Below are 461,373 nucleotides of genomic sequence, written 5' to 3'. Positions count from 1 at the left end.
GGTCGGTGCGCGACCGGCGCGAGGCCGGGGTCGCCTACGTCCCCCAGGACCGCCACGCCGAGGGTCTCCTGCTCGACGCGCCGCTCTGGGAGAACGCCGCCCTCGGCCACCAGACCGAGGAGCCGTTCTCCAAGGGGATCTGGGTCGACCGGGCCGGGTCGCGCCGGCGCACCGAGGAGATCCGCGGGTCCTACGACGTGCGGACGCCGAACGTCGACGTGTCCGCCCACGCCCTGTCCGGCGGCAACCAGCAGAAGCTCATCCTCGGACGTGAGATCACGAGCCAGCCGAAGCTGCTGATCGCGTCGCACCCCACCCGCGGGATCGACGTCGGTGCGCAGGCCGCCGTCTGGGACCACCTCCGGCGAGCTCGTGCCGGCGGTCTCGCGACCCTGCTGATCTCGGCCGACCTCGACGAGCTGATCGGGCTGTCCGACACGATCGTGGTGATGTTCCGCGGGCGCCTCGTCGCACGCCTCGAACCCGACGACCTCACCCCGCGCGATCTGGGGGCCTACATGACGGGGTCGCGCCTCGACGACGTCGCCACCGGCACCGTCGCCGATCCGGCGGGTGTCGCCACGGTCGCGGCGTCGGCCCCGACCGTCGACCGGGACGCGACGTGAGCGCCCCGTCGCTGCGACGGACGGCCCTCGCCGTCGGCGCCCCGGTCGCGTCGGTGGTGTTCGCCCTCCTGCTCTCGTCGCTCGCCCTGCTCGTCTCCGGCAACGACCCGATCGCGGCGTTCGGCGACATGCTCGAGAACGCGAGCCGCCTCGAGACGATGGTCGACATCGTCAACGCGGCGACCCCGTTGTACCTCTCCGGGATCGCGGCCGCGATCGGGTTCCGGATGAACCTGTTCAACATCGGGGTCGAGGGTCAGTACCTGCTCGCGGCGTTCTTCGCGGCCGCCGCCGGCGGGGCCGTCTCGCTCCCCGCTCCCCTGCACGTCGCCCTCGTGCTGTTCGTCGCGGTCGCCGTCGGCTCGGCCTGGGCGGGGGTGGCCGGGGCGCTGAAGGTGACCCGCGGGATCAACGAGGTGATCAGCACGATCATGCTCAACTTCATCGCCGTCGGCGGCGTCATCGCCTGGCTGATCCGCGAGTGGCAGGACAGCTCGGGCTCGACCAACTCCGGGACCACCCCGATCCCCGAGTCGGGGCGGGTCCCGGATCTGAACGGCGTCGTGGAGCTGGTCTCGCGCGAGATCGGCAGGGGGCGCGAGCTGACCGGCGTCGTGATCCTCGCCGTCGTCGTCGGCGTGGCCTACCACCTGTTCATCAACCGGACGCGCGTCGGGTTCGACTTCCGGGCAAGCGGCTGGAACCCGATGGCGGCGCGCGCCGGCGGTGTCCCCCCGAAGCGGATGATCATGTACGCGATGCTGCTGTCGGGAGCGGTCGCCGGGCTCGTCGGGATGGTCGAGGTGCTCAGCGACAAGTACCAGTACAGCCAGAGCTTCGTCCAGGGGATCGGCTTCAACGGGATCGCCGTCGCGCTGATCGGGCGGAACAACCCGGGGGGGATCGCCGTCGGGGCGATCCTGTTCGGCTTCCTCAGCAGCTCGTCGGGGATCCTCCAGATCACCGGCAGCGCGACTCCCGAGATCGTCGAGATCATGAAGGGGATCATCGTGCTCAGCGCGGTGGTCGCCTACGAGGTGGTGAGGCGGATCAAGCTGCACGACGAGGCCCGGTCGGCCGCCGAGGCCACGGCGCCCGCCGAGACGGCCTCGGCCGAGACCGTGGGGAGCGACGCGTGACCGAGACGATGAGCACCCCGGCCCCGCACGACACGGGTGAGACCGATCCCCGGTCGCCCTCGCTGTGGACGCGCTACGCGGCCCTGCCCACCCCCATCCGGTGGATGATCCTCGCCGCCGGCGGGATCCTGCTGCTCTCGGCGGTGCAGACCTTCGGCGGCGACGACACGACGGTGCTCACCGACCCCGGGACGTCGGGCGCCATGCTGCGCTTCGCCGTCCCGATCCTCCTCGCCGGTCTCGGCGGTCTGTTCTCCGAGCGCGCCGGGGTGGTCAACATCGGCCTCGAGGGGATGATGATCCTCGGCACGTGGTTCGGGGCCTGGGGCACCGTCAACTTCGGGTCGGCGTGGGCCGGCGTCGTCTGCGGGTTCGTCGGCGGTGCGCTCGGCGGCCTGCTCCACGCCGTGGCGACGGTCAGCTTCGGCGTCGACCACATCATCTCGGGCGTGGCGATCAACATCCTCGCCCCCGGTCTGACGAGGTTCATGTCGGATCAGGTGTTCAGCGACTGGGACGGCGGGTCGATCACCCAGTCGCCACGTGCGGTGGGGCTCTCGAAGATCAACGTGCCGTTCCTGGCCGGTGGCTGGGGAACCCCGAACTGGCTCGGCGACCTCGACGGGCAGGACGTCTTCTTCGTGTCCGACGTCTCCGGCGTGCTGCAGGGGTTCCTCACCCAGCTCTCGTGGTTCACGGTGCTCGCGTTCGCGCTCGTCCCGGTCACCGCCTTCGTCATGTGGCGGACCCGGATGGGCTTGCGCATCCGCATCTGCGGGGAGCGCCCCGAGGCGGGTGAGACGCTGGGGGTCGACATCTACAGGTACAAGTACATCGGCGTCGTCATCAGCGGCGGTCTCGCCGGGATGGCGGGCGCGTTCATCGCGATGGAGCTCGCCGGGCTGTACCGGGAGGGCCAGACGCTCGGGCGCGGGTTCATCGGGCTCGCCGCGCTGATCTTCGGCAACTGGCGGCCGGGCGGCGTGATGCTCGGCTCGCTGCTGTTCGGCTACCCCTTCGTGCTCGCGCTGCGCGACGGGAGCGGTTCGGGGACCCACGCCCTCCTGCTCGTGATCGCCATCGCGATGGTCGCGATCCTCGCGTGGTCGCTGCGGCGTGGGAACCGCACCGACGCGATGATCGCCGGCGTGCTCGGTGCGGCGACCCTCGTGTGGTGGGTGACGACGGAGTCGGCACCGAGTTGGCTCCCGAACGCCATGCCGTACGGGACGGTCCTGCTCGTCCTGGTGTTCATGAGCCAGCGGCTGCGGATGCCCGCCGCCGACGGCCAGATCTACCGTCGCGGCAGGAGCTGAGGGGCCGCAACCCGACGCGGCCGCGCCTCGCCCGTCAGCGGCGCAGGTGGCTCACGGCGCGCACCTCGATCCCGCCGCGCGGGCGCTGGGTGAGGGTGACGACCACGTCGATCGGCTCGGCGGTCGCCATCACCTCGGCGGCGATCTCGGAGGCGAGGGCCTCGGCGAACACCGCCCGGTCACGGAAGCCCCACAGGTAGAGCTTCAGGCTCTTCGACTCGATGCACCACCGGTCGGGGCGGTACTCGATGACGACGCTCGACAGATCCGGTTGCTCGGTCACCGGGCACATCGAGGTGAGCTCGTCGTTGGTGAAGGTCACCGCCGTGATCCCCCCCGGGGCCGGGAAGACCTCCACGTGGCCGAGCGGGTGCCGCACGGTCGATCCCAGCACGGTCAGGTCGCGGGCGTCGTCCACGCGGACACGATACCGACGGCGTCCCACGGCGCTGCTCGGACCGGGCGCGTGGCCCGTCGGGCGCCCCCTCCGAGGGTGTCGGGCATCGATCGACAGCCCGGGGGCCCGACGTGCGCACGGCGACGATCACCCCGAGACCTGCGCAAGGCCGCTCGACGACCGGCACATCCACGACAACCTGTGCCGCGGGGCGTCGGAGGGAGGCGACGCGGTCCCCACCGTGAGCGGGGGCACCGTCGACGACCCCGAGCTCGACCGCCTCGACTCCGGGCTGACGAGCCCGGGCACCGACGACGAGGTGAGCTTCGACGAGCCCGGGGCCTCCGCGCGTCCTGCTCGCTGCACCCGGACGTGGTCGCCTCCGTCACGGTCACCGACGGGCCCTGACGCCGAGCCCCGAGCAGGCGCCGACGCCGCTGCCGCCCAGACGCCGACGCCCGCGGTCGGAGGCGCCTGCCGGAGGCGTCTCGACGCTAGGTTTCGACTCCATGCCCACGTCGTCGAGCTCACCCGCGCGCGCTCGGCCTCGGCCCCTCGTCGCCGTGCTCCTCGTGGCGCTGCTGGCGGCCGTCGGCATCGGAGCGGACGCTCCGTCGCCGGCTCTCGCCGACCACGGCACCGCCGCCGCCGAGCAGGCGGCTCGCGAGATCCAGGCCGCCCGCGACCGAGCGAACGCCGCCGCGCAGGCGATGTTCGACACCGAGGCGCGCCTCGACGGGTTCGAAGCCGACATCGACGCGTCCGAGCGCCGACTGGGTGAGCTCGAGGCCGAGGCCGCTGCGATGCGCTCGGACCTCGAGGAGCGTGCGATGCGCACCTTCGTGAACACCGGGGTCGACGACTTCCCCCTGCTCATCGACTTCGACGACGTGAACGACTCGCTCGCCGCCGACGTGATGCACGCGGTCTCGCGCGAAGCGACGAACGTCGACCTCGACGAGTACGAGGCGACCACCGCCGACGTCGCGGAGGCCCGTGACCAGCTCGAGAGCGACCGCGACGCCGCCCGGGCCGCCCGCGAGGACTTCGCCGACCAGCAGGCGGCGGCCGAGGAGCAGATCGAGCAGCTCGCCGAGATCGAGGCCCAGCGCCGCATCGACGCCGAGGTCGAGCACGAGCTCGAGCGCCAGCGTCGACGACGCGAGGCCGAGGCGGCAGCCGCCGCGGAGCGCGCCGAGGCGGAGCGCGCGGCCGAGCAGCGCAGAGCGGCCGAGCGCGCCGCTGCCGAGTCGGCCCAGGCCGCCGCCGCCCGCTCCGCCGAGGCCGCCGCCTCCTCGAGCTCGTCGGGATCCTCGAGCTCGTCGGGATCCTCGAGCTCGTCAGGATCCGGTTCGGCATCGTCGGGATCGCCGGCCCCGGCCCCGGCCCCGGCCCCGGCCCCGGCCCCGGCCCCGGCCCCGGCAGCCGCTCCCCCGCCTCCGCCGCCGCCGCCACCGCGGCCGCCCTCGCCGGGGATCGTGTGCCCCGTGCGCGGTCCCCGGGCGTTCGCCGACACCTGGGGGGCGGGGCGCTCGGGTGGCCGGAGCCACCAGGGGGTCGACATCATGTCGCCGGGCGGCACCCCGCTCGTCGCGGTCGAACCCGGCTCCGTCCACTTCAAGACGAACCGCCTCGGCGGGAACGCGGTGTGGCTGACCGGTGCGAGCGGGACGAAGTACTACTACGCCCACCTCAGCGCGTGGGAGGGCTCGAGCCGGGGCGTCTCCCAGGGCGAGGTCATCGGCTACGTCGGCCGCACCGGGAACACGACGGCGAACCACCTCCACTTCGAGGTGCACCCGGGGGGCGGGCGAGCCGTCAACCCGTACCCCTACGTGCGCGCCGTCTGCTGAGCCGGCCGGGCCGCCGATGTCAGGCGGGGGTGCCGAACTGGCGGTCGCCGGCGTCGCCGAGGCCCGGCACGATGAACGCCTGGTCGTTCAGCCGCTCGTCGACGGTCGCGGTGAACAGCGTGACGTCGATCCCCGACGCCTCGAGAGCGCCGATCCCCTCCGGAGCGCACAGGGCGCACACGACGGTCATCGGCGCGGGCGCACCCCGATCGACGAGCAGCTCGAGGGTGTGGATCAGCGACCCGCCCGTCGCGAGCATCGGGTCGACCACGATGACCGGCCGCTGCGCGAGGTTGTCGGGCAGCTTGTTCACGTAGGGCTCGGGCTCGTGGGTCTCCTCGTTGCGCGCGATCCCGATGAAGCCGATGTCCGCACGCGGCAGCAGCTGCTGGGCCGGTGCGAGGAAGCCGAGCCCGGCGCGCAGGATGGGCACGATCACCGGCTGCACGGCGATGCGCTGCACCGCGGCCTCGGTGAGCGGGGTGGTCACCGTGGCGTCGACGGTCCCGAGCGAGCGCGTCGCCTCCGCGATCAGCAGCACCCCGATGCGCTCCAGGTGCTGGCGGAAGAGCGCGTTCGGCGTCGAGCGGTCGCGGATCTGGGCGAGGGCGTCGAGCACCAGGGGGTGGTCGACGACGACGGTCTCGACGGTCATCGGCCGATCCTGTCAGACACCGAGCTGCTGCTCGGCCATCAGCATCGCGTAGCGCGGCTTGACCAACCCGTCGATGATCTTGATCCGCTCGGGGAACGAGGCGAACGCGGACTTGACGGCGTTCACCGTCAGCCACTGCATGTCGGCGAGGTCCCACCCGAACGCCTCGTGCACGGCGAGCATCTCGCCGCTCATCGAGGTGTCGCTCATCAGGCGGTTGTCGGTGTTCAGCGTGACCCGGAAGCGCAGTCGTCGCAGCAGACCGATCGGGTGCTCGGCGACCGACGGGGCGATCCCGGTGTTGACGTTCGACGTCGGGCACACCTCGAGCGGGATCCGTCGGTCACGGATGTAGTGGGCGAGCTGACCGAGGGTGACGTCTCCGTCGGGGCCGACCTCGATGTCGTCGACGAGGCGCACCCCGTGGCCGAGGCGCTCCGCTCCGCAGAACTGGACCGCCTCCCAGATCGACGGCAGCCCGAACGCCTCCCCGGCGTGGATCGTCGCGTGGAAGTTCTCGCGCATCACGAGCTGGAACGCGTCGAGGTGGCGCGTCGGGGGGAAGCCCGCCTCGGGCCCGGCGATGTCGAAGCCGACGACGCCGGCGTCGCGGTGGCGGATCGCGAGCTCGGCGATCTCGCGGCTGCGCGCCGCCTGGCGCATCGCGTCGAGGATCGCGTAGATCGTCAGGTCGGTCCCGGCCGAACCCCGCTCGAAGCCGGCGAGCACAGCGAGGACGACCTCGTCGAGGGTGAGCCCGGCCTCGGTGTGCAACTCGGGCGCGAAGCGCACCTCGGCGTACACCACCTCGTCCGCGGCGAGGTCCTGCGCGCACTCGAACGCGACGCGCTCGATCGCGTCGCGGTGCTGCATGACCGCCCCGGTGTGGGCGAACGTCTCCAGGTACAGCACGAGGTCGTTGCGCTTCGCGCCCCGGTTGAACCAGGTGCGCAGGTCGTCGGCGTCGGTGCTCGGCAGGTCGAGGTAGCCGTACTCGGACGCGAGCTCCATGACCGTGCTCGGGCGCAGCCCACCGTCGAGGTGGTCGTGGAGCAGCGCCTTGGGGGCCCGCCGGATGAGATCGGCCGTCGACATGGCGTCACGCTACCGAGCCGCGGCGACGGGCGAGGGCGCCCCCGCGGGCGTCCCGTCAGGCGTCCGGGGCAGCCGAGGCGAGGGCGTCGAGGAGCTCCTCGAGGCGGTCCGGGTCGACGTCGACCGCCTCCGCGTAGAGCTTGACCTTCGGCTCGGTCCCGCTGGGGCGGACCTGGAGTCGGGCACCGCCCTCGAGTCGCAGCCGCACCAGATCGGCCTCGGGGTACGACTCGACGCCGACCACCGCGACCCCGCCGACCTCGGCCGGTGGATCGGACTCGATCGCGGCGACCCACTCGGCGCCGACCGAGGGAGGGATGCGCACGGACCGCTCGGCGGTCACGTGCCGGCCGAAGCGCTCCGCGATGGCGTCGAGGCGGTCCTGCACCGTCACCCCGTCGGCCTGCGCGCACGCCGCGATCTCGGCCATCAGCACCGCGGCGCTGATCCCGTCCTTGTCGAGCGGGCGGTCCGTGACCAGGTACCCGAGGGCCTGCTCGTAACCGAACACGAAGCGCTGCTCGCCCCGGCGCTCGTGGGCGATCCGTCCGATCCACTTGAAGCCGGTGAACGTCTCCTCGGCGTGCACGCCGTGTGCCGCCGCCATGTCGGCGAGCAGCGACGACGACACCAGGGTCGTCACGACCAGGCGGTCGTCGCCGCTGGTGTTGGACAGGATGTGGTCGGCGAACAGCCACCCGATCTCGTCTCCGCTGAGCCGTCGCCAGGTGCCGTCGGGCTGCGGGATCGCGGCGCCGAGGCGGTCGGCGTCGGGATCGTTCGCGAGGGCGATCGCCGCGCCGGACTCCGACGCCGTCTCGAGCAGCAGGTCCATCGCCCCCGGCTCCTCGGGGTTGGGGAACGACACCGTCGGGAACGAGCCGTCCGGGAGGTGCTGCTCCACCACGGGGATCGGGCGATCGAACCCGGCCGCGGCGAACGCCATCTCGATCGTCTCGGCTCCCACCCCGTGCATCGCGCTGTACGCGACCGGGACACCGGCGACGTCGGGGCGCAGGCGCACCGAGGGCACGGACGCCACGTAGGCCTCCTGCCAGGAGTCGTCGAGGTAGCGGATCAGGTGGTCGTCCTCGCGCGCGATCTCCACGGCGAGCGGATCGACCTCGCCGATCGCGTCCGAGATCTCGGTGTCGACCGGGCTCACGATCTGCGACCCCGTCTCGAGGAACACCTTGTACCCGTTGTCGGCCGGAGGGTTGTGCGACGCGGTGACCACCACCCCGGCCGCCGCGTCGAGGCCGGTGATCGACCACGCGAGCACCGGCGTCGGCTGGACGCCGGGGAGCAGCATCGAGCGGATCCCGAGCGCCGCGAGCACCCGGCAGGTGTCGAGCGCGAACTGGTCGCTCTTGCGGCGGGCGTCGTGCGCGACCACGACCCCGCGCTCGGTGGCGCGCTCGATCGACCCGTCGGCCTCTCGTTCCAGCAGCCATCGGCCGAGCCCGGCCGCCGCCTGGCGCACGACCAGTCGGTTCATCCTCATCGGGCCGGCCTCCACCGCCGCCCGCAGGCCGGCCGTGCCGAACTGGAGCCGCCCGGCGAAGCGGTCCTCGAGCTCCGCGATCGCGTCGCCGTCACCCGAGCGCGCCGCCTCCGCCAGGTCGTCGAGCTCGGCGCGCATGTCGGCGTCCGGCTCGGCGTCGCGCCACGCCTCGACCCGGTCGAGCAACCCGTCGGCGGCGATCGGGTCGTCGGCCGAGGTGGCGTCGGGAACGGACCGCGGGGCCTCGTCGAGGCCGGCGGTGGCGGGGGGCTCGCGGTCAGACATGGCCCGCCAGCGTATGCAACTCGACCAGCGGACGAGGACCCACGTGGCCGATCACCTCGGCGGCGGCCACCGACCCGAGGCGGGCGCAGGTGACGAGGTCCCGACCCGTGGTGAACCCGTGGAGGAAGCCCGCGGCGAAGAGGTCGCCCGCCCCGGTCGTGTCGATCACCTCGTCGACGGGGACCGCCTCGACGGGGACCGTCTCGTCGGCGGTGACGATCACGCACCCCTGGGGTCCGCGCGTGACCACCGCGAGGGAGCACTCCGATCGGAGGCGGTCGACCGCCTCGTCGAAGGAGTCGGTCGAGTACAGCGCCCGCAGCTCGTCCTCGTTGCCGAACAGCAGGTCGACCGACTCGGCCACGAGCGCCCGGAAGTCGTCGCGGTGCCGCTCGACGCAGAACGAGTCCGAGAGCGTGAGCGACACGGTCCGGCCGTGGCGGTGGGAGACGTCGGCGGCGTGCCGGAACGCCGCCTTGGCCTCGTCGCGGTCGAAGAGGTACCCCTCCATGTAGAGCACGGCGGAGGACGCGACGACGTCGTCGTCGACATCGTCGACGGACAGCGTCGACGACACCCCGAGGTAGGTGTTCATCGTCCGCTCGGCGTCGGGCGTCACCACGATGACGCACCGACCGGTCGGGAGGTCCTGGCGGTCACGGCCGCCGCGGAACGCGACGCCCACGGCGCGCATGTCGTGGCCGAACACCCGCCCGAGATCGTCGGAGTCGACCTTGCCGACGTAGGCGGCCACCCCGCCGAAGCTGGCGATCCCGCACACCGTGTTCGCCGCCGATCCACCGCTCATCTCGACCGCGCCGTCGAGCGCGCCGTAGAGCTCGACCGCCCGCTCGGTCTCGATCAGCGTCATCGACCCCTTGACCAGGCCCTGGTCGTCGAGGAAGCCGTCGGACGCGTGGGCGATCACGTCCACGAGCGCGTTGCCCATCCCCACCACGTCGTAGCGGACCTCGTCGCCGCCCGCCCCGAGGCGAGCGGTCGTCTCGTCTGGCGCAGCGGGCACGACCGCTCACGCTAGCGCCGGTACTCTCCTCACCATGGCGAACCACGACGGGCGCGGCGCCGAGAGCGCCGTCGCCGCCGACCCCAGCACGAACGACGGAGCCGGCGCGACGATCGCCGACGCCCCCGAGGTCGAGGTGGTTGACGACGCGTTCCGACTCCCCACCGAGGTCTCACCCCGCCGCTACGACGTGCGCCTGCGCCCCTCGCTGGACGACGCCACGTTCGCCGGCGAGGTGCTCGTGGAGCTCGACGTCGCCACCGACGTCGAGCGGATCGTGCTCAACGCGATCGAGCTCGAGATCGAGGAGGTGACCCTCGACGGCACGGCGGCACGGTGGCGGATGGAGCCGGACGCGGAGCGGATGGTCATCGAGCCCGACGGGCCCGTCACGGCCGGGTCCGCGACGCTCTTCGTGCGCTTCACCGGGATCCTCAACGACAAGCTGCGCGGCTTCTACCGCAGCACCTACGTCGACGAGGCCGGCGACCAGCAGGTGATCGCGACCACCCAGATGCAGGCGACCGATTGCCGACGAACCTTCCCGTGCTGGGACGAGCCGTCGTTCAAGGCGGTGTTCGGGATCACCCTCGACGTCGACGAGGGCCTCGACGCGATCTCGAACGGTCCCGAGGTCGATCGCAGCAGCGTCGACGGGCGCACCGTGATCCGCTTCGCCGACACGATGGTGATGAGCTCGTATCTCGTCGCGATGGTGGTCGGCCGTCTCGAGACCTCGGCCGAGGTCGACGTCGACGGCATCCCGCTGCGCATCGTCCACGTCCCGGGCAAGGGCCACCTGACCGACTTCGGCGCGCGCGTCGGAGCGTTCTGCCTGCGCTGGTTCCAGGACTACTACGGCATCGACTACCCCGCCGACAAGGTCGACCTGGTGGCGCTGCCCGACTTCGCCGCGGGAGCGATGGAGAACCTCGGGTGCATCACCTTCCGCGAGAGCCTGCTGCTCGTCGACCCGGAACGCAGCACCCAGAACGAGCGCCAGCTCGTCGCCGACGTGGTCGCCCACGAGCTCGCGCACATGTGGTTCGGTGACCTCGTCACCATGCGGTGGTGGAACGGGATCTGGTTGAACGAGGCGTTCGCCACGTTCATGGAGATCGCGGCGTGCGACGCGTTCGCGCCGGAGTGGGAGCGCTGGACGACGTTCGGCATCGAGCGCAGCGCGGCCTTCGACACCGACTCGCTCGCGACGACCCGGCCCGTCGAGTTCGAGGTCCGCTCCCCCGACGAGGCCGACGGGATGTTCGACGTCCTCACCTACCAGAAGGGCGGCGCGCTGCTCCGCATGCTCGAGCAGTACCTCGGGGAGGAGGAGTTCCGGCGCGGCGTGAGCTCGTACCTGCGCCGCCACGCCCACGCGAACACCGAGACGAACGACCTGTGGGACGCGATCGAGTCGACCTCGGGCGAGCCGGTGCGACGGATGATGGACTCCTGGATCTGGCAGCCCGGCTACCCCCTCGTCTCGGCCCGACTCGTCGAGCGCGACGGGACCCACGCGCTGTCGATCTCCCAGCGGCGCTTCTCCTACCCCACCCAGGACGACCCCGCGAGCGATGCGTCGGCCGGCGCCGGCGACGCCACGGCGTGGGTCGTTCCCGTGCACATCCGCCACGCCGGTGCGACGAGCACCGTGCTGCTCGACGGGCTCGACCCCGTCGTCGTCGATCTCGACTCCCCCGGTGACGTCGTGGTCGTGAACGCGGACGGGCACGGGTTCTACCGGGTCGCCTACGACGACGCGCTGCGTGCCCGCCTCGCCGACCCCGCCGCGCTCGCGACGCTGAGCACCCTCGAGCGCTACAGCCTCGTCGACGACGCATCAGCGGCCACCTCGGCCGGGCGGATGACGTCGGTCGAGCTGCTCGAGTTCGTCGAGTCGTTCCGCGACGAGCGCGAGTACGTCGTGTGGCAGGCGATGCTCGTCGCGCTCGGGGAGCTGTCACGGATGGTCGAGGGCGATGCCCTCGACGCCCTGCGCACCCGGGTGCGCGAGCTGGTGCGGCCCGCCCTCGACGAGCTCGGTGACCCCTCGGAGGCCGACTCCGACCTCGTCAGCCGGTTGCGCGGCCTGCTGGTGCGGGCGATGGGAGCGCTCGGCGCCGACGACGCAACCCGCGAGCGGTGTCGTGCGCTGCTGCGCGAGCACCGCGACGGCGGGAGCTCGACGGACGCCGACCTGCTCGCCGCCGCGACCACCGTGGTCGCCGTGAGCGGCGACGAGGAGGACTACGAGGCGATGGTGCGGGGCTTCCTCGAGGGCGACACCCCGCAGGACCAGCTCCGCAACCTCTACGCCCTCGCGGAGTTCGATGATCCGGATCTGGTCGTGCGCAGCTGCGAGTTCGCGATGAGCGACGCGGTGAAGAGCCAGAACGCCCCGTTCCTGCTGCGCGCCGCGATCGCCAACCGCGATCACGGCGCGGTGGCGTGGCGCTTCGTGGAGGAGCACTGGGCCGAGGCCAACGAGCGGTTCCCCGGCAACACGATCGTGAGGATGATCGACACCGTGCGGACCCTCACCGGACCCGGTGAGGTCGAGGACGTCCACGAGTTCTTCGCGACGAACCCGATCGAGCAGGCGACGCTCACGTTGCAGCAGATCCTCGAGCGCCAGCGGGTCAACGCGGCCCGTCGGGATCGCGACGCCGCCCAGCTCGCCGAGCACCTCACGTCGGCGCGCTGATCGTCCGGACGGAGCCGCGTGTCGGCGGCAGGTCCGTCGGGAGGTCACGTCGACGAGGTGACCGGTGGAGCTAGGGGGAATCGAACCCCCGACCTCATCATTGCGAACGATGCGCTCTACCAACTGAGCTATAGCCCCGGGAGCGACGCAGTGTAGCCGTGGCCCGGGCGGCACCCACCCGCCTGGCCGACGGGGCGGGGTGCGGCGACGACCGAGGAGGCGCCGGCGCAGCGGACCGGGATCAGCGGTGGCTGGTCACCCAGTCGGCACCCGCCGCGGCACCGCTGCGCTGGTTCGCCTGGGCGAGCAGGTACACGTAGACGCACAACCCGGAGAACACCCCGATGAACGTGTACGTCATCGCCGCTGAGGCGGTCGTCGCCGCGAGGAACAGGGTGCACCCCGCCGACAGCACGAGCGCGAGCAGCACGTTGGTCCGACGGCGCCGCACGACCGAGCGCGGATCCGCCGGCGACGACGATCGCCGGAGCTCGGAGTGGGTCCGTCGACCCGCCGGCGTCGGGTCACCGATGCGTGCGGCGCCGGGGTGCGCACGAGGCGTGCGGACCGTCGCGTCGTGGGAGCGGGCACGGCGCTGCTCGATCGAGGTCCGCGGACCACGGGGCCGCGCCGCCTCCGCGCTCGGGTCGAGGTGGCGACCGTGGGCGACGGCGGTGGCCACCGAGCTCCGCGCCGCGGCGAGCTCCGACGCGCTCGGGTGGCGCGTCAGGCCGGAGCGCAGCGTCGGCTGCGCCGGGCGGCCGGCGGCGGCCGGGCGGCCGAGCGGCGATTGCGCCAGCGGCCGTCCCATCGTGCGGACCGCCCCGCGCGGCGGCGTGGCCGTGTTCTGCAACTTGGTGAGCTGGCGTCGGAAATCGGTGACCGAGGAGTTCGGGCGGTTCTCGACGCGCGATCGCAGCAGCGGGGGGATGAGGACGGCCAGCCAGACGGCGGCGAGGACCAGGAGGACGAGTTGGGCCATGATGTCGATTCGGGTCGGAGGCAGGGGTGGCGGGGGACCGAGCGTGGTCGAGTCGCACCGCGTCGTTCGAGTGTGACGATTCTACGACATTCGTGTCGACCGAGACAACGATCGGGTGTCAGGGGTCACGGACGGTGGTCGGAATCGCTCGTCGCCTCGCCCTCGGCGCGCCGATAGGTGCCCGATCGCCCCCCGGTCTTCTCCCACAGCGTGAGGTCCCCGATCACCATCGACCGGTCGGCGGACTTGCACATGTCGTAGACCGTGAGCGCCGCGACGCTGCACGCGTGGAGCGCCTCCATCTCGACGCCGGTGCGGTCGACGGTGTCGACGTGGGCCTCCACCGCGACGAAGTCGTCGCCGATCTCGAAGTTGATCGACACCGAGCCGATCAGCAGCGGGTGGCACAGCGGGATCATGTCGGAGGTCCGCTTCGCCGCCTGGATCCCGGCCACGCGAGCGACCGACAGCACGTCGCCCTTCTTCACCTCGCGGTTCGCGATCGCGTCCGTCGTCTCGGCCGTCATCGACACCGTGCAGCGCGCCACGGCGCGCCGGTGCGTCGGCTCCTTCGGCGTCACGTCGACCATGCGCGCACGGCCGAGCGGATCGAGGTGGGTGAACTCCAGGTCGCTCATGCTCCCAGCAACCTAGTCCGCACCTCCCCGGGCCGGGGCCGCCGCCGATCCGTGGCGTCCCGACGCCGCGGGTACCGTCTGGCGCATGACCCTTCCCTACGACCCGATCGAGACCCTCCAGTCCGACGGGATCGCGACGATCGAGATGTTCCGCGACGGCGATCCCACCGCCGAGGTGCCCGACTGCCCGGGTTGGGGCCTCAGCGACCTGGCGCGCCACCTGGGCGGGGTGTGGCACTTCTGGGGTCAGATCGTGTCCCAGGGGATCACCGAGAGGTCGCGGTTGCAGGAGATCTCGGTCCCGTCGGGGCTCGACGGCGAGATGCTGGTCGACTTCGCGTCCGTCGCGCACAACGAGCTCTACTCGGCGCTGGTGCGTGCCGGGGTCGAGACCGAGGTGTGGACGTGGACCGGTGCGAACCGCACGACCGCCTGGGTGCGGCGTCGCATGGCGCTCGAGGCCGCGATGCACCGGTTCGACGCCGCCCGTGCGCTGGGCGATCCGTACGAGGTGCCCACGGCGATGGCGGCCGACGGGATCGACGAGTTCCTCGAGTGGTTCGCCGGCCGGGAGCGTCGCGAGGGCGAGCGCAAGCCCGGGGGGACGGTGCACCTGCACTGCACCGATACCGACGCCGGCGACGTCGCGGGCGGCGAGTGGTACGTGTCGAGCCTGAAGGAGCCGTCGTGCACGTTCACCCGTGAGCACCGCAAGGCCGACGCCGCCGTGCGCGGCCGGGCGCACGAGGTGCTGGCGTGGCTGTGGAGGCGCGAGACCGACGGGATCGAGATCCTCGGCGACGACGCCGTCGCCCGCCGGTTCCGGGCGTACACCGACCTCGACTGAGGACGCGGCGCCGGGGGTTCAGCCGCCCAGCTGGCTCATCGACTTCGACGGACGCACGAAGTTCACCTGGTTGATGCGGTGCCCGGCCCACTTTGTCGCGACCGCCGCCTCGATCCGACGCGCGATCTCGTCGTCGGACTCGCCGGCGCGCAGGGCGGTCAGCAGATCGAACTCCTTCGTCGCGAACAGGCACGTGCGGAAGTCCCCCTCCGCGGTGAGCCGGACCCGGTCGCAGTCGCCGCAGAACGGCTTGGTCACGGTCGGGATCACGCCGACGACCCCGCCCGGCCGCGTCGGGTCGCCGTCGAGGTAGCGGAACCGGTCGGCGGGCGCCGCGCCGCGAGCGGGCATCTGCTCGAGGGGGTGGACCGCCGAGATGGCCGCGACGATCTCGTCCTGGCCGACGACCTTGTCGTTCATCCAGTGGCTCTCGGCGTCGAGCGGCATGAACTCGATGAAGCGGACCTCGACGTCGTTGTCGCGACCGAACCGGGCCAGATCGACGATCTCGTCGTCGTTCACGCCGCGCTCGATCACGGCGTTGATCTTGACGGGGGCGAACCCGGCCTCCTTCGCCGCCTCGATGCCGTCGAGCACCGCGTCGAGCTGGTCTCGCCGGGTCATGCGGTGGAACTTCGCCCGATCGAGGGTGTCGAGGCTGATGTTCACGCGCCGCAACCCGGCCTGCCTGAGCGACTCGGCCACGAGGCGCATCGACGCGCCGTTGGTCGTCATCGCCAGGTCGATCGGGCCGTGCTCGTTCTCGAGCGCGGCGAGCTTGCGGACGAGCACGGGCAGGTGCGCCCGCACGGTCGGCTCGCCGCCGGTGAGGCGGATGCCGCGCACCCCGTAGCGCTCGACGAAGATGCGCGCCAGGTGCTCGATCTCCTCGAACGACATCACCTCCGAGCGGCTCAGCCACTGCATCCCCTCCTCGGGCATGCAGTAGGTGCAGCGGAAGTTGCACCGATCGGTGATCGAGATCCGCAGGTCCTCGATGACGCGCCCGAACGGATCGACGAGATCCCGGTGCGCCTGCTCGCTCATCTCCCCAGGCTAGGTGGCGCCGGCGTCGATCCCCGTCCCGGGCGTCGCGTGATCAGGCGTCACCGTGGAGCAGGAGCACCTCGACGTCGGACCCGGCCGCGACGCCGTCGCCGTCGCCGACGACGGCGAGCGCGTCGGCGGTCGCCGTGGCGGCGAGCTGGTGGCTGCCCTGGGCACCCACGGTGGTCACGTGGTACCGCCCGTCGCCACCGAAGCTGCCGTTGACGCGCACGAAGTGCGTCTTGCCGTCGGTGGAGCGCCGCAGGTCCTCGTCCGCGACCGCGACCAACCGCGGGCGCGAACCCCGCCGGTGGCCCATCATCGAGCGCAGGGCGGGGCGCGCCAGCAGCTCGAAGCTGACCAGCGAGCTGACCGGGTTCCCGGGCAGGCCGAAGACGGGGACCGAGGTCGAGTCGTCGCGACGCAGGGTCCCGAAGGCGAACGGCTTGGCCGGCTTGATCGCCACCTGCATCCAGCTCATGTCGGCGATCCGCCCGAGCACGGCCTTGACCACGTCGTAGTCGCCCATCGAGACCCCGCCGCTCGACACGATCGCGTCGCAGTCGAGCGCGGCGTGCCGCAGCACCGCCTCCAACTCCGCTTCGTCGTCGCGCACGATCCCGAGGTCGACGGCCGCGCAGCCCGCCGCCGCGACGAGGCCGAGGAGCATGGTGCGGTTGCTCTCGCGGATCTGGCCCCGCTCGAGCGGCGAGCCGTCGTCGACGAGCTCGTCGCCGGTCGACAGCACCGCGACCCGGGCTCGCGGGTGGACCGCCACGACGCGCGCGTTGACGCTCGCGAGGACCCCGGCGACCGCGGGGGTCACCACCGTGCCGGCCGCGAACAGCACGTCGCCGACCTCGACGTCGTCGCCGGCGCGGCGGATCGCGGCTCCCCGCGGGACCGACGCCGACAACCTCACCAGCTCGCGCCCGTCGGCTCCCGCCCCGCGACGCTCGGAATCCTCGACCATCACCACGGCGTCGGCGCCGTCGGGCATCGGGGCGCCGGTCATGATCCGGATCGCCTCCCCCCGCCCGAGCGTGCGCGACGAGGTGGCCCCGGCCGCGACCTCGTCGACCACGACGAGGTCGACCGGATCGTCGTGGGCGGTCGCGACGTCGGCCGCTCGGACCGCGTAGCCGTCGACCGCGGTGTTGTCGAAGGGCGGCACGACCTCGCCGGACACCACCGGCTGCGCGAGCACGAGGCCGATCGCGTCGCGGTGCGCGACCTCCACGGCGCCCGCCGCCGGGCACGACGCGAGGACCAGTCTGCGAGCGTCGTCGAGCGGGGTCACCGCGCTCACCGTACCCAGCGACCCGGGGCCCGGGGGTCTCGAGGCCCGGCCGGCCGCGCCGAGGCGACGGAGCCGGCCGGTCGGGTCCGGCGCCTCGATCCCACCGAGCCGCCTCCCGAGCCGAACGCCCCGGGCAGGCGCCTAGCCTCGACGCGATGGCGACGGCGCACACGGCCTTCCCGGCCGACGGGTACACCGCTCGTTGGGACACGTGGGACGCGACGGCCCACGAGACGACGACCCTGCGGTGGGAGAACGAGGCGTGGACGGCGATCGGCGAGGTCGGGCGCGAGGCGGTCTCGTACGTGGTGCGGCTGTCGCCGACCTGGGACGTGCGCCAGTTCCTGCTGTTCCGCAACGCGGACCAGCCCGACCTCTGGCTCGGCCACGACGGGTCGGGGCGCTGGGGTGAGGTCAACGGAGCCCACCGACCCGACCTCGACGGGTGCGTCGACGTCGACCTCGCCATCACCCCGTTCACGACCTCGATCCCGATCCGGCGGCTGCGCCTCGACCCCGGGGACTCGGCCTCGCTCACGGTGGCGCTGATCGACGCCGAGACGCTCGGCGTCGTCCCGGTCACCCGGCGCTACGAGCACCTCTCCCCCGGCCGGTACCGCCGCACCGACGTCGGCTCCGGCGACGAGTCGGTGTTCGACGTCGACGAGTACGGCCTCGTCCACGATCAGCCCGGTCGGTTCCGCCGTCGCTGACACCACCCGACCCGATGCGGCCGCCCCGACGACCGGCGCCGCCGGCCGGGACCGACCGCGACGGCCGGGTCAGCCGACGTCGAGGTCGCGCAGGAAGGCGCGCAGGGGCCGGCCCAGCTCCGGGTCGGCGAGGCCCATCTCGATCGACGCGGTGAGGAACCCGAGCGGGTTCCCCGTGTCGTAGCGACCGGCGTCGGAGATGACCGCGTGGAACGGCGAGCGCGCCGCCTGCGCGCGCAGGGCGTCGGTGAGCTGCAGCTCGCCGCCGCTGCCGGGGGTGAGGTCCTCGATCTCCGACCAGGCGTCCGCGGTGAGCACGTATCGACCCGTGAGGATGTAGTTCGACGGCGCGTCGTCGGCCGCCGGCTTCTCCACCAGGTCGCGCACCGGGATGACCCCGTCGTCGGACACCTCGCCGGCGGGGTCGATCACGCCGTAGGAGCTGACCTGGGCGCGCGGCACCTCGAGCACCGCGACGACCGAGCCGCCGGTCGACGCGCAGACCCCGTTCATCTGGGCGAGCAGGCTCGACGACGACATCATCTCGTCGGGCAGCATCACCGCGAACGGCTCGTCGCCGACGGCCTCGCGCGCGCAGCCCACCGCGTGTCCCAGGCCCTTCGGATCGTCCTGGTAGACGATGCTGACCCTCCAGTCGCGACCGATCGCACGCAACCGGTCGGCGAGCGCGTCCTTCCCCTTGGCGGCCAGCGCCCGGAGCAGCTCGTCGTTCGGGGCGAAGTACTCCTCGATCGCCGGCTTGTCACGGCTCGAGACGACGACGATGTGGTCGATGCCGGCGCCGAGCGCCTCGTCGATCACCACCTGGATCGCCGGCTGGTCCCCGATCGGGAAGAGCTCCTTGGGGACCGCCTTGGTCGCCGGGAGGAACCGCGTTCCCAGACCGGCTGCGGGGATGACTGCGCTGCGGACCTGCATCGAACGCACGATATCTTTCCTCCTCCGATGCCCACGTACGTCTACAAGTTCGTGAAGACCGGCGAGACGATCGAGGTCGAGCAGGCCTTCACGGACGACACCCTCACCAAGATCAAGCACCCCCAGACCGGTCGCCCCATGTCGGTCAAGAAGGTCTTCCAGCCCGTCGGCGTGACCTTCAAGGGCAGCGGGTTCTTCAAGACCGACAACCGCGGCTCGGCGAGCGGTGACTCCTCGTCGTCCAAGGACTCCGACGGCGGCTCCGGGTCGTCGACGAAGGACTCCGGGACCGGATCGTCGGATTCGTCGCCGTCGAAGTCGGACTCGTCCGGCTCCGGCGGTTCCTCCGACTCGTCGAGCTCGAGCGGCTCCTCGGGCTCGGGCGGGACGTCGAGCGGGTCGAGCTCCTCCGGCGGGGCCGGCGGATCGAAGTCCGGCGGCACCCCGAAGCGCAGCGGCGGCTCCGAGAAGTAGCTCGGCGACGCCCGCCGGGTGCTCGGCGGGTGCTCGCGGGCAGGGCCGGCGGACGGTCGCCCCCGGCGTGGTCCGCGGCTATCGTCGACCTCCCGGCTCCCTCCTCGATCCCCGCTGATCGGAGGAGTGCGAATGAAGTTCCCGACTCCGGCGCGTGCGCGCCGGTCGTCCCCACCCGAGACGAGCGCCCGGCGCCCCGGGCGCGACCGGCCCGGCCCGCGCCGCCTGGCCGCACGAGCCCGCTACGAGTCGGCCCGCCGACCGTGGATCCGGTGGACGGCCGTCGCGCTCGTCGCCGTGGCGGTCGGGTTCGGCGTCCACGACCGCCTCGCGGCTCTGGACGAGGCGCGCGGACGCTGGGGCACGACACGTCGCGTGCTCGTCGCCCGCGGTGACCACGAACCCGGCGACCGAGCCGCCGTCGACGCCGTCGACCTGCCGTCCGTCGCGGTCCCGGCGGCGGCGCTGTCCCCCTCCGCGCGCCCGGGGCACCTCCGCCGGGCGGTGTCCGACGGCGAGATCCTGGTCGCCGACGATCTGGCGAGCGGGGCGGGTCCCGCGGCGGGCGCGCCTCCCGGTTCGGTGGTCGTCCCCCTCGGCGATCCCCTGGTCGCGGCGGTCGAGGTCGGCACCACCGTCGACGTGTACGGCGAGGGCCTCGCGCTCGCGACCGGGGGCCTCGTCGTGCGCGTCGTCGACGAGGTGGTCTACGTCGCCGTGGACCCCGCGGACGCACCCCTCGTCGCTGCGGCGGCGAGCGCACGCTCCGCGTCGTTGGCGTTCCCCCGATGAGCGCGCCGCTCGTCGCGCTGCTCGGCCGCCGAAGTGGCGGGGATCGGATCGCCGCTCAGCCCGAGCGGAAGCCGATCGCGATGAGGAACAGCACGAGGACCCCGAGCGCGATCCGGTAGACGACGAAGGGCAGGAAGCTGCGGGTCCGGATCAGGCGCAGGGTCCCCCACACGGCGGCCCACCCCGAGAGCCCGGAGGTGACGATCCCGATCGCCATCGGGACGAGGAGGTCGCTCGGGATGCCCTCGGTGACGGCGCCGTAGGTCTTGAACACGACCGCGCCCGCGATGACCGGCAACGACATCACGAAGCTGATGCGGGCGGCGGCGTCACGATCGAACCCGAGGGCACGGGCCCCGGTGATCGTGATCCCCGACCGCGAGGTCCCCGGGTTCAGCGCGAGCGCCTGCGCGGCGCCGACGACGAGCGCGTCGCGGGCGCCGAAGCGCTCGACCCCGCGGCTCCCCGCCACCCGGTCGGCCCAGCCCAGCAGCACCCCGAACACGATCAGCGAGATCGCGATGATCGTCGGGGTCCCCAGCGCGCTGTCGATCGTGTCCTCGAGCACGGCGCCCACGGCCGCCGCCGGGATCGTCGCGAGCACGAAGAACCAGGCCAGGCGGCCCTCGACGGTGGCCGGGCGCGACCGCGACAGCACGAGCCGTGTCCCGTTGCGCACGTACACCACGACATCGGACCAGAAGTAGCCGAGGACGGCGACGAAGGTCCCGAGGTGGAGCGCGACGTCGAAGGTCTTCTTGATGCGGTCACCGTCGGGTCCGCTGAAGTCGTCCCACCCGAACAGCCACGGCACGAGCAGGAGGTGCCCGCTCGACGAGATCGGGAGGAACTCCGACAGACCCTGCACCAGGCCGAGGACGATCGCGTGGATGATCGGCACGGCGCATGTCTATCGCCGTGATCGATGCTCGACGGCCGCGCGGACGCGTCGCGTGGGTGCGCGCGCCCGAACGGATCCCGGCCACGGGAACCCTCGCAGGGCCCTTCGTGGACGGCCGGTCAGCCGTCGGCGGCGGCGAAGCCCTGCTCGAGATCGGCGAGGATGTCGTCGATCGACTCCAGCCCGACCGACAGGCGAACGAGCCCGGCGGTGACCGCGCTCTGCGCCTGCTCCTGGGCGGTGAGCTGGCTGTGCGTGGTCGAGGCGGGGTGGATCACCAGGCTGCGCGCGTCGCCGATGTTCGCGACGTGGCTGTGCAACGTGAGGCCCTCGACGAACCTCTTGCCGGCGTCGTGGCCGCCCTCGATCTCGAAGGCGAGCACGGAGCCGAACCCCTTGCCGCCGAACAACTCGGTGGCCCGGTCGTGCCACGGGCTGGACGGAAGCCCGGCGTAGCTGACCGAGGTCACCTGGTCGTGGCCGTCCAGGAACTCCGCCACGCGCTGCGCGTTCGACCAGTGGCGCTCCATCCGCAGGCTCAACGTCTCGAGGCCCTGGAGGAACAGGAACGCGTTGAACGGCGAGATCGCCATGCCGACGTCGCGCAGGAGCTGCACGCGGGCCTTGAGGATGAACGAACCGTGACCGAGCGACGGCCAGTAGGTGAGGCCGTGGTAGCTCGGGTCGGGCTCGTTGAAGTTCGGGTAGCGCTCGGCGTCGCCGTAGTCGAAAGTGCCGCCGTCGACGATCGCGCCGCCGATCGAGGTCCCGTGTCCGCCGATGAACTTGGTGAGGCTGTGCACCACCACGTCCGCCCCGTGCTCGAGCGGGCGGACCAGGTACGGCGTCGCCACCGTGTTGTCGACGATCAGCGGGACGCCCACCTCGTGGGCGACGTCGCTCACCCCGCGGATGTCGAAGACATCGTTCTTCGGGTTCGGCAGGACCTCGCCGTAGAAGCACTTCGTGCGCTCGTCGGAGGCGTCGCGCCACTGCTCCACGTCGTGCGGATCGTCGACGAAGGTGACCTCGATGCCCATCTTCGGCAGGGTGTAGTGGAGCAGGTTGTAGCTGCCGCCGTACAGCGACGGCGATGCCACGACGTGGTCACCGGATTCGGCGACGTTCATCACCGCGAGGGTCGACGCCGCCTGCCCCGACGCCACCGCCAGCGCCCCGGGGAGGCCGATCGCCGTGATGCAGCCGCCCTCGAGGGCGTTCAGCCGCGACTCCAGAGCCCCCTGGGTGGGGTTCATGATGCGGGTGTAGATGTTGCCGACGTCGCTCAGCGCGAACAGGTTCGCCGCGTGGTCGGCGCTCTCGAACTCGAACGACGTCGTCTGGTAGATCGGGACGGCTCGGGCCCCCGTCGCCGGGTCGGGGTCGCCACCGACGTGGATCTGCTTGGTCTCGAAGCCCCAGTTCTCGCTCATGGGGCCTCACCCTACGGTCGTGAATCCCGACCGGACAAGTCAGATTTCACCGGGGGCGCCCGGTCGGTCCGTCAGGAGTCGCCGCCCGAGGCCTCGGCGACCTTCTGCCTGCCGGCGTTGATGAACGGCATCATCGCCCGGAGCTCGGCGCCGATCTCCTCGATCGGGTGCTTCTTGCCCTCGTCCTGCATGCGGTGGTAGTTCGAGCGGCCCGTCTCGGACTCCTCGACCCACTCGCGAGCGAACTGCCCGCTCTGGATCTCCTCGAGGATCCGCTTCATCTCGGCCTTGGTGTCGTCGGTGACGACGCGCGGACCACGGGTGAGGTCGCCGTACTCGGCGGTGTCGGAGATGCTGTAGCGCATGCCGGCGATCCCCTCCTCGTACATCAGGTCGACGATCAGCTTGACCTCGTGGAGGCACTCGAAGTACGCCATCTCGGGGGCGTAGCCGGCCTCGGTCAGGGTCTCGAAGCCCGAGCGCACGAGCTGGGTGAGCCCGCCGCAGAGCACGGCCTGCTCGCCGAACAGGTCGGTCTCGGTCTCCTCCTTGAACGTCGTCTCGATCACCCCGGCGCGGGTGCCGCCGATCGCGTCGGCGTACGACATCGCCACCGCCCGCGCGTCGCCGGTCGCGTCCTGGGCGACCGCGATCAGGCACGGCACGCCGCCGCCCTCGGTGTAGGTGCGGCGCACCAGGTGGCCCGGACCCTTCGGCGCGACCATGATCACGTCGATCCCGTCGGCGGCGGTGATCCGGTCGAAGTGGACGTTGAACCCGTGGGCGAACGCGATCGCGTCGCCCTCGTCGAGGTTCGGCGCGATGTGCTCGTCGTAGATCGCCTTCTGCTCCGTGTCGGGGGCCAGGATCATGATCACCTGCGCCGCCTTCGCGGCGTCCGCGATGGACATCACGGTGAGACCTGCCTCGGTGGCCTTGGCCGCCGAGGACGAGCCGTCACGCAGACCGACGACGACGTCGACACCCGACTCCTTCATGTTCAGGGCGTGGGCGTGGCCCTGCGAGCCGTAGCCGATCACGGCGACCTTCTTGGAGCGGATGATCGAGGAGTCGGCGTCCTCGGCGTAGTACACGGTGACGGCCATGGGGCTGCCTGCCTTTCGCTGGTGTTCGAGCTCGCGTGCGAGCGGTCGGTGTGAGATGTGCGGGTGCGGGGTGCGGGTGTCCGCGGACGGTCGAGCGTCAGTTCGCGACGCGCAGGCGGGCGCCGCGGTCGAGCTTGGGCAGCGCGACGCGCCCCGTGCGCTGCAGCTCCACGATGCCGTACGAGTCGAGCAGATCCTCGAAGTCGTCGAGCTTGTCGGGGTGCCCCTCGAGGCTGACGGTGAGCGCCTCCTCGGCGACGGCGATGATCTTCGCCTCGAAGATGTCGACGAGCCCCTGCACCTCGCCGCGCATGTCGGCGCTCGCCCGCACGGTCGCGATCAGCAGCTCGCGCTCGACCGAGCGCCGAGGGTCGAGCTCGGAGATCTTGATCACGTCGATCAGCTTGAACAGCTGCTTGGTGATCTGCTCGAGCGGCGCCGAGTCGAGGTCGACGACGATCGTGATCCGGCTGCGGCCCGCTTCCTCGGCCGGAGCGACGGCGAGGGAGAAGATGTTGTAGCCGCGCCGGGCGAAGAGCCCCGAGACGCGGGCGAGGACACCGGGGCGGTTCTGCACCAGCACCGACAGGATGTGGTGGTTGAAGTTCCGCTGGGGGTAGGTGTTGACCCCGTACTCGCGCGTCCGGCTCATCCGAGGTTCTCCTTGCGGTCCTGCTGCGTGGGGTGGAGGATCACGTCGTCGTTGCTGGCGCCGGCCGGCACCATCGGGAACACGCCCTCGGCGGCCTCGGTGCGGAACTCGACCACCACCGGGCGGTCGTTGATCGAGTTCGCCTTCTCGATCGCCGGGGCGACCTCCTCGGGCGCCTCGACGCGGATCGCGGCGCACCCCATCGACTCCGCCATCATCACGAAGTCGGGGAGCGCGGCGGAGTCGAGGAACACCTCCGAGTAGCGCTCGTCGTAGAACATCTCCTGCCACTGCCGGACCATGCCGAGGTAGCTGTTGTTCAGCAGCGCCACCTTGATCGGGAGCTTCTCGAGGGCGGCCGTCACCAGCTCCTGGGCGGTCATCTGGAAGCAGCCGTCGCCGTCGATCGCCCACACGCAGGTGCCCGGGCGGGCGGCCTGCGCGCCGATCGCCGCGGGGATCGAGAAGCCCATCGTCCCGAGCCCGCCGGAGTTGACCCAGGTGTAGGGCTCCTCGAACGTCCAGTACTGGGAGGCGAACATCTGGTGCTGACCGACCCCGGAGGCGACGATCGTCCCCGGCGGGGCGAGGCCACGCAGCTGCTCGATGCAGTACTGCGGCTTGAGCGCGGCTCCCGGCTCCGACGGGACGTAGGTCATCGGAAACTGCTCCTGCCACCCCGACAACGTGCTCTTCCACGCGCCGGTGTCGGCCTGGGCGACGCCCGCCCCGCGCAGGGCGCGGATCTCGGCGTTGATCTCCTCGATCACCAGGCGCGCGTCGCCGACGATCGGGACGTCGGGGCGACGGACCTTGCCCTGCTCGGCCGGGTCGATGTCGACGTGGATGACCTTCGCGAGCTGCGCGAACTCGTCGACCTTGCCCGTGATGCGGTCGTCGAAGCGGGCGCCGAGGGCGATCAGCAGGTCGGCCTTCTGCATCGCGGTGACCGCGGTCGCGTTGCCGTGCATCCCGGGCATCCCGAGGTTGAGCTCGTGGCCGTCGGGGAAGGCGCCGCGCGCCATCAGCGTGGTGACCACGTGGATCCCGGTGAGCTCGACGAGCTCGGCCAGGGCGTCGGCGGCGCGTGCCTTGAGGATCCCGCCGCCGGCGTAGATCACGGGGCGCTCGGCGGCGAGGATCAGCTTCGCGGCCTCCTTGATCATCCGCGGGTGGCCCTTGACGTTGGGGCGGTACCCGGGCAGCGACGCCAGCACCTCGGCATCGCTCGGCCAGTACCAGTCCATCTCCCCGACGAGCACGTCCTTCGGGACGTCGACGAGGGTGGGGCCGGGCCGACCGGTGGTCGCGATGTGGAACGCCTGGCGCACCGCCATCGGGACGTCCGCCGGGGTCATCACGAGCTCGTTGTGCTTCGTGCACGAGCGGGTGATCCCGACCGTGTCGCACTCCTGGAACGCGTCGGAGCCGATCGCGGCGGTCGGCACCTGGCCGGTGATCGCGACCATCGGGATCGAGTCCATGTAGGCATCCATCAGCGGTGTGACCAGGTTGGTCGCGGCCGGACCGGAGGTCACCATCGCCACCCCGGGCCGCCCCGACACGTGGGCGTAGCCCTCGGCCATGTGGCCGGCGCCCTGCTCGTGGCGGACGAGCACGTGGCGGATCGACGAGTCGAGCAACGGGTCGTACGCCGGGAGGATGCAGCCCCCCGGGTAGCCGAACATCGTGTCGACCCCCTCGAGCTCGAGGGAGCGGATCAGCGCCTGGGCTCCGGTGATCCGCTCGGGGGTGCCGACGTCGCTGGCGGTCGCCGTGCCGGCTCGTTCGTCGGATCGGGTGTCGGGTCGGTTGTCGGCTCGGGTGTCGGCGGTGTTCGTGGCCATGGGGGTCGTGCCTTCGTTCGTCGCGGTGGTGGCTGGGGGTTCAGTGTGCCGGGCAGGGTGGGGGTGCGCTCCGCTCTCGAGTCGGCACGGCCCCGAAAAAGCGAACGACCTCCCGTCTGGGAGGTCGAGGCACGCGCGGAGATGTGGTTCCGGCGTGCTACGGGATGCGTACGACGCGGGAGTCGATCGGTGCGCTCACGGCGTCCATCAAAGCACCATCGCGGCCGCTTGGCAAGCCCGTCGGGGTCGCGGGCACGCCCCACGGGGGCGCGCCGTCGGGTCGCGCCGCGTCCGCGCCGCGCTGCGCCACGGGCGTCGATCCCCGAGATGGGTGCCGATCCCCGCGGTGGGTCACGACACGACGCCCTGCAGCTGCGCCGCCGCCAGCGTGTTCTCGAGCAGGCTCGCGATCGTCATCGGTCCCGTGCCGCCCGGCATCGGGGTGATCCAGCCCGCCACCTCCGACACCGGACCGAAGTCCACGTCGCCGACGATCCCGGACTCCGTGCGCGAGACGCCGACGTCGATGACCGCCGCTCCCGGCTTCACCATGTCGGCCGTGATCATCCGGGCCTGACCGGCGGCGCCGACGATGATGTCGGCCTCGCGCACGACCGTCGCCACGTCGGCGGTCCGCGAGTGCGCCATGGTCACGGTGGCGTCGACGCCCTTGCGGTTCAGCAGCAACGACAGCGGCAGCCCCACGAGGGTGGAGCGGCCGACGACGACGGCGCGGCGGCCGCTCGTCGGCACCGCGTACTTCTCGAGCAGGCGCATCACCCCCAGCGGGGTGCAGCTGACGAGCCCCGCGCGCCCGCGCACGAGTCGACCCATCGATCGCTCGGTCAGCCCGTCGACGTCCTTCTCCGCCGGGATCAGGTCGAGGACGGGCTCGGGGTCGAGGCCGTCGGGGAGGGGGAGCTGCACGAGGATCCCGTGGACGGAGTCGTCGGCGGCGAGCGCGCCGACCACCGCCTCGACCTCGGCCTGGGTCGCGTCCGCCGCCAGCCCCTCGTGCCGCGAGACCATCCCGGCCTCGGCGGCCTTCCTCCGCTTCGACGCGACGTAGCGATGCGACGGGCCGTCGTCGCCGACGAGCACCGTCGCCAGGCAGACCTCGGGCGAGCCGAGCCCCGCGATGCGCTCCGCCAGTCCGGCGACGACCTCGTCGCGCAGCGCGTTGCCGTCCATCACGATCGCTCCCATGGACCCGACGCTACTTCCTCGCCACGACCCCGGATCCCCCTCTCGACGTCTCCATCCCGTCAGACAGATCCGGTACTCGTATCGATCCCGTCAGACAGATCAGGTACTCCGACGGCGCATGGTTCCGTCAGGAGGATCTGCCCGTCACGATCTGGGCAGGCGGACGCGGTACTCACGGTGGCGACGTGCGCGGGCGCAACCTCCTGATGCGGTCGGACAGCACCGGCGATGCTCTCGGCAGGAGCCGTGTCGTCGCGTACGGGGCTCCGGACCTCGACGACGACGTTCCCCTTCGCGTCGCTCACCACCCACCGGAAGGACATGACCCGTCGGCACCGCGATCTCGAGAGCTCGGACATGTTCCACGTCGTCAACCGCGGCGTCGATCGCCAGGATCTCTTCAGCGCTCCGGCCGACCGTGCGACGTTCGAGGACGTCCTGGCCCGCACGGTCGAAGCGCTCGCGATCGAGATCCACGCCCACTGCTGGATGACGAACCACATCCACCTGCTCGTGCGCGCGCACGACGGCGACCTGTCGACGGCGATGCAGCGCCTGCAGAGCTCCTACGCCCAGCGCTACAACCGGCGCACCGGCCGGACCGGTCCGCTGTTCGAACCACGCTTCTGGGCCGCGCCCGTGGTCGACGACCCGCAACTGCTGCAGTGCGTCCGCTACATCCACCGCAACCCGCTGGACATCGTCGGCTCGACGGGCCTCGCTCGCTACCCGCACTCGAGCCTGCCGCGCTACCTGGGCCGCACGGAGTCGCCGGGGTGGCTGACGACCGAGCTGCTCCACCCGATGCTCGGCGGCGACCGCCACCTCCGGTCCGTCCTCGAGCCGCGACCGACGGATCGGTTGCCGTGCGGCTTCGTCGCGCCGCAGCGGACGACCGATCTCGACGAGTTGTCGACGTGCATCGATCTCACGCTGGAGGAACGTCCGGATCGAGCACGCATCGGGGGCCGCGCCCTGCTCATGGCCCTCGCCGTCGAGCTGCGCGTCGCAGACCCGCCGATCCTGGCCGAACGCCTGGGCGTGCACCCGACGACGGTTCGGGTCATGGCTCGACGAGGCCGCGTCGCCATCGCCACCGACCCCGCCTCCGCCCGTCTTCGCCTCGAGGTCCTCCGTGCGCTCGGGTGAGCTGCGACGTGCACCACCTGGCACCGTCGGATCACATCGACATCCCGACGTCGAGTACCGGATCCGTCTGACGGGAACGCGACTCGAGTACCGGATGTCTGACGGGAACGCGACTCGCGTACCGGATCCGTCTGACGGGAACGCGACTCGAGTACCGGATCCGTCTGACGGGAACGCGACTCGAGTCGGGTCGGAGCGGTCGTCAGCCGGCTTCGGAGTGGGTGACCGACTGCTCGCCCATCCACTCGCGCAGGGTGTTCTTGAGCTTCGTCTGCTGGATGAACAGGTCCTGCTCGGCGGCGGTCTCTCCAGCGGCCTGGGGCGCCTTGAGGTAGAAGCTGAGCCACTCCTGGACGCCGGACGCCCCGGCTCGGTGCGCGAGATCCATGAACAGCGCGAGATCGAGCACGATCGGCGCGGCGAGGATCGAGTCGCGGCACAAGAAGTCGACCTTGATCTGCATCGGGTAGCCGAGCCAGCCGAAGATGTCGATCGCGTCCCACCCCTCCTTGTTGTCCCCGCGCGGCGGGTAGTAGTTGATCCGCACGACGTGGTCGATGTTGCCGTACAGGTCGGGGTAGACGTCGGGCTGCAGGATCCCGCCGAGCACGCCGAGCTTCGACATCTCCTTGGTCTTGAAGTTCTCCGGGTCGTCGAGGACCTCGCCGTCGCGGTTGCCGAGGATGTTCGTCGAGTACCAGCCGCGCATCCCGAGCATCCGCGCCTTGAAGCCCGGCGCGAGCATCGTCTTCATCAGGGTCTGACCCGTCTTGAAGTCCTTGCCCGCGATCGGCACGCCGCGCGACTTCGACAGCTCGACGATGCAGTCGAGGTCGGTCGTCAGGTTCGGGGCCCCGTTCGCGTACGGCACGTCCGACTGGAGCGCGGCGTAGCAGTAGATCTGGCTCGGCGAGATGTTCTCGTCGCCATCGCGCAGCCCCTGCTCGAACGCCTCGACGCTCGCGTGCACCGCGCTCGGCTCCTGGTACGCCTCGGTCGACCCGCACCACACCATGACGACCCGGTCGCAGCCGTTGTCCTCCTTGAACTTGGCGATGTCGGCGATCAACGCCTCGGCCTGGTCCCACTTGCCCTCGATCTGCTTGACCCGGACCCCGTCGAGGCGCGACACCCACCGCTGGTCGAACACGGCCTCCATCGGCACGATGCCCTCCATCTCGCTGGAGATGACGTCGAGGTCCTTGCCCTCGAGCACGCCGGCGGTGGTCGCGGCCTCCATCGCGTTGGGCGAGATCGGATCCCACCCGCCGAAGACGATGTCGTCGAGCTCCGCGAGCGGGACGAAGTCCTTGATCCGCGGGTTGCGGTTCTCCTCCTTGGTGCCGAGGCGGATGTGGGCCATCTGCGAGATCGAGCCGATCGGCGGGTGGATGCCCTCGCGGGCGGCGATGACGCCGGCGATGAAGGTGGACGCGACGGCGCCCATCCCCGGCGTGAGCACGCCGAGCTTCCCGGTGGCGGGTGCGATGTCTCGTCTCGTCATGGGCACATCGTAAGCACGACTGGAATGCACGACACGATCGTGAAGAACGTCTTCACTACCATGGACAGGGTGCCGGACCCCTCGGACGACCGCCGTCGCTCCCCCGTCGGGCCCGACGACGTCGTCACCCTGCCCGACATCTCCATCCGCCAGCTCGAGTACCTCGTCGCGATCGACGAGGCGCCGACGTGGGCGGCGGCCGCGCAGCGCGTCGGGGTCAGCGCGTCGGCGCTCTCGCAGGGGCTCGCCGAGCTCGAGCGTCGCCTCGGGATCGGGCTCTTCGAAGCGGAGGGCCGGCGCCGGCGGTTGCGCCCGACGGCCCGCCCCGCTCTCGACCACGCTCGAGACGTCGTGGCGCTCACCGCCGATCTGACGCGCTGGGCCGATCGCGTGCGCACCGCACGCTCGGGTCGGGTGCGCCTGGGTCTGGTCGACGTCTCCGCGGTCGTCCACCACCCCGATGTCGTGCGCGACTTCCGCACGGACCGCCCCGAGGTCGAGCTCGTCCTCTCCGTCGCTCCGTCGAGCGACCTCCTCGACGGGCTGCGGCGCGGCGACCTCGACCTGGTGGTGTGCGTCGAGCCGCCGACGCCGACGACCGGGATCGAGCTGGAGCACCTGCTCAGCGAGCCGCTGCGCGTCCTCGCCCCACCCGGCACGACGATCGGGCCGCCGGCGACGTGGGGGCCGTGGGTTCTGTTCCCCCGGGGTTCGCACACCCGCCGCTCGATCACCGACCACCTGACCGCGGTGGGCGCCCCGATCGAGATCGCGGCCGAGTCGCACCAACCCGACGTGCTGCACGAGATGGTCGCGCTCGGGCTCGGCTGGACCGTCCTGCCCGGACCCGACCGGAAGGGTCGCGACGGCCCGCCGGTCGCGTCGGGCCCGCGCCTGCTCGACCGGCGCCTGGTCCTCGCCCGCCGGACGGGCTCGATCCACGACCCGGCCGCCGACGAGCTCGCCGACCGCCTCCGCGCCGGATCACCGTGAGCGACGGGCGTGAGCCGTGCGCTCGCACGGCTCGGACCAGACGGGCACGGCGTGGCGGCGACGACCGACGGGTGCCGCGGCTCGGCGGCGTGGCGGCGCACCGGACGGCGGTCGGCGCCACGACTCAGCGGCGTGGCGACGACCGGACGGGCACGGCTCCGCGGCTCAGGGCCGGCGACGCACGCCGGACTCGACGACGATCGCGTCGAGCACGACGTCGTGGGGCTCGACCGGCAGGTCGTCGACGAGCTGGACGTCGAAGCCGATCCCGATCGTGGTCGCGCCCGGCCGCCGGGCGGGCAGGAACCGGTCGTACCAGCCGCCACCCTGCCCGAGGCGCGCACCGCGATCGGTGAACGCGATCCCCGGGACGACGAACACGTCGGCCCACGACGGATCCACCTCGTCCTCGGGCACCGCGACCTCCACCCCCCGCCCGCCGCACCACCGGGCCAGCGCCGAGGTGTCGACCTCGCCGGGGACGGCGTCGTAGGCGAGCACCCGACGCGCGGCGATCATCGCGTCGAGCGCCACCAGGTGGGCGACGACGACCTCGGAGCGACGGGGCCGGTCGTCGAGCTCGAGCCGAAGGCGCCGCATCGAGCGCCGCATCGAGCGCTTGGCCTCGACGGACCCGGTGTCGACGCCCACGAGACCGCAGCGTACAGTTCGCCCCGATGAGCGAGAGCGACGACCACAGCTTCGAACCCGGCCACTTCCGCGACGTGATGGGCCACTTCCCCACCGGGGTGACGATCGTGGCCGGGATGGACGCCGACGGCGCTCCTCACGGGTTCACGATCGGCTCGTTCACCTCGGTGTCGCTCGATCCGCCGCTCGTCGGGTTCCTGCCCCAGCTGGGATCGGAGACCTGGTCGGCGATGTCCGCGTCGGGGAGCTTCTGCGTCAACGTCCTGAGCGACCAGCAGAGCGACCTGTGCTGGAAGTTCGCCAAGTCGGGTGCGGAGGCGTCGCGCTTCGACGACGTCGACTGGCACCCGAGCCCGTCGGGCTCGCCGGTCCTCGACCGGGCGGTGGCGTGGATCGACTGCGCGGTGGAGCACGTGTACGACATGGGCGACCACCACTTCGTCCTCGGTCGCGTCGGTGCGCTCGACGCGGACGCCGACCACGACGGCGCACCCCCCGAACCCCTGCTGTTCTACAAGGGAGCGCTCGGGGGCTTCTCCGCCGAGGGGTGAGCCCGTCGGGGTCCACCGCTCGCGTGGCTCCGCGGCGACCGAGGGACCGCGACCACGGAGACGTGCGCCCGCCGCAGATCGCTCGAGGAGGGCGTGGACCGGCGACGGCGCCGCCAGACTGAACCGGTGACGCCGAGCCGAGACCGCGCCCCGCTCGCCGCGGCGATCGACACCGCCCTCGTCGTCGCCTTCGTCGCGGTCGGTCGCCGCAACCACGACGAGGATCCCGGCCTCGCCGGCCTCGTCGCGACCGGCGCCCCGTTCCTCCTCGGGCTGGCCGTCGGCTGGGTGGTCGCGCGAGCGTGGGATCATCCGACGGCGGTGCGCAGCGGTCTGGTGATCTGGCCGGTCACCGTCGCCGTCGGGCTGCTGGTGAGATGGGTGACCGGGGCCGGGACGGCCCCGCCGTTCGTCGTCGTGGCGACGGTCGTGCTCGGCACGGCTCTCGTCGGCTGGCGAGCCCTGGGGCAGCGCGGCGCCGGCGGACGCGGTCGCGGTCGCCTCGATCCGAGCTCGGACCACGACGAGCGGGCACGTGCCGGCGGCGACGGAGCCGACGACGTGCACGCCTGACCGCGAACGTCCGAGGAGCGCGATCCGCCCCCAGCGCCACGTACGAGCCGGGCACCCGGCACGTTGGTCTCGCTTTCGGTGTCGATCTTGCGACGGACCGTGGTAATCCTGGGTACGATCAGCTACATGGTGTCGCGAGATAACCACGGTCCGTCACAGCTCACTGCCAGATCGACCGGGGATGCGTCCCATCACCGGGAACGGACGCCCACCGCCCGCGTGCCCGACCCCGTGGTCGACGTGCTGGCGCTCCTGCCGGTGCCGGCCGCCACCATCGACACCGCGACGGGGTGCGTCCGCTGGGTCAACGACGCCGCCTGCGAGCTCCTCGGGCGCCCCGCCGCCGAGCTCACGTCGCTCGCGCTCCCCGACATCGTCGACGACGCCGGCGACGGCCCGCCCGACGAGACGCCCCGGGCACCCTCGGTCCCGGCGATGCCGCTCGGCGCCGCCGACCGCTCCTACCTCCGCCCCGACGGCACCGTCGTGCGCACCCGGACCCACCTCGTCGCACTCCCCGAGGGGTCGGCGTCGTCAGCCATCGCGCTCTTCGTCGGCACGTCCGACGGCACGGCACGTGAGGCCGATCCGACGAGCACCGCCAGCACCGCTAGCACCGCCATGTTCGAGAGCGTCTTCGAGTCGTCGAGCACGGGGATGCAGATCGTCTCGCGCGACGGCCGCTACGAGCGCGTGAACGACGCGTTCACCGCGATGGTCGGCTGGTCCGCGGACGAGCTCGTCGGCCGGCACTGGCGCTCGATCGTGCGAGAACCCGACACCCACGACGCGGACATCGCATCGGTCGCCGCCGCCCTCGCTGACGCCGATCGCCGTGAGTTCGACTCGATCACCCACTACGTCCGCCCCGACCGATCGGTGATGTGGGGATCGGTCACCGTCTCGCCGCTCCCGGCCGCGACGACCTCGTCCGACGAGTCACCTCTGCACCTGCTGCAGGTGGTCGACGTGACCGCCGAGGTCGATGCGCTCGCCGAGGTGTTCCGGGTGAAGGAGGAGCTGCGCGAATCCGAGCAGCGGTACCGCGCGCTGATGGAGCCCGCCCCCGATGCCGTCGTCCGCCTCGATCGCGCCGGACGGGTGATCGACTCGAACAACGCCGCCCAGCGCCTCTTCGACTTCGCCACCGCCGACGGGGGCGTCCCGCTCGCGGACGTCCTCCCGGCGCCGATGGCGGAGCGCATCGCCGACCTCGTCGCGACGATCGACACCGGGTCCGGGTGCGAGATCGGCCGGGAGCGGATCGTCTCGGACGGGTCCGAGGCGTGGTACCGGGTCCGACTCGTCCCCGAGATCACCGACGGGGTGGTCACCATCCACCTCGTGCTCAGCGACATCACCGCGCTGGCCCAGAACGAGCGGCGCCTCGCCTCGATCGCGCTGACCGACGGGTTGACGGGGGTGTGCAACCGGGTGTCGATCCTCGATCGGCTCGGTCACGCCCTCGATCGCCTCGGACGTGGCCGCTCGGCGGGGCTCGCCGTCGCCGTGCTCGACCTCGACCACTTCAAGTCCGTGAACGACGCCTTCGGCCACGCGTTCGGTGACGCCGCGCTGCGCGCCACGGCGGAGCGGGTCTCGGCATCGCTGCGCGACGAGGACAGCCTGGGGCGCCTCGGCGGCGACGAGTTCCTCGTGGTGCTCGAGGACGTCCCGTCCCCTGAGATCGCCCGGGAGGTCGCGACGCGCGTGTTCGACGCGGTCAACCCGTTCGTCGTGGAGCTCGCCGGCGGGCACGGCGTGACGATGACGTCGAGCATCGGGCTCACGTGGGTCTCGACGAACGACCCCGTCGACGACGTCGTCCTGGCGGCCGACCAGGCCCTGTTCGAGGCGAAGCGCCGCGGTCGGGGTCGGATGTGGAGCACGACGGACCGGCCCCAGTCGAGCGGCCAGGTGCGCCACCGGGGTCTGTCGCGCGAGTTGATGGAGGCGCTCAAGGAGGACCAGTTCACGCTGCGCTTCCAACCGCTCGTCGACGATCGCCGCCAGGTGTGCGGCGTGGAGGCGCTGCTGCGTTGGGAGCACCCCGAGCGCGGTCTGCTGGCGCCCGACGAGTTCATCGACCGCCTGATCTCCAGCGGTCAGATGGGACCGGTCGGGGCGTGGGTCCTCCAGCGCTCCGTCGGCCAGCTCGCCGAGTGGGACGCCGCCGGGCTCGACGGCCTCCAGATGCACGTCAACGCCTCCCCCAGCGAGCTCGCGCACCCCAGCTTCCCGGATCACCTCGCACGGGCGTTCGAGGCGCACCCCGTCGATCCCGGTCGGGTCAACGTCGAGGTCACCGAGCAGGCGCTCGAGGGGACGTTGGTGTCGACCTCGGTGCTGCGCGACATCGCGTCGACCGGGACGAGGATCGTGCTCGACGACTTCGGGACCGGGGTGTCGTCGCTGACCCACCTGCGCACCGATCCGCTCGACGGCATCAAGATCGACCGCTCGTTCATCTCCGGCTCGGCGCCGGGCGACATCGACCGACGGATCGTGACCGGCGTGATCGGGCTGGCGCACGGCATCGGGGTCGACGTGACGGCCGAGGGCGTGGAGACCGCCGAGCAGGCCGACTGGGTCGCGTCGACCGGCTGCGAACGCCAGCAGGGTTACTACTTCGGCCGTCCGATCACCGCCGAGGACCTGTTCGCCGTCGCGACCGCGCAGCGTCGGGAGCGTTCGGCGCGCTGCGAGCGGGCGCTCGGCGTCTGAGACCGTCCGAGCTGCGCCGGCGAGCGACCCGCGCGCGACGCTGGGGTCCATGAGCGCGCTCCGACCCATCAGCGATCCGACGGCGGTCGGTCTCGATCCCGAACGGCTCCGCAGGATCGACGACCACTTCGCCCGCTACGTCGACGACGGCCGCCTCGCCGGGTGGCAGATCGCGATCGAGCGCCACGGGCAGCTCGCCCACCACCGCACCCACGGCAGTCGGGACCTCGCGGCGGGCGCGGACTGGACCGACGACACCATCGTGCGGCTCTACTCGATGACCAAGCCGATCACCTCGGTCGCGGCGATGATGCTCCACGAGCAGGGCGCGTTCCAGCTCAAGGACCCCGTCTCGGAGTTCATCGGCGAGTTCGCCGACACCCCGGTGTACCGGTCGGGGTCGTTCCAGGCGCCGATGCTCGAGCCGCAGACGGAGCCGATGCGGATCTGGCACCTGCTGACCCACACCTCGGGTCTCACCTACGGGTTCCACAACTCCCACGCCACGGACGCGATCTACCGGGCGGACGGCTTCGAGTGGGGCACTCCCCCGGGGCTCGATCTGGCCGGGTGCTGCGCTCGGTGGGCGGCGCTGCCCCTGGCGTTCCAGCCCGGCACCGAGTGGAACTACGGGGTCTCGACCGACGTGCTCGGCCGGGTGGTCGAGGTCGCGTCGGGCCAGTCGCTCGACGTCTTCCTGCGCGAGCGCGTCCTCGAGCCGCTCGGCATGGTCGACACCGGCTTCGCGGTGCCCGAGGACGATCACGGTCGGATCGCCGAGCTGTACCACCGCGACCGCCGATCGGGGACCGCCGTCGTGCTGCCCACGCCCGGCCCCACCGCCGAGCCCCCGACCATGCTCGGCGGGGGCGGCGGGCTGCTGGGCACGGCCGCCGACTACCTCCGCTTCGCACGGATGCTCCGAGGCCGTGGGGAGCTCGACGGCGTGCGCCTGCTCGGTCCGCGCACGGTCGACTACATGACGCGCAACCACCTCCCCGGTGGGGCCGATCTGGAGGAGTACGGACGTCCGCTGTTCGCGGAGACCACCTTCGACGGGGTGGGCTTCGGACTCGGGTTCTCGGTCGTGGTCGACGCGGCTGCGAACCGCGTGCCGAGCTCGGAGGGCAGCTACTCGTGGGGAGGGGCGGCGTCGACGATCTTCTGGAACGACCCGGTGGAGGACATCACCGCGCTGTTCCTCACGCAGCTCCTGCCGTCGAGCACGTACCCCATCCGCCCCCAGCTGCAGCAGCTGGTGTCCCAGGCGATCATCGACTGACCGACCACCGCCGTCGCCCGACGGTCAGCTGTAGTAGCCGGTGACGTCGACGATCAGGTCCGCGGCGCTCGCGACCCCGCCGCAGATCACGCGCACGGTCCCGTTCACGTCGACGCGCACGGTCCCGGAGTTGGCCACGACCTGGTCGTCGCCGGTCCAGTTCACCGCCGACGAGCGCACGGCGGCGACGTCGCCGGGGTTGATGGTGAGGAACCCGGAGCCGATCGTGCGCGCCGCGGTGAGGTTGTACGAGACCGCCGTCGCATCGGGCGGGACGAGCGATGCCTCGACCACCCCGCCGGTGGTCAGGTCGCGACCCGTGCGCACCGAGATCACCCGCGCCCCGCCGGCCGGGAGCGCTCCGGGGATCGGTTGCGGCGAGCGCGAGTCGTACACCCGGGTCGGGTCGATCGCCACGAAGGTGCTCGCCTGCGAGCGCCCGGCGATCCGCTGCCAGCGGTCGGTGGCGTAGCAGTACCAGAGGGTGCCGCTCGCGTCGCGCACCATCGACCCGATCGCCCCGCCCGACGTCGAGGCGACCTCGCGCGTGCCGACGAAGCGGATCTGCCCGGACCCGCGCATCGAGACGTCGGAGTCGGTGCCGACGGCGATCACGCCGGGCCCGTTCGCCGAGCGCGCGAACACACCGGTCCCGACCCCGCCGCCGCCGTGCTGGCCGTACACACCGACCCCGTCGGCGGTCTGGTCGAGACCCCACACGGCGCGGCTGGCATCGGCACCGGCGGTGAAGCCGTAGACACCGGTCTCGACCACGGAGTCGGCCAGGACGCGGCGCGCCAGCGAACCGGCCAGCTCCTCGCCGTCCGTGACGACGAAGGACGGTCCGTCGAGGATGGTGCGCGACTCCGCCGAGTTCCCGACCCCGACCCTCAGCTCGTCACCGTCGGCGGCCTCGGCACGCCCGGACGATCTGCGAGCGGCGGCGACGGCGAGCACGGCCGCGCCGGCCGTGGCGGTGACCACCGCGCGGCGGGAGCGGGCCGCGGGAACGTCCGCGCCCCCCTCCGGCCCCGACGCTCGTTCGGCGGGATGAGGGACGTCGCTGCGTTCGGTCATGGGGATCCTCCGTGGCTCGACTGCTCGCCCAGTACCCGCCGACCCGCGAGCGGAAACGGAGCGGAGGCGGCTCAGTCGCGGCGGGAGCGGAGCAGGAGGAAGGCCGCGACGGCGAGGATCGCGACGACCACGAGCACGCGCAGCAGGATCTTCACCACCCCGACGACGAGGCCGACGGCCACGATCAGCGCCACGGCGACCAGAGCCCACGCGACCACGCGGGTCACCAGCGAGCGTCCCCTCGTGTCGGCCACGACCCCAGCGTAGGTCGGCGCACCGGGGAAGCCGCTCCGCGAGCCCGCGCGCCTGCGGTCTCCCCGGGTCATCCGTGGGATCATGGACGCATGGCTGGTCTCCTGTGCCTGCAGGGTGGGCGCGAGCTCACGTCGGAGTGCGAGGACATGGACCGCTACGTGCTGCATCGGTCGCGCGCTCGCCGGGTGGCCGTGCTCGCCGGAGCGGCCCGGGTGGGATCCGACTACGCGCAGGCGTCCGAGCGGGCCCGCCGCCACTACGAGGCGCTCGGGGCGTCGGTGTCGATCGTCCCCGACCCGCGCGACGACGTGGGTGCGGCCGTGGCCGCGCTCGCCGACGACATCGGGCTCGTCGTGCTCCCGGGTGGTTCGCCGTCGAGCCTGCTCGCCGTGCTGACCGGTGAGCTGAGGGCCCGCCTCACCCACCTGCAGCACGAGGGAGCCGCGATCTCGGGCGCCTCGGCCGGGGCGATGGTGCTCTGCCAGCGGATGGCACGTCCCGATCGCGACGGCGAGGTCGTCGAGGCGCTCGGGCTGGTCGAGGGGATGGCCCTCCCGCACTGGTCGCCGGGATCGGGGGCGGGCGGGGACTCGTCGACGATCGCCTGGGGGCTCCCCGAGTGCGGCGGGGTGGTGATCGACGGGACGAGCTGCGTCGCGGTGGGGCGGGGCACCCCGTCGATCCGGGCCGGCGGCCGGTGGCGAGCGATCGAGCGAGACGACTGAGGCGGACGACCGAGCACGACCGAGCCGCGCTGACTCGCGAGGTGCTCAGAGGGTGTTCGTGATCGCTCCGGTCTCGGCGCCCTGGACGAGGCGCGCGTACTTGCCGAGCACCCCGGTGGTGTAGCGCGGCGGGTTCGGCTGCCACCCCTGGCGCCGCCGCTGCAGCTCGTCGTCGTCGACCAGCAGGTCGAGGGTCTTGGACCTCACGTCGATCAGGATCGCGTCGCCGTCGCGCACGAACGCGATCGGGCCGCCGTCCACGGCCTCGGGCGCCACGTGGCCGATGCAGAACCCCCACGTGCCCCCCGAGAAGCGGCCGTCGGTGATCAGCGCGCAGTCGCCGCCGCGCCCGGCGCCCTTCAGCGCCCCGGTGATCGCGAGCATCTCACGCATCCCCGGACCTCCCTTCGGGCCCTCGTAGCGGATCACGATCACGTCGCCGGAGCGGATCTCGCCGGCGAGGATCGCGTCCATCGCGAACGTCTCGTCGTCGAACACCCGGGCGGGACCCTCGAAGTGCATCTGGTCGGGCCCGAGCCCGGCCACCTTGACCACCGCCCCGAGAGGAGCGAGCGACCCGGTGAGCACGTTGATCCCCCCCTCGTCGTGGATCGGGGCGTCGATCGGGTGGACGACCACGCCGTCGGGCTCGGGGAGATCGAGCTGCGACAGGTTGTCGGCCATCGTGCGCCCGGTCACCGTCATGCAGTCGCCGTCGAGCATCCCGTGGTCGAGGAGGTGCTTGAGCACCATCGGGACGCCCCCGACCCGATCGAGGTCGCTCATGTGGAACTTCCCGCCCGGGGTCATGTCGGCGATGTGCGGGACCCGATCGGCGATGCGGTTGAAGTCGTCGAGGTCGAGCGCGACCCCGGCCTCGTTGGCGATCGCGAGCAGGTGCAGCACCGCGTTCGTCGATCCGCCGAGGGCCGAGGTGAGCGCGATCGCGTTCTCGAACGCCGGCTTGGTCATGATCTGGCGTGCGGTCAGCCCGATGCGCAGCATCTCGACGACGGCCTCGCCGGCTCGGCGAGCGTCGGCCTCGCGCCGCGGGTCGATCGCGGGCGGCGACGCCGAGCCCGGCAGGCTCATCCCGATCGCCTCGGCGATCGAGCTCATCGTGTTCGCGGTGAACATCCCGCTGCACGCACCCTCGCCCGGGCACGCCTTCACCTCGATCGCGTGCAGCTCGTCGTCGTCGATGGTGCCGGCCGCGTGGGCGCCGACCGCCTCGAACACCGAGGTGATGTCGAGGGCGCGTCCGTCGTGCTCACCGGGCATGATCGAGCCGTTGTAGACGAAGATCGAGGCGAGGTCGAGGCGGACCGCCGCCATCAGCATCGCGGGGATCGACTTGTCGCAGCCCGCGAGCCCGACGAAGCCGTCCAGGCGCTCGGCGTGCATCACGGTCTCGACCGAGTCGGTGATCACCTCGCGCGACACGAGCGAGGCGCGCATCCCCTCGTGCCCCATCGAGATGCCGTCGGACACCGTGATCGTGCCGAACTCCATCCCGAACCCGCCGGCCTCGTTGACGCCGGACTTCGCGTGCTGCGCGAGCTTGCGCAGCGTCATGTTGCACGGGGTGACCTCGTTCCACGACGACGCGATCGCGACCTGGGGCTTGCCCCAGTCGTCGTCGCCCATCCCGATCGCGCGCAGCATCGCCCGCGACGGCGCCTTCTGCATCCCGTCGGTCACGTCGCGCGAGCGGGGCTTCACGTCGACGGGGGTGTCGGTCTGGTCGTCGCTGGGCATGGGCGACACCGTAGTGGCGACCCACCGGTGCGTTCCGGTGCGATCCGCGCCGCCACCCGCCGCGACCACGGCGACCGCGCCGCGCGCCGGCGTGGTGCGCGACCGCGCCGTCCCCGGCAGACTGGGTCGATGGCCGTCGTGAGGGAGACGAAGCTGCCGGGGGTGGGCGTGAAGCACGACTTCACGACCGAGGACGGACGCGAGGTGGGGGTGCTGGTGCACCGCGACGGGCGTCGCGACGTATTCGTCTACGCCGCGGACGATCCGGACCGGTGCGCGATGCAGGTCAGCTTCAGCGCGACCGACACGCGCACGGTCGCCGAGCTGCTCGGCACGAGCCAGGTGAACGCAGCGGTCGACGCCGTGCAGCAGGAGCTCGAGGGGCTCGCGATCGAGTGGCTCCGGATCGACCCCGCGTCGTCGGTCACCGGTCGCACCATCGGCGACGGCGCCTTCCGCACGCGCACCGGGGTGTCGGTCGTCGCGGTCATCCGCGACGACACCGCGATCCCGGCTCCCGAGCCCGACCTCGCCCTGCGCGGCGGCGACGTCGTCGTGTGCGTCGGCACCATCGACGGCCTGGCGCGGATGCGCGACCTCGTCGCTCCGAGCTGAGGACCGACCACCGTGCTCGCCGCCGGCAGCTCCGAGGCGGCGCTCGCCTTCATCGAGATCGGCGCGGTCGTGCTCGGCCTGGCGCTGCTCTCGCGCGTGGCCGGTCGCATCGGGCTGACCGCCGTCCCGCTGTACCTGGTGGCGGGACTCGCGTTCGGTGACGGCGGGATCGCGGAGATCGACGTCAGCGAGGAGTTCATCTCGCTCGGCGCCGAGATCGGGGTGCTGCTGCTGCTGTTCTCGCTCGGCCTCGAGTACTCCGAGTCCGAGCTGCGCAGCGGGCTGCGGACCGGGGTGCCGCCGGGTCTCGTCGACATGCTCGCGAACGCCACCCCCGGGGTGGTGCTCGGGCTGCTCCTCGGGTGGGAGCCGCTGGCGGCGGTGCTGCTCGGAGGGGTCACGTGGATCTCCTCCAGCGGGATCATCTCCAAGGTCCTCGCCGACCTCGGTCGCCTCGCCAACCGCGAGACGCCCGCGATCCTCAACCTCCTCGTCATCGAGGACCTCGCGATGGCCGTCTACCTCCCCGTCGTCGCGGCGCTGATCGTCGGGGGGACGGCCGCGGAGATCTCCACGAGCGTCGCGATCGCCCTCGTCACGGTGGTGGTCATCCTGTACGCCGCCCTGCGCTTCGGCGGGGTGCTGACCTCCGTGCTCGGGCGCGGCTCGGACGAGTCGCTGCTGCTCGGGGTGTTCGGCGTGACCCTGCTCGTCGCCGGCGTCGCCCAGTCGCTCGAGGTCTCGGGGGCGATCGGCGCGTTCCTCGTCGGCATCGCCCTGTCGGGCCCGGTCGCCGAGCGCACCGAGCGGCTCGTCAGCCCCCTGCAGGACCTGTTCGCAGCCACCTTCTTCGTCTTCTTCTCGTTCCAGATCGACCCCGCCGACCTGTTCGCCTCCGCCCTCCCGGCGATCGCCCTGGCCGTGGTCACGATGGCCTGCAAGTTCGCGACCGGGTGGTTCGCCGGCGCCCGGATCGGCGCGGGGCGGCGCGGTCGCGTCCGGGTGGGCACGGCGCTGATGGCGCGCGGCGAGTTCTCGATCGTCATCGCGGCCCTCGGCGTCGATCTCGCCGACGGTCCCGAGCTGGGTGCGCTCGCCGCCGGCTACGTCCTGGTCACGGCGATCGCCGGCCCGGTCGCCGCTCGCTTCGCGGACCGCATCCCCCTCCCGGCGGCGAGCGCCACCGCCTGACGAGGGGTCTCGAGCCGCCCCGCCCGCGACCCCCCCCGCTGCGTGCGCGGTCGATGTGGCCTGCGTCATCCCACCGACCCGTGCGACGTCAGCACGATGCTCACGTGCCCGCACGACCGGGCGATGTCGAGGTGGTGGTCGGCGGCGCCCTCCTTCCTCGGTCGTCCCCGCCGTCACTAGGTTCGTCACGATGATCACGTCGACCGAGCACATCAGCCGGACGCGCGACGGCGTCCAGCAGCTCCGCCGTCGCTGGAGCCCGATCGGCGAGCCCCGTGCCGCGATGCTGATCGTCCACGGGATCGGCGAGCACAGCGGACGCTACGAGCACGTCGGCTCGGGGTTCGCCGCAGCGGGGATCGACGTCGTCGCCCACGACCAGCGCGGCTTCGGGCGCAGCGGCGGCGACCGCGGGCACGTGGACTCCTTCGACGACCTGGTCGACGACGTCGACGCCCTGATCGTCGAGCGTCGCGAGCTCGGCCACCCGACCGTGCTGATGGGCCACTCGATGGGCGGCCTGGTCGTCGCCGCCCACCTCACCGGGGAGCGACCGCAGCCCGATCTCGCCGTCCTCAGCGCTCCCGCTCTCGCCGCGCGCATCCCGGCGTGGCAGCGGGCGCTCGCCCCCACGCTCGGGACCCTGCTCCCGCGCCTCTCCGTCCCCGCCGACTTCGACGGCGCGCTGCTCTCGCGCGACCCCCGGGTCCAGACCGCCTACGAGGCCGATCCGCTGCGCGTCCCGTCGTCGAGCGCCCGGCTCGGGCGGGAGATCCTGCGCACGATGGGGTCCGTCGCCGGTTCCCTCGATCGGATCGACGTGCCGACCTACGTGCTCCACGGCTCCGACGACGCCCTCGTCCCGCCCGAGGCATCCGGCGCGCTCGGCGAGCTCGACGTGGTGACGCGGCGCGTGTGGGACGGGTTGCGCCACGAGTGCCTGAACGAACCCGAGCGCGACGATGTCATCGCGGAGATCGTCGACTGGCTCGAGCTCCACCTGGGCACGGCGACGCGCGGTCGCTGAGCGCTCCGGCGACGGGGGCTCGAGTCGATCAGGTCCGGCGAGAGCGCAGCAGCGCCGTCACGGCCTTGCCGTCGGCCTGTCCGCGCGACGCCTTCATCACCGCGCCGACGAGCGCTCCCATCGCCTTGTCCTCCCCCGCGCGGTACTTCTCCCACGCGTCCGGGTTCGACGCGATCGCGTCGTCGACCATCGACTCGAGCTCGGTGGACTTCATCGCCTCGAAGCCCCGGTCGGCCGCGATCGCGTCCGGGTCGCGCTCGAGCTCGCCGGCGACCATCGCGTCGAGCACGGTCTTGGCCTGCGTCGCGGTCAGCTCGCCGGCGGCCTCCATCGAGGTCAGGCGTGCCAGGCGCGCCGCGGGGACGACCGCGCTCGCCTCGGGCGCCTCCTTGACGTGCTTCATCGCGAGGGCGACGTCGCCGCCGTGCGCGCCGACGTCGAGGACGTGGTCGTCGACGTCACGCTCGACGAGGAGCATGACCACCTCGGAGTCCGGGCGCTGGCCCGACGCCTCGGCGAGGCGGGCGCGCCGGGCGGCCGGCAGGATCGGGAGCGCGGCGCGGACCCGCTCGATCCACGCCGGGTCCGGGTCGACGACGACGAGGTCGGGCTCGGGGAAGTAGCGGTAGTCGTCGGCGTCCTCCTTCGACCGGAGGGTGTGCGTGCGCCCGTCGTCCTCGTCCCAGTGGCGCGTCTGCTGGACGACCTCGTCGCCGGCCTCGTGGAGCGAGATCTGGCGTCGCGCCTCGTAGTCGATGGCGCGGCCGAGCGAGCGGACCGAGTTGACGTTCTTGATCTCGCAGCGCGTCCGGAAGTCGCCGCCGGGGCGGCGCACGCTGACGTTCGCGTCGACGCGCATCGACCCCTCCTCCATCTTCGCATCGGAGGCGCCGACGGCGACGAGGATCGCGCGCAGCTCGGTGACGTAGGCGCGGGCCTGGTCGGGGTGACGGATGTCGGGCCGGCTGACGATCTCGACCAGCGGCACCCCCGCCCGGTTGAAGTCGATCAGGGAGTGCTCGGAGCCGTGGATGCGGCCCCCCGCTCCTCCGACGTGGGTCGACTTCCCGGTGTCCTCCTCGAGGTGGGCGCGCTCGATGCCGACCCGGAACCCGTCGGGGAGGTCGAGCCAGCCGTCGGCGTTGATCGGCTGGTCGTACTGGGAGATCTGGTACGCCTTGGGCATGTCGGGGTAGAAGTAGTTCTTGCGCGCGAACATCGAGCGCTGCACGCGACACTCGAGCGCGAGGCCGAGCCGCATCGCCAGCTCGACGGCGTGGCGGTTGAGCACCGGGAGCGCCCCGGGGAGCCCGAGCGTGACGGGGTCGATGTTCGTGTTCGGTGCGTCGCCGAAGCGGTTCGGCGAGGCCGAGAAGAGCTTCGTCGCGGTCGCGAGCTCCACGTGGACCTCGAGCCCGACGACCATCTCCCAGCCGTCGTGGGTCCAGCGCTCGTGGTCGGCGTTGGACGGGTGGAAGTCGTCGTCGTTGACGTAGGCGACCGTCACGGCGCGCTCCTCTCGAGCTCGGCGGCCACCGCGAACATCCGTGCCTCCTCCAGCGCCGGGGCGAGGATCTGCACCCCGACGGGGAGCCCGGCGTCACCCGTCCCGAACGGGACGCTCATCGCCGGGTCGCCCGACAGGTTGGACGGGATCGTGTACGTGTCGCAGAGGTACATCGCGAGCGGGTCGGCCGCCTTGTCGCCGACCGCGAAGGCGACCGTCGGCGACGCCGGGGTCAGCAGGACGTCGCAGCTCGCGTAGGCGGCGGCGAAGTCGTTCGCGATCAGGCGGCGCACCCTCTGGGCGCGCCCGTAGTAGGCGTCGTAGTAGCCCGCCGAGAGCGCGTACGTCCCGAGCACGATCCGCCGCTTCACCTCGTCGCCGAACCCGTCGGTGCGCGTCGCCACGTACATCCGATCGGTGTCGGGGGCGCTCACCCGGTTGCCGAAGCGGACGCCGTCGAAGCGCGCCAGGTTGCTCGACGCCTCGGCCGGCGCGATGAGGTAGTAGGCGGTCAGCCCGTAGCCGAAGGCGGGGACCTCGACGTCGACGATCTCGGCCCCGTTCACGGCGAGCACGTCGAACGCCTCGTCGAGTCGGGACTGGACGTCGGGCGACGCCCCGGCGGGCAGGTCGGTGATCCGTCCGACCCGCGTCCCGGCGACCCCCACGTCGAGGCGGCCGCCGACGTCGAACGGGGGCCGCTCGATGCTGGTCGAGTCACCCGGGTCGTGGCCCGAGATGGCCTGCAGGGCGAGCGCGGCGTCCGCAACGGTGCGCGCGAAGGGCCCGATCTGATCGAGGCTCGAACCGAACGCGACGAGACCGAGCCGGCTGACGAGGCCGTAGGTGGGCTTGACCCCGACCGTGCCGCACAGCGCCGCCGGTTGGCGGATCGACCCCCCGGTGTCGGAACCGAGCGCGATCGGGGCGAACCCGGCGGCGACGGCGGCGGCGGAGCCTCCCGACGACCCTCCCGGGACGCGGGTCGTGTCGTGGGGGTTGCGCGTCGGCCCGAACGCCGAGTTCTCGGTGCTCGAGCCCATCGCGAACTCGTCGAGGTTGGTCTTGCCGACGACCACGGCCCCGGCGTCGTGCAGGCGGATGACGACCGTCGCGTCGTAGGGCGGGCGCCAGTCGCCGAGGATCCGCGACGAACACGTCGTGGGGATCCCCCGGGTGCACACGTTGTCCTTCAGCGCGACCGGGACGCCGGCGAGCGGGCCCGGGTCGACGCCGCTCGCGCGCAGCTCGTCGAGCTCGCTCGCCCGCCGGCGCGCCTCGTCGGCGAGCACCAGGTTGAACGCGTGGATCTCGTCGTCGCGCTCGGCGATGCGCGCCAGGTGCCGCTCGACGACGTCGAGCGCGTCGACGACCCCGGCGCGCACGTCGGAGGCGATGCTCGCCGCCGTCTCGCCGCCGTGCCCTGGGTCGTTCGCGTCGCTCATCCGTCGAGTCCGAGGATCGGCGGGACGCGGAACCGGTCGTCCTCGGCCACGGGTGCGGCTGCGAGCACCTCGGCACGATCGAGCGTCTCGCCGACGACGTCGTCGCGCATGACGTTCACCAGGTCGCTCGGGTTGCTCATCGGCTCGACGCCGTCGAGGTCGAGGGCGTCGATGTCGGCGAAGTGCTCGAGCATCGCGCCCAGCTCGCGCGAGGCGGTCGAGAGCTCCTCGGGGGTCAGCTCGAGTCGGGCGAGGCGGGCCACCTTGGCGACGTCGGCGGCGGAGATCTGGTCGGGCACGGCGACCGAGGATACCGCTGGCCGGCGACGCGTCCGGCGGTGCCCGGTGCGGCACCGCCCGACCGGCGGCTCGCGCGGGTCGTGCGCCGGCACGGGCGCGGCCCACCTCGATCGCGGACCCGACCGCGGCCCACGGGTTCGATCCGCCCGCAGGCGTCCTGGGACGATGGGGCATGGACCCACGCGAGACCCTCTCCGCCATCGCCGCGCCGACCGGTGACATCGGCGCCTCCTTCTACTTCGACCCCGCCACGGTCGCGGCGGGCAGGGAGATCGGCCTCGACGGCTTCAAGTTCTACATCCTCGGCCGTGGCGGGGCGCTCGGCGACGTGCCCGCCGCCGTCGTCACCTCGGCGTTCGGCTACTTCGAGCCGAACCTGATCCAGGCCCAGTGGGACAAGGCCCGGGCGATCGTCGACCCGGCCACGGCGGCCCAGGCGTACTTCGACGAGTGCGGTCGACGCGGGTCGGAGCGCTTCGCCGACCTCGACGGGCTCGACGCCTACGTGGACGCCGCCGACGAGGTGATCGCGCACGCGGACCTGGCGGGGCGACCCCTGTTCGCCGGGATCTCGACGCTGCGCTGCGCGACCGACGACCCGGCCGCCTGCGCCGCCCAGAAGGCCGCCGTGCTGCGCGAGCTGCGCGGCAGCGCCCACCTCGTCGCGGTGCTCGCCAGCGGGCTGACCGATGCGCAGGCCCACTCGATCAAGCGGCCCGACGACGTGGCGCTCTTCGGGTGGTCGGAGCCGCCGTCGCTGCCCTCCGACGCCGACGAGCGCATGGCGAGCGCCGAGGAGGTGACCGACACCATGCTGGTGGGCGCGTTCGCCACCCTCGACGACGTCCGCGCCGACGCCCTGATCTCGGGCACCCGGTCGATGCACGCTCGCCTCGGGGACGGCGCGTCCGGCTGATCGCCCTCGGGCGGCGGCGCCGCGGCGGGTGCCGTCGACCGTGGCCGCGGCGCGTCGGCAGCTCGACGGGACGATGTCGACGGATCGACGTTGATCGACGCGCCCGACGCTGCGACGCTCGTGGTCGTGGCGACCCACCTGAGAGCCCCCGAAGCCGCCCGTCGTCTCGGTGTCACGCCGGCGACGCTCTACACCTACGTGAGCCGCGGGAAGGTGTCGCGCTCGCTCGGGGCCGACGGGCGGACGTCGCTGTTCGACCTCGACGAGATCGAGGCGATGGCGGCACGGTCGAGCCGACCGACGCCTCCCCCGCCCTCGATCGACGTGCGCATCTCCACCTCCGTGACGCGCCTCGACGAGACCGGCCTGCTGTACCGGGGGATCGCGGTCGAGGACCTGCTCGATGCCGGCTTCGAGCGCGTCGCCGAGCTGCTGTGGTCGGCGACGCTGCCGGCCGGCCCGGTCCGCTGGGCCGCGCTCACGCCCTCCGCGGTCGCGGGCGAGCACGGCGGCGATCGCGGCGAGCCGGGCGCCCGGACCCCGACGCTGATGAGCGTGATCCGCCTCGCGACGCGGCTGGCCGAGTCGCTCGAGGACGAACGGACCCACCACCCCGACGGATCCGATCGCTCCGAGCGCGGTTCGACGATCGCGCTGACCCGCGCGCTCCTCGCCACGGCCGCCGGCGGAACCGGGGCGCCGGGGAGCACGATCGCGCTCGGCCTCGCCCGCCGGTGGTCGTGCGACCCCGACACCGACCCCGACGCCGAGCTCGTCCGGGCGATCGACGCGGCCCTCGTCCTGCTCGCCGACCACGAGCTCGCCACCAGCACCCTGGCGGTGCGCGTGGCGACGTCGGTGCGCTCCTCGGCGGCCGCCTCGCTGATCGCCGGCCTCGCGACCGTGCAGGGTCGGCTCCACGGCTCCGCCTCGCGCGACGTGGTGGACCTGCTCGCCGAAGCGGGTCGCGACGGCGCGGACGCCGCCCTCGAGCGCCGGCGCGATCGGGGCGGGACGACCCCCGGGTTCGGGCACGCGATCTACCAGCGGCGCGATCCCCGCGTCGCTCCGCTGCTCGAACGGGTGCGCGCCCTCCCCGACCGCGACGGCCGGCTGGAGGTGGTCGAGGAGGTGCTCGCCGCCTCGGGGTCGATCGTGGCCGCCAGCCCGAACGTCGACCTCGCGCTCGGCGCCCTGATCCACGTCGGCGGGATGCCCCCGACCGCTCCCCTGTTCGCGATCGCGCGCATCGCCGGGTGGACCGCGCACCGCATCGAGGAGCTCGACGAACGGCCCCTGCGCTTCCGGGGCATGGCCCACTGAGGGCGGCTCGCCGGCTCCGGGTCCCCCGGGCGGCGGCTCCGATACGGTCTCGACGTGAGGATCATGCTGATCGTCAACTCGTTCGCGTCGTCGGTGACGGCGCGCAACACCGTCGTCGTCCACCGGCGCCTCGGCGAGGGCGTGCTCGACGGTTCGTCGTCACCGCGCCGCCACGACGTCGAGATCGTCGAGACGAACCGGCGCGGGCACGCCACGCGCTTCGCCCACGACGCAGCCCGACGCGGCCTCGACGTCGTCATCGGGTACGGCGGTGACGGGACGCTCAACGAGGTCGCGACCGGGATCGCCGGCAGCGACACCGCGCTCGGGGTCCTCCCCGGCGGATCGACGAACGTCTTCGCCCGCACCATCGGGCTGCCCAACGACCCGGTGGTCGCGGTCGAGCGGCTCGTCGCGGGGATCGACGCCCGCGACTTCCGATCGATCGGCCTCGGTCAGGTGAACGGCCGCTACTTCTGCTTCCACGCCGGCGTGGGGTTCGACGCCGCGGTCGTGCAGGCGGTCGAGCGGCACGGCTCGCTGAAGCGCTGGCTCGGCCACCCCCTGTTCATCTCCTCGGCGCTGTCGACCTGGGCTCGCGGCTACGACCGGACCCGCCCGCACTTCTCGGTCTCCGGCGATGGCGGGCACCTCGACGACGGCTACTTCACGATCGTGCTGAACACCAACCCGTACACCTACCTCGGCAACCGCCCGCTCGACCTGTCACCCCACGCGGAGCTCGACCAGCGCCTCGTGGCGATCACCTTCACGACGCTGCGTGCGAGAGCGCTCGTGGCCTCGCTGGCCGGGGCGCTGCGTGGCGGCGGGGTGCGTCCGGCTCCCCACCTCGACGTGCGCACCGACGTCGAGCACCTCGTCGTCGCCCACGACGAGCCGTTCCCCTACCAGCTCGACGGCGACGCCCTCGGGAGCACCGACCGCCTCGAGTTCACCCACGTGCCCGACGCGGTCCGGCTCGTGTTCCCCAGCGCGGGCTGACCTCGGGGGCAGCGCCCCCGCGGCCGAGGGCCGACAGCGCGACGTCGACGGCGTCGGTGCACGCGCCGTCGACGCCCATCGAGGCGAACTCGACGAGTCGCTCCGGATCGTCGCAGGTCCACACGTTGACCGCGAGCCCCTCGGCGTGGCACGCCGCGACGGCACCGAGGTCGGTGGCTCCGTGGAACGGGTGCAGCGCGTGGTGCCCCACGGCGACAGCGGCGGCGATCGCCCGTGCGTCCGGGCGCTCGACGAGGAGCGCCGTGGCGATGTCGGGTGCGACGTCACGGCACCGTGCCACGGTCTCGGGCGAGAACGACGACACCACGAACCGCGACGGCTCGCCATGGCGACGGGCGGCCTCGACGGTCGGCTCGACCACCGCCATCGAGGCGTCGTGACCTCCGTCCCACGGCGAGTTCTTGATCTCGATGTTGACGAGCATCCGGTCGCCGCACGCCTCGAGCACCTCGTCGAGCCCGCTGGTGCGCGGATCGCTCGCCTCCACGGGGTCGTGCGCGACGACGAGGCGCGGCGCGCCCGGGTCCACCAGGCGGACGTCGAGCTCGACCGCGTCCGCCCCCGCCGCGTCCGCTGCGGCGAAGGCCTCCGGGCTGTTCTCGCGGCACTCGTGGGCGGTGCCTCGATGCGCGATCACGAGCATCCGGGGAGTCTCGCAGGAGGTCGACGCCGGCCGACGGATCCACGCCGGCGCCATCGGTGCCCGGCGGGACGCTCCACGAAGGACAGACGTCACAGATCGCCCCCTTGCGGCGCGGAGCGCTCTGCGCCTACTTTCTCGCCCGGCGGGGGGCACATCAACGGTTCCGCGCAGAAGCACCGATCGCCGAGGGGGTTCGCGCCTGCTCGGCCCGAGCACCCACGAGGGGAACCCGAACGTGTCGATCCTTGCGTCCAGCCTGGCTCTCGGAGCCGCCGACTACGACTGGCGCGACGACGCCGTGTGCCGAGACACCGATCCGGCGCTGTTCTTCCCGGTCGGGACGACGGGCAACGCGCTGGTGCAGATCGATCACGCCAAGGACACCTGCGGGCAGTGCACCGTGGCCCAGGAGTGCCTCGGCTTCGCGCTCGACACCAACCAGGATTCCGGCATCTGGGGCGGGCTGACCGAGGAGGAGCGACGCGTCATCCGGCGCCGGCGCGTCGCCGAGGCCCGCGCCGCCCGCCGCGCCACCGCCTGACGCCCGACCCCGAGCGGAGCGGCCACGGCCGACGCGTCGACTAGGCGGATCGCCGGTCGAGGCCGACGGCTCAGATCGCCGCCGACGGGACGCGCAGCTCGACCCGGGTGCCCCGCGGACGAGCCGAGTCGTCGCCGAGGCCGACCGCGGCCAGGTCCGAGGAGGTGGCCGGGCTCATCTCGATCGAGCCGTCGAGCTCGGTGGTGACGAGGGTCCGCACGATCGACAGCCCGAGCCCGGGAGCCTGATCGAGGTCGAAGCCGGGCTCGATCCCCCGTCCGTCGTCGATGACCCGCAGGGTCAGCGACGAACCGTCGTGGGCGAGCACCACCGCGATGTCACCGCCGCCGGATCCCTCGGGGAAGCCGTGGTCGACGGCGTTCTGGAGCAGCTCGGTGAGCACGACCGACAGCGGGGTCGCGGCGTGCGCCGGGACCCGACCTCCCGAGCCGCGCACCGAGAAGCGAACGGGCCGGTCGGGCGACTGGAGCCCCTCCTCGGCGAGGCGCAGCAGCGGCCGGACGATCTCGATGAACGCGATGTCGTCGCCGGGCTCGCGCGACAGCGACTCGTGGACCAGGGCGATCGTGCGGATCCGCCGGACGGACTCGCTGACCGCCGCCTTGGCCTCGGCGCTCTCGAGCCGGCGCGCCTGGAGGCGCAGCAGCGACGAGATCGTCTGCAGGTTGTTCTTCACCCGGTGGTGGATCTCTCGGATCGTCGCGTCCTTCGACAGCAGCAGGCGGTCGCGCTTGCGCAGGTCGGTGACGTCGCGGATGAGCAGCAGGCCACCGACCACGTGGGCATCGCCGTCGCGGCTGCGCACGAGCGGCACGCAGCGGGCGAGGAGGGTGACGTCCGCCCCCTGCTCGAACTCCTCGACGACCGGCTCCCCGCGCTCGAAGGCCTGCCGGGCGGGACCGTCGTGGAACCCCAGCTCGGCGAGTCGCATGCCGACCGGGTTGGCCTGGATGCCGACCCGGTGCAGCGCCGAGTTCGCGTTGGGTGACACGTAGGTGACCGTCGCGTCGACGTCGAGCATCATCACGCCGTCGCCGACGCGGGGCGCCGCGCTCGAGTCGGCGACCTGCCCCGGGAACGGGAAGGTGCCGGAGGAGATCATGTGCGCGAACTGATCGAAGATGCGCGAGTAGTTCCGCTCCAGCTCACCGAGGTTGCGCCCGGCGCGCACGACCCACTCCTTGGTGAGCACCGCGATCACCCGATCTCCGTGGCGCACGGGGACGGCGAGGACCCGGGCGGTGCGGTCGTCGGCGCCGGACACGTCCACCCGGAGGGTGATGTCACCCTCGACGGAGCGACCCTCGTCGGCGGCACGGGTCATCAGGTCCTCGGCCTGCGTCGCCCAGGTCCCGACGAAGTCGATCGCGTACATCGTCTGGTTCGTCGCCGGGCGGACCTGGTCGACGATCATCCAGCGCCCGTCGTCGGAGCGGACGTGGAGCAGCAGATCGGCGAAGCAGAGGTCGGCGAGGAACGCCCACTCGGCCGTCAGGCGCTGCAGGTGGTCGATGTCCTCGACGTCGAGCGACGAGTGGGTCCGGGAGAGTTCGAGCAGCGACGCCATCACCGCGAGTCTGCCCGATCGACCGACCCCCGGAGGTGGCGCGCGAGGACCCCGAGGCCGGCGAGGTCGTGGATGTCTCCGGCGAGCCACGGCACCGCGACGGTCGTCGTCGCGAGCGACGCGAGCTCACCGCGCCGCACCTCCTCGCGCGCCGCGACCATCGCGAGGTCGTCGAATCTCACCGCCATGGAGGAGAGCACCCGGTCGACCAGGTCGCGATCGGCTCCGACGTCGTCGGGGAGGGCGTCGGCGAGGGCCGCGGCGAGCTCGCCGTCGGAGTCCGCGCCGACCCCCGCCGCCATCGCCTCGGCCGCGGCCACGGCCCCGGCCGACGCCGTGGCCGCGGGGAGCACCCGGTTGGCGACGATCGCGCCGATCGACATGCGCCGCTCGGCCAGCGACTCGGCGAGGTAGACCGCTTCGTGGGCCGGGGCGGCCTCGAGGGTCGAGACCACGACGAACGCCGTGCGCGGGTCGACGAGCAGCTCCTCGACCTCGGTCGCACGCTTCACGAACCCCTTCTCCATCGCCTGGAAGAGGACGAAGAAGTCGGCGATGTCCTGCAGGAAGCGCGACCCGAGCACCCGATCGGCCACCTGGTAGAAGGGCTTCGAAGCGAAGGTGAACAGCCGCGAGCGGTAGGGCACCGTGAGCCAGCGCAGCAGCCGGCTCCCGAAGAAGTCGGCCATGCGCCCGGGGGCGTCGAGGATCGTCAGCGCGTTGCGCGACGGAGGGGTGTCGACGATCACCAGGTCGTAGTCCCCGGTCGCGTGGAGGTCGTGCAGCTGCTCCATCGCGAGGTAGTCGTGGCTGCGGACGAACCGACTGGTGATGTTCTGGTAGAGGGGGTTGGCGAGCACCGCGTCGCGCGTGGCGCGGTCGGGGGCGTGGCGGCGGATCAGCTCGTCCCACCCGGCCTTCGTGTCGAGCATCGCCACGTGCAGCTCCCCGCGCACGTCGAGGCCGGCGCCGTCCAGGGCGTCCGCGTCGATCCGCACCGGGGTGTTCCCCATCGCCTCGAGGCCGAGCGCCGTGGCGAGCCGGCGGGCCGGGTCGACGGTGAGGACGAGCACCCGCCCCGCCTGGCGCTGGACGGCAGCCAGGCCGAGCGCGGCCGCGACCGTCGTCTTGCCGACCCCTCCGGAACCTGCGACGAGGATCATCTCGCGGCTCGCGAGCAGGGCGTCGAGCGACGCTCGCTCGGCCATCAGGTCAGCTCCTCGTCGAGGCCGTCGGCGACGAGCGACACGACCCGGCGGCCGTGCGCACGAGAGAACATCTCCGCGACGGTGACCACGTCGACGTCGAGCGACATCTCCTCGAGCGCCGAGCGCAGGCGGTCGAGGTGGCCGGCGCCGATGGTCCGGCGGGACTCGACGATCGTCGCGGCCTCGACGACGGCCTCGGCACCCGGACCGAGGAGGTCGACGAGCACGTCGACCGACCCGGCGATCGCCTCCGCGACCGGCTGCTCGCTGCGGTCGAACATCGCCGGCAGGACCCGGTTCGCGACGACGGCCACCGGGTGGGTGCCGGTCTCCGCCGTCAGCCGCCCGAGCAGCTCGATCGACTCGGTGACCGGCATCTCCTCGGGGGTGGTCACGACGGCCACCCCGGTGCGGTCGGGATCCTCGAGGATGTCGAGCATCCACTGGGTCTGGTCGCGGACGAGACCGACCTGCACCAGGTCGGCGATGACCTTCGGCGCCCCGATCTGGCTCACGACGTGCCCCGTCGCCTCGGCGTCGACGACGACGAGGTCGTAGTGGCGCTCGTGCACCTCCCAGCAGAGCTTGCCGACCGCCAGGATCTCCTTCACGCCGGGAGCGGCGTCGGCGACGAAGTCGAACGTCGACGCGAGCGGCCCGATGCGGCCGATGAACGGGATCTTCACGAACAGCCGCAGGTACTCGCGCAGCGAGTCCTCGGTGCTCATCGACATCGCGTGGAGACCGGGCTCGACCTCCGTCGGCTCGAAGCGCAGGTCGGACACCTCGAACGCCGTGGCGAGCGCGCCCTTGGCGTCCATCTCGCAGACCAGCACCTCGCGGCCCGACCGGGCGGCCACCTCGGCGATCGCCGCGGCGACGGTCGTCTTGCCGACACCGCCCTTGCCGGTCACGAACAGAAGGTCGAGGTCGAGCAGAGCGGTCATCGTGTTCGGAGGCGGGGACCGAGGTCGGGGCGCGGACGGGGCGGGGTGCGGCCCCCGGTCAGCCGCCGAAGCCGATCGAGCGGTTCCCCTCCTGGGACCCGAGCTCGACGTAGGCGATCTTCGCCGACGGCACGAACACCTCGTTGCCCCGCTTGTCGATGACCGTCAGCACGTCGGTCGCACCGGCCAGGGCCGCCTCGACCCGTGACTTGAGGTCGTCGCGGTCGGCGTCGTCGGCGAGCTCGATGTTGATCTCGCGATTTGCCTGGGTGACTGCGATGCGTACGTCCACCGTCGCGAGGCTAGCGCCACGTCGCACGTCCGGAGACGGCGTCCGCCGGGCGCCGGGCGCACGGCACGTGGGGATCGCGGGTCGCGATCGCCACACTGGTCCCATGGCCAAGACCCCCGTGACCGAGGAGCAGGTGATCGATGCGCTCCGCCCCGTCGAGGATCCCGAGCTCCACCGCTCGATCGTCGACCTGAACATGCTGCGCGCCGTCCAGATCCGCGACGACGGCGTCGTCGGGGTGCTGATCGCGCTGACGGTCCCCGGGTGCCCGTTGAAGAACGAGATCCAACGTCGCGTCAGCGACGCCGCGACCGAGCTCGACGGCGTCGAGTCGATCGACCTGGAGTTCACCGTGATGACGGACCAGGAGCGCGAGGATCTGCGCAAGCAGCTCCACGGCGACGGCGGTGCCGCCAGCGCCGGATCCGGCCAGGCCCACGGCCACGCCGAGGGGCGCGAGATCCCGTTCGCCAAGACCGGGTCGAAGACCCGCCCCCTGCTGATCTCCTCGGGCAAGGGCGGCGTCGGGAAGTCGTCGGTGACGACCAACCTCGCCGTGGCGCTCGCCGCGCAGGGACACTCCGTCGGCGTCGTCGACGCCGACATCTACGGCTACTCGATCCCGCGCATGCTCGGCACCGATCGCGACCCCGTCGTGATCGACGAGATGCTCGTCCCCCCCGAGCAGTGGGGGGTCCGCTGCATCTCGATCGGCTACTTCGTGCCCCAGGGCGAGGCGGTCATCTGGCGCGGCCCGATGCTGCACAAGGCCCTCGAGCAGTTCCTCACCGACGTCTTCTGGGACGACCCCGACTTCCTGCTGATCGACATGCCCCCGGGCACCGGTGACATCGCGCTCTCGCTGGCCCAGTACCTGCCGCGCGGCGAGGTGTTCGTCGTCACGACGCCGCAGCCGGCGGCGCAGAAGGTCGCGGCGATGTCGGCGAAGATGGCCGAGAAGGTCAACCTCCCGGTGCGCGGCGTGATCGAGAACATGTCGTGGTTCACCGGAGACGACGGCACGCGCTACGAGATCTTCGGCTCCGGCGGCGGCCAGGAGCTCGCGGACGAGCTCGACGTGCCGCTGCTCGGGCGGCTCCCCCTCGTGACCGCGCTGCGCGAGGGCGGTGACGACGGACGGCCGATCGCGGCCGTGGATCCCACCTCCGAGCTCGGGCAGGCCTTCGACGACATCGCCCGCCGGATCGCGGTCGACCTGAAGCCGAAGAAGGTCTACTCCGACGCCCTGAAGGTCATCTGATCCTGATCCACCCGCCGGTGGGCATCCGGCGCGGGCGCCGCAAGATCCCGTGCCGGGCACCGGGTGCGCACGGGTCGCCGGGGCGGGGCGCGCGGATCAGCGGATCTCGGACTCCTCGACGACGTGCTGGCCGTCGGGCGAGACGTGGCGCTCGCTGCGCGTCTTGCGGTTGCTCATCGACATGAAGCTGGCGCCCTTGATGGCCGCGGCGGCCAGCGAGATCACCCCGCCGGCGATCATGATCATGCCGATCGCGTAGAGGTCGACGCCCTCGAGGGCGGCGTCGATGCCGAAGCTGACGATGGCACCTCCGACGAGGAGGACGATTCCGAGGACGACGAGCATGGGCTTCTCTCCAGTGGTTGCGGGACCGCTCCGGTCCTTGACCTTCCTCATCGGTCGATCGTGCACGGGACGTGAGCCCCCACGAGTCGAAACCCCCGAACGGGGGAGGTGCCGCCGTCTCGCCCCGACCGTGCGGCCCGGATCGTGCGGTCCGCACGACGCCTGGTACAACCCCCTCGTGGAGCTGAGCGATCGAGTCGTCGTGGTGACCGGAGGAGGCTCGGGGATCGGTGAGGCTCTGTGCCGCGCCGCCGTCGACGCCGGGGCGCGCCACGTCGCCGTGGTCGACCTGCACGGCGACGAGGCCCGGCGGGTCGCCGCCGACATCGGCGCCAGCGCCCACGCCGTCGACGTGCGCGACGAGGCGGCGATCGTCGCGCTCGTCGAGGGCATCGAGGACGACCACGGCCCGATCGACGCCTTCGTGTCGAACGCCGGCTACGTCACCGCCGCCGGCCTCGAGGACGCGAACGACTCGATCCAGGCGATGTGGGAGGTCCACTGCATGGCCCACGTGTACGCCGCTCGCGCCGTCCTGCCGTCGATGATCGCCCGCGGCGAGGGGTACCTGCTGAACACCGCGTCCGCCGCCGGCCTGCTCACCCAGATCGGCTCGATGACCTACTCGATGACCAAGGCCGCCGCGATCTCGCTCGCCGAGTGGATCGCCGTGTCCCACCACCACCAGGGCATCCGGGTGTCGGTGCTCTGCCCCCAGGCGGTGCGCACCAACATCCTCGCCAACAGCCCCGACGAGCGCGACGACGCGTCGTTCGACGACGGTGGCGGGGTCGCGAGCGGCGACGGCGTGCTCGAGCCCGCCGACGTCGCCCGGCTGTGCCTCGACGCGATGCGCGACGAGCGGTTCCTCGTGCTCCCCCACCCCCAGGTCGCGACCTACGTCGAGCGCAAGGCGACCGATCGCGACCGCTGGCTCGCGGGGATGCGTCGCTTCCAGGCGGCGCTGCACCCCGGGGGCCCCCTCCCCGGAGACGCCCTCGCGCCGCGCACCTGAGCGCGGTCCCCCACGGCCGCCCGCGTCCCGACGCGGCCACGTCGCGACGGCCCCGGCGTCGTAGCGTCACGAGGGTGGAGTTGGTCCCGAAGTACCGGTTCGATGCGATGGTGTCCGACGCGCTCGACGACCTCCCCGACGAGCTGCTCCACGTCCTCGACAACGTCGTGGTGCAGGTGCGCGACCGCCACCGCGACGACCCGACCCTGCTCGGTCTCTACGAGGGGGTCCCCCACACGGAGCGCACCGGGCACGAGGGGCCCGACGTGGTGTCGATCTACCGCGCCGCGCTGTGCGACATGTGCGACGACCTCGACGACCTCGCCGACGAGGTCCACGTGACCGTCATCCACGAGATCGCCCACGCCGCGGGCATCGACGACGACCGGCTCCACGAGCTCGGGTGGGGATGACCCGCCGGACCGTCGGCTGCGCCAGCCGACGGCCGGCACGCGCCCGGGGGCGGATCGCGCGACCACCGGAGCGGCGGTGAGCGCACCGGGCCCGGTCGGGGAGGTCGCGGTCGCCTGGCGCCACGACCTCGGGGCGGCGATCGTGATCGACGGCGGTGACGGCCGCTTCGTCGACGCCGCCGGTGCCGGCGCGACGATCGGTGAGCTCGAGCGCACCTGCGCTCCGAGGTGGGTGTGGTGGTCGCAGGACACGGCGCGCACCTTCGTGAGCGCCGGCGTGCGACCCGCCAGGTGCTGGGACGTCTGCGCGGTGCACCGGCTGATCGAGGGCGGGACCCGCGGCGGGCCGGGGCGGGCGTGGGCGCACGCCGTGGGCCTCGACCCCGACTCCGCACCCCGCGTCGAGCCGCTCGATCTGTTCAGCGTCGCCGACACCGACGACCGGGCGGGCCCGCTGCGCGCCGACGGCCACCTGCGCGCCGAGTGGGCGCAGGGCGCGTGGGCCGCGACGAGCGACGCGATGCTGGAGTGGGCGCGGCTCGCCGGTGCGGCGGCCGCCCGCCAGCGCGACCTGCTCGCGCGCGGCGCGACCGGCGACCCCGAGACCGGGCCCGTGCGGTGGGCGGCGGCCGGCGGCGATGCCGCGCACCGACTGCTCACCGCACGGTCGGAATCGGCGACCGTGGCGCTGTGCGCCGAGCTCGAGCACGACGGGCTGCCCTTCGACCGCGGCGCGGCGGAGGGGATCGTGTCGGGGTTCGTCGGCGATCGCCCGACGGGACCCGACGACGAGCGCGCCCGGCTCGCCGAACTCGACCGCCGGGTCCTCGACCACCTCCCCGCCGGCGCGGACGACGACCTGCGCAGCCCCGAACGGGTCCGCTCGCTGCTGCGGCGCGTCGGCGTCGAGGTGCCCGACACCCGAGCGTGGCGACTCGAGCAGGTCCGCGACGCCCACCCGGTCGTCGGCGCCCTGATCGAGTGGCGCCGCGCCGAGCGGTTCCGCACGACCTTCGGCTACCCGTGGATCGACGACCACGTCGGCGTCGACGGACGGCTCCGGGGCCGGTGGGCGCCCGCCGACGGGGCGGCCGGGAGGATGACCGCCACCGCCGGGCTGCACAACATGCCGGCCGAGCTGCGGCCGGCGATCGCGGCCGAGGCGGGCCACGTCCTCGTGCGCGCCGACCTCGGCCAGATCGAGCCACGGATCCTCGCGGCGGTGTCGGGCGACGCCGCCCTCGCCGAGGCGACGCACGCGCTCGACATGTACGCCCCCGTCGCCGATCGGCTGCGCGTCGGGCGCGAGGTCGCCAAGCTCGCCGTGCTCGGCGCGATGTACGGGGCGACGACCGGTCGCGGCGCCGAGGCGCTGCGCGCGCTGGAGCGCAGCTACGCCGTCGCGATGGGCCACCTCCGCGCGGCCGATGTCGCCGCGCAGGGCGGCAACGACCTGCGCACCCACGGCGGTCGCCGGATCCCGATGTCCGGCGCCCTCGACGGCTCGGCGGGCGACGGGGCCGAGCGATCGCGAGCGGCGGCGCGCGGTCGCTACGGGCGCAACGCCGTCGTGCAGGGGGCGGCGGCCGAGTTCTTCAAGACCTGGGCGGCGCTGGTGCGCAACCGACTGGCGCCGGGAGGGGCGCGGATCGTGCTGTGCCTCCACGACGAGCTGATCGTCCACACCCCGCGCGACGACGCCGACGTCGTGGCCGGCCTGGTCGTCGAGTGCCTCCACGAGGCGGGCCGCCGGTGGTGCCCCCCGGCACCCGTCGAGGTGCGGTTCGTGGCCGACGTGAGCGTCGTCGACCGCTGGTCGGAGGTCGGCTGACGGCCGTTCGGAGGTCCCGGGGCTCGGCGGGTATCTTCGTCGTCCATGACCGACGGAGCGCTCCCGCCCCCGTCGCCATCGGCCCCGCGATCGCCTGCGCCGTCGTCGCCGCAGCCGTCGTCGCCGCAGCCGTCGTCGCCGCAGCCGACGTCCTCGCAGCCGACGTCGTCGCCGCCGCCACCGCCACCGCCGGAGCCCGCCGCACCGGCCGAGTACACCGCGTACGACACCGGCGTCGCCGGGGAGCGCTCGACCGCGCGCATCGGTCCGGCCGCGCGGTGGACCGTCCGGCTCGTCGCCGCGGCCGGGGTGGCCTCGGTGGTCTCGACGGTGGTGCGGATCGCGGTCGACGTGCGCGCCGCCGACCTCCTCGCCGGACGGGTCGAGGCCGCTGCCTTCGACGACCTGTTCGCCTCGGCCCAACTCGTGTCGGCAGCCGCGGGGGTCATCGGTCTCGCCGCCGCCGTGCTGACCGTCGTGTGGATGTTCCGAGTCGCGACCAACCTGCGCTCGCTCGGGCGGCGAACCACCTGGCACCCCTCGTTCAGCGTCTTCGGGTGGATGCTCCCGCCGTTCGGGTTCCTCGTGCCCCTCCTGGTCGTCCGCGAGATGTGGAAGGCGAGCGACCCCGCGATCGGACTCGGCTCGCAGCGGTGGCGTGCGGGACGCGCCACCCCGCTCGCCCACGCCTGGTTCGTCCTCTACGGCGTCGTGCCGGCGATCATCACCGTCGCCACCCTCTCCTCGGTGCTCGAGGCCACCCTCGAGCCCGATCGCTCCTCGCTCGAGCGAGCCGAAGCGGTGACGTCGACCTCGTCGCTGACGGTCGTCGACGGAGCGGCCACGGCGCTCGCCGCGCTCGCGTGGGTCCTCCTGGTCCGCCGCCTCACCGCTCGGCACACCGAGCTCACCGGGGAGAGCTGAGGGCTCGTGGGTCGCGTCGACACCGTCTACCTCGTTCGCCACGCCAAGGCCGGCGAGCGTCGCCTCTGGAACGGCGACGACATCGACCGGCCGTTGAGCAAGAAGGGGTGGAAGCAGTCCCGGGCGGTCGCCGAGCGGCTGGCGCGGAAGGGAGCGACCACGCTCTACTCGAGCCGCTACGTGCGCTGCGTGCAGACGTTGGAACCCCTGGCGGAGCTGATCGGCCAGCCGGTCCGGGTGGAGCCCCGGCTGCTGGAGCACGAGCCGTTCGAACCGGTCCTCGACCTGCTCGCCGAGGTCCCCGACGGGTCCGTCCTGTGCACGCACGGCGACATCGTCCCCGCGGTCGTCCAGGCGCTCCACCGGCGGGGGATGACCGTCGACACCCCGGCGGACTGGGGCAAGTCCAGCACGTGGGTGCTCCGCCGCAAGCGCGGCCGGATCACCCGCGGCAAGGTGTGGCCGCCGCCTCTGTGACGCTCACGACGTGACCATCCGCCCGGCGGCCACCGGTCGCGCTCGGGGGGTTCAGGGTGCGTCGGGCGGATCGTCGACCGCGTCGCGGATCTCGGAGGCGAACTCGGTGACCAGTCCCGACACGTCGGCGGGCGGATCGCGCGACTCGCACTCCTCCACGAAACCCAGCGCTGCGTCGGCGTCCTCGCGGAAGCTGTACTCGACGATCGCGGAGAAGCAGTGGGGGTCGGCGTAGGTCGGATCCATCTCGATCGCCTGGTCGAGGGCGAGGCGCGCGATCGAGTAGCGCTCGTCGGTGGGCTCGGCTCCCTCGGCTCGCGCCAGCAGGGCGTACGTCCACCCGACGTAGGTGCGCGCCTCGGCGTTCTCGTTGCCGCGCTCGAGCTCGCGGCGGTCGGCTTCGACGAAGAGCTGGTTGGCCCGCACGAGGTCGAAGTCGTTGACCGCGATGCGGGCCTCGGCGAGCACCGTCCGCGTCTCGTCGCCGGGGGTCGCGCCGGTCATCTCCTGCCCCGCCGACCGCTCGCCCCACGCTCCGGCGAGCACCGCGCCGATCCCGCCGGCGACGGCGAGGCAGGCGACGGTGACGATGGCGATCCGACGCCAGTCCCGCGCGGCAGCCGGCCGGAGGCGCCGCCGTCCGTCCTCGATCTCGCGCAGCACCGCCGCGGCGCGCACGGTGTAGCCGTCGCGGAGGGTCTCGTAGTCGGCGTCGTCCACGTCACCGGCCGCGTGCTCGCGATCGAGGTCGCGCAGCGAGCGCAGGAGGAAGCGGCGCTCCTCCTCCAGCCCGGCGAGGTGGTCGATGCGCTCCCCCGACCGCACCTGCGACCGGCGCGGCGTGGCCTCGGCCGGCTGGTCGCGGCGATCGAGCGCGTCGTCGGCGCCGGTCCCGGGCGTCACCGCTGCTCGGTGCTCGACCTCGGGATCGGTCACGCCCGACCGTCCGGTGCGTGCGCACCGCCCGGGTCGCCGGGTGGCACGCCAGGCGCGGCGCGCGATCCGCTCGCCGGCGTCGCTCCCCGATCCGATCCGGGGTCGGTCGCCACGTCGGCCGGATCGGGCCAGCCCCGGGGGCGCGCAACATCGCGCCCGGCCTCGTGGTCCGAGTCGGACAGGGCGGACGCGACGAGCTCGCGATCGGCGGCGGTCGGGTCGCCGACCCCGGCCGCCTCCACCCGCCAACGACGGAACGTGACCGACAGGCCGACGACGCCGACGACGAGGCCGAGCGCCGGCAGCACCCACACCAGGGCGTCCAGGCCCGACGAACGGGGCACGAGCAGCAGCTCGGCCTCGTTGCGACCGTCGATCACGGCGAGGATCTCGTCGTCGGACAGCTCGTTCGCGCGCACGAGCTCCTCGACCTGGTTGCGCAGGGCCCGTGAGGCGTTGTTCTGCGACACGAAGACGCTCTCGCCGTCGCACACCGGGCACGCGATCCGCTGCGTGAGGTCGTCGACGCGGTCGCCCTGTGTTCGTGGCCCGTCGCCGCGCGTCGCGCCGACGACGAGGAAGGTGACGCCGACGACGAGCATCAGCGCCCAGCCCGGCCAGGAGCGCAGGCGCGAGCGCGTCATCGCAGCGCCTCGCGGAGCTGCTGGAGGACGACCGCGAGGCTCTCGGCGGTGACCTCGCTGATCGCCCGGAACCGGACGATCCCGTCGGGATCGACGATCCACGTCTCCGGCACGAGCGAGACGCCGAACGACGTCGAGATCGAGTCGCCCTCGGAGTACACGACCGGCCAGTCGCCGCCGCGCTCGGCGAAGAACGCCTCGACGTTGGCCTGGGTGTCGCCGCTCACCACGGAGTAGAACTCCGCGCCCGACTCGCCGAGCGAGCGCTGGGCGTCGACGAACTCGATCAGCTCGGGGTGCTCGCGGATGCACGGCACGCACGAGGACTGGAAGAAGTTGATCACCACCCAGCTCCCCTTGCGCCGCGACAGGTCGAAGGGGGTCCCGTCGCCGAGGGTCCCGACGGCCTCGGGCGCGGGCCGGTTCATCAGCGAGGTCTCCGCCGACGGGCCCAGGCGGCCGGAGTCGGCACCGACGAGCAGGACGATCAGCGCGATCATCACGACGGCGACGCCGAGCGCGACCCACGGCGCGATCCGCGACCGCGAGCGCGCCGAGCCCGGCTCGTCGCCGTCGCCGACCGGGCGGTCGACGACGACCGCTCCGGTGTCGTCGCTCACGGCCGGCTCCACCCCACGCGCCACGCGAGACGTCGCCGGGTGCGCCCCCGCGACGGCTCGACCGGGCGCGTCGTGGCCCTCCGGGCGTCGACCAGGTCGTCGGATCCCCCGGCGCCCGGCACGCCGACCACGTCGTGCGCACCGCCACCCGATCCGGTGGCCGGAAGGGCGCCGGCGTCGTCGGCTCCCGCGCCACCCGGTCGAGCGGCTCCCACGCCCCCGATCGGGGCCGAGGTCGGGTCGGTGGGACGGCGGCGCCGATCACCGGGGAACGCGGCGAGCAGGGTGCCGATCGCCATCACGGCCCCGCCGATCCACAACCAGAGGATCATCGGCTTGACGAAGGCGCGCACGACCGCCGTCGACGCACCGGGTTCGGCGCCCTGCTCGAGGGTGATGTACACGTCGTCGACCAGACCGGTGCGCACCGCCGGCGTGCCGACGGTGAAGCCCTGGTTGAGGTACGTGGTGATCGCCGGGGTGTGGACGTCGCCGCCGTCGAGGACGATGTCGGCCTCGAGCGCCCGGCGGCTGCCGTTGACCAGGGTGCGGACCTGGACCTGCTGCAGCTCGAAGGTGTGGCCGGCCCACTCCACGGCGCGCCCGGTCTCCAGCGTCAACGTCGCCGAGTGGGTGAAGCTGCCCGAGGCGGCGAGCGCGACGGCGATCATGATCACGCCGAGGTGGACGATCATCCCGCCGTTGGCCCGCCCGACGAGGCCGCGCAGGCCCTGGCGACGGGTGGCGAGGACGATCTGGCGCAGCGCCGCGCCCGCCGCGAAGCCCCCGAGGGCGAACGCGAGCAGCGGAGCCCAGCCGGTCGCCCCGACGAGCACCGCGATCGCCAGCGCCGCGACCCCGCACCACCCGGGCCAGAACAGGCGCGTCGAGAGCAGCTCGGTGCTCGCCTTGCGCCACGGCAGGACGGGGGCGACCGCCATGAGGAACAGCAGCACCAGACCGATCGGCATCGAGAGGCGATCGAAGTAGGGGGCGCCGACGACGGTCTGGCGATCCTGGAGCGCCTCGACGAGGAGCGGGAAGATCGTGCCGAGCAGCACGACGAACGCGAACACGGTGAACACGACGTTGTTCGCGAGGAACGCCCCCTCGCGGCTGAGCGGCGAGTCGATCGACCCCGGCGACCGCAACCGGTCGCCGCGCCACCCGATCAACCCGAGCGCCACCACCACGACGACGGCGAACCCCGACAGCAGCCAGGTCCCGACCGGCCCGTCGCCGAACGCGTGCACGGACTGGATCACCCCGGACCGGGTGAGGAAGGTGCCCAGGATGGTCAGCGCGAACGTCGCGATCAGCAGGCTCAGGTTCCACACGCGCAGCATCCCGCGCCGCTCCTGGACGAGCACCGAGTGGATGTACGCCGTGCCGGTGAGCCAGGGCAGCAGCGAGGCGTTCTCGACCGGGTCCCACGCCCACACCCCCGACCACCCGAGCACCTCGTAGCTCCACCACCCGCCGAGCAGGATCCCGATCGACAGGAACGCCCACGAGAACAGCGCCCACCGGCGCGTCTCCATCAGCCACCCCTCACCCAGGCGACCGGTCACGAGGGCCGCGATCGCGAACGCGAACGGAACCGTGAAGCCGACGTAGCCGAGGTAGAGGATCGGCGGGTGGAACAGCACCAGGATGTGGTTCTGCAGCAGCGGGTTGGGGCCGGGGCCGGAGGTGACCCCGGGGGCGCCGGCGGCGAACGGGTCGGCCGGGCCGAAGCTCAGCACGGCGAAGAAGGCGGTGACGACGAACATCACCATCAGCGCCCAGGCGACCAGCTCGTCGCCGCTGCGCGCCCGGAACCTCCACGCGACCGCCGCGGTGAACGCCGCGAGGGTGAGCGCCCACAGCAGGATCGAGCCCTCGAGCGCCGACCACATCGCGGCCACGTTGTACAGCGCCGGGGTGTCGGCGGACCCGACCTGCTGGATGTAGGCGAGGGAGAAGTCGCGGGTGATCAGGGCGCGCTGCATCATCACCACGGCGAGCACCGAGCCGCCGAGCGCGAGCCACGCGTAGCGCGGCGCCTGGCGCAGCAGCCGGGTGTCGTGGCGACGGATCCCCGACACCAGCGAGAGCGCGCCGACGACCGAGGAGGCGAGCATCAGCAGCAGCCCGGCGCGCCCGAAGGCGGAGTTGAGCGAGGCGGCGATCACGCCGCCGGGTCCGGGCACTCGGCGTCGGCCTCGGCCTCGGCTGCGGCGAGCTCGTCGGCGTTGGCCTCCTCGTACTCGTTGGAGTGCTTCACCTCGAGCTGGTCGCCTTCGAGGCGGTCGTCGCGGATCACGCCGTGGACCACGACGGGGATGCACTCACGGAAGATCCCACCCGGTTGGCCGTCGTACTCGACCGGGATCGAGGTGCCCCCGAACGACATCGAGAAGCGCGTGACGCCCGGGTCGGAGTCGTCGAGCGACCCGGCGTCGACCGTGCCCTGCAGGCGGATCCGGCGGTCGGTCTCGCAGCCGGCGCGCTCGCCGACCTCGTCGACGTTGCAGAAGTAGTCGACCGCCGAGCCGAGGAACTGCGTGACGATCACGCCGCCGACGACGACGGTCGCGGCGAGGACGAGCATCGGGACGATGCGCCGACGACGGGCGCGCCCGGTGGGGGCTGGGCCCGAAGCGTCGGACGGGTCGTCGCGCGGGGTGAGGTCCATGTCGGCCACGATCGCGACCTCAGGTCCAGTACTTGTCGTCGTCGGGCACCCGCTCGCCGAGTCGGCGACCGGCGCGCAGCGTCCGCCACACCAGCGCCGCGACGATCGCGAAGGTGATCGCGTAGCTCCCGAGCACGAACCCGGCGTCGTCGAACAGCGCGATCACCGCTGCTCCCCCTCGGCGCGGCGCTCGGCCAGGGCGACGTCGAGGCCGCGCTCGTCGAGCAGGTCTTCCATGGCCATCACCCGCGTCCGGTGCATCACCAACCACAGGTAGAGGAGGCTGAACGCGACCACCCCGACGAACAGGGTGAACAGCATCGCGCCGTCCATGCGGATGTCGCCGTCGGTGTTGAGGATCGACGCCTCCTGGTGCAGGCTCCGCCAGAGCTCGACCGACCAGTGCACGAGCGGGATCAGCAGGACCGACACCAGCCCGACGACCGCGGACCGTCGCGCACGCTGCTCGTGCGAGCCGCCGAGCCGCCGCACGGCGAGGTACCCGACGTAGGTGACGAAGAGCAGGGCGGTCGTGGTCAGGCGGGCGTCCCACTGCCAGAAGACACCCCACGTGAGCCGCCCCCAGAGCGCCCCGACGAGGAGCGTCAGGCCGACGAACACGACCCCGGTCTCGGCCGACGCGCCGGCGAGGCGGTCCCACCCGAGGGTGCGCCTGCGACCGAGGAGCTGGATGCCCGACGCGATCGCCGTGACCACGAACGACAGGTAGGCGATCCAGATCGTGGGCACGTGGATGTACAGCAGGCGCACCGACTCCCCCTGGTTGACGTCGGCCGGCGACAGCACCAGGGCGAACAGCACCAGCCACGCCATCGCGACGACGGCGGCGATCCCGATCGCCCGGGTGGCGGTGGTGCCCGAGGCGCTCCGCGACGACGTCGCGCCGGTCGTGCCGTCGCGGGTGGCTCCGGTGGGATCGAGCGTCGTCATGTGCGTCCAGTCTGTGCCGTGATCGCGGATCTCGCGCGACCCTGCCCCACCCGGTTCGTCGAGTTTCTCGTCATTTCTCCGTCGCGATCGGTCCGTCACCTACTCGTCGATCAGCGGTCCGAACGCGAGCGCCCCGCCGACACCGAACGCCACCGCGAAGACCGCGAGCAGGCTGACCCACTGCCAGCCTCGCGCGAGCTCCGCGCCGGTCGTCCCGAGCGCCGACTCGACCGCTCTCGTCGCCCCGATGAGGACGGGTGCGACCGCCGGGAGGGTGAGCAGCGGGAGCAACGTCTCGCGGCCGTCGGTACCGGTGGCCACACCGCCGTACAGCGTACCGACCGCCGCCAGACCGCAGGTGGCGGTCACCATCGTGGTGACGAGGAGCACAACCCCGTCGAGGCGGATCGTCTCGCCGTACAGCACGACGGCGCAGGCGAGCAGCAGCGCCTCGAGCACGAGGAGCTGCACGACGAGGCCCACCGCCTTGCCGACGAAGATCGCGCGTGCGTCGACCCCCGCGACGCGCATCGCGTCGAGCGCCCCGTCGTCGTGCTCGAGGGCGAACGTGCGCTGGACGAGCAGCAGCAGGCTGAACATCGTCGCCAGCCACACGAGGCCGGGCGCGACCAGCGACAGCACGTCGGTGTTCGCGTCGAGGGCGAACCCGAAGATGATCATCGTCACCATCGCGAAGGGAAGCACCTGGTCGATGATCACCCGGCTGCGCCGCTCGATGCGCAGGTCCTTGCGCGCGATCAGCCAGACCACCTTCCACCACGCCCTCACGCCGTGCCTCCGCCGGGATCGGTGGCGACGCCGGGTGCGACACGCCCCGCCACCACGTCGACCACCCGCGTCGCGAGCGACTGGGCCCGCTCGAGCTCGTGGCTCGCCACGAGCACGGTCGCTCCGGCGCGAGCGGCCTGGTCGAGCGTGCGATCGAGCTCGTCGCGCGCACGCCGGTCGAGCCCGGCGTGGGGTTCGTCGAGGAGCCACAGCCGGGCACGGCGGGCCACGAGGGCGGCGAGCGCCGTGCGGCGCCGCTGGCCGGCCGACAGGGTGCGCACCGGCTGCGTCGAGATGCGGCCGTCGACCCCCATCCGGGCCATCGCCGCGTCGACCTCCTCGGCCGACGCGCCGACCGTGTCACCCCAGAACCGGACGTTCTCGCCGACGGTCAGGTCGACGTACAGGCCGTTGGCGTGACCGAGCAGACCGACCAGGGGCCGAACCCCCGCCCGGTCGGCGCCGAGGTCGTGGCCGAGGACGTGCGCCGTCCCCCGCACCACGGGCACGAGCCCCGCGCACAACCGCAGGAGGGTCGTCTTGCCGGCTCCGTTCGGGCCACGCAGCAGGACGATCTCGCCCGCCTCGACGCGCATCGTCGCGCCCGACAGAGCGGGGAACCCGCCGAGGGTGGCGACCACCTCGCGCAGATCGACCACCGCGCCCGTGGGGGTCGTCGCCGCCGACCCGCCGGAGGGCGTCGGGGCGCGCTGGTGGTCGCTCGGCGGCACCGGGTCACGCTATTGGGTCCGGCCGGGGCCGGGCCAGCCGCCGCGAACGGCTGCGGAACCCCGCGCGCCCGCCTGCGAGGCGGACCCGGAGACCGCTACCTTCGATCCGGCATGGCCCGCACCGAACCGTCCACGGGGGTCGTGCGCGATGTGGGAGCGCCCGACGGCGACACCGCCGACGAGGTCTCGGGCGACGTGGACGTCGACGGCCCCCTCGGCGACGGCGTGCCGCGCGACGACTCGGGCGCCGTCGGGCGACGTGCGGAACGACGAGCCCGACGCCGGGACCGCGACCGCCCTCCCCGCGACTGGAGGTGGTGGGTCGCCGGCACCGGCAGGATCCTGATCTCGATCGGCCTCCTGCTGCTCGCGTTCGCGGCGTACCAGCTGTGGGGGACCGCGATCGAGACCGCCGCGGCACAGGACCGGCTCGAGCAGAGCTTCGAGGAGCGGCTCGCGACGGTCGCCCCGCCCCCCACGACCGCCGCCGACGCGGTCGACCCGGCTCCGGCGAACGACACCGTCGCTCCATCGGAGGAGGCCGAGGAGGCGGCGACGGAGGAGGCCGAGGTGGCGGCGACGGAGGAGGCCGAGGAGGCGGCGACGGAGGCGGAGGAGACGACCGTCACCGAGCCGGCCGCGACCCCCGACGTCACCGCAGCGGTCCCCGCCGGCCCGAGCGTCCCGGTCCCCGTCGATCGCCAGGTCATCGGCGACGTGAACGAGGGCGACGGGATCGCCCGCATCGAGATCCCACGCATCGGGGTGGACGACATCGTGGTGGCCGGGGTGGGCACCTCGGAGCTGAAGAAGGGTCCCGGGCACTTCCCGAACACCCCGTTCCCCGGCCAGCTCGGCAACGCGGCGATCGCCGGCCACCGCACGACCTACGGTCAGCCGTTCTTTGACGTGGACCGGTTGCGGATCGGCGACGCGATCGAGGTCACGACCCTCAACGGGACCTTCACCTACCGGGTCACCGGCACCTCGATCGTCGCACCGTCGGACTACCACGTCGTGTCGACGACCGATCCCGGCACGGCCAACCTCACGCTCACCTCCTGCCACCCGAAGTGGACGGCCCAGCAACGGATCGTGGTCACCAGCGAGCTGGATCCCGCTGTCTCGTCGCCGGTCGGTGCGACCGTCCTCGACTACGGGCGCGACCAGCCGACGACGGCGCCGGCGGAGATCCCCGGAGACGCCGTCGACGAGGCGCCCGGCGCGCCGGCCGAGCGCGACGAGGTGGCCGGCGAGGGCGCGACCGGCGATGCGTCCGATCCCGCGACCGGCGACGGCTCCGTCCCCGCGGACCTCGACGCGCCCGATCCCGTGGCAGCCGCGGGTCCGCCCCGCTCGGGGACGCTCGCCGCCCACGACGGCGACGCTCCGGCCGAGGGATCCGACCCCGAGGTCGACGGCGGCGCGACCGCGGACGAGGCGACCGGCGCGCGACCCCCCGCGATCGACTCGCCCGTCGTCGAGGACCGCATCGCCGATGCCTTCGCCGGCGGGTGGTTCAGCGATCCGGGCGCGAACCCGCACGTCGGACTGTGGGGCCTGGCCGTCGCCGCGATCGCGATCGCGGCGCACGCGATCAGCCGTCGGTTCCGCAGCGACCTCGTCGGCCTCGCCGTCGGCGTCGTGCCGTTCACGGTGGCGCTCTACTTCTTCTTCCAGAACGTCGATCGCCTCCTGCCGCCGAACCTCTGACGTCCCCGCCACCGCCACCCGTGCATCCACGCGGCGTCGGGGTTCTTCGCCGCTCCCCCACCGTGCGTGCGTGATGGGGGTCTCGGGGGCGGGGGGTGATCTGGTGGTCACCCCGCCCCCAGGGTGGCCGCTCGACCCGACCGGACGGCGCGAGCCGCGCTCAGCGCCCCGTGAACGTGGCGGGGCGCTTGTCGAGGAACGCGCTGCGGCCCTCGACGGCGTCCTGGCTGGCCCACGCGGCCGAGCGCAGCTCCTCGAACGCCTCCACGCCCTCGGGGTCGCTCGCCACGAGGCCGACCTTGTGCGCGGCCATCGTCAGCGGCGCGAGCCGCGCGATCCGCTCGGCCCAGTCGAGCGCCGCGCCGAGGTCGCCCAGGAGGTGGATCCCGCCGGTGCGCTCGAGCTCCGCGGCGGTGTAGGTCCGCGCCGCCACGAGCATCGCCCGGGCGATCGGAGGCGACAGCTCCGCCGACGCACGCCGGAGCGTCCAGTGGTCGACCGCCAACCCGAGCTTGGCCGCCGGGATCCCGAGGACGCTCCCCGGCGTCGCGACACGCAGGTCGCAGGCCACGGCGAGCTGCGTCCCGGCGCCGAGCGCCGGACCGTCGATCGCGGCGATGACCGGGCACGGCAGGGCACCGAAGCCGCGCAGCACCCGCGAGAGGTCGGTGGCGAAGCGCCCCTCCTCGACCCCGGTCAGGTCCGCTCCCGCGCAGAAGGCCGGAGGCGCTCCGGTGAGCACGATCGCCCGCAGGCGCTCCGCCGGCTCGGCGGCCAGGCGCTCCTGGACCTCGAGCAGCTCGAGGACCGTGTCGTGGTCCAGCGCGTTGCGACGCTCCGGACGGTCGAGCGTCACCACCTCGATCGTGCTCCGTCGTTCGGTCCTGACCATCGTCTCCTCCATCGGTGCGTCTCGAGCCGCCGCGACGCCGCGAGCGCCGTCGAGGGGTCGTGCGGGCAGGGCGCGGATCGCCGCGGGCCGGCGGGCCCGTACGCTACGTCCTCGATGACCGCCGACGACCGAACCCCCCGGGACCCCCGATCGGCGGCGGCGGCCGAGGCGGGCGGGGCGGACCCCGTGCGGGCACGACGCGCCGTGATCGCCCGGTGGACGCTGCTGGCGAACCGCGTCGGGTACCTCTTCGTGGCGCTCGCGATGGCGCTCTTCGTGATCGCCTTCGCGGTCGGCTTCGACTCGACGATGGCGACCTCGGTGACCGTCACGCTCGTGATCGGGTGCGTGCTGCTGGCACCGTCGATCGTGCTCGGCTACGCGGTCAAGGCGGCCGAGCGCGACGACCGCGAGCGGGGCCTCTGAGGGGCGACGGCGACGTCGGCGGCGACGACCGGCTCGGGTCGGCGTCGAGCGGTTACCATCCGGTAACCATGTCGACGCGACTCCCCGCCACCGCTCGCCGCGAGCAGATCCTGGAGGTCGCGCTCGACGTGTTCGCGTCGGAGGGGTTCCACGGCGCCTCGATGAACGACATCGCCGTCGCCGCCGGGGTGACGAAGCCGGTGCTGTACCAGCACTTCGACTCCAAGCGCGACCTGTACCAGGCGCTGCTCGACGAGGTCGGCAACCGCCTCCTCGACTCGATCGCCAAGGCGACCGCCGAGGCGACCGACGGCCGGAGCCAGACCGAGCTCGGCTTCCGCGCCTACTTCCGGTGGGTCGCGTCCGACTTCGCGGCGTTCCGCCTCCTGTTCGGGTCCGGCACCTCGAACGACGCCGAGTTCGCCCGGGCGATCGCCGCGATCACGGCCCAGGCCGCGGACGCGACGGTGGCGCTGATCGCGGTGGACATCCCCACGTCGCGGCGCCGCACCCTCGCCCACGCCCTCGTCGGCATGGCCGAGGGAGCGAGTCGACGGCTCGTCGAGCTGGGTGACGACTTCGATCCCGACGAGATCGCCTCCGAGGTCTCGACCCTCGCCTGGGCCGGTCTCCGCGCCCTCTAGCGCAGATCGCCGCCGACACCCGGCGCAGCGTCTCGTCCCGGGCGGACGGACGCATGGTTGACAGGTGTTCACTCATCTGGTTCGATCGACCCATGACCGACACGCTCGATCCCGCTGCCGCCGACGCCCTCCCCACCCGTCGCCCGAGCGCCAACCCGTACCTCGGCGGCAACTTCGCCCCGGTGGCCGAGGAGGTCACCGCGTTCGACCTCCCCGTCGCCGGGGCGATCCCCGTCGAACTCGAGGGTCGCTGGCTGCGCAACGGACCGAACCCCGACGGCGCGATCGACGAGGCGATGCACCACTGGTTCCTCGGCCAGGGCATGGTCCACGGGGTGCGCCTCGACGGCGGCCGGGCGCGCTGGTACCGCAACCGCTACGTCGCATCGGCGTCCGATCGGTCGCACGGCCGCTTCGGCGCGAACACCAGCGTCGGCGGCTTCGCCGGCACCACCTGGGCGATGGTCGAGGGCGGCGGCGACCCCTGCGAGATGGGCTACGAGCTCGACCCGCTCGGCGCCAACCGCTTCCACGGCACCCTCGACGGGCCGTTCACCGCCCACCCGAAGTACGACCCCCGCACCGGGGAGCTGCACTCGATGAACTACCGCTGGCCCGATCTCGTCGACCACATCGAGTACACCGTCGTGGGTCCGGACGGGCGCGTGGCGCGCACGACGCCGATCCCGGTGCCCGACATGCCGATGGTGCACGACATGTCGCTCACCGAGCGCTACGCGATCGTGTACGACCTCTCCGTCACCGTGGACCTCGACGTGTTCGGTGCGGGGTACCCGTTCCCGTTCACGTGGGACGGCGACCGACCCTGCCGCGTCGGGCTGCTCCCCCGCGACGGCGTCGCCGACGACGTCATCTGGTGCGACGTCGACCCCTGCTACGTGTTCCACCCGCTCAACGCGTACGACACCGTCGACGGGAAGGTCGTGGTCGACGTCTGCCGGTACGCGGACATGATGGTCGACGACCGGCTCGGCCCGTTCACGGAGAGCCCGCCGACCCTCGACCGATGGGTCATCGACCCGCTGAGCCGCCGCGTCGCCGAGACGCGCATCGACGACATGCCCCAGGAGTTCCCCCGCCACGACCCCCGAGTCGGGCTGCGCGAGCACCGCTACGGCTACACCAGCCAGATCAAGCCGATGGAGGTCGACCTCCACGGAGCGATCAACAAGCACGACCTGGTGAGCGGCGGGGTCGAGCGCCACGAGTTCGGGTTCGGTCGGGGCGGTGCCGAGCCCGTGGTGGTGCCGAAGGCGGACCGCACCGAGGAGGATGCCGCCTGGGTCCTGACCGTCGTGTACGACGCGACCACCGACTCCAGCGAGCTCCACGTCGTCGACGCGGAGGACTTCACGGCACCGGCCGTCGCCCGCATCGCGCTCCCCCAGCGGGTGCCGTTCGGATTCCACGGGGCGTGGGTGCCGGACACGAGCGTCGCGCCCTCCTGAGCTGTCGTGCGCTCCGCCCGGTGCCCGGCACCGGGGGGCTCAGGTGCGGTAGGTGAGACCGCGGTAGCCGTCGACGAAGCCGGCGGCGCGCAGCAGGTCGAGCAGTCCCTCCGCGACGTCGGCACCGAGCAGCGGGTCGCCGTCGACCTTGCGGACCTCGACCGAACCGGTGCGCCCGCCCCGGACGAGATCGATCAGCGCGCCTGCCCACGACGGGTCGCTCGTCGACCCGGGGAACGTGACCAGGTGGTGGCTGCGGCGGTCGAACCAGACCAGGGGCGTCCCGGCGCGCAGCACGACGACCGACGACGCCGTGCGCGCGGGGCGGCCGCTCGTGTCCGGCCACGGCAACGTGCCGCCGTAGGGGTTGGCCGGATCGGTCGTCGCGAGCACGATCGGGTCGGGGACGTCGCCGGGGTGCAGCAGCGGGTCGGGGGTCTCGCGCGCCGAGCGCAGCCGGTCGACGGCGCCCGGGACCGCGAACTGAGCGGCGCCGAGGCCGTCGACGAAGTAGCCGCGCCGGACCTGCCCGCGCTCCTCGAGGATCTTCAGCACCCCGTACACGTTGGCGAAGCCGCCGACCATCCCCTCCGCCAGCACCGCCTCGCGGGTGACCACCCCGTAGCGCTCGACGAGCTGGAGCGCCTGCGCGTACGACGCCTCGGTCGGGTGCGCGGCGGGCTCGAGCAACGGCGCGACGAGGCTCCAGCGCCCCTGGCCGGCCGGGGGACCGATCCGGTTGAGGCGACCCGGCCGGGGTCGCCCGCCGGCGCGCTTGGTGCGCTTCGTCGCCGTCTTCGACGACACCTTCGCCCCCCCGACGACGGCGCGCAGCGGCGCGAGCGAGTCGTTGGTGACCTCCCCCGCCCACACGAGGTCCCACAGCGCGGCGAGGATCTCGTCGTCGGTGGAACCCGGCGCCGCCGAGCGCAGCTGGTTCCAGAAGCTCGCGCCGCGCTCCGCGAGCTGGAGGCGGAGCGCGTCGTGGAGGGCGCCGTCGGGGCGCTCGCGCTCCTCCCACCCGGGCGCGAGCAGAGGGAGCTGATCCGCGAAGGTGAGGCGCACCCGCCCGTCGCCCGATCCGATCGCCCCCGCGCCGATCCACACCACCTCACCCGCGGTGCACAGCTCGTCGAGCATCGACGGGCGGAAGCCCCGCACCCGTGAGGGGAGCACGTCGGCCTCGATCGTGGACGCCACGAGCGCGGAGCCCGACAGCACGCCGAGCGACTCGACGAGGGCCTCCATCCCCCCGCGCTGGGCGGGGATGTCGTGCCACGACGGCAGGAAGCGTCCGAGGGCGGCCTGGTCGACCGGTTCGACCTCGCGGCGCAGAGCGGCGAGCGACCGCCTCCGCAGCTGGCGGAGGACGTCGACGTCGACGTACTCGCGCGACACCCCCTCCGGTCGGAACTCGCCGACCACCAGGCGCTCCTCGCCCTCCAACGCCGCGAGCGCCCCGGCGATGCGCTCCGGCGGGGCGCCGAAGCGGGCGGCCACGTCGGCGGTGACGAACGGGCCGTGGGTGCGGGCGTAGCGCCCGACCAGCTCCTCGAGGGGACGGGCGACCGGGTCGGTGAACGCCGTCGGCAACCCGACCGGGATCGCGCACCCGAACGCATCCCGGTACCGGGCGGCGTCCTCGGCGGCGACGTAGCGCATCTCGCCGCCGACGCCGATCTCGATGGCGCGCTTGGCCTCGACGAGCTCGTCGATCCACACCCGGCCCAGACCGGCTCCCGAGCGAGCCGAGCGAGGCTCGCCGGGCCCGGGATCGTCGGTGGCGTCCGGTTCGCCGGCGAGATCGGGTTCGTCGATGGCGTCGGTGACGTCGCGCTCGTCGGTGACGTCGACCCAGCCGTCGGTGGCGGCGTCGCCGCGGTCGTCGAGCGCCGCGATCGACGCCGCGCTCGAGGGGCGCACCTCGTCGACGTCGTCGGTGCAGCGCAGGTCGACCTCGGCCGCCGACAGGTCACCGACCTTGCGCAGCACGTCGTGCAGCTCGTCGGCCGACCGGGCGCGACGGTGGCCGATGAGGCACTGGAGCTCGAGCTCGACGTCGGCGAGCACCTCGGGGTCGAGCAGGTCGCGCAGCTCCTCGCTCCCGAGCAGGTCGCGCAGCAGGTCCCGGTCGAGCGCGAGCGCGGCGGCGCGGCGCTCGGCGAGCGGGGCGTCGCCTTCGTACATGTACGCCGCGATCCAGTTGAACAGCAGGCTCGACGCCATCGGGCTGGCCGTGCCGGTGTCGACCGTGACGACGCGCACCGAGCGCGACCGGAGCTGGCCGAGCACCTCGCGCAGCGCGGGGACGTCGAACACGTCCTGCAGGCACTCGCGCGACGCCTCGAGCAGGATCGGGAACGTGGGGAACTTCGACGCCACGGCGAGGAGGTCGGCCGCCCGCTGGCGCTGCTGCCAGAGCGGGGTCCGCCGATCGGGACGCCGGCGCGGGAGCAGCAGGGCGCGGCCGGCGCACTCGCGGAACCGCGCCGAGAACAGCGCCGTCTGCGGGAGGGTGGACACGACGAGCTCGTCGATGTCCTCCGGGTCGATCATCAGCGACTCGATCGGGAGCTCGTCAGCCGACTCGGGGAGGCGGATGACGATGCCGTCGTCGCCCCACATCGTCTCGACCGGGAGGTCGAAGGTGTCCATGAGGCGGCGCTCGATCGCCATCGCCCACGGAGCGTGGACCGGGGTCCCGAACGGGGTGAGGATGCACACCCGCCAGTCGCCGATCTCGTCGCGGAACCGCTCGATCACCACGGTGCGGTCGTCGGGCACCGACCCGGTCGCCTCCGCCTGCTCGTCGAGGTACCGCACCAGGTTGGTCGCGGCGAACGCGTCGAGCGAGTAGTGCTGCATCAGCCGATCCCGAGCGACCGCGCTCACCGGCCGCACCGCCGGCTCGATCTCGTCGCCGTCGCTGCCCTCCTCACCGTCCCCCGTCGCGCCACCGGCCCGTCCCGTCGCCCGGTCGGGGTCGGAGGTGGAGAGGTCGCGGATCTCGCGGACGAAGGCGCCGAGGGCTCGTCCGAGCTCGAGCGGGCGGCCCGGCCGGTCGCCGTGCCAGAACGGCATCTTGCCGGGCTGCCCCGGCGCCGGCGAGACGGTGACCCGCTCGAAGGTGATGTCCTCGATCCGCCACGTCGAGGCGCCGAGGACGAAGGTCTCACCGGGTCGCGACTCGTAGACCATCTCCTCGTCCAGCTCGCCGACGCGGGTCCCGTCGGGGAGGAACACCCCGAACAGCCCACGGTCGGGGATCGTCCCGCCGGAGGTGACGGCGAGGCGCTTCGATCCGTCACGAGCGCGCACCGTGTCGTTGACCCGGTCCCACACGATCCGCGGCCGGAGCTCGGAGAACTCCTCGCTGGGGTACCGCCCCGACAGCAGGTCGAGCACGTTGCCCAGCAGCTCGTCGGAGATCTCGGCGAAGTTCGCGCAGCGGCGAACGATCGTGCGCACCTCGTCGACCGAGCACTCCTCGACCGCGGCCACGTGGGCGACGATCTGCTGGGCGAGCACGTCGAGCGGGTTGCGCAGGAAGCGGCTCGACTCGATCTGGCCGTCGAGCATGCGGCGGGCGACGACCGCCGTCTCGAGCAGGTCGCCGCGGTGCTTCGGGAAGATCGACCCGCCCGACGGCTCGCCGACCTGGTGGCCGGCGCGCCCGATGCGCTGCATCCCGCGGCTCACCGCTCCCGGTGACTCGACCTGGATCACGAGGTCGACCGCGCCCATGTCGATCCCGAGCTCGAGCGACGAGGTGGCCACGATCGCACGCAGCTCGCCACGCTTGAGCTGGTCCTCGATGACGACGCGCTGCTCGCGGGCGAGCGACCCGTGGTGCGCCTTGACCAGCTCGTCGACCATCGCACCGGTCTCGGGGTCGACGACGCCCTCGACGCCCTCGTCGACGGCGAGCTCGTTGAGCTTCGCCGCGAGCCGCTCGGCGGCGCGGCGGGCGTTGCAGAAGATGATGGTCGAGCGGTTGGCCAGGATCCGGGTGAGGATCTCGGGGTAGATGCTCGGCCAGATCGAGGTCCGCCGCTCGGTCATCGCGGCGGTCGCCGGACCCGACGTGAGCTCGGTCGACACCTGCCCGAGCTGGGACATGTCCTCGATCGGGATGACCACCTCGATCTCCATGTCCTTGCGGATCCCGGCGTCGACGATGCGCACCGGGCGCTTCGTGCCCGCCTGGCCGTCGCTGCCCGGCGTCGAGTAGCCGCCGAGGAACTCCGCGATCTCCTCGAGCGGCCGCTGCGTGGCCGACAACCCGATCCGCTGCGGGGGCGACTCGGTCACCTCTTCGAGGCGCTCGAGGGTGAGCGCGAGGTGGGCGCCGCGCTTCGTCGTGGCCATCGCGTGGATCTCGTCGATGATCACCGTCTCGACGCCGACCAGGGTCTCGGCCGCCTTCGAGGTGAGCATCAGGTACAGCGACTCGGGGGTGGTGATCAGCAGGTCGGGCGGCCGGCGCACGAGCTTCTGGCGGTCGTTCGACGGGGTGTCGCCGGTGCGCATCCCGACCTCGGGGGCCACGAAGCCCTCCCCCAACCGCTCGGCCGCGAACCCGATCCCCTTGAGCGGGGCGCGCAGGTTCTTCTCGATGTCGAAGGCGAGCGCCCGCAGCGGCGAGATGTACAGCACCCGCGTCCGGTGCGAGCGCGCCTCGGGGCGCGGCGTCGTCGTCAGCCGGTCGATCGAGGCGAGGAACGACGTGAGCGTCTTGCCGGATCCGGTGGGGGCGCAGATGAGCGTGTGCTCCCCGGCCGAGATGTGCGGCCAGCCCTGGATCTGGGGCTCCGTCGGCTGCGGGAACGACGACGCGAACCACTCGCGGACCGCCGGCGAGAACGCGTCGAGCACGGGGTGGTGTGCGATCCCGCCAGGTTATCGACGCACCTCGGAGAGCGAACACCCGTTCTCCGACGCCGGCTCACCCGTCGACCGTCGACGCCGTCCGCCCGGACGGGGCCTCCGTCGTCGTCGTGGCCGTGACGGCTGGAGCGTCGGTCGCGGGGACGGCCGGCGCTCGCCCACCCCCTCCCACCACCGCGACGAGGCCGAGGGCGACCATCGACACCACCGCGGCGAGGGCGCCGAGCACGATCCACGGTGAGCGGCGGCGCGCCAGCGGAGCGCCGGCGTCGTGATCCCGCTCGCCGGGGTGGCCCGGTCCGTCGGTCATCGCCGCTCCCTCCTCGTCACGGTGCTCTCCTCGTCACGGTGCTCTCCTCGTCACGGTGCTCTCCTCGTCACGGTGCTCTCCTCGTCACGGTGCTCTCCTCGTCACGGTCGCCGCGCCCGGACATCCCATCACACCGGGGACGACTCGCCCAGCCGGTCGACCTCGGAGGGGTCGGCCTCGACGACCACCCCGTCGCCGAGGCGCAGCACCCGGTCGATGCGCACCGACGCCAGCAGCGAACGATCGTGGGTGACCAGCAGGACCGTGCCCGAGAACGCCTCGATCGCCACCTCGAGCTGCTCGATCGCGTCCAGGTCGAGGTGGTTCGTCGGTTCGTCGAGGACCAGCACGTTCGCCCCGCGCGCCATCAGCTCGGCCATCGACGCGCGGGTCCGCTCCCCCGGTGAGAGGGTTCCACCGGGGCGGTGCAGGTGATCCGGGCCGAGACCGAACTTGGCGAGCAGGGTGCGCGCCTCGGCCGGCGCCAGGCCGGTGCGCGCCTCGAACGCAGCGAGCAGACCCTCGTCGCCGACCGCGCCGAGCCGGCCCTGGGTGATCTCGCCGACCCGGACGCCGACGCCGAGGGCCACGCGCCCGGCGGTCGCCTCCACCCTCCCGAGCAGGAGCGCGATCAGCGTCGACTTGCCGCTGCCGTTCGCTCCGACGACGGCGATCCGGTCGCCGACCGCGACGTCGAGATCGACCGGACCGAGCCGGAAGCCGTCGCGCTCGACGACGGCGCCGGTCGCGGTCGCGACCACGTCGCCGCTGCGCTCGGCGTCGGGGATGCGGTACCGCAGCTCCCAGCGATCGTGCGGTTCGTCGACGACCTCGAGCCGCTCGATCGCCCGGTCGGTCCGGGCGGCGCGCCCGGCGAGCTGCTCGGTCTGGTCGAGCTGGTGGTGGCGGACGAACTTGTCGCGCTCGTCGGAGCGACGGGCGCGGGCGGCCCCGCGCGACGTCCACTCGCGCTCGCGCTGGCGCCGGTCGAGGAGTCGGCGTCGGGCGTCGTCGAACTGCTCGTAGCGCTCACGGGCCCGTCGGTGCGCGACCTCGCGCTCGCGGACGAACGCCGCCCACCCGCCCGCGAAGGTCGTCGAGGAGCGCGAGTGGTGATCGATCTCGAGCACGTCGGTGACCGTCCGCGCGAGGAAGGTGCGGTCGTGGCTGACGAGTGCGACGGGGGCGTCGAGACCGACGACCCAGCGCTCGAGCCGCGCCAGCGACTCGAGATCGAGGTCGTTGGTCGGTTCGTCGAGCAGGACCACGTCGAAGCGCGACAGCAGCAGCGACGCGAGCGTCGCCCGCGCCGCCTCCCCGCCCGACAGGGTCGCCATCGATCGGCCCCGCAGGCGGGCGTCGAGGCCGAGCTCGTCGAGCACGCCGCCGATCCGGGCGTCGAGGTCGGCGGCGCCGAGCGACGACCAGGCGGTGAGCGCGGCGTCGTAGCGATCGGCCGAGCCGACCTCGGACGCGGCGAGGGCCAGCACGGCGGCGTCGAGCTCGCGCTGCGCCGCCGAGACCCCGGTCCGGCGTGCGAGGAACACCTCGACCTCCTCGTCGCGGCGCTCGGGCTCCTGCGCGAGCAGGCCGACGGTCGCGGCGCCGGGGCGGCGCTCGACGACCCCCTCGACGCGTGCGCCGCCGGAGGCGTCGAGCTGCCCGGCCAGCGCCGTGAGCAGGGTCGACTTGCCGATGCCGTTCGGGCCGACGACGCCGAGACGGCGCCCGGGGGTCAGCGACACGTCGACGTCGTCGAGCACGGTGCGACCGGCGCGCTCGACGGTGAGGTGGTGGGCGAGGAGGGAAGCGGGCACGGTGACTCCGGGGGTGGCGCGTCCCACACGGGAGCGCGGACGACGGGCGATGGACGTCACGGCTGCTTCATCGGCCCCGACAGTAGTCTCGACGCTCCCCCCGTGCGTCCGAGGTTCCCGCTCCTCGTCGCCCCCGACCCGTCCCCGCTGCCGCCAGCCCACCGTGCCGACGATCCACCTCCGTCCGTGGCAGAGAGCCGCGTTCGAGCTGTTCTCGTCTCCGGCGACCGGGCCCGACGGCACGCCCACCCCCGACTTCCTCGCCGTCGCGACCCCCGGCGCCGGCAAGACGACGTTCGCGCTCACCTGCGCCCGTGCCGTCCTCGCCGAGCATCGGCGACCGCTCGTGGTCGTCGCCCCGACCAGCCACCTGAAGACCCAGTGGTCGCTCGCCGCCCACCGGCTCGGCCTCCAGCTCGACCCCACCTGGAGCCCCGACGTCGGACTCGCGCGCGACGTCCACGGCCTGGTCACGACGTACCAGCAGGTCGCGACCGGCCGCGCCGCGACCACCCTCGCCGGGCTCGCCGCCGACGGCGTCGTCATCCTCGACGAGATCCACCACGCCGGGCACGAGCGGGCGTGGGGCGACGCGATCCGCGTCGCGTTCGGCCACGCGCACCGCCGCCTGTCGCTGTCGGGCACCCCGTTCCGCAGCGACGCGGTGCAGATCCCGTTCGTGCGCTACGACGTCACCGGCGAGGGCGACCTCGCCCACGCCGACTTCACCTACGGGTACGGCGACGCGCTGCGCGACGGCGGGGTCGTGCGCCCGGTGTACTTCCCGCGCGTCGACGGCGAGATGGAGTGGACGACCGCCTCGGGCGACCAGGTGTCGGCGTCGTTCCAGGACGAGCTGACCCGCGACCAGGCGTCGATGCGCCTGCGCACCGCGCTGAGCCTGGAGGGCGAGTGGATGCCCGCCGTCCTCTCCAAGGCGGTGGAGCAGCTGCGCGAGATGCGTGCCGCCCCGTCCGCCGAGGGCGGCCAGCGCGACGCCGGCGGGCTGGTGATCGCGATCGACCAGGAGCACGCCCAGGGGATCGCACGCCTCCTGCGCGACCGCTTCGGGGTCCCCGCCGACGTGGTCGTCAGCGACGACCCGGGAGCCTCGGGGCGGATCGCGGAGTTCGCCGCCGGTGACCGCCCGTGGCTGGTGTCGGTGCGGATGGTGTCCGAGGGCGTCGACATCCCGCGGCTGCGCGTCGGGGTGTTCGCGACGACGACGTCGACCGAGCTGTTCTTCCGCCAGGCGGTCGGGCGCTTCGTGCGCTGGCAGTCCGGGCGCGCGGACCAGCGGGCGTACGTGTACCTCCCCGACGACCCGCGCCTGCGCGCCCACGCCTTCTCGATCGCCGAGGCGCGCCGCCACGTCCTGCGGCCACCGGCGCCCGACGACGGCGACGAGCACGTCGCGCACGACGAGCTCGACCGGGCCGCCGTCGCCGACGACGGCGAGCAGCTCGCGCTGTTCTCGGAGTTCTCGGTCGTGCGCGCCCAGGCGACGGACGTCACGATCCACAGCGTCGGCGCCGACGGGGGGGTCGTCGTCGACGCGAGCGGCGTCGACGACGCGCCACCCGGGTCGGTGGTCGACGGGGTCCGCTACGAGGCGAACTACGACCTGACGATCCCCGCCTTCGACGACGAGCCCGCTCCGCCGGAGCCGGCGATCGACGGCGACCCGGCGCTCGCCATCGAGCTCCCCGAGATCCCGACCGACGAGGGTGTCGTGGCGTCGGGCTCGCTCAGCGTCGCGGAGCGCAAGGACGACCTGCGCACCCGCAACGCCCACGTCGCGAAGCGACTCGTCGACGTGACCGGGTGGACGCACGCGCGCGTCCAGTCCGAGATGAACCGCCTCGCCGGCGTGACCCGGGTGGCGAGCGCCACCTCCGAGCAGCTCGAGCGGCGCCTGCGCTACTCGGAGTCGTGGCTGCGCCGACTGCTCGGCTGACCGGCCCGCCTGCCCGCCTCCCCGCCTCGACCGGTGGCGGCCCGCCACGCACCCGCCGGAGACCCTCGCCGGCACCTGGGTAGGCTCGGGGGCATGCCCCTGCCCGGAGAGCACCACCCCGCGTTCGAGGAGTACTGCGAGTGCATCTTCGAGCTGCGCGAGGACGACCTGGACGTGATCCAGGCGCGCATCGCCGAGCGCCTGCAGGTGAGCCGGCCGGCGGTCAGCGAGATGATGAAGCGCCTCGAGTCCGAGGGCCTGATCACCTCGGACGACGGCATCCACCTCACCCCGGCCGGGCGCACCCTGGGCGAGTCCGTCGTGCGGCGCCACCGCCTCGCCGAGGTGTTCCTCACCGACGTGCTGAAGCTGTCCTGGGCCGAGGCGCACCACGAGGCGGGCAAGTGGGAGCACGTGATCAGCGACTCGGTGGAGGAGGCGATGGTGCAGCTGCTCGGTGCGCCCACGACGTGCCCCCACGGCAACCCGATCCCGGGCAGCGACTACGTCGCCGCCCCCGACTCGGCCCCGTTGGCGGAGGTCGAGGTGGGTGACGGCTTCACGGTCCGCCGGATCACCGAGGAGCTCGAGTTCGCGCCCGGACTGCTCGAGTTCCTCGAGCAGTCGTCGATCCAGCCGGGGAACACCGGGGTGGTCACGGCGTCGTCGCCCGACGGGACGCTCACGATCGAGATCGACGGGCGCCACATCGGCGTCGGCTCGTTCGCGAGCGAGCGCATCCTCGTGACACCGTGACCGAGCCGTCCGTGGCTCCGGTGCGGAGCGCGATCCGGCGCGCCGAGGTGGTGCTCGTCGCCGCGCTGCTGGTCGCGCTCGCGTCGGCCGGGTGCGCCACGACCACGGTGGACGATCCGGCCACGGCCGTCGCGCCGTCGACGGAGGCGACCTCCGCTCCGGCGTCGGCCGCCGGTCCCGTCGACGACCCGGACCGCGTGCTCGCGGCCGACGACACCACCCCGCTCGAGCCCGGCGTGGTCGTCGCCGACGACGTCGAACCGACCGTGGTGGCCCCCGGCACCCCGCTCGACGAGCTCCCCCGCATCGGCGTGGAGATGAGCCGGCTCAGCTCGCAGATCGGCGGCGACGGCGACGAGGACGACACGTTGCAGGTGATCGTCGACACCTGGACGGGGATCGAGGACCAGGTGCGCGCCGAGCGGCCCGACCTCGTCGAGCGGATCGCGTCGACGATCGAGATGGCGCGCGTCGCGGTCGACCGGAACCGGCCCGCCGACGCGGACAAGGCGTTCTCCCTGCTCACCCGACTCGTCGACGCCTACACCGGCGACGACTGACGGCCGCGCCCGCGGACCGACGCCGCGGCCGTCGCGGCGCGCCACGGGGACGGCTGGTGCTCAGCGCAGCGGAGCCGGGAGCTCGTCCGCGTGGACGATCGTGAGCCGCTGCGTCGAGCGGGTGAGCGCCACGTACAGCGCACGCATCCCGTGCTCGCGATCGGCGACGATGCGCTCCGGCTCGACGACGACGACACCGTCGAGCTCGAGGCCCTTGACGACGCTCACCGGGACGAGGGTGACCCCCGACTCGAGGCCGCCGCGCATCGCCGAGCCGTGCTCGACCCCGGCGGCGTCCAGCGCCTCGGACAGCTCGGGGAGCAGCGGGTCGGAGGCGACCACCCCGATGGAGCCACCGGGGATCGCCGCGCTCAGCGCGGTGACCGCGGCCGCCGCCGTCGAACCGAGCTCGGCGACCGAGGGGGCGCGCACGATCTCGGGCCCGGTGTCGCCGACGCGCACCGAGTCGGGGGCGCGCAGGCCGGGGGTGGCCACCGCCATCACCCGGTTCGCGAGCTCCATGATCTGCTCGGGGATGCGGTAGCCGACCGACAGCCCGATGACCCGCGACGGCTTGCGGTCCGGCAGGTGGGCGAGGACGTCGTCCCACCCGTCGGGCGCGAGCGGTCCGGTCGCCTGCGCGATGTCGCCGAAGATCGTCATCGAGCCGCCGAGCGAGCGGCGCGTCGCCATCTTCAGCTGCATCGGGGTGAGGTCCTGCACCTCGTCGATCACGATGTGGCCGTAGGTCCGGATCTCGTCGGACTCGTCGATCCTGCCGCCCCGGGCCGGCTTCGGACCGAGCACGTCGAGGGCGTCGTCGAGGACCGCGACATCGGCGGGGGTCCAGCGGACGTCGTCGACCGACTCCGAGCGCGGTCGGAACAGAGCGACCGCCTCCTGTTCGCTCATCACTCCGCGTGCCGCGAGTCGCAGCAGCGCCTTCGAGCCGTACAGGTCGTGGAGCAGCTGCGCGGGGGTCAGCAGCGGCCAGATGGCGTCGAGGACGCGGCGGCCGTCGTCGGTCCAGCGAAGCGCGTCGCGCACCTGGCGGGGGCCGACCTCGGGGTCGCGCACCGATGCGGCCATCGCCCCCCACACCTCGTTCTCGACCCAGCGGCGACCGGCGTTGTGCCGCTGGAAGCGCCGCTTCGCCGAGCGCACGATGCGTCGGGTCTCCTCGGCGCGCAGTCGCACGTACCCCGCCCCGAACGGGATCTCGACGTCGTCGCGCAGCGGCCGCTGGCGGTCGGCGATCGCGTTGTCGACGAGGTCCGACATCCGGTCCTCGCCCTTGATCCGCGCCGCGGCCGGGGAGTCGTCACCGTCGTCGCCGGCGCGCAGGAACGTCACCCCGCGCACCAGGTCGGCGAGCACGACCTGGTCGACGCCGGCCTCGCCCAGCGACGGAAGGACGCGCTCGATGTAGCGCAGGAACACGCGGTTCGGACCGATGACCAGCACCCCCTGGTCCTCCAGCGGGAAGCGGTGGGTGTAGAGCAGGTACGCGGCACGGTGCAGCGCCACGACCGTCTTGCCGGTCCCGGGGCCGCCCTGCACGACGAGCACCCCGCTCTGGGGGGAGCGGATGATCTCGTCCTGTTCGGCCTGGATCGTGGCGACGATGTCGCCGAGGGTCCCGGTCCGCCCGCGCTCGATCGAGGCGAGCAGCGTCGAGTAGCCGCGCAGCCCGGTGTCACCGGCCCGCACCACCCCCGATCCGTCGAGACCGTCGTCGTGGCCGAGGCCGAGGTGCCCCTCCCCGAACAGCTCGTCCTCGATGCCCTGCAGGTCGCGGCCCTCGATCACGAAGTGACGACGGCGCACCAGGCCCATCGGGTCGCGACCGGTCGCGCGGTAGAACGGCTCGGCCACCGGCGCCCGCCAGTCGACGACGACCGGTTCGCGATCCTCGTCGGCGACCGCGAGTCGCCCGATGTGGAACGCCTCGGTGGCGTCGGGCGACTCGGCGAGCCGGTCGATGCGGCCGAACACGAGCGAGGCGTCGCCGAGGTCGAGGTCCTCGAGCCGCTTCACGATCGCCTCGTCGAACGCGTTGCGCTCGAAGCGGGCCTGGAAGGTGCCTCCCAGATCGGCCTCGTTCATGTCGCGGATCCGCAGCGCGGCCGAGCGACTGCTCACCAGGCACTCGTACGCGTGGTCGACGTAGGCCTGCTCTGACTCGTGATCGGGGTGCTGTCGGCTCATGATTCCAGGGCCGTCAAATGCTATCGGTCGAGGGCGGGCACGAGACCGCGAGTCCGCTCGGCCCTGCGGGTCGCCCGCACGTCGAGGCCGGTCATCGTCGGACCGGTAGCGTCGCCGACGACATGAGCGACACCGAGACCGACGCCCCCTCCGCGCCGGGCGGCGCCACCCCGGCGCCGAGCTCCGAGCCGCCGCTGCTCGCGGCCGCCCACGGCCGTCGCAGCCGACACACCCCCGTGTGGTTCATGCGCCAGGCCGGTCGCTCGCTGCCCGAGTACGCGGGGGTGCGCGGCGAGGGGTCGATCCTGCACGCGATCAAGCAGCCCGACGTCGCCGCCGAGATCACGATGCAGCCCGTCCGGCGGTACGGCGTCGACGCCGCCGTGCTCTACAGCGACATCGTCGTCCCGCCCCACGCGGTGGGATTCGGCATCGACGTCGCCCCGGGCACCGGACCGGTCGCCGAGCGGCCCCTGCGCGCCCGCTCCGACCTCGACCGGCTGCGGCCGCTCGAGGTCGACGACGTCGACTACGTCGTGGAGACCGTGCGGCGGCTCACCACCCTGCTGCCCCCCGACGTCCCGCTGCTCGCGTTCGCCGGCGCCCCGTTCACGGTCGGCAGCTACCTCGTCGAAGGCCGCCCGAGCCGGAACTACCGCTTCACCAAGACGATGATGCGGGCGGACCCGTCGCTGTTCCACGACCTGATGGACCGCCTGGCGACCTCCGCGATCACCTTCGTCGACGCCCAGCTCTCGGCCGGCGCGGCCGCCTTCCAGCTGTTCGACTCGTGGGCGGGCGCCCTCTCGCTCGCCGACTACCGCCGCTTCGTGCTCCCCCACTCGACGCGGGTTCTCCACGAGCTGCGCGAACGCCACCCCGATGCTCCGTGCGTCCACTTCGGGATCGGGTGCGACCACCTGCTCGAGGCGATCCACGAGGCGATGCCGTCGGTGGGGCCCCGGATCCTCGGGCTCGACTGGCGCACGACGATCACCGGGGCGCGCGAGCGGCTCGGCGCCGACCTCGTCGTCCAGGGGAACCTCGACCCGGCCCTGGTCCTCGCCGGGCGGACGGCGGCGCTGGAGGGGGCCGAGCGCGTCCTCGACGACAACGCCGACCACCCCGGCCACGTGTTCAACCTGGGTCACGGCGTCGACCAGCACAGCGACCCCGACGTGCTCCACGCGGTGGTCGACCTCGTCCACGAGCGCACCGCGGTCTGAGGCGATCCGGATGGTGCGAACCGTCGGGTTCCGGGCCAGGCTGGATCCGTGAGCGACGAGGCAGACCGGCGCGTCGGCGTGCTGTTGATGGCGTACGGCACACCCCGCCACCCGGGCGAGGTCGAGGAGTACTACACCGACATCCGTCGCGGACGCCCGCCGTCTCCCGAGCAGCTGGCCGACCTGGTCGCCCGCTACGACGCGATCGGGGGGATCTCACCGCTCGCGACCCTCACCGAGTCGCAGCGCGACGCTCTCCAGGCGGCGCTGGACCACATCGACGCCGATCGCTTCCACGTCACCCTCGGCCTGAAGCACGCGGACCCCAAGGTCGAGGCCGGGGCGGAGTCCCTGGTGGGCCACGGGGTCGAGCGGATCGTCGGGGTCGTGCTCGCCCCCCACTACTCGTCGTACTCGATCGGCCAGTACCTGGCGCGCACCGCGGACGGGGTCCAGCGTGCCGGCTCCGACGTCGAGGTCGTCGGCATCGAGAGCTGGGCGACCGAGCCCGCGTTCGTCGAGTTCCTCGCCGACGACCTGCGCTCGCGCCACGAGGCGATGGTCGAGCACCTCGCCCACGCCGACGACGACCGGCGCGTCCACGTCGTGTTCACCGCGCACTCGCTCCCGCAGCGCATCATCGACGAGGGCGACCCCTACCCCGACGAGCTGCGCGCCACGGCCGAGGCGGTCGCCTCCGCCGTCGGCCTGCACGAGGGCGACGAGTGGTCGATCGGGTGGCAGTCGGCCGGGCGCACCCCCGAGCCGTGGATCGGCCCCGACGTGCTCGAGGTCATCGACGACCTCGGGGAGGACCCCGACGTCGGCGGGGTGATCGTCAGCGCGTGCGGGTTCGTCGCCGACCACCTCGAGGTGCTCTACGACCTCGACATCGAGGCCCGCCACCGTGCCGACGACGTCGGGCTCCTGTTCGACCGCACCGCCTGCGTCAACGACGACGCCGAGGTGATGGCCGCCCTGGCCGGCCGGGTGTCGGAGGCGGCGAGCCCCGACCACGACGGGTGAGCCCGCGCCGCGTCGCCGTCGTCGGCGGGGGCATCACCGGCCTCGCGGCCGCGCTCGAGGCCACCTCGCTGTTCGACCACGTGGTGGTCCACGAGCGAGCCCCCCAGGTCGGCGGGCGCACGCGCGCCGGCACGTTCGCCGGGGTCGAGGGCGTCGACCGCGGAGCCGACGCGTTCCTGGCCCGGGTCCCCGACGCGGTCGACCTCGCGCACCGGGTCGGGCTCGGAGACGACCTCGTCCACCCCGAGCGCGTCGGCGCGGCCGTCTGGTACGACGGCCTCCACGACATCCCCGACGGGCTCGTCCTCGGCGTGCCCGGGAACCCCGTGGCCCTGGCCCGCTCGGGTCTGCTCAGCGCACGGGGCACGGCGCGGGCCGCGCTGGAGCCGTTCCTGGCGCGCACCTCGACGGCGCCCGACAGCATCGGCGCCTTCGTGCGCTCGCGCTTCGGCGACGAGGTGCACGAGCGCCTCGTCGACGCCCTCGTCGGGAGCATCTACGCGACCGACACCGATCGGTTCAGCCTGGCCGAGATGCCCCAGCTCGCCTCGCTCGCCGAGCACCGCAGCGTCCTGCTGGCCGCCCGCCGCGTGGCACGTCGCACCGCCGGGACGGCGTCGTCGTCCGCGGCACCGGTCTTCGCCACGCCCCGCGGCGGGGTCGGCGACCTCGCCGCGGCGACGGCGCGAGCCCTCGAGCGAGCGGGTGCCGAGGTGCGCACCTCGAGCGCGCCGACGGTCGTCGCCGACGGGGCCCGCTGGCGCGTCGGCGACGAGTCGTTCGACGCCGTCGTCCTCGCCGTCCCGGCCGGGGCGGTCGCCGGGATCGTCGACGGTCCGACCCCGGCGGGGCTCTCCCGGGCCGAGACGGCCGACGTCGCTCTCGTCACCATCCACCTCCCGGCCGACGGGTGGCCCGAGGGGCTGCGGGGCCGCAGCGGGTACCTGGTCCCCAAACCGGTGCAGCGCCACGTGACGGCGGTGTCGTTCGCGAGCCAGAAGTGGTCCCACTGGCGCCCTCCGTCCGGCGGCGAGCTGCTGCGCGTCTCGCTCGGGCGCGACGGCGCTCCGGTGCTCCACCTCGACGACGACGAGATCGTCGCCCGGGCGCTCGACGACCTGGCCGGCCAGGTCGCGGTGCACGCCACCCCGCTCGAGGTGCGCGTCGACCGGTGGCCCGGGGCCTTCGCGCAGTACCGACCGCACCACCGCCGGTGGGTGGACGCCGTGCGCATCGAGCTGGCCGACGGGCTCGAGGTGGCCGGCGCGAGCTACGACGGGATCGGGATCCCGGCGTGCGTGCGCAGCGGTCGATCAGCCGCCCGGCGCGCCGCGGAGCGCATCGGTTCCCTGGCACCGTAGGAGCTGCGACGAGCCGGTCCCGATGAGCCACGACACCGACGATCCCGACACCGCACCCGATGTGGCGCGCGCACGTCGGAGCCGGGCGCTCTCGGTCGGCATCCCGTCCGTGCTCGCGGTCGTCGGCCTGGCCGCCCTGCCGTTCGTGCTCGTCGACGACGACGCCGGCGGCGAGCTCCGCACGACGCCGGCGGCGGCGACCGACGGCGATCCGTCCCGCGCCGATCGGGACCGGGTGTTCGGCCAGGTCGAGGCGACCACCGGCACCCTCCCCGGGCGCGACGGTCCCGTCCTCGCTCCGATCGCCACCACGACGGTCGCGCCGACGACCACGGCTCCGGCGCCGAGCACGACGTTCCGCACCACGACGCCGAGCACGACTCAGAGCACGACGACGAGCACGATCCCGCCGAGCGCCACGACGACGCCGCCGACGACGACGCCGCCGGCCACGACGCCGCCGACCACGACGCCGCCGGCCACGACCACGGCTCCGGCGCCGGTCGCGCCGAGCGAACCCCTCCGGCCGGTCGATCCCCCGTCGGATCCCCACGGGCACGAGGAGCAGATCGCGCTCGGGCGCATGTCGATCCCCGCGATCGGGCTCGACGCCCCCCTGCTCGAGGGCATCCGCCTGCCGACGCTCGACGCGGGTCCGGGCCACTGGCCGGGGACGGCGATGCCGGGTCAGATCGGCAACGTCGTCGTCGCGGCGCACCGGACGAGCGAGCAGGCGCACTTCCGCCACGTCGACCGGCTGGTGCCGGGCGACGAGGTGCGCTTCGACGTCGACGGTCGATCGATCCCCTACCGGGTGACGTCGACCGAGATCGTCCAGCCGGACGCGATGTGGATCGTCGACCAGACCGACACGGCGACCGCGACGCTCTTCGCCTGCCACCCCCCGGGATCGGTGAGCCAGCGCATCGTCGTGCACCTCGAGCTCGCCGGCTGACCGCACGGGGCGACGATCGCCGACGACGGCCGGCGGGTAGAACTGTCGCCGTGACGGGCACCGCTGCGACCCCCGATGCCGGGTCGCCCGAGTCGGCGGCAGCCCCGCCACGCACCCCCGCGCACCGCCCGCGCGGGCGATGGCGCGAGACCGTCCCGGCGGCGGCGCTCGCCCTCGGCGGCGGCGCGCTGGTGGCGCTCTCGCTGCCGCCCTGGGGGTTCTGGCCGCTCGCGCTCGTGGGCGTGGCCGTCGCCGACGTCGCGCTCGGACGGGCCCCGTCGCCCCGCCGGCGGTTCGCCGTCGGGTGGTGGTTCGGGGCCGGGTGGATGTTCCTCGGGATGGGGTGGATGGTCCAGCTCACCGCTCCGGGCTACGTCGTCGCCGCAGCGATCTTCGCGGGGTTCCACGGCCTCGCGACGCTCGCCTCGCCCTCGGGTCGATGGTCGGTGATCGCCCGTCCGGCGATGCGCGCCCTGGTCGAGGCGCTCCGCTTCTCGTTCCCCTTCGGTGGGGTGCCGCTCGCCTCGCTCGGCATCTCGCAGGTCGGTGGTCCGCTCGGCGGGGTCGCGCGGGTCGGAGGGGTGATCCTGATCGGGTGGGTGGTGTTCCAGGCGGCGGCCATCGTCGTCGAGGTGGCGGCGAGGCTGCCCGGTCGGCTCGTCCCCCGCCGGTCGCCGGAGCGGTCCGGCCCGGACGTCCCCGCGCTCGTGGCGCTCGCAGCCGCGGTCGCGGTCGTCGCCGTGGTCGCGCTGGCGTCCGTGGCGCCGCGAGGGGTCGACTCGGGCGCCACCCGACGCGTCGCGATCGTCCAGGGAGGCGGCAGGCAGGGCACGAGCGCGCTCGAGGTGCCTCCGAGGCTGGTGACCGATCGGCACCTCGAGGCGACCGCGTCGATCGCCGCCGACCGCGGCCTCGACCTGGTCGTGTGGCCGGAGAACACGATCGACGTCGAGGAGTACCGCCGGTCCCCGGTCGCCCCCCTCGTCTCGGCCCAGGCCGAGCGCCTCGGCGTCCCGATCACGCTCGGGCTGACCGAGGACGTGGTCGTCGACGGTCGGCGCCGGTTCACCAACGCCCAGGTCGTCGTCGCTGCCGACGGGTCGGTCGTCGATCGCTACGACAAGGTGCGGCGGGTCCCGTTCGGCGAGTACGTCCCGCTGCGGTCGCTGCTCGAGCGGGTCACCTCCGCCGTCGATCGCGTCGGCGACGCCGTCCCCGGCCGCACCCCGGCGGTGCTCGAGCTGCCGTCGGGCGACCGCCTCGGGGTGGTCATCTCGTGGGAGGTGTTCTTCGGGGGTCGGGCACGCGAGGGGGTGCGGCTCGGCGCCGAGGCGATCGTCAACCCGACGAACGGGGCCAGCTACACCGGCACGATCGTCCAGACGCAGCAGGTGGCGTCCAGCCGCCTGCGGGCGATCGAGACCGGGCGGTGGGTGGTGCAGGCCGCCCCGACCGGGTTCAGCGCCTTCGTCTCCCCCGACGGTGACGTGGTCGAGCGCAGCTCGCAGCGCGAGCAGGTCGTGCTGGTGCGCCAGATCGCCCTGCGCACCGGGACGACCTGGTACGTCCGCCTCGGTGACGGGCCCGTGATCGGTGCGCTGATCGTGGTCGCCCTCGGGGCCGTCGTCGCCGAGGCAGCGGCGCGACGACGGCGGGGAGCGACCGGGTCGTGGGCGCCCGCCGACGAGCTCACGCCTCGACGACGAGGGTGACCGGTCCGTCGTTGACGAGCTCGACCTCCATCTCGGTCCGGAAGCGCCCGGTCTCGACCACGGCGCCGGTCTCGTCCGCGATCTCGCGCAGGGCCGCCACGAACAGCCCGACGAGCGGCTCGGCGACCTCGGGCCGCGCCGCGTCGACCCAGCTCGGGCGGCGGCCGCGGTCGGTGCTGCCGTAGAGCGTGAACTGGCTCACCACCAGGAAGCCCGCCCCGACCTCGGGGGCGGCGAGGTTCATCACCCCGTCGTCGTCGTCGAACACGCGCAACCCGGCGACCTTGCGCGCCAGGGCACGCGCCGCGTCGCCCGAGTCGGAGTGGGTCACCCCGACCAGGACGCACAGCCCCGCGGCGATCGCCCCGACCGGCACGAGGACGCCGTCGGGCTCGATCCGGCTGCGGACCTCGGCGCGGGTGACGCGTTGGACGAGCGCTCGCATCCCCGAACCCTCCCACACCGGTCGCGCCGGCGCGGGAGCCGACCCGGCCGGTGGCGGCGACGGGCCCGCCGGCGGACGGGGCGCGCCTAGTGTCCGGCGATGACCGAGCCCGCCGAGCACGACGACCTGGTGCTGCGATCGCAGGGTCCCGCCACGTCGGCGATGGTGCGCGTCGCGGTGTCGCGCGGTGGTCGGCTGTCGCGCATCGCCGTCACCCGGGCGGGCTCCACCGTCGACCTGCTCGTCCCCGAGCCCGACGGGGCATCGGCGACCTCGAGCGCCTGGGGGTCGTTCCCGATGGCGCCGTGGGCCGGGCGGATCCGCCACGGCCGCTTCTCGTTCCTCGGTCGCGACGTCGCCCTGCGGCGCAACCACGACGACTCCGGCGGCAGCGGGGGAGGCGCCATCGACCCGCCGCTGCCGCCCCCGGACGGCGGGGGCGGCCGGCTCGACGGCGCCGAGGCCCGTCGGCACGCGATCCACGGCACCACCTTCACCCGCGCGTGGACGGTGGAGGAGGCGACGGCGTCGAGCTGCGTGATCTCGTGCGGTCTCACCGGAGCGCTCGACTGGCCCTTCGAGGGCGTCGTGCGCCAGCGCATCGAGGTGCACCCCGACCGCCTCGACGCCCACATGGAGGTGCGCGCCGCTCGCGGGTCGCCCATGCCGGCGTCGATCGGGTGGCACCCGTGGTTCGCGAAGCCCGATCGGCTCGAGTTCGACCCGATCGCGATGTATGCGCTCGACGCCCACGGGATCCCCACCGGCGAGCTGGTGCCGCCAGCGAGCGGACCTCGTGACGACTGCTACGTCCACCACGGCCCCGTCCGCCTGCACGTCGATCGAGCGGTCGCACGCGTGGTGACCGTCACCTCGGACACCGACCACTGGGTGGTCTACGACCTGCCGTCCGACGCGACCTGCGTGGAGCCCCAGACCGGGCCGCCCGACGCCGCGAACCTCCGTCCGGTCGTGGTCTCGGACGAGCGGCCCCTCGGGATCTCCATGTCGATCGCCTGGGCGAGCTGACGCTCGCCACGGATCCGGTCCGGGCCCACGACGCCGACGGGTGCGAGCCGAGCGATCGCCGAGCTCCCGGGACGGCTGCGCGACGGTGGGGCCGGCTGTGGGAACGGTCACCTACCGGTCGGTAACCGGGCCGCTAACGTGGAGAGGTGGCGTCGGTCGGTCGGGGAACGGTTCTGGATCCGGGCGCGCCCCTCTCGATCGCGTACCTGACGTACCGGGGCAAGCCCCACGTCGGGGGCCAGGGCGTGTACACCCGTCACCTGACGAAGGCGCTGGTCGACCTCGGGCACTCCGTCGAGGTCCTCGGCGGGCCGCCGTACCCCGATCTCGACGAGCGGGTCGCGCTCACGGAGCTGCCGTCGCTCGAGACGTTCAACGACCACTTCCCCGGCCGGATGCCCGGTTGGTGGGAGCTCGACGACCGCTACGACGTGCTGGAGCTGCTCCAGTTCATGAAGGGGACGTTCCCCGAGCCGCTGGCGTTCTCGGCGCGCGCCGCCCACGCCCTCGTCGACCGGGCCGACGAGTTCGACCTCGTCCACGACAACCAGTGCCTCGGCTACGGCATCCGCCGGATCGAGAAGCGGATCCCGACGATCGTCACCCTCCACCACCCGATCACCAAGGACCGCGAGCTCGAGATGGCGGACGCTGCGACGCCGTGGAAGCGGTTGTCGGTCGGGCGCTGGTACGCCTTCGTCAAGATGCAGAGCCGGGTGGCGGCGAGGATGCCGCGCATCGTGGTCGTCAGCCAGAACTCGATCGACGACATCCACACCGACATGGGGGTCAGCCGCGACCGGATGCGCCTCGTCCCGGTCGGCGTCGACCCCGAGCTGTTCCGACCCCTGCACGGCGTCGAGCCGATCCCGGGTCGCCTGATCACCACCGCGTCGGCCGACGTCGCGCTCAAGGGCCTGTCGTTCCTCGTCGAGGCGATGGCGAAGCTGCGCACCGAGCGCGACGTCACCCTGACGATCATCGGCTCGCCGAAGCCGTCGCGGTCGATGCGCCTGATCGACGAGCTCGGGCTCGGTCCGCACATCGAGTTCGTGTCGGGCGTGCCCGACGAGCGGATCGTCGAGCTCTACGCCGAGGCGGAGCTCGCCGTCGTGCCGAGCCTGTACGAGGGGTTCAGCCTCCCGGCGATCGAGGCGATGTGCACCGCCACCCCCCTCGTGGCGACCGACGGGGGCGCGCTCCCCGAGGTGACCGGCGCCGACGGCGAGACCGTGCTGCAGTGCCCCGCCGGCGACGCCGACGCCCTCGCCGTCGCGATCGGGCGCGGCCTCGACGACCCGGAGCTGCGCGCGCGCATCGGCGAGGCCGGTCGGCGGCGCGTCCTCGATCGCTGGACGTGGACCCGCTGCGCCGAGCTGACCGTCGAGCAGTACCGCGAGGTGCTCTCGATGCCGTCGAACGTCGACAAGCTCCGCCGCAACGGGCGACTCTGAGCGGGACGAGAGCACCGTGCTGACGATCCGCTTCGACCGACTCGACCTGCGACCGGGGCACCGCGTGCTCGACGTGGGCACCGGCTTCGGCCGCCACGTGTACGAGTGCGCCCGCCGCGGCGCGGACGTCGTCGCCCTCGACCCCGCCCGCGACGAGGTCGTGGGGACGGCCGAGACGCTGCGCTCGATGGCCGAGACGGGCGAGATCGATCCGAGCCGGATCACCGGGGTCCTGCGCGGCGACGCCACCCGGCTCCCCTTCGCCGACGGGTCCTTCGACCGGATCATCACCTCCGAGGTCCTCGAGCACGTCCAGGACGACGTCGCCGCGATCGACGAGATGGTCCGCGTGCTCGCCCCCGGCGGGATCCTCGCCGCGACGGTCCCGGCGTGGCTGCCGGAGAAGGTGAACTGGATGCTGTCCGACGAGTACCACGCACCGAAGGCGGTGGGCGGCCACGTCCGCATCTACTCCAAGACCGAGCTCGCGGCGAAGCTGCGCTCGGCGGGCCTCGACCTCGCCGGCAGCCACCGGGCCCACGCGCTGCACACGCCCTACTGGTGGTTGCGGTGCGCCGTCGGCGTCGACGACGACGACCACCCCCTGGTCGCCCGCTACCGCTCCCTGCTCGAGTGGGACATCGTCGAGCGTCCGCTCGCGACGCGCATCGCCGAGCGTGCGCTGTCGCCGGCGCTCGGCAAGAGCGTGGTGCTCTACGGACGCAAGCCCGCGGGCGTGGCCGCCGGGGACGACCCGGCGCGGACCGTCGCAGGTGCGGCCGGGCCCGCGGTCGTCGCCGGGGTGGGGTCGTGAGCGTCGAGGTCGCCCTCGACGGGGTGATGAGCGCGGAGGAGCTGCAGGCGACCGCGGACCACCTGGTGTCGCTGCAGCTCGACGACGGGATGATCCCCTGGTTCCCGGGCGGGCACTGCGACCCGTGGAACCACGTCGAGGCGGCCATGGCGCTCGACGTGGCCGGGCGCCACCGCGACGCCGAGGCCGCGTACGAGTGGCTCCACGGCATCCAGCGCCCCGACGGGAGCTGGCACAACTACTACCGCAGCGACGGCTCCGTCGAGGACTCCAAGCTCGACACCAACGTGTGCGCGTACGTCGCGACCGGCGTCTGGCACCACTGGCGCAGCACGTGGGACCGGGGGTTCGTCGAGAACATGTGGCCGACCGTCGTCGGCGCGCTCGAGTTCGTGCTGTCGACGCGGCGCTCCGACGGTCTCGCGCTGTGGGCCGTCGAGCCCGACGAGCGCCCGTGGGACTACGCCCTGCTCACCGGGACGTGCAGCATCCAGCACGCGCTGCGCTGCGGCGCCCACCTCGCCGAGGCGCTGGGCGACCCGCGCCCCGACTGGGTGCTGGCCGCAGAGGTGATGGTCGACGCGATCCGCTCCCGACCCGGCGCGTTCGAGCCCAAGGAGCGCTGGGCGATGGACTGGTACTACCCGGTGCTCACCGGAGCGGTGCGCAACGTGGAGGCCAAGGAGCGCATGGTCGGCGGCTGGGACGAGTTCGCCGACGAGGGCCTCGGGATCCGCTGCGTGAGCGACGAACCGTGGATCACGGCCTCGGAGACCGCCGAGTGCGCCCTCGCGTACGCCGCGATGGGCGACACGTCCACCGCGACCGACCTCCTGCGCTGGACCCGCACCCATCGGCGCCCCGACGGCGCGTACTGGACGGGCATCGTCCACCCCGGGGAGATCCTCTTCCCGTTCGACGAGCACACCAGCTACACCGCTGCAGCGGTCGTGCTCGCGGTCGACGCGATCACCGGGGCCACCCCCGCGTCGCGCCTGTTCACCGACTGACCCCGACCGGGCGCCCGCCCGCGTCGTCGAGCCGATCGGGCCGATCGGGCCGATCGGTGCCTGCCTACACTCGCCCGATGTCGCCTCGTCCGGTCAACGCCGTGCTCTCGATCTGGGGGTGGATCGTGATGGTGGCCTCGGTCCTGGTGTTCCTCCCGATCGTCGCCGTCGTGCGGGTCGTCACGATGCCGTTCGATCGAGCCGCCTACGCCGCGGGCTACGTGTTCCGCAAGGTGTGCGTGCCCCTGTGCACGCTCAACCCGCTGTGGAGCTTCACGACCTCGGGTCGGCTCCCCGACGACATGCGCCGGCCGTACGTGGCCGTCGCGAACCACGAGAGCTTCGTCGACATCGTCCTCATCTCCCACCTGCCGACCGAGATGAAGTGGATGTCCAAGGTCGAGATCATGAAGATCCCGATCCTCGGGTGGATGATGCGGCTCTCGCGCGACATCGAGATCACCCGCACCGACAGCGACTCGCGCCTCGGCGCCGTCGCTCAGGCCCACGACCGCCTCGGCGACGACGTGTCGGTGATGATCTTCCCCGAGGGGACCCGTTCACGGACCGGCGAGATGCGTGACTTCCACGCCGGTGCGTTCACGATCGCGATCGACGGCCAGCACCCGATCCTGCCGATGGCGGTGTTCGGGACGCGCGACTGCCTGCCGGCCGACGGGTGGCGCCACGGCCGAGCGCGCGCCGAGGTGCGCGTGCTCGACCCGATCCCGACCGACGGGCTCACCCGCGACGACCTCGACGACCTGCGCGACCGGGTGCGCGACGTCATCGCAGCCGCACGTGAGCAGCTGCGCGCCGAGCACGCGTCCCGTGCGACGGTCGACCCGGGCGCGACCGGCACGGGGTGAGCGTGCTCGTCCCCGTCCGCCTCGCCGGGGCGGTCCGGCTCTCGGTGCGCCCCCGCTCGGTCGTGGCGTCCTCGGCCACGGTGCGGCTCCACGTCGACCACGGGCGGCCCGCGCGCGCCGTCACCGCTCAGGTCGGCGTGACCGGCGGGCGGACGCGGCGCAGCACCCGCAGGCTGCCCGTCGCCGAGGTCTCCTCGAACTCGCCCGACTCCAGGGCGGGGAGGTACACCTGCTCGTAGGGCGGACGTCCGCCGTCGGCGGGGTCGGGGAACACGTCGTGGATCGCGAGCGTCCCGTCGAGGGCGACGTGGGGGGCCCACCCGGCGTAGTCGAGCCGTGCGGGCTCCTCGCCGTGGCCCCCGTCGACGAACACCAGCGCCGACGGCGCCCTCCAGTGGCGTGCGACCGTCGGCGAGGCCCCGACCACGGCGACCACCGTCTCCTCGAGGCCGGCCTCGTGCACCGTCCGACGGAGGAAGGGCAGGGTGTCCATCCGCCCGGTGCGCTCGTCGACGACGTCGGGGTCGTGGTGCTCCCACCCGGCCTGGTTCTCCTCCGAGCCCCGGTGGTGGTCGATGGCGAACAGGGTGCGTCCCGAGCGCTCGGCGGCGTCGCCGAGCCACACCGTGGAGCGTCCGCAGTACGAGCCGATCTCGACGAGCGCGGCGTCGGGGACGGCGGCCGACGCGGACACGGCCGCGTCCCACAGCGCCTCGCCCTCCTCGGCGGGCATGAACCCCCGGGTCGCGAGCGCGATCGCACGTCGCCGGTCGGTCATGCGCGTGCCGCTCACGGCGACCGCCTCGCCGCCCCGCTCGTGCGCACGACGCTCAGCCGCGCCACGTGTCCCAGTGGATGATCGAGTCGGGATCCGGACGCATCGCCGGACGGAAGTCGGTGCCCTTCGTGTGCGCGATCGGGCTGAGGCACGCCTGCTGCACCTCGTCGAAGGGGATGCCGACCACCTCCGCGATCTCCTTCTCCATCATCAGCCCGACGGTGGTCCACGCGGTTCCCAGACCGCGCGCCCGAGCGGCCAGCATGAAGCTCCACATCGCCGGCAGGACGTTGCCCATCGACGACGCCGCCGCCATCGCGGGCGCGCCGTCGACGCGCCCGCCCTTCGAGCAGGCGATGATCAGCGCGGGCGCCTGCCCCATCGTCTCGGCCAGGTGCTCGGCGGAGCTGGTCACCCGGTCCTGCTGCGCCTGCTCCTCCGGGCTCTCCTTGGCGATCGAACCGGCGTAGACGCCGTCCATCTCCCGGTAGATCCCGAAGCAGGTGGAGTAGATCTCCCCGATCGCCCGGCGCTTCGCCTCGTCGCGCACGACGACGAACTGCATCGTCATCTGGTTCGAACCCGACGGCGACTGCATCGCGATCTCGACGCAGTCGCGGATGTCCTCGTCGGAGACCGGGCGATCGAGGTCGAGGCGCTTGCGGACCGCACGGGTCGTGGTGAGCAGTTCGTCGGTGCTGAGGTCGAGCAGAGCCATGACCCGACCCTACGAGCCCGACCTCCGGTGCCCGTGGTCGACCGGCGCCGACCGGGGCGGCGTGCGGGCGGCGGGCCCGATCCGACCTCGCACGACCTCGGGAGGGAGTCCGCATCGCAGCGGGTTCGTGGCAACATGGGGGTCGATGAGCTCGACCTCCTCCGAGACGGCGGTGACGCCCACGTCCGACGACCGGTCCCCGGCGTCGAGCGCGCGGGAGGGCCAGGCCGCGCTCGACGACCTGGTCGACCTCCTCGACCTGGAGAAGATCGAGGTGAACATCTTCCGCGGCCGTTCGACCGACGAGGACCGGGTGCGCGTGTTCGGGGGTCAGGTCGCCGGGCAGGCGCTGATCGCGGCGTCGCGCACGATCGAGGAGCCGGGCCGCCACGTCCACTCGCTCCACGCCTACTTCCTGCGCCCGGGCGACCCGCGCCTGCCGATCCTCTACGACGTCGACCGCATCCGCGACGGTCGCAGCTTCTCGACCCGGCGGGTGGTCGCGATCCAGCACGGCCGAGCGATCTTCAACCTGCAGGCGAGCTTCCACGACGCCGAGGCCGGGGGGCCGGACCACCAGGTGCAGGTCGACCCGGGCATGACGCGCCCCGAGGACCTCCCCGACTTCCACACCCGCATGGCTCCGCACGCCGAGCGGATCGGCGACTGGTACCACCGTCCCCGTCCGATCGACCTGCGCTACGTCGACGGCGACCCGTTCTCCCGCGAGGGCGAACCCCACGAGCGCCAGCACGTGTGGCTGAAGGCGAACCCCGACGATCCGGTCCTGCACGCGTGCGTGCTCACCTACGCGAGCGACATGACCCTGCTGGACACGACGCTGCTCCCGTTCGGCCTGCACTACGACCACCCGGGCCTGCAGATGGCGAGCCTCGACCACGCGATGTGGTTCCACCGGCCGTTCCGCGTCGACGAGTGGCTGATGTACCAGCAGGGAGCGATCTCGACCGGTGCGTCGCGCGGTCTCGCCGGCGGGTCGATCTTCACCGCGGACGGCCGCCTCGCGGTGAGCGTGGTCCAGGAGGGTCTGGCGAGGTTCACCGAATGAGGTCCGATCCGAGGACCCACGTGCCGTCGCTCCCCCGTGGTGCCGGGCGGCGGCGACGCACGACCCGCCGCCGGCGCCCCCTCTCCGGTGGCGCCGTCGCCCTCGCCCTCGCCGTGGCGGCGTGCGGAGGCAGCGATGGTGCCGCCGAGCCCGCCGCCTCCGACCCGGGCGCAGCGGCCGGCGACGCCGCGACGACCGCCGACCCCCCCGTCGACGACGGCACCCCGACGACGGCCGACCTCCCCGTCGACGACGGCGCCCCGGCGACGGACCCCGGCGCTGCGTCCGGCGCCTCGACCACGACGATCACCCCGTCGGCCGGCGCCGACCTCCCCTCCGCGGCTCCCGGCAGCGAGCCCGAGCCCGCACCGGTCACCACCGTCGCCGGCCCCCTCCCGGAGCCCGACGTCCGGCTCGTCGACGTGGCGACGTTCGCCGCACCCGTGGAGATCGCGACGCGCCCCTCCGACACCCGCCTCTACGTCGTGGAGCAGGGCGGCTCGATCGTGGCGGCCGACGACGAGTCGAACCAGGTCGTGTTCGAGATCGGATCCGTCGACGGCCCCGGCTTCACCACGGGCGGGGAGCGCGGCCTGCTCGGCCTCGCGTTCCACCCCGACGAGGATCTCGCCTACATCGACTTCACCGACGGTGACGGCGACACCGTCGTCGCCGAGCTCGCGATCGACCCCGGGTCGGGGCGGTTCGATCCGGCGTCGTACCGCGAGGTGCTCACCGTCGACCAGCCGTACTCCAACCACAACGGCGGCGAGCTGGCGTTCGGGCCCGACGGGCTGCTGTACGTCGGGCTCGGCGACGGCGGGGACGGCGGCGATCCCGATCGCGTCGCGCTCGACCTGTCGAGCCAGCTCGGCAAGATCCTCCGCATCGATCCCCTCCCCGACGGCGACCGGCCGTTCGGCGTCCCCGACGACAACCCCCACGTCGACGACGAGGGGGCGGACCCGACGATCTGGTCGAGCGGGTTGCGCAACCCGTGGCGCTTCTCGTTCGACTCGCTCACCGGCGACCTGTGGATCGGTGACGTCGGTCAGGGCCAGGTGGAGGAGATCGACCTGGCGCCGGCCACCGACGGCGCCGGCGCCGGACGCGGGCTCAGCTTCGGCTGGAGCGCCTTCGAGGGCGACCAGCCGTTCAACGACGACGTCGACGACCCCGACCACACCCGACCGGTCGTCACCTACACCCACGAGGGGGGCAACTGCTCGGTGAGCGGCGGCGTCGTCGCCCGCGAGTCGTCGTTCGAGCAGCTCAACGGCTGGTACGTGTTCGGGGACTTCTGCAGCGGGACGGTGTGGGCGCTCGACACCACCTCGGTCACCTCGACCCCCGACGGTCCGTCCGGCGAGCCACGGCTCGTGGAGGTGGCGAACGTGCCCGCCCTGGCCGCCGTCGTCGAGGGTCCGCTCGGCGACGTCTACACCGTGTCGACGTCGGGCGCCGTGCAGCGCCTGGCCCCCGCCTGAGCCCGGCCGGCGCTCACGACACGCGCTCGAACGCGACCGAGCGCTCGACGACGTCGACCGACTCGAGGCGCACCCGGATCTCGTCGCCCGGGTCGACCCGGCGGGCCGTGGTGCGTGCGACGACGGCGGGCTCGGCGACCTGGATCCGCTCGCCGCGATCGTCCTCGTCGGTGACGACGGCGTCGAAGATCTCCCCCACCCGGTCGCGCAGCACGATCGCCTCCGCGAGGTCGATCGCAGCGCGGTCGACGCGGTTGGCGATCGTGTCACCCCGCCGCATCGCGGCCGGGAGCTCGCCGAACGCCTCGACGCACTCCATCGGGACCTCGCGCCCGTTCGCCACCGCGAGGGCGGCTTCGACCACGTAGCGGTCGGCCAGGCGCCGAAGGGGAGCCGTCGCGTGCACGTAGGTCGCGGCGAGGGCGGAGTGCCACGGCCTGCCGTCGCGGATCCCGCCGTCGTCGGGGCCGTCGTCGGAGACGATCTGCGAGTACGGGGTGTACGACGCGCCTCCGCTCGAGCGACGCACCGCGAGCTGGAACGCCGCCGTGCGCGCATCGTCCGGCGGGAGCGACCGCTCGAACTCCCCGAGCGACGACGATTCGGGCCAGTCGAGGCCGAACGCCCGTGCGGTGCGGCGCAGCCGCCCGATGTGGCGCTCGTCGACGGGGGGCATCGTGCGGAACAGCCCGGTCCCCGCCGCCCACAGGGCGTCCGCGATCGCCATGTTCGTGGCGAGCGACATCGCCGCGTTCTGCCGTTCGGCGGGGCTGCGGGGCCGGAAGCGCAGCTCGAAGCCGGAGCCCTCGGCGCGCACGACCTCCTGCTCGGGCCACTGGATCCGGTCCGCCCCGCGTCGACGCTCGGCGACCTCGATGCGGCGCGAGAGCTCGTCGAAGCCATCGGGGAGGTCCGCTCCGGTGACGGTCGAGTAGGCGAGCTTGGCGCGGTTGCGCACCAGGGCCCGCTCGGCGCCGTCGAGCCGGACCGAACCGTCGTCGGCCACGCGCACGGCGAACACGATCGCCGGCTTGGGACCTCCGGGCAGCAAGCTGGCCGCGTCCTCCGCCAGGCGCTCGGGGTGCAGCCCCGCGCGCCCGTCGGGGAGGTAGATCGTGACCCCGCGACGCCACGCCTCGGCGTCGATCGGATCCCCCGGCCTGACGAACCACCCGACGTCGGCGATCGCGTAGCGCAGCAGGACGTCGTCGCCCGAGCGCTCGACGGCGAACGCCTGGTCGAGGTCGGTGCTGCTCTCGGGGTCGAGGGTGCGGAAGTCGACGTCGGTCCGGTCGACGTGCTGCCATCGCCCGGGTTCCCCGCCGGGCTCGACGACGTCGAGGGGGCGCGACGCCGCTTCCTCGGCGGCGGCGACGACCTCGGGCGGGTGCTCTCCCGGCACGTCGAAGTCGTCGCGCAACCGGTCGAATCCCTCCCGGAACTCCGCCGCGGTCTGCGCGGGCACCACCGTCGGTCCGCTGCGAGCCATGGCGAGACGCTAACGACGCCCGGCGACGAACGACCCGATGCGCGCACGACGGCGGGGGCGCCGACGTCCGCCGAGCGGCGCGGCGACACCCGGGAGCCCGGGTCGGCGGGTCAGCGGCGGGCGCCCATGAACATGCCGCGCAGCGCCTCGTAGTGCTCGATCACGTGGCCCGCGCCGAGCACCACGGCCTCGAGCGGCACGTTCGACATCCGCACCGGCACCTCGGTCTCTCGCTCGATGCGCTCGGCGAGGCCGCGCAGCAACCCGCCGCCGCCGACGAGGTACATCCCGCGCACGAGGAAGTCCTGCGACAGCTCCGGCGGCGCCTTCGACAGGCAGCGGATGACCGATGCGACGATCGACGACACCACGTCCTCGATCGCGTAGCGGATCTCCTCGGGCGTCAGCAGCACGGTCTTCGGGAGCCCGGTCATCAGATCGCGCCCGCGCACCTCGGCCTGGTTCTCGTCGAGCGTCGGGTCGGCCGAACCGATCGCGACCTTGATCTCCTCGGCCGTGCGCTCACCGATCGCGATCCCGTGCTCGCGTCGGACGTGGTTCTGGATCGCGGCGTCGATGTCGAACGACCCGACGCGCACGGCCTCGAGCGACACGATCCCACCGAGGGAGATGACCGCCGTCTCGCTGGTCCCGCCGCCGATGTCGATGACCATGTTGCCGACCGGCTCGTCGATCGGGAGGTCGGCTCCGATCGCGGCGGCCATCGGCTGCTCGATCAGGTTCGCGTCGGCCGCGCCGGCTCGGCGAGCGGCGTCGGTGACCGCTCGCCGCTCGACCTCGGTGATCGCGGAGGGCACGCAGATGACGACCTTGGGGCGCGTGAAGCGACTGACGCCGACGCGCTGCAGCAGCAGCCGGATCATCCGCTCCGTGATCTCGAAGTCGGTGATCGCCCCGCCGCGCAGGGGACGCACCGCGACGATGTAGCCGGGGGTCCGGCCGATCATCTGCCACGCCTCGCGCCCGGTCGCCAGCACCTCGCCCGTCTGGCGGTTGAGGGCGATGACGGACGGCTCGTTGAGCACGATCCCCCGACCCTTCATGTAGACGAGGGTGTTCGCCGTTCCGAGGTCGATTGCGAGGTCACGAGCCATGAGGACGGCCCATCATGTCGGTGCGGGCCCCGAACCGCAAGGAGCGGCCGAGCCGGCGGCGGTGGGCGTCACGCGCCCGAGTCGGGGCGGCGGGGACCGTCGCCACCGGACTCGCCCGACTCCTCGTCCGCCCGGCGCACCTTGTCGACGGTGGGACGGCGCGCTTCGGGGGAGAGCGCGTCGATCTGCCGACGGAACGAGTCGACCGGGTCCTGGCGCGAGCGCAGGACCCGCACGGCCACGGCGATCGCCACGATGACGACGACCGCGACGACGAGGGCGGCGAGCACTCAGGCGCTCCCGACGGTTCGGGGATCGGCGACCTGGTGGGCGTCGGTGCCCCAGTCCGATCCGCCCGCCCACACCTCGTGCTTCCAGATCGGCGCGGACTCCTTGAGCGCGTCGATCGCGTAGCGCGCCGCGGCGAACGCCTCGGGTCGGTGCGGTGCCGACACGACGGCGACGACCGACGACTCCTCGAGCTCGAGGCGCCCGGTGCGGTGGAGCAGAGCGACGCGCCCGGTGTCGGGCCACCGCCGACGCAGCTCCGCGGTGATCGTCTCGAACACCGCGACGACCTGGTCGTCGTAGGCCTCGTAGGTCAGGTGGGCGACGTCGTCGCGCCCGTCGGCGTGATCGCGCACGGTCCCGCTGAACAGCACGACCGCCCCGCAGCTCGGGAGCACGGCCCACTCGTAGGCGGCGGCGACCGGGAGCTCCCGGTCGGTGAGCGCCGACCAGTCGTCGCCGTCGTCGGGGGGTGTCACGCCCGGCATGGTAGTGGTGGCCCGCCGACCGAGCGGTGCACGGTGAGCCATCGCCGTGCGAATGTCGCGAGACCGCAATCGTCGAGCGTCCGAGGGCGGACCGACGGTCGATCGCGCACCACCACCACCCGCCGATCTCGATCGGCGACCGCCGGCCGTCGATCGGCGCGGGCGCGTCGATCGCGCCGGGCCGGTGCGCGCGACGACACCTGCGCAGGGCCGGTGGGTACGCTCGGCGACTCGTGGAACCCGCTCCGCTCCCGCCGCACGAACGCACCTGGCGACACCCCTCCGAGCTCGCCCCCACCGTCGACGACGTGGACCCGGGCTGGAACGGGCGCGGGTGGGTGCTGGCCGCCGGGACGGTCGCGACGATGATGGCCGCCGTCATGGTGCTCGCGCTCTCGCCGCCCCGCTCGCCCTCCCCGACCGCGGTGAGCGCGACGACGGTGCCGGCGGCGACGATCCGCCTCCAGACCGCGGCGCCGAGCCCGTCCACGGCCACGACCGGTCCGTCTGCGGCACCGGACGGGGAGGCGACGCAGACCGTGCGCATGAACCGCACCGTCGCCCTCCCCGATCGCGCTCTCGCCCTGGTCGGTGCGCCGATCGCCGTGTCGCGTGCCGGGCGGTCGCACGACCGCTCGGTGGCTCCGGACCTGCCCGCTGCGGACGATCGCGTCATCGTGCTGACGGTCTCGCACACCTACGACGTCTCGTGGGGTCACGTCGCGCGGCTCGCGGCCCCCGACGGCTCGATCGTGATGACCGTCGACGGCCAGCTCGTCGCGAGCTGGGTCGACGGGGAGCTGCGCATCCTGGTCTCCTGACCCGTCAGGATCGGCGCGCCCGACCCCCGCGCCGTCGCCCGCCGACCTCGCGCAGAGCGACGCGGGCTCGCGCCGGGGCGGCTCGTCGTCGAGCCCAGCTCCGACCGAGGAACGCCAGGATCGACGCCGCCGCCGCCGCGCCGACGACGGCGAGGCCGAGGGTGAGCTCCTGTCGGCGCTTCGGCGAGACCATCGTCCACCACGGAGCCTCCGTGCCCTCGACGTAGGCCTGCTCGTTGGTGATCGTGGGCTCCCAGCCGCACGCCCGGAGGCGCCCGTTCGAAACGATCCACGGCTCGCGCGTGTAGGGACGCAGCCCGGGCGGCAGCGGCCCCCTCTGGAACCTCCAGCTCAGCGATGCGATCACCTCCGACGCGCGCTCGGGCAGCGGGAGCCGGGGTCGCTCACCCGACAGCGCCCGCACCCGCTCGCCGGGCACCCACCCGTCGGGGGCGACGTTGTGCACCCCGTCGAGTCGCTGGCTCACGGCGAGCACCACGGCGCTCGCGAGGTCGTCGAGGTGCAGGAACTGGCTCGGTGGATCCGCCTCGGCGACCCGCCGGCCGAGGCCCGACACCAGGGCCGCGGCGAGGCGCGAGCTGTCGTTCTCGGCGAGGGAGAGAGCCGGCCGCAGCACGGTGGTGATCCGACCGGGTCGCGCCCGTCGCCACTGGTCGACGAGCTCCTCGGCCGAGGCGAGCTGGCGTGCGAAGACGAACTCGACGTCGGGCCGCAGGACGGCGTCCTCGGTCAGCGGACGGGGGTTGTTCGGCGCGGCTCCGTACACCAGCGCGGAGGACACGAACACGATCTGGTCCACCGAGAAGCGGTCGGCCGCGGCGAGCGCCGAGGTGACGAACTCGCTCGCGCTCTCACGACGCTCGGCGCGCCGGTCGTAGTCGGAGGTGCCGACGTCGACGACGACGTCGGCGACGTCGGGCCACGAGCCGCGCGCCGCCTCGGCAGGGTGGACCCCGTCGTCGAGGAGGTGGACCGCGGTGCGTCCGTCGTCGAGGAGCGCGGCGACCCGCTCGCCCAACGGGCTGTCGGCCCCCATGAGCACCGCCGTCGTCATCGCGCCGACGCTACCGCGCGGCCGCGGGGCACCCGCCGACGCGGGCGCGGGTGCGGGGCGTAGCATCGGACCATGGCCGACGACGCCGAGGACGATCCCCAGGGCGTGAACCCGTTCGACGGTCTGCCGATGTTCGGTGACATCTCGCGGATGCTCGCCGGCCAGGGTCCGCTCAACTGGGATGCCGCACGGCAGTTCGCGATCGTCTCCGCGACGGGTGGCGACGGCCTCGCCGGCCTCGCCGGCGGGGCCGGGGTCACGTCGGCGGCGAACATCGACCCGAGCGTGCGCATCCAGTACGCGCGCCTCGCGGACATCGTGCGGTTGCACGTCGCCGACGTGATGGGGCTCGAGGTCCCCCTCGTCGAGCCGTCGGTCGCGACCCCCGAGCAGTGGGCCGCGCAGACCCTCGAGGCCTACCGCCCCCTGTTCACCGACATGGCCACCTCGCTCGGCCCCACCGACGACCCGGCCGGGTCGTCGGATCCGATGGCCCAGATGATGGCCGGCCTGTCGAAGATGATGGCGCCCGCGATGCTCGGCATGGCGGTCGGCTCGATGGTCGGCAACCTCGCCCGGCGGGCCTTCGGCGTGTACGACCTGCCGATCCCGCGACCGTCTCCGACGCTCGTCCTGGTCCCCCCGACGATCGACGCGTTCGCCGCCGACTGGGAGATCTCGCTCGACGAGATGCGCCTGTGGGTGATCGCCCACGAACTGGCCGGACTGACCCTGTTCTCGGTCGACCACCTCGCCGACCACCTCCGGTCGCTCGTGCAGCGCCACGTCGGCGCCTTCCGTCCCGACGCCTCGGCCGTCACCGACAAGCTGAGCTCGATGGAGGTGGACGGAGGCGATCCCATGGCGGCGATGCAGGCCGCCCTGGGAGATCCGGAGGTCCTGCTGGGGGCGGTCCGGTCGCCCGAGCAGCTCGAGATGGAGCCGCACCTCGACGCCGCCGTCGCGACCGCGATCGGCGTCATCGACTGGGTGGTCGACGCCGTCGCGGCACGCATGATCGGCGGCGACGCCCTCCAGATCGCGGCGGCCGTTCGACGGCGCCGCTCCGAGACGTCTCCCGACGAGGTGTTCGTCGAGCGGCTCCTCGGCATCCGCCTCGGCGCCGTGCAGACGGCGCGCGGCAAGGCGTTCGTGCAGGGCGTCGTCGACCGCGCGGGCGAGGCGGGCCTGGCCCCGCTGTTCAGCGACGCCTCCGCTTCGCCGACGCCGAGCGAGATCGAGGCCCCGGGCCTGTGGCTCGCTCGCGTCGCGCCGGACGACGGGACCCCGGACCCCGCCCCTCCCCCGGCCGCCGACTGACCGAGCGCTCGGCCGATCCGGTCGTGCGCGCCCCGTCGTCGCGGGGTGCCGCCGGGCGGTCCGTCCCGGCCCGCCGAGGTGCCGCCGACGAGGTCCGCCGGCCGATCGAGCGACGTCGGCGCCGCGTGCTCAGAGCACGGTGCACCGGTGACCGCTCTCCGAGCTGGAGGTGGACCAGGGCGAGCGCGGAGGTGATGCCGACCACGGCCAACCCGACCGCGCCCGGCGCCCGGATCGCGACCGCCGTGAACGCGGCTCCCGCCCACGCGAACTGGAACCGGGTCTCGAAGGTCGCGAACGCCCGACCGTGGTTCGCTCCGGGGGCGTCGCGCTGGACGACGCTCTCGAACGCGAGCCGCCCGATCGCAGCGGCGAAGTTGACGACGGCGGCGACGAGGATCCCGGCGACCGGTTCACCGAGGACGGCGAGCCCGAGCCCCGCGGCGGCACCGAGCACGAGCGCCCCCGACAGCATCGACTCCTCGCGCAGCGCGCTGCGGATGCGCGGAGCGAGCGCGTTGCCCGCCATCGTGGCGACGGCTGACGCCCCGACGGCGAGCGCGAACAGGATCGTCCCGCCGTCCTCGGTCCGCAGCCAGAACGCGAGGTGGAAGAAGGTGAAGCCGACGTTGGCGCGCAGCACGGTCATGACGACCGTCGCGAGGCGCAACGACGGCGACGCGAGCTCGCCCTCGGCGTCGTCGTCGGCCGGTGCGACGACCTCGGGAGCGAGGCGGCGCGACGAGACCGCCCCCGCTGCGAACAGCGCCGCGCCGTAGAGCAGAGCCGCCGGAGGACCGACGACGGTCAGCAGGATCCCCGCGGGGACCACCGCCACGGCCCCGGTGATCCCCGACACGAGGCCGAGCTTCGAGTTCGCCTCGACCAGCTCGGCCTCGGAGCGCACCGTCGAGGGCACGAGCGCCGACTTGCAGACCGTGTAGGTCTTCTGCAGCACGAGGGACGCGAAGACCAGCGGGAACAGCGCGAAGCCGTCGACGTTCACCGCCATCAGCGCCATGAGCACGACCCGCACCGCGGCGACGATCTGGACGACCAGCCGACGCCCGCCCGAGATCCGGTCGATCCACGGCCCGATGAGCGGGGCGATGACGAGGAACGGGGCGAAGCTGACCCCGAGGAACAGCATCACCTGGGTCCGTGCGGCGTCGAGATCGACGCTGAAGAAGATCGAGTCCGCCAGCGCGACGACCATCGCGGCGTCGCCCGCCATCATCAGCGCGTGGGTCACCGCCAGGCGGGTGAACCTCGACAGAGGTGGCCCGTCACGTCGGGCGCGCGCCCGATCCGACGCCCGGTCACCCCGCCCCTCGAGCCGCCGATCCACCGGCAGATCCTACGTCGCGCCCGCTCGCCCGGAGGTGCGCGCCGGGCGCTCGTCGAGCCCTCGCGGGGTACGCCGCGCGGCCGTCGGCGCGGGTCCGGGTGCGGGCCGGCCCGGCACCGACTTCGTAGGGTTGCGACCATGACGCTGTCCGATCGGATCCTGATGGGCCCCGGCCCGTGCAACCCCTACCCCGAGGCCACCGAGGCCCTGACCCGGCCGATGCTCGGCCACCTCGATCCCGACTTCATCGCGCTCCTCGACGAGACGAACGAGCGGCTGCGGGAGGTGTTCGCGACGCGCAACGCGTTGACCTTCCCGGTGTCGGGAACCGGCTCGGCGGGGATGGAGGCGGCGATCGTGAACTTCGTCGGGCCCGGTGACACCGTCGTCGTGGCGGTCAACGGGGTGTTCGGCGGGCGGATGGTCGACATCGTCGAGCGCAGCGGCGCCACCGCGGTGGCGGTCGATCACGAGTGGGGGCAGCCGGTCGACGTGGAACGGGTGCTCGCCGCCCACGACTCGCCGGCGATGTACGCGATGGTCCACGCCGAGACCTCGACGGGGGTCGAGAGCGACGTGGCGGCGATGGGCGCGGCCAAGGGCGATGCGCTGCTGCTGGTCGACTGCGTGACCTCGCTCGGCGGTGTCGAGCTGCGGGTCGACGACTGGTCGGTCGACATCGCCTACTCGGGGACGCAGAAGTGCCTCGGCGTCGCGCCGGGGCTCGCACCGATGACCGTGTCGGAGCGTGCGCTCGAGCGGCTCAACCCACGACCGCGGTCGTGGTACCTGGATCTGAACATGATCCGCGACTACGTCACGGGTGACGGCGCTCGTGCCTACCACCACACCGCCCCGATCTCGATGATCACCTCGTTGCACGCCGGGTTGGGCGCGGTGCTCGACGAGGGGCTCGACGTGGTGCGCCGGCGCCACCGTGCGGCGGGCGACGCCGTGAAGTCGGGGATGGAGAAGCTCGGCTTCGAGCTGTTCGCCGCCGAGGGGCACCGACTCGCCCCGCTCAGCTCGATCTCGATCCCCGACGGCCGCCTCGGCTCCCGGAGCGAGGCCGAGGTCCGGTCCCGCCTGCTCGTCGACTTCGGTGTCGAGATCGGCGGCGGGCTCGGGCCGGTCGCCGGGAAGGTGTGGCGGATCGGGACGATGGGCCACACCGCCCGGCTGCGCAACGTGACGACCCTGCTGGGAGCGCTGGACGAGATCGTCGGCTGAGCACCTCGGCGGTGCGGCTCCGCGACGTTTTCGCCCTCCACGGCGTAGCGTCGTGCAGGAGCGCGCCACGTCGGTGCGCTGGAACGAAAGAGAAACAGCATGCAAGGCACCGTGAAGTTCTTCAACAACGAGAAGGGCTTCGGCTTCATCTCGCGCGAGGGCGGGGACGACGTGTTCGTCCACCACTCCAACATCTCGGGCGAGGGCTACAAGTCCCTCGACGAGGGCCAGAACGTCGAGTTCGACATCGGCCAGGGCCGCAAGGGCGACGAAGCCCAGAACGTCCGCGCCATCTGATCCGACCCGTCGACGGAGCCGCCGATCCCTCGGGGTCGGCGGCTCCGTCGCGTCCGAGCGCGATCTCCGCTCCCCCGCCGGCACCTCCGGTCCCACCACCGTCCATCGGCCGACCGCGGCGCCTCCGCGACGCGCGACGCCGATCGAGGTGCCCGACTCGCCCGGGTGGTCTACTCAGCGGGGGAGCCGGGTGAACTTGTACCCGAGACCGCGGATCGTCGTGATCCGGCGGGGTGCCGACGGGTCGACCTCGATCTTGCCGCGGAGGCGCTTGATGTGCACGTCGAGGGTCTTGGTGTCGCCCACGTAGTCGTGGCCCCAGACCCGATCGATCAGGGTGTCGCGCGGCAGCACGCGACCGGCGTTCTCCAGCAGGAGGTGGAGCAGCTCGAACTCCTTCAGCGGCAACGTCAGCTCCTCGCCGTCGACGCGCACCAGGTGCTGGGCGGGGTCGAGCTGGACGCCGTCCACCTCGATCCCCTCGGACCCGACCAGCGTCGCGTCCGCCCCGCTCGGGGCGCGGCGCAGGGCCGCACGGATCCGCGCCACGAGCTCGCGCAGGCGGTACGGCTTGGTCACGTAGTCGTCGGCGCCCACCTCGAGGCCGACCACGGTGTCGATCTCGGCGCCCTTGGCGGTGACCATGATGATCGGCACCTGGGTCCGCTTGCGCAGCTGGCGGCACACGTCGATCCCGCTCACCTTCGGGAGCATCACGTCGAGCAGCACGAGATCGGGCGCCACCTCGTCGAAGCGGGCGAGGGCCTCCGCCCCGTCGGCCGCGCTCTCGACGGTGAACCCCTCCCGTGTCAGGCCGAGGGTCAGCGCCTCGACGAAGCTGGGCTCGTCCTCCACGACGAAGATCGTCGCCTCGCTCACGGTCGCCCACGATCGACGGTCGGGTCGCCGGCCGCGCCACGGCTCGGGTCGCGGGGCGCGTCGATCCCCGGATCGACCATCGCGCCGATCGGCGGATCGGCGTCGGGATCGGCGCCGCCGTCCGGGTCCGACCCACCGACCACGAGCTCGATCGGGAGGCGCAGGACGAACGTCGAGCCCTCGCCCTCGGTCGACGACACGACGACCTCGCCGCCGTGGTTCGAGGCGACGTGACGCACGATCGAGAGCCCGAGCCCCGTGCCCCCCGTCCGGCGGCTCCGGGCACGGTCGACCCGGTAGAACCGCTCGAACACCCGGTCGAGGTCGCGGGCGGGGATCCCGATCCCCTGGTCGGCGACCATCACCTCGACGACGCGATCGGTGGTGTGCGTCCGCACCTGGACGAGACCACCGGGCTCGCTGTACTTCACCGCGTTCTCCACGAGGTTGCCGATGGCCGAGACGAGCTGACGGCGATCGGCGCGCAGCCGCGGCGGCCGTCGACCGAGGAACGCCGAGACGGTCACCTCGTGCGCGTCCTCGAGGCCCCGACCTCGTGCGATCGCGTCGGCCACCACCCCGCCGAGATCGACCTCCTGCGAGGTGTCCGTCGCGGACTCGATCCTGGCCAGCTCGAGCAGGTCGTCGATGGCGTGGACCGCCCGGTGCGCCTCGGCGACGAGGCGGGCCGCCACGCGCTCCACGACGACCGGGTCCGTCTCCCCCGACAACGCCTCCGACAGCACGGCCACGGCCCCGACCGGGGTCTTCAGCTCGTGGGACAGGTTGGCGACGAAGTCGGTGCGCATCGCGTCGAGGCGCACCCGGGCGCTCACGTCCTCGATCGTCGCCACGGCGAGCCCGTTCGGCATCGAGGTGGCGACGAGGCGCAGGTTCTGCGCCGGCGGGCCGTGCAGGTCGACCACGCGATCGACGTCCGCGCCGAGGCGGGCGGTGTCCAGGGCGCGCTCGACGTGGTCCTCGACGAGGACGCCGGCGTGGGTCCCGTGCATCGCCGACGCGGCGCGGTTGCGGTAGATCACCCGGCCGTCGGGGGCGCTGACGACCACGCCGAGCTCGAACTCGTTGATCGCCAGCCGCAGGACGGTGCCGATGTCGTCGACCGAGGAGTCCGACTCCTCCCCGTGGACCACCACGGAGGCCGACTCGCGCGCACCGTCGCCGAGACCGCCACCGCGGCTCCCACCCCCGCCGGGCTCGCCGACGTGGCGCTCGCCGCCGCCGGGCGACGAGATCGACGTCGCGGCCCGCCGGGCTCCGTCGCGGCCCTCGCGGACGACGACGCCCGCCCGACCGCTCGGTGCGCCGAGGGGTCGGCGCGCCGCCAGGAGGAAGCCGATCACGGCTCCGGCGAGCAGGGCCACGGCGACGGCGACGTACACGTCGGTCAGTCGGTCGGCGGCCGACGCTCGGCCGGAGCGAGCTCGTTGTCGCTCTCCGGGTAGGGGGCGTCGGGCAGCCAGCCGTCGACGATGTAGCGGGTGCGCTCGCCGACGTTGACCGCGTGGTCGCCGATCCGCTCGTAGAAGCGGGCGACGACGGCGAGCTGCACGGCCACCTGGAGATCGATGCTGCCGTTCGCGTGGCTCTCGAAGATCGTCTGGATGAACTGGCGGTGCAGGTCGTCGAGGTAGGCGTCCATGTCGTGGAGCGCGGCGGCTCGGGCGCCGTCGGTGTGCAGGTACGCCTCGGTGGCCTCCTTGAACAGCAGCGACGCCTGGGATCCGCACTTGTGGATCATCCCCCGCAGGTGGGAGTCGAGCTCGTGGCTGTAGATCCGCCGCGCCGCCTTGCAGATGTTCACGCACAGGTCGGCGGAGCGCTCGACGTCGGCGATGATCTTGATCGCCGAGACGACCGCGCGGAGGTCGCCCGCGACCGGCGCCTGGAGGGCGATCTGGCTGAAGCACATCTCCTCGAGCTCGAGGGAGCGGTGGTCGTAGTCGTCGTCGCCGAGGATCACGTACTCCGCCGCCTCGAGGTCGCCGTCGAGCAGGATCTGGGTGCTGCGCGGCACGAGCTCGGTCACCCCGGCGCCGAGGCGGGCGATCCCGGTGCGGATGTCGTCCAGCTTCTCGTGGAACGACGCGCGCAGGTCCTCGCCCATCAGCCGAACCGGCCCGTCACGTACTGCTCGGTGCGGGGGTCGTCGGGGGCGGAGAAGATCTTCTCCGTCGGGTTGACCTCCACCATCAACCCGGTGCGGGTGTCGCTCTCCTCGTTCACCTCGACGGAGAAGAACGCCGTGCGGTCGCTGGTGCGCGCCGCCTGCTGCATGTTGTGCGTGACGATCACGATCGTGTAGTCGTCCTTGATCTCCTGCATCAGCTCCTCGATCCGTGCGGTCGCGATCGGGTCGAGCGACGAGCACGGCTCGTCCATCAGCAGCACGTCGGGCTCGACGGCGATCGCGCGCGCGATGCACAGGCGCTGCTGCTGACCGCCGGACATCCCGAGCGCGGAGGAGCCGAGCCGGTCCTTCACCTCGTCCCACAGCGCGGCCCGCCGCAGCGACCGCTCGACCACGTCGTCGAGATCGCCCTTCTTGCGGCCCGACACCCGCGGGCCGTACGCGACGTTGTCGTAGATCGACTTCGGGAACGGGTTCGGCTTCTGGAACACCATCCCGATCCGCCGACGCACCTCGACGGCGTCGACCTCGGAGTCGTACAGGTCGATGCCGTGGTACTTGAGCGATCCGTCGACGCGGGCGATGTCGATGAGGTCGTTCATCCGGTTGAAGCACCGCAGGATCGTCGTCTTGCCGCACCCCGACGGGCCGATGAAGGCGGTGATCTGGTGCTCCTTGATGTCGACGTCGACGTCGCGGACCGCGCGGAAGTCGCCGTAGTAGACGCTGAGGTCGCGCGCCTCGAAGACGTTCTCCGCGTCGGCCGAGATCGGGGACGCGTTCTCCGCGGCGATCCGGGCGATCGACGAGTCGGTCTCGCTCATCGTGGACTCGGTTCGTGTGGGCATGTTCGTTCCTGACCTGTGGGGGACGGCGGGATGGACGGGTGCGGTGGGGTCTCGGGGCGCGTCACGAGCTTCGCTTGTTCTCGTACCGGTTGCGCAGGATGATCGCCGCGAGGTTGAGCAGCAGCACGAACACCAGCAGCACGATGATCGCGGCGGCCGCCGCGCCGAGGAAGCCCTCGTCGCGGCCCGACTGCTGCACCCAGTTGACGATGATGATCGGCATCGCCGTGAACCGGTCGTCGAGCGCGCTGACGTCGGTGAGACCGGGGTTGGCGGTCATCCCGCCGGTGATCGCGCCGACGAGGATCAGCGGCGCCGCCTCACCGATCGCGCGCGACATCGACAGCAGGGTGCCGGTCAGGATGCCGGGGGCGGCGTAGGGCAGCATCTGGGTGCGGATCATGTCCCACTGGGTCGCTCCGACGCCGTAGGCGCCCTCCTTGAGCCCCTGGGGCACCGAGCGCAGCGCCTCCTGGGAGGTGATGATCACGATCGGCAGCACCAGCACCGCGAGGGTCAGCCCGGCCGAGATGGTCGTGGACCCGTTGGTGACGTTGTCGCGCAGCCACCCGTCGTTGACGAACAGGAACAACCCGAGCAGCCCGTAGACCACCGACGGCACCCCGGCGAGGTTGCGGATGATCAGGTCGAGGAAGGCGGTGAAGCGGTTGGTCGGCGCGTACTCCTCGAGGTAGATCGCTGCGGCGATCCCGAGCGGGAACGCCAGCACGGCCACGAAGATCGCGATCCACAGCGAGCCGTACAGGCCCTGGTGGACGCCGAGCAGCTCGTCGGACGAGCGCGAGCGCAGGGTGCCGGAGAGGAAGCCGCCGAGGCGGCCGGTGAGCTGCGACCAGCCCAGCGAGATCTGGTCGCCGAAGAGGATCGCGAGGATCAGCAGCGACACCGCGAGCGCGCCCATGACGAGCGCACGGAAGATCCCGCCGACGACGTCGGTCTCCGACTCGCTGACCGATCGGCGGATCTCCTCGCGGGTGCGGTCGCCGACGAGGGGTTGCGTGAGGGCCATGGCGGTCAGTACCTCTCACGCACGCGCGCGACGAACGCGTTGCCGATCAGGTTCAGGGTCAGGGTGATGACGAACAGCAGGAGGCCGACGAAGAACAGGCTCTGGAACGTGAGCCCGGCGCCGACGACCTGGTCGGTGCCGCTGGCGAGCGACGCCATCGCCGCGGTCATGGTGAGACCCCCCTCGTAGGGATCGGAGTTGAAGATCGCGGCGTCGGCGGCGCCGCCCGCGAGGAACACCACCATCGTCTCGCCGATCGCACGGCTCACCGCCACGATGGCGGCGGCGACCAGCCCCGACGTCGCGGCCGGCAGCACGACCCGGGTCACCGTCGTCACCTTGCGGGCGCCGAGGCCGGTCGAGGCTTCTCTCAGCTCGCGCGGCACCGAGCGCATCGCGTCCTCGGAGATCGACGCGACGAGCGGGATGGTGAGGATGCCGACGCCGATCCCGGCCGCCATCAGCGACCCGCCGTCGTCGCCGCCGATGTTCGCCACCACGTTCGGGGCGATGAAGGTGATCGCGAACGCCCCGAGCACCACCGACGGGATGCCGGCGAGGATCTCGAGGGTCGGCTTGAGCAGCTTGCGCACCTTCGGTCGTGCGTACTCCGACAGGTAGATCGCCGCGCCGAGCCCGATCGGGATCGCGACGACCATCGCCACCGCGGTGACGATCAGGGTCGCGACGACCAGGGTGGGCACGTCGTAGATCCCCCGCCGGGGGAACCACCCGATCTGGCCCCACGTCACCGACCAGTCGATCTGGCTGATGAACACCCACGCCTCACGGAACAGCGACCAGACGATCGCCGCCGAGACCATCACCGACACGAGGGCGGCGACGAGCACGACGGTGCGGACGAGCCGCTCCTTGGTCTTGCGCGAGGTGGGGGCGGCGAGTGATTCGAGGGTGATCGTGTCGCTCATGCGATCGGTGTCTCCGGAGGGGTCGAGCGTCGAGAGTAGCGGCCCCCGAGCGGCCCGCCGCCCACCTCGACGGTGGGGACGGGCCGCTCGAGGCGCGAGGAGCGCTGGTCGGTCAGAGAGCGGCGTCCCAGGTGCTGCGCACCTCGTCCTTCGCGTCGTCCGCGAGCGCGACGTAGCCGACCTCGGAGGTGGCGGTGTCGAGCCCGTCCTGCATGTAGAAGTCGACGAACGCGGCGAGCTGCGGGTTCTCCTGGGCGGTCGCGTCGTTCACGTAGATGAACAGCGGCCGGCTCACGGGGTACTCGTTCGAGGCGATCGTCTCGGCGTTCGCCTCCACGCAGCCGTCGCCGCCGTCGACCTGCAGCAGCTTCACGTCGGACGCGTTCTCGGCGAACGCGAACCCGACCCAGCCGAAGCTGGTGTCGGAGCCCTGGATCCCCTGGAGGATGACGTTGTCGTCGGCCGACGGGTTGTAGTCGGGGCGGGTGATCGCCTCCTGCCCGCGCTCCTCGGCGATGCCCTCGAGCACGATCTCGATGAACGAGTCGAAGGTCCCCGACTCCTCGCCGGGGCCGAAGATCTCGAGCGGCGCGTCGGGCAGCGAGGCGTCGCCGCCGAGCTCCTCGACCAGCGGGTTGGCGTCGCTCCAGTCGCCGAAGCCGGTCGACTCGGGGCCGACGAGGCCGTAGATCTGCTCGAAGCTGACGCAGTCGACGGCGTCGTTGGCCGAGCTGGTCATGACCGCGATGCCGTCGATGCCGACCTGGAGCTCGGTGAACTCGATCCCGGCGTCGGCGCAGGCCTGCGCCTCCTCCTCCTTGATCGCCCGCGAGGCGTCGGAGATGTCGGTCGAGCCCTCGCAGAAGAGCTGGAAGCCGTCACCGGTGCCGGGACCGTCGACGGTGATGTTCACGTCGGGAGCCTGTTCGTTGAACAGCTCCTGGACGCGCACCGAGATCGGCTCGACGGTGGACGACCCCGAGATGGTGATGTCCCCCGACAGGCTCGACAGATCCGTCGCCTCGCCGCCGCTCGCGCTGGTCTCGGTCATCGCGTCGCTGGTCTCGGTCATCGCGTCGCTGGTCTCGGTCATCGCGTCGCTGGTCTCGGTCATCGCGTCGCTGGTCTCGGTCATCGCGTCGCTGGTCTCGGTCATCGCGTCGTCGGCGGCCTCGCTGACCTCGGTGACCTCGGTGACCGCCTCGTCGGCGGTCTCGGACGCGTCGTCGCTGCCGCAGGCAGCGGTCGTGAGCGTCAGCGCGATGGCGCCCGCGAAGATGCGGTGGGTCTTGTTCACGGTGTTCGAACTCCTCGTTCGGGGGGTGTGTGGTTCACGGTGCCCCGGACGACCGCCTCGCGATCCGCCCGGAACGGGGAGGACGGTACGGACCGAACGTGAACCGACCGGCGCACGAGGTGAACCCCCGGTGAACGATCGACGTCGCCCGGACGAACACCGCCACGGCGGGCTCGGGTTCTCCTGCTCCCGTCGCGCTCCCCGGGCCCCGTCCGCTCGGCGGGCGCGGGGCTCAGTCCGAGGTGCGCTTGCCCACGGTCTGCTGCTCGACCGTCCAGCGGTACATCCGCTCCTGGGGATGGGGTTCGAAGCCCGTGGCCGGACCCACCCGCTCCCAGCTGTCGTCGGGACGCAGCTCCCACGCGACCACGTCGTCCGCGAGCTGGAACTCGAGCGCCTGGTCGAGCCACGCCTGGTGGCGCGGGTGCTCCACCGGGACGAGCACCTCGACGCGCCGGTTCAGGTTGCGCGGCATCAGGTCGGCGGACCCGATGAGGTACACCGCTGCGGGGTCGCCGCCCTGCGCGCCGTCGCCCGCGGGCGCCTCGACGGCACCGGCCGGGCGATCGTGCGCATCGCCGCCGTGGGCGAAGCGGTAGATCCGGCTGTGCTCGAGGTAGCGACCGAGGACGCTGCGCACCCGGATGTTCTCCGACATCGCCTCGACCCCCGCGCGCAGGCAGCACACCCCGCGCACGATCAGGTCGATCCGCGTGCCGGCCGCGCTCGCCGCGTACAGCGCCTCGATCATCTCGGGATCCGCGATCGAGTTGCACTTCAACGTGATGTGGCCCTCCGCGCCGAAGGTCGACTCGTGCTCGATCAGATCGAGGAGCTGGCCACGCAGGTCGCGGGGCGCGACCAGGAGGGTGTCGTAGTCGACCGCACGGCTGTACCCGGTCAGGTGGTTGAACAGCTCCAGCGCGTCGTCGCCGATCGCGTCGTCGCAGGTCAGCAGGCCCAGGTCCTCGTAGACGCGAGCGGTCTTCGCGTTGTAGTTGCCGGTCCCGATGTGGCAGTACCGGCGGAGGTGATCCCCCTCGTCGCGCACGACGAGGACGACCTTGGAGTGGGTCTTGAGCCCGACCATCCCGTAGACGACGTGCACCCCGGCGCGCTCGAGCTGCTTGGCCCACTGCACGTTGGTCGCCTCGTCGAAGCGGGCCTTCAGCTCGACCAGCACGGCGACCTGCTTGCCGCTCTCGGCGGCCCGGATCAGGGTGCGGATGATCGCGCTGTCGCCGCCGGCGCGGTACAGGGTCATCTTGATCGACTTGACGTTCGGGTCGACGCCGGCCTGGGCGATGAACTCCTCGACGCTGGTCGAGAAGCTCTCGTAGGGGTGGTGCAGGAGCATCGGGCGGTGCCGGATCGCGTCGAAGATCGGCCGATCGGCCTCCTCCGCCGCGACGAGGCGGCCGGCGGTGATCGGCGACCACGGCTCGTCCTTGAGGTCCGGGCGATCGATCGACATCAGCTGCCACAGGCAGCCCAGATCGAGCAGGGAGCGGTGGTACGTGACGTCGTCGTGGGTGAGGTCGAGCTCGCGCACGAGCAGCTCCAGCAGCTCCGGGCCGACGTCGTGGGCCACCTCCAGGCGGACCGCCTTGTTGAACCGACGGCGGCGCAGCTCCATCTCGACGGCCTCGAGCAGGTCCTCCGCCTCGTCCTCCTCGAGGGTGAGGTCCGCGTTGCGGCTGACGCGGAAGGGAGCCCACTCCTCGACGATCATCCCGACGAAGAGGGTGTCGAGCTTGGCCGCGATGAGCTCCTCGACCGGCAGGAAGCGCCCGACGGCGACCTCGACCAGCCGGGGGAAGACGTTCGGGACCTTCAGGCGGGCGAAGCGGCGGTCGCCGGTGTCGGGGTCGGCGACGTTGATCGCGAGCGACAGCGCCAGATCGGAGATGTACGGGAACGGGTGCCCCGGGTCGACCGCGAGCGGGGTGAGCACGGGGTAGACGCGCTCGGCGTACCACACGTCGAGCGCCGAGATCTCCTCCGGGGTCAGGTCCGCGTGGTGGATGATCGCGACTCCGGCGTCCGCGAGCGCCGGGACTAGCCGGTCGACGAACGCGTGGTCGAGGTGCTCGATGAACTCGGGGACCGACGCCATCACGTCGACGATCTGCTGGGCGGGGGTCCGTCCGTCGGGGGTGGGGCGGTCGAGGCCGGCGGCGACCTGGTCCTTCAGGGCGCCGACGCGCACCTGGAAGAACTCGTCGAGGTTCGTCGAGGCGATCGCGCAGAACTTGGCGCGCTCGAGCAGCGGGATCCCCTCCTCCATCGCGAGCTCGAGCACGCGCTCGTTGAAGGCGAGCCAGCTCAGCTCGCGGTTGAGGAACCGCTCGTCGGTCCCCTCGCGGTCGGATCCGTCGTGACGAGGGAGCGGGAGGGGCGGCGCCGCTCCCGCGATGGGCTGGCCGCCCGGCTCGCCGGTCGTGGACCCGTCGAGCCCCACGTCACCCGGCGCCGGCCACGCCCGGTCGCCGACCGCGCCGGACAGGTGCGTCCGTTCAGCCGTCACTCGTGGTGGTGCTCGCCTCGGCGTCGTCGGTGTCGTCACCCGGTGACGCCGACCCGGCCGCCTCCGCCTCCGTGTCGGGCACCGGCGCTTCGGCGGGCGCCCCGCCGTCGGCCGTCGCACCTGCGTGCACGGCCTCCGACGACCCGGTCTCCGACGCCTCGGTCCCGTCGGCGGGTGCCTGGTCGGCTGCAGGAGCGTCCGCGGGGGGCTCGGCGGCCGCCGCCGTCGCCGTGCGCGTCGCCTGGGGCGTCATCACGCCCAGGTCCCACTCGATCGAGATCAGCTCCCGCTCGGCGTCGCGCACGATCCGCTCCCGGTTGCGTCGGAACTGCGGATCCTCCCGCGGCAGCAGGACGAGACGGGCCAGGACCCGCGCACGGAACTCGTCGAGCACCTGGCGGTCCCCCCAGTCGCCGTAGACCTCCCAGTGCGGCGACACGGGCCCGAGGTACGCGATTCGGGCGTGCGCCCTCGGCGGAGCGGATTCGACGACGTCGGTCATGGGGCGACTCTACCGACATCGCGACGCTCGTCGCCGAGCGCCGAGCCGGCGCATCGCACGGCGCACGCCGCGACCGGCCGGGCGATCGCCGTGCGACCGTCCGATCCGCCACGGCGGCCGTGCGGTGATCGACGGGAGGTGGATCCCGGGTCGCGACCGACCCGGACATGACGGAACGGTTACGATCGTCCGACGATCGCGAGACGAAGCATCGGGCCGACCGTCCAGGTGTCGATTCGTGAACGAACCGGAAAAGCAGGAACCAGGACGTACCGACGGACGTCTCCACCTCGTACACCGTCTCCATCGAGCCATCGAGCCATCGAACCCACCGTCGCCCGGCGGCCCACCTCGCGGGCCGGCCAGGGATCCGGGGACGCCCCGGATCGACCCACCGCACCTCCACCACCCCCTCCCGAAGGACCTCGACCATGATCAAGCGCACCAAGCGTGACGGCAGCCGCAGAGCAGCGATCGGGCTGAGCGACGCCGCGCTCGCCGAGCTCAACGGCCGACCCACCGAGCTGGCCACCGCGCCGCCCGATCCCGACTCCGAGAGCGCCTGGATGGCGGACGGGAACTGCCGCCTCCACCCCCCGGCCACCTTCTTCCCGAGCGACGGGGTCGGTGTCGACAAGGCCCGCAAGATCTGCCGGGACTGCCCGGTGAAGGCCCGTTGCCTCGATTACGCGCTCGACGAGCGCATCGACCACGGCGTCTGGGGCGGCTGCAGCGAGCGCGAGCGGCGACGGATCCTGAAGTCGCGCAGCGACGAGACCGCCGTCACCGTCTGATCTCGCACGGGACCCGTCCGTGCACGGTGCGGGCGAACGAACCACCGTCCACGACCTGGTCGTGCATCGGCACGTGATCCGCTCGAGATCCCGACCGCACGGGCGGGGGATCAGGCGGGCGAACTCGGGGTGGCGAGGCCGTAGACGCGTCGGGCGGTGCCGGAGAACATCTCGTCCTGCTCGGCGTCGTCGTACGCCGCAGCGATCCGCTTCAGGCCGTTCCACATCACCGTCGAGGAGATCGAGAACCGGTCGACCGGGAAGTTGCTCTCGAACATGCACCGGCTCGGCCCGAAGACCTCGATCGCGTGCTCGTACCACCGTCGCTGCACCGCGACGAACTCGTCGCTGGTGGGCGGGGACGCCGCCTCGTGGAACCCGAACCCGTTGTCGGGCATCGCCAGACCGCCGATCTTGGCCACGGTGTTCTCGCACGCCGCGACCTCGGCGATGTCGTCACGCCACGTCTCGAAGATCTCGTCGTGGCGCCCGGCGAAGCGCCCGACCCCGATCGGCGTCCCGAAGTGGTCGAGGACCATCGTCGTGCCCGGCACCGCGCGCGCCAGGTCGGCGAAGTCGCGGATCTGGTGGTGGTAGAGCCACGAGTCGTAGGTGAGCCCACGCTCCCCCAACCGCCGCACCCCCGTGCGGAAGGCCGGGTCCTGCGCCTTGCCCTCGGCGTAGCCGCCCGGGATCATGTGCGCCTCCGGATCGAGGGCGCGGGCGAGCGAGTCGCGGATGCCGACGAACCGGCCGCCGGAGGCCGCGTCGTGGGCATCGAGGATCTCGTCGAGGCCCTCGTGGGTCAGGTCGGCGTGGCCCACGATCCCGTCGATCGTGGAGGCCCCCGGGTGACGGCGCACGAGCTCGTCGGCCGCGCCGGCGACGAACTCCGTCTCACCGACCGGGCGGAGGTGCTCGGGCCCGTCGTCGCGGTACCCGGCGTGGCACTCGACGAACACCGTCTGCGTGATCCGGTGCCCGGCACCGGTGTCGGCCGTGAGCTCGTCGATGCCGTAGGGCAGCGATCCGCCGGCGGGCCACAGGTGGTGGTGGGGATCGACGATCTCGCGATCGGGGTCGACGACCGGCTCGGCGACGAGCGCCAACCACTCCTCGCTCCCGGGTGCGGGGAGGCCGCCCGAGCCGGTCGTGGCGTCGGTCGCGGAACCGCTCGTCGTCATGGACGGCACCCTACGTTCGCCACCTCACATCGGTCCGCTCGGAGGCACCGCGACGGACGCCACCGTCACGAGCCCGGACGCGAACGTGTCCCGGCCGTCGGGCCGGGACACGTCGATGGCGCTCCGTCGTGGTCGTTCGGACCCCGAGGCTCAGGAGTCGGCCGAGGTGCGCTGCTCGTCGGGGTCACGCCGCGACTCGTCGAGGCCGTCCTTGAACTCCTTCTGGGCCTTGCCCAGGTTGCGGGCCAGCTTGGGCACCTGCGAGCTCCCGAACAACAGCAGGATCACCACCACGACGATGATTGCCTCGTTGCCTCCGATGAATGCGAACATGATCACAGACTACCGAATCGACCGGCTCGGTGAGCGACGAGGTGGCACTTTCCCCGATCGGATCAGGCTCCGATGGTGCTGCGCGCCACCTGCGCTCGCTGGCGGCGGATCCGGCGTCGCTCGCGCTCGGACAGGCCGCCCCAGATGCCGAACTTCTCGCCGTTCTGGAGCGCGAACTCGAGGCAGTCGTGACGGACCTCGCACCCTCGGCACACCTCCTTGGCCTCGCGCGTGGACGCGCCGCGCTCGGGGAAGAACAGATCGGGGTCGACGCCGAGGCAGTTGGCGCGATCGTTCCAGTCGGCCTCGGGCTCGACCGGCGTCGCGCTGATCGTGATGCTCGATGTCGTGATGAATTGCATGGGTGGACCTCCTGCCAGGGCGCCTGGTCCGATGGCGGTGCGAGCGATGGACGTCGGGCGGTCTGTCCACAGGGGATGCTTGACCTGACCGGTACGACGTTGTAACTACAGTGTCGTCATTCTGGCAGAGGTTCCGCGGGTCCGCAAGGAGAACACGGGAAAATCGCGCGGTCCGCGCGTGCTCGTGCACCCGTCGCGCCCTCGCCGCCGAGCGACGTCGCCAGCGCGACCGTGAGCTCTGATCGGGTCCGCACGTCGATCGGGACTAGGTTCGACCCATGAGGTCACGATTCACCTACTCGGCCTGGGATGGCACGCAGACCGGGTTCGAGTTCGACGCCGACATGGCCTTCGACGAGCTCACCGACGAGCTGCTCTACCACGGCGACGTCAACGCGGCGCTGCGGCGGATGATGCAGCAGGGGGTGACCGACCGCGACGGCAACCAGCTCCAGGGCCTGCGCGAGCTGCTCGAGCAGCTGCGCGCCGAGCGTGACGAGCGGCTCGCGAACACCGACCTCGGCGGGGTGTACGACGAGATCAAGGACCAGATCGATGACATCGTCGACGAGGAGCGCCACGCCATCGAGAACTCGGTGCGCGACGCGACCGACTCGGGCGACGAGCGTCGGGCGACGAACGCGCGGTCCGCGGCGACGGACCGCAACATGCGCCTCGACCTGATGCCCGACGACCTCGCCGGCAAGGTGCGTGAGCTGGGCTCCTACGACTTCGAGTCCGCCGAGGCCAAGCACCGCTTCGAGCAGCTGATGGAGCAGCTGAAGGACCAGCTCACCCAGCAGATGGTCGACCAGATGTCGAGCGCGATGCAGAACATGTCCGCCGACGACATGTCGCGCATGAAGGACATGATGGCCGCGCTGAACGAGATGCTCGAGAAGCACCAGCGCGGCGAGGACCCCGGCTTCGAGGACTTCATGGAGGAGTACGGCGACTTCTTCCCCGAGGACCCGCAGGACGTCGAGGAGCTGCTCGAGCAGATGGCCCGCCGCATGGCGGCGATGCAGGCGATGATGAACTCGATGTCACCCGAGCAGCGCGCCCAGCTCCAGGAGCTGAGCGAGCAGCTGATGGGCGACATGGACCTCCAGTGGCAGATGCAGCAGCTCTCCGGGAACCTGCAGCAGATGTTCCCCCAGATGCAGTGGGACCGCAGCTACGACTTCGAGGGCCAGGACCCGATGGGCTTCGGCCAGGCGATGCAGACGATGCAGGAGCTCGGCGATCTCGACCAGCTCGAGAACCTGCTGCGCAACGCGTCGAGCCCGAGCGCCTTGGCCGAGGCCGACATGGACAAGGTCCGCGACCTCATGGGCGACGACGCCGCCCGCTCGCTCGAGCGCCTCGCCGAGCTGACGAGGCAGCTCGAGCAGGCCGGACTCGTCGAGCAGAAGGAGGGTCGCCTCGAGCTGACGCCGCGCGGGCTGCGCAAGATCGGCGCGAACGCCCTGCGCGAGCTGTTCTCGAAGCTGTCCAAGGAGATGTCTGGCCAGCACGAGATGAGCCAGAACGGCGTCGGGCACGAGCGCACCTACCAGACCAAGGCGTACGAGTACGGCAATCCGTTCACCCTCGATCTCAACCGGACGATCCGCAACGCCCTGCGGCGCTCGGCCGGCGCGGGCCACGCCGGGACCCCGGTGCGGCTGTCACCCGACGACTTCGAGATCGAGCGCACCGAGCACCTGACGCGCTCGTCGACGGTGCTGATGCTCGACCTGTCGCTGTCGATGCCGATGCGCGACAACTTCCTCCCGGCGAAGAAGGTGGCGATGGCGCTGCACCACCTCATCTCGACCCAGTTCCCCCGTGACTACCTCGGGATCGTCGGGTTCTCCGAGACGGCGCGGATCCTGACCCCCGCCCAGCTCCCCGAGGTGTCGTGGGACTTCGTCTACGGCACCAACATGCACCACGGCTTCACCCTCGCCCGCCAGCTGCTGGCGCGCGAATCCGGGACCAAGCAGATCATCATGATCACCGACGGCGAACCCACGGCGCACATCACCCCCGACGGGCACCCGTTCTTCAACTACCCCCCGGCACGCGAGACGGTCGAAGCCACCTTGCGCGAGGTCGTGCGGTGCACGAAGAGCCGCATCCGGATCAACACGTTCGGCCTCGGAGCCGATGGCTCGCTGCGTGCGTTCATCGAGCGGATGACCCAGATCAACCAGGGCCGGGCCTTCTTCACCACGCCGGAGAACCTCGGCGACTACGTGCTCGTCGACTTCCTCGACGGCAAGCGCCAGCAGGCGCGCGCCGGCCGTCGAGCCGGCTGACCGCCCGGACGCCCGATCGGCGCCCGCCCGTGCTCGTTCACGCGATGTTCAAGGCGCCCGGCCTCACGACCGACGTATCATCGTGAGCATGCGCGTGCCCCGCACCTTCGTCTTCGTCGACCTGTCGGGGTTCACGAACTACACGGCCGCCTTCGGCGACGACGCCGCGGGTCGGATCCTCAGCGCGTTCCGCACGATCGTGCGCTCCGTGGCGTCCGAGCGCGGGGTCCGCATCGCGAAGTGGCTCGGCGACGGCTGCATGATCGTCTCCGTCAACCAGCGCGACGCGATCGCGTTCGTGCTCGAGCTCGAGCAGCGCGCCGCCGACATCTGCAACCCGTTGACCGTGCGCGCCGGGCTCGCCACCGGCCACGCGCTGCTGTTCGAGGGTGACGACTACATCGGCTCGGCCGTGAACATGGCCGCTCGGCTCTGCGACCACGCGAAGAACGTCGAGGTGCTGATGCCCGCGATGCACCTCGAGCGGCTGCCCGACGGGGTGACCACCCTCCCCTTCGGTGAGATCGAGCTGCGCGGCTTCCCGGGGCCGATCAACGTGGTCGAGCTGAACGGCGTGCCGCGACCGGCCGAGGTCGAGGCCGACGCCGCCGACCTCTGGACGCGCACCCCCTTCATCTGACCCGCCGACGCGGCGGCGGGGACGAGCGCGAGAGGCGGGTACGGTCTGTTCCTCGTCGCCGACCGACCGGTCGACGCGTCCCCACCACGAGGATCATCGATGCCCTTCCACCGCGGAGCGACCCTCCCCGTCGCCGCAACCCTCGGACACGCCGAGAGCTCGACGCACGGCCCGACGGCCGGCAACGGGTTCTACAAGCGCTGGCCCGACGACCTCGCGCTGCTCTCCGACGTCGGCGTGACCGACCTGCGCCTCACCTTCGACTGGGCCCGGCTCCAACCCAAGCCCGGGGAGTTCTCCGGGGACTGGTCCGAGCGCTACGAGAACATCCTCGAGGCCGCCGACGCCGTCGGGATCCGCGTGTGGGCGACGATGCACGACGAGGGCGTCCCGAAGTGGTTCGGCAACGAGGGCGGGCTCGACGACGTCGACGCCGTGGTCCGCTGGTGGCCGCGCTGGGTCGAGCGGGTCGCCGAGCGCTTCGGTGACGACGTCCACGGCTGGATCCCGTTCGCGGTCGTGCCCGGCGACCTCCCGTCGCAGGCGTGGACCGACACGTGGCAGATCCTCGGCGGCGGCGACTCCCCCGTCGCCATCTCGCTGCAGGCACGCGACGGCTTCGCGCGCGTCGGCGAGCTGCTGGACTCGTGCGACGTGGTCGGGGTCGCGCTCGAGACCCTGCTCGACGACGAGGAGATCCCCGACGACGCGGCGCTGACCACCGCGAGCGAGCGGTGGGAGCAGGCTCTCCACGACGCCGCCGACGCGGCGGACGGGACCGCGCTGGTCGTGAGCCAGTTCACCCCGCACCACGTCGAGCCCGACGTGGGCGGTCGGATCGTGGACCGCTTCGTGACCGTCGTGGACTCCGTCGTCGACGACGGGATCGAGCTCACGACCTGCTTCCTCGACCCGGGGATCGCCGGGCCGGAGTTCCCGCTCGGGATCATCGACCGCGACCGCACCCCGCAACCGGCGGCGGACGCGTACTTCGTGGCCCCCGTCGTCGACGAGGACGACTGAGCTCGCTCGGCGCCGCGACGTCGGCCCGGCGTCAGAACGTCGTCGGGTAGTAGCCGCCGACGGGGGTGTTCACCACGTCGGAGGTGAAGTCGCTGGCGAAGGGCCAGTCGGATTCCTCCCCCTTCACGGGCGCCTGGACGAACTGGCCGTACCTGCCACCGACCCGCTCGCGCCCGAGCAGCGACCAGGCCTGGCGCTTGTAGGTCCAGTTGTCGGGCTGCAGCCGGTGGCACTCGTTGAAGTGCCGGATCGCCGCGTCGCGCTCACCCTCGCGCCACAGCAGGTTCGCCAGCTCGAAGTGGGCCGCGCCCCGCGACGTGTCGGTCGAGCGCGGCTGCGAGCGAGCCACCGCCTCGTCGGGCGAGAGCGCGTGGGGGCTGCTCGCCCCGTGCGCCACCCAGTCGCGGATCGCGTCCGCGTAGGCCGTGCGGTCCTGCCCGGACCGCAGCACGTCCCACTGACCCGGACCGCCCTCGGGTGCGGCCGGAGCCGTCGGCGCCGCGGCGGTCTCGGGCATCGCGTCGAGCATGTCGGAGGGGAACTCCGTCGGACCGGGCCATCCCGGCTCGGGAGGCCGCACGATCATCCCGTCCTCGTCGACCCAGATCACGTTGGGGATGTTCACCACCCCGAACAGCTCGGCCATCTTGTGGGTCGGGTCGAGCAGCGACGGGTGCTCGGGCTCGGCCGCCTCGATCAGGTGACGCGACGCGTCGGGGCCGCTGAGCTCGAGCGAGACCGTGACGATCTCGAGGCCGTCGTCGTGGAGCTCGTCGCGCAGCGCCTGCCACCCGGGCAGGTCGAACGAGCAGCCTCAATAGGGCGCCCACGAGACGATGACGACCTTGCGCCCGCGCAGCGACGACAGGCGGAACTCGTCGCCGTCGACGTCGTCGAGCACCAGCTCGGGAGCCTGCGCCGTGGTCAGCGCCCGATCGCCGACGGCCTCGGGGCCGATCGCCCAGCGGTCGGAGGTCTCGTCGGGCACGACGGCCATCCCCAACCGGTCGGCCGCCGTGCGCAGGTCGAAGTCGCCCCCGCCGAGGGGGACGCACACCTCGCCCTTGCAGGCACCCTGCGGTTCGATCTTCCAGCCCGTCCCCCGCTCGAACTCGGACGCGGGCACATCGAGCGACTCGACGATCATCAGACCCTCCCCCGGTAGGTCGCGGACGGCCCGGAGGAGTCCTTGTTCAGGCGCTTGCTGAGGTGCAGGCCCTCGAGGACGAACCCGACCGCGGCGGCGACCGCGGCGGGCGACTCGTCGCCCCCGGTCAGGGCCATCACCGGGTCGCGCAGCGCGTCCACCTCGCCGATCAGCCGAGCCAGCTCGTCGCTCGAGACCTCCTCGCCGGTGTGGGCGATCGCACCCTCCTCGAACGCGTCGACGACCGCTCGGGTCTGGCCGGGGTCGACGGCCTCCTTGAACACGGTGAGCACCGCCCCCTTGATCAAGGTGTCGAGGATGAAGCCCTCGCGGCCCTCCTCGAGCGACTCGATCTCGATCTTGCCCTGCGAGCTCGCGGGGAGCGCGTCGAGGTCGTCGACGCGGGCGGTGATCGTGCGCTCGCCGGCCTTCAGCCCCCGTCGCAGCGCGTTCGCGGACAGCGCCTCGTAGTTGCTGACGCTGAGGCGCACGCTGACCCCGCTGCGCTGGTTGACCTGGTTGCTCGCTCGAGCCAGGTGGCTGAACGTCGCCACGACCTCACCCAGGTACTCCGGCACCGTCACGCTGATCTGGCCGTCGGGCGTCTCCACGTCGAGGGGGACGGCCTCGGCGCGCATGATCTCCATCTCGGTCGGCACGTCGAGCGGGTAGTGCGTGCGGATCTGCGACCCGAACCGGTCCTTCAGCGGCGTGATCAACCGGCCGCGGTTGGTGTAGTCCTCCGGGTTGGCCGAGGCGACGAGGATCACGTCGAGCGGCAGGCGGATCTTGTAGCCGCGGATCTGGACGTCGCGCTCCTCGAGCACGTTGAGCAGACCGACCTGGATCCGCTCGGCCAGGTCGGGGAGCTCGTTGATCGCGAAGATCCCCCGGTTGGTGCGCGGGACGAGGCCGTAGTGCAGCGTGAGCTCGTCGGACAGGTACCGCCCCTCCGCGACCTTGATCGGATCGACCTCGCCGATCAGGTCGGCGATCGAGGTGTCGGGGGTGGCGAGCTTCTCGCCGTAGCGCCGGTCGCGGTGGACCCAGTCGATCGGCGTCCCCTCGCCGAGCTCGTCGACCAGGTTGATCGCGTGGCGTGACACCGGGGCGTAGGGGTCGTCGTTGATCTCGCTGCCGGCGACGATCGGCATCCACTCGTCGAGCAGACCGGTGAGCGAACGGATCATCCGCGTCTTCGCCTGGCCGCGCTCGCCGAGGAAGATCACGTCGTGACCGGCCAGGAGGGCGTTCTCGAGCTGGGGCATCACGGTGTCCGCGTAACCCGACACCCCCGCGAACAGCGGCTCGCCGGCGGACACCCGCGCGATGGCGTGCTCCCGGATCTCCTGCTTGATCGGTCGTGAGACCCATCCGGAGGCTCGCAGGGCACCGAGCGTGGTCGGTCGCTCGTCGGCTCCGTCGGAAGGTTGTGCCATGTGGGGACGCTACCCCAGCCCCCGCGCACCCTCACATCGGGGCTCGACGCGTCCACGATCACGACCCCTCCACGGGCGCCCGACCGCTCGGGTGACCGCCCGCCGGTCGGTAGTGTCGCCGTGATGGGGACCGGGGGCCGATGGGTCGCGATCGAGGCGACCGACGACGTGCGCCGCGCCGGCATCGGCCTCGACACCGACGACAGCGCGTGGGCCCCGATCGCGGTCCCGGGCCACTGGCAGCACCGAGCGGACCTCGCCGCGAGCGACGGTCCGGTGATGTACCGCCACCGGTACCGCTCCGACCCGCCGGCGGAGGGACGCCGGCGGTGGGTCACGTTCGACGGGATCTTCTACCAGGGTGACGCGTGGCTCGACGGCGCCTACCTCGGCGACCTCGAGGGGTACTTCTTCCCGCACTCCTTCGACGTCACCGACCTCTCGCGGATCGGCCACGACCACGTGCTCGCGATCGAGGTCGCGTGCCCGGCGCAGTCCGCGGTGCGCAGCAGCGTCACCGGGGTGCTCCAGGGGTGGTCGGGACTGCCGAACGGGTGGAACCCCGGCGGCCTGTGGCGCCCGGTGCGGTGCTACGACACCGGCCCGGTGCGCATCGACCGGCTGCGCGTCCTGTGCCGCGACGCGGACGACCGACGTGCCCACGTGCGGCTCTCGGCGATGCTCGACAGCGACCTCGCCCGCGACGTCGTCGTGCTCACCCGCCGCGACGGCGAGGTGGTCGACGAGCAGCGCACGGTGATCGCCTCGGGACCCAACGAGCTGGAGTGGTCGGTCGACATCCGCTCGCCGCAGCTGTGGTGGCCGCGCGAGCTCGGCGATCAACCGCTCACCGAGTTCGTCGTCGAGGTCGTCGTCGACGGCGAGCACAGCGACGAGCGCGCACGCTGCGTCGGCCTGCGCCAGGTCGACTGGAACGACTGGATCTTCACCGTCAACGGCGAGCGCGTCTTCCTGCGCGGGGCGAACCTGCTCCCCCTCGACGTCGGCCTCGCCGACACGTCCGACGACCGCATCGACCGCGATCTCGATCTCGCGATCGAGCTCGGGCTCAACTCGCTGCGCGTCCACGGCCACATCTCGCGCCGCCACCTCTACGACCGGGCGGACCAGCTCGGCCTGCTCCTCCTCCAGGACTTCCCGCTCGAGCGCGTCCAGGCCCGGCGGATCCGATCGAGCGCCGTCGCGCAGGCCGCGAAGGCCGTCGATCAGCTGGGCCACCACCCCTCGATCGTGCTGTGGTCCGCGCACAACGAACCGGTCGACACCTCGATGGCGCTCGAGCGCGACTGGCGCAGCCGCCTGCACGACATCGCCGCCCAGCAGCTCCCGACGTGGAACAAGTCGGTCCTCGACCGGTGGGTCAAGCGGGCGTTCGAGAGGACCGATCCGACCCGGCCGACCATCGCGCACTCGGGGGTCCTCCCCCACCTCCCGCAGCTCAACGGGACCGACAGCCACCTGTGGTTCGGGTGGCGACAGGGCACCGCGCGAGACCTCGCCCGCCGCGCCGCACGGATGCCGCGCATCGTGCGCTTCGTCAGCGAGTTCGGTGCCGACTCCGTCCCGCCCCACGCGCCGTTCATCGAGTCCCGCCTCGAGGGCGCGAGCTGGCCGGACCTCGACTGGGACGAGATCGAGGACGAGATCGGCCACAGCCGGGACCTGCTCGAGAGCCTCTTCCCCCCGGCCGAGCACGACTCGTTCGACGCGTGGCGCACGGCCACCCAGCTCCACCAGGCGCACGTGCTGCGCACCCAGATCGAGACGCTGCGCCGGCTCAAGTACCGCCCGACGGGCGGGTTCTGCTTCTCCTCGCTCGCCGATCCGGGCCCCGCGATCTCGTCGAGCGTCCTCGACCACCGGCGAGCTCCCAAGCTCGCGTGGGACGCCGTGCGCGGGGCATGCGCCCCGGTCGTGGTGATCGCCGATCTGCCTCCGGACTGGATCGACCAGGGCGACCGCCTCCGCCTCGACGTCCACCTGGTCAACGACCGGCGCAGCGAGATCAGCGGCGCCCGGGTGTCGGCGGTCGTGTCGTGGCCGGGCGGCGAGCGGCGCTGGGACTTCACCGGGACGGTCGGAGCCGACGAGGTGGTGCACGTCGGTTCGGTGGACACCGAGGTGCCGCACGCCCTCGGCGAGCTCGCGATCGACCTCGTCGCCACCGATCGCGACGGCCTCCGCCTGCACGCCAACTCCTACCGCAGCGCGATCACGGTCCCGTCGTCGGGGTGAGTCGGCCTCGGGCGCGCCGCAGCGCGGACCAGGCGACCCGCGCACCGCGCTCGAGGTCGAACAGAGGAGCGAACGCGACGCCGAACAGCGGCGACGGGAACCCGACGTGCATCGCGGCGAGGATGCCGACGTGCATCGCCCAGGCGGCGGCGACCCAGGTGTCGCGGACGCGGCCGCCGAGCAGCGCGACCGGAGCCGCCAGCTCGATGGCGAGCGACACCGCCGCAGCCACCGACAGCAGCACCGGGACGCGCACCAGGGAGCGGGCCAGCACCGGCGGGTCGGCGCCGAGGACGTCGAGGCGCGCCGCCGAGTAGGCCACGTGGTTGCGCAGCACGTCGCCGACCACCCAGTCGGCGCCACCGAGGCGCAGCTTGGCGATCCCGGCGACCACGTAGGTGACGGCGGTGATCGCGGCGGCCACCCCGAGCGGGAAGCCGTAGGCGCTCGACGGCCGCTCGCGCCGGGCGGCCGCGCCGCGTCGTCGGGCGTCGAGCGACCAGGCGTCGGCGGCCGGGGAGACGGCGAGCACGAGCCCGTGCAGCACGATCAGGTGCTCGAAGTGCAGCAGCTGCCCCCACGACGACCGGTAGGTCGCCAGCGCGAGGAGGCCGAGCGCGGCGACGGGCCCGCTGAGGCGGTGGGCGAAGCCGATCACGACCGCCGTCCACGCCACGAGCGTCGTGACCACGGTCGCGACCAGCACGGGGCGTGCGACGGGTCCGGGCAGGAGGGTGGCGAGGCCGACCGGGTCGAAGTCCTCGGCCCGACGGTCGCCCAGCGCGAGGTGGACCGGGACCCGCGTGGCGAGGTAGATCGCGGTGAACGTCGCCACGACGACGCGCAGCGCGGCGAGTCCACGTGCGGACCCACGTCGGTCGACGACGGCCGACACCACGCGCCCGAAGGCACCGGACCGTGGCCCTCGGTCCTCCCCGTGCGCCCGCTCCCGGACCTCGCTCATCGCACCACCACGTCGCAGGTCGCGTGCACCTCGCGTCGCAGCAGGCTGTCGTCGTCGAGGGTGCGGGCGACGACGTCGTGCACCTCGGTCACGACCTCCACCCCGACGGTTCCGCGCTCCGCCGTGCGGGCCCCCACCCGGCGGGCGATCTCGCCGCAGCGACGGTCGGCCCCGCCGGAGCGGACCGCGGCGCGCAGCTCGCCGGCGACGACGAGCGGATCCGCGCTGCTCCCGATCGTGGCCGGGTCGAGGCGCCGTCGGCGCCCGTCGGCGTCGACGGCGTTGGCGGTGACCAGCGCGACGGTCTCGCTGCGGGCGCTCGCGTACATCGGGTACGTCGACAGCGGCAGCGAGTCCCGGTCGAGCGCGACCGGAGCGAGCAGCACGACGACGGTCGCGCCGGCGATGACCAGGCGTGCCCGGCGCCGCATCGGTCAGCCGCGGGCGAGCGACCGGCGGTTCTTGATCTTCGACTTGCGGTAGTCGGCGTTCATCACCGCGATCGCATCGATCGAGATCTCCTTCGGGCAGGCGGAGGAGCACTCACCGTGGTTGGTGCAGGAGCCGAAGTGCTCCTCCATCGTCTCCACCATCGCCTCGGTGCGCTTGTACCGCTCGGACTGACCCTGGGGGAGGAGGTTGAGGTGGGTGACCTTGGCCGCGGTGAACAGCTGCGCCGCGCCGTTCGGGCACGCCGCGACGCACGCCCCGCACCCGATGCACGCGGCGTTGTCCATCGCCGCGTCGGAGACCGGCTTGGGGACGGGGACGAGGTTGGCGTCGGGAGCCCCACCGGTCGGGGCGGTGATGAAGCCACCCGCCTCGACGATGCGGTCGAACGGCGACCGGTCGACCATCAGGTCCTTGATCACCGGGAACGCGGTCGCCCGCCACGGTTCGATCACGATCTCGTCGCCGGAGGAGAAGCTGCGCATGTGCAGCTGGCAGCTCGCCGTGCCGTTCTGCGGTCCGTGCGCCAGACCGTCGATCATCAGCGAGCAGGTCCCGCAGATGCCCTCGCGGCAGTCGTGGTCGAACACGATCGCCTCCTTGCCCTCCTCGATCAGGCGCTCGTTCAAGATGTCGAGCATCTCGAGGAACGACGCCTCGTCGGGGATCTCGGGGATCTGGTGCGTCTCGAAGCGACCCTGCGAGTCGGGGCCGTCCTGGCGCCAGACCTTGAGGGTGATGTTGGTGAGGTTGTTGCTCATCGCCGTCCTCTCGTCACTTGTAGCTGCGGGTCGCGAACTGGACGACCTCGTACTCGAGGGCTTCGCGGTTCTCGATCGGCTCGCGCGGGTCGCCGCTCCACTCCCACGCGGTCACGTGGGCGAACTGCTCGTCGTCGCGCACCGCCTCGCCCTCGTCGGTCTGGTACTCCGAGCGGAAGTGGCCGCCGCAGCTCTCCTCGCGAGTGAGCGCGTCGGTGCACATCAGCATCCCGAGCTCGAAGAAGTCGTCGACGCGCGCCGCCTTCTCCAGGGTCTGGTTGAGGCTGGTGCCGTCACCGGTGACCCGCAGGTCGCTCTTGAACTCCTCGTGCAGCGCCGGGATCTCGGCGAGCGCCTTCTCGAGCCCGGTGCGATCGCGATCCATGCCGCAGTAGTCCCAGATGATCTTGCCGAGGCGGCGGTGGAAGTGGTCGGGGCCCTTCGTGCCGCCGACGTCGAGGTAGCCCTGGTAGCGGGCGCGCGCCTCGTCCTCGGCGGCGGAGAACGCCTCGTGGGTCTCGTCGGGGACCGGCTTGTTGAGCAGCTCCGAGAGGTACGGCGCGATCGTGTAGGGGAGCACGAAGTAGCCGTCGGACAGCCCCTGCATCAGCGCGGACGCGCCGAGCCGGTTGGCCCCGTGGTCGGAGAAGTTGCACTCGCCGGCCGCGAACAGGCCGGGGATGGTCGTCTGCAGCTCGTAGTCGACCCACAACCCGCCCATCGTGTAGTGGCTGGCCGGGTAGATGCGCATCGGGCGCTCGTACGGGCTCTCGCCGGTGATCCGCTCGTACATCTCGAACAGGTTCCCGTAGCGCTCCTCGATCGTGCTCTGGCCGAGCCGCTCGATGGAGTCCGCGAAGTCGAGGTACACCCCGTTCTTCAGCGGGCCGACGCCCTGGCCGGCGTCGACGGCGCGCTTGGCCGCGCGCGACGACACGTCGCGCGGCGCAAGGTTGCCGAAGCTCGGGTAGATGCGCTCGAGGTAGTAGTCGCGGGCGTCCTCGGGGACCTCGGCCGCCGAACGCGACTCGTCGGGGTCCTCGGGGACCCAGATCCGCCCGTCGTTGCGCAGCGACTCCGACATCAGGGTCAGCTTCGACTGGAACTCGTCGGCCTGGGGGATGCACGTCGGGTGGATCTGCGTGTAGCAGGGGTTCGCGAACCCGGCGCCGCGCCGGTGCGCTCGCCAGGCGGCGGTGACGTTGCAGTTCATGGCGTTGGTGGAGAGGTAGAAGACGTTGCCGTAGCCCCCGGTCGCGAGCACGACGGCGTGGGCGGCGTGGGAGCGGACCTCGCCGTTCATCAGGTCGCGGGTGACGATTCCGGCGCAGCGACCGTCGATGTTCACCACGTCGACCATCTCGACGCGGTTCCACAGCTTGACGTTGCCGAGACCGATCTGGCGCGACAGCTGCGAGTAGGCGCCGAGCAGGAGCTGCTGGCCGGTCTGGCCCCGTGCGTAGAAGGTGCGACTCACCTGCGCGCCGCCGAAGGAGCGGTTGTCGAGCAGGCCGCCGTACTCGCGCGCGAACGGCACGCCCTGCGCGACCATCTGGTCGATGATCTTGACCGACACCTCCGACAGGCGGTGGACGTTGGCCTCGCGGGAGCGGAAGTCGCCGCCCTTGACGGTGTCGTAGAACAGGCGGTGGACCGAGTCGCCGTCGCCCTGGTAGTTCTTCGCCGCGTTGATCCCGCCCTGCGCGGCGATCGAGTGCGCCCGCCGTGGGGAGTCGTGGAACGTGAACGACTCGACGTTGTAGCCGAGCTCGCCGAACGTCGCCGCCGCCGACGCGCCGGCGAGGCCGGTGCCGACGACGATGATCTTGAACTTGCGCTTGTTCGCCGGGTTCACCAGCTTCTGGCTGGCGATGTAGTTGCTCCACTTGTCGGCCATCGGGCCGTCGGGGATCTTCGGATCGAGGTCGAGTGCCATCGGTCGTCTCCTCAGCTGTCCAGTTCGACGGGTTCGGTGACCGCCGTGGGGTCGTAGTCGATGATCCCGAGCATCGTGGCGATGGGGAACGAGACGTTGCCGGCCACGACGATCGCCGCCACGCCGATCGCGAGGTTGCGACGCCAGGCGTTGAACCGCGGGTTGTTCCAGCCCATCGACTGGAACAGCGACCAGACGCCGTGGAACAGGTGGATCCCCAGCGCCAGGTTGGCGACGATGTAGAGCAGGGCGACCGGGACCCGTGACAGCGACTGGTCGATGTTGCGGTAGACGGACCCCTGCTGGAAGTCGGGGTTGACGAAGCCCCAGGTGAGATCGGCCAGGTGCCACACGATGAACAGGGCGACGATCGTCCCGGTCCAGCGCATCGTGCGGCTGGCGAAGTTGGCGACCCGGTAGTCGCGGTCGGACTGGTACTTCACCGCCCGGGCCTCGTGGTTCATCTTGGTGAGCCCGGCCGCCGCGTGGATGTGCAGGGCGACCGCCGCGATCAGCACGAAGCGCAGGAGCCAAAGGGTGTAGCCGAACGGGAGGATCGGCACCAGCAGCTCGCGCAGGAACTCGCCGTACACGTCGATGTCGTAGATCCGCTCGTCGCCCTCGGTCACGACGCCGAGGTACATCTTGAGGTTGCCGATCATGTGCGTCACGACGAAGCCGATGCCGATGATCCCCGTGATCGCCATCACGTACTTCTTGCCGACGGCGGTGCCGTAGAGGTCGAGGACGAACGGCTTCCTCTTCGCCGCCGTCTTGACGGCGGTCCCCGTGACGGGCCCTCGACTGAACGTCTGTGCCATGGTCCCGACGCTACTCGCCCACGCCTCGACACCGCCCAATCCTCCCGACCCGCCGAGGGTGACCGGCGACGCACCGCGGCGCCACGGACGGCGGTCCGCCCCGACGCACCGTGGGGCCCGCGGTCCCGCGGACCCGGGCCGGCCGGCGCGACCCACCGACGTCCGCGCCGAGCTCGCGAGGGGGACATCGGGGAGTCGAGCGGTCCGGAACCGGAGATTTCTCCGTAGCCTGCCCGACCGGCCAACATGGTCCGGTTCGACGGGAGGAACCCCGTCGGACACGTCACAACGGCGCGAACCACGCTCCGTCCGATACGCCCAGGAGGCACCACCCCGTGGACGTCGTTCCCTACCTCGCTCTCGTGTCCGCGCTCGCGGCGCTCGGCCTCGCCGTCTACTTCTACACCGACGTGAAGAAGTCGTCGCCCGGGAACGAGCGCATGGTCTTCCTGATGACCGAGATCCAGAAGGGTGCCAAGGCGTTCCTCTCGCAGGAGTACAAGTGGGTGGGCGCCTTCGCGATCGTGCTCGCGATCGTCCTGGCCATCGTGATCGCGCCGCTCGCCGCGGTCACCTACCTGCTCGGCGCCGTCCTCTCCGCCGGCGCCGGCTACGCCGGCATGACGGTGGCCACCATGGCCAACGCACGCACCACCGAGGCCGCCCGCTCGGGCCCGGGCGCCGCGCTCCCGGTCGCCTTCCGCGGCGGGGCGGTGATGGGGTTCTCGGTCGCCGGGCTGGCGCTCGCCGGGCTGATGATCACCTACATCGTGTTCGTGTCGATCCTCGAGGTCGACGAGGCGTTCGAGATCCTCACCGCGTACGGCCTCGGCGCGTCGACGATCGCGCTCTTCTCGCGCGTCGGCGGCGGCATCTACACCAAGGCGGCCGACGTCGGCGCCGACCTGGTCGGCAAGGTCGAGGCGGGGATCCCCGAGGACGACCCGCGCAACCCCGCGACGATCGCCGACAACGTGGGCGACAACGTCGGCGACGTGGCCGGGATGGGTGCGGACCTGTTCGAGTCCTACGCGGGCTCGATCATCGCCCCGGTCGCGCTCACCGCGTTCGTCCCCGGCGCGCTGCTCGGCAGCGCGACCCTGGTCGGGGTGGCCGACAAGGAGATCCTGACCCTGTCGCTGCTGTTCTTCCCGATGGCGATCGCCTTCGTCGGCATGGTCGCGTCGATCATCGGCTCCTTCTTCGTCAAGGGCGGCGACTCGACCGACAGCCACGCGCTGGCGCGCGCGCTCCACATGGGCACGAACGTCGCGATGGGCATCACGGTCGTCGGCACCGTCGGCGCCGCCTACTGGCTCTTCGACGACAGCGCCATCTTCGCCAACCCGATCGGGCTCGCGCTGTCGGTCATCGGCGGCCTGCTCGTCGGCTGGGCGCTCGGCAAGACGGCCGAGTACTACACCTCGGACCAGTACGGACCGGTGAAGAAGATCGCCGAGCAGTCCGAGACCGGGCCCGCCACCACCGTGCTGTCGGGCATCAGCAGCGGGATGGTGTCGGTGGCCGGATCCGTCGTGTTGATCCTCGTCGGCGTCGGGGTCGCCTACTTCGGAGGCCAGCTCGCCTTCGTCGACTCCCTCGACGGGTTCGGCGGCATCTACGGCATCGCCGTCGCCGCCATCGGCATGCTCGCCACCACCGGGGTGGTCGTGTCGGTCGACGCGTACGGGCCGATCGCCGACAACGCGGGCGGCATCGCCGAGATGGCCGAGCTCGACCCGTCGGTGCGCGAGGTGACCGACGCGCTCGACTCGCTCGGGAACACCACCGCGGCGGTCGCCAAGGGCTTCGCCGTGGGCTCGGCGGCGCTGACCGCGCTCGCGCTGTTCAAGAGCTTCGAGTACGCCATCACCGACGCCCTCGTCGCCGACGGGGTGGCGGGTGACGCCCTCCTCGACCGGCAGCTCGACCTCGACATCGGCGACGTCGAGGTGTTCATCGGGTTGTTCATCGGGGCCGGCCTCCCGTTCCTGTTCGCGGCGCTCACGATCGACGCCGTCGGTCGCGCCGCCTACAAGATGATCGAGGAAGTCCGCCGTCAGTTCCGCGAGATCCCCGGCCTGCGCGAGGGGGAGCCGGGCGTCGTGCCCGACTCGGCGCGCTGCGTGGCGATCTCGACCGACGCGTCGCTGAAGGAGATGGTGGTCCCCGGCCTGCTCGCGGTCGTCGTCCCGTTGGTCGTCGGCTTCATCAGCGTCGATGCCCTCGGCGGACTCCTCGCCGGAGCCCTCGTGACCGGGTTCGCGCTCGCCATCTTCATGGCGAACGCCGGCGGCGCCTGGGACAACGCGAAGAAGTTCATCGAGGCCGGCCACCACGGCGGCAAGGGCTCGGATCCGCACAAGGCGGCCGTGGTCGGCGACACCGTCGGCGACCCGTTCAAGGACACCTCCGGTCCGGCGATGAACATCCTGCTCAAGGTGATGACCATCGTGAGCCTCGTGTTCGCGACCGCGTTCGTCTGATCGCCCGACGTGCGTCGGAGCGCGGCGCTCGCCGTCCGCCCCTCCCGCGCGCAGCTCCCGACACACGTCACATGGCCGCCGGTCGCCACCCGGTGCATGATCGCAGCGACGATCTTCTCCACGTCGCGTCGGCGTGCGATGAACCTCGCCTGACATGCGGTGTCCGCGTGGGGCCGACGAGCCCGATGCGGCGCCGTGCCGCTCGATGAGGAGGTACGCAGATGCTCGGAAGCTCTGAGATGGTGATCGTGGTCGTGTTGGTCCTGGTGCTGTTCGGTGGATCGCAGATCCCCAAGCTCGCCAAGAACCTCGGCCTCGCCCAGAAGGAACTGAAGGACGCGATGAAGGACGACGACGACCCGGCCCCGCCGACCGTCGACGGGTCGTCGACGCCGAGACCGACATCGACCACGACGCCGTCACCGGCATCGGCCGCCGTGGACGGTCCCACGACGGCCGCTCCCACGACGGACGCCACGGCATCCGGGGCGCACCCGGCGGACGATCCCGCCGCACCTGCCCGCGACGACTGACGACGACCGTCGTCAGTCGTCGGTGGGCGGATCGGAGACGAAGTCGATCAGAGATTCGACCGCCCCGACGAGCTCGGGTCGCAGGTCGGCGAACGTCGACACGCGATTGCGCAACGTCGGCCAGAACCCCTCGAAGGGGACCCCGAGCGCCGCGCACAGGCCCTCCTTCCACGGGATCTCCGAGCGCGGCACCTCGGGCCACTCGTCCAGTCCGATCACGGACGGGCGGATCCCGGCCCACACGTCGACGAAGGGGTGCCCGGTCACGAGCACCTCGGCCTCGGTCACCGTCGCCGCGATCCGCGACTCCTTGGATCCCGCGACGAGGTGGTCGAGCAGGACCCCGAGCCGTCGCTGCGGGCCGGGCCGGAACTCGGCGACCATCGCGGCGAGGTCGTCGGCGCCGTGCAACGGCTCGACCACGATCCCGAGCTCACGCAGGTCGTCGCCCCAGACGTGCTCCAGCAACTCGGCGTCGTGGCGGCCCTCGACCCAGATCCGGCTCGCCCGCGCGACCCGGGCGCGCCCGTCGCCCGCGATCGATCCCGACGCCGTGATCCGCTTCCGCGCCGCCGGAGCCGTCGTCGGCCGCACGAGGGTCACGGGTCGGCCCTCGAGGAGGAACCCGCCGGGCTTCCAGGTGAAGTGGCGGACGTACTGGTGGCGGCCGCGCAGCGTCACCGCCTCGGCGTTCCACTTCACGACCTCCCCGGTGAAGTGGCTGGAGCGGTCCTCGACGAGCATCCCCATCTCCACGTGCACGTCGGGGTAGGGCGGTCGCCGCCGACGGCGGTCGAAGTCGTCGAGGATGTCGATCGGAGGGGGCATCGTCTTCGGCGGTTCGTCGTCGCGGCGCAGGGCCCCGAGCGGCGTGGGCGACCGGGGGCCCTCCGAGTGTGGCACGGGAACCGACCGGGGTCGCGGCACGTCCAACCCGCATGGGGAGACACACCACCACCGGCACGGCCGGCACGCCCACCCGCCCACCCGCGACCGACGCGGCGGCGTCGCCCGGCCGCCTCGGCACCCGGACCGGCCCGAGCCGTCGCCGCCGGAGCCTGGGCGCCGCCGCGCTCGGGGTGGCGCTCGTCGCCGGCGCGTGCGCGAACGACGACGACGCGACGACGGAATCGGACGCCGTCGACGTCGCCGCGTCGCGCGAGGACACCGTCGAGGCGGGCCGAGCGGTGCCGGCGGCGACGGAGGCCGTGAACGAGGCCGGGGACGCGAGCACGGCCGAGGTGGCCGACGTGGCCGACGACGGCGACGTCTCGGAGGACGCCTCCGAGGAGTCGGCGGCGGCAGGCGGCGCCGCCGCGGGACCCGGCGCGGACGGCGGCGCCGCGTTCCCGCTGCCCGACTTCGGGCGTGACGTCATCCGCGAGGTCGGGTTGACCATCGCGACCTCCGACGTCGCCGACGCGAGCTCGCAGGTGCGCAGGATCGTCGCCCGCGACGGCGGGGCGGTGTTCGCCTCCGACGTGGAGATCGGATCGCCCGCCGAGGACGGCTCCGTCCCCGGCGGCGGCCGGATCGTGGTGCGCATCCCGCCCGCCGACCTGGAGCGGCTGGTCGACGACCTCCACGGCGCCGGGACCGTCACCCGGCTGACCCAGGACTCCGAGGACGTCACCGATCAGCTGGTCGACCTCGACATCCGGATCCGCCAGGCCGAGATCGGCATCGAGCGCATCGAGGACCTGCTCACCCGGGCGGTCGAGCTCGACGTCGTGTTCGCCCTCGAGACCGAGCTGACGAACCGCCAGGTGGAGCTCGAGCGCCTGCGGGCCGCACGTCGCACCACCGACGACCGGGTCGCGCTCGCCACCCTGACCGTCGAGATCCGGTACCTCGCGCCCGAGCTCGCGGCGCCGGCACCGATCGACGCGAGGTCCGACGACGGCCTCGCCGACGCGTTCGCCGACGGGTGGGGCGCGTTCGTCGGCGTCGCGTTCTCGATCGGGCTCGTGCTCGCCGTCACCGCGCCGTTCCTCGCCGTCCTGCTCTGCGTCGGGGCGCTGGCGTGGCTGATCGGTCGTGCCCTCTCCCGTCGGCGGCACGCCGAGGCCGAGCGCGCTCGGCTGGCGGCCGATCGGGCCGGGGCCGAGGTGACGACCGCGCCGGCGGCCGAGTCGGTCGGCGACGTCGAGCAGCGCGAGCACGCCTGACGTGTCGGGCCCGCCGTCACCCCCGGCGGCGGGCCCAGCCGGAGTCGGCGAGCACGGCGTCGAGGACCGACCCGTCGGGGAACGCGAACGGGGCGCGCACCCCGGTGTGGGCGGTGACCTCGGCGAGGGCGATCGGCGCCAGACCGTCGCGGCGCGTCCAGCGATGCCACCGCCGCGCCGGCACCTCGACCAGCTCGACGCCCGGTTCGCCGAGGAGCTCGATCGCGCCGTGGACGACCCCGACCTGCTCGTAGCCCGTCTCGGGACCCGGCGTCGACGTCGGCGGGGCGGTGGCGTACCACTCGAGGTCGAACGCGACGGGGGTGGGGACGCCGTAGACCTGGCCGAGCGCGTCGTCGGGATCGTCGAGAGCCGAGGCGTAGGTCTCGTTGCCCACCGTCCACTGCTCCATCGCGGCGTCGCAGGTGTGCTCGGCCCACATCTGCTCGCCCTTGACGACGAAGGGGTCCGCCCGCACGGGGACCGAGAAGTCGACGACGTGGAGCAGCGGCCGACCGACCCGGGCGAGGGCCGCCCAGTACCACGCGGTCGCACCGACGATGCGGTGACCGGAGATCACGCCGAGCGCGCCGTCGGAGGTCCACGCCGCGAACACCCACTCCTCGAGCGTGCCGCGGTGGCGGCGCTCGTCGGCGGCACCGAACCCGTCCGCCGCCCCTGCGTCGGTGCCGTCGTCCGTCACGATCGGGCAGACTACGGGACGTGTCGAACCCCCACGACGAGCAGCCGACGGACCGCGGCGACGCGATCCGCTACCTGAGCCTGGACTGGATCACCGCCCTGTCGGCCGAGGTCGACGAGAGCGCCCACATGCGCGAGGTCGCCGAGCACCACACGGTCGGCGTGACCCAGGTCGTCAGCGACGGACCCGAGGGCGACGTCACCTACCACCTGCAGGTCGCCGACGGCGCCGCGTCGTTCGGGGCCGGTCCGGCCGACCCCGAGCACGTGCGGATGGAGCAGGGGTGGGCGACGGCGGTGGAGGTGGCGACCGGCGAGCTCAACGCCCAGGAGGCGTTCATCAACGGCCACATCCGGCTGTTCGGCGACCAGCGGAAGCTGCTCGAGTCGCAACCGGTGTTCGGCGCCCTCGACGCGGTGTTCGCGTCGGTGCGCGACCGCACCCGCTACGAGTGAGTCGGGTCCGACCCGCGCCCGGGCGACCCGTCGAGGAGGCCCGGCGCGCCGGGTACCGTTGCGGCGATGCCGGAGATGCCCGAGCTCCACGCCCACGCCGAGCGGCTCGAGGACGGCTTCGTCGGTCGGGTGCTCACCCGCTTCCACCCGTTCAACTTCACCGCGCTGAAGACCGCCGTGCCGTCGCCCGACGACGCGTACGGCCACCCGCTGCGCTCGGTGGGCCGTCGCGGCAAGTACCTCCTGCTGCGCTTCGAGCCGGTCACGTTCGTCGTCCACCTGATGCAGGGCGGTCGACTGCTCGCCGACGCCCGGCTCGCGAAGAAGCCGCGTGGCGCCCAGGCCCGCTTCCTGTTCGAGCCGGTCAAGGCCTCCGACGGCGGCGTCGACGGATCCGCTCTCCTGCTCACCGAGCACGGGACCGAGCGCCGGGCGGGCGTGTGGTGCGTCTCCGCCGGTGACGAGGAGAGCTCGACCCCGCTCGAGGGGCTCGGCCCCGAGGCCGCCGGGATCTCCGCCGAGGCGCTCGCGCAGCGCTTCGCCGACGAGCGGTCCCAGCGGGTGCACGGCTTCCTGCGCGACCAGCGGATGGTGGCCGGGATCGGTCGTCGGCTCGCGAACGAGGTCTGCTGGGAGGCGCGCACCTCGCCCTTCGCGACGACGCGCGCGCTCGGAGCCGAGGGCGCCCGGGCGATCGCCGCGGCCATCGAGGTGCGCGTCGAGTCGAGCCTGGCCGAGGAGCGCGCCCGTGGCGAGATGAGCTCGTCGAAGGACCGCACGAGCGCGGTGCACGGTCGCGCCGGCGAGCCGTGCCCGCGAGCCGAGGGCGACGACGACCACGACGTCGTGCGCGCCGTGGAGTACTCGGGCTACACCGTCTCCTACTGCCCGACGTGCCAGACCGGCGGCAAGGTGCTCGCCGACAACACGACCAGCCGGTTCCTCAAGTAGCGGCGCGGCGCGCGGGCGAACGGGGCGCGGTCCGCTCCCCGTCGCGATCCAGCGCCGCCAGCCACCGGAACAGGAGCGCGAGCGTGATCCCGGTGTGCACGAACCCGGTCGGCACCCACATGATCACCCCCGCGAGCTGCTGATCGGTGAGCGGGTCGAGCCCCCACCCCGACGCCTCCACGCGGTACGGCTCGTACCACACCAGGCGCGAGAACGTCATCAGCATCGACAGCACGATCCCCTGCAGGGTGAGGGTGAACACGGCGAGGATCGCGAAGCCCGGTTCGAGCCGCATCCGGGACGGGCCGATGATCACCGTCCAGAACAGGAACGCCGCCCCGAGGAAGGAGGCGTGCTCGAGGGCGTGGGCGCGCCCGTCGCGGATCGCCAGCGAGTACAGCGAGGAGGCGTGCCACACCCACAGCACGACCACGAGCGCGAGCCACCGCAGCGCCGGGTGGCGGAGCCGGACCAGCCGGCGGTGGTGCAGCCCGCTCGACCGCCTCGTGCGGACCAACCGTCGGCGGATCGCGACCGGCGTCCCACGCAGCAGCGCGGCTCCCGGCGCCGCCCAGGCGAGCAGCGGCGCCGCCACCGTCACCAGCAGGACGTGCTGCACCATGTGGGCCGACAGCAGGACCCCGGCGACGGCGTCGATCGGCGACAGCAGGGCGATCGCGACGATCACCAGCGCCGCGACCAGCGCGACGTCGCGGCCGGCTCCGTCGCGCCCGGGGCGGCGCCCGCGGTGGTGCAGCCACGCGACGACGGCGAGCGGCGCGACGACGCTCGGATCGAGGTCCCAGGCGCGCAGCGCGTCGTGGGGCCGCACGGGCGCCCCGTCGTGCGCGAGCAGCGCGCTCGCCGGCCGGACCGCCGCCGACAGCGCCGAGGTGGCGACGTCGAGCCCCACCGCGGCGATCACGGCCCGCACACCGCCAGCACGAGCACCGGGAGCCCGACGACGACGATCGCGAGCCCCGACAGCCACGCGAGCAGCGAACCGACCCGCAACAGCCCCGGCGAGCCCGTGCGCGCCGACCACCGCCGCATGACGAGGAGGTCGACCCCGACGACGACGACCCCGACGATCGTCGCGACCACGATCACGGCGGAGGTCGCGCCCTGGCCGAGGAACGTCATCTCCTCGGCCGCGTCCGCCGCGCACGCCGCCTCGGCGACGAGGTACACCACGAAGAAGTGGACCATGAACGCGACAGGACCGGCGAGGACCGCCGCCCACAACCCGACGGTGGTCTCCACCTCGACCGTGGGCTCGAACGGCGGGCCGGCGTTCTCGACCGGGCGGCGGCGTCCGTGGCCACGGGTGTCCCCGGTGACCGCCGCGCCGCCGGCCGAACCCCCCTGCCCGTCGCGATCGCCCTCACCGCTCATGTCGTGAGGTACGGGGAGGCGTAGAGGACGGCGACGGTGCCGGCGGTCATCAGCGTGGCGCCGAGCCACGTCCGCACCGCGTTGTCGACCGGGGAGAAGCGGCGCTGGGTGAAGCGCCCCCGAGCGGCGTCGTAGAGGGTCATCGTCGAGAGCACCACGGCGACGAACACCATCAGCAGCGCGAACCCGGCGAACGTGTGGAAGATCGATCCGTAGGAGTGGTCGGTCGAGCCGAAGCCGAGCCCGAGCAGATCGAGCACGAGCACGGCGCCCGCCGCGATCCCCGCGACCGTCGCGACGGCGAGACCGGTGACGAGCCCGCCGCCGCGCTCGTCGAGCAGGGCGCGCCTCCCGGCGAGCGCGGCACCCGACGCCGCGACCATCAGCGCGACCACCGACAGCGCCACCAGCACCGACGGGCGCTCGACCCCGGCCGGCGGCCACACCGGGTTCTCGATGCGCAGGTAGAAGTAGCTCAGCACGAAGCTGCCGAACGCGATCGACGCGAACAGCAGCGCGATCCCGAACCCCCAGCGGGCCATCACGATGCTCCCCGACGCGCGCACGGGCACCCCCGTCTCGGACTCGAAGTCGATCTCCTCCTGCTCGGTCATCGGGGGAGGCTCGGGGCGGTTCCACATGATCACCGACACCACGATGGTGATCGCCCCGGCGAGCGCTCCGAGCCGGAGCTTGAGCAGCTCGCTGGCGAAGATGATCACCGTCCCGAACGCGGTGATCAGCGGCCAGAACGAGGTGTTCGACACGCGGAACACCTCCTCGGGCTCCCCCGAGCCGGTCCCCACCACGAGCACGGCGCGCCACCTCAACGGCCACTCCCCCATCGCCCGGGCGAAGCGCTCCTGCTCGGGGGTGCCGGTGTGCAGGTCGTCCTGGTCCCACAGTGGCGACTCGCTGCGCACGATCGGCGGCAGCGTCCACGAGTGCTCCTTGGGCGGCGACGGAAGCGCCCACTCGAGCGACCCGGCACCCCACGGGTTCGGCCCCGCCCGCCGACCACCACGGTACGACCGCACCACGTTGACGATGAAGCACCCGAGCCCGGGGAGGATGAGCAGCACCCCCAGCGACGAGACGAGGTTGTAGATCCCCCACCCGGACTCCTCGGGGTAGGTGTAGATCCGGCGCGGCATGCCGAGCAGGCCGACCACGTGCATCGGGAAGAAGGTGACGTGGATCCCGGCGTACATCAGCCAGAAGTTCCACTTCCCGAGGGTCTCGCCCATCATCCGGCCGGTGAACTTCGGGAACCAGTAGTAGATGCCGGCGAACATCGGCAGCGCGACGCCCCCGATCAGCACGTAGTGCAGGTGCCCGACGACGAAGTACGAGTCGTGGGCCTGCTCGTCGAACGGGACGGCCGCGACCATCACCCCGGTGATCCCGCCGATCACGAACGTCGTGAGGAACCCGAACACGAACAGGAACGGGGTGTTCCACCGGACCCGGCCGTCCCAGATCGTGGCCACCCACGAGAAGATCTGCACCCCGGCCGGGATCGCGATGACCATGCTCGCCGAGGCGAAGAACGCGAGCACGATCGTCGGCAGACCGGTGGTGAACATGTGGTGCGCCCACAGGCCGAACGACAGCACCCCGATCCCGATCATCGCCGCGACCATCCAGTGGTAGCCGGCGATGCGCCGCCGGACCATCGCCGGCAGCACCATCGACACGATGCCGGTGGCGGGGAGGAACTGGATGTACACCTCCGGGTGCCCGAAGATCCAGAACAGGTGCTGCCACAGCAGCGAGCTGCCCCCCTCGCCCGGGGAGAAGAAGTGCATCCCGAACCCCCGCTCGAGCTCGAGCAGGAGGCTGCCGACGATGAGCGGGGTGAACGCGAACAGCACCATGAAGCCGAACACGAGCATCGACCAGGCGTAGAGCGGGATGCGGGTGAGGCTCATCCCCGGCGAGCGGAGCTTGAGCACCGCGATGATGATCTCCACCGCGCCGGCGATCGCGCCGACCTCGGCCGTGCCCAACCCGAGCACCCAGAAGTCGAGGTTGAGGTCGGGCGAGTAGATCGGCCCGCTCAGCGGGGTGTACGCGAACCACCCGGCGTTCGGGACCGCCTGGAACAGCGCCGAGCTGTAGTACAGCAGACCACCCATCAGGAAGGTCCAGTACGCGAACGCGCCGAGGCGGGGGAACGGCATCTCGCGCGACCCCAGCAGCGAGGGCAGCACCATGATCGCGAAGCCCTCGAAGATCGGGAGGATCACGAGGAACATCGTCACCGACCCGTGGTTGGTGAACATCTCGTTGTACAGCTCGGCGCCGACGATGTCGTTCTCGGGGGTCGCGAGCTGCAGGCGCATGACGAAGGAGTCGACGCTGCCGCCGAGCAGCAGGAAGAAGAAGCCCGTGAGCATCATCCGCACGCCGATCGCGTCGTTCTGCACCGCGGTGATCTGACCCCGCAGGCCGGGTTCGTCGTCCCACAGCGCGTTCAGCTCGTCGTCGCTGTCGAGCTGCATCGCGACCGGCGTCGACGCGTCGTGGAGCGGTTCGGCACCCGGCTCGGGATCGTCGTGGGCTCCTGCGCCGTCGGCGGTCTCGGGGCCGGTGTCGTGCTGGGTCACGTCAGCGTCTCGATCCAGGCGGCGACGGCGGCGATCTCGTCGTCGTCGAGCTCGGCGGGCGGCATCAGCGCCCCGGGCTTGACCGAGTGCGGCTCGGCGATCCACGTCCGCAGGTCGGGGACCGACGGCTCGAGCATCCCGCCGAGGATCGACCAGCGGCTCGCCACGTCGGTCAGGTCCGGCGCCGGCTCCGCGCCCCCCGCGGCGATCCCGGCGACGCGGTGGCAGCTCCCGCACCCCGCGGACGCGAACAGCTCCGCCCCGCGCCGGGCCTCGGCGGAGGTCGGGGCGGCGGCGACGCCGCCGCGCTCGGCGAGCCACCGCTCGAACTCGGCGGGCTCGTGGGCGATGAGCACGAAGTCCTGGTTGGTGTGCTGGATGCCGCAGAACTCCGCGCAGCGACCGGCGTAGCGACCGGGCTCGTCGGCGACGAGCGCGAGCACGTTGGTGCGCTCGGGCAGCGCGTCGAGCTTGCCGGCCAGCGCCGGCACCCAGAAGCTGTGGATCACGTCCGCGGACCGCAGCTCGATCTCGACGCGGACCCCGGCCGGGACGTGCACCTCGTTCGCCGACACCACCCCGGCGGCGGGGTAGCTCACCTCCCACCACCACTGGTGACCGGTCACCTCGATGACCAGAGCGTCGTCGGGGGCCGCCTGCGACGAGGCGCGCATCGACCACACCGTGGCGACGAAGACGATCGCGATGATGATCGACGGGGCGATCACCCCCGCACCGAGGATCCAACGCCGCGAGCTGCCCTCGTGGTCGTCACGACGCTCGATCGGCGACCCGGCACCTGCGTCGCGGCGCACGCCGACGAGGAACGACACGACGAAGAACGCGAACACGAGCACTCCGAGAGCGAACATGATCCACCACAGGACCTCGATGCGCGCCGCGGCCTCGCCCCTCGGATCGAGGACCGATCCCACCGTCTCGTCGTCCACGGGAGGCACGCCGGATCACGGTAGGCGCGCCCGCTCGGGCCCGCCAGGACAGCGTTCGTTCCGTCCGCGACGCCGCTCGACCGGCACCGGAGGAGGACGGGCCGGGCGGCGGCCGAGGGGGCGGCGAGCGCCGCGTCGAGCCGACTCGGCACGCCTATCCTGCGATCATGCCGATCCACCTGAGCGCCGAGCCCGGCGACTACGCCCCGAACGTCCTGTGCCCCGGGGACCCGGTCCGGGCTCGCTACATCGCCGAGACCTTCTTCGACCCCGGCTTCCGCCAGGTCAACGGGGTGCGCGGGATGCTCGGCTTCACCGGCACCTTCCGCGGGGAGCCGATCAGCGTCCAGACGACCGGGATGGGAGCGCCGTCGGCCGGGATCGTGTTCGACGAGCTCGCCCAGCTCGGGGCGGAGCGCCTCGTGCGGGTCGGCACCTGCGGAGGGCTCGCCGCGGGGATGGCGATGGCCGACACCGTGGTCGCCGTGGTCGCGGCGGCCGAGGACCACGCACCGCGCCAGCTCTCCCAGCTCGACTGCCACGCGCCGACGGCGACCTTCGCGCTGGTCGAGACCGCCGCCCGACTCAGTCGGGAGGGGACCGATCGGCCCGTCCACGTCGGTCCGATCGTGACCTCGGGGCTGTTCTACGAACCCGACGCCGAGCGCTACCAGCTGTGGCGGTCGCTCGGCTACGTGGCGGTCGAGATGGAGGCGGCGATGATGTACACGGTCGCCGCGATGAAGGGGATGGAGGCGCTCGCGCTGATGACCGTGAGCGACATCATCGGCGACGACGGTCAGACCGAGCGGATCGGCGACGACGAGATGACGGCCGGCGTCGACGCGATGATGGAGATCGGCTGCCGCGTCGCGATCAGCTGAGACCCCGGTCCGCGGGGTCGCGAGGCCCGTCGCCGACGGGGCTCGACGACCGCGGCCGGACGTGCTGTGACGTCGACCGATCGAGCGGCGTCGTCCGTTCACCCCTCGTTAACCTCGCACGATGACCGAGGTCCGCGACGGCGCCCCCCCGGCCGCCGGTGCCCCGCCGCGACGGATGGGCCAGCGCGAGCTGCTGACCCTGCTGTCGGCGATCATGGCGCTGATGGCGCTGGGCATCGACCTGATGCTCCCCGCCTTCGAGGACATCCGGGCCGCGTTCGACCTCGGGGAGGGATCGCCGCGCACCGGGCAGGTGATCACCGTGTTCTTCATGGGCCTGGCCGTGGCCCAGATCGCCTGGGGTCCCCTCGCCGACCGGTTCGGTCGCAGACCGGTGTTCTGGGCGGGCACCGCGATCTACGTGGTCGGCGCAGCGGGCTCGGCGCTCGCGCCGAGCTTCGAGCTGCTGCTGGCCAGCCGCTTCGTGTGGGGGATCGGCGCGGCCGGGTCGCGGGTCGTGGCGACGGCCATCGTGCGCGACCGCTTCGTCGGCGGTGAGATGGCGCGGGCGATGTCGCAGGTGATGGCGGTGTTCATGCTCGTCCCGGTGCTCGCGCCGACGATCGGGACCGGCATCGTCGCGATCCTGCCGTGGCGCGCGGTGTTCTGGTTCTGCGTGGCGTTCGCCGCCGTGATCGCTCTGTGGAGCCTGCGGATGCGCGAGTCCCTCGACCCCGCGCACCGCCGTCCGCTGCGCGTGCGCTCCACGGCGGCGGGCTACGCCGAGGTCGCGCGCACCCGGGTGACCGCGGGCTACACGGTGTCGACGATCTTCCTCCAGGGGGTGTTCACCTCCTACCTCGCGAGCAGCGAGCTGCTGATCGGCGAGATCCTCGGCCAGCCGACGTTGTTCCCGGTGATCTTCGGGTGCGTGGCGGTGCTGTTCGCGGTCGCCGCCATCGTCAACGGGCGCATCGTCGTGCGCGTCGGCGTGCACCGCGTCGTCAACGGCGTCTACGCTCTGCTGATCCCGACGACGCTCGCGCTGTGCGCGCTGTCGATCTCCGCGAGCGGACGACCGAGCATCTGGACGTACATGCCGCTGCTCGCCGTGACGCTGGCGTCGTTCATGTTCCTGATGCCGAACCTGAACACCGCCGCCCTCGAGCCGGTGGGGCACCTCGCGGGGACGGCGTCCGCGCTGTCGGGGGCCGTGCGCATGGCGGGGGGCGCGGTGCTCGGCACGATCGTCAGCGCCAGGGTGAGCGATTCGACGACACCGTTCTCCATCGGGGTCGCCCTGCTGTGCCTCGGGTCGTGGATCACCGTGCTCGTCGTGCGTCGACGCTCCCCCGACATCGCGACCCGGCACCTGCTGCCCGAGTCCGCGGTCACCGCCGTCTGACGGGCGATCGACGTCGCGGCGCGGCTCCGCCCGCGCCGGTCAGATCAGGCCGAGGTCGGACACCGCGTCGCGCTCCTCGACGAGCTCGTGCGCGGTCGCGTCGATCCTGGTGCGGCTGAACTCGTTGATGTCGAGGCCCTGGACGATCGACCACTCGCCGTCCGAGCAGGTGCAGGGGAACGAGCTGATGATCCCCTCGGGGACGTCGTAGCTGCCATCGGAGGGCACCGACATCGACACCCAGTCGCCCTCGGGGGTCCCGAGCGTCCAGTCGCGGATGTGGTCGACCGCCGCGGACGCCGCCGAGGCCGCCGACGACGACCCGCGGGCGTCGATGATCGCCGCGCCGCGCTTCGCGACCTTCGGGATGTACTCGTCCGCGTACCAGTCGTGGTCGCCGACGGCCTCGTGGGCCGAGCGCCCGTCGACCTCGCAGTGGTACAGGTCGGGGAACTGGGTCGTGGAGTGGTTGCCCCAGATCGTCATCTTGGTGATGTCGTTCACCGAGGCGTCCAGGCGGGTCGCGAGCTGGCTGATCGCCCGGTTGTGGTCGAGGCGGGTCATCGCGGTGAACCGGCCGGGATCGAGGTCCGCCGCGTTGCTCATCGCGATCAGCGCGTTGGTGTTCGCCGGGTTGCCGACGACGAGGACCTTGACGTCCTTCTTCGCCGAGCGGCTCAGCGCCTCCCCCTGGGGCTTGAAGATCCCGCCGTTCGCCTCGAGCAGGTCGGCGCGCTCCATCCCCGCCTTGCGCGGCATCGAGCCGACGAGGATCGCCACGTCGGCGTCGCCGAACGCGGCATCCGCCTCGTCGGTGCAGGTGATCGAGTCGACGAGCGGGAACGCCCCGTCGTCGAGCTCCATCCGCACCCCCTCGAGAGCCCCGAGGGCCGGGGTGATCTCCAGGAGCTGGAGCGCCACCGGGGTGTCGGGGCCGAGCATGCTGCCCGACGCGATGCGGAAGAGGAGGCTGTAGCCGATCTGGCCGGCAGCCCCGGTGACGGCGACGCGAACTGGGGTGGTCATGGCCCGAGGCTAGATCCGCCCAGCGAGCGAGCCCAATCCGGCGGGCCCGATCCGGCGGGCCCGATCCGGCGGGCCCGATCCGGCGGGCCTGATCCGGCGTCACCCGGCGTCGAGACCGAGGAGCCGGGAGATCAGGTCGGCGTAGTACCGCTGACCCGCGTCGTCGAGGTGGATGTCGTCCGCGTGGAAGCAGTCCCCCGGGCACAGCGGCCCGAGCACGGCCCAGTCGAGGACGGTGACGTTGCCGTGGCGCTCGGGCATCGCCCGCAGCAGGTCGTTGTTCGGCCCGATCCAGCTCCGGTCGGCCTTGCCGGTGACGAGCACCACCGCGGGGACGTCGGCGAGGATCGCCATCATCTCCTCGAGCGACCCCTGCGGGAACGACCCGTTGGTCCCGAGGTGGATCACCACCGCCGAACCGAGGAACCCGTTGTCGGCGATCGCGCGGAGCTGGGGGAGCGACGCCGACAGCTGGCGGCTGACGACGGCGTCGACCACGACGCCGCGCTCGGTGAGCCGGGCGGCGGATCCGAGCATCACCGAGTCCCCGAACGCGATCACCCGGAGCGACGGAGGCGGACCGGCGGGCGGGACCGCGAGCACGCCGATCGACGCGGGGTCGTCGACCACCCCGAGCGAGAGCGGTCCGGGCGGGCGGGGCCGCTCGGCGCCGACGGCATCGCCGGCCCCGTCCCGGGCGCCCGGGTCGAGACCGTCGACGGAGCCGACGTCGGGCTCCGGGGACGTCGGGTCGTCCCCGGCGCCGGCGGCCGCGGCGGAGGTCGAGCCCGGCCACGCCCTCGGCGGCGCGTCGGCCAGGTCGACCCGCTCGACCAGGACGACCGGAGCGGGCGTCGGTGGGGCGTCGAACGCGGAGCTCGAGAACAGCGCGTCGCCCGGGCCCGCCTCGGCTCCGGCCGACGCACGGGCGACTCCGAGCGCGCCGGTCCTCGACGCCCGTCCCCAGCCCGGTCCGGGGTCCGTGCCCGCACGCGCGCCCGCGGTCCGGTCCCCGTCGCGGTCCACGACCTCGGTCGGCGCGTCCCCGGCGCCCGGTGCTGCGGTGGAGGGCCCGCCGGTCGCGGGTGCGCCACCGGTCGTGGTCGGCGACTGCGTCGAGCGATCCGGCGAGCCCGACGGGATCGCGACGGCGGGGACGGCGGGAGCGACGTCCGCGGCCGACCCCTCGGCGGCGTCGACACGGGTCGCCAGGTCGATCGTCGAGCCGTCGTTGCGCACCAGCTCCTGGGCGATCTCGCTGCGCTCGACGTCCGCGGTCACCAGTCGCGCAGCCGCCCACGCCGTCACGACCACGAGACCGCTCACGCCGACGGCGAGGAGTCGCCTGCCGCGGGGGCGGGGGGCGTGCAGCGCGCGACGGATCCCCCGCCGGAACGACCCGGTGCGGATCGGCGTCTCGATCCAGCGGAACGAGGCCTCGGTGATCGCGACGGTGACCACCATCGCGATCGCGAACTGGCGCACGGTCAAGGAGTTCCCGGCGAGCTCGCGGATCACCTGGTACACCGGCCAGTGGTACAGGTACAGCCCGTAGGAGCGCACCCCGATCCACACCAGCGCCCGGTTGCCGAGGACGCGGTCGGCGGCGGATGCCGGGTGCGTGATCGCGGCGATCATCAGCACGGTCGAGACCGAGGCCAGGAACAGCCCCCCGTGGAACAGCCGGCGGTCGGGAGCGCCGTCGGCGCCGACCAGGTAGAGCTCCCAGCACATCCACGCGAACCCGACGAACGAGACCAGCGCGACGACGTCGAGGAACCGCCCCCGTCGACGCAACGGGCCACGTGCGACCGCGAACGGCCGCCAGACCATCGCGAACGCGGCTCCGAGGAGGATCCCCGCCGAGCGCGACGGGGTGCCGATGTAGAGCACGTCGAGCTTCGAGATCGCCCTCCCGACGACGAACCAGTACGCCTCCGGGGTGGTCTCGGGGTCCCCGATCACCCCGGGGTGGAACGCGAGCGCGCTGGTCAGCGCGACGGCGACCGCCGCCGCGAACAGCCACCGGCTCACGTTCGCGATCTCGCGCGTCCCCCGGCGGCCGAGCAGCACGACCATCACCACCGGCCACACGACGTAGAACTGCTCCTCCACGGCCAGGCTCCACAGGTGGCGCAGCGGGGCGAGCTCGAAGGCCGCCGTGTACCCCAGACCGACCCAGAGCTGGTACCAGTTGGACGAGTAGACGAGCCCGGCCACGACGTCGCCGCGCAGCTGGCCCAGCGAACCGGGGTGCAGGATCGCGGTCGACACGGTCACCGCCAGCAGCAGGACGACCAGCGCGGGCAGCAGCCGCCTCGCCCGCCGCTTCCAGAACCCGACCAGCGAGACCCGGGAGCTGCGCTCTCGCTCGGCGATGATCAGCAGCGTGATCAGGTAGCCGGAGATCACGAAGAACATCTCGACGCCGAGGAAGCCGCCGGGCAGCCACGCCGGGTTCGCGTGGTAGATCATCACGGCGATCACGGCGAGGGCGCGCATCCCGTCCAGGCCGGGCATGTAGGGGACGCGGCTGATCCGCGCGTCGTGCTCCCCCAGCTCGATCGGGGGAGACGTCGGCGGTGCGTACGTCGTCATCGGAGCCTTCAGCATCGCACCCGAGGGCGCCGCCGCCGCGGCGCACCCGGGGGAGGCTCAGAGGTCGAGGATCGAGCGGATCTGCTCGGCGTAGTAGGCGCGCCCCTCCGGGCGCAGGTGGATCCCGTCGGAGGCGTAGCACTCGGCCGACGGGCACAGCGGCGCGAAGCCGGCCCAGTCGAGCAGCTCGACGTTGTCGTACTTGTTGATCGTCGAGTAGATCATCGCGTTGTTGGCCGACTCGACCCCGGGGTGGGTCGGGATGACCACCGAGAGGATGACGACCTGGGGCACGTCGGCGACCGCCTCCATCATCGCGTCCATCTGCTGCTGGCTGATCGGCGAGTTCGTGCCGAGGTGGATGACCAGGTCGCGCGGCAGGCGGTCGCGCTCGGCGAGGGTGCGCACGTAGTCGAGCCCGTCGCCCCAGGACCGGCTCTCGACGGCGTCGACGGTGATCCCGAGCTCGTCGAGGTTCGCGGCGGCGCCCTTCATCACCGAGTCCCCGACGGCGAGCAGCTCGGGCGCGGGCTCCTCGGGCGGCGGGGGCTCGGTGGAGGCGGGGACGATCACCGCGTCCGTCGCCGCGGGGTCCGAGGTCGCGTCGCCGTCGGCATCGGGCGCGGGGTCGGGCGCGGCGTCGGCGGCGGGGTCACCGCTCGCCTCGTCCGGCGCGTCCGCCTCGACGGCAGCCACGCCGTCGGAGGAGCCGTCGTCGGAGACGGTCGCATCGGCGGGGTCGTCGGCCGCGCCGAGCGGGTCGCCCTGCTCGTCGAGGTCGGCCACCCCGTCGCAGTCGAGGTCGACCAGGGTGTCGCAGACGAAGTCCTCGCCCTCCGCGATCGACCGCTGCACCTCGTTCTGCTTCAGCTCGGCGGTCGCCATGCTGCCGACCGCGAACACGCTGAGCGCGACGGCGGCGAACGCCCCGCCGAACGCCCACTGGCGCTGGGTGTGGGTGAGCGGGCGGCGGCGGCGCGCGGTGCGCCCCCGCAGCAGCTCGCCGATCCGCCCCTCGCGGATCGGGGTCTCGATCCAGCGGTACGAGAGCTCGGTGACGATGCAGGTCGCGATCATCGCGAGCACGAACTCGTGGATGCGCAGCTGGTTCGCCGCGACGTCGCGGATGATCTGGTAGATCGGCCAGTGGTACAGGTACAGCCCGTACGACCGGGTCCCGATCCACACCAGCACGGGCAGCGACAGCAGGCGGCCGGTGAGCGCCCCGCGGTGGGTCACGGCGGCGATGACCGCCAGGGTGGCGAGCCCGGTGAGGAACAGCCCGCCGCGGAACAGCAGGGGGTGCACCCCGAGCGACGGATCGAAGCCGACCTTCACGCACATGGCGGCCAGCCCCACCAGTGCGACGACCGCGACCACGTCGAAGACGAACCCCCGACGCCGCAGCGGGCCGCGCATCACCGCCGTCGGGCGCCAGACCATCGCGAACGCCGAGCCGAGCAGCAGCCCACCCGCTCGGGTGATCGTCGACAGGTAGAGGAAGTCGGGGGTGGAGATCGCCCGGTCACCGATCGAGAAGTACGCGCCCGGGGTCAGCTCGGGCGTCTGCTGGGGCCCCGAGGTCGCCAGCACCGCGACGATCACGGTGATCGCGACGGCGCCCAGGAAGAGCCAGCGCGCCGTCCCGGCGATGCGGCGGGTGCCCGAGCGCACGAGCGCCAGCATGACCAACGGCCAGACGATGTAGAACTGCTCCTCGACCGCGAGGCTCCACAGGTGCCGCAACGGGGCGAAGTCGTTGCCGGCGCTGTAGCCGGCGCCGATCCACACCTGGTACCAGTTCGAGCCGTACAGAGCGCCCGCGATCACGTCGCCGCGCAGCTTGCCGAGCGCGTCCTGCTCGAACAGCGACACCCAGATCGCGAGCAGCAGCATCATCGTGAACAGCGCCGGCAGCAGACGGCGCGCCCGTCGCATCCAGAACCCGACGAGGCTGATCGAGCCCTCGCGCTCGTGCTCCGCGATGAGCAGGAGGGTGATCAGGTAGCCCGAGATGACGAAGAACACCTCGACGCCGAGGTAGCCGCCGGCGAGCCACGAGCTGTTCGCGTGGTACACCATCACCGCGACCACGGCGAGGGCGCGCAGGCCGTCGAGCCCGGGCAGGTAGGGGATCTGGCTGATGCGCCGGTTCGCCGTCGCCGGGCCGGTCTCGGGGCGCGGGCCACCCGACGCACGGCGGGCTGCAGCGGCGTCGACGGTCGCGGTCACGGACCCCAGTATCGCTCAGACGGAGGCCAGATCGAGGTTCACCACGATCTCACGCGCCGTGGCCGCCTGGTTCAGGGTGTACAGGTGGAGCCCCGGGGCCCCGGCGGCGAGCAGCGACCGGCACAGCTCGGACGCGATCTCGATGCCGATCCGTCGGATCTGCTCGGGGTCGGACCCGCGGTCGAGGCGGTCGATCAGCCAGCCCGGCACCTCGGCGCCGGACATCTCGGCCATGCGCGCGACGTGCTTCACGTTCGTCACCGGCATGATCCCGGGGACGATCGGCTTGTCGATCCCCAGTGCGTCCATCTCGTCCACGAGTCGCACGTAGTGCTCGACGTCGAAGAAGAACTGGGTGATCGCGAAGTCGGCGATCGACAGCTTGTCGGCCAGGTGCCGCCGGTCGATCTCGCGCGACGGGCTGCGCGGGTGGACCTCGGGGTGCGCGGCGACGCCCACGCAGAACGAGCCGCTCGCGCTGACGTCCTCGAGGAGGTCGAGCGCGTAGGTGTAGTCGCTGCGCGCCGGGGTGTCGTCGGCGGGCGGGTCACCCCCGAGCGCGAGGATGTTCTGGACGTTGCGGCGCCGGTACTCGACCAGGAGCCCCGCCACCTCGGTGCGGGTGTGGCCGAGGCAGGTCAGGTGGGCCATCGGCTCCAGGCCGGTGTCGGCGCGCATCCACGAGACGACCTCGCCGGTGCGGTGCCGATCCGAGCCCCCCGCGCCGTAGGTGATCGAGACGAAGTCCGGCTCGAGAGCCTCGAGCTCGCCCACCGCCCGCCCGAGCTGCATCGTCGCGTTCGGTGTCTTCGGCGGGAAGAACTCGAATGAGAGGGTGCGCTTCTCGGCCAGGAGATCACCGATGCGGGCCATCCCGTCACGATACGTCCGACGCCGATTCGTTCCACATCGTGGAACGGCTGGGGACCCTCGATGAACGGCGAGTCGGCGCGGGGGCGGCCGGTGCGTCGGTGCGTCGCGCTCCGAGCGGATCAGTGCCGGAAGTGGCGGGTCCCGGTGAGCACCATCGCCATCCCGTGCTCGTCGGCGGCGGCGACGACCTCGTCGTCGCGCACCGAGCCGCCGGGCTGCACGACGCAGGCGATCCCGGCCTCGGCCGCCGCGTCGAGCCCGTCGCGGAACGGGAAGAACGCGTCGCTCGCGCACGCGCCGCCGCGCGCACGCCCGTCGGAGCGGCCCGCCGCGATGCGCGCCGAGTCCAGTCGGTTCTGCTGCCCGGCACCGATCCCGTACGCCCGACGGTCCTTCGCGTAGACGATCGCGTTGCTGCTCACGGCGGCGCACACGGTCCACGCGAACTCCAGGTCGGCCCACTCCTCCTCGGTCGGCTGGCGCTCGGTGACGACGCGCCACCCGTCGTCGCGCCCGCCGACCGGGTCGGGCGTCTGGATCAGCAGGCCGCCGTCGATCGGCCGCAGGTCGTAGGGCAGCGGGGACGGAGCGCTCGCGCTCATCACCCGGAGGTTTTTCCTCGACGTCAGCACCTCGAGCGCGGCGGGTTCGAAGTCGGGCGCGATGACGACCTCGGTGAACACCGACGAGAGCGGTTCGGCCATCTCGGCCGTGACGGTCCGGTTGGCGGCCACGATCCCCCCGAACGCGCTGACGGGATCGCACTCGTTCGCCGCGACGTACGCGGACGCGATGTCGTCGCCGAGCGCGACCCCGCACGGGTTGGCGTGCTTGACGACCACGACGGCCGGGCCGTCGAAGCGCTGGACGAGGCGCCACGCCGCCTCGGTGTCGAACACGTTGAGGTACGACAGCGCCTTGCCGCCGTGCTGGGTCATCGAGTCCCACCAGCTCGTCGCCCCGACCTGCCGGTACCGGGCCCCCTCCTGGTGCGGGTTCTCGCCGTAGCGCAGCGGCTGCGCCCGCTCGAGCGCGAGGTGGATCGAGGCGGGGAGCACGTCGTCGACGTCGACGTCGACGTCCGCACCCGGCGCCCCGGCGGCGCCGGCACGGTCCGGGGGCCCGCCCGCGGCCGCCCCGGCGTCGGTGGCCGCCGCGAGGTCGGCGGTCGTGCCGGCGCCGGTGCCGGCGCCCGTCCCCGTCGTGGTCGTGGTCGTGGTCGACGCGTCGAGATCGGGGTCCGTCTCGTCGAACCAGGTGACGATCGCCGCGTCGTAGGCGGCGGTGTGGGCGAACGCCGCTCGTGCGAGTCGTCGCCGGGTCGCGTCCGACAGCGCGCCCTCGCGCTCCAGCTCGGCCACCGTCGTGCCGTAGTCGTCCGGGTCGACGAGCACCCCGACCACGGAGTGGTTCTTGGCCGCCGCCCGCACCATCGCCGGCCCGCCGATGTCGATCAGCTCGATGCCCGGATCGGAGGAGAACGGGTACAGGTTGCCCACGACGAGGTCGATGGGCTCGATGCCGTACGCCTCCATGTCGGCGCGGTGCTCGGCGTCGGCCGGATCGGCGAGGATGCCGCCGTGCACCTTCGGGTGGAGGGTCACGACGCGATGGCCCAGGATCGCGGGCACACCCGTCCACTCGACCACGTCGGTGACCGCGATCCCGGCATCGGCGATCGCCGCCGCGGTCCCCCCCGAGGAGACCAGCGACCAACCGAGCTCGCTCAGCGAACGGGCGAGGTCGACGACCCCGGTCTTGTCGTACACGGACAGCAGGGCGGTGGGCACCCGTGCGACCGTAGCGAGCCCCGCCGCGATCCGGGTCGGACCGCTGGCGCGACGGCGCTCAGAGGTCGGCGACGATGGCGGCCATCAGCTCGCCGGCCTCGGTCGGGTTCCGGCCGACCTTCACCCCGGCGTCGGAGAGCGCGTCCATCTTGCCCTGCGCCGTCCCCTTGCCGCCCGAGACGATCGCGCCGGCGTGGCCCATCTTCTTGCCGGCGGGAGCGGTGACCCCCGCGACGTAGGCGGACATCGGCTTGGAGACGTTGGCGCCGATGAACTCGGCCGCCTCCTCCTCGGCCGAACCGCCGATCTCGCCGATCATCATGATCGCGTGGGTCTCGGGATCCTCCTCGAACTCCGCGAGGCAGTCGACGAAGGTGGTCCCCGGGACGGGGTCGCCGCCGATGCCGACGCAGGTCGAGACCCCGATGCCCTTCTGCTTGAGCTCGTACAGCGCCTGGTAGGTCAGCGTGCCCGACCGGCTGACGATGCCGACGTTCGGCCCGTCCGCGGTGGGCTCCTGGGCGATCTCGCCGGCGGTGATCCCGATGTTGCACTTCCCGGGGCTGATGATCCCCGGGCAGTTCGGGCCCAGCAGGCGCGTCCCGGGGAACTCACGGACGAGCTGGTTGTAGGTCATCGCCTCGTCCTGGGCGGGGATCCCCTCGGTGATGCACACGACGAGCGCGATCCCGGCCTCGGCGGCCTCGATGATCGCGGCGGGCGCGAACTTCGGGGGGACCGCGGCGAAGGACGCCGTCGCCCCCGTGGCGTCGACGGCCTCCTGGACCGAGTCGAACACGGGGATGCCGTCGACCTCCTGGCCGCCCTTGCCGGGGGTCACGCCCCCGACGACCTGGGTCCCGTAGTCGCGGTTGCGCAGCCCGTGGTACTTGCCCTGCCCGCCGGTCAGGCCCTGCACCAGGACCTTGGTGCTCTCGTTGACGAAGATTGCCATGGTTCTCTCTTCTCTCGATGGTTCGTGACCCGGCGATGTCCGACCCGGTGCCGGGCACCGGGTGGGGCGGGTCGGGGCGGGTCAGGCGTTGGCGAGCTCGACGGCGGCGCGGGCGGCGTCGAGCATGGTCGGCTCGGAGCGGAGCTTGTCCTGCGAGATGCCGGCGTCGGCCAGGATCTGGCGACCCTCCTCGGCGTTCGTCCCGTCGAGGCGGATCACGATCGGAGCCGACAGGTCGACGCGACCCATCGCCTCGACGATCCCCTTCGCGACCTCCTCGCCGCGGGTGATCCCCCCGAAGATGTTGACGAAGATCGCCTTGACCGCCTCGTCGGAGTTGATCACCTCGAGCGCATCGGCCATCACGTCCGCGTTCGCCCCGCCGCCGATGTCGAGGAAGTTCGCGGCCGAACCGCCGACCTGGTTGACGACGTCGAGCGTCGACATCGCGAGGCCCGCGCCGTTCGCGATGATCCCGACCGTCCCGTCGAGGCCGATGTACTGCAGGTTCCGCTCGGCCGCCATCTTCTCGCGGTCGTCCATCTCGGTGAGGCCCTTGAACTCCTCCCACTCCGGGTGGCGGAACTCGGCGTTGCCGTCGAGGGTGACCTTCGCGTCGAGCGCGTGCACCTCACCGGTCGGCTTGAGGATCAACGGGTTGATCTCGGCGAGGTCGCAGTCGCCGCGGGTGTAGCACTCGTACAGCTTCACGACGATGTCCGCCGCTCCGTCGAGGGCCCGCTCGGGCAGCTTCGCGTCGACGCACGCCTGGCGGGCGGTCGCCTCGTCGAGGCCGTTGACCGGGTCGATGTGCAGGCGCACGATCGCGTCGGGGTCCTCCTCGGCGACCGTCTCGATCTCCACGCCGCCCTCGGCGGAGAGCATCATCAGGTGCTTCTTGGCGGCGCGGTCGAGGGTGAAGCTGACGTAGTACTCCTCGTCGATGTCGGAGGCCTCCTCCACCCAGACCCGCCGCACCTCGTGGCCCTTGATGTCCATCCCGAGGATGCTCCCGGCGTGCTCGCGCACCTGCTCGGCGTCGTCGGCCAGCTTGATCCCGCCGGCCTTGCCACGTCCACCGACCTGGACCTGGGCCTTGACGACGACGGGGTAGCCGGCTTCGTCGGCCGCCGCGACGGCCTCGTCGACCGTGTCGGCCGGGCCGCCCGCGCTCACCGGGATGTCGTATCGGGCGAAGTACTGCTTGCCCTGGTACTCGAAGAGATCCACGTCAGATCACCGCTTCCTGTGTTGGTTCGTCGTGTTCGGTCGGTCGTCGCCGGGGTCGGCTCGCTGCCCGTGTCGTCAGGCCGTCTCGCGCTCGTCGAGGGCGGACTCGAGCCACTCGCCGATGGCGCGCAGAGACGACCCGGGCCCGAAGATCGCGGCGACCCCCTGCTCGGTCAGGGCGGCGACGTCGGCGTCGGGGATGACCCCGCCGCCGAAGATCATCACGTCGTCGAGGCCGCGGTCGCGCAGCTCGCTCATCACCCGGGGGAACAGCGTGAGGTGCGCACCCGACAGCAGCGAGAGCCCGACCCCGTCGGCGTCCTCCTGGAGCACCGTCTCGGCGATCTGCTCGGGGGTCTGGTGGAGGCCGGTGTAGATCACCTCGAAACCGTGGTCGCGCAGCGCGCGCGTGATCGTCTTGGCGCCTCGGTCGTGTCCGTCGAGCCCGGGCTTGGCGACGACGATTCGGTAGGGGCGTTCCACGAGGACCAGACCTTACGCAACGGCTCACGCCAACCCCCAACCGCCGGGGTCGCGGACCGGTGGGCGGACGCACCGACCCGGTGAGGAGCCGAGCCGATGCGTCGCCACAATGGGTCCGTGGTCTCGTCGCGCATCCCCGAGCTGCGGTCCCCGTTCGCCCGAGCGGTCGTCCCCGTCGTCGGCGGGATCGCGTTCTTCGTCGTGCTCGGTCTGGTGACCTGGGCGATCGCGGCGTTCCTGTCGTCGGGGGACAACGAGCCGACCGAGGACCTCGCCCCGGTCCGCCTCGAGCTCGGCTCGGTCGCGCGGCAGGCGAACAACGTGGACGAGGGCGGGCCGATCCTGATCCCCGAGCTGCTCACGATCACCGGCGACCGGTCCCTGGTGCTCGACCACGAGGGCGACGACCCCGCCGAGGGGTGGAGGCTGTACTACGCCTTCCCGGCCGGGCGACCCGACTGCCCGGTCGACCAGATCCGCACGACCGCCACCTTCGTCGACTGCGACGGCGTCGAGATCGACGTCACCGAGCTGTCGCCGCCGACCGAGGCGGTGCGCCCCGTCGTGCAGGACGGCGAGACGCTGTACCTCGACCTGCGTGCCTTCTCGGCACCGACCGGCGCGACGGGCGCGGGCACCGCGGGGTCGTCACCGGCCGCCACGACCGACCCCTGACGAATCGGAGCCGGTCGGTGTCGAGCCGGGCCCGGGGGGAGGGTCCGCAGCGTCAGCGGCTCGACGCCGAGACGGCGTCGACGAGGCGGCTGGCGAACTGCTCGGCGTGCGCGTCGAGCTTGCCGCGGCTCATCGCGAGCCCGCCGATGACGTAGGCGCCGGTGTCGCCGACCGCCGCCGTCAGGCGATCGAGCGCCCCACCGGGTGACAGGGCGAACGTGCAGAACGCCGCCGCCTTCTTGCCCCGCATCGCCGGCAGGTTGGCGATGGAGTTGACCGCCCACGGGGCCTGGCCGAACACGAACGCTCCGTGCACCCAGGTGCCGACGAGGACGATGTCGGCGGCCTGGATCGACGTCAGGTCGGGGCGTGCGACCTTCGACAGGCCGGTGATCGACCACCGCTCCTGGGCGAGGAGGTCGGCCGTCTTCTCCGCCGCCGTCCAGGTGTTGCCCGTCAAGCTCTCGACCAGGATCGCTGCCTTCACGGGCTCAGTCTGCCACGCGGGCGGGCCGCGGGCCGCGGTCACCGGTCGCGGCGCGGGGCACGGAGGTCGTCACCCGACGCGAGCGCCGCTGCCGCCGGCCCCCGACGTCGGCACGGACTCGACGAGCGGGCTCACCCACGCGTCGACATCCGACGACGCCGTGACGTCCGCACGTCCGATCCGGTCGCGGCCGTCGCGCTTCGCGACCATCAGCGCCTCGTCGGCGGCCTTCACCAACTCGACGCTCGACGAGCCGTGGTGCGGACGGGCGCTGGCGACCCCGATGCTGATCGTCATCGCGGGCGCTCCGCGCTTCGAACGACGTGCGCTCAGGTGCGCCCGAACCCGCCGGGCCAGCATCACCGCCGTGTCGATGTCGACACCGCCCAGCACGGCGGAGAACTCGTCGCCACCGATGCGCGCCGCCAGGTCGCTCGGTCGGCGGCACACCGACTCGAGCGATCGCGCCAGATCGCCGAGGACGCGATCGCCCACGTCGTGTCCGTGGTCGTCGTTCATCGCCTTGAAGTTGTCGACGTCGACCGTGATCACCGCGATCGGCTGGTCGAAGCGGGCGGCCCGGCGCCACTGCTCGTCGAGGAAGTCGTCGAAGTGGCGTCGGTTGGCCACCCCGGTGAGGGGGTCGGAGAACGCGAGCTGCAGCGCCCGCTCCTCGGCGAGGTGGCGGTCGGTGACGTCTCCGTGCGCGATCGTCACGAACCGGCCGAGCCGGTTGTCGAGCGCCGACATCACGACCTGGAACCAGCGCTGCTGATCGGGCGCGTGGCACGGGTAGTCGGCGCACCCCTCGTCGCGTGCGCCGTCGAGGATGTCGCGCAGCATCTCGAAGATCTCGGTCGCGCCCTCGTCGTCGCCCGTCATGGGCTCGCACGCCGCAGCGAAGTAGTTCCACCCGACCCAGTCGACGTCGTCACCCACGCCGTTGTCGCGCCCGAACGCGATCCACGCCTGGTTGACCCACACGATGTCGCCCCGGTCGTCGACCACGGCGACCGCGTCGGTCATCTCGTCCATGGCCATCGACAGGATGTCGGTCAGATCCGACCCCGTCAGCGAGGAGCCACCCGTCCTGGTCGTGCCGCCGTCGTCCACCATCGCCGTCCTTCCCACCGGCTCCATGATACTGGCTCACGCTCCGTGTCCGAACGGCCACTCATCCGACGTGCGGATCCGCCACCCCCGTGGCGAGCGACCCGGCGCGACGCTCGGACCACCGCCTCAGAGCTTGGCCAGCGGCGCCCAGGCGAGCGACAGGTGCTTCAACCCGACCCCGTCGGCGAAGTTGACGACGGCCTCGGCCTTGTCCCCCTCGCCGTCGAGGGCGATGACGGTCCCCCCGCCGAACGCGGGGTGCTCCACCCGATCGCCCACCGCGAACCCTCGCTCGTGGCCGTTCGTCGGTTCGACGCCACGACCGGCGCGCAGCGCCGCGTCGACGACGCGCTCGCGGTGCTCGGTCTCGGTCTCCGCGTGCAGGTCGGCGTTGATGTCGATGCCGCCGGTGTCGTCGTCGGAGCGGCCACGCCGGTACGGCGGCGGGTCGGAGCGATGGGCCGCCCCGCGCTCGGAGCGGTAGCTCTGCCGACCGTACGACGACCGACCCGAGACCTTCCCCCGCGACTCGACGAGCTCGGCGGGGATCTCGTCGAAGAAGCGCGACGGCGGGTTGTACTGGGTCGAGCCGAACAGCTGGCGGCTCCACGCGTGGGTCATGTACAGGCGCCGCATCGCCCGCGTGATCCCGACGTAGGCGAGGCGGCGCTCCTCCTCCATCTCGACCGGTTCCGTCAGGGCCCGGATGTGGGGGAAGACGCCCTCCTCCACCCCGGCGAGGAAGACGATCGGGAACTCGAGTCCCTTGGCCGAGTGGAGCGTCATCAGCACGACCTGGTCGTCGTCGTCGAGCTGGTCGGTGTCGGCGACGAGCGCGACCTGTTCCATGAACTCGTCGATCACCGTGAACTCGCGCGCCGAGCCGATCAGCTCGCCGAGGTTCTCCAACCGGGAGTGGGCCTCGACGGTGTCCTCCGCCTCGAGCTCGCCCAGGTACCCCGACCCCTCCAGCGCGAGCTGGAGCACGTCTCCGGGGCCGTGGGAGGGGTCGGCGGCCGTCTCGGCGAGACCGTCGAGCAGCTCGACGAAGGACGCGATCCCCCGCACGGCCGGGCCCGTGATCCCGGCCTCGTCGCTGCGCCGCAGCGCCTCGACGAACGGGATCGCCTCGGATCGGGCGAGCGCGTCGAGCTTGTCGACGCTGGCGTCGCCGATCCCGCGCTTGGGGGTGTTGAGGATCCGCTTCAGCGACACCTCGTCGGTCGGGTTGACCGTCACCCGCAGGTACGCCATGGCGTCCTTGACCTCGCGCCGGTCGTGGAAGCGGGTCCCGCCGACCACCATGTACGGCACCCCGACCCGCATGAACGCCTCCTCGAGCACGCGGCTCTGGGCGTTGGTGCGGTAGAGCACGGCCATGTCGCGCCACGAGACCCCCCGCTCGGCGTTCGACTCGCGGGCGGTCGAGGCGATGAAGGTGGCCTCGTCACCCTCGTCGTCGGCGTGGTAGCGCACGATGCGGTCACCGCTGCCGAGGTCGGTCCACAGCGACTTGGGCCTGCGCTCGGTGTTGTTGTCGATCACCGCGTTCGCCGCGTCGAGGATCGTCTGGGTGCTGCGGTAGTTCTGGTCGAGCACCACGGTCGTGACGTCGGGGAACGCCTCCTCGAACTGGAGGATGTTGCGGAAGTCGGCCCCGCGGAAGCGGTACACCGACTGGTCGGTGTCGCCGACCACGCACACGTTGTGGTGGCCGCCGGCGAGCAGCAGCACGATCTCGTTCTGGGCCTGGTTGGTGTCCTGGTACTCGTCGACGAGGACGTGGGCGAACCGCTCGCGGTGGTGCTCCAGCACGTTCGGGTGCTCACGGAACAACCGCACGACGTTGAGCAGCAGGTCGTCGAAGTCCATCGCGCCGGCCGTGCGCAGCCGCGCCTGGTACTCGGCGTACACCTCGGCGTGCTTGCGGTCGAAGATGTTCTCGGCCTGATCGGCCATCTGATCGGGTGTGACCAGCTCGTTCTTGCGCAACGAGATGATCCCGTGGACGCCGCGCGGGGTGAACCGCTTCGAGTCGAGGCCGAGGTCTCGGATCACGTACGACGTGAGCCGGTTCGAGTCGGCGGAGTCGTAGATCGAGAACTGGCGCGGGTAGCCGATCGCCTCGGCGTTGGACCGCAGGATGCGCACGCAGGCGGAGTGGAACGTCGACACCCACATCGTCCGCACGACCGGCCCGACGAGCTCGTGCACCCGGTCGCGCATCTCGGACGCGGCCTTGTTGGTGAAGGTGATCGCGAGGATCGACGACGGGTGCGCGCCCTCGTGGATCAGGTTGGCGATCCGGTGGGTGAGCACGCGGGTCTTCCCGGACCCGGCGCCGGCGACGACGAGCAACGGGCCGTCGGTGTGGACGACCGCGTCGAGCTGGTCGGGGTTGAGGCCCTGGGTGAACGGCGACGGCCCCGAGCCGCCGCGGCGCGGCGCCGGCGCGGCGGCGCGTGCGAGCTCGTCGGCGTCGTCGACCTCGCTCGCGCTCGGCGGGGCGGCCTCGCTCGACTCGGCCGGGTGCGGGACGTCGGCGAACAACTCCTCATCGGTCATGGCGACTCCCACTCTAGGGAGGGGGTGCGACGCTGCCGGAGGAGCCACCGCCGCCCCGTGACGGTCGGCGAGCGTCGGGCGCGGTCGCTCCCGTCGGGTCGCACGGGGCGAGGGGACGTCGCTTCCCGGGTGTCGGCCGGACGACGCGCGCGCCGGTCGGACGGTGCGCCCACGCCCATCGGAGCAGGTGCCGCTGCACGACATGACGCCGCGGTGGGGTGTCGTCCCGCTCGCCGCCTGGAGCACCCGACGTCGCGCTCGCGATCGACGTTTCGGCGATGCTGGAGCCGCCTCTCTCCCGGACGGAACCGACCCCGGTGGCCGGATCGTCCACGAGTACGGTGCGCGCATGGCCGAGCACTCCCCCGCATCCGCCCGCACCACGGTGCGGCGCGGCGCCCCGCGCGCGGTCTACGAGCGCGACCGGATCCGTGACGTGCTCGACGCGGGGATCGTCGCCCACGTCGGGGTGCAGACCGACGACGGGCCGATCGTGCTGCCCATGGCCTACGGGGTGCGCGGGAGCGGCGGGGACGCCGAGCTGCTGCTGCACGGAGCGCTCGCGAACGCCCTGCTGCGCGCCGGGCGCGGTCTCGACGTGTGCGCGACCGTCACGATCGTCGACGGGCTCGTCGTCGCTCGCTCACCGTTCCACAACTCGATGAACCACCGCTCGGTGGTGGTGCGCGGCATCGCGTCCGCGGTCGAGGGCGACGCCGAGCGACTCGACGCGCTGCGGATCATCAACGACCACGTCGCCGCGATCTGGGACACGGCTCGTCCGCCGTCGGCGAGCGAGCTGCGACGAACCCTCGTGCTGTCGGTGCCCCTCGCGGAGGCATCGTCCAAGGTCCGCGACGGAGACCCGGTCGACGACGACTCCGATCTCGACGGACCGCACTGGGCGGGCGTCGTCCCGCTCGTCGCGTCGTGGGGGGAGCCGATGGCCGCGAGCGACCTGAGGGCCGGGGCGTCCCTTCCGGATGCCGTCGCCGGGCTGGCCGGCACCGACGCGCACCGACGCTGAGGGGGTGCCGGTCGGCCGCCGTGCGTGAGCTTCGGCGTCCGCTGCGTCAGCCCGAGACGACGACGCTGCGCTCGTGGCGCGTCGTGCGCGCGACCGCGGCGAGCTTCGGGAGCACGCACGGGCGGCCCGAGCACGCGTCCCAGGTGCGGAGCCCGCCGTTCACGATCGGCTCGTCGGAGATCGAGCGCACCTGCTCGGCGACCTCGAGGCAGCGGATCAGCTCGTCGGGGCTGTACGACGCCCACACCGTGATGTCGTTGGCCTCGACGTCGGAGATCGGGGCTCCGTCGGTGCAGTTCCAGCCGTCGTCGCTCCTCGTCCGGGTGCGCACGATCCGGACGCGACCGCGGGCGTTGACGAGGATGTCTCCGGCGCTCAGCGATCTCACGGATCTGTCATCGGCCGGGGACGGCCGGGAGTTGAGCGGTTCGCCGACGGCGGATCAGGTGGCGCGGACCCCTCGTCGCGTCAGCTCTCCGCCTGCTCGGCGAGCTCGAGCCACGCGGATTCGAGGTCGTCGAGCTCGCCCTGGGCCTGCACGAGGATCTCGCCGCGCTCGGCGAGCACGACGTGATCGGTCGTCGCGGCGAGCTCGGCGTTCAGCGAGTCGACCTTGCGCTGCGCCTTGACCATCGCCTGCTCGGTCTCACGGAGGCGACGTCCGATCGTCGACGGGCTCGGGCCCGTGCGCGCGCGTCGTCCCCGGTCCCGCGACGTCCTCGCCGGCGCCGACGCGCCCGACGTCGAGGTCGGAGACGACGGGAGCGTCACCTCGTCGCTCGCCGTCGAGGACGGTGCGCCGGTGGTCGACGCGCCGGAGCCGGCTCGACCTGCGCTCGGTGCCGAGGCACGCGAGACGTCCGACGTGTGCCGTGGGGTCGTCGACCGCCGCGACGAGGGGCGCCGACCGCGCGACGTCGTGCGCTCGTCCAACCACCCCGACACCCCGCCCGGGACCCGGCGGACCTCGCCGTCGGGCTCGATGGCGAGCACGTGGTCCGCGACGCGATCGAGGAACGCCCGATCGTGGCTCGCCACCACGAGCGCCCCGGACCACCCGTCGAGGAACTCCTCGAGCGATCGCAGGGTGTCCAGATCGAGGTCGTTCGTCGGCTCGTCGAGCACGAGGAGGTTCGGTTGCCGTGCGAGCACCATCACGAGCTGGAGTCGTCGCTTCTCACCGCCCGACAGCATCCGCACCGGGGCGTGCTGCGCGGTCGAGTCGAACCAGAACCGCTCGAGCAGCGCGGTGTCGGTGTGATCGGGCTCGCGCAGCGGACCGGCGACGGTCCGACGGACGGTCAGGTCGGGATCGAGGGTGGAGGAGTGCTGGTCGGCGTACCCGACCACGACGGTCGATCCGACGGTGACGGTGCCCTCGGTCGGCTGCCGACGCCCGGCCACCACGTCGAGCAGGGTCGTCTTGCCCGACCCGTTCGGCCCCACCACGGCGAGCCGCGACCCCGGCTCGATCGCCAGGTCGACGTCGCGCAGCACGGTCACCGGGTCGCCGCCGGACGACGCGCGCTCCCCCGTCGCGTCCGCGTGGGGGCGGGCGGTGTCGGTGCTGGCGGTGTCGGTGCTGGCGGTGTCGGTGCGGGCGGTCTCGAAGCGCTGGGTCACGCCGCTCAGCTCGACGACCTGGTTGCCGAGCCGGGTCGTCCCCGCCCCGAGCTCGAGGTCGTCGGCGCGCACGCCGAGGTCGCGCGGGCCGCCCGCCACGATCTCGCCGGCGGTGCGCAGCCGCGCCTTGGGCTTCGAGGTGCGCGCCGGCGCCCCCCGCCGCAGCCAGGCGAGCTCCTGGCGGGCGAGGATGCGGCGGGTCGACTCCTCCTTCGCCTCACGCTCGATGCGCTCCGAGCGGGCGTCGAGGTAGGTGGCGTAGGCGCTCGAGCCGGCCGCCGCCTGGTGGGTGAACGCCCGACCGTCGTCGAGCTCGACCACCCTCGAGGGCCCGACCTCGGAGGTCAGCCGGTCGAGGGCGTGGCGGTCGTGGGTGACGAGCACCAGAGCGGCCGACATCGCCACGAGGCGCCCCTCGAGCCACTCGATCGCCTCGAGATCCAGGTGGTTCGTGGGCTCGTCGAGCACGATCACGTCGTGGGCGTCGACGATGCCCCCGCCGCCGGCGGCGCCGTTGTCGGCGAGGACCCGGGCGAGGGCGACGCGCTTGGCCTGCCCGCCCGACAGCGCGTCGGTGCGCCGATCGAAGAGGCCGAGCACGCCGAGCGAAGTCGCGATCGACGCGACCTCCCACCCGTCGCCCAGGTGCTCGGCCACCGTGCCGGCGGGCAGGACCGGATCCTGCTCGAGCATGGTGATCCGTGCGCCACGACCGAAGCGGACCACGCCGGCATCGGGTGCCAGCGCACCCGTCAGCACGCGCAGCAGGGTCGTCTTGCCCGACCCGTTCACACCGACCACCGCGATCCGGTCGCCGCGCGAGATCGTCAGGTCGAGATCGTCGAAGAGCACCTTGTCGGGCTGCTCCACCCGCACCCCGGATGCGTCGACGCAGATCACGTGACCACGCTAGGGGCGACTCACCGAACCACGCCGAGGCCCCCGGCCGAGCGACCGGGGACCACGGTCGTGCCGGGGCCCGGCGCGAGCTCGCGAGCACCACCTGCCGACCGCGCTCCGCGGCGACGGGCGTCGCGGTGGGGCGTGTGTGGCACGGTGGCGCCGTGTCGTGGCGCGAGGAGACGAGGACCGCCACCGCCGTCGCCGTCGGTGGCGTCGTCGGCGCGACCGGACGGTGGTGCGTGTCGACGATCGTGATCGCGACGGACGGCGGGTTCCCGTGGGCGACGTTCGTGGTGAACGTCGTCGGCAGCGCGCTGATCGGCGTCGCGGCCGCCCGCCTGCGACCCGACACGACGGCGTGGGCGGTGACGACGACCGGGGTGCTCGGGGGTTTCACCACGATGTCGTCGTTCGCCGTCGAGCTCGACGATCTCCTCGACGAGGGCCGAGGCGGCGTCGCGCTCGCCTACCTCGGCGCCACCCTCGTCGTGGGGCTCGTCGTGCTGGGCGTGGCGCGCCGCCTCGCCGGGAACGGCACGCCGCCCGACCGGGACGGCCTCGCGACGTGACGCCGGTGCTGTTCGCCCTGGCCGCCGCGATCGGTGCGGTCCTGCGCCACGCGCTCGGGCGGCTCCTCCCCTCGTGGCGGGCGCTGCTCATCGCCAACACCGCCGGTTCCGCTGCGCTCGGCTGGCTCGTCGAGGCCGACGTCTCACGATCGACGGTGCTCGTCGTCGGTTCCGGACTGTGCGGCGCGCTCACCACCTTCTCGTCGTTCGCCCTCCGGGTCCGCGAGCTCGGGCCACGCCGGGGGACGGCGTACGTCGTCGCCACGATGGTCTGCGCGTGCGGCGCCGCCGCGATCGCGTCGTCGTGCTGAGCGCGCGCGGCCTGTCCGCCCCGGCACCCCGGGGCGATCACGGCCGTCGTCGTCGCGCCCGGCGAGCGAGCCTCCGGGTCGGCGATCCTCAGTCGACGAGGATCCGCACCGGCAGCTCGCGCGGGCCGCGCACCTGGCCGACCGACCAGCGGACGTCGCCGGCGAGCTCGAAGTTCGGGAAGCGACGGAGGAACTCCTCGATCGCGACCCGCAGCTCGAGGCGCGCGAGGTTGGAGCCGAGGCAGCGGTGGATGCCGAGCCCGAACGCCGAGTGCCGGTTGGCCTCGCGGTCGATGACGAAGGTGTCGGCGTCCTCGAACTGCTTCGGGTCGCGGTTGGCGGCCGGGAACGGCAGCAGGACCCAGTCGTCCCGCTTCATCGGGCAGCCGTGGAAGTCGATGTCCTCCGCGACGAGGCGCGCCATGGTCACCGGTGCGTACGCGCGCAGGAACTCCTCGAGCGCGAACGTCATCACCTCGGGGTCGTCGAGGAGGCGGGCGCGGTCGGCCGGGGTCTGGGCGAGGTGCCACAGCGACGAGCCGATCGCCGACCAGGTCGTGTCGATCCCGGCGACGAGCAGCAGGATGATCGTGCCCCGGACGTGCTCGGGCGCCAGCTTGCTCCCGTCCATCTCGACCTCGAGCAGGTAGCCGGTGAGGTCGTCGCGCGGGTCGTCGATGTGGTCGCGCACCTGTGCGTCGATGTACTCCTCGAGCTTCCGGAACGCCTGACCCCGCTGCTCGGGCTCGTCGTTGATCCGCTCCAGCACGGTGTGCACGAACTCGCGGAACAGCTCGTCGTCGGCGGCCGGGAACCCGAGCATCCGACCGATCACGCTGACCGGGATGTGCTGCGCGTACTGGACGGCCGCGTCGACGACCGTCTCGCCGGGGGTGATCTCGCCCATCTCGTCGAGCAGCTCGCCGCACAGGCGCCGGACGTCGTCCTCCCACGGCTCGATCTGCTTCGGCGCGAACGGCGGCAGCAGGAGGCGGCGCGCCATGCCGTGGAACGGCGGGTCGCTCGTGATCGGCGGGGCGCCGCCGATCGGCGCCGGCAGGGCCATGTCACCGGGCCGGGTCGTGCTCACGACGACCGAGCGGCTGGTGAAGTGATCGGTGTCGTACGCGACCTCGTTGACCGTGTCGTGGGTGATCGGCGCCCACATGCCGCCGTAGCGGTCGCTGCGCGCGACCGGGCAGCCCGATTCGCGCAGCTCCTTCCAGATCTCGGGGGCGCGGCGGTTGTACTCGGGGTTCGCGTGGTCGAGGTCGGTCGCCCAGTCCTCGACGGGCCCGTAGTGGGCCGGATCGTAGGGGACCCGGTCCCACACGTGGGTTCCCTCCGGGCTGTCGCCGCGGACCGGCGGGACGTACACGTAGCCGTCGTGCGGGGTGGACTCCGCATCGGGGGCGACGCTCGCGTCGGGCGTCGTGTCGGGTCGGGTGTCGGTCATCGGGTGCTCCACTGGTCGGTCGGGTCGTTCGGGTCCGGCCGTCGGTGCCGGGGTCGTCGGGGCGCGCTCACGTCACTCGGCGACCGAGATCGCGTACTCCGGGCAGTTCGCCGCGGCGAGGCGGGCCTTGTCGTGCAGGTCGGCGGGCACGTCACCGTCGACGAGCAGCACCGCCTGGCCGTAGTCGTCGACGTCGAACAGCTCGGGCGCCAGCGCGTAGCACCGGTTGTGGCCCTGGCACTTGTCTGAGTCGAGGTGGATCTGCATGTTGCCTCCGGTGCTGACGACGTCGGGCGTCGGGTGGACCGTCCTGGATCCGACCCGCTGCGCTCGATGTTCGGAACGTTGTTCCAATCTTGCCCGGTCCGGCGCCGGAAGGCAAGCCGCGGCCCGGAGCGGCCTCGCGTCCGAGCCCGGCGGGTCGTCGCGCGCGGCGTCTCGCCGCCCGTCTCGCCGCGCCCGGCGTGCCGTCGGGATCAACGAGTCGCGTTCGGGCGACGTCCGGCGCGCCGGGACACGACGACGAACGCGATCGCGGCGGGGACGGTGACGACCGCCGTCGCCGTCCCCACCCCCAGGCTGGTGTCGGCGAGCACCCCGACGAGCGCCGGGGTCACGAGCATCGCCACGCGAGATCCACCCGTGAGCGCTCCGAGTCCGGCGCCGGTCACCCCGCGGTGGCGAGCCGCGTCGTCGTAGAGCTTCGGGAACTGCGTCGCGACGCCCAGCCCCGCGACGCCGTAGGCGACGATCACCACCCACCGATCGGGAGCGAACGACGCCACCACCAGCGCGACGACGGTGAGGCCGATCGCGGCTCGGAACACCTCCTCGCGCCCGAAGCGCACGATCGCCGCGTCGCCCCCGAAGCGCCCGATGGTCATCCCCGCCGTGAACGCGACGTAGGCGAGCCCGGCGACGCCGACGCGCACCCCGAGGTCGTCGCTCAACCGGAACGCCGCCCAGTCGCTCGATGTCTGCTCCATGGCGATGGAGCAGGCCCCGGCGAGCCCGAGCAGGACCAGCACCGTGGGCACGCGTCGGCGTCGGACGTCCGTCGGCGAGGGGACGGCCACCCCCGGGTCGACCGACCCGCGACCACCGACGGCCTCGCGTTCATCCCCCGCGCCGTCGCGCTCCGCGGCGCCGTCGGCCTCCGCCTCGTCGCGGCCCGGGCCCTCGGCGCGGTCGGCGCCCTCGTCGGAGCGCAGGAGGCCGCGGCTGACCGCCGCCACGACGAGCAGCATGAGCAGCGCGACCACGTAGAGGTGCGCGGTCAGCGAGATCCCGGCCTCCGCGACCCGGGTCGCCGCGAACCCGCCGACGACGGTGCCGAGGCTCCACAGCCCGTGCAGCCGGTTCATCACCGGGGTCGACCGGCGTGCGCTGACCCACGAGCCCTGGAGGTTCATCGCCGAGTCGACGTACACGTCGAGCACCGCGAGCCCCACGAGCCCGACGACGAGCACGGCCACCACGTCGGCCGACCCGACGACGGCCAGCGCGGCCGTGAGACCGAGCGCCGCGGCGACCAGGACGCGCCGCGACCCGAACCGGTCGATCAGCGCGCCGACGGTCGCGCTGCCCGCGAGCCCGGCGGCCGCGGCGAACGCGAGCAGCGCGCCGAGCGTGCCGAGGCTCACGTCCACCCGGTCGCGGATCTCCGGGAGGCGGGGGACGTAGGAGGCGAAGATCGCCCCGTTGACGAAGAACTGCGCCGCGACCGCGGCGAGCGCACGGCGATCGTCGCGGCCGAGACCCGAGCGGCTCACCTCGCCGGCCCCGGTCGACGACCGCGCGTCATCGCACCGGCTTCATCGCGGGTGCCCCGGCCCGGCGACCCGGACCGCGCCGGACCCGGGCGGGCGACGTCGGCCCCCCACGGCCGCGACGTCGTCGCGCCGACCTCGTCCACGCGTCGTCACGGGACCGTTCCGAGGACGTCGGACAGCGAGTCGGCGGCGGCCTCGAGCCCGACGTCGACGACCGCGGCGATCGGGCGGTCGTCACCGGTGACCGCGGCCAGCGGCCCGCCGCGCACCGTCCCCGAGGTGAGCACCACCAGCGACGCTCCGGGATGGACCTCCCGCAGGACGGACGCCTTCGCGATCGTGCGCCAGACCGACTCGAGGCGCCCGAGACCGGGGCGCGACGGGGTGTGGACACCGGCGAACTCGAACCACGCCTCGACCCCGTCCGAGCGGCGGGCGCGGGCGCTGATCGTGACCCCCGGGGCGACGCGCACGTTCTCCTCCACGTCGACGAAGCCGCACTCGGCGAGCACGTCGCGCGCGAGGTCCTTGAGGGTGCGCCGATCGGGGAGGTCGCTGGGAGCCATCGACCCCACGCGCTCGCGCGCCCGCTCGACGTAGGCGACCTCGGTGTCGTACCCGACGTAGTGGCGTCCGGTGCGCACCGCGGCGACCGCCGTCGTCCCCGATCCCATGAACGGGTCGAGCACCACGTCTCCGCGGTAGGTGAACAGGTGCAGGCACCGCTCGACGAGCGCGACCGGGAACGGGGCGGGGTGCCCGACGCGGGTCGCGGACTCCGCGGGGATCTCCCACACGTCGAGCGTCGCCTCCATGAACTCGTCGCCGGGGATCGTCGCATCGCCGTCTCCGCCCTCGCCGTCTCGACCGCGCCCGACGCGATCGAAGCGGCCCTTGCTCGCGATCACGATCCGCTCGGTCGTGTCGCGCAGCACCGGGTTCGCCGGTGAGCGGTACGAACCCCACGCGCACGAGCCGCTCGCCCCGCGCTGCTTCTGCCAGACGATCTCGCCACGCAGGAGCAGGCGCAGGTCGTCCTGGAGGATGGTGGTGACGTCGGCGGCCAGGTTCCGGTACGGCTTGCGACCCAGGTTCGCCACGTTGACCGCGATCCGCCCTCCCGGCTCGAGGGTGCGGACCGACTCGCCGAGCACGTCGCGCAGCATCTCGAGGTAGGCGATGTAGTCGCCCGGGACGTGACCCTCGCCGAGGGCGGTCTCGTACTCCTTGCCGGCGAAGTAGGGCGGGGAGGTCACGACGAGCGCGACCGATGCGTCGGGGACCGCCCCCATCGAGCGTGCGTCGCCGAGGTGGATCACGTCGACCTCCCCCGGCGGCGACAGCTCGTCGTCGTCGCTGACGACCGGGGGCGCGAAGCGGGCGTAGAAGTCGGTCGAGTCGTGCGACTCGCGCCGGCCGGCCCCGAACGCCGACGTGGAGGTGCCCATCAGCGCGCGCGACGGGAGGGGTGGGCGGCCGACATCCCGCACAACCTAGAAGAAGTTCGCGCGCTCCGTAGTGGACGGTCGCGCGGCTCGCGTTCACGGCGTCGCCACGCCGAGGTCGGCGTCGTGGTCGGCCCCGCTGCCCGGGGACGCGGGAGGCGCCGTGGCGGGTGCCCGGCGCACCCGGCGACCTGGCAACATGGCGGCCGTGATCGACGCCGACGCCGCCCTCTCCGCGCTCTCTCTGCCCGACAAGTGCCACCTCGTCGCCGGGGCGTCGAACTGGAGGACCCGGGCGTTCCCCGAGGCCGGGATCCCGCAGATGAAGATGAGCGACGGCCCGACGGGGATCCGCGGCGAGGGCCACGGCAGCTCCGGGACGCCGGGCGTCGCCTTCCCCGCCGGCATCACACTCGGCGCGACGTGGGACCCCGACCTGCTCGTCGAGATCGGCGACCTCGTCGGTCGCGAAGCGGTCCGCAAGCGCGCCCACGTCGTGCTCGGACCGACGGTCAACCTGCACCGCACCCCGATCGGCGGGCGCACCTTCGAGTGCTACTCCGAGGACCCCGAGCTGTCGGGAGCCCTCGCCGTCGGCTACGTGCGCGGCGTCCAGAGCCACGACGTCGCGGTGACCGTCAAGCACTTCGCGTGCAACGACACCGAGATCGACCGGATGACGGTGGACGTGCGCGTCGACGAGCGCCCGCTGCGCGAGCTCTACCTGCGGCCCTTCGAGCGTGCGGTCACCGAAGCCGGCGCGTGGGGGATCATGAGCGCGTACAACCGGGTGAACGGCGACTTCGCCGCCGAGAACCGTCGCCTGCTCACCGGCATCCTCCGCGACGAGTGGGGCTTCGACGGCTTCGTCGTGTCCGACTGGTTCGGGGTCCACGAGCCGGTCGGGGCGGCGAACGCCGGGCTGTCGCTCGAGATGCCCGGCCCCCCGCGCGTCTACGGCGCGGGCCTGCTCGACGCGGTCGAGCGCGGCGACGTGACCGAGGAGACCGTCGACGGTCTCGTGCGCGACCTGATCACGGTGATGAACCGCACCCGCGTCGACGAGCGCGACGCCGAGGGCGAGGAGGGGTCCGTCGACGATCCGACCGAGCGGGCGCTGACCCGGCGGGCCGCGATCGCCGGGACCGTGCTGCTGCGCAACGAGCCCGTCGGGGGCGAGGGCGCGCCGGTCCTGCCGCTGCCCGCAGCCGTCCTGACCTCGATCGCCGTGCTCGGCCCGAACGCGGTCGTCGACCGCTCGATGGGAGGAGGGTCGGCCAGCCTCGTCCCGTTCGACCACCGGACGCTGCTGACCGCCGTGACCGAGCGCCTCGCCCGGGTCGCCCCCGACGCACGGGTGACGCACGAGCCGGGGGTGCGCATCGACCGCCTCACGCCGATCGCCCGCCGAGGCGAGCTGCGGACGCCGAACGGGGAGCCGGGGCTGCGCATCGAGTACGTCAACGGCCGCGACTGGGACGCGCCCGCCGTCGTCGACACCGTCACCGGGACCTCGATGATCCGCTTCTTCGGCACCACCCCCGACCAGGTGGACGCCGACGCGTTCGGAGCGCGCGTGACCGGCTCCTACGTCCCCGAGGTCGACGGACCCCACGAGATCGGCGTCGTGTCCACCGGACCGGTGACGATGACCGCCACCGCGCCCGACGGCACCGAGGTCGTGGTCGTCGACGACCCCGAGATGGAGATCCCCCGCACCCGCGAGTTCTTCGGCTACGGCAGCGAGGAGAGCGTCGCCACCGTCGACGCCGTCGCCGGCGAGCCGATCGAGCTGTCGGCGAGGTGGACGACGGCCGAGGACAACGGGTTCGCGGCCCTGCGCATCGGGGTGCGCCCCCCGGACCCCGACGACCTGTTCGAGCGCGCCGTCGAGGCCGCGGCGAGCGCCGACGTGGCCGTGGTGGTCGTCGGCACGAACGACGAGTGGGAGACCGAGGGCTTCGACCGCGAGGTGATGGACCTCCCGGGACGCCAGAGCGAGCTCGTCGAGCGAGTCGTCGAGGCGAACCCGCGGACCGTCGTCGTGGTCAACGCCGGGTCGCCGGTCACGATGGACTGGGCCGGCGACGACCACCCCGCCCCCGCTCCCGCGATCGTCACCTCGTTCTTCGCGGGCCAGGAGCAGGCCGAGGCCATGGTCGACGTGCTGCTCGGCGTCGCCGAGCCCGGTGGGCGCCTGCCGACGACCTACCCCGCTCGCCTCGCCGACCACCCCGCCGTCGAGAACCACGCGCCCGACGCGAGCGGCGACGGCCCGGCGCGCCAGCGCTACGACGAGGGTCTGCTCATCGGGCACCGCCACTACGAGAGCTCCGGGGTCGCGCCGCGCTTCTGGTTCGGCCACGGTCTGGGCTACGGCGAGGTCACGTGGGGCGACGTCACCCTGGACCGGACATCGGCCGCGGTCGACGAGCTCGGCGCGCACCCCGTCGCCGCCTCGGTGCCGATCGAGTGCACCTCGCGGCGCTCGGCGACCGTCGTCGTGCAGTGCTACGTCTGCCCGATCGACCCACCGGTCGACCGCCCCGTCCGCGAGCTCGCGGCGTGGGTGAAGACGGTCGTCGAGCCCGGCGCCACCGGCACCGCGCTCGTCGAGCTCGGACCCGCCGCGTTCGACCACTGGGACGTGGAGTCGGGCGCGTGGACCGTCGCCGCCGGCGACTACGACGTCGTCGTCGCCGCGTCGTCGGATCCCGCCGCCGAGCACGCACGCATCCGCGTCACCCTCACCGACCCGGGCACCTGACGCCTCGCCGCCCGACGGGTCCGTCGCGCCGCCCGGCACCCGCCGTCGAGCGCTCTAGATTGCTGCCCCATGACGGCGACGGCGACGCAGGACGGGGATCGGACGGAGATGCAGCACTGGTGGCAGGACGCGGTGGTGTACCAGGTGTACGTCCGGTCGTTCGCCGACGCCGACGGCGACGGGATCGGTGACCTCGAGGGGATCCGGCGCGAGCTGGAGCACATCGCGTCGCTCGGCGTCGACGCGATCTGGCTCAACCCGTGCTACCCGTCGCCGCAGCGCGACCACGGCTACGACGTCGCCGACTACTTCGCGATCCACCACGAGTACGGCGACCTCGAGGTGTTCGACCGCCTCGTGGCCGACGCGCGCACCCGCGGTCTCCGGGTGCTCATGGACCTCGTCCCCAACCACTGCTCGGACCAGCACGCCTGGTTCCGGGCGGCGACGGCCGCCGCGCCCGGCAGCGCGGAGCGGGCGCGCTTCTACTTCCGCGACGGGCGCCCCTCCGCGGACGGCAGCGATCCGCACGGGAGCCCACCGAACAACTGGATGGCGGCGTTCGGCGGGACGGCGTGGACGCGCGCGAGCGACGACGACCCGCAGTGGTACCTGGGCACGTTCACCCCCCAGCAACCCGACTTCGATCACACGAACGCCGACGTGGCCCGCATGTTCGCCGAGGTGTTCGAGTTCTGGTTCGACCGCGGCGTCGAGGGGTTCCGCGTCGACGCGATCACCCCGGTCGGCAAGGACCCCGACCTGCCCGACGCTCCACCGGTGCCGCCGGGCACCGACGAGCTCCAGGTCGCGTGGGAGAACCCGCACACCGTGTTCCGCCCCGAGGGCCACGACGTGTGGCGGGCGTTCCGCACCACGATCGACTCCTACATGGCCGCTCACCCCGGCCGTGACCTGATGATGGTCGCCGAGTCGTACATGAACGCCCGACCCGATCTGGTGCGCGCGTTCGTGAACCCCGAGCAGTTCCACCAGGCGTTCGCGTTCGACCTGCTGCTGTCGCCGTGGGACCGTGCGCAGATCGAGCGGGCGATCACCGACTCGATCGACATCGTCGAGACGGGGGCGACGCCGACGTGGGCGCTCAACAACCACGACGTGCAGCGCATCGTCACCCGGCTCGGGCGCGCCACCGCGACCGATCCGGCGAGCGTCACGAACAACGCCCTCGGCGCCCAGACGAGCCCGGTCGACCTCGACGTCGGACGGCGGCGCGCCCGCGCCGCGATCGCGCTCGCGATGGCCATGCCGGGATCGATCTACCTGTACATGGGCGAGGAGCTCGGACTGCCCGAGGTGCTCGACGTCCCCGACGAGCGACGTGAGGACCCGGTCTTCCTGCACACCGACGGAGCGAAGATCGGTCGGGACGGGTGCCGGATCCCGCTGCCGTGGACCGACGACCCGGCCACCTCCCACGGCTTCTCCAGCCCGGGCGACGCCGGGACCGTAGCGGAACCCTGGCTCCCCCAACCCGAGGGGTGGGGTGAGCGGGCGGTGCAGCGCCTCGACACCGACGAGACGTCGATGCCGGCGCTCTACCGCGAGCTGATCGCGCTCCGCCGCGACCGAGCCGTCGCGCAGCGCGATCCCGTCGAGCTGCTCGATCTGGCACCCGGGCTCGTCGCGCTCCGCCGCGGCGCGCTCGTGGTGCTCACCAACGTCACCTCGTCGCCGATCGCCGTCGACGCGCTCGGCGACGTCGACGGAGCGACTCCGCTCTTCTCCTCCGAACCGTCGGAGATGCACACCCCCGGCGTGGTCCCCCCGGACTGCACCGTGTGGCTGGTCGACGACGTCGAGTGAACCCGTCCTCCCACATCGACCGGCACCAGCCGGTCGGCGTCGTGGGCCGTCCGCCGGCCGTGACGACGGCCCCCGGGCTGCGTTGGGTGGCCGGTCCCGGGCGCTCGTACCCTGGCGCGATGGGCAACCCCTGGTTCGAATCCGTCGCCGTGGCGCGCGAGCGCGCCCGCCGCCGCCTCCCGGCATCGGTGTTCTCCGCGCTGATCGCCGGCTCCGAGCGCGGCCTCACCCGCGACGACAACGTCGACGCGTTCGCCGAGCTCGGGCTGCGGCCGGTGACCGCCGGTCAGTCTCCCCTGCGCGACATGGCGACCGAGGTCATGGGCCAGCAGATGTCGATGCCGGTGATGATCTCGCCGACCGGCGTCCAGGCCGTCCACCCCGACGGCGAGGTCGCCGTCGCACGCGCCGCGGCGGCGCGCGGCGTGGTCATGGGGCTCAGTTCGTTCGCCTCCAAGCCGATGGCCGAGGTGATCGGCGCGAACCCGCAGACGTTGTTCCAGATCTACTGGGCGGGAGACCGCGACTCGATGGTGGGTCGGATGGAGCGGGCCCGTGCAGCTGGAGCGGTCGGCATGATCCTCACCCTCGACTGGTCGTTCGTCCACAGCCGCGACTGGGGGAGCCCGGCGATCCCCGAGGAGATCGACCTGCCGACGATGCTGCGCCACGCACCCGAGACGATCGTCAAGCCGCGCTGGCTCGCCGACTGGCTGCGGTCCGGCTCCATCCCCCAGCTCGGCGTCCCGAACTTCCCGGTCACGGCCGACGAGCCGGTTCCGGGGTTCTTCGAGGCCTACGGGGTGTGGATGGGCACGCCTCCCCCGACCTGGGACGACGTCGCGTGGCTCCGGTCGCGGTGGGACGGCCCGTTCATGGTCAAGGGGGTGACGCGCGCCGACGAGGCGCGCCGGGCCGTCGACGCCGGGGCGAGCGCCGTCTCCGTGTCGACGCACGGCGGGAACAACCTCGACGGCACCCCCGGCGCGATCCGGATGCTCCCGGAGGTCGTCGACGCCGTCGGCGACCAGATCGAGGTGGTGATGGACTCCGGGATCCGGCGCGGCAGCGACGTGATCAAGGCCCTCGCTCTCGGCGCCAAGGCCGTGATGATCGGGCGCGCCTACCTGTGGGGTCTGGCGGCGAACGGCCAGGCGGGGGTGGAGAACGTGCTCGACATCATGCGCGCCGGGATCGACTCGAACCTGCTCGGGCTCGGTCACGCATCGATCCACGAGCTGACGCGTGACGACGTCATCGTGCCCGACGGCTTCTCGCCACCGGTCGAGGACCGAGCCGCCGAGAGCTGAGCCGCCGAGAGCCGCCGAGAGCTGAGCCGCCGACAGCCGCGCCGCCGACAGCCGCGCCGCCGAGAGCCGCGCCGCCGAGAGCTGAGCCGCCGAGAGCCGCGCCGCCGACCCGGTCGCGATCGTCGACCGGGCACCGTCCGGCGACGACCGGTGCCGATCGGTGCGAGACTCGCGGCGATGCGACTGGGCGAGGCGACGTGGCGGGAGGTCGAGCGGCGCCGCGCCCCCGACGACGACGGGACGCTGGCCCCCGTCGTGCTCGTCCCGGTGGGGTCCACCGAGCAGCACGGACCCCACCTCCCGATCGCCACGGACACCTTCGTCGCCGAGGAGATCGCCCGGCGCGCGCTCGGGAGGACGTCGGGCCTCGTGCTCGGACCGACCCTCACGGTCACGGCCTCGGGCGAGCACGCCGGGTTCGCGGGCACGCTGTCGATCGGCACCGAGGTGATGGCGCGGGTGGCGATCGAGCTGTGCCGCAGCGCGGACTGGGCTGCGGGGATCGTGTTCGTCAACGGGCACGGCGGGAACCACGAGGCGCTGACGTCCGCGGTCGACGTGGTGGTCGCGGAGGGTCGTCGCGCGCTGTCGTGGTGGCCACGCTGGCGGAGGCGGCGCGACGGCGGCCCCCCGGACCTGCACGCCGGGCGGATCGAGACGTCGCTGATGCTCGCGATCGACCCGGGCCTGGTGCGCCTGCAGACGGCCGCGCGCGGCCCGCGCACCGAGCTCGACGAGCTGGTCCGCGAGCTGCGCGCCCACGGGGTGCGCCACGTCAGCCCGAACGGGGTCCTCGGCGACCCCGACGGCGCGTCCGGGGCGGAGGGCGAGCGGTTCATCGCGGACTTCGTCGCCGACCTGGTCAACGCCGTCGAGCGGTGGCGGCCGGTGGACGATCGGCCGGGAGGGCGCACCGACGGGATCGCGGCGAGCGGCGACCCGCCACCGCCGCAGCCACCCGCGCCGACGGGACCGACGTCTCCCGACCGTCGGCCGACCGCGACGCACGCCGTCGACGAGACGTGAGGTACGTGGTCGACTCGTCGTGGATCCGCACCGGATCCGGCGGGCGCGTCGTGATCGCCGGCTCACCGCTGCGGCTCCTGCGGCTCACCGCGGCCGGGGCGCGCGTCGCCTCGGCGATCGAGGCGGGCGCCGACGTGGATCCGTCGTCGCTGCTGGACCGGCTGCTCGACGCCGGGGCGGTGCACCCCGTCCCTCCCCCGCGGACGTCGGGCGCCGCCGGCGCCGAGCGGTCGGGGTTCGGCGTCGACGACGTCACCGTGGTCACCCCCCAGCTCGGCGGCCGGGTCCGCGACGACGGGCGGGTGACCGTCGACGACGGGTCCGACCCGCCGCTGGCCGGAGCGACCGTGCGCACGGAGGTCAACCACGGACCCGCGGCGGCCCGCAACCGCGGGCGTCGACGGGTGACCACCGACCTCGTCGCGTTCGTCGATGCCGACGTCGACACCGAACGCGGAGGGCCCTCCCCCGAGGGATCGGATCCCCCGTCGGCCGGCGGGACGTCGACCGAGCCGGCGACGGGTGCGCACGACGACGTCGGCGGCGGCCCGCCGGCCTGGCTCGACGCTCTCCTGGGCCACTTCGACGATCCACGGGTCGGGCTGGTCGCCCCCCGGGTCGTCGGTGAGTCGGGGTCGCCGCTCGACCTCGGCGACGAGGCGGCGCTCGTCCGGGCGGGGACCCGGGTGTCGTACGTGCCGTCGGCGGCCATCGTCGTGCGCTGCGCCGCGCTCGACGACGTCGGCGGCTTCGACGAGACGCTGCGCGTCGGGGAGGACGTCGACCTCGTCTGGCGCCTCGCCGAAGCGGGGTGGCGGTGCCGGTACGAACCGCGCTCGACGGTGTGGCACGAACCCCGCTCGGGTGTCCGCGCCCGGCTCGCCCAGCAGGTCACCTACGGCACGTCGGCCGCGCCGCTGTCGTTGCGCCACCCCCACGCCCTGACCCCGTTCCGCTCCAACGGCTGGACGGCCGCGTCGTGGTGCCTGGCCGCCGTCGGTCGACCGATCGCGGCCGTCGCGGTGGCCGGCGCGAGCGCCGCGGCCCTCGTCCCGAAGCTCCAGGGCGTCGCGGCGACGACATCGCTGCGCCTCGCGACGCACGGGCACCTCGCGGCGGGGCGTCAGCTCGCCGATGCCGTCCGCCGCGCCTGGTGGCCAATCCTGGTCGCCGCCTCGCCGTTCTCGAGACGGGTCCGACGCGCCCTCGCCGCCTCGCTCGTCCTCGGCGCGCGGTCGGCGACCCGTGACGTCGCCTACGGCGTCGGGGTGTGGATCGGGATGTGGCGGTGCCGGACCTCGCGTCCGATCGCGCCGACGATCTCGTCGTGGCCGTCGCGGCGTGACCGCTCGACCGCCCCGCCCTCGTGACGAGCGACGACGACCGGTCGCGCCGACGATCCCGGCCGCCGGCGCACCGCCGCCGGCGCGCTCGTCAGCCTCCGATCGCCCGGTAGGCGCGCTCGGCCGGCCCCCGGCCGAACCTGCGGTGCCACCACGAGCCCACGGCGATCAGCACCACCCAGAACGACAGCGCGAAGCCGAGCGACGTGCCGAGCCCGCCGGGCCGCACCACCCCGAGCCAGTCGACGAGGAGGTTGAACACGAGCACGTGGGCGATGTACAGCGTGAGCGTCATCTGGCCGGCGCGCCGCAGCGGGTCGACGAGCGCCGCCCCGACCCCCGTCGCCCGCTCGACGAGCGCCCGAGATCAGCGCGTGCGCGAGCAGCGCGGTCCCGAGCGCGCTGGCGACGTAGAGCCCGCCACGCTCGCCCGGGCTCAGGGAGAGCAGCCGGGACGACTCCGGGGACCCGGCGAAGCGCGACGCGATCGCCGCGCCGCCCACCAGCACCGCACCGAGCGCAGCCGTGGTGAGGTCGCGATCGCGCACGTGCAGCAGCCGGCCGAGGACGATCCCCGCGCACAGGAACGCGAGCCACGGCAGGAGCGGGTGGGTTCCGACGACGAGCACGTCGATGAGCACCCGCCGGACGGAGCCGGGCGCCGGGTCGAGGAGCCACGACACGTCGCCGCCGTCGGCCTCGCGCCGCACGACCCAGGCGCGCAGCGCCCACGCGGCGATCACGACACCCGCACCGACCGCGGCGATCCACCGGGTCGCGAGGGTGAACAGCACCGCGGCGAGCACGAACATCGCTCCGTAGTAGACGATGATCGTCCCCGGCCAGACGATGTCGAGGAGCAGGCCGAGGAGGTAGAGCGCCATTCCCCGGCGCACGAGGCGCCACCGCATCCGCGCCACCGCGGCCGCCGACCCCGCGACCCCTCGATCGCGCTCGGCGACGACGCGGCGCGTGAGCAGCGTGATGCCCACCCCGGCGGTCAGCACGAACGTCGCCGCGAAGCGCGTCGACAACGGCCCGGCGAACGGGTCGAGCACCCGGGCGACGGTCCCCGACCCCCGGTCGGCGCCGCGGTTGATCAGGTAGCCGTGGTAGTTCATCACGACGACCCCGACGAGCGCGAGCGCCCGCACCACGTCGGGGCCGACGAGCCGGTCGTCGGACTCGGTCGGCGTTCGTGCCACGCCGGATGCTCGCGCCGCGGGCACGGGGGCGCCGACCGGCGCGACGCCGGGCGCGCGGGCGTCCCCCTCACCGGTGGCCGAGTCCCCCGGTCCGGACGCGGTGGTCGCGCCGGAGCCGGGTCCGGGTGCGTCCCCGGCCGGGGCGTGCACGCCTCGAGCGTCGTCGTGCGGCGGCGGGGGGCGCTGCGGGGCGCTCACGTCACCGCCACCGGTACCGATCGACGGTCGTCGCGTGCAGGGGGCGCTGCACGTCGACCCAGTCGCCGACGCTCGGCAGCGGGTCCCCCGCCGCGACGAGGGCCATCGAGGTGTGCATGTGCGGCGGCTCGAGCAGCGGCAGGCGTGACCGGGCGTGGTGGAACGGGCTGCGTCCGTCGGCCAGCGGCCCGACCCCGTTCGCGGTCCCGGCGCCGATCATGACCAGGTGCCCGTCGACGTCGATCGTGCCCTGGCGGTAGCCGGCGGTGTCCCCGACCGACACGGGGCGCACGTCGAGCACGTCGGCCTCGAGGTGCAGCGCGGACTTGTCGCCGTGCCACAGCGCCGTGCCGCAGCGAACCCGGTACGAGTGGGTCGCGGGGAGCGAGGCGTAGCGATCGGGGTCGAGGTGGCTCCACCCAGACCGTGGTCGCCGGATCGACGTGGTCGAGCGCCGAGACGACCTGGCGCGCCCGGTCCTCGACGCGTCCCGCGAGGGGGAGGGTGCAGCGCCACGCCGACGACGTCCAGCCCGCGCGCTCCGGCCTCGTCGACCAGGCCCGGATCACCTCCGTAGCGGCGCATCTCGGTCGCCAGCTTGACGATCACCCGACCCGGCCACCCGTCGAGCGCATCGAGGTGCTCGCGACGCCCGACGGTGAGGATGGTGCGATCGTGAGGGTGCCCGTCGCCGGGCGCCTCGAGGGCGGGGGTGAGCACGACGACGTCGAGATCCACCGGGAGGCCGCCGAGCTCGTGGACGGTCCCGACGGCGACGGTGTCGCAGAACTCGGCTGCGATCTCGGCGAGGTGCACCCGCCCCAACCCGTAGCCGTTGCCCTTGACCACGGGGACCAGACCCGGGACGGATGCGGCGTAGGCGGCGACCTGGCTGCGCCAGGTCGCGGTGCGCACGCTGAGGCGGACGGTCACGGCGATCGACGGTAGCGCTGGCGGGGGGCGCCCCGTCGGCCACCTCGCCCGTCGCGGGCGTCGCCGGCTCGGCTCAGTTGCCGGCCGGGTCGCTGAACGTGTCGCAGACGTTCGGGTCCGCTCGCTCGAAGCCGAGGGTGAACCACCGGACGCGCTGCTCCGACGATCCGTGCGTCCAGCTCTCGGGGTCGACGCGTCCCTGCGTCTGCTGCTGGATCCGGTCGTCGCCGACCGCGCTGGCGGCGTCGATCGCCTCCTGGATCTCGCCCGGCGACTCGAGCAGGCCGCGCTCGGCCGCGTCGGCGGCCCACGCCCCCGCGAAGCAGTCGGCCTGCAGCTCGAGCGCGATCGAGTAGGCGTTCGCGTTGCGCGGATCGGCGTTCTGCAGGCGGTTCATCTCGGCGTTGATGCCGAGTGCGTTCTGGACGTGGTGCCCGTACTCGTGGGCGACGATGTACTGGGCGGCGAGGTCCCCCTCGGCGCCGAACGACGACTGGAGCTGCGCGAGGAAGTCGAGATCGAAGTACACGAGCTCGTCGGCCGGGCAGTAGAACGGCCCGGTCTGGGCCGACGCCTGGCCGCACCCCGTGTTGGTGAACCCGGAGAAGAACACGGTCTGGGTGACCGGGTACCGCCGGTCGGCGAACGATGCGGGGAACTGGTCGATCCAGTACTCCTGCACGTCGACGGTGGCACCGCACAGGATCTGCTCCTGCTCGCTGCTGCACGCCTCGGAGTCGCCCCCGGTCGAGGCCTGCGACGCCTGCCCCCCGGCGGACTCGCCGAGGCCGAACCCGCCGTCGCCGCCGAGCCCGCCGCCGAGGAGCTTCGGGAGGATGAAGGTCGCCGCGAGCACGAGCAGGGTGACGCCGATGCCGCCGAGCTTGCCGGCGCACCCACCACCACCGGAGCGGCGACCGCGTGCGCCGGATCGCAGGGCGCCGCCGAGGACCTGGCCGAGGACGGCGCCGCCGATGCCGCCGCCACGACGACCGCCGAGCGCCCCGCCGAGGCCGCCTCCGAGACCACCGCCCCCACCACCGCCTCGACGATCCTGGATCATCGAGGAGTCGCGCGACCGGATCTTCGTCATCCGGCAATCATTCCAAACCCGGTACCCGCCCACCACTTCCACCCCCGCCCTCGTGCGCGTCGCCGAGGTGGCGGGGCGCGCCGGCGTCCGGCTCGGGTCGCGGCGGGGCGCCGAGCGGGTCAGCGTCCGCGCATCGAGCGGCGCAGTCCGCGCCAACCGACCGCACCGGCGCCGATCAGCGGGCCGGAGTCGGCGAGCCGGGACGGGGTGATCCGCGCTCCTCGGCTGTACGGGAGGCGGGTGCGCTCGTCGAGCGCCGTCTGCGCGGAGTGGAAGAACGTCGCTCCGAACCCGAGCGCCACGCTGCCGCCGACCACCACCAGCGACAGGTCGAGGGCGTTGCACACCGAGGCCGCGGCGCGACCCACGAGGCGGCCCGTGCGCTGCATGATCTCGTACGTCGGCTCGGTCGGCGGCCGGCCGGTGATCGACTCGATGGCGAGCCCCGACGCCTCGGCCTCGAGGCACCCCTGGGCTCCGCACCCGCAGCGTCGCCCCCCCGGCTCCACGATCACGTGGCCGATGTGGCCGGCGTTGCCGGTGGACCCGTCGAGCAGCTCGCCGTCGAGCACGACGCCGCCCCCGACCCCGGTCGACACGGTCAGCGCGCAGAAGTTCGGGTGCCCCTGGGCCGCGCCGAGCCACCCCTCGGCGAGCGCCAGCGCCTTGGCGTCGAGGTCACCGAAGACCTTCAGCTCGGTCAGGTCCTCGAGGCGCGCCCGCAGCGGGAAGCCACGCCACGCCGGGATGTTCACCGGCGACACCGTCTGGAGGTGGCGCTCGACGGGGCCGGCCGCGCCGACGCCCACGGCCCGGATGCGCGAGCCGTGCTGCGCTCCGGCACGCTCGACGATCTCGCCGACCATCGTCGCGAGCGAGCTGAAGTGCGCCTCGGGGACCGCGTCCCGTTCGACCTCCACCCGGCCGCGGTCGATGAGCTCGCCGCGGGCGGTGACGAGACCGGCGGCGAACTTCGTGCCGCCGATGTCGATCGCGAGCACCACGTCGCGCAGCGGCGGGGACGGCTCGACGACCTCGTCGATCGCGGCATCGTCGAGCTCGGCGTCGTCGACCGCGGCACCGTCGTCGACGGAGCCATCGCCGTCCCCGACGACCGCGTGGTCGGACCGATCGCGCGCCACGTCGCCGGCGTTCGCCGGCCGAGCGGCCCCGTGGACGCCGTCGGCGGGTGCGGCGCGGGTCGACCGGTCTCGTTCGCGGTCGCTCGGCCGGTGGTCGGTCATCCGGGTGCGACGGTACCGCCCCCGCCCCCGCCCTCGGCGCTGCGCCGTCCGGCCGGCGGCTCGAACCACCGGGTGGCGCGCCCCCGGGCGCGTCGGCCGAGGGGATCGTCGCGAGAAGCTGCTCTACTCTCGGAGGTCCGGTGCCGATGCACCGGTGATCCACCATGTCGCCGTCTCCTCGATCCCGCCGCGCTCCGATGCCGTCGTCACCGCGCCGCGCCCCACGCCCGGCGGCCCGGAGCGTGACCGCGGCGATCGCTCTCGTCGCCGCCGCGGCGGTGGCCGCCGGGCCGGGGCCGACCCTCGCCTCGGCGTCGCCCGCCCCGGCCCACGAGGCACCACCGACCGACGTGGCTCCGGTCGCGACGACCACCGCGCCCACCACCTCGCGATCCACCCCGCCCACCACCCCGCGATCCACCCCGCCCACCACGGTGCGCACCTCGACGCCGCCGCCGAGCGCCGGCCCCACGACCACCGCGACGTCGACGTCGACCACCGCGCCCACCACGGTCGCGCCGCGCCCGACGGCGACGACCGCGCCGCCGCGCACCGCCGTCGTGACCACGCCGTCGACGACGGCCACCGTCGTGGCGAACCCTCCGCCGGCGACCACCACGCCACCGGCTCCCGCGCCCACGGGCCCGGCGGCGCCCCCGCAGCGCAACATCCAGGTCCGCTCCGACCAGATGGAGCAGATCCTCGCGACCATCCGCTACCAGGAGTCCCGCGGCCTCTACGGGATCGGCCTGAACAAGGGCCGGGCGTCGGGCGCCTACCAGTTCATCACGTCGACGTGGAACGGCTACGGCGGCTACCCCGAGGCGTACCTCGCCCCGCCCCACGTCCAGGACGAGCGAGCCGCCGCGGACGTCCAGATGTTCCTCGACCGCTACGACGGCGACGTCTCGATGGTCCCGGTCATGTGGTACTACCCGGCGGCCGCCTCGAACCACCGGCTGATGGACATCGTCCCGGTCCCGCAGGCCGGCAACGTCCTCACCGTGCGCGAGTACCAGTCCCGCTGGCTGGCGACGTTCTCGTCGATCTCCGGTCGCCCGATCGCGCCCCGTCCCGCACCCGCGGACCTCTCGGCGTTCGCCGGGCTCGCGCCCGAGCTCCCCGACGCCCACGAGGGCGCGTTCCCGGCGTCGTTCCCGGTCATCGGGCCGTCGCGCATGGCGGTCCCCGACTGCGACGCCGTGGAGGCGGACCCCGTGGCGCAGGACGCCTCGGACGACCTCGTCGTCCCCGGCGTCGTCGAGTCCGACGGACCCTCCCGTGCGGACGTCGAGGCGGCCGGGCTGTGCACCGAGCAGGCTCCGGCGATCGTCTTCGGCGTGAAGCTGCAACCGGTGCTCGCGATCGCGGACGGGACCGTCACCGAGGTGCGCGACCGCCCCGGATCGGGCGAGCCGATCTCGGTGACCGTGACCGACCCGACCGGCACGAGCCACGTCTACGCCGGCTTCAACGACGACAACCCGGGGACCGACGACGCAGCGGCGCCTCCTCACCTGCGCCTCGCCGGGCTGGCGCGCGTCGGCCAGGTCGTGCGGGCGGGGCAGCTCCTCGGGTTCATGGGTGACACCGACCCGTTGCCGATCGGCGTGCGCGCCGACGACATCCCCACCGACGACACCGTCGAGATCGATCCCGAGGCGGTCGCGCCCCACATCCGCATCAGCCTGCTCGACGTCGACGGCACGCCCCTCGACGCGTTCGGACCGGTGGTCGACGCCCTCTTCCGCCAGCACTGCCGGGTGATGATCGGGCACTGGTCGAGCGTCGCCAACGGGACGGGGCACGAAGAGGTGGTCGTCGAGACGACCGACGACGACCGCACCGTCGACTCCCAGTGGACCATCACCTCGACCGGCGAGGTGCTGGCCAGCGGCTGGGCGTCGCTCGTCAACGCCGGGCCGGGGTGCCCCCACACCCCCGACACCACCTACGGGCCGGGTGAGGACGGGGCGCGCAAGGGGCCCCTGCGCTGGCTGCGCTCGGCCGACCTGACGACGGACCTCTGGGTCTCGCTCGCGCTCCGCGACGACGACACCGAGGTGCCCGCCGTCGTCCACCGCTGAGCGGCAGCGCCGGTCCGGTCTCCACCGCCACCGACGGCGCCGATCCGGCGAGGGGGCGACCTCGCGTCAGCCGACGCGGCGTGCTTCCTCGACCAGGTTGATCTCGTAGAGCACCTCGTCGAGGGCATCGGCCGCGCTGATCGCGGCGAACCGCTGCGGCTCGTCGGGGGTGCAGCAGGTCGACACCGGCGCGAGGACGGTCCACGGCCGGGGGTGGCAGAACTGCACGACGCTGTAGCGCTCGCCCTCGTAGCCGGGCGATGCGACGACGCGGTGCCACCCGATCGGGATCCGTCCGTTGGTCAGGCGCTCGAGCATGATGCCGGTGTTGACGATCACCCCGTCGTCGGGGGCGACGGCGTCGACCCACTCGCCGTCGACCTGCACCTGCAGACCCGGCGCGGTGGCGCGGGGAAGGGCGGTGATCAGGTTGATGTCGCCGTGGGCCGCCGCCCACTCGTGACCCGGCTCGCCGTCCGCTCCGAGCGCGGTGTCGAGCTCGGTCATCGCCGGGTATCGGATCGCCCGGGTGAGCGTGGGTCCGTCGGCGACCATGTCGTCGAAGAACGTCTCGTGGCACCCGATCCCCTCGGCGATCACCCGCAGGAAGCGCCGTTGGAGGTCGGCGATCGTGTCGTGGAACTCGTAGAGCACGTCGGTGATCCCCGGGACGATCGACTCCGGCAGCACCTGGTCGGGGTAGGCCTGGGGGAACCTGCGCTTGAGCGGGTGCCCGGACGCGATCGGGCTGGACCAGTTGAGCATCTCCTTCCAGTCCGGCTTGTCGCTCGACGCCGCGGTCTCGACCAGCAGCCCGGTGTAGCCGGTCTGGCCGCTCGCCCCCTTCGCCGTCGCCTGCTGCTTGTCCTCGGTCGAGCACTCGAAGAACCGGCGGAGCATGTCGTAGGCCGTGTCGAGCAGGTCGTCCGACACGTCGTGGCTGGTGTAGACGAAACCGGTCGTGAGGCTGCGTGCGACCCCGTCGACGACCGCTCGGCGCTGCTCGCGCGTCCCCGTCTCGAAGGCCAGCAGGTCGACGTCCAGGATTCCCTCGCTCATGGCGCCAGCCTACGCAGGCGGCTCGCGGCCGCGAACCGCCCGATGACGGCGCAACTCGGGCACGTGCCGTCGCGGTCGACGCCGGGGGGGCGGACCCGGCTCCGAGCGCTCGAGCGGTCGGAGGCGGCGCGCCGGTTCAGGCGAACAGCGCGGGCCAGCCGCCGGTGTGGACGAACACGACGTCGTCGTCGCGCCCCCACCGACCCTCGGCGATCATGGCGAGCGCCCCGGAGAGGCCCTTGCCGGAGTACGTCCGATCCATCAACCAACCGCCCGTGCGGGCGGCCCACGCCACGGCCGCGTCGCCTGGTTCGGTCGGGACGGCGTAGTCGTCGCCCATCCACCGAGCGTCGACCTCGACGTCGTCGGGTCCCAGCGCGGCGGGCCGACCCATCAGCGCCAGGACGTCGTCACCGAGCTGCGCGATGTCGGGCAGGCCCATCGTCACCCCGCGCGCCACACCGACGGCGACGACATCGGGGGCGGTCGACGCATCCAGCCGACCGTCGGCGACCATCGCCGCGCGCCCGGCGAGCAGACCCGCGTGGGTGCCGCCGCTCGACGAGGTCACCACGACCGCCGCGGGGCGCGCACCGACCTGCGCGCACTGGCCCATGAGCTCCTCGAAGGCCACCGCGTAGCCGAGCGCACCCAGCGCGGTGCTCCCCCCCATCGGGATCGAGTACGGCGCCAACCCCTGGCCGGCGAGCTCGTCGGTCAGCGACTCGCGGGCCACCTCGAGCTCGCCCCAGTGGCTCTCCGCCACCCCCGTGTGGTGGAGTTGAGCTCCGAACATCGTGGCGAGGAGCTGGTTCCCCGTGGGCGAGCCCTCGGCCGCGTCGCCGCCGAGGACGAGGTGGACCTCGAGTCCGAGGCGGGCCCCGGCCGCGGCGGTCATCCGGCAGTGGTTCGACTGGGCGGCCCCGACCGTCACCAGGGCCCGGGAGCCGAGCGACATCGCCTCGCCGCAGAGGAACTCGAGCTTGCGGGCCTTGTTGCCGCCCCCGCCGAGGCCGGTGAGGTCGTCGCGCTTGAGCCACAGCCGCGGACCGTCCTCCAGGGGGCGGCCGGCCTCCTCGAGCGGGGTCGGGAGGGTCGCCAGCGACGAACGTGGTCGATCGAGCACGACGCCATGCTAGGCAACGCCGCGCAGGGTGCCGGGGTGGCGCCGCCGGGGCGTGGTGACGGTGGTGACGGTGGTGGTGACGGTGGTGGTGACGGTCGCTCCGCCGGCGACGAGACGGTGACGTGGTCGTGACGCCACACGACCGCGCGGAGACGTCGAGCCGGATGACATGCTGTGATCCGATGGCGACGACCGACTGGAACCCGTTGCTGCGCGCCGAGTTCGAGCGGGACTACTGGGCCGAGCTGCAGTCGTTCGTGGCCGACGAGCGCTCCCGCCACACCGTCTACCCGCCCCACGACGAGGTGTTCACGGCGCTCCACCTGACGCCGTTCGCCGAGCTCAAGGTCGTCATCCTCGGTCAGGATCCGTACCACGGTGCCCGCCAGGCCAACGGCCTCGCGTTCTCCGTGCGCCCCGGCGTGAGGATCCCGCCCTCGCTGCGCAACATCCACGCCGAGCTGCGCGACGACCTCGGCCTCGCCGTGCCCGACCACGGCGACCTCGGGACCTGGGCGCGTCGGGGGGTGCTGCTGCTGAACACGTCGCTGACGGTGCGCGCGGGCCAGGCGGGGTCCCACTCCGGGAAGGGCTGGGAGACCTTCACCGACCGGGTGATCGACGTCGTGTCGGAGCGCGCCGATCCGGTGGTGTTCGTGCTCTGGGGGAACCACGCCCGTCGCAAGCGCGAGCGCATCGACACGGCGCGCCACGCCGTGATCGAGTCGCCGCACCCGTCGCCGTTCTCGGCGAGCAGCGGGTTCTTCGGGAGCAAGCCGTTCAGCCGGGCGAACGAGGCGCTGATCGCGCTCGGGCGCGACCCGGTCGACTGGGACCTCGGCGACACGGACCTCGCAGACACCGGTGCCGACCCGGGTGGTGGCGCCCGCGGTGACGGGTCCGCTACACACTGACCATGGCCTGGACCACCAACGCCACGGTGATGCGGTTCCGGTCGAGGTACCGCATCGTCGACCTCGTCGTCGAGATGCTCGACGGGTGGCGCCGCCACCAGTCGAGCAAGGACGCCTGGCTGCTCGCGTTCTTCACCTTCCTGTCGATCTTCCCGCTGCTGCTCGTCGCGGTCACCGTCCTCGGCATCGTGCTGCGCGGGAACCCCGACCTGCAGGAGCGGATCGTCGACAGCGCGATGGCGCAGATCCCCGTCGTGGGCGGGATCCTCGAGACCCCCGACCGCATCTCCGGCGGCACGTGGGCGCTGATCTTCGGGCTGGCCGGGGCGCTGTGGTCGTCGGGGCGTGCGTTCGTCGGGTTGCAGACCGCGCTGGACGACGTGTGGGAGATCCCGCTCGACGATCGGGCGAACCTCCCGATCCAGCGCGCCAAGGCGGTGCTCGGCGTCGCGATCATCGGGATCTCCCAGATCGGCAACCTGGCGATCGCCTCGCTCGTGAGCGCGGCGACCCTCCCGGCGCTCGGCGACGTCGCGCTCACCGCCGCAACCGTCGGCATCAACATCTGCGTGATCGCATCGATGTACCGCTTCCTCACGTCGTACTCGCCCTCGTGGGACGACGTGTGGCTCGGTGCGGTGATCGCCGGCGTCGTGTTCGCCGTCCTCCAGCACTTCGGCACCGGCCTGGTGAAGAACTTCGGCGGCACCGCGCCGGGAGCCGATCCCGACCCGGTCCAGATCATCAGCATCATCATCGGGCTGATCACCTGGCTCAGCTTCGTGGGGATCACGGTGATGATGTGCGCCGAGCTGAACGCCGCCCGCGAGCGCCTGACCGACCGGGTCAGCGCGGAGCGCGGGCGCGAGCTCTCCCTGTCCATGCGCACGGGGGACTAGCCTCCGGTCGTCCACGGAGCAGACGGGCGTCCGCGGAGCAGTTCGGGCGCCTCGGGCGCGGGAGGGTCCATGTCGTACACGTTCGCCCGGCGCACCGACGGGTTGCGATCGTCGGCCATCCGCGACCTGCTCAAGCTCACCGAGGTGGACGACATGTTGTCGCTCGCCGGCGGGCTCCCCGCCCCCGACAGCTTCCCGCTCCTCGACCTCCGGCGGGCCGCCGACCGCCTCCTCGGCGAGCACGGACCGCGGGCGGTGCAGTACAGCGCCACCGACGGCGTCGTCGAGCTGCGCGGCTGGCTGGCCGGCGAGTACTCCGCCGCGCTCGGCCGCGAGATCGCGGTCGAGGGCCAGATCGTCGTCACCCACGGCTCCCAGCAGGCGCTCGACCTGCTCGCGAAGGTCCTCGTCGACCCCGGTGACGTCGTCGTCACCGAGTCCCCCGCGTACCTCGGAGCCGTGCAGGCGATCGAGCTGTTCCAGCCGCGCTTCGAGGTCGTCCCCGGTGACGAGCACGGGATGCGCGTCGACGTCCTCGCCGATCGGCTCGCCGCCGGTCTGCGCCCGCGCTTCGTCTACGTCGTGCCGAACTTCCACAACCCGTCGGGGGCGACGATGTCGCTCGATCGACGGCGCCTCCTGGCGGAGCTCGCCGACCGCTTCGAGGTGCTGATCGTCGAGGACGACCCCTACGGCGCGATCCGCTTCTCCGACGACCCGCTGCCCCCGGTCGCGTCGTTCACCGAGCGGGCGGTCCACCTCAGCACGTTCTCCAAGATCGTCGCGCCGGGCTTCCGCGTCGGGTGGATGATCGGGCCCCCCGAGGTGATGGGCTGGGTGGCGCGCGCCAAGCAGGCCGCTGACCTGCACACCTCGACCTTCGCCCAGCTGGTGCTCACCGACCTCGTCGCCACCCCGGGCTGGCTCGACGAGCAGCGGGCGCGCATCGTCCCGATCTACCGCGACCGCTGCGTCGCCCTGGCGGACGCCCTCGACGCCGGCCTCGGGGAGCGGATCTCGTTCCACCGGCCGAACGGCGGGATGTTCCTGTGGACCGAGTTCGCCGAGCTCGACGACACCACCCGGCTGCTCTCGCTCGCCCTGGACCGAGGGGTCGCGTTCGTCCCCGGGAACGCGTTCACCATCGACCAGGAACCGGATCCGCACGCCCGCTTCTCGTACGCGACCGTCCCGGCCGAGCGGATGGGCGACGCGGTCGAGCGCCTCGTGGGCGCCGTCGACCGAGCGGTGCGCGCCACCGGCTGAGCCCCGTCGTGCGAGGCGGGGAGCGGGTTGCGCTGTGGCGCGCTCCTCCGGGGGTTGGGGCTACGATCCCACCGGATGCAGGGGCCACCGTCATGATCGCTGCCACCGCCTCGCTGCTCGCCGCGGGGGAATCGGCCATCGGCCCCACCCTCGCGCTGATCGTCGGCGCCGGCATGGCGGCGCAGTGGATCGCGTGGCGGACCCAGCTGCCGTCGATCATCGCCCTGCTCATCGCCGGGCTGGCGCTCGGACCGTTCACCGGCCTGCTCGACCCCGACGAGCTGCTCGGCGACACCCTCTTCCCGCTGGTGTCGCTGTCCGTGGCGCTGATCCTGTTCGAAGGCGGACTCGACCTGCCGCCGCGCGAGCTGCGCAACACGGGCACGGCCGTCCGCCGCCTGATCACCCTGGGCGCCGTGATCACCGGCGTCGTCGGGTGGTACGCGGCGCGCGAGATCTTCGGCATCTCCGACCAGGCCGCGATCGTGCTCGCCTCCGTGCTCGTCGTGACCGGACCGACCGTCGTCGGGCCGTTGCTGCGCTTCGTGCGACCGGCGGGGACGACCGGGCCGATCCTGCGCGCGGAGGGGGTGCTGATCGACCCGATCGGGGCGACCGCCGCGCTGGTCTGCTTCGAGGTGGTGCTGGCCAACGACACCAACGAGGCCGTGCTCACCCTGGCCCTCATCGTCGGCAAGACGCTGCTCGCCGGGATCGGGTTCGGACTGGCCACCGCGTTCCTGCTCGACAACGCGCTCAAGCGGTTCCTGATCCCCGATCAGCTGGCGGTCCCCGTCACCTTCGCCTTCGTGGTCGCGAGCTACGTCGCGGCGAACGAGATCCAGGAGGAGTCGGGGCTGCTCGCCGTGACCGTGCTCGGCATCTACCTCGCCCGGCGCGAGAGCTCGACCATCCGCCAGGTCCTCGAGTTCAACGAGAGCCTGCGCACCCTGCTGATCTCGGTGCTGTTCATCCTCCTCGCCGCCCGCATCGAGTACGAGGCGCTGACCGAGGTGTTCTTCCCGTCGCTGCTGTTCCTCGTCGTGCTCGTGCTGATCGCACGCCCGCTGTCGGTCGTGGCGTCGACGGTGCGCACCTCGCTGACGTGGCGCGAGCGGGTCTTCCTGTGCACGATGGCGCCGCGCGGGATCGTGGCGGCGGCCGTGTCGGCGATCTTCGCGATCCGCCTCGAGGAGGAGTTCGTCCCCGACGCGGAGAAGATCGTCCCGATCGTGTTCCTGGTGATCATCGGGACCATCGTGGTGTACGGGTTCCTCGCGGGTCCCGCCGCGCGCATCCTCGGTCTCGCGGAGGCCCAGGCGGAGGGGGTGCTGATCGTCGGCTCGCACGCCACCGCCCGGGGGATCGCGATGCAGCTCAAGCAGCGCGAGATCAAGACCCTGCTGATCGACACCGACCCGTACAACGTCACCCGCTCGATCGCCGCCGGGTTGACGGCTCGCCGGATGAGCGCGCTCGCCGAGGACGCCACCGAGAGCCTCGACCTGCGCGGCATCGGCCGTCTGCTCGCGGTCACCTCGAACGACGAGGTCAACGCGCTCTCCACCGGACGCTTCGCCCGCGTCTTCGGACGCCGGGAGGTGTTCCAGCTCGCGCCCGGCAAGAAGCGCAGCGGGCACGACGCGGTCCCCGAGGAGTACCTCGGACGGATCATCGGGATGGCCGGCCTGACGTACAACACCCTCGACGAGCGGTCGCGCCAGGGCTGGAAGGTCGTGGGCTCCCCGGCCGGCCCCCTGATCGACGAAGCGCTCGAGGAGGAGCTGTTCCTCCCCCTCGCCCGCATCGAGGAGGGCGAGATGGCGTTCATCTGCCGCAACGACCCCCTCCCCGAGGTGGGCGACGTGATCGGGCTCGCCGCCCCCTCGCTGCAGCGCCAGATCGAAGCCGAGGCGCCGTCGGCGTCCGCCGACGCCTGACCGCGCCCCGACCCACGAGGCCCGCCGCACCCGGCCTCGCCGAGGACGGCCGGTCGGGCTCAGTCGGTCGTCGCGGAACGGGCGACCAGGTCCGCGACCGCGACGCGCGCGTCCTGGGCGATCGCCGCGCTCGTCATCCCGACCGACCGCTCGACGAGCGAGACGACGGCCGGTTCGGCCCCGAGCCCCGCCACCGCCTCGGCGACCTGCGCCTCCGAGCCGCCGGTGTCGCGGATCGCGAGCGCCGTGGCGGCCTCGGCGGTGCGCCAGGCCACCAGGCGGTGACCGACACCGACCGGGGGGGCGATCGCCTCCCCGACCGGGGTGCACGAGCGGAGCGTGGACACGGTGGGCTCCGGCCGTGCGGTGGCGGCACCGAAGGGCGCTGCCGCCGCCGACCACCGCTCGAGTCCTGCGGCGATCCCGTCCGACGTCACGGCATCCGACGTCGTGAGCGTAGCGACGACGCACTCGCGCTCGCCGACGGTCTCGACGACCAACGCCGCGCCCTCGACGGCCTCCGACAGGCGGAGCGCGTCGACCGAGTCGAGCCGGGTGGCCAGCACGAGGAACCAGAACCCCCGATCGACCGGGAGCGGTCCCTCGACTCGGTCGCCCTCGCCGACGGGCTCGGCCACGACCGCGAGCGGTGACGGATCCACGAGCTCGGGCCGGGACGGGACCGCGCCCGGGTCGGCCGCCACGAGCCGGGCGGACCCGTCGGGATCGTCGGGCTCGTCGGGCTCGTCGGGCTCGTCGGGCTCGTCGGCAGCGATCAGGTGGGCGAGCGCGTACGGCGCCGAGAGCCGGTAGTCGACGACCGGCGGGAGGAACGAGAAGCGGACGGTGTCGGGATCCTCGACATCGGTCCGGTACCCGGCGGCCGCGAGCACGCTCCGCGCGACCGCCAGCACCTGCGCGTCGACGACCGCCTGCGCGTCGAGGCCGCGGCGCGGGGCGCCCGCCGACAGGCCGAACTGCTGGTCGAGCGCCGCCTCGACCATCGCACCGGCGACGTCGGGGGACTCGGAGGGTCGGACCACGGACGCATCGACGTGCACGCGCCCGTCGTCGGGTGAGTAGTGCGCCGTCCACAGCCCGGCCGTCAGGTCGCGCGTCGCCGCCCGGTCCGGGGCCGCGCCCGACACCAGGCCGAGGGCGCGCAGCGCGGCCGCCGCCGATGCGTCGGCGTCGGTGATCCGGTCGGTGACGAGACGTCGGTGGGCGGCGCTCGGCGAGGCGATGATCGCCACCGGTTCGGCGAACGCGACCCCTCGGACCTGCTCGATCCGCTCGGCGTGGGCGAGCGCGACCGGGTCCCACTCGTCGGGGAAGAGGAAGGGGCGGCCGAGGACGACCGCCGCACCGGAGATCAGCGCGAGGATCACGATGGCCACCGCCAGCCGGGCGCTGGCGTGCGTCTGATCCCGGTTCCGGCGGTCGGAGGGCGGCGGGGCCACGCCCACCGGCGTCGCGAGGGGGGACGCGGCGCCGAGCGATCGGCCGAGCTGGGGCACGGGCGCGACCGGGACCAGGGACTGATCGGGTTGGCGCGAGTCGACGACGATGGTCTGCGGTCCGGGGGCGTCCGGAGCGATCGCGTCCGCCTCCGCGGAGGTGCGCACGACCTCCGTCCGCGCGGCGGCAGGGGGCGGCTCGGGATCCGAGTCGCCGCGGTCACGGTCGGCGTCGGGGTGCTCGCGACCGCGCGCGACGACCGGATCCCACGACAGGCTCGTCAGCGAGTCGTCGTCGCGCTCACCGCCTCCCACGCTCGCTCATCGGCAGGCGCGGCGGCGCGCTTGAGCGCCCCGGTTCAGGCGTCGCCCGAGCTCGCGGCGGCCTTGCGCTGCAGCTCCTCGACGATCGTCGGGTCGGCCAACGTCGTCGTGTCGCCGATGTCGCGTCCCTCGGCGACGTCGCGCAGCAGCCGCCGCATGATCTTGCCCGATCGCGTCTTGGGCAGATCGGACGCGATGAACACGCGCTTGGGCTTGGCGATCGGGCCGATCTCGCCGCCGACGTGGTCGCGCAGGGTCGCCTCGTCGGCCTCGGCGCCGCCGCGCAGGATCACGTAGGCGAAGACGGCCTGCCCGGTCGTCGCGTCGTCGGCGCCCACGACCGCCGCCTCCGCGACCGACGGGTGCGACACGAGGGCGGACTCCACCTCGGTGGTGGAGATGCGGTGGCCCGACACGTTCATCACGTCGTCGACGCGCCCGAGCAGCCACAGGTAGCCGTCGTCGTCGAGCTTGGCACCGTCGCCGGCGAAGTAGCGGTCGCCGTAGCGGGACCAGTACGTCTCCTGGTAGCGCTCGGGATCGCCCCAGATGCCCCGCAGCATCCCGGGCCACGGACGGGTCAGGGTGAGGTACCCGCCGCCGACGTCGACCTCCTTGGCCTCCTCGTCGACCACCTCGGCCGAGATCCCCGGGAGCGGGAAGGTGGCCGACCCGGGCTTGGTGGTCGTCGCTCCCGGCAGCGGGGCGATCATGATCCCGCCGGTCTCCGTCTGCCACCAGGTGTCGACGATCGGGCACGTGCCGCCCCCGATGTTCTCGTGGTACCACATCCACGCCTCCGGGTTGATCGGCTCGCCGACGGTGCCCAGGACGCGCAGCGCCGACAGATCGTGCTTGGCGGGCTCGGCCGCGCCCCACTTCATGAACGTGCGGATGGCCGTCGGGGCGGTGTAGAAGATCGTGACGCCGTAGCGCTCGCAGATCCGCCACAGGCGGTCGTTGCCGGGGTGGTTGGGGACGCCCTCGTACATCACCTGGGTGCACCCGTTCGACAGCGGTCCGTAGACGATGTAGCTGTGGCCGGTGATCCACCCGACGTCGGCGGTGCACCAGAACACGTCGCTCTCGGGCTTCAGGTCGAACACGTAGCGATGGGTGAACGTCGTGTGGGTCATGTAGCCACCGGTGGTGTGCATGATCCCCTTCGGCTTGCCGGTCGTGCCCGAGGTGTACAGCAGGAACAGCAGGTGCTCGGCCTCCATCGGCTCGGCCGGGCACTCGGTCGACACCCCGCGCATCAGCTCGTGGTACCAGCGGTCGCGCCCCTCGACCCAGGCGACGTCGTTGCCGCCGCGCTTGACGACGACGACGTGCTCGATCGACGACGACCTCTCGCACGCCTCGTCGGCCGCCGGCTTGAGGGCGAACACCTCGCCGCGCCGGTAGCCGCCGTCGGCGGTGATCAGCACCTTCGCGTCGGCGTCGTCGATGCGGTCGGCGAGCGACTGGCTGGAGAACCCGCCGAACACGACGCTGTGCGGCGCTCCGATCCGGGCGCAGGCGAGCATCGCGACCGCGGCCTCGGGGATCATCGGCAGGTAGATCATCACGCGATCGCCCTTGCTCACCCCGAGGCCGGTGAGGACGTTCGCGAACTGGCAGACCTCGTCGAGCAGATCCCGGTAGGTGATCGTGCGGGTGTCGCCCGGCTCGCCCTCCCAGTGGAACGCGACCTTGTCGCCGCGACCGGCCTCGACGTGGCGGTCGAGGCAGTTGTACGAGGCGTTGAGCGTCCCGCCCTCGAACCACTTCGCGTTCGGCAGATCCCACTCCAGGATCGTCTCCCACGGCGAGGCCCAGTCGAGCAGCTCCTCGGCCTGCGCCGCCCAGAACCCCTCGTCGTCGGCCGCCGCCCGGTCGTACAGGTCGGTGCCGGTGACGAGGGCGTCGCGCCGGAACTCGTCGGAGGGCGGGAAGGTCCGGTTCTCGGCCGAGAGCGAATCGATGGCGTCGGCGTGGGAGCTGGCCCGGTCGTCGGTCATGGGTCCGATGGTAGATCAGCGCTCCGAGGCGACCCGGAGCCAGCGGCGGCGTCGACCCGCCACTCGGCGACGACGAACGAACCGAGCCCGGCGGGGTCGAGCAGCGCCTCGGACTCCGAGACTCGGCTGCGCATCCGCATCACCGCCAGGTCCGGGGCGGCGGCCCGCTCGCGCCAGATCCGGCGCCCCTCCTCGACGAGATCGTCGATGCCGTGCAGCGAGAGGAACTGCGTCTGCGAGCGGACGGCGTCGGGCTCGGGGAGCTGGTCGAGCGGGATGTCGGTGGTGATGTCCTGGGCCCCGACGTCGCGCAGCGGGTGCGAGCCCCGCTCGTTGCCGCGGTAGGTGCGCAGCCACTCGCGCCACGGTCGGCCGGCGAGCTCGGCGGTCATCGGCACCGCGTAGTCGACGGCGAGGACCGAACCCGACCGCAACCGGCCACGGGCGTCGTCGACCCACCGTGCGGCGCGGTCGACCAGCGGCGCACGCGCGCCGTGGGTGGCCCGCGCCGGCAGCGTCGCGGGGACGGGATCGAAGGGCGCGCTGAGCCGCTCGACGAACGACCCGCCGCGTTCGATCTCGACGAACGCCTCGCGCCACGCGCCGTCGAACACCGCCATGCGGAACGGGAGGTTGTCGAGCAGCTCGTTCGCCAGCACCACGCCGTCGAGGGGTCCGTCGGGCACCTCGGCCCGGGACTCGACGCCGTCGGGGTGCCGTTCCCGCTGCGCCGCCGAGACGTCGACGGCGACGTAGCGCAGCGCGGCTGCGCACCTCGGGACCGCGGCGAGCACCGACCGGGCGAGGGTCCCCGGTCCGGCGCCGACGTCGACGACCGCGAACTCGCTCGGACGCCCGATCCGCTCCCAGACCGAGTCGAGGTACCGGGCGACCACGGCGCCGAACAGCGGACCGACCTCGGGCGAGGTGAGGAAGTCACCTCGCCGGCCCGCCGCTCCCCCGCGCGTGTAGAACCCGTCGGGACCGTACAGCGCATCGTCCATGAAGCTCTCGAACGGGACCGGTCCGTCGCTCACCGCCACATCCTGCCCCCGGCGAGCGCACCGATCCACCGCGCCTGCGGGCTCAGGCGCCGACGCTCCGGACGATCGACGTCCGTCCCGCATCCCACCTGGAGTCGCCATGCAGTCGTCCATCCGCCACAAGGTGCTCGGCGGCTTCGTCGTCGTCGGTCTGCTGAGCGTCGTCGCGCTCGCGTCGAGCCTCACCACGCTGCGATCGGTGCGTTCGGAGGTCGACGGGCTGGCCACCCGCGACGCCGAGTCGGCCTCGCTGCTGCTCAACCTCGACCGCGACCTCTACCAGGCCCAGCTCGCCGTCGAGCGCGTCGCCGACAGCTCGGATCCGGACGTCGTCGAGGCGGAGCTCGACGACTACGTGGCCAACGCGGACCAGGTCACCGAGCGCTTCGGCCTGTACACCGAGATCGCGCGCGCCGAGGACGACGAGACCGACCTGTGGGCGACGTTCGCCGAGCGGTACGGCGACTGGCGCACGGCGACCGACGCGATCGCGGCGGCGGTCGAGGGGGGCGACCGGGTGGACGCCGCCGCCCTGACCGAGTCCGGCGAGCTGTTCATCACCACGCGCGACACCATCGATTCGCTCTTCGGGCGCTACGAGACCGCGGTCCCCGACGTCGCCGCGTCGATCGACGACCACCTCGGCTCGGCCGTCGCCCGCTCCCTCGGGTTCATGATCCTGATGCTGGCGGCGGCCGCCCTCGTCGGGCGACTCGTCCTCCGTGCGCTGCGGCCCATCGACCGGATGCGCGAGGTCGCCGATCGCATCGCCGCCGGCGACGTGGGCGACCGGGTCGAGATCCACGGCACGGACGAGATGGGTCAGCTCGCGAAGTCGTTCGATCAGATGTCGACCTACCTCTCGGGCCTGGCGCTCTCGCTCGACCAGCTCGCGGAGGGCAACCTCGACCACCACGTCGACGCCCACGGCGACGATGATCTCGTCGGCGGATCGCTCGAGAAGAGCTTCGACAACCTGCGCGAGGTGGTCGGCGACCTCCGCTCGGCCGCCGACGCCCTGTCGGACTGCTCGGTCACGGTGCGCGACGTGAGCCGTTCGCTGGCGAGCACGGCCGAGGCGACCTCGACCCAGGCCGATTCGGTCGCCGCGGCCAGCCGCGAGATGGAGGCGACGATCCGCGAGGTCGCGACGAACGCCACGAACGTCACCGGAGCCGCCCGTGAGGCCGACGAGCGAGCGATGCTGGCCAACGCCGTCATCGAGAACCTCGTCCGGTCGAGCGACGAGATCGGCGAGGTCGTCCGCATGATCGCCGGGATCTCGGAGCAGACCAACCTGCTGGCCCTCAACGCCACCATCGAGGCGGCGCGCGCCGGCGAGGCGGGCAAGGGGTTCGCCGTGGTCGCGTGCGAGGTGAAGGGCCTCGCCACCCAGACGCAGGAGGCGACCGACGACGTGCGCTCGAAGATCGAGGCCATCCAGGCCGACACCGGCTCGGCGATGGAGTCGATCGCCGGCGTCGTCGGGAGCATCGGTCGGATCAACGAGTTCTCGGGATCGGTCGCGGCCGCCGTCGAGGAGCAGTCCGTCACCACGTCGGAGATCGCCCGCAACGTCACCGAGGTCGCCCGCTCCGCCGAGCACACGCGGGAGGCCTCGCACCGAGCGCTGAGCTCGAGCGACCGCCTCGATGCCGTGGCTCGTCAGCTCGCCGCGTCGGTCGATCGATTCCGACTGTCGGCACCGGCCGACGGATCGCTCCGAACCGACCGGCGCCCCGACGCCGAGCCCGTCGCCGCCGGGTGACGTCCGCCACCTGACGACGCCCGGCGAGCGCCCGGCCGACCACCGCGGCACGCGACCGCTGGCGCGAGCTCAGCTCGAGACGAGCTCGTCGAGCGCGGCCAACGAGGACTGGAGGCCGGCAGCCGACTGCTCGACGAACGTCTCGGGGTCCTCCGGGTCGGGGAGGTCGACGCGCATCGTCATCAGCGTCGAGCCCCGACCGGTCGCTTCGAAGGTCAGCACCTGGGTCGCCGGCGCACCGGTGGGGTCGTCGTCGCCCATGACGAACCACTCCCGGGCGCCGAGTCGTTCGGGGCGCTCGACGAGGGTGTACTCGCCGTGCCACGACATCGTCCCGTGCTCGGGGATGACCATGACGTAGCGGTAGCGGCCGCCCTCGACCGGGTCGGATTCGCACACCGTCATCTCCGAGCCGGGGGGCGCTCCGGTCGGGAACCAGACGCGCAGGTCGTCCGGGTTGGTGAAGGCACGGAAGACCCGCTCGGGGGGAGCGCCGAAGGTGCGCACGCACTCGTAGGACGATCCGTCGTCGGCGAGCTCGATCCGAGCCGAACCACGTCGGTCCTCCAGGCTCGACGGCGGGGTCGCGGCGGTGGGGTCGGTCTCCGGGGTGGGGTCGGTCATCGTGGACGCTCCTCGCGCTGGTCGGGTGGTGGGCGGCGGGGTCGGGCGTCGGCGGAGACGAGCTCGTCCACGGCGTCGAAGCGGCCCTGCCAGACGTCTTCGAAGGAGGCGAACCAGTCGTGCCCCGCGCGCAACCCGCTCCCGTCGAGGCGGTACCGCCGGTACCGGCCGTCCACCCGCGCCGAGACGAGATCCGCGTCGGCGAGCACGCGCAGGTGCTTCGACACCTGCGGTTGGCGCATCCCCGACGCGTCGACCAGCTCCGACACCGTCGACTCCCGCCGACGATGGAGGAGCTCGATCAGGCGGCGACGGTTCGGCTCGCCGACGACGTCGAGCACGGTGCCGGTGGCGATCACGGGCCTCACCTTACGTATTCCTTCGGGGGAATGCAAGGGCATCGCCGCGCCCTCGTGCGAGCGGGTGCGGTCCGGCCGATCACGTCGCGCGCGGACGGCGCGACCGGGCCGGGACCCCGCCGCGCCGGCCGCCCGTCGCAGCCGGGAGCTCAGGCGGGCAGGGGAGCCGGTGGCGGGCCCAGGATCTCGATCCCGTGGGCTGCGTTGACCTCCGCGACGTGCCCGGGATCGATCTCCACCGGTGCCGGGACCGTCGGCCGGGGGGTCGGCTCACCGAGCGCCGCGACCATGCGGTCGAAGCGCGGAGACCGCTCGCGCGACGCGCAGATCGCGAGGCACCGCGCCGACTCCGACAGCACCTGGAAGGTGTGGGGGACGCCGTGGGGCAGGAACGCCGTGGACCCGGCGGCCCCGACGAACTCGTCCTCGCCCGAGCGGAACGCGATCTCGCCCTCGAGGACCACGAGGATCTCGTCCTCGTCCGCGTGGCGGTGCAGCGGGGGTCCGAAGCCGCGATCCTGGACGAACTCGACGGCCGTCAGCGCACCGCGCTCGCCGGCGGTGACCTTGCGCGTCGCGAGGTGGTTGAGGAAGTGGAAGTGCTCGCCCTCGTCTCGCCCGAGGACGTAGGGCCCAGCGGGGTCGACCGGCACCCGGCGGCTGGTCGTCGCATCCCCGCTGCGGTCGGTGGTGGTCGGGTCGGTGCTCGTGTGGTCGCTCATGTCGACATCGTGCGACACGACCCTTTCGGAAACCTTCGGAACCGAGCGCGACCGGCGCGATCGCGGAACCGGGTCGGCATCCGGACGTCCGGGACGGAGCCGTCCCCGACGCCTCAGCCGTCGACCTCGTCGATCCCGAGCTCGGCGAGCGCGGCCCGCCGGGCGTCCGTCGCCCGCCGCGCCCCCTCGACGTCGCCTGCGGCGGCGAGAGCCTCGACGAGCGCCCGGTGGGTGTCGTCGTCCCACGGGTCGGCCTCGAGGAGCCGACGCGCCAGCGCGGCTCGTCCGTCGATCCCGTGGGCCAGCGCGGGCAACTCGGCCAACCGTCGGCGCGCCGCCTCGACGAAGCGCTGGCGAGCCTCGTCGCGAGCCGGCGCCGACCAGTCCTCGTAGCGTTCGGAGGGCAGCAGCTCCCCCGCGTACGCGGCCACCACCGCGGCGTCGTCGCGCGCCTCGAACAGCTCGACGAGATCGACGCGGACCCGAGACGGGTCGAGCGCGATCGTGGAGCGATCGGCCACGACACCGCCGCCGAGCACCCGCCGCACCGCGGAGAGGACCACCGACAACCGTGCACCGAGCCGATCGGGCTCGGGGTCGTCCGGCCACAGCAGATCGGTGAGCTCGTCGCGCGTCACCGGCCACCCCCGGGCGACGACGAGACGCTTGAGCAGGGTGCGCGCCCGCCGCGACCCCCAGGCGGAGGTCGGGACCTCCTCGCCGTCGACCTCCACGGAGAAGCGCCCGAGGGTCCGGACGTAGACCCCCGTCCCGGTCCTCGGCGGGGAGGTCTGCCTCGGCGCTGCGCCGGTCACGAACCGCTCCATCTCGCCCATCCACGACTCGACGTCTCCGAGGTAGCCGAAGTGATCCTCGCCCTCGAGCTCGACGAAGCGTCCGTCGGGGACGCGCTCGGCCACCTCCCGGCCCCACTCGACGGGCATCGCGACGTCGCCGGTGCGGTGCAGCACGAGCACCGGTGCCTCGACGTCGTCGAGCACATCGGTCACGTCCATGTCGATCATCTGGACCAGCAGGTCGTACAGCGAGTCCGAGCTCGCCGCGAGGCGCTCGTAGCGCTGGTGCCACGTGCGGAACTCGAGATCCGACGAGCGCGAGGGCGCGAACATGTCGACCGCGAGCGAGTCGGGCGTGCCCCACACGTCGGCGAAGTGGCGACGGAGGCCGATCGAGCGCTGGCGCTCCTCGGCCGACAGGCCGACGGGCGCCATCCGCGCGGACGAGCCGAGGAGGATCACGCCGTCCACCCGATCGGGGTACGAGGCGGCGAAGAGCAGCGTCGTCGGCCCGCCCTCGGACTGCGCGAACAGGTGGGCCCGCTCGACGCCGGCGGCGTCCATCACCGCGCGCAGGTCGTCCACCCGCTCGTCGACACCGGGAACGAGCACCGTGCGGTCCGAGCTCCCGGTGCCACGCTTGTCGAAGTGCACGAAGTCGGCGAAGGATCCGAAGCGCTCGAGCATCGCCCGGATGGCGGGGTGCTCCCAGCCGACCTCGACGTTCTGCGCGGCCGGGGGGCTGGCGACGACGGTGGGCGCCTCCGCCCGACCGAAGCGCTGGTAGGCCAGGCGCGCTCCCCTGGCCGTCGCGAACCGAACCTCGGGAACCCCGTCCACGGCCGGCGACCGTAGCGAAGGCGGCTCCGCGGCGCGAGGCGCGGCGCCGGCAGCGTCGCGGGCGCGGTCAGCCGGGGAGAGCGCCGGTGAGGTCGGAGAAGTTGCCGAACCCGGCGACGAGGCGGGGGAAGACGCCGACGGCGAGCGTGCCGACGACGGTGATCCCGAGCGCGGCCACGATCGGCGACGGGGTGTGGATCGGGGCGACGTCGCCGTCGGGGGCCTCGTCGATCCACACGGTCCGCAGCACCCGGAAGTAGTAGGCCGCCGAGATGACGGTGTTGACCGCAGCGATGCAGGCGAGCACGTACGCGGAGGTGGTCGACGCGTCGAGCACCGCCTTGAACGCGTTGAACTTCGCGAACCAGCCGCCGAGCGGGGGGATGCCGGCGAGCGACGCCATGAACACGGTCATCGCGACCGCCATCCCCGGCGCGTAGCCGAACAAGCCGCCGAAGGAGCTGATGTCACCGCTGCGGGTCTTGCGCGTCACGGCGATGACGACGGCGAACGCGCCGACGTTCATGAACGCGTAGACGAGCAGGTAGACGACGACCGCGTTCAGGGCGGATCCCGACGCGTCGGGGTCGCCGGCGTACGCGAGCGGCATCAGGATGAACCCGCCCTGGCTCACCGAGGAGTAGGCGAGCATGCGCACGATGTTGCCCTGGCGCAGGGCGAGCACGTTGCCGACCGTCATCGTGAGCGCCGCCATCACCCAGATCATCGGTCCGTAGACCCCGCTCGCGCCGGGGAAGGCGACGAACACGAGGGTCACCAGAGCGACGAAGCCGGCCGCCTTGGACGCGACGGACAAGAAGGCGGTCACCGGCGTCGGCGCGCCCTCGTAGGTGTCGGGCGCCCAGGTGTGGAACGGGACCGCCGACACCTTGAACGCGAAGCCGACGATGACGAAGGCGACGCCGACGACCTCGAGTCCGAGCAGGTCACCGTCGGACAGCGAGGCGCCGATCTCGGTGAGCTTGGTCGACCCGGTCGTGCCGTACAGGTACGACATGCCGTACAGCATGATCGCGGAGGCGAACACGCCGAGCAGGTAGTACTTCACCCCGGCCTCGTTCGAGACCGCCGAGCGCTTGCGCCACGCCGCCATCATGTACGCCGGGATCGAGAGCAGCTCGAGCGCCACGAAGATCGAGACCAGGTCGCGCGCCGAGCTCATCGTCAGCATCCCGAGCACCGAGCACAGCATCAGGACGTAGAACTCACCCTGGTAGTAGCCGCCCTCCTCGAGCTCGTTCTGGCTGATCAGGATGATCACGTACGCGACGAGCAGGAACAGCGCCTTGAGCACGAGCGCGTACTCGTCGATCACGTAGCGCCCGTCGAACAGCTCGCGCGCGACCCCGTCGCTGGTGAACCAGAGGGTGACGATCGGGATCAAGGCGCCCAGCACCACGAAGCCCGACAGCGTCGCCATCGTCCACTTCTTGTCCTCCTCGATGTTGAGGTCGATCAGCAGGACGAGGTTGATGCCGACCACGAGCACGAGCTCGGGGGCGATCGCGTGCCAGTCGACGTGGGGCGCCACCCAGTCGACCTGGGCGAGGACGGACGAGACGAGGCCGATCACGTCGGGATCCCGGCCGAGATGGTCTCGACCAGCTGCGTCACCGCCGGGTCGAGCACCCGGAACAGGAGGTCGGGGTACACGCCGAACACGACGATCGCGACGAGGAACGGCGTCCACGCGATCCACTCGGTGGGCTGCACGTCGTGGATGTCCTCGTGCGCCTCGTGGGTGTCGTGGGTGTCGTGGGCCGTACGGGCGTCGGCGTTGGCCGCCGAGCTCAGCGAGTGGGCGACCCCGTGGCCCGAGCCGCGCGCCGCGGCACGCTCCGCGTCGGAGTGGCCGGCGAACTCGGCGCCCGGCTCACCGAAGGCGGTGCGCTGGTACAGCCACAGCAGGTAGGCGGCCGCGAGCACGGTGCCGACCGCGGCGACGACCATCAGGGTGCGGAAGAGCGGCTCGGACAGCGCCGGGTGCGGCTGGTACGCCGACAGGATCGCCGGGAACTCGCCCCAGAAGCCGGCGAGGCCGGGCAGGCCCAGCGAGGCCATGGCGGCGAACCCGAGGATCCAGCCCATCCGTGGCATCTGGATCAGCATCCCGCTCAGGCGCTTGATCTCGAGCGTGTGGTAGCGGTGCTTCACCGAGCCGGCGACGAAGAACAGGATCCCGGTGATCAGGCCGTGGGAGACCATCCCGAACAGCGCCGCGTTGATGCCGAAGGTCGTGAGGGTCGAGATGCCGAGCATCACGAACCCCATGTGGGCCACCGACGAGAACGCGATGAGCCGCTTCATGTCGGTCTGCGCGAGGCACCCGAGGGCTCCGTAGATGATCCCGATCACGGCGAGGATGCCGATGACCGGCGCCCACGCCTCGGCGCCCTGGGGCAGCATCGGCAGGGCGATGCGCACGAAGCCGTAGGTGCCGAGCTTGAGCAGGATCGCGGCGAGGATGACCGAGCCCTGGGTCGGCGCCTGGGTGTGGGCGTCGGGGAGCCAGGTGTGGAACGGGAACATCGGGACCTTGACGGCGAAGCCGAGGAACATGCCGGCGAAGATCCAGATCTGCACGTTCCGGTCGATCCCCGCACCGGCCTCGACGAGCTGGGCGAAGCCGAAGCTCTCGCCGCCGGTCTGGAAGAACAGCGCGAGGAACGCGACGAGCATGAACGCCGACCCGAACATCGTGTACAGGAAGAACTTGAGCGACGCGTACTTGCGCTGCTCGCCGCCCCAGACGCCGATCATGAAGTACATCGGCAGCAGCACCACCTCGAAGAACACGAAGAACAGGATCAGGTCCTGGGCGATGAACGTGCCCGCCATGCCGGTCTGGAGGATGAGCATCAGCGAGTAGAACGCCTTCGCGTTGCCCACGTCGGGCATGTTGTCCCACGAGTAGATCATCACCAGGAAGGTGACGACCATCGACAGGAAGTACAGCGGCAGGCTGATCCCGTCGAGACCGACCGTGTAGCCCGACGAGATGACGGGGATCCAGTCGACGTCGACGAAGAACTGCAGGTCGGCGGAGCGCCCGTAGTCGAACCGCAGCAGGGTGACGATGCCGATCACCAGGGTGGCGCCGGCGGTGACGATGCCCACGATCTTCGGGCTGCGCTCGTCGTCGCGCGCGGTCCCGAACATGATCGCGAGCGCCCCGGCGATCGGCAAGAAGGTGCCGAGGCTCAGGAGCCAGTTGCTGTCGGTGAGGTTGTTCATGATCTCGGTTCTCTGTCGGTTCTCGGAGAGTGAGGGGTCGAGGTTCGGCTCAGCCGACGTTGACGATGACGAGGGCGATCGCGGCGAGCGCGGCGGCGCCGAAGATCAGCGCACCGTACTGGTTGACCTTGCCGGACTGGACGGGCTGCAGACCGTGGCCGGTCTCGGACGCGACGTACCCGGATCCGTTGACCGCACCGTCGACCACCTTCTGGTCGATGTTGTCGTAGATCCAGGTCCCGGTGCGCTTGCCGCCCTCGCCGACGGCGTCGACCGTGCCGTCGAGGACGTTCTGGTTCACCCAGTACGCGGCGTTCGCGATCGGGTGGGCCACGGCGCGCACCACGCCGTTCTCGTAGATGTGGTCGAGGTAGTACTTGTTGACGAGGAAGCGGTGGCCGGCGCGGGCGAGACCGTTGCGTTCGGTCAGACCGACCAGGCGCGGGTCCCGCCGGCCGTAGTACGCGACGCAGAAGGCGATCGCGAGCGCGTAGCCGACCAGGACGACCCCGATCGACAGCGCGATCTTGCCGATCGTCGGCACGGCGTGGCTGACCGCCGGGAAGTAGCACACCGAGCCCTCGGCAGGGGCGGTGAACCCGCAGCCCTCCGTCGGTCCGCCGTCGTCCTCGCCCTCGGACGCGCCCACCGGCGCGGACGAGACGAACCCGGGCACGACCGGCGCCAGCGACTCGCCCGGACCTCCGGGGAGGGTCGCGTCGGCGGCGACCGCCTCGGGTCGGGGCTCCACGTACTTCTTCACGTACTCCCACGACTCGCCCAGCGGCGTCGCGTTGGAGAAGCCCGCCACGCACGCGAGGACGGCGAGGATCACCACCGGGATCAGGATCAGCTTGCCGGACTCGTGCGGACCGTGGTCGTCGCCGTGGTCGTCACCGTGGTCGTCGTGGCCACCGTGGGTCCCGTGGTCCGCGAGCACGGCATCTCGCCCGGCGTCGCGCCGGGCGACGTCGTGGCGGGGATCGTGGTGACGGGGGTCGTCGTGGTCGTCGACGACCGCGTGATCGGCACCGCGGGCGGCGAGCTCACCGTCGTCGGGCACGCCCTGGGGGTTGGCCGCGACGCCGCCCGAGCGGGGCGAGCCGTCGTGGCCGCCCTCGACCCGACCGCCGGCCATCGCCAGCTCCGGCTCGTGCTCCTCGATTGCGAGGTCGTGGTCGTCGGCGTGGTCGTCGTGGTGCTCGCCGGCCGCCGCGCCGCGCGCCTCGCCGAAGAAGGTGAGGTAGGTCGCCCGCGTCATGTACATCGCGGTCAGGGCCGCTCCGCCGAGCGCCACCCAGAACAGGAACGTGTAGCCGTTGTTGCCGACGTTGTCGATGATCTCGTCCTTCGACCAGAAGCCGGCGAACGGCGCCACCCCGGTCAGCGCGAGGGTCGAGACGATCCAGGCGGCGAACGTCACCGGCATGTGCTTGCGCAGCCCGCCCATGTCCTTCTTCATGTCGAAGGAGTGGTGCGAGCCCGAGTGGCTGATCGACCCGGCGCACAGGAAGAGGCAGCACTTGAAGAAGGCGTGGGTGAACACGTGGAACACGGCCGGCAGCCAGGCACCGGTGCCGAGGCCGAGCATCATGTAGCCGAGCTGGCTCACCGTCGAGTACGCGAGCACCTTCTTGATGTCGTCCTGCACGAACGCGAGCAGCGCGGCGATGACGATCGTGATCGCGCCGATCACGGCGATGAAGCTGAGCCCTCCGTTCGCGATGTTGAACCCCTCCCAGAACACCGGGTAGATGCGGGCGACGAGGAACACCCCGGCAACCACCATCGTCGAGGAGTGCAGCAGCGACGACACCGGCGTCGGGCCGGCCATCGCGTCGGGCAGCCAGGTGTGCAGAGGGAACTGGCCGGACTTGCCGATGCAGGCGATGAACAGCGCGATCGCTCCGACGAGGATCGCGGCCCCGCTCGCGGACGAGTCGCCCGACAGGGCCCACGCCTGGATCGCCGAGATGTCGAAGCCGTTGCGGCCGGGCAGGTTGTCGGCGATCCACCCGCTGGAGGCGAAGTAGATGATCGAGGTTCCCACGAGGAGGCCGACGTCGCCGACGCGCACGGTGAAGAACGCCTTCAGGGCGGCCTTGGAGTTGGCCTCCTCCTCCCACCAGTGCCCGATCAGCATGAACGAGCACAGGCCCATGATCTCCCAGCCGAGGATCAGCTGGACCATGTTGCCGGCCATGACCATGACGAGCATCCCGGCCGAGAACAGGGTGAGCGCTCCGAAGAACTGGGTGTAGCGGCGGTCGCCGCGGACGTAGTCGAGGCTGAACACCTGCACCAGCAGCGAGATGAACGCGACGAGCCACAGCAGCAGCACCGACAGGCCGTCGGCGAACGACCCGATCCCGAACTCGAGCCCCGAGTTCTGCCACCAGGTCCACGACGAGATGACCGGCTCGATGAACGGCTCGGCCTCTCCCCCCTCCGACGCCCGTGGCACCGAGCGGGCGAACGTCGCCATCAGCCCGGCGGCCTCGCCGCCGTGCTCCTCGGCGGAGTCGACCCGCGCCATCCACTGGATCGCCGCTGCGGTGGAGAGGACGAACGACGCGCCGATCGTGGCGAGGCCGACCTCGGAGCCGCCGTTGGGCATCCGCTTGCCGAACAGCGTGATCACGACGAAGCCGAGCGCGGGGACGAGCGCGACGAGCCAGAGGTTGTCGAGGAACCAGCCCGAGGTCAGGTCGAGCGCGGCGTGGGTCTCTTCGGCGGCGAGCACGTCAGCCCCTCAGTTCCGACAGCTCGTCGAGCGAGATCGAGCGGCGGTTGCGGTAGATCAGCAGCACCATCGCGAGGCCGACACCGACCTCGGCGGCCGCGATCGCGATCACGAACAGGGCGAACACCTGGCCGTCGACGTCGCCGTTCATCAGCGCGAAGGCGATCAGGTTGAGGTTGACGGAGTTCAGCACCAGCTCGATGGACATCAGCACCATCACGGCGTTGCGGCGCGCGATGACGCCGAAGACGCCGATGCAGAACAGCACGGCGGCGAGCAGGAGGAAGTTGGCGGCGAGCATCGGAGCTTCCAGTCAGTCTTTGCGGGCCAGGACGATGGCGCCGATGGCGGCGGCGAGCAGGACGAACGTCATCCCGAAGAAGGGCACCAGGTAGGGCGACAGGACCCGGTCGGCGATGCCGATGGTGGACTCGTTGTTCGCACCGGTGAGCACGAGGGGGCGATCGGCGAGGCCGAGCTGGTCGATGGTGTCGTCGTCGGTGAAGTCGAGCACCACGAAGGCGAGCAGGCCGAAGAGCACGACGGCGACGGGGATCCCCAGCGCCCACCCGGGGTTGTTCAGCCCCTCCTCGGCGCCGATGCGCGCACGGGTGAGCATGATCCCGAAGAGGAACAGCACCATCACCGCCCCGATGTACACGAGCACCTGGGACACGGCGACGAACTCGGCCGCCGCGAGGATGTACTGCGCGGCGACTCCGCCGAGGACGACGACGAGCCACAGCGCGGCGTGGACTACGTTCTTCGTCGACACCACGCAGAGCGCGCCGAAGATCATGAAGGCGGCGATGATGCCGAAGCCGATGTTCTGCGCGACGTTCACGCCCTCGGCGGCGAGCGGGCTCACTTGCCGGCACCCGCTTCCAGCGACGGAGCCTCCGGGACCGTCTCCATCCACTCGCCGAGCTTGTCCTTGTCGTGGAGCAGGTCGGCGATGCGCGGCTCGGAGTACTCGTACTCGGGGCTCCAGAACAGCGCGTCGAACGGGCACACCTCGACGCAGATCCCGCAGTACATGCACAGCGCGTAGTCGATGTCGAACCGGTCGAGGTGGTTGACCTGGCGCGGCTTGCCGCCCGCGCGGCGCGCCGGAGCGAGCTGCTTGTGGCCCTCGATGTAGATGCACCAGTCCGGGCAGCTGCGCGAGCACAGCATGCACGCCGTGCAGTTCTCCTCGTGGAGCGCGATGACCCCACGGGCGCGCACCGGCGGCGCCTCCTTCTCGTGGGGGTACTGGACGGTGTTGGCGCCGTCCTTCACGGTGCGGCCCATGGTGCCCATGGTGACACCGAGGCCCTTGATCAGTCCGGGGAGCTTCGGCATCAGAACGCAACCTTCAAGATGGCCGTGACGGCGATGTTGGCGAGCGAGACGGGGATGAGGAACTTCCAGGCGAACGTCTGGAGCTGATCCTCGCGGAAGCGCGGGTAGCTGAAGCGGACCCACATGATGATCCCCACGAGGAGGAACATCTTGGTGACCAGGATCAGCGGACCGACGATGTTCATCCAGTCGGCCACCTCGTCGAGGTTCGACCAGCCGAACCACTCGAACGGGACGCCCCAGCCGCCGAGGAACAGCACCGAGGCGATGAAGCTGAACACCCCGGCGGTGGCGAACTCGGCGATGAAGAAGATCAGGAAGCGGAAGCCGGTGTACTCGGTCATGTAGCCCGACACCAGCTCGGACTCGGCGATCGGCATGTCGAACGGCGCCTGGGTCAGCTCGGCCTGCACGGCGATCATGAAGATCAGGAAGCCGATGCCCTGGGTGAGGATGAACGGGTTGCCGAGGACGCCGATCCCGAAGATCTCACCGGTGTTCTGCACCTCGACGATCCGGTTCAGGTTCATCGAGCCGGCCTGGATCACGACACCGAGGGTGGCGAGCACCATCGGGAGCTCGTAGGCGATGAGCTGGCCGGCCGCGCGCAGCCCGCCGAGGAGGCTGTACTTGTTCGCGCTCGACCAGCCCGCGATCAAGATGCCGAGCACGCTGATCGAGCCGACCGCCAGGAAGTAGAACACCCCGGCGTCGAAGTCGGTGAAGAACGCGTCGGGACCGAAGGGGACGACGACGATCAGCAGGAACGTCGACAGCAGGACGATCAGCGGTGCGATCTTGAAGATCGCCTTGTCCGCGTTGTCGGGGGCGATGTCCTCCTTCTGCATCCACTTGCCGACCTCGGCGAGGAGCTGCATCGAGCCGTAGGGACCGGCCTCCATCGGGCCGAGGCGCGACTGCATGAACGACATCATCTTGAACAGGAACAGGTAGACGATCCCGCCCGCGGGCAGCAGCACGGCGACGAGGCCGCCCACCACGCGCAGGATCGACTGACCCCAGTACGGGATCTCGACGGCGAGCGCGCTCATCGGTCGATGTCTCCGAGGATGAAGTAGAGGCTCGCGAGGATCGTGATGATGTCGGGCACGTAGACGCCCTTGAGCACCCACGGGGTGATCGAGATGTTGTTGAAGCTCGCCGAGCGGATCTTGACGCGGAACGGACCGAGGTCGCCCTTGGACACGACGTAGTAGCCCATCTCACCGAGCGGGTTCTCCGTCGAGACGTAGGCCTCGCCCTCGGGGACCTTGATGATCCGCGGGACCTTGGTCATGATCGGCCCGGAGGGGATCTGCTCGACGAGCTGCTGCACGATCTTGCACGACTCGCGCGTCTCCTGCAGCCGGATCCAGCAGCGAGCCCACGAGTCGCCGTCGGGGTGGGTCCACACCTTCCAGTCGGCCTTGTCCCACGCGAGCCCGACCGGGTTGTCGCGGCGCAGGTCGTAGTCGATGCCGCTGGCGCGCAGGTTCGGGCCGGAGAGGCCGTAGTCCTGCGCGACGTTGGCGGGGATCACGCCGATGCCGCGCATCCGGCTCTGGAAGATCTCGTTGCCGAACAGCAGGTCCTCGATCTCGTCGCAGAAGCCGATCAGCTTCTGCATCACCTGCTTGGTCTCGCTGATCCAGCCGGCGGGGAGGTCGTCCTTGAGGCCGCCGATGCGGTCGAAGTTCGGGTGGAACCGGCCGCCCGTCGCGCCCTCGATCAGGTTGAGCACGTACTCGCGGTCACGGAAGGCGAGGAACACCGGGGTGATCGCGCCCATCTGCACCCCGAGGTCGCCGAGGAACAGCGAGACGTTCGCGATCCGCGACAGCTCGAACAGGATGGTCCGGATGACCTGCGCGCGCGGCGGGGCCTCGATCTCCATCAGCTTCTCGGCGGCGAGGATGAACGGCACCTCGTTCGCGAAGCTCCCCAGCCAGTCGATCCGGTTGATCAGGGTGGTGACCTGGGGGAAGGTGCGGACCTCGGTCAGCTTCTCGTAGCCGCGGTGCATGTAGCCGGCGGACGGCTCGGCCCAGATGACCTGCTCGCCGTCGAGGCGGGCGATGATCCGCAGGGTGCCGTGGGTCGCGGGGTGCTGCGGCCCGATGTTGAGGGTCATCCCCTCGGTCTCCAGCTCGACGTTGAGGCGGGCGTCCGCGGCCTGGGCCGCGATGTAGCCGAGCTGACCCCGGTCGCTGATCATCGTCATGACGTGCTCGATTCGTCGGTTCCGTCGTCGGGTGCGCTCGCGGGCGCGGATTCGCCGGCGGTGGCCTCGTCGGAGGCGTCCGGGTCGGCGGCGACCCCCGCGGCCTCGGCCGGGACCCCGGCGTCGCGCCCGGTCTCGTCGACGCTGCGGTCGGGGCCGGTGTCGGTGTCGGTGTCGGTCACGGTCTCGGTATCGGTCACGGTCTCGGTGTCCGTCTCGGTCACGGTGTCCGTCTCGGGCTCGGGCTCGGGCTCGGTCTCGATGTCGGTCTCGGGTTCGGGCTCGGCCTCGGTCTCGGTGTCCGTCTCGGGATCCTCCGGTCCGGACGCGTCCCCCGCATCGCCGTCGGCCACGTCGGCGGGGTCGGCCGCCGCCTCGGGCGCGTCCTCGTCGGGCGTGTCGGGCTCGGCCGACGCCGGGGTCTCGTCGGTGGCCGCGTCGCCGGTCGAGCCCGCACGGTCGGCCCCGTCCGCGCCCTCGGTCGGGTCGGTCGCTTCGGCTGCGTCGTCGTCGGTCGTCGCGTCGTCGCCCGAGGCGCCGTCGTCGGCGGTGTCGTCGACGACCTCGGCGGTCGCCTCGGGGTCGATCTCACCGTCCTCGTCGGTCACCGGGACCGGCTCGTCGGCCTTCTCCTCGACGACCTCGGGCATCGGCTCGACGTCGACGATCCCCGGCCAGGGCTTGACCATCCGGGCGACGAGCGGGAAGTCCTTGCGCAGCGGGTGGCCCTCGAAGTCGCCGGGCAGGTACATGTTGCGCAGGTCGGGGTGTCCGTTGAAGCCGATCCCGAACATCTCGTGGCACTCGCGCTCGTGCCAGTTCGCCCCGGCGAACGAGCCGGTCCACGAGTCGACGACCGGCACCTCGTCGTCGACGTCGGCCTTGATCGTGATGCCGACGTGGCGTGAGATGTCGGTCAGTCGGGCGAACACCTGCATCCGGGTCTCACCACCGGTGACGCCCTGCTCGATCGTCATGTCGATCGGCTCCTTCTCGACCGTCGGATCGTCCTCGCCCTTGCCGTAGGGCGAGGGCATCCAGTCGATCGCCGAGAGGAAGCTGAAGAAGTGGAACCCCGCCGCCTTGAGCGCGGCGGCCGTCTCGGCCCACGCGTCGGTGGCGACGCGCACGAACAGGTCCTCGTTGGGGACGATCGCGAACTCGATCAGCGAGTCGCCGATGCGGGCACGCAGGTCGTCGACGATCCCTTCGCGCAGGCCGTCACCGGGCAGCGCCTGGGTCTCGTCGCCCTCCGCGGCCGGGGCGTCGTCGGAGGTCCCCGCCTCGGTGGTCTCGGCGTCACTCAACGGGCCCACCGCCCACCACGATCGGCTCGGGTCGGTTCCGCTCGGGGATGGGCATCGGGTCGGTCGAGATGTCGTGGGTGGTCTCGCCCGTGTCCTCGCCCGCGCTCGTGCGCTCGAGCTCGCGGTTGCGGCTCGCCTGCAGCGTGGTGAACTCCTGGCCCTTCCACTTGGCCTGCATGTCCTCGTTCTTGATCCGCTGCTGGAGCAGCACGACGCCCTCGAGCAGGGCTTCGGGCCGCGGCGGGCACCCCGGCACGTAGACGTCGATCGGGATGATCTGGTCGACGCCCTTGGTGACCGAGTACGAGTCCCAGTACGGGCCGCCGCAGTTCGCGCACGAGCCCATCGAGATCGCGTACTTCGGCTCGGGCATCTGCTCCCACAGGCGCTTGACGGCCGGGGCCATCTTGTCGGTGACGGTCCCCGAGACGCACACGAAGTCCGCCTGGCGGGGGCTGGCGGGGAGGGGGATGACGCCGAGGCGCATCACGTCGTAGCGCGGGGAGCCGAAGGCGGCGCCCATCTCGATCGCGCAGCACGCGAGACCCCACTGGTACACCCACAGGCTGTACGACCGTGAGATGTTGAACAGCTTCGTGAGCGGTGCCGGCATCCGGCCCTTGTCGACGAGACCCATGGTCAGTCCTTCCCTCGGTCGGTGGTCGTCGCTGGGATGGTGGGGACCGCGACACGTCCCCGGGCGATCACACCCACCTGAGCAGGCCCCGCTTCCACGCGTAGAACAGGCCGTCCAGGAGCAGCACGATGAACACGAGCATCACCACGAGCCCGAAGGTGCCGTAGCGCTCGATCGACGCCGCCCACGGGAACAGGAACACGGCCTCGACGTCGAAGATGACGAACAGCAGCGCGAACACGTAGTAGCGGATCTGGCTCTGCGACCAGCCCATGCCGACCGGATCGACGCCCGATTCGTAGGCGATGTACTTCTCCGCGGACGGCGAGGTGGGGCGCACCGCGGCTGCCAGCCCGAGCAGCAGCCCGCCGATCGCGAGGGCGGCGGCTCCGAACCAGACGACGTTGAGATAGTCCCGGAGGAAGTCGGACATACGGAGGCCGAAGATACCAGGGCTCGGGAAATCCCTCACAACCTGCCTCGGTGCCGAGTCCGCCGCATGTCACGTCGCCGGTCGCGCCGGTCCGTGCCCGCGTCGCGACCCGGCGTGGGCGATCGACCACCCACAGACGCGAACCCGTTTGATCCACGACCTCGACGGGTACGAACGACGACTGGTGGGTGTTCGCACCCACCCGTACCCGCCCACACACGAAGGACCAGCATGACCGATCAGATCGACCAGATCACCGAGACCGACGCCGAGATCGAGGAGGCCCCTGTCGCCGGGTCGTCCCGCGGCCGCCGGATGTTCCTCACCGGAGCCGGCATCGCCGGTGCCGCCGCGCTCGCCGGCAAGGCCGGGGGCGCATCCGCCGCCGACGGTGACAACGTCGTCGTGGGCGGGGACTTCGAAGGTGACTCGCCGACGAGCTTCACCAACACGAGCACCGACGACACCGCCCCCGGCACGCAGGGAGGCGAAGCGCTCGTCGGCGACATCGTGGATGCCGGCAACGGCTCGCACGCGATCCGCGGCAACACGAACGGCGTCGGCCACGCCGTCGCCGGCACGGTGCCGGCGTCGAACGCCGACAACTCCGTCGCCGCCACGTGGGGCAAGCACGACAACGGCCAGGGCGCCGGCGTCGGTGGCGTCAACGGCGCGACCGATGTCGACCTCGCCGGCCCGGCGCGCGGCGTCGAGGGCCTCGTGCTCGAGAACACCAACGGCTCCCACGCCGTGTTCGGCGCCACCGTCGGTGCCGGGCACTCGATCGCCGGCGACACGCCGGCCGACGCGACGGGTCCCGACGGGACCGGCCAGAACACGACGGCCGCGACGTGGGGACGCCACCAGGGCATCGGCGCCGGCATCGGCGGCATCTCGGTCGGCGGCTACGGCGGCGAGTTCGTGGGCGGCAAGTCCCACGTGCGCCTGATCCAGGTCGACAACAGCGACCTCGGCGACGACGAGACCGCCGTCGACGGTCCCCCGACCGACGACGACCACGAGAACGGCGAGCTCTTCGTCGACGGCAACGGCACGCTGTACCTGTACAACGGCTCGAGCTGGTCCAGCGTCACCACGACGCAGGCGGCCTTCACCGACGCCCAGCGCGCCTACGACTCCCGCGAGGGTCTGGAGCCGGGTGACGGCGACGACAACAAGGGCCGCATCTCGAGCGGTGAGACCACGACCATCGACCTCACGACCTACACCGACTTCACGGCCGGCTCGGTGTCGGCGTCGATCAGCGTCACCGTCACCTCGACCGACGCGATCGGCTACCTCACCGTCTTCAACGGCGACACCGACGACGACGATCGCCCGACCGTCTCCCAGGTCACCTGGGGCATGGCCGGCACCCGTACGACGAACAGCTTCCCCGTCTCCGTCGGCTCCGACGGCACCATCAAGGTGTACTGCGGCGAGGGCTCCTGCGACTTCGTCGTCGACGTCTCGGGCTGATCGCCACCTGATCCACCGGCACCACCGCCGTGATCCCGCCTCGGGCGGGTCCACGGCGGTGGGAGCGGACGGAGCCGCCGGTGCGCCGGCGGCTCCGTCGCGTCCGGACCGAGCGCGGCCGGACCGGTCAGATCGAGGCCAGTCGGCCCGAGAGGCGTTCCGCCGCCAGCGTCAGCGCTGCGACGACCCCCGCCTCGTCGCCGTCCTGCGGGAAGCGGAACGACGGGCCCTGCACGTAGAGCGCGTGCTCCCAGCGCCCCTCGAGCCCGCGGAACGCCGTCGCGAGCGACGTCACGCCCGGGTCGAGCCGCTCGCGCGAGATCACGACGCCGTCGCTGCGCGCGTCCTCGACCCAGCGACGGAGCACGGCGGGGTCGGTGACCGACCCCTCGTGGAGGGCGACCAACGGCAGATCCAGGTAGCGCGCCAGGCGGTCGTCGTCGAAGTGGGCGAGCAGGGCGAGGCCCGACGCCACCCCGTGCAGGGGGAACGACTGCCCGGTCTGGTCCACGATCGTGACGAGCTCGTCGCCGTCGTCGACGTTGTCGACCCAGAACACCTCGTCACCGTCGAGGGAGGTGAACCCGGCGCTGCCGCCCGTGCGGGCGGCGAGCTCCTCGACGTGCGGCCGCACGAGCGCCACCAGGTTCGCCTGCGGGTCGCCGGCCGCGGCGAGGGCAGCCAGCCCGGTGCCGATCGCGTACCCGCCTCCGGTCTCGACCTGCTCGACGGCGCGCTCGGCCTCGAGCGCCGACAGCAGGCGCGAGACGGTCGACTTGGGCAGATCGGTGCGGTCGGCGATCTCGGTCACCCCGAGCGGTCCACCCACGAGCGCGCGCAGCACGGCGAACCCGCGCTCGATCGACTGGACTCCGGACATCTCACGTGCTCCCTGGTCGTGGCCGACGTGGGGTCCGCTCCGCCGGTACCCTGTGCGGTGCGCCGCTCTCGGAGCGGGCCCAGAGGGGCCGGGCGCGAACTCGTCGGCGCCGTGTTCCACCATACGGTACTGTTCCACCAAACGGAACCGCCGGACCGCTTCGAACCCGGGTCGCACGACCCGCCCATCCCTCGGGAGGCACACATGACCGACATCGGACCCGATGACGATCCCGACGCCGAGATCGACCTCGCCACGCTCAGCGACGAGGACCTGACGCTGCAGATGCACGACGACCTCTACGACGGCCTCAAGGAGGAGATCGCCGAGGGGACGACGATCCTGCTCGACCGGGGCTGGAGCGCCGAGAGGGTGCTCAACGACGCCCTCGTCGAGGGGATGCGCATCGTCGGCATCGACTTCCGCGACGGCATCCTCTTCGTGCCCGAGGTGCTCCTCTCGGCGAACGCGATGAAGGCCGGGATGGAGATCCTGCGGCCGCTGCTCGCCGAGACGGGGGTGGCGTCGATCGGCAAGGTGGTGATCGGCACCGTCAAGGGCGACATCCACGACATCGGCAAGAACCTCGTCGCGATGATGCTCGAGGGAGCCGGCTTCGAGGTGCACGACCTCGGGATTAACACCGACGTCGACGAGTTCCTCGCGGCGCTCGACGAGCACCGACCCGACATCCTCGGCATGTCGGCCCTGCTGACCACGACGATGCCCTACATGAAGGTCGTCATCGACACCCTCACCGAGAAGGGCCGCCGCGACGACCAGATCGTGCTCGTCGGCGGAGCGCCGCTGAACCAGGAGTTCGGCGACGCGATCGGAGCGGACGCCTACTGCCGCGACGCGGCCGTCGCCTCGGAGATGGCCAAGCAGCTGGTGCTCGACCGGCGCGGGCGGCGCGAACCCGCGGGCCCGTCCGTCGGCGTCTGACGTGCCGGCGCGCACCCTGGTCATCGCATGCGGAGCGCTGGCGCGCGAGCTGCTGGCGATCACGCGGCTGAACGGGCTCGACGCGGTGACCATCGAGTGCCTGCCGGCGGCGCTGCACAACCGCCCGAGCGAGATCCCCGACGCCGTGCGCGCACGCATCCGGCGCGCCCGTGCCGAGGGAGTCGAGCCGGATCCGCCGACCGGCGCGGGCGGCCTCGACCCGGTCGACTCGCCGACGGTGATCACCACGTCCGCCGACGCCGTCGGAGCGCGCCGTGAACCGGTCGGCGAGATCTTCGTCGCGTACGCCGACTGCGGGACCGGGGGCCTGCTGGCTCGCGTGTGCGAGGAGGAGGGCGTCGAGATGATGCACGGCGCCCACTGCTACGAGTTCTTCGCGACCGCCCCGCGCTTCGCGGAGATCCAGGACGCCGAGATCGGGTCGTTCTACCTCACCGACTTCCTCGTGCGTCACTTCGACCGGATGGTGTGGTCGGGCCTCGGCCTCGACCGCCACCCCGAGTTGCTGCCGATGTACTTCGGCAACTACACCCGCCTCGTGTACCTCGCCCAGAGCGACGACCCGGCCTTGCTCGCGGGCGCCGAGCGTGCGGCCGAGCGGCTCGGGCTCTCGATGATCGTCGAGGACACCGGCTACGGCGAGCTCGGCACGACGATGGTGAGCCTCGCCGGGGTGCGCAGGTGAGCGCCGGCGACGGCGTCGCACGGCCGAGCGCCGACCTCGGCCCCGACCAGGGCTCGACGCGCGAGCGGCGCTCGTCGGCGCGGCGCGGCCGGCGCTCGGGTGGGGCGCTGACCACGATCGCGTGGCGCGACATCCCCGCCCAGCTCACCGCGCGCAGCGGCGGCGATCAGCACAAGGTGCTGCTCCACGCCCGCTTCCAGCACGCGATCGACCGTGCGGCGGCGGTCGCCGGGCTGACGTCGACCAACGACTACGTCCAGCGGTGGCGGTCGACGGCGGAACCCCTCCCGGAGACCGACGACGTCGCCGAGCTCCTCGAGCGGCGCAGCCGCGAGCTCGACGACGAGTACCCGCGCGCGCGCCTGGAGGCGCTCGTCGCGAACGGCGGCCTCGAGCCGGGGAGCGACGACGGACGAGCCGCCGCGGCCGAGCACCCGAACGAACACGACCGGAGGAACGAACCGTGACCGAGACCATCATCAGCTCCGCGACCCGCGAGGTCGTCATCGGCTTCGACCGGCCCTTCGTCATGATCGGCGAGCGGATCAACCCGACCGGGCGAAAGCTGCTCGCCGAGGAGATGAAGGCGGGCGACTTCGACCGGGTGGCGTCCGACGCCCTCGAGCAGGTCGCGGGCGGCGCCCAGATGCTCGACGTGAACGCGGGCATCCCGCTCGCCGACGAGCCGGCGCTGCTCGCCCAGGCGATCCAGCTCGTCCAGTCGGTCACCGACGTCCCGCTGTCGATCGACTCCTCGATCATCGAGGCGCTCGAGGCGGGGTGCGCCGTCTACCGGGGCAAGCCGCTGATCAACTCGGTGACGGGTGAGGACGAGCAGATGGAGCGCGTGCTGCCCCTGGTGAAGCGCTACGGCGCGGCGGTCGTCGCGATCTCGAACGACGAGACCGGCATCTCGGAGGATCCCGACGTGCGCTTCGAGGTCGCGCGCAAGATCGTCAACCGCGCCGCGGACCACGGCATCCCGGCGTCCGACGTCGTCGTCGACCCGCTCGTCATGCCGATCGGTGCCGTCGGCCAGGCCGGCCAGCAGGTGTTCGCGCTGCTGCGCCGCCTGGTCACCGAGCTCGGCGTCAACACGACGTGCGGCGCGTCGAACGTGAGCTTCGGGCTGCCCCAGCGGCACTCGATCACGGGGACCTTCCTGTCGATGGCGATCGCCAACGGGATGACCTCCGCGATCATGAGCCCGCTGCACGCCGAGGTGAAGACCGCGGTGAAGGCGGCCGACGTGCTGATGGGCCACGACCGCGACTGCGGCGCCTGGATCGCCGAGCGCCGAGAGGGCGGTCAGGCGGCAGGCGGCGACGGTGACGGCGCCGGCGCGCCCCGCCGCCGCGGCGGACGCCGGGCCCGGCGCTCCGAGTCGTGACGATCGCCGCCGACCGTCGCGGGTCGTCGACGGAGCAGGTGGCGTCGCGGTGAGCGAGCGGCGCGTCGTGTTCACCCCGGTCGGCCTCACCGCCCGCGTCCCGGACGGCACGACCGTGCTCGACGCCGCCCGGTCGGTGGGCGCCGACCTGGACTCGACCTGCGGGGGGCGCGGCCTGTGCGGGCGCTGCCAGATCGTGCCGTCGACCGGGTCGTTCCCGAAGTGGAACGTCGCCTCCGACGCGGACTCGCTCACCGCGTGGTCGTCGACCGAGGACGACTACTCGGGACGCCGTGCGCTCGCGGACGGCGCTCGGCTCGGCTGCGCCGCCCGGGTGCGCGGCGACGTGGTGGTCGAGATCCCCGCCACCAGCCAGGTGCACCGCCCCCTCGTGCGCAAGTCCGTCGACGTCGGCGACATCACGGTCGACCCGATCGTCAAGCTGCACTACGTGGAGATCCCCCGCGCGGAGCTCGGCGTCGAGGTGGGCGGGTTGCACCAGCAGATCGTCGAGCGGCTCGCCGTCGACTTCGACGTGCGCCCCACCGAGATCGCGACGCACGTGCTCCCCCGCCTCGCGCCGTGCGCGAAGGACGGCGGCATCACGGTCGCGGTGCGCGAGCGCCGACGGATCACCGCGGCGTTCGCCGGCTACGTCGACCGGGCCGTGGGCGTCGCTGTCGACGTCGGATCGACCACGATCGCCGGCCACCTCGTCGACCTCGCGACCGGCGAGGTGCTCGCGACGAACGGGGTGATGAACCCCCAGATCCGCTTCGGCGACGACCTCATGTCGCGGGTGTCGTACGTGATGATGAACCCCGGCGGGGAGGTCGAGCTGACCCGGGCCGTGCGCACGGCGCTCGACGCGATGATCGGCGACCTCGTCGACGACGTCGGGCTCGAGCGCGCCGCCGTGCTCGACGCGGTGCTCGTCGGCAACCCGATCATGCACCACCTCGTGCTGGGGATCGACCCCACCCCGCTCGGCCAGGCCCCGTTCACCCTCGCCACCGACGGCGCCGTCGACACGACCGCCACCGAGCTCGGCCTCGACGCTCCGAACGCGACCGTCCACCTGCTCGCGTGCATCGCCGGTCACGTCGGCGCCGACACCGCGGCGGTCATCCTCTCGGAGGGACCCCACCGCTCCACCGGGCGCCAGCTCGTCGTCGACGTGGGGACCAACGCCGAGATCGTGTTCGGCGACTCGACGCTCCTGCTGGCCGCGTCGAGCCCGACGGGGCCCGCGTTCGAGGGGGCCCAGATCTCCGCCGGCCAGCGGGCGACGACCGGGGCGATCGAGCGGGTGCGCATCGATCGCTCGACGCTCGAGCCGCGGATCAAGGTGATCGGGGCGGACAGCTGGTCCGACGAGGCGACCTTCGTCGCCGACACGATGCGCCTCGACGTCACCGGGGTCTGCGGGTCCGGCATCATCGAGGTGGTCGGCGAGATGTACCTCTCGGGGATCATCGACGTCGACGGCACGATCCGCGGCGACGCGGTGCGCGCCGACGGCAGCGCGTCTGCGCGGATCGTCGCCGACGGCCGCACCTTCTCCTACGTGCTGCACGAGGGCGACGGAGCCGAGGAGATCCGCGTCACCCAGGACGACGTGCGCGCCATCCAGCTCGCGAAGGCGGCCCTGCGCGCCGGCATCGACCTGCTCGTCGAGCACGCCGGCGGGCCCGCCCTCGACGAGGTCGACTCCGTCCGCCTCGCCGGCGCGTTCGGTGCGCACATCGACCCCCTGTACGCGAAGGTGCTCGGGCTCGTCCCCGACGTCGCGGTCGATCGCGTCCGCAGCGTCGGCAACGCCGCCGGAGCGGGAGCGGTCCGCGCCCTCGTGTCGGCGGCGCAGCGCGAGGAGATCGCCCAGGCGGTTCGCCGCGTGCGCAAGATCGAGACGGCGACCGAGGTGCGGTTCCAGGAGCTGTTCGTCGCGGCGATGGGGTTCCCCCACACCACGGAGCCGACGCCGCTGCTCGCGAGCGAGATCGCCCTGCCGGCGCCCCGGCCGCGCTCGGACTCGGGGCGTCGCCGACGCCGCTCGCGCCGCTGAGCCCGACACGACCCGCCACCGCCGCCCGACGTCGATCCCGACGGCGCCGCCCCGCCCGGACGCACCTGCGGTCACCGGGCTCCGCAGGGTTCTGTATGATGGAACCGTTCCGGATCGCGGAACGGATCACGTTCGGAACGGTCGACAGGTCGTCAGACCGTCAGGCCGTCAGGCCGTCAGGGGGGACGACATGCCCGAAGCACGCCAGGGTCGACGATCGGGAGGGCGCGCAGGGCGCTCCGCGGCGCGCGCCGCGCACGCTCCGGCCGCGCCCGCCTACCTCACCCGATCGATCCCGCCCTACCGCATCACCTCCGAGGAGTCGCTGGAGACGATCGAGGCCAACGCCGACACCCTGCTCGCCGAGGTCGGCATCGAGTTCCGCAACCACCCGCGCTCGCTCGAGCTGATGCGCGACGCCGGCTGCGACGTCGACGGCGAGCGCGTCCGCTTCCCGCGCGGTCTGTGCCGCTCGATCATCCGCGAGCACGCGCCGAGCACGTACACGCAGCACGCCCGCGACCCCGCCCGCAGCGTTCGCATCGGCGGCGACGCCACCGTGTTCGCGCCCAACTACGGCTCGCCGTTCGTGTTCGACCTCGACCGCGGTCGCCGCTACGGCACGATCGACGACTTCCGCGACATCGTCAAGCTGACCTACCTGTCGCCGAACCTGCACCACTCGGGCGGGACCGTGTGCGAACCGGTCGACGTCGCGGTCGACGAGCGCCACCTCGACATGGTCCACGCCCACCTCACCTTCAGCGACAAGGCGCTGATGGGGTCGGTCACGGCGGGGTCTCGGGCCGCCGACTCGATCGACCTGGTGCGGATCGCTCTCGGCGGCGACCTGCGTGACGAGACCGGTGTCGAGCGGACCGTGCTGTCGTCGCTGATCAACGCGTCGTCGCCGCTCGTGTGGGACGACACGATGCTCGACGCGGCCGAGACCTACGCCGCCGCCAACCAGGCGTGCATCATCTCGCCGTTCATCCTGGCGGGGGCGATGGCGCCGACGACCGCGGCGGGCGTCGCGACCCAGACCCTCGCCGAGGCGATGGCCGGGATGACGTTCTGCCAGCTCGTGCGCCGGGGCGCTCCCGTGGTGTTCGGGTCGTTCGCGTCGTCGATGTCGATGGCCACGGGGGCCCCCACCTTCGGCACCCCCGAGCCGGCCGTCGTCCTCTACACCGTGGCCGAGCTCGCGCGGCGGCTCGGGGTGCCGTTCCGCTCCGGCGGGTCGCTGTGCGCCTCGAAGATCCCCGATGCGCAGGCCGCGTACGAGTCGGCGTCGACGATCATCCCGACGATGATGGCCGGGGTCAACTTCGTCCTGCACTCCGCGGGGTGGATGGAGGGCGGCCTCGCGTTCGGGTACGAGAAGTTCGTGCTCGACGCCGATCAGCTCGGGATGATGGCGACCTTCGCCCGCGGGCTCGACGTGTCCGAGAACGGCCAGGCGATCGACGCTCTGCGCGAGCACACCCCCGGCGAGCACTTCCTCGGGACCGCCCACACGTTCGCGAACTTCGAGACCGCCTTCTACCGGTCGCCGATCGCGGACAACTCGAGCTTCGAGCAGTGGACCGAGGACGGGGCCACCGACGCCGCCCAGCGGGCGAACGTCGCCTGGAAGGCGGCGCTGCGCGACTACGAGCCCCCGCCTCTGGACGACGCGATCGCCGCCGAGCTGGCGGACCACGTCGAGCGCCGCCGCGCCGAGATCCGCGCCGACCGCAGCTGAGCCGGCCCCCGGTCGCGCCGACGCGACCCGCGGCCCGGCGTCGGTGTCGGGTGTCGGTGGCCGGTCGTGCACGGCCGCGGGTGGTGGGAGCTCGTCACCCCGTGGCTACGGTCGCGACATGGATCCCACCACGATCGACGTCCTCGACACCGGACCGCTCGTCGACTCCGGGGCGCTGGCCGATCTGCTCGGGTGGACCCTCAAGCCCGAGGGGCTGTGCCGCGACGACCGCTGCGTGATGGTGCCCGACCGCGACGCCCTCGTGCGCGACGGTCGCGTCGACCTGCGGGTGGCGGCCGATCTCCTCGACCGCCCGGTCGCCGTCGACGACGTGACCGGTCTCGTGGCGATCGGCGCGCACCGCGGGCGGCGGCGGTCCGCGCTCAGCGACCTGAAGGCGCCCGACTTCACCCTCCCCGACCTCGACGGGACGTACCACGCCCTGTCCGACCACCGATCGAAGAAGCGCCTCCTCGTCGCGTTCTCCAGTTGGTGAGGTTGCCTCTACGACCTGCCAGGTTGGCAGGCCCTCCAGGACGAGCTGTCCGACCACGCGCTCCAGGTGATCGCCGTCGCGATCGACGAGGACGTCGAGCGCATCGGTGACTACGTCCGCGACGAGACCGACGGCATCTCCTACCCGGTGCTGATCGACGCGCAGCACCTGCTGACCGAGCTGTACGCGATCTCCAACGTCCCGACGGTGGTGCTGATCGACCCGGACGACACCATCGTGCAGCCGAACTGGAACGCCTACGCGACCGACACCTTCAAGGACTACACGGGCGTCGACTCGGGGCGCCAGCTCGACGCGATCCGTCGCTGGGTGATCGACGACGAGGCGATGATGACCCCTGACGAGGCGCGCGGCGCGGTGGGTGACCTCACCGGCGAGGAGGAGCAGGCCCGCCTGCGGTTCCGCATCGCGCTGCGGCTGCGCGACGACGGCGACGACGAGGGCGCGGCGCGCAACTTCGACCGGGCCGCCGAGCTCGCGCCGCACGACTGGACGATCCGGCGGGCGGCGATGCCGCTGCGCGGAGGTGACCCGTTCGGGCCCGAGTTCTTCGAGCTCGCCGAGGAGCACCGGGCGGCGGGTCGCCCGTACCACGGCGTCGCGGCCGCCGATCGGGCCTAGGTCCACGCGAGGCGCAGCCGGTGCCCGACGTCTTCCACCTCGGGTTGTCGCGCGGCGATCTCGACGGCGCGACCGTCGCGATCGTGCCCGGTGACCCGGGCCGCGTCGGGCGGATCGCGGAGCTGCTCGACGACGCCCGACCCGCCGCGTCCGAGCGCGAGTTCACCTCGGTGGTCGGCCGCCTCGACGGCTCCCCGATCGTCGTGTGCTCGACCGGGATCGGCGGACCGTCGACGTCGATCGCCGTCGAGGAGCTCGCCCAGCTCGGGGTGCGCACGTTCCTGCGCGTCGGCACGACCGGCGCCATCCAGCCCGAGATCGCCCCGGGCGACGTGATCGTCACCACGGCGTCGGTCCGCCTCGACGGAGCGAGCCGGCACTTCGCGCCGATGGAGTACCCGGCCGTCGCCGATCACGCGGTCACGACCGCCCTCGTCGACGCGGCCCACGCGACCGGAGCGACGACCCACGTCGGGGTGACGGCGTCGTCGGACACCTTCTACCCCGGCCAGGAGCGGTACGACACGGTGTCCGGACGCGTCGTCGAGCGCTTCCGGGGGAGCCTTGAGGAGTGGCGTGCGCTCGGGGTGCTCAACTACGAGATGGAGTCGGCGACCCTGCTCACGATGTGCGCCACCCACCGGTGGCGGGCGGGGTGCGTCGCCGGGGTGCTGGTGAACCGCGTCGCCGAGGAGATGCCCGACGAGAGCGCTGCCGCCGCGGTCGAGTCGACGACGATCGGGGTGGTGGTCGACGCCGCCCGCCGACTGCTGCGCGGCTGACCGGCCGACGACGTCGATCCGGGCGAGCTCAGAGGAAGCCGGGGATCGACCCGGCCGCCAGGCGGGCGATCCAGATGCTCCACGCGAGCGCGACGTTCGCGAGCCCGACGGTCAGCACCACCCGGTCGACCCCGACGCCCGCGACCCGCACCCGGGCCGAGCGCGACGCGCCGAGCACGATCGCCGCGACGGCGGCCTGCGCCACCACGAGGAGCACCCACGGGTGGTCCGACCAGGCGGCGGCCCACTCGCCGTGGACCAGGTGCCGTGCGGAGCGGGTGACGCCGCATCCCGGGCAGTAGCCCCCCGTGCACCGCCGGAACACGCACAACCCGGGTCCGTCGTCGGTCCCGGTCGCGTCGACGACCACGACGGCACCGACGAGAGCGGCCGCCCCCGTCGCCGCCCGGGACCATCCCGGCGCGCCGCGGCGGGCGATCGCGGGGGCGCTCACGATCCGGCCGCCGCGAACAGCACCAGCGCCCCCGCGATCAGGATCACGCCGACGAGGAGCACCCCGATCGCGATCGCGCCGATCACGAACGCCGCCTGGGCCATCCCACGCCGGGACGGGTCGACGAGGCCGGCGTCGACGTCGTTCATCGTCGAGCGTCCCATCAGCATCCCGGGGATCGCGATGAGCTGGCAGCACACGAGACCGACGATCGACAGCGCCAGGGCGATTCCCGTGTTGGCCGTCTTCGGGTAGACCCGCGGTGCCTCGTGCGCCCGGTGGACGGGCGGGGCACCCGAGGGACCGACGGAGGGTGGACCGAGCGGTCGCCCGCCGCCGTCGACCCCGCCGCGTCGATGGTGCGTCCAGCGCGCTCCGTCCCACCACCGCTCCCCGCCCGGTCGCTCGACGTCGGGGTACCACCCCGCCGGCGTGTCACCCGCGCCCATGTCGCGCACCTCCCCGACTCGACGCCCGGGCCGACGCCGCGGCCGAGTCCGGTCGGTCGCCGCCGCCGGCCGCGACCGGCCGTGCGGCGCTCACGCCGAGGCCTGCAGGATCAGGTCGAGGTGGTCGAGGTCGTCGAGGTCGAGGACCTGCAGGTGGATCCGCTCGGCTCCCGCCTCACGCCAGCGACCGATGGTGTCGCGCACCTCGTCGGGGGTCCCGGCCACCCCGTTCTGGCGCAGCTCGCCGACCTCGCGCCCGATGGCCGACGCGCGCCGCTCCAGCTCGCCCTCGTCGGAGCCGACGCAGGCGACGAGGGCGGCGGAGAACACCATCGACGCCGGGTCGCGATCGATCTCGACGCACGCCGCACGCACCCGATCGGTCTGCTCGCCGAAGAGGTCGAGCGACGTGAACGGGGTGTTGAACTCGCTCGCGTGGCGTGCCGCGAGCATCGGCGTGCGCCGCTTCCCCCCGCCGCCGATGATGATCGGGATCGGATCCTGGACGGGCTTGGGCAGCGCCGGGGAACCCGTGATCGGGTAGCGGGGGCCGGGGTGGTCGAAGGTCTCGCCGAGCGGGGTCGACCACAACCCGGTGATCACCTCGAGCTGCTCGGCGTAGCGGTCGAAGCGCTCGCCGAGGTCGGGGAAGTCGATGCCGTACGCCTCGTGCTCGCGCTCGTACCACCCGGCACCGATGCCCAGCTCGACGCGCCCCGACGACATCTCGTCGACCTGGGCGACGGAGATCGCGAGCGGCCCCGGGAGGCGGAAGGTCGCGGCGGTCACCAGGGTGCCGAGCCGGATCGTCGAGGTCTCACGAGCGATCCCTCCGAGGGTCACCCAGGCGTCGGTCGGGCCGGGACGACCGTCACCGTCGCCCATCGAGAGGTAGTGGTCCGATCGGAAGAAACCGCCGAACCCGAGCGACTCGGCGCGCTGGGCGACCGCCAGCAGCCGAGCGTAGGTCGCGCCCTGCTGCGGCTCGGTGAACACGGTCAGGTCGCTCGGATCCATGGGTCGAGCGTACGCGCCCCGCAGCGCTCGGCGACCGCCCTCAGAGCGTGACGACGACCTTGCCGTGGGTCGTGCGATCGGCCAGGTCCTGCAGCGCGGTCGCAGCGTCCTCGAAGGCGTACGGCGGGTACAGCGGGGGGTCGACCGTGCCCTCGGCGGCCATCGACAGCAGGGTGCCCATCTGCTCACCCAGCGATTCGGGGAACCTCCCCAGCGACGCTCCCCAGTGCACCCCGACGATCGAGTAGCTCTTGAGCAGCGCGTGGTTCGTCTTCACCTCGGGGATGCCGGCGACGAACCCGATGACGAGCAGTCGCCCGTCCCACCCCATGCACCGGCGGACCTGGTGGAACGTGTCGCCTCCGACCGGGTCGTAGGCCACGTCGACTCCTCCGCCGGAGGCCTCGCGCACGGCGTCGACCCAGTCGGGCTGATCGTTGTGGTCGATCACCACGTCGGCGCCGAGGTCGTGGAGCAGATCGACCTTCGTCGACCCGCCGGCGATCGCGATCGTGCGTGCGCCGGTCGCCTGCGCGAGCTGGATCGCGGCGGTGCCGGTCCCGCCGGCCGCGCCGGTCACGAGCAGCGTCTCGCCCTCGTGCAGCCCGGCCCGGTCGCGCAGCGCGTACAGCGTGGTGCAGTAGTTGATCGGGATCGCGGCCGCCGTGGTCGCCGACACCCCGTCGGGGACGGCGAACACCTCGGCCGCCGGGTGGGTGACCTGCTCGGCGAGCCCGCCGGAGCCGAGGAACACGACTCGGCAGCCGATCTCGACCCCGGTCACGTCGTCACCGAGGGCCGCGACCGTGCCGCAGGACTCCCCGCCGGGGGTGAACCCCGGTCCGGTCCTCACCTGGTACTCCCCCCGGCACTGGAGCACGTCGGGGAAGGCGAGACCGACCGCTTCGACGTCGATCAGGACCTCGCCGGGCCCGGCGACGGGCGGGTCCTCCTCGACGAGCTCGAGTCGTTCGGCCGGGTCGCCGAGTTCCTGCAGTCTCCAGATGCGCATGGCGCCACCGTAGGGTCCGCGCCCGGGCGCCTCTCAGACGGAGGCGGGGAGCCGGCCGGCGAGGCTGGCAGACTCGGGACATGAGCACGACGCGACCGCGCCCACCGTCGTGGTGGACGACCGCGGGCGAGGTCACCGCCGGGGTCGAGGCCGTGCGCCTCGCGGCCTCGGCACCCCGCCTCGCGCGCCTCCCGAGAGGCGACGGGAGCCCCGTCGTGCTCGTCCCCGGACTCGCCGCGACGGATGCGTCGATGACGCCGTTGCGGACGTTCCTGCGCCGACACGGCCACGACGCCCGTCCGGCCGGGCTCGGGCGCATGGTCGCCGACGTCGACGGCCTGACCCCGCGCCTGCTCGACCTGATCGAGTCGATCCGAGACGAGACGGGGCGCCCGGAGGTGAACCTGGTCGGCTGGAGCCTCGGTGGCGTGATCTCGCGCGCGGCGGCACGCCGGCGGCGATCGTGGATCGGCCGGATCGTCACGTTCGGCACCCCCGTCCTCGGCGGCCCCGGGAGCACGGCGATGGCCTCGCGCTTCAGCGCGGAGCAGCTGCGCTTCATCGACGCCGTGGTCGAGCAGCGCAACCGGATCGACGTCGAGGTGCCGATCACCGCGATCTGGAGCCGTCGCGACGGGATCGTGGCCGGGGAGGCGTGCATCGACCACCGCTCGCCCGACGTCGAGAATATCGAGGTCCGCAGCACCCACCTGGGGATGGGGATCGACCCCGACGTGTGGGCGATCGTCGCCCGGCGCCTGGCTGCCGGTGCGCCGACGACGAGGGGGCGATCCTCCTCGAGCCGCCGGTGACGATCGTCGCGGTCGACGGCCCGACGGGTGTCGGCAAGAGCACCACCGCGCGCGCGCTCGCCGTGTCGTTCGGGTCGCCGCTGCTGCTCGACCCGGTCTCGGTCAGCCCCCTGCTCGACGACTACTACACCGGCGAGGCGGCGCCCGCCGCCGCCCTCGACGCCGAGCTCGCGTTCCTCCACTCCCGCGCCGGGCTGCTGGTCGACCCGCCCGCCGGCGGGATCGTCGTGAGCGACTTCAGCGTGATGCGCACCGCCCCGTTCTCGGAGTTCCTCGACGAACCGGACCACCGCGACCGGGTGCTCGCCGAGATGCGCGACGCGATCGACCGGGCCCCGCGCCCGGACGTGCTGGTGCTCCTCTCGGCCGATCCGCCGACGCTGCTCGAGCGGGTGCGCCGACGCGACCGGGCGGCGGAGTCCGACCTCACCCTCGAGCACCTCGTGGCCCTCACCGGGCACTTCGCGGCGTGGCGTGACGAGATCGTCGCCCACGCTCTCCACGCGATCGAGCTCGACACCACGCGCTGGGATCCGCACCGCCCCCACGACGTGTCGTCGTTGGCCGACCGCATCCGGTCGCTGCTCGACGACGGCCGGCTCAGACGGGGGGCAGCTCGTCGTCGAGGCGCCGCGAGACCGCGCTCACCGCGGACGAGGTGAACGAGCGCGGCCGCAGCAGATCGCGCACCAGGTCGTCGGCGTCGGCCACGACGGTCGACGCGACCCGGAGGGGACCGGCCGACGTCGACCAGCACGACGGGTCGGGGAAGCAGATCGCCGCGGTCACCGGCACGCCGCCCCGGCCGATCGGCTCGAGCACGCGCCGCACGGCGGCGACCTGCCACTCGGAGTCCACGACCAGCGAGGTCCGGTTCCGCCCTCCCACGTAGAGCTGCGGTCCGCGCTCGGCGCCGATCCGGCCCGGGCGCACCTCGACCGGGCAGCTCTCCTCGCGGCTGGCGATCACCCACACCCCGGTCGGTCCCACCACCAGGTGATCGATCGTGGTCCGGGTCCCCGGGATGCGCCGTGCGTGCATCACGTGCGTGCCGGCGCACGTGGCGGCGTCGATCAGCTCACGGGTGCCGAACCGGGGGGCGGGGTCGTGCGGGGCGCAGGTGGCGACGTCGGCGCGCGCGTCGAGCTCCGCAGCGGTGTCGACCGACGTCACCCCTCCTCATCGGCGTGTCGACGACGGACCGGAGCTGCGTCGGGGTGACGTCCGTCACGGTACCGGCGGGTGGTGGAACGACATGGAGGTGGTCGGGTCGAACAGGTGCATCCGCACCGCCGGGAAGGCGACGTCGAGGACCGCGCCGAACGTCGGTGGCCGGCCGCGCACCACGGCACGCACCGGGGACCCGTCGGCGGCGATCAGGTGGAGGTGGGACTCGGTGCCGTGCACCTCGATGCGGTCGACGAGGCACGGGATCGAGGAGCCCTGGGGCGCCCCGACGATCACGTCGTGCGGGCGGATCCCGACGATCACCCGGCCTCCGGCGTAGGGGTCGAGCTCGGGGGACGGCACCCGGACCTCGTGGCCGAGGACGTCGACCCACCGGTGGAGACCGTCGACCCGGACGCGGGCCGACACGATGTTCATCTCCGGTTCCCCGAGGAACGTCGCGACCCGCACCGTGGCCGGGCGCTCGAGCAGCGCCGGGGCGTCGCCCACCTGCTCGACGGTGCCGTCGAACAGCACCGCGAGCCGGTCGCTCATCGCGATGGCGTCGGCCTGGCTCGCCGTCGCCATCACCGAGGTCAACCCGCGCTCACGGTGGAGGCGCACGATCTCGCCGCGCACCCGGATCCTGGCCCGCTCCTCGAGGAAGCCGAGCGGCTCGTCGAGCAGCAGGGTCGAGGGCGACGAGATGACCGCGCGGGCGAGCTGGACGATCCGGCGCTGACCCTCCGAGAGGGTGGACGGTCGAGCGTCCAGCAGGTGGGCGATCCCGAGGTGGCGAGCCTGGTCGCGCACGAGATCCATCGGTCGGCGGACCTTCGCCGGGCGGCGCACCTCGAGCGGGAACGAGATGTTGCCCCCCGTCGTGAGGTGGTTCATCAGCTGGTTCTGCTGGGTGACGAAGCCGAAGTGGCGCCGGTGCGCCTCGACCCGGGTGATGTCGCGGCGGTCCTGCAGGACCCGTCCGCTCGTCGGTCGCTCGAGGCCCGCGAGGATGCGCAGCGCGGTGGTCTTGCCGCAGCCGGAGGGTCCGACGATCGAGAAGAGCTCACCGGGGGCGACCGCCAGGTCGACGTGATCGAGCGCCGCCGGAGCGGGCGGCCACCGCTTGGTGACGTCCTCGAAGCCGATCGCGTACACCGCTTCGACGGTAGCCATCGCCGCGGCGATGCGTCCGTCGCAGCTCGTCGCCGACGCGCACGACGCTGCCTCGCCCGCTCGGAGGCGCCGCGCTCAGCCGCGTCGGCGGCGGATCTCGGCGGTGATCGCCGGCACCACCTCGTGGAGATCGCCGATCACGGCGTACCCGGCCCTGGTGACCATGTTCGCCTGGGGGTCGGTGTTGATCGCCACGATCTGCTTGCTCGCCATCGCACCGACCCAGTGCTGGATCGCACCCGAGATCCCGCAGGCGAAGTACACGTCGGGGGCGATGCGGGTCCCGGTCTGGCCGACCTGGTCGGTGTGGTTCCGCCAGCCGTTGTTGGTCACGGCCCGCGAGCAGCCGACGACGCCGCCGAGCTCGAGGGCGAGCTCCTGCAGCGGCGCGAACGCCTCGGCGGATCCGACGCCACGCCCGCCGCCGACGACCACGGGGGCCGTCGCCAGGGTGACCCCTGCCTCGCGCTCGACCCGGTCGGTGACGACGGTGCGAGCCAGGCTCGGGTCGAGGTCGACGTCGATCGCCACGGCCTCGCCGGCGGCGGCGTCGTCGGCGGGCACGGCGTCCACGGCGTGGTGGGCCACGGTGGCGAGCCGCGCCCCGTCGTCGTCGACCGAGGCGATCTCGAGCAGCGAGCCGCCCCACCGGACGCGGGTGACCTCGAACGACCCGTTGGGGCGGAAGTCGGTGACGTTCGCGACGAACGGGACGTCGAGGCGCGCAGCGGCCTGCGCCAGCACCTCGTTGCCGCGGTCGGTTCCGGTCGCGAGCACGACCGCGGGATCGAGCGCCCGCACCGCCTGCGCGACGACCTCGCCCCACGCCTCCGGCCCGTAGTCGCCCAGCACGTCGTCGTGGGCCCGGTGCACCCGCGTCGCTCCGTAGACGCCGAGCTGCCCGGCGAGCTCGTCCGCCGACGCGCCGATCGTGACCGCCTCGACCGTCGCGTCGAGCTGGCCGGCGAGCGAGCGGGCGACGGTCATCGCCTCGAGGGTGGCGGGGGCCATCGCGCCCCGGTCGTGCTCGACGACGACGAGGACGGCGCTCACGACAGCACCCCCAGCTCCTCGAGCACGTCGACGACGGCGGCGGCGGCGTCGGGCCCCTCGCCGAGGATCCGCGTCTGCGTCTTGCGCTCGGGGGGCGGCTGCAGCGAGATCGTCGACAGCCCGCCGGCGTCGCCGGCCGGGTCCATCGTGGCGACCTGCGCCTTCTTCGACGCGAGCCGCCCCTTCATCGTCGGGTAGCGGGGGAGGTTGATCCCCTCCTTGACGCCGACGACGGCCGGCAGCGGGAGCGCGTAGGCCTCGCGCCCGGCGTCGGCCTCGCGCTCGACGTGGGCGGCGCCGTCGGACACGGCGAGCCCCTTCGCGCCGTTGACCATCGGTCGACCGAGCGCGTGCGCGACCCGGATGCCGACCTGGAAGCCACCGGAGTCGGCCGACTCGTTGCCGAACAGGATCAGGTCGAACGGATCGCCGTCGGCCTCCAGGTCGCGGATCGCCGCGGTGATCGCCCGGGCCGTGCGCTGCGGGTCCCAGTCGTCGCCCTCGATCGGGAGGACGACGCCGTGCTGCATCCCGACGCTCACCGCGTACCTCACCTGCTCGGCGGCCTCGGCGGGGCCGAGCGTCAGCACCGTCGCCTCGCCGCCGTGCTGCTCGATCACCTGGGCGGCCGCCTCGACCGCGCACTCCTCGTGGGGGCTCGTGGTGAACCCGAGGTTGGCGGTGTCGACGCGCCGGCCGTCGGCGGTGATGTTGATCTTCGCCCCGGGCGCCGGCACGCGCTTCACGCAGACGAGGACCCTCACGGCTTGAGCCGGGTGTCGTCGGGGTCGAAGGGGCCGTCGGTCCCGACGACCTTCACCGGGAACAGCTCGTTCATGTACATCACCTGCAGGTCGGTGCCGGGCTCCGCGTGCTCGGTCGGCAGGTACGCCATCAGCAGGTGCTTGCCGACCGACGGGCCGTAGCCGGCGGAGGTCACGCGCGAGACCCGGCCGTGGGAGTCGAAGATCACGTTCCCGTCCGAGTCGCAGATCGGCTCGTTGCCGCCCTGCATCCACCGGGTCCGTCCCCGCGAGTCGGTCTGGTCCTCGACGGTCAGCGAGCACATCCGGACCACGGGCTCGCCCGCCTCCCGAGCGGCCACGTAGGCGTCCTTGCCGATGAAGTCGGCCGACTTCACCTTCGGGCGATCGAGGCCGGCCTCGAGCGGGTCGTACTCGCTCTCGAGCTCGGCGCCCTGGAGCCGGTACCCCTTCTCGAGTCGCCCGGAGCTGCCGTAGACGCCGCCTCCGGTCGGACGGATGCCGTGCTCCTCGCCGACGTCCATCAGCGCGTCCCACACCGTCGGGGCGTCGTCCCAGTCGACGGAGATCTCCCAGCCGGAGTCGCCGACGTAGGAGATCCGGAACAGCGACGCCGCGACGCTCTCGCCGGCGCAGTCCAGCGTGACGTCGACGATCGATCCGTAGGGCGAGCCCTCGAAGCTCAGATCGGCGTCGGTCAGCGCCGCGAGCACCGCCGGGGCGTTCGGCCCCCACAGCCCGAGCGTGGAGCGCTCGAGGGTGCGGTCGGTCACCGTCACCGACCCGTCGGTCGGCATGTGGGTCCGGATCCAGTGCAGGTCACGCCCGCCGTCGAACACCCCGGTCACCACGTCCACCACGTCGTCGCCGACGCGCTGCATCGTGAGGTCGGAGTGGAACCCGCCGTCGGGGGTCAGCCACGGCGTGTACGTGGCGCGGCCGACGGGGCCGATCTTGTTCACGCTCAGGCGATCCGCGAACTCGACCGCGCCCGGGCCCGACAGCTCGAAGACGTGGAACGCGGACAGATCGACGACGCCGCAGTTCTCGCGCAGGTTGAGGTGCTCGCCGACGGTGATCGGGCTCCACCAGCGGGCGTCCCACTCGACCTCGCGATCGGAGACGCCGTAGCGCTCGACGAGGTCGGCGTTCGACTCGTACCACTGCGGGCGCTCCCACGTGCGCGCCTGGAAGAAGAAGGCACCGAGCTTCTCCTCGCGCTCGAACAGGGGCGAGACCCGCAGGTTCCGGCGACCGGCCCACTGCTCGGCGGGGTGGACGATGCCGTAGGTCTTGTTGAAGTGCTCCTCGGCGCGGCTCCAGATGTGCTCGTCGGTGCGCTCCTGGTCGTAGAAGCGGGCGATGTCGGCGCCGTGGGCGTCGATCACCCGTGGGTAGCCGTGGGTCATCCACTCGGCGACGACCTGGGCCATCCCCGGGCCCTCCTTGACCCAGACCGCGGCCGCCGACCAGAGGTTGCGCACCTCGGTGGTCTCGCCGAGGCACGGCATCGCATCGGGGGTGAGCGACAGCAGGCCGTTGATCGCGTACTTGATCTCGGCGTCGCCGAGCATCTCCATCAGCTCGATCGCCTGCTCCATCTGGTCGTCGAAGTCGTCCGGCGTGAACGGCATCTCGGTCGGGGACAGCGCGGCCTCCTCGTTGGAGGGGATCTCGTCGGGGTGGTGCAGGATCGGGCGGTGGGCGTAGGAGCCCACCTCCATCGAGCCCGACGACTGGCGCTCGTAGCAGAAGGTGTCCATGTCCCGGATGATCGGGTAGCCGATCTCGCTGCCCGTCTCGACGAGCACGTCCATCGGGCCGACGTCGGCCATCTGGTGCACGGCGGGGACGAGCGGGATCGTCGCCCCGGCCATGTTCGCGATGCGGTTCGACCACACCCCGCAGGCGACCACGACGTACTCGGCCTCGATCCGCCCCCGATCGGTGACGACGGCGGTCACCCGCGAGCGACCGGTGTGGGGCTCGTCCTCGGTCTCGACGTCGAGCACCTCGGTGTTGGCGAACACCTGCAGGCCGGACGTCTCGATCGCCTCGGTGCGGAACAGGGTGCCGGTGTCGAGGGAGTCGACGACCGACACCGTCGGGCAGTGGAACCCCCCGAGGATCACGTCGTCGTCGACGAACGGGACGAGCTCCTTGACCTGGGCGGGGGTCAGCAGCTGCGCCTCGACCCCCCACGCCGCGGCCGACGTCATGCGGCGCTGGAACTCGTCCATCCGCTCCTGGGAGCGGGCGACCTCGATGCCGCCGCAGTCGACGCTGCGCTCGACGTCTCGGTACTGGTTCGCCGACTGGACGCCGAGGAGCGCCATCTCCTTGTTGTGGTCGACGGGGAAGATGAAGTTCGACGCGTGCCCGGTGGAGCCGCCGGGGTTGGGCAGCGGGCCCTTGTCGATCAGCACCATGTCGGTCCAGCCGAGGCGGGCCAGGTGGCCGACCAGGCAGTTGCCGACGATGCCGGCTCCGATCACCACGACCTTCGCCGATGTCGGGAACTCGCTGTCGCTCATGGGTGCTCTCCCTGCTGCTCGTGCGCTCGACGCGCTCCGCTCGGGTGGACGGTTGCCCGTGCGGGGGTGGTGATATATCATCACGACATCAGCCTCGTGTCAACCGCCGTCCCGGTCACCCCCGAACCGCAGCGCTCGATGGCCGAGCGCGCCTTCGACGAGATCCGCCGGATGATCATCCGCCTCGACCTCGCTCCCGGCGACGTCGTGCGCGAGGCCGACCTGCAGGAGGCGCTCGGCATCGGGCGCACCCCGATCCGCGAAGCCCTGCAGCGGCTCGCCCGCGACCACTTCGTGAACGTGATCCCCCGGCGCGGGATGTTCGTCGGCGCGATCGACGTCTCCGAGCTCTCGACCCTCTACGAGACCCGGGCGGTGATGGAGCCCTACGTCGCCCGTCTGGCGACCGTGCGCGGGACCGCCGCCGACTGGGACGAGATGGCCGAGGTGCTCGCCGAGACGCAGCGCGCGGGGATCGCTCCCGTCGAGCTCATCGAGCTCGACCGCCGGTGCCACGAGATCATCTGGAGCTCGGCGGGCAACCGCTTCCTGACCGACACCCTCGACACGCTCTACGCCCAGAGCGACCGCCTCTGGCACATGTACCTGGCCGACGTCGCCGACATGGACCACGCCGTCGAGGAGCACGAGTCGATCCTGCTCGCGCTGCGCGCCGGCGATGCCGATCGCGTGGCCGAGCTCGTCGCCGGCCACGTCCGCTCCTTCGACGCCCAGGTGCGCGACGCCGTCACCCGACGCCTCGACGCTCCGCTGGCGCCGGCCGGGGCACGCCCCGGTCGAGTCGCCCCCTGAGCGAGGTCGACGGGCGAGCAGCCCGTCGATGCCGGTTCAGCCCTCGCCGAAGAAGTCGTCCGACAGGTTGGAGCACCGCTCGCGCGCGAAGTCCTCGACGTCGGCGGTCGCCTCGTCGAACTCCCCCTCGAGGTCGGCGAACTCGTCGATCGCGTCGGCCTGCTCGTCGGGGGGCAGCGACGAGATCTCGAGCCCGCGCTCGGCGAACTCCAGGAGTCGGGCGGTGTCGTCGGCGATCGCGTCCGGCGCCGTCTCGTCGAGGGTCTCGAAGGCGGTGATCACCGAATCGGGATCGGCCGTGGACACGCTGTCGGCGAGGTCCTCCAGCGCGGCGCAGAACTCGGCGTCCTCGGGTGCCACGCCCTCCATCGAGCCCGTGCTCCCGTCACCGCTCGGCTCGGGGTCGGCCGGGTCGGAGGTGCCGGGCTCGGTGTCGACCGGTGCGTCGGAGGCCGTGTCGTCGGCGGCCGGCGCGGTGTCGGCGACCGTCGCGCCCGTGACGGTGGCGGCCGTGGCGGGGGCCGTCGCGTCGGTCGCCTCGTCGTCGCTGCCGGCGCACGAGGCCGTGGCGATCGTCGCTGCGATCGCGAGGATCTTGAGGGCGGGGTGTCTCACGGGTGCGGGCGCCTTCCGTCGGGGGGGGGGTCGGCGCCAAGCGCCGGGGAAACGATCGCCGACCCTAGGCGCCGCCGGGATCAGCCCCTCGACAGGCCCCGCATCGTTCTGTATGATGGAACCGTTCCGCATCGCGGAACGTCGATGGGTCCCGACGGCGATGTCGGTGCCGATGGGGATGGGGACCGGGATGGGGGGAGTCGACATGGACCTCGATGGGGAACGGACCGCGGCGGCGATGCACGGTGCCGGCGTGCAGCTCGACCGCACGGACCACGGCGCGGGTCACGTGAGCCACGCAGCGGCACCGTCGGCGTGGCGACGCCTGATCGAGGGCGCACGGGTCGAGCTGGTGCCGATGCGCTCGCTCGACGCCGCGATCGACGACCTCGCGCCGCGATCGACGATCTCGATGACGTGCTCGCCGGCGGCGTCGATCGAGCGGACGCTCGACGAGTGCGAGCGCCTCGTGGCGCTCGGTCACCGCGCGGTCCCCCACCTCGCCGCCCGCATGGTCCGCGACGACGACCACCTGCGCGCGATCCACGAGCGCCTCGTCGAGCTCGACCTCCGCGAGATCTTCGTCGTCGCCGGCGACGCCGACCCGCCCGGGTGCTTCTTCGACGCGCTCGAGTTCCTCGAGGCCTTCCTCCGACTCGACGACGCCACCGCGCGACGCCAGGTGGACCACGTCGGGTTCACCTCGTACCCCGACACCCATCCGCTGATCACCGACGCCGAGCTGCACGAAGCCCTGCACCGCAAGCAGCAGCTGATCCTCGGCAGCGGGCGCTCGGCCCACGTCTCCACCCAGATGTGCTTCTCGACCGAGCGCGTCCGCACCTGGGCGCGACGTGAGCGCACCGCGGGCCTGACCGTCCCGATCCACCTCGGCGTGCCCGGGGTGATCGACGCCTCGAAGCTCCTGTCGACCGGTCTGCGACTGGGCGTCGGACCCTCGCTGCGCTACCTGCGCAAGAACCGCTCGTCGGTCGGTCGACTCGTCGCCCGGCGGTCCTTCGAGCCCGACGTCGTCCTCGAGCCGCTCGCCGCCGAGCTCGACGAGCTCGGGATCGACGGGCTCCACCTGTTCACCTTCAACCAGGTCGCCGCCACCGAGGAGTGGCGCCGACGACGGCTGGCCGCGACCTCCTGAGACCGTCGGCCACCCCGCACGGACGGCGGTCGGCGCTCACTCGTCGTCGGCGGGGCCGGGGGCGGACCGGCCGCTCCCTCCGGTCGGACGCGCCGGGACGTCGAACGACGACGGGTGCCGCGCGACGTCGCGCGAACGGGCGTCGGCGTGGGCGTGGCGGCGGGTCGTGACCGTCTTGCGGACGGCGAGCTTGCCGGCGGTGCGCACCGGGTTCATCACCATGTGCACCGCCATCGCGCCGGCGCGAGCGGGGAACGGGACGTAGGCGCGCTGGTCGGCGAGCGGGATCGCCTCGGCCACGACCATCCTCCACCCGACGTAGAGCACGACGGCGAGGAACGCCACGGACAGCACCCAGAAGAACCACTTCGCGCCGAAGGCGGTCATCAGCGGGGCGGTGACCAGCGGACCGGTCAGCGCTCCCGCGCCGTTGATCCGGATCAGCGTGCCCGACGCCCCCACCTCGCTCCCCGGGGGGGTCCAGTCGAGGGCGTAGCTGACGACGAGGGAGTACAGCGGGTAGAGCGTCCCGCCGAGCCCCACCATCAGGAGGGGCACGAGCACGCTGCGCTCGGGCACGATCAGCAGCGATGCGCACACGCCGGCTCCGGCGATCGCGACCCCGAACAGCACGGTGCGGCGCGGCACCCGGTCCGAGAGCCGACCGATCGGGAGCTGCAGCACGATCGCGCCGATCGTGGGAGCGATCAGGAAGAACGCGGTCCGCTGCAGCGAGAGACCGATCGCGGTCGCGTAGACCGCTCCGAGGCCGAGCAGCACCCCGGCGGTCACCCCGGTCGCGAAGGATCCGACCACCCCCGTGGGCACGTAGCCGAGCAGGTCGCGCACCGAGACCTTCGACGGCGTCGTCACCACCGGCGCGGCGGTGGCGCTGGCGAGCGTGATCGGCACGAGCGACATCGACACCAGCACCGACGACAGGACGAACAGCCGGAAGCCGTTCGGGTCCGCCACCGCGATCAGGAACTGACCGACGCCCAACCCCCCGGTCGACACGATCATGTAGACCGCCATCGTGCGCCCGCGGTTCGTCGAGTCGGTGATCCCGCTCAGCCAGGACTCGATCACCACGTACAGGCCCGCCATGCAGAAGCCGAACACGAAGCGCATCAGCGTCCAGACCACCGGATCGGACGAGATGGAGTGGACGAGCACGGCGCTCGACGCCGTCGAGGCGAGACCCGCGAAGACGCGGATGTGCCCCACCGTGGGGATGCGCGGGACGATCGCGGACGGGGCGAGGAGGAACCCCGCGAAGTAGCCGGCCATCACGATCCCGGCGACGAGCACGCTGAAGCCCTCGGTCGCCGAACGCACGCCGATGACGGCCCCGTTCAACCCGTTGCCGACCATCAGCAGCGCGAGGCCGATGAAGAGGATCGTGGTCGGTCCGAGCGCACGCCGGGACGCGGCCGTCGACATCGGGCTCGCGTCGACGCTCGTCGGCGCGCTCAGGTCGGGCTCGGCGCTCAGAGGACGGACACGCTACGGCGCGCCGGGAGCGCCGGTGCGGACGTCGCGGACGCGCCACGCGACGCATCGGTGACCCCGGGCACACGCCACGGCTGGGCTCACGCCGTGCGCACCAGGCAACCGGGCGCCGCGGTGCCCGAGTCGGGGAAGGCGACGGCGAGGGCCGTCGCGATCCTCCGCGCGCGCTCGACGTCGCCCGCGGCGTTGAAGTGGATCCCGTCGGAGTCGTACCACTCCTCGACGGCCTCGCTGCGCCAGTCGTAGACGCGCATGGTCGGCCACCGATCGCACGCCTCGACGACGGCCTCGTTCCACTTGCGGATCTCGGGATCGCTCCACGGTCCGTCCTGCTCGAGCGCGAGCCCGGTGGTCCACAGCGCGGGGGCGTCGCCGACGTGCTCCATCAGGGTGTCGATCCGATCTCCGAGCGGCACGACGCCTCCGACCGCCTGGTTCGCCGAGTCCTGCATGCCGAGCGCGAACACCCAGCACCCGTCGTAGCCGTCGGCCACCAGGCCGGCGACGCGGTCGTCGGCGTTCGGTTGACCGTCGTAGGTCTCGACGATCGACTGCGCGGGCGCCACCTGGTCGATGACGGTCGTGACGCCGACCTGCTCGTAGCGGGCGTCGATGCGGGTCTCGGGCTCCGGGAGCTGATCGGGGTTGAACAACCCGCGTGACGTGGAGTCGCCGATGTGGACGACCTCGTCGCACGAGGTCGTCGGATCGCCGGCGGCGACGGGAGCGACCGGCTCGGGCGCGGCGGATCCGACGGGGTCGCCGGCCCCGCCGGTGGCCGGGTCGGTCGTCGCGCCGCCGTCCGCCGGGGCGCCGTCCGGATCCCCGTCCCCGGCGACCGCCGGGTCGGTGCCGGCGCCCCCGTCGTCGTCGGTCACGACGTTCGGCTCGGCGGCGGTCGTCGTCGCCGAGGAGCGGGCGGTCCCGCCGATCACGGGGAGGACGGCGAGCACCGCGACCCCGACCACGGTGACCACCGCCGCGCCGCGCGCCAGGGCGGCGAGCGGGACCGCCGGGCTCGAGCGATCGCCGCCGGAGCGCGAGGCGCGCGCCGCGCGGATCGCTCCCAGCAGCCCGTGCCGCCGGATGGGGTCCTCGACCGCCGTCCACGACAGCGCGGCCAGACCGACCGAGACGACGACCTGGAGGGTCCCGAGCAGGACGGGCTCGTCGCCGAGCACCGTGTCGGGGGTGAACGCGATGACCGGGAGGTGCCACAGGTAGATGCCGTACGAGCGCTCCCCGACCCAGACCAGCGGAGCCGACCCCATCAGCTCCCCGAGGCGCGATGCCGGGTGGACGACGACGGCGACCAGCAGCGCCGTCGCGATCGACAGGGCGAGCAGACCGCCGCGGTACAGCGACAGCGAGAACGGGTCGGTCGTGACGACCAGCCAGATCAGCACCGCCCCCGCCGCCACCCCGATCGAGTCGATCACCCACCGGGCGCTCTCGACGACATCGCGCGACAGCCGGTCCGGTCGCCAGATCATCGCGAGCGCCGCCCCGATCAGCAACCCGCCGGCGCGGGTGTCGGTCCCCTCGTAGGCGCGGGTGTTGTCGAACCCGACCCGCGCGACGACGAGCATCCACGCGAACGACGCCGCCGCCAGGACCAGCGTGAGCAGCGCGACGCGCGGGACGCGGCGGCGCTGCCAGGTGAGCAGCGCGAGCAGGAGCAGCGGCCAGACGAGGTAGAACTGCTCCTCGACCGCGAGCGACCAGAGGTGGTCGAGCGGCCCGGGCCCGGCGAACGCCTCGAAGTAGGAGTCGTCGGACGCGATCGTCGTCCAGTTGCTGACGTAGAAGAACGCGGCGATCGACTCGACCACCCGCGATCCGAGCTCGTCGGGGGCCACGAGGGCCGTCGCGACCACGACCACGAGCAGCAGCAGGATCACCGCCGGCAGCAGGCGCCGGGCCCGTCGCAGCCAGAACGTGGCGAGGTCGAGGTCGCCGCGCTCGTCCCACGTGCGCATCAGCACGAACGTGATCAGGAACCCGCTGAGGGTGAAGAACATCCCCACCCCGAGCAGACCGCCCGGCAGGAACGGCACGCCCAGGTGGTAGCCGAGGACGACGGCGACGGCCACCGCTCGGACCCCGTCGAGTCCGGGCATGTAGGTCGCCTGGGCGGAGACGGGGCGTGGCATGGGCTCGGCGGTGGCGTCGAGGAGGCGGGGACCCGCCGGTCGGACGACGCCGCGCAGTGTACGCCCGTGGAGATCCGACGGCCGCCACCGAACGCGGCTCGCCGTCGCGTCGCGTGGTCCGCGGGCGGCGAGGCGGCCGTCGTCGGCCCGGTCGCGTCAGGATCTCCTCAGGACGGGGCGGCGTCCCTCAAGGCCGGGGGCCCCCGCGACGACACCTCGGTCGTGCCCCCACCGCTCGGACCCGGTGCGATCGGACGCGCCGACGCCGTCCGCTTCCTCCAACGCACCACCTTCGGCCCGACGACGGCCGACGTGGACCACCTGATCTCGATCGGCATCGACGCGTGGTTCGACGAGCAGAGCACGGCGGCGCGTGGGACGACCCACCTGCAGACCCGGATCGACGGCGCACCCGACGTGCGCTCGTGCGTGTGGGGCGCCTACCTCGCCGGCACGGACCAGCTGCGGCGACGACTCGCGTACGCCCTGTCGCAGATCTTCGTCGTCTCGCGCCACGAGCTCGACGACCGCTCCGTGTGCGCGTTCGCCGACCTGCTCGAGCGACACTGCTTCGACACGTACCGCTCGCTGCTCGAGCACGTCACCCGCTCCGGGGCGATGGGTCGGTACCTCACCTACGCCGGCAACCGCAAGGAGGACGCCCGCCGCGGTCGCGTCCCCGACGAGAACTACGCGCGCGAGGTGATGCAGCTGTTCAGCATCGGGCTGTGGGAGCTCGCGCCCGACGGGACCCGCCGGCGCGACGGAGCGGGTCAGCCCATCGCCGCCTACGACCAGGACGACATCCTCGGCCTCGCCCGGGTGTTCACCGGCTTCGCCGCCCAGCGCGTCGGCGAGGACGTTCGACGCTTCGCGCTGCCGATGGACTCCGCCGGGGACCACGCCCAGCGGTTCCACGAGCGGGGCGAGAAGCGCTTCCTCGGGACCGTCGTCCCGGCGGCGGCGGACCGCACCCTCGACCAGAGCCTGGCGATCGCGCTCGACCGCCTCGCCGACCACCCGAACACGGGCCCGTTCATCGGCCACCAGCTGATCCAGCGGCTCGTCACGTCGAACCCCAGCCCGGCCTACGTCCGGCGCGTCGCCGCCGTGTTCGCCGACGACGGGACGGGGGTGCGCGGGAACCTGCTCGCCGTCGCCCGAGCGATCGTCCTCGACGTGGAGGCGTGGTCGACGACGCCCCCTCCCGGTTCGGGGAAGCTGCGCGAGCCGGTGCTGCGGTTCACCACCGTCGCCCGCACGCTCGGCGTGCACGTCGACGAGGGGCCGTGGCCGATCGGATCGCTCTCCGACCCCGCGTCCGAGCTCGGGCAGCAGCCCTTCGAGTCGCCGTCGGTGTTCAACTTCTACCGTCCCGGCTACGTCCCCCCGCAGTCCGCCCTCGGCGACGCGGGGCTCACGTCACCCGAGATGCAGCTCGCGAACGAGACCAGCGCGATCGGGTGGGTCAACCACCTCGCACGGTTCCTCGCGCGACCGCCCGGGCGGACCTGGTCGTCGGGCCCCGCGGCCGGACGGCGCTCCCAGGTCGGGTTCGATCTCGACGACCTCCTCGCCCCGGTGTCGACGAAGCACGTCACCGCGGCGGCCGCCACCGCGCTCGTCGACGAGCTCGTCGCCCGGTTGTGCCCGCACGGCGTCGACGGCCGGGTCCGCTCGGCGACGATCCGGCGCGTCCGCGAGGTCGTCCGCGACGACTACGACCCCTCCCGCACCGACGCCCGTCACGTGGCGCTGCGCGACGACATCCACCTCGAACGGGTCATCACCGCCGTCGTGATGATCGCCGTGTCGACCGACTTCCTCCACGAGCGCTGACACGTGCCGACGTCCCCGAACGACCCGTCCTCGCGCACCGCGCCCCGCTCCTCGCGCGACTCCTCGCGCGCCCACCTCGCCCTGGGCGGGCGGCACTCCCGCCGCGAGTTCCTGCGACGCTCGGCCCTCGTCGCCGGCGCCGGCCTGGCCGCGCCGTGGGCGCTGGACCTCACCGGCATCGCCGGCTCCGCCCCGGTCGCCGACGCCGCGACCGACTACCGGGCGCTCGTGTGCGTCTTCCTCCACGGCGGCAACGACCACGACGACACCCTCGTGCCGAACGACCCGGCCTCCTACGCCCGCTACCACGCCGCTCGACCGTCCATCGCCCGGCCGCTCGACTCGGTGCTGTCGATCGACCCGATCGGCGGGTTCCCCGGAGCGAGCACGTTCGGCTTCGCCCCCGAGATGTCGGCCCTGAAGCGGCTGTTCGATCGCGGCGACGCCGCCGTCGTCGCGAACGTCGGGACCCTCGTGCGCCCCACCGACAAGGCCCGGTACCGATCGCGCCGCGACCTGCCTCCCCAGCTCTTCTCCCACAACGACCAGCAGTCGTACTGGCAGTCGTCCAGCCCCGAGGGCGCGACCACCGGCTGGGGAGGACGACTCGGCGACCTCCTGCTCGACGGGAACTCGTCGCACTCCACGTTCACCTGCGTGTCCGTCTCCGGCAACGCGGTGCTGCTGACGGGGCGCGAGGCGTTCCAGTACCAGGTGTCGAGCAAGGGGGTGACCCGCCTGCGCGACGACGTGTTCCGCACCGACGCCCCGGTCGCCGGGATCCGCGAGATCATGGAGCTCGGTCGGGCGTCGCCCTACGCCGAGTCGTACGTCGACGTGTCGAGGAGGGCGCTGTCGGCGGCCGACGACCTCGGCGCGGCGGTCGCCTCGGCCGATGCCGCCTTCGACCTGGACCGGTGGTTCGACACCGACTCGCCGAACCGGGCGCTGAGCTCGCTCGCGAAGCAGCTCCGGATGGTCGCGCAGCTGATCGTGGCCGGGCGCGACGTCCTGGGCCTGCGCCGCCAGGTCTTCTTCGTGTCGATGGGCGGGTTCGACAGCCACTCGGCGATGGTCGACTCGCACCGCCCCCTGCTGCACGCCCTCTCGGAGGGCGTCGCCGGGTTCCACCACGCCACGGCGGCCATCGGCGCGCAGCGCCACGTCACGACCTTCACCGCCTCCGACTTCGGGCGGACCCTGGCCGGCAACGGCGACGGCAGCGACCACGGGTGGGGGGCGCACCACTTCGTGGTGGGTGGGTCGGTCAACGGGCGGCGCATCGTGGGCCGCACCCCCGAGGTCGCGATCGACGGGCCCGACGACGTCGGGCGCGGCCGCCTGCTGCCGACGACCTCGGTCGACCAGTACGCCGCGACGATGGCGCGGTGGATGGGGGCCGGCTCCGGGGAGCTCGCGGCGATCGTCCCGAACATCTCGAACTTCGGCGTCGACGACCTGGGGTTCCTGCGCGCGCCGTCCGAGGTGGACGACCTGCGGCCGCGGGCGCTCGACACCGTTCGCACCGGGATCCGCCCGACCACCCTGCGCACCGCTCGACGCCGCGGTCGTTGACACCCGACGCCTCCGTCGACCTCGTGCCCGCACGACCCGATCGGCGACCGACCCCGTGCGACCGGGCCCGGCGGCGGCGATCGGGCGTCACCACGCTCACGGGGGCCGCAGCGGACGCCGAGATCCACGATCACCGCTCCCCCGCCGGAGAACCCCGTGTCGCCATCCGCCACCAGCCTCCCAGAACGCCTCCGCCCGCCTCCTAGCGGCGACGACCGCGCAGGGCGTCGGTCCGTCGACGGTCGCGCTTGGTCGGCCGGCCCGACCCCGGGTCGCGCACCGCGAAGGCCGCGCCGTCGGCGCGCTCGCGGGGCGGCGGCGGAGGTGAGCGGTCCTCGTAGCACTCGGCCGCCGGGCCGGCGCCGACGCGGCGCGACAGCAGGCGGGTCACCACGACGATGCGCTGGCGCCCGCCGACGCGTGCGTCGATCCGGTCGCCCACGCGCACGGGCGTCGCCGGCTTGGCGACGGCGTCGCCGATCGAGACGTGGCCCGCGCGGCACGCTCGGGCGGCGTCGGCGCGCGTCTTGGTCAGGCGCGCCGACCACAGCCACACATCCATCCGAACGGTCTCGATGGGTCCGATCCTGCCACGTCCGCAGCCCGCCGCGATCCCGGCGTCGGGCCCGACGTGGTGCACGCCGGGGACCGGATCGGTCGCCGCGCCTCCCCGGCTCGCGCCTCCCCGGCCCGCGCCTCGGCGCCGCGGTCGGATCGGTGGCCCGCGAACCTAGGGTGGGGTCGATGAGCGCGTGCACGGACCCCGGCGCTGGAGCGGTGGACCCGGGTGGATGAGGACACCTCGCAACGGCCCGGGATCGGGGCGTTCGGCGACTTCATCAAGAGCCAGCGCAAGCTCGCCGCGATGTCGCAGCGCGAGCTGGCCAAGCTGGCCGACCTCTCCGACGCCTACCTGTCCCAGCTCGAGCGGGGCCTGCACCAGCCGTCGGTCCGCGTGCTCCACGGCCTGTCCGATGCGCTCAACGTCCCGACCGAGCGCCTGCTGCGCTTCCTCGGGCGCCAGAGCGACCAGGAGGAGGCCCCTCCGGGGGTGCGGGCGACGGAGTCCGCGATCCTCCTCGACGACGACCTGACCGACGTCCAGAAGCAGTCGCTGCTCGACATCTACCGCTCGTTCCTCACCGCGAACGAGCTCTGATCACCTCACCGGCGGTTCAGGCCGGTTGCAGCTCCTCGTCGCGCTCCTCGGCGCGCTTGCGGGCGTAGCGGTCGGCGACGCGCTCGCTGGTCGCCATGCGCTTCATCAAGCGCTCCTGGGCCTCGGCCCCCTCACCGGAGAGCCCCCCGATGTTGCCCGCGTCCCACTGGCGCAGGACGACGGGGGCCAGGATCTGCTCGTGGTGGATCTGCAGGTCGTAGATGCCGGCCTTGGCGATCCGCTTCGAGTGCTCGTCGAAGCCGGGGATGCCGGTGCCGGGCATCGCGAAGCTGCGGACCTGCTTCTCCATCGCGATCATCATCCCGTTCGGGTCGGCCTCGACGGCGGCCGACGCGAGGTCGCGGTAGAAGAGCTGGTGCAGGTTCTCGTCGCTGCACACGCGCTTCATCACGTCGTAGCCGACCGGGTCGCCCATCTGCAGACCGGTGTTGCGGTGGGAGATGCGCGTCGCCAGCTCCTGGAGGGCGAGGTAGACGAAGCCCTCGTGCAGCGACTCGGGGTTCGGCGTCTCGCCGAGCGACACCTGGGCCATCCGTCCGCGCTCGAGCTCGACGAGGTCGATCGCCTGGGTGGCCGCGAGGTACCCGTAGATCACCATCGAGTGGCGCCCCTCCTCGGCCGTCCAGCGACGGACCCAGGTGCCCCACGGCCCGTCGGCGCCGAACAGGCCCTCGACGGTGCGGAAGTAGTACGGCAGGTTGTCCTCGGTGAGCAGGTTGACGTAGAGCGCGCTGCGGACCTCGGGGGTCAGCGTGTGGCCGTCGAGCTCGGCGTCGGAGGGCGACCACTCGTGGCCGGGTTCGATGTCACGCCCACGAGCGTGGGGGACGTGCTCGTGGGGGAACCACTCCTTCGACGTGCTCAGGTGGCGTTCGAGGAGCTGCTCCACGACGGGCGTCAGCTCGGAGAGGATCTCCTGATCGTTCACGACCGCCAGCCTACCGACAAGTAGGTAGGGTCATCCACCCCCAGTCGAACGACCCCGACGACGACCGGTCCCGACGACGACCGGCCCCGACCACCACCGGATGCCGGCATCGGCGCGGTGTCACGGCGCCGCCGCGGTCACGGCGACGGCGGACGGCCGGGTGGGACCTCGACGCGAGCCGCCGCGTTGGCCTCGGCGAGCACGTCGGCGGGGGGCCGTCCGAGCGATCGCGCCGCCGCGACGACGTCGTCCCACTCGACGCTGCGGTTGACGACCTCCCCGCCGATCGACGCCACCTTCACCGAGATCTCGTGACCGCCCACCCGCACGGCGGTCGAGGTGCGTTCGAGGACGTGGCGGGTGACCAGGTGCTCGCGCACCCCGATCGTCGTGGTGTGGTCGAACACGACCCGGCGCAGCACGATCGCGTCGTGCGGGTCGCACAGCACCGAGAGCGTCGTCGCCGGCCGCCCCTTCTTCATCAGCACCGGGGTCGTCCACGCGTCGAGCGCTCCGGCCGCCAGCGCGGCCGCCACGACGCCCGGCCAGATGCGGGGGTCGCAGTCGTCGACGTTCGCGTCGATCCGCAGCGCCACCCCGGTCCCGATCGCCGGATCGGGACCGCCGACGGTGCCGTCGGCCGCGTCGCCGATCACGAGCCGGCAGGCGTTCGCGACCTCGTCGCCGTCGCGCTCACCGGCCCCCGAACCCGTGGCGCCGATGCGCAGGGTCGGCAACGGCCCCCACTCGTCCACCCACTCGGCGAGCAGCGCCGCGCCCGTCGGCGTGGTCGCCTCCCATCGCGCCGGACCGGCGGTCACCGTCGCGTCGGCACCGAGCACGGCGAGCACCGCGGGGACGGGGACCGGCAGCGGACCGTGCGCCCCGCGCGTGCGCCCGCCCCCGAGGCTCAGGGTCGAGCAGACGAGGCGGTCGAGCCCGAGGTGGACGAAGCCCGCGCACACCCCCACCACGTCGGCGATCGAGTCGAGCGCCCCGACCTCGTGGAAGTGGACGTCGGCGATCGCGATGCCGTGGACCTCCGCCTCGGCCGCCGCGAGGCGCCGGAACGTCGACTCGGCGCGACCGCGCACCTCCGCGTCGAGCGGGGCGAGGACCCCCACGACGTCGTCGAGGTCGCGCACGACGCCCGAGTCGGGGACCTCGACGTGCACGCGCGTCGCTGCGAGACCGGCGCGACGGACGCGCTCGGAGCGCAACCGCACCCCGAGGTCGAGCGCGTCGATGCTCGCCGCGGGGACCGCGAGCGGGACCCCGGCGCCGACGAGCGCGCCGAGCAGCATGTCGCCGCTCGCTCCCGCGGTGCCGTCGATCCACCCGATCACGGGGTCGGCCCCGGACGGGTCGTGTCGAGCAGGCGCAGAGCGCGCACGGCGGCGCTCGCCGCCCCGAAGCCGTTGTCCACGTTGACCACGACCACGCCCTGCGCGCAGCTCGCGAGCGCGCTGTTCAGCGCGGTGGTGCCGCCGGCCGCGACCCCGTACCCGACCGAGGTCGGCACGGCGACCACCGGGGCGGCCACCAGCCCGCCGAGCACCGACACGAGGGCCGCGTCCATCCCGGCCACGGCGATCACGACGTCCGCCTCGCGGATCTCCTCCAGGCGCTCCTGGAGACGCCACAACCCGGCGACCCCGACGTCGACGAACGACTCGGAGCGCACCCCGCAGAACTCGAGGGTGCGCGTCGCCTCCCCCGCGACCGCGAGGTCGGAGGTCCCGGCGGCCACCACCGCGACCCGGCCCGCGCGCGTCGGCGACGTCCCGTTGACGAACGCGGTGCGCGAGGGCCGGTCGTCGTCGATCCGCTGCCGATCGGCCGGATCGATCGCGGCGAGCTGGTCGGCGGTCAGGCGCGTCAGCAGGAGCGGTTCACCCGTCGCGGCGAGATCGGCGACGATCGACGCGACCTGGTCGGGGCTCTTCGGCTCGCAGAGCACGGCCTCGGGCATCCCGATCCGCTCGGTGCGCCGGTCGTCGTGGCGGTGCACCCCCTCGCGCATCAGCGCGGCGCCCCCGGCGCGCCGACGAACGCACGGCCGGGCCGGTACGCCTCGTCGTCGAGGCCCACCGTGGTGATCTCCGGCTCGACGGCGCGCATGGCCGCCGCGACCGCGTCGAGCGCGGCGCCGTCCACGAGGTGCCGGTCACCGGCGGGCACCTCGACCAGCACCGCGGTGCCCCGGATCCGGCACCGCACGACGTCGACCCCCAGCAGCTCGCGCAGCGCACGCTCACCGGCGTCCACGGCACCCAGGCGCGACGCGGTGACCCGGGTGCCCGTGTAGAGGCGGCTGGCGAGGCACGGCGACGCCGGGAGCTCGGCTTCGGCCAGACCGAGGCGTCGAGCCATCGCCCGGATCTCGGACTTCGAGATGCTCGCCTCGACGTAGGGGTGGGCGACGTCGTGCTCGGCGGCCGCGACCAGCCCCGGCCGGTACTCGCCGAGGTCGTCGAGGTTGGCCCCGCTGAGGATCCGCTCGCCGCCGCCGCCACCGGGGGCCGCCGCCCGGTGCTCGCGCACCTCGTCGATCGCGGCGTACAGGTTCCGCTTGCAGTGGTAGCACCGGTCGGTCGGGTTCGCGAGGTACCGCTCGTCGTCGAACTCGCGCGACCGGACGATCACGAGGTCCCACCCCTCGCGCCGGGCGTGGTCCACGACGCGCTCGGTCGCGTCGTCGGGGACCGCGGGGGTCACGGTGTGGGCGACGACGGTCGCGGCGGGATCCTCGCGATGCGCGACCGTCGCGAGGAGCAGCGAGTCGATCCCCCCGCTGCACGCCACCACCCGACGGGGGACGGTCGCGAGCAGCGAGCGCAGGCGGGACGACGCCGCCTCGGGGTCGGGGCGCGCGCTCATCTCCACCTGCATGCGCGCCAGTGTTGCGGATCACCGCCACGGATCCACAGGCGTCGCACGCTGTCGTCGGGCGTGGCAGCCTCTCCGGGATGTCGCGCCTGTTCGTGTGCCTGTGGCCGCCCGACGACGTCGTCGACGCCCTGTGCGAGCTCCACCGCAAGGACCAGGTGGGAGCTCGCTTCGTGCCCCCGGAGAACTGGCACGTCACCCTGCGCTTCCTCGGCGACGCCGACCCGGCCGAGGTGGCGCACGCCCTGGAGGGGGCCGATCTGCCCCCGGCGTTCGTCGAGCTGGGCCCGGCGGTCGACATCGGTGACCGCGGCACCCTGTTCGTCCCGGCGACGGGAGCCGCCGAGCTCGCACGATCGGTGGTCGACGCCACGCGCGGCCTCGGCGACGCCCCGGTGCGGCGGCGCTTCCTCGGGCACGTCACCCTCGGGCGGGTCCGCCGCGGAGCGAACGTGCCGCGCGTGCTGGGCGACCTCGTCCACGCGTCGTGGGAGCCGGCCCGCGCCTCGCTCGTCGAGAGCACCCTGCGGCCCACCGGGGCGCGCTACGAGACGTTGCGGACGTTCCCGATCGGACGCGGCTCGACGGACCCCGACCGACGCTGACCGGGTCCCGTCGCCGAGGTGGCGGCGACGGCGCCCGCGGCGCCGGGACCACCGCGCTCGGGGCACGGAGGTCGGATGACGGGCACGCGCCGGTCGCGGACCCGGCGTCTACTGTCGGGCGGTGCCCACGCCCGAGGTCGAGACGCTGCGCGAGTTCTACTCGGCCATGCACGGGACCATCGAGGTCCGTCGCCGGCTGGTGACCGACGTGGTCGAGGGGCGCCCGCCCGACCCCGAGGGCGTCGGGCACCTGCGCGTCGTGCGCGACGCGCTGCGCGCGATCCCGTGCACCCCCGACGGCCGGCGCCTCGCGCGCAGCGACGGTCGCTCGATCCACGTCGACCTCGCCTACGAGCTCGACGAGCTCGACAAGGACCTCGCCTTCCTCGCTCACGGTGACGAGGCGGTGCTCGACCTGCTCCGCGAACGCCGACCCGACGCGGACGACGAGCGCTCCGAGCTCGTCGCCGCCCTCGACGACGTGGACCTGCGCACCTTCGTCACCGATCGCGACGGCACGGTGAACAACTACTGCGGGAGGTACGCGTCCTCCGTCCAGTCGGTGTGGAACGCCGTGTTCCTCACCCGGTTCGAGCGATCACGGGTCGAGCGCGCCCTGGTGCTCACCTCGGCACCGCTCGACGACATCGGGATCGCCGATCTCACCGTCACCGCGCCGGGCACCTTCGTCGTCGCCGGGTCGAAGGGTCGAGAGTACGTCGACGAGGCGGGACGTCGACGCCGGTACCCGATCGACGACGACCGCCAGCGGCGACTCGACGAGCTCAACGACGGGCTGGACGACCTCCTCGGACGCCCCGGCCGCTCCGTGTTCACGCTCATCGGGTCGGGGCGCCAGCACAAGTTCGGCCAGACCACGATCGCCTACCAGGACGTCACCGACTCGGTGCCCGACGATCGCGCCGCCGAGTTCCGCGAGGAGGTGACCTCGCTGGTGCGCGAGATCGATCCCGACCGGTCGTACTTCCGGATCGAGGACACCGGGCTGGACCTCGAGCTCGTCCTGACCGTCGACGACACCTCCGACGGTCCGTCGCGCGACTTCGACAAGGGCGACGGCCTGCGGTTCCTCGACGCCGACATCCCCCTCGGGATGGATCGGGGCGCCTCGCTCGTCTGCGGCGACACGGCGTCCGACGAGACGATGATGATCGCGTCGGCCGAGCTGGCGCCGCAGGTGCGCACCGTCTACGTCACGGCGAACCGGCAGCGCCGTGCCGAGGTCAGCGCCGCCGTCGGCGACACGCTGTTCGCGAGCGAGCCCGACGTGCTCGTCGCCGCGCTCAACGACCTCGCCGGGCGCTGAGCGCAGCGGCCGGGCCGCTCCGTCCGGCGGGCGTCGCGGCGCGCCGTCTCCCCGGGCGGCCTCGACGGGTCGCGCCGGGTCGTCCGTGGGGCGCGCCGGTCAGGTCGCGGCGAAGGTGCCGTCCAGGCGGGGCCGGGCGCCCTGCGCGCCGGCGTCGACGTCGCCGTCGGCCACCAGCTTGACCAGGTGGCCGAGGACGCTCGCGCCGGCCGGGCGGTGCAGCTCGACGCGCACGTCCGCGTAGAGGTCGGTGACGATCTCGGGGATGGTCGACCGGCCGCGGCGCACCGCGTCGAGCACCTGGCGCTCGCGCTCGATCCGGTGCTCGACGAGACCGCCGACGTAGCCGGCCGGATCGGGGATCGGGGGGCCGTGGGTCGGGATCGCCACGTCGTCGCGCCGACCCGCGACCACCCGCAGCGACGTCATGTACGCGTCCATGTCGCCGTCGGGGGGTGACACCACCGTGGTGCTCCAGCCCATCACGTGGTCGCCGGTGAACAGGATGCGCCCGGCCTCGTCGCCGTCCAGCGCGAAGCAGGTGTGGTTGGAGGTGTGACCCGGGGTGTGCAGCGAGGTCACCGTCACCCCGTCGCACGCGAACACCTCGTCGCCGTCGCGCACCTCCACGTCGGGGGCGAAGTCGGTGTCGGTCGACTCCTCGACGACCGGTTCGCCCGCGGCGTCCGCCGCGTCCGCGCCGCCCTCGTGGTCCACGCCCGGCGCGCCGGCCCCGTCGGCGGGAGGGCGCCCGAAGTCGTCGGGCAGCGATCCGATGTCCCAGTCGGCCCCGCCGGCCCCGTGGGGCCCGTGCGCGAAGGTCGGCGCGCCCGTCTCGGCGCGCAGCCACGCCGCCAGCGGCGAGTGGTCGGCGTGGCAGTGGGTGACGAGGATCGCCCGCACGCGCCGCCCGTCGAGGGCCCGGGCGAGGGCGTCGCGGTGGTCGTCGAGCAGGGGTCCGGGATCGATCACCGCGACGTCGTCGCCGCCGCCGACGATGTAGGTGCCCGTGCCCCGGTAGGTGAACTTGGACGGGTTGCGCGCGACCACGCGCCGCACCCCCGGCGCGACCGACTCGGGGGCCCCGTAGTCGAAGTCGTCCTCGGCGAGCGTCAGGAAGCGCATCGGCTCAGTCCACCACCCCGCACCCGCCCCCGACGAGGGCGGGGAGCGCTCCCGGGCGCCGTCTCGCGCTCACGACCACTCCAGCGCCCGCATCGCGCCCACCGGGCGGCCGTGGCCGAGCACGGGTTCGCCGACGAGGTCGGCGACGGCGGCGTGGACGCCGTCGACGTCGACGCCCAGGCGGCGCAGCAGCTCGACGGTCGCGACGCGGCGCGCCGCGTCGGATCCGTCGGCGATCTTCAGCGCGCCCGCCGTCCCGTCCGCGAGCGCCGCCACCAGCACACCGGCCGCGCCCTCCTTCGCGACGAGTCCGTCGACGGCCACCATCCACCGGGTGACGTCGCGCCCGGTCCCCCCGACGAGGTCCGGGTGGGCCCGCATGGCCCGACGCACGGGAGATCCCTCGACGACCAGGCGCGACAGGGCGCGCGCCGCGTCGGCGAGCGCCATCACGTGGGTCGGCGCTCCGCACCCGTCGACCCCGATCGCGACCACCGACGACCCCGCCCGGTCGGCGAGGCGCTCGATCTCGCCGACGATCGCCCGCTGGAGGGGGTGGTCGCGTTCGAGGTAGGTGTCGATCGGCCAGTCGTTCACCCGGCACGTCGCGAGCATCCCGGCGTGCTTGCCGGAGCAGTTCTGGCGCAGCGCGCTGCGCGCCTCGCCGGCGGCGATCGCGGCGGTCCGCTCCTCGGACCCGAGCGGGTGGTCGGCGGTGTTGGCCAGATCGTCGACGCCGAGGTCGTGGGTGCGCAGGATCTCCTCCACCGCGGCGAGGTGGACCCGCTCGCCCGAGTGGCTGGCCACCACGACGGCGAGCGTGCGATCGGGGAGGTCGAGCCCGGCGCGGACCATCGCCGAGGCCTGGAACGGCTTGAGCGCGGATCGTGGGAAGACGGCGAGCTCGGGGTCGCCGACCGCGTCGACGATCACCCCGTCGGCGTCGACGACGACCGCGGCGCCCGCGTGGATCGACTCGTCCACCCCGTCGCGCGTCGCGACGACCAACGGCCGGAACGACGCCGGCGAGAACCGGGTCCCCGGCGTCGATCCCACGGCGGCGACCGTAGACGCCGCCCGAGCCGCGCACCCGCTCCACCTCCGCCGCGGGTCGGACCTCGGGCGGGCGCGAGTCGCAGCTCCGCGACGCAGCGGCGGGGAGGTCGTGGGACGATGAGGGGGTGGACGAGCGACCGATCCCGGACCGCGGAGGTCGAGCGAGCGGACCCGCCGCGGTCCCCGGCGAGCTGCGGACGTGGCTGGCCGATCAGGTCCGGTCCCGGGTCGTCGGACCCGACGCCGACGCACGACACCTCGAGCTGTTCGACACCGGTGAGGCCGGCTGGTTCGACGACGACGCCCCGATCCGACGGGTCCACGCCGACGCCTCGATGTTCGTCGGTGGACTGCGTGCGCTGCTGTTCCAGTCGCTCCACCCCCGCGCGATGGCGGGCGTGGCCCAGCACTCCGACTACCGCCACGACCCCTGGGGTCGGTTGCAGCGCACGGCCGACTTCCTCGCCGCCACCACGTTCGGTCCCGCGAGCGAGGCGGAGCGCGCCGTCGAGGTGGTCCACCGCGTCCACGACCGGGTCGTCGGCACGACCGTCGACGGCCAGCCGTACGCCGCGAACGATCCCCACCTGCTGCGCTGGGTGCACATCGCCGAGCTCGACAGCTTCCTCGCCGCGCACGATCGCTTCGGCGAGCGCCCGCTCGTCGGCGACGAGCGCGACCGCTACGTCGCCGAGTCCGCCGTCGTCGCTCGGGCGCTCGGCGTGATCGAGCCGCCGACGACGGAGCGGGCGCTGCGACGCCAGCTCGCCGCGTTCCGCCCGGAGCTGCGCGGGACGCGCGCCGCTCGCGAGGCCGCGCGCTACCTGCTGGTGCGACCGCCGCTCCCGATCGCCGGTCGTGCGCCCTACGCGATGATCGCGGCGGCCGCCGTGTCGCTGATGCCGGCCTGGACGCGCTGGCCCCTGCGGCTGCCGTGGATGCCGGTGAGCGAGGCGACCGTCGCACGAGCGCTCGGAGACGTCGTCACGCGCACCCTCCGCTGGGCGGTCGTGCCCGCGGATCGACGTCTTCCCGTCACCTGACCCACCGGGCGCCGCCGAGCCCGCGCGACGACGCACGGCGGCGGCGGGGTGCGGTCCGATCAGCGCGCGGCGGCGAGGGCCGGCGCGAGGTCGCCCGCTCCCACCACCGTCACGCCCCGGTCGAGCTGGAGCCAGGCGGCCATCAGCTCGAGCTCGGCGCGCAGCTCCGTCGACACGTGCTCGGCGTCGATGCCGGGCTCGCCCCACGCCGCCTGGACCAGCAGGCGACGACCGGCCCGATCGGCCTTCAGGTCGACGCGCCCGACGAGGCGGTCACCGAGGAGGAACGGCAGCACGTAGTAGCCGTGGGTGCGCTGCGCACGCGGCACGTAGATCTCGATGCGGTAGCGGAACCCGAACAGCCGCTCGGCGCGCGGACGGCACCAGACGACCGGGTCGAACGGGCTCAGCAGGGCTCGCGCCGAGACCCGCCGGGCGCGCACGGCATCGGGGTGGAGCAGGGCCGGCCGGTCCCACCCCTCGACCCGCACGGCCTCGAGGCGCCCCTCCTCCACCAGCTCGGCGAGCGCACGGCGGGTGTGGCTCAGGCGGTGGTAGTCGGCGAGGTCCGACGCGACCCCGACCCCGTGGTACCTCGCCGCGAGCACCAGGAGCTCCTTCTTGGCGTCGTGCTCGGACGGGGTCGGCGCGTGGAGGACCTCGGGCGGGATGACCCGCTCGCTGAGGTCGTACACCCGGGCGAAGTCACGCATCCGGCGCTCGGCCGTCACCTCACCGGTCCGGAACAGGTGCTCGAGGGCGCGCTTGCCGTCGTCCCAGTCCCACCACGTCCCCTTCGGCCGGTCGCGCATCTCGAGATCGGCGGCGACGAGCGGGCCCTCGTCACGGACGCGCGCCAGCACGTCGTCGACGAGGCGGCGATGATCGGCCGCCCACGCGCGCAGCCCCGCCCAGCGGGGGTGGTGCTCCATCGCCCAGCCGAACAGCGGCCGCTGGGCGATCGGCACGTGGCACGCCTCGTGGACCCAGTACTCGAACAGCTCCCCGGCGGCCGTCGCGTCGGGGATCAGCGTGCGCGGGTGGGCGCCGAGGCGCGCGAACAGCGGCAGCTCCTGGCTGCGCACCACGACGTTGACCGAGTCGATCTGCACCACACCGACGTCGTCGAGGACCCGTCGCAGGTGGCGTCGATCGACGCGCCCCGACGGGCGCGCCCGCGCGAACCCCTGGGCGTGCAGCGCGATGCGACGGGCCTGCGCCGACGACAGCTCCGTCACCGCCCGACCCCGCCGCCGGTCAGTCGTCGCCGACGGAGATCTCGACCGAGTTGATGACGACGTCGTCCTTCGGGCGATCGCCGCGCGCCGTCGGCACGTTCTGCATCGTGTCGAGGACGTCGAGGCCCTTCACGATCTGGCCGAACAGGCTGTACTGGGGAGGGAGCCCGACGCCGGAGGGGCCCGACACGAGGAAGAACTGGCTCCCGTTCGTGTTCGGCCCGGCGTTGGCCATCGCGACCGAGCCGATCTGGTACTCGCGCGGCTGGGGCAGCTCGTCGCCGAACTTGTAGCCGGGCCCGCCGGTGCCGGTGCCGGTCGGGTCGCCGCCCTGGCACATGAAGCCGTTGATGACGCGGTGGAAGATGACCCCGTCGTAGTAGTGGTTCAGCGCGAGGAACACGAAGTTGTTGACCGTGTTCGGCGCCTTGATCGCGTCGAGCGCGATGACGATCTCGCCGAGGCTCGTGTCGAGGGTCGCGGTGTAGCGCTTCGAGGTGTCGATGCCCATCTCCGGCGGCTCGGAGAACGTCTGCTGCTTGGGGGCGGAACCGTCGAAGGGCGGGAAGTCTGTAGCCATGGCGGCGCACCCTACCGAGGCACCTCCCGAGCGACCGCCGAGGCGACCCCGACGACGTTCCCGTGACGGAGCCCTCGGCCTCCGTGCGAACCGGCGGTCCGGCCGCACGGTCGCGGTGGCGGCGCACCGGTCCGGCACCCGTGACGAGCCCGGCCCCGCCCGCCGACGAAGCGGGTCGAGCCGCCTCCGAACATCGCGTCGGCCGGTCGATCCGACACCCCGCCGGTAGAGTCGGAGCACAACTTCCCACGTGGAAAGGGCACGCCAAATGTTCGAACGCTTCACCGACAGAGCACGCCGAGTCGTGGTGCTGGCCCAGGAGGAGGCGCGCCTCCTGAACCACAGCTACATCGGCACCGAGCACATCCTGCTCGGGCTGATCCACGAAGGAGAGGGCGTCGCCGCGAAGGCGCTCGAATCCCTCGGCATCTCCCTCGAGGCCGTGCGCAGCCAGGTCGAGGAGATCATCGGCCAGGGCGGCTCGTCGCCGTCGGGCCACATCCCCTTCACCCCGCGCGCGAAGAAGGTGCTCGAGCTGTCGCTGCGCGAAGCGCTCCAGCTCGGCCACAACTACATCGGCACCGAGCACATCCTGCTCGGGCTGATCCGCGAGGGCGAGGGCGTCGCCGCCCAGGTGCTCGTCAAGCTCGGCGCGGACCTGTCGCGCGTCCGCCAGCAGGTCATCCAGCTGCTCTCCGGCTACCAGGGCCCCTCGGGCTCGTCGGGCGGCGGTTCGGGCTCCTCGTCGGGGAGCGGGCGCGAGACCGCCGGCGCCGGCGTCGGCCCCGGCTCGAAGGAGGACGAGAAGGGCGGCAACTCCCAGATCCTCGACCAGTTCGGGCGCAACCTCACCCAGGCCGCGCGCGAAGGCCAGCTCGACCCGGTGATCGGCCGCAGCCGCGAGCTCGAGCGCACGATGCAGATCCTGTCGCGCCGCACGAAGAACAACCCCGTGCTGATCGGCGAGCCCGGCGTCGGCAAGACGGCGATCGTCGAGGGCCTCGCCCAGAAGATCGTCAACAACGACGTCCCCGACACCCTCACCGACAAGCAGCTCTACACCCTCGACCTCGGCTCGCTCGTGGCCGGATCCCGCTACCGCGGCGACTTCGAGGAGCGGCTGAAGAAGGTGCTCAAGGAGATCAAGTCGCGCGGCGACATCCTGCTGTTCATCGACGAGATCCACACCCTCGTCGGCGCCGGTGCCGCCGAGGGCGCGATCGACGCCGCCTCGATCCTCAAGCCGATGCTCGCGCGCGGCGAGCTGCAGACCGTCGGCGCGACCACCCTCGACGAGTACCGCAAGCACGTCGAGAAGGACGCGGCGCTCGAGCGTCGCTTCCAGCCGGTCAAGGTCGAGGAGCCGACGCTCGCCCACACGATCGAGATCCTCAAGGGCATCCGCGACCAGTACGAGTCCCACCACCGCGTCACGATCACCGACCAGGCGCTCGTGGCCGCGGCGAACCTCGCCGACCGCTACATCTCCGATCGCTTCCTCCCCGACAAGGCGATCGACCTGATCGACGAGGCCGGCTCCCGGCTGCGCATCAAGCGGATGGCGACCCCGCCCGACCTGCGCGAGATCGAGACCAAGCTCGCCGACGTCCAGGAGGCCAAGAAGACCGCCGTCGAGGACCAGCAGTTCGAGGAGGCCGGCCGCCTGCGCGACGAGGAGAAGAAGCTCCTCGAGGAGAAGTCCGAGAAGGAGTCCGAGATCAAGGAGTCCGGCGTCGACCTCTTCGACGAGGTCGACGAGGAGGCGATCGCCGAGGTGCTGTCGCTGTGGACCGGGATCCCGGTCTACAAGCTCACCGAGGAGGAGACCGAGCGACTGCTGAAGATGGAGGACGAGCTCCACCGGCGGATCATCGGCCAGGAGGACGCCATCAAGGCCGTCAGCCAGTCGATCCGCCGCACCCGCGCCGGGCTGAAGGACCCGAAGCGCCCGTCGGGCTCGTTCATCTTCCTCGGCCCGACCGGCGTCGGCAAGACCGAGCTCGCGAAGACGCTCACCGAGTACCTGTTCGGTGACGAGAAGTCGATGATCACCCTCGACATGAGCGAGTACATGGAGCCCCACGCGGTGAGCCGCCTCGTCGGTTCGCCCCCCGGCTACGTCGGCTACGAGGAGGGCGGCCAGCTCACCGAGGCCGTGCGGCGCAAGCCGTTCTCGGTGGTGCTCTTCGACGAGATCGAGAAGGCCCACCCCGACGTGTTCAACACCCTGCTCCAGATCCTGGAGGAGGGCCGTCTCACCGACAGCCAGGGCCGCTCGGTCGACTTCCGCAACACGGTGCTGATCATGACGTCGAACCTGGGCACCCAGGACCTGCGCAAGGCCAACGTCGGCTTCACCCAGGACGACTCGGCGATGAGCTACGAGCGGATGAAGGAGAAGGTCAACGAGTCGCTGAAGGGCCACTTCCGACCCGAGTTCCTCAACCGCATCGACGAGACGATCGTCTTCCACGAGCTCGCCCGCGACGAGGTGCTGCAGATGGTCGACATGCAGATGGAGCGCCTCGTCAAGCAGCTCGAGGGCCAGGGGCTGGGCATCGAGGTCAAGCAGGGGGCCAAGGAGCTCCTCGCCGATCTCGGCTACGACCCGACCCTCGGCGGTCGTCCGCTCCGCCGGGCGATCCAGCGCCACGTCGAGGACGCTCTGTCGGAGAAGATCCTGTACAAGGAGTTCTCCGCCGGCGAGATCATCGTGGTCGACACCGAGGACGATCCCGACAGGGAGGGCAAGCAGCGCTTCACCTTCGAGGCGGTCGAGGGCTTCGTGCCCCCCGCCTCGGTGGAGCTCGAGCTGACCGCCACCGAGCCGCCCAACCCGGCGCAGGGCGAGGGCGGCGAGCTGCCCCCGCCCGAAGCGGACTGACCGACCCGGACCGGACCGCGGGCCCCGGTGACCGACCCGGTCGCCGGGGCCCGTCCGCGTCCCGACCCTCGGTGCGGCGGTGCCGCCGTGGACCCGTCGACGCGTGACATGCTCGGGCGGTGACGAGGGCGGTGACGGAGATGCGCGCGAGGGTGGGAGCGGTCGTCGCCGCGGTGCTCGCGCTCGCCGTGGTCGCGAGCGGGTGCCAGCTCGACGTGGTCGTCGACGTCGACGTGGCGCCGGACGGCACGGGGGTGATCGTCGTGGTCGCCGAGGCCGACGCCGAGCTCGTCGAGCGCGTGCCGACGATCGCCGACGACCTCGTGCTCGACGACGTCCGCGACGCCGGCTGGGAGGTCGCGGGGCCGGAACCGGCGCCCGACGGCGGGCTGACGCTCACCCTCACGCACGGCTTCGAGGGCGAGGACGAGGCGACCAACCTGCTGCGCAGCCTCGGTCCGCCGTTCAACGACCCCGTGCTCGGGCGTCGCCAAGACAACGAGACCGCGACGAACACGGTGCGCGCCAACCTCGGCCTCCCCGACGGCTTCGCCTCCTTCGCCGACGACGACCTCGTCTCGGCGGTCGGCGGCGTGCCCTTCGCCGACGAGTTCGAGGAGCAGGGGGCGGACCCGACGAACTCGATGTCGGCGATCCTGCGCGTCTCGCTCCCCGGCGAGGCCGTCGCCGCGGGGACCGACGCGGCGGCGGTGATCGGGGGCGACGGCTCGTTCGAGTGGACGGTCCCCCTCGACGGCTCCATCGTCGAGGCGACGGCCGAGACCGAGCAGGCCCCCGACTCGGGCGCGGCGTGGGCACGCCCCCTGTCGATCGCCGCGCTCGTGGCGTTCTGGGTGTGGGTGGCGCTGATGACGCTGTTCATCGGCTACGTCGCCGTCGCCCGATGGCGCCGGATGCGTCGATACCGCCGCCGGGGCCTGCCCCTCGCGGACCGACGCCGGATCTGAGCGCGGGGCCGCCGGTCCGGTCGGCGTCGTCGCCGACCCGCGGCCCGATCCGGGCGCCGACCCGGCGGCCGGGTCGGTCGACGATCCGCGTCTGCGACGCACCCCCGTGCGCACCATGGCGCCATGGCTGCCCGATCCACGTCCGCGAAGAAGGTGCGCACCCTGTACGCGTGCAGCGAGTGCGGTGCGCAGAGCCCGAGGTGGGCAGGTCGCTGCACCGGCTGCGGGGACTGGAACACCCTGGTCGAGGAGGTCGGCGGCGGCGGCGGCGACGAGGCGCCCGCCCCGTTGGCGCCGTCGAAGCGCTCGGGCCCGGCACGGATCGGCGACGTGCGCACCGACACCGCTCGTCCGGTGCCCACCGGGATCGACGAGCTCGACCGCGTCCTCGGCGGTGGCCTGGTCGCGGGGTCGGTGACCCTGCTCGGAGGGGAGCCGGGCATCGGCAAGAGCACCCTCCTGCTGCAGCTCCTCGCGCACCGCACCGGCACCACGCTCTACGTGAGCGCCGAGGAGAGCGCTCGCCAGGTCCGCCTGCGCGCCGAGCGCCTCGACGCGATCCGACCCGAGCTGTGGCTGCACGCCGAGACCTCGCTCCCGCACGTGATCCGGGCGATCGAGGAGACCCGACCCGAGCTGGTCGTGATCGACTCGATCCAGACGATGGTCGATCCCGACCTCTCCTCGGCGCCGGGCAGCGTGGCGCAGGTGCGCGGGTGCGCCCACCGACTGGTCAACGAGGCCAAGGAGCGCGAGGTGGCCGTGGTGCTCGTCGGCCACGTCACCAAGGACGGCAACCTGGCCGGCCCGCGCGTGCTGGAGCACGTCGTCGACACGGTGCTCCAGTTCGAGGGCGAACGCCACCACGCGCTGCGGCTCCTGCGCGCGGTGAAGCACCGCTTCGGCCCCACCAACGAGCTGGGCCTGTTCGAGATGGTGGGAGCCGGGCTCGTCGCCGTGCCCGACCCGTCGACGATGTTCCTCGCCGACCGCCGGACGGGCATCCCCGGTTCGGCGGTGGTCCCGACGATCGAGGGACGTCGTCCGATCGTCGTCGAGCTCCAGGCGTTGACGACCCCCGGGGTCCCCAACGTCCCGTCGCGCCGGAGCGCGCAGGGCATCGACGGCGGACGCCTGTCGATGCTGATGGCCGTGCTCGGCCGGCGGGGCGGGCTGCCGATCGGCGACCAGGACGTCTACGCGTCCGCCGCCGGCGGGGCCAAGCTCGCCGAGCCGGGCCTCGATCTGGGGATCTGCCTGGCGGTCGCCAGCGCGATGTCCGACGTCCCGCTCCCGGCCGACCTGGCCGTGTTCGGCGAGGTCGGCCTCGGTGGCGAGGTGCGCCAGGTCGGCCACGCCCCGCGCCGGGTCACCGAAGCCGCCCGGCTCGGCTTCGGGCGGATGATCGTCCCGGCCTCGTCGCCCGACGTCGACGAGTCCGACGACGGCCGGATGCACCTGGTGCGGGTGAGCACGCTCGCCGAGGCGCTGCGGGCCGCCGGGGTCGTCGGCCGCGGCGCCGTCCCGGAACGGGCGTGAGGTGAGAGCACGGAGACGGTCGCGGATCCGCCGCCCGCACCGATGAAGCGACACCCGATCGTCATCTACACTGACCGTGATGGAACTGCGGTACGGGAGCGCGAACGAGCAGATGCGCCACGCTCTCGCTCGGATCGCTCCCGGGACGCCGCTGCGCGACGGGATCGAGCGGGTGGTCCGCGCCAAGGCCGGAGCCCTGCTCGTGCTCGACGACGGCCCCGACGTGCTGTCGATCTGCTCGGGCGGGTTCCTCGTCGACGCCCCCTACAGCCCGCAGCGCCTGTCGGAGCTCGCGAAGATGGACGGCGCGATCATCATCTCCGAGGACGGCGGGCGCATCGCGCGGGCGAACGTCCACCTCGTCCCCGATCCCACGGTCCCGACCAGCGAGACGGGGACCCGCCACCGAACGGCCGAGCGCGTCGCCCGGTCGCTCGCGGTCCCGGTCGTGTCGGCGAGCGAGGAGATGGGGGTGATCAACGTCTACGCCGGTGGGGGCAAGCGCCAGCTCCAGGAGATCGGCCGTCTGCTCGAGCGAGCCAACCAGGCGCTGCAGACCCTCGAGCGCTACAAGACCCGCCTCGACGACTCGATCTCGAACCTCACGGCGGTCGAGGTCGAGGACGTGGCCACCCTGCGCGACGTCGCCTCCGTGGTGCAGCGCGGTGAGATGGTGCACCGCATCGCCGACGAGATCGAGACGATGATCGTCGAGCTCGGCGTCGACGCCCGGCTGCTGCGCCTCCAGCTCGACGAGCTGTACGGCGAGATCGACGACGAGCTCGAGCTCGTCGTCGCCGACTACGTCGCCGACGACCGCACGGCGGCCGACACCCTGACCGAGATGTCCCGTCTCACCGACGACGAGGTCCACGACCTGCGCCGAGCGGCTGCCACCCTGCACCGGATCGCCGACGTGAGCGACCTCTCCCAGTCCGTCGCCCCGCGCGGTCTGCGGCTGCTGCATCGCACCAACCGCCTCTCGTCGGACTCGGCGACCGCGATCGCCCGGCACTTCGAGGGGTTGTCCAAGCTGCAGCGGGCGACGGTCGAGGACCTCGAGGCCGTCAACGGGGTCGATGCGACGACGGCCGCCGAGGTCCGCGAGACGCTGGCCCGCGTGACGGAGTCGGCGATCCTCGACCAGTACAACTGACCTCGCGCCCGCCCGACGCAGCCGCGACCGACCCGACAGAGAGCCCGCCACCGTGACCCTCGACCCCTCCGCGACCACCCCGACGGGCTTCGACGAGATCCCGATCCTCGGTCTCGGCGCGATCGACGGCACCGATGCGGAGCGGCGCGAGCTGGCCGACCGCTTCTGCCGCATCTGCCACGAGATCGGCTTCCTGGTCGTCACCGACCACGGCGTCGATCCCTCGGTCGTCGACGACGTGTTCGCGCTGATGTCGGAGGTGTTCGCCCTCGACGACGCCGACAAGGCGCGCATCGACAAGGTGCGCTCCCCCCACTTCCGGGGGTGGGAGGCGGTCGGATCGGAGCACACCAACAACCGCGTCGACGTGCGTGAGCAGATCGACACCTGGACCGAGTGGCCGGTGTCGGACGATCCCGACGCGCCGATCGATTCTCGCCTCCTCGGCCCGAACCAGTGGCTCCCCGACGACGTCGTCGCCGGGCACCGGGACGTGACGACGCGCTGGACGGACGAGCTCGGACGCCTGGCCGACCGGCTGCTCGGCCTCGTGGCGCTCGGGCTCGGGCTCGACGAGGACCACTTCGTCGCGATGTTCGGCGACGGGTCGATGTCGCTCACCAAGATGATCTCCTACCCCGCCACCCCCGAGGGCTCGGCCGGGGTCAACGCCCACCACGACGCCGGCTTCATCACCCTCCTCGCTCCCGGCACCGTCGCCGGGCTCCAGGTCCGCAGCCCCCACGGTGGGTGGATCGACGTCCCGATCGTGCCGGGCGCGTTCGTCGTCAACATCGGCGAGATGCTCCAGGCCGTGACGGCGAACTACCTCGTCGCCACCCCCCACCGCGTGATCACCTCCGAGCCACGGATGTCGGCGGCCTACTTCCACGGACCGACCCTCGACACCGAGCTCACCCCTCTCGCGCTCCCCGCGGAGATCCACGACGCCGTCGCGGCCAGCCCGCGCCACGCGTCGGCCGGGTTCATGGCCAGCGCCGCCGAGACGGATTCGGGGATCGACGACATGGCGAGCAGCCACCGGGCGACGACCTACGGCGAGCAGCTGTGGAACTACTTCCGCCGCAGCTACCCCGACAACGTCGCCCGCCACCACGGCGACCTGACGGACGACGAACCGAGCTCGACGACGAGCGAGCGGCGGGCGACGGTCGGCTGACCGGCGACGCGGCGAGCATCGAGGACCGACCGGACGTCGGCGCGCTACCGACGGGTGCGGACGATCCGCTCGAGCTCGGCCAGACCGACCCCGTCGAGGGTGTCGACGACGTGGACCCCGTCGATCTCGGGCACGGCGACCACGTGCGGGACGGCGATCGTCGTGCACCCCGCGGCGACCGCCGAGGCCACCCCGGTGGGCGAGTCCTCGATCGCGACGCAGCGCGCCGGGTCGACGCCCACCAGAGCCGCGGCCGCGAGGTAGGGATCCGGAGCCGGCTTGCCGTGCTCGACCTCGTCGCCGGTCACCGACCCGGAGAACGCACCCGCCGGGGCGGCGGCGAGCACCGCGTCGGCGAAGCGTCGCCACGACATCGTGACCAGGACGCAGGGGACCTGGGCGTCGCGCACCTCCTCGAGCAGCTCGCGCGCGCCGGGTCGCCAGGGCAGGCGGTGCCGGCACCTCTCGACGACCCCGTCGAGCAGACGTTCGACGATCGCCGGCGGCTCGAGGTCGACCCCGCCGCGCGAACGCAGCTCGGCCGCTGCGTCGAGGAGGTCGAAGCCGACGATCGAGTGCGCGTCGGCGGCGCTCCACGTCCCGCCGAACTCGGCCACGAGCTCGCCCTCGGTCCGGATCCAGTAGGGCTCGGAGTCGACGATCGTGCCGTCCATGTCGATGAGCAGCGCATCGAGGTCTCGCACCGCCCGATCCTGCCACCCGCCGCCCGCCGAGAGGTGCCACCCGGCGGAGCCCGAGCCGATCGGCTGCTCCATCGACCCGCCGTGATCAGGTACCGCGGCGGAACACGGTGACGACGTCCTCCCCGATGCGCTCGCGCTTCTCCGGGTCGTCGATGCCGAGGCCCTCCTCGGGCGCCAGGCACAGCACGCCGAGCTTGCCCTCGGCCTCGTTGTGGTGCACCGCGAGGGCGGCGTCGCCGACGCGGTCCAGGCTGTACACGTCGGTGAGCAGGGGCTGGATGCGTCCCTGGTCGATCAGCCGGTTCGCGGCGTACGCCTCGTGGTAGTTGGCGAAGTGGGAGGCGATGAGGCGCTTGAGCTTCATCCAGAAGTGGCGGTTGTCGAACTCGACCATGTAGCCCGACGTCGCGGCGCACGTGACGACGGTGCCGGCGCGCTTGACGGCGAAGATCGAGGCGCCCATCGTCGATCGACCGGGGTGCTCGAAGACGATGTCGACGTCCTCGCCGTCGTTGAGCGAGCGGATGTCCTTGCCGAAGCGACGCCACTCCGACTCGTCCTGGGTGTGCTCGTCGGACCAGAACTCGTAGCCCGCCGCCCGGCGATCGATCACGGCCTCGCAACCCATCCGGTTCAGGATCTCGGCACGCTCCGGTGACGAGACGACGCCGATCGGGGTGCCCCCGCCGTTGAGCACGTACTGCACGGCGTACCCGCCGATCCCGCCGGTCGCCCCCCACACGAGGACGCTGTCGCCCTGCTTCATGCGCGCCCCGTTGCCACCGACGAGCATCCGGTACGACGTCGAGTTGCACAGCGCGTTGACCGCCGCCTCCTCCCACGTGAGGTGGGTCGGCTTGGGCATCAGCTGGTTGGCCTTCACCACCGAGAGATCCGCCAACCCGCCGAAGTTGGTCTCGAAGCCCCAGATGCGCTGGTTCGCGGCGAGCATCGAGTCGTCGTGCGCGGACGGGTCCTGGTCGTCGACGTGGTTGCAGTGGACGGTGACCCGATCTCCCGGCTTCCAGTTGCGCACCGCGGCGCCGACCTGGAGGACGACACCCGACGCATCGGAGCCGATGATGTGCTGGTCGATCGCGTGACGGGCGCCGTACTCGCTCTCGCGCCCCAGGCGGTCGAGGAAGCCGAACGTCGGGAGCGGCTCGAAGATCGACGTCCACACCGTGTTGAAGTTGATGCTCGACGCCATCACCGCGAGGTACACCTCGTCGGGGGCGAGGGTGGGCCGGGCCACCTCGTCGACGTGGATCGACTGGCGCGGGTCCTTGTCCCACGATTCCGTCCCCTCGAACATCGAGGTCTCGTCACGCTTCACGAAGGCGGCGCGGTAGCTGTCGGGCAGCTCGAGCGCAGCGATGTCCTCTCCGCTCGCTCCGGCCTGGATGGCTTCGAGGATCTTCTCCATCCGATCCACGTTACCGATCGGTAACCGAGGGATCGAAATCGCGCCGTGGGGGCGGATCAGCCGCCGATGAAGTTCGGGTCCCCCCAGGTGCGGAGCCGGTGGTGCTGCTTGACGCCGCGGTCTCCGTAGCCCCAGGTCTCACCACCCTCGATGTAGTTCAGCGCGGCCTGCGTGTACCACCGACCGCTGAACCACACGCCGGTGCACCCCCAGGCGTCGCCCGGCCCGTAGGTGGCGCCGCGCTCGACGGTGTTCAGCCACGTGTAGACGCCCTCGAAGCACGCACGCCAGGTCGCGTAGGTGTAGTCGAGGTCGTAGGCCGACGAGGTGCGAGCGTTGACGTCGTACTCGAAGGCGCTCTGGTGGTACGTGTCACGGACCTGCCCGAGGCCCCACGACTCGCCCCCGTCGCCGTTGGTCCGCTGGTACCACCACGACTCCTTGACCACCTGGGCACGGGCGATGTCCTCGTCGATGCCCCACTTGCAGGCGGCCCACTGGATGATCTCGTCGGTGGTGCCCGCGAGATCGCCGTCCACTCGGCCGAAGCCCGACCAGTCCGTGCGGTTGTTGGCCGAGGAGCGCCCGCCGCGACGGCGCGGCCGGGTCCGGGGCCACGGAAGCCGACACCTCGCCGTCGAACACACGCCCGACCGTCGAGGCGGGCGCGCCGCCGAGGAGAACCCGTGTCCCGCGCTCCCGCCCATCGAGGTCGCATCACCGTCACATGACGTGACCTGGCCGTCACGGAGCCGCCTCGTCCGAGGCGCCGCAGCCGGTGAGACGCGCCGCCCGACGCAGCGGTGGTCGGCCACCGCAGCTTGCCCCGCCACCACGGGCGAGGGCTACCGTGGCCCCATGGCATCCACAGGTACCTACATCGTCGCCGGCGCCCGCACCCCGATCGGGAAGATGAGCGGCGCCCTGGCGTCGTTCTCGGCTGCCGACCTCGGCGGGATCGCGATCGGCGAGGCGTTGACCCGCGCAGGGGTCGCCCCCGACGAGGTCGACCACGTGATCATGGGTCAGGTGCTCATGGCCGGCCAGGGCCAGGTGCCCAGCCGCCAGGCGGCGGTGGCGGCCGGCATCCCGATGAGCGTGCCGGCGGTGAACGTCAACAAGGTCTGCCTGTCGGGCCTGAACTCGATCTACCTGGCCCACCAGATGATCGCGTCGGGAGACGCCGACGTCGTCGTGGCCGGCGGCATGGAATCGATGACCAACGCCCCGTACCTCGCCGAGGGCGCGCGGGGCGGGTTCCGCTACGGGAACACGGAGTTGAAGGACGCGATCATCGCCGACGGGCTCTGGTGCTCGTTCGACGCGTGCCTGATGGGCCTCGGGACCGAGCAGTACGCGTCGTCGACGTCGATCACGCGCGAGCAGCAGGACGAGCTCGCCGCCGAGTCGAACGAACGGGCCGCCACGGCGATCAAGGACGGCAAGCTCGCCGAGGAGATCGTGGCCGTGTCCGTCCCGCAGCGCAAGGGCGACCCGATCCTCGTCGAGGACGACGAGGGGGTCCGACCCGGCACCACCGTGGAGACGCTCTCGAAGATGCGCCCGGCGTTCGACCCCGAGGGATCGATCACCGCCGCGAACGCATCGCAGCTGTCCGACGGCGCGTCCGCCGTCGTGGTGATGTCGAAGGAGACCGCCGAGGCCCGCGGCGTCGACGTCCTCGGGGAGTTCGTGTCCTACGGGATGGTCGCCGGCCCCGACAACGCCTCGCTGCTCACCCAGCCGAGCCGCGCGATCCGCCAGGCAGCCGACAAGGCCGGCGTGGACGTGGCTGACCTCGACCTCTTCGAGATCAACGAGGCCTTCGCGGCGGTGGGTCTCGCCTCGATCGAGGAGCTGGGGATCAGCTCCGACATCGTCAACGTGAACGGCGGCGCGATCGCCCTCGGTCACCCGATCGGGATGAGCGGCAACCGCCTCGCCCTGACCCTGCTGCACGAGCTCGCACGGCGTGGCGGCGGCATCGGCGCTGCGGGGTTGTGCGGCGGTGGCGGCCAGGGCGACGCGATCATCCTGCGCACCGTCTGAGCCGTGGCGGCCGCGTGGTCCCACGTTGAGCGTCCGCGTGACGCTCTACGTCACTTCTGACCACGCTGAAACGACGTTACAACGCATCGAGTGGCGACGATGAGCGCTCCGCAGCGGGAGCTGTCGTCATCGATGTCTTTTCGTTCGAGGTGTTGACTTTGGGTGGTCGCCTTCGTAACATAATCTCAACAACTTGATCGCTCGTCCGATCGGGAGCACGATCCCCCGGGGTCACCGAACGGACGACACCTTCTGAGGCACCAGCAATTCGAACCGGCCCGTCCGCCCGCTACCGGTTCGTTGAGTTGGTGCCTCAGTTCATTCTCCCCACGAGGTGCTGCACGGTCGGGTCCGCCGCTGACCGCCCTGGGGCGCTGTCCGCTCAGTCCTCGACCGCCCGACGCCCCTCGAGCGCACGGCCGAGGGTCAGCTCGTCGGCGTACTCCAGGTCGCCGCCGACCGGGAGCCCGCTGGCGATGCGGGTCACCGACAGCCCGATCGGCTTCAGCAGCCGAGCGAGGTACATCGCGGTCACCTCGCCCTCGGTGTTCGGGTTCGTGCAGAGGATGATCTCCTCCACCCCCTCCGGCTCGATGCGGGCGACCAGCTCGCGGACCTTCAGCTGCTCGGGACCGATGCCCTCCAACGGGCTCATCGCTCCGAGCAGGACGTGGTACCGACCCCGGTACTCCCCGGTCCGCTCCAACGCCACCACGTCCCGGGACTCCTCCACGACGCAGAGCACGCGACCGTCGCGCCCCTCGTCCGCGCAGATCGGGCACAGCGGGCCGTCCGCGACGTGGAAGCACCGGTCGCAGAAGCGGACGCGCGACTTCGCGTCGGTGATCGACGCGGCGAGGCGCGTCACCTCGTCGGCCGGGACCTTGAGCAGGTGGAAGGCGATGCGCTGAGCGGACTTCGGGCCGATCCCGGGCAACCGACCGAGCTCGTCGATCAGCGTCTGGACGGGTGCTGTGTAGTTGCTGGCCATCTCGGCTCTCCATCGCGTGGATCGATCGGTGCCCGCGCGCGCGGCCTCCGAGGGGGGAAGGTGCGGATGCGGGGCCGCCTCACGTGCGCACGCGGTCGTCGGTCGCGACGGCCGCGACCACGTCAGATCGGGTCATCGACCAGCTCCGACCCCGGGAACGCCTCGGCGAGGCGGTCGATCGGGGTCTTCACCGACTCCGGCGGGGCGTCGACGAGGTCGTGCACGTCGATCTCGTCGTCGTCGGGGAGCTCGTCGGCAGCGCGCGCCCACCCGGCGTCGGGATCGGGCCCGGGGCCCTCGGTCCGCGCCCGGTCCGCGATCTCGCGCCCGTTCGGGACCGCTGCGTCGTGCACGACGCGCAGGTGCGGGTCGCCGGGCGCCGCCTCGGGTTCGTCGCTCACGGGATCGTGGGCCAGCGCGCCGCTCGTCGCTCCGTGGCCGGACCCCGAACCGGCGGGCGGACGGGCCGAGCGCGTCGCCGCCGAGGCGGACCCGGTGCTCCCCGTCCCGGTGCTCCCCGTCCCGTCGCTCGAGACGGGCGCGCTCGGCGCCGCCGCCTCGTCGGGCGCCGACGGCGGGCGGGGTGCCGACGGCGATGGCGCCGCGACGACGGCATCGGCCGACCGATCCGACCCGGCCGCACCTCGGTCGGACCGCTCGGGTTCGGCTCGGTCGGGAGCGACGCGGTCGTCGCCGCCGCCCTCGACCACCAGCTCGACGGTCACCGGCGCCCCGGAGCGCGCACCGATCGCGGTCTCGACGGCGAGGCGGTGCTCCTCGCACTTGGCGCGGTGGGTCTCGTTGGGCAGGGCGAGCGTGACCACGTCGCCCGTCGCGCCGACGTAGGTCGCCGGCGAGTAGACGGCCCGGGCCATCCCCTTCAGGCTCGGCCGCACCGCCTCCCAGTCGCTCGCCGACACCTGTCCGGTCGCCCGGGCGGCGGGCACCGGGTCGGGCTCGGAGGCGGGCTGATCCACGGCGGGCCGATCGGAAGCGGGCTCATCGGCGGCGCGCTGATCGTGGGCTCGGTCGTCGGCGCGCGGAGCGCCGGGTGCGACGCGACTCGAGCCCGCGGGTTCGCCCGATCCGGTCGAGGGGTCCGCCGGAGTCGGGGTCGGGGTCGCAGCGCCCGGGCCGGACGCGCCGAGGCGCGAGCCCAACGCCCTGCGGCCGCTCCCCGTGCCGCCGTCGCCGGGGGTCCGGGTCGTGGCAGCGGGTCGCCCGTCGGGCTCCGCCGACGGCGATCCCGCTGCCGGCCCTGCGTCGACGCCCGACCTCGTCGCCTCCGCCGTCCGCGTGGCTCGCGATCCGCTCGCGGCCGGGTCGGCGGGCGCGTCGGCCGTTCCGATCGGGGTCGGAGCCTGCGGGACGCCCTCGGCCACCCGTCGCTCCAGGCGATCGAGGCGGGACGCGATCGCCGCCAGGTCCGACGAGGCCTCGGGCGAGGTCAGGCGCACGGTCGCGACGTCGAGCAGGACGCGCGGGTCGGGGGCCTGGCGCATCTCCGTCAGCGCCGCGCCGAGGTGCTCGATCCCGCGCACCGACCCCGCGGCGCCGAGGCGGCCGGCCAGGTCGGTGATCGCCTCCAGGCGACCCGAGGGCAGCTGCACGAGCTCGGGCGCCATCAACGACAGGAACCCGTTGCGCAGGAATCCGATCAGCTCCTCGGTCACGGTGCGTGGGTCGCGCCCGCTGGCGATCGCGCGCGCGACCACCTTCAGCGCGCGCCCGGGGTCCTGGTCGATCATCGCCTCGACGAACTCGTCGAGGGCGATCACCTCGCTCGCCTCGCCGCCACCGTTCGCGATCAGCTCGAGCGCCGAGAGCGCGTCGCGCGGGGAGCCGGCCCCTCGGTCGATGACCTCCTCGATCGCCCGGTCCGACACCGTCAACCCGGCGTCGCCCGCGACCCAGCGCACGTGGTCCGACAGGGTGTCCGCGCCGAGGAGGTGGAACTGGAGGTGCTGGGTCCGGCTGCGGATCGTGTCGGACATCTTCTGCGGGTCGGTCGTCGCCAGCACGAAGACCACGTGTGGCGGTGGCTCCTCGAGGGTCTTCAGCAGCGCCGCCTCGGCCCCCTTCGAGAGCATGTGGACCTCGTCGAGGATGTACACCTTGTGGCGGCCCGGCGTGCCGAGCGACGCCTTCTCGATGAGGTCGCGCATCGCGTCGACGCCGTTGTTGCTCGCCGCGTCGAGCTCGTGGACGTCGTAGCTGGTCCCCGCCTCGACGGAGGTGCACGACGCGCACTCGCAGCAGGGTTCGCCGTCACGGGGGTCATCGCAGTTGAGCACCTTCGCGAGGATGCGCGCCGACGTCGTCTTGCCGGTGCCTCGCGGACCGGAGAACAGGTAGGCCTGCCCCTCGCGCCCCTCCGCGACCGCCGAGCGCAGCGCCCGCACGACGTGGTCCTGACCCTTGAGCTCGCCGAAGCGACGAGGCCGGTAGCGGCGGTAGAGCGACTGGGTGGCCATCGCCGGTCACACTACCGAGTGACCTCCGAGCGGCTCCACGGCCCGCGACGGAGCCGGGAGGGAGCCGGGAGCCGGGTGGCGACACCGTCGGCGGGGTCGGCCCCGTACGCTCGCACGGGTGCCTCCACCGATCGTGCGACGCCCCCGGCACCACCGGTCGGCGGCCGGCCGCCGCGGTCGCCGTGCCCCGGCGACGGGCCTCGCGATCCTCGTGTGCGCCACGGCCGTCCTCACCGGGTGCACGACCGCCACGGACCAGGACGGGCGGGCGACCGACGGGCGGGTCGACGCCGCCCGCTACCCGGCCGAGATGGCCGAGATCTGCGACGCGACCCGGCTGAGCATCGAGGCGCTGCCGAGCCCGCCCGACCGCATCCGTCGGGTCGACTGGGCGCGGGAGGTCGCACGGCTGCTGTCGTCGCAGGCCGCCTCGTTCGCCGCCCTCGCGGTGAGCGGGGACCTCGCGGAGGACCACCGATCGCTCACCGCGAACGCCGAGCGGACGGCGGGCGAGTGGGCGACGATCGCCGACGCCCTCGAGCGCGACGACGCGGAGGCGATCTCGGCCGCGACGACCGAGATCGGTGCCCTCACCCTCGGCCGCGACGACCTCCTCGACGAGATGGGCGTCGACGCCTGCCGGGGAGGCGTCGACGCCGGCTGAGCGAGGGGCCCTCGCCCTCGTCGGCGGCGCGGGCCGGTGCGGCCGGTGGCGCTGACGTGGGGCGACGCGGCGACCGGTGGGACGCGGGCGGGCGTCGCCTCCGCACTAACCTCGCCGCATCGTGTCCGAGCCCTCACCCACCGACCCGCGACCTCGCCCGGAGCGCACCTGCGATCGGGGTCCCTCGGTGGGCCGGGCCGCATCGTCGTGGATCGCGCTGCGGGCCCTCGTCGCCGTCGCGGTCTCGCTCGTCGTCGCGCTGAGCGGCGGAACCGCCCACGCGCAGAACGAGGTCGTCAACTCCTCCCCCGCGACCGGTTCGCAGCTCGAGATCGCCCCCGACGAGATCGTGATCGGCTTCGCCGAGGATCTCGGCGACGCGAACTCGATCGTCCTGTCCTGCGAGGGCGACCCGGTGGCCCTGTCCGAGCCGGAGGTGCTCGACGACGGGCGCACCCTGTCGGCCTCGGTCGAGGACCCGATCCCGAACGGGACCTGCACCGCGCGGTGGACCGCGAGCGGGGTGGATGGCCAGGCGAGCACCGACGGGGTGATCACCTTCGTGCTCGCCAACGCCCCGGTCGGCACCGACGCGGGCGTCGCCTCCACCGACGACGCCACGTCGGCCACGGTGCCGGCGCCCTCGGGCAGCGAGACGGACGTCTCGGTCCCCGTCGATGCCCTCGACGCGGTCGCGGCCCCCGAACCCGACGTCGTCGACATGTCGGTCGCCGGCGAGGGCGACGCCTCCCTGTGGCTCGCGCGACTGCTCTCGACGGTCGGCATCGCGATCTTCTTCGGGTCCCTGCTCGTGGTGACGGCCGCCTGGCCCGAGGGGGTCGAGTACCTGCTGACGGTGCGCTTCCTGCGGGCGGTGTGGATCTTCACCCTCGTCACCACCGTGCTGTTCACCGCGCTCGCCGCCGGTGCCGTCACCCCCGACGGCGGAGGCATCGGACCCGGATCCTGGCTCGATCTGCTCGACGCCGGGTGGGCCGGTCGGGCGGTGCTGATCCGCCTCGTCCTCGTGATCGCGTCGGCCTGGGTCGCCTTCCGTCCCGACCGGGCGATCGATCCGACCACCCAGCTCGCCGCGCTCGGGGTCCCCGGCCTGGCCACGGCGATGCTCGGCGTGTCGCGCACGGTCGGCGACCTGCCCGCGCTCGGGGTGCTGATGGGGGTGCTCCACGCGCTCGCGATGGCCGTCTGGGTCGGTGGCGCCGTGCTGCTCGCTCGGATCGTGCTCTCCGGACCCGGCGAGGAGGACCTCGTCCACGCCGTGCGCGGGTTCTCGCGGGTCTCGGGCCCGGCGATCGTCGTCACGATCGTCACCGGGATCGTGCAGATGGTCCGCCTCGACGGCGGGGCGCTGTTCCAGAGCGGGCACGGCCGGGTGGTCGTGCTCAAGGCGGTCGTCGTCGCGGTGATGATCTTCGTCGCCATCGCGGCTCGCCAGTTCGTCGCCCAGAGGCTCAACCGCGCCCAGCAGATGACGGTCCCGCTGTCGGACCGACTCCGCCGGGCGTTCGGTGCCGAGGCGGCGATCGGCCTCGTGGTCCTCGCGCTCAGCTCGTGGCTGCTGGCTCTCGATCCACCCAACGTCGACGCGGTCGAGACGGTGGACTACGACGTCCGCCAGACCCATCTCGTGGAGGCGGCCGGGCTCGAGATCGAGATCGAGCTCACCGACGACGTCGTCGGCCTCGTGGGGCTGCGCGCCGTCGTGCGTGCTCCGCAGGAGGGGCTGTCGGACCTCGCCGTCGTCCTCACCGCGCCGGCCAACGAGCTGAACCTCGCCGGGTACCGCCAGCCGATCCCGCTGGCCGGTGTCGGGACAGCGGTGCGCGACGAGGACATCGGTCTGCCGATCAGCGTGCCGGGCGAGTGGACGGTGCAGGTCGAGGTGACCACCGCGGCCTCCGGGTCGGTCGCGAGCTCGCCCCAGCCGTACCTCGTGGCCGACCTCGACGGATCGGTGGCGAGCAGCCCGTCGACCCCGCCGTCGGTCGCGATCGTCACCATCCCGGCGAGCGACCCGCCGGCGAGCGATCTCCCCGCCGACGACGACGGCTGAGCGGCCACGGCGCGGTCGGGGCGCTCAGAACAGGTCGGCGAAGCGCACCGGCTCGGCCACCTCGAGCTGATCGAACCGACACGACTCGGGCGAGCGGTCGGGCCGCCAGCGCACGAAGCTCACGCCGTGGCGGAACCGCCCACCCTCGAGCTGCCCGAACGACACCTCGGCGACGAGGCCCATGCGGATGGGGACGAACGACAGGTCCTTGCCGACGCTCCACCTGCTCCCCGCCGACGGCGGTGTCGGCGCGCCGGAGGCCTCGGCCGCGGCCCGCTCCTCCTGGTGGCGTGCCCACTCGACCCACGGGTGGCCGTCGAGCGCCTCCGGCCCGGTGCGCGGCGCGAGCTCGTCGAGCAGCTCGGAGCGCCGAGCCCGCGAGAAGGCGGCGGCGACGCCCACCGAACGGAGGTCCCCGTCGTCGGCGTACAACCCGAGCAGCAGCGACCCGACACCTTCGCCGTCCTTGTGGACGCGGTAGCCGGGCACCGCGCAGTCGGCCGTCCGCGAGTGCTTCACCTTGACCAGCGCGCGCTTCCCCGGCGCGTACGGCCCGGCGGCCGGCTTGGCCACGATCCCGTCCAACCCGGCACCCTCGAACGTCGAGAACCACTCCTCGGCTCGCCCGCGATCGCTCGAGGCCGGGGTGATGCGCACCCTCTCGTTCTCCGTGACGGCCTCGACGAGGCGCTCGCGGCGTGCGCGCATCGCGGTGTCGAGGAGCGACTCGTCGCCGAGGGCCAGGACGTCGAACGCGACGAGCTCGGACGGGGTCTGCGCGGCCAGGCGCTCGATCCGCGATCGCGCCGGGTGGATCCGCTGCAGCAGGGCGTCGAAGTCGAGACCGCGGTCGCCCCGGTCGGGGACGACGATCTCGCCGTCGACGACGCAGCGCTCGGGCAGCGCGCGCCGCAGCGGCTCGTCCAGCTCGGGGAAGTAGCGCGCCAGCGGCTTCAGCTTGCGCGAGAACAGCTCGAGGCGGTAACCGTCGCGGAACACGACGCAGCGGAACCCGTCCCACTTCGGCTCGAAGATCCAGTCGCCGTCGCCGGCCGTCGGGATCGTCCGGGCCAGCTTGGCCAGCATCGGCTCGATCGGGGGCTGGATCGGCAGGTTCCACGGCCGCTCGGCATCGTCGTCCACCCGCCGAGTCTGCCCGCCCTCGACCCCCGGTCACGGACCTGGGGCGACGTCACCCGCTGGGCTAGGTTCCGTGCCGTGAGCATGGACGACAAGATCCAGGACCTGGCGCAGCGCCGAGAGCAGGCGTTGCACGCCGGGTCGCAACGTTCGGTCGAGCGCCAGCACGAGAAGGGCAAGCTCCTCGCCCGCGAGCGGATCGACTACTTCCTCGACGACGGTTCGTTCCACGAGCTCGACCTGCTCGCGCGCCCACCGAGCCCACACCTCCGGACTCGACGAGCGGCCCTACACCGACGGCGTGATCACGGGGTGGGGGACGGTCGAGGGCCGCAAGGTCTTCGTGTTCTCGCAGGACTTCACCGTGTTCGGCGGAGCCCTCGGGGAGGTGTTCGCCGAGAAGATCCACAAGATGATGGATCTCGCCGCGAAGGTCGGAGCACCCGTCGTCGGGCTCAACGACGGCGCGGGAGCGCGCATCCAGGAGGGCGTGGTCAGCCTCGCGTCCTACGGTGGCATCTTCCTGCGCAACGTGCAGGCCTCGGGCGTCGTGCCCCAGATCTCGGTGATCCTCGGCCCGTGCGCGGGCGGGGCGGTCTACTCCCCGGCGATGACCGACTTCATCTTCATGGTCCGCGAGACCAGCCACATGTTCATCACCGGCCCCGACGTGGTGAAGACCGTCACCGGGGAGGACGTCACCCTCGAGGAGCTCGGTGGCGCGATGAGCCACGCGACCAAGTCGGGGGGTCGCGACCTTCGTGTCCGCCGACGAGAAGTCGTGCCTCGACGACGTCCGCTTCCTGCTCAGCTTCCTCCCCTCGAACAACCTCGAGGAGCCCCCGATCGAGGACCTCGGCGACGACCCCGACCGCGACTGCCCCGAGCTCGCGACCATCCTGCCCGACTCGCCGAACCTTCCCTACGACATGGTCGACGTGGTCCGCCACGTCGTCGACGACGGCGAGTTCTTCGAGTACTTCGCCCACTGGGCGAAGTCGATCGTGTGCGGCTTCGCCCGCATCGACGGTCGTCCCGTCGGCGTCGTGGGGAACCAGCCCAAGGTGCTCGCCGGCGTGCTCGACATCGAGTCGGCCGAGAAGGCCGCGCGCTTCGTGCGGACCTGCGACTCGTTCAACATCCCGCTGATCACCTTCGTCGACGTCCCCGGCTTCCTGCCCGGCGTGGACCAGGAGTACGGCGGGATCATCCGGCACGGCGCGAAGCTGCTCTACGCGTACTGCGAGGCGACCGTGCCGCGGATCTCGGTGATCACGCGCAAGGCCTACGGCGGCGCCTACGTCGTGATGGACTCGAAGTCGATCGGGTCCGACCTGGCGTTCGCGTGGCCGTCGGCCGAGCTCGCCGTGATGGGGCCGCAGGGCGCGGTCGAGATCGTGTACCGGCGCGAGCTGCAGCAGGCGGCCGACCCCGACGCCCGTCGTGCCCAGCTCGTCGAGGAGTACACCGAGCGCTACGCGAACCCCTACGCCGCCGCCGAGCGCGGCTACATCGACGACGTGATCGACCCGATCGACACGCGCCGCAAGCTGGTCGCCGGTCTCGCGATGCTGAGCACGAAGCGCGAGGAGCTGCCCCGCCGCAAGCACGGCAACGTCCCCCTCTAGGCATCGTCCGGGGGCCGGCACGGTCGTCCGGCGCCCGGGCCGGCGCGACCACCTGCGACGGCGCGACGACGTCCGATGCGTCACCGTCCGTGCCAGGATGGACGCATGAAGCGGCCGGTCGTGGAGGATCCCGACGTGGATCCCGACGTGGATCACCACGGCGCGCCGCGGCCGCTCGGCGCCGGGCCACCGCCTCCGCCCCCGGACTCCGTGAGCGAGGGTCCCCGCCCGGGCGCCGGCCCGCCGCCGCCACCCGGGACCGCTGTGCCCCGGCCGCCGGGGAGCGGGGGTCCCCCACCGCCACCGGGTGCGCGCGGACCCCTCGACGGGTCGTCGCACCCGGGCACGGCGCCGGCCGCACCGCCGCGGGTGGCGCCCCGCACCCACCGGGTCGACTTCGGCACCGCTCCCCCCCCGCCTCCCGGTTCGACGGTCCGACCACGCGATCGCGCGGCCTCCGACGGGGTCGGCGCACCAGCCAGCCCGGCCGCACCGGGCCCCGCGGGTCCCGCGACACCCCCGCCGCCGCCGCCGGGCGCCCCGGCGGGCGACGGGGCCGTCGTCCCCCCGCCTCCCGGCTCGGGCACCGCCACGACGGTCCCGCCCCCGCCCGGCACCTCGCTCGGAGCGGGCGCCTCGACGGTCGCGGCGCCTCCGCCCCCTCCGGGGACGGACCCGGCGAGCACCGACCTCTCCGCCACCGGTGGAGCGGACCGGCGCACCGCGCCGCCGCCACCGCCGCCGAGCGGCTTCGCCGGGCGCCCGACCGACGAGCGGCGCGTCCGACGCGTGCGCGACCGCGTCGAGCCCGACACCGAGCGGCGCCACCTCCCCGAACCCGGCCTGTTCCCCGACCCCGCCCGGCCCTCCTGGACCGATCCGTCCGCCGAACCGGCACCGGGCGTCCCCGTCGACGACACCGATCTCGACGACCTCGTCGAGCGCCTCGTCGAGCTCGGCGACGACGACCACCTCGCCGACGTCGAGGTCGACGGCCGCACGGCGGTCGGTGGCGGCGCGTCCCGTGGGCCTCGCCCGGATCGGCCGCGCCGCTCGGCCGACCGACCGACCCGGGAGGTGCGCGACCTCGAGTCGTCGGGGGGCCTCCACTTCCGGCCGCGGTTCGCCTCGTTCACCCGACGGGGCCTCGCGCTCGTCGTCGAGACGGTCGCCGTCGCCGTCGCCATCGCCCCGGGCGCGTACGTCGGAACCCTGGGATCGGCGCCGGTCATCGTCGCCGGCTTCGTCGTCGCCGCGCTCGGGTTCGCGCTGCTCACGGCCGTGGCCGCACGCTCGATCGCCTCGCGGGGCTGCTGGATCGGGCACCGGCTCACCGGCACCCGCGTGGTGAGCGTCCTCGACGGCTCGCGCCTCGACGTCTCCCACGCCGCCGCCCGCTTCGCCGTGCGCCAGCTCATCTCACCGGTGTTCCTGTTCGGGTTCGTCGCCGCGCTCGTCGACCCACAGCGGCGTGCCTTCCACGACCAGGTCGCGGGCAGCGTCGTCGTCGCCCGCCCGCGCCGGACGTGGACGCACGACGAGACCGACACGACCGACACGACCGATGCGAACGTCGCGCCGGACCCGCCGGAGACGCCGAACCCGGCGCCGGTGGACGACCGGGCCGAGCGCGACGGGCGCCTCGGTCGCACCGAGACCCTGCCGCCGCCACCGCCCGGCGGGACGCCGGCGCACCCCCCGTCGGCGCCGGATCACGACGCCGGCTGACCGAGGGGTACCATCGTCGACGTGTCGGACGCCCTGCTGCCCCCTCCGTCGGGGTCGTCGATCTCGCCCGCACCGACCGACCTCGAGGCGGTCGCGATCGTCGCGGCGATGGAGGCGCTGTGGCCGCGGCCGGTCGTCGAGGTCGACGGGGCCGACGACGACCGATCCCGCGCCTGGCGCTTCTCGGGTCGCTGGTGGAACACGCCGATGCCCGTCCGGCGGGCCCGCCCGTACCGCTGATCCGCGGACGCCGAGGGGGCTCGCCGCGCCGGCTCGACGGCCCACGATCCCCGGTGGCGTCCAGTAGCTTCGGGCGCGGATGCAGCGCCGCCACCTCACCGCCACCCTGGTGGTCGGCTGCATCGCCGTCACCGCCCCGACGGCCTGCGGGAGCGCCGGCGATGCCGGGCCCGAGGCCGAGGTCGACGTCGAGGTGCTCGTGCTGGCGGCCGCCTCCCTGGCCGATGCCTTCGCGCAGGTGGCCGAGGCGTTCGAGGCGGCGAACCCGGGGATTGACGTCGTCACCAGCTTCGGCGGGAGCAACTCGGTGGCGGTGCAGGTGGAGCAGGGCGCGCCCGCCGATGTCGTCGCCTTCGCCGACCAGGCCCCGATGACGGAGCTCCTCGACACCGGGCTCGTCGACGGCGCCGAGATCTTCGCGACCAACGCGCTCGCGCTCGCGGTCCCCGCGGGGAACCCGGGTGGCGTCACCTCCCTCGCCGACCTCGCCCGCGACGACCTGCTGATCGGGACGTGCGCAGCCGAGGTCCCGTGCGGTCGCTACGCGGCGGCGGCCCTCGACGCGGCCGGGGTCGTCGCCTCCCTCGACACCGCCGAGCCCGACGTCGCGTCGCTCGTCGCGAAGCTCGAAGCCGGCGAGCTCGACGCCGGGTTGGTCTACGTCACCGACGTGGCCGGCTCGGATCGCCTCGAGTCGATCGAGCTCCCCGCGGGGGTCGACGTGCGCGCCGCGTACCCGATCGGCATCCCGACCGACGCCCCCCGCCCGGAGGAGGCGCGCGACTTCGTCGCCTTCGTGCGCTCCGACGACGGTGCCCGGATCCTGGCCGACGCCGGCTTCGCCCTGCCGTGAGCGCGCCACGGCGTCGTGCGCGGGGCGACGGAGCCCCGCCGATCCTCGTCGTCCTCGGCGCCGTGGCCGCCGCGCTCTTCGTCGTCCCCCTCGTCGGTCTGCTCGACGTCGCCCCGTGGTCACGGATGCCCGACCTGCTCACCGACGAGACCGTCGTCGACGCGCTCGCGCTCTCGCTCGTCACCTCCCTCGCCGCGGCGGGGGCGTCGGTGCTCCTCGGCGTCCCCCTCGCCTGGCTGCTCAGCCGCACCCGCTTCCCCGGCCGGTCGATCCTGCGCGCCGTCGTGACCCTCCCGATGGTGCTCCCCCCCGTGGTCGGCGGTGCCGCGCTGCTCGTGTCGCTCGGCCGGCGCGGGATCGTCGGTCAACCGCTCGACTCCGCGACCGGGATCGTGCTCCCGTTCTCGATCTGGGGGGTGATCGTCGCCAACACCTTCGTCGCGATGCCGTTCCTGGTGATCACCGTCGACTCGGCGCTCGGCGGCCTCGACGGTCGCCACGAGTCGGCGGCGGCCACCCTGGGGGCGTCGCGCGCCGCCGTCCTCCGCCGGATCACCCTGCCGATGATCGCCCCCGCGGTGAAGGCGGGAGCGATCCTCGCGTGGGCGCGCGCGTTCGGTGAGTTCGGCGCCACCGTCACCTTCGCCGGCAACCTGCAGGGCCGCACCCAGACCCTTCCCCTCGCGGTGTTCGTCGCGCTCGACGGGGACCGGGACGCGGCGATCGCGATCAGCCTGCTGATGGTCGCTGTGTCGGTGGCCGTCCTCGTCGTGCTGCGCGACCGCTGGTGGACCCCGTCGTGAGCTCGTCGGGGCTGCGCGCCACCGTCGTCGTGCGCCGGCCGGGGTTCGACCTCGAGGTCGAGCTGGACATCGCGTCCTCGACCACCGCCGCCCTGCTCGGTCCGAACGGCGCCGGCAAGTCGACGGTCGTCGGCGCGCTCGCCGGGACGCTCGGCGCCCGCCCCGAGGAGCTGGCCGGCACGCGCATCGAGCTCGACGGCAGGGTCCTCGACGACGTCGATCCGAACGGGGCGTCGGTCCACGTCGCGCCACCCGACCGCCGCGTGGCGGTGGTCTTCCAGGACCACCTCCTGTTCGACCACCTGACCGTGCTGGACAACGTGGCGTTCGGGCCACGCCACCGCGGGAGCTCGAGGCGCGAGGCGCGCGACATCGCCCGCCGGTGGTTGCAGGCCGTCGAGCTCAACCCCCTCGGCGAGCTCCGCCCCCCGGCGCTGTCGGGCGGCCAGGCCCAGCGCGTCGCCATCGCACGGGCGCTGGCGTCCGACGCCGACCTGCTCCTGCTCGACGAACCGCTCGCGGCGCTCGACGTGGCGACGCGCACGACGGTGCGGCGCCTCCTGCGACGCCACGTCGCCGACGTCGAGGCCCCGCGGCTGCTGATCACCCACGACCCGACGGACGCGTTCCTCCTCGCCGACGTCGTCCACGTGATCGAGGGGGGTCGCATCACCCAGGTCGGGTCGCCGGCGCAGATCCGCCGCCACCCGGCCACGCCCTACGTCGCGGCGCTCGCCGAGACGAACCTGTTCACCGGGACGGTGCGCGACGGCGCGGTGCGCATCGAGGGCTCCGACGCGACCCTCGTCACCTCCGATCGGACCCTCGAGGGTCGGGTGGCGGTGACCGTGCACCCCCGCTCGGTCTCGTTGCACGCCTCGGAACCCCACGGGAGCCAGCGCAACACGTGGTCGACGACGGTCGAGCTCGTCGAACCCCTCGGCGACGTGGTGCGGGTCACCCTCGGCGCGCCGCTGCCGATCGCGGTCGACGTCACCTCGACCTCGGCCGACGAGCTCGCCCTCGCGCCGGGAGCACCGGTGTGGGCGGCGGTGAAGGCGACCGAGGTGACGGCCGAACCCGCCTGAGCGGCGTCGCGCCGGCGTGGCACGCCGTCGACCGAGCGAGGCCGTTCAGCGCCAGCCGGACCCGGCGCGCCGACCGGTCGTGACCGCTCAGGCGCTGTAGCTCTCGACGGCGCTCTGCGCCCCGTCGCCGATCCAGTCGGTGTGGAAGTCGTCGCCGCGGACCCCGTCGAGGCGCTCGTAGCCGTGCGCGCCGAAGTAGTCGCGCTGGGCCTGGATCAGGTTGGCCGGGAGCCGCGTCGTGCGGTACCCGTCGTAGAACGCGAGCGCCGAGGAGTAGGCGGGGAGCGGGACACCGGCGGCCACGCCGATGCGCACCACCTCGCGCCACCCGCGCTGAGCGTCCGAGAGATCGGCGGCGAACCCGTCGGCCAGCAGCAGGCTGTCGATGTCGGGGCGTTCGGTGAGCGCCGACGCGATGTCGTCGAGGAACCGGGCCCGGATGATGCACCCGGCACGCCAGATCGAGGCGATCGCCGCGAGGTCGAGCTCCCAGCCGTGCTCGCGGCTCGCCGCTGCCAGCATCGAGAAGCCCTGGGCGTACGACACGATCTTCGAGGCGTAGAGCGCGTCGCGCAGGTCGTCCTCGCTCGGCTCGTCGGTGAGGTCGGGGGTCGGGCCGGCGAGGATCTCCGCCGCACGACCGCGCTCGTCGACGAGCGCCGACACCGCCCGTGCGATGACCGCCTCGGCGATCAGGCTGACGGGCTGGCCGAGCTCGAAGCCGTACATCGCCGTCCACCGACCGGTCCCCTTCTGCCCGGCGGCGTCGAGGATCGAGTCGAGCGTGGCCTCCCCGTCGGGGGTGGCGTGGCCGAGGATCGCCGCGGTGATCTCGACGAGGAACGACTGCAGCGCTCCCTCGTTCCACCGGGCGAACACCTCGGACATCTCGGTGTTGGTCAGCCCCCGGTGCGACATCAGCGAGTACGCCTCGGCGATCACCTGCATGTCGGCGTACTCGATCCCGTTGTGAACCATCTTCACGAAGTGGCCGGCGCCGCCGCGCCCCAACCACTCGCAGCACGGCCGACCGTCGTCGGCGACGGCGGCGATCGCCGTCAGGATGGGCTCCACGTGCGGCCACGCCTCCGGCGACCCTCCGGGCATGATCGACGGGCCGTTCAGCGCACCCTCCTCGCCGCCCGAGATGCCGGCGCCGACGAAGTGCAGCCCCCGCTCGGCGAGCTCGTCGCAGCGGCGCTGGGTGTCGACGTGGTCCGCGTTGCCCCCGTCGATCACGATGTCGCCCTCGTCGAGCAGCGGCACCAGACCGCCGAGCACCGCGTCGACGGCGGGCCCCGAGCGGACCATGAGCATCACGATCCGCGGTGACGACAGGGCGGCGACCATGTCGGCGAGCTCGGCGTGGCCGGTCACCGTCGCTCCCGCCGCCTCGCCGTCGACGAAGTCCGTCATCCGCGAGGTGGTGCGGTTGTGCACCGCCACCTCGATGCCGTTGCGCGCCATGTTCAGCACGAGGTTGCGACCCATCACCGCGAGGCCGACCAGTCCGATGTCCGCTGCCATCGGGCCAGTCTGGCCGCTGACCCGCGCCGGGCGGCAGCGGGCGCCGGCGGACCCGTCGGGCGGCTGTCAGGCCGCCTGATCGAGCGTCGCCCACTCGGCGTCGGAGATCTCCCCGACGAGGTGGGCCGCGGAGAGGTTCGCCTCGAGGTGGTCGACCGACGACGTCCCGGGGATGGGGACCGTCGTGGGAGACCGGTGCAGCAGCCAGGCGAGAGCGACCGCGTGACGGCCGGACCCGTGGTTCTCGGCGACCGCGTCGAGCGCGTCGCCGGCATCGCCGAGGTCGCCCGAGCCGAGCGGGAACCACGGGATGAACGCGATGCCGTCGGCGCTGCACGCGTCGACCACGTCCGACCACTCGCGGTCGCCGACGTTGAACCGGTTCTGCACCGCGGCGACGTCGCACAGCTCCCGCACCCGACGCAGCTCGTCGGCGCCCACCTCGGAGACGCCGATCAGGTCGATCTTGCCCGCCTCGCGCAGCTCCAGCATCGTGCCGATCGATTCCTCGACCGGCACGTCGGGGTCGATCCGGTGGAGCTGGTAGAGCGGGATCCGATCGAGCCCGAGGCGCGACAGGCTGCCGTCGCACGCCTGGCGGATGTGGTCCGGGTGGCCGTTCGGCTGCCAGTCGCCCGGTCCCGGGCGCACGAGCCCGGCCTTCGTCGCGACGACGACGTCGTCGCCGTACGGCACGAGCGCCTCGCCGATCAGGCGCTCGCTGACGTCGGGGCCGTAGGAGTCGGCGGTGTCGAAGAAGTTCACCCCCATCTCGACCGCGGCGCGCAGCACGCGCTTCGCGTCCTCGGGGGAGTCGGGCTCGCCCCACACCCCGTCGCCGGTGAGCTGCATCGCTCCGTACCCGAGCCGCCGGATCGGGTACCGCCCGCCGAGATCGAACGTCGAGGTGCCTGCGATGGTGGTCATGGACCGCGGGTTACCCGCGAGACCCGGGCGGAAACGTCGGGCGCCCGCCGACGCCGTGCGATCGTCGTGGGTCCGCGCGCCGCCGCAGGCGCATCGTCGTCGGCCGTGAGCGCCGGCGATCCGGCGAGCACCGTCCGCTCCACGCTCCGGCCGGGCCGGACGCTCGTCCTCGACGATCGGTCGGTGCTCCACGCCCGGAGCGACTTCGAGGACGGGCCCGAGCTGCACCGTCGTCGACACCTGCTGCGGATGTGGATCGACGCCCCCGGTGCCTTCCCCGTCGACGCGGCCCACGCCCTCGGCGACCTCCTCGCCCCCCTCCCGGCGCGCTGGCGCGACGCGAGCCGCGTCCGTCCCGTCGCACGACGAGGGTCCGCGAACCCCATGGCACCCCCGCGACAAGATGGCGCCATGTCCCTCCCGATCGTGATCCTGATCGTCCTGCTCGTGCTCCTCGGCGCCCTCGCGGTGGCCGTGGCGTTCCGCGCCGGGCGCTCGACCGCCGGGAGCGACGCCGAGGCGCACCGGTCCGACCGCGACGCCGAGCGGGAGGCGGACGCCGCCGCGATGCAGGCCGCGATCGACGCCGCGGTCCAGCGCGCCGTGGTCGAGGCGCGCCACCACGCCACCGCCGAGCGCGACGCCTCGGTCAAGGCCGCGCTCGAGCAGTCGGCGCTGCTCCAGCGCGAGCAGTTCGACGCGACGATGGAGCGCCAGCAGGCCCAGCTCACCACCACCACCACCCAGGTGCGCGAGCAGCTCGACACGACCACCGCCCACGTCAAGGCCCAGCTCGACACCGCCAGCGCCCAGCTCAAGGAGCAGACCTCGGCGGACCTCGGCGCGAAGAAGGACGTCATCGAGGCCCGCCTCGACCAGGTGCACGACGAGATGCGCGCCGAGCTCGCGAAGGTGACCGAGATGCTCTCCTCGCTCGGGCGGAGCAGCGCCCGCACCTTCGGCGAGGTCGAGTCGTCGCTCAAGGCGCACATGGAGATCGCGAGCACCCTGTCGGAGTCGACCCAGGCCCTGCGCTCGGCCCTGGCCAACCCGCAGGCCCGCGGCCAGTGGGGGGAGCGCATGGCCGAGGACGTCCTGCGCCTCGCCGGCTTCGTCGAGAACGTCAACTACGTGAAGCAGACGCAGATCGAGGGGGGCTCGGGTCGGCCCGACTACACCTTCCGGATGCCGAAGGGCCAGACGTTGTTCATGGACGTGAAGTTCCCGATGGCGTCCTACCTCCGCCACCTCGAGGCCGGGACCGACGCCGAGCGCGAGACCCACCTCAAGCGCTTCCTCGGCGACGTCCGCGCCCGGGTGCGCGAGCTCGCCAAGCGCGAGTACGCGGTCGAGGGCGGTGGGTCGGCCCTCGACAACGTCTTGCTGTTCATCCCCAACGAGCAGCTGACCGGGTTCATCCACGAGCACGACCCGGCGCTCATCGAGGACGCGATGGGTCAGCAGATCGTGATGTGCTCCCCCCTCACACTGTTCGCGTTCCTCGGCGTGATCCGCCAGGCCCACGACAACTTCATGATCGAGCAGACGAGCGACGAGATCCTCCAGCTCATCGGCCGATTCGGCACGCAGTGGACGAAGTACGCCGAGCAGGTCGACAAGACGAAGCGCAGCTTCGAGCGCGTGGAGCGCGACTTCGAGGCGCTCGCCGGGACCCGCCGCAAGATGCTGGAGCGACCGCTGCGCGACCTCGAGGCGATCCGCCAGCAGCGCGGCCTGCCCGTCGACGGCGAGCTGTTCTCGCTCGAACCGGGCGACGACGACGAGACCCCGCCCGACGGCAACCTGCGTCGCCTCGCCTGAGCGCAGCCGCGTCGACGATCCGACCTGGCAGGCTGGAGCCGTGTCCCAACCCGCCTTCGACTTCGACGACGGCGAGCTCGACGAGCCCGTCGACGCGACGTTCACCGTCGGCGAGCTGGCGGACGCGATCGACGCCGAGCTGCGGCGCGGGTTCCGTGACGGGGTGTGGGTTCGGGGCGAGATCAACGGGCTCAAGCGGGGCGGGCCGCACCTCTACTTCTCCCTCGTCGAGAAGGAGCGCGCATCGGAGGCCAAGCTCGACGTCAAGCTGTTCGCCCCCGCGCTCAAGCGCCTGACGCCGAAGCTGCGCTCGAACCGCCTCGAGCTGCGTGACGGGATGAAGGTCCGCATCCACGGCCACCTCGACTTCTACAAGCCGCGCGGCACGCTCGCGGTCAAGATGGACGACATCGATCCGCGCCACACGCTGGGCGAGATCGCCCAGTCGCGCGACGACATCATGCGGCGACTCGTCGCGAGCGGGGCGCTCGACGCGAACCGTCGCCACCGGGTCCCCGCCGCTCCGCTGCGCATCGGGGTCGTGGCCAGCGTCGAATCGGCCGCGTGGGCCGACTTCACCGCCGAGCTCGAGCGCAGCGGGTTCGGCTTCGAGCTCACGGTGGCCGACACACGGGTCCAGGGTGACGGTGCCGAGCGGATGGTGGCCGGGGCGATCGGCACCCTGGCCCGTGGAGCGCGCGCCGGCCTGCTCGACGTGATCGTGGTGATCCGCGGCGGAGGGGCGCGCAACGAGCTCGCCACGTTCGACGGCGAGCGGATCGCGCGGACCATCGCGTCGGTCCCGATCCCGGTGTTCACCGGACTCGGTCACGAGATCGACCGCAGCGTCGCCGACGAGGTCGCCCACACCGCTCTCAAGACGCCCACCGCGTGCGCCGGAGCCCTCGTCGAGCAGGTCGAGCGCTACGTCAGCGGGTGCGAGCTGACGTGGCAGGCGATCGGGCGGGCGGGTGAGGCCGTGATCGATCGGAGCGAGCGGCGCAGCCACGACGTCAGCCGACGCATCGCCGCCCGCGCGGACACGGCGGTCGCCCGCAGCGACCACCGCCTCCACGACGTCGCGCACCGGATCGCGTCGCGGACGCACTCCGCCGTCGAGCGGGCCGACGAGCGCCTCGGGGCACGCCGGGCGTCGCTCGCCGCGCTCGGCCCCGCCGCCCTCGACCGCGGCGTCGCCGAGGTCGTCCGAGCCGAGGAGCGCCTCGTCGAGCGCGCCGCACGCGCCCTCGAGCGCCGGTCGTCGACGCTCGACGTGCTCGCGGCGCGCGTCGGCGCCGTCGACCCCGCCGTGCAACTCGCGCGCGGGTGGACGATCACCCGCACGGCTCGGGGAGGGATCGTGCGCTCGATCCACGACGTCGCCGCCGGCGACGTCCTCACGACCGCCGTGGCCGACGGCGAGGTGGTCAGCGTCGTCGACGACGCCGCTCCGGCTCCCGCACCGACCCCGACGCCCGCCCCACCCGCGACCGACCCGTGACCGGAGACCGAGAACGATGACCGACGACGCCCCCACCGCACCCGGCTACCAGGACGCGCTCGCCGAGCTCGACGAGATCCTGCGCGAGCTCGAGGGGTCCGACGTCGACGTCGACCGCCTCGCCGACCGGGTCGAGCGAGCATCGGAGCTGATCGCCCTGTGCCGGGACAAGATCTCCTCCGCCCGGGTTCGGATCCGCCAGGTCACGACGGACCTCGACGCCGGGGCGGCCGCCGAGCCGAGCTGAGCGTCACCCCCCGACGACATCCGACCGAGACGCCCGGTCCCCGGGGGGACGGTCGGCGGCGCGGCGAGGGGGGTGGTGGATCCCTCGCGCCGACGTGGAGCGACGTGACGTGCACCGTTCGAGCTCGGCGGGACAGCGCCGCGCGAGACGGCAGTAGTCTCACGCCCCATGCCCGCGAGTGCGCCCGAGTCGCTGCAGCGCCTCGCCACCCGTGTCGAGGCCCGGCTGGACGAGTTCCTCGCCGGTGAGCGATCCCGCTGGGCGTCGTTCGACGCCGACCTGGCCCACCCGATCGACGAGATCCGACGCCTCGTGCTCTCCGGCGGCAAGCGCCTCCGACCGGCCTTCTGCCACTGGGGCTTCGTGGGCGCCGGAGGTGGTGACGACGAGGCCGTCGAGCTCGATGCCGGCGCTGCGTTCGAGCTGATGCACGCCTTCGCCCTGTTCCACGACGACGTCATGGACGACGCGGACTCCCGCCGCCGGCAGCCCACGACCCACGTCGTCGCCGCTCGCGAACACGCGGAGCACGGGTGGGCCGGGGAGTCGCGGCGCTTCGGAGAGGGGGTCGCGATCCTCGTCGGGGACCTCGCCTTCGTGTACGCCGATCAGCTCCTCGTCGAGGCCGCCCCCGGGGCGGCTCGGATCTGGAACGAGCTGCGCATCGAGCTGAACATCGGCCAGTACCTCGACATCGTGGGCGGGGTCCGGCGAACGCGCGACCTCGCGACCAGCGAGCGGATCTGCCGCTACAAGTCGGGCAAGTACACGATCGAGCGGCCGCTCCACCTCGGCGCGGCGCTCGCGGCGCCCGACCGGCTCGACGAGCTCCTCCCCCACCTCAGCGCCTACGGGCTTCCGCTCGGCGACGCGTTCCAGATGCGTGACGACGTGATGGGTGCCTTCGGCGACGAGGAGGTCACGGGCAAGCCCGTCGGCGGCGACCTCGTCGAGGGCAAGCCGACCCCGCTGCTCGCGCGCGCGACCGCGCGCGCCGACGATGCCCAGGGCGAGGTTCTCCGCACGGTCGGCGACCCGCGCCTCGATGCGCACGGCGTCGCCCGGATCCAGCAGGTCATCGTCGACACCGGAGCCCTCGCCGAGCTCGAGGAGCGCATCGCTCAGCTCGCCGCCGAGGCGGTCGCATCGCTCGAGTCCGCGCCGATCACCCCCGCGGCCTGCTCCGAGCTCGTCGAGCTGGCCGACTACGTCACCCGCCGCGCGCTGTGAACCCGGGCCGAGCGCGATGAGGGCCGTGGTGGTCGGGGCGGGACTCGGCGGCCTCTCCGCGGCCGCCCACCTCGTGGGGCGGGGCCACGACGTCATCGTCGTCGAGCGCGACCCGACCCCTGGCGGGCGTGCCGGCGTGATCCGCTCCCACGGGTTCACCCTCGACAACGGTCCGACGGTGATGACCATGCCCGGGCTGCTCGCCGACACGTTCGCGGCCGCCGGGGCGGACATGGGCGACCATCTCACGATCGACCCGGTCGACCCGATGTACCGGGCCTGCTACCCCGACGGGTCGACGCTGCTCGTGCGTCACGGGCGCGAGGCGATGGCCGAGGAGATCCGACGCTTCGCGGACGAGCGGGAGGCGGACGGCTTCCTGCGCTTCGCCGAGTGGCTCGAGCGGCTCTACCGCGCCGAGATCGACTCCTTCATCGACGCCAACCTGGACTCCCCGCTCGATCTCGTGAAGCCGTGGCGCGACGGCCTCTCGCTGCTCCGCCTCGGCGGCTTCGGGCGCCTGGACCGCAAGGTCGCGTCGTTCTTCGACGACCAGCGCCTGCAGCAGATCTTCAGCTTCCAGTCGATGTACGCCGGACTCGCTCCCTACGAGGCCCTCGCGCTGTACGCGGTGATCACCTACATGGACTCCGTCGAAGGGGTGTACGTCCCCCGGGGCGGGATGCACCGGATGGCGACCGGGCTCGCCGACGCGGTCGCGGCGGCCGGGGTCGACTTCCGCTACTCGAGCCCGGTCACCGAGATCGTGCGCTACGCGGACGGCTCGGCACGCGGGGTGCGCATCGGCGACGGCGACGGATCCGAGCTCGTCGAGGCCGACGTCGTGGTGTGCAACCCCGACCTCCCGGTCGCCTACCGCGACCTCCTGGGCGACGACGTGGAGGCACCGCGGCGCGCCCGCACCGGGAAGTACTCGCCGTCGTGCCTGCTGTGGGTCGCAGGGGTGCGCGGCCTGCCGCCCGAGGGAGCGACCCACCACAACATCCACTTCGGGAACGACTGGGACGGCTCGTTCCGGGCGCTGATCGACGACGGGGTCCGGATGCCCGATCCGTCGATCCTCGTCACGCTCCACAGCCTCGACGACCCGACGCTCGCCCCCGACGGGTCGTCCTGCCTGTACGTGCTGGAGCCGACGCCGAACCTGGAGGGGACGATCGACTGGGGTCGCGAGCGGGACCGCATCATGGGATCGCTGCGGCGGCGGGTCGGTGACCTCGGCTACCCCACCGACGTCGTGGTCGAGGAGATCTACGACCCGCGGGACTGGGAGCGGATGGGCATGGAGCGCGGCACCCCGTTCGCCCTCGCGCACACCTTCTTCCAGACCGGCCCGTTCCGTCCGAGCAACGTCGACGCACGCGTCCCGGGGTTGGTGTTCACCGGGTCGTCCACCCTCCCCGGCGTCGGGGTGCCGATGGTGCTCGTCTCGGGCAAGCTCGCCGCCGAGCGCGCCGAGCAGCACCACGCCCGGCGCGGGCGCTGAACCTGCGCCACGTCGCAGGCGCGGAGCGGGCGGCCGATCGTGGCGCCGTTGCCGAGCGCGGGCACGGCTGCGACGACGTCGGCGCCTACCATCGGGTCGGTGCGCGTCGTGCCCCGGTTCCGCCCGCACCCCCCGGTGCCGACGACCCACCTCGTCCCCGACGCCGAGGTGACCCTCGAGGCGAGCTACGCCCTGTGCCGCGAGTTCAACAAGCGCCACGGCACCACCTACTACTGGTCGACGAAGCTGCTCCCGCGCATCAAGCGGCACCACGTCCACGCCCTGTACGCCTTCGCCCGCTACGCCGACGACATCGTCGACGAGATCCCGAGCCAGGGTGGCGACGACGTGCCGACCGCTGTGCGCGCTCGGGCCCTCGCCCAGCTGGGGGAGCGCTTCTTCGCCGACCTCGAGTCGGGTCGATCCCGCCATCCCGTGCTCAAGGCCGTGGTCCACACGGTGCGGGCCTTCGACATCGACGCCGATGCGTTCACCCGCTTCCTGCGCTCGATGACGATGGACCTGACCGTCGACCGCTACGAGACGTGGGACGATCTGCGCACCTACATGGACGGCTCGGCGGCGGTGATCGGCGAGATGATGCTGCCGATCCTCGAGCCCCACGACCTCGACCGGGCGCTCCCCCACGCTCGTGACCTGGGCGACGCGTTCCAGCTCACCAACTTCCTGCGCGACATCGACGAGGACCTCGACCGGGGGCGCCAGTACGTCCCGCTCGAGGACTCGCGCCGCTTCGGCGTCGACCTCACCGATCGGGCCGTGACCGACGGCTTCGTCGAGCTGATGCGCTTCGAGATCGAGCGGTGCCGGGAGCTGTACCGATCGGCGGAGGCCGGGATCGCGATGCTCCCCGAGCGCTCGGCGCGCTGCGTGCGCGCGGCCCACGTCCTCTACGGCCGCATCCTCGACGAGATCGAGGCCGAGGGGTACGACGTCCACTCGTCGCGAGCGTCGGTGTCGACGTGGGAGAAGGCGACCCTCGTCGCCGCGGCGCTGCGGTGAGCGACACGGCGAGCTCCGCCACCGCACGTGCGCTCGGCCCGATCTCGGCCGTCGCCGCGACCGTGACCGTCGCGGGGATGATCGCCACGCCCCTGGCGCCCGCCAGATCTCCGCGGCGACGGGTGCTCTCGTCGGTCGTGGTCGGCGCGATGTCCGCGCTGACGACCGCGAACGCCGCCCGCCGGTGGGGTCCGCGGCGCGCCCTCGGCGCAGCCGCGGTCACGGCGGGGGTGACGGGGGTCGTCGAGCGGTTCGGGACCGCGACCGGGTTCCCGTTCGGGCGCTACGACTACTCCGCCGCGCTGCGACCCCAGCTCGCTCACGTCCCGGTGATCGTCCCCCTCGCCTGGTTCGCGATGGGCGTGCCGTCGCGCGAGGCGGCCCACGCGGCGCTCGGGGAGAGCTCCTCGACCGCGGGCCGCGTCGCGCTCGGAGCGGCGGCGATGACGGCGTGGGACCTGTTCCTCGATCCGCAGATGGTCGCCGAGGGGTACTGGTCGTGGCAGCGCCGGGGTCGCTACCGCGGCATCCCGGTCTCCAACTACCTGGGGTGGTTCCTGACCTCGGCCGCGCTGATGGCGCTGTTCGAGCGCCTCCTCCCGGTCGCGCGAGCGGGGAGCACGGACCCGCCCGCCGGCACCGAGCGAGCGCCCGCGAGCGCGGCGGCGCCCGTGTCGGCCGGAGCTGCCGATGTTCGGCTCGTGGGTCAGTACGGGTACGTGTCCGTGATGCAGACCGTCGGGTTCGCCAGGTTCTTCCGCGATCCGCTCGTGGCCGCCGTCGGAGGAGCAGCGATGCTCCCCACGTCGATCGCTGCGGCGCGCCGCGTCCTGATCGGCCGCGGGGTGCACCGATGAGCCGGGTCGTCGTCGTCGGCGGTGGGGTCGGCGGCATCGCCGCGGCGGTCCGCCTGGCCGTCGCCGGGCACTCGGTCACGCTGCTCGAGCGCAACGATGTCGTCGGCGGCAAGGTCGCGCTCTACGAGCGCGACGGCTTCAGCTTCGACATCGGCCCGGCGCTCGTCACGATGCCCCACGTCCTCGACGAGCTCTTCCGCACCGCCGGCACCTCCCTCGACGACGAGGTCGGGCTCGTCCGCCTCGACCCGCAGTTCCGCTACTCGTGGCGCGACGGTTCGACCCTCGAGGTGCCCGACGACCCCGAGGAGACCGTCCACGCCTTCGAGCGCTTCGCGCCCGGCGCCGGGGCGCGATGGAGCGAGTTCGACCAGCGCGGCCGCCGGATCTGGGAGGTGGCCGAGCGCACGTTCCTCGCCGGCCCGATGTCGGGGGCGGCGTCGCTGCTGAAGCGGATGCGCTCACCGGCCGATCTGGCGCGCATCGACGGCCACCGCACCCTGCGCGGGGTGGTCCGCTCGACGTTCGACGACGACCGCCTCCGCCAGTGGGGCGAGCGGTACGCGACCTACTCCGGGTCGTCGCCGGCCGCCGCTCCCGCGACCCTCGCCTGCATCGCCCACGTCGAGTCGCGCTTCGGGGTCTGGTACCCGATGGGCGGGGTGCGTGCCCTGCGCGACGCGCTCGAGCGGGTGGCGCGCGACGTCGGCGTCGAGATCGAGACCGGCGCCGAGGTCGTCGCGGTGACGTCGACCCCGCACCGGGTCACCGGGGTCGAGCTGGCCGACGGGTCGTTCCTCGACGCGACGGTCGTGGTCTCGAACGCGGACGCCCACCACCTCTACTCGGACCTGCTCCCCGACCAGGAGGCGCTCGAGTCGGTGCGCCGCGCACCCCGCTCGACGAGCGGGTTCGCGATGTCGATCGGCGTGAGCGGCCGCACGGACGGGATCCGGCACCACAACGTCTGGTTCCCGAACGACATCTGGCAGGAGTTCCGCGCGATCGGATCGGGCCAGCTCGCCCTCGATCCGACGATCTACGCATCGGTGTCGTCGACGACGGACCCCAGCCAGGCGCCCGACGGCGACGAGAACTGGTTCGTGCTGGTCAACACCCCCGCCCGACGTCGACATCGACGCGGCGCGCTACCGCGACATCGTCCTCGACCGCCTCGCCGACCACGGGGTCGATCTGCGGACCCGGATGGGGTTCTGCGCGATCATGACCCCCGACGACATCGCGCACAACTACCGCTCACCAGGAGGCGCGATCTACGGCACCTCCTCGAACGGGGTGCGCGCCGCCTTCCTGCGCCCCGGCAACCGCGGGCTGCGCGAGGGCCTGTACCTCGTCGGCGGATCGAGCCACCCCGGGGGCGGTCTGCCCCTCGTGGTCACCAGCGCTCGGATCGTGGCCGATCTGGTCGCCGACGACCGCCCGTGACCGCCCGGTCGGGATCGGCGGGCGCCCGCCGGATCCTGCGCATCGCCTCGGTCGCGGGTCGCGTCGCCGCCGGTCTCGTCGCGGGTCGGCGCCTCGCGCAGGCGTCGCGCCCGGAGCCTCCGGTGACCGTGACGGCGCCCCCGGTGGGGGTCTCGATCTCGGTGGTCGTGCCCGCTCGTGACGAGGCGCTGCGCATCGGGCCGGTGCTGGCGGCGATGAGCTCGGCGCCGAGGGTCGACGAGGTAATCGTCGTGGACGACGAGTCGGGCGACGACACCGCGGCCGTGGCGTCGGCGGCGGGAGCCCGGGTCGTCCCGGGCGCTCCCCTCCCCGTCGGCTGGGCCGGCAAGGCGTGGGCGCTGCAGCAGGGCATCGAGGCCGCGACATCGGAGTGGGTGGTCACCCTCGACGCCGACACCCGTCCCGATCCCCACCTGCCCGGTTCGGTGGTCGCCCGGGCCCGTGATCGCTACGACCTGCTCACCGTCGGTGGGCGCTTCGAGTGCCCCACACCGCCGTCGCGGTGGCTGCACGCGGCGATGTTGACCACCCTCGTCTACCGCTTCGGCCCCCCGGGTGGCCGGACGCGCCCCGAGCGGACCATGGCGAGCGGCCAGTGCACGGTCGTCCGCCGGGACGACTTCCTGCGCGCCGGGGGGATGGCGATCGTCGCCGGGGAGGTCGTGGAGGACGTCGCCCTCGCCCGGGCGATGGCCGTCGACGGACGACGCGTCGGGTTCCTCGCGGCTCCCGATCTCATCTCGGTGCGCATGTACGAGTCGCTCGGCGGCACCTGGTCGGGGTGGGGCCGGTCGTTGGCGCTGCCCGGGGTCGAGTCGCGGTCGCGCCAGCTCGCCGATCTCGCCGTGGTGGTGCTCACGCAGGCCCTGCCCCTGCCCCGGTTGCTCACCGGTCGCGGCGACCTCGTCGACGCCGTGCTCCTCGCGCTGCGCTGCGGCACCCTGGTGGGCACGCGCACCGCCTTCGGGGTGCGCGGCGCCGCCTACTGGCTGAGCCCGACGGCCGACCTCGCCGCCGCCGCCGCCATCGCGCGCGGCATCGCGCATCGCGGGCCCAGGTCGTGGCGCGGTCGCGACTACACCTGACCGGGCGCGGCGGGCGTCCGTCGTGGATCGGTCAGGAGCGTCGCGCGGCGCGCCGAGACGCGACCGCCGCCTGGGCGAAGCGCACACCGATGAAGCTCATCAGCACCCCCGACGCCGCCGTCCGGTGGGGCCCGTCGACGACGAGCTGCACGAACGGGAACGCGACGAACCCGGCGCGCGCGCCCCACGCGAACGACCGGGTCGCGACGAACACCACGACGACCACCCCGATCGCGATCGCCGCCGCGGTCGGCGCGGCCACGATCACCGTGCCGACGAACGCCAGCACGCTGCGGCCGCCGGAGAACCGCGCGAAGACCGGAGCGGCGTGGCCGACCATCGCGGCGCCGCCACCGACGTGGGCGATCCCCCAGACCCCGGGGTCGGCCAGCGCGGCGCCGACGGCTGCGGCCAGGGCGCCCTTGGCCACGTCCCCGACGAACACCGGGAGCGCGGCCCCGACGCCGAGCGCCTCGCGGGCGTTCCAGAACCCCGGGTTGCGGTCGCCCACGTCGCGCAGGTCGAGCGCGGCACGTCGGCGCGCCACCACGTCGGCGACGGGGATCGAACCGAGCACGTACCCCACGATCACCGCGACCACGACGTCGATCGGTGTGGAGCTCAGGTCGCCGATCCCCGCCATCGCTGACAGCATGGCCCACGCATGTCCCGCGTCGCGTCGTTCCACCTCGTGCGAGAACCCGTCTGGAAGGCGCCCGTCGCGCTCGCGCGCCTCGGAACCGACCGGGCCCGCCTCGGACGGGTCGACGGACTGCGGTTCTGGCGCCTCCTCGGGACCGGGCGCGGCGCCGCCACCGGGCCCGGGGCGAGCCTCTCGCGCACGGCCCTGTTCGCCGTGTGGGACGACGAGGGGGCGCTCGACCGGTTCGGCGCCGCGCACCCGATCGCCCGACGGTGGAGCGACGCCGACGAGTCGTGGTCGGTCCGCCTCCGCTCGCTCGGGGGGCGGGGGACGTGGCGTGGCGTCGATCCGCTCGACGGGCTCGCGCCGGGATCCGCGGACGGCCCGATCGCGGTCGTCACCCGAGCCGACGTCCGCGTCGGCGCGACCCGCGCCTTCGCACGAGCCGGGCGCGAGGTCGACGACGAGCTGCGCACCGCGGCCGGGCTGATCGACGTCGTCGGCGTCGGCGAGGCCCCGATCGGGAGGCTGGCGACGTTCAGCCTGTGGGAGTCGGCGGCGGCCGCGACGGACTTCGCCTACGCGCTGCCGCGGCATCGCGAGGTGATCGATCAGACGCGCTCGGGACGGTGGTACACCGAGGAGCTGTTCGCACGCTTCGAGCCCTACGACTCGACCGGCACCTGGGACGGTCGCGATCCCCTGGCGAGCTCGGCGGGGGAGCCACGGCCATCGCCGGCGGGGCGTCCCGGCCACGATGGCCCGATAGCGTCTTCGGCTCCGGAGCTCGCTCCGGTGGTTCGCCCAGATAGCTCAGTCGGTAGAGCAACGCACTCGTAATGCGTAGGTCGTCGGTTCGATTCCGATTCTGGGCTCTCGGGCGTCGCCCGTCGTGCGGGGAGCCGCCGGCGGTGCGAGAGGCGCCGTCTCGACGAGCTCGCGGGGTCACCGCACGACGTTGACCAGGATCGTGAGGACGATCGATCCGATCAGCATCGCCTTCCACGGGAAGAAGACCCGGGTGGACGATCCCGTGCGCGCCGACCACGGCTCCGACCGTCGCCCCGCCGTCGACGCGGACGAACGCCCGCCACGTCGGGAGGACGCGAGCCGCAGCACCACGTTGAGCACCACCGTCGCGACGATCGAGAGGACGATCGAGGTGACCAGCCAGCTCATCGCGACCGCCGTCGCGCGCGGCGACCGATCGACCGGACCGTCGGGGGCGGATTGCCGCGGCCGCCGTCGACCACGTCCGCCGGCACGAGCAGACCGAGGACCGTCACGACCGACGGACCGCGTCGCGCGCGGAGCTCTCGGGCCGGCGGGGAGGTGAGGTCACGACGACATCATGGATCGTGCGCGTCGGGCGGGTGAACACCGTCTCGCCGTTCGCACCGGGGCGTCGGTCGATCCGGGAGCGTGCCGGACACGTCGGCGCGCACCCGCCCGGTCGAGTCCCGACGAACCCGGCCCGGCGCGACCCGACGGAGGTAGCGTCGCCCGGTCGACGTGGCACCACTCCCCGCACCTCCGGTCGAACGACGGTCCGACGGTCGGCGGCACGACCTCCGACGACCGACCGTCGTCGCCTGCGTCGTCGCGCTCCTCGCGCCGTACGTCGTGCTCGCCCTGCGCATCCCCGTCCTCGGGTGGCACGCGTCGGGCGACGTGGCGCTCGAGCTGCTCCACGTCGGCGAGGTCGGCACCCGGCGCACGCCGCTGGTCGGCGCCTGGTCGCGGTGGGGGTGGCACCATCCCGGCCCGGCGCTGTCCTACGTCCTCGCGCCGTCCACCTGGCTGCTCGGACCCCCGGGGGCGCTGCTCGCCGTGCTGGTCGTCAACGCGTCGTCGCTCGTCGGCGCGACGATCGTCGTCCTCCGGCGGGCGGGCCACGGCCCCTTCGTGCTCACCTCGGCGGCATCGGTGCTGCTGACGTCGGCGATGGGAGCCGAACGGCTGATGAGCCCGTGGAACCCGTGGGCGGTCCTGCTCCCCCTGTTCCTCCTCCTCGTCCTGGGATGGGCGATCCTGGACGGTTCCCGTGCCCCGATCCCGCTCGCCGTCGCCGTCGCCGGCGCCATCGTGCAGACGCACGTCGGGTTCCTGCCGGTGGTCACCGGGGTGACCGTGGCCGTCGTCGGCACCCTCGTGGCGCGCACGGCGCGCCGAGACCCGACGTGTCGTGCCGTCGACCGCAGGATCCTGTCGATCGCAGCGGCGACCGCGGTCGTCGTCTGGCTGCCGCCGATCGTCGATCAGCTGACGGGATCACCGGGCAACCTCGCGCAGCTCGCGTCGTTCGCCGCAGCTCCGGGCGAGCCGACCGCCGGGTTCGCCGCGGCCTGGGACGTCGCCGCCGTCGAGCTCGCGTCGCCCGGAGGGTGGTCAGCGCGTCCCGGGCTCGCCGCGTCCGCGATCGCCGTGGCCGTGGTGGCCGGCCTGATCGCGATCGTCACGATCGACCGAGCCCGGCCCGATCACGCGCCGTCGCGCAGCCGCGCGCTCGCGATCGTGGCCCTCGGCGCCGTGCTCGCCGGGTTCGTCGGGACGAGCCGCACGACCGGGCCCCTCTTCGACTACGTGCTGAGGTGGTGGTGGGTGGTCGCGGTCACCGTCTGGCTCGTCCTCGCCTGGGCCGTGCACGATCGCGCCCCCCGTCACGTGCGGCGTGCCACGATCGCCACGGTCGCCGCCGCGACGGCGGTCGCCTCGCTGGCGATCTGCGTCCGCTCGGTCGGCACCACGGGACCCGACGGCCGCGACGCCGACGCGATCGGGTCGCTGAGCGAGCAGGCGGCCGATGTCCTCGACGACGAGGGCAGCTACCTCCTCGACTGGGTCGACGGGCGCCGCTGGGGAGGAGCCGGGATGGGCCTGTACCTCGAGCTCGAGCGCCAGGGGTACGACGTGCGGGTGCCGGCCGACCACGAGCTCTGGTTCGACGAGTGGCACCTCGCGGACGGGTCGGTCCCCCGCACGACCGTGCGCCTCGTCGGCGACGACGACCTCGTCATGGGGTACGCGGTCCCGCCGTCCGCCACGCTCGTCGCCGCGTTCGACAGCCTCTCGGCCCCCGAGCGAGCCCGCTCGTCCGAGCTCTGGAGCCGTGCCCTCGCGGAGGCCGACGCGGGAGAGCGCATCGCGATCGGCCACTTCGACAGCGATCTGGGTCGGTACGCGCTCGAGTCCCGGGGTGTGTCCGGCGAGACGATCGCCGAGCTGTCCGAGCTCCGACGCACCGCCACCGCGTACCGCCTCTACGTCCTCGACCGATCCGGTCCCGACCTCACCGATCGACCGGCGCACGCCGGCGCGGACCTCGGCCCGACTCCGGTCTCGGCACCCTGACGGGGGTCGTCGACTCGGCCACCGCCGCCCGACTCTCGTCGTGCGCGCCCCGGCGGCGAGACTGTCCACGCGCCGGTGGTGCCCACCGGCGCCACCGCCGCACGAGCGAGCGACGACCACGGAACCCGGAGGCGTCGTGCGATCGCGGTCGGCGAACCGCCACCACCGCGATCAGCCGGTGGCGGCACCAGACGGCCCCGGCGCTCGGGAACGACCACGACGCAGACCACGACCACCCGGACCGCACCACCTCGACAGCCACGACCGGAGGCACCCGTGAACCAGACGACGATGACGGAGCGACGATGACGCAGACCCCGACAGCCGGCGACGGCGACTACACCGAGATCTCCTACCGCGAGGAGGGCCACGTCGGCGTGGTGACGATCGAGCGGCCCGAGGCACGCAACGCCCTCACCCACACGACCTACGCGGAGCTCGGCCACGCCGTGGAGTCCACGACCGCTCGCTGCCTGGTGATCACCGGGAGCGGCACGGCGTTCTGCTCGGGCGACGACGTGAAGCAGATCATGGTCAACATGAGCCGCGACGAGAGCGGAGACGCCGACGGCCGTGACGGGAGCGGGGGGTCCACCGCCGAGCACCGACCTCGCCTCACCCCGACGGCGGGGATCCTGCTGCGCACCGACGTGCCGATCGTGGCCGCGGTGAACGGAGCGGCGGTCGGATGGGGCATGGAGCTCGCGCTGATGGCCGACCTCCGGGTCGCGTCCGGCGCGGCCCGCTTCGGCGAGCTGTTCGTCAAGCGGGGTCTGTGCAGCGACGTCGCCGGGCTCGCCCGGCTCGTCGAGCTCGTCGGGCGCGAGCGCGCCGCCGAGCTGCTGTACACCGGCCGGATCATCGACGCCGCCGAGGCGGAGCGGATCGGGCTCGTGTCGCGCGTCGTCGACCCCGACGAGCTGATGGAGACGGCGATGGCCCTGGCCGGCGAGATCGCCGCCAACCCGCCCCTCGCCGTGCAGGCGCTCAAGCGCGGCCTGCGACGTGCCCTCGACCCCGACTGGGACGACCTCGGCCGCTTCGTCAGCTCCACGCTCCACGACCTCTTCGCGACCGCCGATCACCGGGAGGGTGTCGCCGCCTTCCTCGACAAGCGCGAACCGACCTACGTCGGGCGCTGACGACGGGCGCTGATGACGGGCGCTGACGCGTCGGGGACGTCGGGCCCCGGTGCCGCCCGGCCGCCGGCGAGGGGGCACGACCGATGTCACGCACCTGCGATGTTCGCATCGACGGACGTCGAACCATATGGCGCTCTTCTGCTGTATCCGTGGGTCAGGTTCGGCCTGGGAGGGCGGGTGGGTGGCTGCCAAGCGCGAGCAGGGCGAGGGCGATGAGGGGTTCGGGTCCGTGGAAGCCGAACGCGATGCGGGTGAGGAGCCGAATCTTGGTGTTGGTCGACTCGATCAGGGCGTTGGAGAGCCCGGAGTCGAGGGCGTGATCGATCGCCACTCGGTGCTTCACGATCTTGCGGGCGAGTTCGACGAAGGCCGGCATTCGCGACCGGCGCGCCCACGACAACCACCTGTCGAGCGCGTGCTTGCCGGCGTCACCCTTGACGGCAAACACGAACCGCAGTCCTTCCTTGAGCAGGTAAGCGCGATGGAGCCGAGGGTCGATCTTGGCGATCCAGTCGAGCTGGGCGCGTTGGTTCTCGGTGAGATCGCCGGGGTTCTTCCAGAGCGCGTAGCGGGCGCGTGCGATGCCGAGCGAGGTGCCTCGTGCGCGTCCTCGCTGGGACATGACGGTCGTGATCGCGTTTCGTCCCGATGCCTGGTTCCAGGCTCGGCGACGCTCGACGTCGAGCGCTTCGATGGCCCACGCGACGACGTGAAACGCATCGGCGCAGCGCACGGCGTTCGGGGCTCGCTTGGCGACGACGCGGGCGATCCAGCCCGCCATGTCCGCAGAGATGTGGGTCAACTCCGCAGCGCGTTCGTTGCCGAGTTCGTCGAAGAACACCTCCAAGTCGGCGTCGGTGCGGCCAGGGCCGACCCACACCAGATGGCCGGTGTCGTGATCGACCACGACGATCAGGTAGCGGTGTCCGCGCTTGTAGGAGATCTCATCGATCCCGATCCGTCGCAACCCGTCGAGACGATCAACACGCGCCTCGACATCTGCATTGACCCGCGTGACGATCGCACCGATGGTGCGCCACGCCACCCGCAACAACTCACACGTCGCGGACTTCGAGGTGCGCACCGCCAGCCACGCCGCCAAGTCGTCGAAGTCGCGGGTGTGGCCGACCCCATGACGAGCCCACGGCACTGCCACCACCGTCGGTCCGTGCGTGCGGCAACGCACCCGGGGTGCGTCGGCTTCGATGAACACCTTCGTCGTGCCGGCGTCCAACGCCCGCCACCGCCGACGACCATCACCACGGTCGTAGCGAGGCGAACGTCGATGGCAGTGTCCGCAGCGGCCACGAGCCCTCGCATCAGGTCGTGCCGACACCACGATCGATCCATCGGTGTCGTCGACACGGACCCCTTCCACGACCGTGCGCGTCAACCCGCACGCCTTCTCCCATACCTTGGTGTTCAGCACCCCGTCTGCCGTCCTTTCAGTTTCGAGCCTTCGACAGCGCGAAACCTAGGAATCAGGCGGGGTGCACCCGCGGATAGGCCCTCAACTCACCCACGGACAGAGCAGAAGAGCGCCATATGGTCGCCACGGTGGCGATCGACGAACGAGGTGGTGCCCCAGCCGGGCTCGGCACCTCGCGCGCCGCGGCCCTCGACGGCGTGATCGCCGACGACGCCCCATCGTCCGCCACGACGGCCGCCACGACACCCGAGAGCGGGCCCGTGCTGGGCGAGGTCGGCGTCGGCTCCTCCGTCGGCGACGACCACGACCGGGCCTACGCCCGACGCCTGCTGATCACGGTGATCGGCGGACTGATCGTGTTCTCGTCGTCGATGACGATCGTGTCGGCATCGCTGCCGACCATGGCCGACGACCTCGACTCGACCGAGTCGTTCCTCAGCTGGTCGGTGACCGGGCTGTTCCTGGTGATGGCGGTGGGGACGCCCGTGCTCGGACGGCTCGGCGACATCCACGGCCACCGGCGCGTGTTCCTGATCGGGTCGATCGTGCTCAGCGTCGGGACGATCCTGTGCGGGCTGGCTCCGACCGCCCTCGCCTTCGTCGCGGCGCGCATGGTGGTCGGGCTCGGCATCGCGACGACGATGCCCAACGCGATGGCGCTGATCATGTCCGCCTACCCGTCCTCGCGCCGCTCCGAGGCGATGGGGTGGTTCCAGATGGCGATGACCGGGGCCCCGGTCATCGGCCTCGTCGTCGGCGGCCCGCTGATCGACCTGTTCGGGTGGCGGATCCTGTTCGCGATCCTCGCACCGATCTCCTTCGCCGGGTTCGCCGCCGCGTGGAAGGTGATCCGGCCGTCGACCCCCGGCGAGCCCGTCCCGATCGACTGGGCGGGCGCAGGGGCCCTCGCGGTCGCGACCCTCGGGTTCCTGCTGTTCCTCGAGCGCGGTTCGTCGGCGGGGTTCGGCGACGCCCTCGCGCTCGTCCTCGCCGCCACCTCGGCGCTCGGCCTCGCCGCGTTCGTCGCCGTCGAGCGCCGGGCACCACGCCCGATGCTGCGCCTCGACTACTTCTCGCGGCGCGACTTCACCGGACCGCTGATCGCGCAGCCCCTCAGCCAGTTCGCCTACATGGGCGCGTTCCTCGTCGCTCCGCTGCTGCTCGACGAGCTCTTCGGCTACACGGTGGGGATCATCGCGCTGATCCTGCTGGCCCGGCCGCTCGTGTACAGCGTCTCGTCACCGATCGGGGGGCGGCTCGCCGTCACGATCGGCCCGCGCTCGATGATCCTCGCCGGATCGATCCTGATGGTGCTGTCGATGGCGGTGTGGGTGCTCGGCGCACGGTGGACGAACCTGTGGCTCATCGTCCTCGGCCTCGTGCTGTCGGGACTCGCCATGGGGCTGGCGTCGCCGTCGTACGCGACGACGATCGCGGGCGCCGTCGACGACGGCGACCTCGGGATCGCGAACGCGATGGGGACGACGATGATGAACATCGGGATGCTCACCGGCATCCAGGCGATGTTCGTCGTGCTCGGCGACGGGCGCGGCCCCGACGACTTCGCGATCGTGTTCGGGTTCGGCGCGGTGGTGACCGCGTTCGGCCTGATCGGCGGGCTGATGATCACCCCGGGCCCGGCCGAGCGCGCCGAGCCCGCCGTCGCCGCCTGACGCGGCGCGAGCGGCCGCCCGACCTCGGGTCGAGGCGATCGCGTCAGGTCCCGGGACCGTCGTCGGCGCTCCACGGGGTGCCGAAGCGGTCGCGGTAGGCCATCTTCCCCGGCGGGCGGCGGGTGATCGGCCCGTGGCCGCGACCGACCGGGTACCCGATCGGCACCAGGGCGACCGTCGCCCAGCCGTCCGGGATCCTGAGGACCTCCTTGACGTCGTCCTCACGCAGGCAGTGCAGGGTGGTGAGGGTGCACCCGAGACCCTCCTGCACGCAGGCCAGCATCGCGTTCTGCACGGCCGGGTACACCGACCCGCCCCCGACCATGCTCACCCGATCGAGCCGGGCGTCGGTGATCGCCATCATCGCCGGGTTCGCGCAGAACACCAGCAGGGCGGGCGCGCGGTCCATGTTCTCGGCGAGGTGGTCGCCCGCTGCGGCCACCCTCGCCCACCGATCCTGCTCCTCGGGATCGTCGGACGTGCGCTCGACGAAGCCCTTCGAGTACTTCGCCCACTCCGGCTGGTAGATGTCACGCAGCGCCCGCTTCGTCTCCGGAGAGGTCGCGACGACGACCTTCCAGGGCTGGGTGTTGCCGCCGGTGGGGGCCCAGCACGCCGCCTGCAGGACCCGCTCGAGGACGTCGGAGGGGATCGGATCGGGACGCAGCTTGCGGACCGCGCGCAGGGTGCTCATGACGTCGTACAGCTCGGACATGGCGGGATTCTCGCGGATCGACGTGAGAGGACCCCCCTCGGGGCGTCGTCCGGGAAGATCGCGCGTGCGTCGACGGACGAGCTCCGGACGGTCCTTCCCACACCCGCCGAAGGAGACACCGTGGATTCGACCAACGACCTCGCCGCCCTCATCGAACGCTCCAGCGAGCTGACCTGGCTCGCCGACGCCGCCTGCGCGGACCTCGACATCGACCAGCTCGACCTCTTCTTCGTCGAGGCCGGCAAGACGCTGTCCAAGGACGCGATCGCGATCTGCGGTTCGTGTCCGGTGCGCGTCGCGTGCCTCACCCACGCCTACGACAACGAGATCGCCGGCGGGTACTACGGCGGGGTCTCGCCGACCCAGCGCCGCAAGCTCGATCTCGCTGACGCGATCGCGCGCATCCAGGCCCCGGCCTGAGCTCCCCGGATCCCGACCCCGCCGGAGCCCCGGGTCCTCACGACCCGCTCACGGCGTCGCCGAACACGGTGCATCGGGCGCTTCACGACCCGACTTGAATCAGATCTCCGTCAGGTTCTTGCGCGGGCACCCGGGCTCCGGACGGTCTCGGTACGTGAACGAGATCAGCGCACCGTCCGACCGCCGCAGCGACACCGACGTCGTGTCGGCTCTCCTCCGTCGGAGCGACGCTCTGATCTGGGGGATCGACCACGACCCCGCCGCGGCGCGCCGGGTCGAGGCGCTCGACGACGCCGACGGCCTCCTCGACGCCGTGGCCCTGATCGCCCCGCACCTGGCGTGCGCGCTCGGCCTGACCGTGTCGGCCGACGACCGGCGATGCGTCGCCGTGCAGATCATGTCGGGTGCCCGCTCGTTCGAGGCCGCCGGCCCCGACGCCATCGGGGCCGTGTGCGCCCTGCTCGACGCCCTCACCGGGGACGACCTGGCGGGTGCGGTGGAGATCGTGGAGGCCGCCCTCGACGGGATCGACCACGCCGAGCTGTTCGCCGCCGCCGCGGCGCTGACGGCGTCGATCATCGAGGTGATCGCGGATCGCCTGGATCTCGATCCCCGCGTCGTGCTCGGCGAGGTGGCGGCCGCCTCGACGGGGGTCGAGACCGACGGTCCGCGCCGCCACCGCACCGCGCACGAGGCGTGCAGCTCCTTCGCCACCCGCGGCCGACGGACGGCGGTGCGGGTCGATCAGACCTGGTCGGGTCGGAACTCCCAGTGCCACGGCTCGCGCGGCACCGACTCGACCCACCCGAACCTCGGTCCGTTGACCTTCAGCCACTGAAGCGTGCGGGGGTCGCGGACGTCCGCGTCGACCGCGAGCCCCCAGCCGTGGTTGGACGTCCCCGGCGTGGCGGCGAGCCCTCCCTGGGAGTACAGGCCCTTGCGGCGCACCAGGTCGACCTGCTCGTCGTAGTCGCGGTACGAGTCGGTGATCCTCAGCTCGATCCCCTCGGCGGCGGCCGCCTCCACGACGTTGTTCCACGACGCCGCGGCGGGCGCGTACAGGCGGTGGTTCGACTGCGTCGTGAGCTGCGTGAGCCCACCGGGCGGGATCTCGCCGTTGCCGAACGATCGGAGCTGGTCGGGGATCGGCATCGAGCCGTACCCACCGACGGGCCGCTCGCCGGGCGGGGCGAGGACCCCGCCGATCGCGGCGGCCGCACGACCTCCGCCGGCGGCGACGTCCGGGCCGAAGCCGGTCATCGGCGAGCCCAGCATCGACGCGCCGTGCGGACCGGGTCCGCCGGCCGGAACGGCGAACGCGGTGCCCACCGTCGCGTCCCGCGCCGTCAGCGCGCTCCGGTACACGTCCCCGAACGCCTGGAACTCGGGCCCGGGATCGACGACCGGCAGGGGGCCCACGCGGGGCGCGGCCGGATCGGTGGCGGCGACGAAGCGGTTCTCGATCGACCCGATCCGGGCCACGATCTCACCGACCGGGATCGCGCTCATCGGCCCCGTCCCGCATCGTGGGGGCCGGCGAGCGCGCCGTGCCGGCAGGTCGTCAAGGGGAACGTCATCGAGCTCGCCTCCTCAGCGTGCGCCGTCGGTCGCGTGGCCCGGGCGCCCGAGCTTGGCCATGACCATCGGGTGCTGGAGCTTGGCGAGCGACTTGGCCTCGATCTGGCGCACGGCCTCGCGCGACAGCGCGAGCGTCTCGCCGATCTCGGTGAGCTTCTCGACCGGTTCGCCGTCGAGACCGAAGCGGCGGACCACGACGTACAGCTCGCGCTCGTCCAGGGCACGGAGCCCGAACCGCTCGAGCGCGGCCAGCGTGAACTTGGACAGGATGGTGTGCTCGGGCGACGGGTCGTCCGAGGCGATGCTGTCGTCGAGCGTGGCGTCGCCCTCGTCGTCGACCGACTGCGAGAGCGAGGTGAGCCGCGGCGGGCTCAGCACCCGTCGCACCTGGGCGACGGTGACGTCGGCGGCCGCGGCGATCTCGGCGTCGGTCGGGTTCTGGTCCCCGTCGACGCCGCGCAGCTGACGAGCGGCACGCAGGATCTGCGGTCGCTTCTCGAAGTCACCGAGGTTCAGGTTCGGGTGGTCGTTGTCACGCACCGCCCGGAGCACCTCGCGCTGGATCGGCTTGAACGCCCACTGGCCGAACGTCCCGCGCTCGGGGTCGTAGCTGTCGACGGCCCGCATCAGCCCGAGCATCCCGGCCGACTCGAAGTCGGCGCGAGCGTCGGCGTCGGCGGCACCGCCGAAGCGGCGGGTGTAGGACCGCACGAGCCCGATGTTGGCCGAGACGATCTCGTTGGTGACCTCGTCGAGGCGGCGCCGCAGCATCCGCACCCGACGGCGCTCCGCGACCGAGTCGGGCGCGCCCTCGAGTCGGGCGAGCTGGCTGCGCAGATCGCTGCGACACGCGAACAGCGAGTGGTTCTCCTCGCGATGTCGATCGGTGGCGCCGTCGACGCCGATCGTCAACGTGTCCGTCGCGTCGAGCGCCACGTCGTTCGTGGGGGAGGTCCGTGCATCTGCCACGGACACTGCTTCGGCGCAACGTGCGCGAACTGAAGCGCGGATCGCGCCCGATGGGCCCCGAGGAGCGGGCCGACGTGCGGCCCTGGAGGTGGATCAGTCCGCTGTCGATCGCCTTGAGCAGGGGTTTCGTCGAAGAAGGCGGAATCCGGGTCGACCTCCGTGCCCGGCGGAGAAAGATCCGCACAGTCGTCGGGGCCCTCGGGTGGCTCCAACGGATTGGGGTCTTCTTCCACACACATCCCTTACATGGAGGTAAGAGACAATGCGTATCAACCAGAACAACATGGCGATGAACGCCTTCCGCAACCTGTCGACGAACAACATGTCGCTCGGCAAGTCGCTCGAGAAGCTCTCCTCGGGCTTCCGCATCAACCGGGCCGCCGACGACGCCGCCGGCCTCGTCATCAGCCAGGGCCTGCGGGCCCAGGTCGGCGGTCTCCGCCAGGCCACCCGCAACGCCCAGGACGGCATCTCGGTCGTGCAGACCGCCGAAGGCGCGCTCAACGAGGTCCACTCGATCCTCGGCCGCATGCGTGACCTCGCCGTCCAGGCCGCGAACACCGGCACCAACGACGCCGACGCCCGCTCCGCGGCGCAGGCGGAGATCACGGCGCTGAGCGCTGAGGTGACCCGCATCTCCGACACCACCGCGTTCGGTGGCCAGAAGCTGCTCGACGGATCGTTCGGTCTCACGAACGCCTCGATCGCCGGTGCGGACACCGACGACTCGTACACGACGACCGCCGCCGACGCGTTCACCTTCCAGGTGGCCGGCGGCACCGCCGTGACGGTCACCATGGGCGCGCAGGCCGGAGCCAGCGGCTCCGACGCCGCGGCGGACCTGCAGACCCGCATCCGGTCGGCGCTGGCGAACAGCACCGACGCCGTGGACCAGTCGTTCGCCAGCAAGGTCACCGTGTCGTCGACGGCGGTCGGTGCCGGCAGCTCGATCTCGATCGAGGTCGCGGGCCTGAACGACACCCAGTCGTTCACCCTCGCCCAGACGACGAACACCCCGCTGCAGGACCTCGGCTTCGACAGCGGCCTCGCCGTCACCGCCGCAGCCGGCAGCGGTGCGCAGTTCCAGATCGGCGCCAACGCCGGTGACACCGTCTCGGTGTCGATCGCGAGCTCGGACACCAACACGCTCGGGATCGGCTCCATCGACGTCACCACCGCCGTCGGCGCATCGGCGGCGATCACCGCGCTGGACGGCGCCATCAAGAGCGTCTCCACCCAGCGCGGCGATCTCGGTGCCCTCCAGAACCGGTTCGAGTCGATGATCAACAACCTCCAGGTGACGACCGAGAACCTCGTCGCCTCCGAGAGCCGGATCCGCGACACCGACATGGCGGCGGAGATGACCAACTTCACCAAGAGCCAGATCCTGTCCCAGGCGAGCACCGCGATGCTGGCCCAGGCCAACCAGGTCCCCCAGTCGGTCCTGTCGCTGCTGCGCTGATCGAGCAGATCCTCGGCCGCCACCCGGGACCACCCGGGTGGCGGCCGTCGATCGCGGAACCCACTGAAGGGAAGAGGCCATGAACATCGGCGGGCTCGACGCCAACCAGATCGTCACCGATCTCATGCAGATCGAGCGGATCCCGCTCGCTGCGCTGGAGGCGCGCAAGACCAAGGCGCAGGAGGCATCCCGTGCGATCGGCGCGCTGCGCTCCAGCATGGAGGCGTTCCGCCTCACGTCGCTCAAGCTCGCCACGTCGAGCGCCTTCGGTCGCCACACCACCTCGGTCTCGGACCCCGCGGCGGTCACCGCCACGGTCACCTCGACCGCATCGGTCGGGTCGCTCACCTTCACCGTCCAGCAGCTCGCCTCCAACCACGGGTTGCGCTCCAGCGGCACGGTCGCCGCCCGCAACCTCCCGGTGACCACCCAGCAGACCATCGCGTTCTCCTCGAACACCCGCCAGCTCGGAATCGCCTCCGTGCGTGCCGGGGCGGGCCTCGGAGCCGGCTCACACCAGCTCTCCGTCGTGCAGGAGTCCGATCCCGCCCGGCTCACCGCGACCACCGCCGCCGCCGCCGTCACGACGATCACGGCGGCGAACGACACCGTCTCGCTCCAGGTCGACGGCGTCGCCGTCGACCTCACGCTCTCCGCCGGTTCCTACACCGCGGCCGAGCTCGCCGCCCACGTCGACGAGCAGCTCCGAACCCAGGGGATCGCGGCGTCCGGGAGCCTCGACTCCGACGGGCGACTCCGGATCGCCGGCACCTCGTCGGGATCGGGCGCGACGCTCGCCGTCACCGGCGGCACCGCCCGCACCGACCTCGGACTCGGCCTCGACAGCGCGTCGGGCAGCGACGGCATCATCGACGTGGACGGCACCCGCACCACGGTCACGAACGCCACCGTGGGCGGCACGATCTCGGTCGGCACCGGCTCGGGATCGATCGACCTCACCATCGGCGGGCCCCTGCGCATCGGCGACGCGATCACGGTCACCGCGGTCGACGTCGGCACCGGGAGCCTCGAGGACGTCGCCGCCGCGATCACCGGCTCCCGTGCGGGCGTCTCGGCGGCCGCCGTGCGCGTCGACGCCTCCGATTGGCGGCTCCAGCTCGGGTCGACGACCAGCGGCAGCACGGGCGAGATCGCGATCGACGCGACCGTCTTCGATCGCATCGGCGGCCTCGTCGAGTCGTCCGCAGCGCGCAACGCCGTCGTGACGATCGGCGAGGGGGCCGGCGCCTACGACGTCGAGGCGTCCGGGAACACGTTCACCGACGTGCTCGCCGGCGTGTCGTTCACCGCGAAGCGGACCACCGGATCGCCGGTCACGATCGGCGTCGCGCGCGACGACGAGTCCCTCGCCGGCGACATGTCGAAGCTGGTCGAGGCGGCGAACAAGCTGCTCGCCGAGATCAAGGTCCAGACCCGCTACGACGTCGCGAACAAGACGAAGGGCGCACTCGCCGACAACAGCTCGATCCGACGCCTCGCCGACCAGATCCGCCAGGCCCTCGGCCGTCCGGTCGACGGCGTGACCGGGATCCTCGGATCGGACATCGGCATCCAGTCGACCCGGGACGGGACGTTCACCTTCGACAGGGCGACCTTCCTCACCGCGATGGAGGAGCGACCCGCCGAGGTGGAGCGGCTGCTGCGCCGGGGAGCGACGACGCCGACGGGTGTCACCTTCACCTCCGCGACCGAGCGCACGGCGACCGGCTCCTACGCCGTCGAGATCACCACCGCCGCCGAGCGGGCCACGTCGGCCACGCTCTTCGACGGCGGCGCGACCGGTGCCTCCCGCGTCGGTGTCCGAGTCGGCGACGCGACGGCGCTGGTCGAGGTGAGCGCCGGCGACAGCCCGGCCGTGATCGCCGACCGCCTGAACGAGTCGATCGCGCGAGCCGGTCTCGACGTGGTCGCCGAGATCGACGGCACCGGCATCCGGGTCCGGTCGGGTCGCTACGGCGCCGCCGGCTCCTTCGAGCTCAACCTCGACGTCGTCGGCGTCGGGACGTGGGACGCCCTCGGCGGCGTCGACGTGGCGGGGACCATCGACGGCGTCGTCGCCACCGGGTCCGGCCGCACGCTCTCGGTGCCGCCGGGCTCGGCCGGCCGTGCGGCGGGGCTCTCGGTGAAGGTCGACGCCGGTCTGATCGGCGCCCTCGGGACGATCGACTACCAGCCGGGCATCGCCGGTCGGATCGCCGAGTTCGCCACCGCCGCCACCGACGTCGACCGCGGGGTGCTGCAGACGGCGACGACGTCCGCCGACCGCCGCGTCGAGGACTTCAACGACCAGATCGAGCGCTTCGAGGACCGCTTGTTCATCAAGGAGGCGAACATGCGCCGCCAGTTCGCCGCGCTGTCGACCCTGCTCGAGGGCCTCCAGACCCAGGGCAACTGGATCTCCGGCCAGCTCTCCTCGCTGCCCCAGGTCTCGCGATCCGCGAGCTGACCGTCCGAGCCCACCCGTCACCGCCGTCCCACCGCCGTCCCACCGCCGTCCCACCGCCGTCCCACCGCCGTCCCACCCCGCACCCCCGGACCCGACGAACCGCCGCCGACGCACGACGCCAGCCCCCGCCCCAAGGAACCCATGTACCCCTCCGCTGCCCACCCGACCGCCTCGCTCCGCTCTCGCTTCACCCACGACTCGCTCGAGACCGCATCCGGCGCCCAGGTGATCGTGCTGTGCTTCGACCGGCTCGACCGGGACCTCGAGAACGCCCTCGGATCGATCGCCGCCGGTCAGCACGACGCCACCAACACCGTGCTGCGCCACGCCCAGGACCTGATCGGCGAGATGGTCGCGATGCTCGACGTCGACGCCTGGGAGCACGCACCCGGTCTGCTGTCGATCTACGACTACCTGCTGCGACTGCTGGCCACGGCCAACGTTCGCAAGGACACCGAGGCGGTCGTGGAGGCGCGCACGCTCCTCGCCGAGCTCGGCGAGGGGTTCCGCGGCGCGGCCGCCCGGAACGCCATCGCACCGAGCCCGCCCGTTCGGACGGAGCCCACCGACACCGAGCGGCCGCGACTGTCGGTGCGTGCGTGAGCACCGACGTGCAGGCGTGGACGCTCGTGCTCGATCGGATCGAGGACGGTCTCGACCGCATGCACGACGCGCTCGAGCACGGTCGCGCGCCCGACCCCGCCGACCTGCTCACCCCGGGCGATCTCGGACCGATTCCGGCCGAGTGCGCCGAGCAGGCACGACGCATCGCCGGCCGCAACCTCGCTCTGATCGGCCTGGTCAGCGATCACCTCGAGGAGAACCCGCCGCCGCCGACGGCGCGCCCCCACCAGCACGTCCGTCCGTCCCCCGCCGGCGACGATCGTCGCTTCGAGTTCCGAGCGTGAGGCCGTGGAGCAGCCGGGCGCAGCGGTGACGTGGACCGCGGACATCGGCGGGACGGCCCCCGGGCTCGTCGCGGGCATCACCACCCAGGTGTCCTCGCTCGCGCTGATCGTCAGCGCGAGCGTCCTGGTCGTGTGCGTCGTCGCCATCTCCGCCAGCCTGCCCGGGGTCAGCGTCTTCGGTCGCCGTCGGGCGCCGTCGGCGCGCCCGGCGCTGCCGGTACCGCTCCCCCGCCGGCCGATCGCCGGTCGACGCCCGAGCCTCCCGGCGGGCCCGATCGACGTCGGGAACCAGCCCCCACCCGGCGCACCTGCTCGACAGGCGGGGCCGACACCGGACACTCCCGAGCAGGCACCCGAGGTGCGGGCAGCCGAACGAACGATCGAGCGCCTGCTCGAGGACGACCCGGCTCGGCTCGCCGAGATCATCAGCGCGTGGATCGGGTCGGATCCGCCGAGCGGGGAGGGGACGAGATGAGCGCACATCCGAACGTCGGGTCCACCCCCGTCCAGGCGGTCGACTTCGTCGCTCCCGCGTTCGCACCCGCCGACGTCGCCGACAGCGTCCGGCGCGGGCAGCACGAGCAGGCCGCGCTGCGGCGCGACGCCGGCTACGAGGCCGGGCTCGCGCAGGGGCGCGACGAGGTCGAGTCGGCGATCGCCGATCACCGGGCGAGCGCCGACCGGCTCGCTCGAGCGTCGGAGGCGCTCGAGGCGGCGGCCGCCGACCTCGCGCGGCGCGACCAGCTGGCGCTGACCGGCGTCGAGGACGAGATCGTCGCGATGGCCGTCGAGCTGGCCGAGCAGATCGTCGGGCGTGAGCTCGAGGTCACCCCCGAACCGGTGCTCGACGCGATGGCGCGCGCCCTGCGCCTCGCCCCCGAGCGCGACACCCCCGTCGTGCGCGTCCACCCCGACGACGAGAGCACGGCGCGCGACGCCGCCCGTGCGGACCTCGTCCGCTGGCGCCACGACATCTCGATCGTGGCCGACGACCGCGTCGAGCGGGGCGGGTGCGTGGTCGACGTCGGCCGATGCCGGGTCGACGCCCAGATCTCCTCCGCCGTCGAGCGCATGCGCTCCTCGCTCTGAGCCGCCGCTCGCCGGAGCGCGGAACTCCGGCTCACCTCCTTGCGTGGTCGGACGGGGCCGGACGATCCCTCCCGTGAGCATCATCGGCATCTCCGACACCGCGACGTCGACGCTGCACCGGGCCCTCGACGGCCTCGACGTCCGCCAGCAGACGATCGCCAGCAACCTCGCGAACCTCGAGACCCCCGGCTACCAGGCCCGCCGGGTCTCCTTCGAGGACAGCCTGCGCTCGGCCGCGTCCGACGGCGACCTCACCCGCGCCTCGGTCTCGGTCGATCCCTCGCTCGCTCCGACGCGCCTCAACGGCAACAACGTCGACATCGACTTCGAGCTGCTCGAGGGGTCGGAGACGGCGCTGCGCCAGCAGCTCATCACCCAGGGCCTGAGCGCCAAGTACGCCATGCTCCGGACCGCGATCAACGGCCGCTGACCGACCCCCTGGAGGCCCACCGATGTCCACCATGTTCGCCACGTTCGACTCCGCCCGCACCGGGATGGGGGCGTACAAGCTCTGGCTCGACGCGGTCGCGGACAACGTCGCCAACATCGACAACGTCACGACCACCGACGAACCCGCCTTCGCCGAGCGGTTCATCGTCGTCGAGTCGGGCGGCGACGCCCCCGGATCCGGTGTGCGGGTGACCGGGGCGGCCTTCGGAGACCCCAACGGCCGCGTCACCCACGAGCCGGGCAACCCCCTGGCCGACGCCGAGGGGATGGTGCGCCGGCCCGACATCGACCTGGGCGAGCAGATGGTCTACATGCAGCTCGCCCAGCGCGGCTACCAGGCGAACATCAACACCTTCGAACGGGCTCGCGAGGCCTACGAAGCCGCCCTCTCGATCGGACGCTGACCATGGCCATCGCCCCCATCCCCCCGATCAGCATCGGCTCGCTCGGCCCGGTCGCTCCGACGGCGCCGACCCCGCCCGACCCCACGGGTGGCTCGGCCGGCGTCGGCGGGACCGGTGCCGCCTCGTTCGGCGACTCGATCGCCGGCGCCATCGAGTCCCTCTCCGACGCCCACCAGAACGTCGACGACCTCGCCGTCCAGGCAGCGACCGGCGACCTGACCGCGATCCACGACTTCACCATCGCCACCTCCGAGGTCCAGCTGATGACCGAGCTGACCGTCGAGATCCGCAACAAGGCGATCGAGTCGTTCAACGACATCATGCGGATGCAGGTCTGATCGATGGCCGGCTCCGACTCCACCGGTGGATCCGGCTTCGTGGCGACCCTCGACCGCCTCACGCCGCTGCACAAGATCGCCGTCGGCGCCGCGGTGCTGACCCTCGTCGCCGGCTTCTTCGTCTTCTCGAGCTCGGGCGGCGACGACGTCGCGATGGGCGCGGTGTACACCGACCTCGAACCGGCCGACGCGGCCTCGGTGACCGAGGAGCTGCTGTCGCGCGGAGTGGACTACGACCTCGCCGACGGCGGCCGGACCGTCCTCGTCCCCAAGGACGAGGTGTACGACCTGCGCATCGCGCTCTCCGGCCAGGGTCTGCCGACCTACAACGAGGGATACGCGCTCCTCGACAAGCAGGGGATCACCACCTCGGAGTTCCGCCAGCGGATCGACTACCAGCGCGCCCTCGAGGGCGAGCTGTCGCGCACCCTGCGCTCGATCGACGGCGTCGAGAGCGCGACGGTCCACCTCGCCCTCCCCGAGGACTCGGTGTTCGTCGACGAGCCCTCCCGGCCCACCGCGTCGGTGCTCGTCGCGACCGCGGCCTCCGACGCCGTCACCGGCGACCAGGTCGCGGCCATGGTGCACCTCGTCGCCGCCTCGGTGAAGGACATGGCGCCCGCCGACGTGACGATCGCCGACGCCGCCGGGCGGGTCCTCACCGACGGGACCGGAGCCGCGACCGGCTCCGCCGTCGGCGGCGACGCGTCCGCGACGTTCGAGACCGACCTCGCCACCGAGCTGCGGACGATGGTCGGGCGCGTCGCCGGGATGGAGAACGTCGCCGTGAACGTCGAGGCCGACCTCGAGCTCACCGAGCGCCAGGAGACCTCCGAGCGCTTCGACAGCACCGACGAGGACGGGGTCGTCACCGGCGAGCGCGTCGGCACCGAGACGTACGAGGGAGCCGGCGGGCTCCCCGGCGAGACGGGCGTCCTCGGACCCGACGGAGCTCCGGTCGCTCAGGTCGGGGCAGGAGGCGGCGACTCGACGTACACCAAGGACGACGCCGAGCGCACCTACGCCGTCAACCGGACCGTCGAGCAGGTGGTGTACACCCCCGGGACGGTGAAGCGGCTGAGCGTCGCGGTGCTCGTCGACGAGACCGTCGTCACCGCCGAGCAGAGCGAGGCCATCTCGGAGATGATCGCGACCGCTGCCGGCATCGACACCGAGCGGGGCGACCAGCTCTCGGTCACCCGCCTGCCGTTCACCGTGGCCGACACCACCGCCGCCGACGTCGCGGCGACCGAGGCCGCCGCTCTCGCCGAGGCCGATCAGCGGGCGTCGCTCATCCGGACCGCGATCATCGGCTTCGTCGTGCTGGTCGCGATGCTCCTCGCCTACCGCAGCGCCCGCAAGGCCCGCCGCGAGGTGTCGACGCCGATCGACATCGGAGCGATCCGCTCGGCGCCGCTCGGTGGCGCCGACGCGCTGACCGCCGGCTCGTCCGACGATGGCGCACCGACCGCCGAGGAACACGTGGTCCCCGCGCTCGACCCGTCGATCCTGGCGCTCGAGGAGCTCAGCACGCTCGCTGACCGCCGGCCCGACGAGGTCGCCCAGATCCTGCAGAGCTGGCTCTCCGACGAGGGCATCGCGCGGTGAGCGCGACGACGCTCGACGCCGCCCCGGGCGAGGGCGGCCCGACGACGCTCCCGGCCCTCGCCACGACCCACCTGACCGGCGCCCAGAAGGCGGCGATCGTGCTGCTCAAGCTCGGCAAGGAGCGCTCCGCCGAGATCATGAAGCTCCTCGGTGACCGCGAGGTCTCCGAGATCAGCTCGGAGATCGCACGTGCGGGCGCCATCCGCCCGGCGGACGCGCAGGCGTCGATCATCGAGTTCGCGCAGCTCGCCGGAGCCGGTGTGCAGGTCTCGTCCGGAGGCATCAACGCCGCGAAGAACCTGCTCGAGGCGGCGCTCGGTCCCGAGCGCGCCTCGGCGATCATGCAGGAGCTCCACCTGTCGACGACGCGGATCCCGTTCGACTTCATCGCCAAGACCGAGCCGCGCCAGGTCGTCAACGTCCTGGCCGGCGAGCACCCCCAGACCGTCGCCATCGTCCTCGCGCACATCAACCCCGACCAGGCCTCGGCGATCCTCGGCGGGCTCGACGAGAAGATGCAGCGCGACGTGTCGGTCCGCGTGGCCAAGCTCGAGCAGACCTCGCCCGAGGTGATCGCGCAGCTCGACGCGATCCTGCACTCGCGGTTCGGTCCGGGCCTCACCCGGCGGTCCCGACACGATCGAGCGGACGGCGTCCAGACCCTGATCGACATCCTCAACCGCTCGGACCGTGCGACCGAGCGCTCGATCTTCGAGGGTCTCGAGGAGTCCGAGGCCGAGCTCGCCGAGAACGTCCGACGCCGGATGTTCGTCTTCGAGGACATCATCGAGCTCGACGACCGCGCGATCCAGCTCATCTTGCGCAACGTCGAGTCGAGCGCGCTGTCGACCGCGCTCAAGGGGGTGCGCCCCGAGGTCAAGGAGAAGGTCGCGCGGAACATGTCCGAGCGTGCGGCGAAGAACCTCGACGAGGAGATCCAGATGCTCGGCCAGGTCCGCCTGGCCACGGTCGAGGAAGCGCAGGGCGGCATCGTCCAGCAGATCCGTGCGCTCGAGGAGAGCGGCGAGATCATCGTGTCGCGCGGCGCCGAGGAGTTCGTGCAGTGACGACGACCACGCGCGCCCGTGCGCTGCCCCCGGGTGTGGTCACGCGGATGGCGTCGGCCCGCGCCGCGGTCGCGCCCGAGGTGACGGGGTCGATCTCGCGCATCGTCGGACTCGGCTTCGACGTGGCCGGGCTCGACCTCCCGATCGGCTCCGGCGTCTCGGTCGTCGCCGGCCCCGAGCACCACGGGCCCACGCTGACGGCCGAGGTCGTCGGCTGCTCCGACGGCCAGATCACCTGCCTCCCCTTCGGCGACGTCCGCGGCCTGCGCATCGGGTCCCGCGTCAGCGGACTCGGCGCCCCGCCCGCGATCCCCGTCGGGTCCGAGCTCCTCGGACGCGTCATCGACGCCCTCGGCCAGCCGCTCGACGACGGGCCGCCGCTCACCCGTCTCGACCTCGCGAGCCTCGACGGCGCTCCTCCCCACCCCCTCCGGCGAGCTCGCGTCTCGGAACCGCTCTCGCTCGGCGTGCGGGCGTGGGACACCCTCGTCCCGATGGGCAAGGGCCAGCGGGTGGGCGTCTTCGCCGGTTCGGGCGTCGGCAAGTCGACCCTGATGGGGATGGTCGCGCGCGGATCGACCGCGGACGTGAACGTGGTCGCCCTGATCGGCGAGCGCGGCCGGGAGGTGCGCGAGTTCATCGAGGGCGAGCTCGGCGCCGAGGGGATGGCCCGCTCCGTCGTCGTCGTCGCGACCTCCGACGCCCCCGCCCTGGTCCGGCTGCGCGCCGCGGCGGCCGCGACGAGCATCGCCGAGTGGTTCCGCGACCGCGGCGACGACGTGATGCTGATGATGGACTCGATCACCCGGTACTGCATGGCGCAGCGCGAGATCGGTCTCGCCGCCGGTGAGCCGCCCACCTCGCGCGGCTACCCGCCGAGCGTGTTCAGCATGCTGCCGAAGCTGCTCGAGCGGGCCGGCACGGCCGACCGCGGCTCGATCACCGCGCTCTACACGGTGCTCGTGGACGGCGACGACCACAACGAGCCGATCGCGGACGCCGTCCGGTCGATCCTCGACGGTCACGTCGTGCTCACCCGCGACCTCGCCCACGCCGGGCACTACCCGGCGATCGACGTGCTCGCCTCGGTCAGCCGCGTCGCGGGCGCGGTGACCGACGCCGACGAGCGCCTCGTGGCCGGGGAGCTCCGCCGCCTCCTGGCCGCCCACGCCGAGGCCCGCGACCTGATCGAGATCGGCGCCTACGTGCCCGGGAGCAACCCGGTGGTCGATCGCGCCGTCGCGCTGCGCCCGCACATCGACGCGTTCCTGCGCCAGGACGTCGACGATCGCCAGCACGCCTCGCAGAGCTTCGCCCGACTCGCCCAGGTGGTCGGCGCCGCCGGTCACGTCGCTGCGCCCGGACCCGTACCGACGACGGCGGGGACGACGTGAGCCGGTCGCGGTTGGACACGGTCGTGCGCGTCCGGGCGCTGCAGGAGCGCATCGCGCGCGGCGGGATCGGGCGCGAGCGCTCGGCCGCCGATGCACGACGAGCCCAGGTCGACGCCGCGATGGCCGCGGTCGTCGACCGCCAGGGTCGCGCCGTGCCCTCCGCGGGGGCGTTCGTCGCCCAGCGCGCGACCCTCGCGGCCGGGGTCGGCGCTCTCGACCGAGCGCGCGACGCGCTCGCCGAGGCGAACCTGGGCGTCGAGCGGTCGATCGCCGAGTGGACCGAGGCGTCGCGCCGACTCGAGGGCGTGGAGCGCCTCGAGGCACGGGTGCTCGACGAGCAGCGGACGGCGGACGCCGCCCGGGAGCAGGCCGTCCTCGACGACCTGGTCGTGACGCGCTTCGGGCGGGACCGGCCGTGAGCGGGTCGCCGATCGCCGCCATCGCGGCGCGGATCTCGTCGATCGAGTCGCGCTTCGCTCCCGTGACGACCCCGTCGACCGCCGGCGCCCCGATCGGTGCGGGCGCGCCGCCGTCCGGGGCGTTCGGCGAGGTGATGGAAGCGGCCACCGCGGCGACCGCGCCGGTGACCGGTCCGCTGACCCACGCCGTGCCGTGGTCCCGGCTGCCGGGGCACCACCCGACGCTCGCCCGCCCGCAGGCGGCCTCGTGGAGCGTCGGCGGGCTGTCGACGGCGTCGCGCGACGTGACCCCGGTGGGATCGAGCCACGCCGAGACCCTCGAGCTCCTCGACGACCGCCCGGTCGCGGCGGGGATCCCCTACGCCGAGCACTTCGACCGCGCCGGCCGCACCCACGGTGTGCCCCCGCGCCTCCTGGCGTCGATCGGCTGGGTGGAGTCGCGCTACGACCCGACCGCGCTCAGCCCCGACGGAGCCCAGGGCGTGATGCAGCTGATGCCGTTCATCTCCGAGGCGTTCGGGGTCGACCCCCACGTCCCGTCCCAGGCCATCGACGCCGCCGCCCGTCTGCTCGTCGAGCACCGCGATCGGTTCGGGACCTGGGAGCTCGCGGTGGCCTCGTACTTCTCGGGTGGCGGTGCGGTCTCGCGCGCCGGGAACACCCCTCCGACCCCCCGATCGCACCAGTACGTGCGGTCCGTCACCGAACGGCTGCCGCACACGTGATCTCGATCCTCGACACCACGTCGGCGCGCCCGGGGGCGGCCGGTCCCCCGAGCGACGGGAGCGACCGCCCGACCGGCGCGACCCCGGCGTCCTTCGGCGACGTCCTCGCCCGGGAGGGCCGTGCGCGCACCGCGACCGTCGCCGCCCTGGACGACACCTCGACCGACCCCGCCGAGGCGCGTTCGACGAGCTCCCGGGACGAGGGGCGCCGACACGTGGCGGAGGACGACGCACCCGGCACCGGTGAGGACCGCGGAGCGCCGGACGCGCCCGGTGCGGTGGGCGCCCACGCCGCCGCCCTCCACCCCGACGAGGTGCCGACGCACGCTGCGAACCCGACCGGGCCCCAGACCTCGGTCCGCGCCCCGGACACGCCTCCGCCGACCCCCGCCGCCACCACCAGCGACAGCACCAGCACCAGCACCAGCGTCGCGGCTCCCTCCTCGGCTCGCGCACCCGCACCGGACGGCGCGGCCACCCAGCCCACCCCGGCCTCATCGGACCCCTCGACCCCGTCCGACGTCGTCCGGACGTCGCCCACCTCCGACGATCGGATCGCGGCGGCCGGCGACGACTCCCCCGACACCAGCGCCGACGCCCAGGGCACGGCCGCCGCACCGGTCGCGCCCCCCGCCCCTCACGCCGACGGTGACGTCACCGACGTCCCCGGATCGACCGAGGTCGGCGCCGCGCCGGTGGCGCCGACCTCGATCCCGGTCGACCCCGCGGGGACCGACGGCACCGCCGCGTCCGCGGGCCACGTCGACGGCGCGACGGCCGTCGACGGACCGTCGGTCGCGACCACGCCCGCGGTCACCGGGACCCCGATCGACGCCACCGCGGCCGAGGACCTCTCCGAGGCCGCCACCGGGCCCGCGACCGGGGCCGCGACGACGGTCGATCGCGACGCGATCGCGTCGCGCGGACCCGGAGATGCCGTGGTCGACGCCGAGCGGTCCGGCACCCCGCCCGACGACGGCGCCCACCCGACGATCACCGGACCGACGACGCTCGAGCACCCCTCGCGACCCGGCTCCGCCCGGCCGGCCGACGAGCGGAGCCCTCGGCCCGGCGGGCCCGGCGACGACGCCGCCCGACCGGCGGGCGACGCCCCGGGCGCGATGGCGCGCGCGATCGAGGCGCCGGCGGCGGCTCCCGACACCAGCCTCCGCCCGACCGCCGCGAGCGCGCCGACTCCCGTGCCCGGTCCGTCGGACGCCCCCGACTCGGCACCGACCGCACCCGACCCCTCGCGCCCCGCGGAGGTCCGGACCGGGCCGACCGCCGCGATCGAGGCCCACGTGCGCCACAACGACGCCGTCCGGCTCAGCGACCTGCGGCGGCTCGGCGCCACGACCCGTCTGGGGCTCGACGTCCGCAGCGAGGAGCTCGGCGTGATCCACGTCGACGCCCGGGAACGAGCCGGCGCCCTGCACCTGCGACTCGGCGCCGACGACGCGCTTGCCCGGGCGGCTCTCGCCCAGCGATCCGAGGAGCTGCGCGACGCCCTCGGCGGCTCCCTCGGTTCGCTCGACATCGATCTCCACGACCCGGGAGCCGACGGGACCGGCGGCGACGCCGACGACCCCCGCGAGGCCGGACCCCGCCCGGGTGCCGACGAGAGCTCCGCCCCCGAGCCCACCACCCCGACACGTCCGGGCCCGACGACGTCGCCCCGGCCGCCGATCGACGACGACCGACTCGATCTGCGGATCTGACCCAGGAGCACCGATGCCCCCGATCACCCCCCTCAACCCGATCCCGTCGACGGCGAGCACCTCGTCGGGCACCACCGGAGCGCCGACGAGCACGCCGCAGAACCCCGGGTCGATCCTCGACCGCGACGCCTTCCTCAAGCTGCTCGTCGCTCAGCTCAAGTACCAGGATCCGACCAACCCGACCGACGCGTCCTCGATGATGGCCCAGACCTCCCAGCTCACGATGGTCGAACGCCTCGACGACATCAACCAGGCCCTCGGCGCTGCGGCGGACACCGACCGCCTGACCCTGGCGGGCACGATGGTCGGACGGCAGATCTCGTTCCAGGGCGAGTCGGGCCCGATCACCGCATCGGTCGACTCGGTCCGCTTCGTCAACGGGCAGTTCGTGCTCTCCGCCGGGGGCTACGCGGTCCCGATGGAGGCCGTGATCGAGGTCGGCTCGTCCGCGACGGCCACGGCACCGGCGCGCACGGCGCCGGCACCCGCCACCTCCTCGCCGGCCTCCGGCGGATCCGGCGACGCGACGACCGCGTCCCCGGGGTCCCCGGCCGCCGACGGGACCGACGCCGCCACCGGTGCGACCGGTGCGACCGGCACCACGACGGGTCCCGACGCCACGTCGACGGCCGAGCCGACCACGTCGGCGGCCGCAGCCACCCCGGGCTCGTCGCTGCGGCGAGCGGTGCGCTGACCGCCGCGCAGCTTGCGGCGCCATCACCGTCCCCTCGGACGGTCACCACCGCCAACTCGAAGCGCCGGACGGAGTCCGGCCCCCGCCGATCCCGGCGACCGCGGCACGGATGCCGCTCCCGTCCACTCCAGGACAACCGACCACCAGGAGGCATCCGATGATCCGTTCCATGTCCAGCGCCCTCTCCGGCCTGCGCAACCACCAGACCGCCATCGACGTCATCGGCAACGACATCGCCAACGTGTCGACCGTCGGCTACAAGCAGTCGTCGGTGGTGTTCTCCGACGTCCTCAGCCAGACGATCGGCGGTGCGAGCGCGCCCGCCGGCCAGACCGCGGGCACCAACCCGGCGCAGGTCGGCCTCGGATCGCGCCTCGCGGGCACCGTGCAGTCCTTCGCCCAGGGTGCCCTCCAGCGCACCGGCCGACCCACCGACCTCGCCATCCAGGGTGACGGGTTCTTCATCATCAACAACGGCACCGAGCAGCTCTACACCCGCGCCGGCGCCTTCAACATCGACGGTGAGGGTCGCCTGTCCACCCTCGACGGGCTGCTGGTCCAGGGCTGGCAGGCCGGTGAGAACGGCCAGATCAACACCAACCTCGCCCTCGGCCCGATCGAGATCCGCGCCGGCGACCTGCTGCCCCCGCAGCAGACGACGAGCATCGACTTCGGCGGCAACCTCCCCTCGGCCGCCGCCATCGGCGAGACCTCGAAGCTCTCGCTGACGACCTACGACGACCAGGGCGAGGCGAACCTGCTGACGATCACCCTGGAGAAGACCGCGGCCAACGAGTGGACCGCGACGGGAGAGTACGGCGACCCGGCCGTCCCCGTGGCGCTCACCGACGCGGTGCTGACCTTCAACGGGCTCGGCGAGCTCGTCACCCCCGCCGACCGCAACATCAACATCGCGGCGGGCGCGATCCCGCGCATGACCGACGCGATCACGATCGAGCTCGGCGCCGCCGGGGCGCCCGGCCGCCTCACCCAGTACACGAGCGACGAGAGCGCCGGCGTCAACAGCCAGAACGGCAGCCCGTCGGGGGTGCTCACGTCGTTCGACATCGGACAGGACGGCCGGGTCACCGGCAGCTACTCCAACGGTCGCCGCGGCAACATCGGCCAGGTGGCGATCGCCAGCTTCGCGAACCCCGCCGGCCTCGAGCGCGTCGCGGGGTCGTGGAGGACCTCGCCGAACTCCGGTCTCACCCAGATCGGCACGGCGGCCGCGGGCGGCCGCGGCCTGATCTCCGCCGGCACCCTCGAGATGTCGAACGTGGACCTCGCCGAGGAGTTCACCCAGCTGATCGTCGCCCAGCGCGGCTTCCAGGGCAACGCCCGGATGATCACCACCTCCGACGAGGTCCTCCAGGAAGTCGTCAACCTCCGCCGCTGATCGACACGACCGCCCGGGGTCGCCCGCCGGGGCGCCCGGGCGGGTCGGCCACGCTCCGCCGGACGCGCACGTCGCGCCCCGCCGCGGCGCGCGCCCGTCGAGTCGGAGATCGGCGCACGACCGGATGCGCACGGTGGACGTCCCCCGGCCGTCCACCCACGCTGGCCGGTCGGCCGCCACGGACGGTGTCCGCGATCCCCGTCGCGCCCACGCCCCCCGCCGACGCCTCCGACCCAGCGCGCGCCGGACCTCGCCGGTCGGTCGCCGACGCTCGACAGCCGCGCCCGGCCCGATCGCGCCCCCACGCTCACGAGCGCTTGACGGATCGCGCACCGCCTCCTTGACGTTCGGCCGCCGCGCCGCACGGTCCGCAGCGCCCCCGACGTCCGGGGGACCACCCCTCGATGGAGAACGCCGTGAGCAGCACCGACACCACCACCCTCGACGACGCGACCCTCTCGATCGCGGCGACCGCCGCGGCGACCGCCCTCGGCCTCGACTCGGCCGGACCGGTCGCTGCGGACGCGGGCTCCTGGCCGGCCGAGGGGTTCGACCACGTCGCGTGCGCGTTCGCCGGGTCCCACTCCGGTGTCCTCCACCTCGGCGTGGAGACCTCCGTCGCGGCCGGCCTCCTCGCCGACGCCGCGAGCGCCCCGGGGGTCCTCGGACCGGTCCTCGTCGCGATCGGCGTCCCGACCGACGACATCGACGTCGACCCGATCACCCGCGTGGATGAGTCGACACCGCCACCCGGGCGAGCCCTGTCGATCGGCGGCGAGACGGCCTGGTTCGCGCTCGATCTGCGCGAACCCGCCGTCGGCGCACGCGCCTTCGAGCCCGTGGCGATGTCGGCCCCCGGCCCGACCGGCGGACGCTCCGCCGTGACCTCTCTGCGCACCCTCGACGACGTGGAGATGGACGTGACGGTCGAGCTCGGACGGACGCGGATGCCGATCCGCGACCTGCTCTCGCTCGAAGCGGGCATGGTCGTCGAGATCGACCGCGCCGCGGGCGCCCCCATCGACGTGCTCGTCAACGGCCGGCTCGTGGCCTCCGGCGAGGTCGTGGTGATCGACGACGAGTTCGGGGTGCGCATCACCGAGATCACCACCGGGGAGGGCCGCGCCTGATGGTCGACGCCGGGTTCCTCGAGCTGGTGATCCGGTCCGTGGTCTCGCTCGCGATCGTGCTCGCGGTCGTCGCCGTCGCCTACCAGGTCGCCCGTCGCCGCAACTCGGGCGGATCGTCGCGCACCTTCGGACGCTCCGGCGGCGGCCGCTCGTCCGCGACGCGCTCCCCCGCCGCGCTCGAGACCGTCGCCCGCGTCGGTCTGTCGCGCGGGTCGGCGGCCGTGGCCGTCCGCTTCGCCGACCAGGTCGTCCTGCTCGGGATCACCGAGGGGGCGCCGGTCAGCGTCCTGCACGAGATGAGCGCCGAGCGGTGGGACGCGATCGCGGCCGTCGACGACGTCGTGTCGACCCCGATCCCGACGCCCGGCGCCGCCGGGTCTGCGTCGGCGCCCGAGCGCCCCGGGTTCGTCGAGGCCCTGCGGGAAGCGACCGCACGCCGTGGCTGACGTCGATCCGCTCGAGCGGACCGGATCGACGCTGCGGCGCTGCTTCGTCGCGGCGGTCCTCGCGATCCTCGCGATCTGCGTCGTGACGGCTGCGTCGCCCTCCTCGATCGCCGACGCCGCCGCCCCGACGCCACCCGAGCCGCCGGCCCCGATCGTGGAGCCGGCCCCGATCCCGCCCGTGGCCGAGGTCGACGAGTTCGCGGAGCCCACCCGCATCGACACCAGCGGCGGCTTCCCCCAGGTCCTCCAGCAGCCCGCACCCGACGACGGCGAGTCCGCCTTCGAGGTCGCGCTGCCCGACGTGCAGGGCGAGTCGTCGAACGTCGTGGTGATCATCCTCCTGCTCTCGGTGCTGTCGATCGCCCCGAGCATCCTGGTGCTGACCACCTCGTTCACCCGGATCGTGATCGTGCTCTCGCTGACGCGCAACGCGCTCGGCGTCCCCCAGCTCCCACCGCAGCAGGTGATCGTCGGCCTCAGCCTGTTCCTCACCCTGTTCGTGATGGGACCCACGCTCGAGACGCTCAACGACGAGGCACTGCAACCCCTGCTCGACGACCGCATCGAGCTCGGCGAGGCCTACGAAGCGGCGGAGGGACCGATCCGCGAGTTCATGCTGCAGTCGACGCGCGAACCCGAGCTCGAGATCTTCCTCGACGCCGCCGACGTGGAGGCCCCCGTCGAGCGCGCCGAGGTGCCGCTCACGGCGCTCATCCCGGCGTTCGTGCTGTCGGAGCTGAAGTCGGCGTTCATCATCGGCTTCGTCATCTTCGTGCCGTTCCTGGTGATCGACCTGGTCGTCTCGGCGGTGCTCACCTCGCTCGGGATGATGATGCTGCCTCCGACGTTCGTCTCGCTGCCGATGAAGCTGCTCCTGTTCATCCTGCTCGACGGCTGGACCCTGGTCGTGACCACCCTGCTGTCGTCGTATCGATCGTGACCGCGCCCGTGCCCCGCCTCCCCCGCCCGGAGAACCCGTGAACTCCTCCGACGCCGTCGACATCGCGACCGACGCCCTGGTCGTCATCGCCAAGATCTCGGCGCCCTTCCTGCTCGTCGTGCTCGCGATCGGGCTGATCGTCGGCCTGATGCAGTCCGTCACCCAGCTCCAGGAGCCGACGCTGTCGTTCGTCCCGAAGCTGATCGGCGCCGCCGTGGTCATCGCGCTCGCCGGGCCGTGGATGCTCGACGAGCTCGTCGGCTTCGCCCACGAGCTCTACCAGCGGACCCCTCAGCTCCTCGAGGGCTGACGCCGAACCCCGATCCCCCTCGAACCCGCCCGACGACACGCCGATCCCGTCACCCGATGGACCTCTCCCTGCCCACCAGCACCGTCGCCGGGTTCTTCTTCGCGCTCGTTCGGACGACGGCGTGGGTGTCGATCTGCCCCCCGTTCAGCTCCCCGACGGTCCCGAGGCGCATCCGGGTGGGGCTCGCGACCGCGATCTCGTTCACGATCGCCTCGACGATCGGCGGCGACCACGTGCAGTCGCTGGAGCTCGGCCCGTTCGTGGTGGCGGTGCTGACGCAGGTCCTCGCCGGGCTCACGCTCGGCTTCGTGGTCTCGTTCATCTTCTCGGCGATCCAGTCGGCGGGCGACCTCATCGACCTGCAGATCGGGTTCTCCCTCGGTGCGGTGCTCGACCCCCTCAGCGGCACCTCCGCGAGCCCGGTCGCCCGCCTGCACCAGCTCCTGGCGCTCACAATCCTGTTCACGATCGACGGCCACGTGATGATCGTGCGCGGGTACCTGCGCTCGGTCGAGGCCGTCCCCCTGGGCACCCTCGACCTCGGCGAGCTGGGGTCCGAGCTCCTCGGGCTCCTGTCGATCTTCCTCGCCGCCGCCGTCGAGATCGGGCTCCCCGTGCTGGCGGCGCTGTTCCTCGCCGAGATCGCGCTCGGCCTGCTCGGCAAGGCCGCCCCGCAGATGAACATCCTCGTGCTGGGGTTCGCGGCGAAGTCGTTCATCGCGATCACCCTGCTGGCGATCACCCTGGTGCTCCTTCCCGAGACCGTCGAGTCGCTGCTGGGGCGGGGGATCCGCATCGCCGGTCGGGCGCTCGGGGGGTGATCGCGGGTGGCCAAGAGCGACAAGACCGAGCAGGCGACACCGAAGAGGAAGCGCGACAGCCGCCGCAAGGGCCAGATCGCGAAGTCCCAGGACCTCACCGCGTGGCTCGGCGTCCTGGTCGGGCTGTACCTCGTCCCGATGACGGTCGGCCGCCTCGCCGACGTGGGACGGATCGCTCTCGACCGGATCACCGAGGTCTCCCCGGAGTCGACGCCCGAGACCACCGTCGCGATGCTCGGGTCGACGCTGCGCTCCGGGTTCGTCGCCGCCGCCCCGCTGATGGCGGTCGCGTTCGCCGTCACCCTCGTCGCCACCCTCGCCCAGACCGGCCCGCTGCTGACGCTCAAGCCCCTCGTCCCCGACTTCAAGCGGGTCAACCCGAAGAACGGCATCCAGCGGCTGGTCTCGCCGCGCTCGGTCTGGGAGACCGGCAAGCAGCTGCTGAAGATCTCGATCGTGATCGGGGTCGCGTGGCCCCAGGCGGTCGACCTCGTCGAGGTCCTCGCCGGGAGGGGTCGGCTCGCCCTCTCCGACGCGCTGCCGGCGGCGGGCGCCGAGGTCCTCGGGCTGGTCCGCGGCATCGCCTGGACGATGGTGGTGCTGTCGGTCGCCGACTACGGCTACCAGCGGTTCCAGCACGGCAGGGACATGAAGATGTCGAAGCAGGAGGTGAAGGACGAGTACAAGAACGCCGAGGGCGACGGATCGGTGAAGGGCCGCATGCGCCAGATGGCGCGCTCGATGGCGCGCAACCGGATGATCGCGGACATGGGCGACGCCGACGTGATCATCACCAACCCGACGCACATCGCCGTCGCGCTGAAGTACGACCCGCTGCGCGGGGGCGCTCCCCGGGTGCTCGCCGTCGGCGCCGGGTCCCTCGCCGCCCGGATCCGCGAGCGCGCCCTCGACGCGGGGATCCCGATGGTCGAGGCCAAGCCCCTCGCCCGCGCCCTGTGGAGGGCGTGCGACGTCGGCGACGAGGTCCCCGTGGTGCTCTACGAGGCGGTGGCGAAGGTGCTCGTGTTCGTCCGTCAGCTCGATTCCCGGATCCGGCGCTCGCGCTCGATCGACCTGCCTCGTCGAGCGCGCGTCGACGAGACCCTCCTCGAGTCCGTCCCGAAGAAGCGGCGACGCCGGTGATCCGGGCCCGCACGACCGCTCCCCGGATCGCTGTCGGCGTATCCGTGCTCAAGTTCGCGCTGCGGGTCCCGATGATCAGTACGCCGACATCGTCCGCCCCACGTGGAGGAGCGATGCGCCCCGGGGGCCCGCCGGGGACCCGAACCGAACCCGGACCGCCCGCCACGGCGGTTCGATCACCGACCCGCCGACACGGGGAACCCAGGAGCAGATCCGAGATGCCGACCGCCCGTCCCGTCCCGTTCGGAACGCGCTGACCGGCGACCAGCCGATCGAGAGGAGACGTCGCGATGGAAGACGACGAGATCATCGGCGAGTTCCTCGCCGAGTGCCACGAGGGTCTCGAGCGCATCGAGCAGGGCCTGATGGTCCTCGAGGCCACGCCGGACGACACCCAGACCCTCACCGAGGTGTTCCGGATCCTGCACACCATCAAGGGGACCTGCGGGTTCCTCGGGTTCGGGCAGCTCGAGACCGTCGCCCACCGCGGCGAGAACCTCCTCAGCCTGCTGCGCGACTCCGTGCTCGAGATGGACCAGGAGATCACCGACGCCCTCCTCGCCACGAACGACGCGATCGGGGCGATCCTGTCGACGATCGGCGCCACCGGCGACGAGGGCAGCCACGACAACGCCACGCTCATCGCCTGCCTCGAGCGGCTCTCGGCGCGCGCCGAGCACGTCGGGGCCGCAGCGGACCCCGTGGCGGGGACGACCGGCGTCGAGCCGAGTGGAGCGCTCGACGCGGGCGAGGTCCCACCGCGACCCGACGACGAGGTCGACGTCACGGCCGACGGGCGCGAGATCGACGACGACGCGCGCGACCAGGCGGCCGACGACGACGCTGCCGGCGCCGGCCGACGCCTCGGCGACATCCTCGTCGAGGACGGCACCGCCGACCGCTTCGACGTCGAGATCGCCGCCGTCCAGCAGTCGCTGGGCGACTCCCGCCCGATCGGCGACATCCTCGTCGCGGAGGGCCGTGCCGACAAGTGCGACGTCGACTCCGCCGCCGCCCGCCAGCGAGGCGCGGGGGACAGCTCGATCCGCGTCGACGTCGGAGTCCTCGACACGCTGATGAACCTCGTCGGCGAGCTCGTGCTCTCGCGCAACGAGATCGTCCAGCTCACGGGGGACGACCGGAACGAGGGCTTCGTCGCCCCCGCCCAGCGCCTGAACCTGATCACGAGCGAGCTGCAGGAGAGCGTCATGAAGACGCGCATGCAGCCGATCGTCGGCATCTGGAACAAGCTGCCCCGGGTCGTGCGCGACCTCTCCCAGCAGTTCGACAAGCGGATCCGCCTCGAGATGGAGGGCAAGGAGACCGAGCTCGACCGCACCATCCTCGAAGCGGTCAAGGACCCCCTGACGCACATGATCCGCAACACCGTGGATCACGGCATCGAGTCCCCCGAGGTGCGCGTCGCCGCCGGCAAGGATCCCGAGGGCGTCCTGCGCCTGAGCGCGAGCCACGAGGGCGGCCAGGTCCACATCGAGATCAGCGACGACGGTGGCGGGATCGACGCGGCGGCCGTGCGCCGCACGGCCGTCGACAAGGGCGTCGTCTCGGCCGACGACGCCGAGCAGATGAGCGACGCAGCGGCGATCCAGCTGATCTTCGCCCCCGGGTTCTCCACGGCCGCGAAGGTGAACAACGTCTCGGGTCGCGGCGTCGGCATGGACGTCGTGCGCACCAACATCGAGCGCATCGGAGGATCCGTCGAGGTCCGCACCTCGATCGGCGTCGGAACCTCGTTCAAGATCAAGATCCCGCTCACCCTCGCGATCATCCCCGCGCTCATCGTGTGGTGCGACGGCCGCCGCTACGCCCTCCCGCAGCTCAGCCTGCGCGAGCTCGTCCGCCTCGGACCCGGTCAGAGGATCGAGGACGTCCACGGCGCCCCGGTGTTCCGGCTGCGGGACCGGCTGCTGCCGATCGTCGACCTGCGCGCCGAGCTGGCGGCGTCCGAGCCCGCCGGCCACGACGCCGCGAACATCGTCGTCCTGCAGGCCGACGGCCGGTCCTTCGGCCTGATCGTCGACGCGATCGTCGACACCGAGGAGATCGTCATCAAGCCCCTCGGGCGCACCGTGAGCGACAGCGAGCTGTTCTCCGGGGCGACGGTGATGGGCGACGGATCGGTCGCCCTGATCCTCGACGTGAACGGCCTGGCGAGCGCGAGCCGCGTCCTCGGCTCGGGGGGTTCCGCCGACGACGTCGACGTCGACGTGGTCGGCGACGGCCTGATCGACGCGATCGACGACCGAACGGTGCTGCTGGTCGGCCTGCGCGGCGGCGAACGGGCCGCGATCCCGCTCGAACAGGTCGACCGGCTCGAGGAGTTCGCGCCGTCGGACGTCGAGCGGAGCGATCACCGTGACGTCGTGCAGTACCGCGACGAGGTGATCACCCTCGTCGACCTGGGCCCGACGACGGGCCGCGGTTCTCCCGCCATCGACCGGATGGGGCCGCTGAGCGTCGTCGTGTGCTCGTCGCCGGGCGGGGCCTCCGTCGGCGTGGCCGTCGAGGAGGTCCTCGACATCGTGTCGCGACCCGACGTCCGCCGAGACGCCGAGGGGGCGGTCGGATCCGTGGTCGTCGAGGGTCGCATCGTCGACCTGATCGACGCCCGATCGCTGGTTCCCGGCTCCGTCGACTCGATGGAGCCCCTGCTGGTGTTCGGAGCATCCTGATGGACGACGACGCGACCGGATCGCTGCTGTGCACGTTCCGCCTCGGAGACCACCTGCTGGGCGTCGACGTGCGCGACGTCCAGGAGGTCCTCCACGGGGTCGACGTGACCCCGATCCCCCACGCGCCCGCCTCGGTGGCCGGGCTGATCAACCTGCGCGGGCAGATCGCGACGACGATCGACCTGCGGACCCGACTCGGAATCGATGCGTCGTCGCGACGCTCGGATCCGACCCACGTGGTCGTCCGCTCGGCGGGTGAGCCGGTCTCGCTCCTCGTTGACTCGATCGGCGAGGTGCTCGAGGTCGGCCACGAGCTCCACGAACCACCCCCCGTCACGATCGACGACGCGGTCTCCCACCTGATCGTCGGGACCTACAAGCTCACCGACGAGCTGCTGCTCGTCCTCGACGTGGCGCGAGTCGTCGCCACCCAGGTGCCCCTCACGGAGGATGCGGCATGAGAGCACTCGTGGTCGACGACGCCGGAGTCGCGCGCAAGATGGTCGGCCGGATGATGACGGATCTCGGGTTCGAGGTGACCCTGGCCGAGCACGGTCGCGACGCCCTCGACAAGCTCGACCTCCACGATCCGCCGGCGGCGATCGTCACCGACTGGAACATGCCGGTGATGGACGGCACCGAGCTCGCCCGAGCCGTGCGCGCCACCCCCGAGGTGGCTCTCGTCCCGGTGCTGATGATCAGCAGCGAGGCCGATCCGCGTCGCGTGGCGAAGGCCCTCCTGTCCGGTGTGGACGAGTACCTGTTCAAGCCCGTCGACGCGGCGATGATCCAGCAGCGGCTCGAGATCATGGGCGTGTACTCGGGGGTGGGGACGTGACCGTCGGTCCCGCCCGCATCGTGGTGGTCGATGACTCGACCGTGATCCGCGGGCTGCTCAGCCGGTTCATCGACGCCGACCCCGCCCTCACCGTCGTGACCACCGCAGCCAACGGGCAGATCGGCGTCGACAAGGTGCGCGCCCACGATCCGGACCTCGTCGTGCTGGACGTGGAGATGCCGGTGATGGACGGTCTCCGGGCGCTGCGCGAGATCCGCCGGACGCACCCGGCCCTGCCGGTGATCATGTTCAGCACGCTCACCGGACGAGGAGCCGCCACCACGATCGAGGCGCTCGCCGCGGGCGCGTCCGACTACGCGGCCAAGCCGACCGCGACGGGCACGACCGTCGACGCGATGGGCCAGGTGCGCGACGAGCTGCTCTCCAAGATCCACGCGATCCTCGGTTCCGGCACCCCACCCCGCGCCGTGCGGCCGGGGACCGCTCCGGTCGCCGCGCCGACCCCGGCGCCGGCCCGAGCCGTCCGGCGCTCCCCCGCCGGCGGGGTGATCGAAGCGATCGTGATCGGCAGCTCCACCGGTGGGCCGGTCGCGCTCGAGCAGCTGCTCACCAGCGTGGCGGTCCCGTTCCCGATCCCGGTCTTCGTCGTGCAGCACATGCCGCCGAACTTCACGAAGGCCCTCGCCGATCGCCTCGATCGCAAGACCCCCCACCGGGTGATCGAAGCGAGCGACGGGATCATCGCCACCGCCGGCACGGTCCACATCGCCCCCGGCGGGCGCCACCTGCGCCTGGAGCGCCGACCGGCAGGGGTCACCCTGACCGTCGACGACGGCCCCGCGCGGAACTCGTGCAGGCCGTCGGTCGATCCGCTGTTCGACTCCGCCGCCGAGGTGTACGGCAGCCACGTCGTCGCGGTGATGCTCACCGGGATGGGCGCCGACGGGACCGCCGGCACGCGCTGCCTGGCGGACCGCGGCTGCGACGTCATCGCGCAGGACGAGCGGTCGAGCACCGTGTGGGGGATGCCCCGCAGCGTGGTCGAGGCCGGACTCGCCACCGAGGTGCTGCCGCTCGACCGGATCGGCGAGCGGCTCGCGCAGCTGGTCCGGTCGCGCTCGAGCCGCGTCCCGGTCGCGCCGGGGGGTGCCTCGACGTGAGCGCGACTGCATCGACCTTCGCCGCCACCTCCGACGTCGACCACTTCCGGCAGGTCGTCGATCGCCGGATCGGCGTCCAACTGGACGGCAAGGAGTACCTCATCGAGAACCGACTCCGAGCGGTCGCTCAGAACCACGGTCTGGACTCCACGGCCGCGGTCCTCGCCGCGATCCGTCGCGGCGACCGGGCGGTCGAGAGCGACGCGATCGAGGCGATGACCACCAACGAGACGTCGTTCTTCCGCGATCAGCACCCGTTCACCTCGCTCGCGGAGCACGTGCTGCCCCCGCTCGCCGCGGCGAACGGGGACCGACTCACGATCTGGAACGGAGCCTGCTCCAGCGGCCAGGAGTCCTACACCCTCGCGATGACCATCGCCGACCACCTCCCCCACCTGGCGGTCGGCGGGCGCACCCGGATCGTCTCGACCGACGTGTCCCCCGCGATGGTCGAGCGCACCGCGGCCGGCACGTACTCCCGCTTCGAGGTCAACCGCGGCCTGCCGGCCGCGCTCGCTGTGAGGCACTTCGAGCAGACCGGTCGGAACTGGACCGCCAAGCCCCTGCTGCGGTCGATGGTCGAGGCGCGCGAGCTCAACCTGCTCGAGCCGTTCCGCGGCCTCCCCCGATGCGACGTCGTGCTGTTGCGCAACGTCCTCATCTACTTCACCGTGGCCGCGCGTCGCGACATCGTCCGGCGGATCGGGACCGAGGTGCTCAAACCCGGCGGCTGCCTGCTGCTCGGCGCGAGCGAGACCATCAACGGGTTCGACGAGGGCTTCGAGAGCCGTCGGATCGGTTCCGCCACCTTCCACTACACGAGAGGGAAGCGATGACCGACGCACTCCAGCGATGCGATCCCGAGCTGCTCGACGAGCTGCGCGAGGTCGTGATCGAGATGCTCGACGGGCTGGCCGACGCCGCGCTCGCCGGCCGCTCGCTCCCCGACGTGGAGCGCCTCGACTCGATGGTCGTCGAGTCGACCCTCGCGATCGTCGGCGACGCGATGCGCTCGGAGCTGGTGCTGCGGGTGCCGGCGCCGGACGCGGTCGCGCTGGCCGCCGCCCTCGGCGACGACGACCCCGCCGGCGTCACGATCGACGAGGCGTGCGGCGTCGTCTCGGAGCTGTGCAACGTGATCGCCGGTTCGGCCAAGACGCTCTTCGACGCGGAGACGTCGCTCGACGTGCCGAGGTCGATCGCGATCCCGCTCGACTCGCCGCGCCCGCTCGGCGCCATCGACGTCGAGCACGCTCTGGGGCACTTCGCCGTGCACCTGGGCGACGCCCGGCCCGAGTGAACCCTCGGGCCGGTCCCTGCGGTACGGTTCGACCCCGCCCGGACCACGCACCCCGCCGCCGATCCACGCGACGAGGTGTCGGTGTCGGTGACGGGTCGTGGGTGGCGGAGCCCGGACGGCGCGACCGTCAGCCGACGGAGCGGGTGAGCAGGTCGGCCGCTCGGTCGCGATCCGCGTCGGACTCGACGATGCGAACCCCGAACTGCTCCCCGACGACGACGACCTCGCCCAGGGCGAACGGCAGACCGTCCACGCACAGGTCCACGGGAGCGTCGGCCGATCGCCCGAACTCGATCAGTTGGCCGGGGCGCAGGCTCAGCACGTCGCGCATCGCCATCGTGGTCCGTCCGAGCTCGACCGCGAGCTGGACCTCGACGTCGAGCAGCAGATCGCCCCCGAACTCGCCGATCCGCTCGCTCGACGGTCGCCCGCCGGCGAACACGACCGCGTCGAGCTCCGTCGACTCGACGTGGTCGTCTCCGTCACCGTCGGCCGCGGCGGCCGCCGCGACCGTCGCGAGGAGGGCGCACGTGCGCCCGGCGTCGCGGATCTCCACGGCACGGCGCGGGCGCCGCCCGTCCGCCTCACCGACGTCGCAGTCCAGCTGCAGCTCGGCTCCGGTGGCATCGAGCGCCCCCTGGAAGCCGCGGGCGAGACGTGCCGGGTCCGACGTCAGGCGCGTCGCGACCTCGGCGTTCACCGCCAGGAGCAGCTCACCACCCTCGTCACCGGCGAAGGTCGCCACCAGCACGCGGTCCCCGCCGTCGACCGGCCAGGAACCGCCGATCTCCAGGTCGTCGCCGAGACCGAAGGCGTCGGCGATCGCGCGGGCGGCCGAGACGAGCGCCTCGTCGGCGAGCGCGGCGGGCTCCGGCGGTGTGGTCGACAGGTCAGCCACGGTTCGTCGCTCCCTGGGGGCCGCAGCCGGGCGCCAGGTGCAGGCGGGTGGGGCGGGGAGCCGCTTCGGGCACCGCTTCGCCGACCACTCGCACGGCGTACTGGCGGTTGACCCGGCCGATGGTCACCTCGTGGGTGGCGACACCGTTCACGCTGAGCGTGAGCGGCATGGCCAGCGGGTGGTTGAGCATCAGGACGTCACCGATCGCGATCTTCTTGAGCTGGCCCGACGTCATCACCGCCGGACGGAAGGTCGCGCAGCCCGAGACGGTCGCGCTCGTCGTGCGCTCCTCGAGCATCGCTCGTTCCGAGGCGACCTTGTCGGGGCTCTGGTTGCTCAGCCGAGACCGGGTCGACATGGCCTCGAGTCGACCCTGGAGCGTGGCGAAGGGGACGCACAGCGACATGATCTCGGTGACGTTCTCGATGCTCAGCTCGAACGAGATGACGATGACCATGTCCGTCGGGCTGGCCAGCTGCGCGAACTGCGGGTTCATCTCCTGACCCAGGAACGCGCTCTCGATCGAGGCGATCGGCTCGAACGCCCGATCGATCTCGGGGAGCAGCATGTCGATCGTCCCGCGCAGCAGAGCGAGCTCGAGGTCGGTGAGCGACCTCGTGGGCTGGTCCGGGCTCCCGCGACCGCCGAGCAGGAGCTCGTTGGCCATGAACGCGGAGCGCAACGGGATCTGGAGGAGGGCCGAGCCCTCGAGCGGGGCGATCGACAGGTTGGTGAGCAGGGTGGGGTTGGGGACCGACTGGATGTACTCGTCGTAGGACACCTGGTCGATGTCGCCGATCGACACCTGGATCGCGGCGCGCAGCGCCGACGACAGCGTGGTCGTGATCCCCCGTGCGAAGGTCTCCTGCACGATCTGGATCGAGCGGACGTGCTCGCGCGACAGGATCGTCGGCCGGCGGAAGTCGAACGTGCGGATCGCCCGCTGCTGGGAGGCCGCCGGCGACCGGCGGGGTTCGGTGTCGACCACGCTCACCTCGACTCGTGGATCCGCCACGTCATCGCGGATCCGTCCACCTCGAAGCCGGCCTCGACGGTCACGACGCCGCCGACGATGCTCTGGCTCGTGCGGGCCACGACCGGCAGCGACAGGGTGCTCGACGGATCGTCGACGAGGCCCTTCACGTTGCCGCCCACCATGTTCACGATCTCGCCGACGGCGTCGCTGAGCAGCGAGTCGTCGATCTCGTCGGGTTCCATCATGAACAACCCCGCGGCGCTGGCCAGCGCCAGCTCCGAGCGCATCTCGACCACGATCGTCGCGGTCCACGATCCGCCGATCGCGATCGACGCGGTGACGCCGTCGCCGATCGGGGTCGCGTCCGTGCAGGTGGGCTCGATCCCGTACAGGGTCGACCAGACGAACGCCACGGTGTCGCGCAGCGTCGTCTCGTCGACCGTCGTCATCTCGACCTGGCTCATCTTCGTCTCCTCGCTCATGGGGTGCTCTCGTCTCCGTCGTCCGCCGGCCGGTCGACCGCGCGCTCTCCGACCGCGTACAGCGCGATCCTGCCGTCGCCGTACCCCGGGATGGACACGTCGTAGGTGCGCCGACCGGCCGCCTTCATCACCACGTCGCGCGCATCGGAGGACAGGCCGTCGGCGTGCTCGCCGATCCGGACGTGGGCCACGGACGGCCCGTTCAGCAACCCGGTCATGATGTTCGCGACCTCGTGGTAGTTCTCGCGCAGCGTCTCGGTGAGCTCACCCGCCTCCACCGCATCGAGCGCCGTGGCGGCCGGCAGCATGATCAGGCTCGCGCCCGCGTGCGCCGCGAACGCGAGATCCGACAGGATCAGGCCCGCCGGGGCGTCGGTGTCGTCGATCAGCACGCTGCTCACGACGGCGTCGCCGTGCTGCTCCAGATCGAGCTCGTCGACCTTCGCGGCCTCGACCGTCTTCGCGAGCAGCTCGGAGAGGAACTCCCGCACCGCCTCCGCCGCGGGCATCCGACGTGTCGGGGTCGCGAGCGGCATCAGCCGACCAGCGACCCCACCGCCTCGGAGAAGCGCTCGGCCGTGAACGGCTTGGTGATCAGGAACGAGGCTCCCGCCGCGCTCGCCGTGTCCCACATCGCCGGGTTCGACTCCGACGTGACGAAGCCGAAGGTGCGCTCGTCACCGGCCGCGCGCAGCTGCTCGAGCAGGTCGATGCCGTTCATGTTCGGCATGTTCCAGTCGCACAGCACCAGGTCGGCGTCGTACTCGGACAGGATCGCGAGCGCATCGGTGCCGTCCTCGGCCTCGCGCAGCTCGCTGATCTCCAGCGTCGTCTGTCGGAGGGTGCGCGACACGATCATCCGCATCGCCTTGCTGTCGTCGACCACGAGAACTCGCATGGTTGGCTGTTCCTCTCTCGTCTCCCCGGCATCGGACCCCGACGAGGTCCGTCGAGGTCCGGTCGGGCACCCGGGACTCGATCCCGATGCCGACGCAGCAGATCGTCCGGGCAGGCGCCGACGGCGCTCGGAGGTCGTCGACGTGATGGTTGCGCGGGGGCCGGCGTGCCGGACGGTCCCGATCCACTGGCCCGACCCCGGGCGAGCGGGAGGAGCACGGGAACGCATGACAGAGACCCAGACCATCTTCCTCGGACGTCAACCGATCCTCGACAGCGACCGGCGCACGTTCGGTCACGAGCTCACCTACGTCGAGAGCCGTGCGGACGCCCCGGGACTCGAGCAGCCGGAGAACGCCGGTCAGCTCGTGATGCAGCACGCCCTGCTCGACTGGGGGATGCAGACCATCGTCGGCGACCGGTTCGGACTGATCAGCACGACGATCGAGGAGATCGAGGCCGGCATCTTCCGTGCCCTCCCGCCCGAGGGCGTCATCCTCGAGATCGACGTCCGTCGCCTGCGCGAGGCGCACGACCCGAGCGTCGTCGACGAGGCGCGCGCATCGGGGTACGCGATGGCCCTCGACCACATCGGCTCGATCGACGACGTCGTCGGCAACCCCCACCTGCGCTCGGCGAGCCTGGTCAAGATCGACGTCACGGCGGTGGACGACCCCGAGCTCTCCGAGATCGTCGCCCACATGCGTGACGCCGCGCCGAACGTCCTGCTGCTCGCGGACGGTGTGCAGACGATGGAGACCTTCGCCCGCTGCGAGGACGCGGGGTTCGACCTGTTCCAGGGGTTCTTCTTCTCCGAGCCCGAGGTCCTCAGCAAGGAGATGCGACCGACCGGGTCGGCCGCCGCGATCAAGCTCGTCGCGGAGATGCAGTCGAGCGACCTCGGCGTGGACCGCGCCGAGCAGCTCGTCGCCAGCGACCCCACCCTCGCCTACCGCCTGCTCAGCGTCGTCAACTCCAGCGCGTTCGGCCTCGATCGCCAGGTCGACTCCCTGCGCCACGCGATCGTGCTGCTCGGGATGACCCAGGTGCGCAACCTCGCCGTGCTGCTCACGATCTCGACCAGCTCGAGCGCGAGCGAGGAGCTGATCGCGCTCGGCGCGACCCGGGCGCGGTTCGCGGCCGGGATGCAGAGCACCCGGGAGCGCAGCGACCGTGCCTTCACGGTCGGCCTGCTCTCGGTGTCGGATGCGATCTTCGCCACCCCGATGAGCGAGCTCGTCGAGCACCTCCCGGTCGCCGAGGAGATCTCCGACGCCCTCGTGCACGGCAGCGGTGAGCTCGGATCGACGCTGGCGCTCGCCCGGGCCTGCGAGAGCTCCGACGTGGAGGCGCTCAACGAGCTGCGCCCCGACGGCGCCGGCGAGGTGATGGCGGCGTACCTCGAGGCGACCGCCTGGGCCGACGAGATCCGCCAGGAGATCCCCGCCACCCGACGCCAGACGTCCTTCGTCGTGCCGACGCTGCCGCCCCCGGCGTTCCCCCCGCCGACGGGGACCGCGATCCCGCCGTCCCCCGTCGCCCCGAGACCGGTCGCGGGGCCGGTCGGCGTCAGCTCCTGACCCTCGGCTGACGAACCTCAGCTCCCGAACCCCAGGTCCGCGGTCTCCCACCGAGCGACGGCGCCGACCGCTGCGAGCGGCCCGAGCCGCGTCCGACACCCCCTCGGCGGGTCCGTCGTCGCCGGAGGAGGATCAGCTCGTGCGGCGGGTCGGCAGAGCGGACGGGCGCGGCGCGCCGCTCGACACGATCCCGCGTGCGTCGGCGTCGCGCACCGCCTCGTTCTCGCGTGAGATCTGCGCGTAGACCTCCTCGCGGTGCACCGAGATGCTGCGCGGGGCGTCGACCCCGAGCCGGACCTGGTCGCGCGAGCTCTCGACGACGGTGACGACGACGTCGTCGCCGATCACGATGCTCTCGCCGGCCTTGCGCGTGAGGATCAGCATCAGCTCGCGCCGATCGGCTGCGACTCCGCCAGCGGGGCGCGCACCGGCCAGTCGCCGTCCTCGAGGATCACCTGGCGGCCCACCCGGCGGGTGGTGTCGATCAGGACGGGGGCGAGCAGGTTGGTGGTGAGCGTGGCGCGATCGCCGTCTCGGCGGATCGTCACCATCACCAGCACGCACAGGTCGTCGAGGGCCGCGCCGTCGACGTCGACGTCGACGTCGTACTCGGGGTAGGCGACCCAGGGCACCGTGGTGAGGAAGGCGAGGTCGCGGTCGTCGACGTCCTGCAACCAGTAGAGGGAGTGCTCCGCATCGGGTCCGTCGAAGCCGAGCAGGCCGCCGGCCCCGACGAGGACCATCCGGCGGCGGCCGCGGAAGCCCGGCAAGCCGTCGGGGAAGGTGAGGACCTCGCCGTCGTCGACCTCGATGGTGCCGAACCGTGTTGTCTCCACCTGCATCGTGAACCTCCTGGCTCGTCGTGGAGTATTGCCGCCCGCGGCCTGCGGGACAACGACTCGCGCCTCCGGACAGTCGCGGATCGTCCGGAGGATGCCACGGTGCGCAGCGAGCCCGCCGAGCGTCACCCGACCGCCGACCGACGAGACGCCAGGGACCCACGACTCCGATGAAGAACTCCAAGCTGGCACAGGCTGGGTTCCCGGCCGTCGTCGTCCTGGTCGTGACGGTGATGATCCTGCCCCTGCCGTCGAGCCTGCTCGACCTGCTGATCGTCGCCAACATCTCGACGGCGGTGCTGATCCTGCTCGTCTCGACGAACGTCCGACGGGCGCTCGACTTCTCCTCGTTCCCGTCGCTGCTGCTCGTGGTCACCCTCGTGCGCATCGGGCTCAACGTGTCCACGTCGCGCGCCGTGCTCTCCGACGGGGACGCCGGCGACGTGATCGCCACCTTCGGATCGTTCGTCGTCGGCGGGAACATCGTCGTGGGGTTCGTGATCTTCCTGATCATCACCCTCGTCCAGTTCGTCGTCATCTCGAGCGGCTCGGGGCGCGTCGCCGAGGTGACCGCCCGCTTCACCCTCGACGCGATGCCCGGCAAGCAGATGGCGATCGACGCCGACCTCAACGCCGGCGTCCTCACCGACGCCGAGGCCAAGGCCCGCCGCCAGGACGTCGCCGACGAAGCCGACTTCTACGGCGCGATGGACGGCGCGTCGAAGTTCGTCAAGGGCGATGCGATCGCCGGTCTCGTGATCACGATGGTCAACCTGATCGGCGGTCTGATCGTCGGGGTGCTGCAGCGCGGGATGGACATCGGCGAGGCCGTCACCCAGTACAGCCTGCTGACGGTCGGCGACGGTCTCGTCGCCCAGATCCCCGCCCTGCTCGTGTCGATCTCATCGGGTCTGATCGTCACCCGCTCGGCCGGCGAGACCGGTGACCTCGGCTCCGACGTGGTGCGCCAGTTCGCACGCCAGGGCAGCGCCATCCGCTCCGGCGGCGCGGTCGTGCTGCTGATGATGCTCGTGCCCGGGCTGCCGAAGCTGCCGTTCCTGCTGTGCGGCGTCACCCTCGTGGTGCTCGGTCAGCGCCTGGCGAACGCCCCCGAGGTCGAGCAGGTGGAGGAGACCGTCGAGATCGTCGACGAGGAGCCGCCGAGCCCCCAGCAGATCGCCCTCGACGCCCGGGTCGAGGCGCTCGAGCTCGACCTCGCCTACGACATGATCGAGCTCGTCGACGGCTCGGTCGGGGGCGACCTGCTCGACCGCGTCGGCGCGCTGCGTCGCAAGATCGCCACCGAGCTCGGCTTCGTGATGCCCTCGATCCGCACCCGCGACGACCCGACGCTGCCGGCTCACACCTACGTCATCCGCGTCCACGGCGTCGAGATCGGCCGGGGCGAGGCTCCCCCGGAGCGCATCCTCGTCATCGGCGACGACCTCACCTCGCTCCCGGGCAACGACATCACCGAGCCCGTGTTCGGGCTCCCGGCCCGCTGGGTGCCGCTCGAGTTCCGCTCCCACGCCGAGCTGGCCGGCAACACGGTCGTCGATCGCTCCGCGCTCGTCGTCACCCACCTCGCCGAGGTGATCCGACGGCGCGCCGGTCGCCTGCTGTCGCGCACCGACGTCTCCGAGCTGCTCGAGAGCGTCGGCGAGACCGACCCCAGCGTGATCGAGGACCTCACCGCGGCGGGGGTCACCACGGCCGAGGTGCAGGCGGTGCTCGCCGCCCTCCTCGACGACGGGATCGCGATCCGGGACCTCGTCCGGATCGTCGAGGCGATCGGCGATCGGGCGCGGACCAACCGCTCCCCCGACGCCCTGGTCGAGGCGGCCCGCTCGGCGCTCGGGCCGGCGATCACCAGCGCCTTCTCGGCGGAGGGGCGCCTGCCGGTGATCACCATCGCCCCGGCCATGGAAGCCCAGCTCGCCGGAGCGTTCGAGATCACCGAGGCGGGGGCTCAGCTCACCCTCGGTCCGGAGCTGCACGACCACGTCGTCGGCCAGTTCGAATCGGTCACCACGGCGGCGGCCGCACGGGGCGACGCGGCGGTCGTCGTGTGCGCTCCCGGCCTGCGCCCCGCGCTCGGGCGCCTGGTTCGCCAGACCGCACCCGGGCTGACCGCCGTCTCGTACCGCGAGATCGGCGACCACCTCTCGATCGAGGTGATCGCGTCGATCGACGCGCCGTCCGCCCCGGCCGCGCCGACCCCGCTCAACTCCGGCGCCGAGGTGCCGATGAACCCTTCGATGTCCGCCGCACGACCTCTGACCAGCGAGACCGACGATGACCGACTTGCACGACTCAGCTGATCTCGACCTCGTCGGGCACGACGGCACCGAGGTGGTCGAGCGCGACGGCAGCGACGGGGTCGAGCGACACGACACCGAAGGGGCCGAGGCCCCCGACGAGCTGCGCCGGTTCCGGGGGTCCACGTTCGACGAGGCCCTCGCCGCGGCCAGCACCGAGCTGGGCGACGGGGTGGAGGTCGTCGAAGCCAACCGCATCCGTCGCGGCGGGCTCGGAGGGTTCTTCGCCACCGACCTCGGGGTCGAGGTGATCGTCGCTGCCAGCGCCGAGGACCACCGCGCCGAGGTCTCCCGAGCCGTCGATCGGCTCCTGACCCGGCTCGACGGTGCCGACCGCTTCGTCCCGAGCGAGGTGGCGGAGGCACCCGCGCCGCATCCGTTCGCGGAGCGCCTCGACCGTGAGATGCGCGCGGTGGACGCCACGGCACCCGAGGCGCCCACGGCGCGAGCGGGTGAACCGCTCGTCCCCCCGACCCAGCCCGACACCGGCGTCACGAGGTCGACGGACCTCGGCCACGCGCCGATGCCGTCGACGTCGCCCGACACGTCGACGACCACCGAGCCGCTCGTCGGACCCCGGGAGCGCCCCGCCGCTGCCGACCTGGACGTCGACACCCCCCGGCGCGACGGCGCCGCCGATGCGCTGGCCGACATCGACGCGCTGCTCGCACGAGCCGGCGTCGAGCCACCCCGCGACCCGCCGCCGGGGCCGTCGGACGCCGGCACGGCACCTCGGCAGCCCCTCGATCACCGGACCGCCGACACCACGACCGCCACGCCCTGCGCCGACCCCACGCCCGCCACGCCGGCCGCCGACGTCGCCGGCGGTTCGGTCGACCCCGAGCCCCCGCACGGCGCCGACGCCGCGCCGACGCCCCCTGCCGCCACGACCCTCCCGGCTCCGGCCACCCCGTCGCCGGAGCTGCTGCGCTCCGCGGCCGAGGCCGTCGTCGAGCAGCTCGCATCCATCGACTCGGCGCACGGCTCGCGCTCGCTGCGCCGGATGAAGGTGAAGATCACCTCCCCCGACGGCACCGAGGTCACGATGAGCGCCGAGTGGGACGACGATGAGTGACGCCGCCGACACGTCGGCGCCCGAGGCCCCCACGGCGCCGCTCCCCGAGTTCCGCCTCGTGATCACCCGGCCCGACGGGCCGGGCCCGCTGGGCCCGTACCGGCTCGCGCTCGCGGTCGGGTTCGCCCTGCTGGTGGCCGGGGGACGCATGTGGACGTCGATCAGCCACGGTCACGCCGACGACTCGGCGCTGATCGTCGCCGGCGCCGCGGGGGCCTTCGTGTGGGTCGTGACGACGGTGATCAACCGGATCCTCGCGACGGCCGGCCGTCACGCGTCGCGCCGGACCTCCCTCTCCTCCGCCGACTCCGCCGCAGCTCCCTGAGCGGGTCCCGCTGGGGGCTCGCGCGTCGACGACCGCACCGACGACGACGGCGAGAGCGCGACGGCGTCGCCCGTGCTGCCGGAGAGCGACCCCGAGCAGCTGGCCGCCGACCACGGCGTCCACATCGCACCCCGTGAGATCGGATCGGCCGTCGTCGTGCTCCTCGCGGCGGGCCCAGCCGGTGCTCGGTCGTCGACGCACGGCCGAGACCGAGCGGCTCGGCGGGTTCCACGTCCGCGGCGCGGCGCGGCGCGGCGCGGCGCGGCGTCGAGGTGGAGACGTCAGCGCAGGAAGTCGATGAGCGAGGGCGGCAGCACCCGGCTGGCGGCCTGCAGCGTCGCCTGGTAAGCGTTCTCGCTCGCCTTCATCGACAGCAGGGCCTCGGCGAAGTCCACGTCCTCGACCAGCGAGATCCGCTCCGAGAGCTCGGCGCGCTCGGTCTCGGAGCGCACGGTGATCGACGTGAGGTGCCGAGCTCGTCGCCCGATCTCGGCGGCCGCGCCGCTCACCCGCAGGCTGGCGTCGTCCAGGTGGGAGTGCTCGGTCGTGAGCGCAGCGAGGTCACCCCTCCCCACGGCCGCGGCCAACCGGTCGATGACCGCGAACACGTCGCCGGCGGGATCGCCCTGGGCGCCGAAGATCTGCTCCCCGGTCAGGTTCACGGACACGGTCACGCCGGCGGCGACCGTGCGGTCGTAGTTCGTCGAGTTCCCGAGGTAGGCCCCGGACGCCGGATCGTACGCCGACCCCGTGGCGGTGCCGTTGAACAGCGACCGGCCCAGGTACTCCGTGTTCGCGATCCCGATCAGCTCGTCGCGCAACCCGCGCAGCTCCGAGGAGATCGCCGCGCGCGAGGTGTCGCTCGACGCCCCGCCGTTGGACGCCTGGACGGTCAGCTCCTTCACCCGGTTGAGGACGTCGAAGCTCGACACGAGCGCCGTGTCCGCCGACTGCAGGCGCGCCGCGGTGTCCTCGGCCGTGCGCATGAGCTGCTCGGTGCGCCGCAGCCGCTGGCGCAGCGCGAGCGCGTCGACCGCGCGGGCGGGGTCGTCCGAGACGCGCTGGATCGCCTTGCCGGAGGAGACCTTCGCCTGGTTCCGTTGCAGTCGATCGAGCGACGACGACAGGTCGCCCAGCGTCGATCGGATCATCATCGAGTTCGTCACGCGCACGTCGTCGACCCCCGTCGCGGTGCGAACGTCCGGGACGTCGCGATCATCGTCCGACCAGACCCGTCCGCTCGATGATCACGCCCATGAGCTGGTCGATCGCGGTCAGCACGCGGGCGTTCGCCTCGTAGCCGCGCTGCGCCTGGATCAGGCTGACCATCTCCTCGTCGATCGACACCCCGCTCACCGAGTCGACGTCGTCGATGGCGCGCCGGGCGACGATCGACTGGGTCTCGTCGCGCCGCAGCGCGGATCCCGTCTCGATCCCGATCCTGGTGACCATCGAGCGGTACCGCTGATCGGGTCCCGACGCGCTGTCCGCCATGGAGGCCAGCCGTTCGGCGATCCCCCCGTCGAAGATCCCGGGCGCCACCGGCCCGGGGAGCACGGGAGCCCCCGCGGCGACCCGTCGCGGCTGTCCGGCGACGTCGTCGGACAGCCGGATCGTCTCCGCGGTGGTCGCGGCGGGGTCGAAGAACGTCCAGCCCGTGCCGCCGTCGAGGTCGAAGCCGGTGCTGTGGAGGTCGTTCACGCCCTCCACGAGGGAGCGCGCGATCTCGTCGAGCTCCGCCCGGTAGCCGGGGAGGGTATCGCCGACGAGGCGCCGCAGGGCCGCGACCTCGCCCGTCGTCGCGGCGATCGGGCTGGCGTCGCGCGCCCAGCGCAGGGAACCCGCTCCGCCGACCACCTCCTCGGCGAGCGGGCCGGTCACCAGGGCGCGCCCCCCGAGCGAGATGTTCACCTGCTCGCCCACGCCGGGGCGGACGGTCGCGCCCGTGAGCTCGGTCAGCCGCGTGACGAGGCGGTCGCGCTGGTCGAGGACGTCGTTCGAGCCGTTCGAGCTCGACGCCACGGTCAGGTTCAGCCGGGCGATCCGCCCGGTGAGGTCGTTCACCTCGCCGGCGATGGCGTCGAGGCGGGCGCTCGCGCCCTCGGCGACGCGGTCGACGTCGGCGGCCGCCCGACCCAGGGTCTCGGTCAGGTTCTTCGCCTGTCCGAGCACCGCGGTGCGCGCGGTCTCGTTGTCGGGTCGCGAGGCGAGGTCGCCCCACGACGACCAGAACTCGTCGAGCTGGGCCGCGATCCCGAACTCGGTGGGCTCGGGGAACACGGTCTCGAGGCGCGTCATCGTCTGCGCCGTCGCCGAGGCGTCGGCGGCGCTCGCCTGCTCGCGCAGCGCTCGCTGCTCGGCGAAGGCGTCGAGCACCCGGGTGGTGCCCACGATGTCGACACCGAGGAGCTGGGAGTCGGCGCCCGTGTGGATCGCCGCGCCGGCGCCGATCCCCGAGGGGGCCAGATCGACCCGCTGGCGGTGGTACCCCGGCGTCGCCTGGTTGGCGACGTTGTGGGAGGTGACGTCGAGGATCTTGCGGTGCGCGTTCATCCCCGACAGCGCGGTGTAGAGGCCGGAGATCACGTCACGCCGTCCGGTCGAACCGGCGGGAGGCGGGGGCGAGCTGCTCGGTGCTCCCCGACGGGTCGTAGGTGTCGATGGGCGCAGGTGCACCGACCGCGGCGAGGATCTCCTGCGCCGCCGCCGCGCCACGGCGGCCGAGCTCGCGGTTCGAGGCGGTGATCTGGTCGATCTCCTCGTTCAGCGCGACGAGGTTCAGTCGGTGCCGGCGCCAGGCCGTGCGGTACGGCTCGCCGGCGGCCTCGGCCATCTCGGCCAGGGTGGCCCGCTCGTCGAGGCCCAGCTTGCGGGCGGCCCGCGTCGTGTGCGGAACCCTCTCGGCCTCCGAGGTCCGGATGTCGTCGACGAGCAGCTCGACGTTCTCGGTCACCGTCGGCAGCCACCGCAGGCGATCGTGAGCCATCACCAGGCCCTGGATGTCGAGCGCGCACACGAGCTGCTCCATCTGCTCCTGGAGCAGCCACAGGCGCCGCGAGAGCTCGTCGAGTTCGTCCACGCCGGTGACCGTCCGGCGTCGGCGCGGTCGCGCCAGGTGGTCGACCGGGCGAGCGCGCCGGGCCGGTCCGCCTCGCCGCCCGCCGCGACCACCTGGCGCGACGACCGCGGTCCCGGACGATCCCGAGGGCAGCCGCCGGGTCGTCCGTCGGCCGCCCCGACGCACCCCGCCGCCATGATCCGACTGACCCGTCTCCGCCACGCGGAGTCCTTCCTCCTGAACCCCGACTTCATCGAGCGCGTCGACTCCCACGTCGACACGGTCGTGCGCCTCACGACCGGGACCGAGTACCTCGTCGAGGAGCCGGCGGAGGTGATCCTCGCGCGGATCGTGGCGTACCGCAGCTCGATCCTCGCCGCGCTGCCCGAGGCCGCCCACCGCTCACCCGACCTCGCGACCACCGCGATCTCCGCCACCGCCACCACGACCGGGACCACCGTCCTCGACAGGATCGACTCATGAAGGCAACCCTCATCGGACTGATCGTCGCGGGCTTCGGCACCGTCGTCGGCGGATTCGTCAAGGGCGTCAACCCGATCGTCCTGATCACCAACGTGCCCGCGATCCTGATCGTCATCGTCGGTGCCCTCGGCGCCACGATGGCGAGCTTCGACATGAAGGCCACGACCAACGTGTTCAAGGCGATCATGAAGGCGATCTTCCCCAAGCCGTTGCCCGCGGCATCGGAGAGCCTGGCCACGATCGTGGAGTTCGCGAACCGCTCGCGCCAGGAGGGCCTGCTCTCGTTGGAGGGTGACGTCGCCACGCTCGAGGACCCGTTCATGCGCAAGGCCCTGCAGCTCGCGATCGACGGCAACGACCCCGAGGCCGTCGCCGACGTGATGCGCACCGACATCCGCACCATGAAGGCGCGCCACAAGGTCGCAGCCGAGTGGTGCACCTCGTTCGGGATCTTCGCACCGACGTTCGGCATCATCGGTGCGGTCATGGGGCTCATCGCGACCCTCAGCCACCTCGACGAGCCCGAGCTGCTCGGCAAGGGGATCTCGGCGGCGTTCGTCGCCACCTTCTGGGGCGTGTTCGTCGCCAACGGGATGATGCTCCCGCTCGCGAACAAGCTCAAGAACATGTCGGCCGCCGAGGTCGCCGGTCGCGAGATGGTGATGGAGGGCGTGCTCGCCATCCAGGGCGGCCAGAACCCGCGGGTCATCGAGGAGACGCTGATGACCTACCTCCCGCCGACCGAAGCCCTCGCCCTGCGCGAAGCCCAGGCGGTCTAGGAGGCGACGTGAGCGGATCGGGAGGCAAGAGGAACCACCACGAGGAGGAGCACGAGGAGCACGTGAACCACGAGGCGTGGGTCATCCCCTACGCCGACGTGCTCACCCTGCTGATGGCGCTGTTCCTCGTGCTGTGGGCGCTCGGCGACCCGAGCGAGGACAAGACCGAGGTCGTCGCCGACTCGTTCCGTCGGGAGCTCGGGACCGGCATCGGCCCGTTCCAGATCGGGTCCGCCAGCGGCGCGGGACCGTTGAGCGACGGCGGCACCCAGGTGATCGGCGAGCTCGCACCCGCGCCCACCCAGGAGCTCGGCGCGATGCCCGGCGAGCGCGAGGGCGGCGATCCGGACGAGTGGCAGGAGGCCGAGTGGCAGCAGGCCTGGGACGAGGCGCTGGACGCCGCCGACTGGACCGACGGCGGCACCGTGGAGGTCGGCGAGGGCGGACGAGCTCTCGAGCTCGACCTCGCGCTGCCGAACGGCGACCTCACCCCCATCCGCCTCGACCCCGCGACCTTCCGACCGGTCGAGGACGGAGACGAGGTCGACGTCGAGCTCGGCGACCCCCTCGACGTCGTCGAGCAGACGGTGCGCGACGAGGCGATCGGCAGCGGCCTCAACACCTCCGTCGGCTTCCGCCGCGAGGCGCGCGGCCTGGTCGTCACGATCGTGTCCGACCAGGTGCTGTTCCGCGAGGCCGCCGCCGACGTGCAGGCCGACGGCATCGTGATCCTCGACGTGATCGCCGAGTCGCTGCGCGACCTGCCGAACTCGATCATCATCGAGGGCCACACCGACTCCCGACCGATCGCGACCGATCGCTACCCCTCGAACTGGGAGCTGTCGACGGCTCGAGCCACATCGGTGCTGCGCTACCTCGTCGAGCAGCGCGGCATCGACGGCGACCGTGTGGCGGCCGCCGGCTACGCCGACACGCGCCCGGTGGCGACCGGCAGCGACGACACCTCCCTCGCCCGCAACCGGCGGGTCGAGATCGTCGTCCTGCAGACCGCCTGACCCCGACCGCCGGGACGGATCCGGGCGCGGGGCCACCGGCGCCGGACGGTCTGCACCACGATCCCCCGTCCACGGACCGGCCGGGGGATCGCCGAGACCGATCCACCCCACGACCCCGACGATGCCCCATGGCGCGAACAGGAAGTTTGCGAGATGCCCGACACGAAGTCACCCACCGACGAGGAAGCGCCGAAGAAGGGCGGGCCCAAGAAGCTCGCCGTCATCGCCGTCCTGTGCGTCGGCCTGCTCGGCGGCGGGTACGTCCTCGGCGGCAAGTCGAGCGCGCCGGCGTCGGCCGCCGACGGCGGCGCCGGCACCGAGACCGCCGAGACCGAGACGGGCGACGAGGAGGGATCGTCGGAGATCGGTCTGGTCATCGACCTCGAACCGGTGAACATCAACCTCGCCGACGACCACTACCTCCGAGTCGCGATCTCGCTCGGCCTCTCGGCGGACGTCGAGCTGCACGGTGAGGACGAGTTCCACACGGCCCCGGCCCAGGACGTCCTGCTGAGCACGTTCAGCGGCGCCTCGATCGAGCAGCTGGCCACCCCGGAGGGGCGCGACTCGGCACGGCACCACCTGCTCGAAGCCGTGGAGGAGCACTACCACGGCGAGGTCGCGGCGGTGTACTTCACCGAGTTCGTCATGCAGTGACCACCCGCCGGCCACCCGCCGGCGTCGACACCCCACCCACCGGCGGGCGCCAGGACGGCGCCGGCCCCGAGAACCCGACCGATCACGCACGACTCACGGAGGAGTCCACGATGACCACCACCCTCACCCGCACCCCCGTCCGGCCGCTCGGCCACGACCCCGCCCGGACGCGCCAGGTCGCGACCTCGCGCCAGCACCGTCCCGGCGCCCCGGTGTGGTCACCGTGGGCCGACTCGCGCCGGCCCGCCACCGTCGCCGAGGAGATCGCCCTGCGCGCCCGACTGGTGACGCTGTCGGGGTCGACGACCATCCCCTTCTCCGACGTGCGTCGCGCCGACGTCACCGCCGTGCTCAACGCCCTGCGCTGCGGTGCGAGCGCCGACGAGCTCCTCGCCCGTGCACCCGGCCTGCGGCCGGCCGCCCTGGCGACCGCGTGCGACGAGCTCGACCGGCGCCGCGCCGGCTCGGCGGCTGCGTGGCGGGCGATCGAGGCGGACGGTTCGCCCGATGCCCTCGATGCCCACGCTCACGGTGCCGCGCTGCTGCTCCCCCGGCTCGTCGCGATCCTCGACGGAGTCCGGGTGACGGACCCGGCGAGCTACGGCCGGGTGCTCGCGGAGCTCGTCGACTCCGTCGCCGCGGCGGCCGCGCACGCGGCGACCATCGAGGCCCGTCTGAGCGCAGCCGCCCCCGATGGCGCGCCGACCGTGGGCCGACTCCTCTACGAACCCCGCGGCGACGGCCTGTCGAACTGGCCCACCCACCTGCCGGAGCGGCTCACCACCCTGTCCCCGGCGCGCGTCGGGGCCCTCCTCGGCGAGCGCGTCGAGGGCACGCAGCTGGTCTCGGTCCGCAGCTCCGACGCCGCCTGAGCGGCCCGGGGTCCGGGTTTCGGCGCGGGCGACCGACGGGTACCCCGCGTCCATGCCGGAGAACAACGCCGAATCGCTCACCCCCGAGGTCCTGGGAGAGGAGGTCGGGGACGACGAGCGCCCGGCCGCCGGCTACCCGCCGGAGGAGCCTCTCGGCGTCGAGGACGACTCGATCGTGCGCGGCGGCGTCATCGCACGTGACGACGTGGAGTCACGCGAAGATCGCCTGCAGCCGGAGGCGGCCGAGGGGGGCGATCGTGCGGTGCAGCAGCGCACCGACATCGGCCTGACGGACACCGACCGAGCCTCCGACGGGCGCGACGACGAGGAGCGGATGCTGGCCGACGAGGTCGACGCCGAATCGTCGCCCGAGGGCGACGCGATGCACGTCGAATCCGCCCCCGACGACGCCTGAGCAGCCAACCGACGCTCGGCGGGCGTGCCCGGTCGCGGTTTCGTCGAGGCGCGTCGGGGTACTCCGGCGGAGCGTGAGGCGGTCGTCTGGCGCGAGTCGAACCCCGAACGGACCCTGCATGGACACCCTCACGATCCTGGTGATCGTCCTCGTCGTGATCGTCGCGCTGGTGCTCGCGTTCGCGCTGATCCGCAAGAAGCAGCGGACCGGGACGGTCGTCGCCTCCCCCGCCCGCACCCGTGGTCGCAGGTCGGGTCGATGACGGAGCGACTCACCCTCGTGCGTGCCCGTGACGTGGCCGGGCTCCCCGTCGTGACCGTCGACGGCGGTGAGGACGCGGCCGAGATCAAGGACGTCGTGTACGACGCCGACGACCACCGTCTGATCGGGTTCACGCTCAACAAGCGGGGTTGGTTCCGCGGCTCGATGAAGTCCACGCTCGTCGCCGGCGACGTCGTCGGGATCGGGGCCGACGCCGTGATGGTCCGCGACGAGACCGCCCTGGACGGATCCGGGTCGTCGGCCGACGGCCCCTCGCCGTCGGGAGCCGGCCACGAGGTGGTCGGCATCGACGTCGTGTCGAGCTCGGGGTCGGTGATCGGCACGGTCGTCGACGTCGTCCTCGAGACCGGGGCGTCGCCGAACGCCGTCGGCTACGAGGTCGAGACCGAGACCGGCAGCGTCTTCATCCCCTCGACCGCCCAGATGGGCTTGTCGGCGCAGCACCTGATCGTCCCGGCCGAGGCCGAGGAGTTCACCCGCGACGACCTGGCCGGCTTCGGGGCTGCGATCCGGTCCTTCCGCGACCGCCTGGGAGGTCGGCGATGAGCGTCCGCAGCATGAAGAGCGCCACGGGACATCGGGTGGTCGCCATCGACACCGCCGAGGAGATCGGCGAGATCCGTCACTTCGTCGTGTCCGCCGACGTCACCCGCATCGAACGGCTGCACGTCGACGGTCGCAAGAAGAAGGCCGTGTTCGCCGAGTGGTCGGACCTCGAGTCGTTCGGAGACGACCGGGTGATGGTCGTGTCGAGCGGGGCGCCCACCGAGTCGAGCGACGAGCGCGACATCGAAGCGGCGCGCGGTCACATCGAGCTCATCGGATCACGGATCCTCGACACCGCCGGGTTCGAGCGCGGGACGGTGCGGGATGCGACGTTCGAGTCCGAGACCGGCGAGATCGTCGCGCTCGTCAGCTCCGACGAGGAGGAGATCCCGGCGGGCTCCGTGCGCAGCCTCGGATCGTACGCCGTCGTCGTCGACGGCTGAGCTCGCCGTCGCTCCCCCGGGCATCGGATCGCAGGACGAGGCGCCCTGCACCCCGCCCCTCGGATGTCCCGAGCTCAGGCCTTCTGGATCGCCCGCAGCAGCTCCGCCTTCGACATCGTGCTGCGCCCGTCGATGTCGAGCTCCTGGGCCCGCTCGTAGAGCTCGGCCTTCGTCATCGACGAGAGATCGGAGGGGTCCGCCGCCGTGGTGGCGTCGTCGAGCGCCCCCTCGACCTCGTCGTCGACCTCGGATGCGGCCTCGGTCGCCTCCCGGCGCGCCGTTGTCGCGGTGCTCGACGCCTCGTCGCTCACGGTGCGCGCCGACGACGACGCCTGGGCCTCGGCCTGGCCGGCCGCCTCGGACGCGGCCTCGTCGACCGTACTCGCGATCTGCTCCGCCTGGTCACGGGCCTCCGAGGCGGTGGCCTGCGCACCCGTCCGGGCGGCCCCCGCGGTGCGCCGCACGGCCTCGCCGGCCCGGCCGGCGGTCTCGCGGACGCCGTCGCCGATCGCCTCGGCCGACTCCTCGACCGCCGCCCGTGCCTGGCCCGCCGTGGTGGACGCACCGCGCCGGACCTCGTCGCTCGATCGCTCGGCGGCCGTCCGGGCCCGGCTCGACGTCTCGCGCGCCGCGGATCCGACCTCCTCGGCCGCCGTCCCCGCGCGACCGGTGACCGACGCGGCCACCTGCTCGACGAGGGCGTTGATCCGCCGTGCGTTCGCGCGGTACGCGGCGTGCGCCTTGCTGGGGACGTTCGGCAGGTTGCGCTCGAGCGAGTCGAGGTGCTCGGTGATCGCGTCGTTCAGTTCGGCGATCCGGGCTTCCAGGCTGTTCGTCATGGATCCGACCTACCCCTCGTCCGAACGCCGGAAACCCGTCGGAGACGGCCGTCGCGACCCGATCGGGTCGACTACAGCCACTTGTCGACGACGGCGGTGACCTTCTCGGCCGTCTTCTGGACGAGCGACCGGCGGGCCCACCGCTCGGGATCGAGCAGGACCGAGTCGGTGAGGTCGTCGTCGAGGTGCCGGTCGAGGACCGCCACGATGTCGGTGTCGACGATGACCACGTTCGCCTCCTCGTCGTGCTGCATGGACCGCTGGTTGAAGTTGGTCGACCCGACGGTCGCCACGTGGCCGTCGACGGTGATCACCTTCGCGTGCATCATCGACGTCTCGTAGGTGCGGATGTCGACGCCCGCGTCGAGGAGGGTCTGGTACTCCTCCTCGCCGCTGATCTGGATGAAGCGCTTGTCGGCGTGCTCCCCCGGGACGAGCACCGTGACGTCGACGCCACGCTCGACCGCCTCGATCAGCTCGTTGCGGATGTGGTCGTCGGGGTTGAAGTACGCCGTCGCGATGCGCAGGCGCTCGTCCGCGAGCGAGATCAGCGACATCATCATCCGCCACACGTCGCTCGCCCCGGTCTCGGCCGCGCCGCGCACCACGAAGCACGTCGTCGAGCCGACCTCGGTGAGGTCGACCGAGTGCTCGGCTCGCGGGTGGAACCCGTCGTCCTGCTGGTCCGCCCAGTTGTCGATGAACGCGGCGCACAGGCCGGCCACCACCGGGCCGCGGAGCGCGAGGTGGGTGTCGCGCCACTCGTTCTCGTTGCGCGCGTCGCCATCCCACTCGTCCGCGATCCCGACGCCGCCGCAGAACCCGATCTCGTTGTCGCAGACCAGGATCTTGCGATGCGTCCGGCGGTTCGCCTCGGAGAGTTCGGGGATCTTGCCGTCCAGGAACGGACGGAACCAGCGCACCTCGCACCCGGCGTCGCGCATGTCCTCGATGAGGTGGTCGTCGATCCGGCGGGCGCCCGCCGCGTCGAGCAGGACGCGGACCCGGAGACGGCGCTTCGCCGCCGACGTCAGCGCCTCGGCGAACTCGATCGCGATGTCGCCGGACCAGTACACGAAGGTGCAGAAGTCGATCGACCGGTCGGCGGAGCGGATCGCGTCGAGCATCGCCGGGAAGATCTCCTTGCCGTTGCGCAGCACCCGGACCTCGTTGCCGTGCGACGGGGGCACCCCGAGCAGGCCGTGCAGCCGATCCGCGGCCTCGCGCTCGCGTTCGGCGTCGTCGCTGGTGTCGTTCACGTCGTCGGGCCCGCCTTCGTCATCATCCGTCATCTTGCCGTACCGGCGCCACGCGTGCGGATCCGACGAAGCCGGACACCGGGCACCGCGACCGCCCCGGGGGTTCGGACCGTTCCCCGGCCCCACCGATCGCAAACCGGCGAGGGCACCGGGGCGCCGCGAACCCGTCGTGATCGCTCGGTGGCGTTTGGTCGGCGTCGCCGACGGGCAGCGTCGCGGCCATGGATCGACGCGCCCTGATCTCCGCCATCGCCCTCACCACCGCCGTCGCCGCCGGGTGCGCGTCGGACGACGAACCCGTCGAGCAGCAGACCCCTGCCTCGATGGACGACCGCGAGGGGTCCCAGACGATCGTCACGACGCAGGTCGAGCAGGGGGAGAACATGGGGTTCGAGGGCGACGAGGCCTGACCGCCGTCGGCCACCGGGACCCGAGGACCGCAGCGTGGACCCGCAGGAGGTGGCCGACGACGCCGGCCTGCGCCACGTCGACCCGAAGCGCCTCCCGATCGTGCGGCGACCGCACGGCAGCGGGTTCCGGTACCTGCGGGGATCGCGCCCCGTCGACGACGCGGCGCGCGATCGGATCGTGGCGCTCGCGATCCCTCCAGCCTGGACCGACGTGCGCATCGCGGCCGACGACCCGTCGCACATCCTCGCGTCGGGGGTCGACGAGGCCGGTCGCACCCAGTACCGGTACCACGAGCGGTTCCGCCAGGAGGCCGACCGCCTCAAGTTCGCTCGTCTGGGTCCCGTCGGCGAGCGCCTGGCCCGACTGCGGACCTCGGCCGCCGACGTGCTCCGCTCCGACCACGACCACCGAGACCTCGCGGCCATCGTCGGGCTGATCGACGTCACCGCGATCCGCGTCGGTTCGGAGCGCTACGCGACCGAGCACGGCACGATCGGCGCATCGACGCTGCAGCGCCGCCACGTCGACGTCGACGATCCGCGGGTCCGGCTGGCCTACACGGGCAAGGGCGGGATCGACCGCGACCTGTCCTTCGAGCGTCGCGACCTCGCTCGCTTCCTCGACGAGCGACGGGCGATGCTCCGCCGGGCGGCTGACCCCCTCTTCGCCGGGCCTGACGGCGGTCGGGTCACCGGTGGAGCGATCGGGCGCTGCCTGACCGACTGGTCCGGGGTGCCGATGACGGCCAAGGAGCTGAGGACGTGGAGCGCGACCGCGACGATGGTGGCGTCGCTGATGGCCCCCGGCGACGTCACCGACGACGTCTCGCAGTCCGACGATCCGGTGCTCGCGGCCTACGACGCCGTCGCGCACCACCTCGGCAACACCCGGGCGGTCGCCCGCTCGTCCTACGTCGCCCCCGTCGTCGTCGAGGCCTACGACGACGGACGCCTGGAGCGGGCGTGGTCGCGCTCGAGGCGATCGGCGACCTACGCACGAGCGGAGCAGGCGCTGCGCAAGATCCTCACCGCCGACGCCGACTCGGTGCGGTGACGGCACCCGCGAGGACGGGCCCGGCCGCCACGCGGACCCAGCCGAGACGGACCCGGACGGGGTCGCCGCCGACCCGGGCGGGTCCCGCTCGCTCGGGCGCCGTGGCGCGGGTTTCCGTCGCCGGGAGGAGGGGTACCTGGATGCCAGGGTCGACGACCCACCACCACAGTTCGGGACGGTGACGTCCCGGGAAGGAGTTCCCATGAGCGGAGAATCAGACAAGGTCAGCGGACGCGCGAAGCAGGCTGCGGGCGACCTCACCGGTGACGACGAGATGAAGCGCGAAGGCGAGACCGAGGAGTCGGCCGGCAAGGTCAAGGACAAGGTCGGCGACGCGGTCGACGGCGTCAAGGACAAGCTCAGCTGACGATCGCCGAGGATCGGGCGACGCGAGCCCGCTCGACGTCGTCACGAACCGCGCCACGGAGCGCCCGTCACCACGGCGGGCGCTCCGTTCGCGTCCGTCCCCCGCACGCTCACCGCCGCTCCCCCACGAGGAGACCGCCCACGATGGCCGACCAGGACGAGTTCGCCGACCAGGCGATGCAGTACGCACCCCAGCTCCACTCGGCCGCGCTGCGGATGACGAGATCGCCCGCCGACGCCGAGGACCTGGTGCAGGAGACCTACCTCAAGGGGTTCCGCAGCTTCCACACCTTCACCGAGGGGACGAACCTGCGGGCCTGGCTCTTCCGCATCCTCACGAACACCTACATCAACCGCTACCGGGCTCGGCAGCGCCGCGTCGACGAGAGCGAGCTCGGCGACGTCGAGGACATGTACCTGTACAAGCGGATCGGGACGTTCGACGACCCCTCCGTGGGCCGCTCCGCCGAGGACACGCTGATGGAGCTGCTCGGCGACGGTGAGGTGAAGGCGGCGCTCGAGGCGCTCCCGGAGAACTTCCGTCTGCCCGTGATCCTCGCCGACGTCGAGGGGTTCGCGTACAAGGAGATCGCCGAGATGCTCGAGATCCCGATCGGCACCGTCATGTCCCGGCTCCACCGGGGAAGAAAGGCGATGCAGAAGGCGTTGCACGAGTACGCGGTCGGGCGCGGGCTCGCTCGCGACGACTGATGCCGACCGACCAGGAGGAACGACGATGACCCAGGCCGACGACGAGGTCGACTGCGACCGGACCCTGCGCGAGCTCGACGTGTTCCTCGACGAGGAGCTGTCGGAGGAGGCACGGCGCACGATCGCCCACCACCTCGACGGCTGCGACGGGTGCACCCACGCCTACGACTTCCACGCCGAGCTCAAGCGGGTCATCGCCGCGAAGTGCCGGGCCGACGAGATGCCCCCGGGCCTGCTGTCGCGCATCGAGCGCTGCTTCGAGACCGACCTCGACGGGGACGGTCGGATCGGCTGACCCCACGCCCGGGCCGCTCCCGCACGGCCGTGCCGGGGACCGGGGCGTCGGCCGGCGGGCTCGGCGGCACGGGAGTCGACGTCGGGTAGTCTCGCCGCATGCTCGCAGCACCTGTCTGGCACTTCTGGATCGGCGCCGCCCTCGTCGCAGTGGCGGTGCTGGCCGTGATCGGTCTCGGGGGCTACTACCTGTGGTCCGTCCAGGCCAAGAAGTACCCGACCGGGCGCCAGGCCCGCCACCGCGACCTGTGAGCCGCGGGAGCTGAGCGCCGACGGGGACCGGCGGCTCGCCGAGCTGCTCGGTCGCTGCCGCTTCCCTCCCCCCGGTGACGGCGGGGTGGTGTGCGCCCTCTCGGGTGGACCGGATTCGACCGCGCTGGTCGCGCTCGCCCGCGCCGCCGACCTGGAGGTCACGGCCGTCCACGTCGACCACGGCCTGCGGCCCGATTCGGCACGGGACGCCGCCACCGCCGCCGAGGCCGCCCGGGCGCTCGGCGCGACCTTCCGCCGCGAACGCATCGAGCTCCGCGACGGGCCCGATCTCGAAGCCCGGGCTCGACGGGCCCGCCTCGCCGTCGTCGGTCCTCGTGCGATGACCGGGCACACCGCCGACGACCAGGCGGAGACCGTCCTCCTGGCGCTGCTGCGCGGGAGCGGGGCGCGCGGCCTCGCGGCGATGACCCCCGGTGGCCGCCACCCGATCCTCGAGCTGCGACGCCACGAGACGCGCTCGCTGTGCCACGACCTCGGCCTCGTCACCGTCGACGACCCCTCGAACCGCGATCCGCGCTTCCGGCGCAACCGGGTGCGCGCCGAGGTGCTCCCCCTGCTCGACGACGTCGCCGAGCGCGACGTGACGGCGCTGATCGGGCGTGCGGCGACCCTCCTGCGCGACGACGACGCCCTGCTCGAGGAGCTCGCCGCCTCGATCGACCCCACCGACGCCTCCGCTCTCGCCCGAGCGGACCCGCCGCTCGCGCGACGGGCCGTCCGCCGGTGGCTCGAACGGGGTGGCCATCCCCCGGGCGCCGACTCGGTCGAACGGGTGCTCGCCGTGGCTCGCGGGTCGGCGAGAGCCTGCGAGGTCACCGGGGTCGGCCGCGTCGCGCGCACCGCCGGGCGGCTGCGCGTGGAGGCCCCGGCGCCCTCCGGTCGACCCGGGGCGGGCCGGGCCGGGAGCATTTCGCCGAGCGGTGCCGACGGGCTATCGTGACCAGCCGTCATGGCCACCCGAACCACACGACCCGCCGCGCCGAACGGAGCACCCTGATGTCGCCTCGGCTGCGCGGGAAGTGGGCGTTGGGGATCACCCCGCGCAACTTCACCTGGGTGCTCAAGGACAAGATGGCCGTCTGCGAGCGGCCGGGCGGCGTCGGCGACAACCACCGACGGGTCCGTCGCCAGGAGGAGATCATCTGGCTGCGCGAGAACGGCTTCGGGTGCGTGATCTCGATCATCGCCGCCCCGCACAACCTGCACAACTACGACGAGCTGCAGCTCCCGTACCGCCACCGCCCGTTCAACTCCGAGCACCCCGACCCGTACCTCGCGTCGCTGTACTCCGAGATCCGCGAGCTGCTGCGCCACGACACCAAGCTGATGGTCCACGCCGACGAGCTCGGCGACCGCCTGATCGGCGTCATGGGCGGCTACATCCGGTGGTCGGGGCTGATCGAGGACCCGACCCAGGCGATCCAGGTGACCGAGCGGATCGCCGGCCGGCAGCTCGACCCGTTCGCGCGCGAGATCATCATGCGCGCCCACACCCTGCGCTGACCGTCAGCCGAACGTGACCTCCGGATCGCGGTCGAGGAGGTCGTAGGAGTCCTGCGCCACGTTCCCGGGACGGTACTCGAAGTGCAGGTGGTAGTTGTCGTACGGGTTGCAGACCCCGCTCGTGCCGGTCTCGCCGACGTAGCCGATGATCTGGCCGGTGACGACCGCGTCGCCCTTCTCGAGGCCCTCGGCGTGGCGGTCGAGGTGGAAGAACTTGTAGGTGACGTCGTTCGCCTCGTCGTACAGGGTCCAGCCGTTGCCCGCCCCGCCGCACGCGCCGGAGTCCACGTACCGCTTGGTCAGCACCCCGTCGGCCACCGCACGCACCGGCAGGCCGCGGTCGGCCATGATGTCGACCCCCTCGTGGCTGCGCGAGCACCCGGAACCACGGCAGTCACCGAAGTTGTCGTGGACGAAGCAGCGGTCCCCGGGACCGACGACGATCGGGAACGGGATCACCCCGTCCGGCGGGCGCTCGAGCGGCGGGACCGTCGTCGTGGTCGTGGTCGTCGTCGGCGGCGGCACGCGGTGGGCGGGCTGGAGGGCCCGGCCGGCGTCGTTCAGCTCGCTCGCGACGACGTCCGACGGGGCGGCGGACGCCAGCCGCGCACCTGCGACGGCCCCGAGGGTGGAGACCCCGGCGGCAGCCAGGAACCGACGTCGGGAGAACGTCGGCCGGTGGTCGGCGGGAGCGAGGGCGTCGTCGTGCATCGGATCGAGGGGGTGGTCGGGCGTGCCGGGGGAACGTGCGACGTGGGGTCTTCGGACGAGGTCCCCGGCGACTTGAGCGATCATATGACGAGAACACCCCGTTTCGTCATCAGATCGACATGAACCGTCACATCCGACCGGCGCGAGCCGGGTCCCTCGTCACACGGTTCCGGACCGCGACCCCGCCGTGGTCGTACAATCGGACCATGGCGGGTCGGCGGGTCTTCATCAGCGGAGTCGGAGGTGAGCTCGGGACCCAGGTGGCGTGCCTGCTCGAGGCCGAGGACTGGGTCGGCCCGGTCGCCGGCATCGACGCGGACCCTCCCCGCGCCCGGTTCCGCCGGACCACCTACCATCGGATCCATCCCGACGAGCACGACCGCATCGTCGCCACCGTGACCGACTTCGACCCCCACGTCCTGGTCCACGTCGGGGTCTGGGAGCCCCACTCGCGCGCCAGCCCGCGCGACGCGGCTCGCCTCACCGATCGCGCGGCCACGTCCATCCTCGGGGCGGCCGCCGAGTGCCGCTCCCTCGAGCACGTCGTCGTGCGCAGCGGGATCGAGATCTACGGACGCGGCCGCGGCGCGCTCACCCGACCCGACGAGGATGCCGATCTGCGGCCGACGTCGGGGTGGGGGCGCACGGTGGCGGACATCGAGCGCACGGCGACCGACGTCGCCCGGCGCGTCGGCGTCACCGTCGCGCCGATCCGTCTCGCCTCGGTGATCGGGCCCCACGTCCCGTCCCCCCTCGGACGCGTCCTGCGCCTGCCGGCCGTCCCCTTCGACCTCCTCGCGGACCCGTCGTTCGCCGTGGTGCACCAGGACGACGCGGCGCGCGCGATCGCGGCGGCGGCACGCGCCGGGCTGGCCGAGCCGGTCAACGTCGTGGCGAACGACTCGATCACCGCCCGCCAGACCGCGGCGCGCGGCCGTCGGTTGCCGGTGCCGACCCTGGGACCGCAGTGGGCCGCCGTGCGCGGCGCGTGCCACCTGGCCGGGGCGCCCATCCCCGATCACGTCCACGAGTCGCTGACCCGCGGACGACTGGCCGACAACGGGCGGATGCGCGACCTGCTCGGGTTCGCGCCGTCGCGCACCACGGCGGACGTGATCGGCGATCTCTACGGGTGGCCGAGCGTCGTGCGGGTCGCGGCGGCGAGGCAGGTGGCGTGATGGCCGACCGGATCGAGGTGACCGGCCCGACCGATCGGTCCGCACGAGGCGAGCCGACGCCGCTGGCCGACGTCGTCGCGCTGGCGGGTTCCGGCGCGGACCCGGTGGCGGTGCCGGCGGCGACCAGCATCGGGATCACCTCGGTGGCGGGAGCGATCTCCGGGGTGCAGCGCGTCATCGGCTCCGTCGTGGACTCCGCAGCCGACGCCGCCTCGGGCGGGGTCCGCGCCGCCACGCGCCGCCTCCGCGACGCACCGCGCACCACCGACGACTGGGGCCGCGACCCCGAGCTCGTCCGGAACGCGATGTTGCTCGCCCAGCTCCGCTGGGACGTGGAGACGGGAGGGGCCGAGCACCTCCCCCGGCGCGCCGGGGCGCTGATCGTGGTGAACTCGTCGCGCCTCGCCGCGACCGCCCTGTTCACCGCGTTCGCGATCTCCGAGGCCGTCGACCGTCCGGTCCGCTTCGTCGGGCGGCGGACGACCCCGCTGCTCTCGGCGTTCGACCAGCGCGTCGGCGGTCTGCTGGCTCACCCCGACGAGCTCGCCGGGGCGCTGCGCGCCGACGAGCTCGTCGTGCTCACCGCCGAGCCCCAGATCGGGACCCGCCGGGCCGGAGCGATCGATCACGTCCTCGTCGGCGCCGCGCTGGCGACGCGCTCACGGGTGCACCCGGCCGCCGCCTCGTCGCGACCCCTGGCCCGTCGCGCACGCGTCGAGATCGGGACCGCGACGCGCCCACCTCGCGTCCGACGCGGACCGCTGTCCGAGCTCGAGCTGGCGGATCGGCTGCGCGACGACATCGGCGACCTCCTCGCCGAGATGGGCGACATCGGGACCGGCACCCCGCTCGACTGGCTGCCGCTGAGCGGGATGGGAGCCCACTGATGACCTACGTCCGCAGCACCGACGGGACCAGGATCCACTACACCCGCAGCGGGCGCCCGGGCGGGCCACCCGTGCTGTTCATCCAGGGCCTCGGCGCGTCCAAGTCGGGCTGGGCGCTGCAGCGCCTCGCGACGGCTCCGTGGTACCAGGCGGTCGCCCTCGACAACCGCGGAGCGGGGCGCAGCGACAAGCCCCACGGGGCCTACGACCTCGAGCAGATGGCGGACGACGCGATCGCGGTCCTCGACGACGCGGGGATCGACACCGCCCACGTCGTCGGCGCCTCGATGGGCGGCGCGATCAGCCAGATCCTCGCGGTCAAGTACCCCGAGCGGACCCGGTCGGTCACCCTGGCGTGCACCGCGGCGCGCAACCACGCCTGGCGCGAGGAGCTGCTGGCCTCGTGGCGCGCGAACGCCGTCGACGGCGGGATGGGAGCGATGAGCGCCGAGGCGATGAGGTGGGTCATCGGACCCCGCTCGTTCCGGCGGCTGGTGCCCGCGACCGGATGGCTCGGTCCGCTCGCCCTCCGTCGACCCTCGCACGCGTTCGCCGGCCAGGTCGACGCCCTCCTCGCCGCCGACCACACCCTGGTCGACCGACTCGGTGAGATCGAGGTGCCGGTGATGGTCCTCGTCGGCAACCAGGACATCCTCACCCCGCGCGGTGACAGCGAGGAGATCGCGGAGCGCATCCCCACCGCCGAGCTGGTCGTGATCAGCGGCGCCGCCCACGGGTTCATGATCGAGCACGCCTCCACCTTCAACCGGATCCTGCTCGACTTCCTCCGCCGAGCCGAGCGCGCCTGGGTCCGCTCGTCGGAGCCGTCGGCGGGGTCCTCGTCGACCGACCTCGCGGCGAGCGCCTGAGTCGCACCGTGCGGGTCGTCGTGATCGGAGCGGGGATCGCGGGGCTCGTGGCGGCGCGCCGCCTCGTCGAGGCCGGCGTCGACGTCCGCGTCGTCGACAAGGGCCGCTCCGTCGGCGGGCGCCTGGCGACACGGCGCATCGCCGGCGCCCGGCTGGACCACGGCGCGCAGTTCTTCACCGTCCGCTCCGACACCTTCCGCGATCGCGTCGACGACTGGGTGGACCGCGGGCTCGCCTCGGTGTGGAACCACGGCTTCGATCCCGACGGCGACGACGGCCACCCCCGCTACGTCGCGACGGGAGGGATGAACTCGCTGGCGAAGGACCTCGCCACCGGCATCGAGGTCGAGACCTCGACCATGGTGTTCGACGTCTCGCGCCCCGACGGAGCCGACGGCGCGTGGCGCGTCGCCATCGACGACGGCACCCACCGCGACGGAGACGCCGTGATCATCACCTGCCCCCTCCCCCAGGCGGTCGCCCTCCTCGTCGACACCGACCTCGAGCTCGAGGGTTCTCCCTTCCGGACCGAGTACGACCGGACCATCGCCCTCCTCGCCACCCTGTCGGCGCCTCCGGCGGTCCCCGCCCCCGGCGGCGTTCAGGAACCCGGCGGGATCCTCGGCTTCGTCGGCGACAACCGGGCGAAGGGGATCAGCGAGGTCGACGCGGTCACCTTCCACGCCACGGCGGAGTGGAGCGAGGAGCACTGGGACGACGACGTCGACTCGCTGGAGTCCGCGCTGCGCGAGGCCGCCGCGCCGTGGCTCGGCGGCGCGCCGGTCGTGGAGGCGCAGGTGAAGCGGTGGCGCTTCGCCACCCCTCGCTCGATCTGGCCCGACCCGTTCTGGAGCGCTGCGGAGGGCACCCTCGTCGCCGCCGGGGACGCCTTCGCCGGGCCGCGCGTGGAGGGGGCGCACGACTCGGGCCTGGCGGCTGCCGAGTCGTTGCTGGCCTGAGCCGGGCCACCCGTCGTCGGCTGGCGACCGCGCGACGGAGCGATCAGCCCTCCGGAGGGGCCTGCGGGACGACCGTCGTGGGAGGGGGAGCCGTGACGACCACGAGGTCGCCGTCGAGCGGGCCGTCCTCGGCGACGGTCGTCGTCGGAGCGACGAACTCCTCGCCGCACTCCACCGTCGTCACCTTCTGCGTGTCGAGGTCGACGAAGGTCCGGCTGTTCGGGCCGAAGCGGCGGAGGAAGTCGCTGAAGTTCACCACGTCCTGCCCGTCGCACTCGCGCTCGATCACGGTCTCGTAGCGCACCCGCCACCCGTTGCCGAACACGGCGTACCCGTCCTGGAGGTCGATCACCGGGGGCAGCTCGACGGTGTCGTCCGCGCCTCTCGGGAGCACCGCGAACCACACCACCGCCTCCCCGAGCAGGTCGGCCAGCACGACGCACGACCCCTCGTCGCCGAGCCCGTCGCAGGCCACGCGGCCCGGAGTCCCCGGAGCGACGTGCATCACCCGCGCCGCATCGAGCACGGCGTCCATCGTGCCGACGGTCGTGCGGTCGTCGCCGATCGAGAAGTCGTCGGTCAGCTCGAAGCGCTCGACGGCTGCGACCAGGTCGATCGTCCGTTCGAGCGGTTCGCCGTCGGCGTCGACGTCGACGGCGGTCGCCGGATCGACCGCGATCCCGCCGCGCACCTCGCTGCCGGCCACGAGGGCGTCGACGCCCAGCGCGAGGACGACCAGCGCCCCGAGGGCGGCGAGCAGGCGCCACGTCAGCAGTTGCCTCACCGCCGCCACCGTACCGAAGGCGACCGCGACCCGACCGGCACCCCCCGGCAGCGAGCGGGCTCAGCCGCGCTCGAGCTCGGCGACGGCCACCCGCGCCGCCCGCTCGGTCGCGGCGGCGATCGCGTCGAGCACCTCGTCGGTGTGCGCGAGACCGACGAACAGCGCCTCGTAGGCCCCCGGTGCCAGCGCCACGCCCTCGTCGAGCATCGCACGGAAGAACGCGGCGTAGGCGTCCTCGTCGGTGGTGCGCGCGTCGTCGAAGTCCCGCACCGGGTCGGCAGCGCCCTCGCCGCACACGATGCCGACCAGCGACCCGACGACCTCGAAGCGGGCGGCGAAGCCCGCCGAGGCGCAGGCGTCGCGCATCGTCGCCGCGAGGTGCCGAGCCCGTGCGAGCAGCTCGATCGACACGTCCGCGGTGAGCTGGTCGAGGACGGCGAGCCCGGCGGCGGTCGCGAGCGGGTTCCCCGACAGGGTGCCGGCGTGGAACACCGGGCCGAGCGGAGAGAGGTGGTCCATGATCTCGGCGCGCCCGCCGATCGCGCCGATCGGCAGGCCGCCGCCGATGACCTTGCCGAAGCAGGTGATGTCGGGGACGACGTCGTACCTCTCCTGGGCTCCCCCGGGAGCGAGGCGGAAGCCGGTGATCACCTCGTCGAAGATCAGCAGCGCCCCGACGCGGTCGCACTCCGTGCGCAGCCCTTCGAGGAAGCCGGCGACGGGGGCGACGACTCCCATGTTCGCCGCCACCGGCTCGACGATCACGGCCGCGACCTCGTCGGTCAGCTCGGGCACCTGGTTGTACGGCGCGACGATCGTGTCGGCGACTGCCGCCCGCGGGACGCCGGCGGTCCCCGGCAGACCGAGGGTCGCGATGCCGCTGCCGCCCTCGACGAGGAGGGCGTCGGTGGCGCCGTGGAAGTTCCCGGCGAACTTGACGACGCGATCGCGGCCCGTCACCCCCCGGGCGAGGCGGATCGAGGTGCTGGTCGCCTCCGTCCCGGAGTTCATCAGGCGGACCCGCTCGCAGCTGGGCACCCGCTCGGAGATCGCCTCGGCGAGCTTCATCTCGCGCGGGGTCGGAGCGCCGTACGACGTGCCGTCCGCTGCCGCGGCGGCGACGGCCGCGGTGATCGCCGGGTGGGCGTGGCCGACGATGACCGCCCCGTAGCTCTGGACGAGGTCGAGGAAGGTCCGGCCCTCGACGTCGGTGATCGTGGCGCCCTCGGCGCGCGCGACGACGTACGGCTCGCCGCCGACCGAGCGGAACGCCCGGATGGAGGAGTTGACGCCCCCCGGGATCGCACGCCGCGAGCGCTCGAAGAGCTCGGAGTTCGACGGCACCCCGAGCCCGACGCAGAGAGTCGGCACGCACCCGGCCGCGGCGCACGCCGGGGCGCACGGCGCGATCCGGCCCGTCGCCGTGGCGGCCGCTGCCGTCGGCGCGGGGGCGGTCCCGGGCGTCGGTGAGGTCGTCGCGCTCGGTGCGTCGGTCGGGTCGTCGATCATGATCCTCCGTCGGGGGTGGGTCCACCGCGGCCGGCGGCGAGCTCGGCGACGCGCTTGGCGGCGTAGGTGACGATCACGTCGGCACCGGCCCGCTTGATCGCGGTCAGGTGCTCGTCGATCACGGCGTCGGTGTCGATCCACCCGTTTCGACCGGCGGCGTGCACCATCGCGTACTCGCCGCTCACGTGGTACGCCGCCACCGGCACGTCGACCGCGGCGGCGACGCGGGCGATCACGTCGAGGTACGCGAGCGCGGGCTTGACCATCACCATGTCGGCGCCCTCGTCGACGTCGAGGCGGACCTCGCGCAGCGCCTCGGAGACGTTGCGGTGGTCCTGCTGGTAGCCCCGGCGGTCGCCGCCGTCCGCGATCGACACGTCGACCGCGTCGCGGAACGGGCCGTAGAGGGCGCTCGCGTACTTGACCGAGTAGGCGAGGATCGCGACCTCGCCGAACCCCTCGGCGTCGAGGGCCGCTCGGATCGCGCCGACCTGACCGTCCATCATGCCGCTCGGAGCCACCACCTGGGCCCCGGCGCGCGCCTGCGCGACGGCGACGCGCGCGTACAGCTCGAGGGTGGCGTCGTTGTCGACGTCGCCGGACGGCGCGACGATCCCGCAGTGGCCGTGGTCGGTGTACTCGTCGACGCACAGGTCGGCCATCAGCACCATCGAGTCGCCGTGGTCCGCGACCAGGTCGCCCAGCGCCAGCTGGACGATCCCGTCGGGGTCGAACGCACCGCTGCCGACGGCGTCCTTGATCGACGGGACACCGAACAGCATCACCGCGCGCACCCCCAGCTCCGCGAGGGCCTCGACCTCGGCGCGCAGCGAGGCGCGGGTGTGCTGGACCACCCCCGGCAGGGAGGCGATCTCCCGCAGCTCGTCGATCCCCTCGCGCACGAACAGGGGGGCGACGAGGTCGTCCACGCGGACGTGCACCCCCGACACCAGCGAGCGCAACGCGGCGGTGCGCCGCAGCCGCCGGGGTCGCACGACCGGACCGACCTGCGCGCTGCTCACCCCGCCGATCCTACGACGCCGCCCCACGACGGACCACGCGGCGGACCCGCGCTCGCGGATCCGGTCATGCGATGCTCTGGTCGCGGAACGGCTGCGGGCCGCGATCGACCGCTGAGCGTGTCGGGTCCCGCACGGACGATGACATGAATCACGGGTGGCGGCAGCGAGGTGCCACTAGCTTCACGGCCGTGGCAGTGCAAGCGTGGTTCTCCAGCGACGACGCCGAGGTCGACCCGGGCTCGACGATCAGGCTCTCGCTGTCGGTCCAGAACCTCGGCGAGTCGACCGAGAGCTACACCATCGTCCCGAGCGGGTTGACGGCCGACTGGGTGACCGTCGAGCGCGGCAACCTGTCGCTCTTCGGCGGATCGGGGGACGTCGTCGACGTCGTCGTCGCTCCCCCCGAGCTGCCGACCACCTCGGCGGGACCGACCGGCATCGGTGTGCGCATCATCCCGACCGACGTCCCCGACGACACCACCTCGGCCGAGACCACGATCGACGTGCGCCCGTTCGACGACCGCCGCGTCGTCGCGCTCCAGCCGGTCGTGCGGGCGCGGCGGCGCGCCAGCTACGAGTTCATGGTCGAGAACCACGGCAACGGGTTGGCGAGCTGCCGCCTCCGCCTGGTCGATCCGACCGAGCGGATCGACGGCAGCTTCGATCCGCCGGCGGTCGGGGTCGCTCCGGGCGGGGCGTCCCTCGTGAGGCTCAAGGCCAAGGCACGGCGCGGTTCGCTGCGGCGCACGCCGCGCGCCCTCGACTTCGAGGTGGAGGCCGAGCAGCCGAACCACGACCCCGCCGCCGCCGAGCTCACCCTGCTCCAGCCGACGACGATCCCGACGGGCCTGCTGTCGCGCCTCGCGACGCTCGCGCTCGTGGCCGGGGCACTCGCCCTGGCGTGGTTCGCCGTCGTGCGCCCGACGGTGCTCGACGCGATCGAGGACCGCGTCGACGAGCGCCTCGTCGAGTTCGAAGCCGTCGCCTCCGACATGGCCGACGACGGTGACGAACCGACCGCGTCGGTGCCGGTGGACGAACCGGCGCCCGCCGACGAGCTCGGCGAGCCGTTCTTCCGTCGCCTCACCGTCACCCCGCCGCCGGAGGGCTCGGCCGACGCGGCGCTCACCGTCCCCGACGACAGCGCGCTCGACGTGACCGACGTGCGGATCGAGAACAGCAACGGCGATTCCGGGACCGCCACGTTGAGCGTCAACGGCGACACGCTCTTCGTGTGGTCCCTCGACGACGTCCGCGGCTCCACCTTCGAGCCGACGATCACGCAGAAGCGCCTCGTCGCCGGCGACAACGTGACCCTCAGCGTCCGGTGCCAGGCACCGGGCGATCAGGGGTCCGGAGCCTGCCTCACCGCCGTGAACGTCGGAGGGCGCCTGATCGACGCCGCCGATCTCTGAGCCGCGCCGCGGCGGGTCAACCCAGCCCGAAGCCCGGGATGCCGACCGGCACCCGGTCGTCCTCGACGACCTCGACCGGAGCGGTCGCCGCCGCGCCCGAGGTGGTCTGCACCACGATGCGGCGCTCCCCGCCGCGCTCGTTCGGATCGACGGGGATCGACGCGGTGAAGCTGCCGTCGGCGTCGGTCGTCACGGACACCGACGAGCCCGGACCGTCGCCGAACACGATCACGACCTCGGTGTTCGGCGGGTACCGGGCGCCGGTCGCGACGAACTCGCCGCCGGCGTCGACCTCGACGGCGTCGATCTCGACGACGGGAGCGAACTCGCCGTCACCCGCCACCACCATGGTCGTGTACTGGTCGTCGCCGGTGCCGATCTCGACGAGCGCCGTGCGCCGACCCTCGTCACTCGGACGGAACGTCAGCCCGATGCTGCACGTCGCCTGGGGGTTGACCGGGCGCTGCTGGCAGTTGTTGCTGGTGAACCGGAAGTCACCCGCGTGCTCGCCGGAGATCGCGTAGGACCGGATCTCCGTCGCCGCGAACCCGACGTTGCTCAGATCGAACTGGAACTCCTGGCTCGCCTCACCGACCGTGACCAGGCCCAGATCGGCTCCCGCCGGGTTGATCCGCAGCGCCGGCTCCCCGCCCGCGCCGGCCACCTGCGACGAGACTGACACGGCGCCGAAGCCCTCCTCGGTGACCGTCAGGGTGCCGGTGGTGCGCCCGGGCCGCGACGGGGTGAACGACACCGCGACGGTGCAGCTCCCGCCGGCGGCGATCGCGCTCGAGATCAGGCACGAGCTCTTCTCCTCGTCGATCGAGAAGCGGGAGTTGGACATCGTCACCGCGGACGGGCGGAACGACGACGGCCCGTCGTTGACGACCGCGACGTACCACTCGTCGCCCTCGACGCCCACGAGGGTGGTCCCGAGGTCGGCGTCCGCGAGCGACAGCAGCGGATCCGAGGTGCGCGCGACCACCTGGCGACCGGGCAGCGCACCGCCGAAGAGCAGGTCGGCGCCGGCCGCCGTGTCGAACACCACGGTGCGGCCGGAGTCGTCGAGATCGGGTCGGGCGTGGACCCCCTGGGTCGGGATCACCCCGTAGGCGTCGTCGGAGAGCCGACGCAGCCGGCCGAGGCGGAGCTCGGCGAGGAGGAGGTCGCCGTCGGGGCCCCGGCCGACGCCGGGGACCTCGATGAGCTGCAGGTTGGGTGCCGTGGTGGTGAACGCGACGAGCTGACCGTCGCCCGACACCGACGGGGCGCGCGACGCGGCGAGCCCGGCGATGGCGGGATCGCTGCCGTTCTCGCGGCTGACGAGCTCGACGGAGACGGTCCCGGGGGCGTCGAGCTCCCCGTCGTCGCCGCCGTCGCGGTCGACGACGTAGACCTGCGTCGGGCAGCTCGTCGCGCAGACCGGGAACCGGGCCCCCTCGACGAGGGGCGAGCTGGAGGTGAACGCCACCACCGTGCCGTCGCGCGACAGGTCGGGCTCGCCCGCCCCCGTCGCCGACGGCGACCCGTCGGGAGCGACGCTGAGCAGGCTGACGGCGACGAAGGGGTCGAGCTGGTCGATCTCCCAGACGTGGACCTGGGCGATCGCCGGGCCGCCGTCGGTCGTCCCGGGCGCCCACCCGGGGACCGCCTCGGACGAGGTCGCGTCGGATCGGTAGGCGAGGAACCGCCCGTCGCCCGACAGCGCCGGCTGGTCGAGCCCGGTGTGCACGTAGGTGTCGGACGGCGCGTCAGCGGGGGAGCCGGCGACGATCCGGCTGCGGCCGACGTCGTCGATCGGAGACGTCACGTCGACCAGCGAGATCGTGGTGATCCCGTCGGCGCCGGCGAGGTGGTCCGCCGGGTGGGTGTAGGCGATCAGGGTCCCCGATCGCGACAGCGTCGGGGACGCGACGGCGACGTCGTCGCGTGCGAGCCCGGAGTCGAGCCGCGTCGAGATGAGCTCCCAGTCACCGGGGCTGCCGTCGCAGTGCGGGGTCGTCGAGCGGTAGACGTCCCAGCGCTCGCCGGTGTCGTCGTCGCGGAACACGTCGAGCGCCATCTGCGTGACGATCGCGACGCTGCACCCGTCGCCGGAGATCACCGGGCGGACCGAGTCGCCCGGCCGGAGGTCGGCGGGGACCGGGGTCAGCTCGATCGTGGTGGCCTCGGCGCGATCCGTCAGGTAGATCGTCGTCTGCCGCCCGGCGCTCGGCGCTCCCTGGTCGGCACCGGCCACGGTCTCGCCGTCGGCGTCCGCCCCGTCCGCGCCGGCCGGGGCGCCCTCGAACACGACGAAGCGACCGTCGCCCGAGATCGACGCCCTGATCCCGTTGACGTCGCCGACCGGGAGGATGTCCGGATCGAACACCTCCGCTCCGTCGTCGCCGCCGTCGGCCTGGCGCACGGCGGCGCCCGGGCCCGCGCCGACGTCCCCGGCCCCGACGCCGGCCGACAGCGCGGCGGCCACGCACGCGACGCGACCGATGAGGCGCTGCGTGCGTCGCTCGCGTGTCGGCGTGGTCACGTCGTCGTCGTCCTCGTGTCGGTCGGGGTCAGCCGGGTGGGTCGAGTGATGGGGCCTCGCCGTTCAGGGGGTGCGGTCACGCCACGCCTCCTCGAGCGCGTCGACCACGCCGGCGAGGGAGTGATCGGCAGCGGTCGCGGTGATCTTGAGGCCCCGCGACGCCGCGACCGCCTCGGTCGTGGGCCCGATCGCCACCGCCAGGGGCGGGGAGGCCCGGAGCGCGTCGACACCGAGCGCCTCGCACCACGCGACGGCCGCCGACCCGCTCGCGAAGACCACGGCGTCGCAACCGCCGATCGCGTCGAGCTCGGAGGGCGTCGGGCGACGGCCGAGGGTGCGGTACGCCGTGACGGCGCGCACGTCGTGCCCCGACCGCCGCAGGCCGTCCACGACCGCTCCGTCGGCGCGGTCCGCCTGCGCGACGACGATCACCTGCGGCGTCGGGCACCGCTCGACGAGCGCGTCCACGAGAGCGACGCCACGCTGGCGAACGGGCACCAGGTCGACGGGGCGCCCGGACAGCTCGGCCAGGCGGCGAGCGGTCGCCGTGCCGACGGCGGCGGTGCGCACCTCGGGGCGATCGCGCACGGCGCCTCCCACCCGCTCCGCCCCCGCGGCCGAGGTGACGACGACCCAGTCGAACGCGGAGGCGAGCGCATCGGAGAGGGGGCGGGCCGCGTCGCCCTCGAGGTCGACGACCTCGATCAGCGCGACGTGCACCACCTCGGCGCCGCGCTCCTCGAGCAGGCGTCCGAGCTCTCCCCGGCGCTCCCTGGTGACGACCACGCGGCAGCCCGCCAGGCCGGGGGCCGAGGCGGGAGGCGGTGTCACGCGAGCCGCGAGCGCACGGCCCGCGCCGCCTCGCGGCCCCGGGCCAGGTCGTCGTCGTGGGAGCCCCCCTCCCCGAGCGCGACCACGTCGCCCTCGGCCCGCCCCTGGGCGGGATCGGCGAGGAACACGTGCAGCTCGTCGTCGTGGACGTGGCCGCCGACCGGCATGGTGCACCCGCCCCCCAGCTCGGCCAGGAACGCACGCTCGATCTCGACCGCGCGGCGGGTGGCGGCGTGGTCGACGGTGGCCACGGCACCGGCGGTGGCGACGTCGTCGACGCGGCACTCGACCGCGACGCACCCCTGACCGACGGCGGGGACGAAGCGGTCGACGTCGAGCCGCTCGGCGGCGCGGTCGGTCATCTCGAGGATCTCGAGCGCCGCGAGCGCCATCACGATCGCCCCCGACTCGGGGATCCTGGACAGCCGGGTGTCGATGTTGCCGCGCAGCTCGACGAAGCGCAGATCGGGCCGCGCGACCGCGAGCTGGGCCCGACGCCGGACCGACCCCGACGCGACGGTGGCCCCCTCGGCCAACTCGTCGAGGGTCGATCCCACGAGCACGTCGGCCGGTGACCGCCGCTCGGTGAAGGCCGCGATCCTCAGCCCCTCGGCCGGCTCGGACGGGAGGTCCTTGGCGGAGTGCACCGCGAGGTCGGCACGCCCGTCGAGCACGGCCCGCTGCACCTCCTTGACGAAGACGCCCTGACCTCCGATCGTGTGCAGCGCGACGTCCTGTCGCACGTCACCGGTCGTCTCGACGAGGACCATCTCGACGGGGCGCGACGACGCGCGCTCGATCGCCGTCGCGACCGCCGTCGCCTGAGCGAGCGCCTGGCGCGATCCCCTCGTCGCGAGTCGCAGGGGTCCACCTCCGTCCTCCACGCCCCGAGCGCCCTCAGCCGAGGTCGAACAGGTCGCGCACCGAGGCGGCGTTGCGGTCGCCCTGCGGGGTCCCGACACCGGACTTGAGGCGCACGGACGGCTCGTGGAGGAGCTTCGACACGATCGCCTTCGTCAACGCGTCGACGGCGGCGAGCTGGGACTCGTCGAGCGACGAGAGCCGCCCGGAGAAGCGCTGGAGCTCTCCGCGCCGCACCACGTCGGCCCGACGGCGCATCGAGGCGACGAGCGGGGCGGCCTGGCGCGCAGTCGTCTCCAGCCGGTGGTTCTCGACCTCCTCGACGACGATCCGGCGAACCAGGTCGGCTTCCTTGGCGCGCGTCTCGCGCCCCCGGTCGGCCCAGTCGCGCAGGTCGTCGAGGTCCAGAACGGTCACGTCGTCGAGCTCGGCCACCTCGGGCGCGACGTCTCGGGGGACGGCGATGTCGATGACGTGGAGGTGCCGAGAGCCACGGCGCGGCTCGGCGCCGACGGAGCGCGCCCGGTCGAGCAGCTCGGCGGTGATCACCGGCTCGCCCGATCCGGTCGACGCGACCACCACGTCGGCGTCGGCGATCGCACGATCGAGCTCGTCGAAGCCCACGGTCGTCGCACCGACCCGCTCGGCGAGCGCTGCCCCGCGCTCGGGGGAGCGGTTGACGACGCAGATGCGCGCGCCGCCGGCGCGGTGCAGCGCGATCGCGACCCCCTCGCCCATCGATCCGGCGCCGACCACCGTCACGGCACGTCCCTCGAGGTCACCGACGACGTCGGCGAGCATCTCGACCGCGGCGTGGCTGACCGACGCGGTCCCCCGCCCGATCGCGGTCTCGCTGCGAGCGCGCTTGCCGACCTCGACGGCGGAGCGCATCAGCAGGTTGAGCTCGGCACGGGCCGCCGTCTCCGAGCGAGCCACCTCCCAGGCGGTGCGGATCTGGCCGAGGATCTCGCCCTCGCCGATCACCGCCGAGTCGAGCCCGGCCGCCACCTCGAACAGGTGGGCCACCGCGGCGTCGTCGTGCTCGCTGAACAGGTGCGGGGTGAGGTCGTCGACGTCGATGTCGCCGAGCTCGCAGAGGAAGTCGCAGATGTCGCCGTAGGCCCCGTGGAACCGCTCGGCGACGGCGTAGACCTCGGTGCGGTTGCAGGTGGAGACCACCACCGCCTCGCGCACGTTGTCGCGCGCCGCGATCGACGAGACCCGCTTGCCGAGCTCGTCGGCGGGGATCGTCAGGCGCTCGAGCAGCGCGAGCGGTCCGCTGCGGTGGTGGACGCCGACGACGAGCAGGGACATGAAGGCTCCAGCCTACGCCGACGCTCCCCGACCCCGGGCACCGGGAACGGCGGTCAGGCGTGACGATCGGCGCAGGTTGGCTCGCCGCTGCTCGTGGTAGCTGAGGATCTGGAGCTCGACGGCGAGGTCGACCTTGCGCACGCTCACCCCGTGCGGGCAGCTGACGATCGCGGGGGCGAAGTTGAGGATGCTCGTCACCCCGGCCGCGACCAGCGCGTCGGCGACGTCCTGGGCGGCGGGGCCGGGGGTCGCGATCACGCCGATCGAGATCCCCCGGGAGCGCACGATCTCGGGGAGGTCCTCGACGTGGCGGACCCGCGCCCCGCACACGAGGGTGCCGATCTTGTCGTCGTCGACGTCGACGATCCCCCCGACCGGGAACCCGCGCTCGGAGAACCCGCCGTAGCCGGCGAGCGCCTGACCGAGGTTGCCGGCACCGACGATCACGACCTCCCAATCGTGCGTGAGGCCGAGCTCGCGCTTGATCTGGAACACGAGGAACTCGACCTCGTAGCCGACGCCGCGGGTGCCGTAGCTCCCGAGGTAGGAGAGGTCCTTGCGGACCTTGGCCGCGTTCACCCCTGCGAGGTCCGCCAGCTCCTCGGAGGAGATGTTGGTGACCCCGGCGTCGAACTGGTCGCCCAGCAGCTGGAGGTAGACGGGCAGGCGGGCGACGGTGGCCTCGGGGATCCTCCGACGTGTGCGCTGCGCTGCCACGGACCTCAACCTAGGACGCTTGTGCACGCCTTCACAAAGCCCTGCCGAAGAGGTTTCGGGAGTTGTCATGTTCGACCGCACCCGGCCCGCGGACGGCTCAGAGGCGTGCGAGGGAGACGATCCCCGCCACGAGGATCACGGCGAGCAGGAGGCCGAGGGCGAGGGTCGTTGCCGGGCGCATCGGTGGGAGGCTAGCCAGCGCGCTCGCACGACCCGGGGGGCGCGACCGGGCCGCACCACGGTGACCGGACGGGCCGTGAGGGGCACGTGACGGACGACGATCGCGAGCTGGTGAGCCCCGGTGAGCCCCGGTCAGCCCCGTCGGCGGCGACCGAGGTCGAGGTCGACCGACACCCGGCTGCCGGCCGGGTCGTCTCCGGCGCCCTCGCCGAGAGCGGTGACGACCACCTGGTCGCCGTCCTCCACCCCGAGCTCGTCGGCGGCGCTGCGCTGGTTCATCACCACGGCGAGGAGTCCGCTCGAGTCGACGACGAGCCCGAGCCGCCCCGTCGCGACCTCGGCGAACGACCCCACCCGCGACGCGACGCGCGTCGTGCCGCCGGTCGGGTCCGCCGGCGCGCTGAACCTCAGCTCGACGGTCTCGGCGAACCCGGGGGGGAGGTCATCGGGTCCGACGTTGAGCTGGACGTTGCCGAACCGATCGGTCCACAGGGCCTGGGCGATGACCGTGCTGTCGTCGATCTGCGGCAGGGGCACGACGCCGGGGAACAGCAGATCGGCGTCGACCGCCTCCCCGAGCTCGGTGAGGTCGACCCCGTTGCACAGGTGGGCGGCGGCCGGGCCGAACACGTCGCGCCCGTCGAACGTCGCGCCGGGCGACTCGAGGCGGTGCTCGGCCGAGGTCAGCGACACGGCCCGACCCGCTCCGCCCGCCATCGCGACCGCCGGGGCGAGCAGCCCGTTGTCGGGGCCCACCAGCACCCCTTCGCCGTCGGCGACCTCGATCGCGACCCCGCGCCGCGACGTCCCGACGCCCGGGTCGACCACGGCGAGCACCACGCCGCTCGCCACGTACCCGATCGAGCGGGCGAGGGCGAGGGATCCGGCGCGCACGTCGAACGGGGCGATGCCGTGGGTCAGGTCGACGACCGTGGCGTGGGGGGCGAGCTCACGCACGACCGACTTGACCACGCCGACGAACTCGTCGTCCGTGCCGTAGTCGGAGAGGAAGCTGATCGTGTCGTAGCGCCGTCCCATGACGGTGCGAACCTACCCCCGGACGCGACGAGGGCCGGTGCCAACCCCCCGATGGCACCAGCCCTGTCGGCGCTGCCCACCGTCGCCGGTGGACGCGTCTCCACGTCCGTCAGGATAGGGGACGATCCGCTCTGTGAAAAGGGACACAGACGAAAAACACGAATGTCATTCGCCACCGAGGGGTAAACAGACGCGTTGGGCGGCGATCAGGACACGGAGCGTGCGATCTGGACGCCGATCGCGTCGTGCGCACGGCGCGGATCGTCGAACCCGATCACCTGATCAGCCGAGCTCGCGGCTGCGGCGCGTGGCCGCGGCGACGGCGTCGGCGACGATCCCGCGCAGGTCGTGGTGCTCGAACCGGCCGAGTCCGGATGCGGTCGTGCCGCCGGGCGAGGTGACGTCCCGGCGGAGGCGGGCCGGGTCGCCCTCGCGCTCGAGCAGCGCCGCCGAGCCGACCAGCAGCTGCGCCACCACCCGGTGCGCGACCGAGCTCTCGATGCCCTCCGCGATCGCCGCGTCGACGAGCGCCTCGGCGAACAGGAACACGTACGCCGGTCCCGATCCGGCGACCCCGGTGAACGCGTCGAGATCGACCTCGTCGAGGCGCTCGACGGTCCCGACCGCCGACAGGATCCGCTCCGCCCAGGCGAGGTCGTCGGCGCCCGCGCCCGCCCCGCCGGTGATCGCCGCCGCGCCGCGGCCCACGAGGGCGGGGGTGTTGGGCATCGCCCGCACCACGGCCACTCCCCCGCCCGCGGCACCGTCGAGCGTCGCGAGCGTGACCCCGGCCGCGATCGACAGGATGCGGCGCGCCCCGGCGGCCACGGCGGAGCGCACCGCCTCGGGGACGCCGTCGGGCTTCACCGCGATCACCGCCGCGGCGCACGCGGGGACCTCCTCCACGATCACCACCTCGGCGAACCGCGAGGAGAGCTCCTCGCGGCGCCGATCGAGGCGCTCGGCGATCGCGATCCCCGACGGCGCGAAGCGACCCGAGGCGATCATCCCCTCGACGAGGGCCGCCCCCATGTTGCCCCCGCCCACCATGACGACGTCGACGCTCGTGGACACGATCGCAGGGTAGTGCCCTGCCTCCCGGCCGTCGGGCCCGGTGGTGCCCGGGCGGGTGGCGGAAGACCGACTCCCCCGAGACGCACCCACCCGGGCACCCGTCCAGTGGGTCGTGGACCACCGGGAGGGGAAGCGACCGGCACGGAGACGGGAACCGGGGCGCGCGACGCGCCGGTCGCGCGGCGCGTCGGTTCAGCCGCCGTCGGCGGCGAAGCGACTGGCGAAGCCGATCCGCAGCAGCGGGTGGAACGCCTGCTCGACGGTCGCGTAGAGGGTGCCCAGGATCCGGTCGACGTCGGCCTTGGTCACCGCCGCCGAGGGCAGCTCCCCCCGCAGGTACACCGCATCCTCCTCCCCGATCGAGAAGTGGGCTCCGACCAGGCGGTCGTTGCGCCGCAGCAGGTTCTCCCACAGCTGCTGCGCGCTCTCCTCCGGCGCCGGCATCACGTAGGTCTCGTACTTCAGCATCCGCTGGCCGAGGGTGAGCCACGCGGTCGTGAAGTCCTTCTCCTCGCCCCGCATCCGCACGAACCACCGACGCACGTCGTCCTCGCCGCGATCGACCGCCTCGATGTGGTCGTAGTGGCTCCGCAGCTCCTCGATCCACTCGTCGATGCGGGATTCGAGCTCGGCGAGACCGTCGGCGTCCAGGGGGTCGGTCATGCCACGGGTCTAGGGCACGCGGCGCCGTCTGGCAACTCGGTCACCACGGGCGCGACGGGCGCTCTCGCGCTCAGGCGCAGTCGACGAGGTCGCGGACCACGATCTCGGAGTACAGCCGCCGCAGCCGGGCGGCGGCCGCGCGCCAGGTGTAGCGGCTCGCCTTCGCGACCGAGGCCTCGGCCATCGCCGAGCGCGCGCCGTCGTCGTCGAGGAGGCCGACGATCGCCTCGGCGTAGCGGGCCGGATCCCGGCCGGGGATCAGCCGTCCGGTGACGCCGTCCTCGACGAGGCTCAGCAACCCGCCGACCGCGCTCGCCACCACCGGGATGCCGCACGCCATGGCCTCGAGCGCGACCAGGCCGAAGCTCTCCGAGCGGCTGGGCACGATCACGACGTCCGCGGCGCGGTAGTAGGTGGACAGGATGTGGTGCGGCTGCGGCGCGACGAACTCGACGCTCCCCTCGACCCCGAGCTCGACGACGAGGTCGTGGGCGCGGCGGGTCTCGTCGTCGCCATCGCGACCGCTCGCACCGCCGACGACGATCAACCGCACGTCGCGACCCGAGGTGGCGCGCACCTCGGCGAGGGCCCGGATCGCGACGTCGGGGCCCTTCAGCGGCTGGATGCGGCCGACGAACAGGATCAGCTCGACATCGGGATCGACCCCGATCGCACGTCGCGCGCCGGTTCGGTCGCCCGGAGCGAACAGGGCGTGCTCGACGGCGGGGGCGATGATCTCGATGCGGCCGCTCGGATCGCCGTAGAGGCGGCGGAACTGCTCCTCCTCCTCGACGCAGCTGACGCAGATCGCGTCGGAGCACTGGATGATCTCGGCCTCGGCCCGGTCGCGCCACTCGGGCTCGGGGTCGCCTCCCTCGGCCTTCACCCGGGCGAGGGTGTGGAACGTCGACACGAACGGGACGTCGAGGGCGTGCTTGAGGTGGTGCCCGACGACCCCGCTCAACCAGTAGTTGCCGTGGATCACGTCGGGCGGGCCGTGCTCGTCGAACCACGCCATCACCCCGGCGCAGAAGCGGTCCGACACGTCGGCGAGCGCCTCCTTCGGGAGGTGGTGGGGACCCGCCTCGACGTGGACGACGCGGTGGTTCGGCTCGACGAGCACCTCGGGCGGCAGCCCGGCGCGATCGGCGCGGGTGAACGTCACGCAGTCGAGGCCGGTCTGCGACAGCGACGAGACGAGCTCGCGGACGTAGACGTTCATCCCCCCGCTGTCTCCGGAACCGGGCTGCAGCAGCGGCGAGGTGTGCAAGGAGATGATCGCCACGCGCCCGACCGCACCGCGCGCACCGAGGCGGCGCGGATCCGCGCGGCGGTCGGCGACCTCGTCCCCCACGGTCGTCGTCCGGGGTCTCAGTCGCTCAGCAGGGAGTCGACGTCGGCCTCGCCCTCGCGGTACCGGCGCACCAGCTCGGCGCTCAGCGCGTCGAGCCGGTCGAAGCGCTCCCGTCGGTCCCGTGAGACGCGCTTCTCGAACTCGCCGATGGCGGCCGCCAGCTCGGAGAGCTCGGCCTCGTCGAGCTCCTCGACGCGGCCGTAGTGGTAGCGGGCGCAGATCTCGTCGAGCTCGCCCGACAGCTCGTCGTCGCTGAGGTCCTCGGTGGGGCGCGGCGGTCGCGGCGACGACCCCCCGCCGGTGAGCTGCTGCGACAGCACGTCGGTGACCGCCTCGTCGACGGAGGTGTCCGACGACCGGCGGGCGACCTCGGACTTCACCAGGTCGAGGCGGGCTTGGGCGACGCGGCGTGCGTACGACACCACGTCGTCGCGCTGCTGCATCTCGCTGCGCCGACGGCGCAGCTCGTCGAGCGACAACGACGAGGGGTCGACGTCCTCGCCGGTGTCGGTGTCGTGGTCGCTCATGTCGCTCCTCCCGAGACCGGCGGCAGGACCGCCAGCTCGTCGTCGGGCCCCACCTCGTCGTCGGGCGCTCCGTCGTGTCCGTTGACCCACACCCGACAGGTCCCGAGGACCTCGCCGAACCGGGTGCCGTAGCGGCTCTCCGCCGATCTCAGCACCTCGGCGACCGTGTCGCCGTCGATCACGTCCGACCCCGTGCCTGCCGCCTCGCGGGCGGATGCGAACAGTCGGACCTTCGCCACGCCAGCAATCTACTGCCGCACGGCTCCCCTGCGCACGGCTCTCCTGCGCACGGCTCCCCTGCGCACGACTCGCACGACCGTCGGCACCTGCACCTCGGCGGCACGGCGCGCCGAGCGCGACCCGGCCCGGCCACCGCGGCGCGCGCCGGTATCGTGCCGTGCCTGTGGGAACCGCGAAGAGAGAACGACAGAAAGCCAACCGCGCCCGCCGCGAGGAGGAGCTCGCGCGCGCCGCGGCCAAGCGCCGCACGACCCGGCTCGCGCTGCTGATCGGTGGAGGGATCATCGCCGTGTTCGTGCTGGTGTTCGTCGCCGGCCAGTTCGTCGGCGACGACGAGCCCGCGCCCGCCGACACCGTCGTCGAGACCGACACCACCGACGTCGCGGGCGCAGCGCCGGACGACGCGACCGGTGACCCCACCGAGGACACCACGGTGGTCGCCGAACCCGGCGCGCAGACCGGCGACTCGACCTCCGACGACTCCGATGGCTCCTGACGTGCGGTCCCCCGGCCGACGCGTCGCGCTCGCGCTCGCGGCCGCCGCGCTGGTGGCGAGCTGCGGGTCCGACGGGGGCGAGGGCGGCGCCGTCGCCCCGGCCGGCTCCGGCGGATCGGAGGAGGTGACCTGCCCGCCGGCCGAGGGGACCGACGAGGCGACCCTCACCTTCGCCGAACCACCGCCGCCGTGCCTCGAGCCGGGAGCGACGTACACCGCCACGATCACGACGAACATCGGAGAGCTGACGATCGACCTCGACGCCGAGGCGGCCCCCGAGACCGTGAACAGCTTCGTCTTCCTCGCCCGCAACGCGTACTTCGACGGCACGATCTGCCACCGGGTGATCCAGGACTTCGTCGTCCAGTGCGGCGACCCGACCGGGACCGGCACCGGCGGGCCGGGCTACACGATCCCCGACGAGTTCCCGGAGGCCGGGGCGTACCGGGTCGGGTCCGTGGCGATGGCCAAGCGGACCGAGCCGAACACGGGCGGCAGCCAGTTCTTCATCATCAGCGGGGAGCAGGGCGCGGCGCTGCCTCCCCTCTACAGCCTGTTCGGGCAGGTCGCGAGCGAGGACCTCGGCGTCGTCGAGGACGCGAACGCCCTCGGGTCCACCGACGGCGCCGGAGTCCCGTCGGAGGAGATCCGCATCGAGGACGTCGAGATCACCCAGACCTGACCGCGGTCGCGCTCCCCGACGGGGCCCGACGGCGGGCGGCGGGCTCGACGCCCTCGACCGCCGCGGCCACGCGCTCAGTCGGTGACGGCCTCGGCCATCTCGGCGATCAGCGCCGAGCCGACGCCGATCGACGACAGGTACCGCCGGATCGATCCGTGCCGCTCGACGAGCTCGGCGATCACCCGCCGCAGCGCTTCGGGGTGCGCGGCCAGCATGAACGCCGGCGTCTCGCCCATCCGGTGCGCCAGCTCGGGTCGGTTGCCCTCGACCCAACGTCGCATCCGCACCATGGCCGCCTGCGTCAGCGCGTAGTCGGCGACGATCACCTCGGAGTCGACGCCGAGCCCGCCCAGGATCAACGCCGCCAGCAGACCGGTCCGGTCCTTGCCGGCCGCGCAGTGGAACACCGCCGGCACGGCCCCGGGGACCGCGAGCAGCCCGAACGCGGCGGCGAAGCGGTCGGCGGCGTCGTCGAGCATCTGGAGGTAGGCCCACGTGAGGAAGTCGATCGAGCCCTGCTCGGTGTCCTCGACCTGGAGCATCTCGTCGGCCTTCCAGGTCGCGTCCATGATCGCCAGGTGGTGGAACGCGACCGGCAGGCCCTCGAACGGGAAGTGACCGTGGTCGTCGAGCTCACCCGACGACCGCAGGTCGACCACGGTGCGGATGCCCAGGGCGTCGAGGGTGTCGAGATCGGTCGACGTCAGGCGGTAGAGCCCGTCCGCGCGGAACAGCCGGCCCCACCCGATCGTGCGCCCGTCACCCATCCGGTAGCCACCGAGGTCGCGGAAGTTGTGCACCGCGGTGAGCTCGATCAGTCGTCGCGGATCGTCCACCGCTGCCGTCGATTCCATCTCTCGCACGTCGAGTTCGACCATCGGGCGCAACGTAGCGACGCCCGTCCGCGATCCCGGTGGACCGGAGGTGAACGCTCGTGGTGATCGGTCACAGCCCCGGGCCCGACCCGCCTGGGCTCCACCGGCTCGGCGGCGTGCGGTGCGCCACCAGCGGCGGGGGCGGACCCCGGCGGGGGCGGGCGGTGCGGTGGCGGGCGGTGCGATGGCGCGCTCAGCCGCCGTCGCGGGCGAGGTCGTCGGGACCGTCGAGGCGGACGTCGCTGCGCAGGTGCATCGCGCGCGCCGCGATGTGGGTGGCGACCGGCGAGGTGAGCAGCTGCAGCACCACGACCAGGGACATGGTCCCCAGCGCGACCCCCGTGCGGATCCGCATCACCGCTCCGACGGCGGCGAGGATCAACCCGAGCGTCGGCGACTTGGCGGCCGCGTGCATCCGCGCGTAGGGGTCGTCGAAGCGGTGCACGCCCACGCCGGCGAGGAGCGCGAACCCGGCGCCGGCGATCATCAGCAGCCCGCCCAGCAGGTCGAGCGCCGCGGCCATCAGCCGCCCCTCCGTTCGATGAAGCGGGCGAGGACGGCGGTCCCCACGAACCCGGCGAGCGCCACGATCAGGACGGTCCCGGCGACGACGGTCGAGCCGTCGCTCGCCGAGGCGATGATCACGGCGATCACGATCGTCGACACGAAGCCGTCGACCGAGATCACCCGGTCGACGAGCGCCGGGCCCCGCAGCATGCGGGCGACGAACAGGACGGCTGCGACGGCGACGATGGCCAGCGCGACCTCGATCACGGCGCACCTCGCACGACGTCGGGCTCGTGGTGCTCGGCGTCGTCGCGCGCGCGGCGGGCGTCCGCGTCGGAGCCGAACGCGCGCATCGCCAGGGCGGCGAGCGACAGCACGTCGCGGCGGACCTGCTCGACGTCGTCGGCGAACAGGCTGTGCACGTAGAGCGTGGCGATCGAGGCGCCGCCGAGCGCCTCGACGTCGGGGGGGTCACCCTCGAGCGCCCCGTCATCGCGCGGCTCGCGCTCGAGCTCGGCACCCTCGGGGTGGTCGGCGCCGGGTGCGGCCGCGTCACGTCGTCGCACGTCGACCGTGATCGTGCCGGGGGTCAGGGTGATGGAGTTCGCGACGAGGTTGATCACCGCGTCCGACCCGCCCCGGACCTCGACGGCGACGATCGCCGTGTGGGTCCGTTCGGTCGGTGTGAGGATCTCCCACGCGAGCCGCAGGTTCGACTGCACGAGCTGCCACGCGACGGTCGCCACGTAGGCCAGCGCCCACAGCGGGTGGAAGTACGTGGGTCGCAGCGAGGCCGGATCGAGGCGAGCCGACGCGACGACCGCGCCCGCGATCGCCATCCCTCCGAGCACGTTCCCCCACGACACGTCGCCCCACAGCGCGACCCACAGGATCGTCAGCCACAGCATGATCGCCGGGATCCGCAGCACCCGCCTCATCGGCCGGCCCCGCCGAGCACGGCGTCGACGTAGGTCACCGGGTCCATGAGGTCCGTCCCCGCCCGCTCGGCCAGCTCGTACATCGGACCGGCGAACACGACGTACGCGATCGACAGCACCACCGTGACCCCGGTCGCCAGCACCATCAGCGCCGGTCCGCCGTTGACGCGGCCCTCCAGCGCGGGCTTCGACTCGGGCTCGCCCCAGAACACGCCCGACCACACCTTGGTCATCGAGAACAGGGTCAGCAGGCTGACGACGAGCGCGACCGCGACGATCACCCACTCCCGCGAGGCCACCCCGGCGTCGATCAGGGCGAACTTGCCCGCGAACCCCGACGACGGCGGCAGGCCCGCGAGCGAGAGCGCGGGCACCGCGAAGAACACCGCGATCACCGGGGCGCTGCGCACCACACCGCCGACCGTCGAGATGCGGCTCGACCCGGTGTGGCGATCGATCAGGCCGGCGACGAGGAACAGGTTCGTCTTCACCAGGATCGTCTGGACGATGTAGAAGACGACGGCGGTCACCCCGGCGACCGTGAACAGGCCGAGGCCGAAGATCATGTAGCCGATCTGGCCGACGATGTGGAACGACAGCAGCCGCTTGAGGTCGTCCTGCGCGAGCGCGCCGAGGACGCCGGCGACCATCGTCAGCCCGCCGATGATCAGCAGCGCGGTCCCCTGTCGACCCTCGGGGGCGAAGAGCAGCGTCTGGGTCCGGATGATCGCGTACACCCCGACCTTGGTGAGCAGGCCGGCGAAGATCGCGGTGACCGGGCCGGGCGCGGTGGGGTAGCTGTCGGGGAGCCAGAGGAAGAGCGGGAACAGGCCGGCCTTGATCCCGAACACCAGCACGAGCAGCAGCGAGAAGCCGGTGCGCACCCCGTCGGGCAGCTCCGCCATCCGGCCGGACAGGTCGGCCATGTTCACCGATCCGGTCGCCGCGTACAGCAGCGCCAGGGCGGCGATGAACAGCGCGGACGCCACGAGGCTGATCACCACGTAGGTCATCCCGGCGCGCACCTGGTCGGAGCGGCCGCCGAGCGTCAGCAGGACGTAGCTCGCCGCGAGCATCATCTCGAACGCGACGAACAGGTTGAACATGTCGCCGGTGACGAAGCTCGCCGACACCCCGGTGGCGAGCACGAGGTAGATCGGGCTGAAGCCGACGTGGTCGCTCTCGACGCCGCGTTGGCCGACCGCGTAGACGAAGACGACCAGCAGCATCGTCGAGGAGGTGACGAGCATGATCGCCGCGAGCCGGTCGACGACGTAGCTGATGCCGAGCGGTGCGGCCCACCCGCCGGCTTCCATCACCACCACCCCCTCGTCGTCGGCGCCGATCAGCAGCGCGATGCACACCCCGACGACGGCCGTCAGCGTGGAGACGACGATCGCTCGCTGCAGGTTGCGTCGGCGGCCCGCGATCACGGTGAGCGCGGCCGCCAGCAGCGGCAGCACGATCGGGAGCGGGACGAGCGAGGTCACCGGTCGTCACCCGCCGAGTCGACGTGGCGCTCCAACCCGGCGGCCTCGATGTCGGCGATCTCCGAGGATCGGCGCGCGTGATCGATGAGGCGGTCCTCGAGGTCGTCGGCGACGACGTCGTCGTGGGTGAGCTGCCAGCTCCGGTAGGCCATCGCGAGGAGGAACGCGGTCACCCCGAAGGTGATCACGATCGCGGTCAGCGCGAGCGCCTGGGGCAGGGGGTCGGAGAAGCGCTCGGGGTCGCCGCTCCTCGCGAGCGGCGGGATGCCCCCGGGGCCGCCCGACGACAGCAGCAGGATGTTCGTGCCGTGACCGATCAGGCCGAGGCCGATCACGATCCGGGTCAGGCGTCGCTGCTGGAGCAACCACGTCCCGAGGCCGAACAGGATCGCCGCGGCGAGCGCGAGCAGGATGCTCACGACGACGTCCCCCGGCGTCCGGCGCCACGCCGCGACGGCGGGCGGAAGTCGTCACCGAGCGAGGTGGCGGGCGCGGCCGGCGGCTCGACCATCTCCAGCTCGTTCTCGAGGTCGTCGCCGAACGCCTCGAAGATCATCAGGACCAGTCCCACGACGATGAGGTAGACGCCGACGTCGAACGGGAGCGCGGACGTCACCTTGACGTCGCCGATCAGGGGGAGCGAGAACTCCGCCGTCGCGTGCTCGAGCACGTCCTCGCCGAGCAGCAGGGGGACGATCGCCGTGCCGACGGAGATCAGCAGGCCCGACCCCAGGATCGTCCACGGCTCGAGTCGGAACGTGCGACGCACGGCAGCGACTCCCCCGGCGACGTAGCGCAGCGAGATCGCCGCGGCGGCCGCGAGCCCGCCGACGAAGCCGCCACCGGGGCGGTTGTGGCCGGCGAACAGGAAGTACAGCGAGAGCACCAGTATCGAGGGGTAGACCAGCCGCACCGAGACGTCGACGACGAGGGACCGCTTCACGACGCCCCCAGCCCGACCTCGCGCTGGGCCGCGGTGTCGGAGCGGACGTGACCCGCACCGTCGCCCGCCGCCCCTTCCGGGGCCGTGCCGTCGAGCGCCGCGTCGTCGTCGGAGTCGCCGCGCCCGGTCCGTGCGAGCGCCACCGCCCCGACGGCCGCGACGAGCAGCACGGTGATCTCGCCGAGGGTGTCGACGCCGCGGAAGTCGACGAGGATCACGTTCACGATGTTCTTGCCCTCCCCGTCGGGGTAGGCCCGATCGACCATCTCCGCCGAGATCGGCGGTGCGTCGACCGCGGGCCGTGCGCCGCTCGAGACGATCGCGAAGACGAAGATCGATGCGCCGACCAGCACCGACACGGCCAGCCGGACCGGTCGGATGACCGCCGGCGCGACGTCGACGAACTTCGTCGGCAGGAAGCGCAGGACGAGCACGAACAGCACCGTCCCGAGCGTCTCGATGGCGAACTGGGTGAGGGCCAGGTCGGGGGCGCCCCACACCTCGTACAGACCGGCCATCGCGAACCCGACGGCGCCGAGCATCACCACCGCCGCGATCCGTCGCCGCACGAGCGTCGCGCCGATGGCCGAGGCGACGATGATCAGCACCACCGGGACGTGGACAATCTCGTCGACGAAGGCGGGGAGGGAGTCGAGCTCGGTGAGCATCGGCACCACCGGGACCGCGACCACGGTCGCGAGGATCACCGCCAGGTAGGTCGGCAGCGAACCCGGCTGGATCGTCCGGGTGACCCGCCGCGAGACCGCGTCGGTGGCACGGATCGTCGCCGAGAACGCGTCGTCGGTCGACGGCAGGCGCCGCAGCGGCCGCGAGGCCGCCGCCTGCGCATCGGCGACGGGGCCACGGAGCACCGCGAGCACCACGCCGACCGCGATGATCAGCGCCGACAGCGCGAGCGCCGTGTTGAACCCGCTCCACAGCTCGACGTCGGATGGGGTCGCGGAGGGGTCGAGGCCGAGCAGGGCGGACGCGGACAGGTCGCCGACGAGGAACGGGGCGCAGCCCACCGCGACCGTGACCACGCTGAGCACCGCGGCGGGACCGGCGAAGAGCCACGACGGGGCCGCCGCCTCGGTGCTCCGGCGGGCGTTCTCGTCGCGGCCGTGGACCCCCCACACGCCGAGCACGAAGCGGGCCGAGTAGGCGAACGTCAGGATGGACCCGACGACGATCACGACGAGCACGGCGGTCGCCCCCGTGAAGTCGCCGTACTCCAGGTAGGTGTCGATCGCCTTCTCCTTGGACACGAAGCCCAGCAGGGGCGGGAGCCCGGCCATCGAGGCCGCCCCGATGACGGCCATCGCCTTCACCGGACCCCACCCGGCGCCGAACCCGTGCAGCTCGCTGATGTGGCGCGTCCCGACCTGGTGGTCGACGATCCCGACGATCATGAACAGCGCCGCCTTGAACGCGCCGTGAGCGAGGAGCAGGACGATGCCGGCCTGGGCGATCTTGTACTCGCCCGTGCCCAGCAGCAGCATCATGAAGCCGAGCTGGCTGACCGTGCCGTACGCCAGCAGCAGCTTGAGGTCGCGCTGGCGCATCGCGCGGAGCCCGCCGATGATCATCGTCGTCGAGCCGACCACGAGGACGAGGAACCGCCACGGCTCCACCGTCGCGACGATCGGGGAGAGCCGCGCGACCAGGTACACCCCGGCCTTGACCATCGTCGCCGAGTGGAGGTACGCGCTGATCGGGGTCGGCGCCACCATGGCCCCCGGCAGCCAGCTGCCGAACGGTGCCTGGGCCGACTTGGTGAAGGCCCCGAGCAGGACGCACACCAGACCCGCCGGGAGCGCGCCTCCCGACGGCGGCGAGTCGACCATCTCGGACAGGCGGAACGTGCCGGCGCTGCGACCCACGATGATCGACCCCGCCAGCAGGGCGAGGCCGCCGGCACCGGTGATGGAGATCGCCTGCAGCGCCGCGGCGCGAGCTCGGGCGTCGCGGTCGGAGTTGCCGATGAGCAGGTAGCTCGTGATCGAGGTGAGCTCCCACGCCACGAACAGCGCGATCAGGTGGTCCGACCAGACGATCCCGAGCATCGCGCCCGCGAACAGCGTCATCAGCCCCGCGAGGCGGCTCTGGCCGGGAGCGATGTGGGAGAAGTAGCCGACCGCGTACACGCAGACCAGCAGACCGATCCCCGACACGAGGAGGGTCATCACGAGGGCGAACGCGTCGAAGCGGGCGACGAGGTCGAGGTCGAGCGACGAGATCCACCCGACCGTCTCGACGATCGGCGTCCCGGCGCCGGGCACGCCGGCCGCGCCCGCGTCGGGATCGCCGACGACCCCCGACCAGCGCGTCGCCGCCCAGCCGACGGTGACCGCCGGGGCGAGGGCCGCGACGAGGAAGGCGCGGCGACCGAGCCGGTCCCCCGTGACCAGGATGGCGACGCCGATCAGGAGGTGGGTGAGGAGCAGGAGGAACATGGGGGGCGGGCGCCTGAGAGGATACGGGTCGCACGGCGGACTCGTCCCGGGTGCCCACGGCGTTCCGAGGCGCGGCTCCCGGTGCGGGGCGCGACGGGATGTGACCGGTGCCGGCCCGACCGCTCTTGGCGAAGCTACCGGCCGGTAACTATCGTCGGTCCGATGAGCAGCGCGGACGCAGTCACCACCGTCGGGATCCTCGGATCGGGGATCATGGGAGCCGGCCTCGTCGAGGTCGTCGCCCGGTCCGGCCGCGACGTGGTCCTGCGCTCGCGCAGCCGGGAGTCCGCCGACGCGGCCGTCGAGCAGCTGTCCGCGGGCCTCACCCGTCAGGTCGACAAGGGTCGTCTCGAGGCCGACGAGCGCGATGCGATCGTCGGGCGCATCTCGACCACCGCCGACCTCGCGGACCTCGCCGGCTGCGACCTCGTGATCGAGTCGGTCGTCGAGGACATGGCCGTGAAGAAGGAGCTGTTCGCCCAGCTGGACGACGCCCTCGAGCCGGAGGCGCTGATCGCCTCGAACACCTCCACCCTCCCGATCGTCGAGATGGCCGTGGTCACCTCGCGCCCCGAGCGGGTGTGCGGCATCCACTTCTTCAACCCCGCCCCGATGATGCGGCTCGTCGAGGTCGTGCGACCGCTGACCGCCGCCGACGAGACGATCTCGACGGCGCTCGCCTTCGCCGAGTCGTGCGGCAAGGACGCCGTCGAGGTGACCGACCGCGCCGGGTTCGTCGTCAACGCCCTGCTCTTCCCCTACCTCAACTCCGCGGTGCGGATGTGGGAGCAGGGCACCGCGTCGATCGAGGCGATCGACACCGCGATGCAGGGCGGGTGCAACTTCCCGATGGGGCCCTTCGCCCTGCTCGACCTGGTCGGCCTCGACACGTCGATGGCGATCCTCGAGGCGCTCCACTCCGAGTTCGGCGAACCCCACCTCGTGCCGGCCACCTCGATCAAGCGGATGGTCGCCGCCGGGCACCTGGGCCGCAAGTCGGGGCGCGGGTTCCGCGCCTACTGAGCCGCGCGGACCGGGCCGCTCCCCCGGCGCGCCCGGCCCGAGCGTGCCTCCACGGGTGACGGTCGACGCGCCGCACCGGCCCCACCTCGATCCGAGGTGGGAGGATCTGCTCGAGTGGGGACGATGACGGGCACCGAGGGGGAGCCGTGGCGTGACCCGCCGCCTCCCGGACCGAGCCGGTTCACGATGCCCGACCCCGCCGTCGTCGCCCCGGGCGCCGAGCTGGTCGCGGTCGGCGCCGACCTCTCGCCCGGCACCCTCCTCGACGCCTACCGGGCCGGCTTGTTCCCCATGCCGGTCGATCCCGACCGGCGTCGGCGGGGCATCGCGTGGTACTCGCCCGATCCGCGCGGCGTGCTCCCGCTCGGCGGCCTCCACGTGTCGCGCTCGTTGCGGCGGAGCCTGCGTCGCTACCGGGTCACCCGCGACGAGTCGTTCGAGCGCGTCGTGCGCGCCTGCGCCGACCCGTCGCGACCCGGGCGGTGGATCACCCCCGACTTCGTCGACGCGTACACGACGATGTTCGAGCTCGGGTGGGGCCACTCGGTGGAGACGTGGCACGGCGACGATCTCGTCGGCGGGCTGTACGGGTTGCGCATCGGCCGCTTCTTCGCCGGTGAGGCCATGTTCTCGACCGCGTCCGACGCGTCGAAGGTGGCGCTCGTCTCGCTGGTGGAGTGGTTGCGCGGCACGGGAGCGACGCTGCTCGACGTCCAGTGGCGCACCGACCACCTGGCGACCCTCGGCGTCGTCGAGGTCGATCGCACGGAGTACCTCCGGTCGCTCGCCGAGGCCGTCGGCACCTGAGGCGGACGTGCGGAGGAGCGGCGATCGCTCGCCGCTCCTCCTCGTCCGTCGCCGGTCGGATCCGCCATCCGACCGGCGTGGTTCCCGCCATGGGAAACCTGGCCCGACGAGCGGCCGACGGGGGGTTCGTCCGCTCTCCGGGAGTCCTCGTCGCTCGGCATCGCCGGCGACACCCCATCCTTCGGCGCGCGATCGTGCGGACTTGAGGACGATGTCGCCCGTGGCGGTGGTCACGTTCTCGTCGGTGCTTTGGACGTTCGCGATCCCCACGGCGAGACTCGATCCATGAGCGACGACACCCCCCGGCCTCGCGACGGCGACGGGCCGACGCGCTCCACGATCGAGCGCGATCCCCCGTGGATGATGCGCACCTACTCGGGGCACTCGACCGCGGCGGCCTCGAACGAGCTCTACCGCACCAACCTCGCCAAGGGCCAGACCGGGCTGTCGATCGCGTTCGACCTGCCGACCCAGACCGGCTACGACCCCGACGATCCGATGGCCCGGGGCGAGGTCGGCAAGGTCGGGGTCCCCGTCGCGCACATCGGGCACATGCGGACCCTGCTCCACGAGATCCCCCCGTCGGAGACCAACACCTCGATGACGATCAACGCGACGGCGGCCTGGCTGCTCGCGCTCTACGTCGCGAACGCCGAGGAGCAGGGCACCCCCGCCCACGAGCTGCGCGGGACCACGCAGAACGACATCGTCAAGGAGTACCTGTCGCGGGGGACCTACATCTTCCCGCCGGCGGAGTCGCGACGGCTGATCGTCGACATGGTCTCGTGGTGCGCCCACAACGCCCCGAGGTGGAACCCGATCAACGTGTGCTCGTACCACCTCCAGGAGGTCGGCGCGACGCCGGTCCAGGAGATCGCCTACGCGTTCGCCACCGCGATCGACGTGCTCGACGCGGTGCGGTGCTCGGGCCAGGTCACCGAGGACCAGTTCTCGCAGGTGTTCGGATCGATCTCGTTCTTCGTCAACGCCGGGATCCGCTTCGTGGAGGAGATCTGCAAGCTGCGGGCGATGGACGCGATGTGGGCCGAGATCGGCCGCGAGCGCTACGGGGTCACGGACGAGCGAGCCCTGCGGTTCCGCTACGGCGTGCAGGTCAACTCGCTCGGGCTGACCGAGGCCCAACCGGAGAACAACGTCCAGCGGATCGTGCTCGAGATGCTCGCGGTCACCCTGTCCAAGGACGCTCGCGCCCGATCGGTGCAGCTGCCGGCGTGGAACGAGGCGCTCGGCCTCCCCCGCCCGTGGGACCAGCAGTGGTCGCTGCGCATGCAGCAGGTGCTCGCCTACGAGAGCGATCTGCTCGAGTACGACGATCTCTTCGAGGGGTCGATCGTCATCGAGGCCACGACCCGCGAGCTGCGCGAGGCGGCGTCGGCGGAGCTCGACGAGGTGCTCGAGATGGGGGGAGCCTTCGAGTCGGTCGAGACGCTCAAGGGGCGCCTGGTCACGTCGATGGCGGCACGGACCCGTCGGATCGAGTCCGGCGAGCAGAAGGTCGTCGGCGTCAACGACTTCGTCGAGACCGCCGACTCGCCGTTCGACGTGGAGGGCAACATCATGACCGTCGACCACGGCGTGGAGGCCCAGGCCGTCGAGGCCATCGCCGCGTGGCGCGCCGAGCGAGACCAGGGAGCGGTCGATGCCGCGCTCGAGGAGCTGCGGCGCGCGACCGCGGAGGGCGACAACGTCATGCCGGCGTCGATCGCGCTCGCGAAGGCCGGCGGCACGACCGGCGAGTGGGGCGGCGCGATGCGCGACGTGCTCGGCGAGTACCGGGCGCCGACCGGGGTGTCGGGTGCGGCCGGATCGGTGGCGGGCCTCTCCGACGTGGCCGCCCACGTGAGGTCGATGCCCGGCGGGCCCCCGAAGCTGCTCGTCGCCAAGCCCGGCCTCGACGGCCACTCCTCGGGCGCCGAGCAGATCGCGGTCGCGGCACGCGACTCGGGGATGGAGGTCGTGTACTCCGGCATCCGCCTCACCCCCGAGCAGATCGCGGCGTCGGCGCGCGACGAGGACCCGGACGTGATCGGGCTGTCGATCCTGTCGGGATCCCACCTCGACCTCGTCCCCGACGTGATCGATCTGCTGCGCTCGATGGGCGTCGAGTCACCGGTGATCGTCGGCGGGATCATCCCCGAGGTCGACCGGCGACGCCTGCTCGAGCTCGGGGTCGAGCGGATCTACACCCCCAAGGACTACGAGCTGGCGACGATCATGCGCGACATCGCCGACATCGCCGCCGCCCACCGCGCCATCTGACGGCCCACCGTGGCGCCACGGTCCGTCGCGCCTCGGCGCCGGCGCACGACGGGTCCGACCCGGAGCGCGACGGGGCGGGTCAGGCGGGAGTGGCGGCGCGGTCGTCGGCGGGGAGGTTGTCGTGGATCCAGGCGTCGAGCGTGGGACCCGACTCGAAGCTCGTGATCAGCGCGTAGCGCGGGGCGTCCCCCGTGTGCACGACGACGTGCCACAGGCGCTGGGTGTCGACGACGAAGCGGGCGCCCCGGTGCAACGGCACGCGGATCTCGGTGTCGGGATCGGGCAGGCCGTCGGCGTCGTTGTCCATCAGGATCATGTAGCTGTCGGGGTTGTCGGTGAGCTCGACCCACGAGCGCACGACCCAGCCCTCGTCGTCGGGGTTGAACCGGTTGTTGTCGTCGCGGTGGATCGACCGGATCGCCGCCTCGCGGTCCTGCGGCGCGAGCTTGATCGTGCGCACCCGCCCGAAGTTCGCGCCCACCCCGTCGACGTAGTCGCGGATCGACGGCGCGACCTGCGCGTTCGACGTCCACTCGGCGTCCTTGTCGGTCTTGCCCTTGTCCCAGAAGCCACGGCAGTCGAGCTCGCCGTCGGCGGTCGCGATGGGGGCGAAGTTCGTGTCGCCACCCGACTTCCAGTCCATGTACTCGAGCGCGAGGTACTCCGACTCGGGGCACTCGAACGGAGCGTCCTCGAGGACGACGACGCCGGTGTCGGCGAGCACGTCGAGGCGCGGGTGCGGGGTCCGGAGCGGGATCTGCACGCTCCAGTGGTCGGCGTTCGGCCAGAAGCTCATGGGGCCCGAGTCTACGAACGCTCCGACACCCGCCGCCGGCACCGGCTCCGGTCGGGCGAGGCGTCGGTCACCCGCGGCCGGGGATCTCGAGCACCTGGCCGGCGAAGATGTCGTCCTCGCTCTCGAGCCCGTTGAGGTCGACGATCGACTGCACGGTCACGCCGCGCTCGGCCGCGATGATCGTCAAGATGTCACCGGACTCGACCTCGTAGAACCGCTCCTGGGGGATCGTGGTCGTCGTGGTCGTCGTGGTGGTCGTCGTCTCGAGCGGCGGGAGGGTCATCCGCGACGCCTCGTCGGTCGTCCCGCACCCCGCCGCCGCGGCCGACGCGAGCGTCGCGAGCGCTGCGATCAGGACCGTCGGTCGCCGTGTCGTCTCCACGGTGCCGATGATAGGTCGCGGCCACCTGGTCCCGCCGCGGCCGTCGGGCGTCTGGCCGCGGGCGCGACGCCGCGGCTACGTTCGCCTCGTGCCGACCGACGCCGAGACGACGACGACCGCCGCCGACCTCGACGAGCACGGCGAAGCGCCGTTCCCGGGGGCCCGCCGGCCCGATCGCGGCTACGACCTCGACGCGGACGGGGTGCGCATCGCGGTCTACGAGTGGGGGGACGAGGGCGCGCCCCCGCTGATGATGATGCACGGCGGCTTCGACTTCGCACGCACCTTCGACGGGTTCGCCCCCCGGCTCGCGGCCGGCGGCTGGCGCGTGGTCTCGTGGGACCAGCGCGGCCACGGGCGCAGCGAGCACGCCGCGCTCTACTCCTGGGACGGCGACATGCGCGACACGCTCGCGGTGTTCGACCACGTCGCCCCGGGGCGCGCCGTCCCGGTCGTCGGGCACTCGAAGGGCGGCGCGCTGATGACCCAGCTCGCCGACGCCCAACCGTTCCGCTTCCGCTGCCTGGTGAACATGGACGGGATCCCGTACAAGCGCAACATCCCCGACGTCGCCGAGCACGAGCGCACGACGATGCTCGCCCAGGACCTCGCGGCGTGGCTCGATCACCGCCGTCGCACCGCGTCCGCCAGCCGACGCCCGGGCACCCTCGACGAGCTCGCCGCCCGTCGCGGCCGGATGAACCCCCGGCTCCCCCACGCCTGGCTGCGTCGCCTGGTCACCACCGGCGGCATCGAGTCCGAGGACGGGTGGAGGTGGAGGATCGACCCGTCGCTGCGCTTCGGCGGGTTCGGGCCGTGGCGACCCGAGTGGACCCTGATCCGCCTCCCGGGTCTGCCGATGCCGTTCCTCGGCATCCTCGGCGCGCAGATGGAGGAGATGGGGTGGGGGACGCCGCCGCACAAGGTGCAGGGCTACATGCCCATCGACGGGCGATGCGAGGTGCTCGACGACGTCGGCCACTTCGTCCACATCGAAGCTCCCGACCTCGTGAGCGAGCTGGTCCTCGACTTCATCGGTGATCCGGCGTGAGCGATCCGGTGACCACCGACGACCTCGACCCCACCGCGTCGATCGCGACCGTGGTGCTGCGCCACAACCGCGTCGACCTCGCGCTGCACATGCTGCGACCGGCACCGGTCGACGCCGACCGCCCGAGCCGGCCGCTGCTGCTCCTGCACGGGCTCGGCGACGCCTCCCCCACCTCGGTCCCGCGCTGGGCGGCCGACTGGCCCGGGGTGGTCGCCGCCCTCGACTTCACCGGCCACGGCGCCTCGACCGTCCCCGTCGGCGGCGGCTACTCGGCCGAGACGCTGATGGCCGACGCGGACCACGCACTGGCCCACCTCACCGGCGACGACCCGGAGGGCACGATCACCGTGCTCGGACGTGGACTCGGCGCGTACATCGCGCTCCAGATCGCCGGCGCCCGTGCGAACCGGATCCACGGCGCCATCCTCACCGACGGGCCCGGGCTCGCCGGTGGACCGACCGGACCGAGCTCGCAGAGCTTCTTCGCCCTCGCGAGCGACGGGACCGCTCCGGATCCGTACGCGCTCGTCGAGCTCGGCCGCGACCTGCGACCCGGTGACTACGCCGTCTCCTTCGTCGGCCTGGCCACGGCCGGCGCACCCGTGACCAACCCGATCACGGTCGCCTCGACCTTCCGGCCGAAGTGGCTGAGCGCCGTCGCGGACGCCCCCGGCGTCGTCGAGTCGAGCCTGGCCGACGCCCTCGCGTCCTACGCCTGAGACCCCCACGGCGCGACGCGGAGCGCTCAGCGACCGCGGCTCTCGAGGTAGCTGCGCGCTGCTGCGCGCGCCTCGGGGTCGGCCAGGGCCGCTCCGAGCTGATCGGCGTCGGCCCACGCACCGACCGTGGACGCGACGTCCTCGAGCGCTTCGTTGACCTGCCGCTTCGTCGCGCGGACGACGGACGGGGCCTTCGCGGCGAGCGACGCGGCGAGCTCGTCGACGGCCGACTCCAGCTCGTCGCGCCCCACGACGCGGTTGACGAAGCCGAGCGAGCGCGCCTCGTGCGCGTCGAAGGGACGGCACGTGAGGACCAGCTCGCGGACGATGGCCGGCGGGACCTCGCGCACCAGCCGTGGGATCCCGCCCCAGGCGAGCGGGATCCCGAGATCGACCTCCGGGATCGAGAACACCGCGTCGTCTGCCGCGATCCGCAGGTCGCACACGCCTGCGAGCACGACCCCGCCCCCGACGCACGGGCCCTTGATCGCGGCGATGGTGAGCGCGCTCATCCGCTCCATCGCCTCGGCCATGCGCCGTCCGAGGTCGGCCTGGTCGCGAGCGCTCATCGCGCCGTCGTCGGCGCTGCGCCCCGACGCGAACTCGCGCAGGTCGAACCCCGAGCAGAAGCCGCGGCCCTCCCCGGTGACGACCACGATCGACACCTCCGTGCGGTCGAACCAGGCGGCGGCCCGGGCGATCTCGGACAGGGCGCGGGTGCCCAGCGGGTTGAGCTGATCGGGTCGGTCGAGGGTGAGCCGTCCGATGCGCCCGTCGGTCTCCACCCGCAGGGTCTCGAACGACGGCGACGGATCGTGGTCGGGCATGACGAGATGGTGTCATCTGGGCGCGACGGACCGCCGATCGAGGTGGACCGCTCCGTCGGGCCGTATCGTCGCGGGGCGTGAGCCCGTCGTCCGTGCTGATCGCCGTGATCGCCTTCGCCGCGATGGAGCCCGTCACGGCCGCGGCCCACCGCTGGATCATGCACGGGGTGGGAGAGGTGCTGCACCGCAGCCACCACCGCCGGTCGTCGGGCCGCGTGGAGGCCAACGACTGGTACCCGGTGATGTTCGCCGCGCTCGTCAACGTCGGCTTCTACGTCGGCTTCAACGTCGATGGGCTGGCGTCGCTCGTCGAGGTCGGCCTGGGCATCACGGCCTACGGGGCCGCCTACGGGCTGGTCCACGACGTCTACATCCACCGGCGGATCCGCGGCGGGTCCGGACCCCGGATCGAGCCGCTGGAGCGGCTCGCCGAGGCCCACCGCATCCACCACCTGTACAACGCCGCCCCCTACGGGATGCTGCTCCCGATCGTCCCCGCCGGGCTGCGCGAGCGAGCCGAGCGCACCGACCGCGACCCGCTGGTGCGCACCGCCTGACGACGCCGGGCGCCCGGTCGTCAGCGAGCGACCGATCAGAACACGAACAGGCCGCAGGTCCCGGGCCCGGTGTGGGCTCCCACGCTCGGCCCGATCCGGTACCGGACGACCTCGGCCACCTCGGCGCGCCCGTCGAGGCGCGCCGCGAGCGCATCGGACATGACGGCGCTGGCGTCGTCGGAGGTGCCCACGGCGATCCGCAGTCCGCGCGCCGCGCTCGGCGGCCGAGCGAGCGCGTCGTCGACCATGACGTCGACGGCGGCGTCGAGGTCGGTGACGCTCGCGAGCACCGACATGTCCGAACCGGTCATCGCGACGACCGCGACCCCGTCGCCGGACGCGGCCGCGACGTCGGCTCCGGTGGCGCGACCCGAGCGGTCGATCAGCGCCGGCACGCCCACGACGAAGGTGGTGCGCAGGTCCCGCCCGAGCGTCTCGGCCAGCTCGGCGGCCTCGTCGATGCCACCGCCGCTCGCCACCACCTCCGCCGCCGCCCAGGCGCAGCACGCGATCCCGAAGCTCGCCGTGCCCGTGTCGACGAGGCGGACCGGCACGTCGACCTGCGCCGCGCCGATGCGTGCGGAGTTCACGGTCCCGCTCATCGCCTCGGCGATGTGGATCGACAGGATCTCGGTGGCGCCGGACGCGACGAGGGCCGCGTAGGCCGCGGCGAAGCGCCCGGGCGACGGTTGGCTCGTCGACACCTCCGGGGTGACGCCGCCGTCGAAGAGCGCGTAGAAGCCGTCGGCGTCGAGGTCGACGCCCTCGAGGTGGTCGACGCCGTCGACCGTCACGGTGAGCGGGACCACCGAGATGGAGTGGCGGCGCGCCAGTTCGGCGGGCATCTGGCTGTTCGAGTCGACGACGATGCCGATCACGTCGTCACCCCCACGGTCGGCATCTCCGGCGAGGACCCGATCGCGGACGCCGGCGAGGACTCGATGGCGGCGCCGGGACCGTCGCCGTCGTCGTCGCAGGCCCGCCTCGTCGATCCCCGATCGGCCGTCCGGGCGGCGGCCGCCCGGAAGCGGCGAGCGATCAGCACGCTCGACGCGAGCGCGCTGAGCGGGAGGAGAGGCGACGGCGCGGGGCCCCACGCGTTGCGCCACCCGCGCGCCGACCACAGCCAACCACCGAGCACCCAGCAGCAGCTCGACACCGCGGTGGCGGTCGAGGAGCGCTGCTGCAGAGCCGGGATCGACGCCGTCCCCGCGGCGACCGCGACGTCGATCGGGAAGTAGGCGGGGAACGTCGCGAGGCACTGCCCCACGCTCGTCGCGACCCCCTTGCCCCCGTCGAAGCCGTTCCACACCGGGTGGCAGTGCCCGGCGACGGCGGCCGTCCCCGCGAGGTGGGCGCCGGCGGGTCCTGCGACGAGCCCTCCGATCCCGCAGGCGGCCGCGCCCTTGGCGATGTCACCGGCCAGCACCTGGAGCCCGGCCGCCGTGCCGAGCACGGCGAGCGCGTTCGCCCCGCCCGGGTTGCCCGAGCCGGTCGAGCGCAGGTCGACGTCGCCGCCCGAGGCGCGCTTCGCGACCAGGTCGGCGGTGGGGAACGTCCCGAGCAGGTACCCGGCCGCCACGGCGAGCCCCACGCCTCCGGCTCGTCGTCCCCGCCTCGTCGTTCCCATCGACCCACCGTAGACCCGTCGTCGCGCCGGTGCCGGGGCGCGCGCCGCGTCCGCGTGGAACCGACCCGTCGCGGTGTTAGATTCATGTCGCTCTCAACGAGAAGAGGTCCACGCCTCGAATAGGCCCCCATCGTCTAGTGGCCTAGGACACCACCCTTTCAAGGTGGCGGCACGGGTTCGAATCCCGTTGGGGGTGCGGTGCGGACATCGCATCTGCGAGTGCCATGGCGGGATGACCCCCGCCGGGAAGACACATACTGGTCCCGTGGTGAAGTCAGGAGTTCACGCCGGCCTGTCAAGCCGGAGGTCGCGGGTTCAAATCCCGTCGGGACCGCCACCAGGAGCCATCCGCCGGGACACCTGCGGATGGCTCGTGCGCATCGGGGGTGACCTCACCCCCGCGATGGTCTCGTAGCTCAGTTGGCAGAGCGCTCGCCTGAAAAGTGAGAGGTCACCGGATCGACGCCGGTCGAGACCACCACCCGGACCCCCGCCGCCCGGCGGGGGTTCGCCCGTCGGGCCCGATGGCGCTCACGGTCGCCGACCACCCGACGCCCCATCCGGGGCGGCGGGTGGTCGGCGACGATCAGCTGGTGTGCGTCTGGAGCTGACCGCCCTCGTCGGCGAGCCGCTCCAGGAGCGGCGACAGCTCCCAGTGCCGACCGCCGAGGGACTCGGAGTACTGGCGGATCCGCCCGACGATCTCCGCCAGCCCGACCGAGTCGGCCCAGTGCATCGGGCCACCCCGGTACAGCGGCCAGCCGTAGCCGTTGACCCACACCACGTCGATGTCGCTGCCGCGGATCGCGATCCCCTCCTCGAGGATCTTCGCACCCTCGTTGACCATCGGGTAGAGCAGCCGCTCGAGGATCTCCTGGTCGCTGACCTCGCGCTGCTCGATGCCCTCGCCGACGGCGAACTCGGTGATCATCGACTCCACCTCCGGGTCCGGCGTGGGCGCCCGGGTGTCGGGATCGTAGGTGTAGTAGCCCCGACCGTTCTTCTGGCCGCGCCGACCGCTCTCGCACAGGAGCTCGCGGATCGTCGACGACGACGACTCGGACTCCTTCCAGCCGATGTCCAGGCCGGCGAGGTCGCTCATCTGGAACGGCCCCATCGGGAAGCCGAAGTCGTAGAGCACCCGGTCGACCTGGGCCGGGGTGGCGCCCTCGAGGATCATCCGCTCGGCCTCCGCCCCGCGCGTGAACAGCATGCGGTTCCCGACGAAGCCGGGGCACACGCCGACCATCACCGGCACCTTGCCGATCTTCTTGCCGATCGCCATCGTCGTCGCGACCACCGTGTCCGACGACGCCTCGCCGCGCACGTTCTCGAGCAGCTTCATCACGTTGGCGGGCGAGAAGAAGTGCATCCCGATCACCGACTCGGGCCGCGACGTGACCGCTGCGATCTCGTTCACGTCGAGCGCCGAGGTGTTCGACGCCAGCAGGGCGTCTGGCGCGCAGATCTCGTCCAGCTCGCGGAAGATCGACTTCTTCAGCTCCATGTCCTCGAACACGGCCTCGATCACCATGTCGCAGTCGGCGAAGTCGGCCTTGTCGGTCGACCCGGTGATCAGCGCCATCCGCTGGTCGACCACCTCCGGGGTGTTCGAGCGCGAGCGCTCGTAGTTCTTCCGCACGACGGCGAGCCCACGATCGAGGGACTCCTGGTCGCGCTCGACGATCGTGACGGGGATGCCGACGTTCGCGAAGTTCATCGCGATGCCGCCGCCCATCGTCCCGGCGCCGAGGACGCCGACCTTGCCGACGTCGAGCAGGGGGGTGCCCTTGTCGATGTCGGGGATCTTGTTCGCGGCGCGCTCGGCGAAGAAGGCGTACCGCTGCGCCGCCGACTGGGGGCCGGTGACGAGCTCTCGGAACAGCCGTGCCTCGGTCTCCATCCCCTCGTCGAAGGGCTCGTTCACCGCGGCCTCGATGCAGCGGATGTTGTACTCGGGCGCGAGGAACCCGCGCGCCTTGCGGGCGATCGAGGCCCGGAAGTCGGCGAACACCTGCTCGTCGCCACGGTGCTTCGCGACCTCCTCGTCACGGTCGCGCACCCGCAGCAGCGGCAGGTCGTCGTTCACGGCGCGCGCCGCGAACGCGACGGCCGCGTCGCGCAGGCCGGCGTGGTCGGCGTCCACGACCTCGTCGACGAGGCCGCCCTCGAGCGCCTCGGCGCTCGAGATGTGGCGGCCCGAGGTCATCATCTCGAGCGCCTTCGGCACGCCGACGAGGCGCGGCAGGCGCTGGGTCCCGCCGGCTCCGGGCAGGAGGCCGAGGTTCACCTCCGGCAGACCGAACTTCGCCGACCCCACGGCGACCCGGTAGTGGGCGCACAGGGCGACCTCGAGGCCGCCGCCGAGCGCGGTGCCGTGGATCGCCGCGATCACCGGGACGGGCGCGTCCTCCATGCCGGCCTGCACCTCGGCGAGGCCCACGGCCTCGGGGGCGCCGCCGCCGAACTCGCTGATGTCGGCCCCAGCGATGAAGGTGCGGCCGTCGCAGATGACGACGATCGCCTGGGCGCCGTCCTCGGTCACCTGGGTGATGCCGTCGAAGAGGCCCTGGCGGACGTGCCAGCTCAGCGCGTTGACGGGCGGGTTGTCGACGACGACGAGGGCGACGTCCACCCCGGACTCGCTGACTCGCTCGACGCGGACGGACTGGGACACTTCGACGGGTTCGGCCATCGCGACAGTCAAGCAAACGTGGCCGGGCGATCTGAAAGCGCTCGGCGGGCGCGTCCGCCGTGTGAGCCGTCGTCGCACCAGGTCGCCCGAGGGGCCTACGATCTCGTCCGCCCGTCCGTCCCGGTCCGTCCACGAGGGAGCCCCCCGATGCCCGATGTCGTCTTGTTCCACTACGTGATGGGTCTCACCGACGGGGTGCGGGCGTTCGCCGAGGAGCTCGGCGCCGGTGGGCATGCGGTGCGCACCCCCGACCTCTACCACGGCCGGGTGGCGGCCTCGCTGCAGGACGGCTTCGCGATCACGGGTGAGATCGGTCCCGAGACGCTCGAGCAGCGGGTCGAGGCGGCTCTCGCCGACCTCGGCGGCGATCTCGTCTTCGCGGGGATGTCGTCCGGCGTGATGCACGCCCAGCGCCTCGCGCAGACGCGCCCCGGCGCCCGTGGCGCGCTGCTCTACGAGGCGTGCGTCCCCGTCACCGGCGAGTGGGCGTTCGGAGCGTGGCCCGAGGCGCTCGCCGCGCAGGTGCACGGGATGGACGACGACGAGTTCTTCGCTCACGAGGGCGATCTGGCGGCGGCGCGCGAGCTGAGCGACGCGGCCGGCGACGATCTCGTCGAGGTGTTCACCTACCCGGGCGGTTCGCACCTCTTCCTCGACAGCTCGCTCGAGACGTACGACGCCGCCGCGACCTCGACGGTGCTGGACCGCTCGCGCGCCTTCCTCGATCGACTCGCCTGACGCCGGCACCGTCCGGCGACGCCGCACCCGGCGAGCGCGGAGCGGCGCGCCCTCGCGGTACCGGGCGGGGCGGCGGCGAGCCGGTGCGGGCGCGCTGGGATCGCGGCTGGCATGCTCGCGAGGTGGACGCGGTGATCGGGGAGCTGCGCGCGGCCGTCGGGTCCGGTCACGTCCTCGTCGACGCCGACGTGCGCGCCGGCTACGAGCGGGACTGGACCGGCCGCTACGGCGCCGCAGCGCGCTGCGTGGTGCGCCCGGCGAGCGCCGCCGAGGTCGCCGAGGTCGTCGTGATCTGCTCGCGACGTGGCATCGCGATCGTGCCCCAGGGCGGCAACACGGGCCTCGTCGGCGGCGGGGTGCCCCGGGGCGGCGGCGACGGGGCGCAGGGCGCGCAGGTGGTGCTCTCGACCCGCCGGATGGACGTCCTCGACGAGCCCGACGGCGACGCGATGCAGGTGACCGCCGGCGCGGGGGTGACCCTCGAGCGATGGCGCGCCGGCGCCCGCTCGATCGGCCTCGACACCCCGGTGGACTTCGCCGCGCGCGACTCGGCCACCGTCGCCGGCGCGATCGCGACGAACGCCGGTGGATCGCGGGTCGTGCGGTTCGGGACGATGCGCCAGCAGGTGATCGGTGTCGAGGCCGTGCTCGCCGACGGATCGATCGTGGGGTCGCTCGACGGGCTCCCGAAGGAGACGGCCGGGCTGCACTGGCCGTCGTTGATGAGCGGTTCCGAGGGGACGCTCGGCATCGTGACCCGGGCCCGGCTGCGCCTCGTCCCCTGGTACCGGTCGACGGCGACGGCGATGGTGTCCACCGCGTCCGTCGACGACGCGGTCGCGCTGCTCGCCCGGCTGCGGGCGCGGATCTCGTCGCTCGACTCGGTCGAGCTCATCGGGCCCGCGGCGATGCGGCTGGTCGGCGAGCACCTCGGCCGGACGTCGCCGGTCGAGGTCCGCGACGGCGGGACGATCGTGGTCATCGACTGCGCCGACCACGACGACCCGACCGACGACCTGCTCGCCGTCCTCGCCGGAGCCGACGGCGTGCTCGACACCGCGGTGGCGACCGAGCCCGGTCCGCGCGGCGCGCTCGTCGAGTTCCGCGACCGGATCACCGAGTCGATCGCGGCGGTGTCCGGCGACGTCGGCGTCCCGCCGTACAAGCTCGACGTCGCGGTCCCGATCGCCCGCCTCGGCGAGCTGCTCGGAGTCGCCGAGGCGGCGGCCGCGGCCGACGGGTGCCGGCTGATCGCCTTCGGCCACCTCGCCGAGGGCAACGTCCACCTGAACCACGTCGGCGCACGCGACCCCGAGGCGCTCGCGCGCGCCGTGCTGCCCGAGGTCGCCGCGATGGGCGGCACGATCTCGGCCGAGCACGGCATCGGGATCGCCAAGGCGCCGTGGCTCCACCTCGTGCGCGGCGAGGCCGACCTCGCGGCGCAGCGGTCGCTCGCGCGCGCGCTCGACCCGCGCCGCATCCTCAACCCGGGCGTCCTCGCGCGCTGATCGTGCCCGCCGGAGGTGCCGACACGCTCCCGGGAGCCTCGACGCGACGACCGCGCCGCACGGCGACGGCCCCGACGTTGCGGAGGCCCGGAGCTCAGGTACCGAACTCGTAGCCGATGTCGGGGGCGCGCAGCAGCGGGCGGTAGTCGATCCCGCGCTCGGCGGCCATCGCCGCGCAGGTCCCACCGCGATCCACGATGACGCTCATCCACACGGGCTCGGCACCGAAGCCCGCGATCTGCTCGACCGCCTCCATCAGCGAGGTGCCCCGTGTCGTGGTGTCCTCCGTGACGAGCACGCGGTCCCCCACGCGCAGCGCGCCGGCGATGCGCCCGGTCACCCCGCCCCGCTTGGCCTCCTTGCGGACGCTGAAGCTCCGCAGCCCGACGCCACGGGTGGCGAGCACCGCGGCCACCCCGTAGGCCATCGGGTCGGCCCCGAGGGTGAGACCGCCGATCGCGTCGATCTCGCCCAGGTCGTCACCGAACACCTCCGCCACCGCGTCGGCGACGGCGACGATGCCGTCGGGACGGCACGCCGTCTGCTTGGTGTCGAGGAACCAGTCGCTGCGCGCACCCGACTTCAACGTGAAGTCGCCCGTCTTCACCGAGTGCTCCAGGACGTGTCCGCGCAGGCGATCCAGCACCGGGGACAACGTGGGGAGTTCGTCGGTCATCTCCCGGAGACCGTAGTGCGGAGTTGCGGTGCATGCGCACGTCGACCTCGTCGTCGATGTGAACGATGGAACATCGTGTTTTGCTTCATGGAGAAGCGCGTACCATGACCTCCATGGCAGGCAAGCGAACCATGTCCGACGACCACAAGGCAGCACTCGCAAAGGGTCGCGCCGAGGGGCGGATCGTGCGCGACTACCTCGAAGGACTGCGCGCGACGAAGCCGAAGAGGGGGCGCAAGCGGACTCCCGAGAAGGTGGAGCAACGGCTGTCCGAGATCGACCGCGAGATCGCCGAGGCGAACGCCGTCGACGAGCTGCTCCTCGTCCAGGAGCGCCGGGACCTGCAGGCCGAGGTCGCCGCGATGTCGAAGACGATCGACATGGACTCGCTCGAGGACTCCTTCGTCGACGTCGCCAAGAGCTACAGCGAGAGCAAGCAGATCTCGTACTCGAGCTGGCGCGACGTCGGTGTCGAGGCCAAGGTCCTCAAGCGCGCCGGCATCGGTCGCGGCGACTGACGCCGGTCAGCGCCGGGGCTCGCCCCGGCGGAGGTCGATCGAGTCGAGTTGCACGAAGGTGCGGTCGAGGTGCCGCAGGCTGCGGCCCAGATCGAACGCGTCGGCGAGCACCGCGTCGTCGACCTCGTCATCGGACTCCAGCAGCTCGCGGAAGTCGCGTCCTTCGTCCCACGAGCGCATCGCGCTGCGCTGGACGACGCGGTAGGCACCGTCGCGCGTCATCCCGCTCTGGACCAGCGCGAGCAGCACCGGTTGGCTGAAGACGAGCCCGTGACTGGCTTCCAAGTTCGCCCGCATCCGTTCCGGCGAGACGACGAGACCCTCGAGCAACCGGCGCAATCGACGGAGCACGTAGAACGCCAATTGACTGGAATCCGGCAGGATCACCCGCTCGACCGACGAGTGCGAGATGTCACGTTCGTGCCACAGAGCGACATCTTGCATGCCGGCGTCCAGGTTGCCCCGCAACACCCGTGACAGGCCCGAGATCGTCTCGGCCGAGATCGGGTTCCTCTTGTGCGGCATCGCCGACGAACCCTTCTGGCCGGGCTTGAACCCCTCCTGCACCTCGCTCACCTCGGTGCGCTGGAGGTGCCGGAGCTCGACCGCGATCATCTCGCAGGTCGCTCCCACCGACGCGCACGAGTAGAGGAACTGCGCGTGGCGATCGCGGGCGACGACCTGGGTCGCGGCCACCGGGCGCAGCCCGAGCGCGTCACCGACGAACGCCTCCACCTCGGGGGGGATGTTCGAGTAGGTGCCCACGGCGCCGCTGAGCTTCATCACCGCCACCTGCTCGCGCGCCGACCGCATCCGCTCCCGATCGCGATCGACCTGCAGCGCCCACAGCGCGACCTTGGCGCCGAACGTGGTGGGCTCGGCGTGGATGCCGTGGGTGCGCCCGATCATCACCGTGTCGGCGTGGGCTCGAGCCAGCGCGACCAGCACCTCGAGCAACCCGGTGGCCGCGTCGACGATCAGGTCCGCCGCGTCGCGCATCGCCCAGCACAGGGCGGTGTCGACGACGTCGGAGGAGGTGAGGCCGTAGTGGATCCACGATCCGGCCGGGTCGTCGATCGACTCCTGGACGACGTCGACGAAGGCCGCCACGTCGTGGTCGGTGACCCGTTCGCGCTCGAGGATCCGCTCGACGAGGTCCTCGTCGGCCGTCGGCGCCGCGGCGCGGCACCGCGCGGCCGCCTCGGGCGGTACGACGCCGAGCTCGGCGTGCCCCTCGGTCGCGAGCAGCTCGACCTCCAACCACCGCGCGAACCGGGAGGTGTCCGACCAGACGGCGTCCATCTCCTCGGTCGAGTAGCGCGGGATCATCGCCACGCTCCCCTCGGAGCCGAGGCGACGCGCGGTTCCCGGTCGACGGGGGCGGCGGCCACCACGGTCACGCGGACGCCCACATCAGGTAGTCGTCGCGCTCGGCGCCCACGCCGACGACGCGGATCGGGACGCCGACCTCGCGCTCCACCACCTCGAGGAACGCGCGCGCCTCTGCGGGGAGGGCACCGGGCTCGCGAGCCTCCCCGAGCGCCGATGCCCAACCGTCCAGCTCGGCGTACACGGGCTCCACCGCCGAGAGCACGTCGAAGCGGTCCGGGTAGTCGTCCAGCTCGCCCTCCATCGTGCGGTAGCCGGTGCAGATCTTCACCCGTTCGAAGCCGTCGAGCACGTCGAGCTTCGTCAGCGCGAGCTCGGTGAGCGAGTTCAGCCGCACGGCGTGGCGCAGCATCACGCAGTCGAGCCACCCCGTGCGCCGCGGCCGGCCGGTGACGGTGCCGAACTCCTTGCCCACGCGCCCGAGCGTCTCGCCGTCGACGTCGGTCAGCTCCGTCGGGAACGGCCCGGCGCCCACCCGCGTCGTGTACGCCTTGGTGATCCCGACCACCCGGTCGATGTCGCGCGGGCCCAGCCCGCTCCCGGCGCACGCCCCGCCGGCGGTCGGGTTGGACGAGGTGACGTAGGGGTAGGTGCCGTGGTCGAGGTCGAGGAACGTCGCCTGCGCCCCCTCCAGCAGCACGTGGGCGCCGCGAGCGAGACCGCTGTGGAGCAGGCTGATCGTGTCGCTGACGTAGGGCGTGAGGCGAGCGGCGAGCTCGGCGAAGCGCTCGACGATCTCGTCGACGTCGAGCGGGTCGCCTCCAGCCTCGGTGATCAGCTTGCTCTCGGCGGCTCCACGCTCGCGCACCAGCGCCCGGAAGCGGGCCGGATCCATCGCGTCCCCCGCCCGGATGCCGACCCGGCGCGCCTTGTCCGCGTAGGCCGGGCCGATGCCCTTGAGGGTGGTGCCGATCTTGTCGTCGCCGCGCATCGCCTCGGCGATCGCGTCGTGGGCCTGGTGCCAGGGGAAGATCAGGTGGGCTCGGCTCGACACCTTCAGCTCCGAGCACGACACGCCGCGCGCCTCGAGCATGTCGATCTCGGAGAACAGGGTCGGCAGGTCGACGACGACCCCGTTCGCGATGACCGGGATCACGTGCTCGTACAGGACCCCGGACGGGACGAGCTGCAGTGCGTAGCGCTCGCCGTCGACGACCACCGTGTGCCCGGCGTTGTGACCGCCCTGGTAGCGCACGACGAAGGTGTGCTCCTTGGACAGCAGGTCGATGACTTTGGCTTTGCCCTCGTCACCCCACTGGGCTCCGACGACGACGGTGACGGGCATGCACGCTCCCATGCGACTCGCTGGTTGGAACGTGTCTCGATGCTACTGAGTGCCCGTCGAGACCCTCCGTTCCGTCACGGACCGCACGGGCGGCGCGCTCGCACCGGCGGGGGGCCGCTGCCTCGATAGCGTCGCCCGGGTGAGCGTGATGCGTCGTCAGCGATGGTCGGAGATGGACTCCGCTGCTCGGGCGGCGCTGGTGGACCGCGGGCTCGACGACATCTTCGAGCCCGGGCTGCGCTCCGCGATCGGCGAGCTGATCGACGACGTGCACGAGCGGGGCGACGCCGCCGTGTGCGATGCGCTCGCCCGCTTCGACGGCATCGAGGTCGACCCGTCGGCGCTGCGCGTCACGGACGACGAGATCGAGGCCGCCGTCGTGTCCGACGCCGTCGACCGCTCGATCGACGACGCCATCGACCACCTGCGCGCCTTCAACGACGCCCAGCTCGCGCTCACCGCCGATTGGCGGATCGAGTCCGAGCCCGGGCTCACCGTCGGGGAGAAGATCACCCCGATCTCCTCCGCCGGGCTGTTCACGCCCTCGGGCAAGGCGAGCTACCCGAGCGTCGCCTACCAGCTCGCGGTCCCGGCGATCGTCGCCGGGGTGCCCGAGATCACCCTCGTCGTGCCTCCGGTCCCGGGAGGGGCGGGCGAGGTCGACCCGGCCGTGCTCGTCGTGTGCCGCAAGCTCGGGCTCCGCTCGGTCTTCCGCGTCAACGGGCCGGCGGGGATCGCGGCGCTCGGGTTCGGGACGGAGTCGATCCCCCGCGTGCGCAAGGTGGTCGGACCGGGCTCGCCCGCGGTGACGATCGCGCAGGTCGAGATGCAGCGACACGGGGTGGCGACGATGATGCTCCTCGGCCCGACCGAGAGCCTCGTCATCGCCGACGACTCAGCCGACGCCGAGCGCCTCGCTGCCGATCTGCTGATCGAGGCCGAGCACGGCACCGACTCCTCGGTGGTCCTGCTCACCCCGTCGAGCCGGCTCGCCGACGACGTCGAGGTCCAGCTCGGGCGGCAGATCGATGCGCTGCCGGGCGTGCGATCCGAGGCGGCGCGGGCCGCGCTCGGCCCGAACGGAGGGTGCGTCGTGGTGGACGACCTCGACACCGCCGTCGACGTCGCCAACGAGTACGCGGCCGAGCACCTGCAGGTCGTCGTGGGCGACGCCGACGTCGACGACGTCGTCGACCGCCTCGTCAACGCGGGCGAGATCCTCGTGGGGCAGTGCACCCCGTTCAGCGCCGCGAACTTCGTGATCGGGTGCCCCGCGTCGCTGCCCACCAGCGGGTTCGCCCACGTCTCGTCGGGGATCACCGCCGACACCTTCCTCAAGCGGACGGCGATCGCTCAGGCCGACGCGCGCGCGGCGGCCCGCATGGCGCCGTCGGTCATCGCGCTTGCCGAGCACGAGGGCTTCCCCGCGCACGCCGCCGCGCTGCGCCTGCGCCAGGGCTGACCGTCACGCCCCGCCCGATGCGACCGGCCCCGTGCCGCGCGCGCAGCGGGTGACCGAAGGGTCAAGTTCTCGTCACGTCGTGCCGAAGCACGAGCCGTGGACGAGACACGCGTGCTCCTCGTGGAAGACGACTCCCGCATCAGCGACCCGCTCGTGCGCGTCCTGGACGCCGAGGGCTTCGTCGTCCACCACGTCGGCACCGGTCGTGGTGCGATCGACGAGGTCGCCCGGTGCCGCCCGGATCTCGTGCTGCTCGACCTGACCCTCCCCGACATCGACGGCCTCGACGTGTGCCGCCGCCTGCGCGACGACGACCCCACGCTGCCGATCGTGATGCTGACCGCCCGGTCCGAGGAGATGGACGTGATCGTCGGTCTCGGCGCCGGCGCGGACGACTACGTCGCCAAGCCCTTCCGCCTCGCCGAGCTGGTGGCCCGCCTGCACGCCCGCCTGCGCGTGGCCGGCCAGCAGGTCGAGGCGAGCGCGCCCGGGCCCCTGATCGGTGCCGGGATCGAGCTCCACCCCGACAGCCGCCGGTGCTTCGTGGTCGACGGCGCGCCGGGCGACGTCGGCGAGGTCGAGCTGACCAGCAAGGAGTTCGACCTGCTCGAGCTGCTGATGAGCGCTCCCGGTCTCACCCACCGGCGCGACGAGATCATGTCGCGGGTGTGGGACGAGAACTGGTGGGGATCGACGCGCACCCTCGACACCCACGTCTCGACGCTGCGCAAGAAGATCCTCGATCGCAGCGACCCGCCCACCAAGATCGTCACCGTGCGCGGCGTCGGGTTCCGCTTCGCGCCCGACGCGCTGGTGTCGGCCGACCCCGATGCCGGGGTGGCGTCGAGCGGCGCCATCGGCTGACGTGCGTCGACGACTCGTGCGGTCGACGATCGCGGTGGTCGGCGCCGCGCTCGGCGTGCTGATCATCCCGGTGTCCGCGGTGATCGACTCCTCCGTCCCGGCCCGCGAGCGCGACGCTCTCGTCGCGCGCGTCGCGCTGCTCGCCGTGTTCGCCCTCGTCACGGCCGCGATGCTCGCGACGCTCCAGGCGCGGAGCCTGGCGCGCCCGCTCGAGCGGCTGGCGCGCAGCGCCGGGCGGGTCGGTGACGGCGACTTCTCGGCGCCTCCGGTCGCGAGCGGCATCGCCGAGATCGACGACATCTCGCGCTCGCTGCGCCTCAGCGCGACGCGCGTCGACCGGATGCTGGAGTCCGAGCGCGGCTTCACCGCCGACGCGACGCACCAGCTGCGCACGGGCCTCACCGGCCTCGCGCTGCGCCTCGAGCTGCTCCAGCGGCGCGTCGACTCCGACGCCGCCGCGGAGGTCACGGCGATCCTCGACCAGACCCACGAGCTGAACGGCACCCTCGACTCCCTGCTCGCCGTGGCGCGCACCGGCTCGACCGGGGAGCGCACGGAGGTCGACCTCGACCGGGTCGTCACGCACCACGTCGAGGACTGGCGCCCGTCGTACGAGCGTGGCGACCGCCAGGTCGTCGTGGTGAGCGCGCCGTCGACGCCGGTGCGCGCGACGCCCGGCCTCGTCGGCCAGATCGTCGACGTCCTGCTCGGCAACGCCCTCGAGCACGGAGGGGGCACCGTGACCGTCGTGATCGGGGCGGGTGGCGTCGTCGTGGAGGACGAGGGAGCCGGCGTCGCGGCGGAGTCGATCCCCACCCTGTTCGAGCGGCCGCCGGACCACCGCGCCGCCCACGGACGGGGACTGGCGCTCGCCCGCCGGCTCGCCGAGTCCGACGGCGGCCGCCTCGAGCTCTCCTGCGCGACTCCCGCCGCGTTCACCCTGCGGTACCCGCCCGCTCGCGGCGTGCGCGAAGCGGCGTCCGTCACCGCCACCCCGCGCACATCGCTCGCGGTCTGAGCGGCCGGGGCCGCGCGATCACGCGGGGGAGACGTCGGCGAGCAGCGCGCCCGTCGTCGTCGCCAGGAACGCGCCGACGTCGATGTCCTCCTGCTTGAGGAACCCCCGGTCCGGGAGCGCACCGTCGCGCACCAGCTCGACCACCGCCACCACCGACGCCGCCGTCGTCCACGCGATCGCGGTCGAGCGCGATCCCGCCACGTCGCGCGGCAGGAACGATCGGACGTACTCGACGCGCCGCGCACGACCGTCGAGCATCCCCTCCGAGGCCACGTGGACGTAGACGACGTCCTCGTCGACGGGGGGCTTCGCGTTGGTCAGGATCTCCCCCGCCTCGGCCCGTCGCTCACGCATCAGCAGCTCGTGGAAGAAGAAGTTCATCAGCTCCATGTGACCCGGGTAGCGCATCGTCTTGTAGTCGAGGTTGTCGACCCGTCCGTGGAAGGTCTCGCACATCGTGCCCAGCCCCCCCCGACGTGGTGAACGCCTCGAGTCGGGTCCCGGCGACGTGGATCGTCTCGTGCCACTCCATCGGCGACACCCACTTGCGGACCCCGTCCTCGATCACCTCGCAGTCGTTGAGGTACTCGTTGACGACCCCCTCCGGCGACCAGTTGAAGGCGTACCCGAGCAGCCCCGTCGGGTGGTGGGGCAGAGCGCCGACGCGCATCCGGATCGACCGGCACCGATCGAACGCCAGGGCCTGGTTCGCCGCGACGATGCCGACGAAGCCGGGTGCGAGGCCGCACTGAGGCGCCATCACCGCCCGAGAGTCCACCGCGAGCTCGCGGATCCGTTCCGTCGTCGGGACGTCCTCGGTCAGGTCGAAGTAGTGGGCGCCCGCGCCGTGGGCGATCTCGGCGACGCGGACGTTGCGGTGGTACGGGAGGCACGACAGGACCGCGTCCGCCGCGCTCACGCGCCGGGCGACGGCGTCGGAGCCCACGTCGGCCCGGACCACCTCGAAGGGCTCGTCGGGATCGTGCGGATCGCTCGCCTGGTCGATCCCCGTCACCTCGAACCCGCTCCGCTCCAGCAGGCGTGCGGCGAGGCGGCCCACCCTGCCGAGGCCGAGGACAGCGATCGTTCCGACGGCCACGCCCCGATCATGGCAGAGCGGGGCGCTCGCGCCGACGGGGGCCGCACCGTGAGTACCCTCGCGGCGTGACCGGATCCGGCCCCGCGACGGGGCGGTCGATCGACGACGGACGGGCCGAGCGGCCCGAGCGGGCCGGGTCCGACCCTGCCGGCGACCTCGCCCGATGACGCCCCGGCCCGATGATCTCCACGCGCTCGAGGAAGCGTTGCTCGACGCCGTCGAGCGGATCTCCGACGACCCGACGACGAGCTCCTCCGCCGGCGGACCCGATCCCGCGACGATCGCGCTCTGGCTGGAGGCGCAGTTGACCAGCCGCCTGCTCGACCACACCGCACGGTGGCTGCGCTCGGCGCACGGGGTCGGCCATTACACGATCGGTTCCGCGGGCCACGAGGCCAACGCGATCGTCGCGACGGCGACCCGGTGGAGCGATCCCGCGCTGCTGCACTACCGCTCCGGCGGCTTCTTCGCCGCCCGCGCGATGCAGGCGCCACGCGACCTCGTGCGCTGCGACGTGGTCGGCGACGTCCTGCGCGGCGTCCTCGCGAAGGCGACCGAGCCGATCGCAAGCGGCCGCCACAAGGTCTTCGGGAACCGCTCGCTGTCGATCATCCCGCAGACGTCGACGATCGCCTCGCACCTCCCGCGGGCGGTGGGCCTGGCGATCAGCTTCGAGCTGGCGCCGCCCGCTCCCACGACGTGGCCCGGCGACTCGGTGGTCGTGGCCAGCATCGGCGACGGTTCGCTCGACCACTCCACCGCCCAGGGTGCGATCAACTGGGCCGGCCGTGCGGTGCGCGAGGGACGTCGGGTGCCCCTGCTGCTCGTCTGCGAGGACAACGGACTCGGGCTCAGCGTCCCGTCGCCGACCGGGTGGGTCGCGGACTCGATGGCGACCCGGGACGGGTGGATCGTGGCCCACGCCGACGGTGCCGACCCCGCCGAGGTGCGGGCGGTGTCGACCGCGCTGGTGGACGAGGTCCGCGAGCGTGGGCGGCCCGGGTTCCTGCACCTGTCGACGGTCCGCTTCCTCGGCCACGCCGGCACCGACGTCGAATCCGCCTACCGGTCACCGTCGGAGCTGGCGGCGGACCTGGAGCGCGACCCGATCGTGGGCACGGCGCGGCTCGCTGCGGTCGCCGGTGTCTCCACCCCGGCCGAGACGGTGGCGTTCGCCCTCGATCTGCGCGAGTCGATCCGGCAGCGGGCGATCGAGGTGCTCGACGAGCCCGAGCTCGTCGACGTCGAGGAGGTCATGGCGCCGTTGCGCGCGGAACCGGCTCGACGTCGGGGGGCCGGGGTCCGCCCGGCCGAGCGCGACCCGTCGACGAGCACGCCGGCGAGGGCGGAGGGCGACGGATCGGCCACGTCACCGGGGCTCGACGTCGACGAGAGGTCGTCGAACGACCCCTTGACGCTGGCGCGGACGATCAACCGCTCGCTCGCGGACCTGCTCGCCGAGAGCGACGACGTCGTGGTCTTCGGGGAGGACGTCGCACGCAAGGGCGGCGTCTACGGGGTGACCCGCGGGCTGCACGGTCGCTTCGGCGCGGACCGCGTCCTCGACACCCTGCTCGACGAGCAGTCGATCCTCGGGCTCGCCCTGGGGGCCGCGCTCAACGGCCGCCTGCCGATCCCCGAGATCCAGTACCTCGCGTACCTGCACAACGCCGAGGACCAGCTGCGCGGCGAAGCCGCGAGCCTGGCCTTCTTCTCGCAGCGCCGGTACCTCAACCCGATGGTCGTGCGGATCGCCGGCTACGGCTACCAGAAGGGGTTCGGCGGCCACTTCCACAACGACGACTCGATCGCCGTGCTGCGCGACGTGCCGGGGCTGGTCATCGCATCGCCCGGCCACCCGGCCGACGCGGCCGGGGTGCTGCTCACCTGCGTCGACCACGCCCGCGGCACCGGCGCGGTCTGCGTCGTCGTCGAGCCGATCGCGCGCTACCACGACGGCGATCTCCACGCACCCGGCGACGGCGGCTGGTCGGCCCCCTACGATCCGACCCCCGTGCCGATCGGTCGGGCGCGGGTCCACGCCGCCGGGCACCTCTTACGAGGCGCCGGGCACGACGCCGGTGACGACGCCGAGCGAGACCGCGACGGGCGTCCGCGCACCGCCGATCTCACGATCGTGAGCTTCGCGAACGGGGTGCACCTCTCGCTGCGAGCCGCCCGGCGGCTCGCGCGCGACCACGGGATCGCCGTCGACGTCGTCGACCTGCGGTGGATCGCGCCGCTGCCGATCGACGACCTGCTCGACGCCGCCTCGCGCACGGGTCGCGTCCTCGTCGTCGACGAGACCCGACGGACGGGCGGGGTCGGCGAGGGCATCGTCGCCGAGCTCGTCGACGCCCGCTTCGCCGGCCCGATCGGCCGAGTCGCGTCGCACGACAGCTACGTCCCGCTGGGGGCGGCTGCCGAGCTGGTCCTCGTGTCGGAGGGCGACGTCGTCGCCGCCGCCCTCGAGGTGGTCGAGCGCGGTCGGTGAGACGCCGAGCCGCGTCCGCCGCCGCTCAGACCGTCGCCGCCGCCACCGGCTCGGAGGAGTCGGCGACGCTCACCGACAGGCCCTCGTCCTCGGAGCCGCCGGCCCTCACCCGGATCGTGCCCCCGTCGCCGACGCTGCCGTCGAGGAGCAGGATCGACGCCGGGTCCGCGATCTCGCGCTGGATGATCCGCTTGAGCGGACGGGCACCGAACGCCGGGTCGTAGCCCTCGCGCGCGAGCTGCGCCATCGCCGCGTCGTCGATGTCGAGCGCGATCCGCCGATCGGCCAGGCGCGCCCGCAGCCGCTCGAGCTGGATGCCGACGATCCGCTCGAGATCGGCCTCCGCCAGCGAACGGAAGCGGATGATGTCGTCGACGCGGTTGACGAACTCGGGCTTGAAGAAGTCGAGCGGGTCGCCGGGCAGGTTGGACGTCATGATCAGCACGACGTTGGTGAAGTCGACCGTGCGGCCCTGGCCGTCGGTCAGCCGACCGTCGTCGAGCAGCTGCAGCAGCGTGTTGAACACGTCCGGGTGCGCCTTCTCGATCTCGTCGAGCAGGACGACCGAGTACGGACGCCGCCGCACGGCCTCGGTGAGCTGGCCGCCCTCGTCGTAGCCGACGTAGCCGGGAGGCGCGCCGATCAGGCGCGAGACGGAGAACTTCTCCATGTACTCGCCCATGTCGATGCGCACCATCGCCCGCTCGTCGTCGAACAGGAACTCGGCGAGGGCACGGGCGAGCTCGGTCTTGCCGACCCCGGTCGGACCGAGGAACATGAACGACCCGATTGGGCGATCGGGGTCGGACAGGCCGGCCCGGCTGCGACGGATCGCGTTCGCGACCGACGCGACGGCGTCCTCCTGGCCGATCACGCGCTGGTGGAGCAGCTCCTCGAGGTGCACGAGCTTGCGGGTCTCGGACTCGATCAGCCGGCTCACCGGCACCCCGGTCGAGCGGGCGACGACCTCGGCGATGTCCTCGGCGTCGACCTCCTCCTTGAGCATCGCCTTCGTCTGCTGGAGCTCGTCGAGGTGCACGGTCGCGTCCTCGATGCGGCGCTCGATGTCGGGGATCCGCCCGTAGCGGATCTCGGCCGCCCGCGCGAGGTCGGTCTCGCGCTCGACCTGGTTGCGCAGCGTCTCGAGCTCCTCCTTGAGGTTGCGGATCGCGTCGATCGCCTGCTTCTCGTCCTCCCAGTGCTCGCGCATCTCCGCGACCTGCACGTTGAGGGTGGCGAGCTCGTCGTGGAGGGCCTCGAGACGCTCCTTGGACACCTCGTCGGTCTCCTTCTCCAGCGCCACCTGCTCGATCTCGAGCTGCAGGATCCGGCGCTGGACGATGTCGATCTCGGTGGGCAGCGAGTCGATCTCGATGCGCAGCTTGGAGGCGGCCTCGTCGACGAGGTCGATCGCCTTGTCGGGGAGGAAGCGTGCGGTGATGTAGCGGTCGGAGAGCACGGCCGCGCTGACGAGCGCGGAGTCCTGGATGCGCACCCCGTGGTGCACCTCGTAGCGCTCCTTGAGCCCGCGCAGGATGCCGACGGTGTCCTCGACCGAGGGCTCGCCGACGTAGACCTGCTGGAAGCGGCGCTCGAGCGCCGGGTCCTTCTCGACGTGCTTGCGGTACTCGTCGAGGGTGGTGGCCCCGATCATCCGCAGCTCGCCGCGCGCCAGCATCGGCTTGATCATGTTGCCGGCGTCCATCGCGCCCTCGGCCCCGCCGGCGCCGACGATGGTGTGCAGCTCGTCGACGAAGGTGATGACCTCTCCCTCCGCGTCGGTGATCTCCTTGAGCACGGCCTTCAGCCGCTCCTCGAACTCACCGCGGTACTTCGCCCCGGCGAGCATCGACGCCACGTCGAGCGCGATCAGCCGCTTGCCCTTCAGGCCCTCCGGCACGTCGCCGTCGGAGATGCGCGCGGCGAGGCCCTCGACGATGGCGGTCTTGCCGACCCCCGGCTCGCCGATCAGCACCGGGTTGTTCTTGGTGCGCCGCGACAGCACCTGGATCGCCCGACGGATCTCCTCGTCGCGCCCGATGACCGGGTCGATCCGGCCGGACGCGGCGAGGGCGGTGAGGTCCTGGCCGTACTTCTCGAGCGCCGCGAACTTCTCCTCGGGGTTCTGGTCGGTGACGCGGTGCGATCCGCGCACCGCCTGCAACGCCTGCATGACCTCCTCGGAACCGACGTCGAGGCGGTCGTTCATCGCCAGCAGCAGGTGCTCCACCGACAGGTAGTCGTCCTTGAAGTCCTTCTGGTGCGACTCGGCGTTCGCGACCTTGGCGCTCAGCTCCTTCGACATCCGCGGCTCGTCGCCGCCGTAGGCGTTGGGGAGCCGGGTCACCGCCTCGTCCGCCTGGTTGCGCACCATCAGGGGCGCGAGCCCGAGCTTGCCGAGCACGGCGGGCACCACGGTGCCCTCCTGGCGCATCATCGCCGCGAGCAGGTGATCGGGGGTCAGCTCCGGGTTCGAGCGTGCCTTCGCGTCGTCGATCGCGGCGCTGAACGCCTCCTGGGTCTTGATCGTCCACTTCTTCGGGTCGAACGCCATGTCGTGTGCCTCCTCGCACCTCACCGTGCCCGGTCGCGCCCGGGCCGAACCGCGGCCCCACCCGACATCGGGGGGACAACTCATAAAACCTGAGTCGCATCGTATCAAGTCGGATCCACGATGCGACGTCGACGGGACGCCGATGACGTCGCCGCGAGATCGACGGGAGTCGACGCCGTCGACGCGCCGACCGGCCGAACCACGCGGATCGGGGCCATGATGGTCCCATGGGTGATGCTCCGACCCGACCCCCGCTGTCCCTCCTCGACCTCGCGCTCGTCGGCGAGGGGGAGACCGCCGCCGACGCCTTCGCGAACAGCGTCGCGCTCGCCCAGCGTGCGGAGGCCCGGGGCTACGTCCGCGTCTGGTACGCCGAGCACCACAACATGGCCTCGATCGCCTCGTCGGCCACCAGCGTGCTCATCGCCCACGTCGCCAGCCAGACGTCGTCGATCCGCCTCGGAGCCGGGGGCGTGATGCTGCCCAACCACTCCCCGCTCACCATCGCCGAGCAGTTCGGCACCCTGGCCACCCTCCACCCGGGCCGGATCGACCTCGGGCTCGGGCGTGCCCCGGGGAGCGACCGCACCACGATGCGCGCGCTGCGTCGCGACGAGCGCTCGTCGGACCGCTTCCCCGACGACGTCCTCGAGCTGCAGGGCTACCTGTCCGGCGAGACCCGGGTGCGCGGTGTCGAGGCGATCCCCGGCGCGGGCACGAACGTGCCGCTGTACATCCTCGGCTCCTCGCTCTTCGGTGCCCAGCTCGCGGCGACGTTCGGGCTGCCCTACGCCTTCGCCTCCCACTTCTCCCCCGGCGCCCTGCTGGACGCCGTCGCGCTCTACCGTCGCGAGTTCCGTGCGTCGGCGCAGCTCGAGACCCCCCACGTCCTCGCCGGCGTCAACGTGGTGGCCGCCGACGACGACGAGGACGCCCAGCGCCAGTTCGCGGTCGTGCGTCGGCGTCGACTCGCCCGCTTCCTCACCCCCGGGCGGTCCCTGACCGATGACGAGGCCGACGAGGTGCTGGCCTCCCCGCAGGGTCGCCAGATCGCGCAGATGATGCACTACTCGGCGGTGGGCACCCCCGACGTCGTCGCGACCTACCTCGCGGAGTTCGCCCGCCACGCCGGGATCGACGAGGTGATGACCTCGCACGTCTCGCCCACGATCGACCAGCGGCTCCGCTCGCTCGACCTGCTCGCGGACGCGATCGATCCCGTCACGGCCTGAACCCGCGATGGCGAGCGAGCCGGCGGCGCTCGTCGCGCCGCGCCGGGCCCGCGATCACCGGTAGCGGTGGTCGACGGTGTCGAACGCCCCGAGCGCGTGGTCGCGCCGGTAGTGCTCGTGATCGGCGCGGATCCGCTCGAGCGACACCTCCGCCGCGCTGACGACGTCGTCGACGAACAGGTCGCGCGGAGCGACGGCTTCGAGGATCAGCGACTCGATGTCGTAGTCCATGTCGGGGGTCTCGTCGGAGAGGGCGTGCGCGTGGGCGAGGGCGCGCCCGCAGATCGACGCGTACCGGCGCCACCCCTTCTTCGACAGGTCGTCCAGGTCGATGTCGTCGCGGTACGGCGCACGCTCGCGGGTCACGTAGCTCACCCCCTCGAACTCGGCGCTGCCGTAGAAGACGTCCGCCCGCACGAGCTGCACGCCCTGGGCCCGGGCGATGCGATCGCCGTACTCGACGCCCTGCAGGCCCGACGGCGGCACCAGCCCGGCGAGCGCCGACCGGCGCGCCCGCTTGAACTCGATCAGGATGTCGTCGGTGGCGTCGGCGCGCTCGCCCTCGATCATCACGTAGTAGCGGGACAACCCGAGCGACGCCGTGCCCTGGCCACGCCGGATCGCGACGTCCTTGACGCGCATCTCACCGGCGCGCTGCGGCACCTCGATCTCGCTCTCGACGACCCAGCGGTCGACGAGGTCCTGGAACTCCTCGGCGCGGCTGGTGATCGGGACGATCTCGTCGGTCGGGCGGAACCCCCGCCCGTACTCGTCGTGGTACTCGTCGACGAGCCACTCGGCGCGATCGTCGCGGGCGTCGTCGATGAGGTCGCGGATGAGCTCCGGCGCGTTGTCGTACCGCACCTGGCGCTCCAGCTCGGCGGTGTCGCGCCCGAACTCCTCGATCCCGTCGACGTACCCCTCGACGAAGCGCCGGGCGATCCTCACCTGGTGCTTGGAGGAGAGGTCGGCGATCTCGGAGGCGGCGAGCATGAACCCGACCGCTCCTCGCTTGACGTCCCACGTGAAGGGAGCCCAGTACGCCTCGTCGAAGTCGTTCACGCCGAAGATCGGGACGTTGTCGGCGCTCGGCATCACGCCGAAGTTCTCGGGGTGGACGTCTCCGAGCGCGAGGACCGTGGGCATCCAGGCGTCCTCACCGGCGAGGTCGCGGTAGAACAGCAGGCAGGTCCCGCGGAAGAACGAGAACAGCGACCCGTCGAGCTCGTCGAACTTGGTGCGCGCGTCGTCGGCGTCGGTCATGATCCGGGTCTCGTGGTCCTCGCGGATCGTCTGGCGCACGTGCAGCCGCCGGTCGTGGGCGCTCAGCATCCGCGGCGGTGCGATCGCCGCCCCCGAGGCCACGTCGCGCGCGAAGCGCTCGAACTCCTCGTAGCGCGCCGCCACCCCGAAGCGACCGGACCCCGATCGACCGGCGGGGACGTCGGCGGCGTCGACCGCCTCGGCGAGATCGGACTTGGACATCGACGAGCGCCCGGGGACCTCGAGCTCCCGCGCCCGCTCGTACAGCTCGCGCTTCGTGCGTCCGTCGCCGTCCTCGCTCATCGGTGGGTCCTACCCAGCCGAGACGGCGGTCACACGAGGGAAGCCGGCGCCGGGTCCTCCGCACCCGCCGAGGCGAGAGCGGCCGTCACGGCATCGCCGAGGCCCTTGTAGTCGCGCACCTCGGGGCCCATCGCCGCGATCGCCCCGGCCAGCGCCGAGCGCGACGCACGATCCGCGGCCACGGTCGTCAGCGGCGTGAGGTGGGTGCGGATCGTGAACAGCACGCACCCCGTCGCGCCGAAGCGCCGCAACGTCTCGCGCTCGACCCGCACGTGGAGGTCCTCGGGTCCCGGGTCGGTCGGGCGCGCCGGGCCCGTCCCGTCGAGCGGGGTGTAGCCGTCGGCGACGTCGATGATGCCCCAGCCGAGCCGCCAGAACGAGCGCTCGGGTCGCAGTCGGTCGAGGAACCGGTCGACCTCGGTCGCCAGCTGGTCGTTCAACCCGGCGACCGGCTCGTGCACCTCCGACATCGTGCGACCGAGCTTCGAGGCGAGATCCCAGCGGTTGGGGAAGCACACGACACCGCCCCCGAACACCAGCCGCCCCCCGCGGCGCACCATCAGCACCAGGTCCTCGGGAACCAGGCGGGCCGCGGCCTCGAGGGGGTGGACGTCGGGGTCGACCTCGACGTCGCCGAAGCGCCCCGGCCAGCGCCGTCGGAGGTGGTGGACCACGGCCCGGGCGACCTCGGCGCACTCGTCGTCGACGTCGTCCATCAGGTGCATCACCGTCGAGCGGTGCGAGTCGAGCAGCTCGCCCGTGCGGGCGATCCAGCCGTCGGGCCCCTCGGCGTCGGGGCCGAGCTCGATCCAGTCGTCGAGGTCGAGGGGGCGCACGCCGAGCCGCCAGCGGAAGGCACCGTCGACGACCGACCCGCGCTCCGCCCAGGGCTCGTACCCCACGTCCCCGACGGTCGACACCACCGCGATCGTAGGGCCCGGGCACGTCGATGAGCCCGGCGAGCACCCGTCGGTAGATTGACCGGTCGATGGCCCGCTCCTCGCGACACCGTCCACCGCACGTGGCGCAGGGGACGTGGCGGTCGGGTGCCCTCCACGTGTGGGGGTGGAACGGCATCGACACCGCATCGATGGCGTGGCTCTACTCCGGCTTCCGCCAGATCGCCGCGGACGGCACCCGCACCGGCTGGCACGACTCGCCGATCTCGTACGGCGCCGTCGCACGGATCACCATCGAGGTCCCGGCGAACCCGACGCTGCACGCGTCGTCGGTGCAGCTCGACCCGTACGGCGCCGCGGTGTGGCTGTCCGACCTGCCCGGGCAGCGCCACCTGTCGGACTCGATCGCGTGGTTCGCGCGCGTCGCCGAGCTGGCCCGTCGGACGGTGGGCGCGGGGCGCCTCGGTCCGGTCGTCGTCGAGGAGGGGCCGTTCACGGTCGCCCGCTGGCTCCCGGCGGTCGACGACCACCTCGTGCGCGTTCTCGACGGGCTGGACGCCTCCCAGCCGCCGATCTGCACCGTCGGCTCGGGTCACGACACCCGGCGCGTGTTCGAGCTCATGGTCGACGGCGTCGCCCGCTCCCACCTCGCGCAGACGGGGTGGAAGGCCGAGCTCGGCCGTGGTCGCGCACCGGCCACGCAGGCGCTGCGGGCCACGTTCGGAGCCCTCGCCCGCCCCGACCACGTCGTGCGGGGCGGGACGTCGGACTTCGACCTGGCCCTCGGGCAGCTGCGCGACGAGCTCGACCGCCACCGCCGTCGCCTCGCCGGCGAACCCGTCGTCGTCCCCCGGGTGCGGCTGCTGATGTCGAACGATCCCCACGACCCGTGGGAGGTCCGCCTCGAGCTGGTCGACGACGGCGACTCGATGCGCTGGTGCACCGCGAACGACCTCTGGGAGCGCAACGGCCGGGCCCTCGACGTCGCACGCGAGGAGCGCCACCTCGAGACCCTCGCCGAGCTGCTCGGCGACGTCGTGTCGCGCATCGCGCCGGTCGTTCCCGGGCTCGCCGACCTCGCGCTCGAGCACGAGCCGACCGGGGCGGAGCTCGACCTCGAGACGGCCGAGGACTTCATCGACGTCGCCCCCGTCGAGCTCGCCCGCGCCGGGGTGGAGCTGATCGGTCCGGAGCGGCTCGTGCGCGCCTCGACGCGGGTGACCGGCGAGGCGACTCCCACGCCCTCCGACGACCGCCGCAGGCAGTTCGGTCGCGAGGCGCTGGTGTCGTGGAAGCTCGTCGTCGGCGACGAGGAGATCTCCGACGCCGAGCTCGAGCGCGCCGAGCAGGCCGGCGCGACCCTGCTGCACACCGGGGAGCGGTGGGTGCGCATCGATCCCGACGATCTGCGCCGCCGCCGGGAGCGCCAGCGCGAGCTCGAGCGCACGGCGAGCCGCGTCACCCCCCTCGAGCTGCTGCGACTGGCGAACGACGAGGGCGCCACCGACGCACGAGCGACGATCACGGTGCACGAACCGGGCGAGGTCGTCGACGGGGTCGAGGTCGGCGCCGACGCGTCGTCCGACGGGGCGGGGTCGGGGGCGAACGCGCCGATCGCCGACACCGACTGGGTCCGCGACCTGCTGCGCGGCCTCCCCGACGACTCCCTCGACGAGGTGGAGGAGTCGGAGGCCTTCGTCGGCGAGCTGCGCCACTACCAGCGGCGCGGCCTGGCGTGGATGCGGCTGCTCGCCGAGCTCGGGCTCGGCGGGTGCCTCGCCGACGACATGGGGCTCGGCAAGACGGCGACGACGCTCGCCCACCTCGTCGACCGACCCGGGCCCCACCTCGTCGTGTCCCCGCTGTCGGTGGTGCGCAACTGGCGCACCGAGTCGCACCGGTTCACCCCCTCGCTCGACGTGACGGTCCACCACGGTTCGCGGCGCGACAGCCAGCTCGACGCGCTGATCCGCTCGGTGGCCGCCGAGGCGCGGGAGGGCGCACCCGAGGAGATGTTCGCCCTCGATCCCGATCGCTCGATCGTCATCACCACCTACGGCCTGCTCCCCCGCGACCTCGAGCACCTCGGCGCCGTCGACTGGTCGACCGTCGTGCTCGACGAGGCGCAGATGGTGAAGAACCCGAACACCAAGGCGGCGCGCGCCGTGAGGCAGCTGCGCGCCGGCCAGAAGCTCGCGCTCACCGGCACCCCGGTCGAGAACCGCCTGAGCGAGCTGTGGGCGATCCTCGACGCGGTCAACCCGGGGATCCTCGGCGGGTTGCAGCGGTTCCGCACCGAGCTCGCCTCCCCCATCGAGCGCAACGGCGATCCCGACGCCGCCGCCCGGCTGCGGCGGATCACCTCCCCGTTCGTGCTGCGCCGGACGAAGGCCGACAAGCGGTTGCTCCCCGACCTCCCCGACAAGATCGAGCAGATCGCGTACGCCAAGCTCACCCGCGAGCAGGCCGCGCTCTACCAGCAGGTGGTCGACCAGCTGATGGTCGACTCGGAGCAGACGAGCGGGATGCGCCGGCGCGGCCTCGTGCTCAGCGCGCTGATGCGACTCAAGCAGATCTGCAACCACCCCGCCCACGCCCTCAAGGACGGATCGCGCCTCGGTGGGCGCTCGGGGAAGCTGACGCGCTTCGACGAGCTGATCACCGAGCTGCTCGATCAGGGTGAGCGGGCGCTGGTCTTCACCCAGTTCCGCGAGATGGGCGATCTGCTCGTGCGCCACGTCGACGAGCAGTTCTCGTTCCGGGCCCCCTTCCTGCACGGCGGGGTGTCGCGCACGGCGCGGGATCGGATGGTCGACGACTTCCAGGACGGGTCCGCTCCGCCGATCCTGCTGGTCTCGCTCAAGGCCGGGGGCACCGGTCTCAACCTGACGGCGGCCAGCCAGGTCATCCACTACGACCGGTGGTGGAACCCCGCGGTCGAGGACCAGGCCACGGACCGGGCGTGGCGGATGGGCCAGACGCGCACGGTCAACGTGCACAAGCTCGTCTGCGAGGGGACCGTCGAGGAGAAGGTGGCCCAGGTGATCGACGACAAGCGCGCCCTGGCCGATCAGGTCGTGGGCACCGGCGAGGGGGAGGGGTGGCTGTCGGAGATGTCGACCGACGAGCTGCACGACCTGGTCGTCCTGGAGACCGACTCGTGAGCCGTCCGCGCAAGCCCTTCGGGGCTCGCCAACCCGGACGGCTGCCGTCGACGATGATGAAGGTGCTCGCCGCGGAGATGAGCGACCCGGGGCGCCTGCGGCGCGGCAAGCAGTACGCCAAGGACGGGTCCGTGCTCGACATCGTGGTCGAGGCCGGGATCGTCACCTGCGAGATCCAGGGGTCGCGCTCCACCCCCTACGTCGCGTCGCTCGAGGTCACCGCCGGCGACGGGATGCCGCTGCGGCGCGACGTCCACGCGATGTGCACCTGCCCCGACGACGACTGGGACGACCACGCCTGCAAGCACGTGCTCGCCGCCATGTTCTGCTTCGCCGACGAGCTGCTGATCGAACCGTCGCTGCTCGACGTGTGGCGGGCGAACGCGTCCGCCGGTGGCACCGACGGCGCCGGCACCGACGACCAGGAGGGTGGCGAGGTCGACGGCGGGGGCTCGGACGACGCCGACGACCTGCCGGTCCGCCGCCGTCACCTCGAGCTCGTCCGCGACGGGATGGAGCGGGGCCGTGCCGAGCGTCGGGAGCGCCTCGCCGAGCGCCGACCCGAGCCGGTGGACGATCCCCTGGCGGAGCTGCTGTCGCTCCCCGAGGGTTCGCGGCTCCCCGACATCGGCGCGATCGAGCGTGACGACGCGACGCGCCCGTCGCGGCCCGAGCTCGCCGAGGTCCTCGGCGACGCCGTCCGCCACCTGCGCATCGACTGGGACTGACCGGGTCCGGTTCGCAGCCGACCGGCGACGTTCCGTCGGGTTCCCCTCAAGATCGCGCCGGGCGACGCCGATCCGATGCCGTGGACCTCCGTTCTCCCCACCCCTCCGGTCGGTGCGCGACCGGGATCGCGCCCGGCGGGCGGCGGCCGCCCCGCCCGGCCCGCGGCGTACCCGAGGCGGCGACTCGATGAGCGCCGAGCCATACACTCGTGACGTGGTCGGCAACGTCTCGACGGTGAGCAACGCGCTGATCGACAACGTCGATCGCGTCATCCGCGGCAAGCGACACGAGATCCGGATGGCGCTGTGCTGCCTGCTCACCGAAGGCCACCTCCTGCTCGACGACGTCCCCGGCACCGGCAAGACCAGCCTCGCGAAGGCGATCGCCAACTCGATCGCCGGAGGCTGGAAGCGGGTGCAGTTCACCCCCGATCTGCTCCCCACGGACATCACCGGGGTGATGGTGTACGACCAGCGCAGCGGTCTGTTCGCCTTCCGCGAGGGTCCCGTGTTCACCAACGTGATGATCGGGGACGAGATCAACCGCGGCAGCCCCAAGACCCAGTCGGCCCTGCTCGAGGTGATGGAGGAGCGCAACGTCACCGCGGACGGGACGACCCGCCCCGTCCCCCGCCCGTTCTTCGTGATCGCCACCCAGAACCCGCGCGACTTCCAGGGCACCTTCCCCCTCCCCGACGTCCAGCTCGACCGGTTCGCGATGCGCCTCAGCCTCGGCTACGCGGATGCCGACACCGAGGTGTCGATCCTCGAGTCGTTCGACCGCGCTCGCGTCGACGACGAGCTCGAGCCCGTCACCGATCCCCACGAGCTCGACCGGGTGATCGACGCGATCGACTCGATCACCGTCGCCCGGTCGATCCACCAGTACATCGTGCAGGTCGCGACGGTCACCCGCCGTCACCCCGACCTGCGGCTCGGCGTGTCCACCCGCGGCACGCTGACGATGCTGCGCGTGGCGCGCGCCTACGCGGCCACCGACGACCGCGACTACGTCACGCCCGACGACGTCAAGGCGCTCGTCGGCCCGGTGTTCGGTCACCGCGTCGCCCTGTCGGCCGAGGCCGAGCTGCGCGGCACCGCCGTGGAGACCCTGATCGCCGACATCACCGACTCCGTCCCGGTCCCACGCACCAGCGGAGCCTGAGGTGCTCACCCGCTCCGGCCTCGGTGCGACGCTCGCCTCGATCGTACTCGCCGGCCTCGGCGTGTGGTGGGGCTACGAGGAGGTCGTGCTCGTGGCGATCGGCACCGCGCTGATCGTGATGTTCGCCCTGCTCGTGTCGCAGCGCCCGTTGCGGGCGACGGTCGAGCGGCGCGTGCGCGCCATCCGCGTCCCGCGCGGCGACCCGGTGCTGATCGACTACCGGATCCGCAACGACACCTCCCACCGGTCGGGCTGGGCGACGATCCTCGACCGCTGCGACAGCGAGCTCGTCGAGGTGACGATCCCCCCGGTCGACGCGGGGAGCGTGTCGACCGTCGGCGGGTCGATCGACACGCACCACCGGGGGGTGTTCCCCCTCGGCCCGCTCGACGTGTCGAAGATCGACCCGTTCCACCTCGCCGTCGGCCGGTGGCGCGACGATCGCGACACGGCGGCCGTCACCTCGGTGACGGTGCACCCCCGCGTCTACCAGCTCGTGAGCCCCGCCGGCTCGTCCCGCGTGATCGAGAACGAGTCGATCGTGCGTCGTGCGGCGACCGATCCGATGTCGGGGTTCGTCTCGATGCGCGAGTACGTCCCCGGCGACGATCCGCGCCTGGTGCACTGGCCGACGACCGCCCGCACCGGGACCCTGATGGTCCGCGAGCACGTCGAGGTCCGTCGGCCCGAGTTCACGGTCGTCGTCGACACGGGCGCGGACGCCGCCGACGAGGACGATTTCGAGGAGATCGTCGACGTCGCGGCGACCCTCGCCGTCCACGCGCTGCGGACCGGCCTCGACGTCGTGGTGCGCACCACCGACCGCCGACGGGCGGGACGTCCGGCCCCGCTGCGCTCGGAGGCCGAGGTGCTCGACCTGCTCACCCCGGTGGCGCGCTCTGTCGCCGAGCCCCCGCTCGGCATCGCCGAGCTGTTCCGGCACGGGCTCGACAACACCTCGGTGCTGCTCGTGACCGGGCCGACCGGACCGACGAGCCGGATCAGCACCGACGACCGCCTCGTCGTCGTGCGCATCGGCGACGGCGCGGTGGCCGGCACCGATGCGACCCTGGCGGCGAGCGACGCCGCCGAGTTCGCCGTTCGCTGGAGGTCGTGGACGTGACGCCGGATCCCGATCGGCGGCCCACCGGCGCGGACGACGCCGCGATCGGGACGCCGGGCTCGAGCTCGGTGACCTGGCTGCTGCGGTCGCGCACGATCCTGATCACCCTGATGCTCGTCGTCGTCGCCGCGGCGGCGAGCGACGTCTTCGACCGGTCGATCCGGTGGCTCCTGTTCGCTCCCGTGGCGACCGGTGGGCTGGGGATCGTGGCCGCCGGCCGCGGGTGGGGGGTGCGCGTCGGCGCCGCGGTCGGGGGGGTGGCGGCGTCGAGCCTCGTCGTCGCGATCGCGACCGGGGGTGGGCCGACCGACGCCGCCGAAGCCTTCGGGGCGGGTCCGCGCCGGTTGCTCACCACCGAGTGGCCCAGCCCCGACCGACCCGACCTCGTGGCGACGGTCGCCGCGCTGGTGGCGATCGCGACGGCAGCCGCCACCGAGCTCGCCCGGCACCGTCGCCTCCACCTCCTCCCCCTCGTCCCCGTCGCCCTGGCCCACGTCGCGGTGATCGGGCTCAGCGCCCCCGCCGGGGTCCGGCTGCGCTGGGTCGCCGTGCTCGGCATCCTGGCCATCGCGCACGCGACGCTGCGACCGGGGTCCGAGCAGGGCCTGCGCGACCGGCTCGCCGCGCTCGACGGGGAACGCCGGCTCCTCCCGGTCGGTCTCGGGGCGATCGGGCTCACCGCGCTGCTCGCGGCCCCGATCCACCTCGACGACCGCGCCGACCCCCGGGCCGATCGGGTACCGGACCGCACGCTGAGCCTGCTGGACCCGATCGAGGCCACCGTGGCGCTGCAGCTCCTCGACCCACCGATCGACCTGCACGAGATCGCGGTGACGGAGGGATCCGCTCCCGCGCTCTGGCGGACGGCGTCGCTGTCGGACTACGACGGGTCGCGGTGGTCACCCGACCTGACCCTGCGCCCCATCGGACGGCGCCTCGGATCCGACGGCGCCGACGCCGTGTCCGCGACGGTTGCGTTCCTCGACGACGACCTGCGACTGGTCCCACTCCCGGGCTCGCCGATCGTGGTCGACGCCGCGATCGAGACCGACGTCGACCGGACGGTCGTCGTTCTGGCGGAGCGACCGCGCGACGGGGAGACGATCGCCGTCAGCGCACGGCCAGGGCCGCCTCCCGACCAGATCGGGACGAGCGAGATCGCGACGCTCGCGATCGACACCGACACCCTCGGCCTCCGCGACCTCGCCGACGCGCTGATCGCCGAGGCCGGATCGGAGCCGTCGGAGGCCACGATCGCCGAGCAGCTCCTCGCCCTCGAGACGACGTTGCGCGACGACTTCGAGCTCCGGGCGGACGCGCCGGGCGGAGGGCTGCAGCGCACCCTCATCGAGCGGTTCCTGCGCGACACCCGTCGCGGGAACGCCGAGCAGTTCGCGACGGCGTTCGTGCTGCTCGCCCGCTCGCTCGGCGTCGACGCCCGCGTCGCGACCGGGTTCCGGGCCGATCCCGACGCCGTGCGCGCCGCCGCCGGCGCCGGGAGCTTCGTGCTGACGTCGCGCGACGCCGCGATCTGGCCCGAGGTGCGCGCCGGCGACCGGTGGGTGCCCTTCGACCCGGTACCGCCCGTGGAGTCCGCCGACGCCCAGTCCCCGCCCCCCGAGCCGCAGGTGCAGACCCCCGCCGCCCCCCAGCCGCCGATGCCGCCGCCCGTCGACGCCGACGAGGACCCGACGGTCACCGAGGCCGACGACGACACCGCCGTCCGCTCGGGGCTCCCGCTGCTCGTCGAGTGGGCCCTGCGCGCCGCGGCGGTCGTCGGGGCGGTCGCGGCCCCGGTGCTGCTGCTGGTCGCTCTGGTGCTCCTCGTCAAGTGGCGACGGCGCCGTCGGTGGCTGCACGGCGACCCGGATCAGCGGATCCGTGGCGCCTGGGCGGTGGCGACGAACCGGCTCGTCGACGCGGGGATGGTGATCCGTCCGTCCGACACGAACGGCGACATCGCGCACCGCGCCAGAGCGCACGTCGACTCCGCCCATCGCGAGATCGGGCGCCTGGCCACCCTCGCCAGCGCGTCGACGTTCGGGGAGCCGTCTCGGCCCGACCTGCTGGCGCAGGACGCCACCGGTTGCCTCGCGACGCTCGAGGCGGCGATCGTCGCGTCGATGTCGCTGCGCCAGCGGCTCCGGTGGGAGCTCAGCCTGCGCAGCCTCCGGCGCCGCACGAGCTCGCCGGTCTGACCCCACCGCCCTCGTCGGTCCTCGGCCGTCGTGGCCCGGCGATGCGGGCTCGCGGACGCGGCTGCTCGCGGAGCGGCGTCGTCGGAGCGGGGGTGCGCTCGACCGTCGCAGCGCCCGCGCGGGTGGACCGTCAGGGCACGGTCGTCGACTCCGCCGCCGCGGCGGCCGTCGTCGGGGGGACGGTCGTCGACGGAGCGGTCGTGGTGGTCGGAGGCGCCGGCACGGTGACCACCACCGTCGCCACCGACGACGTGGATCGACCGTCCGACGCCCGGTACGTCACCCGGTGGATCCCCGCCGCCGAGGGCCGCAGCGAGATGGTCGTCCCGCTGATCGACGCCACGACACCGCCGGGGTCGCCGACGTCGACGATCGACAGCGGATCGCCGTCGGCATCCGCGACGGCGAGGTCCACGGTGGTGGTCGAACCCGATGCGGCGGTCACGGCCTGATCGGATGCCGTCGGCGGCCGGTTGGCGGCCGTCGAGGGCGGCGGGGGCTCGCTCGTCGTGGTCGGTGGCGTCGTGGTCGGTGGCGTCGTGGTCGGTGGCGTCGTGGTCGGTGGCGTGGTCGTGGGCGGGGTGGTCGTCGTCGGCGGGGTCGTCGTCGTGCTCGGCGCGATCGTGGTCGTCGTGGGCGGAGGCTCGACGGGACCGTCCACGGTGACGGGCACGGAGTCCGACACGGCGCCGCCGTCGTCGACCACCGAGTAGGAGAAGGTCGCTCGGCCCCGTCCGCCACCGGGGTCGATCGTGACGCCCCGGCCACCCGAGTCGACCGAGATCGAGCCCGCCACGCCGTTCGCGAACGTCACCGACGACGGCACCGCCTGGATCCGCAGCGACGAGTTCGGGCCGTCGGGGTCGGAGTCGTTGGCCACGATGTCCACGGTCGTCACCCCGCCCGTCGCGTCGACGACGTCGGCGACGGCGACCGGGCGGTCGTTCCCGATCGTGACCGACACCGAGACCGTCACCCGGAGACCACCGGGGTCGACGATGGTCGTCCGCCAGCTGGTGGTCCCGAACGCAGCGCCGGCGGGGACGGCGACGCGGAGGCGGGCCGGGCTCACGTCGACCCACGACGGCGCTCCCTCGGTGGAGGCGATCACCAGCCCCTCGTCGTCGCTGCCGAGCCGGCCCACCGGGATCTCGCGCACCTCGCCGCGCCGGAGCGTGACGGCCTGGTCCTGGCCCGACGGAGCCTGGTTGACGTCGATCGTCACCGTCCCCCGCACCTGCTGCTCGCAGGCGTTGCGGACGCCGAACGAGAACGTCACGTTCCCGTTCTCCCCGGCCGGCGGGGTGTACACGCCGGCCCGGTACCCCGGCGGCGCGACCACGTCGACGACCTGCCCGTTCGACGCGTACGCGGCGAGGTCGACCGGGATCGGTCGGCGGTAGCCCGTCTCGAGGAACGCGTCGCGCGCCATCGGCGGTGAGGCCTGGCAGGTCGCGATCGAGATGCGCAACGTCGCCGTCGCGGTCAGCTCGCCGTCGCTGATCTCGTAGGTCACCGCGGCCGACCCCGACGCCCCGGCGCGCGCCGAGAACAGGATCGCGTCGTCGGCGGTCACGACCGCCGTGCCGAGCGCGGGGTCGGGCGCGCCGACGATCCGCAGGGTGACCTGGTCGCCGTCGGGATCGCTGTCGTTGAACAGCACGGGCACCGCGACGGCGCCCCCGTTCGCCACGCTCGCCGAGTCGTCGGCGGCCACCGGGGGGAGGTTCGACGGAGGGCGCACCGTGAGCCGGGCGGTCGACGACGACTCCAGGCCGTCGACGTCGCTGATGGTGTACGACGCCACGAGATCACCGACGAAGTCCGGCGACGGCACCAGGCTCACCGAGTCTCCCCGCCGGGCGGCGGACCCGCGCCCGCTCACGAGCTCGACCGAGACGACGCTCAGGTCGGAGTCGTTGCCGTCGGGGTCGTAGTCGTTGGCCAGCACGTCGAAGGTCGCCGGCGGCCCGGGCGCCTCGACGACGAGCACGTCGGGCCGCGCCACGGGGGTGAGGCGCGACGCGATCGGGGTGACGCGAACCTGCATGCGCCCGGTCGTGAGCGCGCCGAGCTCGTCCTCGACCTGGTACTCGATCGTGACCGCGCCCGGCGACGAACCCGCGGTGTAGGTGATCACGTTCCCGTCGCGCTCGACGGAGCCGACGACCGGCCGGGTGGTCGAGGTCACCCACAGCGCCTCGTCGTCGCCGTCGGGGTCCTCGTCGTTCGCCGTCACGTCGACGGACACCGACGTCCCCGCCTCCACCGTCGCCGGGTCGAGGCGAGCGATCGGGGGCCGGTTGCCGAGCGGCCGTGCGCTGACCGAGATCACGATCGCCGCCGTCCCGCTGAGCCCGCGCGAGTTGATCACGCCGTAGGTGCACCGGAAGACCCCGGTCAGCGCCGGAGGAGGGTCGTACCGCACCTGCGCGCCGTCGGTGACCGTCGCCCTCCCGCCCGACGGGCACGAGATCGCGCCCGCGATCGCCAGCGCCTCCCCCGACGGGTCGCGGTCGTTGCGCAGGACGTCGACGGTCACCGACTCGCCGACGTAGGTGAACGCCGAGTCGTCGCGGGCGATCGGCGGGTCGACCGGCGCCTCGGCCAGCACGGTCACCGCGACGTCGCCGATCACCTCGTGGCCGTTGCCGTCGGAGAGGGTGTAGGTGAAGCGCACGTTGGCGTCGATGTCCTCCTCGATCGGATCCGGCCGGAACTCCACCTCGCCGTCGTCGCCGAGGACCGCGGTCCCCCCCTCGGGGTCGCTCACGGCGACGACCGTGAGGGGGTCCTCGTCGGGGTCGTAGTCGTTGGAGGTCACGTCGAAGCGGACGGTGCTGCCGACGACGGCGGTCTCGAGGTCGGCGACCGCGACCGGGGGCTGGTTGGGCTCGGACTCGTCCAGGACGACGACGAGCACCGACGACGTGGCGACGTTCCCGTGCAGGTCGTCGACCCGGTAGTCGATCGTGGTCGTCCGGTCGCTGCCCGCCAGCGGGGTCACCGAGAGCTGGCCGTCGTCGAGGCGCGCGTCGATGCCGTCGGGCAGCGGGAGCACGATCGAGGGGACGAGCGGGTCGCCGTCGGGGTCGACGTCGTTGGCCAGCACCGCGACGCCCGCCTCGACCCCGCGCCGGACGCGCACGGCGTCCGGACGGAGCCGGGGCGGCCGGTTCTCGTCGGTCTCGCGCGCGATCTCGATCGTGACCGCCACGGCGTCTCCGACCGCTCCGAAGGTGTCGACCGGGCGGTAGGTGAACTGGACCTCACCCTCGATCCGGGGTTCCGGGGTGAACTGGAGCGCCGGGAGCCCCGACGGCCCGTCCACCTCCACGATCGAACCGAGCTCGGGGCGCGGGCTGACGCCGGTGACGCGCAGCGCGTCGCGCTCGGGGTCGACGTCGTTGAGCAGGACGTCGACCACGACGGGGGCACCCGGCCCGGTCTCGGCACGGTCGGTCGCGCCGACCGGGGCCCGGTTGATCGCGTCGCTGGGCAGCAGCTCGACGGTGACGACGGCGTGGGCCTCGGTGCCGTCGCCGTCGACGATGGTGTAGGGGAACTCGTCGAGGCCGACGTAGCCCGGCTCGGGGGTGTAGACGACGGTCGACGCGCTCGAGATCTCGACGGTCCCGCGCCGGGGCGTGCCGACGGAGATCACGGCGACCGCCTCCCCATCGGGGTCGTAGTCGTTGGCGGTCACCGCGACGGGCACCGAACCACCCGCACGAGCGGTCACGGCGTCGTCGACGGCTTCCGGGGGGTCCTCCTCCCCGTTCTCGTCGGGAGCGACCTGGTCGGGCGACGACCGCGAGGCGTCGTCGGAGCCGACCGCCGAGGCCGGCCGGTCGTCGCCGGGAGCGATGATCTCGCCCTCCTCGCCGACGACGAGGGTGTCGGCGTCGGCCTTGTCGATCGAGGTGATCGCCCACGGCTGGACCGCCCACACCCGATCACCCCGGCGGTCGTCGATCCAGATGACGTCCGTGGTCGCGGTCACCTCGAGGTCGGAGTCGGGGTCGGTGTCGATCGCCTCCCGGTCGAGGATGACCTCGTCGCGCCAGTCGAAAGCGATCACCTGCGCGGTCGAGCGGCGCACGAGCGCGGCGGCGTCGCCGGCGATCGCGAGCACGTCGCCGCCCCCGACGGACAGGCCGACGACGTTCGCCGTCCGCTCGAGGCCGTCCTCGGAGACGCACCACAGGTCGTCGCCGCTGCCGACCCAACCGCATTCGTCCTGCGGCCCCTGGACCTGCAGCACGATCTCGCTGCCGTCGAGCCCGCCGGGCAGCTCGTACCAGTCCCCGCTCGACACCCGGACCCGACGGCCCGCGCGGTCGAGGACCATCGGGGCGTTGCCGACCAGCGTCAGGGCGAGATCGTCGGAGCCGAGCGGTTCTGCCTCGGACCCGACGCCCGTGGAGCGCTGCAGCGTTCCCTCGTCGATCGACCACACCGTCCCGTCCGGCGCGAGCGCCACGGTGGCGGACCGCTCGACACCCGGTCGGTCGTCGGCCCGGAAGGCCACGGGCACGGGGTCACCGCCGGCGGGCACCAGGGTGGCCTCGCCCGCCGTGGGGTTGGCGACGAGCAGCCCGGACGAGGCGACCCGGGCGAGAGCGAAGCCGCTCCCGAGGCTCGACACGGCCTGCGGCGGTCCGAGGCGCAGCCCGGCCACGTCGATCGTGCGGACCTCACCCGTCGAGTCGTCGAGCACGAAGGCCTGGTCGGCCCCCTCCGCGACGAAGGAGTCGCTCCCCGGGGTCGTGGCGTCGAGGCCGGCGAGCGCACGTCCCGCGAAGCCGTCGACGAGCACCACGCGCCCGGTCGGCTCGTGGACGAACCACCGCGTCGCGCGCGAGGCCGTGGCGTCGACCGCGGGGGAGCCGTCGGAGCGGAACACCACGACGATCGCGACGATCGCGACGACGGTCGCGACGATCGACGCGAGCGCACGGCGCCACGTGACCGCCTCGAGCGTCCCGCTCACCGCCACGAGCGGCTCCGGCGTCGCGATCGGCCGCGTGGGCCGGGGTCGTGGCGTGCCGCGCGGTGGCACCGAGGCGTTCCCGGCGCGGCGCTCGGGTGGTGGTGAACCCCCACCTGCCCGCCATCGGCACGAACCCCCGTCGACTTGAGCGCTCCTCGCCTCGGCCGGTCACGGGGGCGGGGACGGGGGGAGGACCGGGGCATCGTTCTACGGGTCGCGCGGCGCCAGCGCCTGCGGACGGCCGGGAACCAATCTAGCCTCCACCCGGATGGACGTCGTCGTGCGGACACCCCACGGATCGGCCGACGTCGACCTCGTCGCAGCCCCCCCCTCGGCGACCCTCGCCGACCTCCTCGAGGCGGTCACCGGTCAGGCCGCGCCGGCGACGGCGCGCGTCGACGGACGGACCGTGTCGACGTCGCACGAGGTGGCCGAGCTCGATCTCGCCATCGGGTCGGTGATCGACACCCACCCGGCCTCCGCCACCGCCCACCGGGCGGACGAGCCGCACATCGTGCTGCTCCAGGTCACCGGGCGCGGCGCCGGCACCGAGATCCCGCTCACCGCCGGGCGGTACCGCGTCGGCGCGGGGCGCCGCGTCCGCGCCTCGGAGATGGACTGGGCACCCGTCGAGACCTCGGGCTTCGAGATCGACGTCGACGACCAGGCCCGGGTGAACGTCACGGCCGGCCGGGCCCACCTCGGTGCCCACGACCGGCCACGGATCGGGTCGCTGACGCTCGACGGCGCGATCGTCGAGCGTCGGACGGCGTGGACGTCGGGCCGGCTGTCGGTCGGCGGGCGGATGTTCGAGATCGACCGACCGACGACGGCGCCGAGCCGGCGTCGCCTGGCGGCACCCGATCGCGACGGGACGATCGGCTTCCGGCGCGCCGCGCGGCCCGTCGCCGCCGACCGCCCGCTCGTGGTCGGGGCGCTGCGCGACGCGGCGACGCTCGGCGATGCGCTGTGGCGACGACGGCGCGGCGACCACGACGCGTTCGTCGTCCCGATCGGCCTCGACGCCAGCGCCTCCGGCGCGGTGAGCATCGACCTGGGACGGCACCGCGGCGTCGCGATGATCGGTTCCGACCGCTTCGCGGCGGGCGTCGCCCGCACGGTGCTGGTCGAGGCGGTCACCCGCACCGGCCCGGCCGATCTCCGCGTGGTCATCGCGACGAGCCTCGACCGCGCTCCCCGGTGGTCGTGGGCGCGGTGGCTGCCGCACATCCGGGGCGGGGGTCCGGGATCCCCTGCCGACGTCTTCACCGACGTGTCGACGCTGTCGACGTGGGCGAGCTCGGTCCGCCCGTCGTCGCCGCTCCACCGCAGCGGCCACCCCGCCGGCGAGCCGAGCGCATCCGCGGTGACGGGCGCCGCCCGCGATCCCGCGTGGCGACCCCCGGACGCGGATCCGGGCACGCGACCGCTGACCGTCCTCGTCACCGACGACGTGTCGCTGTGGAGCCGGCGGCAGTCGCCGCTGCGCCCGCTCCTGACCGATCCGCCACCCGAGCTGCGGATCATCGCGATCTGCGACCACGCCGACGATGCTCCGTCGATGTGCACCACCCTCGTCCAGGAGGTGACGCCCGAGGCGTACGTCGCGCGCGATCCCGAGGACGTCTCGATCCACCGACGGCGCCCGCTCCTCGGCTCGCTGGCCGAGCTCCACGTGCGCACCGACGGCGGCTCGCACGTGGAGGTGGACGTGCACCCGGCGATGACCGAGCGCCGGCTCGCCGAGGAGGTCGCCCGTGCGATGGCCCCCCTCGACGATCTCGAGGCGGACCGCCACGGATCGCCTCCCTCGCGCCTCGCCGCGCCGTCGCTGGCGGAGCTGATCGCCTCGCCCCCCGGGTCGGACGCGGTCGCGCCCCACCCCGACCGCCTCGAGGTCGCCATCGGGATGAGCCCCGCGCCGAACGGCTCCGCGTCGGCGACGTCGCCGAGACCGGCGGCGCGCGCACCGGCCCGGATCGACCTCGCGACGGGCGAACCGACCGTGCTCGCGATCCACGGCGCCGTCCGGCACGACGCGACCGTCGCGGCGTGCGTCATCGGCGCCGCGGCGCGACGCCCGCCCGACCAGCTCGCCGTGCTCGTCGTCGGACGCCGACGGGCACCGTGGCTGGACGAGATCCCCCACCTGGCGGGATGGGTCGATCGCGGAGCGCGCCACGATCCCGCTCGCCTCGTGCACCGCGTCGCCCACGTCCTCGGCGAGGTGCCCGGGCTCGAGGTCCTGGTGATCGTGGAGGAGGCCTTCACCGACGGCTCGGTCTCATGGGACGACCACGCCGGCGTGGCCGCCGGGTTCATCGAGCTCGCGTCCTCGGTCGCGGGCGTCCACCTCGTCCTCACCACCACCGACGCGCCCTCCGTCCCGACCGACCTCGCCCGGCGCGGCACCTCCGTCCACGTCTCCGCGCGCGGGTCCGGCACCGTCCACCGCGGCGATCGGGCGACGCACTTCGTCGCCGTCGACACCGCGCCGACCGGCCGACCGGCACCCGCTGCCGAGCCGGAGCGGATCGAGGTCCGGCCCGCCGCCCACCTGCGGCCGATGACCCCCCTCGAGCGCCGCCTCGCACGGTTCCACGACGAGCGCGGCGACGGCGGCGACGGGCTGGGGATCGCCGCCATCGCGCGTGACGCCATCCCGTCGGCGTCGCGGCGCCGCCTCGCGCCGTCGGTCGACCTCGTCCCGCCGGCGCTGCCGGGTGAGATCGATCGGCGCGCGCTGTCGCGCGAGCACCCGGGCGACGGGATCCCCCTCGGCGTGCTCGACCGACCGGAGACCGCGTCGTTCGACGTCTACTGGTGGCAGCCGCGCACCCACGGCACGTTGACCGCCATCGGCTCACCGCGCTCCGGCGTCACCTCGCTCGTCGACCTCCTGCTCACCGGCATCGCGGGGCGCACGTCGGCCGACGATCTCCACCTCTACGTCGTCGAGGCCCTCCCCCAGCGGCGGCGCGCCGCCTCCTCGCTGCCCCACACCGGCGGTTGCGTCACCCCCGACGACGGCGACGCCACCGCGGCGATGATCGACGCGGTGCACTCGATGCTGGTCGAGCGGCTCGAGGGTCCCGGTGACGGCGGCGACCAGCCCGACGTGCTGCTGCTGATCGACGACGTGCAGCGGCTCCGGCGGAGCCTCGACGCGGTCGACGCTGCGCGGGTGCTCGACCGACTCGTGGAGATCGGGACCGTGGGTGCTGGCGTCGGGATCGACCTCGTGCTCGTGGCGCATCGCCACGTCGACCTCGGCGCGCTGGTGTCGATCTCGGGCGACCGGCTGGTGGGGACGCTCACCGACCCGTCCGATCGCGAGCGACTCGGGGCCCCGGCGGCCGGGCTCGACGACCGCCGACCCGGACGGCTCTGGTCGACGGGCTCGGCGCGGCGTGTGCAGCTCGCGGAACCCCCCCTGTCCGTCGAGCGCGAGATCGTGGAGATCGCGCCCGAACGTGCGACCGTGCGACCTCCGCGCCCGACGGGGATCGGGTCGACGTCGTGATCGAGGTGGTGGCGCGCGGCGACGGGGTCGGGATCGAGGTCGCGGGGGCCACGGTCCGCGGCGTCCGACTGCGCCACGACGTCGACGGACGCCTGTCGTCGGCCGTCGAGCTCCCGTTCCGGCTCGACGACGACGCGACCGCCCTCGACACCCTCGTGCTGCTCCGAGCGGAGCTCGGCGAGCCGCTCGAGCCGACCCGGATCGCGACCTTCCCGCCCGGCTCGATGCTCCAGCGCATCGACATCACCGGACGATCCGGACCGGAGCTGAACGACCTGCGCTCGAAGCTCGACCGCCTCCACGGGATCACCTCCTCGGTGGTCGTCGACGACGGTCCCCGGCGCTGGATCGTGGTGATCCGGTGGGACGCCCGGGCGACTCGCCGCCTCGAGGACCTCGCCGAGCGGGCCGGGTTCGTCGACGTCGCGGTCGAGCCGACGCCGATGGCGGTGGCGCGCGTCGCCGGTCGGGACGCGACCTACGTGCGGCGCTTCGTCGGCCAGGGCGACACCCACCACGCGATCGTGAGCAACCGCCTCCCGGTCGCGGCGCTGTCGTCGAACGCCGGCGGGCGGGGGTCGCCGGCCGTCGACATCAGCTCGATCGACGTGACCCCGGCCCACTACGACGACTTCCTCGGCGACGCGGCGCTCGGCGAGGTCATGGACCGGGTGGCGCGGCGCGTCGAGCCCGCCGCCCCGGTCCCCGCGCTCGATCTGGTCGGCGAGCCGTACCCCGCCTTCCCCGAGCACGACCTGCGCGCGGCGTCGCGCCAGGTGGCAGCGCTCGGTGCGGCCGTCGGGGCGGCCGGGTTGGCCGGGCCGATGCGTCCGGTCGACGTGAACGCCCTCGCCTCGCTCTCGGACCAGAGCTTCGATCGTCCGTGGGCGATCGAAGCGGTGTCGGCGCTCCCCGACGTCGAGCACGAGCCGGCGGTCCAGGGGGTGCGCCGCCTCACGCGCCGCCTCCGACCGCGCAGTCGGCGCTGAGCCGTGCGACAGCGGCGGCCCGCGCCGCGTCAGTCGCGATCGGGGTTCGACGGCGCTCGCCGATAGACGGCCATCGCCTGCTTCAGCGGAACCAGGTCGCCCCCGGGGCGCGCTCCCGACTCCTCGGCGTGGCGGATCGCGTGGAGCGCGATCTCGCGCGCCTGGTCGAGCTCGGCACGCAACCGGGCGTTCTCGTTCTCCAGCACCATCACCCGGCGGATGCCCTCCAGGTTCAGGCCCTGATCGGTGAGCTCGGAGATCCGGCGCAGCAACTCGATGTCGGCGTCGCTGTACCGGCGGTTCCCTCCCTCGGTGCGCTCCGGGCGCACGAGCCCGCGACGCTCGTAGATGCGCAGCGTCTGGGGGTGCATCCCCGCCAACTCGGCGGCGACCGAGATCACGTACACGGCCTTCAGCTCACGCCCGCTCACGACGTCGGGTCCCCGCTCGTGGCGTGGGCCGAGCTGGGCGCCGTGGCCGCGTCCAACGCCTCGATCGCGCTGCGCTGGTCGTCGGTCAGCTCGGTGGGCACCTGCACCTCGACGGTGACGATCAGGTTGCCGGACCCGCCCGACCGCTCCACACCCCTGCCACGGACGCGGTGCCGGCTCCCCGACTGGGTCCCGGGCTTGATCCGCAGCGTCACCTCTCCCCCCTCGAGGGTGGGGACGTCGACGTCCGCGCCGAGCGCGGCCTGGGCGAAGGTGATCGGGACGGTGACGGTGAGGTCGTCGCCGTCGCGACCGAACCGGCGGTGCGGGAGGACACGCAGCTGCACGAGCAGATCGCCGGCGGGTCCGCCGTTGCGCCCGGGGGTCCCGCGGCCCGTGAGCCGGATCGTCTGCCCGTCCTTCACGCCGGCGGGGATCCGGGTCTTGACCTCGCGGGGGCGCCGCTCGATCCCCGTGCCGTGGCACGTCTCGCAGGGGTACTCGATCACGACGCCGTTGCCCTGGCACACGCGGCACGGCGAGGTCATCGCGAAGAAGCCCTGGTTGTCGTCGACCACCCCGCGGCCCGAGCAGTTCTGGCAGATCTTCGGGCTGGTGCCCGCCTTGGCGCCGTCGCCCGAGCACGTCGAGCACCGCGCGTCCGACGTCAGGTGCAGCGTGGTCTCGATCCCACGGACCGCGTCGTCGAACGCGACGTCGAGCTGGGCGGTGACGTCCGAGCCCCGGCGCGGCCCGACCCCCGCCGAGCCGGGCGCGCCCGCACCGCCGCGTCCGCCCCGGCCGAACATGTTCCCCAGCAGGTCGCCGAGCCCGCCGGCACCGCTCACGTCGCCGACGTTGAAGGAGAACCCGCCCGGACCACCCGCGCCACCGGGGCGCGGCCCGCCGAACCCGCCACCGATCGGACCCATCGCCCGCACCTCGTCGTACTCGGCGCGGCGCTCGGGGTCGCCCAGCACGTCGTAGGCGGCGGACACGTCCTTGAACTTCTCCTCGGCGACGGTGTTGCCGGGGTTCTTGTCGGGGTGCAGCTCGCTGGCGAGCTTGCGGTACGCCTTCTTGACGTCCTTGTCGGAGGCGTCCTTCGATACGCCGAGCACGTCGTAGTAGTCCTTCTCGAACCATTCGCGTTGCGGGTTCACGTCGGGGGATCCCTCCTCTCGGGACGTCGCTGGGTGGAGCTGCGCGTGGCGTCGACGCTCCTCGTCGGTCGCCTCGCCTAGTCGGTCGTCTTGACCATCGCCGGGCGCAGGGTCCGGCCCTTCCACCGGTAGCCGCTGCGCAGGACCTCCGCGACGACGGGCTCGCCGCCGTCGGCGGGTTCGTGGGCGACCGCCTCGGCCACCTCCGGATCGAACGGCTGCCCGTCGAGGTCGAGGGTCTCGAGCCCGTGCCGCTTCAGCTCGACCAGCATCTGGTTGAGCAGCGGCCCGACCTCCTCGGGGTGGCGCAGGTAGGCCGCCTCGGCGGCGTCGAGGACGGGGAGCATCGCCTCGGCCAGCCGACCGGTCGCCCGGTCGGCGTCGGCCTGCGCTCGGGTGGCCGACTGGCGACGGAAGTTGTCGAAGTCGGCCTGGATGCGCTGGGCCATCGACTTGAACTCGTCGCGCTCGACGAGCACGGCCTCGACGTCGACGTCGGAGAAGTCGACGTCGCTCATCGCCTCGTCGACCGCGTCGGCGATCTCCTCGGCGAGGTCCTGGTGCGAACGCCGATCGGCATCGGCGCCGGCACCCGACCCGGGGGCGCCGGGCGTGGAGCCCTCGAGCTCGTCCGCGTCGAGCGGGCCGTCCGTCGGCGTCGGCCGCGGCGTGCCCCGGGTGACGTCGTCGACCTCGCTGGCTCGTTCGTCGTCGTCACCGGGCGCACCGCGACCCCCCGACCCGTCGGCCGGGGCCGACGGGCTCGATCCGCTCGATCCGAGATCCGGATCGTGGACCGTGGGGTCGTAGTTGTCACCGTCGCCGGTGTCGGCGGGGCGATCGTGGGGGTGGTCGGTCACGGTGTCCTCAGCTCTCGTCGTCGTCGACGATCTCGGCGTCGACGATGTCGTCGTCGGCGGCACCGCCGTCGGCGGCGGCGTCGCCGGTCGACCCCTGCCCCGAGGCCGACGATCCGGCGGCGTCCGCGTCGCGGGCCGCGTTCTCGTACAGCTTCTGGCTGAACGCCTGGCTGGCGGGAATCAGGTTCTCGGTCGCCGTCTTGATCGCCTCGGTGTCGTTGCCCGACAGCGCGGTCTTCAGGTCCGCGAGCGGTGTCTCGACCGCCTCCTTCTCGGAGGCGTCGACGCTGTCGCCCTGGTCGCGCAGCACCTTCTCCGTCTGGTGGACGAGGGACTCCGCGTTGTTGCGGACCTCGGCCTCCTCACGGCGCTGCTTGTCCTCCTCGGCGTGGGCCTCGGCGTCCTTGACCATCTGGTCGATGTCGTCCTTGTTCAGGGTCGACTGCCCGGTGATCGTCATCGACTGCTCCTTGTTCGTCGCACGGTCCTTGGCGGAGACGTGGACGATGCCGTTGGCGTCGATGTCGAACACGACCTCGATCTGGGGCACGCCACGGGGGGCGGGCGGCAGATCGACGAGCTGGAACTTGCCCAGCGTCTTGTTGTACTGGCTCATGTCGCGCTCGCCTTGCAGGACGTGGATCTCGACGGAGGGCTGGTTGTCCTCGGCGGTCGTGAAGACCTCCGAGCGCTTGGTCGGGATCGTCGTGTTGCGCTCGATCAGCTTGGTCATGATCCCGCCCTTGGTCTCGATGCCGAGCGACAGCGGGGTCACGTCGAGCAGCAGCACGTCCTTGACGTCGCCGCGCAGCACGCCGGCCTGGATCGCGGCGCCGATCGCCACGACCTCGTCGGGGTTGACGGTCTTGTTCGGCTCCTTGCCGGTGAGCTCCTGCACGAGGTCGCCGACGGCGGGCATGCGGGTCGAGCCGCCCACGAGGATCACGTGGCTGAGGTCGCCCTGCTTGACGCCGGCGTCCTTGAGCGCCTGCTCGAAGGGCACGCGGCACCGCTCGATGAGATCCGCGGTCATCTCCTGGAACCTGGCCCGGCTGAGCGACTCGTCGAGGTGCAGCGGACCGTCGGCGGTCGCCGTGATGAAGGGGAGGTTGATCTGGGTCGACTGGGTCTGGCTCAGCTCGATCTTGGCCTTCTCGGCGGCCTCCTGGAGGCGCTGGGCGGCCATGCGATCCTGGCTCAGGTCGACGCCGTGCGCCGCCTTGAACTGGTCGACGAGCCACGTGATGATCCGCTGGTCCCAGTCGTCGCCGCCGAGCTCGGTGTCACCGTGGGTGGACTTGACCTCGAACACGCCGTCGCCGATCTCGAGCACGGACACGTCGAAGGTGCCGCCGCCGAGGTCGAACACGAGGATCGTCTCGTCCTCGGAGCCCTTCTCGAGCCCGTAGGCGAGGGCGGCCGCCGTCGGCTCGTTGATGATCCGCAGGACCTCGAGCCCGGCGATCGTGCCGGCCTCCTTGGTGGCGGTGCGCTGGGCGTCGTCGAAGTACGCCGGCACGGTGATCACGGCCTGGGTGACGGTGTCGCCGAGGTAGCTCTCCGCGTCGCGCTTGAGCTTCATCAGCGTGCGCGCGCTGATCTCCTGGGGCGTGTAGCGCTTGCCGTCGACGTCGTCGGTCTTCCAGTCCTCGCCGATGTGGCGCTTCACGGAGCGGAAGGTGCGGTCGGGGTTGGTGATCGCTTGGCGCTTCGCGACCTCGCCGACGAGGACCTCGCCGGTCTTGGAGAACGCGACGACCGAGGGGGTCGTGCGCGCGCCCTCGGAGTTGGGGATGACGACGGGGTCTCCGCCCTCGAGGACGGAGACGACGGAGTTGGTCGTCCCGAGGTCGATGCCGACTGCTTTGGCCATGGTGGGTGCTCCTTGCTGGGGGGGGGTGTCGTCTCCGGGGTCTCACCCCTGGACGTGTGATCAGATCCTGATTCGGTGACGCTCAAGCTAGGGGCGATCGCACCATCACACAACGTCGATACATAAATGCTGAGTCCAAGCGACTCAGGAACGGGAGGGGCGCTCCCCCGGGCGCACGGGTCCCCGGACGAGGCGGCCCGATCTGCGACAGTCGGGGCCACCATGCAGCTCTACGTGCGCGACGCCCTGGAGACCGACGTCGACCAGCTGGTCGATCTCCTCCTGGGCGGCCGGGTCACCGACACCCCCGACGACGTCCACCACCTCGCCGACCACGTCGACGCGATCCGCGAGATCGACCGGACCGACGGGTCGTACCTCCTGGTCGGGGAACTGGCCGGTCGGATCGTCGCGATGCTGCAGCTGATCACCTTCCGCCACCTCCAGCACCGCGGCGGTCGTTGCGCCGAGATCGAGTCGATGCACGTCACCGCCGACGACCGCAGCAGCGGCGTCGGGTCGCAGATGATCGACCACGCGATCGCTCGGGCGAAGGACCTCGGTTGCTACCGGATCCAGCTCACGAGTCGCATCGAGCGCCGCGACGCGCACCGCTTCTACGAGGCTCACGAGTTCCGCCCCTCCCACGTCGGGTTCAAGCGAGCCCTCGATCTCGACTGGACCCCGGGCCGCAGCGCCGGGCGCCGACCGCTCTCGGTGGCCCCCACCCGCTGAGCGCCGACGGCCGTCGCGTGCTCCGTCACGTGGTCCGGACGTCACGCGGTCCGGCCCGTGCTCGGACGGAACGGGTCAGGCGAGTCGCTCGGGGCCGAACGACGACGGCAGCAGGGCGTCCATCGGCATCGTCTCGACGGCCCCGTCGACGGTCGCCGCGTGGATCGTCGTCTCGGCGTCCGCGAACTCGCGGATCTTCTGGCGGCACCCCCCGCACGGGGTGCCCGGGGTGTCGCCGGACGTGACGGTGACGATCCGCCCGATCGTCGGCTCGCCGTCCGTCCCGGCGACCATCGCGGAGATCGCTCCCCCCTCGGCGCACACCCCCTCGGGGTAGGCGGCGTTCTCGACGTTGCAGCCGACGAACACCTCCCCGTCGCTCGTGCGCAGCGCCGCACCCACCCGGTACCCCGAGTACGGGCTGTGCGAGCGCTCGCGCACCGCCAGCGCCGCGTCGAACAGCTGCCGCACCTCGTCGTCCATCCGCCCAGTATCGCCCCTCGGGCCCGACCCGGGGCCGACCCGGCGCGGACAGCGCATCCGGGGTCGTCGTCGCGGAGCACCTGCTCGTGCGCCACGCCACGACCGTCGCCGGGCGCCGCCGGCACCGACGCTCCGGCCGTGCCCGGCGACTTCGTAGGATCGAGCGGATGGAACCGTCGCTGACGCTGCGCCCCCACCCCTCGTTCACCGGTCGTCCGGGTCCGCTGCTGGTCGTGGTCGCCGACGGCGTGGGCGTCGCCCCGCCGGGCGCGTCCAACGCGGTCACCGAGGCCGAGACCCCGACGATCGACCGACTCACGACCTCGGAGCTGTCGACCGAGCTCGCAGCCCACGGGCCGGCCGTCGGGCTCCCCTCCGACGACGACATGGGCAACTCCGAGGTCGGCCACAACGCGCTCGGCGCCGGGCGCGTCTTTGCGCAGGGGGCGAAGCTGGTGAACAGGGCGATCGAGACCGAGGCGATCTTCGCATCCGAGGTGTGGTCCGGCGTCGTGGACCACGCCCGCACGGGCACCCTCCACCTGATCGGGCTGCACTCCGACGGCGGGGTCCACTCGAGCCTCGACCACCTCGACGCCCTGCTGCGCCGCGCCGCCGCCGAGGGGGTGGCGCGCTGCCGGGTCCACATCCTCCACGACGGGCGCGACGTCGAGGCGCGCTCCGCGCTCGAGTACATCGCGCGCACCGAGGCGGTCCTCGACGAGATCGACGCCGGCGGGCCCGGGGCCCACACCGACACCGACACCGACACCGACACCGACACCGGCACGCACGCCCGTCGGGACTTCCGCATCGCGTCGGGCGGGGGGCGGATGACGATCACGATGGACCGCTACGAGGCCGACTGGGCGATGGTCGAGCGCGGCTACCGCGCCCACGTCCACGGCGAGGGACGCCGGTTCCGATCGGCCGCCGACGCGGTGCGAACGATGTACGCCGAGTCCGAGACGGGCGACCAGTACCTCGGCGAGTTCGTGGTGGTCGACGAGCACGACCGCCCCGTCGGCGAGATCGTCGACGGGGACGGGGTGGTGTTCTTCAACTTCCGCGGCGACCGCGCGATCGAGATCTCGCGTGCGCTCGAGGACGCGGACTTCGACGTGTTCGACCGAACCGGCGTGGACGGCCGCCCCCACCCGGACATCGCCTTCGCCGGGATGCTGCAGTACGACGGCGACGCCCTCGTCCCGGAGCGCTACCTGGTCGCGCCCCCCGCGATCGACCGGGTGATGGGCCAGTTCCTCTGCGCCACGGGCGTCCGCAGCTTCGCGATCAGCGAGACCCAGAAGTTCGGGCACGTCACCTACTTCTGGAACGGCAACCGCTCGGGGTACATCGACGAGTCGCTGGAGACCTACGTCGAGATCCCCTCCGACAACGTCGAGTTCGACGCCACCCCGGCGATGAAGGTGCGCGAGATCACCGACGAGACGATCGACCTGCTGCGCTCGGGGGACTACCGCTTCGGGCGGCTCAACTTCCCGAGCGGCGACATGGTCGGGCACACGGGCGTGCTCCCCGCGACGATCGAGGCGATGACGATCATCGACGAGTGCCTGGCCCGCCTGGTCGAGGTGATCGACGAGCTCGACGGGATCCTCGTGTTCACCGCCGACCACGGCAACGCCGACATCATGTTCACCGAGCGCGACGGCGAGCGGGCGCCCAAGACGTCGCACACCCTGAGCCCCGTCCCGTTCGCGATCCACGACCCCAACCACGACGGCGAGTACCGCATGGCTCCGGCGGGGGCGCCCGGGCTCGGGAACGTCGCCGCCACCGTGCTCGAGCTGCTCGGCTACCGACCGCCGGACGACTACCTGCCGGCGCTCGTCGAGTTCTGACCGGCCGGGGCCCGCGCGCCGCGGCGTACGATCCCGTCATGGCCAACAAGAACCAACACCTGGAGACCCTCCGACAGGTGCCCCTGTTCAGCTCCTGCTCGAAGAAGGAGCTGACGAAGGTGGCGAAGGCGACCGACGAGGTCTCGATGCCCGACGGCGAGATGCTCACCGACCAGGGTCAGATGGGGCGCGAGGCGTTCGTGATCGTCGACGGCGAGGTCGTGGTGAAGCGCAACAACCGCAAGGTCGCGACGCTGGGGCCCGGTTCCGTCGTCGGCGAGCTGTCGCTGCTCGACAAGGGGCCGCGCACCGCGACGGCCACCTGCCTCGGTGACTGCACCGTGCTGGTGATCGATCGACGGCGCTTCCTGTCGGTCGTCGAGGAGATCCCGTCGATCTCGCAGAAGCTGATGGCCAGCCTCGCCGGTCGCGTGCGCGAGCTCGACCGGGCCTACTACGGGTGAACCACGGATGAACCCGACCGTCGTCGGGTCCGGATCCGACGGACGCTCGACCCGATGAGCCTCGTCCCCCTCCCCGACGACTGGCCCCGTGAGCGCGACGCCCTGCACCGCGTCGTCGTCCACGTCGTGACCCGGGCCCAGCAGGAGGCGACGGGCCACCTCGCGCTCGCCGTCCACCCCGGTGGGGTGGGGACCCCGCGCTTCGGCCCCGCACGTCGCTGCGTCCGCGTCTGCGGCGGCTCGCTGTTCGTGGAGGACGCGCACGGCCGTCGAGACGGCGCGAGCACGGCGACGACGACCGTGCACCCGATCGCCGGTTCGACGATCACCGAGCTGTGCGCCGCCGCCGGCGTCGACCCCGACCCCGAGATGCGCATCGGCGACGACGCGGTCCCGCTCGGCGACCCCGACGCACCGATCTCGCTCGACGCCGACACCACCACCGTGCTCGGGGACTGGTTCGCGCTCGGGCAGCGGGCGATGGACGTCACCCTCGCCTCGCTCCCCGACCCGCGGGCGTCGATCGTGCGGCTGTGGCCCGAGCACTTCGACATCGGTGTCGACCTCGCCGTCGACCCCGAGGGCAAGCCCGGGTCGCGGGTGAACCTGGGCGCGTCACCCGGTGACGCCGCGCACGAGGAGCCCTACCTGTACGTCGGACCGTGGGGTGACGAGCGCCCCGGTCCCGAGGGCTTCTGGGACCAGCCCTTCGGAGCCACCCTCGGGTGGTCGACGGTCGACGCCGCCGACAACCCGCTCGCCGTCGCGTCGGAGTTCTTCCTGCGCGGGGTCGGTCTGCTGCGGATGTGACGTCCGGTACCCGCGGAGCGTTGCGACCTCCGAAGTGACCCGCGAGTAACCTGGGGGACCTCATGAGCACCGCTGCCGAGACCACGTCGACCGCGCCAGAACGGCGGGTCAAGCCGCACCAGCTGGCGCTCGTCGTGTTCAGCGCGATCGCGCTGTTCACCCTGGTGTCGGGAGTCCTCCCGCTGGTCACCGGGTGGGACAACGACAACGCCGTGCACCGCACCGTGTTCGTCAACATCCCGGGCCCGATCCAGATCGCGTTCTACACCGTCATCCCGGTGTTCCTGGTGTGGGTCGCGGTGATGTTCGCGAACCGGATGAAGAACTGGGAGCGCGGCGCCCCGGCGAACCGGCGCACCACCACCAAGAACGTCAAGCAGCGCCTGGCCGACTTTCGGGCCGGGGTGTACATGAAGACGCTTCTGCGCGACTCGGGCGCCGGCGTGATGCACTCGATGATCTACTTCGGGTTCCTCGGGCTGCTCGCGGTGACGACGGTGCTCGAGATCGACCACCAGATGCCGCCGGCGCTCAAGTTCCTGCACGGCGACGTGTACCGCGGGTACGTGGCCTTCGGCGACCTCATGGGCGTCGTGTTCATGGGCGGGATCGTGTGGGCGCTCGTGCGCCGCTACGTCCAGCGCCCGTACCGCATCCGGACCAAGTCCCGCCCCGAGCACGCGGTCATCCTCGGCACGTTCTTCGCGATCGGGATCACCGGCTTCGGAGCCGAGATGTTCCGGATCGCCCTGGAGGATCGCCCCGAGTACGAGCGGTGGAGCTTCGTCGGCTACCCGCTCTCGGGCCTCGTCGACTCCTGGAGCGTCGGCGCGCTCGAGACGTGGCACCAGTGGTGGTGGATCGGCCACGTCGTCGCCTTCGTCGTGTTCCTCGCGATCCTGCCGGTCACGATGCTGCGCCACATGTTCACCTCGCCGATCAACATGTACCTCGGCGACAAGGAGCGGCCGAAGGGCGCGATGCGTCCGATGCCCGACCTGATGGAGACCGAGCTCGAGTCCTTCGGCGCCTCCGTCGTCGAGGACTTCACCTGGAAGCAGCTCCTCGACCTCGACGCCTGCACGATGTGCGGCCGCTGCACCTCGGTCTGCCCGGCCCACGCCACCGGCAAGCCGCTCGATCCGCGCGAGATCGTCCTCAAGTCGGGTGAGGTCATGGCGGCGACCGGCAAGCCGGCCACGACCCCGCCGCTGGGCACCCTGCCCGAGATCACCGTCGAGGCCAACTCGCTGTTCGAGCGGATCACCCCCGAGGAGCTGTGGGCCTGCACGACGTGCAAGGCGTGCGACGAGATCTGCCCGGTGCACATCGAGATCACCGACAAGATCTTCGACATGCGGCGCTACCTGTCGCTGATGGAGTCCAACTTCCCCGCCGAGCTCGGCAACGCGTACCGCGCGATGGAGAACCAGTCGAACCCGTGGGGCCTGAACCAGGGCGAGCGCGCCGACTGGGCCGACGGCGTCGACGGGGTGACGATCGTCGACCCGGGCGAGGCGCTGCAGTCGGAGTACCTCTACTGGGTCGGCTGCGCCGGTTCGTTCGACGATAAGAACAAGAAGGTCACGCAGGCGATGGCGAAGCTGCTGCGGCGCGCCGGCATCGACGTGTCGATCCTCGGCCCGTCGGAGATGTGCACGGGCGACTCGGCGCGGCGGTCGGGCAACGAGTACCTGTTCCAGATGCTCGCCCAGCCGAACGTCGAGATGCTCAACGGGATGGGCGTGAAGAAGATCATCACGCAGTGCCCGCACTGCTTCAACACCCTGCTCAACGAGTACCCGCAGATCGGCGGGCACTACGAGGTCGTGCACCACACCCAGCTGCTCGAGCAGCTCATCGACTCGGGCCGCCTGGACGTCAGCCAGGCGTCGCTCGAGGAGCGGATCACCTACCACGACTCGTGCTACCTGGGTCGGCACAACGACGTGTACCTGGCGCCCCGCAAGGTCGTCGGGTCGATCAAGGGGATCGAGGTCGTCGAGATGCAGCGCAACGGCACGAAGGGGATGTGCTGCGGCGCCGGCGGTGCCCGGATGTGGATGGAGGAGACGACCGGCACGAAGGTCAACGACGAGCGCGCCGCCGAGGCGCTGTCGACGGGTGCCTCGCGAGTCGCGACCGCGTGCCCGTTCTGCTACATCATGATGGACGACGGGGTGAAGGGCGCCGGGGTCGACGACGACCAGGTCAAGGTCGCCGACATCTCGATCCACCTGCTCGACGCGATCGAGGCCGGCGAGTCGCGGGCGCGACGCGACACCGCTCCCCTCGCGGAGGCCGAGAGCGGGGCGCTGACCTACACCGGCGCCGCTCCGAAGATGGCCGACACCTCGGCCGAGACGGCCGACGTCCCCGCCGGAGCCGTCACGCTCGTCGACGACGAGTCCGCGATCGACGAGACGCGCCCCGCCGACGACGGCGCCTCCGCCGGCTGAGCCGAGCGGGCGCTCGCGCCGACCGCACGAGCCCCACCCGCCACGGGTGTGACGCCGAGCACACCTCGTTCCGTGACCGTCCCGTCGCCTACCGTCGCAACTCACCGAGCGATCCGCTCGGACCACGGAGGGGGAGCGACACATGGTGAACGCACGACGACCACCACGGACGAGGGGGCTGATCGCGCTCGTCGCGGTCGCGTCGCTGGCAGCTTCCTGCGGCGGGGGTGATGACTCCGGCTCGGAACCAGCCGACGACGAGGGGACCGAGGTCACCGCGAGCGCGGGCGCCGGTGCCGACGTCACCAGCGCCGGGTCCGACGCCGGCGACGGGACGGCCGGCGGCTCCGTCGACGACGGATCCGGCGCGAGCGACGGCGACGAGCCCAGCGGCACCTTCCGCGGCGCGTACTACGTCGGCGTGAGCCGGTTCGATCCGCACAAGGCGACGTCGAGCTTCGACAACACCCTGCTGTTCATCACCTACGACCGCCTTGTCCACCAGGCTCCCGACGCGTCCCCGGTCCCCGGGCTCGCCGAGTCCTGGGAGTTCGACGAGGACGGCTCCAGCCTCACGTTCACCCTGCGCGAGGGCGTGACCTTCCACGACGGCGAGACCTTCGACGCCGAGGCCGTGAAGGCCAACATCGAGCGGGCGCAGACCGTCGAGGGGTCGGCCGTCGTCTCGGAGCTGGCCGTCATCGACTCGGTCGAGGTCGTCGACGCGAGCACGGTGCGGTTCGACCTGAACGGACCGGCGGCCTCGCTGCCGCTGATCCTCTCCGACCGGGCGGGCGCGATGGTCTCGCCCGCCGCGTTCGAGAACCCCGACCTCGACACGAGCCCGGTCGGCGCCGGGATGTTCACGGTGACGTCCTACACGGAGGGCGCATCGGTCAGCTACGCGGCGTACGACGACTACTGGGATCCCGACGCGCTGAGGGTCGAGGGGATCGAGATGCAGATCCAGGCCGACTCCGCGACGCGCCTCAACGCGATCCGCACCGGTCAGATCGACTGGACCTTCGTCGACCAGAACCAGGTCGACGACGCGGAGGCGGCCGGGTTGACCCTGCTGCCGACGTTCACCCTGTCGAGCCAGCACCTGCAGCTCAACCGCTCGAACGAGTACTTCGGCGATCCGCTCGTGCGCCAGGCGATCAACCACGCGATCGACCGGGAGTCGATCGTGGAGACGCTCCTGTTCGGGCAGGGCAGCGCGGCGTGGCAGATCTTCCCCGAGGGGTACTTCGCGCACGACCCCGATGCGGCCAGCTACCCCTACGACCCCGACCGGGCCCGCGAGCTGCTCGCCGAGGCCGGGTACCCCGACGGCTTCTCCTTCGAGATGGTGACGTCGACCATCCCCGCACGGGTCCAGACCGCCGAGGCCATCCAGGCCCAGCTGGGCCAGATCGGCATCGAGATGAGCATCTCCCAGGTGCCCGGGGCGCAGATCGCCGACATCTTCTACGCCCAGGAGCAGAACGACGCGATGTGGGCGTCGTGGGGCGGTCGCCCGGACCCGAGCCAGACGTTGGCGCTGCTGTACGGCGCCGACGGCTTCGCCAACCCCGGCGACCAGACGACGCCGGAGATGGAGGAGGCGATCGCCGCCACCCTCGCCGTGCAGAGCGAGGACGAGCGCACCGACTCCATCCGCGAGGCGGTGCGCATCGCCCAGGAGGAGGCCCTCGACGTCGTGCTGTTCTACGAGAGCATCGCGTTCGTCTACGCCGAGGACCGGGTCGGTGGCCTCGAGCGGTGGTTCTCGGCGAAGCCCGAGTTCCGCGGCGTCACGGCCGGCTGAGCGGTTCGCATCGGCACGCGCCGCCGGCCGCCCGGCCGACACGGCGGGCGCCGGCGGGGCGCCACCGGTGACCATCGACGCGCCGGCCGGGCCGACGATCGTCCGGACGTCGCAGAGACCGACGGGCGAGGACGAGGCGGCGCGACGGTCGCCCCGAGGGGTCGGCCTGGCCTCGTCCCGGAGCGACCGGATGCGATACAACCGTCGCAGCGGGTGGAAGAGACAAGGGGAGAGAGAGAATGACAACGCGACGATCGGCCTTCTGGCCGGCAGCGCTGATGGCGTTGACGCTCACGGCCGCCGCATGCGGTGGCGGTGACGACGACGGAGGCGCTGCCGACACCGACACCGGCACCGAGACCGAGACCGCCGGGAGCGGCGCGACCGACGGGACCGCCGTCGAGGGCACCGAGTCCGAGGACCAGGGGGCCCAGGCCCCCGGCCAGGACACCACACCCGACGACCGCGAGGTCGACGCGACGGGGACGATGCGCATCGCGTACACCGTCGGCCCCTCGCGCTGGGATCCGCACAAGGCGACGTCGAGCTTCGACAACACCTCGCTGTTCATCACCTACGACCGTCTGATCCACCAGTCGCCCGCGGCCGAGGCCGTCCCCGGGCTCGCCGAGGAGTGGACGTTCGCCGAGGACGGCTCGTACCTCGAGCTGTCGCTGCGCGAAGGGGTCACGTTCCACGACGGCGAGCCGTTCGACGCGGAGGCCGTCAAGGCCAACATCGAGCGCGCCCAGACCGTCGAGGGGTCCGCGGTGGCTCCCGAGCTCGCCGGGATCGACTCGGTCGAGGTCGTCGACGAGTTCACCGCCCGACTGATGCTCAACGGGCCCGGCGCCTCGCTGCCGCTCGTGCTCTCCGACCGCGCCGGGATGATGGTGTCGCCGGCCGCGTTCGAGAACCCCGACCTCGGCAACCAGCCGGTGGGCGCGGGGATGTACGAGGTGGTCGAGTACCGCCAGGACGACATGATCGTCTACGAGGCCTACGAGGACTACTGGGACCCCGAAGCGGTGGGAGCGGCGCGGATCGAGTACTCGATCATGCCCGACTCCAACACCCGGCTGAACGCGATCCGCACCGGCCAGCTCGACTGGACGTTGCTCGACCCGCCGCAGATCACCGACGCCGAGTCGGCGGGCCTCACCGTCGAGCCGACGCCCAGCCTGTCGTACCTGCACCTGCAGCTCAACCGGTCCTTCGAGCCGTTCGCGAACGTCGACGTCCGCAAGGCGCTGAACCACGCGATCAACAACGAGGCGATCGTCGAGGCGGTGCTGCTCGGCTACGGCGACCTCAACCAGCAGTCGTTCCCGGAGTGGTACTTCGCGTTCGATCCCGAGACCGGGACCGAGAGCTACCCCTACGACCCCGAGACCGCCCGTGCCCTGCTCGAGGGCGCCGGCTACGGCGACGGGTTCGAGTTCGAGGTGATCGTGCCGACCATCCCGATCTACAACCAGCTGTACGAGGCGATGCAGCCGATGCTCGCCGAGGTGGGGATCACGATGACCCTGCGCGGCGTCCCGGGCGCGCAGGTCGCCGACCTGTTCTACGCCCAGGAGGAGTCGCAGGCGATCATCTCACCGTGGGGCGGGCGACCCGACCCGAGCCAGACCCTCTACCTGCTGTTCACGCCGGACG

Annotated in this window: 420 protein-coding genes, 5 tRNA genes and 2 pseudogenes (2 of these 427 cut by a window edge); 216 read left to right on the top strand and 211 right to left on the bottom strand. The window is 72.7% G+C overall.

The window, feature by feature from the left end:
• The 3 genes in view from ACOOHC_RS04360 to ACOOHC_RS04350 are tightly spaced (at most 8 nt apart) and all read left to right on the top strand, a layout consistent with a single transcriptional unit that may run on beyond the window.
• Positions 1-626, top strand: the 3' end of a protein-coding gene (locus tag ACOOHC_RS04360; RefSeq protein ID WP_420452792.1) for an ABC transporter ATP-binding protein. It extends 973 nt beyond the left edge of the window; only the last 626 of its 1,599 coding nucleotides appear in the window; the start codon falls outside the window, past its left edge; it ends in the stop codon at positions 624-626.
• Positions 623-1,765 (top strand): ABC transporter permease, encoded by a 1,143-nt coding sequence (locus ACOOHC_RS04355; RefSeq protein ID WP_420452791.1) that lies wholly within the window; start codon positions 623-625, stop codon positions 1,763-1,765. The genes ACOOHC_RS04360 and ACOOHC_RS04355 overlap by 4 nt, the downstream gene beginning before the upstream one ends.
• Positions 1,766-1,773: 8 nt before the next feature.
• Positions 1,774-3,081: an ABC transporter permease gene (locus ACOOHC_RS04350; protein WP_420453855.1), complete on the top strand. Its 1,308-nt coding sequence runs from the start codon at positions 1,774-1,776 to the stop codon at positions 3,079-3,081.
• A gap of 34 nt (positions 3,082-3,115) precedes the next feature.
• Here ACOOHC_RS04350 and queF read toward each other — a convergent pair whose 3' ends face one another.
• Positions 3,116-3,499, bottom strand: a complete 384-nt coding sequence (gene queF / locus ACOOHC_RS04345) for a preQ(1) synthase (RefSeq protein ID WP_420452790.1) — start codon at positions 3,497-3,499, stop codon at positions 3,116-3,118.
• Positions 3,500-3,987: 488 nt separating this feature from the next.
• On the opposite strand from queF, the gene ACOOHC_RS04340 reads away from it, so the two are divergent.
• Positions 3,988-5,331, top strand: coding sequence for a peptidoglycan DD-metalloendopeptidase family protein (locus tag ACOOHC_RS04340; protein WP_420452789.1), 1,344 nt, complete (start codon positions 3,988-3,990; stop codon positions 5,329-5,331).
• 19 nt (positions 5,332-5,350) lie between these two features.
• On the opposite strand, the gene upp is transcribed toward ACOOHC_RS04340, so the two are convergent.
• Genes upp through ACOOHC_RS04320 form a run of 4 tightly spaced genes read right to left on the bottom strand, consistent with a single transcriptional unit; the run spans position 5,351 to position 9,894 of the window.
• The gene (upp, locus tag ACOOHC_RS04335; protein WP_420452788.1) at positions 5,351-5,986 is read right to left on the bottom strand and encodes a uracil phosphoribosyltransferase; all 636 of its coding nucleotides are present in this window, start codon (positions 5,984-5,986) and stop codon (positions 5,351-5,353) included.
• 12 nt (positions 5,987-5,998) lie between these two features.
• Complete coding sequence (locus ACOOHC_RS04330) at positions 5,999-7,081, bottom strand: adenosine deaminase (protein WP_420452787.1); 1,083 nt, start codon at positions 7,079-7,081, stop codon at positions 5,999-6,001.
• 55 nt (positions 7,082-7,136) lie between these two features.
• The gene (locus ACOOHC_RS04325) at positions 7,137-8,870 is read right to left on the bottom strand and encodes a phospho-sugar mutase (RefSeq protein WP_420452786.1); all 1,734 of its coding nucleotides are present in this window, start codon (positions 8,868-8,870) and stop codon (positions 7,137-7,139) included.
• Entirely contained in the window at positions 8,863-9,894 is a 1,032-nt protein-coding gene (locus ACOOHC_RS04320; protein ID WP_420452785.1) for an adenosine kinase, read from the bottom strand. Before ACOOHC_RS04320 ends, ACOOHC_RS04325 begins: the two co-directional genes overlap by 8 nt.
• Positions 9,895-9,928: 34 nt before the next feature.
• Between ACOOHC_RS04320 and ACOOHC_RS04315 the strand changes: the two genes are divergently transcribed.
• Entirely contained in the window at positions 9,929-12,601 is a 2,673-nt protein-coding gene (locus ACOOHC_RS04315) for a M1 family metallopeptidase (RefSeq protein WP_420452784.1), read from the top strand.
• Between the two features lie 65 nt (positions 12,602-12,666).
• Here ACOOHC_RS04315 and ACOOHC_RS04310 read toward each other — a convergent pair.
• From ACOOHC_RS04310 to moaC, 3 genes are all read right to left on the bottom strand, one after another.
• Positions 12,667-12,739: transfer RNA gene (locus tag ACOOHC_RS04310), tRNA-Ala, on the bottom strand.
• Positions 12,740-12,842: 103 nt separating this feature from the next.
• On the bottom strand, positions 12,843-13,583 hold the full coding sequence (locus tag ACOOHC_RS04305; protein ID WP_420452783.1) for a hypothetical protein: 741 nt from the start codon (positions 13,581-13,583) through the stop codon (positions 12,843-12,845).
• A gap of 125 nt (positions 13,584-13,708) precedes the next feature.
• On the bottom strand, positions 13,709-14,221 hold the full coding sequence (gene moaC, locus ACOOHC_RS04300; protein ID WP_420452782.1) for a cyclic pyranopterin monophosphate synthase MoaC: 513 nt from the start codon (positions 14,219-14,221) through the stop codon (positions 13,709-13,711).
• A gap of 85 nt (positions 14,222-14,306) precedes the next feature.
• Here moaC and ACOOHC_RS04295 point away from each other — a divergent pair, with 85 nt between their 5' ends.
• On the top strand, positions 14,307-15,068 hold the full coding sequence (locus ACOOHC_RS04295; RefSeq protein WP_420452781.1) for a maleylpyruvate isomerase family mycothiol-dependent enzyme: 762 nt from the start codon (positions 14,307-14,309) through the stop codon (positions 15,066-15,068).
• An 18-nt stretch (positions 15,069-15,086) separates the two neighbouring features.
• On the opposite strand, the gene moaA is transcribed toward ACOOHC_RS04295, so the two are convergent.
• Both moaA and glp read right to left on the bottom strand, forming a co-directional pair.
• On the bottom strand, positions 15,087-16,115 hold the full coding sequence (gene moaA / locus ACOOHC_RS04290; RefSeq protein WP_420452780.1) for a GTP 3',8-cyclase MoaA: 1,029 nt from the start codon (positions 16,113-16,115) through the stop codon (positions 15,087-15,089).
• Between the two features lie 52 nt (positions 16,116-16,167).
• Positions 16,168-17,415, bottom strand: a complete 1,248-nt coding sequence (glp, locus tag ACOOHC_RS04285) for a gephyrin-like molybdotransferase Glp (protein WP_420452779.1) — start codon at positions 17,413-17,415, stop codon at positions 16,168-16,170.
• A gap of 155 nt (positions 17,416-17,570) precedes the next feature.
• Here glp and ACOOHC_RS04280 point away from each other — a divergent pair, with 155 nt between their 5' ends.
• The gene (locus ACOOHC_RS04280; protein ID WP_420452778.1) at positions 17,571-18,128 is read left to right on the top strand and encodes a putative glycolipid-binding domain-containing protein; all 558 of its coding nucleotides are present in this window, start codon (positions 17,571-17,573) and stop codon (positions 18,126-18,128) included.
• A gap of 69 nt (positions 18,129-18,197) precedes the next feature.
• On the opposite strand, the gene ACOOHC_RS04275 is transcribed toward ACOOHC_RS04280, so the two are convergent.
• A complete protein-coding gene (locus ACOOHC_RS04275; protein WP_420452777.1) occupies positions 18,198-19,067 on the bottom strand; it encodes a UTP--glucose-1-phosphate uridylyltransferase in 870 nt (289 codons plus the stop codon).
• Between the two features lie 27 nt (positions 19,068-19,094).
• Between ACOOHC_RS04275 and ACOOHC_RS04270 the strand changes: the two genes are divergently transcribed.
• The gene (locus ACOOHC_RS04270) at positions 19,095-19,541 is read left to right on the top strand and encodes an FmdB family zinc ribbon protein (protein ID WP_420452776.1); all 447 of its coding nucleotides are present in this window, start codon (positions 19,095-19,097) and stop codon (positions 19,539-19,541) included.
• Positions 19,542-19,673: 132 nt separating this feature from the next.
• Positions 19,674-20,333 (top strand): hypothetical protein, encoded by a 660-nt coding sequence (locus ACOOHC_RS04265; protein WP_420452775.1) that lies wholly within the window; start codon positions 19,674-19,676, stop codon positions 20,331-20,333.
• Positions 20,334-20,388: 55 nt separating this feature from the next.
• On the opposite strand, the gene ACOOHC_RS04260 is transcribed toward ACOOHC_RS04265, so the two are convergent.
• The 6 genes from ACOOHC_RS04260 to ACOOHC_RS04235 all read right to left on the bottom strand — a co-directional run bounded on the left by ACOOHC_RS04260 (position 20,389) and on the right by ACOOHC_RS04235 (position 27,478).
• On the bottom strand, positions 20,389-21,234 hold the full coding sequence (locus ACOOHC_RS04260; protein ID WP_420452774.1) for an undecaprenyl-diphosphate phosphatase: 846 nt from the start codon (positions 21,232-21,234) through the stop codon (positions 20,389-20,391).
• Between the two features lie 119 nt (positions 21,235-21,353).
• Entirely contained in the window at positions 21,354-22,667 is a 1,314-nt protein-coding gene (locus tag ACOOHC_RS04255; RefSeq protein ID WP_420452773.1) for a bifunctional o-acetylhomoserine/o-acetylserine sulfhydrylase, read from the bottom strand.
• A gap of 71 nt (positions 22,668-22,738) precedes the next feature.
• On the bottom strand, positions 22,739-23,773 hold the full coding sequence (ilvC, locus tag ACOOHC_RS04250; RefSeq protein WP_420452772.1) for a ketol-acid reductoisomerase: 1,035 nt from the start codon (positions 23,771-23,773) through the stop codon (positions 22,739-22,741).
• 97 nt (positions 23,774-23,870) lie between these two features.
• Entirely contained in the window at positions 23,871-24,425 is a 555-nt protein-coding gene (gene ilvN, locus ACOOHC_RS04245) for an acetolactate synthase small subunit (protein WP_420452771.1), read from the bottom strand.
• Positions 24,422-26,272: a biosynthetic-type acetolactate synthase large subunit gene (ilvB, locus tag ACOOHC_RS04240; protein WP_420452770.1), complete on the bottom strand. Its 1,851-nt coding sequence runs from the start codon at positions 26,270-26,272 to the stop codon at positions 24,422-24,424. The genes ilvN and ilvB overlap by 4 nt, the downstream gene beginning before the upstream one ends.
• A gap of 351 nt (positions 26,273-26,623) precedes the next feature.
• Positions 26,624-27,478, bottom strand: a complete 855-nt coding sequence (locus ACOOHC_RS04235; protein ID WP_420452769.1) for a bifunctional 5,10-methylenetetrahydrofolate dehydrogenase/5,10-methenyltetrahydrofolate cyclohydrolase — start codon at positions 27,476-27,478, stop codon at positions 26,624-26,626.
• A gap of 228 nt (positions 27,479-27,706) precedes the next feature.
• Here ACOOHC_RS04235 and ACOOHC_RS04230 point away from each other — a divergent pair, with 228 nt between their 5' ends.
• Positions 27,707-28,627: a transposase gene (locus ACOOHC_RS04230; RefSeq protein WP_420452768.1), complete on the top strand. Its 921-nt coding sequence runs from the start codon at positions 27,707-27,709 to the stop codon at positions 28,625-28,627.
• Positions 28,628-28,829: 202 nt separating this feature from the next.
• Here the strand turns inward: ACOOHC_RS04230 and ACOOHC_RS04225 are convergent, their stop codons facing one another.
• Positions 28,830-30,131, bottom strand: coding sequence for an inositol-3-phosphate synthase (locus tag ACOOHC_RS04225; protein ID WP_420452767.1), 1,302 nt, complete (start codon positions 30,129-30,131; stop codon positions 28,830-28,832).
• A 69-nt stretch (positions 30,132-30,200) separates the two neighbouring features.
• Between ACOOHC_RS04225 and ACOOHC_RS04220 the strand changes: the two genes are divergently transcribed.
• Positions 30,201-31,124, top strand: coding sequence for a LysR family transcriptional regulator (locus tag ACOOHC_RS04220; protein WP_420452766.1), 924 nt, complete (start codon positions 30,201-30,203; stop codon positions 31,122-31,124).
• Between the two features lie 165 nt (positions 31,125-31,289).
• Here the strand turns inward: ACOOHC_RS04220 and ACOOHC_RS04215 are convergent, their stop codons facing one another.
• Positions 31,290-31,775, bottom strand: coding sequence for a 5-formyltetrahydrofolate cyclo-ligase (locus ACOOHC_RS04215; RefSeq protein WP_420452765.1), 486 nt, complete (start codon positions 31,773-31,775; stop codon positions 31,290-31,292).
• Positions 31,776-31,801: 26 nt separating this feature from the next.
• Between ACOOHC_RS04215 and ACOOHC_RS04210 the strand changes: the two genes are divergently transcribed.
• The 4 genes from ACOOHC_RS04210 to ACOOHC_RS04195 all read left to right on the top strand — a co-directional run bounded on the left by ACOOHC_RS04210 (position 31,802) and on the right by ACOOHC_RS04195 (position 36,905).
• Positions 31,802-32,326 (top strand): flavin reductase family protein, encoded by a 525-nt coding sequence (locus ACOOHC_RS04210; RefSeq protein WP_420452764.1) that lies wholly within the window; start codon positions 31,802-31,804, stop codon positions 32,324-32,326.
• Between the two features lie 126 nt (positions 32,327-32,452).
• Complete coding sequence (locus tag ACOOHC_RS04205; protein WP_420452763.1) at positions 32,453-32,899, top strand: DUF3054 domain-containing protein; 447 nt, start codon at positions 32,453-32,455, stop codon at positions 32,897-32,899.
• A gap of 219 nt (positions 32,900-33,118) precedes the next feature.
• Entirely contained in the window at positions 33,119-35,623 is a 2,505-nt protein-coding gene (locus ACOOHC_RS04200; RefSeq protein WP_420452762.1) for an EAL domain-containing protein, read from the top strand.
• Between the two features lie 49 nt (positions 35,624-35,672).
• A complete protein-coding gene (locus ACOOHC_RS04195) occupies positions 35,673-36,905 on the top strand; it encodes a serine hydrolase domain-containing protein (RefSeq protein WP_420452761.1) in 1,233 nt (410 codons plus the stop codon).
• Positions 36,906-36,929: 24 nt separating this feature from the next.
• On the opposite strand, the gene ACOOHC_RS04190 is transcribed toward ACOOHC_RS04195, so the two are convergent.
• Positions 36,930-37,982: a hypothetical protein gene (locus tag ACOOHC_RS04190; protein ID WP_420452760.1), complete on the bottom strand. Its 1,053-nt coding sequence runs from the start codon at positions 37,980-37,982 to the stop codon at positions 36,930-36,932.
• Between the two features lie 71 nt (positions 37,983-38,053).
• Positions 38,054-38,236 (bottom strand): hypothetical protein, encoded by a 183-nt coding sequence (locus ACOOHC_RS04185; RefSeq protein WP_420452759.1) that lies wholly within the window; start codon positions 38,234-38,236, stop codon positions 38,054-38,056.
• Between the two features lie 90 nt (positions 38,237-38,326).
• Between ACOOHC_RS04185 and ACOOHC_RS04180 the strand changes: the two genes are divergently transcribed.
• The gene (locus ACOOHC_RS04180; protein WP_420452758.1) at positions 38,327-38,962 is read left to right on the top strand and encodes a Type 1 glutamine amidotransferase-like domain-containing protein; all 636 of its coding nucleotides are present in this window, start codon (positions 38,327-38,329) and stop codon (positions 38,960-38,962) included.
• A gap of 45 nt (positions 38,963-39,007) precedes the next feature.
• Here ACOOHC_RS04180 and ilvD read toward each other — a convergent pair whose 3' ends face one another.
• The gene (gene ilvD, locus ACOOHC_RS04175; protein WP_420452757.1) at positions 39,008-40,720 is read right to left on the bottom strand and encodes a dihydroxy-acid dehydratase; all 1,713 of its coding nucleotides are present in this window, start codon (positions 40,718-40,720) and stop codon (positions 39,008-39,010) included.
• Between the two features lie 129 nt (positions 40,721-40,849).
• On the opposite strand from ilvD, the gene ACOOHC_RS04170 reads away from it, so the two are divergent.
• From ACOOHC_RS04170 to ACOOHC_RS04160, 3 genes are all read left to right on the top strand, one after another.
• Positions 40,850-41,335, top strand: coding sequence for a cation:proton antiporter regulatory subunit (locus tag ACOOHC_RS04170; RefSeq protein ID WP_420452756.1), 486 nt, complete (start codon positions 40,850-40,852; stop codon positions 41,333-41,335).
• Between the two features lie 12 nt (positions 41,336-41,347).
• The gene (locus ACOOHC_RS04165) at positions 41,348-42,526 is read left to right on the top strand and encodes a cation:proton antiporter (protein WP_420452755.1); all 1,179 of its coding nucleotides are present in this window, start codon (positions 41,348-41,350) and stop codon (positions 42,524-42,526) included.
• A gap of 190 nt (positions 42,527-42,716) precedes the next feature.
• Positions 42,717-43,553: a lysophospholipase gene (locus ACOOHC_RS04160; RefSeq protein ID WP_420452754.1), complete on the top strand. Its 837-nt coding sequence runs from the start codon at positions 42,717-42,719 to the stop codon at positions 43,551-43,553.
• Positions 43,554-43,581: 28 nt separating this feature from the next.
• Here the strand turns inward: ACOOHC_RS04160 and gatB are convergent, their stop codons facing one another.
• The 3 genes from gatB to gatC form a co-directional block, all read right to left on the bottom strand.
• Positions 43,582-44,979 (bottom strand): Asp-tRNA(Asn)/Glu-tRNA(Gln) amidotransferase subunit GatB, encoded by a 1,398-nt coding sequence (gene gatB, locus ACOOHC_RS04155; protein WP_420453854.1) that lies wholly within the window; start codon positions 44,977-44,979, stop codon positions 43,582-43,584.
• A gap of 77 nt (positions 44,980-45,056) precedes the next feature.
• Positions 45,057-46,505, bottom strand: a complete 1,449-nt coding sequence (gene gatA, locus ACOOHC_RS04150; RefSeq protein WP_420452753.1) for an Asp-tRNA(Asn)/Glu-tRNA(Gln) amidotransferase subunit GatA — start codon at positions 46,503-46,505, stop codon at positions 45,057-45,059.
• Positions 46,502-46,804 (bottom strand): Asp-tRNA(Asn)/Glu-tRNA(Gln) amidotransferase subunit GatC, encoded by a 303-nt coding sequence (gene gatC / locus ACOOHC_RS04145; protein ID WP_420452752.1) that lies wholly within the window; start codon positions 46,802-46,804, stop codon positions 46,502-46,504. The genes gatA and gatC overlap by 4 nt, the downstream gene beginning before the upstream one ends.
• 173 nt (positions 46,805-46,977) lie before the next feature.
• On the opposite strand from gatC, the gene ACOOHC_RS04140 reads away from it, so the two are divergent.
• From ACOOHC_RS04140 to ACOOHC_RS04130, 3 genes are all read left to right on the top strand, one after another.
• Positions 46,978-47,721, top strand: coding sequence for an SCO6745 family protein (locus ACOOHC_RS04140; protein WP_420452751.1), 744 nt, complete (start codon positions 46,978-46,980; stop codon positions 47,719-47,721).
• Between the two features lie 90 nt (positions 47,722-47,811).
• The gene (locus tag ACOOHC_RS04135) at positions 47,812-49,044 is read left to right on the top strand and encodes a citrate/2-methylcitrate synthase (RefSeq protein WP_420452750.1); all 1,233 of its coding nucleotides are present in this window, start codon (positions 47,812-47,814) and stop codon (positions 49,042-49,044) included.
• 63 nt (positions 49,045-49,107) lie between these two features.
• Positions 49,108-50,046, top strand: a complete 939-nt coding sequence (locus tag ACOOHC_RS04130) for a diacylglycerol/lipid kinase family protein (protein ID WP_420453853.1) — start codon at positions 49,108-49,110, stop codon at positions 50,044-50,046.
• On the opposite strand, the gene ACOOHC_RS04125 is transcribed toward ACOOHC_RS04130, so the two are convergent.
• Positions 49,997-50,710 (bottom strand): glycerophosphodiester phosphodiesterase, encoded by a 714-nt coding sequence (locus ACOOHC_RS04125; RefSeq protein ID WP_420452749.1) that lies wholly within the window; start codon positions 50,708-50,710, stop codon positions 49,997-49,999. The two genes, ACOOHC_RS04130 and ACOOHC_RS04125, sit on opposite strands and share 50 nt — an antisense overlap.
• A 235-nt stretch (positions 50,711-50,945) precedes the next feature.
• Between ACOOHC_RS04125 and ACOOHC_RS04120 the strand changes: the two genes are divergently transcribed.
• On the top strand, positions 50,946-51,251 hold the full coding sequence (locus ACOOHC_RS04120; protein ID WP_420452748.1) for a WhiB family transcriptional regulator: 306 nt from the start codon (positions 50,946-50,948) through the stop codon (positions 51,249-51,251).
• 70 nt (positions 51,252-51,321) lie between these two features.
• Here ACOOHC_RS04120 and ACOOHC_RS04115 read toward each other — a convergent pair whose 3' ends face one another.
• Genes ACOOHC_RS04115 through ACOOHC_RS04100 form a run of 4 tightly spaced genes read right to left on the bottom strand, consistent with a single transcriptional unit; the run spans position 51,322 to position 55,286 of the window.
• Complete coding sequence (locus ACOOHC_RS04115) at positions 51,322-52,839, bottom strand: sensor histidine kinase (RefSeq protein ID WP_420452747.1); 1,518 nt, start codon at positions 52,837-52,839, stop codon at positions 51,322-51,324.
• Positions 52,839-54,047 carry an ArsA family ATPase gene (locus ACOOHC_RS04110; RefSeq protein WP_420452746.1) on the bottom strand — a complete coding sequence of 403 codons (1,209 nt, stop codon included), beginning with the start codon at positions 54,045-54,047 and terminating at the stop codon, positions 52,839-52,841. Before ACOOHC_RS04110 ends, ACOOHC_RS04115 begins: the two co-directional genes overlap by 1 nt.
• Positions 54,047-54,994 carry an ArsA family ATPase gene (locus tag ACOOHC_RS04105; protein ID WP_420452745.1) on the bottom strand — a complete coding sequence of 316 codons (948 nt, stop codon included), beginning with the start codon at positions 54,992-54,994 and terminating at the stop codon, positions 54,047-54,049. The genes ACOOHC_RS04110 and ACOOHC_RS04105 overlap by 1 nt, the downstream gene beginning before the upstream one ends.
• A gap of 58 nt (positions 54,995-55,052) precedes the next feature.
• Positions 55,053-55,286 (bottom strand): DUF3107 domain-containing protein, encoded by a 234-nt coding sequence (locus tag ACOOHC_RS04100; RefSeq protein WP_420452744.1) that lies wholly within the window; start codon positions 55,284-55,286, stop codon positions 55,053-55,055.
• A 103-nt stretch (positions 55,287-55,389) separates the two neighbouring features.
• On the opposite strand from ACOOHC_RS04100, the gene ACOOHC_RS04095 reads away from it, so the two are divergent.
• Entirely contained in the window at positions 55,390-56,547 is a 1,158-nt protein-coding gene (locus ACOOHC_RS04095; RefSeq protein ID WP_420452743.1) for an Mrp/NBP35 family ATP-binding protein, read from the top strand.
• A 96-nt stretch (positions 56,548-56,643) separates the two neighbouring features.
• Here the strand turns inward: ACOOHC_RS04095 and ACOOHC_RS04090 are convergent, their stop codons facing one another.
• Positions 56,644-56,943: a DUF6458 family protein gene (locus ACOOHC_RS04090; protein ID WP_420452742.1), complete on the bottom strand. Its 300-nt coding sequence runs from the start codon at positions 56,941-56,943 to the stop codon at positions 56,644-56,646.
• A gap of 127 nt (positions 56,944-57,070) precedes the next feature.
• Here ACOOHC_RS04090 and ACOOHC_RS04085 point away from each other — a divergent pair, with 127 nt between their 5' ends.
• From ACOOHC_RS04085 to ACOOHC_RS04065, 5 genes are all read left to right on the top strand, one after another.
• The gene (locus ACOOHC_RS04085) at positions 57,071-57,907 is read left to right on the top strand and encodes an SDR family oxidoreductase (protein ID WP_420452741.1); all 837 of its coding nucleotides are present in this window, start codon (positions 57,071-57,073) and stop codon (positions 57,905-57,907) included.
• A 107-nt stretch (positions 57,908-58,014) separates the two neighbouring features.
• On the top strand, positions 58,015-58,320 hold the full coding sequence (locus ACOOHC_RS04080) for a metallopeptidase family protein (protein WP_420453852.1): 306 nt from the start codon (positions 58,015-58,017) through the stop codon (positions 58,318-58,320).
• A 76-nt stretch (positions 58,321-58,396) separates the two neighbouring features.
• Complete coding sequence (locus ACOOHC_RS04075) at positions 58,397-60,151, top strand: DNA polymerase (protein WP_420452740.1); 1,755 nt, start codon at positions 58,397-58,399, stop codon at positions 60,149-60,151.
• 45 nt (positions 60,152-60,196) lie between these two features.
• The gene (locus tag ACOOHC_RS04070; protein ID WP_420452739.1) at positions 60,197-61,075 is read left to right on the top strand and encodes a DUF4328 domain-containing protein; all 879 of its coding nucleotides are present in this window, start codon (positions 60,197-60,199) and stop codon (positions 61,073-61,075) included.
• 6 nt (positions 61,076-61,081) lie between these two features.
• Entirely contained in the window at positions 61,082-61,552 is a 471-nt protein-coding gene (locus ACOOHC_RS04065) for a SixA phosphatase family protein (protein WP_420452738.1), read from the top strand.
• 51 nt (positions 61,553-61,603) lie between these two features.
• On the opposite strand, the gene ACOOHC_RS04060 is transcribed toward ACOOHC_RS04065, so the two are convergent.
• From ACOOHC_RS04060 to ccmA, 9 genes are all read right to left on the bottom strand, one after another.
• Positions 61,604-62,488: a hypothetical protein gene (locus ACOOHC_RS04060; protein WP_420452737.1), complete on the bottom strand. Its 885-nt coding sequence runs from the start codon at positions 62,486-62,488 to the stop codon at positions 61,604-61,606.
• The gene (locus ACOOHC_RS04055) at positions 62,485-63,132 is read right to left on the bottom strand and encodes a cytochrome c-type biogenesis protein (RefSeq protein ID WP_420452736.1); all 648 of its coding nucleotides are present in this window, start codon (positions 63,130-63,132) and stop codon (positions 62,485-62,487) included. The genes ACOOHC_RS04060 and ACOOHC_RS04055 overlap by 4 nt, the downstream gene beginning before the upstream one ends.
• A complete protein-coding gene (locus ACOOHC_RS04050; RefSeq protein WP_420452735.1) occupies positions 63,129-63,752 on the bottom strand; it encodes a TlpA family protein disulfide reductase in 624 nt (207 codons plus the stop codon). The genes ACOOHC_RS04055 and ACOOHC_RS04050 overlap by 4 nt, the downstream gene beginning before the upstream one ends.
• Positions 63,749-65,944 (bottom strand): heme lyase CcmF/NrfE family subunit, encoded by a 2,196-nt coding sequence (locus tag ACOOHC_RS04045; protein WP_420452734.1) that lies wholly within the window; start codon positions 65,942-65,944, stop codon positions 63,749-63,751. Before ACOOHC_RS04045 ends, ACOOHC_RS04050 begins: the two co-directional genes overlap by 4 nt.
• A complete protein-coding gene (locus ACOOHC_RS04040) occupies positions 65,923-66,429 on the bottom strand; it encodes a cytochrome c maturation protein CcmE (protein WP_420452733.1) in 507 nt (168 codons plus the stop codon). The genes ACOOHC_RS04045 and ACOOHC_RS04040 overlap by 22 nt, the downstream gene beginning before the upstream one ends.
• Positions 66,430-66,448: 19 nt before the next feature.
• Complete coding sequence (gene ccmD / locus ACOOHC_RS04035) at positions 66,449-66,595, bottom strand: heme exporter protein CcmD (RefSeq protein WP_420452732.1); 147 nt, start codon at positions 66,593-66,595, stop codon at positions 66,449-66,451.
• A complete protein-coding gene (ccsA, locus tag ACOOHC_RS04030) occupies positions 66,592-67,380 on the bottom strand; it encodes a cytochrome c biogenesis protein CcsA (protein ID WP_420452731.1) in 789 nt (262 codons plus the stop codon). The genes ccmD and ccsA overlap by 4 nt, the downstream gene beginning before the upstream one ends.
• A gap of 99 nt (positions 67,381-67,479) precedes the next feature.
• A complete protein-coding gene (locus ACOOHC_RS04025) occupies positions 67,480-68,169 on the bottom strand; it encodes a heme exporter protein CcmB (RefSeq protein WP_420452730.1) in 690 nt (229 codons plus the stop codon).
• Positions 68,166-68,900: a heme ABC exporter ATP-binding protein CcmA gene (gene ccmA / locus ACOOHC_RS04020; protein ID WP_420452729.1), complete on the bottom strand. Its 735-nt coding sequence runs from the start codon at positions 68,898-68,900 to the stop codon at positions 68,166-68,168. Before ccmA ends, ACOOHC_RS04025 begins: the two co-directional genes overlap by 4 nt.
• 111 nt (positions 68,901-69,011) lie before the next feature.
• Between ccmA and ACOOHC_RS04015 the strand changes: the two genes are divergently transcribed.
• On the top strand, positions 69,012-70,613 hold the full coding sequence (locus tag ACOOHC_RS04015; RefSeq protein WP_420452728.1) for a class E sortase: 1,602 nt from the start codon (positions 69,012-69,014) through the stop codon (positions 70,611-70,613).
• Between the two features lie 160 nt (positions 70,614-70,773).
• Here ACOOHC_RS04015 and ACOOHC_RS04010 read toward each other — a convergent pair whose 3' ends face one another.
• Positions 70,774-71,505, bottom strand: coding sequence for an enoyl-CoA hydratase-related protein (locus tag ACOOHC_RS04010; protein ID WP_420452727.1), 732 nt, complete (start codon positions 71,503-71,505; stop codon positions 70,774-70,776).
• 114 nt (positions 71,506-71,619) lie between these two features.
• Here ACOOHC_RS04010 and ACOOHC_RS04005 point away from each other — a divergent pair, with 114 nt between their 5' ends.
• The 3 genes from ACOOHC_RS04005 to ACOOHC_RS03995 all read left to right on the top strand — a co-directional run bounded on the left by ACOOHC_RS04005 (position 71,620) and on the right by ACOOHC_RS03995 (position 74,044).
• On the top strand, positions 71,620-71,931 hold the full coding sequence (locus ACOOHC_RS04005; protein ID WP_420452726.1) for a hypothetical protein: 312 nt from the start codon (positions 71,620-71,622) through the stop codon (positions 71,929-71,931).
• 68 nt (positions 71,932-71,999) lie between these two features.
• Complete coding sequence (locus ACOOHC_RS04000; protein ID WP_420452725.1) at positions 72,000-72,575, top strand: TetR/AcrR family transcriptional regulator; 576 nt, start codon at positions 72,000-72,002, stop codon at positions 72,573-72,575.
• Between the two features lie 92 nt (positions 72,576-72,667).
• Positions 72,668-74,044 carry a carotenoid oxygenase family protein gene (locus tag ACOOHC_RS03995; protein WP_420452724.1) on the top strand — a complete coding sequence of 459 codons (1,377 nt, stop codon included), beginning with the start codon at positions 72,668-72,670 and terminating at the stop codon, positions 74,042-74,044.
• Between the two features lie 39 nt (positions 74,045-74,083).
• Here ACOOHC_RS03995 and ACOOHC_RS03990 read toward each other — a convergent pair whose 3' ends face one another.
• The 3 genes from ACOOHC_RS03990 to ACOOHC_RS03980 all read right to left on the bottom strand — a co-directional run bounded on the left by ACOOHC_RS03990 (position 74,084) and on the right by ACOOHC_RS03980 (position 81,058).
• Positions 74,084-78,919 (bottom strand): Lhr family helicase, encoded by a 4,836-nt coding sequence (locus tag ACOOHC_RS03990; RefSeq protein ID WP_420452723.1) that lies wholly within the window; start codon positions 78,917-78,919, stop codon positions 74,084-74,086.
• Between the two features lie 70 nt (positions 78,920-78,989).
• Positions 78,990-79,241 carry a hypothetical protein gene (locus tag ACOOHC_RS03985; RefSeq protein ID WP_420452722.1) on the bottom strand — a complete coding sequence of 84 codons (252 nt, stop codon included), beginning with the start codon at positions 79,239-79,241 and terminating at the stop codon, positions 78,990-78,992.
• A 128-nt stretch (positions 79,242-79,369) separates the two neighbouring features.
• On the bottom strand, positions 79,370-81,058 hold the full coding sequence (locus ACOOHC_RS03980) for an ABC-F family ATP-binding cassette domain-containing protein (protein WP_420452721.1): 1,689 nt from the start codon (positions 81,056-81,058) through the stop codon (positions 79,370-79,372).
• Between the two features lie 163 nt (positions 81,059-81,221).
• Between ACOOHC_RS03980 and ACOOHC_RS03975 the strand changes: the two genes are divergently transcribed.
• From ACOOHC_RS03975 to ACOOHC_RS03965, 3 genes are all read left to right on the top strand, one after another.
• Positions 81,222-83,015, top strand: a complete 1,794-nt coding sequence (locus ACOOHC_RS03975; RefSeq protein ID WP_420452720.1) for a DEAD/DEAH box helicase — start codon at positions 81,222-81,224, stop codon at positions 83,013-83,015.
• A gap of 93 nt (positions 83,016-83,108) precedes the next feature.
• Positions 83,109-83,771, top strand: a complete 663-nt coding sequence (locus ACOOHC_RS03970; RefSeq protein WP_420452719.1) for a metal-dependent transcriptional regulator — start codon at positions 83,109-83,111, stop codon at positions 83,769-83,771.
• Positions 83,768-84,331, top strand: coding sequence for a hypothetical protein (locus ACOOHC_RS03965; RefSeq protein ID WP_420452718.1), 564 nt, complete (start codon positions 83,768-83,770; stop codon positions 84,329-84,331). The genes ACOOHC_RS03970 and ACOOHC_RS03965 overlap by 4 nt, the downstream gene beginning before the upstream one ends.
• Before the next feature lie 60 nt (positions 84,332-84,391).
• On the opposite strand, the gene ACOOHC_RS03960 is transcribed toward ACOOHC_RS03965, so the two are convergent.
• Positions 84,392-86,473 (bottom strand): HelD family protein, encoded by a 2,082-nt coding sequence (locus ACOOHC_RS03960; protein WP_420452717.1) that lies wholly within the window; start codon positions 86,471-86,473, stop codon positions 84,392-84,394.
• A gap of 188 nt (positions 86,474-86,661) precedes the next feature.
• Between ACOOHC_RS03960 and hemE the strand changes: the two genes are divergently transcribed.
• Genes hemE through lnt form a run of 5 tightly spaced genes read left to right on the top strand, consistent with a single transcriptional unit; the run spans position 86,662 to position 92,819 of the window.
• Positions 86,662-87,765 carry a uroporphyrinogen decarboxylase gene (gene hemE / locus ACOOHC_RS03955; RefSeq protein ID WP_420452716.1) on the top strand — a complete coding sequence of 368 codons (1,104 nt, stop codon included), beginning with the start codon at positions 86,662-86,664 and terminating at the stop codon, positions 87,763-87,765.
• A 48-nt stretch (positions 87,766-87,813) separates the two neighbouring features.
• A complete protein-coding gene (gene hemH, locus ACOOHC_RS03950) occupies positions 87,814-88,791 on the top strand; it encodes a ferrochelatase (protein WP_420452715.1) in 978 nt (325 codons plus the stop codon).
• On the top strand, positions 88,788-90,152 hold the full coding sequence (gene hemG, locus ACOOHC_RS03945; RefSeq protein ID WP_420452714.1) for a protoporphyrinogen oxidase: 1,365 nt from the start codon (positions 88,788-88,790) through the stop codon (positions 90,150-90,152). Before hemH ends, hemG begins: the two co-directional genes overlap by 4 nt.
• Positions 90,153-90,174: 22 nt before the next feature.
• Positions 90,175-91,107, top strand: coding sequence for a sortase (locus ACOOHC_RS03940; RefSeq protein WP_420452713.1), 933 nt, complete (start codon positions 90,175-90,177; stop codon positions 91,105-91,107).
• A gap of 50 nt (positions 91,108-91,157) precedes the next feature.
• Positions 91,158-92,819 (top strand): apolipoprotein N-acyltransferase, encoded by a 1,662-nt coding sequence (gene lnt / locus ACOOHC_RS03935; protein WP_420452712.1) that lies wholly within the window; start codon positions 91,158-91,160, stop codon positions 92,817-92,819.
• Here the strand turns inward: lnt and dtd are convergent.
• Positions 92,797-93,264, bottom strand: a complete 468-nt coding sequence (gene dtd / locus ACOOHC_RS03930; RefSeq protein ID WP_420452711.1) for a D-aminoacyl-tRNA deacylase — start codon at positions 93,262-93,264, stop codon at positions 92,797-92,799. The genes lnt and dtd overlap by 23 nt on opposite strands.
• 99 nt (positions 93,265-93,363) lie before the next feature.
• Between dtd and ACOOHC_RS03925 the strand changes: the two genes are divergently transcribed.
• The 5 genes from ACOOHC_RS03925 to ACOOHC_RS03905 all read left to right on the top strand — a co-directional run bounded on the left by ACOOHC_RS03925 (position 93,364) and on the right by ACOOHC_RS03905 (position 98,440).
• Positions 93,364-94,293 (top strand): aldose 1-epimerase, encoded by a 930-nt coding sequence (locus ACOOHC_RS03925; RefSeq protein WP_420452710.1) that lies wholly within the window; start codon positions 93,364-93,366, stop codon positions 94,291-94,293.
• A 146-nt stretch (positions 94,294-94,439) separates the two neighbouring features.
• Positions 94,440-95,747: a glycosyltransferase family 4 protein gene (locus ACOOHC_RS03920; protein WP_420452709.1), complete on the top strand. Its 1,308-nt coding sequence runs from the start codon at positions 94,440-94,442 to the stop codon at positions 95,745-95,747.
• A gap of 16 nt (positions 95,748-95,763) precedes the next feature.
• Positions 95,764-96,561 (top strand): class I SAM-dependent methyltransferase, encoded by a 798-nt coding sequence (locus ACOOHC_RS03915; protein WP_420452708.1) that lies wholly within the window; start codon positions 95,764-95,766, stop codon positions 96,559-96,561.
• Complete coding sequence (locus ACOOHC_RS03910; RefSeq protein WP_420452707.1) at positions 96,558-97,571, top strand: prenyltransferase; 1,014 nt, start codon at positions 96,558-96,560, stop codon at positions 97,569-97,571. The genes ACOOHC_RS03915 and ACOOHC_RS03910 overlap by 4 nt, the downstream gene beginning before the upstream one ends.
• A 77-nt stretch (positions 97,572-97,648) precedes the next feature.
• The gene (locus ACOOHC_RS03905; protein ID WP_420452706.1) at positions 97,649-98,440 is read left to right on the top strand and encodes a lysophospholipid acyltransferase family protein; all 792 of its coding nucleotides are present in this window, start codon (positions 97,649-97,651) and stop codon (positions 98,438-98,440) included.
• Between the two features lie 127 nt (positions 98,441-98,567).
• Here the strand turns inward: ACOOHC_RS03905 and ACOOHC_RS03900 are convergent, their stop codons facing one another.
• Together ACOOHC_RS03900 and ACOOHC_RS03895 are read right to left on the bottom strand one after the other, a co-directional pair.
• Positions 98,568-99,218 carry a class I SAM-dependent methyltransferase gene (locus ACOOHC_RS03900; RefSeq protein ID WP_420453851.1) on the bottom strand — a complete coding sequence of 217 codons (651 nt, stop codon included), beginning with the start codon at positions 99,216-99,218 and terminating at the stop codon, positions 98,568-98,570.
• A gap of 52 nt (positions 99,219-99,270) precedes the next feature.
• Entirely contained in the window at positions 99,271-99,936 is a 666-nt protein-coding gene (locus tag ACOOHC_RS03895; RefSeq protein ID WP_420452705.1) for a nitroreductase family protein, read from the bottom strand.
• A 145-nt stretch (positions 99,937-100,081) separates the two neighbouring features.
• Here ACOOHC_RS03895 and ACOOHC_RS03890 point away from each other — a divergent pair, with 145 nt between their 5' ends.
• Complete coding sequence (locus tag ACOOHC_RS03890; RefSeq protein ID WP_420452704.1) at positions 100,082-101,005, top strand: acyl-CoA thioesterase; 924 nt, start codon at positions 100,082-100,084, stop codon at positions 101,003-101,005.
• Positions 101,002-102,492, top strand: a complete 1,491-nt coding sequence (locus ACOOHC_RS03885) for a PQQ-dependent sugar dehydrogenase (protein ID WP_420452703.1) — start codon at positions 101,002-101,004, stop codon at positions 102,490-102,492. Before ACOOHC_RS03890 ends, ACOOHC_RS03885 begins: the two co-directional genes overlap by 4 nt.
• Positions 102,493-102,505: 13 nt before the next feature.
• Here the strand turns inward: ACOOHC_RS03885 and ACOOHC_RS03880 are convergent, their stop codons facing one another.
• The 4 genes from ACOOHC_RS03880 to ACOOHC_RS03865 form a co-directional block, all read right to left on the bottom strand.
• On the bottom strand, positions 102,506-103,981 hold the full coding sequence (locus tag ACOOHC_RS03880; protein ID WP_420452702.1) for an RNB domain-containing ribonuclease: 1,476 nt from the start codon (positions 103,979-103,981) through the stop codon (positions 102,506-102,508).
• 110 nt (positions 103,982-104,091) lie between these two features.
• Positions 104,092-105,096, bottom strand: a complete 1,005-nt coding sequence (locus ACOOHC_RS03875; protein ID WP_420452701.1) for a rod shape-determining protein — start codon at positions 105,094-105,096, stop codon at positions 104,092-104,094.
• A gap of 68 nt (positions 105,097-105,164) precedes the next feature.
• Complete coding sequence (locus ACOOHC_RS03870) at positions 105,165-105,386, bottom strand: hypothetical protein (protein WP_420452700.1); 222 nt, start codon at positions 105,384-105,386, stop codon at positions 105,165-105,167.
• The gene (locus ACOOHC_RS03865; protein WP_420453850.1) at positions 105,387-105,872 is read right to left on the bottom strand and encodes a molybdenum cofactor biosynthesis protein MoaE; all 486 of its coding nucleotides are present in this window, start codon (positions 105,870-105,872) and stop codon (positions 105,387-105,389) included.
• Between the two features lie 233 nt (positions 105,873-106,105).
• Between ACOOHC_RS03865 and ACOOHC_RS03860 the strand changes: the two genes are divergently transcribed.
• The gene (locus ACOOHC_RS03860; RefSeq protein ID WP_420452699.1) at positions 106,106-106,693 is read left to right on the top strand and encodes a hypothetical protein; all 588 of its coding nucleotides are present in this window, start codon (positions 106,106-106,108) and stop codon (positions 106,691-106,693) included.
• A 4-nt stretch (positions 106,694-106,697) separates the two neighbouring features.
• Here ACOOHC_RS03860 and ACOOHC_RS03855 read toward each other — a convergent pair whose 3' ends face one another.
• A complete protein-coding gene (locus tag ACOOHC_RS03855) occupies positions 106,698-107,768 on the bottom strand; it encodes an NAD-dependent epimerase/dehydratase family protein (RefSeq protein ID WP_420452698.1) in 1,071 nt (356 codons plus the stop codon).
• 72 nt (positions 107,769-107,840) lie between these two features.
• Here ACOOHC_RS03855 and ACOOHC_RS03850 point away from each other — a divergent pair, with 72 nt between their 5' ends.
• Complete coding sequence (locus tag ACOOHC_RS03850) at positions 107,841-109,088, top strand: zinc-dependent metalloprotease (protein ID WP_420452697.1); 1,248 nt, start codon at positions 107,841-107,843, stop codon at positions 109,086-109,088.
• Here the strand turns inward: ACOOHC_RS03850 and ACOOHC_RS03845 are convergent.
• The gene (locus ACOOHC_RS03845) at positions 108,970-110,436 is read right to left on the bottom strand and encodes an MFS transporter (RefSeq protein ID WP_420452696.1); all 1,467 of its coding nucleotides are present in this window, start codon (positions 110,434-110,436) and stop codon (positions 108,970-108,972) included. The two genes, ACOOHC_RS03850 and ACOOHC_RS03845, sit on opposite strands and share 119 nt — an antisense overlap.
• Positions 110,437-110,574: 138 nt before the next feature.
• Between ACOOHC_RS03845 and ACOOHC_RS03840 the strand changes: the two genes are divergently transcribed.
• The gene (locus tag ACOOHC_RS03840; RefSeq protein WP_420452695.1) at positions 110,575-111,666 is read left to right on the top strand and encodes a pyridoxal-phosphate-dependent aminotransferase family protein; all 1,092 of its coding nucleotides are present in this window, start codon (positions 110,575-110,577) and stop codon (positions 111,664-111,666) included.
• Between the two features lie 99 nt (positions 111,667-111,765).
• Positions 111,766-111,963: a cold-shock protein gene (locus ACOOHC_RS03835; protein WP_420452694.1), complete on the top strand. Its 198-nt coding sequence runs from the start codon at positions 111,766-111,768 to the stop codon at positions 111,961-111,963.
• A 174-nt stretch (positions 111,964-112,137) separates the two neighbouring features.
• Here ACOOHC_RS03835 and ACOOHC_RS03830 read toward each other — a convergent pair whose 3' ends face one another.
• From ACOOHC_RS03830 to ACOOHC_RS03790, 9 genes are all read right to left on the bottom strand, one after another.
• Complete coding sequence (locus tag ACOOHC_RS03830; RefSeq protein WP_420452693.1) at positions 112,138-112,842, bottom strand: response regulator; 705 nt, start codon at positions 112,840-112,842, stop codon at positions 112,138-112,140.
• On the bottom strand, positions 112,839-114,245 hold the full coding sequence (locus tag ACOOHC_RS03825; RefSeq protein WP_420452692.1) for a sensor histidine kinase: 1,407 nt from the start codon (positions 114,243-114,245) through the stop codon (positions 112,839-112,841). Before ACOOHC_RS03825 ends, ACOOHC_RS03830 begins: the two co-directional genes overlap by 4 nt.
• Positions 114,246-114,250: 5 nt before the next feature.
• Positions 114,251-114,970 (bottom strand): phosphate signaling complex protein PhoU, encoded by a 720-nt coding sequence (phoU, locus tag ACOOHC_RS03820; protein WP_420452691.1) that lies wholly within the window; start codon positions 114,968-114,970, stop codon positions 114,251-114,253.
• The gene (gene pstB, locus ACOOHC_RS03815) at positions 114,970-115,818 is read right to left on the bottom strand and encodes a phosphate ABC transporter ATP-binding protein PstB (RefSeq protein WP_420452690.1); all 849 of its coding nucleotides are present in this window, start codon (positions 115,816-115,818) and stop codon (positions 114,970-114,972) included. The genes phoU and pstB overlap by 1 nt, the downstream gene beginning before the upstream one ends.
• A gap of 85 nt (positions 115,819-115,903) precedes the next feature.
• A complete protein-coding gene (pstA, locus tag ACOOHC_RS03810; RefSeq protein ID WP_420452689.1) occupies positions 115,904-116,872 on the bottom strand; it encodes a phosphate ABC transporter permease PstA in 969 nt (322 codons plus the stop codon).
• 5 nt (positions 116,873-116,877) lie between these two features.
• On the bottom strand, positions 116,878-117,801 hold the full coding sequence (pstC, locus tag ACOOHC_RS03805) for a phosphate ABC transporter permease subunit PstC (RefSeq protein ID WP_420452688.1): 924 nt from the start codon (positions 117,799-117,801) through the stop codon (positions 116,878-116,880).
• 112 nt (positions 117,802-117,913) lie between these two features.
• Positions 117,914-119,098 (bottom strand): substrate-binding domain-containing protein, encoded by a 1,185-nt coding sequence (locus tag ACOOHC_RS03800; protein WP_420452687.1) that lies wholly within the window; start codon positions 119,096-119,098, stop codon positions 117,914-117,916.
• 232 nt (positions 119,099-119,330) lie between these two features.
• The gene (gene ppk1, locus ACOOHC_RS03795) at positions 119,331-121,625 is read right to left on the bottom strand and encodes a polyphosphate kinase 1 (RefSeq protein WP_420452686.1); all 2,295 of its coding nucleotides are present in this window, start codon (positions 121,623-121,625) and stop codon (positions 119,331-119,333) included.
• Positions 121,615-122,127, bottom strand: coding sequence for a hypothetical protein (locus ACOOHC_RS03790; RefSeq protein ID WP_420452685.1), 513 nt, complete (start codon positions 122,125-122,127; stop codon positions 121,615-121,617). The genes ppk1 and ACOOHC_RS03790 overlap by 11 nt, the downstream gene beginning before the upstream one ends.
• A 431-nt stretch (positions 122,128-122,558) precedes the next feature.
• Here ACOOHC_RS03790 and ACOOHC_RS03785 point away from each other — a divergent pair, with 431 nt between their 5' ends.
• On the top strand, positions 122,559-122,921 hold the full coding sequence (locus ACOOHC_RS03785) for a WhiB family transcriptional regulator (RefSeq protein WP_420452684.1): 363 nt from the start codon (positions 122,559-122,561) through the stop codon (positions 122,919-122,921).
• A gap of 110 nt (positions 122,922-123,031) precedes the next feature.
• On the opposite strand, the gene ACOOHC_RS03780 is transcribed toward ACOOHC_RS03785, so the two are convergent.
• From ACOOHC_RS03780 to ACOOHC_RS03770, 3 genes are all read right to left on the bottom strand, one after another.
• The gene (locus ACOOHC_RS03780) at positions 123,032-124,105 is read right to left on the bottom strand and encodes an amidohydrolase family protein (RefSeq protein ID WP_420452683.1); all 1,074 of its coding nucleotides are present in this window, start codon (positions 124,103-124,105) and stop codon (positions 123,032-123,034) included.
• Positions 124,106-124,255: 150 nt separating this feature from the next.
• Positions 124,256-124,438 carry a twin-arginine translocase TatA/TatE family subunit gene (gene tatA / locus ACOOHC_RS03775; protein WP_420452682.1) on the bottom strand — a complete coding sequence of 61 codons (183 nt, stop codon included), beginning with the start codon at positions 124,436-124,438 and terminating at the stop codon, positions 124,256-124,258.
• 62 nt (positions 124,439-124,500) lie between these two features.
• Positions 124,501-124,800 carry a WhiB family transcriptional regulator gene (locus tag ACOOHC_RS03770; protein ID WP_420452681.1) on the bottom strand — a complete coding sequence of 100 codons (300 nt, stop codon included), beginning with the start codon at positions 124,798-124,800 and terminating at the stop codon, positions 124,501-124,503.
• Between the two features lie 278 nt (positions 124,801-125,078).
• On the opposite strand from ACOOHC_RS03770, the gene ACOOHC_RS03765 reads away from it, so the two are divergent.
• The 3 genes from ACOOHC_RS03765 to ACOOHC_RS03755 all read left to right on the top strand — a co-directional run bounded on the left by ACOOHC_RS03765 (position 125,079) and on the right by ACOOHC_RS03755 (position 128,766).
• Complete coding sequence (locus ACOOHC_RS03765) at positions 125,079-127,103, top strand: VWA domain-containing protein (protein ID WP_420452680.1); 2,025 nt, start codon at positions 125,079-125,081, stop codon at positions 127,101-127,103.
• Positions 127,104-127,191: 88 nt separating this feature from the next.
• On the top strand, positions 127,192-127,743 hold the full coding sequence (locus tag ACOOHC_RS03760; RefSeq protein WP_420452679.1) for an adenylate/guanylate cyclase domain-containing protein: 552 nt from the start codon (positions 127,192-127,194) through the stop codon (positions 127,741-127,743).
• Positions 127,744-127,842: 99 nt separating this feature from the next.
• Positions 127,843-128,766 carry a family 1 glycosylhydrolase gene (locus tag ACOOHC_RS03755; protein WP_420452678.1) on the top strand — a complete coding sequence of 308 codons (924 nt, stop codon included), beginning with the start codon at positions 127,843-127,845 and terminating at the stop codon, positions 128,764-128,766.
• A gap of 31 nt (positions 128,767-128,797) precedes the next feature.
• Here the strand turns inward: ACOOHC_RS03755 and ACOOHC_RS03750 are convergent, their stop codons facing one another.
• Both ACOOHC_RS03750 and ACOOHC_RS03745 read right to left on the bottom strand, forming a co-directional pair.
• Complete coding sequence (locus tag ACOOHC_RS03750) at positions 128,798-129,913, bottom strand: ResA-like WAxxUGC motif-containing protein (protein ID WP_420452677.1); 1,116 nt, start codon at positions 129,911-129,913, stop codon at positions 128,798-128,800.
• Complete coding sequence (locus ACOOHC_RS03745) at positions 129,913-131,352, bottom strand: sigma 54-interacting transcriptional regulator (protein WP_420452676.1); 1,440 nt, start codon at positions 131,350-131,352, stop codon at positions 129,913-129,915. Before ACOOHC_RS03745 ends, ACOOHC_RS03750 begins: the two co-directional genes overlap by 1 nt.
• A 123-nt stretch (positions 131,353-131,475) precedes the next feature.
• Here ACOOHC_RS03745 and ACOOHC_RS03740 point away from each other — a divergent pair, with 123 nt between their 5' ends.
• Positions 131,476-133,608, top strand: coding sequence for a hypothetical protein (locus ACOOHC_RS03740; RefSeq protein ID WP_420452675.1), 2,133 nt, complete (start codon positions 131,476-131,478; stop codon positions 133,606-133,608).
• Here the strand turns inward: ACOOHC_RS03740 and ACOOHC_RS03735 are convergent.
• The 5 genes from ACOOHC_RS03735 to ACOOHC_RS03715 are packed head-to-tail and all read right to left on the bottom strand — an operon-like array spanning position 133,586 to position 138,540.
• Complete coding sequence (locus tag ACOOHC_RS03735; protein WP_420452674.1) at positions 133,586-134,572, bottom strand: HTTM domain-containing protein; 987 nt, start codon at positions 134,570-134,572, stop codon at positions 133,586-133,588. The genes ACOOHC_RS03740 and ACOOHC_RS03735 overlap by 23 nt on opposite strands.
• Positions 134,569-135,003, bottom strand: coding sequence for a hypothetical protein (locus ACOOHC_RS03730; RefSeq protein WP_420452673.1), 435 nt, complete (start codon positions 135,001-135,003; stop codon positions 134,569-134,571). Before ACOOHC_RS03730 ends, ACOOHC_RS03735 begins: the two co-directional genes overlap by 4 nt.
• A 3-nt stretch (positions 135,004-135,006) precedes the next feature.
• A complete protein-coding gene (locus ACOOHC_RS03725) occupies positions 135,007-135,783 on the bottom strand; it encodes a succinate dehydrogenase/fumarate reductase iron-sulfur subunit (protein WP_420452672.1) in 777 nt (258 codons plus the stop codon).
• A gap of 13 nt (positions 135,784-135,796) precedes the next feature.
• Positions 135,797-137,719 (bottom strand): fumarate reductase/succinate dehydrogenase flavoprotein subunit, encoded by a 1,923-nt coding sequence (locus tag ACOOHC_RS03720; RefSeq protein WP_420452671.1) that lies wholly within the window; start codon positions 137,717-137,719, stop codon positions 135,797-135,799.
• 11 nt (positions 137,720-137,730) lie between these two features.
• Positions 137,731-138,540 (bottom strand): succinate dehydrogenase cytochrome b subunit, encoded by an 810-nt coding sequence (locus ACOOHC_RS03715; protein WP_420452670.1) that lies wholly within the window; start codon positions 138,538-138,540, stop codon positions 137,731-137,733.
• Positions 138,541-138,875: 335 nt separating this feature from the next.
• Between ACOOHC_RS03715 and ACOOHC_RS03710 the strand changes: the two genes are divergently transcribed.
• Positions 138,876-141,026: a sodium-translocating pyrophosphatase gene (locus ACOOHC_RS03710; protein WP_420452669.1), complete on the top strand. Its 2,151-nt coding sequence runs from the start codon at positions 138,876-138,878 to the stop codon at positions 141,024-141,026.
• A gap of 221 nt (positions 141,027-141,247) precedes the next feature.
• On the top strand, positions 141,248-141,559 hold the full coding sequence (locus ACOOHC_RS03705) for a twin-arginine translocase TatA/TatE family subunit (protein WP_420452668.1): 312 nt from the start codon (positions 141,248-141,250) through the stop codon (positions 141,557-141,559).
• Positions 141,560-141,571: 12 nt separating this feature from the next.
• Here ACOOHC_RS03705 and ACOOHC_RS03700 read toward each other — a convergent pair whose 3' ends face one another.
• A complete protein-coding gene (locus ACOOHC_RS03700) occupies positions 141,572-142,387 on the bottom strand; it encodes a DUF3097 family protein (protein ID WP_420452667.1) in 816 nt (271 codons plus the stop codon).
• Between the two features lie 110 nt (positions 142,388-142,497).
• On the opposite strand from ACOOHC_RS03700, the gene ACOOHC_RS03695 reads away from it, so the two are divergent.
• A complete protein-coding gene (locus tag ACOOHC_RS03695) occupies positions 142,498-143,727 on the top strand; it encodes a DUF4349 domain-containing protein (protein WP_420452666.1) in 1,230 nt (409 codons plus the stop codon).
• 16 nt (positions 143,728-143,743) lie between these two features.
• On the opposite strand, the gene ACOOHC_RS03690 is transcribed toward ACOOHC_RS03695, so the two are convergent.
• Positions 143,744-144,430, bottom strand: coding sequence for a hypothetical protein (locus ACOOHC_RS03690; RefSeq protein ID WP_420452665.1), 687 nt, complete (start codon positions 144,428-144,430; stop codon positions 143,744-143,746).
• 20 nt (positions 144,431-144,450) lie between these two features.
• Between ACOOHC_RS03690 and ACOOHC_RS03685 the strand changes: the two genes are divergently transcribed.
• Together ACOOHC_RS03685 and ACOOHC_RS03680 are read left to right on the top strand one after the other, a co-directional pair.
• Entirely contained in the window at positions 144,451-144,885 is a 435-nt protein-coding gene (locus ACOOHC_RS03685) for an SCP2 sterol-binding domain-containing protein (RefSeq protein ID WP_420452664.1), read from the top strand.
• 66 nt (positions 144,886-144,951) lie between these two features.
• Positions 144,952-145,836, top strand: a complete 885-nt coding sequence (locus tag ACOOHC_RS03680) for a DNA-formamidopyrimidine glycosylase family protein (protein ID WP_420452663.1) — start codon at positions 144,952-144,954, stop codon at positions 145,834-145,836.
• Here ACOOHC_RS03680 and ACOOHC_RS03675 read toward each other — a convergent pair.
• From ACOOHC_RS03675 to coxB, 4 genes are read right to left on the bottom strand one after another with little or no spacing between them, the layout of a single operon-like run.
• Positions 145,829-146,761, bottom strand: coding sequence for a cytochrome c oxidase assembly protein (locus ACOOHC_RS03675; protein ID WP_420452662.1), 933 nt, complete (start codon positions 146,759-146,761; stop codon positions 145,829-145,831). The genes ACOOHC_RS03680 and ACOOHC_RS03675 overlap by 8 nt on opposite strands.
• Entirely contained in the window at positions 146,758-147,231 is a 474-nt protein-coding gene (locus tag ACOOHC_RS03670) for a hypothetical protein (RefSeq protein ID WP_420452661.1), read from the bottom strand. The genes ACOOHC_RS03675 and ACOOHC_RS03670 overlap by 4 nt, the downstream gene beginning before the upstream one ends.
• On the bottom strand, positions 147,228-149,840 hold the full coding sequence (locus ACOOHC_RS03665; RefSeq protein ID WP_420452660.1) for a cbb3-type cytochrome c oxidase subunit I: 2,613 nt from the start codon (positions 149,838-149,840) through the stop codon (positions 147,228-147,230). The genes ACOOHC_RS03670 and ACOOHC_RS03665 overlap by 4 nt, the downstream gene beginning before the upstream one ends.
• On the bottom strand, positions 149,837-150,799 hold the full coding sequence (gene coxB / locus ACOOHC_RS03660) for a cytochrome c oxidase subunit II (RefSeq protein ID WP_420452659.1): 963 nt from the start codon (positions 150,797-150,799) through the stop codon (positions 149,837-149,839). The genes ACOOHC_RS03665 and coxB overlap by 4 nt, the downstream gene beginning before the upstream one ends.
• A 158-nt stretch (positions 150,800-150,957) precedes the next feature.
• On the opposite strand from coxB, the gene ACOOHC_RS03655 reads away from it, so the two are divergent.
• Positions 150,958-151,674: a purine-nucleoside phosphorylase gene (locus ACOOHC_RS03655; protein ID WP_420452658.1), complete on the top strand. Its 717-nt coding sequence runs from the start codon at positions 150,958-150,960 to the stop codon at positions 151,672-151,674.
• 121 nt (positions 151,675-151,795) lie between these two features.
• Entirely contained in the window at positions 151,796-153,079 is a 1,284-nt protein-coding gene (locus ACOOHC_RS03650) for a multidrug effflux MFS transporter (RefSeq protein WP_420452657.1), read from the top strand.
• Between the two features lie 39 nt (positions 153,080-153,118).
• On the opposite strand, the gene ACOOHC_RS03645 is transcribed toward ACOOHC_RS03650, so the two are convergent.
• The 8 genes from ACOOHC_RS03645 to ACOOHC_RS03610 all read right to left on the bottom strand — a co-directional run bounded on the left by ACOOHC_RS03645 (position 153,119) and on the right by ACOOHC_RS03610 (position 164,266).
• Positions 153,119-154,105, bottom strand: coding sequence for a malate dehydrogenase (locus tag ACOOHC_RS03645; RefSeq protein WP_420452656.1), 987 nt, complete (start codon positions 154,103-154,105; stop codon positions 153,119-153,121).
• A gap of 99 nt (positions 154,106-154,204) precedes the next feature.
• Positions 154,205-156,703 carry an acyltransferase family protein gene (locus ACOOHC_RS03640; protein ID WP_420452655.1) on the bottom strand — a complete coding sequence of 833 codons (2,499 nt, stop codon included), beginning with the start codon at positions 156,701-156,703 and terminating at the stop codon, positions 154,205-154,207.
• Positions 156,704-156,760: 57 nt separating this feature from the next.
• Complete coding sequence (locus tag ACOOHC_RS03635) at positions 156,761-158,935, bottom strand: acyltransferase family protein (RefSeq protein WP_420452654.1); 2,175 nt, start codon at positions 158,933-158,935, stop codon at positions 156,761-156,763.
• A 15-nt stretch (positions 158,936-158,950) separates the two neighbouring features.
• A complete protein-coding gene (locus ACOOHC_RS03630) occupies positions 158,951-159,808 on the bottom strand; it encodes a methylenetetrahydrofolate reductase (protein WP_420452653.1) in 858 nt (285 codons plus the stop codon).
• Between the two features lie 119 nt (positions 159,809-159,927).
• Positions 159,928-161,598 (bottom strand): bifunctional phosphoribosylaminoimidazolecarboxamide formyltransferase/IMP cyclohydrolase, encoded by a 1,671-nt coding sequence (gene purH / locus ACOOHC_RS03625; RefSeq protein ID WP_420452652.1) that lies wholly within the window; start codon positions 161,596-161,598, stop codon positions 159,928-159,930.
• Between the two features lie 58 nt (positions 161,599-161,656).
• Positions 161,657-162,553, bottom strand: a complete 897-nt coding sequence (gene sucD, locus ACOOHC_RS03620) for a succinate--CoA ligase subunit alpha (RefSeq protein WP_420452651.1) — start codon at positions 162,551-162,553, stop codon at positions 161,657-161,659.
• 81 nt (positions 162,554-162,634) lie between these two features.
• Positions 162,635-163,783, bottom strand: a complete 1,149-nt coding sequence (gene sucC / locus ACOOHC_RS03615; protein ID WP_420452650.1) for an ADP-forming succinate--CoA ligase subunit beta — start codon at positions 163,781-163,783, stop codon at positions 162,635-162,637.
• Positions 163,784-163,858: 75 nt separating this feature from the next.
• Positions 163,859-164,266: a cobalamin B12-binding domain-containing protein gene (locus ACOOHC_RS03610; RefSeq protein WP_420452649.1), complete on the bottom strand. Its 408-nt coding sequence runs from the start codon at positions 164,264-164,266 to the stop codon at positions 163,859-163,861.
• Positions 164,267-164,362: 96 nt separating this feature from the next.
• Between ACOOHC_RS03610 and ACOOHC_RS03605 the strand changes: the two genes are divergently transcribed.
• On the top strand, positions 164,363-164,941 hold the full coding sequence (locus tag ACOOHC_RS03605; RefSeq protein ID WP_420452648.1) for a hypothetical protein: 579 nt from the start codon (positions 164,363-164,365) through the stop codon (positions 164,939-164,941).
• Between the two features lie 52 nt (positions 164,942-164,993).
• On the opposite strand, the gene ACOOHC_RS03600 is transcribed toward ACOOHC_RS03605, so the two are convergent.
• The 3 genes from ACOOHC_RS03600 to pcrA form a co-directional block, all read right to left on the bottom strand.
• On the bottom strand, positions 164,994-165,428 hold the full coding sequence (locus tag ACOOHC_RS03600) for a flavodoxin family protein (protein WP_420452647.1): 435 nt from the start codon (positions 165,426-165,428) through the stop codon (positions 164,994-164,996).
• Between the two features lie 69 nt (positions 165,429-165,497).
• Positions 165,498-166,559, bottom strand: a complete 1,062-nt coding sequence (locus ACOOHC_RS03595; protein ID WP_420452646.1) for a GGDEF domain-containing protein — start codon at positions 166,557-166,559, stop codon at positions 165,498-165,500.
• 108 nt (positions 166,560-166,667) lie between these two features.
• A complete protein-coding gene (gene pcrA, locus ACOOHC_RS03590) occupies positions 166,668-169,106 on the bottom strand; it encodes a DNA helicase PcrA (RefSeq protein WP_420452645.1) in 2,439 nt (812 codons plus the stop codon).
• Between the two features lie 349 nt (positions 169,107-169,455).
• Here pcrA and ACOOHC_RS03585 point away from each other — a divergent pair, with 349 nt between their 5' ends.
• Complete coding sequence (locus tag ACOOHC_RS03585) at positions 169,456-170,133, top strand: pyridoxamine 5'-phosphate oxidase family protein (protein ID WP_420452644.1); 678 nt, start codon at positions 169,456-169,458, stop codon at positions 170,131-170,133.
• A 46-nt stretch (positions 170,134-170,179) separates the two neighbouring features.
• Here the strand turns inward: ACOOHC_RS03585 and ACOOHC_RS03580 are convergent, their stop codons facing one another.
• Positions 170,180-170,521 carry a hypothetical protein gene (locus ACOOHC_RS03580; protein WP_420452643.1) on the bottom strand — a complete coding sequence of 114 codons (342 nt, stop codon included), beginning with the start codon at positions 170,519-170,521 and terminating at the stop codon, positions 170,180-170,182.
• Positions 170,522-170,601: 80 nt separating this feature from the next.
• Positions 170,602-172,656 (bottom strand): ABC-F family ATP-binding cassette domain-containing protein, encoded by a 2,055-nt coding sequence (locus tag ACOOHC_RS03575; RefSeq protein WP_420452642.1) that lies wholly within the window; start codon positions 172,654-172,656, stop codon positions 170,602-170,604.
• 164 nt (positions 172,657-172,820) lie between these two features.
• Between ACOOHC_RS03575 and ACOOHC_RS03570 the strand changes: the two genes are divergently transcribed.
• Together ACOOHC_RS03570 and ACOOHC_RS03565 are read left to right on the top strand one after the other, a co-directional pair.
• A complete protein-coding gene (locus tag ACOOHC_RS03570; RefSeq protein ID WP_420452641.1) occupies positions 172,821-173,228 on the top strand; it encodes a FluC/FEX family fluoride channel in 408 nt (135 codons plus the stop codon).
• A 5-nt stretch (positions 173,229-173,233) separates the two neighbouring features.
• Complete coding sequence (locus ACOOHC_RS03565; RefSeq protein ID WP_420452640.1) at positions 173,234-173,539, top strand: fluoride efflux transporter FluC; 306 nt, start codon at positions 173,234-173,236, stop codon at positions 173,537-173,539.
• Between the two features lie 88 nt (positions 173,540-173,627).
• Here the strand turns inward: ACOOHC_RS03565 and ACOOHC_RS03560 are convergent, their stop codons facing one another.
• The 4 genes from ACOOHC_RS03560 to ACOOHC_RS03545 form a co-directional block, all read right to left on the bottom strand.
• Positions 173,628-174,995: a cytochrome P450 gene (locus ACOOHC_RS03560; protein ID WP_420452639.1), complete on the bottom strand. Its 1,368-nt coding sequence runs from the start codon at positions 174,993-174,995 to the stop codon at positions 173,628-173,630.
• Between the two features lie 72 nt (positions 174,996-175,067).
• Positions 175,068-175,262: a ferredoxin gene (locus ACOOHC_RS03555; protein WP_420452638.1), complete on the bottom strand. Its 195-nt coding sequence runs from the start codon at positions 175,260-175,262 to the stop codon at positions 175,068-175,070.
• 209 nt (positions 175,263-175,471) lie between these two features.
• Entirely contained in the window at positions 175,472-176,767 is a 1,296-nt protein-coding gene (locus tag ACOOHC_RS03550; RefSeq protein WP_420452637.1) for an MFS transporter, read from the bottom strand.
• A 149-nt stretch (positions 176,768-176,916) separates the two neighbouring features.
• Complete coding sequence (locus ACOOHC_RS03545) at positions 176,917-178,215, bottom strand: DNA-methyltransferase (protein ID WP_420452636.1); 1,299 nt, start codon at positions 178,213-178,215, stop codon at positions 176,917-176,919.
• A 205-nt stretch (positions 178,216-178,420) separates the two neighbouring features.
• On the opposite strand from ACOOHC_RS03545, the gene ACOOHC_RS03540 reads away from it, so the two are divergent.
• From ACOOHC_RS03540 to ACOOHC_RS03520, 5 genes are all read left to right on the top strand, one after another.
• Positions 178,421-180,979, top strand: coding sequence for a beta-glucosidase (locus ACOOHC_RS03540; RefSeq protein ID WP_420452635.1), 2,559 nt, complete (start codon positions 178,421-178,423; stop codon positions 180,977-180,979).
• Positions 180,980-181,048: 69 nt separating this feature from the next.
• Positions 181,049-182,806, top strand: a complete 1,758-nt coding sequence (locus ACOOHC_RS03535) for an alpha-amylase family glycosyl hydrolase (RefSeq protein ID WP_420452634.1) — start codon at positions 181,049-181,051, stop codon at positions 182,804-182,806.
• Between the two features lie 119 nt (positions 182,807-182,925).
• Complete coding sequence (gene mftD, locus ACOOHC_RS03530) at positions 182,926-184,116, top strand: pre-mycofactocin synthase MftD (RefSeq protein ID WP_420452633.1); 1,191 nt, start codon at positions 182,926-182,928, stop codon at positions 184,114-184,116.
• Positions 184,117-184,293: 177 nt separating this feature from the next.
• Positions 184,294-185,142, top strand: coding sequence for a mycofactocin biosynthesis peptidyl-dipeptidase MftE (mftE, locus tag ACOOHC_RS03525; RefSeq protein ID WP_420452632.1), 849 nt, complete (start codon positions 184,294-184,296; stop codon positions 185,140-185,142).
• Complete coding sequence (locus ACOOHC_RS03520; protein WP_420452631.1) at positions 185,139-186,512, top strand: glycosyltransferase family 2 protein; 1,374 nt, start codon at positions 185,139-185,141, stop codon at positions 186,510-186,512. Before mftE ends, ACOOHC_RS03520 begins: the two co-directional genes overlap by 4 nt.
• 64 nt (positions 186,513-186,576) lie before the next feature.
• Here the strand turns inward: ACOOHC_RS03520 and ACOOHC_RS03515 are convergent, their stop codons facing one another.
• Positions 186,577-186,780 (bottom strand): DUF418 domain-containing protein, encoded by a 204-nt coding sequence (locus tag ACOOHC_RS03515; RefSeq protein ID WP_420452630.1) that lies wholly within the window; start codon positions 186,778-186,780, stop codon positions 186,577-186,579.
• A gap of 338 nt (positions 186,781-187,118) precedes the next feature.
• On the opposite strand from ACOOHC_RS03515, the gene ACOOHC_RS03510 reads away from it, so the two are divergent.
• Positions 187,119-187,307 (top strand): hypothetical protein, encoded by a 189-nt coding sequence (locus ACOOHC_RS03510; protein WP_420452629.1) that lies wholly within the window; start codon positions 187,119-187,121, stop codon positions 187,305-187,307.
• A 582-nt stretch (positions 187,308-187,889) separates the two neighbouring features.
• On the opposite strand, the gene ACOOHC_RS03505 is transcribed toward ACOOHC_RS03510, so the two are convergent.
• The 4 genes from ACOOHC_RS03505 to ACOOHC_RS03490 form a co-directional block, all read right to left on the bottom strand.
• Positions 187,890-188,171: a hypothetical protein gene (locus ACOOHC_RS03505; protein ID WP_420452628.1), complete on the bottom strand. Its 282-nt coding sequence runs from the start codon at positions 188,169-188,171 to the stop codon at positions 187,890-187,892.
• Positions 188,105-188,737 carry an alanine racemase gene (locus ACOOHC_RS03500; protein WP_420453849.1) on the bottom strand — a complete coding sequence of 211 codons (633 nt, stop codon included), beginning with the start codon at positions 188,735-188,737 and terminating at the stop codon, positions 188,105-188,107. The genes ACOOHC_RS03505 and ACOOHC_RS03500 overlap by 67 nt, the downstream gene beginning before the upstream one ends.
• Before the next feature lie 157 nt (positions 188,738-188,894).
• Positions 188,895-189,914, bottom strand: coding sequence for a neutral zinc metallopeptidase (locus ACOOHC_RS03495; protein WP_420452627.1), 1,020 nt, complete (start codon positions 189,912-189,914; stop codon positions 188,895-188,897).
• 119 nt (positions 189,915-190,033) lie between these two features.
• The gene (locus tag ACOOHC_RS03490) at positions 190,034-191,158 is read right to left on the bottom strand and encodes an ROK family protein (protein ID WP_420452626.1); all 1,125 of its coding nucleotides are present in this window, start codon (positions 191,156-191,158) and stop codon (positions 190,034-190,036) included.
• A 242-nt stretch (positions 191,159-191,400) separates the two neighbouring features.
• Between ACOOHC_RS03490 and ACOOHC_RS03485 the strand changes: the two genes are divergently transcribed.
• Entirely contained in the window at positions 191,401-193,245 is a 1,845-nt protein-coding gene (locus tag ACOOHC_RS03485) for a hypothetical protein (protein ID WP_420452625.1), read from the top strand.
• Between the two features lie 66 nt (positions 193,246-193,311).
• Here the strand turns inward: ACOOHC_RS03485 and ACOOHC_RS03480 are convergent, their stop codons facing one another.
• Positions 193,312-194,304: an isopenicillin N synthase family dioxygenase gene (locus tag ACOOHC_RS03480; RefSeq protein ID WP_420452624.1), complete on the bottom strand. Its 993-nt coding sequence runs from the start codon at positions 194,302-194,304 to the stop codon at positions 193,312-193,314.
• 136 nt (positions 194,305-194,440) lie between these two features.
• The gene (locus ACOOHC_RS03475; RefSeq protein ID WP_420452623.1) at positions 194,441-195,430 is read right to left on the bottom strand and encodes a 1-aminocyclopropane-1-carboxylate deaminase/D-cysteine desulfhydrase; all 990 of its coding nucleotides are present in this window, start codon (positions 195,428-195,430) and stop codon (positions 194,441-194,443) included.
• Between the two features lie 182 nt (positions 195,431-195,612).
• Here ACOOHC_RS03475 and ung point away from each other — a divergent pair, with 182 nt between their 5' ends.
• From ung to ACOOHC_RS03455, 4 genes are all read left to right on the top strand, one after another.
• The gene (ung, locus tag ACOOHC_RS03470; protein WP_420452622.1) at positions 195,613-196,344 is read left to right on the top strand and encodes a uracil-DNA glycosylase; all 732 of its coding nucleotides are present in this window, start codon (positions 195,613-195,615) and stop codon (positions 196,342-196,344) included.
• A 2-nt stretch (positions 196,345-196,346) separates the two neighbouring features.
• Entirely contained in the window at positions 196,347-197,243 is an 897-nt protein-coding gene (locus ACOOHC_RS03465; RefSeq protein ID WP_420452621.1) for a YihY/virulence factor BrkB family protein, read from the top strand.
• A gap of 69 nt (positions 197,244-197,312) precedes the next feature.
• Positions 197,313-198,509, top strand: coding sequence for a PLP-dependent aminotransferase family protein (locus ACOOHC_RS03460; RefSeq protein WP_420452620.1), 1,197 nt, complete (start codon positions 197,313-197,315; stop codon positions 198,507-198,509).
• A 92-nt stretch (positions 198,510-198,601) separates the two neighbouring features.
• Positions 198,602-200,449 (top strand): cation:proton antiporter, encoded by a 1,848-nt coding sequence (locus ACOOHC_RS03455; RefSeq protein ID WP_420452619.1) that lies wholly within the window; start codon positions 198,602-198,604, stop codon positions 200,447-200,449.
• A 59-nt stretch (positions 200,450-200,508) separates the two neighbouring features.
• Here ACOOHC_RS03455 and ACOOHC_RS03450 read toward each other — a convergent pair whose 3' ends face one another.
• From ACOOHC_RS03450 to ACOOHC_RS03440, 3 genes are read right to left on the bottom strand one after another with little or no spacing between them, the layout of a single operon-like run.
• Entirely contained in the window at positions 200,509-202,221 is a 1,713-nt protein-coding gene (locus tag ACOOHC_RS03450; protein WP_420452618.1) for a hypothetical protein, read from the bottom strand.
• Positions 202,222-202,265: 44 nt separating this feature from the next.
• Positions 202,266-204,233 (bottom strand): acetate--CoA ligase, encoded by a 1,968-nt coding sequence (gene acs / locus ACOOHC_RS03445; RefSeq protein WP_420452617.1) that lies wholly within the window; start codon positions 204,231-204,233, stop codon positions 202,266-202,268.
• Positions 204,230-205,270 carry an SAM-dependent methyltransferase gene (locus ACOOHC_RS03440; protein ID WP_420452616.1) on the bottom strand — a complete coding sequence of 347 codons (1,041 nt, stop codon included), beginning with the start codon at positions 205,268-205,270 and terminating at the stop codon, positions 204,230-204,232. Before ACOOHC_RS03440 ends, acs begins: the two co-directional genes overlap by 4 nt.
• A gap of 106 nt (positions 205,271-205,376) precedes the next feature.
• Between ACOOHC_RS03440 and ACOOHC_RS03435 the strand changes: the two genes are divergently transcribed.
• The gene (locus ACOOHC_RS03435) at positions 205,377-207,044 is read left to right on the top strand and encodes a methyl-accepting chemotaxis protein (RefSeq protein ID WP_420452615.1); all 1,668 of its coding nucleotides are present in this window, start codon (positions 205,377-205,379) and stop codon (positions 207,042-207,044) included.
• 69 nt (positions 207,045-207,113) lie between these two features.
• Here the strand turns inward: ACOOHC_RS03435 and ACOOHC_RS03430 are convergent, their stop codons facing one another.
• From ACOOHC_RS03430 to ACOOHC_RS03360, 15 genes are all read right to left on the bottom strand, one after another.
• The gene (locus tag ACOOHC_RS03430) at positions 207,114-207,668 is read right to left on the bottom strand and encodes an SRPBCC domain-containing protein (protein ID WP_420452614.1); all 555 of its coding nucleotides are present in this window, start codon (positions 207,666-207,668) and stop codon (positions 207,114-207,116) included.
• Positions 207,665-208,027: an ArsR/SmtB family transcription factor gene (locus tag ACOOHC_RS03425; RefSeq protein ID WP_420452613.1), complete on the bottom strand. Its 363-nt coding sequence runs from the start codon at positions 208,025-208,027 to the stop codon at positions 207,665-207,667. Before ACOOHC_RS03425 ends, ACOOHC_RS03430 begins: the two co-directional genes overlap by 4 nt.
• A 149-nt stretch (positions 208,028-208,176) precedes the next feature.
• Complete coding sequence (locus ACOOHC_RS03420) at positions 208,177-208,749, bottom strand: cupin domain-containing protein (protein ID WP_420452612.1); 573 nt, start codon at positions 208,747-208,749, stop codon at positions 208,177-208,179.
• 113 nt (positions 208,750-208,862) lie between these two features.
• On the bottom strand, positions 208,863-210,386 hold the full coding sequence (locus tag ACOOHC_RS03415) for an alpha/beta fold hydrolase (protein WP_420452611.1): 1,524 nt from the start codon (positions 210,384-210,386) through the stop codon (positions 208,863-208,865).
• A 67-nt stretch (positions 210,387-210,453) separates the two neighbouring features.
• Entirely contained in the window at positions 210,454-211,980 is a 1,527-nt protein-coding gene (locus tag ACOOHC_RS03410; protein WP_420452610.1) for an NADH-quinone oxidoreductase subunit N, read from the bottom strand.
• The gene (locus tag ACOOHC_RS03405; RefSeq protein WP_420452609.1) at positions 211,977-213,641 is read right to left on the bottom strand and encodes a complex I subunit 4 family protein; all 1,665 of its coding nucleotides are present in this window, start codon (positions 213,639-213,641) and stop codon (positions 211,977-211,979) included. Before ACOOHC_RS03405 ends, ACOOHC_RS03410 begins: the two co-directional genes overlap by 4 nt.
• Before the next feature lie 49 nt (positions 213,642-213,690).
• Positions 213,691-216,384: an NADH-quinone oxidoreductase subunit L gene (locus ACOOHC_RS03400; RefSeq protein ID WP_420452608.1), complete on the bottom strand. Its 2,694-nt coding sequence runs from the start codon at positions 216,382-216,384 to the stop codon at positions 213,691-213,693.
• A gap of 1 nt (position 216,385) precedes the next feature.
• Entirely contained in the window at positions 216,386-216,685 is a 300-nt protein-coding gene (gene nuoK / locus ACOOHC_RS03395; protein WP_420452607.1) for an NADH-quinone oxidoreductase subunit NuoK, read from the bottom strand.
• Between the two features lie 12 nt (positions 216,686-216,697).
• Positions 216,698-217,252: an NADH-quinone oxidoreductase subunit J gene (locus tag ACOOHC_RS03390; RefSeq protein ID WP_420452606.1), complete on the bottom strand. Its 555-nt coding sequence runs from the start codon at positions 217,250-217,252 to the stop codon at positions 216,698-216,700.
• Positions 217,249-217,728 carry a NuoI/complex I 23 kDa subunit family protein gene (locus ACOOHC_RS03385; protein WP_420452605.1) on the bottom strand — a complete coding sequence of 160 codons (480 nt, stop codon included), beginning with the start codon at positions 217,726-217,728 and terminating at the stop codon, positions 217,249-217,251. The genes ACOOHC_RS03390 and ACOOHC_RS03385 overlap by 4 nt, the downstream gene beginning before the upstream one ends.
• Complete coding sequence (locus ACOOHC_RS03380) at positions 217,728-218,780, bottom strand: complex I subunit 1/NuoH family protein (protein WP_420452604.1); 1,053 nt, start codon at positions 218,778-218,780, stop codon at positions 217,728-217,730. The genes ACOOHC_RS03385 and ACOOHC_RS03380 overlap by 1 nt, the downstream gene beginning before the upstream one ends.
• The gene (locus tag ACOOHC_RS03375; protein ID WP_420452603.1) at positions 218,777-219,949 is read right to left on the bottom strand and encodes an NADH-quinone oxidoreductase subunit D; all 1,173 of its coding nucleotides are present in this window, start codon (positions 219,947-219,949) and stop codon (positions 218,777-218,779) included. The genes ACOOHC_RS03380 and ACOOHC_RS03375 overlap by 4 nt, the downstream gene beginning before the upstream one ends.
• Positions 219,946-221,265, bottom strand: a complete 1,320-nt coding sequence (locus ACOOHC_RS03370) for an NADH-quinone oxidoreductase subunit C (RefSeq protein ID WP_420452602.1) — start codon at positions 221,263-221,265, stop codon at positions 219,946-219,948. The genes ACOOHC_RS03375 and ACOOHC_RS03370 overlap by 4 nt, the downstream gene beginning before the upstream one ends.
• Positions 221,249-221,893: an NADH-quinone oxidoreductase subunit B gene (locus ACOOHC_RS03365; protein WP_420452601.1), complete on the bottom strand. Its 645-nt coding sequence runs from the start codon at positions 221,891-221,893 to the stop codon at positions 221,249-221,251. The genes ACOOHC_RS03370 and ACOOHC_RS03365 overlap by 17 nt, the downstream gene beginning before the upstream one ends.
• Before the next feature lie 67 nt (positions 221,894-221,960).
• Positions 221,961-222,326, bottom strand: a complete 366-nt coding sequence (locus tag ACOOHC_RS03360; protein WP_420452600.1) for an NADH-quinone oxidoreductase subunit A — start codon at positions 222,324-222,326, stop codon at positions 221,961-221,963.
• A 231-nt stretch (positions 222,327-222,557) separates the two neighbouring features.
• Here ACOOHC_RS03360 and ACOOHC_RS03355 point away from each other — a divergent pair, with 231 nt between their 5' ends.
• Positions 222,558-223,805 (top strand): hypothetical protein, encoded by a 1,248-nt coding sequence (locus ACOOHC_RS03355; protein WP_420452599.1) that lies wholly within the window; start codon positions 222,558-222,560, stop codon positions 223,803-223,805.
• A gap of 127 nt (positions 223,806-223,932) precedes the next feature.
• Here ACOOHC_RS03355 and ACOOHC_RS03350 read toward each other — a convergent pair whose 3' ends face one another.
• Entirely contained in the window at positions 223,933-224,685 is a 753-nt protein-coding gene (locus ACOOHC_RS03350; protein WP_420452598.1) for an IclR family transcriptional regulator, read from the bottom strand.
• A 204-nt stretch (positions 224,686-224,889) separates the two neighbouring features.
• Here ACOOHC_RS03350 and ACOOHC_RS03345 point away from each other — a divergent pair, with 204 nt between their 5' ends.
• From ACOOHC_RS03345 to udp, 9 genes are all read left to right on the top strand, one after another.
• A complete protein-coding gene (locus ACOOHC_RS03345) occupies positions 224,890-225,630 on the top strand; it encodes a corrinoid protein (protein WP_420452597.1) in 741 nt (246 codons plus the stop codon).
• 1 nt (position 225,631) lies between these two features.
• Positions 225,632-226,336 carry a DUF1638 domain-containing protein gene (locus ACOOHC_RS03340; RefSeq protein ID WP_420452596.1) on the top strand — a complete coding sequence of 235 codons (705 nt, stop codon included), beginning with the start codon at positions 225,632-225,634 and terminating at the stop codon, positions 226,334-226,336.
• The gene (locus ACOOHC_RS03335; protein WP_420452595.1) at positions 226,333-226,803 is read left to right on the top strand and encodes a virulence factor; all 471 of its coding nucleotides are present in this window, start codon (positions 226,333-226,335) and stop codon (positions 226,801-226,803) included. The genes ACOOHC_RS03340 and ACOOHC_RS03335 overlap by 4 nt, the downstream gene beginning before the upstream one ends.
• Complete coding sequence (locus ACOOHC_RS03330) at positions 226,800-227,726, top strand: dihydropteroate synthase (RefSeq protein ID WP_420452594.1); 927 nt, start codon at positions 226,800-226,802, stop codon at positions 227,724-227,726. The genes ACOOHC_RS03335 and ACOOHC_RS03330 overlap by 4 nt, the downstream gene beginning before the upstream one ends.
• A gap of 49 nt (positions 227,727-227,775) precedes the next feature.
• Entirely contained in the window at positions 227,776-229,791 is a 2,016-nt protein-coding gene (locus tag ACOOHC_RS03325) for an ASKHA domain-containing protein (RefSeq protein WP_420452593.1), read from the top strand.
• Positions 229,792-229,981: 190 nt separating this feature from the next.
• Positions 229,982-231,535, top strand: a complete 1,554-nt coding sequence (locus tag ACOOHC_RS03320) for a trimethylamine methyltransferase family protein (RefSeq protein WP_420452592.1) — start codon at positions 229,982-229,984, stop codon at positions 231,533-231,535.
• A gap of 118 nt (positions 231,536-231,653) precedes the next feature.
• The gene (locus tag ACOOHC_RS03315; RefSeq protein ID WP_420452591.1) at positions 231,654-232,031 is read left to right on the top strand and encodes a hypothetical protein; all 378 of its coding nucleotides are present in this window, start codon (positions 231,654-231,656) and stop codon (positions 232,029-232,031) included.
• A gap of 66 nt (positions 232,032-232,097) precedes the next feature.
• A complete protein-coding gene (locus tag ACOOHC_RS03310; protein ID WP_420452590.1) occupies positions 232,098-232,673 on the top strand; it encodes a TlpA family protein disulfide reductase in 576 nt (191 codons plus the stop codon).
• A gap of 20 nt (positions 232,674-232,693) precedes the next feature.
• Positions 232,694-233,455 carry a uridine phosphorylase gene (gene udp / locus ACOOHC_RS03305; protein WP_420452589.1) on the top strand — a complete coding sequence of 254 codons (762 nt, stop codon included), beginning with the start codon at positions 232,694-232,696 and terminating at the stop codon, positions 233,453-233,455.
• A 28-nt stretch (positions 233,456-233,483) separates the two neighbouring features.
• Here udp and ACOOHC_RS03300 read toward each other — a convergent pair whose 3' ends face one another.
• From ACOOHC_RS03300 to ACOOHC_RS03285, 4 genes are all read right to left on the bottom strand, one after another.
• Positions 233,484-233,909 carry a DUF2752 domain-containing protein gene (locus ACOOHC_RS03300; protein ID WP_420452588.1) on the bottom strand — a complete coding sequence of 142 codons (426 nt, stop codon included), beginning with the start codon at positions 233,907-233,909 and terminating at the stop codon, positions 233,484-233,486.
• Positions 233,906-234,358: a DUF2510 domain-containing protein gene (locus ACOOHC_RS03295; RefSeq protein WP_420452587.1), complete on the bottom strand. Its 453-nt coding sequence runs from the start codon at positions 234,356-234,358 to the stop codon at positions 233,906-233,908. The genes ACOOHC_RS03300 and ACOOHC_RS03295 overlap by 4 nt, the downstream gene beginning before the upstream one ends.
• A gap of 90 nt (positions 234,359-234,448) precedes the next feature.
• The gene (locus ACOOHC_RS03290; protein WP_420452586.1) at positions 234,449-235,375 is read right to left on the bottom strand and encodes an LLM class F420-dependent oxidoreductase; all 927 of its coding nucleotides are present in this window, start codon (positions 235,373-235,375) and stop codon (positions 234,449-234,451) included.
• 40 nt (positions 235,376-235,415) lie between these two features.
• Positions 235,416-236,387, bottom strand: a complete 972-nt coding sequence (locus ACOOHC_RS03285) for an NADPH:quinone oxidoreductase family protein (protein WP_420452585.1) — start codon at positions 236,385-236,387, stop codon at positions 235,416-235,418.
• An 80-nt stretch (positions 236,388-236,467) separates the two neighbouring features.
• Here ACOOHC_RS03285 and ACOOHC_RS03280 point away from each other — a divergent pair, with 80 nt between their 5' ends.
• Positions 236,468-237,199, top strand: a complete 732-nt coding sequence (locus ACOOHC_RS03280; protein WP_420452584.1) for an esterase/lipase family protein — start codon at positions 236,468-236,470, stop codon at positions 237,197-237,199.
• A complete protein-coding gene (locus ACOOHC_RS03275; protein ID WP_420452583.1) occupies positions 237,196-237,861 on the top strand; it encodes a deoxynucleoside kinase in 666 nt (221 codons plus the stop codon). The genes ACOOHC_RS03280 and ACOOHC_RS03275 overlap by 4 nt, the downstream gene beginning before the upstream one ends.
• Here the strand turns inward: ACOOHC_RS03275 and ACOOHC_RS03270 are convergent.
• The 5 genes from ACOOHC_RS03270 to ACOOHC_RS03250 form a co-directional block, all read right to left on the bottom strand.
• Positions 237,800-238,372 (bottom strand): nuclease-related domain-containing protein, encoded by a 573-nt coding sequence (locus ACOOHC_RS03270; RefSeq protein WP_420452582.1) that lies wholly within the window; start codon positions 238,370-238,372, stop codon positions 237,800-237,802. The genes ACOOHC_RS03275 and ACOOHC_RS03270 overlap by 62 nt on opposite strands.
• Before the next feature lie 54 nt (positions 238,373-238,426).
• Positions 238,427-239,542 carry an ABC transporter ATP-binding protein gene (locus ACOOHC_RS03265; protein WP_420452581.1) on the bottom strand — a complete coding sequence of 372 codons (1,116 nt, stop codon included), beginning with the start codon at positions 239,540-239,542 and terminating at the stop codon, positions 238,427-238,429.
• Positions 239,543-239,617: 75 nt separating this feature from the next.
• Positions 239,618-240,595, bottom strand: coding sequence for an electron transfer flavoprotein subunit alpha/FixB family protein (locus ACOOHC_RS03260; RefSeq protein ID WP_420452580.1), 978 nt, complete (start codon positions 240,593-240,595; stop codon positions 239,618-239,620).
• Positions 240,592-241,341: an electron transfer flavoprotein subunit beta/FixA family protein gene (locus ACOOHC_RS03255; protein WP_420452579.1), complete on the bottom strand. Its 750-nt coding sequence runs from the start codon at positions 241,339-241,341 to the stop codon at positions 240,592-240,594. The genes ACOOHC_RS03260 and ACOOHC_RS03255 overlap by 4 nt, the downstream gene beginning before the upstream one ends.
• A 14-nt stretch (positions 241,342-241,355) precedes the next feature.
• Positions 241,356-243,893: a GcvT family protein gene (locus tag ACOOHC_RS03250; RefSeq protein WP_420452578.1), complete on the bottom strand. Its 2,538-nt coding sequence runs from the start codon at positions 243,891-243,893 to the stop codon at positions 241,356-241,358.
• Between the two features lie 96 nt (positions 243,894-243,989).
• On the opposite strand from ACOOHC_RS03250, the gene ACOOHC_RS03245 reads away from it, so the two are divergent.
• Positions 243,990-244,706: a GntR family transcriptional regulator gene (locus ACOOHC_RS03245; RefSeq protein WP_420452577.1), complete on the top strand. Its 717-nt coding sequence runs from the start codon at positions 243,990-243,992 to the stop codon at positions 244,704-244,706.
• 36 nt (positions 244,707-244,742) lie between these two features.
• Here the strand turns inward: ACOOHC_RS03245 and ACOOHC_RS03240 are convergent, their stop codons facing one another.
• Positions 244,743-245,321, bottom strand: coding sequence for a hypothetical protein (locus tag ACOOHC_RS03240; protein ID WP_420452576.1), 579 nt, complete (start codon positions 245,319-245,321; stop codon positions 244,743-244,745).
• A 115-nt stretch (positions 245,322-245,436) separates the two neighbouring features.
• Between ACOOHC_RS03240 and ACOOHC_RS03235 the strand changes: the two genes are divergently transcribed.
• A complete protein-coding gene (locus ACOOHC_RS03235; RefSeq protein ID WP_420452575.1) occupies positions 245,437-246,477 on the top strand; it encodes a methylenetetrahydrofolate reductase in 1,041 nt (346 codons plus the stop codon).
• Positions 246,478-246,513: 36 nt separating this feature from the next.
• Here the strand turns inward: ACOOHC_RS03235 and ACOOHC_RS03230 are convergent, their stop codons facing one another.
• Together ACOOHC_RS03230 and ACOOHC_RS03225 are read right to left on the bottom strand one after the other, a co-directional pair.
• Positions 246,514-247,920, bottom strand: a complete 1,407-nt coding sequence (locus ACOOHC_RS03230; RefSeq protein WP_420452574.1) for an MFS transporter — start codon at positions 247,918-247,920, stop codon at positions 246,514-246,516.
• A gap of 149 nt (positions 247,921-248,069) precedes the next feature.
• Positions 248,070-250,142, bottom strand: coding sequence for an acyltransferase family protein (locus ACOOHC_RS03225; RefSeq protein WP_420452573.1), 2,073 nt, complete (start codon positions 250,140-250,142; stop codon positions 248,070-248,072).
• A 222-nt stretch (positions 250,143-250,364) separates the two neighbouring features.
• Between ACOOHC_RS03225 and ACOOHC_RS03220 the strand changes: the two genes are divergently transcribed.
• Both ACOOHC_RS03220 and ACOOHC_RS03215 read left to right on the top strand, forming a co-directional pair.
• On the top strand, positions 250,365-251,981 hold the full coding sequence (locus ACOOHC_RS03220) for a DUF1800 domain-containing protein (protein ID WP_420452572.1): 1,617 nt from the start codon (positions 250,365-250,367) through the stop codon (positions 251,979-251,981).
• A 3-nt stretch (positions 251,982-251,984) separates the two neighbouring features.
• Positions 251,985-253,556 carry a DUF1501 domain-containing protein gene (locus ACOOHC_RS03215; RefSeq protein WP_420452571.1) on the top strand — a complete coding sequence of 524 codons (1,572 nt, stop codon included), beginning with the start codon at positions 251,985-251,987 and terminating at the stop codon, positions 253,554-253,556.
• A 202-nt stretch (positions 253,557-253,758) separates the two neighbouring features.
• Here the strand turns inward: ACOOHC_RS03215 and ACOOHC_RS03210 are convergent, their stop codons facing one another.
• Positions 253,759-254,118 (bottom strand): RNA-binding S4 domain-containing protein, encoded by a 360-nt coding sequence (locus tag ACOOHC_RS03210; RefSeq protein ID WP_420452570.1) that lies wholly within the window; start codon positions 254,116-254,118, stop codon positions 253,759-253,761.
• Between the two features lie 225 nt (positions 254,119-254,343).
• Between ACOOHC_RS03210 and ACOOHC_RS03205 the strand changes: the two genes are divergently transcribed.
• Complete coding sequence (locus ACOOHC_RS03205; protein WP_420452569.1) at positions 254,344-254,715, top strand: helix-turn-helix domain-containing protein; 372 nt, start codon at positions 254,344-254,346, stop codon at positions 254,713-254,715.
• A gap of 16 nt (positions 254,716-254,731) precedes the next feature.
• Here ACOOHC_RS03205 and ACOOHC_RS03200 read toward each other — a convergent pair whose 3' ends face one another.
• The 4 genes from ACOOHC_RS03200 to ACOOHC_RS03185 form a co-directional block, all read right to left on the bottom strand.
• A complete protein-coding gene (locus tag ACOOHC_RS03200; protein WP_420452568.1) occupies positions 254,732-255,664 on the bottom strand; it encodes an acyl-ACP desaturase in 933 nt (310 codons plus the stop codon).
• Positions 255,665-255,801: 137 nt separating this feature from the next.
• Positions 255,802-257,010 carry a nickel pincer cofactor biosynthesis protein LarC gene (gene larC, locus ACOOHC_RS03195; RefSeq protein WP_420452567.1) on the bottom strand — a complete coding sequence of 403 codons (1,209 nt, stop codon included), beginning with the start codon at positions 257,008-257,010 and terminating at the stop codon, positions 255,802-255,804.
• Entirely contained in the window at positions 257,007-257,687 is a 681-nt protein-coding gene (larB, locus tag ACOOHC_RS03190; protein ID WP_420452566.1) for a nickel pincer cofactor biosynthesis protein LarB, read from the bottom strand. The genes larC and larB overlap by 4 nt, the downstream gene beginning before the upstream one ends.
• Complete coding sequence (locus ACOOHC_RS03185; RefSeq protein ID WP_420452565.1) at positions 257,687-258,556, bottom strand: ATPase; 870 nt, start codon at positions 258,554-258,556, stop codon at positions 257,687-257,689. The genes larB and ACOOHC_RS03185 overlap by 1 nt, the downstream gene beginning before the upstream one ends.
• Before the next feature lie 77 nt (positions 258,557-258,633).
• On the opposite strand from ACOOHC_RS03185, the gene thpR reads away from it, so the two are divergent.
• Together thpR and ACOOHC_RS03175 are read left to right on the top strand one after the other, a co-directional pair.
• Entirely contained in the window at positions 258,634-259,158 is a 525-nt protein-coding gene (gene thpR, locus ACOOHC_RS03180; RefSeq protein ID WP_420452564.1) for an RNA 2',3'-cyclic phosphodiesterase, read from the top strand.
• A gap of 121 nt (positions 259,159-259,279) precedes the next feature.
• Entirely contained in the window at positions 259,280-260,485 is a 1,206-nt protein-coding gene (locus tag ACOOHC_RS03175) for a trehalose 6-phosphate synthase (RefSeq protein WP_420452563.1), read from the top strand.
• Between the two features lie 99 nt (positions 260,486-260,584).
• On the opposite strand, the gene ACOOHC_RS03170 is transcribed toward ACOOHC_RS03175, so the two are convergent.
• Positions 260,585-261,610: an MBL fold metallo-hydrolase gene (locus tag ACOOHC_RS03170; RefSeq protein WP_420452562.1), complete on the bottom strand. Its 1,026-nt coding sequence runs from the start codon at positions 261,608-261,610 to the stop codon at positions 260,585-260,587.
• 69 nt (positions 261,611-261,679) lie between these two features.
• Entirely contained in the window at positions 261,680-262,666 is a 987-nt protein-coding gene (locus ACOOHC_RS03165) for an asparaginase (protein ID WP_420452561.1), read from the bottom strand.
• Positions 262,667-262,857: 191 nt separating this feature from the next.
• On the opposite strand from ACOOHC_RS03165, the gene ACOOHC_RS03160 reads away from it, so the two are divergent.
• Complete coding sequence (locus ACOOHC_RS03160; protein ID WP_420453848.1) at positions 262,858-263,709, top strand: oxygenase MpaB family protein; 852 nt, start codon at positions 262,858-262,860, stop codon at positions 263,707-263,709.
• Between the two features lie 59 nt (positions 263,710-263,768).
• Here ACOOHC_RS03160 and ACOOHC_RS03155 read toward each other — a convergent pair whose 3' ends face one another.
• Both ACOOHC_RS03155 and ACOOHC_RS03150 read right to left on the bottom strand, forming a co-directional pair.
• Positions 263,769-264,947: a winged helix-turn-helix domain-containing protein gene (locus ACOOHC_RS03155; protein WP_420452560.1), complete on the bottom strand. Its 1,179-nt coding sequence runs from the start codon at positions 264,945-264,947 to the stop codon at positions 263,769-263,771.
• Positions 264,948-264,966: 19 nt separating this feature from the next.
• Complete coding sequence (locus tag ACOOHC_RS03150) at positions 264,967-265,527, bottom strand: peptidylprolyl isomerase (RefSeq protein ID WP_420452559.1); 561 nt, start codon at positions 265,525-265,527, stop codon at positions 264,967-264,969.
• Positions 265,528-265,795: 268 nt separating this feature from the next.
• On the opposite strand from ACOOHC_RS03150, the gene ACOOHC_RS03145 reads away from it, so the two are divergent.
• From ACOOHC_RS03145 to ACOOHC_RS03125, 5 genes are all read left to right on the top strand, one after another.
• Positions 265,796-268,411 (top strand): ATP-dependent Clp protease ATP-binding subunit, encoded by a 2,616-nt coding sequence (locus ACOOHC_RS03145; RefSeq protein ID WP_420452558.1) that lies wholly within the window; start codon positions 265,796-265,798, stop codon positions 268,409-268,411.
• 119 nt (positions 268,412-268,530) lie between these two features.
• Complete coding sequence (locus ACOOHC_RS03140; RefSeq protein ID WP_420452557.1) at positions 268,531-269,379, top strand: hypothetical protein; 849 nt, start codon at positions 268,531-268,533, stop codon at positions 269,377-269,379.
• Positions 269,380-269,502: 123 nt separating this feature from the next.
• Entirely contained in the window at positions 269,503-270,918 is a 1,416-nt protein-coding gene (radA, locus tag ACOOHC_RS03135) for a DNA repair protein RadA (protein WP_420452556.1), read from the top strand.
• Between the two features lie 79 nt (positions 270,919-270,997).
• Positions 270,998-272,074, top strand: coding sequence for a DNA integrity scanning diadenylate cyclase DisA (gene disA, locus ACOOHC_RS03130; RefSeq protein WP_420452555.1), 1,077 nt, complete (start codon positions 270,998-271,000; stop codon positions 272,072-272,074).
• A 52-nt stretch (positions 272,075-272,126) separates the two neighbouring features.
• Positions 272,127-273,254, top strand: a complete 1,128-nt coding sequence (locus tag ACOOHC_RS03125; protein WP_420452554.1) for an isopenicillin N synthase family dioxygenase — start codon at positions 272,127-272,129, stop codon at positions 273,252-273,254.
• A 44-nt stretch (positions 273,255-273,298) separates the two neighbouring features.
• On the opposite strand, the gene ACOOHC_RS03120 is transcribed toward ACOOHC_RS03125, so the two are convergent.
• From ACOOHC_RS03120 to ACOOHC_RS03110, 3 genes are read right to left on the bottom strand one after another with little or no spacing between them, the layout of a single operon-like run.
• Positions 273,299-274,030 (bottom strand): HAD family hydrolase, encoded by a 732-nt coding sequence (locus tag ACOOHC_RS03120; protein ID WP_420452553.1) that lies wholly within the window; start codon positions 274,028-274,030, stop codon positions 273,299-273,301.
• Positions 274,031-274,043: 13 nt separating this feature from the next.
• Positions 274,044-275,384: a crotonyl-CoA carboxylase/reductase gene (ccrA, locus tag ACOOHC_RS03115; protein ID WP_420452552.1), complete on the bottom strand. Its 1,341-nt coding sequence runs from the start codon at positions 275,382-275,384 to the stop codon at positions 274,044-274,046.
• A 56-nt stretch (positions 275,385-275,440) separates the two neighbouring features.
• Positions 275,441-275,923 carry a hypothetical protein gene (locus ACOOHC_RS03110; protein ID WP_420452551.1) on the bottom strand — a complete coding sequence of 161 codons (483 nt, stop codon included), beginning with the start codon at positions 275,921-275,923 and terminating at the stop codon, positions 275,441-275,443.
• 319 nt (positions 275,924-276,242) lie between these two features.
• Between ACOOHC_RS03110 and ACOOHC_RS03105 the strand changes: the two genes are divergently transcribed.
• Positions 276,243-277,433 (top strand): acetyl-CoA C-acetyltransferase, encoded by a 1,191-nt coding sequence (locus ACOOHC_RS03105; protein ID WP_420452550.1) that lies wholly within the window; start codon positions 276,243-276,245, stop codon positions 277,431-277,433.
• 382 nt (positions 277,434-277,815) lie between these two features.
• Here the strand turns inward: ACOOHC_RS03105 and recR are convergent, their stop codons facing one another.
• The gene (gene recR / locus ACOOHC_RS03100; RefSeq protein ID WP_420452549.1) at positions 277,816-278,424 is read right to left on the bottom strand and encodes a recombination mediator RecR; all 609 of its coding nucleotides are present in this window, start codon (positions 278,422-278,424) and stop codon (positions 277,816-277,818) included.
• A 122-nt stretch (positions 278,425-278,546) separates the two neighbouring features.
• A complete protein-coding gene (gene dnaX, locus ACOOHC_RS03095) occupies positions 278,547-280,898 on the bottom strand; it encodes a DNA polymerase III subunit gamma/tau (RefSeq protein WP_420452548.1) in 2,352 nt (783 codons plus the stop codon).
• Positions 280,899-281,016: 118 nt separating this feature from the next.
• Between dnaX and ACOOHC_RS03090 the strand changes: the two genes are divergently transcribed.
• Both ACOOHC_RS03090 and ACOOHC_RS03085 read left to right on the top strand, forming a co-directional pair.
• Positions 281,017-281,562, top strand: a complete 546-nt coding sequence (locus ACOOHC_RS03090; protein WP_420452547.1) for a hypothetical protein — start codon at positions 281,017-281,019, stop codon at positions 281,560-281,562.
• 121 nt (positions 281,563-281,683) lie between these two features.
• Positions 281,684-283,636 carry a copper resistance CopC/CopD family protein gene (locus ACOOHC_RS03085; protein ID WP_420452546.1) on the top strand — a complete coding sequence of 651 codons (1,953 nt, stop codon included), beginning with the start codon at positions 281,684-281,686 and terminating at the stop codon, positions 283,634-283,636.
• A 24-nt stretch (positions 283,637-283,660) separates the two neighbouring features.
• Here ACOOHC_RS03085 and ACOOHC_RS03080 read toward each other — a convergent pair whose 3' ends face one another.
• Positions 283,661-284,779: an ATP-dependent DNA ligase gene (locus ACOOHC_RS03080; protein WP_420452545.1), complete on the bottom strand. Its 1,119-nt coding sequence runs from the start codon at positions 284,777-284,779 to the stop codon at positions 283,661-283,663.
• 81 nt (positions 284,780-284,860) lie between these two features.
• Between ACOOHC_RS03080 and ACOOHC_RS03075 the strand changes: the two are divergent.
• The 6 genes and pseudogenes from ACOOHC_RS03075 (at position 284,861) to ACOOHC_RS03050 (ending at position 291,116) form a co-directional block, all read left to right on the top strand.
• A pseudogene (locus ACOOHC_RS03075) lies at positions 284,861-286,404 on the top strand (acyl-CoA carboxylase subunit beta).
• Between the two features lie 789 nt (positions 286,405-287,193).
• A complete protein-coding gene (locus tag ACOOHC_RS03070) occupies positions 287,194-288,132 on the top strand; it encodes an RDD family protein (protein ID WP_420452544.1) in 939 nt (312 codons plus the stop codon).
• Positions 288,133-288,153: 21 nt separating this feature from the next.
• On the top strand, positions 288,154-288,372 hold the full coding sequence (locus tag ACOOHC_RS03065) for a hypothetical protein (RefSeq protein ID WP_420452543.1): 219 nt from the start codon (positions 288,154-288,156) through the stop codon (positions 288,370-288,372).
• 79 nt (positions 288,373-288,451) lie between these two features.
• Positions 288,452-289,225, top strand: coding sequence for a molybdate ABC transporter substrate-binding protein (gene modA, locus ACOOHC_RS03060; protein WP_420452542.1), 774 nt, complete (start codon positions 288,452-288,454; stop codon positions 289,223-289,225).
• Entirely contained in the window at positions 289,222-290,028 is an 807-nt protein-coding gene (locus ACOOHC_RS03055) for an ABC transporter permease (RefSeq protein WP_420452541.1), read from the top strand. The genes modA and ACOOHC_RS03055 overlap by 4 nt, the downstream gene beginning before the upstream one ends.
• Positions 290,025-291,116, top strand: coding sequence for a sulfate/molybdate ABC transporter ATP-binding protein (locus ACOOHC_RS03050; protein ID WP_420452540.1), 1,092 nt, complete (start codon positions 290,025-290,027; stop codon positions 291,114-291,116). Before ACOOHC_RS03055 ends, ACOOHC_RS03050 begins: the two co-directional genes overlap by 4 nt.
• A gap of 87 nt (positions 291,117-291,203) precedes the next feature.
• On the opposite strand, the gene gnd is transcribed toward ACOOHC_RS03050, so the two are convergent.
• On the bottom strand, positions 291,204-292,643 hold the full coding sequence (gnd, locus tag ACOOHC_RS03045; protein ID WP_420452539.1) for a decarboxylating NADP(+)-dependent phosphogluconate dehydrogenase: 1,440 nt from the start codon (positions 292,641-292,643) through the stop codon (positions 291,204-291,206).
• Between the two features lie 66 nt (positions 292,644-292,709).
• Positions 292,710-293,570 (bottom strand): aldo/keto reductase, encoded by an 861-nt coding sequence (locus ACOOHC_RS03040; protein ID WP_420452538.1) that lies wholly within the window; start codon positions 293,568-293,570, stop codon positions 292,710-292,712.
• A 183-nt stretch (positions 293,571-293,753) separates the two neighbouring features.
• On the opposite strand from ACOOHC_RS03040, the gene ACOOHC_RS03035 reads away from it, so the two are divergent.
• The 8 genes from ACOOHC_RS03035 (at position 293,754) to crtI (ACOOHC_RS03000) (ending at position 304,308) form a co-directional block, all read left to right on the top strand.
• Entirely contained in the window at positions 293,754-295,391 is a 1,638-nt protein-coding gene (locus ACOOHC_RS03035; RefSeq protein ID WP_420452537.1) for a DNA recombination protein RmuC, read from the top strand.
• 40 nt (positions 295,392-295,431) lie between these two features.
• A complete protein-coding gene (gene xseA, locus ACOOHC_RS03030; RefSeq protein WP_420452536.1) occupies positions 295,432-296,892 on the top strand; it encodes an exodeoxyribonuclease VII large subunit in 1,461 nt (486 codons plus the stop codon).
• A 16-nt stretch (positions 296,893-296,908) separates the two neighbouring features.
• Positions 296,909-297,139, top strand: a complete 231-nt coding sequence (gene xseB, locus ACOOHC_RS03025) for an exodeoxyribonuclease VII small subunit (protein WP_420452535.1) — start codon at positions 296,909-296,911, stop codon at positions 297,137-297,139.
• Positions 297,140-297,307: 168 nt separating this feature from the next.
• Positions 297,308-298,369 carry a polyprenyl synthetase family protein gene (locus tag ACOOHC_RS03020; RefSeq protein ID WP_420452534.1) on the top strand — a complete coding sequence of 354 codons (1,062 nt, stop codon included), beginning with the start codon at positions 297,308-297,310 and terminating at the stop codon, positions 298,367-298,369.
• Positions 298,370-298,385: 16 nt separating this feature from the next.
• On the top strand, positions 298,386-299,876 hold the full coding sequence (crtI, locus tag ACOOHC_RS03015) for a phytoene desaturase family protein (protein ID WP_420452533.1): 1,491 nt from the start codon (positions 298,386-298,388) through the stop codon (positions 299,874-299,876).
• Positions 299,877-299,975: 99 nt separating this feature from the next.
• A complete protein-coding gene (locus ACOOHC_RS03010; RefSeq protein ID WP_420452532.1) occupies positions 299,976-300,899 on the top strand; it encodes a phytoene/squalene synthase family protein in 924 nt (307 codons plus the stop codon).
• Positions 300,896-301,756 carry a carotenoid biosynthesis protein gene (locus ACOOHC_RS03005; RefSeq protein ID WP_420452531.1) on the top strand — a complete coding sequence of 287 codons (861 nt, stop codon included), beginning with the start codon at positions 300,896-300,898 and terminating at the stop codon, positions 301,754-301,756. The genes ACOOHC_RS03010 and ACOOHC_RS03005 overlap by 4 nt, the downstream gene beginning before the upstream one ends.
• Positions 301,753-304,308, top strand: coding sequence for a phytoene desaturase family protein (crtI, locus tag ACOOHC_RS03000; RefSeq protein WP_420452530.1), 2,556 nt, complete (start codon positions 301,753-301,755; stop codon positions 304,306-304,308). Before ACOOHC_RS03005 ends, crtI (ACOOHC_RS03000) begins: the two co-directional genes overlap by 4 nt.
• A 31-nt stretch (positions 304,309-304,339) precedes the next feature.
• On the opposite strand, the gene ACOOHC_RS02995 is transcribed toward crtI (ACOOHC_RS03000), so the two are convergent.
• Positions 304,340-305,548, bottom strand: coding sequence for a glycerol-3-phosphate acyltransferase (locus ACOOHC_RS02995; RefSeq protein WP_420452529.1), 1,209 nt, complete (start codon positions 305,546-305,548; stop codon positions 304,340-304,342).
• Between the two features lie 205 nt (positions 305,549-305,753).
• On the opposite strand from ACOOHC_RS02995, the gene ACOOHC_RS02990 reads away from it, so the two are divergent.
• A tRNA-Thr gene (locus ACOOHC_RS02990) sits at positions 305,754-305,826 on the top strand.
• A 70-nt stretch (positions 305,827-305,896) separates the two neighbouring features.
• On the opposite strand, the gene ACOOHC_RS02985 is transcribed toward ACOOHC_RS02990, so the two are convergent.
• The gene (locus tag ACOOHC_RS02985) at positions 305,897-306,130 is read right to left on the bottom strand and encodes a hypothetical protein (RefSeq protein WP_420452528.1); all 234 of its coding nucleotides are present in this window, start codon (positions 306,128-306,130) and stop codon (positions 305,897-305,899) included.
• 333 nt (positions 306,131-306,463) lie between these two features.
• Here ACOOHC_RS02985 and ACOOHC_RS02980 point away from each other — a divergent pair, with 333 nt between their 5' ends.
• Positions 306,464-308,302 (top strand): hypothetical protein, encoded by a 1,839-nt coding sequence (locus ACOOHC_RS02980; protein WP_420452527.1) that lies wholly within the window; start codon positions 306,464-306,466, stop codon positions 308,300-308,302.
• Between the two features lie 305 nt (positions 308,303-308,607).
• Positions 308,608-309,444 (top strand): enoyl-CoA hydratase/isomerase family protein, encoded by an 837-nt coding sequence (locus ACOOHC_RS02975; protein WP_420452526.1) that lies wholly within the window; start codon positions 308,608-308,610, stop codon positions 309,442-309,444.
• 154 nt (positions 309,445-309,598) lie between these two features.
• Here the strand turns inward: ACOOHC_RS02975 and ACOOHC_RS02970 are convergent, their stop codons facing one another.
• Positions 309,599-310,873 (bottom strand): ISL3 family transposase, encoded by a 1,275-nt coding sequence (locus ACOOHC_RS02970; RefSeq protein ID WP_420451721.1) that lies wholly within the window; start codon positions 310,871-310,873, stop codon positions 309,599-309,601.
• Between the two features lie 128 nt (positions 310,874-311,001).
• Here ACOOHC_RS02970 and ACOOHC_RS02965 point away from each other — a divergent pair, with 128 nt between their 5' ends.
• On the top strand, positions 311,002-312,546 hold the full coding sequence (locus ACOOHC_RS02965) for an MFS transporter (RefSeq protein WP_420452525.1): 1,545 nt from the start codon (positions 311,002-311,004) through the stop codon (positions 312,544-312,546).
• Between the two features lie 43 nt (positions 312,547-312,589).
• On the opposite strand, the gene ACOOHC_RS02960 is transcribed toward ACOOHC_RS02965, so the two are convergent.
• A complete protein-coding gene (locus tag ACOOHC_RS02960; protein ID WP_420452524.1) occupies positions 312,590-313,261 on the bottom strand; it encodes a nitroreductase family protein in 672 nt (223 codons plus the stop codon).
• Positions 313,262-313,381: 120 nt separating this feature from the next.
• Between ACOOHC_RS02960 and ACOOHC_RS02955 the strand changes: the two genes are divergently transcribed.
• A complete protein-coding gene (locus tag ACOOHC_RS02955) occupies positions 313,382-313,681 on the top strand; it encodes a WhiB family transcriptional regulator (protein WP_420452523.1) in 300 nt (99 codons plus the stop codon).
• A gap of 154 nt (positions 313,682-313,835) precedes the next feature.
• A complete protein-coding gene (locus tag ACOOHC_RS02950; protein ID WP_420452522.1) occupies positions 313,836-314,519 on the top strand; it encodes a hypothetical protein in 684 nt (227 codons plus the stop codon).
• Here the strand turns inward: ACOOHC_RS02950 and ACOOHC_RS02945 are convergent.
• Positions 314,426-315,190 carry a M15 family metallopeptidase gene (locus tag ACOOHC_RS02945; RefSeq protein ID WP_420452521.1) on the bottom strand — a complete coding sequence of 255 codons (765 nt, stop codon included), beginning with the start codon at positions 315,188-315,190 and terminating at the stop codon, positions 314,426-314,428. The two genes, ACOOHC_RS02950 and ACOOHC_RS02945, sit on opposite strands and share 94 nt — an antisense overlap.
• Before the next feature lie 81 nt (positions 315,191-315,271).
• The gene (locus ACOOHC_RS02940) at positions 315,272-316,228 is read right to left on the bottom strand and encodes a sigma-70 family RNA polymerase sigma factor (protein WP_420452520.1); all 957 of its coding nucleotides are present in this window, start codon (positions 316,226-316,228) and stop codon (positions 315,272-315,274) included.
• A 262-nt stretch (positions 316,229-316,490) separates the two neighbouring features.
• Here ACOOHC_RS02940 and ACOOHC_RS02935 point away from each other — a divergent pair, with 262 nt between their 5' ends.
• From ACOOHC_RS02935 to ACOOHC_RS02795, 29 genes are all read left to right on the top strand, one after another.
• On the top strand, positions 316,491-317,690 hold the full coding sequence (locus ACOOHC_RS02935) for a flagellin (protein WP_420452519.1): 1,200 nt from the start codon (positions 316,491-316,493) through the stop codon (positions 317,688-317,690).
• A 79-nt stretch (positions 317,691-317,769) separates the two neighbouring features.
• Positions 317,770-320,157 (top strand): flagellar filament capping protein FliD, encoded by a 2,388-nt coding sequence (gene fliD, locus ACOOHC_RS02930; protein ID WP_420452518.1) that lies wholly within the window; start codon positions 317,770-317,772, stop codon positions 320,155-320,157.
• 141 nt (positions 320,158-320,298) lie between these two features.
• Positions 320,299-320,760 (top strand): flagellar export chaperone FliS, encoded by a 462-nt coding sequence (gene fliS, locus ACOOHC_RS02925; RefSeq protein WP_420452517.1) that lies wholly within the window; start codon positions 320,299-320,301, stop codon positions 320,758-320,760.
• Positions 320,757-321,065, top strand: coding sequence for a hypothetical protein (locus tag ACOOHC_RS02920; protein ID WP_420452516.1), 309 nt, complete (start codon positions 320,757-320,759; stop codon positions 321,063-321,065). The genes fliS and ACOOHC_RS02920 overlap by 4 nt, the downstream gene beginning before the upstream one ends.
• 4 nt (positions 321,066-321,069) lie before the next feature.
• Positions 321,070-321,540 (top strand): hypothetical protein, encoded by a 471-nt coding sequence (locus tag ACOOHC_RS02915; protein WP_420452515.1) that lies wholly within the window; start codon positions 321,070-321,072, stop codon positions 321,538-321,540.
• A complete protein-coding gene (locus tag ACOOHC_RS02910) occupies positions 321,537-322,154 on the top strand; it encodes a FliH/SctL family protein (RefSeq protein ID WP_420452514.1) in 618 nt (205 codons plus the stop codon). The genes ACOOHC_RS02915 and ACOOHC_RS02910 overlap by 4 nt, the downstream gene beginning before the upstream one ends.
• Before the next feature lie 73 nt (positions 322,155-322,227).
• Positions 322,228-322,584, top strand: coding sequence for a flagellar basal body rod protein FlgB (locus tag ACOOHC_RS02905; protein ID WP_420452513.1), 357 nt, complete (start codon positions 322,228-322,230; stop codon positions 322,582-322,584).
• A gap of 22 nt (positions 322,585-322,606) precedes the next feature.
• Entirely contained in the window at positions 322,607-323,008 is a 402-nt protein-coding gene (locus tag ACOOHC_RS02900) for a flagellar basal body rod protein FlgC (RefSeq protein ID WP_420452512.1), read from the top strand.
• Between the two features lie 2 nt (positions 323,009-323,010).
• Positions 323,011-323,346, top strand: a complete 336-nt coding sequence (locus ACOOHC_RS02895; RefSeq protein ID WP_420452511.1) for a flagellar hook-basal body complex protein FliE — start codon at positions 323,011-323,013, stop codon at positions 323,344-323,346.
• 3 nt (positions 323,347-323,349) lie between these two features.
• Positions 323,350-324,954 (top strand): flagellar basal-body MS-ring/collar protein FliF, encoded by a 1,605-nt coding sequence (gene fliF, locus ACOOHC_RS02890; RefSeq protein ID WP_420452510.1) that lies wholly within the window; start codon positions 323,350-323,352, stop codon positions 324,952-324,954.
• Entirely contained in the window at positions 324,951-326,021 is a 1,071-nt protein-coding gene (fliG, locus tag ACOOHC_RS02885) for a flagellar motor switch protein FliG (protein WP_420452509.1), read from the top strand. The genes fliF and fliG overlap by 4 nt, the downstream gene beginning before the upstream one ends.
• 47 nt (positions 326,022-326,068) lie before the next feature.
• Entirely contained in the window at positions 326,069-327,415 is a 1,347-nt protein-coding gene (locus tag ACOOHC_RS02880; RefSeq protein ID WP_420453847.1) for a FliI/YscN family ATPase, read from the top strand.
• 11 nt (positions 327,416-327,426) lie between these two features.
• Positions 327,427-327,834, top strand: coding sequence for a flagellar FliJ family protein (locus tag ACOOHC_RS02875; RefSeq protein WP_420452508.1), 408 nt, complete (start codon positions 327,427-327,429; stop codon positions 327,832-327,834).
• Positions 327,831-328,559, top strand: a complete 729-nt coding sequence (locus ACOOHC_RS02870) for a transglycosylase SLT domain-containing protein (RefSeq protein WP_420452507.1) — start codon at positions 327,831-327,833, stop codon at positions 328,557-328,559. The genes ACOOHC_RS02875 and ACOOHC_RS02870 overlap by 4 nt, the downstream gene beginning before the upstream one ends.
• A complete protein-coding gene (locus tag ACOOHC_RS02865) occupies positions 328,556-330,277 on the top strand; it encodes a hypothetical protein (protein ID WP_420452506.1) in 1,722 nt (573 codons plus the stop codon). The genes ACOOHC_RS02870 and ACOOHC_RS02865 overlap by 4 nt, the downstream gene beginning before the upstream one ends.
• A gap of 13 nt (positions 330,278-330,290) precedes the next feature.
• Positions 330,291-330,971, top strand: coding sequence for a flagellar hook assembly protein FlgD (locus ACOOHC_RS02860; protein ID WP_420452505.1), 681 nt, complete (start codon positions 330,291-330,293; stop codon positions 330,969-330,971).
• A 169-nt stretch (positions 330,972-331,140) separates the two neighbouring features.
• Complete coding sequence (locus tag ACOOHC_RS02855; protein WP_420452504.1) at positions 331,141-332,370, top strand: flagellar hook protein FlgE; 1,230 nt, start codon at positions 331,141-331,143, stop codon at positions 332,368-332,370.
• 416 nt (positions 332,371-332,786) lie between these two features.
• The gene (fliN, locus tag ACOOHC_RS02850; protein ID WP_420452503.1) at positions 332,787-333,500 is read left to right on the top strand and encodes a flagellar motor switch protein FliN; all 714 of its coding nucleotides are present in this window, start codon (positions 332,787-332,789) and stop codon (positions 333,498-333,500) included.
• Positions 333,500-333,946: a flagellar biosynthetic protein FliO gene (locus ACOOHC_RS02845; protein WP_420452502.1), complete on the top strand. Its 447-nt coding sequence runs from the start codon at positions 333,500-333,502 to the stop codon at positions 333,944-333,946. The genes fliN and ACOOHC_RS02845 overlap by 1 nt, the downstream gene beginning before the upstream one ends.
• The gene (gene fliP / locus ACOOHC_RS02840) at positions 333,939-334,886 is read left to right on the top strand and encodes a flagellar type III secretion system pore protein FliP (RefSeq protein WP_420452501.1); all 948 of its coding nucleotides are present in this window, start codon (positions 333,939-333,941) and stop codon (positions 334,884-334,886) included. The genes ACOOHC_RS02845 and fliP overlap by 8 nt, the downstream gene beginning before the upstream one ends.
• Before the next feature lie 37 nt (positions 334,887-334,923).
• Entirely contained in the window at positions 334,924-335,196 is a 273-nt protein-coding gene (locus ACOOHC_RS02835; RefSeq protein ID WP_420452500.1) for a flagellar biosynthetic protein FliQ, read from the top strand.
• A 56-nt stretch (positions 335,197-335,252) separates the two neighbouring features.
• Positions 335,253-336,017, top strand: coding sequence for a flagellar biosynthetic protein FliR (locus tag ACOOHC_RS02830; protein WP_420452499.1), 765 nt, complete (start codon positions 335,253-335,255; stop codon positions 336,015-336,017).
• Positions 336,018-336,023: 6 nt separating this feature from the next.
• Positions 336,024-337,160 (top strand): EscU/YscU/HrcU family type III secretion system export apparatus switch protein, encoded by a 1,137-nt coding sequence (locus ACOOHC_RS02825; RefSeq protein WP_420452498.1) that lies wholly within the window; start codon positions 336,024-336,026, stop codon positions 337,158-337,160.
• 290 nt (positions 337,161-337,450) lie between these two features.
• Positions 337,451-339,853 (top strand): chemotaxis protein CheW, encoded by a 2,403-nt coding sequence (locus ACOOHC_RS02820; protein ID WP_420452497.1) that lies wholly within the window; start codon positions 337,451-337,453, stop codon positions 339,851-339,853.
• Positions 339,853-340,314, top strand: coding sequence for a chemotaxis protein CheW (locus ACOOHC_RS02815; RefSeq protein WP_420452496.1), 462 nt, complete (start codon positions 339,853-339,855; stop codon positions 340,312-340,314). The genes ACOOHC_RS02820 and ACOOHC_RS02815 overlap by 1 nt, the downstream gene beginning before the upstream one ends.
• Positions 340,311-340,691, top strand: coding sequence for a response regulator (locus ACOOHC_RS02810; protein ID WP_420452495.1), 381 nt, complete (start codon positions 340,311-340,313; stop codon positions 340,689-340,691). The genes ACOOHC_RS02815 and ACOOHC_RS02810 overlap by 4 nt, the downstream gene beginning before the upstream one ends.
• A complete protein-coding gene (locus tag ACOOHC_RS02805; protein ID WP_420452494.1) occupies positions 340,688-341,812 on the top strand; it encodes a protein-glutamate methylesterase/protein-glutamine glutaminase in 1,125 nt (374 codons plus the stop codon). Before ACOOHC_RS02810 ends, ACOOHC_RS02805 begins: the two co-directional genes overlap by 4 nt.
• A complete protein-coding gene (locus ACOOHC_RS02800) occupies positions 341,809-342,648 on the top strand; it encodes a CheR family methyltransferase (protein WP_420452493.1) in 840 nt (279 codons plus the stop codon). The genes ACOOHC_RS02805 and ACOOHC_RS02800 overlap by 4 nt, the downstream gene beginning before the upstream one ends.
• Positions 342,645-343,112 (top strand): chemotaxis protein CheX, encoded by a 468-nt coding sequence (locus ACOOHC_RS02795; protein ID WP_420452492.1) that lies wholly within the window; start codon positions 342,645-342,647, stop codon positions 343,110-343,112. The genes ACOOHC_RS02800 and ACOOHC_RS02795 overlap by 4 nt, the downstream gene beginning before the upstream one ends.
• A gap of 127 nt (positions 343,113-343,239) precedes the next feature.
• On the opposite strand, the gene ACOOHC_RS02790 is transcribed toward ACOOHC_RS02795, so the two are convergent.
• From ACOOHC_RS02790 to ACOOHC_RS02770, 5 genes are read right to left on the bottom strand one after another with little or no spacing between them, the layout of a single operon-like run.
• Positions 343,240-344,010: a FliM/FliN family flagellar motor switch protein gene (locus ACOOHC_RS02790; protein ID WP_420452491.1), complete on the bottom strand. Its 771-nt coding sequence runs from the start codon at positions 344,008-344,010 to the stop codon at positions 343,240-343,242.
• Positions 344,003-345,004, bottom strand: coding sequence for a flagellar motor switch protein FliM (locus ACOOHC_RS02785; RefSeq protein WP_420452490.1), 1,002 nt, complete (start codon positions 345,002-345,004; stop codon positions 344,003-344,005). Before ACOOHC_RS02785 ends, ACOOHC_RS02790 begins: the two co-directional genes overlap by 8 nt.
• Positions 345,001-345,468 carry a chemotaxis protein CheX gene (locus ACOOHC_RS02780; RefSeq protein ID WP_420452489.1) on the bottom strand — a complete coding sequence of 156 codons (468 nt, stop codon included), beginning with the start codon at positions 345,466-345,468 and terminating at the stop codon, positions 345,001-345,003. The genes ACOOHC_RS02785 and ACOOHC_RS02780 overlap by 4 nt, the downstream gene beginning before the upstream one ends.
• Positions 345,465-346,004, bottom strand: a complete 540-nt coding sequence (locus tag ACOOHC_RS02775; protein WP_420452488.1) for a hypothetical protein — start codon at positions 346,002-346,004, stop codon at positions 345,465-345,467. The genes ACOOHC_RS02780 and ACOOHC_RS02775 overlap by 4 nt, the downstream gene beginning before the upstream one ends.
• Positions 346,004-346,366 (bottom strand): response regulator, encoded by a 363-nt coding sequence (locus tag ACOOHC_RS02770; protein ID WP_420452487.1) that lies wholly within the window; start codon positions 346,364-346,366, stop codon positions 346,004-346,006. Before ACOOHC_RS02770 ends, ACOOHC_RS02775 begins: the two co-directional genes overlap by 1 nt.
• Positions 346,367-346,592: 226 nt before the next feature.
• Between ACOOHC_RS02770 and ACOOHC_RS02765 the strand changes: the two genes are divergently transcribed.
• Positions 346,593-347,945, top strand: coding sequence for an EAL and HDOD domain-containing protein (locus ACOOHC_RS02765; RefSeq protein WP_420452486.1), 1,353 nt, complete (start codon positions 346,593-346,595; stop codon positions 347,943-347,945).
• 132 nt (positions 347,946-348,077) lie between these two features.
• On the opposite strand, the gene csrA is transcribed toward ACOOHC_RS02765, so the two are convergent.
• Together csrA and fliW are read right to left on the bottom strand one after the other, a co-directional pair.
• Positions 348,078-348,329: a carbon storage regulator CsrA gene (gene csrA / locus ACOOHC_RS02760; RefSeq protein ID WP_420452485.1), complete on the bottom strand. Its 252-nt coding sequence runs from the start codon at positions 348,327-348,329 to the stop codon at positions 348,078-348,080.
• Positions 348,329-348,787 carry a flagellar assembly protein FliW gene (gene fliW, locus ACOOHC_RS02755; protein WP_420452484.1) on the bottom strand — a complete coding sequence of 153 codons (459 nt, stop codon included), beginning with the start codon at positions 348,785-348,787 and terminating at the stop codon, positions 348,329-348,331. The genes csrA and fliW overlap by 1 nt, the downstream gene beginning before the upstream one ends.
• Positions 348,788-348,954: 167 nt before the next feature.
• Between fliW and ACOOHC_RS02750 the strand changes: the two genes are divergently transcribed.
• Genes ACOOHC_RS02750 through ACOOHC_RS02740 form a run of 3 tightly spaced genes read left to right on the top strand, consistent with a single transcriptional unit; the run spans position 348,955 to position 352,502 of the window.
• Positions 348,955-351,105, top strand: coding sequence for a flagellar biosynthesis protein FlhA (locus ACOOHC_RS02750; protein WP_420452483.1), 2,151 nt, complete (start codon positions 348,955-348,957; stop codon positions 351,103-351,105).
• Complete coding sequence (locus ACOOHC_RS02745) at positions 351,080-352,177, top strand: hypothetical protein (RefSeq protein WP_420452482.1); 1,098 nt, start codon at positions 351,080-351,082, stop codon at positions 352,175-352,177. Before ACOOHC_RS02750 ends, ACOOHC_RS02745 begins: the two co-directional genes overlap by 26 nt.
• Positions 352,170-352,502, top strand: a complete 333-nt coding sequence (locus ACOOHC_RS02740) for a hypothetical protein (RefSeq protein ID WP_420452481.1) — start codon at positions 352,170-352,172, stop codon at positions 352,500-352,502. Before ACOOHC_RS02745 ends, ACOOHC_RS02740 begins: the two co-directional genes overlap by 8 nt.
• A gap of 281 nt (positions 352,503-352,783) precedes the next feature.
• Here the strand turns inward: ACOOHC_RS02740 and flgL are convergent, their stop codons facing one another.
• The 3 genes from flgL to flgN are packed head-to-tail and all read right to left on the bottom strand — an operon-like array spanning position 352,784 to position 355,581.
• Positions 352,784-353,668, bottom strand: coding sequence for a flagellar hook-associated protein FlgL (gene flgL, locus ACOOHC_RS02735; protein ID WP_420452480.1), 885 nt, complete (start codon positions 353,666-353,668; stop codon positions 352,784-352,786).
• Positions 353,669-353,717: 49 nt separating this feature from the next.
• On the bottom strand, positions 353,718-355,088 hold the full coding sequence (flgK, locus tag ACOOHC_RS02730; RefSeq protein WP_420452479.1) for a flagellar hook-associated protein FlgK: 1,371 nt from the start codon (positions 355,086-355,088) through the stop codon (positions 353,718-353,720).
• A 1-nt stretch (position 355,089) separates the two neighbouring features.
• Positions 355,090-355,581: a flagellar export chaperone FlgN gene (gene flgN, locus ACOOHC_RS02725; protein ID WP_420452478.1), complete on the bottom strand. Its 492-nt coding sequence runs from the start codon at positions 355,579-355,581 to the stop codon at positions 355,090-355,092.
• 174 nt (positions 355,582-355,755) lie between these two features.
• Here flgN and ACOOHC_RS02720 point away from each other — a divergent pair, with 174 nt between their 5' ends.
• From ACOOHC_RS02720 to ACOOHC_RS02680, 9 genes are all read left to right on the top strand, one after another.
• The gene (locus ACOOHC_RS02720; protein WP_420452477.1) at positions 355,756-356,043 is read left to right on the top strand and encodes a flagellar FlbD family protein; all 288 of its coding nucleotides are present in this window, start codon (positions 355,756-355,758) and stop codon (positions 356,041-356,043) included.
• Positions 356,040-356,822: a motility protein A gene (locus ACOOHC_RS02715; RefSeq protein ID WP_420452476.1), complete on the top strand. Its 783-nt coding sequence runs from the start codon at positions 356,040-356,042 to the stop codon at positions 356,820-356,822. The genes ACOOHC_RS02720 and ACOOHC_RS02715 overlap by 4 nt, the downstream gene beginning before the upstream one ends.
• 8 nt (positions 356,823-356,830) lie before the next feature.
• Positions 356,831-357,838 carry an OmpA family protein gene (locus ACOOHC_RS02710; RefSeq protein WP_420452475.1) on the top strand — a complete coding sequence of 336 codons (1,008 nt, stop codon included), beginning with the start codon at positions 356,831-356,833 and terminating at the stop codon, positions 357,836-357,838.
• A gap of 153 nt (positions 357,839-357,991) precedes the next feature.
• The gene (locus ACOOHC_RS02705; RefSeq protein WP_420452474.1) at positions 357,992-358,495 is read left to right on the top strand and encodes a flagellar basal body-associated FliL family protein; all 504 of its coding nucleotides are present in this window, start codon (positions 357,992-357,994) and stop codon (positions 358,493-358,495) included.
• Positions 358,496-358,605: 110 nt separating this feature from the next.
• Positions 358,606-359,367, top strand: a complete 762-nt coding sequence (locus tag ACOOHC_RS02700) for a hypothetical protein (RefSeq protein WP_420452473.1) — start codon at positions 358,606-358,608, stop codon at positions 359,365-359,367.
• Positions 359,368-359,419: 52 nt separating this feature from the next.
• Positions 359,420-359,782, top strand: a complete 363-nt coding sequence (locus tag ACOOHC_RS02695) for a hypothetical protein (protein WP_420452472.1) — start codon at positions 359,420-359,422, stop codon at positions 359,780-359,782.
• Between the two features lie 118 nt (positions 359,783-359,900).
• Positions 359,901-360,044, top strand: coding sequence for a hypothetical protein (locus tag ACOOHC_RS02690; RefSeq protein ID WP_420452471.1), 144 nt, complete (start codon positions 359,901-359,903; stop codon positions 360,042-360,044).
• Positions 360,041-360,610: a PRC-barrel domain-containing protein gene (locus ACOOHC_RS02685; protein ID WP_420452470.1), complete on the top strand. Its 570-nt coding sequence runs from the start codon at positions 360,041-360,043 to the stop codon at positions 360,608-360,610. The genes ACOOHC_RS02690 and ACOOHC_RS02685 overlap by 4 nt, the downstream gene beginning before the upstream one ends.
• Before the next feature lie 11 nt (positions 360,611-360,621).
• Positions 360,622-361,053, top strand: a complete 432-nt coding sequence (locus tag ACOOHC_RS02680; RefSeq protein WP_420452469.1) for a hypothetical protein — start codon at positions 360,622-360,624, stop codon at positions 361,051-361,053.
• 74 nt (positions 361,054-361,127) lie between these two features.
• Here ACOOHC_RS02680 and ACOOHC_RS02675 read toward each other — a convergent pair whose 3' ends face one another.
• Both ACOOHC_RS02675 and ACOOHC_RS02670 read right to left on the bottom strand, forming a co-directional pair.
• Positions 361,128-361,892, bottom strand: a complete 765-nt coding sequence (locus ACOOHC_RS02675) for a Rho termination factor N-terminal domain-containing protein (protein ID WP_420452468.1) — start codon at positions 361,890-361,892, stop codon at positions 361,128-361,130.
• A gap of 71 nt (positions 361,893-361,963) precedes the next feature.
• Positions 361,964-363,184: a phospholipase D-like domain-containing protein gene (locus tag ACOOHC_RS02670; protein ID WP_420452467.1), complete on the bottom strand. Its 1,221-nt coding sequence runs from the start codon at positions 363,182-363,184 to the stop codon at positions 361,964-361,966.
• A 188-nt stretch (positions 363,185-363,372) separates the two neighbouring features.
• On the opposite strand from ACOOHC_RS02670, the gene ACOOHC_RS02665 reads away from it, so the two are divergent.
• From ACOOHC_RS02665 to ACOOHC_RS02630, 8 genes are all read left to right on the top strand, one after another.
• A complete protein-coding gene (locus ACOOHC_RS02665; RefSeq protein ID WP_420452466.1) occupies positions 363,373-363,561 on the top strand; it encodes a hypothetical protein in 189 nt (62 codons plus the stop codon).
• Positions 363,562-363,595: 34 nt separating this feature from the next.
• A complete protein-coding gene (locus ACOOHC_RS02660; RefSeq protein WP_420452465.1) occupies positions 363,596-364,615 on the top strand; it encodes a DNA topoisomerase IB in 1,020 nt (339 codons plus the stop codon).
• Positions 364,616-364,817: 202 nt separating this feature from the next.
• Complete coding sequence (locus ACOOHC_RS02655) at positions 364,818-364,982, top strand: CsbD family protein (protein ID WP_420452464.1); 165 nt, start codon at positions 364,818-364,820, stop codon at positions 364,980-364,982.
• Between the two features lie 143 nt (positions 364,983-365,125).
• A complete protein-coding gene (locus ACOOHC_RS02650) occupies positions 365,126-365,692 on the top strand; it encodes a sigma-70 family RNA polymerase sigma factor (protein WP_420452463.1) in 567 nt (188 codons plus the stop codon).
• Between the two features lie 25 nt (positions 365,693-365,717).
• Positions 365,718-365,987 (top strand): zf-HC2 domain-containing protein, encoded by a 270-nt coding sequence (locus ACOOHC_RS02645; protein WP_420452462.1) that lies wholly within the window; start codon positions 365,718-365,720, stop codon positions 365,985-365,987.
• Positions 365,988-366,085: 98 nt separating this feature from the next.
• On the top strand, positions 366,086-366,238 hold the full coding sequence (locus ACOOHC_RS02640) for a hypothetical protein (protein WP_420452461.1): 153 nt from the start codon (positions 366,086-366,088) through the stop codon (positions 366,236-366,238).
• Between the two features lie 88 nt (positions 366,239-366,326).
• The gene (gene tilS / locus ACOOHC_RS02635) at positions 366,327-367,199 is read left to right on the top strand and encodes a tRNA lysidine(34) synthetase TilS (RefSeq protein ID WP_420452460.1); all 873 of its coding nucleotides are present in this window, start codon (positions 366,327-366,329) and stop codon (positions 367,197-367,199) included.
• Positions 367,196-367,762, top strand: coding sequence for a hypothetical protein (locus ACOOHC_RS02630; RefSeq protein WP_420452459.1), 567 nt, complete (start codon positions 367,196-367,198; stop codon positions 367,760-367,762). The genes tilS and ACOOHC_RS02630 overlap by 4 nt, the downstream gene beginning before the upstream one ends.
• Positions 367,763-367,765: 3 nt before the next feature.
• On the opposite strand, the gene ACOOHC_RS02625 is transcribed toward ACOOHC_RS02630, so the two are convergent.
• Positions 367,766-368,473 carry a M23 family metallopeptidase gene (locus ACOOHC_RS02625; protein WP_420452458.1) on the bottom strand — a complete coding sequence of 236 codons (708 nt, stop codon included), beginning with the start codon at positions 368,471-368,473 and terminating at the stop codon, positions 367,766-367,768.
• 206 nt (positions 368,474-368,679) lie between these two features.
• Between ACOOHC_RS02625 and ACOOHC_RS02620 the strand changes: the two genes are divergently transcribed.
• Genes ACOOHC_RS02620 through ACOOHC_RS02605 form a run of 4 tightly spaced genes read left to right on the top strand, consistent with a single transcriptional unit; the run spans position 368,680 to position 372,366 of the window.
• On the top strand, positions 368,680-369,651 hold the full coding sequence (locus ACOOHC_RS02620; protein WP_420452457.1) for an NAD-dependent epimerase/dehydratase family protein: 972 nt from the start codon (positions 368,680-368,682) through the stop codon (positions 369,649-369,651).
• Positions 369,651-370,538 (top strand): hypothetical protein, encoded by an 888-nt coding sequence (locus ACOOHC_RS02615; RefSeq protein ID WP_420452456.1) that lies wholly within the window; start codon positions 369,651-369,653, stop codon positions 370,536-370,538. The genes ACOOHC_RS02620 and ACOOHC_RS02615 overlap by 1 nt, the downstream gene beginning before the upstream one ends.
• Complete coding sequence (locus tag ACOOHC_RS02610; RefSeq protein ID WP_420452455.1) at positions 370,538-371,407, top strand: alpha/beta fold hydrolase; 870 nt, start codon at positions 370,538-370,540, stop codon at positions 371,405-371,407. Before ACOOHC_RS02615 ends, ACOOHC_RS02610 begins: the two co-directional genes overlap by 1 nt.
• An 8-nt stretch (positions 371,408-371,415) precedes the next feature.
• Positions 371,416-372,366, top strand: coding sequence for an NAD(P)/FAD-dependent oxidoreductase (locus ACOOHC_RS02605; RefSeq protein ID WP_420452454.1), 951 nt, complete (start codon positions 371,416-371,418; stop codon positions 372,364-372,366).
• 43 nt (positions 372,367-372,409) lie between these two features.
• On the opposite strand, the gene ACOOHC_RS02600 is transcribed toward ACOOHC_RS02605, so the two are convergent.
• From ACOOHC_RS02600 to hemB, 3 genes are read right to left on the bottom strand one after another with little or no spacing between them, the layout of a single operon-like run.
• Positions 372,410-373,150 carry a hypothetical protein gene (locus ACOOHC_RS02600; RefSeq protein ID WP_420452453.1) on the bottom strand — a complete coding sequence of 247 codons (741 nt, stop codon included), beginning with the start codon at positions 373,148-373,150 and terminating at the stop codon, positions 372,410-372,412.
• A gap of 60 nt (positions 373,151-373,210) precedes the next feature.
• Positions 373,211-374,659, bottom strand: coding sequence for a glutamate-1-semialdehyde 2,1-aminomutase (locus ACOOHC_RS02595; RefSeq protein WP_420452452.1), 1,449 nt, complete (start codon positions 374,657-374,659; stop codon positions 373,211-373,213).
• Positions 374,656-375,681, bottom strand: a complete 1,026-nt coding sequence (hemB, locus tag ACOOHC_RS02590) for a porphobilinogen synthase (RefSeq protein WP_420452451.1) — start codon at positions 375,679-375,681, stop codon at positions 374,656-374,658. The genes ACOOHC_RS02595 and hemB overlap by 4 nt, the downstream gene beginning before the upstream one ends.
• Positions 375,682-375,824: 143 nt before the next feature.
• On the opposite strand from hemB, the gene ACOOHC_RS02585 reads away from it, so the two are divergent.
• On the top strand, positions 375,825-377,096 hold the full coding sequence (locus ACOOHC_RS02585; protein ID WP_420452450.1) for a hypothetical protein: 1,272 nt from the start codon (positions 375,825-375,827) through the stop codon (positions 377,094-377,096).
• A gap of 16 nt (positions 377,097-377,112) precedes the next feature.
• Here the strand turns inward: ACOOHC_RS02585 and ACOOHC_RS02580 are convergent, their stop codons facing one another.
• The 11 genes from ACOOHC_RS02580 to ACOOHC_RS02530 all read right to left on the bottom strand — a co-directional run bounded on the left by ACOOHC_RS02580 (position 377,113) and on the right by ACOOHC_RS02530 (position 388,421).
• The gene (locus ACOOHC_RS02580) at positions 377,113-379,623 is read right to left on the bottom strand and encodes a choice-of-anchor D domain-containing protein (RefSeq protein WP_420452449.1); all 2,511 of its coding nucleotides are present in this window, start codon (positions 379,621-379,623) and stop codon (positions 377,113-377,115) included.
• Positions 379,624-379,686: 63 nt separating this feature from the next.
• The gene (locus tag ACOOHC_RS02575) at positions 379,687-380,454 is read right to left on the bottom strand and encodes a uroporphyrinogen-III synthase (protein WP_420452448.1); all 768 of its coding nucleotides are present in this window, start codon (positions 380,452-380,454) and stop codon (positions 379,687-379,689) included.
• On the bottom strand, positions 380,451-381,338 hold the full coding sequence (gene hemC / locus ACOOHC_RS02570; RefSeq protein ID WP_420452447.1) for a hydroxymethylbilane synthase: 888 nt from the start codon (positions 381,336-381,338) through the stop codon (positions 380,451-380,453). The genes ACOOHC_RS02575 and hemC overlap by 4 nt, the downstream gene beginning before the upstream one ends.
• 13 nt (positions 381,339-381,351) lie before the next feature.
• Positions 381,352-382,629: a glutamyl-tRNA reductase gene (hemA, locus tag ACOOHC_RS02565; protein ID WP_420452446.1), complete on the bottom strand. Its 1,278-nt coding sequence runs from the start codon at positions 382,627-382,629 to the stop codon at positions 381,352-381,354.
• 12 nt (positions 382,630-382,641) lie between these two features.
• A complete protein-coding gene (locus tag ACOOHC_RS02560; protein WP_420452445.1) occupies positions 382,642-383,415 on the bottom strand; it encodes a redox-sensing transcriptional repressor Rex in 774 nt (257 codons plus the stop codon).
• Between the two features lie 243 nt (positions 383,416-383,658).
• Positions 383,659-384,564 (bottom strand): SAM hydrolase/SAM-dependent halogenase family protein, encoded by a 906-nt coding sequence (locus ACOOHC_RS02555; protein WP_420452444.1) that lies wholly within the window; start codon positions 384,562-384,564, stop codon positions 383,659-383,661.
• Positions 384,565-384,846: 282 nt separating this feature from the next.
• A complete protein-coding gene (gene proC, locus ACOOHC_RS02550; RefSeq protein WP_420452443.1) occupies positions 384,847-385,638 on the bottom strand; it encodes a pyrroline-5-carboxylate reductase in 792 nt (263 codons plus the stop codon).
• A gap of 192 nt (positions 385,639-385,830) precedes the next feature.
• Entirely contained in the window at positions 385,831-386,301 is a 471-nt protein-coding gene (locus tag ACOOHC_RS02545; protein ID WP_420452442.1) for a YbjN domain-containing protein, read from the bottom strand.
• Positions 386,302-386,371: 70 nt separating this feature from the next.
• Positions 386,372-387,586, bottom strand: a complete 1,215-nt coding sequence (locus ACOOHC_RS02540) for a glycosyltransferase (protein WP_420452441.1) — start codon at positions 387,584-387,586, stop codon at positions 386,372-386,374.
• A gap of 86 nt (positions 387,587-387,672) precedes the next feature.
• Positions 387,673-388,182: a hypothetical protein gene (locus tag ACOOHC_RS02535; RefSeq protein WP_420452440.1), complete on the bottom strand. Its 510-nt coding sequence runs from the start codon at positions 388,180-388,182 to the stop codon at positions 387,673-387,675.
• A complete protein-coding gene (locus tag ACOOHC_RS02530; RefSeq protein ID WP_420452439.1) occupies positions 388,179-388,421 on the bottom strand; it encodes a MoaD/ThiS family protein in 243 nt (80 codons plus the stop codon). Before ACOOHC_RS02530 ends, ACOOHC_RS02535 begins: the two co-directional genes overlap by 4 nt.
• A 164-nt stretch (positions 388,422-388,585) precedes the next feature.
• Here ACOOHC_RS02530 and ACOOHC_RS02525 point away from each other — a divergent pair, with 164 nt between their 5' ends.
• Positions 388,586-388,918 carry a hypothetical protein gene (locus ACOOHC_RS02525; RefSeq protein ID WP_420452438.1) on the top strand — a complete coding sequence of 111 codons (333 nt, stop codon included), beginning with the start codon at positions 388,586-388,588 and terminating at the stop codon, positions 388,916-388,918.
• On the top strand, positions 388,908-389,600 hold the full coding sequence (locus ACOOHC_RS02520) for a peptidylprolyl isomerase (protein WP_420452437.1): 693 nt from the start codon (positions 388,908-388,910) through the stop codon (positions 389,598-389,600). Before ACOOHC_RS02525 ends, ACOOHC_RS02520 begins: the two co-directional genes overlap by 11 nt.
• 74 nt (positions 389,601-389,674) lie before the next feature.
• Here ACOOHC_RS02520 and ACOOHC_RS02515 read toward each other — a convergent pair whose 3' ends face one another.
• From ACOOHC_RS02515 to mbhE, 8 genes are all read right to left on the bottom strand, one after another.
• A complete protein-coding gene (locus tag ACOOHC_RS02515; protein ID WP_420452436.1) occupies positions 389,675-390,478 on the bottom strand; it encodes a tyrosine-protein phosphatase in 804 nt (267 codons plus the stop codon).
• 190 nt (positions 390,479-390,668) lie between these two features.
• Positions 390,669-390,998: a monovalent cation/H(+) antiporter subunit G gene (gene mnhG, locus ACOOHC_RS02510; RefSeq protein ID WP_420452435.1), complete on the bottom strand. Its 330-nt coding sequence runs from the start codon at positions 390,996-390,998 to the stop codon at positions 390,669-390,671.
• A complete protein-coding gene (locus ACOOHC_RS02505; RefSeq protein ID WP_420452434.1) occupies positions 390,998-391,249 on the bottom strand; it encodes a monovalent cation/H+ antiporter complex subunit F in 252 nt (83 codons plus the stop codon). The genes mnhG and ACOOHC_RS02505 overlap by 1 nt, the downstream gene beginning before the upstream one ends.
• Positions 391,246-391,920: a Na+/H+ antiporter subunit E gene (locus ACOOHC_RS02500; protein WP_420452433.1), complete on the bottom strand. Its 675-nt coding sequence runs from the start codon at positions 391,918-391,920 to the stop codon at positions 391,246-391,248. The genes ACOOHC_RS02505 and ACOOHC_RS02500 overlap by 4 nt, the downstream gene beginning before the upstream one ends.
• The gene (locus ACOOHC_RS02495; protein WP_420452432.1) at positions 391,917-393,410 is read right to left on the bottom strand and encodes a Na+/H+ antiporter subunit D; all 1,494 of its coding nucleotides are present in this window, start codon (positions 393,408-393,410) and stop codon (positions 391,917-391,919) included. The genes ACOOHC_RS02500 and ACOOHC_RS02495 overlap by 4 nt, the downstream gene beginning before the upstream one ends.
• On the bottom strand, positions 393,407-393,829 hold the full coding sequence (locus ACOOHC_RS02490) for a sodium:proton antiporter (RefSeq protein ID WP_420452431.1): 423 nt from the start codon (positions 393,827-393,829) through the stop codon (positions 393,407-393,409). The genes ACOOHC_RS02495 and ACOOHC_RS02490 overlap by 4 nt, the downstream gene beginning before the upstream one ends.
• Positions 393,826-394,353 carry an MnhB domain-containing protein gene (locus ACOOHC_RS02485; RefSeq protein ID WP_420452430.1) on the bottom strand — a complete coding sequence of 176 codons (528 nt, stop codon included), beginning with the start codon at positions 394,351-394,353 and terminating at the stop codon, positions 393,826-393,828. The genes ACOOHC_RS02490 and ACOOHC_RS02485 overlap by 4 nt, the downstream gene beginning before the upstream one ends.
• The gene (mbhE, locus tag ACOOHC_RS02480; protein WP_420452429.1) at positions 394,350-396,809 is read right to left on the bottom strand and encodes a hydrogen gas-evolving membrane-bound hydrogenase subunit E; all 2,460 of its coding nucleotides are present in this window, start codon (positions 396,807-396,809) and stop codon (positions 394,350-394,352) included. The genes ACOOHC_RS02485 and mbhE overlap by 4 nt, the downstream gene beginning before the upstream one ends.
• 162 nt (positions 396,810-396,971) lie before the next feature.
• Between mbhE and ACOOHC_RS02475 the strand changes: the two genes are divergently transcribed.
• The 3 genes from ACOOHC_RS02475 (at position 396,972) to ACOOHC_RS02465 (ending at position 400,919) form a co-directional block, all read left to right on the top strand.
• Positions 396,972-397,832, top strand: a complete 861-nt coding sequence (locus ACOOHC_RS02475; RefSeq protein WP_420452428.1) for a 3-hydroxyacyl-CoA dehydrogenase family protein — start codon at positions 396,972-396,974, stop codon at positions 397,830-397,832.
• Between the two features lie 123 nt (positions 397,833-397,955).
• Entirely contained in the window at positions 397,956-398,639 is a 684-nt protein-coding gene (gene aat / locus ACOOHC_RS02470) for a leucyl/phenylalanyl-tRNA--protein transferase (protein WP_420452427.1), read from the top strand.
• 285 nt (positions 398,640-398,924) lie between these two features.
• Positions 398,925-400,919 carry a methylmalonyl-CoA mutase family protein gene (locus ACOOHC_RS02465; RefSeq protein WP_420452426.1) on the top strand — a complete coding sequence of 665 codons (1,995 nt, stop codon included), beginning with the start codon at positions 398,925-398,927 and terminating at the stop codon, positions 400,917-400,919.
• Between the two features lie 79 nt (positions 400,920-400,998).
• Here the strand turns inward: ACOOHC_RS02465 and ACOOHC_RS02460 are convergent, their stop codons facing one another.
• Both ACOOHC_RS02460 and ACOOHC_RS02455 read right to left on the bottom strand, forming a co-directional pair.
• Positions 400,999-401,715, bottom strand: coding sequence for a hypothetical protein (locus ACOOHC_RS02460; protein WP_420452425.1), 717 nt, complete (start codon positions 401,713-401,715; stop codon positions 400,999-401,001).
• A 67-nt stretch (positions 401,716-401,782) separates the two neighbouring features.
• Positions 401,783-402,097: a LysM peptidoglycan-binding domain-containing protein gene (locus ACOOHC_RS02455; protein WP_420452424.1), complete on the bottom strand. Its 315-nt coding sequence runs from the start codon at positions 402,095-402,097 to the stop codon at positions 401,783-401,785.
• 88 nt (positions 402,098-402,185) lie between these two features.
• Here ACOOHC_RS02455 and ACOOHC_RS02450 point away from each other — a divergent pair, with 88 nt between their 5' ends.
• Both ACOOHC_RS02450 and ACOOHC_RS02445 read left to right on the top strand, forming a co-directional pair.
• Positions 402,186-403,148, top strand: coding sequence for an alpha/beta fold hydrolase (locus ACOOHC_RS02450; RefSeq protein ID WP_420452423.1), 963 nt, complete (start codon positions 402,186-402,188; stop codon positions 403,146-403,148).
• Positions 403,145-403,867 (top strand): alpha/beta hydrolase, encoded by a 723-nt coding sequence (locus ACOOHC_RS02445; protein WP_420452422.1) that lies wholly within the window; start codon positions 403,145-403,147, stop codon positions 403,865-403,867. Before ACOOHC_RS02450 ends, ACOOHC_RS02445 begins: the two co-directional genes overlap by 4 nt.
• Positions 403,868-403,893: 26 nt before the next feature.
• On the opposite strand, the gene ACOOHC_RS02440 is transcribed toward ACOOHC_RS02445, so the two are convergent.
• Entirely contained in the window at positions 403,894-404,694 is an 801-nt protein-coding gene (locus ACOOHC_RS02440) for an enoyl-CoA hydratase/isomerase family protein (protein ID WP_420452421.1), read from the bottom strand.
• A gap of 77 nt (positions 404,695-404,771) precedes the next feature.
• Between ACOOHC_RS02440 and ACOOHC_RS02435 the strand changes: the two genes are divergently transcribed.
• Positions 404,772-405,251 carry a sterol desaturase family protein gene (locus ACOOHC_RS02435; RefSeq protein WP_420452420.1) on the top strand — a complete coding sequence of 160 codons (480 nt, stop codon included), beginning with the start codon at positions 404,772-404,774 and terminating at the stop codon, positions 405,249-405,251.
• Positions 405,252-405,286: 35 nt separating this feature from the next.
• Here ACOOHC_RS02435 and ACOOHC_RS02430 read toward each other — a convergent pair whose 3' ends face one another.
• Together ACOOHC_RS02430 and ACOOHC_RS02425 are read right to left on the bottom strand one after the other, a co-directional pair.
• Positions 405,287-406,129 carry a DegV family protein gene (locus ACOOHC_RS02430; RefSeq protein ID WP_420452419.1) on the bottom strand — a complete coding sequence of 281 codons (843 nt, stop codon included), beginning with the start codon at positions 406,127-406,129 and terminating at the stop codon, positions 405,287-405,289.
• Positions 406,126-406,881: a glycerol-3-phosphate acyltransferase gene (locus tag ACOOHC_RS02425; protein WP_420452418.1), complete on the bottom strand. Its 756-nt coding sequence runs from the start codon at positions 406,879-406,881 to the stop codon at positions 406,126-406,128. The genes ACOOHC_RS02430 and ACOOHC_RS02425 overlap by 4 nt, the downstream gene beginning before the upstream one ends.
• Positions 406,882-407,004: 123 nt before the next feature.
• Here ACOOHC_RS02425 and ACOOHC_RS02420 point away from each other — a divergent pair.
• The 3 genes from ACOOHC_RS02420 to ACOOHC_RS02410 all read left to right on the top strand — a co-directional run bounded on the left by ACOOHC_RS02420 (position 407,005) and on the right by ACOOHC_RS02410 (position 407,362).
• Positions 407,005-407,077, top strand: a tRNA-Glu gene (locus ACOOHC_RS02420).
• Between the two features lie 63 nt (positions 407,078-407,140).
• A tRNA-Asp gene (locus ACOOHC_RS02415) sits at positions 407,141-407,218 on the top strand.
• 68 nt (positions 407,219-407,286) lie between these two features.
• A tRNA-Phe gene (locus ACOOHC_RS02410) sits at positions 407,287-407,362 on the top strand.
• A 105-nt stretch (positions 407,363-407,467) separates the two neighbouring features.
• Here the strand turns inward: ACOOHC_RS02410 and ACOOHC_RS02405 are convergent.
• Positions 407,468-409,576: a 3-hydroxyacyl-CoA dehydrogenase NAD-binding domain-containing protein gene (locus ACOOHC_RS02405; RefSeq protein ID WP_420452417.1), complete on the bottom strand. Its 2,109-nt coding sequence runs from the start codon at positions 409,574-409,576 to the stop codon at positions 407,468-407,470.
• 147 nt (positions 409,577-409,723) lie between these two features.
• Between ACOOHC_RS02405 and ACOOHC_RS02400 the strand changes: the two genes are divergently transcribed.
• Together ACOOHC_RS02400 and ACOOHC_RS02395 are read left to right on the top strand one after the other, a co-directional pair.
• Complete coding sequence (locus ACOOHC_RS02400) at positions 409,724-410,314, top strand: dienelactone hydrolase family protein (protein WP_420452416.1); 591 nt, start codon at positions 409,724-409,726, stop codon at positions 410,312-410,314.
• A gap of 122 nt (positions 410,315-410,436) precedes the next feature.
• Positions 410,437-411,822: an FAD-binding oxidoreductase gene (locus ACOOHC_RS02395; protein WP_420452415.1), complete on the top strand. Its 1,386-nt coding sequence runs from the start codon at positions 410,437-410,439 to the stop codon at positions 411,820-411,822.
• 94 nt (positions 411,823-411,916) lie between these two features.
• On the opposite strand, the gene pyrE is transcribed toward ACOOHC_RS02395, so the two are convergent.
• Complete coding sequence (pyrE, locus tag ACOOHC_RS02390; protein ID WP_420452414.1) at positions 411,917-412,498, bottom strand: orotate phosphoribosyltransferase; 582 nt, start codon at positions 412,496-412,498, stop codon at positions 411,917-411,919.
• A gap of 113 nt (positions 412,499-412,611) precedes the next feature.
• On the opposite strand from pyrE, the gene ACOOHC_RS02385 reads away from it, so the two are divergent.
• On the top strand, positions 412,612-413,016 hold the full coding sequence (locus ACOOHC_RS02385) for a hypothetical protein (RefSeq protein WP_420452413.1): 405 nt from the start codon (positions 412,612-412,614) through the stop codon (positions 413,014-413,016).
• A 6-nt stretch (positions 413,017-413,022) separates the two neighbouring features.
• On the opposite strand, the gene purB is transcribed toward ACOOHC_RS02385, so the two are convergent.
• Positions 413,023-414,345: an adenylosuccinate lyase gene (purB, locus tag ACOOHC_RS02380; RefSeq protein ID WP_420453846.1), complete on the bottom strand. Its 1,323-nt coding sequence runs from the start codon at positions 414,343-414,345 to the stop codon at positions 413,023-413,025.
• A gap of 67 nt (positions 414,346-414,412) precedes the next feature.
• Complete coding sequence (locus tag ACOOHC_RS02375; RefSeq protein WP_420452412.1) at positions 414,413-415,690, bottom strand: adenylosuccinate synthase; 1,278 nt, start codon at positions 415,688-415,690, stop codon at positions 414,413-414,415.
• A gap of 49 nt (positions 415,691-415,739) precedes the next feature.
• On the opposite strand from ACOOHC_RS02375, the gene hisD reads away from it, so the two are divergent.
• The 3 genes from hisD (at position 415,740) to ACOOHC_RS02360 (ending at position 419,034) form a co-directional block, all read left to right on the top strand.
• Positions 415,740-417,152 carry a histidinol dehydrogenase gene (gene hisD, locus ACOOHC_RS02370; RefSeq protein ID WP_420452411.1) on the top strand — a complete coding sequence of 471 codons (1,413 nt, stop codon included), beginning with the start codon at positions 415,740-415,742 and terminating at the stop codon, positions 417,150-417,152.
• Positions 417,153-417,263: 111 nt separating this feature from the next.
• Entirely contained in the window at positions 417,264-418,016 is a 753-nt protein-coding gene (locus ACOOHC_RS02365) for a response regulator transcription factor (protein WP_420452410.1), read from the top strand.
• Position 418,017: 1 nt separating this feature from the next.
• Positions 418,018-419,034 (top strand): sensor histidine kinase, encoded by a 1,017-nt coding sequence (locus ACOOHC_RS02360; RefSeq protein WP_420452409.1) that lies wholly within the window; start codon positions 418,018-418,020, stop codon positions 419,032-419,034.
• A gap of 18 nt (positions 419,035-419,052) precedes the next feature.
• Here ACOOHC_RS02360 and ACOOHC_RS02355 read toward each other — a convergent pair.
• A pseudogene (locus ACOOHC_RS02355) lies at positions 419,053-420,133 on the bottom strand (saccharopine dehydrogenase family protein).
• Positions 420,134-420,296: 163 nt separating this feature from the next.
• Between ACOOHC_RS02355 and ACOOHC_RS02350 the strand changes: the two are divergent.
• A complete protein-coding gene (locus ACOOHC_RS02350; protein WP_420452408.1) occupies positions 420,297-422,627 on the top strand; it encodes a transketolase C-terminal domain-containing protein in 2,331 nt (776 codons plus the stop codon).
• A gap of 25 nt (positions 422,628-422,652) precedes the next feature.
• On the opposite strand, the gene ACOOHC_RS02345 is transcribed toward ACOOHC_RS02350, so the two are convergent.
• On the bottom strand, positions 422,653-425,181 hold the full coding sequence (locus ACOOHC_RS02345) for an ATP-dependent Clp protease ATP-binding subunit (protein ID WP_420452407.1): 2,529 nt from the start codon (positions 425,179-425,181) through the stop codon (positions 422,653-422,655).
• A 227-nt stretch (positions 425,182-425,408) separates the two neighbouring features.
• On the opposite strand from ACOOHC_RS02345, the gene ACOOHC_RS02340 reads away from it, so the two are divergent.
• Positions 425,409-426,413 carry an LLM class flavin-dependent oxidoreductase gene (locus ACOOHC_RS02340; RefSeq protein ID WP_420452406.1) on the top strand — a complete coding sequence of 335 codons (1,005 nt, stop codon included), beginning with the start codon at positions 425,409-425,411 and terminating at the stop codon, positions 426,411-426,413.
• A 54-nt stretch (positions 426,414-426,467) separates the two neighbouring features.
• On the opposite strand, the gene ACOOHC_RS02335 is transcribed toward ACOOHC_RS02340, so the two are convergent.
• Both ACOOHC_RS02335 and ACOOHC_RS02330 read right to left on the bottom strand, forming a co-directional pair.
• The gene (locus tag ACOOHC_RS02335) at positions 426,468-427,979 is read right to left on the bottom strand and encodes a DUF2252 family protein (protein WP_420452405.1); all 1,512 of its coding nucleotides are present in this window, start codon (positions 427,977-427,979) and stop codon (positions 426,468-426,470) included.
• A gap of 29 nt (positions 427,980-428,008) precedes the next feature.
• Positions 428,009-428,899, bottom strand: a complete 891-nt coding sequence (locus ACOOHC_RS02330; protein ID WP_420452404.1) for a heme-dependent oxidative N-demethylase family protein — start codon at positions 428,897-428,899, stop codon at positions 428,009-428,011.
• Positions 428,900-429,000: 101 nt separating this feature from the next.
• On the opposite strand from ACOOHC_RS02330, the gene ACOOHC_RS02325 reads away from it, so the two are divergent.
• The 5 genes from ACOOHC_RS02325 to ACOOHC_RS02305 all read left to right on the top strand — a co-directional run bounded on the left by ACOOHC_RS02325 (position 429,001) and on the right by ACOOHC_RS02305 (position 437,256).
• Positions 429,001-432,042, top strand: a complete 3,042-nt coding sequence (locus ACOOHC_RS02325; protein WP_420452403.1) for a DEAD/DEAH box helicase — start codon at positions 429,001-429,003, stop codon at positions 432,040-432,042.
• Positions 432,039-432,770: an SWIM zinc finger family protein gene (locus ACOOHC_RS02320; RefSeq protein ID WP_420452402.1), complete on the top strand. Its 732-nt coding sequence runs from the start codon at positions 432,039-432,041 to the stop codon at positions 432,768-432,770. Before ACOOHC_RS02325 ends, ACOOHC_RS02320 begins: the two co-directional genes overlap by 4 nt.
• 187 nt (positions 432,771-432,957) lie before the next feature.
• Positions 432,958-433,935 (top strand): AAA family ATPase, encoded by a 978-nt coding sequence (locus tag ACOOHC_RS02315; RefSeq protein ID WP_420452401.1) that lies wholly within the window; start codon positions 432,958-432,960, stop codon positions 433,933-433,935.
• Between the two features lies 1 nt (position 433,936).
• Complete coding sequence (locus tag ACOOHC_RS02310) at positions 433,937-435,058, top strand: DUF58 domain-containing protein (RefSeq protein ID WP_420452400.1); 1,122 nt, start codon at positions 433,937-433,939, stop codon at positions 435,056-435,058.
• Positions 435,049-437,256: a transglutaminase domain-containing protein gene (locus tag ACOOHC_RS02305; RefSeq protein ID WP_420452399.1), complete on the top strand. Its 2,208-nt coding sequence runs from the start codon at positions 435,049-435,051 to the stop codon at positions 437,254-437,256. The genes ACOOHC_RS02310 and ACOOHC_RS02305 overlap by 10 nt, the downstream gene beginning before the upstream one ends.
• Before the next feature lie 130 nt (positions 437,257-437,386).
• Here ACOOHC_RS02305 and ACOOHC_RS02300 read toward each other — a convergent pair whose 3' ends face one another.
• Positions 437,387-442,249, bottom strand: coding sequence for an Ig-like domain-containing protein (locus ACOOHC_RS02300; RefSeq protein WP_420452398.1), 4,863 nt, complete (start codon positions 442,247-442,249; stop codon positions 437,387-437,389).
• 268 nt (positions 442,250-442,517) lie between these two features.
• Here ACOOHC_RS02300 and ACOOHC_RS02295 point away from each other — a divergent pair, with 268 nt between their 5' ends.
• Both ACOOHC_RS02295 and ACOOHC_RS02290 read left to right on the top strand, forming a co-directional pair.
• Positions 442,518-445,772, top strand: coding sequence for a hypothetical protein (locus tag ACOOHC_RS02295; protein WP_420452397.1), 3,255 nt, complete (start codon positions 442,518-442,520; stop codon positions 445,770-445,772).
• Complete coding sequence (locus ACOOHC_RS02290) at positions 445,769-446,761, top strand: hypothetical protein (RefSeq protein ID WP_420452396.1); 993 nt, start codon at positions 445,769-445,771, stop codon at positions 446,759-446,761. Before ACOOHC_RS02295 ends, ACOOHC_RS02290 begins: the two co-directional genes overlap by 4 nt.
• A gap of 29 nt (positions 446,762-446,790) precedes the next feature.
• On the opposite strand, the gene ACOOHC_RS02285 is transcribed toward ACOOHC_RS02290, so the two are convergent.
• From ACOOHC_RS02285 to dnaK, 4 genes are all read right to left on the bottom strand, one after another.
• A complete protein-coding gene (locus tag ACOOHC_RS02285; protein WP_420452395.1) occupies positions 446,791-447,192 on the bottom strand; it encodes a heat shock protein transcriptional repressor HspR in 402 nt (133 codons plus the stop codon).
• Positions 447,189-448,355 carry a molecular chaperone DnaJ gene (gene dnaJ / locus ACOOHC_RS02280; protein WP_420452394.1) on the bottom strand — a complete coding sequence of 389 codons (1,167 nt, stop codon included), beginning with the start codon at positions 448,353-448,355 and terminating at the stop codon, positions 447,189-447,191. The genes ACOOHC_RS02285 and dnaJ overlap by 4 nt, the downstream gene beginning before the upstream one ends.
• A gap of 77 nt (positions 448,356-448,432) precedes the next feature.
• On the bottom strand, positions 448,433-449,215 hold the full coding sequence (locus ACOOHC_RS02275; RefSeq protein WP_420452393.1) for a nucleotide exchange factor GrpE: 783 nt from the start codon (positions 449,213-449,215) through the stop codon (positions 448,433-448,435).
• A gap of 7 nt (positions 449,216-449,222) precedes the next feature.
• The gene (gene dnaK / locus ACOOHC_RS02270) at positions 449,223-451,088 is read right to left on the bottom strand and encodes a molecular chaperone DnaK (RefSeq protein WP_420452392.1); all 1,866 of its coding nucleotides are present in this window, start codon (positions 451,086-451,088) and stop codon (positions 449,223-449,225) included.
• A gap of 222 nt (positions 451,089-451,310) precedes the next feature.
• On the opposite strand from dnaK, the gene ACOOHC_RS02265 reads away from it, so the two are divergent.
• Positions 451,311-451,823 (top strand): GNAT family N-acetyltransferase, encoded by a 513-nt coding sequence (locus ACOOHC_RS02265; RefSeq protein ID WP_420452391.1) that lies wholly within the window; start codon positions 451,311-451,313, stop codon positions 451,821-451,823.
• A 75-nt stretch (positions 451,824-451,898) separates the two neighbouring features.
• Here the strand turns inward: ACOOHC_RS02265 and cdd are convergent, their stop codons facing one another.
• Positions 451,899-452,306 (bottom strand): cytidine deaminase, encoded by a 408-nt coding sequence (gene cdd, locus ACOOHC_RS02260; RefSeq protein WP_420452390.1) that lies wholly within the window; start codon positions 452,304-452,306, stop codon positions 451,899-451,901.
• 167 nt (positions 452,307-452,473) lie between these two features.
• On the opposite strand from cdd, the gene ACOOHC_RS02255 reads away from it, so the two are divergent.
• The 6 genes from ACOOHC_RS02255 to ACOOHC_RS02230 all read left to right on the top strand — a co-directional run.
• Positions 452,474-454,171, top strand: a complete 1,698-nt coding sequence (locus ACOOHC_RS02255; protein WP_420452389.1) for a 2,3-bisphosphoglycerate-independent phosphoglycerate mutase — start codon at positions 452,474-452,476, stop codon at positions 454,169-454,171.
• Between the two features lie 38 nt (positions 454,172-454,209).
• A complete protein-coding gene (locus ACOOHC_RS02250; RefSeq protein ID WP_420452388.1) occupies positions 454,210-454,635 on the top strand; it encodes a cyclic nucleotide-binding domain-containing protein in 426 nt (141 codons plus the stop codon).
• A gap of 54 nt (positions 454,636-454,689) precedes the next feature.
• Positions 454,690-455,445, top strand: coding sequence for a hypothetical protein (locus ACOOHC_RS02245; RefSeq protein ID WP_420452387.1), 756 nt, complete (start codon positions 454,690-454,692; stop codon positions 455,443-455,445).
• A 62-nt stretch (positions 455,446-455,507) separates the two neighbouring features.
• A complete protein-coding gene (locus ACOOHC_RS02240; protein WP_420452386.1) occupies positions 455,508-457,904 on the top strand; it encodes a heterodisulfide reductase-related iron-sulfur binding cluster in 2,397 nt (798 codons plus the stop codon).
• Between the two features lie 142 nt (positions 457,905-458,046).
• Positions 458,047-459,714, top strand: coding sequence for an ABC transporter substrate-binding protein (locus ACOOHC_RS02235; RefSeq protein WP_420452385.1), 1,668 nt, complete (start codon positions 458,047-458,049; stop codon positions 459,712-459,714).
• Between the two features lie 239 nt (positions 459,715-459,953).
• Positions 459,954-461,373, top strand: the 5' portion of a protein-coding gene (locus ACOOHC_RS02230; protein WP_420452384.1) for an ABC transporter substrate-binding protein. It continues 242 nt past the right edge of the window; 1,420 of the gene's 1,662 nt are visible here — the first part of the coding sequence; its start codon is at positions 459,954-459,956; its stop codon lies beyond the right edge, outside the window.

The sequence above is a fragment of the Ilumatobacter sp. genome, from assembly GCF_965215205.1.
GTDB lineage: Bacteria > Actinomycetota > Acidimicrobiia > Acidimicrobiales > Ilumatobacteraceae > Ilumatobacter_A.
The sequence above is the reverse complement of the archived record's forward strand: the minus strand, read 5'-3'. Positions and strand labels throughout refer to the sequence as shown.

Coding starts and splice junctions, on each gene's coding strand:
- ACOOHC_RS04340 (WP_420452789.1), top strand. CDS start 3,988: ATGCCCACGTCGTCGAGCTCACCCGCGCGCGCTCGGCCTCGGCCCCTC.
- ACOOHC_RS02895 (WP_420452511.1), top strand. CDS start 323,011: ATGGCCATCGCCCCCATCCCCCCGATCAGCATCGGCTCGCTCGGCCCG.
- ACOOHC_RS03770 (WP_420452681.1), bottom strand. CDS start 124,800: ATGCAATTCATCACGACATCGAGCATCACGATCAGCGCGACGCCGGTC.
- ACOOHC_RS02385 (WP_420452413.1), top strand. CDS start 412,612: ATGGCAGGCAAGCGAACCATGTCCGACGACCACAAGGCAGCACTCGCA.
- ACOOHC_RS03745 (WP_420452676.1), bottom strand. CDS start 131,352: ATGGCACAACCTTCCGACGGAGCCGACGAGCGACCGACCACGCTCGGT.
- ccsA (WP_420452731.1), bottom strand. CDS start 67,380: ATGACGACGCTCGATCCCACCGGAGCCACCCGCGACGGCACGACCGGC.
- ACOOHC_RS02515 (WP_420452436.1), bottom strand. CDS start 390,478: ATGGTCGAACTCGACGTGCGAGAGATGGAATCGACGGCAGCGGTGGAC.
- ACOOHC_RS02555 (WP_420452444.1), bottom strand. CDS start 384,564: ATGGGACGGCGCTACGACACGATCAGCTTCCTCTCCGACTACGGCACG.
- gatA (WP_420452753.1), bottom strand. CDS start 46,505: ATGAGCGACGCGAACGACCCAGGGCACGGCGGCGAGACGGCGGCGAGC.
- ACOOHC_RS02845 (WP_420452502.1), top strand. CDS start 333,500: ATGGTCGACGCCGGGTTCCTCGAGCTGGTGATCCGGTCCGTGGTCTCG.
- cdd (WP_420452390.1), bottom strand. CDS start 452,306: ATGGACGACGAGGTGCGGCAGCTGTTCGACGCGGCGCTGGCGGTGCGC.
- moaC (WP_420452782.1), bottom strand. CDS start 14,221: ATGAGCGACCTGGAGTTCACCCACCTCGATCCGCTCGGCCGTGCGCGC.
- ACOOHC_RS02460 (WP_420452425.1), bottom strand. CDS start 401,715: ATGAGCTTCTGGCCGAACGCCGACCACTGGAGCGTGCAGATCCCGCTC.
- ACOOHC_RS03185 (WP_420452565.1), bottom strand. CDS start 258,556: ATGCAGGTGGAGATGAGCGCGCGCCCCGACCCCGAGGCGGCGTCGTCC.
- ACOOHC_RS03465 (WP_420452621.1), top strand. CDS start 196,347: ATGGCCTGGACCACCAACGCCACGGTGATGCGGTTCCGGTCGAGGTAC.
- ACOOHC_RS02855 (WP_420452504.1), top strand. CDS start 331,141: ATGTCCAGCGCCCTCTCCGGCCTGCGCAACCACCAGACCGCCATCGAC.
- ACOOHC_RS04280 (WP_420452778.1), top strand. CDS start 17,571: ATGGCGACGGCGCACACGGCCTTCCCGGCCGACGGGTACACCGCTCGT.
- ACOOHC_RS02265 (WP_420452391.1), top strand. CDS start 451,311: ATGCAGCTCTACGTGCGCGACGCCCTGGAGACCGACGTCGACCAGCTG.
- ACOOHC_RS03840 (WP_420452695.1), top strand. CDS start 110,575: ATGACGCTGTCCGATCGGATCCTGATGGGCCCCGGCCCGTGCAACCCC.
- ACOOHC_RS02705 (WP_420452474.1), top strand. CDS start 357,992: ATGCCCGACACGAAGTCACCCACCGACGAGGAAGCGCCGAAGAAGGGC.
- ACOOHC_RS02815 (WP_420452496.1), top strand. CDS start 339,853: ATGGACGACGACGCGACCGGATCGCTGCTGTGCACGTTCCGCCTCGGA.
- recR (WP_420452549.1), bottom strand. CDS start 278,424: ATGGCCAGCAACTACACAGCACCCGTCCAGACGCTGATCGACGAGCTC.
- ACOOHC_RS02400 (WP_420452416.1), top strand. CDS start 409,724: ATGCCCGATGTCGTCTTGTTCCACTACGTGATGGGTCTCACCGACGGG.
- ACOOHC_RS03755 (WP_420452678.1), top strand. CDS start 127,843: ATGCCCTTCCACCGCGGAGCGACCCTCCCCGTCGCCGCAACCCTCGGA.
- ACOOHC_RS04210 (WP_420452764.1), top strand. CDS start 31,802: ATGAGCGAGAGCGACGACCACAGCTTCGAACCCGGCCACTTCCGCGAC.
- ACOOHC_RS03495 (WP_420452627.1), bottom strand. CDS start 189,914: ATGACGAAGATCCGGTCGCGCGACTCCTCGATGATCCAGGATCGTCGA.
- ACOOHC_RS04070 (WP_420452739.1), top strand. CDS start 60,197: ATGACCGACGGAGCGCTCCCGCCCCCGTCGCCATCGGCCCCGCGATCG.
- ACOOHC_RS03145 (WP_420452558.1), top strand. CDS start 265,796: ATGTTCGAACGCTTCACCGACAGAGCACGCCGAGTCGTGGTGCTGGCC.
- ACOOHC_RS02900 (WP_420452512.1), top strand. CDS start 322,607: ATGTCCACCATGTTCGCCACGTTCGACTCCGCCCGCACCGGGATGGGG.
- ACOOHC_RS03900 (WP_420453851.1), bottom strand. CDS start 99,218: ATGACCGACCGGCGACGTGCGATCGCGCTCGCGACCCGGGGGTTCATG.
- ACOOHC_RS02995 (WP_420452529.1), bottom strand. CDS start 305,548: ATGCCGCGGCAGCGCGTAGGCGAAGTCCGTCGCGGCCGCCGCCGACTC.
- ACOOHC_RS03360 (WP_420452600.1), bottom strand. CDS start 222,326: ATGTCCGACTTCCTCCGGGACTATCTCAACGTCGTCTGGTTCGGAGCC.
- ACOOHC_RS02585 (WP_420452450.1), top strand. CDS start 375,825: ATGAATCACGGGTGGCGGCAGCGAGGTGCCACTAGCTTCACGGCCGTG.
- ACOOHC_RS02685 (WP_420452470.1), top strand. CDS start 360,041: ATGACGGAGCGACTCACCCTCGTGCGTGCCCGTGACGTGGCCGGGCTC.
- ACOOHC_RS03285 (WP_420452585.1), bottom strand. CDS start 236,387: ATGCGCATCTGGAGACTGCAGGAACTCGGCGACCCGGCCGAACGACTC.
- ACOOHC_RS03455 (WP_420452619.1), top strand. CDS start 198,602: ATGATCGCTGCCACCGCCTCGCTGCTCGCCGCGGGGGAATCGGCCATC.
- ACOOHC_RS03895 (WP_420452705.1), bottom strand. CDS start 99,936: ATGGCTCTGCTCGACCTCAGCACCGACGAACTGCTCACCACGACCCGT.
- ACOOHC_RS03705 (WP_420452668.1), top strand. CDS start 141,248: ATGCTCGGAAGCTCTGAGATGGTGATCGTGGTCGTGTTGGTCCTGGTG.
- ACOOHC_RS02670 (WP_420452467.1), bottom strand. CDS start 363,184: ATGACGGATGATGACGAAGGCGGGCCCGACGACGTGAACGACACCAGC.
- ACOOHC_RS02810 (WP_420452495.1), top strand. CDS start 340,311: ATGAGAGCACTCGTGGTCGACGACGCCGGAGTCGCGCGCAAGATGGTC.
- ACOOHC_RS03560 (WP_420452639.1), bottom strand. CDS start 174,995: ATGACCGACACCCGACCCGACACGACGCCCGACGCGAGCGTCGCCCCC.
- ACOOHC_RS04180 (WP_420452758.1), top strand. CDS start 38,327: ATGGCTGGTCTCCTGTGCCTGCAGGGTGGGCGCGAGCTCACGTCGGAG.
- ACOOHC_RS04170 (WP_420452756.1), top strand. CDS start 40,850: ATGGCCGTCGTGAGGGAGACGAAGCTGCCGGGGGTGGGCGTGAAGCAC.
- ACOOHC_RS04275 (WP_420452777.1), bottom strand. CDS start 19,067: ATGCAGGTCCGCAGCGCAGTCATCCCCGCAGCCGGTCTGGGAACGCGG.
- ACOOHC_RS03345 (WP_420452597.1), top strand. CDS start 224,890: ATGACCGACATCGGACCCGATGACGATCCCGACGCCGAGATCGACCTC.
- ACOOHC_RS03730 (WP_420452673.1), bottom strand. CDS start 135,003: ATGCGGCGCCGGGCACGCCTGGTCATCGCCGGCGCGACCGTCGTCGTG.
- ACOOHC_RS03280 (WP_420452584.1), top strand. CDS start 236,468: ATGAGCACGACGCGACCGCGCCCACCGTCGTGGTGGACGACCGCGGGC.
- ACOOHC_RS04350 (WP_420453855.1), top strand. CDS start 1,774: ATGAGCACCCCGGCCCCGCACGACACGGGTGAGACCGATCCCCGGTCG.
- ACOOHC_RS03375 (WP_420452603.1), bottom strand. CDS start 219,949: ATGACGATGATCAGCGACCGGGGTCAGCTCGGCTACATCGCGGCCCAG.
- ACOOHC_RS03905 (WP_420452706.1), top strand. CDS start 97,649: ATGTCGCCTCGTCCGGTCAACGCCGTGCTCTCGATCTGGGGGTGGATC.
- ACOOHC_RS02960 (WP_420452524.1), bottom strand. CDS start 313,261: ATGTCCGAGCTGTACGACGTCATGAGCACCCTGCGCGCGGTCCGCAAG.
- ung (WP_420452622.1), top strand. CDS start 195,613: ATGGCGACGACCGACTGGAACCCGTTGCTGCGCGCCGAGTTCGAGCGG.
- ACOOHC_RS04230 (WP_420452768.1), top strand. CDS start 27,707: ATGCTCTCGGCAGGAGCCGTGTCGTCGCGTACGGGGCTCCGGACCTCG.
- ACOOHC_RS02315 (WP_420452401.1), top strand. CDS start 432,958: ATGAGCGCCGAGCCATACACTCGTGACGTGGTCGGCAACGTCTCGACG.
- ACOOHC_RS03995 (WP_420452724.1), top strand. CDS start 72,668: ATGACCGACACGCTCGATCCCGCTGCCGCCGACGCCCTCCCCACCCGT.
- ACOOHC_RS02545 (WP_420452442.1), bottom strand. CDS start 386,301: ATGACCGACCCCCTGGACGCCGACGGTCTCGCCGAGCTCGAATCCCGC.
- ACOOHC_RS02975 (WP_420452526.1), top strand. CDS start 308,608: ATGACGCAGACCCCGACAGCCGGCGACGGCGACTACACCGAGATCTCC.
- ACOOHC_RS03210 (WP_420452570.1), bottom strand. CDS start 254,118: ATGGATGTGTGGCTGTGGTCGGCGCGCCTGACCAAGACGCGCGCCGAC.
- ACOOHC_RS03555 (WP_420452638.1), bottom strand. CDS start 175,262: ATGCAGATCCACCTCGACTCAGACAAGTGCCAGGGCCACAACCGGTGC.
- ACOOHC_RS02255 (WP_420452389.1), top strand. CDS start 452,474: ATGGAACCGTCGCTGACGCTGCGCCCCCACCCCTCGTTCACCGGTCGT.
- ACOOHC_RS02650 (WP_420452463.1), top strand. CDS start 365,126: ATGGCCGACCAGGACGAGTTCGCCGACCAGGCGATGCAGTACGCACCC.
- gatB (WP_420453854.1), bottom strand. CDS start 44,979: ATGGTCGTCGGGCTCGAGGTCCACGTGGAGCTCGCGACCGCGACGAAG.
- ACOOHC_RS03405 (WP_420452609.1), bottom strand. CDS start 213,641: ATGAACAACCTCACCGACAGCAACTGGCTCCTGAGCCTCGGCACCTTC.
- ACOOHC_RS02665 (WP_420452466.1), top strand. CDS start 363,373: ATGGATCGACGCGCCCTGATCTCCGCCATCGCCCTCACCACCGCCGTC.
- sucD (WP_420452651.1), bottom strand. CDS start 162,553: ATGGCAATCTTCGTCAACGAGAGCACCAAGGTCCTGGTGCAGGGCCTG.
- mftE (WP_420452632.1), top strand. CDS start 184,294: ATGCGACTGGGCGAGGCGACGTGGCGGGAGGTCGAGCGGCGCCGCGCC.
- ACOOHC_RS03865 (WP_420453850.1), bottom strand. CDS start 105,872: ATGCCGGGCGTGACACCCCCCGACGACGGCGACGACTGGTCGGCGCTC.
- ACOOHC_RS02375 (WP_420452412.1), bottom strand. CDS start 415,690: ATGCCCGTCACCGTCGTCGTCGGAGCCCAGTGGGGTGACGAGGGCAAA.
- ACOOHC_RS04000 (WP_420452725.1), top strand. CDS start 72,000: ATGTCGACGCGACTCCCCGCCACCGCTCGCCGCGAGCAGATCCTGGAG.
- pcrA (WP_420452645.1), bottom strand. CDS start 169,106: ATGACCGATGAGGAGTTGTTCGCCGACGTCCCGCACCCGGCCGAGTCG.
- ACOOHC_RS02295 (WP_420452397.1), top strand. CDS start 442,518: ATGGACGTCGTCGTGCGGACACCCCACGGATCGGCCGACGTCGACCTC.
- ACOOHC_RS02610 (WP_420452455.1), top strand. CDS start 370,538: ATGACCTACGTCCGCAGCACCGACGGGACCAGGATCCACTACACCCGC.
- ACOOHC_RS03790 (WP_420452685.1), bottom strand. CDS start 122,127: ATGACCGACGTCGTCGAATCCGCTCCGCCGAGGGCGCACGCCCGAATC.
- ACOOHC_RS02795 (WP_420452492.1), top strand. CDS start 342,645: ATGACCGACGCACTCCAGCGATGCGATCCCGAGCTGCTCGACGAGCTG.
- csrA (WP_420452485.1), bottom strand. CDS start 348,329: ATGCTGATCCTCACGCGCAAGGCCGGCGAGAGCATCGTGATCGGCGAC.
- ACOOHC_RS04295 (WP_420452781.1), top strand. CDS start 14,307: ATGACCCTTCCCTACGACCCGATCGAGACCCTCCAGTCCGACGGGATC.
- mbhE (WP_420452429.1), bottom strand. CDS start 396,809: ATGTTCCTCCTGCTCCTCACCCACCTCCTGATCGGCGTCGCCATCCTG.
- ACOOHC_RS02500 (WP_420452433.1), bottom strand. CDS start 391,920: ATGAGGCGGGTGCTGCGGATCCCGGCGATCATGCTGTGGCTGACGATC.
- ACOOHC_RS02520 (WP_420452437.1), top strand. CDS start 388,908: ATGGCTCCTGACGTGCGGTCCCCCGGCCGACGCGTCGCGCTCGCGCTC.
- ACOOHC_RS02235 (WP_420452385.1), top strand. CDS start 458,047: ATGGTGAACGCACGACGACCACCACGGACGAGGGGGCTGATCGCGCTC.
- ACOOHC_RS04195 (WP_420452761.1), top strand. CDS start 35,673: ATGAGCGCGCTCCGACCCATCAGCGATCCGACGGCGGTCGGTCTCGAT.
- ACOOHC_RS03765 (WP_420452680.1), top strand. CDS start 125,079: ATGAGGTCACGATTCACCTACTCGGCCTGGGATGGCACGCAGACCGGG.
- moaA (WP_420452780.1), bottom strand. CDS start 16,115: ATGAGCGAGCAGGCGCACCGGGATCTCGTCGATCCGTTCGGGCGCGTC.
- ACOOHC_RS03320 (WP_420452592.1), top strand. CDS start 229,982: ATGCCCGAAGCACGCCAGGGTCGACGATCGGGAGGGCGCGCAGGGCGC.
- ACOOHC_RS03385 (WP_420452605.1), bottom strand. CDS start 217,728: ATGCCGAAGCTCCCCGGACTGATCAAGGGCCTCGGTGTCACCATGGGC.
- ACOOHC_RS03760 (WP_420452679.1), top strand. CDS start 127,192: ATGCGCGTGCCCCGCACCTTCGTCTTCGTCGACCTGTCGGGGTTCACG.
- ACOOHC_RS03585 (WP_420452644.1), top strand. CDS start 169,456: ATGGCCGAGCACTCCCCCGCATCCGCCCGCACCACGGTGCGGCGCGGC.
- ACOOHC_RS04325 (WP_420452786.1), bottom strand. CDS start 8,870: ATGTCTGACCGCGAGCCCCCCGCCACCGCCGGCCTCGACGAGGCCCCG.
- ACOOHC_RS02860 (WP_420452505.1), top strand. CDS start 330,291: ATGCCCCCGATCACCCCCCTCAACCCGATCCCGTCGACGGCGAGCACC.
- hemE (WP_420452716.1), top strand. CDS start 86,662: ATGAGCGACACCGAGACCGACGCCCCCTCCGCGCCGGGCGGCGCCACC.
- ACOOHC_RS03355 (WP_420452599.1), top strand. CDS start 222,558: ATGACCGATCAGATCGACCAGATCACCGAGACCGACGCCGAGATCGAG.
- ACOOHC_RS03040 (WP_420452538.1), bottom strand. CDS start 293,570: ATGACCACCATCGCAGGCACCTCGACGTTCGATCTCGGCGGGCGGTAC.
- ACOOHC_RS02335 (WP_420452405.1), bottom strand. CDS start 427,979: ATGAGCGAGGACGGCGACGGACGCACGAAGCGCGAGCTGTACGAGCGG.
- ACOOHC_RS02475 (WP_420452428.1), top strand. CDS start 396,972: ATGAGCAGCGCGGACGCAGTCACCACCGTCGGGATCCTCGGATCGGGG.
- ACOOHC_RS04160 (WP_420452754.1), top strand. CDS start 42,717: ATGATCACGTCGACCGAGCACATCAGCCGGACGCGCGACGGCGTCCAG.
- ACOOHC_RS03835 (WP_420452694.1), top strand. CDS start 111,766: ATGCAAGGCACCGTGAAGTTCTTCAACAACGAGAAGGGCTTCGGCTTC.
- fliS (WP_420452517.1), top strand. CDS start 320,299: ATGTACCCCTCCGCTGCCCACCCGACCGCCTCGCTCCGCTCTCGCTTC.
- ACOOHC_RS03740 (WP_420452675.1), top strand. CDS start 131,476: ATGGGGACCGGGGGCCGATGGGTCGCGATCGAGGCGACCGACGACGTG.
- ACOOHC_RS03150 (WP_420452559.1), bottom strand. CDS start 265,527: ATGGCTACAGACTTCCCGCCCTTCGACGGTTCCGCCCCCAAGCAGCAG.
- ACOOHC_RS03655 (WP_420452658.1), top strand. CDS start 150,958: ATGCCGATCCACCTGAGCGCCGAGCCCGGCGACTACGCCCCGAACGTC.
- ACOOHC_RS03120 (WP_420452553.1), bottom strand. CDS start 274,030: ATGGAGCAGCCGATCGGCTCGGGCTCCGCCGGGTGGCACCTCTCGGCG.
- ACOOHC_RS03020 (WP_420452534.1), top strand. CDS start 297,308: ATGCCCGCGAGTGCGCCCGAGTCGCTGCAGCGCCTCGCCACCCGTGTC.
- ACOOHC_RS04330 (WP_420452787.1), bottom strand. CDS start 7,081: ATGTCGACGGCCGATCTCATCCGGCGGGCCCCCAAGGCGCTGCTCCAC.
- ACOOHC_RS04255 (WP_420452773.1), bottom strand. CDS start 22,667: ATGAGCGAGAACTGGGGCTTCGAGACCAAGCAGATCCACGTCGGTGGC.
- disA (WP_420452555.1), top strand. CDS start 270,998: ATGGAACTGCGGTACGGGAGCGCGAACGAGCAGATGCGCCACGCTCTC.
- ACOOHC_RS03170 (WP_420452562.1), bottom strand. CDS start 261,610: ATGCGCTTCCTGACGCTCGCCGAGGACGACTTCGACTACGGGGCCCCC.
- ilvD (WP_420452757.1), bottom strand. CDS start 40,720: ATGCCCAGCGACGACCAGACCGACACCCCCGTCGACGTGAAGCCCCGC.
- ACOOHC_RS03680 (WP_420452663.1), top strand. CDS start 144,952: ATGCCGGAGATGCCCGAGCTCCACGCCCACGCCGAGCGGCTCGAGGAC.
- ACOOHC_RS02245 (WP_420452387.1), top strand. CDS start 454,690: ATGAGCCTCGTCCCCCTCCCCGACGACTGGCCCCGTGAGCGCGACGCC.
- ACOOHC_RS03295 (WP_420452587.1), bottom strand. CDS start 234,358: ATGGGCGCGGGTGACACGCCGGCGGGGTGGTACCCCGACGTCGAGCGA.
- ACOOHC_RS02880 (WP_420453847.1), top strand. CDS start 326,069: ATGGCGTCGGCCCGCGCCGCGGTCGCGCCCGAGGTGACGGGGTCGATC.
- larB (WP_420452566.1), bottom strand. CDS start 257,687: ATGCGCGAGGGGGTGCACCGCCACGACGACCGGCGCACCGAGCGGATC.
- phoU (WP_420452691.1), bottom strand. CDS start 114,970: ATGGGCGAGGACCTGCGCGCGTCGTTCCACGAGAAGCTGGACGACATC.
- ACOOHC_RS03645 (WP_420452656.1), bottom strand. CDS start 154,105: ATGACCACCCCAGTTCGCGTCGCCGTCACCGGGGCTGCCGGCCAGATC.
- tatA (WP_420452682.1), bottom strand. CDS start 124,438: ATGTTCGCATTCATCGGAGGCAACGAGGCAATCATCGTCGTGGTGGTG.
- ACOOHC_RS02985 (WP_420452528.1), bottom strand. CDS start 306,130: ATGAGCTGGCTGGTCACCTCGATCGTCCTCTCGATCGTCGCGACGGTG.
- ilvN (WP_420452771.1), bottom strand. CDS start 24,425: ATGAGCCGGACGCGCGAGTACGGGGTCAACACCTACCCCCAGCGGAAC.
- ACOOHC_RS04190 (WP_420452760.1), bottom strand. CDS start 37,982: ATGACCGAACGCAGCGACGTCCCTCATCCCGCCGAACGAGCGTCGGGG.
- ACOOHC_RS03290 (WP_420452586.1), bottom strand. CDS start 235,375: ATGGATCCGAGCGACCTGACCGTGTTCACCGAGCCGCAGCAGGGCGCG.
- ACOOHC_RS03780 (WP_420452683.1), bottom strand. CDS start 124,105: ATGACGACGAGCGGTTCCGCGACCGACGCCACGACCGGCTCGGGCGGC.
- ACOOHC_RS02775 (WP_420452488.1), bottom strand. CDS start 346,004: ATGCCGCTCGCGACCCCGACACGTCGGATGCCCGCGGCGGAGGCGGTG.
- ACOOHC_RS03630 (WP_420452653.1), bottom strand. CDS start 159,808: ATGGCCCGCATCGGTGATCTCCTGGCCGAGAAGCGCACCCTCTCATTC.
- ACOOHC_RS02615 (WP_420452456.1), top strand. CDS start 369,651: ATGGCCGACCGGATCGAGGTGACCGGCCCGACCGATCGGTCCGCACGA.
- ACOOHC_RS03875 (WP_420452701.1), bottom strand. CDS start 105,096: ATGGCTCGTGACCTCGCAATCGACCTCGGAACGGCGAACACCCTCGTC.
- ilvB (WP_420452770.1), bottom strand. CDS start 26,272: ATGGCCACGAACACCGCCGACACCCGAGCCGACAACCGACCCGACACC.
- gnd (WP_420452539.1), bottom strand. CDS start 292,643: ATGGCAGCGGACATCGGACTGGTCGGCCTCGCGGTGATGGGTCGCAAC.
- ACOOHC_RS03105 (WP_420452550.1), top strand. CDS start 276,243: ATGGCATCCACAGGTACCTACATCGTCGCCGGCGCCCGCACCCCGATC.
- xseB (WP_420452535.1), top strand. CDS start 296,909: ATGACCGACGACGCCCCCACCGCACCCGGCTACCAGGACGCGCTCGCC.
- ACOOHC_RS04055 (WP_420452736.1), bottom strand. CDS start 63,132: ATGACGCGCTCGCGCCTGCGCTCCTGGCCGGGCTGGGCGCTGATGCTC.
- nuoK (WP_420452607.1), bottom strand. CDS start 216,685: ATGCTCGCCGCCAACTTCCTCCTGCTCGCCGCCGTGCTGTTCTGCATC.
- ACOOHC_RS03350 (WP_420452598.1), bottom strand. CDS start 224,685: ATGTCCGGAGTCCAGTCGATCGAGCGCGGGTTCGCCGTGCTGCGCGCG.
- ACOOHC_RS03985 (WP_420452722.1), bottom strand. CDS start 79,241: ATGACCGACGGACCGGGCCACCCCGGCGAGCGGGATCACGACGCCGGC.
- ACOOHC_RS04115 (WP_420452747.1), bottom strand. CDS start 52,839: ATGGCGTCGCTGCTCGAACTCTCCCGGACCCACTCGTCGCTCGACGTC.
- ACOOHC_RS03725 (WP_420452672.1), bottom strand. CDS start 135,783: ATGAGCAACAACCTCACCAACATCACCCTCAAGGTCTGGCGCCAGGAC.
- ACOOHC_RS02340 (WP_420452406.1), top strand. CDS start 425,409: ATGGGTGATGCTCCGACCCGACCCCCGCTGTCCCTCCTCGACCTCGCG.
- fliD (WP_420452518.1), top strand. CDS start 317,770: ATGAACATCGGCGGGCTCGACGCCAACCAGATCGTCACCGATCTCATG.
- dnaX (WP_420452548.1), bottom strand. CDS start 280,898: ATGGCCACCCAGTCGCTCTACCGCCGCTACCGGCCTCGTCGCTTCGGC.
- pyrE (WP_420452414.1), bottom strand. CDS start 412,498: ATGACCGACGAACTCCCCACGTTGTCCCCGGTGCTGGATCGCCTGCGC.
- ACOOHC_RS02535 (WP_420452440.1), bottom strand. CDS start 388,182: ATGAGCGACCACGACACCGACACCGGCGAGGACGTCGACCCCTCGTCG.
- ACOOHC_RS02595 (WP_420452452.1), bottom strand. CDS start 374,659: ATGATCGACGACCCGACCGACGCACCGAGCGCGACGACCTCACCGACG.
- ACOOHC_RS02560 (WP_420452445.1), bottom strand. CDS start 383,415: ATGACAACTCCCGAAACCTCTTCGGCAGGGCTTTGTGAAGGCGTGCAC.
- ACOOHC_RS03650 (WP_420452657.1), top strand. CDS start 151,796: ATGACCGAGGTCCGCGACGGCGCCCCCCCGGCCGCCGGTGCCCCGCCG.
- ACOOHC_RS02405 (WP_420452417.1), bottom strand. CDS start 409,576: ATGGCCGAACCCGTCGAAGTGTCCCAGTCCGTCCGCGTCGAGCGAGTC.
- fliW (WP_420452484.1), bottom strand. CDS start 348,787: ATGCAGGTGGAGACAACACGGTTCGGCACCATCGAGGTCGACGACGGC.
- ACOOHC_RS04315 (WP_420452784.1), top strand. CDS start 9,929: ATGGCGAACCACGACGGGCGCGGCGCCGAGAGCGCCGTCGCCGCCGAC.
- ACOOHC_RS03785 (WP_420452684.1), top strand. CDS start 122,559: ATGATCAAGCGCACCAAGCGTGACGGCAGCCGCAGAGCAGCGATCGGG.
- ACOOHC_RS03700 (WP_420452667.1), bottom strand. CDS start 142,387: ATGCCCCCTCCGATCGACATCCTCGACGACTTCGACCGCCGTCGGCGG.
- crtI (WP_420452533.1), top strand. CDS start 298,386: ATGAGGGCCGTGGTGGTCGGGGCGGGACTCGGCGGCCTCTCCGCGGCC.
- hemA (WP_420452446.1), bottom strand. CDS start 382,629: ATGTCCCTGCTCGTCGTCGGCGTCCACCACCGCAGCGGACCGCTCGCG.
- mnhG (WP_420452435.1), bottom strand. CDS start 390,998: ATGGCCGCGGCGCTCGACCTGCTGGGCGGGCTGCTGATGATCGCCGGC.
- ACOOHC_RS03855 (WP_420452698.1), bottom strand. CDS start 107,768: ATGACGACGGCGGTGCTCATGGGGGCCGACAGCCCGTTGGGCGAGCGG.
- ACOOHC_RS03225 (WP_420452573.1), bottom strand. CDS start 250,142: ATGCCACGCCCCGTCTCCGCCCAGGCGACCTACATGCCCGGACTCGAC.
- ACOOHC_RS03885 (WP_420452703.1), top strand. CDS start 101,002: ATGAGGTCCGATCCGAGGACCCACGTGCCGTCGCTCCCCCGTGGTGCC.
- ACOOHC_RS02765 (WP_420452486.1), top strand. CDS start 346,593: ATGACAGAGACCCAGACCATCTTCCTCGGACGTCAACCGATCCTCGAC.
- ACOOHC_RS04225 (WP_420452767.1), bottom strand. CDS start 30,131: ATGACGAGACGAGACATCGCACCCGCCACCGGGAAGCTCGGCGTGCTC.
- ACOOHC_RS02830 (WP_420452499.1), top strand. CDS start 335,253: ATGGACCTCTCCCTGCCCACCAGCACCGTCGCCGGGTTCTTCTTCGCG.
- ACOOHC_RS03515 (WP_420452630.1), bottom strand. CDS start 186,780: ATGACGCTCACGCTGTACATCGCCCACGTGCTCGTGTTCAACCTCCTC.
- ACOOHC_RS04125 (WP_420452749.1), bottom strand. CDS start 50,710: ATGCTCGTGATCGCGCATCGAGGCACCGCCCACGAGTGCCGCGAGAAC.
- ACOOHC_RS04270 (WP_420452776.1), top strand. CDS start 19,095: ATGCCCACGTACGTCTACAAGTTCGTGAAGACCGGCGAGACGATCGAG.
- ACOOHC_RS04110 (WP_420452746.1), bottom strand. CDS start 54,047: ATGGCCGAGCGAGCGTCGCTCGACGCCCTGCTCGCGAGCCGCGAGATG.
- ACOOHC_RS02770 (WP_420452487.1), bottom strand. CDS start 346,366: ATGCGAGTTCTCGTGGTCGACGACAGCAAGGCGATGCGGATGATCGTG.
- ACOOHC_RS03420 (WP_420452612.1), bottom strand. CDS start 208,749: ATGAGCGACCACACGAGCACCGACCCGACCACCACCGACCGCAGCGGG.
- ACOOHC_RS02935 (WP_420452519.1), top strand. CDS start 316,491: ATGCGTATCAACCAGAACAACATGGCGATGAACGCCTTCCGCAACCTG.
- ACOOHC_RS02820 (WP_420452497.1), top strand. CDS start 337,451: ATGGAAGACGACGAGATCATCGGCGAGTTCCTCGCCGAGTGCCACGAG.
- ACOOHC_RS03715 (WP_420452670.1), bottom strand. CDS start 138,540: ATGGCACAGACGTTCAGTCGAGGGCCCGTCACGGGGACCGCCGTCAAG.
- ACOOHC_RS04105 (WP_420452745.1), bottom strand. CDS start 54,994: ATGACCGCTCTGCTCGACCTCGACCTTCTGTTCGTGACCGGCAAGGGC.
- ACOOHC_RS03880 (WP_420452702.1), bottom strand. CDS start 103,981: ATGGCTCGCAGCGGACCGACGGTGGTGCCCGCGCAGACCGCGGCGGAG.
- crtI (WP_420452530.1), top strand. CDS start 301,753: ATGAGCCGGGTCGTCGTCGTCGGCGGTGGGGTCGGCGGCATCGCCGCG.
- ACOOHC_RS04305 (WP_420452783.1), bottom strand. CDS start 13,583: ATGGCCCAACTCGTCCTCCTGGTCCTCGCCGCCGTCTGGCTGGCCGTC.
- acs (WP_420452617.1), bottom strand. CDS start 204,233: ATGACCGACGACCGGGCCAGCTCCCACGCCGACGCCATCGATTCGCTC.
- purB (WP_420453846.1), bottom strand. CDS start 414,345: ATGATCCCGCGCTACTCGACCGAGGAGATGGACGCCGTCTGGTCGGAC.
- ACOOHC_RS02440 (WP_420452421.1), bottom strand. CDS start 404,694: ATGCCCGACCACGATCCGTCGCCGTCGTTCGAGACCCTGCGGGTGGAG.
- ACOOHC_RS04095 (WP_420452743.1), top strand. CDS start 55,390: ATGGCCAAGACCCCCGTGACCGAGGAGCAGGTGATCGATGCGCTCCGC.
- ACOOHC_RS03940 (WP_420452713.1), top strand. CDS start 90,175: ATGAGCCACGACACCGACGATCCCGACACCGCACCCGATGTGGCGCGC.
- ACOOHC_RS03315 (WP_420452591.1), top strand. CDS start 231,654: ATGGATCCCACCACGATCGACGTCCTCGACACCGGACCGCTCGTCGAC.
- ccrA (WP_420452552.1), bottom strand. CDS start 275,384: ATGGAGAAGATCCTCGAAGCCATCCAGGCCGGAGCGAGCGGAGAGGAC.
- ACOOHC_RS03545 (WP_420452636.1), bottom strand. CDS start 178,215: ATGGGCACCTCCACGTCGGCGTTCGGGGCCGGCCGGCGCGAGTCGCAC.
- ACOOHC_RS03640 (WP_420452655.1), bottom strand. CDS start 156,703: ATGACGACGTACGCACCGCCGACGTCTCCCCCGATCGAGCTGGGGGAG.
- thpR (WP_420452564.1), top strand. CDS start 258,634: ATGTCGCGCCTGTTCGTGTGCCTGTGGCCGCCCGACGACGTCGTCGAC.
- ACOOHC_RS02910 (WP_420452514.1), top strand. CDS start 321,537: ATGAGCGCACATCCGAACGTCGGGTCCACCCCCGTCCAGGCGGTCGAC.
- ACOOHC_RS02695 (WP_420452472.1), top strand. CDS start 359,420: ATGCCGGAGAACAACGCCGAATCGCTCACCCCCGAGGTCCTGGGAGAG.
- ACOOHC_RS04005 (WP_420452726.1), top strand. CDS start 71,620: ATGACCGCCGACGACCGAACCCCCCGGGACCCCCGATCGGCGGCGGCG.
- mftD (WP_420452633.1), top strand. CDS start 182,926: ATGGGCAACCCCTGGTTCGAATCCGTCGCCGTGGCGCGCGAGCGCGCC.
- ilvC (WP_420452772.1), bottom strand. CDS start 23,773: ATGGCCGTCACCGTGTACTACGCCGAGGACGCCGACTCCTCGATCATC.
- ACOOHC_RS03510 (WP_420452629.1), top strand. CDS start 187,119: ATGAGCACCCGCCGGACGGAGCCGGGCGCCGGGTCGAGGAGCCACGAC.
- ACOOHC_RS04090 (WP_420452742.1), bottom strand. CDS start 56,943: ATGAGGAAGGTCAAGGACCGGAGCGGTCCCGCAACCACTGGAGAGAAG.
- ACOOHC_RS02715 (WP_420452476.1), top strand. CDS start 356,040: ATGAAGGCAACCCTCATCGGACTGATCGTCGCGGGCTTCGGCACCGTC.
- ACOOHC_RS03720 (WP_420452671.1), bottom strand. CDS start 137,719: ATGGCACTCGACCTCGATCCGAAGATCCCCGACGGCCCGATGGCCGAC.
- upp (WP_420452788.1), bottom strand. CDS start 5,986: ATGACCGTCGAGACCGTCGTCGTCGACCACCCCCTGGTGCTCGACGCC.
- pstC (WP_420452688.1), bottom strand. CDS start 117,801: ATGAGCGACACGATCACCCTCGAATCACTCGCCGCCCCCACCTCGCGC.
- dtd (WP_420452711.1), bottom strand. CDS start 93,264: ATGCGAGCGCTCGTCCAACGCGTCACCCGCGCCGAGGTCCGCAGCCGG.
- ACOOHC_RS02640 (WP_420452461.1), top strand. CDS start 366,086: ATGCTCGCAGCACCTGTCTGGCACTTCTGGATCGGCGCCGCCCTCGTC.
- ACOOHC_RS02625 (WP_420452458.1), bottom strand. CDS start 368,473: ATGCACGACGACGCCCTCGCTCCCGCCGACCACCGGCCGACGTTCTCC.
- ACOOHC_RS02655 (WP_420452464.1), top strand. CDS start 364,818: ATGAGCGGAGAATCAGACAAGGTCAGCGGACGCGCGAAGCAGGCTGCG.
- modA (WP_420452542.1), top strand. CDS start 288,452: ATGCAGCGCCGCCACCTCACCGCCACCCTGGTGGTCGGCTGCATCGCC.
- ACOOHC_RS03460 (WP_420452620.1), top strand. CDS start 197,313: ATGTCGTACACGTTCGCCCGGCGCACCGACGGGTTGCGATCGTCGGCC.
- ACOOHC_RS02690 (WP_420452471.1), top strand. CDS start 359,901: ATGGACACCCTCACGATCCTGGTGATCGTCCTCGTCGTGATCGTCGCG.
- pstB (WP_420452690.1), bottom strand. CDS start 115,818: ATGAGCGAGACCGACTCGTCGATCGCCCGGATCGCCGCGGAGAACGCG.
- ACOOHC_RS02740 (WP_420452481.1), top strand. CDS start 352,170: ATGAGTGACGCCGCCGACACGTCGGCGCCCGAGGCCCCCACGGCGCCG.
- ACOOHC_RS02645 (WP_420452462.1), top strand. CDS start 365,718: ATGACCCAGGCCGACGACGAGGTCGACTGCGACCGGACCCTGCGCGAG.
- pstA (WP_420452689.1), bottom strand. CDS start 116,872: ATGGCCCTCACGCAACCCCTCGTCGGCGACCGCACCCGCGAGGAGATC.
- ACOOHC_RS03235 (WP_420452575.1), top strand. CDS start 245,437: ATGGAACCGTTCCGCATCGCGGAACGTCGATGGGTCCCGACGGCGATG.
- ACOOHC_RS03535 (WP_420452634.1), top strand. CDS start 181,049: ATGACGGCGACGGCGACGCAGGACGGGGATCGGACGGAGATGCAGCAC.
- ACOOHC_RS03435 (WP_420452615.1), top strand. CDS start 205,377: ATGCAGTCGTCCATCCGCCACAAGGTGCTCGGCGGCTTCGTCGTCGTC.
- ACOOHC_RS03365 (WP_420452601.1), bottom strand. CDS start 221,893: ATGGGTCTCGTCGACAAGGGCCGGATGCCGGCACCGCTCACGAAGCTG.
- ACOOHC_RS03490 (WP_420452626.1), bottom strand. CDS start 191,158: ATGACCGACCACCGGCCGAGCGACCGCGAACGAGACCGGTCGACCCGC.
- ACOOHC_RS04130 (WP_420453853.1), top strand. CDS start 49,108: ATGCTGATCGTCAACTCGTTCGCGTCGTCGGTGACGGCGCGCAACACC.
- ACOOHC_RS02700 (WP_420452473.1), top strand. CDS start 358,606: ATGACCACCACCCTCACCCGCACCCCCGTCCGGCCGCTCGGCCACGAC.
- ACOOHC_RS04015 (WP_420452728.1), top strand. CDS start 69,012: ATGGCCCGCACCGAACCGTCCACGGGGGTCGTGCGCGATGTGGGAGCG.
- ACOOHC_RS02350 (WP_420452408.1), top strand. CDS start 420,297: ATGACGCCCCGGCCCGATGATCTCCACGCGCTCGAGGAAGCGTTGCTC.
- ACOOHC_RS03605 (WP_420452648.1), top strand. CDS start 164,363: ATGCGTCGCCACAATGGGTCCGTGGTCTCGTCGCGCATCCCCGAGCTG.
- ACOOHC_RS02720 (WP_420452477.1), top strand. CDS start 355,756: ATGATCCGACTGACCCGTCTCCGCCACGCGGAGTCCTTCCTCCTGAAC.
- ACOOHC_RS04265 (WP_420452775.1), top strand. CDS start 19,674: ATGAAGTTCCCGACTCCGGCGCGTGCGCGCCGGTCGTCCCCACCCGAG.
- ACOOHC_RS02465 (WP_420452426.1), top strand. CDS start 398,925: ATGAGCGACGACACCCCCCGGCCTCGCGACGGCGACGGGCCGACGCGC.
- ACOOHC_RS02675 (WP_420452468.1), bottom strand. CDS start 361,892: ATGACGAACAGCCTGGAAGCCCGGATCGCCGAACTGAACGACGCGATC.
- ACOOHC_RS03925 (WP_420452710.1), top strand. CDS start 93,364: ATGACCGAGCCCGCCGAGCACGACGACCTGGTGCTGCGATCGCAGGGT.
- ACOOHC_RS03380 (WP_420452604.1), bottom strand. CDS start 218,780: ATGAGCGCGCTCGCCGTCGAGATCCCGTACTGGGGTCAGTCGATCCTG.
- ACOOHC_RS03430 (WP_420452614.1), bottom strand. CDS start 207,668: ATGACCGACCCCACCCCGGAGACCGACCCCACCGCCGCGACCCCGCCG.
- ACOOHC_RS03265 (WP_420452581.1), bottom strand. CDS start 239,542: ATGGCTACCGTCGAAGCGGTGTACGCGATCGGCTTCGAGGACGTCACC.
- ACOOHC_RS04140 (WP_420452751.1), top strand. CDS start 46,978: ATGGACCCACGCGAGACCCTCTCCGCCATCGCCGCGCCGACCGGTGAC.
- ACOOHC_RS03695 (WP_420452666.1), top strand. CDS start 142,498: ATGGGGAGACACACCACCACCGGCACGGCCGGCACGCCCACCCGCCCA.
- ACOOHC_RS04080 (WP_420453852.1), top strand. CDS start 58,015: ATGGTGTCCGACGCGCTCGACGACCTCCCCGACGAGCTGCTCCACGTC.
- ACOOHC_RS02680 (WP_420452469.1), top strand. CDS start 360,622: ATGAAGAGCGCCACGGGACATCGGGTGGTCGCCATCGACACCGCCGAG.
- ACOOHC_RS02750 (WP_420452483.1), top strand. CDS start 348,955: ATGAAGAACTCCAAGCTGGCACAGGCTGGGTTCCCGGCCGTCGTCGTC.
- ACOOHC_RS04235 (WP_420452769.1), bottom strand. CDS start 27,478: ATGGGAGCGATCGTGATGGACGGCAACGCGCTGCGCGACGAGGTCGTC.
- ACOOHC_RS03735 (WP_420452674.1), bottom strand. CDS start 134,572: ATGAGCGAGGTCCGGGAGCGGGCGCACGGGGAGGACCGAGGGCCACGG.
- ACOOHC_RS02945 (WP_420452521.1), bottom strand. CDS start 315,190: ATGAGCGCGATCCCGGTCGGTGAGATCGTGGCCCGGATCGGGTCGATC.
- ACOOHC_RS02345 (WP_420452407.1), bottom strand. CDS start 425,181: ATGGCGTTCGACCCGAAGAAGTGGACGATCAAGACCCAGGAGGCGTTC.
- ACOOHC_RS03850 (WP_420452697.1), top strand. CDS start 107,841: ATGGCCGACGACGCCGAGGACGATCCCCAGGGCGTGAACCCGTTCGAC.
- radA (WP_420452556.1), top strand. CDS start 269,503: ATGGCTGCCCGATCCACGTCCGCGAAGAAGGTGCGCACCCTGTACGCG.
- ACOOHC_RS03890 (WP_420452704.1), top strand. CDS start 100,082: ATGAGCTCGACCTCCTCCGAGACGGCGGTGACGCCCACGTCCGACGAC.
- dnaK (WP_420452392.1), bottom strand. CDS start 451,088: ATGGCCAAAGCAGTCGGCATCGACCTCGGGACGACCAACTCCGTCGTC.
- ACOOHC_RS02425 (WP_420452418.1), bottom strand. CDS start 406,881: ATGGGAACGACGAGGCGGGGACGACGAGCCGGAGGCGTGGGGCTCGCC.
- ACOOHC_RS02240 (WP_420452386.1), top strand. CDS start 455,508: ATGAGCACCGCTGCCGAGACCACGTCGACCGCGCCAGAACGGCGGGTC.
- ACOOHC_RS03250 (WP_420452578.1), bottom strand. CDS start 243,893: ATGAGCGACAGCGAGTTCCCGACATCGGCGAAGGTCGTGGTGATCGGA.
- ACOOHC_RS02780 (WP_420452489.1), bottom strand. CDS start 345,468: ATGAGCGAGGAGACGAAGATGAGCCAGGTCGAGATGACGACGGTCGAC.
- ACOOHC_RS02745 (WP_420452482.1), top strand. CDS start 351,080: ATGACCGACTTGCACGACTCAGCTGATCTCGACCTCGTCGGGCACGAC.
- ACOOHC_RS03230 (WP_420452574.1), bottom strand. CDS start 247,920: ATGTCGACGGCCGCGTCCCGGCGTGCGCTCGGACCGACCACGATCCTC.
- ACOOHC_RS02250 (WP_420452388.1), top strand. CDS start 454,210: ATGGCCAACAAGAACCAACACCTGGAGACCCTCCGACAGGTGCCCCTG.
- fliF (WP_420452510.1), top strand. CDS start 323,350: ATGGCCGGCTCCGACTCCACCGGTGGATCCGGCTTCGTGGCGACCCTC.
- ACOOHC_RS03670 (WP_420452661.1), bottom strand. CDS start 147,231: ATGAGCGGTGAGGGCGATCGCGACGGGCAGGGGGGTTCGGCCGGCGGC.
- ACOOHC_RS04010 (WP_420452727.1), bottom strand. CDS start 71,505: ATGGTCAGGACCGAACGACGGAGCACGATCGAGGTGGTGACGCTCGAC.
- ACOOHC_RS03970 (WP_420452719.1), top strand. CDS start 83,109: ATGCCCCTGCCCGGAGAGCACCACCCCGCGTTCGAGGAGTACTGCGAG.
- ACOOHC_RS02620 (WP_420452457.1), top strand. CDS start 368,680: ATGGCGGGTCGGCGGGTCTTCATCAGCGGAGTCGGAGGTGAGCTCGGG.
- ACOOHC_RS03480 (WP_420452624.1), bottom strand. CDS start 194,304: ATGAGCGAGGGAATCCTGGACGTCGACCTGCTGGCCTTCGAGACGGGG.
- ACOOHC_RS04040 (WP_420452733.1), bottom strand. CDS start 66,429: ATGGACCTCACCCCGCGCGACGACCCGTCCGACGCTTCGGGCCCAGCC.
- aat (WP_420452427.1), top strand. CDS start 397,956: ATGACGGGCACCGAGGGGGAGCCGTGGCGTGACCCGCCGCCTCCCGGA.